Below are 447,292 nucleotides of genomic sequence, written 5' to 3' on the forward strand. Positions count from 1 at the left end.
CGCCTACTCGATCTGACCGATGGGCTCCCGCTTCTCGGCCTGGAACTGGTCTTCCGCGCGGCCTCTCGCCCAGTAGGCGGAGATCGACAACGACTCTCTCGGCACCTCGCGCTGCTTCAGCAGGGCCCGAACGGCCTTGATGGTTCCGCGCTCCCCGTGCGCGAACACACCGGGGTGCCCGTCCGACCAGGCCAGCTCCGCGAGGACGGCCAGCAGCTCGTCATCGGACTCGGTCCATCGCACCGCCACTCCGGATGGAGCATCGGGAAGGATGCGGTCGCCGGGGTCGGCCACGGTGAGGATGACGTGCCCGACGGCATCCGAGTCCATCGCCTCGAGGGCCGACGAGATCGCCGGGAGCGCGGTGTGGTCGCCGATGAGCAGATGCCACGCCGCTCCGGGCTCGGGCAGGTAGCCGCCGCCCGCGCCGCTGACGACCAGCGTGTCCCCGACCTGTGCACGTCGAGCCCACGGCCCGGCGACACCCTCATCGCCATGCACGACGAAGTCGATGACGAGACGCTGGCGCTCGGCATCCGCTGCTCGCACCGTGTATGTGCGCGGAGTGGGCAGCTTCTCGGGGCTGTGCTCCCGCAGCTGAGCGAGATCGTAGGGAGGGGTGAGCCCGTGGCGAGGATCGGCGAACAGGATCTTGACGTACTTGTCGGTGTAGACGTTGTCGGTGAAGGCCTCGTACCCGTCGCCTCCGGCCGTGATGCGCACGAGGTCGGGGCTGACCTGCTCGACCTGCTGCACGTTGAGCACGGCTTGGCTGGGGGTTCGGCGAGGCTGTTCCGGCATTGCGTCTCCTGACGAAGAGGAAGGGAGTCCTCTCCAGTCTGCCGGTCCTGTTCGGTGACCCGGGCCACTTTCCAATAAGGAAAGTCGTCGTACACCGCGCACGCCACGGAGGCGTGATGGGTACGCCTCAGACGGCGCAGAGGTCGGTGTCGGCGCTGCGGTTCACCGCATCCACCGGCCGCGGTGGCACCGGGGTGGCGCGGGGCTGCGAGGTGAGCGCTTCGTAGTCGGCGCCGAGCAGCAGCTGCACGCCGTCGACGTCTCCGACCTGGACGACGACCTGGATGCCGAGCTCTGCGGCGAGCGCCTGCGCCGTCTGCTGGGCGTCAGGGGTGTCTGCGGCCGTGATGGTCGTGAGGTCGACCGGGTCGGCATTGGCGATGCCGGCTACGGTGTATCCGTAGCCCGTCGCGTCATCGGAGACGCGGGACGCCAGACCGCTGACACCGGCACCGTTGAGGATCTGCACGGGCGTGGTGCGCACCGGCGCCTCGGGCTGCACCTCGTCGGTGGTGAGCACGATCGGCACGTCGTCGATCAGCGCCCGGAAGATGACGTCGGCGTCCGCGGTCGGCACGACGCGATAGGGGTCCTCCGGGGCCTCGGTCGTCGGCATGGTGAGGAATGTGACGCTGCTGAGCGGAACATTCGCGACCCGCGCGGCGAGGCCGGCGAGATCGGTCAGGGCTCCGAGACCGGGGTCGACGGTCATCGACGACGTCACGGCATCGAGGAACGCGTAGAGCCGGTCGGGGCGCACGAGCACGGCGGACTTGGTGGCCTTCTGCACGATCGCCGAGAGCACCATCTGCTGGTGCCCGAGGCGGGCGATGTCGCTCTCCTGAGCGAGCGCATGGCGCGTGCGAGCGAGTGCGAGTGCCTGGTCGCCGTTGATCGACTGGGGGCCGGCGGGCAGGTCGAGGCGTGCGTGCCCGTCCTGCAGCGGCTCCGGCAGGCACACATCGATGCCGCCCATCGCGTCGACCATGCCGATGAACCCCTCGAAGTCCATCTGCACGAAGTGGTCTATCGCGAGACCGGTCAGCTGCTCGACCGCCGCGACGGAGCAGGCCGGGCCGTACTGCAGTGCCGAGTTCAGCATCCCCCAGCCGCCGCCATACGACCCGCGCCCGTTGTCGTCGCACGCCGGCAGGTCGCCGACGGTGTCGCGCGGAAGCTGCACGGCGTCGATGCGGGTGTTGTCACTCGAGATGTGAGCGATCACCATCGCGTCGCTGCGCTCGGTGCCGTCGTCTTCGCCGAAGCCCTCGGACTCGAGCGCCCGGGAATCGGACCCGAGCAGCAGGATGTTCAGATCGCCCGTCGCGAGCTCAGGCTCACTCTCACCGTCGTCCGAGCGGATGGGCGCCGTGGTGACGTTGCCCTGCAGCTGCCCGTAGGCGATGGCGCCCACGGCGACCAGGGCGGCCACGACGGCGACGCTGATCCAGCCGATCACTCGACCGCGCCGACGACGTGGTCGAGACGCGGGTTCGGAGCCCGACGTGACGTCGTTCTGGTCGTCGCTGTGGGGGGAAGCTGGCGATCTCACCTGCTCACACCATCACGAGTGGGGCCAGAGAGCCAACACGTGGAGGCGGCGAGTCCTGCGAGGGTGCTGTGAGCCCGGTCGCTCACACCGTGACATACCCCCGGGAGGAGTCGTCGTGGATGAGGCGATAGTCGGGCGTGGTGCCCCGCCGGTCGGCCAGGCTCCACACCCGGGTCGCTCGCCCGTCGCCGGCGGACGCGGCGCCGTACTCGAGCACGAGCGCGCTCGGCATCGCCCCGTCGCGGTACTCCCCGACGAAGTAGCGCGGGCTGCCGAGACCACCCGAGTCCACCCGCCCGACGAAACGACCCGAGTCGGTCAGTCGAGGAGGAGTGGCGAGCAGGTCGGCGGGTGTGATGCGCTGGACGGCCTCGTGCTGTGCGAAAGCAGACAGGGAGAGAGGCATGATCGAGTCGATTCGCATCTCAGACCGCCTCCGCCTTCTGATCGCTGCGCGACGATCGTTCGCGAAGGCTCTGAGCCCAGTCCTTCGTGTCGGTGAACCGGTGCTCGTCGAGGTAGGCGCGGATGACGTCGTGCACGAGGCGGATCTGTGACTCCGTCCCCATCGCCGCCTGCATCATGTCGACCGTCGGCGCGGGCGCCCCGTCGATGCGCTCGAGCGCCTGGCGGATGATGCGCTCGCGCCCCTCCCGTCCGAGGGACTTCTCCATGGAGGGCGTCTGGCGTGGGTACTCTGGGGCGTGTTCGTGACTCATGCGAGCCTCCTCAGTCAGGGATGGTGGTGTCTCACGGACAGTGGTGCCGGGGCTGCAACCCCGGCACCACGTCGTCTCCCCACCGTATCTTATTTTTAGTCATTCAAAATAAGCGAGGACTTTCGGCGCGTCGGCCGCACACCGTGAGTAGCCTTCATCCATGAGCTTCCACATCGAGCACACCCTCGACGGCCGGCGTGCGAGCACCGGCGCCTTCGACTCCCTCGGCGAGGCGGTGATGGCGGCGTTGGGCGTGAAGCGCCCGCCCGTTCTCGTCGTCGACGACTCCGCCGACAGTGGCGCCGACACCGTCGCCGCCGTCCTGAAGAAGGGCGAGGTGCTCACCGCGACACCTGAGCCTGAGTGGTGGGGTCGGGTGAAGAAGGCGTCGCAGGACAAGCTGCTCGCCGGAGGCCGGCTCGATGCCGCCGTGGTGACGGATCTCACCGATGCCGGTGGTGCAGTGGCAGCGACGGCATGGGAGAGCGGCCCCGTCGAGGAGTGGGAGCTGACGCCGGCATCCGACCACGACTGGGTGCGCTTCGAAGCCGCTCGGCGGTCGATCCGAGGCTGACGCCCCGCCGACACCTCTGCCGTTGCATGAGAAAGGCCCGGCTTCCTCGAAAGGAACCGGGCCTGTCTCTCATTCACTGCTCGCTGTGGCTATGTTCGTTTATTCACGGATCCCTTGAGCCTCAAGGGATCGGAGAGGGGGATCTTCGACGCAATTCCACGCTAAGCCTCAGAAAGTTCCGCGGCCGTCGCGTTTCTCCAGATCAGAGCTGATTTCATCGTGCGACGAAACGGAGCTTCAGCAACCTACTTCGATGCTGCCTCGTGGCGCCTGGCAGAGCCAGTCGGTGCGACGTATTAGCCCCCCCGGGTCGCACATCGGTCCCGATCCCGAGCGTGGCCATCCGAGCGGCGTCGGCGGTGCGTCGAGCTCACTGCTCGCATCCGCTAACGAATTCTAAGAGGAAGGTGTCCTCGCCTGTCCGCGCCGGGGCGATCACCTGCTCAACCCAAATCTGCTTCGACGCGTCATCCGTGTGCGGCGCCACCTCAGGCAGCTTCGTCCACTCTTCAAGCTTGTCCAACGCTTCCGACGCCGCCGTCACATCGCCGTCGGCGGTGGCTGCAACGTACGCTCCGAGCCATGCACACTGCCACTCGAACGCCGCCTGCATCTCACCGGCCCCCGGTTCGAACTGTCCGTTCTCGTCCCAGTCTCCTGAAGGCGTGTCCCGTACCGAGTGACCTTCGGGAAGGCTACTCGCGAGTTCCTCGGTGGCAGTCCGGTACTCGTCGATAAAGCTGGTGAGATCCCCGAAGGAGTCCAGGGGTGCGCTTTCTTGCTCATCTGCAGCGTGCGGAGTCCCGGACGGACTGGGCACGCTATTGCCCAACTCCACGGCGCGGCGATGGCGATGTGACCAACAACTGTTCTCTCTGGTTCGAGGATAGATTTCTCCCATGACTCCGAACCCGCTGTTGCCGGCTATTCCCGACCTGTTTCTCATTCTCGCGGTGGTTCTGGTTGTCCTGCTCGCCGTCGGTATCGGCGTGACGGTCTGGCTCCGTAAGAGGAAAGACCCCCGCTAAAACCGACGTGTACTACGGGAGTACAGAGGCTGCACAGACGGTTCAAAGTCGAACCCGAGCTACGCGCTAACGTCCATCGCTCCTGACGCGAGCCTCGTGTGGAACAACTCTTACGGGAGCTAGTTCAGATAGAACCTGCTCCAGCCGTGGTCTGTCTCCCCTTCCGCGCGGGTTTCGGCGAGCATCCTCTGGAGATTCTCTTCGCTCAGCTCGCGGTTCACATACGGCGAACCGTTGACGAAGTCTGCCAGCTCGGCCGCAGATACGGCAGAGCCAACCGAAGTCTCACGGCGATGCTCATAGGCGCCGTGGATAATGACCTCCGTAAGCGTTCCGGGGCTCAGTTGCTGGGCATCGCGAAAAGCGCGCGCCTCCGCGAGATCGGAGGTATGGAGTTCCGCCAGGGTGGCGTCTAGTTCGGGAGTGCTCATCAGTACGAGGCCTCTTCTCCCAGAGATTGGACGTGACCTCTCCTCCATGCGCGGCGCAGGCCAACGGGTAGGACCACTTCGCGTATTCCTCCGAGGACGCGAGGCGACGCGCGGGCGGACCGGCCGCATGGGATGCCAGTCCGGACGGCGACCTGAGGAGAATCGGCGCTATGCTCTTCGCCTGCCGAGAATGAAAAGCGCCGGTCAGAAACATGCTCTGACCGGCGCTTTCAATTTACGAACAGATGGCCCTGAATAAACGAACAGGGCCCTCGCTGTGCGCGAGGGGGGACTTGAACCCCCACGTCCATAAGGACACTGGCACCTGAAGCCAGCGCGTCTACCATTCCGCCACTCGCGCGAGTATGTCGGGCTCCGAAGAACTCAACTTCCCAAAGATATCACGCGTTTCGCCCATCGATGAAACCGGCGCCGCCGCGGTCTGCAGGAGTCGGGCACGGATGCCGGACGAGAGGATGTCCTTCGGTCCTGCAGACGTGCCGAGGTCCTGCATCCGGCGCATCCCACTCCCCCACTCCCCCGGAATCTCGGCGTTTTCCCGCCCCGCGAGGGCGTTCACCCAGCACACCTCGCTACGATGTGCCTACCGGTCGGCATGCCAGAGGAGCCCAGTGGGACTACTTGACAGCTTTGAGAAGGGTCTCGAGCGCGCTGTGAACAGCGCCTTCGCGAAGACCTTCCGCAGCGGCATCCAGCCCGTGGAGATCGCTTCCGCCCTTCGGCGCGAAGCGGACACCAAAGCGGCTGTGGTGAGCAGGGACCGCATCATCGCGCCCAATAACTTCGTCGTGCGCCTCAGCACCGACGACGCCGAGCGCATGCAGGGGCTCGGTGGAGCCCTCACCGACGAACTGCACGCGCTTCTCACCAAGCACGCGAAGTCGCAGGGTTACAGCTTCTCCGGCCCGCTCTCGATCTCGCTCGAGGGTGACGACAAGATCGCGACCGGCACGGTCAACGTCAGCTCCGGAACCGTCGAGGGCCGCGTCGAGTGGCAGGCCGTGATCGACGTCGACGGGCGTCGCCACTCGCTCACCCGCGCACGCACCGTCATCGGCCGCGGAACGGATGCCGACATCACGATCGCCGACGCCGGATCCAGCCGTAAGCACGTCGAGGTCCTCTGGGACGGAGAGCGCGCCATGATGCGCGATCTCGGCTCGACGAACGGCACCAAGGTCGACGGCCAGAAGGTGCGCGAAGCCGCCCTCCCCTCCGACACCACCCTGACCATCGGACGCACCGACCTGGTGTTCCGCATCGTTCCCGTCGCCACCCCGTCGCGCCCGCCCCGGCCGCGCGACGACGACGCGACCCGCGCGTTCGGGGCCATCTCGTGAGCACACCCAGTGAACTCGTCCTGCTGCTGCTGCGCGTGGGCTTCCTGCTGCTGCTGTGGTTCTTCGTGTTCGGCGTCGTCTACTCGCTGCGCGCCGATCTGTTCGGCATGAAGGTCCGCAAGCTCCCGGCCGAGGTCGCCGCGGCGACGCCTGCTCCGACGCAGTCGCCCGCATCCGCCCCGGCCTCCCGCCCCGCGTCGTCGAAGCCCAGCACCGGTCCCGCCACGGTCGCGACGGCCAAGCGGCTCGTCATCACCTCCGGTCCGAAGGCGGGGCTCGAGCTCCCCCTCGGCAACGAGACGTTGACGATCGGACGCTCCAGCGAATCCGCCCTCGTGATCCGCGACGACTACACGTCCAGTCACCACGCACGTCTGATGCTGCGCGGCGACAGCTGGGCCATCCAGGACCTCGACTCGACCAACGGCACCTTCGTCGCCGGCCAGCGCGTGACCGGCGGTCCCGTCGCCCTCGCCCTCGGCACCCCCATCAAGGTGGGCGCCACGACCTTCGAGCTGCGAGCCTGACCCCGGCATGGTCTTCGAGGGCTCGAGCGCCGCGATCTCCCACACCGGGAAGGTCCGCTCCAACAACCAGGATTCCGGGTACTCCGGGGCGAATCTCTTCGTCGTCGCCGACGGCATGGGCGGTCACGCCGGCGGTGACGTCGCCTCGAGCATCGCGATCCACCGGATGGAGCCGCTCGACCAGCCGTACTCGTCGGTCGACGACGCACAGGCCTCACTGCAGGCCGCCGCGACCACCGCGGCCGGCGATCTGATCCGCGCCGCCAAGGACCGCCCCGAACTCGCCGGCCTCGGCACCACGCTCAGCGCCGTCATCATGGTCGACGACTACGCGGTCATCGGCCACATCGGCGACTCGCGCATCTACCTCTACCGCGACGACGCGGTGACGCAGATCACGGCCGACCACACCTTCGTGCAGCGACTCGTCGACTCGGGCCGCATCACCCCCGAAGAGGCGCGATACCACCCGCGTCGCTCGGTGCTCATGCGCGTGCTGAGCGACATGGACGCCGATCCCGAGCTCGACATGTTCGTGATGCACACCCAGCCGGGCGACCGCTGGCTGCTGTGCTCCGACGGCCTCTCGGGCGTCGTCGACGAGGCGCACATCCTCAAGGCGATGCGCATGGGCATGGCGCCTGGCCGCACGGCCGACAACCTGCTCAAGCAGGCGCTCGACGGCGGAGCCCCCGACAACGTGACGATCGTCCTCGTCGAGGTCGGCGGTCAGCACGCGATGCACTCCGGCACGGCGACGATCGTCGGCTCGGCATCGAACCCCGCCAACGTGACCGTTCCTCCGGTGCGCGCGCCCCGCGGCAACTGGCTCCACCCGGTACGCCAGGCCGCGAACGAGCCCAGCCACTTCGAGCCGGCCCCCGAATACCTCGAAGAGCTCATCGAAGAGGACCGTCGACGCGCCAAGCGCCGCCGTCTCGGATGGATCGCCGGGATGCTGGTGGTCGTCGCGATGCTCGTGTTCGCCGCCTTCGCCGCCTACAGCTGGACGCAGACGCGCTACTTCGTCGGCGCCGACGACGACAGTGTCGTGATCTACCAGGGCGTGCAGCAGAACATCGGCCCGATCACCCTGTCGACTCCGCTCCGCGACACCGACATCCTGCTCGCCAACCTTCCGCCGTACCAACGTGATTCCGTGGAGCGCACGATCACGGCGCGGTCGTTCTCGGATGCCGAGGCCATCGTCGCGCGACTCCAGGCCGGCGCCGACCGCGTGATCGGCGAGACCCCGCTGCCCACTCCCCTGCCCACCGCGACGCCGACGGAGGACGCAGGATGACCACCGACGTCACGGCCGACACCAGCGTCATCAAGGCCCTCAAGAGAATGCGGATGCCGCAGACGCAGCGCAACCGCGAGTTCTGGCTGCTGCTCTTCGCCGTCGCTCTCAGTGGCGGCGCTCTCACGCTCGTGCAGCTCGGTGCTCTGGGTCTGATCGACCCCATGATCCTGGCGATCGGCGGTGGCCTCGCCGTTCTGGCCTTCGCCGTGCACTTCGTGCTGCGTGCCGTCGCGTCGGCCGCCGACCCGTTCCTGCTGCCGATCGCCACGCTGCTGACCGGCCTCGGCATCGCGATGATCTATCGCATCGACATCGCGAAGTCCCTCACGGGGTGGGACGCCTACTCGACGAAGCAGCTCGCGTGGACGGGCATCTCCCTCGCCGGGGCGATCGCGTGCGTGATCCTGCTGCGCAACTACCGGGTGCTGTTCCGCTACACCTACATCTTCGGCCTCTCCGGCATCCTGCTCCTGCTGCTCCCCTTCGTCCCGGGCCTGCGCATCCCCGATGCGAACGCCCAGGTCTGGGTGTCGCTCGGCGGCATGTTCGCCTTCCAGCCCGGCGAGCTCGCCAAGATCTGCCTCGCGATCTTCTTCGCGGGCTATCTCGTGCGTACGCGGGAGAGCCTGACGTCTGTCGGCACGAAGTTCCTCGGCATCATGTGGCCGCGCATGCGCGAACTCGGACCGGTTCTGGTGGTGTGGGCGATCTCGCTCGGCATCATCGTCATCCAGCGCGACCTCGGAACCGGAACCCTGATCTTCGGCATGTTCGTCGCGATGCTCTACGTCGCGACCGGCAAGACGAGCTGGGTGCTCATCGGCCTCGCCCTCGTGGCTGCGGGTGTCGCGGTGGCGACACAGATCCTCAGCTACGTGCAGGGCCGCTTCGTCAACTGGCTGTTCCTCTTCGACCCCGAGAAGGTCGACCCCGACGGCGCCGGCTTCCAGCCCATGCAGGGCCTGTTCGGGCTGGCGCACGGCGGCCTTCTCGGCACGGGCTGGGGTCAGGGACGCCCCGACGTCACGCCCCTCGCCCACAGCGACTACATCATCACGAGCCTCGGCGAGGAGATCGGCCTGATCGGGCTGTTCGCGATCCTCTGCCTCTACATGGTCTTCGTGAGCCGCGGCGTGCGCATCGGACTGGCGGGTCAGGACGACTTCGGCAAGCTGCTCGCCATCGGCCTCTCGTTCACGATCGCGCTGCAGGTCTTCATCATGGTCGGCGGCGTGACGAGGGTCATCCCGCTGACCGGTCTGACCACGCCGTTCCTCGCCGCCGGTGGATCCTCGCTCATCGCCAACTGGCTGATCGTGGCCATCCTGCTGCGCATCTCCGACGGCGTCCGCAGCCAACCCCGGGCGGTGATCGGCTGACATGACCAAAGAACTCCGCCGTCTCAGCATCGTGATGCTGTTCATGTTCCTGTCGCTGTTCGCCGCGACCAGCTGGATCCAGGTCGTCGAGGCCGACGCCCTCGGGCAGAACCCGAACAACAGGCGCACCCTCCTCGACAGCTACGAGATCCAGCGCGGGTCGATCATCGTCGACGACGTCGCGATCGCCTCCTCGACCCCCTCGGACGACCGCTACCAGTTCCAGCGCGTCTACACGGATGCCGCGATGTGGGCCCCTGTCACCGGGTACTTCAACCCGGCGCTGCAGTCGGCGACCGGCATCGAGCGGGCGATGAACGCCGACCTGTCGGGAACGGGATCGAGCGCCTTCTTCGCCGAGATCGAGCGGATCCTCTCGGGCCAGCCGCAGAGCGGATTCAGCGTCGAGCTGACTCTCGACACGGCCGCGCAGCGCGCCGCATACGACGCTCTGCAGGGCCTCAACGGAGCGGTCGTCGCGATCGAGCCGAAGACCGGGCGCATCCTCGCACTGGTGTCGACCCCCGGGTTCGACACCAACCAGCTCGCGACGCACGACGCGGATGCCGCGAACGCGACCTACGACCAGCTCGACGAAGACCCCACGAAGCCCCTCTCAAACCGGGCGATCGCCGGCGACCTCAACCCTCCCGGCTCGACGTTCAAGCTTCGTCGTGGCGGCCGCGGCCTATGCGTCGGGCAACTGGACGCCCGACTCGACGCTCCCGAACCCGGCCCGCTACCAGCTGCCCGGCTCGACGAACACGGTCGCGAACGCCTGGGGCGGCACGTGCGGCAGCGGAGACACCGTGACGATCTCCGAAGCCATCCGCCTGAGCTGCAACATCCCGATGGCCGAGCTCGCCGTCGAGCTCGGCGATGACGCGATCCGCGAGATGGCGGAGAAGTTCGGGTTCAACCGGAGCTTCTCGACGCCGCTCGAATCGACTCCGTCGAGCTACCCGCGTGCCCTCGACGACGCGCAGACCGCCCTCACCGGATTCGGCCAGGGACAGGTCACCGCGACGCCGCTGCAGATCGCGATGGTGGCGGCCGGCATCGCGAACGACGGCGTCGTGATGAACCCCCGTCTGGTCGACACGGTGATCGGCAACGACCTCTCGGTCATCCGTTCGTACGACGACACCCAGTTCGGTCAGACGACCGATGCGACGATCGCCGATCAGATCACGGCGTCGATGGTCGCGAGCGTCTCAAACGGCGCTGCGCAGGGTGCAAGAATAGACGGGGTCGATGTGGCGGGGAAGACCGGCACGACCGAGAACGATAACAAGCCGTACACGTTGTGGTTCACCGGTTTCGCGCCGGCGGACGACCCCGAGGTGGCAGTAGCGGTCCTCGTCGAAGACGGCGGTGGACAAGGGCAGTCAGGATCCGGCGACACCATCGCCGCTCCGATTGCAAAGAAGGTCATAGAGGCGGTGCTGGGCAGATGAGACCGACGCAGGGTGTGTCGTTCGGTGGTCGCTACGAGCTGCAGTCGCGTATTGCGATCGGCGGCATGGGCGAGGTGTGGGAGGCGACGGATCACGTCATCGGTCGCACCGTGGCCATCAAGATCCTCAAGGACGAGTACATGGGGGACCCCGGGTTCCTCGAGCGGTTCCGCGCTGAGGCGCGCCATGCCGCACTCGTCAACCACGAGGGCATCGCGAGCGTCTTCGACTACGGCGAGGAGAACGGCAGCGCCTACCTCGTCATGGAGCTCGTTCCCGGCGAGGCCCTCTCGACCGTGCTCGAGCGCGACGGCGCCCTGAGCGCCGACAAGACCCTCGACATCGTCGCGCAGACGGCATCCGCTCTGCAGGCCGCGCATGCGGCAGGTCTCGTGCACCGTGACATCAAGCCGGGAAACCTGCTGATCACGCCGGACGGCCGCGTCAAGATCACGGACTTCGGCATCGCCCGCATCGCCGACCAGGTGCCGCTGACGGCCACCGGCCAGGTCATGGGCACCGTGCAGTACCTCTCGCCCGAGCAGGCGTCGGGGCACCCGGCGTCACCGGCGACCGACACGTACTCGCTCGGCATCGTCGCCTACGAGTGCCTCGCAGGCAAGCGGCCCTTCACGGGTGAGTCGCAGGTCGCGATCGCGATGGCGCAGATCAACGAGCAGCCTCCGCCGCTGCCGCCGACCGTGCCGATCCCGGTGCAGAACCTCGTCATGGCGATGATCGCCAAGAAGCCCGCCGACCGCCCGTCGTCGTCGGCGACCGTCGCACGCGCCGCCCAGGCTCTGCGCCGAGGCGACCTGAACTCCGCTGCCATCGCGGTGCCGGCCATCGCGACCGGTGGTGTCGCCTCCGACGACGCCACCCGGCTGCTCACCGCATCGGGCGACGACGGCACGACGCGCATCCTCCCCACGACGGCCCAGCTGCCCACCGGCGAGCAGGCCGAGGAGGAAGCCGAGAAGAAGAAGAAGCGCAGCCCCTGGACGTGGCCGCTGATCGCTCTCATCGCACTGCTCGTGATCGTGCTCGGTGGAACCGTGTTCGCCCTGATGAATCAGGGCGACCCCGATCCCGAGCCGACCCAGTCGGAGACCGTGTCGCAGACCCCGAAGCCGACACCGACCGAGACCGAGACGCCCGAGCCCGAGCTCGTGGACGTCGATGCTCTCGGTCTCGTGGGGATGCAGTGCGATGCCGCGCAGACCGCTGCCGCCAACGCCGGACTCCAGGCCGAGTGCGTGGTGGGCAACACCATCGCTCCCAACGCGAACCAGGTCGGCACGGTCGAGTCCGTGCAGCCCGGCGGCAACGTTCCCGAGGGCACGGCCATCACGCTGACGACCTTCAAGGAGCAGGTGAAGGTGGGCAAGCCCTCGGGCACCCCGACCATCGCCGGCACCGCCACCGAGGGCGAGCCCGTGACCCTCAACTGGCCGAGCTTCGAGTGCCCCTCGGGCACCCCGGCGCGATCGGCCTTCGAGGTGACGCTCACCAACGCGACGTTCTCCGGCGGCAACGCCGGCGAGTCCATCCGCAGCTTCGGCCCCAGCGTGCTCTCGACGCAGATCGTCCCCGGCACGGCCGGACAGTCGATCACCGCCACGTTCCGCGTCTTCTGCGGCAGCGACATGCCGTCCGAGCAGTCGGATGCCATGCCGGGCGTCGTCATCCTGCCCGCCGCGCCGGGCGCCGATGAAGGCGACGCAGACGGCGGAGACTCAGGCGAATAACCCGCTCCCGCCGTAGGCTGGAGCATCCACAAGGTCGTATCAGGGGGTCACTACGTGTCGACAGAGCCACGCGTTCTCGCGGGTCGCTATCGCGTCGACGAGCTCATCGGGCACGGCGGCATGGCGAAGGTGTACCGCGGGTACGATCTGACGCTCGGTCGTGCGGTGGCGATCAAGATCCTCGACCCCGAGCTGGCACGCGACAACGCGTTCCGCACGCGATTCCGTCTCGAGGCCCAGTCCGCGTCGCGCATGTCGCACCCGTCGATCGTCCGCGTCTACGACGCCGGCGACCCCTCGACGACCGACAGCAGCACGGATGAGCCTCCGTACATCATCATGGAGCTGATCAGCGGCACGCTGCTGAAGGACATCATCGCCAAGGGCCCGGTGCCCGTCGAGGATGCCGTGCGCTATGTCGACGGCATCCTCGAGGCGCTGGACTACTCGCATCGTGCGGGTGTCGTGCACCGCGACATCAAGCCGGGCAACGTGATGGTGACCGACAAGGGCCAGGTCAAGGTCATGGACTTCGGCATCGCCCGAGCCGTGTCCGACTCGTCATCGACGGTCGCCGAGACCACCCAGATCATCGGCACCGCGGCATACTTCTCACCCGAGCAGGCCAAGGGCGAACCGGTCGACGCACGCGCCGACCTCTACTCGACCGGCGTCGTGCTCTATGAACTGCTCACCGGCCGTCAGCCGTTCCGCGGCGAATCCCCTGTGGCCGTCGCCTACCAGCACGTCAGCGAGACTCCGGTCCCTCCGACCGAGGTGAACGAGGACTCCCCCGGCGCGCTCGACCCGATCGTCCTGCGCGCGCTGGCCAAGGATCCCTACCAGCGATACCCGGATGCCGCGCACTTCCGCGCTGCGCTCGACTCGGCGGTCTCCGGCCATGCGCCGAGCCGCAAGGAGCTCGGCGCGCTCACGAGCGAGCTGTACGGACCGAATCCGCGTGCCGCGCAGGAGACCGCCCGGTCGCTCCGCCAGCTGAGCACCGACACCACCATGGCTCGCACGCAGTCTGGCCCGCCCGTCGCGTGGATCTGGGCGGGTGTGGCACTGCTTGCCGTGCTTCTCGCCTCGGTGTTGTTCTGGGTCTGGACGCTCAGCATGCGCCCGGACGACGTGCCGTCGAGCTCGCGCGTGGTGCCTGATCTCGTCAATGTCTCGTCCGAGCGCGCCCAGGATGATCTCGGCAAGCTCGATCTCACCTCGAAGCTGGTGCTCGAGTCCAGCAACGACATCGTCGAGGGCAACGTGACCCGCACAGACCCTGCGTCCGGCACCGCCGTGAGCGAGGGCGATTCCGTGACGGTCTACGTGTCCTCCGGCAAGGAGACGGTGGTCGTCCCGATGCTCGAGGGCCTGTCTTTGACGGCCGCCAAGGACGCACTCGCGGCGGCAGGGCTCGAACTGGGCACGGTCATCCAGCGCAACGACAAGGGGCTGGCGGCCGAGACGGTGATGGAGGCCAGCGAGGCGGCCGACACCGAGGTCGCACCGCAGACCATCGTGAATCTCGTCGTCGCGAGCGGCCGGGTCACCCTCACCGACGTCACCGGGTGGACGATGGAAGCGGCTCAGGCTGAGCTCGAACGCATCGGCCTCACGCCCAGTCCGGTCGAGCTGATCGACTGCACGCCGACCGAACCGCCCACCGTGTCGTCGATGTCGGCCGCGCCGGGAGACGTGGCGATCGGCTCGACGGTCGAACTGCGCTACTGCGTCGCCGCCGGCTGATCCACACGAGCGTCGGGGCCCGACAGCGGGTGCAGTGCCGCTGAGCGTGCCACGGCATGTGCGTCGCCGCACAGTTCGAGCCAGTTGGCGAGCAGACGGTATCCGCCTTCGGTCAGCACGCTCTCGGGGTGGAACTGCACCCCGAGTATGGGCAGACGGGTGTGCTCCAGTGCCATGACGGTGCCGCTCGCGGTGCGCGCTGTGACGGCCACGTCAGCCGGCAGGTCGGTCTCCGCGAGAGCGAGGGAGTGATATCTGCCCGCGTCGAACGGCGACGGGATGCCGGCGAAGAGCGCTGATCCGTCGTGCGTGACCGGCGACACCATGCCGTGCATCAGCTCAGGCGCCTCTGAAACGGTGGTGCCGAACGCGGCGCCGATCACCTGATGCCCCAGGCAGACGCCGAGAAGCGGCATCCGGATCCTCGCGGCGAGCCGCACGGCGTCGACGGAGACGCCGGCATCGTCAGGGGTGCCCGGGCCGGGAGAGAGCAGCAGCGCGTCGAAGTCCGGCAGCATCACCGCGAGTTCAGCGGCATCGATGGTATCCGCCTCGATCAGCGCGACGTCGGCACCGAGCTCGCGCAGGTACCCCACGAGCGTGTGCACGAAGCTGTCGTGGTTGTCCACGACGAGCACGCGGGTCATTCGAGGTCGACCTCGCCCGGGGTGATCAGCGGGCTCACCCAGGGGAAGACATACCAGAAGAGCCCGTAGAGCACCGCTGCGACGAGCACGAGGAGGATGAAGAGCTTCAGCCACCACGGGCCGGGGAGGATGCGCCAGAGTGCGGCGTACATGGGTCGTCTCTTTCCGTTCGGCTAGATCGACGGCGCGGCCGGCGGAGGCGGTGGATCGGTGAGCGCGGCGGGCGGACCCTCGGCGCGGGGCTGGAAGCTCTCGTACACGCCGTAGGCGACGATGCGCTCGGCGAGGGAGTACAGCGGCGAACAGGCGGTCAGCGTGATGTACTTCTCCCCCGTCGCGACGCCGGGCATCTGCGGCACATCGAGCAGCACGTCCGTCTGCGTGGGCTTGACGTACTCCAGCGTCCGGAAGCGGTACGTGAACCATCCGTCAGGCGTCTCGACGACGATCGCGTCGCCGACCTGGAGCTTGTCGAGCTGGTTGAAGGGCTTGCCCCAGGTGGTTCGGTGGCCGGCCATCGCGAAGTTGCCGACCTCACCGGGCATCTTCGAGTCGGTGTAGACGCCGATCCCGAGCTTGTCGAGCGTGCGCGCGCGGGTCGTACCGCCGTAGATGCCGACGTTGTACTCGGCACCGAAGCGCGGCACGTGCATCTGGCCGAGGAGCTCGGTGTCGGCCGGAGCGGCGGGGATCACCGGCTCGAACACCGTCGCCCCGTCGTCGGTCTCGACGACCGGTGGGAGCTCGGGAGCGGGTGCGTTCGCCCATTCCTGCGAGACCGCCGCACCCTCTTCGTTCTTCTGGGCCGCGATGATGATGTCGCCGATCCACATCTGCCACGCGACGAAGAGAAGCACGATCACTCCGCCCGTGAGCAGCAGCTCGCCGAGGACGCTGGTGAAGGTCGCGCGCGACCGGGGGCGGCGGCGGTGTGCACGTCGCTCCCCCGAGACGACGGATGCAGTCATGGCGACATGCTATCCGCCAGACCTGTACTCCCGCCCTGCGGCCCTGGTTTTCCGCGCGATATGACACTCTTGGGTACACTGTGGGAATGGCACGCGACCGCAAGACCGAAGAACCCGAAGCTCCGCGCAGCGAAGGCGAAGCCGCACCCAACGCGGTGTGGTTCAAGCCGGTGATGGTCGGCTTCATGCTCCTCGGTCTCGTGTGGATCCTCGTGTTCTACATCTCGGGCATGCAGTTCCCGATCCCGGGGCTCGACAACTGGAACCTTGCGATCGGCCTGGGCATCGCCCTGATCGGCTTCCTGATGACCACACGCTGGCGCTGACGCCCGCCCCACCGATTTCGAAGAATGCCCCTCTCGCGTTGGCGAGAGGGGCCTTCTTCTGAGTTATCCACAGGTTATCCCCAACATGGGGAGAATTACACAGATGTTATTCACATCGGTCAACAACCCTGTTAACAACTTCTGATCAGGAGTAAACCGTCGTGATCAGGAACGGTACCAACAGGGCGACGATCAGGACGAGCGCGACAACGACGGCAACGAGCAGCACGATCTGTAGCGTCCGCTGCTCACGCCGTCGGGTCCTCGTGAGGATGAACGCCACGAGCGCACCGACGATCGCCCCGCCGAGGTGCGCCTGCCAGGCGATGTTCTGAGAGAACACGAAGCCGACGACGAAGTTGATGCCGAGGATCACGAGGATGCCGGTCACGTTCGCCCCGATGTGCCGTCCGATGATCAGCAAGGCGGCCATCAGGCCGAAGATCGCGCCGGAGGCGCCCACCGTCGCGGTTCCGGGCGCGAGCAATGCGACGGCGACGGAACCGCCGAGCCCGCTGATCAGGTACAGCGACAGGAAGCGGATTCTGCCGAGCATCGGTTCGAGACTCTGACCCAGCATCCACAGTGCCAGCATGTTGAGCGCGAGATGCAGGAAACCGCCATGCACGAACACAGCCGTGAGAAGCCGCCACGGTTCGAACGGCATGAGCGACAGATCCGGATACAGATAGCCCGCCGCGAAGAGCAGCTGGCCCGTGATCGCCTGGCCCACTCCCGGGATGAGCTGAAGGAGCCCGATGAACGACGTGATCGCCAGCAGCGAGTACGTGACGACGGGCTTGCCGCTGCCACGCGAGGCGAGTGCGGCGCCGCGCCCGCCCCAGCGACGCTCGGCGCGCTTCTGGGCGGGACTGCGGTTCTTTCGCTCTGCGGCCATGCACTCGGGGCAGATGACCCCGACAGCCGCCTGCGTCTGGCATTCGGGGCAGATCGTGCGCAGGCACCGCTGACAGAGCACGAAGCTCTGCCGATCCGGATGCCGGTAGCAGAAGTTGTCGCGGTTGTCCGCGAACTCAGGCGTCGTCATCCGGATCGGCCAGCGTCGGCGTCAGGCCGCGACGATGTCGATCGACTGCAGCACGACCGGCTCGATGGGACGGTCGCCCGCAGCCGTCGGCACAGCGGCGATCGCGTCGACGACAGCCTTGGAGGCGTCATCGGCGACCTCGCCGAAGATCGTGTGCTTGCCCTGGAGCCAGGGGGTGGGGTCGGTCGTGATGAAGAACTGCGAGCCGTTGGTTCCCTCGGCCTTGCCCGTGATGGCGTTGCGACGCAGACCGGCGTTGGCCATGGCGAGGATGTAGGGCTCGTTGAAGTTGAGCTCCATGTTGATCTCGTCGTCGAAGTTGTATCCGGGGCCCCCGACGCCCTGTCCGAGCGGGTCGCCGCCCTGGATCATGAAGTTCGGGATGATGCGGTGGAAGATGACGTCCTTGTAGAGAGCACCCTCGCCCGGCTTGCCGGTGGCGGGGTGCGTCCACTCCTGGGTGCCGTCGGCGAGGCCGACGAAGTTCTTGACCGTCTTCGGGGCGTGGTCGCCGAAGAGGTTGATGACGATGTCACCGTGGTTGGTGTGCAGGGTTGCGACATGAGAAGCGTGAGCCATGGGTCCATTCTCGCAGAGCTTCCCATGAGTTGGCCCGCGTCTAGCGCTCATCGGCCTCCGACGCAAGGGTTCGGCGATTCCCTCGCCCCATACACGGTCGCGTGGCAAGATGGGGAATCCGTACTCCAATCGACAGGAGAGCATCGTGAGCATCAGCCGCAAGCGGAAGAAGGAGCTGCGTCGTCTTCAGAACGACGCCAACCAGCTCTGGGAGAACCAGCAGGTCCTCGTCGGCCACGCCGCCGACGTCGCGCGTGAAGCCGGACGTCAGCTCGGCCACTTCGGTCGCGAGCAGGTCGGTCCTGTCGTCCAGGACACCTACAACCGTCGCGTCGCACCGGTCGTCGACCGCGGCGTCCGCTTCGGTCACCACGTGGTGGACGACAAGGTCGTCCCCATCGTCGGCGGAGTCGTCGGCACCGCGCTCACCGCGTGGGATGTCGCGAACGCCAAGCGCGAAGGCGTCGTGAAGAAGGTCAGGAAGGCCACTCAGCCCGAGCCGAAGGGCCCGAGCGTCGGTTCGGTCATCGCCCTGATCCTCGGAGTCGCCGCAGCGGCCGGCGTTCTCTACGCCGCGTGGCAGGCACTGCGCGCAGACGACGAGCTCTGGGTCGCCGACGACCCGCTCTCCGCACCTGACGCGTGACCTCGACATCGGAGCCCCCGGCCACTGAGCCGGGGGATCTCCATGCCCGGGTGAGGGACGCCGCAGCGGCTCGCGGGCTCGATATCGAGATCCGCGAGCGTCCTGCCGCCCGCAGTCTCTTCGAGGCGGCTGAGCTGCTCGGCATCCCGCCCTCCGGCATGGTCAAGACGCTCGTCGTCAAGCGGTCGGACGACACGTATCTCTTCGCGCTGGTTCCCGGCGGCAGATCGATTTCGTGGCCGAAGCTGCGTGCGGTCGTCGGAGTGAACAAGCTCCGCCTGCCCGAGCCTGATCTCGCCCTCGCGGCGACCGGCTACGAGCGCGGAACAATCGTGCCCATCGGCAGCACCACGGACTGGCCGGTCTTCGCCGACGAGTCGATCGTCGGGCAGCGGATCGCCATGGGTGCCGGCGCTCACGGCTACAGCCTCTTCGTCGACGCCGATGACCTCATCGCCGCGTACGGTGCCACAGTCGCCGACATCTCGGTGCCCGAAGAGGCCCGCGACTGAGTCAGAGGATGCCGGCCATCCGCAGGGCGATGTCGACCAGCTTGACCCTCTGCAGTTCCTTCACGGCTTTGAGCGGGAACCACTCCGCCATGTCGGTCGAGCCATCGGCCTCGAATGTCAGCTTGCCGCCCGTCACCGACGCCCGGTAGACGATGCGCAGGGTGTGCAGAGGCTGATCCGACTGGTTCACCCGCTGGCTCGCCGGGATCACCCTCGAATGGATGCCCAGCAGCTCGCCGACCTTGACCGTGTAGCCGGTCTCCTCGCGCAGCTCACGCCGCACGGCGTCCTCGGGAGCCTCACCCGGTTCCAGCCCTCCGCCGGGCATCGTCCATGCCACTCGACGACCCTCGGTCCAGCGCGCGAGAAGTATGCGACCGTCGTCATCGGTGACGACCGCGTATGCCGCGACCCGCATATCCATGCGTCCACCATAGTGGCCGGGGTTCAGCCAGGGTACGCGCATGACGATCCTGGACGAAACCTCGCCTCGAGAGGCGTCCGGCTCGTCACGCTCGACCCCGAGACATCGATCACGAATCAAGAAGCACAGCAGTGCGCCGCATCCGTAGTGTGAGATTCATCGCAGATCACACAGTGAAAGGAGTCGGCCATGGCTGACAACGAGAAGAACTTCAGTGCCGAAGAGCGCGAGGCGATGAAGGAGGCCGCGGCCGACAAGCGCAAGTCTCGGTCTCGTGCCAAGAAGACCCCGGAGGAGGTGCGGGCCGAGGGTGTCGCAGACCTCGAGGCGGCGATCGCGAAGCTTCCCGATGACAACGATCGAGAGCTGTCGAAGGCGCTCCACGACCTCGTGACCGAGGTCGCTCCCGAGCTCATGCCGCGGACGTATTACGGCATGCCCGCTTGGGGCAAGGACGGCAAGGTGCTCTGCTTCTTCCAGCCGGCCAGCAAGTTCAAGGTCAGGTACGGCACGTTCGGTTTCGAGCCGATCTCGAACCTCGACGACGGCACGATGTGGCCGACCGCATACGCGCTGCTCGATCTCTCTGCCGCGAACCGCAAGGTTCTCACCGAGCGCATCCGCCTCGCCGTCAGCTGAGTCGCCGTTCCCGGGGAACGGCCGGCGCAGTAGCGTGGATGCCGTGAGCACACTGCCGTTCCCCGCCTCCGTGTACGCCGCTCGACTCGACCGCGCAGCAGCGCTTGCCGCTGACGCCGGTCTCGACGGGATAGTGGTGGGTCCTGGCCCTGATCTGGAGTATCTGGTCGGCGTCGAGGGAGACACGATCGAGCGCCTCACCGCACTCGTGCTCGGACCCGGCATCGCTCCCGCCGTCATCGTGCCGCGCATGGAGTTGGCGAAGGTCAGGACCACGGCGGTGGGTGAGCTCGGCCTCGCCGTCTCCGACTGGGTCGACGGACAGAATCCCTACGACCTCGTGGCCGCCGCCCTGGGCGCAGTCACGCGAGTGGGAGTTTCAGACGCTCTGCCGGCGTTGCACGTGATCCCGCTCTCCGATCGGATCGACGTGCGCGTCGAGCTCGCCACCCCGGTGCTGCGTGAGGGCCGCATGATCAAGGATGCTGAAGAGGTCGCCGAGCTCCGGCGTGCCGGCTCCGCGATCGACGCAGTGCATCGTCGAGTGCCCGAGTGGCTGCGGGCGGGGCGCACCGAGCGCGAGGTGGCGGCCGACATCGCCGAGGCCATCGTGGCCGAGGGCCACCGCACCGTCGAGTTCGTCATCGTCGGCTCGGGACCCAACGGCGCGGATCCCCACCACGAGGTGTCCGACCGCGTGATCGAGGACGGAGACGTCGTCGTCGTCGACATCGGCGGCGCCGTGCCGAGCGGCTACAACTCCGACAGCACCCGCACCTACGTGGTCGGCACACCCGACAGTGAAGCCGCCGATCGCATCGCCGTGCTCGTCCGCGCTCAACAGGCCGCTGTCGACGCCGTGCGCCCCGGCGCGACGGCCGAGGCTGTCGATGCCGCGGCGCGGTCCGTACTCGCCGAGGCGGGGCTCGGCGAGGCCTTTCTGCACCGCACGGGTCACGGCATCGGCGTCTCGGTACACGAAGAGCCCTACATCGCGCCCGGCAACGATCTCGTGCTGCGTGAGGGCATGGCGTTCAGCATCGAGCCCGGGATCTACTTCGCCGGCCGATGGGGCGCACGCATCGAGGACATCGTCGTCGTGACCGCCGACGGGTGCGAGCGTCTCAACGTCGCCCCGCACGACCTGCGCGCCGTCTGACCCCCGACCGAGAGCAGTTCGGGAGGAGATCCGCACACGGGAGGGCGCTTGTCCGTCGACTCGTCCTCCGCAGCGCAGATCTCCTCTCGATCGGGGGTACCAGGTCCGGTCAAGCCCCTGGTCGACCTGATCATGGTCGGATTGACTGGCGGCATGACCTCGGACGACAGCGCGAAGGGCGGCGGTGCGAGCGGCCCGGAGCGCACGCCCGACGGTCACCACGTCGTCATCGACGGCCGGCGGTGGCGCGCGACCGACCCCTCGATCCCCGAGACGTTCCGCCAGGAGCTGATCAACGAGCTGATGGCTGCGCGGCGCGCGGTGAAGGCGCAGGAGCCGGACGCACGACGTCGGGTGCAGGACGCGAAGACCGCTCTCGGGGAACGAGGGGCGCCCTGGTGGGAGGACCGCACCGGCGACGACTTCGACGAGAGGATCGCGGCCGCGATGCGCGCGCTCATCCGCAAGCGGGGCGAGTCTTCGATCTGTCCGAGTGACGTCGCTCGGACTGTAGGCGGGGACTCGTGGCGCTCGACCATGTCGGACGTCCGCCGAATCGCGGCTGCACTCGCCGAGCGCGATGAGATCGTCATGACGCAGAAGGGCGAGAAGGTGTCCATCGACGACGCCAGAGGCCCGGTGCGCATGGTCCGCGGGCCGAACCTCTGATCACCCGCTCAGACGCGTGGAGTCAGAGCTCGTCGTAGAAACCGGTGTACGGGAAGTCGACGTCACCGGTATCGCGGGGGTCATATGCCACAGTCGCCACACTGATCGTCACTTGCGTCGTCGGGGTGATGAGCACGCTGACTGCCCGGTTGCCGACGACGACCATGTCGACGAAGGTGCCGGCGGTCTTCGTGGCTGACTCGATACGTTCTCGCAGATCATCGATGTTCTGATCCTGGGCGAGTAAGTAGCTCGATCCATCGAACACGATCTCGGTCTGGATCATCGTCTTCCCGTCGGTCATGCCAGCACGCTACGCCCTCGACCTGAGAATACGGAGGGGGGTTGATATCTAGGAGGTCTAGTGAGAGGCGGGTGCCGCATCGCCCTCGTTGTTAACAGGTCCATCCACAGCTGTGCACTCAGATGGCACCGCGCGAGCAGTTGTTAACAGGGTTGTTAACACCTGTGGAGACATTCGAAAACGAGAAGGCCCCGCACATGGCGGGGCCTTCTCGAACTGTCTCAACACAGTGTGGAGCCTAGGAGATTCGAACTCCTGACATCCTGCTTGCAAAGCAGGCGCTCTACCAACTGAGCTAAGGCCCCGTGAGGGTATTCATTTAGTTGAGGAGTGGGCCCACCAGGACTTGAACCTGGGACCTCTTCATTATCAGTGAAGCGCTCTAACCGCCTGAGCTATGGGCCCGTCAACCTCCGAAACTTTACCGGAGATTTCCCGAAATACCCAATCGAGGGCGAGGGCACCGGCGCGCCCTCGCCCTCGATCGGAATCAGCGGCCCGGACGGATCGTCACACTGCCTGCCGCAAGTGTGACGTCGATCGTGTTCCGGGTGCCGGATGACTGATCGACCTTCGCGTCGAGCGATCCGGCGCTGACGTCCTGGATGATCGAGTACGACTCATCCGGAACCGTGAGATCGACCGAGCCCGCGCTCACGTCGATCGTCGTCTCAGACGGTGCCCGGCCCGTCAGCTCGACGGTGAGGTCGCCCGCCGACACACTGAGATCGGCCGCGTCGACGCCGTCGAGCATCGCATCGGCACGACCCGCGCTCATGTCGATGCTGAGGCTGCTCGCCGCACCTTCGACATCGAGCGCACCGGCGTTGACCGTGACGTCGAGGGCGCCGAAGTCTCCGACCACATCGAGACTGCCCGCATCGAGAGTGAGGTCGGCATCGAGCTGCGCGTCGCTCAGCTCTTCAGGCAGGGTCAGCACCGCCGACTGGTCGTCGCCGAACCACTCGCCGAACCACCATCCGAAGCGGAACTCCGGGCTGCGGACGATCAGCTCGTCGCCCTCGCGTTCGAGTCTCCAGGCGGGGCCGCGAGCGTTCGTCACTGCCAGCTCGGCCTCCTCGACGTCACCGAACTCGATGCGCATGTTGCCGGCATCCACGTCGAGGTCGAGCGTGTCGATGCCGGACGCATCCTCGGTCAGCACGGCGTCGCTGCCCTGAGTGGAGGCCATCATGCTGCCGGTGGCGGCGACAGCCGCCGACCCGCCCGCTCCGAGGAGCGCGATGCCGCCGACGATCGCCGTGACGATCATGATCGCCGTCGTCCCCGAAGAGCGGCCGGCATCGGCCGGTGCCGCCTGCGCCTGCGCGGGCGCCGGTGCCGGTGTGGGCTCCTGTCCCTGCGGCGCGGACGCCGGCGGGGGAGTGAGGGGCGTGTGCCCGCCCTGGTAGTCGTCGTTGTTCGTGGTCATCGTCCCAGTCCTGTCTGTCCGGTCGGCGTCGAGCCGCCCGTGTTCTCGATGTGTGCCAGGGCCGCCAGCACGCGTCGGTTGCCCGACTCGCCCTGTTCGAAGCCCAGCTTCTGGAAGATCGCGGTGATGTGCTTCTCGACGCTCGCCTCCGAGAGAAAGAGCAGACCGGCGATGGCCTGGTTCGACTTGCCCTCGGCGATCAGTGCGAGCACGGTCCGTTCGCGCTCGGTGAGACGCTGCATCCGGTCGTCGCGGTTGCGGCGGGTGAGCAGCTGAGCCACGACCTCGGGGTCGAGCACGGTGGCACCCTCGGAGATCCGCTGCACGGAGGCGAGGAACTCAGAGACGTCGGCGACCCTGTCCTTGAGCAGATATCCCAGGGGCCCGCCCTGTGCGGCGATGAGGTCCGACGCATACCGCTCCTCGACGTACTGAGAGAGCACGAGCAGCGGAAGCGCGGGGTTGGTGTCCCGGAGTCCGAGCGCCGCGCGGATGCCCTCGTCGGTGAAGGTCGGGGGGAGCCGTACGTCGAGGATGCACAGCTCGGGATCCGTCTCGATGACGGCCTCGCTGAGACCGCTGGTGTCGGGAAGAGCCGCGACCACACTGTGTCCGGCGTCCTCGAGCAGTCGCACGAGTCCCTCGCGCAGCAGGACGGAGTCCTCGCAGATCAGGATGCGCATGGCACGTTCACCTCCAGGCTGGTCGGTCCGCCGACCGGGCTCTCGAGGCGGAAGGTTCCGCCGGCTGCGAGGATGCGATTCGCGATGCCGTCGAGGCCTCCGCCGGGCTGCACCTGGGCGCCGCCCATGCCGTTGTCCTCGACGCGGGCCCAGAGCACCCCTCCGTCGCGGAGGCGGACAGTGACACGCGCCTCGCTGGCCCGCGAATGCTTCGCGGCGTTGGTGAGCGACTCGGCGATCGAGAAGTAGACCGCGGCTTCGGCCTCGCGGCTGCAGCGGCCGTCCATGCGCACATCGAGATGCACGGGGATGTGCGAGCGGCCGGCGAGGGCGGACAGCGCCGCGTCCAGGCCCCGGTCGTCGAGGACCGATGCATGGATGCCACGGGCCAGCTGACGCAGCTCGGTGATCGCGGCCTTGGTCGAGGTGTGCGCCTCGGCGATCAGGTCCTTCGCGGCATCCGGGTCGTTGTCGATCTTCTGCTGGGCGAGCCCCAGGGTCATGCCCACCGATACGAGTCGCGGTTGGACGCCGTCGTGCAGGTCACGCTCGATACGTGTGCGTTCGACATCCGCGGCACGTACAGCGCCCTCACGCTGAGCAGTGCTGGTGCGCACTCGCTCCGTGAGCTCGGCCTCGCGGCTGCGAACGACGATGGCGAGTGAGAGCACGCGGTTGAGGAGCGCCAGTCCGATCATTCCGGCGAGGCACGCGGCGACTCCGAGGATCCCGATGAGCGGTGCCCACGCGGGGTCGATGCCGCCCCCGCCGAACGGACCCATCACGGCATCCGTTCCCGTGAGAGGAGCGAACGAGACGGCGATCGACCAGACGAGGCCGAAGGCGAGCCGCAGCACGATCCAGCCGAGAACGGCGGTGATCGCGAAGTTCGCGAGGGCCCTCCACATGCGGCCGTCGATGGCCTGGCGGCCGAGCGAGCGGAGCCAGCCCGCGAACCCGGGGCGATCCCGAGGGCGCCATCTGAGCGGCGTGATGGGCGACCTGTAGAGAGCGCTGACTCGCGCGACCTCGAACCAGCCGACGCCGAACAGGGCGTACACGAGCCCGACGAGCAGCACGATGCCGACGCCCGCCGCGAAGAGCAGGCCGAGGCCGGTGCCGAGGAGTCCGGAAAGAGTCGCGAAGATGAAGCCGCCGATGACTCCGATTCCCGCGAGATGCAGGATAGAGAGCACGATGCGCAACGGCGGCTTCGTGGCCGTCGCCGGTGGTGGCGTGGCAGTGTGTGTCGTCATGGTTCAAAGGTACGGCGGCCCCGATCCGGCCGACACCGAGGCAACCGGAGACCCGGGTTCGGGTTTTCCCTACTCCGTCGGAGAACAGAAGAGGGGCGGATGCTGTTCGCATCCGCCCCTCCTCGAATCCTGACGATCAGTTCGACATGAACCCGACCAGCAGTCCGCCGGTCACCTTCACGGCGACGTTGTAGATCCCGGCGATGACCGCACCCAGCACCGTGAACACGATGAGGTTGAGGATCGAGACCACCGCGGCGAATGCCATCACCTGCGGCAGGCCGGCGACCTCGGAGATCCGCACGGAGTTGTCGGTGATGGTTCCGATGAACTCATCCGCCTGCGTGAGGATGCCGGTCGCCTGCAGCACGAGGAAGATCAGGAAGAACGACACCATCGTCACGATCGCGAGCGCCACAGCGCCCAGGAACGACAGCTTCACGGCCGACCAGAAATCCACGTAGACGAGGCGCAGGCGCACCTGCTTGCCACCGGTCTTGCGCGTGGACTTCTTCGCCAGCTTGTCGGCTACTGTGCTCATGCGTCTGCTTCCTCAGGGTTCTCGTTCGTCTCGGGGGCCGTGGACTCGGAGTCCACCGCAGCCTCATCCGATTCGTCTTCTTCGGTGAGGCCCCGCTCACCGTTGCGGGCGATGGCGAGGATCCGGTCGGCTTCCGTCGTCCGTGCGAACACCACTCCCATGGTGTCTCGGCCCTTCGCGGGCACCTCGGCCACGGCAGAGCGTACCACCTTGCCGCTGGACAGAACCACAAGGACCTCGTCGTCGGAGGAGACCATCAGACCACCCGCGAGAGTGCCCCGATCATCGTTGAGCTTGGCGACCTTGATGCCGAATCCACCGCGTCCCTGGACGCGGTATTCCTCGATGGCGGTGCGCTTCGCATAGCCGCCGTCGGTCACCACGAACACGAACTGGCCGAGGGCGGCGACGGATGCCGACAGCAGGCTGTCGCCCTCACGGAACTTCATGCCCTTCACGCCGGCGGTCGCGCGTCCCATCGGTCGCAGCGCATCATCGGTCGCACTGAACCGGACGGACATGCCGCGGCGGCTGATGAGCAGGATGTCATCCTCAGCGTTCACCATGAGAGCCGAGACCAGCTCGTCCTCGTCATTCAGGCGGATCGCGATGACGCCGCCCTGGCGGTTGGTGTCGTACGCGTCGAGACGCGTCTTCTTGACCAGACCGTCGCGCGTCGCGAGAACGAGATAGTCGGCGACCCCGTAGTCGCGGATGTCGAGCACCTGCGCGATGTTCTCGTCGGGCTGCAGGGCGAGGAGGTTCGCGACGTGCGTTCCCTTCGCATCGCGGCCGGCCTCGGGAACCTCGTAGGTCTTCGAACGGTAGACGCGACCCTTGTCGGTGAAGAACAGCAGCCAGTGGTGCGTCGTCGTCACGAAGAAGTGCTCGACGATGTCATCGGCCCGCAGCTGGGCGCCCTTGATGCCCTTGCCGCCGCGGTGCTGCGACCGGTAGTTGTCGCTGCGCGTGCGCTTGATGTAGCCGGCGCGGGTGATGGTGACGACCATCTCCTCTTCGGCGATGAGGTCTTCCATCGAGACGTCGCCGTCGAAGCCGTGCAGGATGTGCGTGCGACGGTCGTCTCCGAAGCGCTCGACGATGCCGGTGAGCTCTTCGCGGATGATGTCGCGCTGCAGCGACTCGTCGACGAGGATCGCCTGGTACTCGCCGATCAGCCGCTCGAGCTCCGAGGCCTCGTCGAGGATCTTCTGACGCTCGAGGGCGGCCAGTCGGCGCAGCTGCATGTCGAGGATGGCCTGGGCCTGGATGTCGTCGATGTCGAGGAGCTTCTGCAGTCCCTCGTTCGCATCCTGCGTGGTCTGCGATCGACGGATGAGAGCGATGACCTCGTCGAGAGCGTCGAGCGCCTTGAGGTAGGCGCGCAGGATGTGCATGCGAGCCTCTGCCTTGGCGAGACGGAAGCGCGTGCGTCGGACGATCACTTCGAGCTGGTGCGTGATCCAGTGGGTCACGAACCCGTCGATCGCGAGCGTGCGCGGCACGCCGTCGACGATCGCGAGCATGTTCGCGCCGAAGTTCTCCTGCAGCTGCGTGTGCTTGTACAGGTTGTTGAGCACGACCTTCGCGACCGCATCGCGCTTGAGCACGACCACGAGACGCTGACCCGTGCGGTCGGACGACTCGTCGCGGATGTCGGCGATGCCGGTGATCTTGCCGTCACGGGCGAGGTCGCCGATCTTCACCGCGACGTTGTCGGGGTTCACCTGGTACGGCAGCTCGGTGATCACGAGGCACGTGCGGCCCTGGATCTCCTCGACGTTGACGACCGCGCGCATGGTGATCGAGCCGCGACCCGTGCGGTACGCCTCGTGCACGCCCTTGGTGCCGAGGATCTGCGCGCCGGTGGGGAAGTCGGGGCCGGGGATCCGCTGGATGAGACCCTCGAGCAGCTCTTCGCGGGGGAGGCCGGGGTTGTCGAGCGCCCAGAGGGCGGCGGAAGACACCTCGCGCAGGTTGTGCGGAGGGATGTTGGTGGCCATGCCGACCGCGATACCCACCGACCCGTTGACGAGGAGGTTCGGGAAGCGGGCCGGAAGAACCGTCGGCTCCTGAGTCTGGCCGTCGTAGTTGTCGGTGAAGTCGACCGTGTCCTCTTCGATGTCCCGCACCATCTCGAGCGCGAGGGGGGCCATCTTGGTCTCGGTGTACCGGGGGGCCGCGGCACCCATGTTGCCGGGAGACCCGAAGTTGCCCTGGCCGAGGGCCAGCGGGTAGCGCAGCGACCAGGGCTGCACGAGACGCACGAGGGCGTCGTAGATCGCCGAGTCACCGTGCGGGTGGTACTGACCCATGACCTCGCCGACCACGCGAGCGCACTTCGAGAAGGACTTGTCGGGGCGGAATCCGCCGTCGTACATGCCGTAGATCACGCGTCGGTGGACGGGCTTGAGTCCATCGCGCACGTCGGGCAGCGCACGGCCGACGATCACGGCCATCGCGTAGTCGAGATAGCTGCGCTGCATCTCGGACTGCAGGTCGACCTGGTCGATCTTGCCGTGGTCGTGTGCCGGCTCGGGGCGTACTTCGTCAGTCATGTGTGTTGTCGATTCCGGTCGTTATGGGAACGAATGCAGGCGCGGGACGCGTCAGATGTCGAGGAAGCGGACATCCTTGGCGTTGCGCTGGATGAAGCTGCGTCGCGATTCGACGTCTTCACCCATCAGCACGCTGAAGATCTCGTCGGCCGCTGCGGCATCCTCGATGGTCACCTGGCGGAGCGTCCGGGTGCTGTGGTCCATCGTGGTCTCCCACAGCTCCTTGGCGTTCATCTCGCCGAGACCCTTGTAGCGCTGGATGCCGGCATCCTTCGGGATCCTCTTGCCGTTGTCGAGTCCGAACTTGAGCAGCGCGTCGCGCTCGGCGTCGCTGAACACGTACTCGTGGGGCTGGTTCGTCCACTTGAGACGGTAGAGCGGCGGCATCGCGAGGTACACGAAGCCGGCCTCGATCAGTCCGCGCATGTAGCGGAACAGCAGCGTGAGCAGCAGCGTCGTGATGTGCTGGCCGTCGACGTCGGCATCCGCCATCAGCACGATCTTGTGATAACGCGCCTTCTCGATGTCGAACTCTTCGCCGATTCCGGTGCCGAAGGCCTGGATCATCGCCTGGACCTCTTTGTTGCCCAGGGCCTTGTCGAGACGCGCGCGCTCGACGTTGAGGATCTTGCCTCGCAGAGCGAGGATCGCCTGCGTGTGCGGATCGCGACCCTGCACAGCGGAGCCACCTGCCGAGTCACCCTCGACGAGGAAGATCTCGCTGATCGAAGGATCCTTGCTCGTGCAGTCCTTGAGCTTGTCGGGCATCGCGGCGGACTCGAAGACGCTCTTTCGACGAGCGGTCTCGCGGGCCTTGCGCGCGGCGAGACGAGCGGTGGCCGCATCGATCGCCTTGCGGATGACGTTCTTCGCCTGGATCGGGTTGCGGTCGAACCAATCGCCGAGCTGGTCGCCGACGACCTTCTGCACGAACGCCTTGGCCTCGGTGTTGCCGAGCTTCGTCTTGGTCTGCCCTTCGAACTGCGGCTCGCCGAGCTTGATCGAGATGACCGCGGTCAGACCTTCACGCACGTTGTCGCCCGACAGGTTGTCGTCCTTCTCCTTGAGAAGGTTGTTCGCCCTGGCGTACTTGTTGACGAGCGTGGTGAGCGCTGCACGGAACCCCTCTTCGTGCGTGCCACCCTCGTGGGTGTTGATCGTGTTCGCGTAGGTGAAGACGTTCTCGGTGTACGAGGTGGTCCACTGCATCGCGACCTCGAGAGAGATCTTGCGCTGGGTGTCCTCGGACTCGAACGCGATGATCTCGTCGTTGACGACCTCGGCGTGACGCACCTTGTTGAGGTATTCGACGTAGTCGACGAGACCGCGCTCGTAGAAGAAGACGTCGTTCGGCTGAGTGAGGGTCGGCTGCCCGTCCACCTCGACCTGGTAAGCCGAATCGGGACGCTCGTCGGACAGCTCGATGCGGAGGCCCTTGTTGAGGAACGCCATCTGCTGGAAGCGCGTGCGCAGGGTGTCGTACTCGAAGTTCGTGGTCTCGGTGAAGATCTCGGCGTCCGGCCAGAACGTGATGCTGGTTCCGGTGTCGTCGGACGCCTCGCCCTTCTCGAGCTGCTGCTGCGGGACGCCGCCGTTCGCGAAGCTGTGCCGCCAGACGAAGCCCTTCTGCTTGACCTCGACGTCGAACCGCGTCGACAGGGCGTTGACCACCGACGAGCCGACGCCGTGGAGACCCCCGGAGACGGCGTACGCGCCGCCGCCGAACTTTCCGCCGGCGTGCAGGATGGTCAGAACAACCTCGACCGTGGACTTCGTCGGGTCGGAGGAGTGGGGATCGACCGGGATGCCGCGGCCGTTGTCGACCACGCGGACGCCGCCGTCTTCGAGCAGCGTCACGAAGATGGTGTCGGCGTAGCCGGCGAGAGCCTCGTCGACCGAATTGTCGACGATCTCGTAGACGAGGTGGTGCAGACCACGCGGTCCTGTGGAACCGATGTACATACCGGGGCGCTTGCGGACGGCTTCGAGACCTTCGAGGATCTGGATCGAGTCGGCACCGTACTCACCGGGCTGCTTCACCTTGGGTGAGATCTTGCCCTCGGTCGCGGGGGTTCCCCCGTTGGTCGATTCCGTCTCGTCAGCGGGGGATTCAGGCGTCATCAGAGGGCATTCTCCACATCGATATCACGAATCCCCAGTCTAGCGGCTTTTCGTGGCGAGATGCGGCTCAGCGGCCGCGTGTGGCCCTCTGAGCGTTTCAGACCCCATCCGTGGTGTCCTACCCGTAGGTATCGCGCGGGCCCCGTCCTGGAACGACTCTGGGACCCCATTTCCAGGAGGGTACGTCCGGTCCGATGAAGCGGAGGTTCTCGACACCCGCGTCCGGATACCGTCGGCCGATCTCCGTCAGGATCGTTCCCCGCATGTACTGGAGGTTCTTCGCCCAGGCGGTCGAATCGCACTTCACCGTGAGCACACCGCGCTCGAGGGAGACGGGTTCGGAGTGCTTGGCGGTGTCCGTGCCTGCGAGGTCGGACCACTGCCTGACCAGGTCCTCACGGGCGAGAGTCTTCTGCCAGCCGGAGTCCCGGGTCAGCTTGTCGAGCACGGCTCCGAGCGGTCCGGGGTCGCGGCCGGGCGTGAATGGCGCGTTGTCGTCGTCGGTGACGATGCGTCGCTTGCGCTTCCACGTCTTCGAACTCGGCGCGAGTCCGCGCAGGCGCAGATAGGTCGCGACGGTCTCGGGAGTCTCGGATGCCGGATCCGGTGCGATCTCACTCATCTGCCACCTCCCTCTCATCACTGATCGTTCCCGCCGATATCCGCACCACGTGGGCGTGGAGCACCTCGGGGATATCCTCCTCCACGGCTGCCGTCACGACCACCTGCTCATAGCCCGCGGTGAGAGCGGCCAGCCGCTGACGGCGATCGGCGTCGAGTTCGGCGAACACATCGTCGAGGATGAGGACGGGATCGCCGGCAGGAGACTCGCTGCGCAGCAGCTCTGCGGAAGCGAGACGCAGCGCGAGGGCCACCGACCAGGATTCTCCGTGGGATGCATACCCCTTCACCGGAAGGCCACGAACGCGCAGCACGAGGTCGTCGCGATGAGGACCGGTGAGCGTGAGACCGCGGTCGAGCTCGTTCGATCGTTTCGAGAGGAGTGCGGCGTGGAACATCTCGGCGATGTCTCCCGACGTCTCGGCCGGCGCGTCGACACCCTCTTCGGGATCCGCCCCGCGCACTGACAGAGCCCACTCGAGCTGCGGGCGATGATCCTCGCCCGCGATCGCCGCGTACGCCTCGGCCACCGGCTGCTGGAGATCTGCGGCGAGACGCTGTCGCGCGGTGATGATCTCGGCACCGAGGGAGACCAGCTTGTCGTCCCACACATCGAGGGTGCTCAGGGCCTCGCCCTTGATGCCGCGCGCCCTGGCCGACTTCAGAAGCGCATTGCGTTGCTTGAGAACACGGTCGTAATCGGCGAGGACCGAAGACATGCGGGGCGTGCGCTGGATCAGCAGCTGGTCGACGAAACGACGCCGAGATGAGGGGTCGCCGCGGACGATCTGCAGATCCTCGGGAGCGAAGAGCACCACATGGGCGTAGCGAGGCAGCTCATTGGTCTTCGAGGGGGAGCCGTTGATCCGCGCCTTGTTCGAACCCTGCTTGTTGAGCTGGACCTCGATGAGCACCTTGCGTTCGCCGTGGGAGAGGCGAGCGCGGATGATCGCGAAGTCCTGACCTTCGCGCACCATCGGCGCATCCGACGAGACGCGGTGCGAACCGAGAGTGGCGAGGAAGACGACAGCCTCGGCAAGGTTGGTCTTGCCCTGGCCGTTGCGCCCGACGAGGACGTTGGGACCCTTGTGCAGAGCGAGATCCGCGGTCGCGTAATTGCGGAAGTCGACCAGGCTCAGGTGTTCCACAATCACGGTGTCAGCCTACCTTCGGGCTCTGACACTGCCGTCGCCGCGCGAAGCGCGCCCGTCGCAGGATCAGCGAAGCAGCAGGTTCGGCTGCAGCAGGTACTTGAACGAATCCAGACCGGCCTGGTCGACCGAGGTCTGGCTCGTGATCAGCACGGGGCTGAGCTTGTTCGCGTTGTCGCTCGACGTGAAGGTGACGCGCACGAACTCGCTCTTGACCGCGCCGAGCGCCTCGATGAGGTACTGCGGGTTGAGGCCGAGCGTGACGTCGTCGCCACCCGAGAGGATCGCGTCGACGGACTCGGATGCACGCGCATGCTCACTGCCCGACGCATCCATCGTCACGCTGTCGGACGTGAACGTGAAGCGCAGCGGAGCTGCGCGGTCGAGCACGAGGGACACACGGCGCACGGCCTCGACGAGGTCTGCGGTGTTCACGACCGCGTAGTGCTCGGTCTGCTCCGGGAAGAGACGGCGGACCGGAGGGAAGTTTCCCTTGATCAGCAGCGAGGTGACCGTCTTGTTGCCGGCCGTGAACGCGATGATCTCGCGGTCGCCCGCTCCCGAGAACGCGATCTGGATGGTGCCGGCGTGACCGAAGGTCTTTCCGACCTCGAGAAGAGTGCGTGCGGGCACCAGTGCGCTGGCTTCGACCGCTTCGCCGTCCCACGGCACGTCGCGGAGCGAGACGCGGTAGCGGTCGGTGGCCACGAGGCTGAGCGTCTGACCGGAGACCTCGAGCTGCACTCCGGTCAGGACCGGGGTGACGTCGTCGCGCGAGGCGGCGAAACCCACCTGGCTGATCGCGGTGCCGAAATCGTCGGCGGGCACGACGCCGGAGGAACCGGACACCTCGGGGATCGACGGATATTCCTCGACCGGCATGGCTGCGAGGGTGAACCGCGCCGAGCCGCAGGTGACCGTGATGCTGCCGTCGTCCTCTACGGCGATCTCGATCGGCGCGTTGGGAAGGCGGCTGGCGATGTCGGAGAGCAGTCGACCGTGCACCAGGATCGTGCCCGGTGTGTCGACGGTGGCTTCGATGGTCGTGCGCGCGGATGCCTCGTAGTCGAACGCCGAGAGCGTGAGACCCGAGCCGTCTGCCTCGATCAGGACTCCGGCGAGGATCGGCTGCGGGTTGCGCTGCGGAAGCAGCTTGACCACGAACGACACGGCCTCGCTGAAGACATCGCGGTTGACCTGAAACCTCACGGGTGCTCCCTTGTCGTCGTTCTGAGACGCGTCGTCATCGGTCCTGCCAGTGCAGGGCTTCCCATGCTAGCCCCCAACTCGGGAGTATCCCTACGACCGGATCAAAGCTCGGGCCTGTCGGACTTTCCCCACCCTCTGGTGATCGGATCGCCCCTGAATTGAATTAACTCCTTGAACGGTGTTAACACCTGTGGATACTGTGGATAACTCGGTGGAAAGCAGACGCGAGTAGGGAACTACACGGTTGTCAGTTGTGGAATCCCTGAGGAATCCGCGGGTGGACGGCATCCGTCGGGTCGAACGGTCTCCCACAGTTATCCACAGGTTCGACGGTTTCACACACATTCGTCCCGACCTGGAGGCGAGTCATCCACAAGTTATCCACATGTGCAAACTGGCATCGATCTGCTCCGTCGTATGCCGCTCACACGCACGCAAAGGGGGTCGCAGCCTCCTATCGGAAGCTACGACCCCCTTTTTCGAGGCGGCGCGGACTCAGCGTCGACCGAGCTGCGTGGTGATCTCGGTCACCTGGTTGTAGATCGAACGGCGCTCCTTCATGAGCTCGCTGATCTTCTTGTAGGCGTACATGACCGTGGTGTGATCGCGGTTGCCGAACAGCTGGCCGATCTTCGGCAGGGACAGACTCGTCCGCTCGCGGCACAGGTACATCGCGATCTGGCGCGATGTGGCGATCTGCTGAGACCTGCTGGACCCGTACAGGTCGTCGACCGTCAGCTTGAAGTACTGCGCGGTCGCAGTGATGATGTCGGTCGGCGAGATGATGTTGTCCTCTGCCGTGTCGATGATGTCGCGGAGCACCGTCTGGGCGAGCGAGATGTCGAGGGCCGAACGGTTCAGGCTGGCGAATGCGGAGACGCGGATCAGCGCACCCTCGAGTTCGCGGATGTTCGACGACACCACGGTGGCGATGTACTCGAGTACCTCGTCGGGAATATGAAGCGCCTCGCTCTGCGCCTTCTTGCGGAGGATCGCGATGCGCGTCTCGAGGTCGGGCGCCTGCACGTCGGTGATCAGGCCCCATTCGAACCGACTGCGCATGCGATCCTCGAAGCCGGTGAGATGCTTCGGCGCGACGTCGCTGGTGATGACGACCTGCTTGTTGTGGTCGTGCAGCGTGTTGAAGGTGTGGAAGAACGCCTCCTGGGTCTCCGCGCGACCCTGCAGGAACTGGATGTCGTCGATCAGGAGGATGTCCACATCGCGGTAGCGGGCCTGGAAGGCTGCACCTCGGTTGTTCGCGATCGAGTTGATGAAGTCGTTCGTGAACTCCTCGCTGGAGACGTACCGGACCTTGACCCCTGCATAGAGGGATTGGGCGTAGTCGCCGATCGCGTGCAGCAGGTGCGTCTTGCCGAGGCCCGAGTCGCCGTAGATGAAGAGCGGGTTGTACGCCTTGGCCGGCGCTTCGGCGACGGCGACGGCAGCGGCATGGGCGAACCGGTTGGACTGCCCGATGACGAAGTTGTCGAAGGTGTACTTCGGGTTCAGGCGGGACTCGTGGCGCAGCTGCGTCGGCTGCTCCATCGGGGATTCGACGCGGATCTGCTCCTGGCGGCCGTAATCGGCGACCGCGATGGGCGCCGTCGGCTGCTCGGCGAGCTCATGATTCACGACCACGCGGTACGACGTCACCTCATCGCCGATGTGGGAGAGGGCCTCCATGATCGGAAGCCGCAGCCTCTTGTTGATCTGCGCGGCGGTGAGATCGTTCGGGACCTCGAGATAGAGGGTGGCGGCCATCACGCCGGCCGGAACCGCGAGGCTGAGGAATCCCTGGAGCTGAGGAGTGACTCGGTCGTCCGCCTCGAGGAGCTCCTGCACCGTGGTCCAGATCGGAACGTCGGGCTGGGCAGGTGATGACATGACGCTCCGTGCTGAGGGGACGACGGGTCGTCTGGATGACGCGGCCCGCCTGTGGATAACTTCGGATGCCACGGTAGTCACCACGGCTGGGAACGGCAACCTGCCTACGGGAATCCGCGCGCGTGTTGCTCATACGTGCATGCCGCAGGGTTGTGGATAATAGCTGTGCGGATCGTGCCTGAGCTGGTGGTCGAAGCGCGCAGATTTGCTCTGCGCGCCGTCAAGACGTACCCTTAATCGGTTGACTTATGCCTGAACGGCAGATCCCTATGTCTCCGGTCAAAATGATCCCGGTGGCAGCATTCCCGGAGTGATTCCATGAGCAAGCGCACCTTCCAGCCCAACAACCGTCGTCGCGCCAAGAAGCACGGCTTCCGTCTTCGTATGCGTACCCGCGCCGGCCGCGCGATCCTTTCGGCTCGTCGCGCGAAGGGCCGCACCGAGCTCTCCGCGTAGATCGCTGTGCTCGCCCGCCCGTATCGTGTGACCCGCGGGAGCGACTATCGACTGGTCGTTCGACGCGGATCCCGTTGTGGCGGAGCCAAGGTCGTCACCTCGATGCTGACGACGGGCGAGAGCAGAGCCGCGAGGTTCGGATTCATCATCAGCAAGCAGGTGGGCACCGCTGTGGTGCGCAACACCGTGCGCCGGCGACTCAAAGCCGTGTGTGCGGACGCGCTGACGCGGGTCCCCGAGGGCACGGATGTCGTCATCCGTGCCCTTCCTGCATCCGCGACCGCGACCTACGCCGAGCTGAGTGCGGACGTGAACCGGTGTCTGGATCGTCTCGGGCAGCGGCCATGACCGCTCTTCCGGCATCCTCGATCGGCTCCGCTCAGCTTCATGCCGGTGACGCGATCCGCAGCATCCCGCTGATCCCCCGGAATCTCGTCCTGGGGCTCCTCGCCGGGTACCGCAAGGTGATCTCCCCGATGTATGGAGATGTCTGCGCCTATTACCCATCTTGTTCCGCTTACGCTGTAGGTGCGGTGCAACAGCACGGCGCAGTGCGGGGAGCGGCGCTCTCGGCGTGGCGCATCGTTCGTTGCAATCCCTGGAGCCACGGCGGCGTCGATGACGTCCGTCCGCACGAACACTTCCGTTATGACCTGACCGCTCACGGTTTCGTCGTCCCTGCCCGAAAGGATTGATCGGTGGGTCTTGACCTTCTGCTCGCCAGCGCAACACCCTCGCCGGAGCCTGCCTCCGGCGGCTTCGATCTGATCGGAACCATCCTCTGGCCCCTCAAGTGGGTTGTCGAGCTCGTGCTCGTCGCCTGGCACTGGCTGTTCACGGCCGTCGGTCTTCCTGCCGCATCCGGTCTGACCTGGGTGCTGTCGATCGTCGGTCTCGTGATCGTGGTCCGTGCTGCCCTGATCCCGCTCTTCGTGAAGCAGATCAAGAGCCAGCGAAAGATGATGGAAATTGCGCCTGAGCTGAGAAAAGTTCAGGAGAAGTACCGGGGTAAGAAGGATCAGCTCTCTCGCGAGGCCATGAGCCGCGAGACCATGGCGCTCTACAAGAAGCACGGCACGACGCCGATGTCGAGCTGTCTTCCGCTTCTTGTGCAGATGCCGATCTTTTTCTCGCTGTTCAGCGTTCTGAGCGACGTCTCGAAGCACCACAACCTGGGTGTCGGCGGCGTCGGTCTGCTGAACGCCGAGCTCACCGAGCAGTTCTACAACGCCGAGCTCTTCGGTGTCGCATCGCTGCACGAGACGCTGGGGAACGCGGTCGACGCGGGGAACACCACAGCGATCATCATCCTGGTCACGCTCGTCGTGCTCATGATCGCGTCGCAGTTCTTCACGCAGCTGCAGATCATCTCGAAGAACCTGTCGCCCGAAGCCAAGACCGGCCAGGCGTACCAGATGCAGAAGATCATGCTCTACGTGCTGCCTCTCGGCTTCATCTTTTCGGGCATCTTCTTCCCGCTCGGCGTGGTCGTCTACTGGTTCATCTCGAACCTCTGGACCATGGGACAGCAGTTCCTCGTCATCCGTGAGATGCCGACGCCCGGATCTGAAGCGGCGAAGGCTCGTGAAGAGCGTCTTGCTCGCAAGGGCAAGGCGATCGACGCCTCGGGCAAGGTCGTCCCGATGGCGGCATACGAAGCAGAGCAGCAGCGTCTGCTCGAAGAGGCGGAGCGCGCGAAGGCGCAGGCCCCCAAGCGTCAGCAGCCGGTGGGCAAGAAGCGTTCGAAGAAGAAGGGGAGCGGTTCGTGACGACCGACAACGTGACCGAGACCGTGGAGCCCACGGTCGCAGAACTCGAGAACGAGGGCGACGTCGCCGCTGACTACCTCGAAGAGCTGCTCGACATCGCCGACATCGATGGGGACCTCAACCTCGACGTGCGCCAGGGTCGCGCATATGTCTCGGTCGAAGCTGAGGGAGACGGACTGGCGCTCCTGTCTGCACCCGACACGGTGCAGGCGCTTCAGGAGCTCACGCGTCTTGCGGTCCAGAGCAAGACGGGTTCGTTCTCGCGATTGATCCTCGATGTGGGCGGATCGCGCGATGCGCGCCGCCGTCAGCTCGAGACGCTCGTGAATGCCGCCGCAGCCAAGCTCGACGATGGAGCGACCCAGGCGTCGCTGCCCGCCATGTCCAGCTATGAGCGCAAGCTGGTGCACGACATCGCGGCTGATCAGGGTCTCGTGTCCGAGTCCTACGGCGAGGGTGCCGACCGCCACACTGTTCTGCGTCGTCGTTGACGTTTCACATGCGACGTCAGGCCAGCGGGATGCTGTCGTGAGTGACCTGGAGATCGAACCGTCGGTGGCGGTCGATCTTTTCGGCGATCGGATCGAGCTGGCCCGGCAGTTCACGGCGGCTCTCGCGCAGCATGGCGAGGAGCGAGGACTCATCGGTCCTCTCGAGCTCCCGCGTTTGTGGTCCCGGCACATCTTGAACAGTGTCATCGCCGCCCCGTTGTTCCACGGTTCGGTCGCGGACATCGGTTCGGGTGCGGGGCTGCCCGGTATCGTCCTCGCGATCGCACGACCCGATGTGCACTGGACCCTCGTCGAGCCGATGGAGCGCCGGGTGATCTGGCTGAACGATCAGGTCGCCGAGCTGAAGCTCACGAATGTCGAAGTTCTGCGCGCGCGTGCCGAGGAGGTGACTCCTGCGAGCTTCGACGTCGTGACAGCTCGTGCGGTCAGTGCTCTGAAGACGCTGATCCCGCTCACCGCTCCGCTCGTGCGTGATGGAGGCGAACTCACCCTTCTCAAGGGAATGAATGCCGCCAATGAGATCGAAGCAGCGCAGAAGCAGATCAAGAAGTTCCGCCTGTCGGACGTCCGCGTCGAGACTCTCGGCGAGAACGTACTGCCCGAAACGACCCGCGTGGTGAGGGCAGTCGTCCGCTGACGGGTCGATGCCGCGGCTTAGGAAGCTGACCTTCGTCGGGGGATGGACCTACATTCCGCGTTCGAGATGTACCCGCCCGCTAGAGCGCAGGTGGTGGGTGACTTGGCCACGCACGGTGGTCATGGGCCAGGCACTGTTGTGATCTGCCTCTGCAGCATATGAGATCTATTGTCAGGGCTCGTCCGGTTGCGCCAGACCGGGTCACCGCGCGAGGCCGGTAGAGTCCCTCGACGATCGTGCCACGATTCGAGTTTATGGCTGATGAGAAGGGTTTTCTTCCGACCCTGGTCGTGCACCTGTGTGGGAGCTCCGTTGCGACGTGACGAGGATCTTAAGCGCTGCTGGATACGGTCAGCAGTGCCGGATAGCCGCCGGCACTCTGCCCTCGCCGTCAAAGACTGTCCCGGGATCACGGTCGGTGGTAACGGAACGTGGGCGTGTGGCACGACAGATCAGGCTTCACAGCAGACGTGTCCGGTGTCGGAATCCGGAATGGGTCTGTGCCCGTGTGCTCGCAATGCGAGTTCGCCACTCGGGGAAGGAGCGGGGGTCCTAACCATGTTTCACGTGAAACATGGATGGACCACTGCCATGCGGGGGCAAGTCGGGGCGGGCCGAGGTGGGGTGAAGGGATTCCGCCGACAACTTGCGGTGGGCCGGGTCACGAGGGCGTTGCGCTCGCTGGTCTGATCTGTGCCACTCAGCCGCACTTCGAGGCACTGCGGACGGCTGCTGTGCGCTGCGATGCTCGTCGCTGCGCTGGGGAGCGGTGCTGCGAGCCACCCTTCTTCTTAGCGCCGGGTCTGGATCTTTGCTTTTCGACCTACGTCACTTCACAGCAGCAGACTTCACCTCACTGAACTGCCCTAGACCGCACTACACCGTGCGGTCTGCAGTGATTTCTCCTGTTCTGATCTGCGCTCTCGTGATCTGACCTGCGCTACTCGGCCGTCTGCCGTGCGCCGTGTGCCGTGTGCCGTGTGCCGTCTGTTGGGCGTTCTGACTACTGAGTGGGGTCCGCGCGTGGTGGAGCGCACGTGTGGCGCTCAGAACTCGTGGACCGGGGCGCGGGTCCGCCGGGAGTCGTATGTTTCACGTGAAACAATCTTTGTGTCGCTGCCACAGAACGGATCGCGGTGCCCTTGGCGTGGCTACGGGTGTCATCCCGGTCCACACCATCCGCCGGGGGAGGGCTGCGAGCTGACAACCAGATCATGGCGCCGAGGAGCGGGACCCTCTGCTTCAGGCGTGGTGGGGCGGCCGAACATAACTGGAGCTTTCACTCGGGGCATCGCGGCGGAACCGGTCAGGCAGCAGCCCTGCCCTGCTACCGCTGAAAACATCCGGACGACATGGTGACCTGGCACCACCCTGCTCAGTCTTACCGGGGTTCTTCGCAGCATGTCTCGAGTGAGCGACAAGCCTTCCTGGCACGAATGGACAGCTCTCCTCGGACTGTCCGCGCCGCGCTATGCGGCAGGCACAAGTGTTTCACGTGAAACATTGAGCGGCGGGTGGTGATGTCTTTGGATGATTGCGAACGCGCGAAGGCAGGAACAGGGGGAGGGTCTCGGGGGTCAACCGCGACGTGGCGATCGAAGGCACGCTAGTGGCGCAACGTTACTGCCTGCCGGAAACAGTCGGATTGACGGCCCAAAAGACTAGTCATCGTCTGACGATCCCAGTGACTTGATGTGCGAAGCCCCGCCCGCAGTCCAGTCGCTAGCGCACTGATGTGACAAGGCATCGGGGGTATTGATTGTGCGGGGATTCTTTGGCCGGGGAGCGGCCGTCCCCAGTATGAACGACAGAAGCCCCTGAATTGGCGCGAGGCTCGGTGTCGAGCCCGAGCAGCAGCGGGCCGGAGAGTGCAGCGCAATGGCACGCCGCAGTCGCCGCTGGCCCCCCTGCCGCCGATGTCGGCGAGGTCCACCCCGACGTCGGGTGCGGCGGTCTCGCGCAGGGATCCCGGATAAATCCCAGTTCAGCGGGGATCCTTGCACCATACGAGCTCGGCAGCTGTGGCCAGGCGGCACGCGTGACTCGTGCTGGGTTGCCGTCAGTATCACGCAAGGGAAGAGCGGACGGGACTCTATGGACGAACGTTTCACGTGAAACACCGCGAGTGTTGTTTCGCGCCTGCGGTTCCTTCGTGGGTCGACGCCAGGCTCTAGTTCCTCATCGGACCCAACGTGTGCCAGCTCACCCTAGAGCGATGTTTGCAGCGAAGAGCCGAGGCCGTCGACGCGCCTTGGCCCAATCTTTGATAGCTGTGCAGCATGCGAACAACGTACTTCGTTAGCGCCCGTCTGAGCAGATGTTTCACGTGAAACACCTCTGAACTCGTGAGGCGATGGGTGGGGCTCGACCTCGAATAGTCGGTCTCACGTGACCACGGCGCTACCCTTCGTCATCCGACTCGGGTTGGGTGTGTGAAGCCGCGCGTGGCGTGCCCGATGCGTCTCTGATGAGTACGTGATCTGCGCGTGGGTGCCCCCGAGGTGAGGTTCACTGGTGACATGACCCTGAGGCAATGAGCACAGGCGCTCCCGCAGCGGAGCGAAACCCGTCGCGGCTCACGGTGATGCGCCGGCTGGATGCGGCGTATAACCCGAAGCAATAGTGGGGGCCCGCTACCACTCGGCTAGCCGGAGCAGCTCTGGGCGCGAAGGCAATCGCGTCAGGCTGCACCCGATCCGGCTAGAACGCTCCTGTGACTCACGTCGGCAATGTTCCACGTGAAACATCGATATGGTGAATGCATGGTGCGCATGCTCATCACTGGGATGTCCGGCGTCGGCAAGTCCAGCGCGCTGCACGTACTGGGGGAGCGGGGATACTCCGTCGTCGATACCGACTATGGACCGTGGACAACCGAGTCGGGACTGTGGGATGAGGTCTTGATGGGTGCGCTTCTCGGGGAGAGCACTGAAGTCATCGTGTCTGGCACGGTGTCGAATCAGGGTGCCTTCTACGACCGATTCGACCATGTGGTGCTCCTGTCAGCGCCTATTTCGGTGATGCTCGATCGTGTTGGTCGGCGATCTTCGAATCCCTACGGCTCGACGAGGGTGCAGCAAGACGAGATTCGCACGAACCTCGAGACCGTGGAGCCGCTACTGCGGGCGACATCCACCTGCGAGATCGACGCAACTCAACCGCTGACCGCCGTTGTCGACCGGATCGAGCAGCTTCTACGATCTTGACCGAGGCCGAGGTGCGTCAGATGTTTCACGTGAAACTATGCGGCTGTCGACCGTCACCACGGACCTCGGCGCACCGGGGGAGGATCCGGTTCCACGCGATAGTGGTGTGAGGGACGCTGACGAGTTCTGTGCGACCGGTTGGTCTCCCCGAAACGAGGGGCCTCAGCGACGGAGACTCGTCGAGTCCCGTAAGCCGCTCGCGGACAGCCTCTTTCACAGAGGGCAGGACATCCGTGTGGGCCGAGCACAGAGACCTCCCCTCTCCTCACGCCGACGAAATGACCGACACGAACTGGTCACAGGCGCGACAGATGGTGCAGTGCGTGGACGTCGTCCCTCCATGCGTGTCGCCCGATCTCCGGTGCGTCAGGACGTCCAACGGCACAATGAACACCCAGGCCAGAAGGCGAAAGTGCCACTCTCTCCGCAACGGCACGCCCGGACGAGGTATCACCGGCCTGCACGACTCAGGAGGGATTCGAGAAGGCAACGTCTGCCGCAGCGATTAGAGTGGAACACGGCCCCGAAAGGAGTGGATGTTTCACGTGAAACAGCCCGAAAAGGCATCACCGAAGGACTCTTTCGGGATGGATACGCCCCTCGCGCGGGAACTCGCCGATCTCTCCGCACGACGCAGAGCACTCGAGACCGTGTCCATCGACTTCGCCGGCGACACCCGCATCCTGACGGTCTCCAACCAGAAGGGCGGCGTCGGTAAGACGACGAGCGCCGTCAATGTCGCCTCTGCACTCGCGGGTCTCGGAGCACGGGTCCTTGTGATCGATCTCGACCCCCAGGGCAACGCCTCGACCGCGCTCGGTGTGCCGCACAACGCCGAGACTCCGAGCGTCTATGACGTCCTGATCGAAGACACCCCGCTCGCCGACATCGTGCAGCAGAGTCCCGAGGACGAGAACCTCTTCTGTGCACCGAGCACCATCCATCTCGCCGGCGCAGAGATCGAACTCGTCGCGCAGGTCGCACGGGAGCATCGACTGCGACGCGCGCTCGAGGAGTATCTCGTCGACAACCGTATGGACTTCGTCATCATCGACTGCCCTCCGTCGCTCGGGCTGCTCACGATCAACGCCTTCACCGCGGCGAACGAGGTCTTCATCCCCATCCAGTGCGAGTACTACGCGCTCGAGGGTCTGAGTCAACTGCTCGGCAGCATCCAGATGATCCAGAAGCACCTGAATCCCGGACTGCACCTCTCCACGATTCTGCTGACGATGTTCGACGGACGCACGCGACTCGCGCAGCAGGTGGCGGACGAGGTCCGCACGCACTTCCCCGAACAGGTGCTCGACACCGTCATCCCGCGTTCCGTGCGGGTGTCGGAGGCACCGAGTTTCGGTCAGACCGTGATCGCCTACGATGGGCAATCCGCCGGCGCCGTCGCGTATCGCGAGGCCGCTGTCGAGATCGCGTCGCGCACGGCGACGCAGAGCAAGGAGAAATGATGGCGAAGCGCACTGGACTGGGTCGGGGCATCGGAGCCCTCATCCCGACGGCTGATCAGTCCGAGCGTCCCGTGGACGTGTTCTTCCCCGGAGCCAATCTGCGTCCGGCGACGGAGCAGACCAGTGACCAGCCCGCAGCAGAAGCCGACCTCGAGGTCGTTCCCGGCATCCACCTCGTCGAGGTGGATCCGCAGAAGATCGTGCCGAACCCGCGTCAGCCGCGCACGCACTTCAACCCCGAAGACCTCGCAGAGCTCGTGCACAGCGTGCGTGAGTTCGGCGTTCTGCAGCCGGTGGTCGTTCGCAAGAACAGCGACGGCGAGTACGAGCTGATCATGGGGGAGCGGCGCACCCGCGCCGCGCGGGAGGCGGGCCTCGAGAAGATCCCAGCGATCGTCCGCGAGACTGCCGACGAAGATCTCCTGCGCGATGCTCTGCTCGAGAACCTGCACCGCTCCGAGCTGAATCCGCTCGAAGAGGCCTCGGCATACCAGCAGCTGCTCGAGGACTTCGGGATCACCCAGGAAGAGCTCGCCACGCGGATCGGTCGGTCGCGCCCTCAGATCAGCAATACGATCCGTCTGCTCAAGCTCCCCGTTCCCGTGCAGCAGCGTGTGGCGGCGGGGGTGCTGACGGCTGGACACGCTCGCGCGATCCTCAGCCTGGAGTCACCCGAGGCCATGCAGCGTCTCGCCGACAAGGTCGTGAACGAGGACCTGTCGGTGCGCGCGACCGAGGTCGCTGCGAAGACGGAGCCCGCAGCACCCGGCCGGACGGCGAAGCCGACTCCGGGCGCTCGACGGGCGTACCTCGACGAGGTGGCCGGCAACCTCGGGGATCGCCTCAACACTCGCGTCAAGGTGTCGCTGGGCGCTCGAAAAGGCCAGGTCATCATTGATTTCGCATCGATTCAGGATCTGAACCGCATCCTCGGTGAACTGGGCGAATCGGGGTACGGTCCGGCGTGATTCCGCCGCTCGACCCCTGAGCGGTCGTAGACTCTCGACATCTCGTCGATGAGGGGGAGTCATGTCCGGAGCAGCGAGTCCAGTGAAGTTCCAACGCCGCGTCATCGCGGTGAGTATCGCCGCAGCACTCGGTGGCTTCCTCTTCGGATTCGATACCGCCGTGATCAACGGCGCTGTCGATGCTCTCGCGGGGAACGTCTCGGGCTTCGACCTCGGGGTCGGGCTCAAGGGCTTCGCGGTGTCGTCGGCCCTGATCGGGTGTGCCGTCGGTGCGTGGTTCGCAGGACCGATTGCGAACAAACGCGGGCGAATCCCCGTGATGGTCTTCGCGGCGGCGATGTTCTTCGTCTCCGCCATCGGCTCGGGACTCGCGTTCAGTGTGGTCGACCTCATCATCTGGCGAGTGGTGGGCGGTCTCGGTGTCGGTGCGGCATCCGTCATCGCTCCCGCATACATCGCCGAGGTCTCGCCTGCCCGGGTGCGAGGTCGACTGGGCTCTCTGCAGCAGCTCGCCATCGTCACCGGAATCTTCGCCGCTCTGCTCTCCGACGCGTGGCTGGCGGGCCTCGCGGGTGCCGCAGACCAGCCTCTGTGGGGACTCACCGCCTGGAGATGGATGTTCATCATCGAGGCGGTGCCCGCACTCGTCTACGGGATCATGTCGTTCCGTCTGCCCGAATCGCCGCGATATCTCGTGCGCAAGGGCGATCTGAAAGGCGCGTCCCAGGTGCTCGAGACGGTCACGGGGGCCGTTGACGTCGACGCGAAGATCCAGGAGATCACCAGCACCATCGACACCGAGCGCAAGGAGTCGCTGAGCGACCTGCGGGGCAGTCGTCTGGGGCTCAAGCCGATCGTGTGGGTCGGCATCCTGCTCTCCGTGTTCCAGCAGTTCGTCGGCATCAACGTCATCTTCTACTACTCGACGACACTGTGGCAGTCCGTCGGCTTCGATGAGTCGAGCGCCCTGCTGACCTCCGTCATCACGTCGGTGACCAACATCGTGGTGACCATCATCGCGATCCTGCTGGTCGACAAGGTCGGCCGACGCATCATGCTTCTCGTCGGCTCTGTGGGTATGACGGTGACGCTGGGCCTCATGGCGCTCGCCTTCTCGTTCGGTGAGCTGAACGCCGAGGGCACAGCGACCCTGCCTGACCCGTGGGCGACCGTCGCCCTCATCTGCGCGAACGGCTTCGTGGTCTTCTTCGGTGCCACCTGGGGTCCGCTCGTCTGGGTCCTTCTGGGAGAGATCTTCCCGAACTCGATCCGCGCCGGCGCACTCGCGGTCGCGGCAGCAGCCCAGTGGGCAGCGAACTTCTTCATCTCGACCACCTTCCCTGTGTTCGCCGAGATCGGCCTCACATTCGCCTACGGCTTCTACGCGTTCTTCGCGCTGCTGTCGTTCTTCTTCGTGTACTTCAAGGTGCCCGAGACCAAGGGTCGCGAGCTTGAGGAGATGACGGACGAGCTGAAGGTGGAGCGCCGGGGCACCCGCAGGGCGACGTAGGCTGGAAGCATGACCGAGTCAGTTCCGCGCCGCGCCAGCCTCGAAGTGCTGAGAGCAGAAGCGTCGGACGAACTCGCCGTGCTGATCCAGGAGAGACTCCTCGGCGGGGAAGACCCATGGGAGTTCATGGAGGAGCTGCCGAGCGTCGATGAGCTCGTCGTCTACCTGCTGCGAGCCGACAACATCACCGCGAACGACGGTGTGCGACCGAACGCGGCTCGGCACTACCGGGTGCTGCGCCAGATCGCGCTGGAGTACCCCGAGCTCACGCCGGCGGTCTGGGGCCTTCTCGACGAGAAGCAGCGGCACCGACGCTGGGACCCGTCCGTGGCCGACGCCTCCTAGGCTCCCACCGTGCCGCGGATGCTCGTCTCCTACGACCCGGAGTGGCCGAAGCAGTTCGAGGCGTTCGCCGCTGAGATTCAGACGGTCGCGGACGCGGATTGGCTGATCGAGCACATCGGATCTACGGCGATCCCCGGCATGCGCGCGAAGCCGATCATCGACCTGGCCGTCCGCATCGTCGATCGCAGCGACTTCGACGCGCGCAGGCCCGCTCTGGAAGCCGCAGGATGGCGCCTGGGCAGCGCTGTGCGCACGCACCCGGTCATGATCCGCGAATCTGACGGCGTACGGATCGCGATCGCGCACTTCTTCGTCGAGGAGGAGTGGGATGCGGTGCACCAGCGCATCCTGCGGGACTGGCTTCTGGAGCATCCGGAGGATGCCGATCGCTACGCGCATGCGAAGTGCGACGCCGTCGCCGCTCAGGCGAGGGGGAGGACGACCTACAACACCGCGAAGTCGCCCATCATCCAGGAGCTCGTCGACCGCGCTCGCGCGTCTCGAGGACTTCCTCCGGTGCGGATCTCCGACAAGTAGTCGGCTCTCGTCTCAGGAATGGGGACGGAAGCGGCTGGGTACGAGAAAGGGCCGCCACCCGGAGGGGTGACGGCCCTGAAGACTGCAGGATCAGCCGATGAAAGCCGCGAGGTCCTGCTCGAGGGCCGGCTTCGGCTTGGCGCCGATGATGGTCGTCTTGACCTCACCGCCCTGGAACACCTTCATCGCGGGGATCGAGGTGATCTGGTACTTCATCGCCAGCTGCGGGTTCTCGTCCACGTTCAGCTTGAGGATGGTGATCTTGTCGGGGTTGTCCGCCTGGATCTGGTCCAGAACGGGGGCGACCATACGACACGGTCCGCACCACTCGGCCCAGAAGTCCACGAGGACGGGACCTTCGGCCTGCAGAACGTCCTGCTCCCAGGTCGCCTGGCTCGTAGCCTTTGCACTCATCAGAGTTCTCCTTGATTCGAGATTCGCCTGCTACAACAGCGGGCGAGGTGAAAGTGTTCCCGTCCGCTCAGGCGGTGATGATCTCAGCGGCTTCGGCGGCCGGGAACTCGACCGATGCGTCTTCGAGGTCCGCCAGGAAGTGCTCGGCGTCGAGAGCGGCGACCGTGCCCGAGCCAGCGGCCGTGATGGCCTGACGGTAGGTGGGGTCGATCACGTCGCCGGCGGCGAACACACCGGGGACCGAGGTGACGGACGAACGGCCGTCGACCCAGATGGTGCCCTCGGCGGTCAGCTCGAGCTTGTCGTGCACGAGGTGCGTGCGCGGGTCGTTGCCGATCGCGATGAACAGGCCGTCGAGCGCGAGGTCGCTCAGCGTGCCGTCGACCGTGTTGCGCAGCTGCACGCCCGTGACGGAATCGCCACCGAGGATCTCGGCGACCTCGCTGTTCCACACGAACTCGATCTTCTCGTTCGCGAAGGCCCGCTCCTGCATGATCTTCGAGGCGCGCAGGGTGTCCTTGCGGTGGATGACGTAGACCTTCTCGGCGAAGCGGGTGAGGAACGTGGCCTCTTCCATCGCCGAGTCGCCGCCGCCGACGACGGCGATCGTCTTCTCGCGGAAGAAGAAGCCGTCGCAGGTGGCGCACCACGAGACGCCGTAGCCCGACAGGCGCTCTTCGCCCTCGATGCCGAGCTTGCGATAGGCGGAGCCGGTCGCGTAGATCAGCGACTGGGTCTCGTGCACCGTTCCGCTGCCGAGGGTGACCTTCTTGACGGGGCCGGCGAGGTCGAGCTCGGTGACGTCGTCATAGACGACCTCGGTGCCGAACTTCTCAGCCTGCTCCTGGAACTTCGCCATGAGCTCGGGGCCCTGGATGCCCTCGGGGAAGCCGGGGTAGTTCTCGACCTCGGTGGTGTTCATCAGCTCTCCGCCGACCTCGACCGTGCTGGCGATGAGCAGCGGCTTGAGGTTCGCGCGCGCCGCGTAGATGGCGGCGGTGAATCCGGCGGGACCGGAACCGATGATGATGACCTGACGCATGTGCTCTCCGTCGTAGATGCTGAGACGCCGAAAGACGTTCGACTGCTTCAACCAATGGTAACCGCGCGACATTCCCGCGCGAGGGGGCTCAGCGGCCCGGCAGGAAACGCCGCAGCATGCCGCTCGCGACCTTGAGCTCCGGAGCGCGCAGGACAGCCAGGATGCCGATGTAGACGACCACGACGGCGAGGCCGATGATGCAGGTGCCGATGGCTCCCTGGATCTTGTCGGACGTGGTCCACCCGGTCGGGCCGCCGAGCAGGAGGAAGACGCCCCACCCGGCGAACCCGGCAGGAACGGCAGCGACGGCGTAGCGGACGACAGCGGTCATCCAGGTGCGGATCTGGAGTCCGCCGATCTTGCGGTGCAGCAGCCAGCTGGCCACGATCATCTGCAGGGTGCTCGCGATCGACTGGCCCAGCGCGATGGCTGCGGCCAGCATGGTCACCTCGATGATCTCGGCGGCGAGCAGCCACTGCGCGACCAGAGCGGTGACGACCACGAGACCGCACTGGAACAGCGTGAACCAGAAAGGCGTGCGGGTGTCGCCGTAGGCGTAGAAGGTGCGTTGCACGATGAAGAGGATCGTCAGCGGAACCAGGCACACGAGGAAGGCGAGCAGCACCAGCGCCGCTTCTTCGGCGTGCGACGCCTGATTGGTGAAGACTCGCGACGCCGGAATCGCTGCCGCGGCGACCGCGGCGACGGCGACGGCGATGAAGAAGAGCAGGGTGCGGATGCTCTGGGCGATGTCTGCGCGGACCTCGGCATGTCTGCCGGCCGCCGCGTGCTCGCTGATCTGCGTGAAGTAGGGCGTGCCGATCGACAGCACGATGATCGAGTACGGGAGCATGAAGATCAGCCAGGCGTACTGGAAGGTGGCGACGGACGCGCCTCGTCCGGAGGCTTCGGTGAGGATCTGGGTCTGCACGAGTCCGGCGCCGAGGCTCGTCAGCGCCATGAGGAACGTCCATCCGGCGAGCCGTCCGACGTTGCCGAGTCCGACGCCGCGCCAACGGAAGTCGGGGCGGAGCGCGAGACCCGTGCGGCGCCAGAAGATCAGCAGGATCGCGGCCTGGATCACGATGCCGAGCGTGGCCGTTCCACCGAGGGCGGCGATCATCTCGGGAGTCCAGTCGGAGACGCGGGTGAGCGGGCCGCCGAACAGCGCGCCCACGACGAGGAAGCCTGCGATCGACACGATGTTGTTGATGACCGGCGCCCAGGTGAAGGGCCCGAAGATCCGCCGTGCGTTGAGCGCCTCGCCCAGCAGCGCGTAGAGCCCGTAGAAGAGGATCTGCGGCATGCACCAGTACGCGAACGCCGTCGCGAGCGCGAGGAACTCCGCGGAACCCTCCTTGCCGGCGTAGAGCCACACGAGCCAGGGCGCGGCGATCGTGGCGATACCCGTGATGACGACCAGCACGACGGTGCCGAGCGTGAAGAGCTTCGAGATGAAGGCGTTGCCACCGTCGGCGTCCGCTGTCGCCTTGACGATCTGCGGGATGATCACCGCGGTCAGCACGCCCACCGAGATGAGAGAGAAGACGTTGTTCGGCAGCTGATTCGCGATCGCGAAGGCGTCTGCGGCGCCCGCACCGACCGAGCCGATCACGCCGACGAGGACGATGGTTCGCAGGAGCCCGGTGACGCGCGAGATGAGCGTTCCGGCCCCGATCAGTGCGCTGGCGCGGCCGAGACTACTCATTCAGCTCCTCGACGGTATCCGGTGAGGAGGTCGCCTGTTCTTCGTCGCCGGCGAGGGCTTCACGCCGCCGGCGTCGGACGGTGCGGATGATGCCGAGACCGAGCAGCAGCACGATCAGACCGCCGAATGCGGCGAGCCCGATGGTCTCCCATTCGGCCCGCACCGAGACGCGCACGCGCTCGGGCTGACTGATCGGCACACCGGTGGGGCTCGAGAGCGACAGCGTCAGGGTGACCTCGCCACTGCCCACTCGGGCCGACACGGGGACCTTCACCCTCGTCGTCGTGCCGGGCTGGATCGTCCACGGCGTGACGGACTGCACCTCGAGGCGCGGGTCGCTCGGCTTCACCGTGAGCTCGATGTTCACCGGCCATGGCAGGTCGTTGCGCACCGAGAACGGGAGGTCGGCGTTGGCGGAGAGCAGCTGGATGGTGCTCGCCGGAGGGATGTCGACCGCGTTCAGCGTCTCGGTCGTCTGCTCGTTCACGTCGGCGACGGCCTCTGAGAAGCCCTTGTCCGTCAGGCCGACCGCGGTCGCCCGCATGATCTGGATGCGCTTGGGGCTCAGCAGAAGCTGGCTGTCGTCGAGGATCGTGGAGAACTCGCCGAGCACGACCTCGCTGTCGAGCATCCCCTGCAGGGCCGTGGCTCGTGCCGGGTCGGGCTCGGTCGAAAGGGTCGAGGGTGTCGCCGGGATCGCGAGGACCTCGGAGAGACCGAACGCGAGGGAGTCGACCGATGAGACGGCCTCTCTGAGCGCATCAGCGGTGCGGGTCTCGTCGCGGTCGAGTCCGATCAGAAGCGGCGTCGTCGGACTCGCCTGAGCTGACAGGGCGAGATAAGCGCTCGCCTCGGCCAGCGACTGCTGACGGGCGGCGTCGTCGTCTTCGCTCGCCGCCTGCGACAGAGCATCCGATGCGGCATCCACGGCGACCAGCACGCTGTGCGAATCGATCGCGGCGTGCGCGCCGACCGCACCGCCGACCGCTGCAGAGGAGAGGACAGTGACCGCGCCGCCGCTCAGGTACGTCGAGAACGTGTCGAGATCGGCGGCGGAGACATCGCTGCGGGGCCACAGAATGCCGGGGGTCGACCCCTCGACGGCCATGAGCTGTGCGTCGTCGGGCAGCACCGGACCGTCGGTGGGCTGAGGGCTCGGCTCATCACTCGGTGTCGGCACGGGAGTCGGTGCGCTGCCATCCGTCGGCAGCGAGGCGGGAGTCGGCGCGGGAGTCGCGGTGGGGGTCTCGTCCGGAGGCTCGGTGAAGCTGCTGAGGGTGAGGAACGGCGCGAGCGTCGTGGGCTGCAGCAGTCCCGGAAGACCCGCCTGCGCCTGTGTGGTGGCGTCGGCATCGCCGAACTGTAGAGAGAACCGCTCGTTGGGCAGAGCGTCGAGAAGTCGCAGCCACTCGCGCGCGCTCTGCGGCGCCGAAGAGCCGAGCACGCGGATGGCGGCGGGGATCGCCGGGTCGATCGCCAGGGTCGCGGACGTCCCTCGGACACCTTCGATCGTCGCGGTGAGTGCGCCGTCGGGCGCGGTGAGAGCGCTGAGCTCGTCCGCGGTGAGAAGGGCGCCGTCGGAGGGCGTCGCCGTGATCGGCACCATCACGGCGACGGGCGGATTCGCAGCAGCGGTCACCACGAGCACGGATGTCGACGTCACCGTTCGCGCGGCATCCTGACCCTCGTTCTGCGCCCCGCTGAGCGTCGCGCGCAGCGGGTACACACCCGGTGCGAGGTCGCCGAGAACTTCGGGAGGCAGGAAGAGGCTCGTGGTCGCGGAGGTCTCGGCGTCGACCGGTGCGACGGTGTCGGTTCCGAGCTGGTCGAAACCCCCTGTGGCGTCGGAGTCATTCAGCCACGTCGTGACCGAGGCTTCGTCCGCGAGCGGAGTGCGGTTGATCTCCAGAGTGACTCGTCCGGCGGAGAGTTCGGACTTCGCGTCGTTCTGCACGGTGATCGAGGCCGTCGTCGCGGTGCCAGGGGCGACCGTTCCGCGCACCCCCGCCGACAACAGGAGCTCGACGGAGGACGCCTCTGACTCGTCATCGGCGGCTGCCACCGCGCTGCCTGCGCCCGTGCTGACCAGGCCGAGTACGATCGCCGAGATGACGGACCCGCGCGCCAGGCGCTGCAGGCGCGTGCGGAGGCCGTTCTCGAAGATGGTCGCGGTCATGAAGGTCTTCCTCGAACGCCGGGATCCCAGGCTGCTCGTGAGTGGTGACCTTGTGATTCTAGGCCGCTGGCTGAATGAGAACCCTGAAGACGCGTAGAGTGACGGCCGTGTCCGACACCCTCGCCCCCACGCCCGATCCGCTCCGCAGCACCGCGCTCGCCGCAGATCTCGACGCCGCGGATCTCCGCTCGGAGCCGCTCCGTCGCCTGTGGGGCGAGGAGGAGGACGACGCGCTGGCCAGAGGCATGCGCGAGCCGATCCTGCGCGCGATCGCCGGTGAAGACGGTGTGCTCGCGACTCTCGGCAGGCTGTTGGTGCTCGGGCTGCCGCAGCCGATCGCCGCGGTGACGACGGCTCTCCCGAGACTCGGGGCGGACGGCCTCGTGGCTCTTGGCCTCGCGAGGATCGATGGCGATGAGGTGATCCCCACTGCGCTGCTGCGTCCCCAGTCGTTCGTCGACGCCGACGGGATCGGTGAATGGTGGATCGCCAGCGACCTCGACGAGGTGGCGCTCGACGGCGCGCTGCCCGCGGATCACGTGCTCGGAGTCGGCGGCGCCTCCCGCACGCTCGCCGAGGTCATCATGCCGATCGAGGTCGACCGTGCCCTCGATCTCGGTACCGGATGCGGCATCCAGGCACTGCTCGTCGCTCGTCACGCAGGATCCGTCGTCGCCACGGACATCTCGGCGCGAGCGCTCGCCTATGCCGAGTTGAACGCCCAGCTGAACGGCGTCTCGAACATCGAGTTCCGATCGGGCAGCATGTTCGAGCCGGTCGGGGGAGAGGCGTTCGACCTGATCGTGTCGAACCCGCCCTTCGTGATCACCCCGCGCGCGGAAGGGGTCCCCGAGTACGAGTATCGCGACGGGGGACTCGTCGGTGACGCGCTCGTCGAGCAGTTCCTGCGTGCGGTTCCGTCTTTCCTGACCCCGGGAGGCGTGGCACAGCTGCTCGGCAACTGGGAGTCGCGCGGTGGCCAGGTATCGCTGAGTGGACGCGCGGGTCTCGATCGCCTCTCGTCGTGGGTTCCTGGCGACCTCGATCTGTGGGTCATCCAGCGCGAAGAGCTGTCGCCGCTGGGCTACGCAGAGCTGTGGATCCGCGACGGAGGCACGACGCCCCGCGATGCCGCGTTCACCCCGCTGCTCACCGCATGGCTCGATGACTTCGCCGCGCGTGGCGTCACCGCCGTCGGATTCGGCTACATCCTGGTGCGGCGGCCGGCAGGCGGCGGAGCGCCCCTGCGTCGTCTCGAGCGCGTCGCACAGCCCGTCTCGAACGTGGGCGGGGCGCTGCGTTCGGGTCTCGCGGCGCACGACGTGCTCGCAGAAGGACTGCCTACGACGCTGATCGTCGCTCCGGATGTCACCGAGGCACGACATCTGCTTCCGGGCAACGACGATCCGAGCATCATCGAACTGCGTCAGGGCGGTGGCTTCGCACGGACCATCGCGGTCGACCCGGCGCTCGCCGCTCTCGTCGGGGCCTGCGACGGCGAGCTCACGGTGATGCAGATCGTCGCAGCTCTGGCCGACCTGTTCGAGGTGCCGCTCGTCGACCTGTGGGCCGACCTCGAGCCCCGCATCCGCCAGCTCGTGCTCGACGGTCTGCTGATCCCGGGGGAGTGATGCAGGAATACCCGCTCGCATATATGCGTTCGAATACACCATGAAGGCTTTCGGATTCCTCTCCTTCGGGCACTATGCAGACGTGCCCGGTTCGGCGACCCGCACCGCGGGGGACATGCTGAAGCAGACCATCGAGATCGCGGAGGGTGCCGACGAGATCGGCGTGAACGGCGCCTCTGTGCGCGTGCACCACTGGGCTCGCCAGGCGGCGTCGCCCATGCCGCTGCTGTCAGCCATGGCTGCGCGTACGAAGCGCATCGAGGTCGGCACCGGCGTGATCGACATGAGGTACGAGAACCCGTTCCAGTTCGCTGAGGAGGCGGCGGCACTCGACCTGATCGCCGACGGTCGCATCGCGCTCGGCGTGAGCCGCGGGTCACCCGAGACGGCGCTGCGCGGATACGAGACCTTCGGCTTCCACGACGAGGAGGACCCCGAGCGCGGCAGTGTCATCGCTCGCGAGAAGTTCGACCTCTTCCTCCGTGCGATCGACGGCGAGGGTCTCGCCCCCGGCGACCCCCGCATGGTGGGAGCCGGCCGATACCTCGCGATCGAGCCCCAGTCGCCCACCCTGCGCGACCACATCTGGTGGGGCTCGGGTTCCCGCGCCACCGCGGAGGAGACCGGCCGCAAGGGTCTCAACATGATGAGTTCGACCCTGCTCACCGAGGCGACCGGTGTGCCGTTCCATCAGCTGCAGCGCGAGCAGATCGACCTGTTCCGTTCCGCCTACAAGGAGGCAGGACACACCGGAGCACCTCGCGTCTCGGTGAGCCGCAGCGTGTTCCCGCTCGTCTCGGACATGGACAGGGCGTACTTCGGTCTGCGCAGCGAGGAGAACGCCGACCAGATCGGCATCATCGACGGCTTCCGCTCGACGTTCGGCAAGACGTATGCGGCCGAGCCCGACGTGCTGATCCAGCAGCTCTTGGCTGACGAGGCCGTCATGTCGGCAGACACTCTGTTGCTGACGATCCCGAACCAGCTGGGCCCGGCATACAACCTCCACGTGCTCGAGGCGTTCGCGACCCATGTCGCCCCGGCGCTCGGCTGGAAGCCGAACACCGAGGGTCCCGTGCAGGGAGATCCGGTCTGACGATCGACCGCAACGGCGGATGAAGGGGCGGATGCGAACTGCATCCGCCCTTCTTTTTCCTCGACCGGCGAGCCGATATATCGATAGCCTGGCCGCATGCGAGCGCCCAAGAGCGGATTCCTGGCCGGAGCCATCGTCCTCGTCGCAGTGCTTGTCGGCGCGATGCCGGCGGCCGCAGCCACCACCACCACATGGTCGACCTGGCAGCCGCTCACCGGTGTGGGCGGCGCGTACACCACCACCGTGCAGGTGGCAGCGCAACCCGCCCTCACCGCGACGATGACCAGCGATTCGCGCGCAGGGCAGGTCGGAATCATCTCGGGTGCATCGACCTGGCTGTCTCAGGGCACCCCCGTCGGCGAGAAGTACGGCAGCAGCATCGATCAGCAGTATCTGAACCTGCGGCCGAAGGTCGACAGCCCCACGAGCCCCTCGACGACGACCTACTCGTTCGCACGGCCGACGCCGACATCCGGCTGGACGTTCGTGCTGGGCGACATCGATGCTGACTCCGTGCGCATCCAGGCGATCGGCGTCGACGGTCAGACACTCACCGCCGAGGATCTCGGCTTCAACGGAGGCTTCAACTACTGCGCCCCCGGCATCGCGGGCAAGCCCTCGTGCTCGGGAGACTCCGCGGATGTTCCCGCCTGGGACGCCGCGACCCAGACCCTCACGGGCAATGCGGCCGCGTCTGACACGAGCGGCTCGGCGGCCTGGTTCGAGCCGTCGGTGCCGATCACCTCTCTCACGTTCTTCTTCACGCAGCGCTCCGGATTCCCGATCTACCAGACGTGGTTCGCATCGATCGCACGGGACATCACAGGGACCGTCACCGATCAGGCCGACGGCCCGCTGCCGGGGGCCGCTCTCGCGCTCGCGGATGCGAACGGCGATGTGGTCGCCACGACCAAGACGGATGCCGACGGTGCGTACTCCTTCCCCGGCTTCGTCGCGACCGACGGATACACGGTGACGGTCACTGTCCCGGAGGGCAAGATCGCCGTGTCGCCGTCTGCGCAGGCCGTCGACCTCACGACCGACGACGGCAGTGCCGACTTCGAGGTGCGTGACATCGTGCCTGTCGCGGTCTCCGGACGCGTCGTCGACGAGGAGGACGCCGGGGTTCCCGGTGCCGTCATCACGATCGACGGCGTCGAGCCGGTGGCGACCGACGCGGACGGCGGATTCCTGATCGAGGGCGTTCCGGCCGGTCCGCACACCGTCGAGATCACTCCTCCGCCCGGATTCACCACGACCGAGACCGCTGAGATCATCGTCCCGGACGACAGCGAGGAGCCGATCGTCCTCGAGGAGCTGGTCGTGGTCGAGAACCCCGACCTCAGCGGCACGGTGCGGGTCGACGGAACGGGCATCGCCGATGTCACGATCGCCGCCTCAGACGGCGTCGACACGGTCACGACGGTCACCGACGACGAGGGCACCTTCACATTCCCGCGACTGCCGGCGGGAGAGTACGAGATCACGATCACGCCCCCCGACGGGTACATCGCAACCGGACCGACGACTCGCACCGAAGAGCTCACCACGGACGACCTCGCGGGCATCGACTTCGAGCTCGCCCGCCCGGGATCGATCTCGGGCGCGGTGCTCACGGACGAGGGCGACCCTCTGGCCGGCGTGGTCCTCACGGTGGAATCGGATGACATCTCGCAGGAGGTGACCACCGACGCCGACGGCGCCTACGAGATCGTCGACCTGCCGCCGGACACGTATGACCTGACGATCACCGCTCCGGAGGGACGCACGATCATCGGTCCGGCGACGGCCACCTTCGTCGTGACGGCTGCGGGAGAGGCGCTCGTCGGCCCGACCTTCACGGTCTCCGCCGCGGTCGTCACGCCGACGGACCCGCCCACGCAGCCACCGACGCAGCCGACGACGCCGCCCGACACCGGGGCGGGCCAGCTGCCTGCGACAGGGCTCGGCTCCGAGACCTTCGTCTGGGCCGCCGCAGGCGCCGCGGTGCTCGTGGTCGGAGCTGTGCTCTTCCTGATCTCTCGTCGCCGCTCGAACCGCGACTGAGACACCGGGGCTGGATGCTGGCATCCACCCCCCCGAGATCAGGAACCCTTCGCGGGCCCGAACAGCTCGTCGCCGTGCTCGTGCAGCAGGCGATAGGCGTCGGCGAACGTCTCGGGCTCCGGCTCACCCGGCTTGCCGTACTTGGCGAGGAGCAGCCCGAGCAGGCCGCGGGCGGGTGGGGTGAGCGGCTTCATCTGGTCGGCCTCACCGGGCTTCGGCTCGCGCTGCTCGGGATTCGGCGGCGTGTAGGCGGGCGTGGTCACGGGCCAGTCGGCCGGATGCCGGGGTGCGTCGAGGTTCACAGCGGTGAACAGTGTGTTCGCCGACTGGTCGCGGTCGTTGAGCGGCTTCAATCCGTGCAGCCGCGAGAGGGTGGCCGTGACGGATCCGTGGTGCATCTCGTCGTGGACGATCGTGCCGCGCTTCGTATAGGCCGACACGGCGATCGCGGGCACTCGGCATCCGAGTCGATCGAACGTGAAGCCCATCTCACCCGCCCCGGTGTCTTTCGTGGGCTTCGTCGCCGCGGGCGGAGGCACGTGGTCGTAGCATCCGCCGTGCTCGTCGAACGTGATGAGCAGCAGGGTGTTGACCGCGTTCGACCCCTGCGGCGACGCACTCGTGCGCACCGCCTCGTAGATGTCGTGGATCAGCCGATCGCCGGCCCGGACGTCCGAGATGGCACTGTCGTAGACCGCTTCGCCGTCGACCTCGCTCTCACGGGGCGACCCGAACGGCGGGTGGAAGTCGTTGTGGTCGTAGACCATGCGCGGCTCGATGAACGCATACGCCGGAAGGGTGCCGTTCTTCGCATCGGCGTAGAAGTCCTCCATCGTGCCGAAGTGCTCGGTGCGCCAGTACTTCTCCAGCACGGCAGCGTGCAGCATCCCGGTGAACGACACCAGCTGGATCTTGTCGATGTAGATCTTCCAGCTGACCTTCTCGTCTTCCAGACGGTTGAACACCGTCGGGGCCGCGGGCGCATCGAGCCACTTGCGGTACCCGCCGCCGGCCTGGTTCGTGACGAAGCCGTGCGACGTCGACGCGTGGAAGAACGACCGGTTGCAGAACGTCTGCGACGGCACCCCGGCGTACCAGTGGTCGAACACCGCGAACTCCGATGCGAGGGTCGAGAGCACGGGGAGCATCTCGGGCGAGAAGGAGCCCATGATGTGCGCGGCCTCGTCGGGGGCCGGCTCGACGCCTTTGCGCAGACGGCGGAAGTTGATGATGTAGTCCTCGAGGAACCCCGACATCGTCGCCTTCTCGCCGTGGGTAGGTGCGTTGAAGGGGGCCGTCATCTGGTCGACGAACAGGTCGGCGTTGTCCTTCGGGTCGACGGTGCCGAAGATCTGCGTGTTGACGTGGGGGTATTCCTCGCCCGGATCGGGATCGGGCAGGCTCATGATCCGGTCGGTGTCGCCGGTGTAGATGTGCGCCTCGACGACCGTGCCGTCGGATGCCGTGTTGCTGTGCGTCCCGAACGCGAGACCCTCGAACTTCTCGCCTGTCGGAAGCGACTCCTTCGAGTAGAGGTACCCGAGCAGGTTGTCGAACGAGCGGTTCTCACCCATCACCACGACCAGATGATCGAATCCGGGTTCGCTGCGGGGAGTCAGTGCGGCGAACGGATCAGGTTCAGTGGCGAAACCCTTCCGCTGGTTCGCGGCGTTCGCGCCGATCGCAGCGCCCGCCGCGCCGCCGACCACGACGCCGGCCAGTGCGGCGCCGCCCATCTTGAGGAACCCGCGCCGGGACGTGTCAGGCGCTGAGGGGGACTCGTTCGCTTCTGCGGCCACGTGCCGATCCTAGGACTCGGGCGATGCCGAGCACGAGAGCGGGACTGTGAGGCGAAATGCGACGCCGGTAGCGTGGGGGCATGAGCTACGCAGGTGAGTCGTCGATCGAGGCGCGCGTCCGTGCCGTGAACGCCGATTTCGGCCGCCGTCAGACGCGGCTGTTCGTGACATTCGCGCTGATCGAGGGGCCGGTGCTGCTTCTGCTCGTTGTCGCGATCTACGGCTTCGAGCTGATCGATCCCGAGATCGGGATCTGGTTCATCGTCGCTGTCGCCGTCGTCGGCGGGTTCCTGCTGAGCACGCTTCTCGTGCGGCTCGTGCAGGCGCGAGTTCGCGCGGTCGCGCAGGCCAAGGGTGAGAACCCGCTGTTCTGACGTCCGCTCGGCGCGGACTGCGGCCCGCGGGTGACACCCGTACCCCGGTACGCTGGAACCCATGCTCAACATGGCTGACGGCCTCGCCCGTCTCGGCGCGCTCGCCGAGAATCCGGTCGTCCGCACCCTCGCGGAGGCTTTCGAGAAGGCGGGCTTCGACCTCGCCGTCGTCGGGGGGCCCGTGCGCGATGCGCTGCTCGGCAGGCCGACCCACGACCTCGACTTCACGACGAATGCGATGCCGGACGACATCCTGCGCATCGTCAGGCCGATCTCGACGGCCCAGTGGGACATCGGTCGGGCGTTCGGCACGATCGGCGCGCGTGTGCAGGGTGAGCAGGTCGAGGTCACGACCTATCGCGCAGACAGCTACGACGGTGTGACCCGCAAGCCCACCGTCGAGTTCGGCGACACGATCGACGCGGATCTGCACCGACGCGACTTCACCGTCAACGCCATGGCGCTGCTGGTGCCGGCCATCACGCTCGTCGACCCGACCGGGGGAGTCGAAGACCTCGTCGCCGGGGTACTGCGCACCCCGGCCGACCCTCAGGTCTCGTTCGGCGATGACCCGCTGCGCATGCTCCGCGCCGCGCGCTTCAGCGCCCAGCTCGGCTTCCGGATCGACGATGACACCGCCGACGCGATCACGCAGCTGCGCGCCACCCTCGAGATCGTGAGTCCCGAGCGCATCCAATCGGAGCTCGTGCGGCTGATGCAGACGGATGACCCGGTGCGCGGCATCCGCGTGCTGGTCGACACCGGTCTGATGGAGGAGTTCCTGCCAGAGGTGAGTGCGCTGCGACTCGAGGTCGACGAGCATCATCATCACAAGGACGTCTACGAGCACTCCCTCACGGTCCTCCGCCAGGCGATCTCGCTCGAGCACTCGCGTCACCCCGGTGCCGAGCCCGATGTGGCCCTGCGGATCGCGGCGCTGCTGCACGACATCGGCAAGCCCCGCACCCGCAAGCTGGAGGACGGCGGAGTCGTCACCTTCCACCATCACGACGTCGTCGGGGCGCGCATGGCACGCAAGCGCCTGCAGTCGTTGCGCTTCGACACCGACACGACCGAGTCGGTATCGACGCTGATCGAGCTGCATCTGCGGTTCTTCGGATACGCCGAGGGCGCGTGGACGGATGCCGCGGTGCGGCGCTACGTGCGCGACGCCGGCGACCTGCTCGAGCGGCTGCACATCCTCACCCGCGCCGACGTCACGACGCGCAACAAGCGCAAGGCCGGACGACTGGCGTCTGCCTACGACGACATCGAATCGCGCATCGCGGCGTTGCGCGAGCAGGAGGAGCTCGACTCCATCCGGCCCGAGCTCGACGGCAACCAGATCCAGAAGATCCTCGGCATCACGCCCGGTCGTGAGGTCGGCGAGGCCTACAAGTTCCTGCTCGAGCTGCGCCTCGACGAAGGCGTCATCGGAGCGGATGCCGCCGAGCAGCGGCTCCGTGAATGGTGGGCAGCCCGGGTCTGAGCCGATCGAGCCGCATCGACAGCGATGCGGCGGTCGGGCGCGGGCGTCCCCATGAGGGGTCCCCCAGACGACTCGTCACTCCTCCAGTTCGTCGACCTCGGCGGCCTGTGCGAAAGCCTGCACCCGGAACGCGTGACCGGAATATCGCGGGTACCGCCGACGGCATCCGGCTCCTACACTGAGGTAACGCTCCACCATCGACGATCGGAGACGCCCGTGGTCGCGTCGTGGCAGGTGTCACGTGAAGGGCCGCCTGAGGCCTCTCGTCTTCTGATCGAGCGTGCACACGAAGAGCTCATCGCCGGCAATCTCGATGACAAGCGCCTGCAGGAGGTGCGACCTCTCGTCCGCGAATCGTGGGTGCGATCCTGGCGAGGGCGCGTCGGCCCCGAAGGGGCCCCGCAGATCGAACTCGTGAGCGAAGAGCTCGAGGCCTATCGACTCGCGCATCCGCTCGCGTCCGCGATGGACATGATCCGAGCCCTGCTGCTGCCGGGAACCGAGGGGGACTCCGGTGTCGTCGTCGCCGTCGGAGATCAGGCCGGACGGCTGCTGTGGATCGAAGGCGATCGCAAGCTGCAATCGCTCACCGAGGGCATGGGCTTCGTGGCCGGCGCGAACTGGGCCGAGGACGCCGTCGGCACGACAGCTCCTGGCACAGCGCTGGCGCTCGGACAGTCGGTGCAGATCCGCGGTGCTGAGCACTACAACAGGCTGGTGCATCCGTGGTCGTGCACGGCGGCTCCGGTGCGAGACCCCGAGACGCGGCGTGTCCTCGGGGTCATCGACATCACCGGAGGACACGAGGTCGTCTCGATGCAGGCCAGGCTGCTGGTCGATGCGACAGCGCGCGCGGTCGAGTCGGAGTTGCTCGTGTCGAGACTGCGGGCCCGCAGCGAGTCGCACCGTCCGATCACCATCTCCTCGCGGGCGAAGCCCACGACCCGGGCGACGCTGCACGTCCTGGGACGCGATCGGGCACGTCTCGAGACCGAGACAGAACTCGAGGAATCCGTGATCGAGCTCAGCGCTCGTCATGCCGCGATCCTCCTGATGCTCGCCGTGCATCGCCAGGGGCTGTCGGCCGAGAGACTCAGCGAACTCGTCTACGGACCGGACGCGTCGGCCGACACGCTGCGGCCGGAGATGGTGCGTCTGCGCAAGGTGCTCGAGAAGCACGCCCCCAGCCTCGTCCCCGAGTCGCGGCCGTATCGACTGCCGGTGGTGCTCGAGACGGACGCGCACGACGTCCTCTCGCTGCTCGACCGAGGTGCCCATCGGGTCGCCCTCACCGCATACCGCGGTCCGGTCCTTCCCGAATCCACATCGCCGGGAGTCGAGGAGTTCCGCGAGTCCGTCAGAGCGGCGCTGCGCGAGACGATGCTGTCGGAGGCGAGCCTCGACGTCCTCCTGGAGTACGCCGAGATCCCGGAGGGACAGGGCGATGCCGCGGCCCTGCGACTCGCTCTGGAGATGCTTCCGGCGCGCTCGCCGAAGCGCGCCGGGCTCGTCGCCCGCATCGAACGGATAGAGGAGAGCTGAACCGTCCGGTCTGTCTCGGACATCTGCCGACCGCGTGCAACCATCCGCAACGTTGCGCATCGGGGCGCAACCTCTGACGACCTACCTTCGAGACACAGCCCGCAGCACCGACGCCGCGGCCCGTCGAAGGAGTCCCGATGACCATCGTCGAAGAAGACGTGTCCACCGCCTACGCCGCTCCCGGTCAGCCGGGCGCCCTCGCTACCTACCGTCCGCGGTACGGCCATTACATCGGCGGAGAGTTCGTGGATCCCGTCAAGGGCCAGTTCTTCGACAACGTGAGCCCGGTCAACGGCAAGCCCTTCACCGAGGTGGGCCGCGGCACCGTCGAGGACATCGACCGCGCGGTCGATGTCGCCTGGAAGGCCTTCGCCAGCTGGGGCAAGACCAGCCCGGCGGAGCGCTCCGTGATCCTCAACAGGATCGCCGACCGCATCGAACAGCATCTCGAGGAGATCGCCGTCGCCGAGACCTGGGAGAACGGGAAGCCCGTTCGCGAGACGCTCGCCGCCGACATCCCACTCGCTGTCGATCACTTCCGATATTTCGCCGGAGTGCTCCGGGCGCAGGAAGGCGGCATCAGCCAGCTCGACGAGAACACCGTCGCGTATCACTTCCACGAGCCGCTCGGCGTGGTCGGACAGATCATCCCGTGGAACTTCCCGATCCTCATGGCCGTGTGGAAACTCGCGCCGGCGCTCGCCGCAGGCAACTGCGTCGTCATCAAGCCGGCCGAGCAGACGCCGGCATCCCTGCTGTTCCTCTTCGACATCATCGGCGATCTGCTGCCCGCCGGCGTCGTGAACATCGTGAACGGCTTCGGCATCGAGGCGGGTGCACCGCTCGCGCAGCACAAGCGCATCCGCAAGGTCGCGTTCACGGGTGAGACCACGACGGGGCGTCTGATCATGCAGTACGCGTCGCAGAACCTCATTCCGGTCACCCTGGAGCTGGGAGGCAAGAGCCCGAACGTGTTCTTCGAGGACGTCGCACGCGACACCGCCGACCCTTTCTACGACAAGGCGCTCGAGGGCTTCACGATGTTCGCTCTCAACCAGGGAGAGGTCTGCACCTGCCCGTCGCGGGCGCTCATCCAGCGCTCGATCTACGACGGCTTCCTCGCCGACGGCCTCGAACGCGTCGGCAGGGTCGTGCAGGGCAACCCGCTGGATCCGGCCACGATGATCGGAGCGCAGGCATCGAACGATCAGCTGGAGAAGATCCTCAGCTACATCGACATCGGCAAGCAGGGAGGCGCGCGACTGCTCACGGGTGGCGACCGCGTCGATCTCGGCGGCGACCTCAGCGAAGGCTTCTACGTTGCGCCGACCGTGTTCGAGGGCACGAACGACATGCGCATCTTCCAGGAGGAGATCTTCGGCCCGGTGCTCTCGGTCACCTCGTTCGATGACTTCGACGATGCGATCTCGATCGCGAACGACACCCTCTACGGACTGGGTGCGGGAGTGTGGAGCCGCAGCGGCGACACGGCCTATCGCGCGGGACGGGCGATCGAGGCCGGTCGTGTCTGGACGAACACCTACCACCAGTACCCGGCGCATGCGGCGTTCGGCGGGTACAAGCAGTCGGGCGTCGGTCGCGAGAACCACAAGATGATGCTCGACCACTACCAGCAGACCAAGAACCTCCTGGTCTCGTATGCAGAAGGCCCGATGGGCTTCTTCTGAGCTCGACCTCCGGGCGGGCGCTGCACCGGCAGCGCCCGCCCGGAACCACCTGCAGGAAGGCTCGGACCATGGTCAGCATCGGCACCTATCAGCGAGTCGACGTGACGGATGCCGCGGCATCCCTCATCCGCGATCTCACCGTGCAGCACGGACCCCTGATGTTCCATCAGTCGGGCGGATGCTGCGACGGCTCGTCACCCATGTGCTACCCGGTCGGCATGTTCATCACCGGGCCGAGCGATGTGCTGCTCGGCGCCCTCGATGTGGGGCTCGACTCCCCGGTCGAGGTCTTCATGTCGGAATCGCAGTTCGAGTACTGGAAGTACACCCACCTCACGATCGACGTCGTGCCGGGCCGCGGTGCCGGCTTCTCGGTCGAGGGTCCCACAGGCATGCGGTTCCTGATCCGCTCGCGGATGCTGAACGATGCGGAGCTTGAGTACTTCGGCCTCGCGCATTCGGGGAGCTGAGGGAAATGTGGCCAGAAGTATGCCTCTGTTGGCAGCGCATCGGACTAGAAAGGCGAGATGCAGCGCGTATACAGGAGTGAGTTGAAGGACTGCGTATCGCCTCTCGTCGACTTTTGGTTGTCGCAGCCAGGCATCGGTCAGGATATTGAAGACGCACGAAGGCAGTCAGCGGCCGGTGAGTTGCGCACGACTGAGGAGACGATGAAGCGATACGGATTTCAGCCCCGGTGAGTGGAGTCGATTTCGCGGATCCATCCGGGCGAAACCGCGACAGGCTGCCGGAGCAACCAGCCAAAGCATGGCCGGGATGCCGTGAGTTCTACCGTGGCCGCCCTCGCGCCTGGTTACCATGGGCCGATGTGGTGGACGGATGAGGAGTGGGCCGAACTCGTGGACCCGGAGGTCTGCGGTATGTGTGCCGACGCACATCTGCCGGAGAACGAGCACAGCATCCTGGTGGCCTCGACCGAGATGACTCACGTCCGATTGGTACGAAACCAGGCGCATCCCGGCTACACCGTCGTGATCCTCCGTGAGCATCTCACTGACCTCGGTCAGCTGGATGCCGGCCAGCTCAGCGCGTTCTGGCGCGACGTCCAACGAGCGGGCCGATCCATCGACAGGGCATTCGACCCGCGGAAGATCAACTACCTGGTGATGGGACATCGGGCCCCGCATCTCCACTGCCATGTGTTCCCGCAACATCTGGCGGATGACCCGCTTCAGAACGTGGACATCTCCGATGGACCTGTGCATCTCCCTGACTCGGACATGACCCATTCTGTGGTCGCACTCCGAGGGGCCTGGCACGCGTCAGCCTGACACCACGGAGTCGTCTGCGGCCACCCTGCTGGACGATGTCGGCTGGCTGTAGACACCCCGACGGTCGGGCAGCCATCCGTGAAACGGCCAGCCATCCATGACGAGCGACTGCCGCGACTCAGCGGGGGAGTCGCGGAACCGCGTCGACCAGCGCCCGGGTGTACGGGTCCTGCGGTGCGTGCAGCACGGATGCGGTGGCGCCCTGTTCGACGACGCGGCCGTTCTGCAGCACCACGGTGCGGTCGCAGGCTGACGCGATCGCGGTGAGATCGTGCGACACCATCACGAGCGACAGGCCGTTCTCTCGACGCAGGCGGTCGAGCAGCTCGAGCACCTGCACGCGCGTCGTCACGTCGAGGGCGCTCACCGGCTCATCGGCGAGCAGCACGCGCGGGCGCGAGACCACGGCTCGGGCGATCGCGATGCGCTGACGCTGGCCGCCCGAGAACTCGTGCGGGTATCGGCGGGCGGTGTCGGCGGGAAGCCCGACCGACTCGAGGGCCTCGGCGATACGGCGCTGCGCGTCGGCGCCGGAGGCGAGGCCGAGTGAACGCAGGGGCTCGCCGATGATGCGGTCGATGCGCTGACGGGGGTCGAGCGACGAGTACGGATCCTGGAACACCGGCTGCACGCTCGCGCGGAAGCGGCGCATCTGCGCACGGTCGCGCAGCGACAGGGGAGCACCGTCGAAGAGCACCTGTCCATCGCGTGGTGCCGAGAGCCCGAGCATCAGCCGCAGGATCGTGGACTTGCCCGCACCCGACTCGCCCACGAGGCCGAGCGAGTCTCCCTCGTCGAGGCTCAGCGAGATGTCGTCGAGCACCCGGCGCGATCCGTAGGCGAAGCCGGCACCGCGGAGTTCGAGGAGGCTCATGCGTCAGCCTCCTTCGCATCGAGGAACGCATCGAGCGCGCGAGCGCTGTCGACCAGCATCCGCGTGTACGGCTCCGCGGGGCGCCGCAGCACCTCGGCGACCGCCCCCTCCTCGACCACCAGACCATCGCGCAGCACGACGATGCGGTCGACCATGCGAGACACGACGGCGAGGTCGTGGCTGATGAACAGCAACGCCATGCCGCGTTCGGCGACGAGTCGCTCGAGCAGCGTGAGCACGGCATCCTGCACGGTCACGTCGAGCGCGGTGGTGGGTTCGTCTGCGATGAGCAGCTGTGGCCGGGCGGCCAAGGCGATGGCGATCGCCACACGCTGGCGCTGACCGCCCGACAGCTCGTGCGGGTAGGCGCGCGCGAATCGCGGCTCCGACAGCGACACCTCATCGAGCGCCGCCGTGACGGCCGACCGCAGTTCCGCGCCGCGCAGGCCGAGATGACGACGCAGCGGCTCGGCGATCTGGCGACCGACCCTCATCAGAGGGTCGAGCGCCGTGAGCGGCTCCTGGAACACGATCTGGGCGACCGGTCCGCGCAACGGCCTCAGGTCGGCATCCCGCGCACCGACGACCTGGTGCCCGTCGAGCAGCACCGACCCGGACGAGACGAGAGAATCCGGCAGCAGGCCGGTGACCGCGAGCGAGGTGAGCGACTTGCCCGACCCGGACTCGCCGATCAGCCCCAGGCGTTCGCCGGGCTGCAGCGAGAACGAGACATCGCGCACGAGAGCCCCGGATCCGGAGCGAACGGTGAGCCCTGCGACCTCGAGAATGCTCATCGGCTCCTCCTGCGGGTCGGGTCGGCGAGATCGCGCAGGCCGTCGGCGAGGAAGTTGACCCCGAGCACGAGGGCGATGATCGCGATGCCGGGGGCGATCGCGCCGACGGGCGCGGTGAGCACGGTGCCCTGCGCCTCCTGCAGCATCCGACCCCATGAGGCGTTGGGCGGCGGGGCACCGAGCCCGAGGTACGACAGGCTCGCCTCCGCGAGCACCGCGGCACCGAACTGCAGCGCCAGGCTGACCGCGAGGGTCGGTGCGATGTTGGGCAGCACGTGCTGGAACACGATGCCGAGCACACCCGTGCCGCTGGTGCGTGCGGCGGTGATGTACTGCTCCTGCAGCACGCGGCGCGAGAGGATGCGGGTGAGACGCGCGACGACCGCCGACATCGCCAGTCCGATCGCGAGCACCGCCGACCACAGCGACGCTCCCTGCACCGCGACGACGAGCATCGCGAGCAGCAGCACCGGGAAGGCGATCACGACGTCCAGTCCGGCGGAGAGCGTGTCGTCGACCCATGGCCGCGAGAAGGCGGCGATCAGTCCGACGATCACGCCGAGAACGGCGGCGATCGCGACCGAGCAGATGCCCACGATCAAGGCGATCCTCGCACCCCACATGAGCTGCGAGAGCAGGTCGCGGCCGAGCCGATCGGTGCCGAGCAGGTGCATGGCGCTCGGCCCCTCGAGACGACTTCCACTCGTGTCGGCGAGCGGATAGGGGAGCCAGAACAGCGACACCAGCGCGATGAGCACGATGATGCCGGTGAGTACGAGCCCGATCAGCAGGGTCGCCTTCGGCCGCCTCCGCACGGGGACGGATCCGGTGATCAGCTGCTCGGCGACGCGGCTCATCGGTTGCCCGAGACGCTCGTGCGCAGTCGCGGATCGATCAGGCGCTGCACGATGTCGGCGGCGAACCCGACGAGCAGCACGAAGAGCGTGCTGACGACGAGGACGCCCTGGATGACCTGGAAATCATGCTGTTCGATGGCCGACAGCAGCAGACTCCCGAGACCGGGAAGAGTGAAGACGCTCTCGACGACGACCGCGCCGAGCAGCGTGGTGGACAGCTCGATGCCGAGGACCGCGACGACCGGCACCGAGCCGTTGCGCACTCCGTGACGCAGCAGCGCCTCGGACATGCCCGACCCGCCGGCGCGCGCGGTGCGGAGGTAATCGCTGCCGATCACGTCGAGGGTGGCGGAGCGCACGTAACGGCTGAGGGATGCACTCATCACGATCACGATCGTCGTCACCGGCAGCGCGAGAGACCGCAGCGCGTCGGCCGGATCCTCCCAGCCGTCGCGCGGGAATCCGCCGGACGGCAGCAGGCCGAGGCCGAGCGCGAAGATCCAGACGAGCACGACGCCCACCCAGAACACCGGCACGGCAACACCCAGTTGCGCGAATCCCGAGAGCGCGATGCCGTACCAGCGGTCGGACTTCACGGCGGCGGTGATGCCGATCACCAGGGAGACGAGAAGGGCGGCGGTGAACGCGATGAGTGTGAGTGGGAGGGTCACGGCGAGGCGATCGGCGATGTCGGGGCCGACCGGACGCGAGCTCAGGAACGACTCACCGAGGTCGAAGCGCAGGAGCTGACCGGCCCAGGTCGTGAACTGCTGCAGGAGGGGCTGATCCGAGCCGACCTGTGCGCGGGCGGCGGCGATCTGCTCGGGTGTCGCATTCACCGAGAGCAGGGCGTTCGCCGGGTCGCCCGGGAGCAGCCGCAGCAGCACGAAGATCGCGATCATCGCGACGACGAGCGAGACCACGAGGAACGCGAGGCGGCGCAGCAGGTAGGCGAGCATGGCTTCTCAGGATGAAAGAGGGGGATGCCGACACGCGGCATCCCCCTCGCGCGTCAGGACTTGACGATGTCGTAGGCGAAGAACTGCGAGTTCAGGCCGTTGACCGGGTAACCGCTGAGGTCGCTCGAGGCGACCACGATCTGCGGGTACAGGTACAACCATACGCTCGCGGCATCCTCGGCGATCTTCTCGTTGACCTGCTTCAGCAGAGCTGTCTGCTCGTCGGTCGTGGCGGCCTGCTCGGCCTCGGCGACCCACTGCTGCACCTGGGCGTCGTCGTAGCCCCAGTAGAAGTCGGGGTTGCCGTACCAGACCACGTCGCGGTCGTTCACGTGCTCCTGCAGGGTGGCCTCGAAGTCCTGCTCCTTGAAGACCTTCGTGTACCACTCGTCGGCGCTGATCGTGTTGATCTCGACCGTGATGCCGACCTCGGCGAGCTGCGACTGCAGGAACTCCGCGACGGCGGGGTGCGGGTCGTAGCTCGGGGTGTCGAGCGTGAAGGTGAAGCCGTCGGCGTAGCCGGCCTGCGCGAGCAGATCCTTCGAGAGGTCGACGTCGTACGGGTTCACCTGGGTGAGGTCCTCGTACCAGGGGTCGGTGGGCGGCACCATCGATCCGATGAGCGTGCCGTAGTCGCCCCAGATCGACTCGAGCAGCTTCTGGGTGTCGATGGCCGAGTAGATCGCCTTGCGCACGAGGGCGTTGTCGAACGGGGCGACCCGGTCGTTGAAGGCGAGCAGCTCCTTGGTCGTCGAGGTGCCCTCGCTGATGACGTAGTCGTCGCTGTCGAACTGCGCGAGCGAGTCCGGGCTCTGCACGCTGGTGATCACGTCGATCTCGCCGGTGGCCAGAGCGTTGTTCTCTGCGGTCGCGTCGGTGAAGTACGTGTAGACGACCTCGCCGTTCTTGGCGGGCTCGCCCCAGTAGTCGTCCCAGCGCTCGAGGGTCAGGGTCGAGCCCTTCTTCCACTCGTCGAGCGTGTAGGGGCCGGTGCCGTCTTCCGTGCCGGTGATGTCACCGGCCTCGTCGTTGACGATCCAGACGTAGCTGAGGTTGTAGAGGAACGAGATCGACCGCTGCGACAGCGTGAAGACGACGGTCTGGTCATCGGGCGTCGCGATGTCGGCGATGGTCGTGAAGCTCGACTTGCGCGCCGACACGGAGTCCTCGGCGGTGACGGCCTCGATGCTCGACTTCACGTCGGCGGACGTGAGCGGGTCACCCGAGTGGAACGTCACATCGTCGCGCAGAGTGATCGTGTAGGTCAGGCCGTCATCCGACACCTGGGCGTCTTCGGCGAGAAGCGGCTCGACCTCTCCGTCGTCGGTCAGGCGATAGAGGCCCTCGTAGACGTTGCCGGTCAGTGCCTCGGTCACACCCTGGCCGCCGCCCTGCGTGTTGCTCAGGTTGGTGGGCTCGTACAGCGACCCGATGAAGATGGTGGCGTCTTCGCTCGCGGCGTCGTCGGTGGCGCCCGACGCGCAGCCGGCCACGAGGGCGAGCGTGGCGACGGCGCCGAGCGCGCCGAGGATGCGGGTTCTTCTCATGAGTGCTCCAGGGTGAGGGTGCGCGGCGTCACGCCGCGTAGATGTCGAAGCCGTCGCGGAAGACGACGTTCTTCTCGCCTGCTCGGATAGGCAGGGGGAAGCGGTTGGATGCCGGCGGCAGCGGGCAGTTGTACTGGGCGCTGAATCCGCACGGCGGCACGAAGGCGCGGTTGAAGTCGAGCACCACGGTGCCCTCGTCGTCACGGAGCTCTACGAAGAGGAAGCGGCCGGATCCGTAGGTCTCGGAACCGTTCGTCTCGTCGCCGAAGACGAGCAGCAGCGTGCCGCCGTCGTCGAAGGCCGCAAGGTCGTACGCGCGGCCGTCGAGCACGAAGTGGATGTCGCCGGGGACGACGAGCTCACGCGTGCCGCCGTTGTCGCGGATGTGCTCGAACGACACCCGACGATCGCCGGAGACCGGCGTGAAGTGTCCCTCGAGAACCCATGCCGGGTCGTACTCGTATGTGTCGATGCGGTCGAAGGCGCGGATGGCGGGGGACTCGGCATCCCACACGCGCAGCCCGTGCTCGGCCTCCCCGGTCTCGATGTTCGTGCGCTGGATCGGCGTCACGGTCACCGTGTCGGATGAGGCCTGCCGCTCGGCATCCAGATCGGGAGCCTCGCCCGTCCAGCGGGTCTCGATCAGCGCGAGGTTGCCGGTCGCAGAGGTGACGGAGGCGCGGCGATCGGCCTGCCACTGGGTGTGATCTTCGAGTTCAGACATCACCTTCCATTCTCTTGCATGCAGACGGGGGTGGGGCCGGACGCGTCACTCTGGGTAACGGAGATCACGGTGCGAGGAGGGTATGCACGAATGCGGTGTCGGAAAGGCGCCCCAGACCCTCATTTCGCACGTTTCTGGACCGGATGCAACGTGTTCGGTCGAGTCTCTCGGACGCAATGGAATGCAACGTATACCGGTATACCATTACTCATATACGCGCAGAGTCATCAGTCCCCAGCTGACCCGCGCGTGGACGGTTCGACCGTCCTGCGGAGGGAGAGTCAGATCTTCTTCTGATCCCGAGGGGGGATGGGGTGGGAGCGCTGATCCCCAGTCAGCACCCACCCCCACAACCCACCCTCGGGGGTTCCCTCAGAACGACCTGAACCAGAACCAGATCAGTGCGAAGCCGACGAGGAACACGATCGGCACCCACTGGAAGCTGCGCTTCAGCCGGCGTCCCTCACGCGCGACTCCTGGCGGGGGAGCGAGAAGACCGGCCGGCGGAGCGAAGGGCAGACTCGCGGATGCGCCCACCGGTGCGAGGGCGGGCGACGGAGATGCCGGAGCCGCACTCTCGAGCCGCAGACGCTGATCGCGCCAGCGCTCCCACTGATCGAGCTTCGTCATCAAGGCGCCGACGGCTCCGAACAGCCACGCCCAGGTCGCAGGGTCGAGGGTCGACGCCTTGCGCTGTGTATAGAGGAACATCCAGTCGTCGACGATCTCGACATCGAGCTCGGCGGCATTGTCGATGAACCTGGCCATGATGTCGGGCGTGAACAGATACAGCGCGTCACGCTCGTACCCCTCGGGGCAGTACAGCGTGAAGTACTGATCGAAGTCGCCCTCCAGCGAGAGGCGCTGCTCGCGCTGGAACGACGCGGGCAGATTCGACCCGAAGCCGTTGTTGCCCTTGGCGTCGAGCACGATGTTCGGCAGAGGCACATCGAGCTTGACGGCGACGTAGCCCCAGCGGTGGGTGGTCGAGTTCTTCCCCGACCCGGTCGTGTATCGGTAGTTGCCGAACTCGACGAAGCGAGGCTTCGCGCCTCGCACGAGATCGGTGGCTTCTCGGGAGCGTCCGAGGCCGAACAGCATGCCCGGAAGGGCAGGATCGGCGACCCTGGCCTCGTACGTCATGCCGTTCGCCCGGGCGAATGCGTCGAGGCGGTACCGCGCGATGCGGGATCGGCGCCAGCCGACGGTGGCGATCGTGATCCCGACGACCGCGGCGACGAGGATCCCTATGCCGGCGAACGACGACGACCCTGCGTCGGTGAGCAGCGAGACCATCGTCGCGCCGACGACCGTCATGGCCGCGAGGAACGCGATGCCGAAGATCACCAAGGCGACGATCGTCGTGGCCGAGCCGCCCATCTTGCCCCGCGAGCGCAGCTCGGCGTTGAAGGTGCTGACGGCCCGGGCGTCGACGGGATCGGTGAGCGGGCGGGCGTCGAACGATGCGGCCGGCTGCGGTGCCGTCATCGGTTCACCTCGTCGGAGTCCCACGTGAGTTCGGCGTTCTCGGGGATGGCGAAGACCTCGAGGAGGTCGTCGGCGATGAGGTCGGCGATCAGCTCGGCGGACCCCGCGATGATCGTCGAGTCGTAGTCGACCTCGGTGACGAGCACCCAGGCGTGATCGTCGGGCCACAGGATGCTGGGGCTCTGCGCGGCCGGCGCGAACCCGTGCTCCTCGGACTCGCGATCCCGCCACGGCACGTCGAGCACCCAGTCCCGACGCGCGAACGTGCTCGGCGCACCACGGAACAGCACGTGATCGCGGTCCCGCAGCTGCAGCCGCGGACCCTCCGAGACCTCGCGCGACAGGATGCCCTCCTGCCACGTCGGCTTGCGGAACGCGTTGTTGAGCGGATCGCGGATGCTGCGGTCGAGCATCGCCCGGTGGTTCGGGTCGTCGTCGAACGTGAGGAAGGTGCGCGAGGGGCCGTGTCCGAGGTGACCCAGCAGCCCGCCCGTGCCCTCCCAGAGCGCGGCGAATCCGGCATCCGGCGTCGCGGTATGCGCGACGAGATGACCCACGACGGTCGCGAGCATCTCGGGTGAGACGACGCCGTCCATCGGCGCGGTGAACTCGCGCCCGTCGGGGGAGATCCGCGCGTTCCAGTCGGTCTCCGGCGGAGTGCGCACGATCCGCTGCCATTGAGCGAGAGGATGCAGCGTCGTGCCGAAGGCGGCGGCCGTCTGCGCCCATGTCGCCGGTTCATCGATGAACCGATCGAGGAGCGACTGTCGCTCGGCCTCCGGCATCCGGTCGTAGTCGTCGTAGGTCGGCACCGGTCGGTCGGGGAGCGAACGCACGATCGCGGGGTGCAGGATGCGCGCATACGCGGGGAAGCCGTGCGGCACCACGGCGTGCATCGTCGAGTTCCAGGGGTCGTCGAGACGCTCGCGCAGCCAGTCTCCGGCAGAGGTGTCAGGCATCCAGTGCATGCGACCCACGGTACCCGGGCCCTTCCCGTCTCCCGAGGTCTCCGCGGCGATGCGGCACCTCGACCCCGATCGTGTGGTCAGACGAAAGGGCGCGCCGGGGAGCCTCTCTGCGGAATTCGTCTCGCTCCGCGCGCCCGTCCGGCGGCCGGCACAGACGGTTCACGAGGCGAGGTGAGAGTCGCCGCCACCCCCTCCATAATCGGAGGGTGAGCACGACTGCAACCATCCCCTCCCTCGACGGCCGCCGGTTCCTGATGGTCTCGTCGACCACCTCGGCCGTGGATCCCGAATCGCCCAGCGAGTTCGTGTACTGGGAGAAGGACGGGGCGATCTGGGGCGACTACTCCGGTGACACCGTCACCTTCGGGCGCTTCGTCGGCACCCGCACCGGCGACACCATCTGGGTCTCGTTCGTGCACGTGCTCGTCTCCGACGGCACCGTCGTGACCGGAGACGGGGAGAGCCGGCTCGAGCTCACGGATGACGGTCGCATCCGCCTCGTCGAGCACTACGAGATGCACGGACTGCCGCAGCTCAGCGTCTGCGAAGAGCCCGCAGCCGCCTGACGGCTCGTTCCGCCGCGGGTCAGCGTGGCGGGAGCATGTCGCGGCCCGGCGTCGCCGGCGTCCACCGCGTCATGCCCAGCGGCGTGGCCAGGTCGCGCTCGGGCAGGTCGCTCGGCAGCAGGAACGACCGGCGGATGACCTCGTCGAGCACGACCACGCTGACGACCGTGCGCACCTCGGGCAGCTGCGCGATGACACCCGTCGTGAACTCGTGCACGCCGCTCACGTCGACCGCACGGATCAGCAGCATGGCGTCGTGCTCGCCGGTGGTGATGGCGCACCACTCGACATCGGGCATCTCGAGCACGCTCTCGCGGAACGACGCCCAGGCCTGCGGGTGCACGGTGACGAAGACCAGCGCACCGATCGACAGCCCGGCCTTCGACTGGTCGACGCGGGCGCTGAATCCCGTGATCACTCCGTCCTGCATGAGCGTCTCGACGCGGGTGTAGGCGTTGGCCCGCGAGATCCCGACGGTCTCGGCCAGTGCGGCGATCGAGATACGACCGTTATCACGCAGCGTCTCGAGGATTCTGTATCCGATGTCGTCCAGTGGGGCGGCACTTCGTCCAGATTGCCTCGTGGCTTCGTCGCTCTTGGTGGACACAATGCTCCTCACGGGCGGGGTCTTGGACAGACTGTGATGACGTCTGCATTCTTGCTGGACACATAGTCCCATACAATGCGAATCTGATCACCGGTCGTCCACCCGGCGTCGACCGAACCCGATGAAACTCCTCGCCCCTGGAGGCCCATATGTCGTCACGTCGCAGCACGTCCGTCATCGCGATCGGAGCCGTCGCTCTCTTCGCCCTCGCTGGTTGCTCCGGTGGCAACTCGGCGAACAACGGCGGAGAATCCTCCGGTTCCGACTCGCTCGTCATCGACACCGCGTTCTCGATCGAGACCGCCGACCCGGGTCACACCTACGACCCGACCGGCAACATGATCGCCAAGGCGCTCTACGAGACGCTCGTCGACTTCGAGGGCTCCGACGTCTCGACCCCCGTCCCCGGCCTCGCATCGTGGGAGCAGAACGACGAGGCGACCGAGTTCACGTTCACGCTCGAGGGGGACCGCGTCTTCTCCGACGGCTCGCCGATCGAGGCGAAGGACGTCGTCTTCACCCTGCAGCGCATCCAGGGCATGACCGATGCCAAGCCGAACTTCCTCCTGGGCGGTCTGACCATCACCGAGGTCGACGAGAAGACGATCTCGATCACCTCCGAGACACCGCTGCTGCAGCTGCCCGCGATCCTCGCGAACCCGGCGCTCGGCATCGTCAACTCCGACGTCGTGATCGAGAACGGCGGAACCACCGACGGCACCGACAGCGCACAGGAGTTCCTCGACGGAACCTCCGCCGGCTCTGGACCGTTCGTGCTCGACACCCTCGACCTCTCGTCGCAGGTCGTGCTGACCAAGAGCGACGAGTACAACGGCGACGAAGAGTCTGAGTACGCCCGTGTCGTCGTGCGCAACGTCTCGGAGAGCGCGACGCAGCTCGCGAACCTCAAGGGCGGCGACTCGATGGTCGCGATGGACCTCAACGGCGACCAGGTCTCAGGCCTCGGCGACGGACTGAACGTCGAGTCGGTGCCGTCGGGCCAGACGATCTTCCTGCTGCTCAACCAGTCCGAGGCCGTCGCGGGCGAGCTCGCGAACGTCAAGATCGCCGAGGCGATCCGCTACGCGCTCGACTACGACGCGCTGCTCGAGCTCGCGGGTGCCGGCGCCGTGCAGGCGACCGGAGTGATCCCGCCCGGATTCGAGGGCGCCCTCGACAGCGGTGTGGAGCAGGACCTCGACAAGTCGAAGGCTGCTCTGGCCGAGGCCGGCTACACGGGTCAGACCCTGAAGCTGCAGTTCCCGAACGACTACCCGGTCGGCGGTGTGGAGTTCACCCCGCTCGCCGAGCGCGTCCAGGCTCAGCTCGAGGATGCCGGCATCGCCGTCGAACTCGCGCCTGCCCCCTTCGCCACCGAGCTCGACGCGTACGTCAACGGCACCGAGGGCTTCGGCCTGTGGTTCTGGGGCCCCGACTACGCCGACTCGGCGAACTTCCTTCCGTTCGCTCCCGGTCTGAAGGTCGGCCTGCGTGCCGGCTGGGCGGCTGAGGCGAACCCCGAGATCGCAGGCATCGCAGCCGGTGCTGCCGCCGCTACCGATGAGGCCCAGCGCAGCGAGGCCTTCACCTCCTTCGCCGAGGCGATGCAGACCGAGGGTCCCTTCGTTCCGCTGATCGTCCCCGGTCGCAACATCGCCACGGCGGATGCCGTCACCGGCGCCGTGTACAACTCGGTGTGGGAGATGGACATCGCCGAGATCACGCCTGCCGGCTGATCGGAGCTGACTCATGACGACGGTGGCCGTGCGACGGCAAGCACAGCGTCGCAGGTCGCCGCTCGTCGGATACCTGCTTCGCCGGATCGGCACTTCGCTGCTCCTTCTCGTGGGGGTCACGATCGTGACCTTCGCACTGACGAACCTCGTGCCCGGCGACCCCGTGTCGGCGGCACTGGGTGAGGGAGCATCGCAGAATCCCGAGACGCGCGAGGCGTTCATCAAGGCCCAGGGCCTCGATCAGCCGCTGTTCGTGCAGTACTTCATCTACATGGGGAATCTCCTTCGCGGAGACCTCGGCACATCGCTGGTGACCGGGCGACCGGTCACCAGCGACCTGGCCACCGCGGTGCCGGCGACGATCGAGATCGCGATCGGCGCCATCATCCTCAGCCTCGCGGTCAGCGTCGTGCTCGGCACCCTCGCCGCCTACCGGCGCGGACTCGTCACCGATCAGGTGATCCGCATCGTGACGCTGATCGGTCTGAGCGTGCCGACGTTCTGGCTCGCGCTGGTCAGCTTCTACGTGTTCTTCCTCGAGCTGCGCATCGCCCCCGGCTCGGGTCGCATCTCGCCGTCGATCACGCCGCCGCCCCGCATCACCGGGCTCTACACGGTCGACTACCTCCTCAACGGAGACGGTGTCGGATTCGCCGACGCGCTCGCCCACCTGGCGCTGCCGGTGATGGTGCTGTCGCTCGTGACGATCGGCCTGCTCACCCGCTTCATCCGCACCTCCGTGCTCGAGGTGCTGGGCAGCGACTACGTGCGTGCTGCCCGGGCCAAGGGCCTTCCGGCGATGCGCGTGATCCTCGACTACGTCCTGCGCGGGGCATCCCTCCCGATCCTCACGGTCGTCGGCGTCGCCTTCGGATCCCTGCTCTCGGGCACCGTGCTCGTCGAGTCGGTGTTCGCCTGGCCGGGCCTGGGCACCTACGCCTACAACTCGGCGGCCAACCTCGACCTGCCCGGCATCATGGGAGTCGGCCTGGTCGTGGGGTTCATCTACCTCCTCATCAACTTCGTCGTCGACCTGCTCTACGGCGTCCTCGACCCGAGAGTGAGGATCGCATGAGCCGCATCGACTCGGCATCCGGCCCCTGGCGGTTCCGCTTCCGCTGGCCGCGCGCCTGGCGCACGCCCCTCGGCGTGATCGGCACCGTGATCGCGGGCGCCTGGATCATCGTCGCCTTCACCGCGCAGTGGTGGGTGCCGTACGGCCCCAACGCTCAGGTGCTGCCACGACTGCAGGCGCCGGGCATCGACACTCTGCTCGGCACCGACGGCAACGGCCGCGACATCTTCTCGCGTCTGATGACGGGTGCGACGGTGAGCCTGCCGCTCGCGCTCATGCTCGTGATCGCCGCGATGATCATCGGCACCGTGGTCGGCGCCGTCGCCGGGTACTTCGGCGGCTGGGTCGACGAGACGCTGATGCGCATCACCGACCTGTTCATGGCGTTCCCGACCGTCATCCTCGCGATGGTGGTGGCGGCATCCCTCGGCCCGTCGCTGTTCAACGCGGTGATCGCGGCGATCGTCGTCTCGTGGCCGCAGTACTCGCGAGTCACCCGCAGCATCGTGCTGGGCCTCCGCGGCCAGAACTACGTGATCGCGGGCCGCCTGCTCGGCCACTCGCCGCTGCGGACGCTGTTCATCGACATCCTCCCGAACATCGCCGGCCCCGTGCTGGTGCTCGCGACGCTCGACATCGGCGCCGCGATCCTGCTGCTGTCCGGACTCTCGTTCCTCGGTCTCGGCGCGCAGCCGCCGACCGCCGAATGGGGCTCCATGATCTCGGCGGCCATGCAGAACTTCGACGCGTGGTGGCTCGGAGTCTTCCCGGGACTCGCGATCCTCACGGTGGTGCTGGCATTCAACTTCCTGGGTGATGCGATGCGCGACATCCTCGACCCGACGGCCGAGGTCACCCACGAGAAGCAGGCCGAGCATGTGGCCTCCGCGAAGGGAGCGGCAGCATGAGCGCTTCGGCCCCCACGAGTGCTCTGAGCATCCGCGACCTGACGATCGACATCGGTCGTCCTCTCGTGCACGGCATCTCTCTCGACCTCGAGGCCGGACGCATCCACGGTCTCGCCGGCGAGTCAGGATCCGGCAAGACGCTCACCTCGTTGGCCGTCCTCGGACTCCTGCCCCGGCAGGCACGCACGGGCGGATCGATCACGCTCGCGGGGGAGGAGCTGGTGGGCATGCGCCGGCGGGCGCTCAACCGCATCCGCGGCAGGCGCATCGCGATGATCTTCCAGGACCCCTCGGCGTCGCTGCACCCGCAGCTGCCGATCGGCCGCCAGCTCACGGATCACATGCGCGTGCACCTCGGACTGCGAGGCGAGGCGGCGAAGGCTCGGGCCATCGAACTGCTCGAGACCGTGCAGGTGCCGAACCCGGATGCTGCGCTGAAGCGCTATCCGCACCAGTTCTCCGGCGGACAGCGCCAGCGCATCGCGATCGCGTGCGCCCTCGCGTGCGACCCCGAGGTGCTGCTGGCCGATGAGCCGACCACCGCACTCGACGTCACGGTGCAGGCCGGCATCCTGCGGCTGCTGCGCGACCTCGCGACCGAGCGCAACCTCGCTGTGCTGCTCGTCACCCACGACCTGGGCGTCATGAGCGCGATCGCCGACGAGGTCGCCGTGATGAAGAACGGGCAGATCGTCGAGCGGGCCGACCGCGAGACGCTGTTCCGCGACCCGCAGCACGAATACACCCGCACGCTGCTCGCGGCGCTGCCGGGGTCGAAGATCGCGACAGCCGACGCGGATCCCGCGCTGCTCGATCCGGTGCTGCCGGAGTCGGCCGTGCAGGATGCCGAAGAGGAGGCCCGAGATGAGTGAAGTCGCCATCCTCGACGCGCAGGGCGTCGTCGTGCGCTACCCCGGGAGTCCTCCGGTGGTCGCCGTCGACGGCGTCTCGCTGACCGTCGCCCCCGGAGAGACCGTCGCGCTCGTGGGCGAATCCGGCAGCGGCAAGTCGAGCCTCGCCCGCGCGGTCGTCGGCATCGAGAAGCTCGCCGGGGGAGAGGTGCGCTTCCGTGACGCTCCTGTGAAGCCGCTCGGCATCCGTCGACGCGACCTCGCGCTCACCGGCATCCAGATGGTGTTCCAGGATCCGTCGACCTCGCTGAACCCCCGTCGCCGCGTGGGCGATCAGATCGCCGACGGCATCGCTACGGCTCGGGCTCGGGGTGCCGAAGGGTCGACGGTCGCCGAGTGGCTCGACCGCGTCGGCCTGCCGACCGAAGTGGCGACGCGGTTCCCGCACCAGTTCTCGGGTGGGCAGAAGCAGCGACTCGCGATCGCACGAGCGCTCGCCGCGCGGCCGTCGCTTCTCGTCGCCGACGAGCCGATCTCGGCCCTGGACGCATCGACCCAGACCAGCGTCGCGGGGCTCATGCGAGACCTCGTCGCGGAATCCGGCGCGGGGATGCTGTTCATCTCGCACGACCTCGCCGTGGTCCGCCGCATCGCGGACCGCACCTTCGTGATGTTCGCCGGGCGGGTGCTCGAAGCAGGGGCCACCGACCGTGTGTGGTCTGCGCCGCAGCATCCGTACACCCAGGCCCTGCTCGCTGCGATCCCCGAGCCCGACGGTGCGGGCCGCATCCCGGTCGCCCCCTCGACGAACGAGCGGACCGTCTGGTCGGAGATCGCCCCCGTCCTCGACTGAGCCGCGCTGTCGGTTCGGTCGTTCGGGAGGAGATCCGCGGACGGGAGGATGCTCCGAGCCGGATGCTCCTCCCGATCGCAGATCTCCTCCGAATCGCCGACCCCATCGCCGACCCCATCGCCGATCCATGCCGACAGGAGTCGACCCGGAACGCACTGCGGGCCGAGGCGTCAGCCCCGGCCCGCAGCATCCGCTCGTGGTTCAGAGCGGGGCGACGATGTCCTGCTCGACGTCCCACTCGGTGATCTCGAGAGAGGTCTCGATCATCTGGCCCGCGGCCTCGGTGCTGCCGCTCGTGGCCAGCACGACGTAGTCCTCGGTGACCTCGAAGACGACGTCGACGGCGACGCCCTGCGCCTCGGACGTGCCGCTCACGAGGTACACGTCCTGACCCAGGCGCGTGCCGGTCCCGGTGACGGTGAACTCGCCGGTGAGGGCGCCGGCGGCGGTGGCCGGGTCGGTGCCCGCGGCCGTGGCGGCACCGCTGCTGAGAGCAGCGACGATCGGGTCACTCGAGTTCGGGTCGGCGACCTGCCACTCGGTCGTCGGCGTCTTCACCCATGCGTCGTCGCCGATCAGGATGAGCGAGCCCATGGGCGTGATCGTCTCGACGGCATCCGTCTCGGGGTTGAACCGGGCGGTGGTGTCCATGCCCAGGATCGACGTCTTGGCGGCATAGCCGGCGGTGTCGGTCATCGCCTCGGTGATGCAGGCGCCGAGCTCGGCTCCGTCGACCGTCGCACCCTCCGACAGCTCGGGGCAGTCGGAATCGGATGCGGCACCGTCGGTAGCAGGCGTCTCCTCGGCGGCCGACGTCGGCTCCGAATCGGCGGGCTCTTCGGCACCCGCGGTGCACCCGGTGAGCAGTACGGTGGCGGCCAGGACGATGCCGACCCCCCACTTGTTGACGCGCATGGCGTTCCCCCTTCGGTCGTGTGCGCACCGAGAGTCAGCACGCACGCATTCCAGCATGCCAAGTGCGAGGTGATGCGCGTGGGGGCACTCCGAAGGTTTCTCCGCTACACTGTCAAGGTTGTCTGCCATCAGGCACCCACTCGGGTGGCTCGGCGGATGACGTGCACACACCCTCCTGCTTCCGGGAAAGTCCCGGAAGCCGTTCTAGTCCGAAGGAGGTGGGTAAGTGACGCACCAGTACGAACTCATGGTCATTCTGACCCCCGAGATCGACGAGCGCCAGGTCGCCCCTACGCTCGACAAGTTCCTGAAGGTCATCACCAACGATGGTGGCTCGATTGACAAGGTCGACATCTGGGGCAAGCGCCGTCTGGCTTACGAGATCCAGAAGAAGAACGAGGGCATCTACGCCGTCGTCAACTTCACCGCCACCAGCGAGGCCACGCAGGAGCTCGACCGTCAGCTGAAGCTGAACGAGCAGATCATGCGCACGAAGGTCCTTCGCTCTGAGGAAGCTCAGGCGATGGTCGCTTCGGAGGCCAAGCGCTCTGAAGAGAAGGCTGCCCGCAAGGCCGCCAAGGCTGCGAAGGCCTGAGTCCGATGGCCGGCGAAACAGTCATCACCGTGGTGGGCAACCTCACGGCCGACCCCGAGCTGCGCTACACGCAGAACGGACTGCCGGTGGCGAACTTCACCATCGCTTCGACGCCTCGGAACTTCGACCGCGCCTCCAACGAGTGGAAGGACGGCGAAGCGCTGTTCCTCCGCGCGTCGGTCTGGCGCGAGTTCGCCGAGCACGTGGCGGGTTCGCTGACCAAGGGCATGCGCGTCATGGCGCAGGGCCGTTTGCGTCAGCGCTCCTACCAGGACCGCGAGGGCAACCAGCGCACCGCGATCGAGCTGGAGGTCGACGAGATCGGCCCCTCGCTTCGGTACGCGACCGCGCAGGTCACCCGTGCGGCGTCGACCGGTGGCGGCGGCGGTGGCGGACAGTCCCGTCCCGCACAGCAGCAGCAGGTGTCGGAAGAGCCGTGGTCTACGCCCGGCTCGTCGACCAGCGCAGATGCCTGGAGCACTCCGGGCAGCTTCGGTGACGACACCCCCTTCTGAAACAGGATCTCCGGATGCTTCGGCATCCGACTCATAATTAAGGAAAAACAATGGCTGGAAAGTCGAGCGGCGACCGCCGCAAGCCGCGGAAGGGTGGCAAGCCCACCGCTCCCGCGAAGTCGATCCGGGTCGGAGTCATCGATTACAAGGATGTCTCCACCCTCCGTAAGTTCGTCTCGGAGCGCGGCAAGATCCGTGCCCGTCGTATCACCGGTGTTTCGGTGCAGGAGCAGCGTCTGATCGCCACCGCGATCAAGAACGCGCGCGAAATGGCACTCCTGCCCTACGCTGGCGCCGGCCGGTAAGGGGTAACGAGATGGCAAAGCTGATTCTCACGAACGAGGTCGCCGGGCTTGGTAGCGCCGGTGACGTGGTCGAGGTCAAGAACGGGTTCGCCCGCAACTACCTCATCCCCCAGGGCTTCGCTACGGCGTGGACCCGCGGTGGCGAAAAGCAGGTCGCTTCGATCCAGGCTGCTCGTCAGGCTCGCGCGATCCACGACCGCGACGAGGCCGTGGCACTGAAGAACTCCCTCGAGAACACCAAGGTGCGCCTGGCCGTCAAGGCCGGCAACGAGGGTCGTCTCTTCGGTTCGGTCAAGACCGATCACATCGCGGATGCTGTCGCAGCCGCGGGTCTCGGCTCGATCGACAAGCGCAAGGTGCACATCCCGTCGGCGATCAAGACGACCGGTGAGCACGAGGCCACGGTTCGTCTGCACGACGACGTGACCGCAGTCATCACGCTGCAGGTCGTCGCCGCCAAGTAAGGCGCGACGCTCTCGAACGCCCTCTGTCCTTCGGGACAGGGGGCGTTCTGCGTGTGCGGGGTTGTCGGGGGGCGCACTCGCCCGGGGGAGTGGCGGGGCACGACGGATGCCCCGCGCTGGGGACGCGGGGCATCCGTGAACTGTGCGGCATCGCCGACGCGGGCAGGTCTGGGGAACCTGCGCGGGGCGTCGCGGGACCCGCACACCGACGGTGTCGCATCTCCTCCCCCGAGGACGTCGACACCGCCGGGGTCTGCGGCTACGCCGTCACACGGCGGCGGCGCAGCATCCCCGCTCCGAGGAGGAGCAGGAGAGCGGCGAGCGACACGAAGGCGATCGAGGACGAACCACCTGTGGCGGCCAGTCCCTCGATGGGCTCGGATGCCGTCGCAGCTGTGCCGCTCGCGGCAGCGGCTGCTGTGGCGCCCGTGCCGACGGCGGTCACCGTTCCAGGATTCATGCCGATTCCGGGGGTGGTTCCGGGGTCGACTCCGGGGTTCGTTCCGGGGTCGGTGCCCGGGTCCGTTCCGGGGTCGGTGCCGGGGTTCGTTCCGGGGTCGGTGCCGGGGTTCGTTCCGGGGTCGGTGCCCGGGTCCGTTCCGGGATCAGTGCCCGGGTCCGTCGTCGGCGGCGTCACCGTGCTCTCGCCGACCACGGAGATGGCGTTGCCGCCGATCGTGATCGGTGCGGTGATGGGTGCGGTGACCTGGGTGCCGCCGAGGATTCCGTCGTCTCCGGTGGTGGTGCTGCCGGTGGTTGGGCTTCCTGCGGTGCCCGTGCTGGTGCCGCCGGTGGATTCGCTGTCTCCGAGGATGGAGATGGCGTTGCCGGTGACGTCGATCGGGGCGGTGACGGGTGCGGTGACCTGGGTTCCCCCGAGGATTCCGTCGTCTCCGGTGGTGGTGCTGCCGGTGGTTGGGCTTCCTGCGGTGCCGGTGCTGGTGCCGCCGGTGGATTCGCTGTCTCCGAGGATGGAGATGGCGTTGCCGGTGACGTCGATCGGTGCGGTGACGGGTGCGGTGACCTGGGTGCCGCTTGCGATTCCGTCGTCTCCGGACGTCTCCGCTCCGGTGCTGCTGCCTCCGGACGGGGTGCCGGTGCTGGTGCCGCCGGTGGATTCGCTGTCTCCGAGGACGGAGATGGCGTTGCCGGTGACGTCGATCGGTGCGGTGACGGGTGCGGTGACCTGCGTTCCGCTTGCGACCCCGTCGTCTCCGGACGTCTCCGCTCCGGTGCTGCTGCCTCCGGACGGGGTGCCGGTGCTGGTGCCGCCGGTGGATTCGCTGTCTCCGAGGATGGAGATGGCGTTGCCGGTGACGTCGATCGGTGCGGTGATGGGTGCGGTGACCTGGGTGCCGCCGAGGATTCCGTCGTCTCCGGCGGTGGTGCTGCCGGTGGTCGGGGTTCCTGCGGTGCCCGTGCTGCTGGTACCGCCGGTGGATTCGCTGTCTCCGAGGACGGAGATGGCGTTGCCGGTGACGTCGATCGGTGCGGTGACGGGTGCGACGACCTGGGCGCCGCTCGCGATCCCCCCGTCGCCCGACGTGGTCGGCTCAGTCGATCCCGCGCCGCCGCCGTCCGAGGATGCCGGTGCTGCAGCATCCTGGCCCGTTGCCTCGCTGTCGCCGGGCACGGTGATCGCGTTGCCTGAGACGGTGACCGGAACGTCGACGTCCAGCAGGGCCTGGGTACCCGAGAGGACGCCGTCGGCGCCGTTCGTCGTGATCGCGGGAGCGGGAGCGGGAGCCGGAGCTGGGGCCTGGGGAGCCTCAGCCGGAGCGGCCGCCGTGTCGCTCGACGAGTCTCCGAGCACGGTGATCGTGTTGTCGGTCACCGTGACAGGCACGACGACGTCCACGACGGCCTGAGTGCCCGATGCGGTGCCGGAATCGCCACTCGTGGTGGCGGCCGGTGCGGGAGCGGGAGCGGGAGACGAAGCGGGCGCCGAGGTCTGCTGGGCGGAGGTGTCTCCGAGCAGTGAGACCGCGTTGCCGACGACCGTCACGGGCACCGAGATCGGCGCATCCGCTTGGGTGCCCGAGAGCAGCCCGTCTTCTCCTGAGGTGTCTGCCGCGTTGGCGGCTGTTGCGCCGAGCAGGGTGATCCCGCCGGCGAGAAGCGTGCCCCACAGAGCCCGCTTGATGTATGTACGCATGATGACCTTCTCCTGACTGGAAGTGGGTGTGTCTTGATGGGTGCACGCGAAGAGCATGTGCGCGCGCAGCACGGCATCTGTCGTTCACGAGGAACGACCGGACAACCCGTCAGTCAGGAGAGACGTCGGTGTCGGCGACCAGAGACGTCGGAAGGACGTCGTCGGATGCACCGCAAGTGCGCTCCACAGTGCGGAACGCAGAAACTCCCGCATCGCTGAGGCGCGCGGGGGTGAATGAGGATGCTCCGCTCGAACCGGCGGAGGAAGTAGGCGCGGAGGGGGCTCCGGCGGGCGGTGCAGAGGGGGACTCCTCGAGGTCGGCTGCCGGCTCGTTCACCTCGGATGCCGCGACGGACACCGTAGGCGGGAGGTCGGACCCGGCCGACGGAATCACCGGCTGGCGCACCGCGGACGTGGAGAAGTGACCGCGTGTCGGCTCATCGGCCAGGGGGGAAACCGTTCCGAGCGGCGCTGTTCCGATCGGACCGGGGTCGGGGTCCGATCCGGAGGATCCGGGGCGTGCGGGGGTGATGGCCTCGAGCACCGGCGGGAGAGTGTTCTCGACCACCGTGCCGACAGTCGGGGTGGTCGCGTCGATGACGCCGACGACATCGTCGATCACCGGCGGCACTCCGAGATCGTCGACCAGTTCTCCGACGATCGGCAGCTCGGTGATCAGATCCTGCACAGGGGCCACGATCTCGGCGACCGGGGATCCGTCCAACAAATCGGTCACGGGAGTGATGACGGCCCCGGTGGTGTCGGTGGCGGCGTCGATGATCGGCGACGCTGCAGGGCCGACGACGGGCACCTGAGCGATCGTCTCGGCGACGTGCTCGACGACCGGAGGTGCCACCTGCTGCACGGGTTCGACGACGTGAGTGACGACGGGCTCGACGACCTCGGTCACGACCGGCTCGACGACCTGGGTGACCACCGGCTGGACGACCTCGGTCACGACGGGCTCGACCGGCGCGACGATCGGGGAGGTCACCGACGTCACGGTGTCTTCGACCGATGAGACGGTCTCGCTCACGATCGAGGAGACGCCGTCGAGCAGCGAGTCGTTCGATCCGTCGTCCGCGCTCGCGGACGAACCGCCCGTGAGGATCGTGATCGTGGCCCACGCGATCGCGCCCACGCCACCCCAGAGAGCGACGGCAGGTAGGCCGCGGCGGGTTGCCTGAGCGTTCACGTCGACTTCCCTCCCCCGAGAGCGATCGTTCGTCCTCGACGCACAGTACGTCGATAGCGGGTGACGATACTCCCGGTATATCGCCGTGTCTAGAGGGTTCCGCTCGGAAACGATGACATATCGCGCACATTTCGGAGGGTTGCGCACTGTGACGCGCCCGGTGGAATCTCGGCTTGACTTTCCCCAGGTTCTACACATCCCATCCCGGATTCGATGAACCTTCAATGCCCGGTTGAACCACGATCTCATCCACAGGGTGGGGAAACTACAAACACCCGATCAGATGCAAAAAGAAACTTCTGTTTCGAGGTACTCCACCGACTTATCCACATGCGTTCTGCACAGACTCTCCGGACTTGTTCGCACGCTTTCCACATAGTTATCCACAGGCCGTGTTGCGACCGAAAACCCCCGCTCGTAGCGTGGTCCAGCGACCCGATGTCGGAAGTGCCTGGTTTGCTGTGCGGACGGCCCTTCTCGAGCTGATTCGCATCGCGTGACCGACGCAGTCGGCACCGAGCACACCGGAAGAACCGTCGCATCGAAGGGAGCAGCGTGTCGATCGCCGACATCTCAGAGGAGCGCCTCGGAGGCAAGCGTCCGCAGGAGCGAACGCCTCCCCACGACACGCTCGCCGAACAGAGCGCCCTGGGTGGAATGCTCCTCTCGAAGGATGCTGTCGCCGACGTCATCGAGACGCTCAAGGGTGCCGACTTCTACATCCCCAAGCACGAGCTGATCTTCGAGGCGATCCTGTCGCTCTACTCGCACGGCGAGCCGACCGACGTCGTCGCCGTCACGGACGAGCTCATCAAGACGGGAGAGCTGAGCCGGGCCGGCGGTGCCGACTATCTGCACACGCTCACCTCGATCGTCCCCACCGCCGCCAACGCCGGCTACTACGCGGGCATCGTGTCGGAGCGGGCGATCCTGCGTCGTCTGGTCGATGCGGGAACGCGTATCGTGCAGCTCGGCTACGACGGACAGGGCGACGCGACCGACCTCGTCAACAACGCCCAGGCCGAGATCTACTCGATCACCGGCTCCGAGACCGCAGAGGACTACGTGCCGCTGCAGATCGCGGTCGACGCCGCGCTCGAGGAGATCGAGGCCGCCAGCGGTCGCGACGGGTCGATGACGGGTGTCCCGACCGGCTTCAAGGAGCTCGACGAGCTCACCAACGGCCTGCACGGCGGGCAGATGATCGTCGTCGCCGCTCGTCCCGCCATGGGTAAGTCGACGCTCGCGCTCGACTTCGCCCGCGCTGCCTCCATCGGCCACAACCTCCCCTCGGTCTTCTTCTCGCTCGAGATGGGCAAGAGCGAGATCGCGATGCGTCTGCTCAGTGCCGAGGGGCAGATCCCTCTGCAGAACATGCGAAAGGGAAACCTCGACCCGCGGGACTGGACCACGGTCGCCGCGACCCGCGGACGCATCAACGACGCTCCGCTCTACATCGACGACAGCCCGAACATGACGCTGGTCGAGATCCGGGCGAAGTGCCGTCGACTCAAGCAGCGTGAGGGTCTGCGGATGGTCATCATCGACTACCTGCAGCTGATGACGTCAGGCAAGCGCGTCGAGTCGCGTCAGCAGGAGGTCTCGGAGTTCTCGCGAAGCCTCAAGCTCATCGCCAAGGAGCTGCAGGTTCCGGTCATCGCTCTGTCGCAACTGAACCGTGGTCCCGAGCAGCGCACCGACAAGAAGCCCGCGATCAGCGACCTGCGTGAGTCCGGCTCGATCGAGCAGGACGCCGACATGGTGATCCTGCTGCATCGCGACTCGGTCTACGACAAGGACGTGCGTCCGGGCGAGGCCGACCTGATCGTCGCCAAGCACCGTAACGGCCCGACCGCGACGATCACCGTGGCCTTCCAGGGCCACTACTCGCGCTTCCACGACATGGCACCGGGCGGCGACTTCAACTGAGTCGCGCTCGCTCGCCAGGTCGGGGGAGGACGGGACGCCCCCACCACGGGGGAGGTAGCAGAAAGGGCGCCCCATCCGATGCCGCCGATGAGCGGCACCCCAGCTGTCGCGTTACAGCGCGACAGAGCTGTGACGCAAGCGTGACACCGGCCGACGCGCCGCGCAAGACCTATTGTCGACCGGTATGCCGCCGCTACTCGCGAGGCGGGTTCAGCGGCAGCCACTCTTCGAGAGTCGTCTCGAAGATGTGCGCCCCGTCGACCGGGATGAGGGTGCGCTCCTCGATCTGCGCACCGTAGTACGGCGCAGCGTCATCACGCACGACCGTGCGAGGATCGCCACGGAAGGCCAGGGCGCGGCGCGCGAACTCGTCCATGCCGAAGGCCTCCGGGCCTGCGATCTCGATGTCGCCGGTCGGCTCACCGGCCGCAGCACGGGCCACTGCCGTGGCGACATCCTCGGCGGCGATCGGCTGGATCAGCGCCCCGGGCAGCGTCACTGTGTCGCCGTCGGTCGAGATGTCGGCGATGCTTCCCACGAACTCGAAGAACTGCGTGGCGTGCACGAGGGAGTATCGGATCCCGGAGTCACGGATCAGCGTCTCCTGCGCGACCTTCGCCGCGAAGTAGGGGATGTTCTGCGGGCGGTTCGTGCCGACGATCGTGAGAGCGACGTGGTGGGTGACACCGGCCGCGGCCTCAGCGGCGAGCAGGTTGCGAGTCGACGTGGTGAAGAACTCCAGCACATCGTCGGGGGCGAACGAGGGGGAGTTCGACACGTCGACCACGGTGTGGGCTCCGACGAGAACCTCCGCGAGGCCCTCGCCGGTCAGCGAGTTCACGCCGGTGTTCGGCGATGCGGCGACGGCGTCGTGGCCGTGCTCCGTCAGCTTCGCGACGACCTTCGAGCCGATGAGGCCGGTGCCTCCGATGACGACGATCTCTGCCATGTCCAAACCTTTCTTCGGGTTTCGACGCCCGGGTGGCGTCTGCCAGGTATGACCGCTGAGTGCCCGAAGATGTGACGCTTCGGGTTCTCAGATGCTGGCGGGCGTCTTCACCCTCCAGTCGTGATACCTCGTCGGAGCGATCGTCGCGGTCATCTCCGGCAGCAGGTCGCGGGCGGCGAGATGCGCGCCGAAGTACGTTCCGAGCGGATCCGGGACGACCTCCCGATCGTCCTGTCTCGCCCGCAGGTCGAGTGCCGCGACTTCCGTCAGGCTGAACACCTCGGGGCCGCCGAACTCGATCATCCCGACACGGGGTTCTCCGAGCGCTGCCGTTGCGACCGCGTTCGCGACGTCGTCGGCCGCCATCGGCTGCACGAGCACATCGGCGATGTGCGCGGCTCCCTCGCGCAGGGCGTGGTCGGTGATGCTGCGGATGAACTCGAAGAACTGCGTCGCATGCACGAGGGTGTACGGGCGACCGGATGCCGCGATGAGGCGTTCCTGCTGATGCTTGGCGATGAAGTATCCGCCCTGCGCGCGTGCGAGGCGGTCGGTGCCCACGACCGACAGGGCGACGTGATGGGAGACGCCCGCGGCTTCGCCGTAGGCGAGCAGGTTCATCGTCGAGGTGGAGAAGAACTCCTGCGCACCGGCCTCGTCGGTGTACGACGAGTTCGACACATCGATCACCGCGGATGCGCCGGCGAGAGCGTCGTCGAGCCCCTCGCCGGTGAATGAGTTCACCCCCGTGGCGCGGGACGCGACGACGACGTCGTGTCCCGCGCCCTTCAGGATGCGCGTGACGCGGGTGCCGATCAACCCCGTGCCGCCGATGACTGTGATCCTCATGTCGCTCCTCCGATCGAGTGATGCGGACGAGCCCGCATGTACCTGGTTGACCGGCCGGGAGACCAGGCTGTGACGGAATCGCCAGGATTCGTCACAGATCGCGTCGCTCTCCGGTCAGAACTGTGAGTGGGAGCGCCGGCGGCGCGGAAAGGGGAGTGCGCATGCGGCGACCTCTGGTGCAGAGTGAAGACGTGACCGAGACACGTGACGAGCACAGCGGGTCGATCCGAGACCTCGGCACCGCAGTCTCGGTGTTCGCCGCCCAGCGCCGCCGACTGTTCGGCATCGCCTACCGGATGCTGGGCACCGTGGCCGACGCCGAGGACATCGTGCAGGAGACTTGGATCCGCTGGCAGAACACCGACCGGACCCAGGTGCAGGAACCCGCCGCTTTCCTCACGACCATCACGACGCGTCTGTCGATCAACGTTCTCCAGTCGGCTCGCGTGAAGCGGGAGACCTACATCGGGCCGTGGCTGCCTGAACCGGTCAACACCGACGACGATCCCTCGCTCGGCGCCGAGCGTGCCGAGGCGCTGCAGTTCGCGATCCTGCTGACGCTCGAGAAGCTCACCCCGACCGAGCGTGCGGCGTACATCCTCCGCGAGGCGTTCGACTATCCGTATCCCCGCATCGCCGAGATCATCTCGTCGAGTGCGGTGAGCGCTCGACAGCTGGTGAGCCGGGCTCGCGCGCACCTGGACTCGGCGAAGCAGATGACCGTCGAGCCCTCGCATCAACGTCACCTGCTCGAGGCCTTCCTCGCCGCCGCGCGGAAGGGTGATGCCCGGGAGCTCGAGAAGCTCTTCGCCGCCGACGTGGTCAGCTACACCGACGGCAACGGGGTGAAGCTGGCGGCGCGGATCCCGGTGATCGGTCGTGGCCGCGTGGCCCAGTTCGTGGCTGCCTTCGCACACCACTTCTGGACGGGCAAGTCGATCGGGTGGGTGGAGGTCAACGGTCAGCCCGCCGCGACGCTCGTCGAGAACGGTGAAGTCACCACGATGGTCACCGTCACGGCGTCCGACGAAGGGATCGAGCAGTTGCTCTGGGTGATGAGTCCCCAGAAGCTCGGACACATCACCGCGGTCGCGACATGACTCGCGGGCGGCGTCCGGCTCGTCTGGGCCGGCGACCTCGGGATGCCTCCGAACCGATCGCTGTGGAAGAACTCCGGCTGGCGCTCGCCGCGGGCGACCGCGCCGGCATCCGCTCGATGCTGCACCCTGACGTGGTGATGATCATCGACAGCGGAGGTCGCATGCCACAGTCGTCGACCGCCGTCGACGGGACCCACACGGCATCCGCGGAGCTGGCGGCACTGGTGGCGACCGGCCCCACGGTCTCGATCGCGTCGATCAACGGCTCCGCTGGACTCGTGCTGGAACGAGACGGCGCAGTCGTCGCGGCGGTGTCGGTCGAGAGCAGATCAGGGCTGCTCTCGCGCATCTGGGTCGTCTGCAACCCCGACAAGCTCACCCACTGGAACCGACGCCGCGACGGCTAGAGCGTGATGTCGGATGCCGAGGCGAGCGCCCGCCACTCGGTCGATCGGGCGCTGCGCCGGTCGAGCACATCGGCATCGAGCAGCGGGCAGACATCCAGCCCCGTCACCCGGATGATCTCGGTGATCGGAACCTGGAAGGTGCGGAATGCGCCGAGCGGCGGAACCGCGAAGAGACCGTCCGGTGACTCGACGAGCTCTGACTGATCGAGCACGAACCCGGCCGCTGACAGACCGTCGGGGCCCTGCCACGCCGCGATCTTCCAGAACAGAAGAGGGATGCGGATGCCGCGGTACGGCGGATCGTCGTCTCCCAGCACAGGGGCCGTGAACACCGAGATCCGCTGATCCGTCGTCTCGGCATACTCGAGCACGTGGTCTTCCAGACCGAGCCAGAGCTCTGCGGACTGATTGAAACCGGCGGCCTGCGGGGCGGCGTTCGGATAGAAGAACGTCGCCTCGGTCGCCGCCCGAGCGTCGTCGACATCACCCCAGCCGGGGTCGCGTCGGCGCACGAGGTGGCCGCGATCGAGGTCGTTGCGCGCATACACCTCGGGTCCGGTCTGCAGTGCTGCATCGACTCGGGGGTCGAGCTGCCAGTCCCCGGTGCGGGGCAGCTCGCGCAGCAGCGCCCCGTCGATGTTCACGCCCGTCACGGCGGCCAGGCGGCGCTCGCGGTCGAGCAGCACGCTGAAGTGGGGGTAGGTCAGCTCCGTCGCATCGCGGGCCGGCCCGGGCAGGGGCACTCGCGTCGGAAGGAAGTCGAGGTCGTATCCGTCTGCCATACCGACATACTGCCTGGTTCCACCGACATCGCCCCGGCCCCGCCGCACACGCGAACGCCCCCTCCGAAGCGAGCTCGGGAGGGGGCGTCCGCGGTCAGCGACTCACGGCGTGGGCATGCCGCCGTTGACGTTGAGCGTCTCGCCGGCGACGTAGCTCGACTCCGCGGAGGCGAGGAAGACGTAGGCGGGGGCGAGTTCTGCGGGCTGGCCCATGCGGCCGAGCGGGGTGTCCTCCCCGAACTCCGGCAGCTTCTCCTGCGGCTGCCCGTCGCTCGGCTGCAGCGGCGTCCAGATCGGTCCCGGTGCCACGGCGTTCACACGGATGCCCTTCGGCGCGAGCTGCTCGGCGAGGCCCTTCGTGAACGCGTTGATCGTGGCCTTGGTCGATGCGTAGTCGACGAGGATTCCCGACGGCGAGTAGGCCTGGATCGACGTGGTGTTGATGATGGTCGAGCCTGCCGGGAGGTGCGGCAGCGCGGCCTTCGTGATCCAGAACATCGCGTAGACGTTGGTCTTGAAGGTGTCGTCGAACTGCTCGTCGGTGATGTCGGTCAGCGACTCCTTGTAGATCTGCTTGCCGCCGTTGTTGACGAGGATGTCGAGGCCGCCGAGCGCACCGACCGCCTCCGAGACGAGCGTGCGGCAGTACTCGGGGTCACGGAGATCACCGGGGATCTGCGCCACGGTCGCGCCGGCGTCGCGGAGGATGCCGGCGATGCGCGCCGCATCCTCTTCCTCTTCGGGCAGGTACGAGAGCGCGACGTCCGCGCCCTCGCGTGCGAAGGCGATCGCAGTCGCCGCGCCGATGCCGGAGTCGCCGCCGGTGATGAGCGCCTTGCGTCCGGTCAGTCGGCCGGTGCCGCGGTAGCTCTCCTCACCGAGGTCGGCCTTCGGACCGAGGTCGGCATCGAGGCCGGGCTCCGGCATGTGCTGCTTCTCGGGTTCGATGTCGGAGTAGAGCTCGGCCGGGTTCGTGAAGGTGTACTGGTCGCGAGACATGGGGGTTCCTCTCGGTCGCTGGTCTGGGGGTATGGCTCCAGCGTGCGCCGACGTCGGAATGTCGGCCAGCACCTTGCGTCTCACGCCGAGGGTCGCTAGAGAGGCCGCCGAGAAGGGGTCGACCCGTGCGGACGCCGGGAGTAGCCTCGCCGCATGGCCCGACTCATCTACTCCATGATCACGTCGCTCGACGGATACGTCAGCGGGCCGGACGGCGGGTTCGACTGGGCGCTCGACGACGACCTGCACGACTTCATCAACAAGCAGTTCGCAGACGTCGGCACCTACCTCTACGGGCGGCGCATGTACGAGACCATGGTTTATTGGGAGACCGCTCATCTCGAACCCGATCAGCCGCAGGTCGGCATCGACTACGCGCGGGTGTGGCAGGCCGCGCAGAAGGTCGTCTTCTCTAAGACCCTCGCCGAGGTGTCGAGCGAGCGCACCCGGCTCGAGCGCACGTTCGATCCGGAGGTGATCGCGCGGTGGAAGGCTGAGTCCGACAGCGACTTCTCCGTCGACGGCCCCACTCTCGCCGCCGAGGCGATCCGCGCGGGACTGGTCGACGAGTTCGGTCTCTTCATCGGACCGGCGATCGTCGGTGGTGGCAAGCCGTTCTTCCCCGACGGGGTGCACGTCGACCTGGAGCTCGCCGAGGATCGGCGCTTCGACAGCGGCGTGATGTTCCTCCGCTACACGACGCGGGGGTGACCGGAAGCGGCCCGCGTGATCAGGGGCGCACGCGAACGGTGCGGCCCTCGAAGGTGACCAGGTCGCCGTCATGCAGCTGGCGTCCGCGCCGTCGATCGACCTCGCCGTTGACCTTCACGAATCCGTCGATCACGACCTCCTTGGCGTCACCACCCGAGTCGAGCAGTCCCGAGTACTTCAGGAACTGGCCGAGGCGGATCATCTCGCCGCCGATGGAGACATCGTCGATCGGACCGGAATTCGTCATGACTCCGATGGTATCCGGCGGTGCTCAGCTCCGAGCGAGCGCCGCGTTCACCGCGGATGCCGAGTACTCGCGCTCCACCACCATCGCCGCGAGCCCCACGGCTGTCGCCTTCTCGCCCAGTGTCGATTGGCTGATGCTCAGGTGCCGGGTCGCGCGGGGCAGGGATCGGGGATAGAGGGTCTCGCGGACTCCGGCCAGCAGCGGCGGCGATGCCAGCATCCCGCCGAGCACCACCTCCGAGGGGTTGAGGAGCGAGACGACCGTCGCGACGACCTCGCCGATCACCCGACCCGCCTCTTGAGTGAGTCGCGCGGCATCGGGGTCGCCGTCAGCGAGGTAGGTGCCGACATCCGAGGCTGACGAGGCGGGCTTGCCGAGCTGGGTGAGCGCCCTGGCCACTGCTCGGCCTGATGCCGCGGCCGCCAGACATCCGTGCGCTCCGCACTGGCACAGCAGGTCGTCGTGCCCGGCGATCTTCACATGGCCGATGTCACCCGCCCCTCCGTCGGTGCCGCGGTATGCCCGGCCACCCAGCACGATGCCGGTGCCGATGCCCGACGAGACCTTGATGAAGCACAGGGAGCGTGAATCGGGATGCGCTGCGCGCTGCTCACCCAGTGCGGCGGCGTCGGCGTCGTTCGAGACCAGCACGGGGACGCCGAGGGCGTCGTGCAGGTGATCGGGGATCGGGTAGGCGTCCCAACCGGGCATGATCGGCGGCTGCGAGGGGCGCTCGGTGTCGGGGTCGACAGGACCGGGGATGCTGAGCGCGATCGCAGCCACATCCTCGCGGCGGATGCCGGCCTGCGACAGCAGGCGCTCGGCGTGCTCGGCGATCGCGTTGAGGGTCGCGTCGGGTCCGTCGGCGACGGCGACCTCGATGCGCTCCTCGGCGGTCACGCGTCCGGCGAGATCGGTCAGGGCGACGGTGGTGTGCGTGGTGTCGACGTTGGCGGCGATGACGTGCGCGTGAGCGGTGTTGAACTCGAGGCGCCGTGACGGTCGACCCGAGGTGACCTTCTCGGTTCCCGACTCGATGATGAGTCCCGCCTCGAGAAGCGCGTCGATGCGCGTGGCGACGGTCATCCGCGACATCCCGGTGACGTCGAGCACATCGCCGCGCGTGAAGGCGCGGCGCTCTCTGATGAGATCGAGGACTTCCCCGGGACCGGACATCGAACCTCCTGACGACGAGATCAGCTTAATGCTTGACAGCTAGGCGACTTATGTCTAGCTTTTAGTCTTAATGGGAGTCGACCCGACGGCTCAGTCCTGCATTTCCAGCGCAAGGAGGCGCATAGTGAATACCCGTGCGACAGCAGCAGCAATGGCCGCGGTGTGCGTGACGGCGCTCGCCCTCACCGGATGCACGAGCTCCGGTGACGACGACGGCGGCGATGCCGGCATCACCTTCTGGCTGCAGGAGGACCTTCCCGATCGGGTGGCCGCCACACAGGAGATCGTCGACGCGTTCACCGACGAGACCGGCATCGAGGTCGAGGTCGTCTCGGTCGCGGAAGACCAGTTCGCCCAGCTCATCACCTCGTCTGCCGCGGCCGGCGACCTGCCCGACGTGATCGGCGGGATCTCGCTGCCTCAGGTGCGCACGCTGTCGGCCAACGAGTTCGTCGACACGGATGCCGTCGCGACGACGATCGACGCGCTCGACGCGTCGACGTTCTCCGAGAACGCGCTCGCCCTGACCTCCGACGGCGACACCAGCCTGGCGATCCCGAGTGAGTCGTGGACCCAGATGCTCTTCTACCGCACCGACCTCTTCGAGGCCGCGGGCCTGGACGTCCCCGACTCGTACGAATCGATCCTCGAGGCCGCGAAGACCCTCGACTCGCCCGAGGTCGCCGGTTTCGTCGGCGCCACCGCCCCGGGCGACGCCTTCACCGAGCAGACCTTCGAGCAGATCGCGCTCGGCAACGGATGCGAGCTCGTCAACGAAGACGGTGACGTCGAGCTCGACTCGGATGCCTGTGTCAGCGCGTTCGAGTTCTACGGCGAACTGACCGGCGACTACTCGGTGCCGGGTGCGCAGGACGTCGACACGACCCGCGCCACGTACTTCGCGGGCGACGCGGCCATGTTCATCTGGTCGAGCTTCGTGCTCGACGAGCTGGCAGGCCTGCGTGAGGATGCGAAGCCCTCGTGCCCCGAGTGCCTCGCCGACCCGGCCTTCCTCGCGGCGAACACCGGCGTGGTCACGTCGATCGCCGGACCCGACTCCGACGCCGCGGCGCAGTTCGGCGAGATCACCTCGTGGACCATCACCGAGGGAGCGAACACCGACGCGTCGCAGTCGTTCGTCGAGTACATGATGAGCGACGGCTACGAGCCCTGGATCGCGATCGCGCCCGAGGGGAAGGTTCCCGTCCGCACCGGCACCCCCGAGGATCCGACGATGTTCTCCGACATGTGGGCGACGCTGCCCGCCGGAGTCGACACCAAGGCTCCTCTGTCAGACTTCTACGCACCCGAGGTCCTCGATGCTGTGGCCGCAGGGCCGGAGGATCTCGCCCGCTGGGGCATCACCCAGGGTCAGGGCTCGCTGCTCGGCGCGCTGCAGGGCGAGCTTCCGGTCGCGACGGCGGTGAGCGATGTCGCCCAGGGCGGTGACCCGGCTGACGCCGCGTCGACCGCCGCCGAGACCGTGCGCTCGATCGCAGAGTCGCTGAAGTGAGCAGAGTCGTCGAGGGGTCCGGGCTCGGGGCACAGCGCCCCGAACCCGGCACCACGCCGCAGAGACCGACCGGCGCGGTGAAGCCGCGGCGCGGGTCGAGGCACAGTCGGGAGGAGAACCGGGCGGGGCTGCTGCTCATCTCGCCGACCTTCATCATCATCCTGGTCGCCGTCGTCCTGCCGATCATCTGGGCGATCTCCCTCGCATTCCAGGACGTCCGGCTGATCAACATCCGCGGCACCGGGATCATCGGCGACTACACCCTCGACAACTTCATCGACGTGCTGACGTCGCCCGGCTTCTTCAGCGCGCTGTGGACCACGATCGTCTACGCCGTGTGCGGCACGGCGCTCGCGATCGGCATCGGCCTCGCCGCCGCCCTCGCCCTGCGCAAGCCGTTCCGCGGGCGTGGCCTCGTGCGCGCCTCGCTGCTGCTGCCGTACGTCGCCCCGGTCGTGGCCGCGACGTTCGTGTGGTCGACGATGCTCAACCCGCAGTTCGGCATCGTGAACTGGTTCGGCACCACCGTGCTCGGATGGGAGGAGCCGATCGCGTTCCTCTCGGACCGCGCCCTGCCCGTGAGCATCTTCGGGTGGGAGGTCGAGCTGCCGATGGCGCTGATCACCGTCATCCTGTTCGAAGCCTGGCGATCCTTCCCGTTCGCCTTCCTCTTCCTCACGGCCCGACTCGAGGCGGTCCCGGCCGTGCTCGACGAGGCGGCCAGGGTCGACGGCGCGACCCCCACGCAGCGCTTCCGGCACATCCTTCTTCCGCAGCTGCTGCCGACGATCGCGGTGCTCTGCGTGCTGCGCTTCATCTGGACGTTCAACAACTTCGACGACATCTACCTGCTGACGGGTGGCGGAGCCGGCACCGAGGTCGTCTCGGTGCGGGTGTTCGACCTGCTCACCGCTCGCGGTGACATCGGCGCCGCCGCCGCTCAGGCCCTGGTGCTCGCAGCCATTCTCGCCGTGCTCGTCGGCGTCTATCTGAAGATCTTCGGCCGACAGGAGGAGCAGGCATGAGTGCGACGACCGACGCCGTCACCGAGGCCCGGCCCGCTAGACGCGGATTCGACCGCGACGGCTTCGAGAACGCCCTCTTCCGCATCCTGCGCCCGATCGTCATCGTGCTGCTGGTGCTCGCCGCCGTCGTGCCGTTCTACTACATGGTGCTGCTCAGCTTCCGCTCGCTCGACTCGCTGCTGCAGAACCCGGGCGCGCTGTGGATCACGATCGAGGAGCTCGACTTCTCGACCTACCTCGACGTGCTGGCGCCCGTGGACGCCGGCGGGCAGGGCTTCATCGTCTTCATGCGCAACTCACTGCTGGTCGCTCTCGCGACGGTCGTGCTCACGCTCCTGGTGTCGATTCCCGGTTCGTATGCCGTCAGCCGACTGGCCTTCTTCGGTCGCCGTCAGGTGTCCGGCCTGTTCCTCGCGGTGTACTTCTTCCCGGCGATCCTGCTGGCGGTGCCGCTGTTCGTGTTCTTCACGCAGATCGGGCTGCGCGGCTCGCTCGTCGGACTGCTCATCGTCTACGTGTCACAGGTCGCGGCGGTGTCGATCTACACGCTGCGCAACTACTTCGCCACGATCCCGGTCTCGCTCGAGGAGGCTGCGGCACTCGACGGGTGCACCCGGTTCCAGATCATGCGCCGGGTCAGCATCCCGCTCGCCATGCCCGCGATCGTGTCGAACGGACTGTTCATCTTCATGATCGCCTGGAACGAGTTCCTCTTCGCTCTGCTGTTCCTCGTCGAGAAGCGCGATTCATGGACCGTCTCGCTGGGCCTCTCCCAGCTCTCCGGCAGCATCGAGGTTCCCACCACGGTCCTCATGGCCGGTTCCGTGATCCTGACCCTGCCCATCATCATCCTCTTCTTCGCCTCCGAGCGGCTCCTCGTCGGAGGCCTCACCGCCGGTGCGGAGAAGGGCTGAGTCCCCGCTGGAAAGAAGGCCCCCCGTGCCCCACGTCGTGCAGTTCTCCGCCGTCCGAGAGGTCGAGCTTGTCGAGATCGCGCCGCAGCCGCTGACATCCGGAAGCGTGCGGATCTCCACCTGGTACTCGGGCATCTCAGCCGGCACCGAGCTCACCGCCTACCGCGGCACCAACCCGTATCTCACCTCCACGTGGGACGCCGACCGACGGCTCTTCGTGCCGGGTGAGCCCAGCTTCGGCTACCCGGTCTCGGGCTGGGGCTACTCCGAGGTCGGCGAGGTGACCGAGGTCGCGGACGACGTGAGTGGAGTGCGGGTCGGAGACGTGGTGCACGGCATCTGGGGACACCGCAGTGACGCCGTCGTGCCGGCATCCGCGGTCGTGGGGCGGCTCGTGCCCGACGGCGCCGATCCCCTGCTGGGGACTTTCGCGCGGGTGGGAGCGATCGCTCTGAATGCCGTGCTCGCCGCCGACGTGCGGCTCGGCGAGCAGGTCGCGGTGTTCGGACAGGGCGTGATCGGCCTGCTCGCGACTCGCCTCGCCACCCTCGCCGGCGGTCGGGTCACGGCTGTCGACACCCTCGCGACCCGGCTGGCGATGGCCGAGGTCTTCGGCGCACGCCACACGGTCGACGCGTTGCGGGAGGGTGGCGCCGGAGAGTCGATCCGCGAGATCACGGGCGGCGGGGCCGACAGTGCGATCGAGCTGTCCGGCACGGATCGCGCCCTGCACGAGGCGATCCGAGCGGTGAGGCCCGAGGGGCTCGTCGCCGCTTCCGGCTTCTATCAGGGTGGAGCTGCCCACCTGCGCCTGGGGGAGGAGTTCCACCACAACCGCGTGCGGATCGTCGCCAGCCAGATCTCTGGAGTGCCTGTCGCGCTCGGCGGCCGATGGGACCAGGCTCGTCTCGTGCGCACCGTCATGGCGCTCATCTTCGACGGATCGGTGGATGCCGGGGCGCTCGTGTCCGACATCGTGCCGTCGGCCGATGTCGCCGCGGTCTTCGACAGGCTCGACGCAGGCGACCCCGACATCATGCAGGCCCTGCTCCGCTTCGACGCCGCCCCCGAGCGTCTCCGGTGAGCGGCATCCCCGACCATCGCCCGCTCGTCCCGGACCGGCGTCGCGCGATCGGCATCGTCGGCGCGGGGGCGATCGCCCGCAGCGCCCACCTTCCGGCATACGGCGCGTGGGGCCTCCCTGTCGTGGCCGTGACGTCGCGGACTCGCGGTGACGCCGAAGCGCTCGCCGCGGACTTCGGCATCGAGACCGTCCACGAGTCCGTCGAGGCGCTGCTCGCGGATCCCCGTGTCGACATCGTCGATCTGGCGACCGGGCCGACCGGTCGCGTCGAGCTGATCGCCGCGGCAGTGGCAGCGGGCAAGCACGTCCTCGCCCAGAAGCCGCTCATCAGCGACCCCGCTGATCTGCCGCGTCTGCGCGAGGTGCTCGCTGATGCGCGTGAACGGGGGATCCGCGTGGCGGTGAATCAGAATGCGCGGTGGGCTCCGGCCTGGCGCCTCGCGTCTCTGCTGATCCGTGACGGCCGGATCGGAGAAGTGGTGGGGGTCACGCATCTGCACGACAAGCCGCTGCCGCCACTCGTGGGCACGCCGTTCGACGACGTGCCGCACATGCTCCTGAACGACTACCTCGTGCACTGGGTCGACATCACCCGCTGCTGGCTCGAAGGATCCCGGGTGGTCGAGATCGCGGCCCGCGACCACCGCGTTCCCGGCCAGCCCGCTGCCGCCCGGAACCCGTGGGGGGCAGACCTGCGGATGCAGACGTCGACGGGGGCGAGTGCATCGATCCGCATCGTGGGCAACGCGCGGACAGACGCCGGCGGGTGCCCGTTCTGGATCCACGGGACCGAAGGGACCCTCCGCGGCAGCATCCTGCTCGGCTCCGACCGGCTGGTGCTCGAGCGTGACGGGGAGAGCACCGAGTTCGACCTCGACGGCCAGTGGTTCACCGACGGATTCGCCGGCGCGATGGGCGAGCTGCAGTGCGCGATCGACGAGGAGCGCGAACCCGAGAACTCGGCCGAGCACGTCCTCGCCACGGTGCGCGCGACCTTCGCCGCCGTCGAATCCGCTGAACTCGACGGCGCACCCGTGCGCCCCCACGACCTCGAACTGACGACAGCCCTCGCCGGGCGGAGTGGAGAAGCGTGAGCGTCCTCGATGAGATCCCCGTCGGGCCCGACGCCCGGGTGTACGCGGAGGGCTGGCAGAGCTGGAGCCCGACCACGTGGCACGGCCAGGGCGACCCGATCCTCCGGCCGGCCGAGCCGTGGCAGCACGCCATGCGCTTCCGGCCGGGAACCGAGGTGGCGACGGATGCGGTTCAGGGCGAAGGGCTGCTCGTCGTCGATCCGGGCGACGGTGCTCCCGCTCGGGTATTCGGCACGCTCGACGCCCGCCGCGAGGTGCCCACACTGCGCGCCCGCTGGCACGGCGACCGGGTGATCGTGGACACGATCGGCGATGTCGCCGACGTCTCGTCGTGGACTCCGGATGCCGGTGGCGACGACACGGGCCCCTCTGCGCTCGCCGCGTTCGGTGACCGCTTCGGCGCAGCCGCCGGTGCCCGGACCGCCGCTCGGTCACCTCGCGTGTGGTGCACCTGGTACCAGTACTTCGAAGACGTGCGGGCTGCGGACGTGATCGAGAACCTTCGGGCGATCGACGATCGAGGGCTCGACGTCGACGTGGTGCAGATCGATGACGGCTGGAGCCTCGGCACCGGCGAGTGGACCGCGCCGCACCCCCGATTCGGGTCACTCGCCTCCGCGGTCGATGCGATCCGCGAGACCGGGCGCCGCGCGGGGATCTGGGCCGCGCCTTTCTCGGTCGGCGCCGGCTCGACCGTCGCCCGGGAGCACCCCGAGTGGCTCGTCGGCGACGCGGGGCGCAACTGGGGCGACGACCTCCGTGGGCTCGACCTGACGCATCCGGGAGTGCGCGAATACCTGGCCACCGTGTTCGGCGACATCCGCGATCTCGGGATCGACTACGTCAAGCTCGACTTCCTCTACTCCGGGGCGATCCCGGGGGCACGGTGGGATGCCGACGCCACGCCGATCTCGGCCTACCGCTCAGGGCTCGAGCTCATCCGCGAGGTGCTCGGCGACGACGCCTTCATGCTCGGGTGCGGTGCTCCGATCCTCCCGAGCGTCGGACTCGTCGACGCGATGCGGGTCTCGGGAGACACCTTCCACGAGGGTGGTGAGGACGGCTCGCAGGGACTCCGCGGGCGGATGTCGCTCGAGGCCAGGTCGTGGCAGCACGGCCGGTTCTGGGTCAACGACCCCGACTGCCTCGTCGCGCGACCGGAATTCGCCCTCCGAGACGAGTGGGCTGAGGTGGTTCTCGCGGCGCCCGGGATCCGAGGGTTCTCCGATCGCATCGACGGTCTCGATGCACGCGGCATGCACCTCGTCCGCGAGCTTCTGAAGGAGTCGGTGGCATGAAGACCAAGATCCAGCTCGAGCAGCGCCTGGCCCCCCTGATCGCGCAGCTCTATCCGGATGCCGCGCCCGAGGTGCTCGCGGCGCTGCTCGAGCTCGCTGAGACCTGGCGTGACCGCCTGTCGCCGGCCGCGAAGGCGCGTCCGGATCAGAGCACCGCCTACCTGATCACCTACGGCGACTCGTTCCGGCGGGCCGGCGAGGCGCCGCTGCACACCCTCGCGGGAGTGCTGCGGGAGCACATCGGTGACGTCATCAGCGATGTCCACCTGCTGCCCATCTACCCCTGGACCTCGGACGACGGCTTCGGCGTGCTGGATCACCGTGAGGTGAACCCGGCGCTGGGCACGTGGGATGACGTCGCCGACCTGCGTGAGGAGTACGCCCTCGCCCTCGACTTCGTCGCCAACCACATCTCGAGCTCGTCGCACTGGTTCCGCCGCTGGCTCGAGCGGGACGAGCGGTTCGCCGGGTACTTCCTCGATCCCGCTCCCGACTTCGACGTCTCGCACGTCGTGCGTCCGCGCACCACCCCGCTCGTCCACGAGTACACGCGGCCCGACGGCTCGACGGCCCGAGCCTGGACGACCTTCGGGGACGACCAGATCGACGTCGACCCGAGCACGCCCGCGGTGCTGCTCGACCTCACCGACATCCTGCTCGGCTACCTCGCTCACGGGGCGACGACCGTGCGCCTCGACGCGATCGGCTACCTCTGGAAGGAGTCGGGCACCACCTGCATCCACCTGCCGCAGACTCACGCGATCATCCGCATCTGGCGCGCACTGGTCGACGAGCTCGCACCGGGCACGATGCTGCTCACCGAGACCAACGTCCCCCACGCCGACAACATCACCTACTTCGGCGACGGTGGTGACGAGGCGAACATGGTCTACCAGTTCGCTCTGCCGCCTCTGGTGCTGCACGCGTTCGTGACCGGACGGGCGACGGCGCTCGCCGCCTGGGCGAGCAGGGTGGGACCGGTGAGCGACACCGCGACCTGGTTCAACTTCCTGGCCAGTCACGACGGCATCGGACTGCGCCCCACAGAAGGACTGCTGACCGACGACGATCGCGCCCTGCTCGTGGAGCGCACCCTGGCCCGCGGTGGTCGGGTCTCGATGGCACGTCGCCCCGACGGGAGCGAGGGGGTCTACGAGCTGAACACGAACTACCTCGAGGCACTCGTCGATCCGCAGGACCCCGACCCCGACGCATCGGCTGTGACCCGCGGCCTCGCGGCGCACGCGATCCTGCTGTCGCTGGTCGGAGTGCCCGCGATCTACCATCACTCGCTCTTCGGGTCCGAGCAGGACCACGCGGGAGTGCAGGAGAGCGACATCGCGCGTCGCATCAACCGCGAGGTGCTCGACGCCGACCGTCTGCGCGAGGAGCTGCAAATCTCGGGCCGTCGAGCGGGCATGCTCGACGGCGTGCGGGCGATGCTGGCGGTACGACGCGAGATCGCCGCGTTCTCTCCGTTCGCGTCGCAGCACATCGAGTCGCTCGACGACCGCGTGCTCGTGATCCGTCGGGCGGCCGGCACCCCGGATGAGGTGACGGCGGTCGTGAACGTCAGCGACGCGACGGTCGATCTGCCGTCGGTGAGCGGCACGGATCTGCTCACCGGCACGCGTCACGAGGGGCTTCGCATCCCACCCTTCGGATACGTCTGGCTCGCGGTCAGCCCAGCGCCTTCTGAATCCGCACGCTGAGGCGGTCGGCGGCCCTGGTGGTCAGCGACCGGCGGCTCGCCGTCCGCCGGGTCGTCGTCTGCAGCGCGATCCTCACATCCGATCCGCCGGTCGTCAGGGGAGTCGTCACGATCGTCACGTCGGCCGGTGCCTCGAACAGCGACCCGCGGGTGCTGAACGCGACCGAACGGCTGTCGAAGTATCGCCGCTCGACGTGCTTCAGGTCGGTCACGAGGTGCTGCAGTGCCTGCACGACGGAGTCCGCTCGAGCGGGTGTGTAGAAGTAGGTGTGCGCCGTGACTGGCATGGATCCCCCCGGTGTCCGCATCGTCGGCGCGCGATGGCGACCGAACTCACTGAGAGAGACCCGACGAGTGACGGATCATGACGCTACGCGGCGGAATCGCCTGCGGGAACCGGGCCGCTGCCGGCACGTCTGGCTGAAACCGCGTCGAGCCGCCGACCCCAGAGGGCCGGCGGCTCGAAGAACGACGAGGGTGATCAGTCGTCGATGTCGGTGCCGACGACCGCGTAGTCGGCGCTGAAGTCGATGTCGATCGAGCGGCGGTCGCTGGTGAGCACCGACGCGTCGTAGGGGCTGACCTCGTCGTTGTCGGCGTCGAGGTCGGTGATCATCCCGTCGGCCTCGGCCAATGCGGCATCCACGAGGGCACGGATCGCGGCCTCGTCGAGGGTGTGGGTCGGAGCCGTGTCGTCGTCCTCCTGCTCGGTCGAGATCACGGTGGCGGCGAGGTCGGCATCCACTCGCACCTCGGTCTCGCTGCCGTTCGCGGCGGTCAGCTGGACCTCCCAGGTGCCGTCGCGCTTCGCGTCGATCGAGGTGACGTCGCCCTCGGCGGCTCCGCGGGCGGCATCCGCGATGTCCACGAGCTCGTCGGCCGAGTCCGTGCCGATCCCGGTCACGGGGCCGCCGCCTTGCGGTGCGCCCTGATCGTCGCTGTCGCTGTCGTCACGGTTATCGCCGGGCTGTCCACCGCGGTCTCCGTCGTCGTCGTGGGGTCCGTCCGAGACCGAGGGGCGGTCATCGTCGTCGCCGATGTCGTCTCCGATGGCTGCTCCGACGGCCACGCCTCCACCGGCGAGGATCAGGGCAGCGGCGACTCCGCCGCCGATCAGCAGAGCGCGCTTGCGACCGCGCTTCGCGGGAGCTGCGGACGCGGATGCCGGGGCGGCGTTCTCAGCCGCGAGCGGCGCGACGGGAACGGTCTCACCATCGTGGGACGGCGTCGCGGTGGGCGCGGGGGGTGCGGGCGGTGCTGGGGGAGTCGCGTTCGTCGGGAGGTTCTCGGGCGTCTGGTCGGGGGTGCGGTTCTTGTCGTTCATGTCTCGATGCTCTCGCGGCAGTGCTGAAGCCACCCTGAAGCGTCCTGAAGGCGTCTTCAGGAAGCAGGGGCGTCTCGGCCGCAGTGACACGTACCGCCTGCAGGATCCGGGCACGGATGCAGGATGAGACATGGATCCTGTTCCCGCATCCGTGCTCGGGTCCTGCAGACGGCCCGGATGGCGAGGTGGCAGGTCCTGCAGACGGCCCGGATGCTGAGGTGCCAGGTCCTGCAGACGGCCCGGATGCCGAGAGAGTGTCAGTCCGAGAGGGGCAGGGCCACGACGAAGCGCGCGCCGCCCCAACGGGAGGCGTCGACCGAGACGGTGCCGCCGCCGGCCACGGCGATGCCCTGCACGATCGCGAGGCCGAGACCGCTGCCTCCGGCATCCCGGCTGCGCGCCTCGTCGAGCCGCACGAACCGTTCGAAGATGCGCTCGCGCTCGTCGGGCGGCACGCCGGAACCGTCGTCCTCGACGGTCACGAACACCCACGAATCCTGCGGGATCACGCTGATGGCCACGCGAGCCGCACTGTGCCGGACGGCGTTGTCGGCGAGGTTGCGCAGCAGCTGACCGAGCAGGCGGGGGTCTCCGGTGACACGGGCCGCACGGATGCCGGAGCCGTCGACCTCGACGCCCCGAGACCTCAGCCGCCTCACCTCAGCGAGCGCGAGGTCGTCGAGATCGATCGCCTCGTCGTGCGTGCCGCCGCCTTCGTCGAGCCGGGCGAGCAGCAGCAGCGATTCGACGATGCCCTGGAGCCGGAGTCCTTCATCGGACACGACCTCCGCGAGCTCGCCGATGCTCGTGGTGGCCGGGTGGGCCTGCGCGAGTTCGGCGTGCTGTCGGATCGTCGCGAGCGGAGAGCGCAGCTCGTGCGACGCATCGGAGACGAAACGGCGCTGCGCCGTCGCCGAGGCGTCGAGGCGATCCAGCATCCGGTTCATGGTGGTCGCGAGCGCCGCGATCTCGTCCGATGACGGCGGCACCTCGACGCGCCGATGCAGGTGCTCGGCGGTGATCCCGTCGACCTCTTCGCGGATGCGCGTGACCGGTCGGAGGGCCCGTCCGACGACCAGCCACGTGGTCACGGCGACGAGCAGCAGCAGCAGCGGCACGGCCACCGCGAGCAGCAGCGCGACCGTCGACAGCGTCTCGACCCCGTCTTCGATCGACACCGCCAGCACGAGGGTGTCGTCGTCCTCGATGCCGTCGGAGACCACGAGCATGGGCTCGCCGCCGATCGTCAGGGTCTGCGCGCCGTCGGAGACCGGCAGAGCGGTCGAGCCCAGTTCATCGCGCGCATCCTCACTGGCGGCGCGTACCGATCCGTCGCCGCCGATGATCTGCACGATCTCGTCGTCGAGGGTGTCGATGCCGCGTTCGCCGCCCGGTCCGCCGCCGGGGCCGTCGAAGCGATCGGCGAGTTCGTCGAGGCGCTGCTCGGCGGCACGCTCCGCGCTCGCGTGGATGCTGGAGCTCAGGATGCCGTAGAACGAGAACGCCCCGATGAGCAGGGCGACGGCCACGACGAGCGTCGCGCCGAGGGTCGTCCGGGCGCGCACCGATCGGAATGAGCGCCTAGCCACCGTCGGCCGCCAATCGGTAGCCGGCACCGCGGATCGTCTCTATCGCCTCGCGTCCGAAGGGCTTGTCGAGCTTGCGGCGCAGGTGTCCGACGTAGACCTCGACGATGTTGGGGTCGCCGTCGAAGTCGTCGTCCCATACACCGTCGATCAGCTCGCGCTTCGAGAGCACCTGACCTCGATGACGCATCAGGTGCTCGAGCACGGCGAATTCGCGGGCGGTCAGCGTGACCGGAGTTTCGCCCCGCCAGACATGGTGCGACGAGGGGTCGAGCTTCAGGTCTCCGGCTTCGAGGACGGCCGGGCGGGCCACGGCTCCCCGGCGCACGAGGGCGCGGATGCGGGCGACGAGGATCGCGAAGGAGAACGGCTTCGTCACATAGTCGTCGGCGCCGGTCTCGAGGGCCTCCACCTGATCCCACTCGCCGTCCTTGGCGGTGAGCATCAGCACGGGCGTCCAGTTCTCCTCGGCGCGCAGGGCCTCGCACACCTTCCAGCCGCTCATGCCGGGCATCATGAGGTCGAGCACGATCGCGTCGTATCGGGTCTCGCGCGCACGCCAGAGCCCGTCGACGCCGTTGTTCGCCACGTCGACCGCGAAGCCCTCGGCCTCGAGTCCCCGGCGTACGGCGTCGGCCAACCGCACCTCGTCGTCAACCACCAGGATCCGCATTCCTCCAGTGTGGCGGGCGCACGCTGAATCCGGGCTGAAGCGCGGTCGTCGCGCCTCATCGCCGCATCCGGCCTGCACCCCGGGGCGTTGTCGCGGTGAGCGGAGGCGCACACGGAATGACCATTGGCCACTGAGCTCCCGTGTGGTTGCATGAGGGAATGACCGGACTCCGGGGGGACAGGTCGAGAGGTGCACGGCTGCTTCTCGTCGTTGCGACGACCATGATGCTCGCAGGGTGCGCGACGGCCACCGCCGGCCCGCCGGGCGCATCGCCGTCTGCATCTCCGAGTCCCACTCCCACGGCAGCGTGCCCGCAGATCGAAGGCGTCGATCTGCCTCCGGACTGCGCGCCCTACGACCCCGACGACGCGATGGCGCAGAACGAGCGCTACCGCGATCGCGTCGACCTCTCGGAGGAGAGCCGAGCCGCCGCCGAGAAACCGGCGAACGACATCCGCGCCGGCCTCGAGTCGCTCCGCACTTCCGGCGGCCTGTCGGTCGCCGCTGTGGAGGAGGTCTTCGCCGACGCCGGCATCGCCTACGTCCAGACGCTGGGCGACGAGCGGGCCGTGGCCTTCGGTGCAGCTGCTCCCGAAGGCGGATGCATCTTCGGCGAGGTCTCGGCCGACGTGCTCACGGTCGAGATCGGCGGCGTCATCATGGACGGCGGATGCCTGCCGGCAGTCGGGCACTGACCGACGGGTTGAGATCAGGCGTCGGTGCGGAACCCTGCGGCCTTGTGGGTGCCGTCGCAGAACGGCTTGATCGTCGAGAGGCCGCAGCGGCACAGCGCCACCGTGCGGCGCGTGACCTCGATCGGCTCGCCGTCGGATGACTCCAGCACCGCCGCGCCCCGCACGAGCAGCGGTCCGTCGGGGTAGGCGGTGATGGTGACGGCATCCTCGCGCGCGCTCATCGTGCGTCCCTCGGCCGCAGCGAGGATTCTCCACGCGTCCACGAGTCGAGCATGTGGCCCGCTGCCCAGCCGTCCACGGTCAGGCAGGCGGCCGCGCCGAACATGATGTCGGGCAGCAGCTCGGGGTGATCCTCCGCCAACCCGCCGGCGAGGTCACGCGCCGCGATCTGCTCATGCACGGCATCCGCTTCGACGTGCTCATCGAAGTAGTCGGTCACGTCCTCACCGAACCCGAGGCGCCGCAGGCCGTCGGCGTACAGGCGGTTCGGGATCGACGAGGTCATCTCGAACGCGGCGAGGTGTCCGACGATGGCGCCGAGGAGGCGCCGGTTGACGCCGAACATCGACATCGAGTTCAGCGAGGCGAGCGTGATGGCCGGCACGTCGTCGACGTATCCGCCGTAGGTGTCGTCGAGTCCGGCGCCGCGCATCGCGCGAGCGAAGATCGTCGCGTGCACGCGGTCGGGCCGCCCGCCGCCGTACTCGTCGGACTGGATCTCGACGAGCGCCGCCTTCGCACGCCCGTGCAGGCGCGGGATCGCCCACGAGTGCGGGTCGGCCTCGCGCAGCGTGTAGATCGAGCGCTGCATGAAGAACTCGTGCATCTGCTCTTCCGTCGCCTTCTTCGCGACGTAGCGCGACAGGCTGGGACCCGTGTCGGCCTCGGCGAGGGCGAAGAGGGCCCGCCCGACGGCATCGACGGTCGGCTCGGGGAGTTCGGGCATCGGGACAGTCGCCCGCAGTGCCCGCTCGAACGCGTGCTCGAGGATTCCCCGTGTCGCGATCAACGCCGGATCCCACTCGAGGGTGGGGTCGAGCTCGGGAAGAGACCCGTACGACGAGGCGTAGAGCACGAAGAGCGCGAGCTGGATGTCGTCGTCGCGCACGACGTCATCGGTCGAAGCGAGCGCAGCCTCGGCCCTGGCACCGAGATCGTCGGCGTCTTCGCCGGTCAGTCGGCGGATGACGGCGTCGCTGAGGGGACCTCTCGCGGTGATGCCGCGAACGGCGGACGAAGTGAGTGCTGGCGCAGACATGGAGATGCTCCCAAGAGTCGGATGCTTGCAGTCTCACCCCGGTGATCAGCGCACGGGAAGGGGATTGACGGCGACGCATCGGATGCGGAAGGGCGGATGCCGCAGCGTCCGGATCTGTGACGTCGCCGCGCCGCCTAGGCTGGAACCATGAACAAGAACTCGCTCTGGACCATCGTCGGCGTCGTCCTCGCCGTGGTGATCGCCTGGTGGATCGTCAGCGCGCTGTTCTCGATCCTGTGGTTCATCGCCAAGCTCGCGATCGTGCTCGTCGTCGCGGTCGTGGTGTTCCTCGTGCTGCGCGGGCTCTTCACCTCGAAGGCCGACTGACCGGCTCCACGGAAGATCGCTGAGGGTCAGGCGACCGGGACGTTCGCCCCGATCCGATACCTCGCGGCGCGGTGCGTGTCCTGCACGCGGTCGCCCTTGCCCTGCAGCTTGTTGCGGAGGGTGCCCGGCGTGTACTCCTCGGGGTAGACGCCGCGTTCGCGCAGCACCGGGATGACGTGCTCGATGACGTCCTGCCAGGTGCCCGGAGTGACCGCGTAGGCGAGGTTGAAGCCATCGATGTCGGTCTCCTCCACCCACGACTGCAGCTCGTCGGCAATCTCGACGCCCGAGCCGACGATGGTCGGGCCGAGGCCGCCGATCGCGTTGTGGCGTCCGAAGTCGCCGACGGTCCACTCGCGTCCGAGGTCGGCCTCCTCCTTCAGGTGCTGCAGCACCGACTGGATGGCGTTCGACTCGACGTTGCCGACGGGCTCGTCCTCGGCGTACTGCGAGAGGTCGACGCCCATCCAGCCCGACATGAACGTCAGCGCGCCCTCGGGGCTCGCATACGAGAGGTACTCGGCGTGCTTCGCCGCGGCATCCTCGCTCGTCGCCCCGGTGATGACCGTGAGCAGCGTGTAGATCTTCGCGTCGTATCGGTCGCGGCCCGCCTCTTCGAGTGCGTCGCGGATGCGCTTCACGGTGCCGGCGAGCACCTCCTTCGACGGGGCGGCGACGAAGATCGCCTCGGCGTTCTCCGACGCGAAGCGCACGCCGCGGGGGCTCGCTCCGGCCTGGTAGATGACCGGCGTGCGCTGCGGTGACGGCTCGGAGATGTGGATGCCGGGAACGCTGAAGTGCTTGCCCTCGTGGCCGATGGGGTGCACCTTCGACGGGTCGGTGAAGATGCCGCGCTCACGGTCCTCGACGACCGCGTCGTCTTCCCACGACCCCTCCCAGAGCTTGTAGAGCACCTCGACGTATTCATCGGCATGGTCGTAGCGGTCGTCGTGCGCGAGCTGGTCCTCCTGCCCCATGTTGCGCGCGGCGCTGGGCAGGTAACCGGTGACGACGTTCCAGCCGACGCGTCCGTTGGTCAGGTGGTCGAGGGTGCTCAGACGGCGTGCGAACGGGTACGGGTGCTCGAAGGCGGTGCCGGCGGTGATGCCGAATCCGAGGTGCTCGGTGACGGCGGCCATCGCGCTGACGAGCAGGATCGGATCGTTGACCGGAACCTGCGCGCCGTTGCGGATCGCCGCCTCGTTCGTCCCGCCGTAGACGTCGTAGGTGCCGAGGACGTCGGCGATGAAGATGCCGTCGAAGGTCGCGCTCTCGAGCAGCTTCGCGAGGTCGGTCCAGTACGAGATGGTGTTGTACTGGCGCGATCGATCGTCAGGATGCCGCCACAGGCCGGACGACTGGTGGGCGACGCAGTTCATGTCGAAGGCGTTGAAACGGATCTGACGGGTCATGGGGACCAGCAAACCCGTCGATCGACGTCCCGGCCACCCCGGTGACATGCGCCGACACATTCGCCGAGTGGTCGGAGCGGGTCAGTCGCGGTCGCGGTCGACGGTCTTCATGGTGGAGGTGATGGGGCGGGGATCCGGCATGATCGTGTCGACCTGCGGTTTGGCATTCGCCTGCGCGCGGCACCACACGACGAATCCGACCGCGGTGAAGACGCCGTAGAACACGTACATCAGGCCCGTGGCGTAGAAGCCGGAGCTGAACAGCAGCGGCACGCCCACGATGTCGACGGCTATCCAGATGAGCCAGAACTCGGTCCACCCCTTGGCCATGCCGTAGGTGGCGAGCAGCGAGCCGACGAAGGTCCAGGCATCCGCCCACACGGGCTCCCACGAGCCGAGCGCGCGGAACAGGGGAGTGAGGGCGATCGTGCCGATCACCATCACGAGCACCAGGCCGATGCGGGCGCTGTTGGGCGCCCATCGCGGGGTCACGCGCCCACCGTTCGAGGCGGCCTGGCGCCAGCGCACCCAGCCGTAGATCGCGACGATGATGAACATGATCTGACGCCCGGCCTGGCCGAGCAGATGCGGCAGCTCGTGGTCGGGATTCAGGATCGACCCGAGGAAGACCGTGAGCAGCAGCAGATTGCCGACGATGCCGACCGGCCACGCCCAGATCTTGCGCTGCATGCCGCCGAGGGCGCTCGCCAGGCCGAACGCGTTGCCGACCACTTCGCGGATCAGCAGCACCTGACCGCCGGGGAGCACCCACTGCGAGTTGAAGGCGTCAGCGAGCCAGAGCAGCGGGTTCACGGGCGCTCGTCCGGGAACGGCCGCTCATCGAGCACCAGCTGCAGGAAGGTGAGATCGAGCCAGCGATCGAACTTGGCGCCGACCTGCGGCATCCGTCCGACCTGCATGAAGTCGAGGCGCTTGTGCATGATGATCGACCCTGTGTTGCTGCTCTCGATCGCCGCGACCATGACGTGCTTGCCGAGGCGTCGCGCGCGGTCGATGAGCTCGATCATGAGCGCCTTGCCGATGCCGTGCCCGCGCTGCCCCTCGCGCACATAGACGGAGTGCTCGACCGTATGGCGGTAGCCGCTGTGCGGGCGCCAGTCGCCGAATGTCGCGTAGCCGAGGACGCCGGTGTCGTCTACGGCGACGATCACGGGGTAGCCGCGCTCGGTGCGCTCGGCGAGCCAGGCGGTGCGGTCATCGACCGTGACGGCCTCTTCGTTCCAGATGGCGGTCGTGGTCAGCACCGCGTCGTTGTAGATGGCGGTGATCGCCTCGACGTCGGCGGTCTCGGCATCCCGGATCTGGTGGTCGCTCATCGGGTCTCCTGCATCTGCGCTCGGGTGCGCACGGGACGACGGTAGCAGGATGCCGGGGCGGGGACGGTCTCCGAGGGCTCGCCGCGGCTTCCCTCGTGTGCCGCGTGCAGGACCGGGGCACGTCTGCAGGGCGAGATCCCTCGGATCCTCCTGCATCCATGCGGCGGCCCTGCAGACGGTCCGGGTCTACGGAGTCTCGGAGGGCTCACCACGTCGGTTCAGGTGTGAAGTCGCCAGTGCGTGAGCTTGGCGGGATTGAGGACGATCCACAGCTGATCGATCACGCCGTCTTCGACGTGCAGGTTCATGACCGAGTGCACCCTGACTCCGTCGCGGAACACGAGGCCGAGACCCTCGCCGAACTGCCTCTCCTCGACGGTGAAGTGCGGGTTCTTGGCTGCGATTCCGAGCAGGAAGCGCGCGACATTGTCGGCGCCGCTCACGACGTTGCGGGCTGCGCTGACCACTCCGCCACCGTCGCTGCGCAGCTCGACGTCGGGGGCGAGGAACCGCGCGAGCGCGACGACGTCACCGGTTCGTGTGGCGTCCTGGAAGGCGCGGACGACCCTGTCGTGCTCGGCGCGAGGGACGGCGACCGCCCGACTTTCGCGCACATGACGACGAGCGGATGCCGCGAGCTGCCGCACCGCGGCGGAGGACCGGCCGACGGCCCCGGCGATCTCGTCGAACGGCACGGCGAAGACGTCGTGCAGCACGAAGGCGACGCGCTCAGCGGGGGTCATCGCCTCGAGCACGACGAGCAGCGCAGTCGATACGTCGTCGTCGAGGGTGATGCGATCGAGGGGATCCTCGGACATCGATGCCGTGTGCGAGCCGAGTGCCCCCGCGAAGAGCTCGGCCGGGACGGGCTCCGGCAGCCACGGCCCGACGTACTGCTCTCGCCGGCGCCGCGCGGAGCCCAGAAGGTCGAGAGCGACACGGCCGGCGACGGTCGTGAGCCAGCCCGCAGGGTTCGCGATCGCCTCGCGCTCGGCCTCGGCGAGCCGGTACCACCGCAGGTATGTCTCCTGCACGACATCCTCGGCATCCGCCAGCGTCCCCGTCATCCGATAGCCGAGGGCCAGCAGGCGGCGACGCTCGCGGAAGACGTCGTCGAGTTCGTCGTCCATGGGGTGCCTTTCGATGGTGCGCTGGCGCGGGTGCTCTCGCAGGATATGACGACGCGGGGCTGCGGAGTGTGAGACCTCACACTTCCGGATGCCGTCTCGTCATCTCTTGCGGACGGTGCGCGGTGGGCGCACGCTGGGCGCGGACATGCCCCGGGGACGAACAGGAGCGCGGATGAGGATCGCAGTCGCAGGAGGAACGGGAGTGGTCGGTGGCCACGTCGTCGAGGCGGGGCGGGCCGCGGGGCACGAGGTCGTCGTGCTCGCGCGTTCGACCGGTGCTGACGTGATCACGGGCGTCGGACTCTCCGACGCGCTGCAGGGTGTGGATGCCGTCATCGACGTCACGAACACGACCACCCTCTCGGCGGCGAAGGCTGTCGCTTTCTTCGAGACGGCGACGCGCAATCTGCTCGCCGCAGAGGAGGCGGCAGGTGTGGGGCATCATGTCGCACTGTCGATCGTGGGGATCGACGGGATCGACTCGTCCTACTACGCGGGCAAGCTCGCCCAGGAGCGGGCGGTGGCCGCGGGCACTGTGCCGTTCACGATCGCGCGGGCGGCGCAGTTCCACGAGTTCCTGGGACAGCTGCTCTCGGGGATGTCGGGGCCGATCGCAGTGATGCCCAAGCTGCTCATGCGGCCGGTGGCGGCGCGCGAGGTCGGTGCGCACCTGGTTCGGGTCGCCTCAGGTGCGGCAGCGGGGCGTGCGCGCGATCTCGTGGGGCCACGGGACGAGGTCCTGCTCGATCTGGCCCGACGACAGCTGGCGTTCGACGGGGTGCGGCGGCTGGTTCTCGGGGTGCGGCTGCCCGGCGCGTACGGGAAAGGGCTGGCATCGGGGTCGCTGCGCGGCGACGCCGATGCTCTGCAGGGAGCGATCACGTTCGACGAATGGCTGCGCACCGAGGATCACGTGCGCGGCGAGTGAGTCGGATCGTATGTCGGCATACCGACTGAGATTCGAACAGCGGCGTCGGTGTCAGACGTGCACGTCGGCGGGCGATTCCTCGCCCTCGTGGAAGCTCGGCTTCTTGCCGATCAGGCGACCGATCCCGAGGATGATCCCCACGATGATCAGACCCGCGATCAGACCCGCGATGGCCGAGAACAGCGTGTCGCCGATCCAGACGATGACACCGCCGGCCGGCTCGAGGAAGTGCTCGATGCCGTGCAGGATGTCGGCGCCGAAGTGCACGCCGACCTCGCCGAGGTTCACGAGCAGCAGGTGCCCGCCGACCCACAGCATCGCGACGGTGCCGAGGATGCTGATGAAGCGGAAGACCGCCGGCATCGAGCGCACGATGCGCGTGCCCGTGTGGCGAACTCGCTGGGACGGGTTCTTCGCCATCTTCAGACCGATGTCGTCGATCTTCACGAGCAGGGCGACTGCACCGTAGACGACGCCGGTCATGAGCAGCGCGATCACGGCGAGGATCGCGAGGGTCGTCCAGATGTCGAGGCCGGCCTCGAGGTTGGCGAGCGAGATCAGCATGATCTCCGTCGACAGGATCAGGTCGGTGCGCACCGCGCCCCACACGAGCTTGTTCTCGTTGCGGGCGCTCTCATCGGCATGGCCGTGCTGCACGCCGAACCATTCGAGCACCTTCTCGGCCCCCTCGAAGCAGAGGTAGGCGCCACCGAGGATCAGCAGATACGGCAGCACCCACGGCGCGAAGGCAGTGAGCAGCAGTGCGATGGGGATGATGATGACGAACTTGTTCGCGAGAGATCCGAGGGCGATCTTCGCCACGACCGGCAGCTCGCGCGCGGGCGTGATGCCCTGCACGTACTGCGGGGTCACGGCGGCGTCATCGATCACGACGCCGGCGGCCTTGGCCGAAGCCTTCATCGCCGCGCTGAGAATGTCATCGACGACGGCGAGCAGTCCAACCGACATGTGTGTCTCCCTGGTGTCTATGTAGCGGAGCAACTCTATCGACTGCGCACAAACTCACAGCGCGCTCACAGTCCCGCGGGACCAAAACCGGCATCCTCCTGGTTCTCTTCTATGACGCTGCAGCCAGCCGCGTCGGACAAGGAGACAGACCATGTCGAACGAGTACAGCAAGACCCCCGAGGCCGTCAGCGACCTCACGCACCTGCAGTACGAGGTCACGCAGGAGGATGCGACCGAGCCGCCCTTCCGCAACGCGTACTGGAACACTCACGACGACGGCATCTACGTCGACGTCGTCTCGGGTCAGCCGCTCTTCGCGTCGACCGACAAGTTCGACAGCGGCACCGGATGGCCGAGCTTCACCAAGCCCATCGAGGCCGACGCCGTGACCACGCGCACCGACCGCACGCTGTGGATGAAGCGCACCGAGGCGCGTTCCAGCGGCGCGGACAGCCATCTCGGGCACGTCTTCGACGATGGACCCCGAGACGCAGGAGGACTCCGGTACTGCATGAACTCCGCCGCACTGCGCTTCATCCCGGCTGACAGCCTGGAAGATGAGGGGTACGGTCGCTACCGTCACCTCTTCCCCACCCCCAACTCCGAGGAGAACTCATGACCGACACCGGAACAATCACCCGCACCCCCGGGACCGAGACCGCCGTGCTCGCCGGCGGCTGCTTCTGGGGCATGGAAGACCTCATCCGCCGCCAGCCCGGCGTGCTCGACACCCGTGTCGGCTACACCGGCGGCAGCAACGACCACGCGACCTACCGCAACCACCCGGGTCATGCCGAGGCTGTGGAGATCGTCTTCGATCCCACGAAGACGACGTACCGCGACATCCTCGCTTTCTTCTTCCAGATCCACGACCCGTCGACCAAGGATCGCCAGGGCAACGACATCGGCTCGAGCTACCGCTCGGCGATCTTCCCGCTCAGCCCCGAGCAGGAGGCCGTCGCGCGCGACACCATCGCCGACGTCGACGCCTCGGGTCTCTGGCCGGGCAAGGCCGTGACCACGATCGAGCCCGTCGGCCCGTTCTGGCAGGCCGAAGAGGAGCACCAGGACTACCTGATCAAGTACCCCAACGGCTACACCTGCCACTTCCCGCGTGCGGGATGGGTGCTGCCGAAGCGCGAAGAGAACGCGACGGTCTGACCGTCACCCCGAGAGCCCTTCGTCTCCCCGAGACGGAGGGCTCTTCTCGTGCCCGCGGTCAGTGCTCGGGCAGACGGCTGCCGCTCCGGCAGTGAAGGAGATCTCGCGGATCGAAGGAGTGGATGCTGAGAAGCATCCTTCGTTGCCTGAGATCTCCTCCGCTACGAGTGGGCAGGCGTGGCGCCCCGCGGTCAGCTCTCCGACAGGAAAGCGAGCGCGGCTTCCTTGAAAGCGCGCGATCCCGGTGCGTTGAAGTGGTTGCGATCGGGGATCTCGAAGAACTGTCCCTGCGGGGCAGCTGACGCCAGGGCGCGAGAGCCCTCGATGATGGCATCCCTCGACCCCGTCGCGAACAGGATCGGGCTCGCCGGCGCGTTCGACGGGTCGGGATCGATCGTCCGAGACGACCGCATCCCCTCGGCCAGCGCCACGAGTGCGCCGAGGTCGTTGCCGGGCACGCGCTCGGTCAGCGCGATGTAGTTCTGCGTCGTCGGATCCGCGACGGGCGTCCCGTCGGCGAGATACGCGCGCACCTGGTCGAGATCGAGCCGCGCGAGAGGGATGCCGTCCGGCACCCCTCCGAGCACGGCGCGGCCGATCCGGTGGGGCAGATCGCGCACGACTTCCCAGCCGACTCGGGCCCCGAGCGAGTATCCGACGTAGACGGCCTCGTCGACGAGATACATGTCCATGACCGTCTCGACGTCGGTCGCGAGAGTGCGGATGCCGTAGGCGTCGGCCTGGTGCGGCTTCTCGCTGAGCCCATGGCCCCGCTGATCGAGCGCGAGCACCCGATACCCCGCCTTCGTGAGCTCGCGCACCCACCCCGTGAGCACCCAGGTGTCGCGGGCGCTCGACGCGAACCCGTGCACGATCACCGCCACGGGAGCATCCACATCACCCCAGGTGTAGGTCGCGAGGCGAGTGCCATCGGCGGCGTGCACCTGCTGGGGTTCGGGCATCTGGGTCAGGTCGGAGAGAGGAACAGCCACGGCATCCATTGTGCTCCCCCTGCGATGCCCGGAGACGCCGAGACCCACCGGCCCCGAAGGGACGGTGGGTCTCGGTCCTCAGCGGAGGCGGCTCAGAAGCGAGCGCGCAGAGCGTCGCCCAGCGAGGCGTCGACGTTCGTCCAGTACTGGAAGAACCGCTCGCGGATCGCGTCGATCGTGATGCCCTGTCCCTGGCCGGTCAGCGTGTCGAGGAAGCGCGCGCGCTGCTCGTCGTCGAAGACCGTGCGGTAGAGCGTGCCCGCCTGACCGAAGTCGTCGTCGTCGAGGTGCAGGGTCGCGGCGGCGCGGATCAGCTCGCCGTCCGACTCCCAGCTCGCCTCGACACCGGCAGCGGGGTCAGCCGTGGGTCCGCCGGCGGGGCCGTAGGAGTTCGGCGTGTAGACGCGGTGCTCGGCCGGGTTGAACTTGTACTGCATCTGGCCTTCGTGCATGTAGTTGCGCACCTCGGCCGCGTGCGGCTGGTTGACCGGCAGCTGGTTGTAGTTCGCACCGATGCGGTAGCGCTGAGCATCCGAGTATGCGAACACGCGAGCCATGAGCATCTTGTCGGGCGAGATGCCCGTGCCGGGAACCTGGTTGCCGGGCGAGAAGGCGGCCTGCTCGATCTCGGCGAAGAAGTTCTGCGGGTTGCGGTCGAGCGTGAACGTGCCGACCTTGATGCGCGGGTAGTCCTTCTTCGACCAGGTCTTCGTCAGGTCGAACGGGTTGAAGCGGTAGGTCTTGCCCTCTTCGTAGGGCATGACCTGCACGTAGACGTCCCACGAGGGGGCGTCGCCGCGAGCGATCGCGTCGAACAGGTCGCGACGGTAGTAGTCGGCATCCGATCCGGCGAGCTTCTCGGCCTCTTCGGCGCTCATCGCCTCGACGCCCTGCTTCGACAGGAAGTGGTACTGCACCCAGAAGCGCTCGCCGGCGGCGTTGACCCACTGGTAGGTGTGCGATCCGTAGCCGTTCATGTGGCGCCAGCTGCGCGGCAGGCCGCGGTCGCCCATGAGGTAGGTGACCTGGTGGGCGGACTCGGGGGAGAGGGTCCAGAAGTCCCACTGCATGTCGGCGTCGCGCAGACCCGAGTCGCCGAGACGCTTCTGCGAGTGGATGAAGTCGGGGAACTTCATGGCGTCGCGCAGGAAGAAGGTCGGAGTGTTGTTGCCGACGATGTCGAGGTTGCCCTCGGGCGTGTAGAAACGCAGCGCGAAACCGCGCACGTCGCGCCAGGTGTCGGGCGAACCCTGCTCGCCGGCGACCGACGAGAAACGCAGCAGCGTCTCGCTCTGAGCACCCGGCTGGAAGGCCGCGGCACGGGTGTAGGCCGACACGTCCTCGGTGACGGTGAACGTTCCGAAGGCTCCGCCGCCCTTGGCGTGGGGGTTGCGCTCCGGCACGCGCTCGCGGTTGAACGACGCGAGCTTCTCGACGAGGTAGCGATCGTGCAGAACGGTGGGGCCGTCAGCTCCGACGGTGAGCGAGTGCGCGTCGCTCGCGACGGGGGTGCCCGTCTGGGTGGTGGTCGATGGGTCGGTCATGTTCTTCTCCTTCTGCACGCAGACACGACGATCATCCCGGGTGCCCGGGAGCGGCGTCGGATGCTACTGCGCGGCGTTCTGGCAACTGGGGCACAGGCCCCAGAAGGTCACTTCGGCTGTCTGGACGGTGAATCCCCCCGCCGAAGACGGGGTGAGGCACGGCGCTTCGCCGACGACGCAGTCCACATCGCCGATCGCACCGCACTGGGTGCACACGATGTGGTGATGGTTGTCGTCGATGCGCCGCTCGTAGAGCGCCGCGGAGCCTGCCGGTTCGATCCGGCGGATGAGGCCCGCCGTCGTCAGGTCCGCGAGGATGTTGTGCACCGACTGGATCGACGTCGTCGGAAGCACGTCGGACACGGTGCGGAAGATCCGCTCCGCATCCGTGTGGGCCATGGATTCCAGTGCCTCGAGCACGGCGACGCGGCCCGCGGTCGCACGCAGCCCGGCACCGCGAAGTGCCGAGTCGAGTTCTGTCTCCATGGCCCCGACTCTACCGTTTATTTTGAGTAACTCAAAAGAATGGCGTGTCGGGCGCGGCGGTTGCATCATCCTGGCTCATCCGTAGCGTGGAGGCATGTTCAGGAAACGAGCGGCGACGATCGGACTGGTCCTGATGGCGGGCATCGCGCTCGCCGGATGCACGGGAGAGCCGTCGGGGTCGGCGACCGGATCGACGTCTCCCTCGCCATCTCCGAGCGGCTCCGCGTCGACGGCGACTCCGGATGCCGACTCCGACGAGGCGCAGCTTCCGCTGCCCGTGGACGAGATCCCCGAGTGGGCGCAGACCGCGGTACCCGGGTCGGACTCGCCCGGATACGTCTTCGGCTTCTCCGGATGGATGAGCGAGAACAGCTCGGCCAACGACGTCACCAGCTTCACATCGCTCGAACCGGGGACCTATCAGGCGCAGTTCGCATGCCGAGGCGAGGGGACGATCGTGCTCACCGTCAGTGAACTCGATGAGGGATCGCCGTCGGAGCCGATCGCGTGCACGAACGAGACGATCGCGTTCGACGTCACGAATGCCCGGACCGGGGTGAGGTTCGAGCTCGCTCTCGACGGCGCTCCCACGATCAATGCGATCTCGCTCGTCACCGTGCCGTGAGTTTCCAGTGCTCTCGTTCCGCTGCGGGGGTCAGGACTCCGACGGTGCGAGGGGCAACTCGAGGCCGTAGTTCCACGTCAGGATCGCCGGCTGCTCGCGATAGAAGCTCAGCACCGACACCGATCCGGCATCCAGCGTGATCTGCGCGCCGAAGCGCGGAGCGAGGCGCAGGTAGACGGCGGTGAGGATGCGGAGGAAGTGGCCGTGCGCGACGAGTGCCACATCGCCCTCGGTCAGCGCCGGCAGCACCCGTGTGAGCACGCGGGACGCGCGGGCGGCGACCTCCTCCACGGTCTCGCCCGGCGTCGCGCCCCGGATCACACCGTGGGTGAAGGCGCTCCAGTCGTAGCCGAGCTCCTCGCGGATGTCCTTTGTCGTGCGACCCTCGTATCCGCCGTAGTCCCACTCGACGAGCAGCGGATCGACCTCGGCGTGAAGCCCCGCGAGCTCGGCCGTGCGCCGAGAGCGCTCGAGGGGTGACGACAGGACGAGCGAGAAGTCGTAGTCGGCGACCAGCCTCCCGGCAGCGCGAGCGAGGTCTTCACCCCGCGCCGTGAGCGGGATGTCGGTGAGGCCGGTGTGGCGGCCGGCCCTCGACCACTCCGTCTCGCCGTGGCGCAGGAGGACGAGCTTTCCCGAGGGATTGTCGGGGGCGGGGCGATCGGGCAGCGGGTCGTACTCGGGAAGCGCAGGCACACCGCAACCGTAGTCCGCACGCGTGCCGACGGCACAGCCCCGCGCCCTCACCGCGTGATGGTGAAACCTCCGCCGCGCACGCGAACCCTGCCGCCCTGCACAGCCTGGCCACGCTGCGACCCGTCGGCGTCGTAGGCTCGGCCCGATCCCGCAGCGAGGGGCGAGACTCGCTGATCGCGCCGAGCGCCGTTCGCGTACAGCACCGCGGAACCGGATGCCATGGCATACACGGCCGTGGACACCGCCGGCTGGATGACGAGAGCGTCGAGCCGCAGATCGCCGGTGCTCGTGCACCGGACGGTCACCGCATCGGCGGGAAGATCGCCACCGAGCAGCTGGGGAACGAGCATCCCGTCGGCCTCCGTGAGGCCGCGATCGCCCGTTCCTCCGGCAGGGGTTCGCGTGCTCCAGAGCCGCCTGCCACCGCGGAACACCTCCCACACCGCCTCTCCGGCATCCGCCTTCTGTCTCCAGACGAGACCGTGCAGGATGCCGCCGGCCTCTGTCACATCGAACTCGACCGACTCGCCCGCGGGAACCCGCGCATACGCGGCTCCCGAGAGGTTGCCCTCGCCGATCCACGCGCCGCCCTCTGGCCGCACGACCTCGCAGCCCGCCGAGAGCCGAGCGCCCTCGGCATCGATCACCCGAAGTCCCGAGAACGAGGACAGGCCGGTGATCGATGTCGCGATGCGTGCGATGTCGCGGTTCGCGTCGAGCAGCAGCATCGTGAGCAGCCCGTGGATCGTGGACTCAGCCCCCGAGTTGCGATTCACGCGCCCGTCGGTCTCCACGCCGTCGAACGTCACGCCGGTGGCCGGGTCGTACACCGGGACGCCTGCGGTGTTCGCCCCGAAGAACCACCCGGCGGCGAGCCCTGCGAGCACCCGCAGACCTTCTCCGCCGACGGACGCCGCCTGCACGGCGCCCGCGACGCGGCCGTGTGCGCCGTACGCGATCTGCGCCTCCGAGGGCAGCGGCGCCCAGGCGTTGTGCGGTCCGCCCGAGGCGAGCACCTGCGGGGTGAACGTCCCCGCGTCCGCCACGGCCGCGGCGGTCCACTCTCGGCGGCGCAGCAGCGCACCCGCGCGAGCCAGTGCCTCCGGTGCGGCAGCGCCCCAGGCATGCCAGAAACCGAGAGACCCGGTCCACGGCAGAACGGCGCCGAACGGCCATCCCTTCGCCGGGTCGGTGGCCATCGCGGCCACCCCTTCTCCGTAGGTCTGCAGAGCCTGACGGCTGCGCGCATCTCCGGCCTCGGTCGCCGCAGCGAGCCCGAGCATGGCCTCGGCCGTCGCATCCGCGCCGCCGGCGATCAGCCAGGCGGGCAGATCCCGTCCGTCGCTGCGCACCCAGTGACCGGCACGCGACAGAGACTCGCGACCGAGCGCGTCGAGAGCGAGATGCAGCCGTGCGAGCAGGAATGCCGCGAACTCGGAATCCTCCCGCCGGAACGCCGCATAGCCCTCGCCGAATGCCCAGACCGAACGAGCGAGCCAGTAGGACTCGGCGGAGTCCGACGGGTCGGGCAGTTCGACGGGGATCGCGCTGGGGTTCAGGGTGCCGTCCTCCTGCTGCCACAGCACCACCCGGCCGGCATTCGGCCCGCTCGTCGTCTGCAGGAACGCCAGCGACCTCAGCACATCGCGTGCCTCGTCGCGGGCCTGCACGTCGCCGGTCGCCTTCCACGCGCGCAGGAAAACGATCGCGGCTCGCGCGATGTCATCCGCGTTGTAGGCGCCCTGCGTCCAGTACCCGGTCACGGCGTCGCGAGTGCCGCCACCCACCGGACGGAATCCGCCCGCACCGTCGGTGTCGGCATAGGTCCACGGTGCGAGCACGCGGGGTGAGGCGTCGATGCCGAACGTGGTGTGCGTGGTACTCGCCACCACGGGAACCTCGGCGAGCAGGAAGCGCAGGTGTGCGAGGTTCGTGAGCCGCGCGCCTCCACCCGCGCCGATCGGTCGAGATCCGAGGGGCGGTGCGGCGGGCGCCGAGGCGTGCGCTCCGGCAGGGTCGAGCGGAAGCAGCGCGAGTGCAGAGGTCGCGGCTGCGGCGGTCAGGAACGTGCGTCGGGAGATGGACATGCTCTCATTCCTCGTTCGCGTCTCTCAGTGCCCGGCCCCACGGCCGCGCGGGATCGTGGATGGCGACGGCCAGCGTCGTGTCGGACTGCCCGTAGTAGGCGAACCACTTGCCTCGGAACTTCACGAGTCCTTCGACGAACGTGACGTTCGACACCAGGCCGTTCATGTCCTCGAATGTCTGCGGCCTCAGCCATGGCTCCTGCAGGCGGGCGATCACCCTCGTCGGCTCGTCGGGGTCGATCGCGATCTGCCCGCACCGGTAGTCGACGTCGACCGATCCGTCGTCATGCACGACCCTCGTCGCGCCGTTCGTGAGGAACACCAGCAGTCCGTTGTCGGCGAGCACGGGCGAGGTGCCGATCTCGACGAGTGCTTCGTCCCAGGTGCCCAGGGTCGGCGAGTACATCGGATCGGTGTCGGCCGTGCCCGGCGTCCAGTGGATGAGGTCGTCGCTGGTCGCCCAGTAGATCGCCCCCTCGCCGAAGTACATCCACCATTTGCCGTGCATCTTCTGCGGCACGATCACGCCGGCCTTCGACCAGTTGAACCCACGCGGATCCATGGTCTTGAACGTGTCGAAGTCGTCGAACAGCGGGCCGTGCTTGGTCCAGGTGCGCAGGTCGGTCGAGGTGGCGAGGCAGAGCTGGGCGCTGCGTCGGTCCCATCCCGTGTAGGTCAGATAGTAGGTGCCGTCGATCAGCGCGATGCGCGGGTCCTCGCATCCGAAGCGCTCGTAGTCCTCTGAGGGGGAGAGGATCGGCGCGTCCTCGCGGGTGAAGTTCACGCCGTCGCTCGATCGCGCGATGCCGATGTGCGAGACGATGTCGTCGGCGTGCGCCCGATAGAGCAGCACGACCTCGTCGCCGTCGACGATCGCGGCCGGGTTGTAAAGATTGGCCGACTCCCAGCTGTCGCCTTTCGGTCGAAGGATGGGATTGGCCTCGTAGGGGACGAAGGGGCCCAGGGGGAAGGTTGCTCCGGTGAACATGGGATGCCTTTCTGGCTAGCCTTTGACGGCGGCGCCGAGGTCGGTGGCTCGGAAGAACCGCTGGAAGACGATGAACAGGATGACGACGGGGAACGCGAGCGCCGTGGCGCCGGCGAGGATGGCCCCGTTGGGATTCGCCGTCGACTGCGCGACGTTGGAGATGTAGTTGGCGAGCGATACGGCGAGCGGCTGCAGCGACGCGTCCTTCGTGATGAGGAACGGCCAGAGGAACTCGTTCCAGGGGCCGATGAACGTGACGAGCACCACCGTGACGAGTACCGGCTTGATCAGCGGGATCGCGACGGACGTCAGCAGCCGGATCTCGCCGGCTCCGTCGATGCGCGCCGCCTCGAAGATCTCGACGGGCAGCGCCTTGAAGAACTGCACGAAGATGAACACCGCGGTCGTGTTGATGAGGAACGGCAGGATCATGCCCATGTATGAATCGCCGAGCCCGTAGTTGCGGGTGATCTGCACGTAGAGCGGGATCATCAGCAGCTGGAACGGCACCATCTGCACGAGCAGCATGAGCACCCAGATGACGCCACGGCCGCGGAAGTCGAGCCTCGCGATCGCATATCCGGCGAGCAGCCCGAACACCACGGTGCCCAGCAGCACACCCGCCGTGAAGATCAGCGAGTTGAGCAGGGAGCCCGCGAGATCGATGCGGGAGTCGATCGCGAGGAAGTTGTCGACCGTCCACCCGCTCGTCGGGAAGAGCTCGCTGGGCGAGTTCGTCGGATTCTCCTGGAAGGCCCCGACCAGCATGAAGTAGAACGGGAAGGCGAAGCCGATGGCCGCGACCGTGAGCAGGATGAGGCTCAGGATGCGGGGCAGTGAACGCGTGCGTCTCATGGTCATCGCTCCCTGGTCGCGCGGTTGGCGGCGAGTGACAGCATCCCGACCAGGATCACGAGGATCATGCCGATCGCTGCCGCGGTGTCGGGGTTCTGCTGCTGGATGCCCAGCTGGTAGATCAGCAGCACGGGGGTCGACGAGGCGCCGTCGGGGCCACCGCCGTTGGTCAACAGGTAGGGCTCGGTGAAGAGGTTGGCTCCGGTGATGATCGACAGGATCAGCACGAGCGTGGTGGCGCTACGGACGCCGGGAACCGTGACGTTCCAGAATCGGGAGAATGCTCCCGCGCCGTCGGTCTCGGCCGATTCGTAGAGCTCCTTCGGCACGTTCTGCAGCGCCGCGAGATACAGCAGGATGTAGAAGCCCAGCTGCTTCCACGTGACGTAGAGCGCGATCATCGGCATCGCCAGCCCGCTGTTCACGAGCCACGACGGATCGGGGGCGAGCGGGCCGAGGATCGTGTTGATCAGACCGTTTCCCGAGAAGAGCAGCATCCACACGCCGACGAGCGAGACACTGGCCGTCAGATACGGCACGTAGAACGCCACGCGGTAGGCGGCGACCCAGCGGATGCCGGTGTTCAGCGCCGCGGCCAGCACGAGCGAGAGCACGGCGGTGAGCGGCACGTTGATGACGAGGAAGATCAGGGTGTTGCGGAACGAACCGAGCACTCTCGGGTCGGTGAGCACGGTCACGAAGTTGTCGAAGCCCACGAACGGTCGCTCGACCTCGACGTTGGGCGCGGTGAAGAAGTAGTCGTGGAAGGCGATGTAGACCGCGAATCCCAGCGGGAACGCGAAGATCGCCAGCACGAAGACCAGGTACGGCAGCGCGAACAGGCCGCCGATCGGATGCGCACCCAGCAGTCGGGTGCGCAACCGCGCCCTCGGTGGCCGGCCCGCGGACGGGGCCGGGGCTGAAGTGCCCCCGGCCACGTCCGCGACGGCGTCGTCTCGGAGCGTCATCGCAGACTCATCACTCGGCGACGAGGTCGTCGATCTTCGTCGTGGCGTTCCTCAGGAAGTCGTCGATCGACTCCTTGCCGAAGATCACGGCGGCGGAGTACTCGTCGCGGAACGCCTGCCAGGCCTCCACGGAGTTCGGGATGCTGGGCACGTCGGCCGTCGCCTCGGCCTGCTCGGCGAACGCGACGTAGTTCGGGTTCGCATCGAAGTAGTCGGCGTAGGTCTCCGTGAGGTCGGTGCGCATCGGCATCTGACCGGTGGCCTCGAGCAGCTGTCCGTCGCTGTCGACGCTCGTCGAGAACTTCAGGAACTCCCACGCGGTGCCCTGGTTCTCGCACGCGGTGAACATCGAGACGCTCTTCGAGTCGGCGAAGGTCGTCGGGTTCTCGCGGCCGTCGCTGGTCGGGACCGGCATGAACCCGACGTCGACGGTCTCGGCGTACGAGGGGATCGCCCACGGACCGGCGAGCTGCATGGCGGTGGTGCCGGCGGACATCGCATCGTCGGTCGACGCCTCGTTCGGCGAGAGCTTCTCGTCATAGAACGTCTTCCAGAATTCGGCGACCTCGCGGCCGGCATCCGAGTCGACCGTCGCCTTGCCGTCTTCGACGAGCATGGTGCCGTCGGTCTCGGCGAGGTAGAGCGGGTAGAAGTCGAACCAGGGCTGGTAGAACTCGCTCGTCGGAGCCGGCCAGATGGCGCTCTGCACACCGGAGGCGACGATCGCCTTGGACCCCTCGAGGAACGCGTCGTACGTGTTCATCTGCGGGTCCTCGGGATCGATGCCCGCGGCCTGGAACAGCGCCTTGTTGTACATGACCATGACGGGGTTCGACTTCCAGGGCAGCTGGTAGAAGCTGCCGTCGGTCGCGTACGAGTCGACCTCTCCTCCGCGCTCGGTGATGTAGTCGCTGCCGCCCTCCATGGTGCTGAGGTCGACGAGTCCGCCCTGCTTGACCCAGCCCGAGACGGCGGCCGGGGCCACGTTGTAGACGAGGCAGGGTGCGGTGCCGGCGGTGATCGCGGCGGTGATGGCCTCTTCCGACGACGAGCCCGCGGGGATCTCCTGGGCGTTGACCTTCTCGTCGGGGTGCTCGGCGTTCCAGGCGTCGACGACGGCGGTGCCCCAGGCGACCTCCTGCTCGTTGTTCGACAGCCAGATGTCGATGGAGCCGGTGCCGTCGGCCGAGGCGTCGCCGCCCCCGCCTCCTGACGAGCATCCGGTGGCGACCAGTGCGACGGCTCCCAAGAGCGCTGCTGCGCGGATCTTCTTCTTCATGTTGTCCTCCTTGACGCGATGGTTCGGGTGATCGTCTAGCGGGTGGTGCTCTCCCGGAAGTGCACGACGTTGCAGTCGACGACCTCGGTGCGCGGTTCGGCGCCGAGGATGTCGGCCTGCAGCAGGCGGGCTGCCGCGCGGCCACGTGCGGCAGGACCCGACGAGACGCTCGTGAGCGCAGGGGAGAGGTGGGCCGAGAGGTGGTCGTCATCGAAGCCGGCGATCGCGAGATCGCGGGGGATGCTGAGTCCGCTCGAGCGGGCGTACGACAACCCGGCGATCGCCATCGTGTCGTTGGAGTAGAGGATCGCGGTCGGTCGCTCGGGAAGCGCGAGCAGCTCGGTGGTGCGCTCACGACCGCTGGATGCCGTGAAGTCGCCCTCGCGCAGCAGTGCGTCTCCGCCCACGGCGTCGATGTAGGCATCCGCCCGCACCCGCGAGTGCACGTAGTCGAGAGGACCGGCCACGTGCGCGATGCGCTCATGCCCCTCGGCGCGCAGGTGGGCGATGATCTCGCGCACCGGGGCGTCGTCATCGGTGCGTACGCACGAGAAGCGGGTCGGCTGCTCGTAGGCGCCGACCAGCACGGCCGGCAGGCCGAGTTCTTCGAGTAGCGGCACGCGCCAGTCGTCGTTCCTCAGATCGAGGAGCAGGGCGCCGTCGGCCCGCCCGTGGCTGAGCGAGCGATAGGCACGTTCCTCTGCCGCCCGATCGGGAACCACCTGCAGGATCAGGGCGGTCTCGGTCTCGGCCAGCACGGACTCGACGCCGGCGATGAACGCGGGGAAGAACGAGTCGTTCGCGATGACCTCGGGGTCGCGGGCCAGCACGACGGCAAGGGCGTTGGCCTTCTGGGTGGCCAACGCGCGGGCGCTCTGGCTCGGCACCCAGTTCAGCTTCTCCGCGGCGGCGAGCACTTTCGCCCTGGTGTCGTCGGAGATGGGGCGCTTGCCGCTCATCGCGTGAGAGACGGTGGCCTTGGTGACTCCCGCCTCGCGGGCGACGTCGGCGATCGTCGTGCGGCTCATGCCACCTCCTCGTGGAACATCGGGCTGATCGTCCGCATCTTCGCCAGGCGTTGGTTTAACCGGTTTGACAGGTGCGGGTGCAGCGAGTGTAAACCGGTTTGACGACGCCCGTCAAGAGGGCCGGACGGATGCCGACAGGGCGCGACCAGGGTCAGACGAAGGTGACGGTCTGCTGCAGTCGGGTGCGGACGTCGAACAGTTCGTTGCCGCCGATCGCTCGTGCGCCGGGCACTCCCTGGCGCAGCATCATCGCCAGGGCGCTGCGCCGCACGACCACGACGGGCACCCCGCGACTGCTGCCCAGAGGCGTGACGGCCTGTGCCAGGTCGTCGTCGGGGAGCACCATGATCAGACCGCCGAACTTCACCTTGGCGGCCTTCGCGACGGTGCGCATGCGGCCGAGCGCCGCGGTGACGGGCGCGCGTGTGCCGAGGCTCGGGCCGGTGATCTCGCCGCGGCGGAATCCGACGACGCCGCCGAAGTCCTCCGACATCACGCCGTAGAGACCCGACGGACTGAGCACGACGTGGTCGAGCTTGTCGTCGGGGTCGGCGCCGGTCGCGACGTCGTGCCAGACCGTGAATCCCATTCCGAGGGCGCTCACCGTGCGGGCGGTCGCCTCTTCTGCCAGCGCATCGGCGAGCAGCCGTCGCAGGTCTCGCGGCGCTGATCGCACGAGCGCCGGGTCATAGGGATCGGGAACCTCGACGCCACGGCCGGCCCACTCGCGGATGAGTGAGAGGTAGCGCTCTCGACGCCATCCGCCGGGGTGGCCGTACGACCGCGCCCGGGGACGCGTGTCGGTGCGGGTCGCCGACTGCGGCCGCCAGCCGTTCCACTCCGGTTCGGCGGGGATGCCGGGGTGGGCGCCGGAGCGACGGTCATAGGCGGCGCGGCCCTCGGGCGTGCCGACGAGTTCCCACGCGCGCTGCACCTGGATGAAGACGGCCGCGTCCCCTCCGGTGTCGGGGTGGGTCTGGCGCAGTCGCAGACGATAGGCGCGCCGCAGCTCGCCGTCGTCGACGGTGGGGTCCACCCCGAGGATCTCGTAGGCGGAAGCCGAGAGCGGGCTGTCGAACATCGCTCTCCTTCCGAGATCGCGTCATCCAGAATATCCGGGCGCTGTTGTGGATCAGCCGGGGACGTCGACGATGCGCTCCACGCCGGTCACCGGCACGACGGAACCGGCGGACGCCGCCGCGATGTCCTCGACGAGACGGTCGACCTCGTCCGCTGGCGCCCACACCTCGAACGTCGCCAGGGCTGCATAGCGGGCGTCGCCGAGCGTCGCTCCGTGGTGCAGCACCCAGTCGCGCAGGAGGTTGTCGTAGCGCCCGGCATCCGCATGGGCGACATCGATCGTCACCTGCGTGAGTGACTGCCGCCGTACGAGCGCTGCGAGATCGAGAGCCTCGGACACGGCCGTGGAGTAGGCGCGCACCAGACCGCCCGCTCCGAGCTTCACCCCGCCGAAGTAGCGGGTCACGACGGCCACGACGTCCGTCAGCTCGCGACGCCGCAACACTTCGAGCATCGGGATGCCCGCAGTGCCGGAGGGTTCGCCGTCGTCCGATGACCGCGCCTGGTCTCCGAGGAGTCCGGTGACCATCGCGCTGCAGTTGTGCCGGGCATCCCACCACCGCTTCCGCAGCCGTGCGATCACGGCATCCGCCTCGTCGACTGAGGCGACCGGCTCGACAGTCGCGATGAATCGCGACTTCTTGATGACGAGCTCATGCTCCACAGGCGCGGCGATCGTCGCCGGGTAGCTGCGGGGCGGAGTCATCCGCCTCAGACTACCCAGCGCCGGAGCCCGCTCAACGATCGACGAACGACATCTGCTGCGGGTTGTACCGATCTCCCTGCACCCCGACCCGCTCGGCGAGCTGGTCGAGATCCGCCATCTCGTCTGCCGAGAGCGCCACGGCCGCCGCTCCCGCGTTCTCGGCGATCCGCGACGTGCGCCGTGTGCCGGGGATGGGGACGATGAACGGCTCGCGGGCGAGCAGCCAGGCCAGCGCGATCTGGCCGGACGATGCGTCCTTCGCCTCGGCGAGTGCCGTGACGTGACTCACGAGGGCCTGGTTCGCCGCCCGGTTCTCCTCGCTGAAGCGGGGGATCGTGCCGCGGATGTCTCCGTCTGCGAATGAGGTGGTCTGGTCGACGGTGCCGGTGAGGAACCCCTTGCCCAGAGGGCTGAAGGGTACGAAGCCGATGCCGAGCTCACCGAGGGTCGGCAGAACCTCACGCTCGGGATCGCGCGTCCACAGCGAGTACTCGCTCTGCAGCGCGGTGACCGGCTGCACAGCATGCGCGCGTCGGATGGTGGATGCCGAGGCCTCGGAGAGCCCGAAATGACGCACCTTGCCTTCGGCGATCAGCTCCGACACCGTGCCCGCGACGTCTTCGATCGGCACGTCCGGGTCGACGCGGTGCTGGTAGAAGAGGTCGATCACGTCGGTGCGCAGGCGCCGCAGCGATGCCTCCGCGACGCGGCGGATCTGCTCGGGGCGGCTGTCGAGCCCGACGCTCTTGCCGTCTTCGATGCGCCACCCGAACTTCGTCGCGATCACGACCTGGTCGCGGATCGGCTCGAGCGCCTCGCCGACGAGCTCTTCGTTGACATAGGGCCCGTACACCTCCGCGGTGTCGAAGAACGTGACGCCGAGGTCGAGAGTCGACCGCAGCACGCCGATCATCTCGTCGCGGCTGCCGGGATTGGGTCCGTAGCTCTGCGACATCCCCATGCAGCCGAGTCCGACTGCCGAGACCTCGAGGCCCTGTCCGAGTGTGCGAGTGTGCATGCCGTGTCCTTTCGTCAGGCCCGACGCTACGCGCACGCTCGCTGCTGAGGGAGGGCCTGTCGGAACCTCCCACAGGCAGCCGCCGTTCACGATTCAGCACGAACAGTCCCGGACACCGCAGAACCGGCCGTTTCGTCAGGAATCGGCCGGCTCATGCTGAATTGTGAACGCCGAGCCGTCGCGACTACTCCGCCGAGTCGTCACGCAGGTAGGCGATGTGCGCGGCGTGCCGGGTCAGGTGGTTCTGCGACTTCCGCACGAACAGCCACGCGACGAGCAGCAGCACGAACCAGATCGGGGTCACGAGCAGCGCGGTCAGCGTGTCGGGCTGGGTCGTCAACGCCCACAGGATGAACACGAAGAACGCGAGCACGACGTAGACCATGAAGATGCCGCCCGGCATCCGGAACCTCGATGCGGCGACCTTCTCGGGCCGCCGGCGCCGGTAGACGAGGTAGCTGCACAGGAAGATCGTCCAGACGAACATGAAGCACACCGCCGAGACCGTGGTGACCATGTCGAACGCGGTGCCGATGTCCTTGCCGGCGTAGAGCAGCACGACACCCGACAGCAGCAGGATGCACGACAGGAACAGCGCGTTCTGCGGCACCCGGCGCTTCGACAGGCGTCCGAACAGCCGGGGCGCATCGCCGTCCTGTGCGAGCCCGAACACCATGCGCGAGGTCGAGTAGATGCCCGAGTTGGCGCTCGACATGGCAGAGGTCAGCACGACGAGGTTCACGACGGTCGCGGCGATGCCGAGGCCCGCGAGAGCGAACATCGCGATGAAGGGGCTCTCGCCCGCGACGTACTCGGTCCACGGCGTGACGGCCATCAGGATGACGAGGGCGCCGACGTAGAAGAGCAGGATGCGGATCGGGATCGCGTTGATCGCCTTCGGCAGATTCTTCTCGGGGTCCTTCGTCTCGGCCGCGGCGGTGCCGACGAGCTCGACGCCGACGAACGCGAAGACAGCGATCTGGAACCCGGCGACGAAGCCCATGAACCCGTGCGGGAACATGCCGCCGTGATCCCACAGGTTCGCGAAGCTCGCCGTGCCCGCATCGTGCTGGAAGCCGGTGAAGATCATCACGAGACCCGTGATGATGAGCGCCACGATCGCCACGATCTTGATGAGCGCGAACCAGAACTCCATCTCGCCGAAGGCGGCGACGGTGGGCAGGTTCAGCGCGAGCAGGATGACGATCACCAGCACGCCGGGGATCCACAACGGGATGCCGGGGAAAAGCGCATCCGTGTAGCCGGCGATCGCGATCACGTCGGCGACTCCGGTGACGACCCAGCAGAACCAGTACGTCCATCCGGTGAAGAACCCCGCCCACGGGCCGAGCAGGTCGCTGGCGAAGTCGCTGAACGACTTGTACTTGAGGTTCGAGAGCAGCAGCTCGCCCATCGCCCGCATGACGAAGAACAGCATGAAGCCGATGATCATGTAGACGAAGATGACCGAGGGGCCCGCGACCGAGATGGTCTTGCCGCTGCCCATGAACAGGCCGGTGCCGATCGCGCCGCCGATCGCGAGCAGCTGGATGTGCCGGTTGCTCAGTGCCCGCTTCAGGTGCTGCTCGTCGCCGTCGGCCGATCCGTCCACCCCGACGGATCCGCCTGTCTTCTCTGTCGTCATCGCTCGAACCTCCGGTGTTCCGTGCCGCGTCCCGCTGCGGCATCCTTCCGACCGTACTTGGCGATCGGGGATGGCATCCAACCGAATCGATTCGATATCCTGGTACGACCCCCGATCATCCCCCAGTTCTGCGAGCCTCTTCTCTCATGGCCACCTCTCTGACCACGGGCCGTCCGTGGCGTGTCATCCTGTCGTTCTCCATTCCCCTGCTGCTCGGAAACGTCGTGCAGCAGATGTACCAGTTCGCTGACGCCGTCGTCGTCGGCCGGCACCTCGGCGTCGAGTCCCTCGCCGCCGTCGGCGCCACCGGCAGCCTGCTGTTCCTGCTCATCGGCTTCGCCTGGGGTCTGACCAGCGGTTTCGCGATCCCCATCGCGCAGGCGTTCGGAGCGGGTGACGGTGCCGCCGTGCGCCGCTCGGTCGCGACCGGCGTGATCCTGACCGGAATCACGAGCGTGGTGCTCACGATCGTCGCGCCCCTGATAGCCCGACCCGTGCTCGAGCTGCTGCAGACGCCGGCCGAGCTCATGCCCGAGGCGACGGTCTTCACCCAGATCAGCTTCATCGGCGCGAGCGCGACGATGTTCTTCAACTACCTCTCGGCGATCATCCGGGCGATCGGCGACTCGCGCACACCGCTCATCTTCCTGACCGTCTCGTGCGCTCTCAACGTCGGCCTCGTGATCCTGATGGTCGGTCCGCTCGAGTGGGGAGTCGGCGGCGCAGCCCTCGCGACCGTCGTGGCCCAGGCCGTCTCCGTCGCACTGTGCCTCGAGTTCGTGCGCCGTCGCCTGCCGATGCTGCACCTGCGTCGCGCCGACTGGCGAGTCACCCGAGACGACTTCAGGGAGCACCTGCGCCTCGGTCTGCCGATGGGATTCCAGGCATCGATCATCGCGATCGGCACGCTCACCGTGCAGGTGGCGCTGAACACGCTCGGCTCGGATGCCGTCGCGGCCTACACGACGGCATCCCGTGTCGACGGCCTCGCGGTCGCCTTCCTCTCGTCGCTGGGCCTGGCGTCGTCGATGTACACGGCGCAGAACCTGGGCGGGCGCCGCCCCGACCGCATCCGTCGAGGGGTCGTCGAGGGCACCTGGATGGCGATCGCCGCCGGCATCGCACTCGGCGTCATCATCATCGCGTTCGGCACGCCGATGGTGCGCCTGTTCGTCGGTGAGGGGTCCGACGAGGTCGTGCGACTCGCGCACCTCATGCTGATCATCAACGGATGCGGGTACTGGGCCCTCGGTGTGCTGTTCGTGCTCCGCGGGGCGCTGCAGGGCCTCGGCCACACCCTCATCCCCACCGTCACGGGCGTGATCGAGCTGGTGATGCGCGTGGGAGCGGCCGTCGTGCTCGGCGCGCTCATCGGATTCGAGGGCGTCGCGCTCAGCAACCCTCTCGCCTGGCTCGGCGCGATCGTGCTGCTGGTGCCCGCGTACGTGCGCGCTCACCGGTCGCTCGCCCGCATGCCGGTCGACCCGATCGAGTCCACCGAGACGTCGGCGATGGCGATCATCGGTCCGACCGACGGCTCGATGGTCGTCGACGCGGTCGTCACCCAGCCGGTGCGAGTGGTCAAGAGGTCCCGGTTCGCACGGTTGAAGCGCCGCTGAACAACGCGTCACGGTTGAGGAACATCATCCTTCAGATGGATGCCCAGAATGCCGACACTTCGTAATGTTGGTGATGCGGAGGTTCCGCGGACCGGGGGGTCGTGATGACATCGTCAAGGGTGGCAAGCGAACTGGCATCGATACTGGTGCCGATCGGAGTGGTGGGGGCCGTGCTCGCGGCGCTGTGCGCGATCGTGGCGGGAGTCGCGATCATGCGCGGAGCGGCGGGTCTCGCCGGTGGAGCAGTAGGACTGTGGATCCCGAGCGCGATGCTCAGCACCACGGCATCGTTCGCGAATCAGTGGACGCCGCTGCTCGTGTCCGGCATCGTGCTCGTCGCGATGCTGGTGATCGGAGCCGTCGCACGCGGGATCGTCAACGCGGGCGAGCCTGCCCGTGAGGTCGCCCGCGCCGCGCGGATCCAGGCTGTCGTCGACGCGCCCGAGCCGACGGTCCCGGCGCGCTCCACGAAAGCGCCGAGCACCGGCAGTCAGCCTGCGCTCGCAGGCTGAGCCGCACTCAGCGGTAGTCGCGATCCCGGTGCTGCGCGGCCTCGTCTCCTGAGGCCACGCGCTCGGCCTCTCGGGCGCGCAGTTCGACCCGGCGGATCTTGCCGGAGATCGTCTTGGGCAGCTCGGGCACGAACTCGATGATCCGCACCCAGAGGTGCGAGGACAGCCGGTCGTGGGCGTAGGCGAAGATCGATCGCGCGGCCTCGGCGTCGGATCCGGTCGCGTCGGGGCGCAGGCACACGTACGCCTTCGGGACTGCGAGCCGCGTCGGATCGGGGCTCGGGATCACCGCCGCCTCGATCACGAGGTCGTGCTCCAGCAGCACCGACTCGAGCTCGAACGGCGAGATCTTGTAGTCGGACGCCTTGAACACGTCGTCCGCCCGGCCGATGTAGGTCAGATAGCCGTCGGCATCCCGCTGGGCGATGTCGCCGGTGTGGTGGTATCCGCCGACGCGCGACTCGGCCGTCTTCTCGGGGTCGTCGTAGTACCCGGCCATGAGCCCGACCGGAGGATGCGCCAGGTCGAGCGCGATCTCGCCCTCGTGCTCGGCGAGCTCACCGGTCGCGGGGTCGAGCAGCACGACGGGGTATCCGGGCAGGGGGCGTCCCATCGATCCGATCTTGACGACCTGACCGGGGGAGTTGCCCACGCAGGCCGTCATCTCGGTCTGGCCGAAGCCGTCGCGGATCGTGCCTCTCCACGCCTCCTGCACCCGGTCGATGACCTCGGGGTTCAGCGGTTCGCCGGCTCCGACGAGCTCGCGCGGCGGGTGGGTCAAGCGCCCGAGGTCGGCCTGGATCAGCATCCGCCACACGGTGGGCGGCGCGCAGAACGTCGAGACATGATGCGCGTCCATGACCTGCATGAGGGTGTTCGCGTCGAAGCGGTCGTAGTTGTAGACGAACACGGTCGCCTCGGCGAGAAAGGGCGAATAGAAGCTCGACCACGCATGCTTCGCCCAACCCGGCGACGAGATGTTCAGGTGCACGTCGTCGGGGCGCACACCGAGCCACCACATGGTCGACAGATGCCCGATCGGGTACGACACGTGGGTGTGCTGCACGAGCTTCGGACGGTTGGTCGTGCCGCTCGTGAAGTAGAGCAGAGCCGTGTCATCGGCGGGGGTCGCGGCGTCGGGCTCGAACGTCGTCGGAGCGTCGGCGGAATCGTCGAAGCGCGTCCACCCGGCCGGAATGCCCTCGCCCACGCCGATGCGCAGGACGTCGCCGTCGATGTCGGTGATGCGCTCGGCCAGGCCGCCGAGCGTCACGATGGCGCGGGCGTGTCCGTGGTCGACGCGGTAGGCCAGGTCGGATGCCGAGAGCAGCGTCGAGGTGGGGATCGACACCGCGCCGACCTTGGTGATGGCGAGCATCACCTCCCAGAGCTCGATGGTGTTGCCGAGCATCACGATGACGTGGTCGCCCCGCCCGATGCCGAGTCCTGTGAGCCAGGCGGCGACCTGGTCGGAGCGGCTCGACAGCTCTCCGTAGGTCCACGACTCGAGGCTGAGGTCGGCTGACACGATCTGCACCGCCGGGCGGTCGGGCGACTCGCCGGCGATCACGTCGAACCATTCGAGCGCGAAGTTGAACTCAGCGGGCGCAGGCCAGGCGAACCCCTCGCGTGCCGCGGCGTAGTCCGTCGCGTTCGCGAACAGGAAGTCGCGCATCTCTCTGATCGCGGTCGTGGCTGCGGTGGCGCTGCGGCTCATTCTGGGCTCCTTTGCTCGGCAGACGTGTTCCATCCTCGCACCGAGCGCGGACGCCGGCCTCTGACCCCCGCACGTGCGGAAGGAGATCCCTCGCTCAGAAGGACCGAATCCACTGCCTGGTCCTTCGGTGCGAGCGATCTCCTCCTGAACGGAGGCCCGCACACGGGCAGACGAGCGGGCGGGAGCCGCGGCTAGGGCAGGCGGATCGTCCCCGTGGCGATGCGCTCGGTCGGCATCCGATCGCGGTTGTACGTGATCTCGTCGTATCCGTGCGGTGTCGGCATCCCGTCGTCGTCCAGGCTCACGAAAACGATCTTCTCGATCGTGAGGATGCGCTTGCGCGTGATCATGTTGCGGGCGACGGCGCGCATGGTCAGAGACGTGGTGCCGAAGTGCGTGGCCTGCAGGCCGATCTCGATCAGGTCGCCCTGCACGGCTGAGGCCTCGAAGTTGATCTCGGAGATGTGCTTCGTCACGGCCCGATAATTGCCCAGCTGCACGATCGCGTAGATCGCGGCCTCTTCGTCGATCCACTTCAGCAGGCTGCCGCCGAACAGCGATCCGTTCGCGTTGAGGTCTTCCGGCTTCACCCATTTGCGGGTGCGGAAGTTGATGCCGTCTTCGGACCACTGCCACTCGGGTGTCTTCTGCTTCGCCATGCTTCGAGGGTAGGAGCCGCGTGAGTCGGGGGTGTTACGCGAGGATGCCGAACCGATCTGCACGGGCAGATCTGCTGGGGCCGATCTCCTCTGGGCCTATCTGCTCTGGGCCGATCTGCCGCGAGCGGATACTCGCCCGCACTCCGACACGGCGGCGGATGCTGGGGCCATGAGCGAAGACAACCCCATCCCGCAGTTCGGCCCCGAGGCCCGCCGGGCACTGTTCCACGAACGAGTGCTCGTGCTCGACGGCGCCCTCGACGACGACAACGGCACGCTGCTCATGACGCAGCTGCTCACCCTCTCGGCGGAGGATCCGACGACCGACATCGCCCTGTGGATCCATTCGCCCGGTGGTTCCGTGCCGGCGATGCTCGCGATCCGCGACCTCATGACCCTCGTGCCGAACGACGTGTCGACCCTCGCACTCGGGCTCGCGTGCAGCGCCGGGCAGTTCCTCCTCTCAGCCGGGGCGAGGGGCAAGCGCAGGGCGCTCCCGCACGCGCGCATCCTCATGCATCAGGGCTCGGCGGGGATCGGCGGCTCGGCGGGCGAGCTCGAGACGCAGGCCGACGACCTGAGGCACATGCGCGACACCGTGCTCGGGCTGATCGCGGCCGACACCGGACAGCCCGTGGAGCGCATCTTCGAGGACTCGCTGCACGACCGCTGGTACACGGCGGAGCAGGCGAAGGACTATGGCTTCATCGACGAGCTCGTCGCCTCGCTCGCGGATCTCATGCCGCGTCGTCGGGCCCGGGTCGGACTGGGGGCGGGCGCATGAGCGGCTACACGATCCCCAACGTCATCGCGCAGCATCCGCGCGGTGAACGCGTCATGGACGTCTACTCGCACCTGCTCGCCGAGCGGGTCATCTATCTCGGCACCGGCATCGACGCCGGAGTCGCCAACGCGTTGATCGCGCAGCTGCTGCACCTCGATGCCGACAGCCAGGATTCCGGCATCCAGTTCTACATCAACAGCGAAGGTGGCGACCCGGGGGCGGCGCTCGCGATCTACGACACCATGCAGCACGTGCGTCCGGCGATCGCGACGACGTGTGTGGGTCAGGCGATCGGGCCGGCGGCGCTGCTGGTCGCGGCAGGGGCTCCGGGACAGCGGGCAGCTCTCGCGCACGCCCGCATCGTGCTGCATCAGCCGGCGGGCCAGTCGCGGGGAGCGATCCCCGACCTCATCCTCGCGGCGGACGAGGTCGTGCGGGTGCGTTCCGACATGGAGTCGATCCTCGCCAGGCACAGCGGACGCTCGCTGAGCGAGCTGCGCGCCGACACCGACCGGGATCGCGTCTTCACGGCATCCGCCGCCCGGGACTACGGTCTGGTCGACACCGTGCTGGGGGAGCGGGCGGACTGAGGGGCCACGGCGTTCGTCTGCAGGATCGGGGCACGGATGCAGGATGATTCTGCCGTTCTGGTCCTGCATCCGTGCCGAAGTCCTGCAGACGGACGGACCCGCAGACGGACGGACCCGCAGACGGACGGACCCGCAGACGGACGGACCCGCAGACGGACGGACCTGCAGACGGGCGGACCTGCAGACGCACGGACCTGCAGACGCACGGACCTGCAGACGGACGGGCAGACGAGACGAGCCGTCAGGCGGCGAGGGCGAAGGCCCCGCGGGTGGCGGACACCGCAGCGGATGCCGGAGCCATCGTCGCCTGGCGCAGCTCGTCGGCCACGGCGCTCGTCAGTTCGATCAGCGAGGTGTCGAGGGCCCCGGCGATCGCCGCGATCATCTCGCTCGACGGCTCCTTGAGTCCCCGTTCGACCTCGGAGAGGTATTGCGGCGAGACTCCGGCGTTCCCTGCCGTCTCGGTCAGGGTCTCGTCCCGGTCGTGTCGTCGACGGCGCAGCTGATCGCCGACCATCTGGCGCCAGAGGGGCTCGGGCTCACTGGGACGAGGGCGGGCAGAGCGAGGTGCGCGAGGGAACGGGACGAGGTCGGCCATGCCTCACGATAATCCGCCGTCAGCGCACGATTCGAGCGGTTCTGCTCAGAGCAGAAATCAGGCCTCGGTGCGCTCTGAAGGCGCATCGATGGTCCCATCGGCAGCGTCGGTCGCCGCCCAGCTCGCGAGCATCCGCAGTTTGTCGGCCGATGCCGTTCCCGGCTCGGCCGTGTACGTCGACATCTGCAGGCCCGGGTCGGCAGGCAGCTCGAACGCCTCGTAGGTGAGTTCCATCTCGCCGACGACCGGGTGGTTGATGCGCTTGACACCGCTGCGGTGAAAGCGCACGTTGTGCGCCGCCCACAGGGTGCGGAACCGCTCACTGCGCGTTGACAGCTCGCCGACGAGATCGGTGAGCTTGCGGTCGAACGGGTTGCGCCCCGCTTCGCCGCGCATCGCGGCCACGAGCTCCTGGGTGTTTCGCTCCCATTCGGGGTAGAACGTCTGTGCGGCCGGTTCGAGGAAGGCGAAGCGGGCGCTGTTCGGCACCGGGGTCGTGAAGAGCGGCGCATAGAGCGCGCGGCCGAGCGCGTTCGCCGCGAGGTAGTCGAAGTAGTTGTTGCGCACGATCGCCGGCGCCTCGGTCATCGCGTCGAGCAGGCGCAGGATGCTGGGGCGCAGCGTCTCGACCTTCTTGCGCGGCTTGCGGGCGACGGGTGAGGCGTTCGCGGTGCGGGCGAGATCGAACAGATGCGCGGTCTCGGCCTCGTCGAGCTGAAGAGCACGGGCGAGCGCATCGAGCACGCTGTCGGAGACGCCGGACAGATCGCCCCGTTCGAGCCGGGTGTAATAGTCGACGCTGACGCCGGCGAGCAGCGACACCTCTTCACGGCGCAGCCCCGGCACACGCCGGTTGCCGCCGAATGCGGGGAGGCCGGCCTGGTCGGGGGTGATGCGGTCGCGCCTCGACGAGAGGAATTCGCGCACCTCGCTGCGGGTGTCCATGTATGCGACGGTACGCCCCCTGTCGCGACGGAGGGAGGTACTGGTGGACTCTCCCTCGCGTGTGAGCGGACGCGCACACTGGAGGTATGACGATGAACATCACGCTCAATACCGGCATCGAGATGCCCGCCCTCGGCTTCGGAGTGTTCCAGGCTGCTCCGGACGAGACGGTCGATGCCGTCAGCACCGCTCTCGAGACCGGCTACCGCCTGATCGACACCGCCGCCGCCTACGGCAATGAGCGCGAGGTCGGCGAGGCGATCCGCCGCACCGGCATCGCGCGCGACGAGGTCTTCATCGAGACCAAGGTCTGGATCAGCGATTTCGGCTACGACGAGACCCTGCACGCGTTCGAGAAGTCGACGGGCAAGCTCGGGGTCGATCAGCTCGACCTGCTGATCCTGCACCAGGCCCTGCCGACCCGCTTCGACCTCACCCTGGGTGCCTATAAGGCGCTCGAGACCCTGCTCGCCGACGGTCGGGTGCGCGCCATCGGCGTCAGCAACTTCATGGTGGAGCACCTCGACAAGCTGGCGGCGGAGACGAGCATCGTCCCCGCGCTCAACCAGATCGAGGTGCACCCCTACTTCCAGCAGCGCGAGGTGCAGCAGGCGGATGCCGCGGCCGGCATCGTCACCCAGGCGTGGTCGCCCATCGGCGGCATCACGGCCTACCGCCCCAACGGCGCATCCGTCTTCGACGACGAGACGCTCACGGCCATCGCCGCAGAGCACGGCAAGTCGCCGGCACAGGTGATGCTGCGCTGGCACCTGCAGCAGGGTCGCTCCGCGCTGCCGAAGTCGGTGCGTCCCGCCCGCATCGCCGAGAACTTCGACGTCTTCGACTTCGAGCTCACCGCCGACCAGCTCGACGCGATCGATGCGCTCGACACCGGTGTGCGCCGTGGCCCCGAGCCCGAGGACGTCACGCTCGAGACCTTCGGCCGCGAGATCCCCGAGGCGTGACCTAGAGAGCGGCGGCGACGCCGGGGAGCAGCTTGGCCGAGATCGTGCCGAGCTGCTCCCTCTCCTCTGCGGTCAGAGGGTCGAGGATCAGTTCGCGGATCTGCGCCACATGAACGGGCGCCGCCGCCCGCAGCAGGTCACGACCGGCATCCGTCAGCGCAGCGGTCAGCGTGCGCTTGTCGCTGCTGCACGAGGTGCGCGTCACCCAGCCGCGGTCTTCGAGCGAGTCGATCGCGTGGCTGAGTCGTGAGCGGCTGAGCCCGGCGATCTGCGCGAGCTCGGTCATCGGGATCGCGCGATCACCCTGACCTGCGAGGGTCACCAGGATCGCGTAGTGCGAGTGCTTGAGCCCGGTCTCGGCCTTGAGCGTGCGATCGAGCACCTGCGGCAGCAGCTGCACGAACCGGATGGTCGGCAGCCACGTCTGCATCTCCGCATCGTCGAGCCTCCGCTCGCTCGCCACCTGCGCGTTCATCAGGCGGCTGACAGGTCGAGCGTGTGCGAGGTGTGGTCGCGCTTGGCCTCGAGGTAGCGGTGGTTCGCGTCCGACAGGTGCACGCCGGTGGCCACCTGCTCGGTGACGCGGATGCCGAGGGCGTCGAGCTGTGCCGCCTTGTCGGGATTGTTGCTCAGCAGACGGATGCTGTCGACGCCCACCGCCTGCAGCATCTGCGCGGCGATCGTGTAGTCGCGTTCGTCTTCTCCGCGGCCGAGTGCGACGTTCGCCTCGTACGTGTCGAGGCCGGCATCCTGCAGCGCGTACGCGTCGAGCTTGGCGTAGAGGCCGATGCCCCGACCCTCCTGGCGCAGGTAGAGCAGGAACCCGCCGTCTTCGGCGATGCGCTCGACGGCTTCGCGCAGCTGCGGGCCGCAGTCGCAGCGCTCAGAACCGAACACGTCACCGGTCAGGCATTCGCTGTGCGGACGCACCAGGGGTGCGTCGCCGCCGTCGGCCGCGCGCTCCATGGCGGCCCTCCAGTCGCCGAGCCCGAGCAGCAGGTGCTCGCGGCCGTCGATCAGTCCGTCGAACGTGACGACATCCGCCGTGGTCGAGAACCCGTCGGCGAAGCGCATCGGCACGCGCACCCGCGTCCGCTCTGTGGCGACCGGAACGACGGTTGAAGTTTCAATCATGTCGGGTGCAACGCGCCGACGCCTGCGATATTCCCGCTGGCGCACTACTTCACGGAACGACGACGCACGGGCTTGAGCTCGCTGGCGAGGATGCCGAGCACCACGAGCGCTCCGCCGACCAGCGCGGCGACGGGCAGGCGTTCACCGGCGATGCGCCCGATCACGGCCGCCCAGACCGGTTCGCCCGCATAGATGATCGTCGCGCGGGTCGGGGACACGGACTTCTGGGCCCAGTTCATCGTGAGCTGGATGACGCAGCTCGCCGCTCCGAGTCCGACTGCGCAGCCGACCCAGATCCACGAGAACTCGGGCAGGCCCTCGCCGACGATCGGCATGGTGAGGATGCCGAGCACTCCGGCGGTGAGGAGCTGGATGATCGTGATCCTGCCGAGGTCGATCCGGCCGGCGAACACGCTGATCAGGATGATCTCGGCCGCGATGGGCAGGGTGCTGATGAGCGTCAGGATCTCGCCCGCCCCGAGGGTCAGGGCGAACGCATCGGGTCCCGCGATGAGCAGCAGTCCGAGGAACGCGAGCGCGGCGCCCACGAACGCCATGGCCGGTGGGCGCTTGCGGAAGACGGCCCACTGCGCGAGCGGCACGAGAGGGATGTACATCGCGGTGATGAACGCCGAGGTGCTCGAATCGATGGTCTGCAGCCCGACGGTCTGCAATCCGTATCCGAGATAGATCATCACGCCGATCGCGACCCCGGCGCCGATGTCGCGCCAGCGGATGCCGCGCAGCGCCCGGCGGAAGATGACGATGCTGATCGCGCCGGCGACCAGGAACCGGATGCCGACGAAGAACCACGGCCCCGAGTGCTGCATCGCCCAGTGCACCAGGAGGAATGTGCTGCCCCAGACCGCCGTCACGGCGATGAGGGCGACCTCCTGTCGGCGCAGGCTCATGAAGCGGAATCGAGTGGACATGCTGTCCTTTCTCGACGCGGCCGGGACGAGCCTAGCGCCGCGCCGACCGCCGTCTCGAATCGCCGGTCGGCCCGATATGTCGACGGAATACGGGCGGGTGCGCGATCCGGACGGCGTCTCGCTAGCCTCGGATCATGAGCAACTTCGTGAGCGCCACCGAACTGCGCGATCTGCTGACGTCCGAGACCCCCGTGCGTGTGATCGACGTGCGCTGGCGACTCGACCGGCCCGACGGCCGGGAGGACTACCTCGCGGGCCACATCCCGGGGGCGGTCTTCGTGCCGCTCGCGACCGAGCTCGCCACCCACGGCGAGCCCTCGGACGGCCGGCACCCCCTGCCCTCCACAGCGACGCTCCAGGATGCCGCCCGGCGGTGGGGTGTGAACCGGGGTGACGTCGTCGTCGCCTATGACGACGCCAAGGGAGTCAGTGCGTCACGAGCATGGTGGCTGCTGCGTCAGGGCGGTGTCGACGTGCGCGTCCTCGACGGCGGCATCCGCGCGTGGACGGCCGCCGGCCTTCCGGTCGCCGACGATGACGTGCAGGCCGAGCCCGGCGACGTCGTCCTCGACGAGATCGGCGGCGATGCGATCTCGATCGACGAGGCCGCCTCGTTCGTCGACACCGGTGTGCTGCTCGACGCGCGCGCGCCGGATCGCTATCGGGGAGAGCACGAGCCTTTCGATCCGATCGCCGGGCACATTCCGGGCGCGCTCAACGTCCCGATGGCCGCCCATCTGGATGCCGAGGGCCGGATCCTCGACACTGATACCCTTCAGGCGACCTTCGCCGCCCTCGGGGTGACCGAGGGGACGCCCGTCGCGGCCTACTGCGGCTCGGGCATCACGGCGGCGCACACCGCGCTGGTGCTGGATGAGATCGGCATCGAGGCGAAGGTCTTCCCCGGCTCGTGGAGCCAGTGGTCGAACACTCCGGGACGCCCGGTCGCGGTCGGCGATCAGCCCGGGTGAGTCGGTCGGCTCCGAGCTCGCAGGCGGGCGCGGTCAGCGCCCGTCGGCGTAGCTCCAGGCGACGCCGAGCAGTCCGGGTCCGAATGCGCGTCGCACCTGGTGCACCGAATTGCGGCCCTCGAGCGACAGCTCGGTGAGCTTCGAGCCGTCCGGCGTCTCGACGCGCTCTTCGATCCGGTCGGGCAGCGCGTCGGGGTGGAATCGCGTCCACACCAGCAGCTCCCTGGTCTGCCGGGCGACGGCGTGGCCCGTCTCGCGCTGCGGGGGATAGTCCGGCGGGTAGGCGACCGACCACTCGACCATCGCGGTGCTCGGAGCGGTCAGAGGAACGTCGAGTTCGAACAGGACGCCGTGCACCTCGCCGTTCGGGTGCGAGTACCGGGCAGCGATGCGTCCTCCCGCCACCGCCTCGATGAACGGGGCGGGAGTGCTGATGCCCGGTGTCATCTCGAGGAACGGGATCGACGCGACGGTGCCGACGGTCGACTGCACGATGCTGCGCGTGATCGAGTACGAGACGTTGCCCGCGGCATCCACGTCCGTCACCGAGTGGGTCGTGAGTTCGCGCGACGTGTCGGGGTACTCCGCGCCGAGAGCGGCGAACGCCTCTTTGACGGCGTCCTCGAGCTCCTGCTCGTCGAGCGGGAAGAGGTTGGGTCCGAGCGGACCGGTGCGGTTCGTGGTGCCGAGCAGGGCGGTGAGAGAGCCGGGCTCGAGGTGCAGCAGCTGCTCGATGTCGCCGAGCGCGGCCATCGACTGGGCACCCTCGGGGCGCCGAGCTCCGGACCGCCAGTAGCTGAGCGTCGCCATGGACACGCTGTTGCCGCGGGCGCGCAGCTGCTCGTGCAGCCGCGCCAGAGTCAATCCACGCGCATTGATCGCGTCGCGGAAGGACGCTGCGAATACATCGGCATATCGGCGCAGACCACTTTCCATGCTCATCACAGCACCCCCTCCGGTATGTGAAGAATCGAGCCCTAGAGTGAGCATACGACCACACCAGCATCGCGTAGGGGACGAGGTGCTATTTCTGGGGTCTATCGGCTGAGCAGTCGTGAGCAGGGTGCCCGACCTCGCGACCACTCGGCCTGACGCAGTGTCGCCCCCGTCGCTGCGTTCTGTCGCGGGGCCTGATGATCGATCTGGGGAGATCCATCGGGCCCCGCGAACACCTCTCCGGTGTCGGCGCTCACTCAGCGCCCCCGCGTAGACTGGGGGGAACACCCCCGGAGGACCCTCGATCTTCATGTCTGCCACCGCCCGCGCGTTCACCGTGCGTCACCTCCAGTTGCTGCGCGCGCTCTTCGCCGCCGCCGCTGCAGTGATGATCACCTTCTCGCCCGATCACTCGGCGGCCGTCGGTCTCTCCGTCTTCAGCGGCTTCGTGCTCACCACCGGCCTCGTGATGATCGTCGCCGCGTGGCTCGTCTACCCGGCCGGTCAGCGCTGGCCGTCCGTCGTGTTCGCCCTGCTGAGCTTCGTCGCCGGGATGACCGCCGGTGTGCCCGCATGGCGTACCGAAGACCTCTTCTTCGTCGTCGTGATCGCCTGGGCGGTCTCGACCGGCATCCTCGAGCTCGTCGTCGGACTCCGTGCGCGCAAGGCCGGCGACGCGACCGCACGGGACTCGATCACCCTCGGCGCCTTCGGCCTGCTGCTGGCCGTGCTCCTGATCGCGATCCCGGCGGGCTTCGTGCAGCCGTACGCCATCGAGGGAGCCGGTGCGTTCGAGCTGACCGGCATCATCCTCGGCGTCGGGATGTTCGGCGGATACGCGGCCATCGTCGCGGTCTTCCTCGGCATCGCCGGTCTGACCCCGAAGCGAGCGGATGCTGTCGCCGCCGGGACCACGATCGAGAACGACCCCGCCCCCGCCGGGCACGGAGGAGAGCGATGAGCGACGAGAAGCCCACCCGACGCGACATTCTGCGCCCGCTGCACCTGCTGGGAATCGCTCTCGGCTGCGGTGTCTTCGCCGCGGTGGTGACGCTCGTGTCGACCGGCGCCTTCACCGCCCGGGTGAACAACGCCATCGCGAACGGCACCTACGACGGCCTCACGCCGATCGCTCTCGGCCTGGTGGTCGGCGGCGGCGCATTCATCGTCACGCTGCTGTTCCTCGCCATGCTGATCCTCGTGGTCGACCCGGCCGAGGTCACCAAGAAGGTCGACCGCCCCGTGCTGTTCGACCCCGAGACTCCCGACGAGCCGGGCGCCGACAAGCCGGGCCGCACCTCCTCCTCCTGACCGGATCGCAAGCTCCTCCTGACCGGATCGCAAGGTTCTCCATCGCGACCGGAATAGTCCCGGGCTGCGACGGCTTGTCCCTGTAGTGACTGCCTCGATCGACCGCGCCTCCATCGGACTCAGGTCGGAACGAGGCCCGGTGCTCGGGGCCCTCATGCTCGCCACGGGGCTGATCGCGATCGACGCGACGATCCTCGCTACCGCGGTGCCCAGCATCGTGCGCGATCTGGGCAGCTACCAGCAGTTCCCCTGGCTCTTCTCGGTCTATCTGCTCGCACAGGCGGTCAGCGTGCCGATCTACTCGCGCTTCGCCGATACCGTCGGCCGCAAGCCGATCATCCTGCTCGGCATCGCGCTGTTCCTGCTCGGGTCGGTCCTCTCCGGCTTCGCCTGGAGCATGACCGCCCTGATCGTGTTCCGCATCATCCAGGGCCTCGGCGCCGGTGCCGTCGCGCCGATGTCGATGACGATCGTCGGCGACATCTACACGGTCGCCGAGCGCGCCAAGGTGCAGGGGTACATCGCCTCGGTGTGGGCGATCTCCTCTGTCGTCGGGCCGGCGCTCGGCGGCATCTTCGCCCAGCTCGACGCCTGGCGGTGGATCTTCTGGGTCAACATCCCGCTGTGTCTGATCGCGGGATGGATGCTGCTGCGGCGGTATCACGAAGAGAAGCAGACGCAGCGTCATCGCATCGACTACGCCGGTGCCGTGCTGCTCACGGTCGGACTCACGGGCTTGATCCTCGGGATGCTGGAGGGCGGCAACGCCTGGGCGTGGCTGTCGATCCCCAGTGCCGTCTGCTTCGGACTCGGCGCCGCGGCGCTCGTGGCCTTCGGCCTCGTCGAGCGTCGCGCAGCCGAGCCGATCGTGGACCTGCGCCTGGCGGCGCGGCCGCTGATCCTCACGACCACGATCGTCTCCCTGGGCATCGGCGCCCTGATGACCGGCGTGACGAGCTTCGCACCCGCATATCTGGAAGGGTCCATCGGCATCGCGCCGCTGCTGTCGGGGTTGGCCGTCGCGGCGCTCACCCTCGGCTGGCCGCTCGCCGCCGCGAACGCGGGCCGGCTGTACATGCGGATCGGTTTCCGACGCACAGCGCTCACCGGCATGTCGATCACCGCGGTCGCGGCGATCGCTCTGGCGGTGGTCTCTCCCTGGCCCAATCCGTTCTCGATCGCCGCCGTGGCATTCGTCCTGGGCTTCGGCCTCGGCTGGAGCGCCGCCCCGACGCTGATCGCGGCTCAGGCCTCGGTCGGCTGGGGCGAGCGGGGTGCCGTGACCGGCATGAACGCCTTCGCCCGCTCGGCGGGCAGCGCGCTCGGGGTGGCCGTGTTCGGCGCGATCTCGAACTCGGTGATCGCGCAGGGCGCGGGGCCCGAGGACCCGGCGACCATCATCTCGGCATCCGTCTGGGTGTTCATCGCTGCCGCCGTCGTGGCCGTGCTCACCCTGATCGCCGCGGCGTTCATGCCGCGGGACCCGGCGGGCGCGCACTCCGGAGAACCCCGCCCCTAGCCCGCACGGCGTTGGTGACCCGGCGCCGGGTCAGATTCGTGCGGGGTCGCTTCGCTGCGGGTCGCTTCGCTGCGGGTCGCTTCGCTGCGGGTCGCTTGGCTGCGGGGTTACTTTCGCATCCGATTCGGCCGATTGCGGTGCGTTTCTGGCCCCGCATCGCGCGCGCGGTGCGTTTCTGGCCCCGCATCGCGCGCGCGGTGCGTTTCTGGCCCCGCACCGAACGAGCGGATGCCTCAGCGGCACCCGCTCGTTCGCGCTACTTCGCGAGCTGCTCGGCGATGCCGGTGTACGAGGCGGGGGTGAGGGCGAGCAGACGCTGCTTCGCGGCATCCCCGATCTCGAGTCCCTCGACGAACTCCGCCAGGTCCGCGGCGCCCACGCGGTGACCGCGGGTGAGCTCCTTCAGCAGCGCGTAGGGGTCGCTGATCGACGAGCGGCCGGCGACGACCTCCGCGCGGATGACGGTCTGGATTGCTTCGGCGAGGACTTCCCAGTTCACGTCGAGGTCGGCGAGCAGCACGTCGCGCGAGAGCGAGATGGCGTTCAGACCGCGACGCAGGTTGTCGATCGCGAGCAGCGAGTGGCCGAACGCGACGCCGATGTTGCGCTGCGTCGTCGAGTCGGTGAGGTCGCGCTGCAGTCGGCTGGTGACGAGGGTCTGTCCGAGGGATGCCAGCAGGGCGCCGGAGATCTCGAGGTTGGCCTCGGCGTTCTCGAATCGGATCGGGTTGATCTTGTGCGGCATCGTCGACGATCCGGTCGCGCCCGCGACGGGGATCTGCGCGAAGTATCCGAGCGAGATGTACGTCCAGATGTCGGTGGCGAGATTGTGCAGGATCCCGCCGGCGTGACGCACGCGATCGTAGAGCTCGACCTGCCAGTCGTGCGACTCGATCTGCGTGGTCAGCAGGTTGAAGCCCAGACCCAGGCCCTCGATGTACTCGCGCGAGATGGTGGGCCAGTCGGCGTCGGGGTCGGCGGCGATGTGCGCCGACCAGGTGCCGGTCGCGCCCGAGAACTTGGCGAGGTAGTCGGATGCCGCGATCTGCGCGCGCACGCGCTCGAGACGCCACGCGAAGACGGCGAGCTCCTTGCCCATGGTCGACGGAGTGGCCGGCTGACCGTGGGTGCGGGAGAGCATCGCGGCGTCGGCGTGCTCGGCGGCCAGCTCGCGGAGCTTCGCGATCACGACGTCGAGACCCGGCAGCCAGACCTCCTCGACCGCGCGCTTGACAGTCAGGGCGTAGGACGCGGAGTTGATGTCCTCGCTTGTGCAGGCGAAGTGGGTGAGCTCGGCGATCGCGTCGAGGCCGAGGGCCGACAGGCGGTCGCGCACGAGGTACTCGATCGCCTTCACGTCGTGCTGCGTGACGGCTTCCTTCTCGGCGAGCCAGTCGATCTCGGCCTGGCCGAAGTCGCGGTAGAGGGCGCGCAGGCGCCCCTTGTCGGCATCCGACAGGGGGCTCGTCTCGAAGAGCGAGCGGTCGGTGAGCGCGATCAGCCACTCCACCTCTACCTCGACACGGGCGCGGTTGAGGCCGGCCTCCGAGAGGAAGTCGGCGAGGCCGGTGACGGCGCCGCGGTAGCGACCGTCGAGGGGGCTCAGCGGCTGGGGCGGGAGCGAAGGCTGGAAAGTCAGGGGAGTCCTCCTGATCGGGCCCCGGGAGTGCGGGGCGTGCGGGGCTGGCGGAGAGCCGGCTCGAGCTGGCGGAACAGCCCGCGAGTCGCGGTCTCAATCATACCGAGCACCGAATCGAACATCTCGGCGCCGGCGTAGTAGGGGTCGGGGACATCCTGGCTGTGCGCGTCGGGGTCGAAGGCGAGCAGCAGGGTGACCTTGCCCTCCTCGTCCTCGTTGGCGGCCCACTCGCGCAGGATGCGCTCATGAGTGCGGTCGAGGGCGACGACGAGGTCGTTCTCCGAGAAGGAGGAGAAGGTGAACTGCTTCGCGCGGTGGAGTGAGCCGTCGTAGCCGCGGCGGCTGAGGGAATCGAGAGTGCGGTGGTCGGCCCGTTCGCCGAGGTGCCAATCTCCTGTTCCCGCGCTGCGGGAGACGATCCGCGAGCCGAGACCCTGACGTTCCGCGAGATCGCGGAACACCACCTCCGCCATCGGAGAACGGCAGATGTTCCCCGTGCACACGAAGATCACGCGGAAGGGATCCGGGGATGTCACCGTCCTATTCTGCCGGTCGCAGCCCGATCGCGCGATGCCGGAGATCCCGGGCCGGGCGGGCGCACCCGCTCTGCACCGGTGCCGCGACCGAGCCAACTGCTCACGAGGCCCGAGATCCGAGGGGCGTCCGCACATCGCAGCGGCAGTGGATCGCGGATGCTGGGCGCATGTACTCCTTCGCACTCGCACAGACCGGCGCCGCCGACACCGCCTGGGCCCAGTCCCGCGCCGTGGCAGCGCTTCACAGCGCCGTCGAGGCGCTCGACGACGTGCGCGCATCGCTCGCCGTCCTCACCGCCGACACCGACTGGCACTCCGACGGGGTGCGCGCGATGCAGCACTCGCTCGACGATCTCCGACGGAGGACACGCGTCGAGGCATCCGAGATGCGCAGCCGTGAGTCAGAGGCCGAACGGATCGACGTCTCATGACAGGGCTGACGATCGACCACGGGGGAGCGATCGCCGTCGACCCCGACGTGCTGCGCGATGTCGCTCACCGCATCGATGCCGTCGCCTCCCGTTATGACGATGCGCGTTCGGCCATCATGCGAGCGCATCGGATCATCGTCGACACACCGGGCTTCAGCGAGCACGTCGACACGGTGGGGCTGTGGGCGTCGGGCGAGCACGTCGCTCGACTCCGCTCCGAGTGCCAGGAGACCGCCGAGTCCACCCTTGTCATGGCCGACGCCTACGAATACGTCGAGCTGCGAGCGGAGGCCGAGATGCTCGCGCAGACCGATCCGAGCACGGCGCAGCGGCTGACACGACGAGCCGATCGTCTTGCTGCGTCGGACGAACGCATCTCGAAGATGGCCGACGACCTCGTCGCTCAGTGGCGCGCCAGACGCTTCGAAGGCCTCACGGGCAACCTCGTGACGCCCGCCCTGTACGACCACGTCTTCGGGACCGCGGCGCTCGTCGGGGCGTTCTCGGGGTTCGGCAAGGTGCTCCCCGGCGAGAGGCTGCAGGGCACGGCCGACCCCGTCACGGTCTCGCCGGTGAAGACGTCCTCGCCCCAGGGGGCGCCCTCGGGCCTGGCCGGAGCCTTGAGGCGCATGCCGGTCGCCGTCGGAGCGCAGGTCGCCGTCGAGAAGTACTCCTTCGCCGACGGCACCACGAAGTTCGTCGCCTACCTGGAAGGAACGCAGAGCGTCGCATGGGGAGGTGCGCAGCCGTGGGACTCCAAGTCCAACGCCGAGCTCTACACCGGGAAGAGATCCGCGTCGTATCAGGCGACGCTCGAGGCGCTCGAGGCGGCGGGGGCGCAGCCGGGCGATGAGGTCGATGTCGTCGCCCATTCGCAATCGGCCATGGTCGCCGCTCACCTCGCGATGGAGAGCCCGTTCGACGTGCAGATGCAGATCACGGCGGGAAGCCCGGTCGAGCCGACCCTGGATGACGACCAGACCATCATCCAGCTGCGTCATTCCGACGACGTGGTCTCCGGGCTGGCCGGCGGAGGATCGCCCGAGGGGACCGGGTCGGATGACAGCATCACCCTGCTCACTGAAGGAACCCCGCAGGACACCCTCGGGGATCTGACGGTCGACGCGCACCACCTCGACACGTACATCGACACCGCGGAGATGGCCGATGAGCTCAGCGACCTGCGAATCGATGCGATGCACGAGTTCTGGCGCGAGCTCGACACCGCCGAGGTGGTCGAGCGCACCGAGTATCAGGCCGAGCGTGTCGGATGACGGCCGCGCGAGGTGCGCAGGCGGGCGTCAGTCCCGACGCTGCTTCTTGCTCTGCGGACGCAGGATGAAGCCGAAGACACCGTTGATCAGCGAGATGATGAGCGCGGCGAGCACGCCCCACCAGAAGCTGCCGACCGTGAGACCCCAGCCGAACCCGCTCGTGATCCATGCCGTGAGCCACAGGAGGAAGCCGTTGATCACGAAGCCGATCAGTCCGAGGGTGATGATGTACAGCGGGAACGCGACGATCTTCACCACCGTGCCGATGACGGTGTTCACGAGCGCGAAGATCGCGGCCACCGCGAGCAGGGTCAGCACGAGCTGCAGGGTCTCGCCCGGCGCGAACGCCCTGATCTGCACCTGCAGGGCGGGGATCAGCGTCACGACCCAGAGGGCGAACGCGTTGACGACGACTCGGATGATGAAGCGCATAGTCCGTCCAGTCTTCCATGTGGGGCGCGGGAGCGCCGCGGAATCTAGACTCATGACTGTGACCGACCCGATCCTTCCGCGCATCCGTCCCGCCATCGCCGCCCTGGCGCCGTACCGACAGGGCAAGCAGGCGGGCCCCGACGCATTCAAGCTCTCGAGCAACGAGAACCCGTTCGAGCCGCTTCCGTCGGTCGCCGCGGCGCTGCAGCACACGACGCCCATCAACCGATACCCGGATGCCACCGCCGGCCGCCTCCGCGTACGACTCGGTGCACGGTACGCCGTCGAGCCCGACCAGGTGCACGTGGCTGCGGGCAGCGTCTCGATCCTCCACCAGCTGATCCTCGCGACCGCCTCCGTGGGTGACGAGGTCGTCTACGCCTGGCGCTCGTTCGAGGCCTATCCGAGCCTGCCGCTCGTCGCGGGCGCGACCGGGGTGCAGGTGCCTCTCACGCCCGACTCCCGTCACGACCTCGACGCGATGGCTGAGGCGGTCACCGAGCGCACGCGTGCCGTCATCCTCTGCACCCCGAACAACCCGACCGGTCCGATCATCACGAGCGACGAGTTCGCGACGTTCGTCGAGCGCGTCCCCGCCGATGTGCTGATCGTCCTCGACGAGGCCTACGCCGAGTTCGTGACGGTGCCCGGGGCGGTCGACGGTCTCGCCGAGCGGGTGTTCGAGCGGCATCCGAACGTCGTCGTGCTGCGCACCTTCTCGAAGGCCTACGGACTCGCGGGCCTGCGCATCGGATACGCGATCGGCAACGAGAAGGTCCTCGATGCCGCGCGCACCACCGGCATCCCGCTCTCCGTCACGTCGGCAGCCGAGAACGCCGCGATCGCGAGCCTCGACGCCGAGTCCGAGCTGCTCGAGCGCGTCGCGGTGATCGTCGAGCGCCGCACGCGCCTGCTCGAGGGGCTGCGTCGGCAGGGCTGGGACGTGCCCGACTCGCAGGCCAACTTCATCTGGCTGCCCACCGGCGAGCGCACCGACGAGGTCGCCGCCGCATTCGTCGCCGCCGACCTCATCGTGCGCCCGTTCCCGGGTGACGGCATCCGCATCTCCGTGGGCGAGGAGGCGTCCGTGGCGCGCGTGCTCGAGGTCGCATCGTCACTGCGCTGATCCGCGCCGTTCCGCCGTTTCTCCGGGTTCCCGGCAGATGCGAGGACGTCCTAGGTATGCGTGACCGGGCATGCGCGCGCGGGTAGCGTGGGGGTCGTGACCTCGTCAGAGACTGAACTCGTCCGCGTCCTGGATCAGGATGGCCGCTTCACGCCGAGTCCGGCTGCTGAGCAGTATCTGTCGTTGATCGAGGCGATCAGCGACGCCGAGCTCGAGCAGTTCTACCGGGACATGGTGGTCATCCGCGCGATCGACACCCAGGCCACCAACCTGCAGCGACAGGGACAGCTGGCGCTGTGGCCGCCGAGCCGTGGGCAGGAGGCCGCCCAGGTCGGGTCCGCCCGCGCCGCCCGCGCCCAGGACACGCTCTTCCCGTCGTACCGCGAGCACGCCGTGACGCGCATCCGCGGCGTCGACCCCGTCGACATCATCAAGCTGATGCGCGGTGTCTCGCACGGCGGCTGGGATCCGACAGACCCCAAGAACGGCAACACCCGCCTCTACACCCTGGTTCTCGGCTCGCAGGTGCTGCATGCTGCCGGCTACGCGATGGCGTTGAACTTCGACGGTCGATCCGGCACAGGCGACGTCGACAAGGACGAAGCCGTCATCGTCTACTACGGCGACGGGGCGTCGAGCCAGGGCGACGTGCACGAGGCGATGGTCTTCGCCGCGAGCTACCAGGCTCCCACCGTCTTCTTCCTGCAGAACAACCACTGGGCGATCTCGGTGCCGGTCGCGACGCAGTCGCGGGTGCCGCTGGTCGAGCGCAGCGCCGGCTACGGCATCCCCAGCGTCCGCGTCGACGGCAACGACGTCCTCGCCAGCTACGCCGTGTCGCGCGTCGCTCTCGACGAAGCCCGCAGCGGCCAGGGTCCCCGGGCGATCGAAGCGGTCACGTACCGTCTCGGCGCGCACACCACCAGCGACGACCCCACGAAGTACCGCGGCTCCGACGAAGAGCAGTCGTGGGCGCTGCGTGACCCGATCGACCGCATGCGCGCCTTCCTCGAGAACAGGGGAGCGGCGGGGCAGTTCTTCGCCGACGTGGATGCCGAGGCGGCCGACGCCGCCGAGGACCTGCGTTCACGCAGCGTCGAGCTCGGATCGCCGACCGCAGACAAGATCTTCGATCACGTGTACAGCGACCCGCATCCGCTCGTGGCGGAGCAGAAGGCCTGGCACACGCGCTACGAGGCATCGTTCGAAGGAGACGGCAAGTGATGGACTGCCTTCAGGATTCTCGGCCAGGAGCGACTTTCGCGGCCCGCGCTGCGCGCAGTGGCCGCCGAACGTGCGTATGGCCGCAGAAGTTCACGACGTCGAGGACGGTGCACGCATGACCCTCGAGACGATGCCCCTCAGCAAGGCGCTGAACTCGGGCCTGCGCCGGGCGCTCGAAGACGACTCCAAGGTCCTGCTCATGGGCGAGGACATCGGCAAGCTCGGCGGTGTCTTCCGCGTCACCGAGCACCTGCAGCGCGACTTCGGCGACCGCCGCGTGCTCGACACCCCCCTCGCCGAGTCGGGGATCGTCGGCACCGCGATCGGGCTCGCGATGGCCGGGTTCCGTCCGGTGATCGAGATCCAGTTCGACGGGTTCGTGTTCCCCGCGTTCGACCAGATCACGACCCAGCTCGCCAAGCTCACGAACCGCCACGAGGGCAGGATCAGCCTGCCCATCGTGATCCGCATCCCCTACGGCGGGCACATCGGAGCGGTCGAGCACCACCAGGAGAGCCCTGAGGCCTACTTCGCGCACACCCCCGGCCTGCGGGTGGTGTCGCCGTCGACGCCGAACGATGCGTACTGGATGATCCAGGAGGCCATCGCGTCGAACGACCCGGTGATCTTCATGGAGCCGAAGAGCCGCTACTGGCAGAAGGGCGAGGTCGAGCTCGACGCGTCCGCCGCCCCGCTGCACTCGTCTCGCGTCGTGCGCACCGGATCCGACGTCACGCTCGTCGGACACGGAGCCATGGTCACGACCCTGCTGCAGGCGGCCGCGCTCGCCGAGGCCGAGGGCACCAGCTGCGAGGTCGTCGACGTGCGGTCGCTGTCTCCGGTCGACTACGAGCCCATCCTGAGCTCGGTGCGCAAGACCGGACGCATGGTCTACGCCCAGGAGGCCCAGGGCTTCGTCAGCATCGGCAGCGAGATCGCCGCGACCGTCATGGAGCGCGCCTTCTACGCGCTCGAAGCTCCCGTGCTCCGCGTCTCGGGATACGACACTCCGTTCCCGCCCGCGAAGCTCGAGGGCACCTACCTCCCCGACGCCGACCGCATCCTCGAGGCCGTCGACCGTTCGCTCGCCTACTGATCTCACCCTGATCTCACCGTTCCGAAAGGACCGCACATGAGCACGCAGAACTTCAACCTCCCCGATGTGGGCGAGGGCCTGACCGAGGCCGAGATCGTGGCATGGAAGGTCGCGCCGGGTGACTCCGTCGCCATCAACGACGTCATCTGCGAGATCGAGACCGCCAAGTCGCTCGTCGAGCTGCCGTCGCCGCACGCCGGAGTCGTCGGCGAGCTGCTCGCCGCCGAGGGCGCGACCGTCGAGGTCGGCTCGCCGATCATCACCTTCGTGACCGATGCGCGCGACGACGCCGGACCCGGCAAGATCGCCACCGCGGAGGCCCCCGCGCCGGAAGAGGGCGGCGGGTCGGTTCTCGTCGGCTACGGCACGGGCGGCGGTGCGACGTCGCGGCGCAAGCGTCCGGCGGAGCGCCCGGTGCGCTCGTCGGTCGGCGTGATCGCGAAGCCGCCGATCCGCAAGCTCGCCCGCGACCTGGGCGTCGACCTCACCACGGTCACGCCCACCGGAGCCGACGGCGAGGTGACCCGCGACGACGTGATGACCCACGCCTCGCAGGCCAGCGTCTTCCGCAACATCGAGACGCCCGAGTGGGGCGCCGTGCGCGAAGAGACCGTGCCCGCACCGCAGAGCACGCCGGCGGGCCTCGCCCGTGGAGTGTCGGCAGCGCCGGCATCCGCCCCGGTGTCCGACGACCGCACCGAGTCGATCCCTGTGAAGGGCGTGCGCAAGGCGACCTCGTCGGCGATGGTGCAGAGCGCGTACTCCGCTCCGCACGTCACCGTGTGGAAGGAGATCGACGCGAGCCGCACGATGGAGCTCGTCAAGAGGCTCAAGGCATCGCCCGACTATGCCGACATCCGCGTCTCGCCGTTGCTGATCATGGCCCGCGCCGTCATCTGGGCCGCCCGCCGCACCCCGATGGTGAATGCCGCGTGGATCGAGACCGAGGGCGGCGCGGAGATCGCGGTGCGCCACTACGTGAACCTCGGCATCGCCGCGGCGACGCCTCGCGGTCTGCTCGTGCCGAACATCAAGGACGCGCAGGACCTCAGCATGAAGGACCTCGCCCGCGCTCTGAACAGGCTCACCCTGACGGCGCGCGAGGGCAAGACCAGCCCCGCCGACCAGCAGGGTGGCACGATCACGATCACCAACATCGGTGTGTTCGGGATGGATGCCGGTACCCCGATCATCAACCCCGGCGAGGCGGGCATCGTGGCCATGGGCACGATCAGCCAGAAGCCGTGGGTCGTCGACGGCGAGGTGCGCCCCCGCTGGGTGACCACGGTCGCAGGCTCGTTCGACCACCGCGTGATCGACGGCGACGGTATGAGCCGCTTCATCGCCGACGTGGCATCCGTGCTCGAGGAGCCCGCACTGCTCGTGGAGTGAGGCGAACGGCGGGGATACAGTGGCGGAGAACCGTGATGACCGCCCCGACAGAACGGACTCAACGCGGATGAGGATCGAACCGACTGCCATCACCCTCGGAACCTCCGGCCTCGGCCGGCATTCGGAGCCGGGATCCGCCGAGGAGAGAGCGGCCGTCGAAGTCGCCATCGACCTGCTCACGAGCAGGCACGGGTTCGTGGACACGTCGAACAACTACTCGGCCGGTCGATCCGAAGCCGTCATCGGCATCGCGCTGCGCGAGCTGGGGATGGACGGTTCGCGAGTCATCTCGAAGGTGGATCAGGACCCTGAGACGGGCGTGTTCGACCGAGACCGCGTCCTCCGCTCGTTCGAGGAGACGACCGCGCGGCTCGGGGTCGACCGGCTTCCGCTGGTGCACCTGCACGACCCGTACTCGGTGTCGTTCGAGGACACGATCTCGATCGGCGGCGCGGTGCAGGGGCTCATCGAACTGCGGAGCGCCGGCGTGGTGGACGCGATCGGTGTGGCGGCGGCTCCGGTCCCGCTGATGGCGAAGTACGTCGAGACGGGGGTGTTCGACGCCGTGCTGATCCACAACCGATTCACGCTCGTGGATCACTCGGCTGACAGTGTGTTCGCCGACGCCAAGGCACGCGGCATGGCCGTGTTCAACGCTGCGCCCTTCGGTTCGGGACTGCTCGTCAAGGGGCCGCATTCCGGTGCGCAGTACGCCTATCGACCTGCCGGCGAGGAGCTGCTGAGGTGGACCGAGCGTCTGCAGCGCGTCTGCGCCGACCATGGAACGTCGATGGCTGCCGCAGCGCTGCACTACTCGCTGCGGTCCCCGCTGGTCGACTCCACGGTCGTCGGGGTGTCGAGACCGCATCGTCGTGAGCAGCTCGACGAGCTGGAGCAGGCGGAGGTCCCGGAGGGGCTGTGGGGTGCCATCGAGAGCCTGGGGCCGGCGCCTTCCCCGGTCGACGACAGCGACTACGCCTGACGCAGCTCCGCGAGCGCAGTGATCTGCGCGGTGGCGGGGTCCCAGTGCCGCACGCTGCGCGCGTGAGCGTGGATGTCGTCGCCGATGATATCCAGCGCGTCCGCCAGGTCGGTGACCCGCAACCGGCGGGCGAGGGCGACGTGCGGCATCCACCCGCCCGGCGCGGTATGCGGGGCATCGTCGCCCGGCCCGACGGCGGCGAGGATCGTCTCGCGGAGGTGGATCAACTCCGCACGGGGAACGATGCTCCGCGCCAGCACACGGCGATCTCCGGAGCCGAAGAGCAGGGGAGAGCGCCCAGCGTGATCGGGAACGACGGGATGCCGGCGAAGACATCTGGTCCGGGCGGTGACAGGTCGACGCGTGCGACCAGCGTGATGTGAGGGCGGTTGCTCGCCGACGTGTGCCCCGCGAGGCTCGACAGGCCGCGTGCCGCGAGAGCATCCCATTCGGCCCGGACCGCGGCCTCGGCCTCTGCGTCGAGGAGCAGTTCGATCGATGACGGGGAGCGCTGCGGCTCTGGTTCTCGCACGACGTCAGCTCACCGCGCTGAGCCGCCGCTCCGCGAGCAGCGGCACGGCCACCTCGCGCGCCGCCCTGCGCGCGGTCGCGACGGCGCCGATCGAGACGACCTCGGCGCCCAGCGTCGAGGCGAGGATCTCGGGTGCCGGCAGGTGCAGCTGGGCCGGCAGCACCTCGCGCGCAGCCGTGAGAACGGGGGCGATGCTCTCGGCCACCGCCCCGCACACGATCACGCGGGAGGGGTCGTACATGCTGCCGAGCACGCCGACCACACGGGCGAGCGTCGCGCCGACGCGGGAGGCGGCCAGGAGCGCATCGGCATCGCCGGCTGCCGCCGCCGTCAGCACGGCGCGGGGGTCGATGCGCTCCTCGCGTGCGAGCCGCCCGATCGGGGATTCGAAGGAGATCTCGCCGCTCTCGACCGCCGCCCGCACCTGATCCTGCAGGGCGTAGCGCAGACCGAAGGCCGAGCCGACGCCGATGATGTGGTCGAACACGACACCCTCGCCGACTCCACCGTGAGCGCCGTGCAGCACGTGGCCGTCGACCACGACGCCGCCGCCGAAGCGTTCGCTCGCGAGTAGGGCGACGTAGTCACGGCATCCGATGGCTGCGCCGGCCGAGCCCTCGGCGATCGCGGCGAGCTGCGCGTCGTTCTTGATCTCCACGACGGGGGCCCAGTCGGCGAGCGCCTCGGCGAGACCGGGGTTCGTGCGCTCCCAGAAGCCCTCGGGATGCGGCGGAGAGATGCCCGCCCGGTCGACGGGCGCGGCGACGCCGACGCAGATCGCGAGCACCGCCTCGCGCGAGACCTCGGCCTCGGCGAGCGCGTGCTGCATCTGGTCGAGGATCGTGGCACGGCGTGCTGCCGCGGTCTGTGTCGGGTCGAGGTCGGTGCGGTGGTGCACGAGAGTGTGGTCGGTGGGGTCGGCGACGGTCACCGCGAGGTGGGTGTCTCCGGCATCCACCCCGATGACGACGCCCAGGTCGGATGCCAGCACGAAACGTCGCGCCGGGCGTCCTGCGCGGTAGCTTCCGGCGGCGCGGGCGTTGGGCAGCTCGCGCAGCACCCCGGCATCGACGAGGGTGTCGATCCCGTCGATCGCTGTCGAACGGGTCAGCGAGGTGCTCGCCATCGCCTCGGTCGCGGTGAACTCCCCGGCCGCCCAGGCGAAGTCGAGGATGGCGCCGACGCTGGCTCGTCCGGTGCCGAGACCTGCGGAGACTTCTGTCACGGGCCTTGACCTCACTCTCGTCCAGATGAGAGAGTACCGTTCATCGAAGTAAATTCGCTCACTAGATTTAGTCTGCGGATCTACAGGACGAAAGGACGACGGTGTCTGTGAAACCCCCACGCCCGGCGCAGCTGGTGGCCGGTGCGGCCGCGCTCGCCCTGGTCGGAGCGGCTCTGACCGGCTGCTCGACGGCCGGCGGAACCGAGACCATCCGCTTCACGTTCAGCAAACGCGAGGCGATCGAGTTCATGACAGAGCTCGTCGCCGAGTACAACTCCTCGCAGGACAAGGTGCGCGTCGAGATCGACACCTCGGGTGTCGACGTCGTGTCGGCGAGCTTCGTGCGCGGCAACCCGCCGGACATCATGCTGGCCAACTACAACTACGAGATCGCCCGGTTCGTGCAGCGCTGCGCGCTCACGGATCTCTCCGACACCGAGGCCGCCTCGACCATCCGCGACGACCTGCAGCCGCTCATGGAGCAGTACGGCTCGTGCGAGGGGCGCACGAGCGCGCTGCCGTACTCGGTGATGGGCGCGTCGGTCATCTACAACAAGCAGATCTTCGACGAGCAGGGCCTCGAGGTCCCGCGGACGTGGGACGAGCTGCTCGCCGTGTGCGATCAGCTGAAGCAGGCGGGGATCGACCCCTTCTACGCCACCTTCAAGGACGACTGGACCGTCGCGCAGGGCTGGTACGACTACACCGCCGGCGGCTCGGTCGACGTGATCGACTTCTTCGACACCCTCGCGGAGGAGGGTACCGAGGTCGGTCCCGACTCCGAGGTGTCGTTCGAGAAGGACTTCGCCGAGCCCATGGACCGCATGATGACCCTCGCGACCGAGTACACCAACGCGGATGCCGCGAGCCGCGGATACGGCGACGGCAATCTCGCATTCGGCAAGGGCGAGGCGGCGATGTACCTGCAGGGGCCGTGGGCGTTCAGCGAGATCGAGAAGACGGCTCCCGACCTCGACCTCGGCACCTTCCCGCTGCCGATGACCGACGATCCCGCCGACCTCGGCGTGCGCGTCAACATGGACCTCGCCGCGATGATCCCCGAGGGGTCGCAGCACCAGGAGGCAGCAGGTGACTTCCTCGAGTACCTGTTCCAGCCCGAGAACATCGAGGCCTACAACGCGTCGCAGCTCGGGTTCACCCCGACGAAGGACGCACCGGCCCCGGACGACCCTCGGATCGAGGGAATGATCGAGTACTACGACAACGGCCAGATCTATCAGGGACCCTCGGTGCTCGTGCCCCGAACCCTGCCGGTCTTCAACTACGCGCAGGCGATGGTGCTGGGCGCGTCCCCGACCTCCACGTTGCGCACCATGGATGCCGACTGGGCGAGGATCGCGTTCCGCGCTCCCATCCCGTCGACCCAGGACAACGCCTCCGGTGAGGACTCAGCATCCGGCGAGACAGAGGAGTCCACGCCATGACGAACACCGCTCTGCCCAACCCGGCAGCCCCCAACCCCTCGTCGTCGAGGCCGACGGCGGGCACGATCACGAAGCCCAACACCCCCACGACCGACACCACGGCGATCATCACGGGAGGCACCCGCAAGCTCGGTCGCCGCACCCGCAAGGTCGAGCCGATCTACTACCTGTTCCTGCTGCCGACGCTGGTCATCTTCACGCTCGCGATCACCGTGCCCGGCATCATGGGCATCTTCTTCAGCTTCACCGACTCGATCGGCATCGGCGAGTGGAGCTTCAACGGGCTGACCAACTACATCGCGATGTTCAGCGACCCGGCCATCCTGCAGAGCTACCTGTTCACGTTCGGTTTCTCGATCGCCACGGTGATCGTCGTCAACGTGATCGCGTTCCTGCTGGCGGTCGGGCTGACCTCCCGCATCCGGTTCAAGACGGGGCTGCGCACGATCTTCGTGATCCCCATGGTGATCTCGGGCATCATCATCGCCTACGTCTTCAACTTCCTGTTCTCGAACTCGATCCCTGCCGCGGGCGCCGCCACCGGCATCCCGTGGCTCTCGACCAGTCTGCTCGCGAATCCCGATCTCGCGTGGGTGGCCATCGTCATCGTCACCGCGTGGCAGGCGGTTCCGGGCACACTGCTCATCTACATCGCCGGCCTGCTCTCGGTGCCGGGCGAGGTCTACGAAGCAGCCAGCATCGACGGAGCGAACAAGAGGCAGCAGCTCTTCCGCATCACGCTTCCGCTCGTCGCGGGGTACGTGGTGATCAACGTGATCCTGGGCTTCAAGGGCTTCCTCAACGCCTACGACATCATCGTCGGCCTCACCAACGGCGGTCCCGGCACCGCCACCCGCAGCGTCGCGATGACGATCATCGCGGGCTTCAACGGCGGCGACTACGCCTACCAGATGGCCAACGCGACGATCTTCTTCATCGTCGCCGTGCTCATCTCCCTGCTGCAGCTCTCGCTGACCCGCGGAAGGAACGCACTCTGATGTCGACGCAGACACTCACCACCATCCCCACCTCGGGCAAGAAGCCGCGCGTCCGCATGGAGCGCGTCAACTGGTCGGGCACGATCATCCTGATCCTGTGTGCCGTCACCGTGCTGCTGCCGCTGTACGTCACGATCTCGATGGCGTTCAAGACCACGGGTCAGGCGGTCGACGGCAACGCGTTCTCGCTGCCGGCGCCCTTCAGCATCGACGGGTTCGTCGAGGCCTGGAATCTCACGAAGTTCCCGGTCGGCGCGGGGATCTCGCTGCTGGTCACGGCCGGCACCGTGATCGCGACGATCGTGCTCGCGGCCTTCGCGTCGTACGCGATCGTCCGCAACTGGGACCACCGCCTGTTCCGCTGGTCGTTCTTCTACCTGCTCGCCGCGATGTTCATCCCGTTCCCCGTGGTGGCGCTGCCGCAGATCCAGCTGACCGGCTGGGTGGGACTCGACAACCCGTTCGGCGTGATCATCCTCGCGACGATGTTCCAGCTGAGCTTCAGCGTGCTGCTGTTCACCGCGTTCCTGCGGTCGATCCCGATCGAGCTCGAAGAGAGCGCCCGCATCGACGGCGCCACCACCTGGCAGACGTTCTGGCAGCTGATCTTCCCGCTGCTGGCGCCGATGAGCGCGACGGTCGGCATCTTCGCCTTCCTCTACGCCTGGAACGACTTCATGATGCCGTCGCTGATCATCTCCGATCCCGCGCTGCAGACGCTGCCGGTGCGGCAGAACCTCTTCCAGACCCAGTTCAGCAACAACTACAACGTGTCGTTCGCCTCGTACCTCATGGCGATGGCCCCGGCGATCCTGGCCTACCTGTTCACGCAGCGCTTCGTCATGGAGGGCGTCACACAGGGCGCCGTCAAGGGCTGACACGTCGCACACCCCAGACCGCAACACGAAGGAGCAACACCCCTCATGACCGATGCGCTTCTCACCGAGACCCGCGACGACACGACGGCCGCATGGTGGCGCCAGGCCGCCGTCTACCAGATCTACCCCCGCAGCTTCGCCGATGCGAACGGCGACGGCCTCGGTGACATCCCTGGCATCGTCTCGCGGGCCGACTACCTGCGCGACCTCGGCATCGACGCCGTGTGGCTCAGCCCGTTCTATCCGTCGGCCCTGGCAGACGGGGGCTACGACGTGGCCGACTACCGCGACGTCGATCCGCGCCTGGGCACGCTCGACGACTTCGACGACATGGTCGCGGCGCTGCACGAGCGCGGCATCCGCGTCGTGGTCGACATCGTGCCGAACCATTCGTCCGACCTGCACGAGTGGTTCCAGGAGGCGCTCGCCGCAGGCCGCGGCTCGGCGGCCCGCGAGCGGTACATCTTCCGTGAGGGATCCGGTCCCGACGGCGCGGAGCCGCCGACAGACTGGACCGCCGCGTTCGGCGGATCGGCGTGGGAGCGGGTCGATGACGGCCAGTGGTACCTGCACAGCTTCGCCCCCGAGCAGCCCGACTTCAACTGGGACCACCCGGAGGTGCGCGAGGACTTCCTGACGACGCTGCGCTTCTGGTCGGACCGCGGGGTCGACGGCTTCCGCATCGATGTCGCCCACATGCTGACGAAGGATCTGACCGAGCCGCTGCCCAGCACCGCCGATCTCGAGCTGCTCCCGCACGACGGCAACCATCCGCTGCACGACCGCGACGACGTGCACGAGATCTACGCCGAGTGGCGCCGGGTCTTCAACGAGTACGACCCGCCCCGCACCGCCGTGGCCGAAGCCTGGGTCAGCACTCCCGAGCGCCGCGCACGGTATGCCTCGGCCGAGGGGCTCGGGCAGGCATTCAACTTCGACCTGCTGGTCGCCGACTTCGACGCGACGCAGTTCCGCACGGTCATCACCGACAACCTCGCGCAGTCCGAGGCCACCGGGTCGTCGACGACGTGGGTGCTGTCGAACCATGACGTCACCCGCCACGCGACGCGCTACGGTCTCGCGCCGCTCGAGGGGCGCGCCGGAGTGAAGCAAGGGGTCGAGTGGGTCGCGGCCGGCGGGCCGGAGGATCAGCTCGATCGCGAGGCGGGTCTTCGCCGAGCGCACGCTGCGACGCTGCTGCTGCTCGGGCTCCCCGGCAGCACCTACCTGTATCAGGGCGAGGAGCTCGGCCTCCACGAGGTCGCCGACGTCGCGCCCGAGCAGCGTCAGGACCCGGCGTTCTTCCGTGGTGCCGTCTTCGACGGACTGGGACGGGACGGATGCCGCGTGCCGCTGCCCTGGACCGCATCCGGACCGTCGTTCGGCTTCGGATCCGCCGAGGCGCACCTGCCGCAGCCCGCGTGGTTCGCCGAGTCCGCGGTCGATGTCGAGGCCGCCGATCCGTCGTCGACGCTCTCGCTCTACCGGGAGGCGCTGCGGCTGCGGCACGAGCTGCAGACCGAGGAGAGCCTGGAGTGGATCGAGACCGGCCGGCCCGATGTGCTGCGCTTCGCTCGCCCGAACGGCTGGCAGATCGTGACGAACTTCGGCACCGAGCCGTTCGACCTCGGAGCGGATTCCGCCGATGTCGTCCTCGGCACGGTGGTCGACGGGGCGGTCCCGGCGGACTCGACCGTGTGGATCGCGCCGGGTCTCCTCGGCTGAGCCGGTCTGATTGCAGGACGAAAGCACGGATGCAGGGCGAGAACACGGTTCCTCGTCCTGCATCCGTGCGTCGCCCCTGCAATCGATCGTGAAGAGTGCCACCCCAGCCCACCGATTTGATAATGGTTCTCATTAGCGTTTAGAGTGGGGGGCATGAAGAAGCCGTTCGTCGCCCTCGCCCTCGCATCCGTCGCCGCACTCTCGCTGGCCGGATGCTCGACCACCCCCGCTGCGGGAGAGGGCGGCGACGGCGGAGCGGTGACGGTCGTCGCGAGCACCAATGTCTACGGTTCGCTCGCCGAGCAGATCGGTGGCGACCGCGTCGACGTGACCTCGATCATCACCTCGGCCACGCAGGACCCGCACTCGTACGAGGCCTCGGCCCGTGACCGCCTGACGGTGCAGAAGGCCGACCTCGTGATCGAGAACGGCGGCGGCTACGACGGCTTCATCGACACCCTGCTGCAGGATGCCCAGGACCCGCACATCGTCACCGCCGTCGAGTTCTCGCACGATTTCCCGGGCAACGAGGGTCACTCCGATGAGGAGGGCGCGACCGAGGAAGAGCACGATCACGACCACGCCGAGGGTGAAGAGGGGCATGAGGGCCACAATCACATCGAGGGCTTCAACGAGCACGTCTGGTTCGACCCGCACACGATGATCCACGTGGTCGAGGCGATCGCCGATGAGCTTGCCGCGATCGACCCCGACGGCGAGGCGGAGTTCACCGCCAACGCCGAGGACATCGTCGCCGACCTCGAGGGCTTCGAAGCCGACCTCGAGACCCTCAAGACGGATGCCGCCGGCGCCGATGTGATCATCACCGAGCCGCTGCCCGGCTACATCGCCACCGCCGCCGGACTCACCGATGTGACCCCCGAGGGATTCGCGGAGTCGGTCGAGGAGGGCAGCGATGTCGCCCCCGCGACCCTGCTCGAGACCCTGAACGTCGTCGACAGCGGCGACGTGGCAGCCGTGCTCACCAATGCGCAGACCGGCGGGGCCGAGACGCAGCGCGTCGAGGATGCCGCGACCGCCGCCGGCATCCCTCTCGTCGCGTTCACGGAGCTGCTGCCCGAAGGATCGTCGTACTCTGAGTGGATGAGTGACGCGATCCAGAGCCTCGCCGACGCGCTCCAGTCGTGAGCGCCGCCGCCGACGCGCGGGCAGGAGCCGAGAAGTCGAACCCCGTGCTCGAGGTGAGGGGAGCCGCCCTCCAGCGCGGTGACCGGGAACTGTGGTCGGGCCTCGACCTGACCGTCGAGCCCGGGGAGTTCATCGCCGTGCTCGGACCGTCGGGTTCGGGCAAGACCACGCTGCTGCGCAGCATCCTGGGCCTGCAGCCGCTGTCGGCCGGCGAGATCTCGGTCGCCGGCGGGCCGGTGCGCAAGGGCAACCCGCGCATCGGATACATCCCGCAGCAGCGCTCGCTGGCTCCCGACACGAGCATGCGGGCCCGCGACCTCGTGGCGCTCGGTGTGCAGGGCAGCCGCTTCGGCTTCCCGATCCCGCACCGCGGCGACAAGGCCAAGGTCGATCAGCTGCTCGCCTCGGTCGGAGCCGCGCACTACGCCGACCGCCGGGTCGGCCTCCTGTCGGGCGGTGAGCAGCAGCGACTGCGCGTCGGTCAGGCGCTCGCCGACGAACCCGCCCTGCTGCTGTGCGACGAGCCGCTGTCGAACCTCGATCTCGCGAACCAGGTCGCGATCACCGACATCATCGACCGCCAGCGTCGCGATCGCCGCGCCGCCGTGCTGTTCGTCACCCACGACATCAACCCGATCCTCGGCCGCGTCGATCGCATCCTCTACATCGCCGGCGGTCGCTTCGTGCTCGGCACCCCCGAAGAGGTGCTGCAGACCCGCGTGCTCACCGAGCTCTACGGCACCCCGGTGTTCGTGCTGCGCGCCGGCGACCGACTCGTCGTCGTCGGGGTGCCGGATGCCGAGCCCCACCACCTGCACGACCACGACCACGACCACGGAGGTGCCGCATGACCGTCATCACCGGCATCGTGCCTGCGGTCGACTGGAGTGACGTGTTCTCGTTCCAGGACTACGGCGAGCTCGTCGCCCTGCTCGCGAACTCGATCATCGCGGGTGCGGTGCTCGGCATCGTCGGCGGACTGATCGGCGTCTTCGTGATGCAGCGCGACCTCGCGTTCGCGGTGCACGGCGTCAGCGAGCTCTCGTTCGCGGGTGCCGCCGCAGCGCTGCTCTTCGGGGGCAGCGTGGTCGTCGGATCCCTCGGCGGTGCGCTCGTGGCGGCGATCCTGATCGGCGTCCTGGGGGCCAAGGCCCGAGATCGCAATTCGATCGTCGGGGTGCTCATGCCGTTCGGCCTCGGCCTCGGCATCCTCTTCCTGTCGCTCTACGACGGGCGCAGCGCCAACCGCTTCAGTCTGCTGACCGGACAGATCGTCTCGGTCTCGAGCCCCGACCTCGGCTGGCTGCTCGGCATCAGCATCGTCGTGCTGCTCGGGCTGCTGCTCATGTGGAACCCGGTGCGCTTCGACTCGCTCGACCCCGAGTCGGCCGCGGCCCGCGGTGTGCCGACCCGCGCGGTGAGCCTGCTCTTCATGGTGCTGCTCGGTCTGATCGTCGCGGTCAGCGTGCACATCATCGGCGCCCTGCTCGTGATGGCGCTGCTCGTGACTCCCGCGGCGGCCGCCATGCGCGTCTCGGCCGGGCCGGTCGCGGTGCCTCTGCTCGCGGCGCTCTTCGGGTTCGTGTCGGCCGTCGGCGGCATCCTGCTCGCCCTCGCGGGCACGCTGCCGGTGAGTCCGTACATCACGACCCTGTCGTTCACGATCTACGTCGTGTGCTGGATCATCCAGCGCGCCCGAGGCGGCGTGCGCCGCGTGCGGGCCTGACGTTCCCAGGGCCCGGCAAGGGCGGCGCGCCTAGAATCGTGGGTATGGCTCAGCGGAACACCTGGCAGCGCGATCGCGTGCGCGAAGCCCTCGCCGACGCGCGAGGATTCGTCAGCGCGCAGAATCTGCATGCCTCGCTCCGCGACGACAACACCGGCATCGGCCTCGCCACGGTCTATCGGGCCCTGGCCGGACTCGCCGCAGCCGGCGACGCCGACTCGCTGCAGAGCCCCGAAGGCGAGGCGCTCTACCGCGCCTGCACGACGCAGGGCCACCACCACCACCTGATCTGTCGCAACTGCGGACTCACGGTCGAGATCGAGGCGACCGACGTCGAGCAGTGGGCGCACCGCACCGCGGCCCTCCATGGCTTCACGGATGCCGCGCACGTGGTCGACATCTTCGGGCTGTGCGCCTCCTGCACCAACAAGCGGGACGCCGAAGAGGCAGCGAACGCGTGACCACCCAGGCCGCTCCACGGACGGTGCACTCGCACCGGCCCTCCCGATCGCCGCGCTCGCCGTGGATCGGGGTCGGCCTCGGCGCCGCGATCGTGCTCGCGCTCTTCCTGATCGACCGGTTCCTTCCGTCGCTCTTCACCGCGAGCCTGCCCAGCAGGGCTCAGGACGGACTGACCCTCGCCCTGAGCGTGCTCATCGAGGCGCTGCCGTTCGTGATCCTCGGCGTGCTGCTGTCGATCGTCGTCCAGGTGTGGCTGCCCGCCGACGTCATCCACCGCTGGCTGCCGAAGCGCGCATGGGCGCGGCGTGCGGTGCTGTCGCTGCTCGGCATGCTCATCCCGGTGTGCGAGTGCGGCAACGTGCCCTTCGCCCGCGGTCTCATGATGCGCGGGCTCGCACCCGCCGAGGCGCTGACGTTCCTGATCGCCGCCCCGATCGTGAACCCGATCGTGATCCTGACCACGCACGCGGCATTCGGCTTCGATGACGGCATCCTGGTGGCCCGTCTCATCGGCGGATACCTGATCGCCAACCTCATCGGCTGGATCTACAGCCGCCACCCCTCGCCCGACTCGCTGCTCACCCAGCGGTTCATCGACACCTGCGACCGCGTCACGCACGAGCACGGCACACCGGTGCGCCGCAGCCTCACGCAGTTCCTCGTCGAGCTGCGCGCCGTGATGCCCGCGCTCGTGATCGGATCGGCGCTCGCCGGAGCGGTGCAGGTGCTGATCCCGCGCGAGGTGCTGCTGGCGATCGGCTCGAACCCGGTGCTGTCCATCCTGGCGATGATGGCCCTCGCGATGACCGTCGCGATCTGCTCGAACGTCGACGCCTTCTTCGCCCTGTCGTTCGCCTCCACCTTCTCGTCGGGCGCGCTCGTGGCGTTCCTGCTCGTCGGCCCGCTCGTCGACGTGAAGATGCTCGCCCTCATGCGCACGACCTTCACCACCCGCACCCTCGTCGGGATCGTCGGCGTGGTGCTGTTCGCCGCCTTCGCGATCGGGATCGGGGTGAACGTCCTTGTCTGATCACGCGCACCCCACGCAGGCCCGCTCGCGCGCCCGTGGCCTGGGCACCCGCTGGCTCGGCATCGGTCTCGCCACGGTGATCTCGGTCGTCACGCTCGGACTCGGCCTGACCGGTCGCCTGAATCTCTACATCAGCCCCGAGTCGGTGTGGTTCGCCTGCGCCGCGGCCGTCGTGACGCTTGCCGGAGCGATCTGGTCGTGCACCCTGCCGCTCGGCGAAGAAGGCGACCACGGACACGATCACGGACACGGCACGGATGCGGATGCCGAGCCGTCGCCTCGCCGCAGCCTCGCCCTGGTGGGCACGGTCACCGGAGGTGTCGTCGCTTCGGGTGTCGTCATCGCAGCGCTCGTGCTGCCGCCCGCATCGCTGTCGGTCGAGCTGGCGATGTCGCGGGTCGGAGAGCAGACCGCGCTGTTCGCCGGGGCCGACGATGTGACCCTCGGGGTCGCCGACACCGCGACCTTCGGGGTGGGCGACTGGGCGAGCGTGTTCGCGACGGCGACCAACACCGCCGCCTACGACGGCAAGACGGTCACGCTGACCGGCTTCGTCACCCCCACGGATGCCGACGGCGTCAACCTCACGCGCCTCGTCATCACGCACTGCGTGATCGACGCGCAGCCGGCGACGCTGCCGGTGACGATCGATGCGGGAGAGTTCGACACCGGCCAGTGGGTCGAGGTCGAGGGCACGGTCAAGGCGGATGCCGACGGCTCGCTGCACGTCGAGCCCACCACCGTCACCGCGATCGACGAGCCTCAGGACCCGTATGAGTACTGACGACGAGCGCCCCGACCTCCCGGCGGTGCCGCGCACGCGCGCCGAGCTGCGCGCCGCCCGCGAGGCGGAAGCGGCCGCTGCTGCCGCGGATTCCCCGTCGCCGTCGGTGAGCGACGCCGGCGCAGCCGAACCCACCGCCGAATCGCCGGACGAGGGCGGCGGGGCAGAGCGAGCCGGAACGTCTCCTGCGACCGACACGCCTGTCGTCTCGCCTGCGGCTCGCGGGGCTCGCGGGGCCGGCGGCGAACGGCCGACGCGTTCGACCTTCGTCCCGCCTGATGCGGAGTCCACGACGTCGTTCGCGGCTCACTCCACGACCGACTACGCGCCCCCGGCGCCGGTGCAGCCGAAGGCCGAGAAGAAGCCGAAGGCCGAGAAGAAGCCCAAGCCGGCGAAGGCCGCCAAGCCCGCAAAGGCCGCCAGGCCCGAGAAGCCCGCCAAGCCGGAGAAGCCCGCGAAGCCCGCGAAGCCCGAGAAGTCCGACACCCCGAGCGACCGCCGGTTCCTGCTGGCGCTCGGCGCTGTGCTCGGCATCCTCGTGCTGGTGGGGGCGGGACTCGGCGTCGTCAGCCTCACCCAGGGACCCCGCATCACCGAGGTGCAGGTCGACCCGACCGAGGCCATCGAGACCTCCGGCAGCCGGGTCATCCTCACCGCGAACCAGTCCCTCGCCGCGATCGACGAATCGCAGGTGACGGTCGATCCCGCCGTGCCCTTCACCCTCGACGCCGCGGGCCGCGGCATCGGCATCCGCTTCACCGTGCCGCTCGACGATGACACCGAGTACACGGTGAAGGTCGCTGATGCGGTCGGCGCCGGAGGCGGCCCGAGCGCCACGCTGTCGACGAGCTTCTCGACTCCGGCATCCCACATCTTCCTGCTGCGCCGAGACCCCGACGGGAACGACCAGATCTTCCGCACCGACCTGTCGGGTGAGAAGGCACAGCCCGTGTTCGCGGCCGACAGGATCAATGACTTCCGCGCGACGTCGTCGCAGCTCGTGGTCTCGGTCGAGGAGGACGAGGGCTCGAAGCTGCTCGTGATGGATCGCGACGGGACGGATCAGCGCGAGCTCGAGCTGCCCGGTGTCGGATACGTCGGGGCGATCCAGGTCTCCGACCGCGGGGGTCTGGTCGGCTACAGCTACTCCGACAAGGAGCTCAGCGATACGGAGGGGCGCGCCAGCGTGCTCGTCACCCAATCGCTGAGCGGCGACGACGAACCGGTGGTGACAGAGGTCGGGGGCAAGGAGGCGAACATCTTCGTCTGGCAGTTCGTGCCGGACAGCTCCGCCGTGCTCTTCATCGACTTCGACGGTGCGCTCTCGCTGGTCGACCGCTCGACCGATGCGGGAGTGCAGTCCCTCGGACTCGCGACGACCATCCAGGGCATCTCGCGGGGCACGTACACGGCGATCGTCGAGCGACTCGACGGCACGGTGGTCGAGCTGAACCTCGCTGACGGGTCGGAGGTGCCGCTCGAAGCATCGACTCCCGACTACGGCACCGCGATCACGATCACGCCGTACCCCGGGGGCACCCTCCGCCACGTGGTGTCGCGCGACGAGAACGGTCTGCCCGTCGGTCAGGCGGTCATCCGGGTCAACGACGAGGGTGCGGCGACACCGCTCGTCGAGGTCGATTCGACCGACTCGATCCTGCAGGCCTGCGCGTCGCCCAGCGGCCAGTACGCCGCGGTCGTCATAGCGCCGGAGCTCGCCGACAACCCCTACGACCAGATGCTGCTGCCGCTTCCCGAGAACCTCGAGACGCACCTGCTCGACCTGCGCACAGGTGACGAGATCGTGGCGCTCACCGGCTTCGACGCCTCGTGGTGCCAGACGGCCCCCCAGTTCTGAGCCCATGCCGACGGATGCCCTGCACCGAGCGACCCGCGCCGAGCTGAGCGGGCTGCCGGTCGAGGTCGCTCCGCTGCTGCTCGGCGGCGAGCTGCGCACCCTCGTGGCCGGCTCCGAGGTGCGACTCCGACTCACCGAGGTCGAGGCCTATCACGGGCAGGGCACGGGACCGGCGGCCGACCCCGGGTCGCACGCGCGCATGGGGCGCACCGCACGCAACGCGACGATGTGGGGCGAGCCGGGGCACCTGTACGTCTATCTGAGTCACGGCATCCACTCGTGCGTGAACGTCGTCTCGGGCCCCGAGGGTCAGGCGGGCGGGATCCTGCTGCGTGCGGGCGAGGTGGTGCACGGGGCGGATGCCGTCGCGGTGCGCCGCCGTGCGACGCCCCCTCTGACGGCGACTGCGCTGCGCGACCTCGCGCGGGGGCCCGGTCGATTCGGCCAGTCGGCGGGCCTGCGGCATCCGATCCACGACGGCATCGACGCGATCACCGGAGCGGAGTTCGCGGGCGCCCGCGCCGAGCTGTGGCTGCGTGACGAACCGGTAACCGATGTGGCGACCGGGCCGAGGGTCGGTGTGGCCGGCATCGCCGGGACCGCGGCATTCCCCTGGCGCTTCTGGATCTCCGGCGACCCGACGGTCTCGCCGTTCCGCTGGGGGAGGGGCGCTCAGGCCGAGTCTCTCCACACCACGGGCGTCGGCAGCATGATCCCCTCGCGCGGACGCTGATCGTCGCGCAGCTGCGCGAGGACGGATGCCGCGGCCGCGGCCCCGAGACCTTCGGCCGGCTGGTCGACGGTCGAGAGCAGCGGGGTGGTGCGCGTCGCCCACGTGCTGTTGTCGAAGCCGACCACGCCGACGTCATCCGGCACACGCCGTCCCGCTTCGCGCAGCGCCCACATCGCTCCGGCGGCCACCGCGTCGGACGCGGCGAAGACTCCGTCGATGTCGGGTGCTCGGTCGAGCAGTCGCTTCATGGCGGCGGCTCCGTCGGCGTAGGAGTACAGCGGCACCTCTTCGACGAGGTCCGGATCGAAGCCGTCGCCGAGAGCGTCGGTGAATCCGGCGAGTCGATCGGTGCCCGAGTCGCGGTCGAGGGCGGCGGCGATCATGCCGACCCTCGTGCGACCGGTCGCCAGCAGACGTGAGGTGACGGCCTGCGCGGCGCCGCGGTTGTCGACGCCGACCCAGGCGGCATCGACGTCGGGTGGGTGGCCGACGTAGGCGACAGGCAGGTCGAGTCGCATCACGGCCTTGGTGATCGGATCCTGCGCTCGGGCCGAGACGATCACAGCGCCGTCGACGAACCCGCCGTTGAGGTAGCGGGCGACGCGTTCGGTGTCTCGCACCGAGTCGACCACGAGGCAGACCATCTGGTAGTCCGCCTCGGAGAGAGTCTCGTTCGTGCCGAGCATGATCGCGCCGATGTTGGGGTCTTCGAGGAACAGCGCGTGCGGCTCGTGCACGATGAACGCGATGGCCTGGGTGCGCTGTCGCACGAGGTTCTGGGCGGCGGTGTTCGGCACGTAGCCGACCTCGCGGATCGCCTCTTCGATCGCGGTGCGCGCGGCGTCCGACACGTAGCCGCCGTTGATCACGCGGCTGACGGTTCCTCTGGAGACTCCGGCGACGCGCGCGACATCGTGCACGGTGCTGCGACGACGGGCCGAAGTGCTCATGATCGACAGCCTAGCGACCCGGACTTGACGGGATTCGCCACGACATGCGACGATGTGTGCACGTTCACAGAAACCCCGATCGCTGTTTCGACGCAGCGGACTGTGCACGTGCACACATGATCCGCAAAGGAGCGTCACCGATGGCCGCCGCTGTGTCCGACCGCATCGCCACCCTCTCCGCAGGGCGCGGCCTCGTCTTCGGATGCGACTACAACCCGGAGCAGTGGGACCGCAGCGTCTGGCCCGACGACGTGCGGCTCATGCAGCAGGCCGGCGTGGGTCTCGTGGCGATCAACATCTTCGGCTGGTCGTCGATCAACCCCGCCAGGGGAGTGTGGGACTTCGCGGCGCTCGACGAGATCATCGCGCTGCTGCACGCCGCGGACATCCGCATCAACCTCGGCACCGGCACGGCCTCGCCCGCACCGTGGCTCACCGCGCAGCATCCCGAGATCCTGCCGGTCGGCGAAGACGGGACCGTCTTCCAGCAGGGCGGTCGTCAGGGGTACTGCCCGAGCTCGCCCCTCTTCCGCGCGTACGCCGCCGAGGTCGTCACCCGTGTCGTCGAACGCTACGGCGACCACCCGGCCGTCGCGCTCTGGCACGTGTCGAACGAGCTGGGCTGCCACAACGCGCTCTGCTACTGCGACACGAGCGCCGAGGCCTTCCGTGGCTGGCTGCGCGAGCGGTACGCCGACATCGACGCGCTGAACCGCGCGTGGGGCACGACATTCTGGAGCCAGCGCTACAGCGACTTCGACGACGTGCGGGTGCCCGCTCAGGCCCTCTCGCTGCGCAACCCGGGGCAGATCCTCGACTTCCAGCGCTTCAGTTCCGACGAGCAGCTCGCGCTCTACCGCGCCGAAGCCGCGATCCTGCGCGAGCGGAGCGACGTGCCGGTGACGACCAACTTCATGGTCACCGCGCACATCCGCAACCTCGACTACTGGTCGTGGGCGGGCGAGATGGATCTGATCGCCAACGACCACTACCTCGACCGTCGCCTCGACGACGCGCGAGGCGAGCTCTCGTTCGCCGCCGACCTCACCCGCGGCCTCGCCCAGGGTGCGCCGTGGCTGCTCATGGAGACCTCGACCGGCGCAGTGAACTGGCAGCCCTACAACCTCGCCAAGGCTCCCGGTGAGCTGCAGCGCAACATCGCCGCCCACATCGCGCGCGGCGCCGACGGCATCTGCTTCTTCCAGTGGCGGGCGTCGACCCAGGGCGCCGAGAAGTACCACACGGCACTCGTGCCGCACGCGGGCGAGGACTCCGACCAGTGGCGCGAGGTCGTCGCGCTCGGCGGACTCCTCGATCGCCTGGGCGAGGTCGCCGGGACGCGCGTCGTCGCCGACGCCGCACTGTTCTTCTCCTGGGAGAGCTGGTGGGCCGCCGAGAACGAGGGCCGTCCGAGCGAGGCGCTGACCTACCTCGGCCAGGTGCATGCCGCGCATGCCGCGCTGGCGGATGCCGGCGTCACGACAGACGTCGTGCGCCCCGGCGCCGACCTCGACGGCCACCGCCTGCTGATCGTCCCCGCGCTGCACCTCATCGGCGATGCGGATGCCGCGGCGATCGCCCGCGCGGTCGAGAACGGCGCGACAGCACTGATCACCTTCTTCAGCGGCATCGTCGACGAAGAAGACAGAGTGCGCACCGGCGGCTATCCCGGCGCGTTCCGCGACCTGCTCGGCATCCGCTCGGAGGAGTTCACGCCCCTGCGTCCCGACGAGACCGTCACCCTGACCGACGGCACGACCGCGACAGTGTGGAGCGAGCGCCTGAAGGCCACGGATGCCGAGGTCATCGCGTCGTTCGTCGACGGCCCCGCCGCCGGACGCCCCGCGATCACGCGGCGCGCGACGGGAGCGGGCGAGGCCTGGTTCCTCGGCACCCAGCCCGCTCGCGAGGACTACCGCGCACTGATCGCACGGCTCGCCGCATCCGCGGGTGCCGCGCCCGTCCCCGGCGCCGGACCCGACGTCGAGATCGTGCGCCGCACCGGCGACGCCGGCTCGTTCCTGTTCGTCATCAACCACGGATCCACGGATGCCGAGGTCGCGGCCGCAGGTCACGACCTCGTCACCGACGCCCCCGCCACCGGCCCGGTGCCGGCCGGTGCGGTCCGCATCATCAAGGAGGATGTATGACCACCACGCTCGCCGCTCCGGCGGTCGCCTCAGCGCCGAAGGCGCCGGGCCGCCGCCGACGGATCCCGCACAAGGGCGCCATCGCGTTCCTCATCGTGCCCTTCGGCGTGCTGTTCGCGCTGTTCTACGTCGTCCCCATCGCCTACGCGTTCTGGCAGTCCCTGCTCGTGGTCGAGCGCGACGGCACCTTCGGCAAGGCCGAGCAGGTGTTCGGCGGCTTCACGCAGTACGTGCTCGTCTTCCAGAACGAGGCCTTCTGGGCATCGATGGGGCGGATGCTGACCTTCGGCGTCGTGCAGGTGCCGGTCATGCTCGGCCTGGCCCTGCTGTTCGCGCTGCTGCTGGACTCGCCGCTCGTCCGCGGCAAGCGCTTCTTCCGCCTCGCGTTCTTCGTGCCGTATGCGGTTCCCGGTGTCATCGCCGCGATCATGTGGGGCTCGCTGTTCTCGCCCAACCTCTCGCCGTTCACCGCGATCACCAAGAACATCGACTTCCTCGGGGCAGACCTCGTGCTGTGGTCGATCGCGAACGTCGTGACGTGGGTCTACGTCGGCTACAACATGCTGATCATCTACTCGGCGCTGCTCTCGATCCCGCAGGAGCTCTACGAGGCGGCCATCCTCGACGGCGCCGGACAGTGGCGCATCGCCTGGTCGATCAAGATCCCGCTGGTGCGCCCGGCGATCGTGATGACCGCGATCTTCTCGATCATCGGCACGCTGCAGCTGCTCGCCGAACCACAGGTCTTCCGTTCGTTCAGCTCGGCGGTCACGAGCACGTTCACCCCGAACATGACCGTCTACGCCACGGCATCCATCCCGAACACCAACCTCGCGGCCGCGTTCTCGGTCGTGCTGGCCGTGACGACGTTCGTGCTGTCGTTCGGATTCATGAAGTACATGCAGCGCAAGGAGCAGAACGCATGAGCACCATGACGATCGTCGCCCCCGGTCGGGGCTCGCGCGCACAGGCCCCGCGCGGAAAGGGTGCTCGCGAGTCGGGCATCTCCCGCACCGGCGCCATGCTGATCATGGCCGTGTTCACGGTCTACTTCCTGCTGCCCCTGTGGTGGCTGCTCGTCGCGTCGAGCAAGGAGACCGGCGACATCCTGACCACCGCCCCGCTGTGGTTCGCCGACTTCCACCTGCTCGACAACATCGCCGAGCTGTTCGCCTACCGCGACGGCGTCTACCTGCGCTGGCTGCTGAACTCGGTGCTCTACGCCGCGCTCGGCGGTGCCATCGCGACCCTGCTCGCCGCCATGGCCGGCTACGCCCTCGCGAAGTACCGGTTCCCGGGCCGCGACCTGATGTTCGACATCGTGCTCGGCGGAGTGCTGGTTCCCGCCACGGCCCTCGCGCTGCCGCTGTTCCTCATCTTCAGCCAGGCGCAGCTGACCAACACGTTCTGGTCGGTGTTCCTGCCGTCGATCGTGAGTCCGTTCGGCGTCTACCTGGCGCGGATCTTCGCGGCCTCCTCCGTTCCCGACGAACTGCTCGAGGCGAGTCGGCTCGACGGCGCGGGGGAGATCCGCACGTTCTTCACGGTCAGCATCCGACTGATGACGCCCGCGCTGGTGACGATGTTCCTCTTCCAGTTCGTCGCCATCTGGAACAACTTCTTCCTGCCGATGATCATGCTGCGATCCGAAGACCTCTTCCCGGTCGTCTTCGGTCTCTACAACTGGAACAACCAGCTGAACCAGCTGCCGGAACTCCGTGGTCTCGTGCTGATCGGCGCTCTGCTGTCGGTCATCCCGCTGATCGTCACCTTCCTCCTGCTCCAGCGCTTCTGGCGCAACGGACTGGGCGCCGGCGCCCTGAAGTGAGCAGGCGGCCGCCCGGACCGACCGGACGGCCCGCACCACCGCACCATCCCTACCGCACCACCCCCATCGCATCCACGAAAGGATCGAAATGCAGCATTCGAAGATGAAGGCAGCCGCTGTCATCGCCATCTCGGCACTCGCGCTCGCCGGTTGCTCGGCGTCCGGCGGAGACAGCTCCGGCACCGGCGGCGACGCCGCCGCCGCGTGCACCCCGGCGGACGGCGACGTCACGCTCGAGTTCACCTCCTGGATACCCGGCATCGAAGACGTCGTCGAGATCTGGAACGAGGCCAACCCCGAGATCCAGGTCGACGTGCAGACCGGCCCGAACGGCAACGGCGGCACTTACCAGAACTTCTTCAACCAGATCAAGGCCGGCGATGCGCCCGACCTCGGTCAGATCGAGTACGACGCGCTGCCGAACTTCCTCGTGCAGGACGGCCTCGAAGACCTCAGCGCCTGTGAAGACGTCGTCGCCGCGGAGGACCAGTTCGTCGACTGGGCCTGGGGACAGGTCACCCTCGGCACCGAGGGCGTCTACGGCGTTCCGCAGGACACCGGCCCCATGGCGCTGTTCTACCGCGCCGACCTCTTCGAGCAGAACGGCATCGCGATCCCCACCACGTGGGACGAGTACCGCGAGGCGGCCGTGAAGATCCGTGACCTCGGCGGATACATCACCAACTTCTCGCAGTCGGACATCAACCAGTTCGCCGGCTTCGCCTGGCAGGACGGCGCTCAGTGGTTCTCGAGCGACGACGAGGGCTGGACGGTGTCGCTGGCCGACGACGCGACCACCACGGTCGCCGACTTCTGGCAGAGCATGCTCGACGACGACCTCGTCGCCACGGTTCCCGCCTGGACCGACGAGTGGAACAACGCCTACAACTCCGGTCAGGTCTGGACCTGGAACTCCGCCGTCTGGGGCGCCAACTCGATCTCCAGCGGAGCCCCCGACACCGCCGGCTCCTGGGCTGTCGCACCGCTGCCGCAGTGGGAGGCCGGCGGCACCGCGGCCGGCAACTGGGGCGGGTCGTCGACCGCTGTCCTCAAGGGCAGCGAGCACGTCTACGAGGCGACGAAGTTCGCGCTGTGGCTCAACACGTCGGATGAGGCGCTGACCGCGCTCGCCGAGGCCGCCAACCTCTACCCGGCCACGACAGCCGGTCTCGAGCTGCCGGTCTACGCCGAGGGCGTCGAGTTCTACGGCGGACAGAAGATCTACGACGTCTTCGCCGACGCCGCCACCCAGGTCTCGCCCGACTTCGCGTGGGGCCCGACCATGACCCAGACCTACTCGGACGTGTCCGACGGCTTCAAGGCCGCGGTCTCGGGCAACGGCACTCTGCTCGACGCGATCGAGAAGGGCCAGACGGCGACCATCGACGCGCTCAAGGCCGCATCGATCCCCGTCACGGAGTAACACCTCTCGGAGGCCCGCCCGTATGCTCACGGGCGGGCCTCCCCCTTTTCGTCTGGAGCGGCAATGAGCGAACTCGTACACCTGACCTCGGCCGGCGTCAGCGTCGTCATCGACACGACGAGTGCGCGACTGCTGCACTGGGGCGCGGCGCTCGACACCGCCGACCTCGACGCACTCGCGGTGTCGTCGACCGGTGCTGTGACGTTCAGCTCGTTCGACGCCTCGCGCACCGTCCCGCTGCTGGCCGTCGAAGCCGACGGATGGTCCGGCGCCCCGGCGCTCGCCTGGCACCGCGGCGGGCTGCACAGCGCGCCGCTGCTGCGCTCGACCGGGTGGAAGGCGACGGAGTCATCGCTGCGCGGGGAGTTCGCGGATCCCGCGGCCGGCGCATCCGTCGTCCTCGATCTCGAGCTGGATGCCGTCGGCGTGCTCACCGCCCGGGTGTCGGTGACGAGCACGGCGGATGCTGCCGAGCCGCTCGACCTGCTCGCCGCGCGCATCCTGCTGCCGATCCCCGCGCATGCGACAGAGGTGCTCGATCACACCGGACGCTGGACGGGCGAGCGGCGACCACAGCGAGGCGCCCTGCGCCACGGAGCGCACCTGCGTCAGGTGCGCCGCGGTCGCGGTGGCCACGACGCCCCGTACCTGACCGCGATCGGCACCGACGGGTTCGGCTTCCGCCGAGGGGAACTGTGGACCGCGCACGTCGCGTGGAGCGGGGACCTCGAAGTCGGCGTCGAGCGTCTTCCCGAGGGCGCCGGCGTTCACGGGGCGGTGCTCGGCGGGGGAGAACTGCTGCTGCCCGGCGAGATCCGGCTCGGCGCGGGGGAGACGTACGTCTCGCCTCGGGTGTTCCTCGCCTACGGCGAGAGCGGGCTCGACTCCGTGTCGGCCCGCCTGCATCAGACCGTCCGCGCGTTCTCCGCACACCCCACGACGCCGCGCCCTCTCGTGCTCAACACCTGGGAGGCCGTGTACTTCGACCACGACCCCGCGAAGATCATCGAGCTGGCCGAGGCTGCGGCATCCGTCGGCGTCGAGCGGTTCGTGCTCGATGACGGATGGTTCCGCGGACGGCCCGACGACCGATCAGGACTCGGCGACTGGTTCATCGACGACGCCAAGTGGCCGGAGGGGCTGCGGCCGCTCGCCGATCAGGTGCACGGTCTCGGGATGCAGTTCGGTCTCTGGTTCGAGCCTGAGATGGTGAACCCGGTCTCCGACCTCGCCGCGCAGCATCCGGACTGGGTGCTGCAGGCCGCGCCCGACGCGCCCACCTGGCGGCATCAGAAGGTGCTCGACCTGGCGAACCCGGATGCTGCGGCCCACCTGCTGGAGCGCATCGACGCCCTGGTCTCCGAGATCGGCATCGACTTCATCAAGTGGGACCACAACCGCGACCTGCACGCCGCGGTGTCGCCGCACACCGGCCGCGCGTCCGTGCATGCTCAGACGGCCGCCTTCTACGCCCTGCTCGACGCGCTGCGCGAGCGGCATCCCTCTCTCGAGATCGAGTCGTGCGCGAGCGGCGGAGCCCGCGTCGACCTCGGGGTGCTCCAGCGCACCCAGCGCGTCTGGGGCTCGGACTCGAACGATCCGATCGAACGGCAGCAGATCCAGCGCTGGACAGGCACTCTCGTGCCCCCGGAGGTTGTGGGGTCTCACGTCGGTCCGCCGGTCGCCGAGACGACGCATCGCGCGGCATCCTTGCCGTTCCGCATGGCCACCGCGCTGTTCGGGCACGCTGGCATCGAGTGGGACATCACGCGGTGCACGGATGACGAGCGGGAGGCGCTGACCCGCTGGACGGCGCTCTATCGCGAGCTGCGGCCGCTGCTGCACTCCGGGGTCACCGTGCGCAGCGACGAGGTCGACGACGAGACGCTGCTGCACGGCGTCGTCGCGGTCGACGGCTCGCGCGGTGTGTTCGCGTGGGTGCGGCAGGGTGCGTCGGTCGACGCGTTCACGCCGCGCACCCGCATCCCCGGACTGCAGCCCGGCGGGCGCTACCGGCTGCGGGTGCGGGACGAGCTGGGAACCGCGACGCGGCATCAGGTCTCGGATCCCGCCTGGCTGGATGCCGGGATCGAGGCGACCGGCGCGTTCTTCGAGGCGGTCGGGGTGCCCCTGCCCCTGCTCGCGCCGGGGGCGGCGCTGCTGCTCGAGGTCGTTCGGGTCTGACTCGGGGTCGTGCTAAACTGAATCTTTGTCTGCGCACACTCCTGTGCGTAGTTCGCGTGCTTCCCCTTCTTCGGCCGAGAGATCGGCGATGCGGGGTGGCGCGCAGACAAGGGATCTTGGGTGAGACCGTCCGGTCTCACGGTATAGAAGGAGTCACATCATGGCAGCAGTGTGCCAGGTGACAGGAGCTGTTCCCGGCTTCGGTCACAACGTCTCGCACTCGCACCGCCGGACGAAGCGTCGCTTCGACCCGAACGTGCAGAAGAAGACCTATTTCGTCGCTTCGCTCGGTCGTAAGATCACGCTCAACGTGTCCGCCAAGGGCATCAAGGTGATCGACGTCCGCGGCATCGAGAACGTGGTCAAGGACCTCCAGGCGAAGGGTGTGAAGCTCTAATGGCCAAGAAGGCTCAGGACGTACGTCCGATCATCAAGCTGCGCTCCACGGCAGGTACGGGCTACACGTACGTGACCAAGAAGAACCGCCGCAACACCCCCGACCGCCTCGTGCTCAAGAAGTACGACCCGGTCATCCGTCAGCACGTCGAATTCCGAGAGGAGCGTTGATCAATGGCTAAGAAGAGCAAGATCGCTCGCAACGAGCAGCGCAAGGTCATCGTCGAGCGTTACGCAGAGCGTCGCGCCGAGCTGAAGAAGACCCTGGTCGACCCGAACGCCACCGACGAGGCCCGCGAGGCCGCACGCGTCGGCCTGCAGAAGCTGCCGCGCAACGCGTCGCCGGCTCGCGTGCGTTCGCGCGACGTCATCGACGGCCGCCCCCGCGGTGTCCTCACGAAGTTCGGCGTCTCGCGCGTCCGCTTCCGTGACATGGCACACCGTGGCGAGCTGCCCGGTGTCACCAAGTCCAGCTGGTAAGTCTCAGCAGACAAGCCGAAAGGGGCGAGGATCTTCGGATCCTCGCCCCTTTCGCTATGCCCGGGCCTGCGGCGCTCGCTGCGAAGGGGATCTCTCGCTGAGAAGGGGATGCTGCGCCATTCGCTCCTTCGTTGCATGAGATCTCCTTCGCAGCAGTCGCTCTGCACCGAGGGGCCGAGTTCACGGTTCTCTACAGGGGCCGGGTGCGCGGCCGCCTCGGAAGTCGACCACGGGGGAGTATCGCCTGATGGATGCGGTCACCGAGCTCGAACGTCAGGGTGGGGTCGCGCGCGTCGAGCGACTTCGGTCACTCGGGGTGAGCGCTCACACACTGCGCCGTGCGAAGGAGCTCGGTGCGGTGAGATCGATCCGTCGAGGATGGATTGCGCTGCCCGACGCCGACCCGATCGTCGTGGGCGCCGCGACTCGCGGGGTCGTCATCACCTGCGTCACCGCAGCCGAGCGCATGGGGTTGTGGGTGCCGAATGCATCGTCCGTCCACGTCGCTGCCCGCCCGAATGCCGCCCGCGTGCGGGTGCCGTCGCAGGTCGTCGTCCACTGGTCGCGCCCGGCGGTTCAGCGCGACCCCGACTCCACCGTCGACGGGCTCGTCAACACCCTCGCCGTGGTGGCGCGCTGCCAGCCGAGAGAGACCGCCCTGGTGATCTGGGAGTCGGCTCTCAACAAGGGGCTCGTCGACGAGCGTGTGCTGTCGCGATTCGAGCTGCCGCCCGCCGCCCGGGAGCTGCTCGAATCCGCCAGGCCGTTCTCGGACTCGGGTCTCGAGACGATCTTCGTGTCGAGGCTGCGGTGGTTGGGTCTTGCGATGGTGCAGCAGGCGTGGCTGCACGGACACCGTGTCGACCTCCTGATCGGCGAGCGCCTGGTGATTCAGATCGACGGAGCGACACACGTCGGAGCACAGCGGACGGCTGACATCGAGCATGACGCACAGCTCATGCTCCGTGGCTATCACGTGCTGCGGTTCGGATACGAGCAGATCATGGCTCGCTGGCCAGAAGTGCAGGCGATCATCATGGATGCTGTCGCTCAGGGCAGGCATCTCGGCTGATGTCCTCGCTTGCAGAGAAGGAGATCTCACCCAGCGAAGGACCGAATGCGTCATCCAGTCCTTCGCTGCGCGAGATCTCCTTCGCACACCGAGTCGCTCTCCGTATCGCAGACGCCCTCCGAAGCGCCGCAGCGCCCCGCATCAGGCGACGGATGCTGCCGCGTGCTCCACCGCCCAGGTGAGCGCGTAGTCGGCGATCTCCTCCCAGCCGTCCTGACTGACGAGACGGTGGGTGCGGCCCGCATACTCCTTGTACTCGACGATGGCGGTGCTGCCGGACGAGTGGTACTTCTTCACGATCGCGCGTCCGATGGCCGGGGGCACGACGTGGTCGATCTCTCCGGTGATGACGAGCAGCGGGGCGCGGTCGGCGCGTGCGTAGTCGACGTGGGTGACTCCGCCCTTCTCGTTGAGCACCGAGGTCACGCCCTCGAAGAAGACCTTGTTGTAGGAGTTCACGGCGTACTCCTCCCAGAGGGCGTCGGATGCTGCGCCGGGGAGGTCGTTGCCGAACGTGAAGTGGAAGTGGCGCTTCGACAGCGGCTTGGCTCCGTTGATGCCGAAGGGGTTGGAGAGGATCGGCGTTCCGGTCCACAGGGTCGAGAGGGGCAGTGCGGTGACGCCGGCGGTCTGTCCCGGGGCCACGCCCACGTAGGCGGCGCCGAGGCCGCGGTCGGCGAGCATCTGGGTGAGCACGCCGCCGAACGAGTGGCCCATGATGATCGGCTTGACCGGAAGCGCACGGATGATGCGCTCGTAGTTGTCGGCGATCTGCTTCAGGCCGATCCCCTTGAGGGCCGACGGGTCGCGGCGGATGTCCTCGACGGAGCGGTCGTCGATCCCGGGCCATCCCGGGATGATCACCTCGTGGCCCTGCGCGCGGAACCGCTCGGCCCACGTGTCCCAGCTCTTCGGCGTCATCCAGAGTCCGTGGATCAGGACGATCGGGGTCTTGTCGGTGCTGTTCATCGTTTCTTCTCCTGTGTCTGCCCCGCCCGGTGCGAGTGCGTTACGCTGATAGTAGACCGAACGTTCTATCTAGCGCAACCTATTCCCGAAAACCCGAATCGGATGACACGATGAGAGGGATCATCATGAAGACCACGACTTCCAGCTCCGCTCCGACGACGGCTCCTAAGCGGCCCAGCGCAGCCCGCACCCGGCTGATCGACACCGCCACAAGGCTCTTCTACGAAGAGGGGATCCACGCGGTCGGCGTTGACCGCATCATCGATGAGGCCGCGGTCACCAGGGCGACGCTCTACAACCAGTTCGGCGGCAAGGAGAACCTCGTCCTCGCGTACCTGCGCAACGAAGACGAGATGCTCCGCGCGATGTTCGCCGACGCGGGCGAGGCGGTGACGGATCCTGCGCAGCTGGTCGACGCCGTGATCGACGGCATCGCCGCCGACATCCGCCTCCGGCACACGCGTGGCTGCCCGTTCATCAACGCGGCAGCGGAGTATCCGGATGCCGACGGTGCCGTCCGTCTGCTGATCGACGAGCACCGGGAGTGGTTCCGCTCGACGCTCCAGGCCGTCGCCGAGCAGGCCGGCCTCGAGAGCCCCGTCGATGTCGCGGCGTCCCTCGTGCTGCTGCGCGACGCCGCGCTCGTCGGCGGGTACCTCGACGGAGACGAGCGGGTCACGCCGGCGTTCGAGCGCACCGCGCGCTCGGTGGTCGCCGCCCACCGCCCGCTCTGACGCGGCGACGGGGCGGCGGATGGCGGCGGGTCGATGGCGGCCAGCTGGCGGCTGACTGGCGGCTCGGTGGCGTGGCGGCGGATCGGGGCCGCTGGAGAGCATGGAGGACATGAACACGACACGGATCACGGAACTGCGCCAGGCGCAGGGGTGGACTCAGGAACGACTGGCGACCGAGAGCGGCGTGGGACTCAGAACCGTGCAGCGCCTGGAAGCCGGACAGGATGCGAGCCTGGAGACGCTGTCTCTGGTCGCGGATGCGCTGCAGGTGCCGGTGCGGGACCTCTTCGCCACGATCGACGATGAGGCACTCAGCAGCCGGGTCGATTCGCTGCAGCAGCGCACGGATGACCAGCAGGCCGCGCGTGATCGCATCGCCCACGCCTGGACCTGGCTCTATGTCGGCATCGGCATCGTGTGCACGCTGCTGAGCTTCACGTTCTCGTATGGACTCGTGCTGTTCCTGTCCTACTGGGTGGGCGGGTACGTGATCCTCACTGCGCTGCGTCGGATCGTCCTCGAGCCCCGGCTGGACGCCCGGTACCCGTTGTCGAAGGAGACCCGCACCCGTCGTGCGAAGCGCCGCGCCGCGATGGCCTCCGCCGCGGCCGACGACGCATCCCCGACCGCCACGACGACGGCTGAACCGGCCTGAGACGCGTCGCCGCCCGGGCTGATCTTCGCGCGCCGAGCGAAGGAGATCTCTCTCACGCAAGGATCGAACGGTGATTCCGAGCCTTCGCGGCAAGAGATCTCCTTCCCGCGATGAGGCCGACAGGCGCGCTGAAATCGATGCCCCACGAGTCACATTCGTCACTTCTGCCCCACGACACGCCGCCGAAAAGCCCAAAACCCGCGAAATGACGCGGAAATGTGGGTGGTGGTTGGTACATTCAAGGCGGTCACTCGACCAACGGAGGGCAGCAGCCCTCTGAACCACAACGATGCGACGGGAACCTCGTCGCTGGAGGATGACATGGCTGACAAGTCCATCACCAAGACCGAGCTCGTCGCGAGCATCGCTTCTGCCACCGGCCAGAGCCAGGCCACCGTCTCGGGTGTCCTCGACGCGCTGTTCTCCTCGGTCTCCGACGCTGTTGCCAAGGGCAGCAAGGTCTCGATCCCGGGCTGGATCTCGTTCGAGCAGGTCGCGACCGCAGCTCGCACGGGCCGCAACCCGCAGACCGGCGCCGAGATCAAGATCCCGGCCGGCCACCGCGTCAAGGTGACCGCTGGTTCCAAGCTCAAGGCTGCCGTCAAGTAAGACCGCACCTCTTCGAAGGCCGCTCCCGATCCGTCGGGGGCGGCCTTCGTGCGTCCTCCCCGGATCCGCGGCTTAGGCTGGAGGGGTGAGTGCCCGCGCCGTGCAGACCCCGACCCGCTCCGCGTATCGCGCGGCCGGAATCGGCATCCTGCTCGCGACCGGACTGATCGGCGTGATCTTCGCCCTCGTGATCGGCGGAGGCGCGGCTCCGCTGCTGCTGCAGGATCCAGGTCCCTTCGTGCGCTGGGCCACCCCCATCGTCAAGCTCGTGATGAACATCGCGGCCGCGGCGATGCTGGGTTCGCTCGTGCTGGCGCTGTTCGCCCTGCGCAGCGAGGAGAAGTCGTTCGACACGGCGCTCAACACGGCCTCGGCCGGCGCTGCCGTCTTCACGGTCACCGCCGGCATCAGCGGATTCTTCACCTTCATGGCGGCCTTCAACCCGCAGCTGAGCGCCGAGCGCGAGTTCGGTGAGCAGCTCGGACGATTCCTGCTGCAGCTGCCGCTCGGTCAGTCCTGGCTGATCACCACGATCATGGGCTCGGTGATCACCGTGCTCGCGTTCGCGTGGCGCACGTGGACGCCGACGCTCATCACGGCGATCCTCGCCGCGGCATCCTTCCTTCCGCTGGCGACGCAGGGTCACTCCGGGGAGCTCGCCGGTCACAACATCGCGGTGAACTCGATCCTGCTGCACACGATCGGCGCGGCGGTGTGGCTCGGCGGCCTGCTGCTCGTCGTGATCCTGCGCGACCGCTCGGGCGTGGGCACAGCGCAGCTGGTGAGCCGCTATTCGAGTCTCGCGATCGCCGCGTTCGCCGTCGTCGCGATCTCGGGTCTCGCCCGCTCCGTCGTCTCGTTCGGCGACATCTCGCAGCTCTGGACGCCGTACGGCACCATCCTGCTCGCGAAGGTCGTGCTCCTCGTCGGTATGGGAATGCTGGGCGCCTGGTATCGCACCCGCCTGATCCCTCGGCTCGAGGACGACGGAGCCGCGCGCTGGTTCTGGATGCTGGTGTTGTGCGAGGTCGCTCTGATGGGTCTGGCCTCGGGAGCTGCCGCCGCGCTCGCGCGCACGCCCCCGCCCACCGGTGAGGAGGCGGCGTTCGTGCAGACCCCCGCCGAGAACCTCACCCGCTCCCCGCTGCCGCCGGAGTTCACGATCGACCGCTGGTTCACGGCGTGGGACATCGACGTGCTCTGGCTGGTGGCCGCCGGGTTCGGCCTCTTCCTCTACCTCGCCGGCGTGCGCCGACTGCGGCTCCGTGGTGACCGCTGGCCGATCCACCGCACCGTGTTCTGGGTGCTGGGAATGCTGATGCTGCTCTGGGTCACGGGCGGCCCGATCAACGCGTATCAGGAGTATCTCTTCAGCGTGCACATGCTGGGGCACATGATGCTGTCGATGGCGATCCCGCTGCTGCTCGTCTCGGGGGCGCCGGTCACGCTGGCCCTACGAGCGATCCACAAGCGCGACGACGGCACCCGCGGTGGTCGCGAATGGATCATGTGGGCCGTGCACTCGCCGTTCTCGAAGGTCGTCACCCACCCGTTCGTGGCGGCGGGCATCTTCATCCTGTCGCTGTGGGCGTTCTACTTCACCGACCTGGTGCGCTGGTCGATGTTCGAGCACCTCGGCCACGAGTGGATGGTCGCGCATTTCCTCATCTCCGGCTACCTGTTCGTGCTGAGCCTGGTCGGCGCCGACCCGGTGCCCTACCGTCTGCCCTACCCGGGGCGCCTCATCACCCTGATCGCCATCATGGCCATGCACGCCTTCTTCGGCGTCGCGATCATGATGCAGGAGGGGCTGATGGTCGCCGACTGGTTCGGGTCGATGGGTCGCACTTGGGGCCCGACGCCCATCGAGGATCAGTACATCGGCGGCGGCATCGCGTGGTCTATCGGAGAGATCCCGACTCTGATCCTCGCGATCACCGTGGCGATCCAGTGGAGCCGCAGCGACACCAAGCTGCAGAAGCGCCGCGACCGTCATGCAGACCGCACGGGCGAGGCGGAGCTCGAGGAGTACAACCAGAAGCTCGCGGCTCTCGCCGAGCGCGACCTGCGTCAGGCGGAGCGCGACGCGCGGTGACCGTGCTCCCGGCGGGCGTCAGCCCGTGGACTCCTCGTCGGGGGATCCGACCCGGATCGACACCTTGCCGTCGGGGAGGATCGTGATCGATCCGTTCACCTGGAACGGGATGTCCTCCGACCGCTCCTGAACCGAGCCGTCGAAGAGCGAGCGGATCTCGACGTCGACGTGCGCGACGGCATCCGTCGGAGGGATCTTCCAGTGTCCGCCGTCGGGCACGACGCTCACCTGCGGTTGTGCGGCGATCGACCACTTCGGCAGCGAGGCGAGGCGGTTGGAGACCTCGAGGCCGAACGGGCAGGCGGTCGGCTGCAGTACCTCCTGCGTCGTGCAGGCGGTGAGGAACTCCTCGACCCGCTGCTGCACCACCGCGACGAAGTCCGAGGTGGGCTCGGTCTGCACGTCGACGGGCGTGGTGGCGAGCGGGGTGTCGGCGAGGACGCCGATGCCCTCGGACTCCGCGATCGCAGTGTCGACGGTGACCGAGTACAGCCCCGGCGTGAAGACCAGCAGGGGAAGGGGATCGAGGGGTGCGGCCTCCGCCCCGGCGGGTGAGACCTGGCGGCGATCCATCTCGAAGCCGTTGACGGCGAACTGATCGGCACCGCGCACCGTGAGCTCGACCACGGCCAGCGGGCTCGTCGTGAAGCGCCAGTTGGGGGTGACCCCCGCCCAGCCGTCCTGCTCGACGGTGAAGGTGGTGGTGCCGGCGTGCCCGCTCGCCTCGTACGACACGGTCACCTCGGTCTTGCCGGACTCGTCGGCCTGTTCCGACTGCACCTCCACGTCGGTGAGCGGCGCGAGTGCCGAGTGACGCAGCAGCGCCTCCGACGCGGTGGCTCCGATGCCGGCGATCTCGAGGGTCTCCCGATCGATCGCGACGCCGGGCACGCGCAGAGCGTCAGCCGCTCGTCCTTCCGAGAGCAGGTCGAGGTAGCGCACGACGAACGCCGACGGCCCGTAGAACTGCTGGTACAGGGTGGCTCCACCTGCACCGAGAGCGGCGACGAGCACGAGGCCGACGACCGCGAGGAGCGCGAGATCGGCAGCGAGGCGCGAGCGCCGGGGCGCCTTCGTCTCGACCTGCTGCATGGCGTCAGTCTAGAAGCGTGGCCTGGGACGACGCCGTGCGTGAGTCGGTGTGCGTCGGCCGCGATCGCTGTGTTCCTCGGATGCCGGGCGGCGCCGCCACGTAGCATGGGGAGGCACGGTCTCGCCGTGCATTCCCGCCTCCGTCCGTGTGAGAGAACCGTGTCGCTTCCCGCCCTGTCCGAAGAGCAGCAAGAGCTGTTCCGGTTGATCGAGGACACCAGCGAGCACGTCTTCATCACCGGTCGAGCGGGCACCGGCAAGTCGACGCTGCTGCAGTACTTCTCGTGGAACACGAAGAAGCAGATCGCCATCTGCGCGCCGACCGGCGTCGCCGCGCTCAACGTCGAGGGTCAGACGATCCACTCCCTGTTCCGGCTGCCGATCGGACTGATCGGCGACTCGGACATCGATCAGAACGACAACACGCGACGGATCCTCAATGCGATCGAGACGCTCGTGATCGACGAGATCTCGATGGTCAACGCCGACCTGATGGATGCGATCGACCGTTCGCTCCGTCAGGCGCGGGGCAAGCGGGGCATCCCGTTCGGCGGAGTGCAGATCGTGATGTTCGGCGATCCGTATCAGCTGGCTCCCGTGCCGCCGCGCGGCGACGAGCTGCGCTACGTCAAGGACCACTACCGCTCGTTCTGGTTCTTCGATGCCAAGGTCTGGGCGGGTCCGGCCGGCGGTGAGGGTGACGATGACGACGGGGGACTGTTCGCCGTCGACACCCGGGCCGAGCTGCACGTGCGCGAGCTCGTGCAGATCCACCGGCAGTCGGATGACGGTTTCAAGGCGATGCTGAACGCGGTGCGGTACGGGCGGGTCACCGCGGAGATCGCGGGAGTGCTGAACACGCAGGGCGCGCGCACACCGCCGGACCCGGAGCCGGGAGAGGTGCCGATGATCACCCTCGCCACCCGCAACGACATCGTGAACACCATCAACAGCCGCCACCTCGCAGCGCTGCCCGGCAAGGAGCAGACGGCGCGTGCCGAGGTCAGCGGCGAGTTCGGGAAGGGCGAGGCGTCGCTGCCGGCCGAGTCGGAGCTCAAGCTCAAGATCGGCGCGCAGGTGATGTTCCTCCGCAACGACACCTCGATGTCGGGCGAGCCGCCGCGGTGGGTGAACGGCACGATCGGCACGGTCGTGCGGATCCTCGGAGAGACCGTGCGCGTCGAGATCGACGGCGAAGAGGTCGACGTCGAGCCCGCGGTCTGGGAGCGGTTCCGATACTCCTACGAGCCGAGCACCAAGAAGCTGAGCCGTGACGTCGTGGCGGAGTTCACCCAGTTCCCGCTGCGCCTCGCGTGGGCCGTCACGATCCACAAGTCGCAGGGCAAGACCTACGACCGCGCGATCATCGACCTCGGCTCAGGCGCCTTCGCTCCAGGGCAGACCTATGTGGCGCTGTCTCGGCTCACATCCCTCGACGGGCTCTACCTGTCGAGGGCGCTGCGCCCGAGCGACATCCGCGTCGACGAGGATGTGCGCCGCTTCATGCGCGACGCGTGGCTCGCGGCATCCACTCCCGCGGTCGGGAAGGGCTGAGCCCGTTCGTGGTCAGGCGGCGACGCGTGCGCGGTCGAGGTCTTCGAAGAGCTCGGTGTTGAACCGGTAGGCGAGCAGGACCTCGTCGATCACGCGCTCGCGCTCGGCGTCGTCCCAGGGGGCGGAGTCGAGCTGCTCGCGGTAGACGTCCTTGAACGCCGACGGGTCGGCGATGTCGTCGAACAGATAGAAGCCGATGCCGTTGGTCTCGAAGCCGAAGCGGCGTGCCATGACGCGTCCGATGAAGATGCCGCCCGACAGATCGCCGAGGTAGCGCGTGTAGTGATGCGCGACGAAGCCACCGGCCCAGGTCGCCCCGACCTGGCGGATGCGCTCGACGTAGCGCTGCGTGGTCGGCAGCGCGACGATCACATCGCGCCAGTGCGCCCCGAGGAGGAACTCGAGGTCGGCCTCGAGCGCGGGCAGGCGGGTCAGCTTGTCGCTGAGGAAGACGGATGCCACGGGGTCCTGGCGCATGCGCTCGCCCGCGCCCTCGAGGGCTTCGTAGATGAAGTAGTGCTGCGCGACGAGCGCGATGTAGTCCTCGCGCGATCCTTCGCCCTTGAGCAGGTCGGACATGAAGCCGGCACCCTCGCTGCGCGAGTGCGAACCGGAGGAGCGCTCACGGAGGGCTGCGGAGAAGGAGAGGATCTCGGACATGTGCCCAGTGTAAGGGTCGCCTAACCTGAAAGGAAACCCCTCGGTGAGCCGAGCGTCATGCGTGCGGACGCGGCTCGACCCCGAGCTTCTCGCAGGCGAGAACGTAGAGCGCGACGACCTCGCGGCGCACGGCGGGGCGCTCCGTGATCGGACCGGAGGGCCAGGGGATGCGCAGCTCTGAGGCCTCGCCGGAGCGGGTGACCTTCCAGACTCCGCCGTCGCCGTCGAGGTCCGTCATCACGGCGTCGGTGATCTCGTCCGACTGAGACCCTCCGACCGGCGCGAAGGCGCGCGTGATGAGCAGATTGTCATCGGTGTGGTCGCCGTTCATGTGGCGGAGGATCGCGGAGACGACGTCGGCATCGAACGTGTGGGGCATGGTGATCACCCTAAACGGCGTTCGGTGATGCCTTTCTTTCAGGATGGGCGTTCTAGACTCGGGAGACACGTCTTCCGGGGGTCCCCTTTCATGCAGCTTCTCTCGTCGCGCACGTTCCGCGCAGCAGTGGCCGGCGCAGCCGCGCTCGGGCTCTTCCTCACCGGCTGCACGGCCGAACCGGAGTTCAGCTACCAGCCTCCGTCCCAGGTCGACGGCCCTCTGCCTGACGACACGGTCGCCGCCATGGAGGCGGCCATCACCAACGCGCTCGCCGCATCGGGTGCCTCGGGCGCCGTCGTGGGCGTGTGGGCTCCGTGGAGCGGCAGCTGGGTCGCCGGTCTCGGCACCCAGACCCCCGGCGGCGACGAAGAGATCAGCACCGACATGTCCTTCCGGATCGCGGACATGACGCGTCTCATGACGTGCGACGTGCTCTACGGTCTGGCCGATGACGGCGTGGTCGATCTCGACGACCCCGTGCCCGACCACGTCTCGGGCGTCGCTGACATGAAGGACATCACGCTGCTCGACCTGTGCAACAGCACGAGCGGCGTCGGCTCGTCCGAGGCGACCGCGCAGGCCGCATGGCTCACCACCCCCGAGCGCGTGTGGGCACCCCTCGAGCTTGCGGCGTACGGCCTGGGCGCCCCACGCACCACTCCGAAGACGACCTACACGAACTCGGATGCCGGCTACCTGCTGCTCGGACTCGCACTCGAGCGGGCGTCCGGCCGCACGGCGTCCGAGCTGATCGCCGAGTACGTGACCCAGCCGCTCGGTCTCTCGGCGACGTCGCTGCCTTCGCCGGCTCCGGCCCCGCCCTCTGACGGACCGGTCATGAACGGGCACTACCTGACGCCCGTCGAAGGCGGGTACGACTGTGCGGCCCCGGTCGACATCACCACGCTCTCGTCGAGCACCGGCTACACCGACTCCGGCGTCGTGTCGACGATCGAGGATCTCGGTCGGTACGCCCAGGCCGAAGCCGCGCAGAAGCTGCGCACGAAGGACGAGCCGAACCGCTTCGGAGCTCCCCTGCCGCAGGGCCCTCAGGCTCCCTCCTGGCTCCAGGCCACGGGCGGGGCTCTGCTCGTCGGCTCGATGGTCGGACAGGCGGGCTGGACTCCCGGGTATCAGACGTCGGCGTTCTCCGACCCCGAGACGGGCTTCACGGTCGCAGTGTCGCTGAACAACTCGACGACCGGCGCGACGACCGCGATGTACCTGGCCTGGGAGCTCGCGGCGATCGCCTCCAAGGTGCCTGCGGCCGCGGGTGAGACCGCTCCCGAGTTCGGGCTTCCGTTCACGGCCGAGCAGTATCACCAGGCCATCACGGACTCGGCGGTCGCCTGCGTCGCACCGCCGGCCGCCTAGGGCCCGGCGCACGACCGCCGCGGCATACCGACGAAGGGAACGCCGATGGCGATCATCGACAACGCGATCTACGTCGACGGTGTCCGCACCGAGAATCCGCGGAGCCTCAGTGAGACGTTCGAGGTGCTGCGCGAACGCGGCGGCATGAGCTGGATAGGTCTGTACCGGCCGAGCGAAGCCGAGATCCGCGAGGTCGCCGACGAGTTCGGCATCCACGCTCTCGTCGTCGAGGATGCGCTCTCGGGTCACCAGCGGTCGAAGCTCGAGCGGTACGGAGACGTGCTGTTCATGGTGCTGCGATCCGCCCGGTATCTGGATGCCGCGGAGGAGGTCGAGTTCGGCGAGATCCATGTGCTCGTGGGGCCCGACTTCGTGGTGACGATCCGCCACGCGGAGTCTCCCGACCTGGGGCGGGTGCGACGCCGACTCGAAGACGACCCCGGTCTGCTGAAGCTCGGTCCGGAGGCGGTGCTCTATGCGATTCTCGACGAGGTCGTCGACGAGTACGCACCCGTGCTGTCGGGACTCGAGAACGACATCGACGAGATCGAGAGCCAGCTCTTCGAGGACGAGGTCGACGCGACGCAGCGCATCTACGAACTCGGTCGTGAGGTGATCGACTTCCAGCGCGCGGTGCAGCCTCTCGCGGGCATGCTGGACTCGCTGCTGCGAGGTTCGACGAAGTACGAGGTCGACGAGGAGCTGCAGCGGTACCTGCGCGACGTGCTCGACCACACCCTGCGCGTGTCGGAGCGCGCGAACACCTTCCGCACGGTGCTCGACAACGCGCTGACCGTCGAGTCCACGATCGTGGCGCGGCGGCAGAACGAGGAGATGCGGCGGATGACCGAGTTGAGCATCCGCCAGAACGACGAGGTCAAGAAGATCTCGGGCTGGGCGGCGATCCTGTTCGCCCCGACGCTCGTCGGCACGGTGTACGGCATGAACTTCGACCATATGCCCGAGCTGCATTGGACGCTCGGATACCCCATGGCGGTCGCTCTGATGCTGGCGATGGGCGTCGGGCTCTACTGGGCGTTCAAGCGCAAGGGCTGGCTGTAGGCCCCCACACGGGTGCGGAAGGGAATGCGGGTGGGACTGGGGAGCAGCCCCACCCGCGAGTGCCGCGTCCGTAGGGGAACGCGAGCTCTCGGACACGAAGTCGACTCAGGTCCCCAGGGCCGGCTTCTCGTCCCACTATCAAGACGCTGACGACGCCCGTTCCTGACGCCGCAACCAATATTCCGGTCGGATCCGTGCCCGGACGTCACTTGCCGCCCGGGGTGACGACGACCGCGTAGTCGGCTCCAGGACCGGTGACGCCCGACTCCGCATCGACGTATCGCAGGGTGAGCAGGTGGAATCCGAGGTGGATGTCGGGGATGTAGTCGTCGGAGGTCACCTCGTCGATGGCGATGAGGTGGGGCACCACGACGCCGTCGACGGCGACCTGCACCCAGCCGCCCGGGATGCCCTCGAGAGTGACGAGCGCGTCGTCCTGCTCGCCGTCGGCGTCAGCATCCCCCCGCTCGAGGTGGGGGCGGGGCTGATCGCCAGAGATGACCGGCACGGGGAATGCGAGGGGTCCGACCGGCTCGCTGAGGTCCACGTCGCCGGAGGGTGAGGTGTGCTGGGCCGTGAGCGTCATGCCCTGCCTCAGTTCGCCTCCCGCGACGGAGAGCGTGAACTCACCGTCGTCGTCGACCGTCGCCTGGGCGAGGACGGAGCCGAGCTCGTCGATGACGGCGACCATGCTGCCGGGGATGCCGGTGCCGCTCACCGAGACAGCGAGGGGACTGCTGGTGTCCCACCCGTCCGGACCGATCGCGAACACGGGCGGGGTCTCGACCGGCGGGACCTCGACCGGCGGGGTCGCCACGGGGGGTCTGGCCGCCGGAGGGCCCGCCGCCGGCGGTGCGGCCACCGGGGCGCTCGGCGGCTCCGGAACGGCGCGCACAGGTGTGTCCTGCCGAGTCGTCTCGACGACCGGCTGCACTGGCGGCTCCACCGGAGCAGGAATGAGCGGTGCGACAGGTGGGGGCGTCGGTGACGTGTCGTCGTCCGTCGCGGGTGTGGCACCGGGAGTCGGGGCGATGGGTCGGGCGGCGGGCCCGGACGCCTCACCACGGTCGCCGTCTGCCGCGGGTTGCGACCAGGGGCCGACCATCGCCACGGCGACCGTCGCCGCAAGGGCGACCGCGCTTCCCGCGGCGATCCCGATGGTGAGCACGCGGCGGGTCCGCAGGGCGGCGGACGGTCCGATGACGGATGCGCTCGCTGCCGCGCCGGGCTCGAGAGCGGCGTAGGCGGCGGCGCCGGCACTGCCGAGTGCGAGGGGCAGCAGCACGGCTCGCAGCTTCGACGAGGCCGTGTCGATGTCTCTCGCGATGATCGTGCAGCCGGCGCACCCTTCGAGATGGGATTCGAGGCGGGGGCGCTCGTGCCGACTCACCGGGCGGCGAGAGCGGCGCACGAGCCGCCCGCACGCCCAGCGACACTCCTCGGGACGGGAAGGGTCGGCGATGAGCGCATCCAGCCAGGCATGGCGGAATCCGTCGCGAGCGCGGAGAGCCAGCGCCGACACGGCATTCGGAGTCAGTCCCATCAGCGGAGCGATCTCGCGCGGCTTCATGCCCTCGACCTCGAGGTACCAGAGCAGGGTGCGGTGGTTCTCGGGCAGATTCTTGAACGCCGCCGCGAGCATCGTCTTGTCCGACAGCTGCTCGATCGCGTCGGGGGCCTCATCGGGGATCTCCTCGATGAACTCGATCGGGATGTCCTTCTGCTTGCCGCCCCACGTCGCGGCGGCGTTGCGGATGGCGGCGTAGAGATACGCCCGGAAGCCATCGGTCGGTCCGCCGCCGTTCTGCATCGCGCTGAATGTCTTCGTGAAGGCCTCGCTGACGAGGTCGTCAGGGTCGATGGAACGCGTCACTGCGCGGGCCGCGCGGAGCCCCGCCTCGGAATGGCGCTGCCACAGCACGGCGAACGCTCGGGCGTCTCCGCTGCGCGTCGCGTCGGCGAGCTCGGCATCCGACCGCGTGTCGGTGCTCGGATCTGTGGTGATGCTCATGGCGTCCCCCCGATCGTGGTGACGGGGTCCGGGTCACCGACTCCGAGACCGCGGAGGCGGTCTCGGAGTCAGCATACGCTCAGAGCTTGCTTTCGAGGGGTGAGTCGTGATATATCGGAACGCTGAAGTATCGCGGGGGCGATCCCGCGCGCGTTCTCGCCGCCGCTCCGGCTACTGCTCGGGCTCGTCGTCGACCTCGACCCCGGGTCCGGGTCCCGGCCGCACGGCGGCATCGGGGAGGATGTCGATGCGGGTGTTCCCGTCGTGCTCCGAGACCTCGATGCGCGGGGCGGCATCGGCCTCGGTGGCATCAGGGGCCGCGGTCAGCTGGTCGTGGCGCTTCTCCTCGCTCGTCATGGCGTCATCGGCGTCGGGGGTGAGGTCAGGCGTGCTCATCGTTCTCCTTCGTGGTGGTGGATGACGGGGCTCCGTCGTGGTCGCGACGGTCGGAGCGGTTGCGGCCCCAGCGGGCGAGCAGGTACAGCACGGCGCCGACCGCCAGCAGGATCGCGCCGAACAGCCAGACGACCCCTCGCTGCTGGGTGAGCAGCAGGATGCACGAGGCGATGCCCAGCACCGGGATGACCGTCCAGATGCGGAAGTGATCGTGCTCGACGCGGTCACGTCGCAGCACCAGCACCGAGACGTTGACGCTGAGGAAGACGTAGAGCAGCAGCAGCACGACGGTCTCGGCGAGCGTCGCCAGATCGCCGACGAGCGTGAGTCCCATCGCGACGAGGGTCGTGGTGAGGATCGCCACCCACGGGGTCTTTCGATTCGGCAGCACCCGGCCGAGCACGGCGGGCAGCAGGTTCTGCTCGGCCATCCCGTAGGTCAGGCGGCTCACCATGATCATCGTGAGTAGTGCGCCGTTCGCCACCGCGATCAGGGCGATCAGGCTGAACAGCCAGGAGGGGATGCTGGCACCCGCGGCCTCGACGACCGACAGCAGCGGTCCGCTCGACTCCTGCAACTCGGACGCCGGCAGTGCGATGGAACTCGCGACCCCCACGAGCACGTACACCGCACCGGCGGTGAAGAGCGCGCCGAAGAGGGCTCGCGGATAGGTGCGCCGCGGATTCTTGACCTCTTCGATCATGTTCGCCGAGGTCTCGAAGCCGACGAAGGAGTAGTAGGCGATCACCGCTCCCGACAGGACCGCCAGGGCGACGGGCGTCCCCTCGGGCGTCTGAGTCAGCCGCGAGGCGTCGCCGCCGCCGCCGACCACGAACATCCCGACCACGACGATCACGATCACGAGACCGCTCAGCTCGATCGCCGTCATCACCAGATTCGCGCCGAGCGACTCACGGATGCCGCGGGCGTTGAGTGCTCCGACGATCGCGAGGAAGACGATCGCGACGGGAATGGTCGGCAGGTCGAAGAACGTGCCGAGGTAGTCGCCGGCGAACGCGATCGCCAGGCCCGCGGCGCTCGTCACGCCGGCCGCGAGCATGCTGAACCCGACCAAGAACGAGACGACGGGGCTGTGGAAGGCGCGCTCCGCGAAGACGGATGCCCCGCCGGCGCGCGGGTACTTGGTGACCAGCTCGGCGTACGACCCCGCGGTCAGCAGCGCGAGCAGGAGAGCGAGAAGCAGCGGTGCCCACAGCATCCCGCCGACCTTCTCGGACAGCACACCCATCAGGGCGTAGATGCCGGCGCCGAGCACGTCGCCCAGGATGAAGGCGAACAGCAGGGGGCCGGTGATGGCGCGACGCAGGCGAGTGGGCTCCTCCGGCGTCGTGGCGGTGTCGGAAGTCATCCCGGAACAGTACGGACAAGCGTGCCGATGTGGCGACGGGGTTGACATGCCGTCGCATCGCATTCAGGTATTTCACAGGCGCCAGCGCGGCGTACGCCCGGACTCCGACTGCCGTCGCTAGATTCGGGGGCGTTATCGGAGGGTGCGTCGGCTGGAGTGCGCAGGCGGACGGGGGTCGCCTTCCCTCACCTCTCAGAAAAGAGCACTTCTCATGTCCGGTACTCCCCGAAAGGCGCTCGCCGAAGCGATCGCCACGTTCCTCTTCGTCCTCACGATCATCGCGGCGATCAACAGCGAGAGCCCGCTGACTCCGCTCGCGATCGGCTTCACGCTCGCCGTGCTCGTCTTCTCGACCGGCCACATCTCGGGCGCTCACCTCAACCCGGCGGTCTCCGTCGGCGTCTTCCTCCGTGGCGGCCTCAGCGTCGTCGACTTCATCGCCTACCTCGTGGCGCAGTTCGTCGGTGGCGCGCTCGCCGCGCTGGTCAGCTTCGCCGTGTGGCCCGCCGGTGGCGAGGCTCTGGTCGTCGAGGTGGGACCCGCCTTCTTCGTCGAGGCGCTGTTCACGCTGATCCTCGTCTGGGTCGTGCTCAACACCGCGACCTCGAAGGACACCGAGGGCAACTCGTTCTACGGCCTCGCGATCGGGGCGACGGTGTTCGTCGGCGCAGCGACCGTCGGTTCGATCTCGGGCGGCGGCTTCAACCCGGCGGTGGCCCTCGGCCTCTCGGTCGGCGGGTACTTCGACTGGGCCTCGCTGTGGCTCTACATCGTCGCCCCCGTGGTCGGCGCGGTCATCGCGGCCCTGCTCTTCCGCGTGCTCAACGCGGACGATGCCAAGAAGATCGGCGCGTAACCACTCTTCATCGAACGCCGCGTCCTCTCCGGAGGGCGCGGCGTTCGTGCGTGTGGGGGGTGTTCCGGAATCATCCGTCCGGGGGATGCCGTCGTGAGGTGGCCCGTCATAGCGTGGATGCATGCTGATCGTCGAGGAACTCCACATGCTGCTTCTCCGGCCTGATGGCCGCGTCGAGAGCGCGGTGAGCGTGAACCGCCTGTACGGCGAGGTCGCGGCCGTGATCGTCGACCTCGCCCTGCACGGACGCATCGCGGTGTCGGACGAGAAGAACCCGGTCATCGAGATCGTGTCGACCGACCCGACGGGCAACCCGATCCTCGATACGACACTGCAGCGCCTCGTGCCGTTGCGCGGCAAGCGGCTGCAGTCGCTCGTGGTGCGCCCCAAGCTCGATCCGCTCGAGATCGTGGTCGAGTCGCTCATCGTGCAGGGCGTGCTCGTCAAAGGGGAGCGCGGATTCTTCGGCTGGGGGTCGGCACGCACTCCCGAATCCGATTCGACGCCCGAGCAGGCGCTGAGGGCGCGGCTCGCCGCGGTGCTCGCCGGAACGGGTGCTCCGACGCAGGCCGACCTGGCGCTGCTTGCGATCCTGCAGAACCTCAACGCGGCGCACGCGATCCTGCGCGAGGAGTGCGGCGGGCTGTCCTCGCGCGACCTCAAGAAGCGGATCGAGCAGCTCACGGCAGGATCGCGGGCAGGGGATGCCGTCGCCAAGGCGGTCAACGATGCGATCACGGCCGCGATGGTGGCGATCATGACGCCGACGATCGTGGCGGCGACCATCACCTGATACCGGTCAGCGCAGCACCGGCATGCCCTCTGCGAGATCGCCGATGACCGGGTTCGCGTCTTGAGGGTCGACCACGAGACCGGTGATGGCGTCGACGTTCAGAACCGGGAAGCGCGAGATGGCGCCGATCTTCTCCTCGCTGCCCAGGACGTAGGTCTGCGCACAGCGCGCGGCGATCGCGCGTTTGGTGGCGGCGTCGTCGAGGTTGCCGGTGGTCAGGCCGTGGACGGGATCGACGCCCGTCACGCCCAGGAAGAACAGGTCTGCGGCGAGATGCTGCACGGCCTCCATGGCGAGGGGGCCGCTCGCGACCATCGAGAAGCGGGCGAGTTCGCCGCCGATGATCACGACGCGGGCGTCGGAGTGCTCGGCGACGGCGAGGGCGATCGCCGGGCTGGGGGTGATGACGGTCAGGTCGGCGCCGTACGGCAGCATGCGGGCCATCGCGAGCGTCGTGGTTCCGGCATCCAGCACGATCGTCGAGCCCGGCAGGATCAGCTCGACGGCGCGGCGGGCGACCCGCTCCTTGCTCTCGGTGGCCAGCGACGAGCGCTCGTCGACGGGCCGATCGGCCGGCGGAACCGGCAGAGCGCCGCCATAGACGCGGACGAGTTCGCCCGTGTCGGCGAGCTCGCGCAGATCGCGACGGATCGAGTCCTCGGAGACGCCGAGATCGGTGGCGACGTCCTTCGCCACCACGCGACCGTCTCTGCGCAGGATCTCGCGCAGATGATCCTTTCGTTGCGCACTCAGCATCCGAAGCTCCATCCCGTTCATTCACGAAGTTGCACGTTCCTGCACGGTTAACGTTACAGTCTTCTCCATGAACACACCACTGCTGATTCTCATCGCCGGCCCCTACCGCTCCGGCACGGGCGGCGACCCCGCCCTGATCGCCCGCAACCTCGAGGTCCTCGAAGAGGTCGCGGCCCCCATCCACCGTCTCGGCCACGTGCCGATGATCGGCGAATGGGTCGCCCTGCCGATCCTCCGAGGCATGGACGAGACGGATGCCGCCGAGGGCGACGTCATGTACGAGACGGCCCACCGACTGCTGCAGCACTGCGACGCGGTGCTGCGCCTGCCGGGAGACTCCGCCGGCGCCGACAAGGACGTCGAGATCGCGCTCGAGCGCGGGCTGCCCGTGTATCGATCGATCGACGAGATCCCGTCGAGGGATGCCGAAGCCGTGTGAGCGCTGCTCATCGGGAGGGGGCCGTGGCCAGCCGGTGGCTAGGCTCGTGAGCATGACAGACGATGTGCGCAACGTCCACGACGCCCTCTCGACGATCACCGAGCACTGGCAGCCGCACCGGCTCACCAGCGTCAACGACTACGACGTCAAGGTCGTCAAGCTCCAGGGCGAATTCGTCTGGCACACCCACCCCGACACCGATGAGCTGTTCATGGTGGTGAGCGGCCAGCTCACCATCCAGCTCCGCGACCGTGACGTGATTCTGCACCCGAACGACGTCTTCGTCGTGCCGCGCGGGGTCGAGCACTGCCCGAAGGCGACGGACGAGGTGCACGCGATCCTGTTCGAGCCGAAGGGAACGGTCAACACCGGGGATGCCGGAGGCGACATGACTGCGACACTCCAGGAGCTCGCCTGATCCGCCGTCAGATCGTCAGATCGTGAAGCGCACGCCCGAGAGGTGCTCGGCGACCGACCACAGTTCCGCGCCGACGTCGACCGACCGCACCTGGGCGCTCGCGGCGACGCGCTTCGGCGCCCCGCGGAACTCGAGCAGCCCGCCCGGACCCCAATAATCGCCGCCGGTGGCATCGGCCGCGACGGCAGCATGCACGATCGGCGCGGCCCCGGCATCCTTGCCCTGCACGAGCGGGCGGCTGACCGACGCGAGGGCGCGCGTCAGAGGTGAGACCGCGGCGAGTCCGTCGCGGTGCGGAGTCAGCGGATCGACGGCGTAACCGGGGTGAGCACACAGCGCAGACCGCGCCGTGCCCCGCCACCGGCGGTTCAGCTCGAAGGCGAGGGCCATCAGGGCGGCCTTCGAGCGGCCGTACTGACGCAGCGACGCACCCGTCCACGGCTGAGAGAGCGTGCCAGGGTCGATCTCGGCGAAGCGATGCGCCAGCGATCCGACGGCCACGACCCGAGCGTCGTCGGCGAGCAGACGGTCGAGCTGGGCGACCAGGGCGAAGTGTCCGATCGCGTTGGTGCCGACCATGAGGTCCAGTCCGTCCGCGGTGCGGGCGCTGCGATCCGCCGCCTTGACCCCGGCATTGCAGATCACCGCATCGAGCCGCTCGTCGAGCGATGCCGTCGCCGAGGCGACGCTCGCCAACGACCCGAGATCGACCGGCACGATGTCGAGGTCGGCACCCGGAATCTGCGCGCGGATCGACGACACGGCCACCTGTGCGCGCTCTGCCGACCGGCATCCGAGCAGCACCCTCGCACCCTGCGTGGCCAGGATCTCCGCGCACCAGTATCCGATTCCCGCGTTCGCCCCGGTGACGAGGATCGTGCGGCCGGTGAGGTCGGGGAGCGCGAGCGGCGAGGGCATGTCCTCCAACCTAGGCGGAGACACCCACCCGGTCGGCCGTGCGGATGATCGTCGCGAATCCGCGCGCCGCCAGGATGCTCTCGGTCCGCTGCATGATCTCGTCGCCCGAGACGGCCGCGAGCCCGTCCGTCGCCTCGATCGCCGAGGTCGTCGTCGCATCCGTCACGAACTCCACCGTGAAGCCGAGGTCGGCCGCCATCCGGGCCGTCGTCTCGCAGCACTGCTCGGTGCGGATGCCGCAGACGACCACTCGGCCGACGCCGCGGCGCCGGAGCTGATCTTCGAGATCGGTCGATGTGAACGCGTTGACGGTGGTCTTCGTCACGGCGATCTCGTCGCTCTGCGGGTCGAGGTCGGAGACCACCCGGACGAAGCCGTTGGCCGGATCGAAGACTCCTCCGCTGCCCGGCTCGGAGTGCGTGACCCACACGACGGCGTCTCCCGACCGACGTGCGTACGCGACGAGCTGGGAGATGTTGTCGATGACGCCGGGGTTTGCGGTGGCCGCCCACTCGTCGGGTCGCTGGCGGAAGGATTCCTGCGCGTCGATCACGAGCAGGGCAGTGGCGGGGGAGTCGTGGCTCATCCGATCATCCTCGCGGTCCCGGCCCGCGACGGCCAGTGCCTGCACGGCCAGCGACCGCGTGTTCTCTGCCGTCGATCGCCGCTCGGGCGCCGTCTCGCAGATTCTCCCGACGAATCTGTGACGAATCCCGCTCGGCCCCCGTCCTATCTGTGAGCGACCCACGCACGCTCCCGGCGAAGCCACCACGGCCCGGCCGGCACATCGTGAGACGAAGGAATGGTCATGGCAACTCAGGATCAGAACACCCCCACCAGCCCCGCCGACAAGGAGCTCGCTCAGACGTCGACCGCACCGAAGCCGGCTGCCTCGGGTTCGCGCGTCGACCGCACGTCGGCCTTCTCGACGTCGCGCGTCCCCGCCGACTCGGATGCCGCGGGCAAGACGGTCATCGCCGACGGCGTCGTCGCCAAGGTCGCCGGCATCGCCGCCCGTGAGGTCGCCGGTGTCTACGCGCTCGGCGGTGGCGGAGCACGTGCCTTCGGCGCCATCCGCGACGCCGTCAACGCCACCGACCTGACGCAGGGCGTCAAGGTCGAGGTCGGCGAGACGCAGGCCGCCGCAGACCTGACCATCGTCGTCGAGTACCCCGCCCCGATCCAGGAGGTCGCGAGCAACGTGCGCGCCGCCGTCGCCGGTGCGATCAGCCGCCTGGTCGGTCTCGAGGTCGTCGAGGTCAACGTCGAGGTCAACGACGTGCACGTCCCCGGTGACGACAACCAGGAGAACGAGGAGTCGCGAGTCTCATGACCCCCACCACCACAGGCGCCCTGATCGGCGCACTCCTGGCCCTGGCTGCTCTGCTGTTCGGGTTCTGGGGATTCCTCCTCATGGCCCTGTTCGCAGGCGTCGGAGCCGTCATCGGCCGGATCGCCTCCGGGAAGCTCGACGTCCGCGGTCTCGCCGACGCCTTCACAGGGCGGCGCACCTCCTGATGCGCGTCGACCAGCACCTCGCCGCCGGTGGCGGCCCCGCGCGGGCCGCCACCGCAGAGGCCACCGTCCCTGGGCGCATCGACGTGAAGGAACGCGTCTACCGCACGGTCACCGAGAAGGCGTCCGCAACCCTGATCGGTGTGCCGCGCGGTGACGTGAAGGTCGACGTCGCCGAGCACCCGGGCGGGATCGCCGTGCGCATAGCGACCCCGCTTCCCGTCCCCGATCTCGACGACACCGTCGCGATCTCCCAGAGCGTCCCCGTCCTCGACAGAGCTCGTCAGCTGCAGGAGCAGCTGCAGCAGAGCCTCAGCGGTCTTCTCGGACGTGACGTGACCCGCATCACCCTCACCATCACCGGTGCCACCATCCCAGAGAGGAGACGAGTGCGATGAGCACCCCGGTTCTTCGTCGCGTCGTCCGACGCGAGACGCATTCGCCGCGCACCGTCGCGATGTTCGTCGCGGTCATCCTCCTCATCCTCGCCCTCGCCTGCATCGGGCTCGAGATCGTGCTGAGCCTCGCGGCGCAGCCCGCTCTCCTGCTAGGTCCCGCCGCGGCGGGCGGATGGCTGGTCGGCCTGCCCACCGCACAGCCGGCCGGACTCGTGATCGCGGGCAGCGTCGTGCTCGCCCTGATCGGCGTCGTGCTCGTCGTGCTGGCTGTCACTCCGGGTCGCCTGTCACGGCACACCCTCGAGGCGGGCGACAGGGCGGTCGTCGTCGACAACGGCGTGATCGCCAGCGCGCTCGCCCAGCACCTCTCGGAGGAGACGGGCCTGGCTCGCGAGAGCATCACCGTCGGAGTCGGCCACCGCAGTGTCGACGTCACCGTGCGCCCCGGCGCGGGCATCCCCCTCGACAAGGGCGCCGTGCAGTCGGCCACGGAGGCAGAGCTGCAGACCTACCGGCTGACCCGCAGCGTCCGCACCCGCGTGCGCATCGAGCGCCCCCACGAGAAGGAAGACGAGCTGTGAACAACACCAATCGTGCGCTGAACCGCACCCTGCTGCTCATCATCGGCCTGCTCTTCCTCGGACTGGGCGCTCTCGGCATCGCCATCATGAGCTGGCCGACCGCCACCGACATCTGGACGTCGGCCGGCACGGACGCCCGCTCATGGCTCGACCAGGCGATCGCCGCCACGGCCATCGCCGGCGGCAGCCTCTCGTGGATCGGCATCGGCGCAGTGGCCGCGATCGTCATCGTGATCGTGCTGCTGATCGTCGCCCTCACCAGCATCTCGGGCCGCCGGTCGAAGACCGCCTTCCGCTCGAGCGGAGCGCAGAACCCGCTCGGACGTGTCACGGTCACCGAGTCGTTCGTGTCGGATGCCGTCAAGAACTCCCTCGCCGGGAGAGCGGAGATCCTGTCGTCGCAGGTCACCGCGAACGACATCCGTCGAGAGCCGGTGCTGCATGTGGCCGTCACGCCCCGGCAGAACACCGATCCGCGTGAGCTGGTCGACCACATCGACAAGCTGCTCACCAACCTCGCCACCCTGACCGGCCGCGAGAGCGCGACCTTCGTCTCGATCCACACCGGCCTCCGGGCGCGGCTCGCGCACGACCAGCGACGTCTGTCGTGAACCTCGGACCTCGCCCCCACCACCCCAGGAAGCAGGACAGCACCATGCGAAACAAGATCCTCCTCATCGGCGCCATCGCCTTCGTCGCCTACGTCGTGGGCAGTCGGGCAGCGACCGTGCAGGTGAACAAGGGCGAGTCCGTGCGGCACCAGCTGGTGCGCATGTGGAACGACCCGAAGGCGAAGAAGGAACGCGCCAAGGCAGCCAAGAAGGCGGCGAAGGCGGCCGAGAAGGCACTCGACAAGGTCCGCCGCTGACACCCCTCCACAGACTTATCGTCGGTCGCGACACGCAACGGCGATAAGACGACGGGAATCCTCCCGCCGTCACGATCACCCTCACGAAAGGAGCTCCTCATGGGACTCGATGACAAGATCAAGAACGCCGCTCAGGACATCGCCGGCAAGGCGAAGGAAGCGATCGGCAACGCGACCGACAACGACAAGCTCGCCGCCGAAGGCAAGGCCGACCAGGTCAAGGCCGACGCGAAGAAGGCCGGCGAGAACGTCAAGGACGCATTCAAGAAGTAAGACCCCCGGCGCGGGCGGATGGAGCGGTGTCACGCTCCATCCGCCCGTTGCTGTGCGCGGCGATGATGCCGTGAGACGATGCCGGGGATGGATGCTGCCGCTGATGACGAGCTTCGCGAGCTACGGGCTCGTGCCTACGGTCCGCGTGCTGACATCGCGAGCGACCCGTCCGCGGTCCGCCGACTCGAGGAGCTCGAATCCTCGCGCAGCGCGGCGTCGACCGGGGGCGCGGCGGCATCCCAGGCCGCTGGCTCAGCGCCCGTTCTGGACTCCGTTGCCGACTCGGAGCGCGCCGAGCTGCGGGTGGTGCATCCCTCGGCCGATGCATCGCGCGAGAGCGGTGACCTGCTCGACCGACTGGACGACGAGTCCACGTGGGACGAGCCGGTCGCGCCCGCGGCGTCGCACGAGGTGACCGGGTGGCCGGGGCGCCTGGCGAGGTGGCGAGCACCGCTGTGGGTGGCCTCCGTGGCAGCGTCGGCCGCGCTCGCGGCGTCGATCGCCTACGCCTTCGCCGTGGTCCCGCCCGTGTCGTCGTCTGCGGGTGCGCCGCAGATCGAGACGCTCGAGCTCACGAGATCCGGAATGATCGCGCCGGGGTGGTTCGGCGCGGAGAAGGATGCGGCATCGGCCGAGTTCTCCGGCCTGACGGTCTTCCTGACGCCCGGGTGGTACGCCGACTCGGGAGAGCGTTCGTCGGAGAACGTCTGTCTCAATGTCGTCAGGAACGACCAGCTGCCCGATGTGCGTGACTTCACCGAGACGTCCTGGAGTTTCGAGGGCCAACGGTACGTGGCGTGCGGCGTGGGTGCATTCCCGCCGACCGTCGCGGTGCCGTTCGACTCCGAGACCCCCGACGAGCTCGCCGAGCGCTTCCCGTCAGGCGTAGCGCTGCAGTTCGTGCTCGACGGCGACCATGTCGGAGTCTTCCTCGACAGCGGCGAGGAGTAGCGGGTCAACGCCGGATCGGCAGCGACAAGTGGACGCCCGCGAGCTCTTCGAGCTGGTCCCACACGCTCTGCGCGAGTTCAGTAGGAGGGGTGTACGTACGGGCGAGCGGCTCGACTCGCAGGGGAAGTCCGCGAAGCCGCCCCGCGGGCGCGTAGTACTCGCCGCCCTGCGCGGCGGGATCCGTGAGCGCGCGCACCGCAGCCCAGGCGGCGGTGTCCTTTCCCTGAGCCCAGGGCGTGTAGGGGTTGCGCCGGTACGGGGTCGAGGCGTCGTGGATGCCGGTGCGCTCGGGCGTCTTGGCGTCGACGCCCACTCCGGGACGCACCACGAGCGAGGCGACGGGAAGGCCGGCGGCGCGCAGGCGGCGGTCGAGCTCGAAGGCGAACACCTCAGTCACCGTCTTGGCCTTCGTGTAGGCCGCGATGGCGCTGCGCGGGGTCGCCCTGACGTCATCCACGTCGAGTCGGAACTGCGACACGAAGCCGGTCGACGTGTGCACGATGCGGCTCGCGACGCCCTCCGCCTCTCCGGTGGCGATCAAGGACGGCAGGATGCCGGCGAGCAGCCGGACGTTCGAGATCACGTGCGTTCCCAGAATCGGGGGGAGGCCGTCGGCCGTGGGGGCACCGCGCCAGCCCGTCATGGCGCCGCCGTTGAGGAGGACTCCGTCGAGGCGGGGAAGCTCGCGCAGCTCGTCGGCCGCGCGAGACACCGAGTCGAGCGAGGCGAGGTCGATCAGCACGCTCCGCACGGAGGCCCCGGGCACCTGGCCGTGGATGGATGCCTCGGCGAGGTGCAGCTTCGATTCGGATCGCGACGCGAGCACCACGTCGGCGCCCGCCGCGGCGAGCTGCTCCGCCGCGAAGTAGCCGATGCCCGCGGTCGCGCCCGTGACGACGATCGTGCGTCCGGTCCGGTCGGGAAGACGGTCGGGGTTCCAGTTCATCTCTGCTCACATTCTCTAAACGGATTAACTATCCGATTAGACGACAGTATAAGCGGAATAGTTATCCGCTTGTGCTGATAGGATCGGACCATGGCGCAGATACGGGCGGATGCGGCGCGCAGTCGAGCGCGGATCCTCGATGCCGCCCGTGCTCGACCGTCAGGAGACCTCAGGCTGAACGATGTCGCACGCGATGCCGGGCTCGGCGTCGGCACGGTGTACCGACATTTCCCGTCGGTGCATGCGCTCACCGAGGCGCTTGCGGTCGAGACCCTGGAGCGGATGGTCACGGTCGCCCGGGCTGCGGCCGAGGACTCGGACACGGAAAGCGCTCTGGCCACGTTCCTCGGCGAAGCACTGGCGCTGCAGCTGCAGGATGGCGGCCTTCAGGCTGTACTGCTCTCACCCGACGATGAGGAACAGTCCGTGCGCGACATGAAGATCGAGATCTTCGCCGCATTCGACGGGGTGCTTCAGAGGGCGCGCGACGAGAAGATCATCCGACCCGATCTGTCCATCGTGCAGATCGAGCATCTCGTGTGCGGAATCGAGCACGCGGTGCGCATCGGGGAGGCCGGAGACAGGCAGCTCTTCCTCGACATCATGCTCGCCGGCATCCGTCCGACCGTCTAGACCCGGCCCGCACCCACCGGCGCACCCACCCGCGGCACCGCGGCATATCCCGGGCGGATGAACCACGACGGCAGCGCTCGCCGCAGGTCGCTCGGGCCGGTCGCGGTGGCGTCTTCGGCGAGCAGCAGCGTCGTCCATTCGATGTCCCCGCGCCAGAACCGGGTCAGTGCTCGGAGCGTGCAGCGCACCTCGACCGACACGTCGTACCCGGGGTCGGCGTCGCACACGTCGGCCTCGCCGTCGTGGATCACCAGCCACCACCGGCGCTGCGCCGGACTCGCGTCCGTGAAGTGCAGTGCGATCACCGTGCGCGCATCGGGGACGGTGCCGTGATCGACGTTGCGGTGCATGTCCCACAGCAGCAGCTTGGGGTCGAGGTCGGCGTCTCCGAGCTCGCCGATCCAGCGCACCCCCCACGCCGAGAGCTGTTCGACGACCGGACGCAATTCGGCACCCGCGACGGTGAGCACGTAGCGGACGTCAGCACCCTGGGCGATCCGCTCGATGAGGCCGGCACGCTGCAGCTGGTCGAGTCGATGGGACAGCAGCGTCGGCGACATGCGGGGGAGGCCGCGGCGCAGCTCGTTGAAGTGCTCGGTGCCGAGCAGAAGCTCACGCAGCAGGAGCATCGTCCACCGCTCGTCCAGCAGCTCCATCGCCTTGGCGACGGGGCAGAACTGATAGTAGGGGGCGCCCACGGACCTCACGATAGACCCGGTACAGATCGGATACTAGAGCGGTCTGCGCGGGGTTCGTAGCGTGAGGATCACAAGGCAGAGGAGCCCACCATGAACACCACCACCACCGACCTCCAGGCCGACGCCGATCGCGCGCTGAAGGCGAAGCACAGAGTCGTCTGGGCGCTCGGCGACTATTCGGCCGTCGCGCGCGAAGTGATCCCCGAACTCGGTCGCGTGCTCGTCGCCGAGAGCCGCATCGGGCCGGGCGATCGCGTGCTCGACGTCGCCGCCGGCACCGGCAACGCGTCGATCGAAGCTGCGCGCACCGGTGCATCCGTGGTCGCGAGCGACCTCACGCCCGAGCTGCTCGAGATCGGCAGGCAGGATGCTGCACGGCAGGGCGTCGAGCTCGCCTTCGAGGAGGCGGATGCCGAGGCGCTGCCCTATGCGGACGACTCTTTCGATGCCGTGCTCTCGTGCGTCGGCGTCATGTTCGCGCCGCATCACGAGGTCGCGGCCGGCGAGCTGACGCGGGTGGTGCGCCCCGATGGACGGCTGGCGTTGATCAACTGGACGCCCGAGGGGTTCGTCGGACAGTTGTTCGCCACGCTCAAGCAGTTCGTCCCCGCGCCGCCTGCCGGTGTGCAGCCGCCGCCGCTCTGGGGGGACGAGGAGCACGTGCGCGCCCTCCTCGGAGACCGCGTGACCGAGCTGTCGACGGAGCGTCGGCAGCTGCCGGTCGACAGGTTCGCGTCGGGTGCGGAGTTCCGGGACTTCTTCCGGGACTTCTACGGCCCGACCGCGGCGGCGTACCGAGGTATCGGCGACGACGAGGAACGGCGAGGCGACCTCGACGATGCCCTGGCCGCACTCGGCGACCGCCACCTCGAAGACGGTCGAATGGACTGGGAGTATCTGCTCGTGACGGCCCGCGTCGTCTAGAGCGGCGCCGTCGGGGCGTTCGACGCACGAAGGGGCCGACCGGGCATCGCCGGTCGGCCCCTCTCTGTGCGGTCGTCAGCTGATCGCGGCGCGCAGCTCGGCGGCGGCGTCTCCGACGTTCTCGGCGCTGTAGATCGCGCTGCCCGCGACGGCGACCTGCGCCCCGGATGCCTGGACGGCGGCGATGCTCGAGGCGTTGACGCCGCCCGCGACGGAGAAGGCGACGCCGGATGCGGTGCCGTCGGTGAGCAGGCTGTCGAGCGAGTAGCCGTCCTGCGCCTGCTCGTCGAGACCCGCGTGCATCTCGACGAACTCGGCACCGAGGCCGATGACCTGCTGCGCGCGGGCGGGCTTGTCGGCGACGCCGATCAGATCCACGACGATGCCCTTGCCGTGCTTCTTCGCGGCCTTCACCGCGCCGGTGATCGTGCTGTCGTCGGCCACGCCGAGCACCGTCACGAGATCCGCACCCGCGCCGAAGGCGATGTCGGCCTCGAGTTCACCGGCATCCATGGTCTTGAGGTCGGCGAAGATCACCTTGTCGGGGTGGGCGCTCTTCAGGGCGGTGATCGCCGAGAGGCCTTCGCTCTTGATCAGCGGGGTGCCGAGCTCGAGGATGTCGACGTGCGCGGCCGCGGCGGCGGCGAGCTCGAGGGCCTTCTCGGTGCTGAGCGTGTCGATGGCGAACTGCAGTTTCATGGGTGTTCCGTTCGTTCTGCGGGGTGGATGGTGGGGCGGCGGCCGCTCATTCGAGGTTCGCGTGGCGCGGCCAGAGGTCGTCGGCGCTGGTGCCCTGGCGCTGCCAGAGGGCGTGGAAGAGCCCGTCGCCGATGACGACGACCGCCTGCTCGAACAGGCTCGCCGCGTACTGGTGCGAGGCGTCGGCCGTGCGGTCCAGCTTCTGGGCGGCAGGCACCCGCACGACGACGTCGGCGAGCTCTGACAGGGGCGACGTCGCTGCGGTCGTGAGCGCGCCGATGCGCGCCCCGACCGACGAGGCGCGCTGCGCGGCTCGCACGATCGATTCCGTCGTTCCCGACCCGCTCGCCGTCAGCAGCAGGTCGTCGGCCTCGATTGCCGGAGTGGTGGTGTCGCCCACCACATGCACGTCGAGTCCCAGGTGCATGAGGCGCATCGCGGTCATTCGCAGGGCGAGCCCTGAGCGGCCGGCTCCGAGCACGAAGACGCGCCGGGCATCGACGACGAGGTCTGCCAGATCGATGAGCTGATGCGCGTTCGCGACGCTCGTGCGCTCCGCGACGCGGAGCAGCTCGTTGGCGATGAGGGAGATGGCGGCGCCGGGCGACATCGTGGCGGTGAGAGGCATGTCTCCACTCTTGCGATCGCGCGACCTTCGGGCGCTCCCGCCTCGGGACCGTTCCACCTACCCGAAGGGAGAGGGGCGAATAGAGTAGGTGATCATGAGCATCGAAGAGCATGCTGGGCCGGCGGGATCACGCCGACTGGCCGCAGACCACGCGCTCGCCCTCGCCGAGCAGCGGGACCGCTACGCCCTCACCCTCGAATCCCTGCTCGCGACGCTGCGCTCGCAGCGGCTCGACGACCGGGCGGCACGCACGATCGCGGTCGATGTCGCGGCCGGTGCACTGGTCGGACTGCGGACGCACAACGATGAGCAGGGAGCAGGACTCGAGCCGGTGACGGGCGCCTTCGAGCGTCTGCGCGGCGATCTGCGCCCGCTCGTGCGATACAGCGAACTCGACGTGCAGTTCGTCGAGCCCCCGGCCAACGGTCGCGCGCTCCCCGGAGTGATCGCCCACTCGGCGCGCTCGATCGTGAGAAGCACCGTGCTGGCGATCGTCGACCGCGGAGAGACGCGACGCGTGCGCATCCAATGGGACTGCGACGGATTGAACCTGCTGATCGCGATCCGCGATGACGGCCGAGGAGACCTGACGACGCACGACGACGCACTTCGCCCGATCGCCGAGCAGGTCTCTGCGCTGTCAGGCGACCTGTCGGTGGCCTCGACACCCGGATGGGGGTCGGAGGTCGGCATCCGCCTTCCTCTCGATCCACCGGCCGAGCCGGGCGACCTGCCGGATGCGATCGACGCCAGCCCGCGAGAGCGCGATGTGCTGCGACTGGTGTCGGCGGGGCGCCGCAACCGCGAGATAGCCGAGACGCTGAACGTGAGCGAGAACACGGTGAAGTTCCACGTGTCGAACCTGCTGCGCAAATCCGGGGCGGCGTCACGCGCCGAGCTCGCGGCCATCGTGCGCGGCTGACCACCCCTTCGGGTGGGGCTGTGCCTGCTCGGAAGGATAGGTGGGGAAGTCGTCGGTCCGATGCCTCTTGACTCCGGCGCTCAGCGCTCTACCCTGGCAGGCATGTGCCGCAACATCGTTCCTCTGAACAACCTCGCCCCGCCGGCCACCGATGACGAATGTCATGAGGCCGCAGTGCAGTTCGTGCGCAAGATCTCGGGTGCCAACGCCCCCTCCCGCGCCAACAGGGAGGTGTTCGACCGTGCTGTCGCTGAGATCGAGAAGTCGGTGCGACATCTGCTCGATGACCTCGTCACGACCGCACCCCCGAAGGACCGCGACGAGCAGCGCGAGAAGCGACAGGCTCGCTCAGCCGAGCGGTACGAGGCGATCCGGGTCTTCCAAGAGGCCAAGCGCGCGGCGAAGGCGGCGGCGGACTGAGCCCTCGCTAGTCGTCGCGGAACACGGCATCGACCGCCATCGTGAGCGTGTTCGTCTCGGATCCGAGGATCGATTCGTCCGAGGGGAGCGCCCGTTCGAGGGCGAGGCCGGCGAGGACGGAGTTGAGGAAACGCGCGCGCGTGGCGTTGTCTCCGGCCGGGAGTGAGCCTTCGTCTTCGAGGACGGACAGCCAGTGCTCGACCCTGCGCTGCCCTTCGCGCTCGATGGCCAGGTAGGCATCACGGAGTTCGTCCGTGAGTTCGGGTTCGATGAAGGTCCGGTGCAGGATCGTGGCTGCCTCGCGTGCCTGCGCCCCGACGCCGGACGGAGCGAGCACCTGCCTCAGACATGCGAGGAGCCGCCCCTTCGCCGTCAGCGACTCGTCATGGATCGGGTCGTCCGGTGCGATCACCTCGTAGACCACGCGGAGGACCTCGTCGAGCAGCGCCCGCTGCGTCGGGAAATGGAACCGCAACGACCCGGTGCTCACACCGGCCCGCGCTGCGACCGCGCGGACGCTGAGCTTCGCGCCGCGTGATTCGCCGAACATCGTGAGTGCCGCGTGCAGGATGCGGTCCTTCGTCGGCAGCATGCTCGGGTCGGCGGTCATCGTCCCATTCTCCACGACCTCGGGTGACACAGTGTGTTAGCGTGGCGTGCGTGCCTTACTAACACACCGTGTTAGTCCATCGACGGGAGCACCCATGACACTCATCCGCAGGCCTTTCCAGATCATCCGCTCGAACCTCCGCGTCTACGCGCTTCTCAATGCGCTCGCCTACGGCACCTTCGCGATCGGCTTCATCCTCGGGCTGCTCTTCCCCGACCTGGTCGCCGGCCGCGCCCAGGCGCTGGAGGACGACGGCACAGCGAGCCTCGTCACCTCTCTGCTCAGCAGTCCCTGGCTCTTCGCGCTGACGATCCTGGCGGTCAACACCCTGCGGCTCGGCGCCCTCACGATCCTGCTGCCCTCGCTCGTCGTGCCGTTCCTCGGACTCGCGACGTTCGCGGTCTGGTCGGTGACGACCGGAGTGACCCTCGTGCCGACGACGCCGGAGGGGTGGGTCGCGCTGATCCCGCATTCGCTGACTCTCGTGATCGAGCTGCAGGCCTACATCCTTCTGCTGCTGGGCGCGTTCCTGCTGGGCCGGTACTGGGTTCGCCCACAGGCGATCGGTGCGCGGAATCGACGCGCGGCCTACCTGCGCGGACTCCAGCACATCGGCTGGCTGAGCCTCCCCGCCCTCGCGCTGCTCATCATCGGGGCGCTCTACGAGGCCTTCTCGCTGCTCTACTTCGTGTACCCGTTGCAGCAGTGGCTGCTCGGATAGCCGGAACGGACATCGACACGGCGATCTGAGAAATCTTCATCCAGGTGCATCCAAACCCGGCGCTCCCGGAGAACAACTCCTATGAAGGGCCGCACAGGGCGGTCCGGGTACAGGAGGAACAGATGCGCAAGACAGTCGCCGCCGGCCTCGCCGTCGGAATGATCACCGCTCTCGGTCTGGCCATGCCGGCCGGCGCCGCCACCACCCAGGCCGCACAGCTCTCGGTGCTGCACGCGATCCCCGACACCCCCGTCGACGTGTACGTGAACGGCGAGCTCACCCTCGACGACTTCGCGCCCGGAGACCTCGCCGGACCGCTCGAGCTGCCCGCCGGTTCGTACGAGGTGGCGCTCACCGCTCCCGATGCCGCCGACGCCAGCGCGCCCATCCTCGGCCCCGCGACCCTCGCTCTCGAAGCAGGCGGGAACTACACCGCCGTGGCCCACCTGACCGAAGCGGGCGAACCCGGTCTCAACCTCTTCACCAACGACATCTCGCAGACGGCTCCCGGCCAGGGGCGACTCACCGTGCGTCACACCGCCGCGGCGCCCGCGGTCGACATCCTCGCGGGCGGATCGCCCGTGATCGAGAACCTCACGAACCCGAACGAGGCCAAGCTCGACCTCCCCGCGGGCACCGTGTCGGCCGCCGTCGCTCTGACCGGCACGACCGACCCGGTCATCGGTCCGGCAGACGTCGCGATCGAAGAGGGCGTCAACACGATCGTCTACGCGTGGGGCAGTGCCGAAGACGGCAACCTCGCGATCGCCGCACAGACGATCTCGGGACTCCACTCGAACCCCGACGGAGTGCCCTCCGGCACCGCGGGCTACCTCGCTGAGCAGGATGCCTCGGCGAACGCCCTCCTCTCGGCGGGTCTCGTCGCCCTCGCGATCGCGACCGCCGTGGGTGCGGGCCTGATCGTCCGTCGCCGCCAGACGGTGCGCTGATGCTCCGAGGCACGCTGCGGACGGCCCGTCTGCGCCGCGTCATCATGACGCTCGGCGCCCTGGTCACCGCGGCGTGCCTCGTGGCATGCACACCGGGAGGGGCGGGCGCGGATCTCCCTCCTTCCACGGAGTCGCCCCCCACGACTCCATCGCCCGTCCCTCCCACTCCCACGAGAGACGTCGCCGTGCGGCCGGGTGCTCTCCCCACCCCGACCGCATCCGTCGCTCCCGTGGGTCTGGCCATCCCGTCGCTCGCCATCGACATGCCGGTGACGGACGTCGGGGTGGCCGACACCGGACAGATGGAGCTGCCCGTCGACCCGGCCATCGCCGGCTGGTATCGATACGGAGCGGATGCCACGAGCACGAGCGGCCGGATTCTGATCGCAGCGCACGTCGACGCGATCGATTATCCGATCGGACCGCTCGCTCGCCTGCGGGACGTGCCCGCCGGCGAGACCATCCTCATCACGGCGGCCGACGGCACCAGTCGCGAGTTCGTGGTGCAGTCGCTGACCTACTACGAGAAGGCCGCACTGCCGACCGACGAGCTCTTCCAGCGTGGTGGCCCCTCGGCGCTTGTGCTGGTCACGTGCGGCGGACCTTTCGACAGCCAGACCGGGCACTACCGCGATAACGTGGTCGCGGTGGCGGTCCCGCGATGAGGCGGGGTGATCACCATGGAGAGGAGACTCCGGGTGGATGAGACCACCGAAGCCGAAGCGGCGCTCGACAGGCGCTTCGTCGCGGGCGACGAGCAGGCGCTCGCGGAGCTCTACCGGCGGTGGTCGCCGGTCGTCTTCACCCTGGCGCTGCGCTCGCTCGGCGATCGGGGGGATGCCGAGGACGTCACCCAGCGCACCTTCGTGTCGGCGTGGAACTCGCGTGCCGGATACGACTCGTCGAAGGCGCGACTGTCGACCTGGCTGATCACGATCGCGCGGCGCCGGATCGCCGACACGTTCGAGGCGCGCGCCAAGGTGCAGCAGCTGCAGGCCGAGATGGAACGACTCACTCCGCCCGACGCCCTCGTCTCCGAATCGATCGATCTGTCCGAGACGCTGCTGCTCTCGAGCGAGCTCCAGCAGCTCGCGCCGGATGCACAGGCCGTCATGCGACTGGCCTTCTACGATGACCTGACCCACGAAGAGATCTCACGCAGAATGGGGATGCCGCTCGGCACCGTGAAGAGCCATATCCGCCGAAGCCTTGCCCGCATGCGCGACCGATTGGAGGTGAACCGTGTCACATCTCGATGACGAGAAGATCGCCCTGATCGCGATGGGCGAACCGGCCGGATCCGACGCCGACATGGAACACCTCGTCGAGTGCGAGAACTGTGCCGCCGAGGTCGCTGCGATGTCGCGGGTGGCGCTCGTGGCGCGCTCCAGCGTCGTCGAGGGCGACCTGGAATCCCCGCCCGCCGACGTCTGGTCGAGGATCCACGGCGAACTCGGGCTGACCTCGGCGGTCGCTGCCGACCCGGCATCCGACGTCCACCCGCCCGAATCGGAATCGGAGTCCGCATCGGCACCGGCTGCATCGGCACCGGTCTCGGCGGCCGGTCCGGCGACAGCGACTGAGGCGGATGCTGCGGAAGCGGCTGCGCCGCGACACCGGGCTCGTGTCCGTCCACGCCGCCGCTCGTCGGCCACCATGTGGATCCTCGCCGCGTCGATGGCGCTCGTCGTCGCGATCGGCGCCGGAGTATGGATCGCCCGCACCCTCACGCCCTCCTCTGCCGTGATCGCCTCGGCCGAGCTCGCCGCGTTCCCCGACCACCCCGATGCGGAGGGACAGGCCCGGATCGACGACGACGGCGACGGCCGGCGCACGTTGACAGTGACCCTCGACGGCGACGAGCTCGTCGCCGGCGACTACCGCGAGGTGTGGCTGATCCGCGAGGACGGGCAGGCGCTGATCAGCCTCGGGGTGCTCGACGAGTCCTCGGGCACGTTCCGCGTCCCCGACAGCGTGGACCTCGACGAGTACCGCCTGGTCGACATCTCCTTCGAGCCGGTCGACGGCGATCCTGCGCACTCGGGCGATTCGATCGTGCGCGGCGAGCTCGACTTCGCGTGAGAGGCGCTCCTCCGTCCCCGTAGCTCCACGAGCGCGCCGTGGCTCTGGGTTCAGGCGCGCGCAGCGCCGGCCTGTGCGAGCACGCGCTGCAGCGGACGGTAGTGCTCGATCACCGCCTCGCGATACGCGTCGACGTCGCCTGCTCGGACGGCGGCGAGCATGTCGCCGTGCGCGACCGCAGTCTGGTGGATGTCATCGGGCTGATCGATGTCGAGCTGGGGCAGTACGGCCGTGTGCACATCCCAGAAGGCGCCGACGAGCTGGCCGACGAGTCGGTTGCCGATCGCGTCGAAGAGCTTGGTGTGGAACAGGCGGTCGGCCTCGAGGAAGTGCTCGCCTCGGCTCGCCTTGTCGACCATCTCGGCGACGAGCTCATCGAGCTCTCCACCCTCGTCGACCTGGGCGGCCGCGACGACGCGCTCGGCCATCGAGAGGTCGAGAGCCAGGCGCACCTCGACCACCTCGCGCAGAGACTGGAGGGATCCTTCGGGTGAGAGGACCCCTCGGAAGACCAGCGCCTCGACCATCGGATCCAGCGACATCGCGCCGACGTAGGTGCCGTGGCCGTGCCGGACATCGACGATGTCGAGCGTCGACAGGGTGCGGATCGCCTCCCTGACCGACGAGCGCGACACATCGAGCTCTTCGCAGAGCTCGGTCTCGGTCGGGAGCGGATCGCCGGGGGTCAGCCCGCGGGCGATGATGAGCTGCTTGATCTGATCCGCCGTCGTCGAGCGCCGCATCCGCGATGCCCTACTCGTGGTGGACTTCATCTGGTCTCCCTCTCGTCCCGACGCAAACGCTCTGATCATCTCACTCTTGTGATTCGATCGAACGTGTGTTTAGAGTACATCAGACATCAGATGTCCTCAAGATGTCCCCCACCCACCCTGGAGCACACATGAACCGACACGTCACCCGCCGCCGTGCGGGTCGATTCACGACACTGATCGCTGGCACCGTCGCCGCGTCGGTCGTCCTCGCCGGCTGCGCGGCCGGCGCGACCCCGGCAGCCGACGAGAGCGCATCCGCCGGCGACATCGACGCGGACGCGATCATCGAAGCGGGCATCTCGTACACGCTGAACGGCAGCTTCGACCCGATGGTGGCCTCCGGCGCCGTCACGGTCTCGGCGAACTGGCATGTCTTCGAAGGCCTGGTCGACCTCGACCCCGTCACGCAGGAGGCGGCGCCCGCGCTGGCCGCGGACCTCCCGACCCAGGTCGACGACACCACGTACGAGATCGATCTGCGCGAAGGAGCGACGTTCCAGAACGGCGACCCCGTCACTGCCGAGGATGTCGTCTTCAGCTACGAGCGGGTGCTGAACCCCGACAACAACTCACTGTTCCGCACCTTCATCGACTTCGTCGACACCGTCACCGCCGTCGACGAGGACACGGTGCAGATCACCACCGACTACCCGTTCTCGCTCATCAATGAGCGACTCGGCGTCGTCAAGATCGTTCCGAAGGCGGTCGTCGAGGCAGATCCCGAGGGCTTCGGAGCGAACCCCGTCGGCTCGGGCCCGTACTCGCTCGTCTCCGCCGTGCCCGAGGACAAGCTCGTCTTCGAGCGCTACGACGACTACAACGGCCCGCACCCGGCACTCGCTGCGGGCATGAACTGGAACCTGCTGTCCGACGCCTCCGCCCGAGTCACGGCGATGTCGACGGGCACGATCCAAGCCATGGAGGACGTGCCGTACATCGACGTCGACTCCCTGGCATCCGCGGTTGACGTCGAGAGCGTGCAATCCTTCGGGCTGCTGTTCATGATGTTCAACACGAAGGCAGCGCCCTTCGACGACGTACGCGTGCGCCAGGCGATGCACTACGCCCTCGACATGGACAAGATCATCGAGACCGGGATGCTCGGCAACGCGACCCCCGCGACCTCGTTCCTGCCCGAGACGTACCCGAACTACAACGAGGCCTCGACGGTCTACAGCTATGACCCCGAGAAGGCCGAGGGGCTGCTGGACGAAGCGGGCGTCGACGACCTGTCGATCACGCTGCTCACCACCGATACCGGCTGGGTGAAGGAGGTCGCGCCGCTCATCAAGGAGTCGCTCGACGCCATCGGCATCGACACCACGCTCGACATCGGGCAGTCGGCCGCCATGTACGAGAAGGTCGACTCCGGCGACTACACGGTCGCGATCGCACCCGGAGACCCATCGGTCTTCGGCGTCGACCCGGACCTGCTGATGAACTGGTGGTACGGCGAGAACGTCTGGACCCAGACCCGCACCAACTGGGCCGACTCGCCCGAGTACGCCGAACTGCGGACGCTCCTCGACTCCGCCGTGCAGCAGCAGGGCGACGAGCAGCAGGCCACGTGGGACGAGGCGTACGACCTGCTCTCCGACCAGGCAGTGCTCTACCCGCTGTTCCACCGCAAGCTGCCCACCGCATGGAGCAGCCAGGAGCTGGTCGGATTCGCCCCCGTCCCCACCACGGGCCTGTCGTTCCTCGACGTCGGCGTGGCGGCGAAGTAGCCCCGGCCCCCACGGCGGGGGTGCGCGCCCGAGCGCACCCCCGCCACACCTCCCCGAACCTGGAAGGAGCGGCACGTGTCCAACACGCTCCGCCTCATCGGACGACGCCTGCTGCAGCTGCCGTTCATGATCCTCGGCATCACGTTCCTCGTGTTCTTCGTGATGTCGTTCTCCCCCGTCGACCCCGCGCGCACCGCGCTCGGAGAGACGGCATCCCCCGAGGCGCTCGAGGCGTACCGAGAGCAGTACGGCCTCGATCAGCCGCTGCTCGTGCGGTATTTCACATTCCTGCTCGGCCTGCTGCAGGGCAACCTCGGCACCTACTCGGCGCGCAGCCTTCCGGTGATCGACGAGGTCGTCCGCGCGTTCCCCGTCACCCTGGCGCTGACCTTCCTCGGCCTCCTCATCGCCGTCATCGTCGCCTTCGTGATCGGCGTCCTCGCCGCCGTCTATCGTGACCGCTGGCCCGACCAGCTCATCCGCATCATCGGAGTGGCGTCGCTGTCGACGCCCTCGTTCTGGCTCGCGATCCTGCTCATCCAGCTCTTCACCCTCGGGCTGAACGTGCTGCCCGCGTCCGGTCCCCTGCCCGATCCGTGGGCCGACCCGGCAGGGTGGCTCGCCCGCATGGCGCTGCCGGCCATCGCGCTCGCCGTTCCGGTGATCGGTCAGCTCTCCCGCGTCGTGCGCACGTCGATGGTCGAAGAGCTCGACCGAGACTACGTGCGCACAGCACTCGGCGCCGGGATCCCGCGCACGATCGTCGTCGGCCGCAACGTGCTGCGCAATGCGCTCATCACGCCTGTGACCGTGCTCGGTCTGCGCATCGGCTACCTCATCGGCGGGGCGGTGGTGATCGAGATCATCTTCGCGATCCCCGGCATGGGCACGCTGATCCTCAACGGCGTGACCAACAACGAACCCAATCTCGTGCAGGGCGTGACTCTCGCAGTGTCACTGGCCTTCGTGGTGATCAACATCATCGTCGACCTCCTGTACGTGCTCATCAATCCCCGAATCCGGGCGGTGTGACATGCGACGCAAACTGACTGAACGACTCTCGCTTCCGGGGCTCCGCTTCGGCGGGCTGTCCCTCGGCTCCCTGATCTGCATCGTGGTGCTCGCGGTGATCGCCCTGGCGGCGATCGCTGCGCCCCTGATCGCACCTTTCGATCCGCTGGCCTCCGGCGCCCCGGTGCAGCCGCCGAGCGCCGAGCACTGGTTCGGCACCGACCGCCAGGGTCGCGACATCTTCTCTCGCCTGGTCTACGGCGCCCGGTACTCGCTGGTGATCGGACTCGGTGCGACACTGGTCGCCCTCGCCGCGGCCTGTGTGTTCGGCACCATCGCGGCGACCGCGCCCCGCTGGATCTCCGAGACGCTCATGCGGGTGATGGACGTCGTCATGTCCTTCCCCGGCATCGCGCTCGCCGCGGTGTTCGTGGCGGTGTTCGGCAAGTCGCTGCCGGTTCTCGTGCTGACCATCGCCTTCCTCTACGTGCCGCAGCTCACTCGCATCATCCGCGCGAACATCCTCGATCAGTACGGCGAGGACTACGTCTCGGCCGTGCGCGTCATGGGGGCGGGCACTCCGCGGATCATCGCCAAGCACGTCGCTCGCAACGCGATGGCCCCGGTGCTCGTCTTCGCGACCGTGCTCGTCGCCGACGCGATCGTCTTCGAGGCGTCGCTGTCGTTCCTGCAGGCCGGCGTGCCCGACCCCGAGCCGTCGTGGGGCAACGTGATCGCCGCCGGTCGCAACCTGCTGATGAGCGGGGCGTGGTGGGCGACTTTCTTCCCCGGCATCCTCATCATGCTGACGGTGCTCTGCCTCAACATCCTCTCCGAGGGGATGACCGATGCGATGGTGTCGCCGCGGGCACGAAAGATCACCGCCGATGCCGCGAACACCGAGGAGTCGACGCACGAGCTCGAAGAGGCGGCCGCAGGCCACGACGACACGAATGTGATCGTCACGGTCGACACCGCCGTCAATCTCTCCGTTCCGAGCGGCGTGCCGGACGTGCTGGTGCCGGTGGCACCCGCGGTGCCTCTCTCCGAGCGGCTCGCCGTTCTGCGGCAGCGCGAGCTCTCCCGCACCGATCGGCTCGTCTACGCGGGCGACGAGACCCCGTTGCTCGATGTGCAGGACCTCTGCATCTCGTTCCCGCGGCACGGTGACGTCGACGTGGTCGACCATGTCAGCTTCACGGTGCGCCCCGGCGAGACCATGGCGCTGGTGGGCGAGTCGGGCTGCGGCAAGTCGATCACCTCGCTGGCCATCATGGGCCTGCTCGACCCGAAGGCCGACGTTCGAGGACGCATCCTCTTCGACGGCCAGGATCTGCTGCAGATGACCCCGAAGCGACGCAACGCGCTGCGGGGCCACGACATCGCGATGATCTACCAGGATGCGCTGAGCTCGCTGAACCCGGCGATGCTCATCCGCTCGCAGATGAAGCAGCTCACCTCGAGGGGTGGCACCCGCACGGCCGAGGACCTCCTCGAGCTGGTGGGACTCGACCCCGCGCGCACGCTCGCCTCGTATCCGCACGAGCTGTCGGGAGGTCAGCGGCAGCGCGTGCTGATCGCGATGGCGCTCACCCGCGACCCGCGCCTCGTGATCGCCGACGAGCCGACCACGGCTCTCGACGTCACGGTGCAGGCGCAGGTCGTCGAGCTGCTGATGCGGCTGCAGCGCGAGCTCGGCTTCGCTCTCGTCTTCGTCTCGCACGACCTCGCGCTCGTCGCAGAGCTCACCCACCGCATCACGGTGATGTACGCGGGGCAGGTCGTCGAGCAGGGCACGACCCGAGAGATCCTGACGCAGCCGGTGCATGAGTACACGCAGGGGCTGCTCGGCGCCGTGCTGTCGATCGAGGCGGGCTCCGACAGGCTCCACCAGGTCTCCGGCGTCGTCCCGTCGCCGCGTGACTTCCCCGCCGGCGACCGCTTCGCTCCTCGTTCGTCCGACCCGGCCCGCTACGCGGGGGTCGCGCCGGTGCGCCGGCGGATCGAGGGAACCGAGCACTACTACTCGGCGCATCCGGACGATGCGCCCATCGATGCGATCGGAGCAGGACGATGAGCGAGACCGTCATCGAGCTCGAGGACGTCCACGTCCGCTACAAGACGCGTGCGTCGTCGCTGTTCAGGCCGAAGTACGTCGACGCACTGGCCGGTGTCTCGCTCACCGTCAAACGGGGGCAGACCCTGGGGATCGTCGGCGAGTCGGGGTCGGGCAAGTCCACCTCGGCCAAGGTTCTGGTCGGCCTCGAGAAGCCGACCAGCGGCCGCGTCGTGTTCGACGGCGAGACGGTGACCTCGTTCACGCCGGCCGTGCGCCGACGGCTCGGGCGGATCCTGTCGGTCGTCTTCCAGGACCCTGCCACGGCTCTGAACGCCCGGATGACCGTGCGCGATGCGCTGCTCGACCCGATGCAGGTGCACCGGCTCGGCACGCCGGCGAGCCGTGACCGCAAGGTGCGCGATCTGATCGGACTCGTCGGTCTGCCGGCCTCCGCACTCGAGGCGTTGCCCAGCCAGCTCTCCGGCGGTCAGCGTCAGCGTGTCGCGATCGCGAGGGCGCTGGTGCTGGATCCGCAGGTGATCGTCGCCGACGAACCCACCTCGGCGCTCGACGTCTCGGTGCGGGCTCAGATCCTCAACCTGCTCACCGACCTGAAGGAGCAGCTCGGCCTCGGCATGGTCTTCATCTCGCACGACATCCAGACCGTCCGCTACCTCTCAGACGAGATCGCCGTGATGAACCGGGGAGGGTCGTCGAGTTCGGCGATGCCGCCCGCGTGTTCGAGGCGCCCTCCGACGACTACACCAGAACGCTGCTGGGCGCCGCGCCCTCGCTGCTCGAACCGACCAACTGAAACGACCGGAACACAATGACTGCTGCATCCTCCTCCGTCACCTTCACCGGTGTCATCCCGCCCGTCGCCACCCCGCTGCTGCCCGACGGCACGATCGACCACGTCTCGCTCGAGCGTCTCGTCGAGCGACTGATCGCCGAGGGTGTCTCGGGTCTGTTCGCGCTCGGGTCGACGGGCGAGACCGCCTACTTCACCGACGACCAGCGCGTCGAGCTGCTCACCACGATCGTCAGGGTGAACGCCGATCGGGTGCCGATCATCGCCGGTGCGATCGAGCTGACTGCTCCCCGCATCATCGAGACCGCGCGTCGTCTGGTGGCGGCCGGGGCAAGGGCGATCGTCACGACGGCACCGCTCTACACTCTGAATTCCGCCGCAGAGGTCGCCGATCACTTCCGGGCGATCGCCGCGGCGATAGACGTGCCGCTGTGGGCGTACGACGTGCCCGTGCGGGTGCACTCCAAGCTCGGCATCGACCTGCTCGTGCGACTCGGCGCCGAGGGAGTCATCCACGGGGTCAAGGACTCCTCGGGCGATGACGTCTCGTTCCGCCGTCTGATCGCCGCGAACGACGCCGCCGGGCGTCCGCTGCAGCTGCTCACCGGTCATGAGGTCGTCGTCGACGCGATGGCGCTGGCCGGAGCCGACGGCGTGGTGCCGGGCTTCGCGAACGTCGAGGCCGCGGGCTACGTCAGGCTGTGGGATGCCACGCAGCGCGGCGACTGGGCGGAGGCGCGCACCGAGCAGGAGCGCATCAACCGCGCGTTCGACATCGTCTTCGCACCGCAGGGCCTCTCGGGTGACGCGACCGGAGTGGGCGCGTTCAAGGCCGCCATGCACGCCCGCGGCATCATCGACCACGCGACGATGGCCGACACCGTGCAGTCGCTCGATGCCGACACCGTCACGCGCATCCGTCAGATCCTCTCGGAGCAGGGGATGCTGCCGGTCGTCGTCTCCTGATGGCGCATCGTCTCGTGCCAGCGCATCATGTCGGATCAGCGCATCATGTCGGATCAGCGGAGTCGCGCGAGGTGGTGCTGGCGGTGGACATCGGCGGCACGAAGATGTCGGCGGCCCTCGCCGATCGTGGCGACATGTTGCTGTGCACCGAGACGGCGCCCACGCGAGCAGCGGAAGGACCGGCGGCGGTCGTCTCGACCGTCGCCGGTCTGGCGCAGAGACTTCTCGACGGATCACCCGCGCGTCTCTCGGGCGTCGGGATCGGCGCGGCCGGGGTCGTGAACGCCGTCACCGGCACGATCGTCTCGGCGACCGACACCTTCGCCGACTGGCCGGGCACCCCCGTCGCCGAGCTGGTGCGCGAGGCGCTGGGCGACCTGCTGGTGCCCCGCGCCCCGGTCGTCGTGCAGAACGACGTCGACGCGCATGCCGAGGGCGAGTACCGGCACGGGGCGGCGGCCGGTGCGGCCAGCGTGCTCGTCGTCGCCGTGGGAACCGGTGTCGGGGCGGGGCTCATCCTCGACGGCAGCGCCGTGCGCGGCGCACACCACGTCGCCGGCGAGATCGCCCACCTGCCGACCCCGGGGGCCGAGCATCTGCGCTGCCCCTGCGGTCGCATGGGGCATCTCGAGGCCATCGGCTCCGGCATCGGTCTGCACGCGCACTTCCGGTGGCTGGGCGGGGATCCGCACATCATCGACGCCCGCGGGGTCGCAGCCGCCGCAGCCGACGGCGACCCGATCGCCATCCGTGCAATCGGAGAGTCCGCCGCTGCCGTCGGGCGCGCGCTCGCCGGCGCCGCGACCATCCTCGACCCGGAGCGCATTGTGATCACCGGGGGAGTGCCGAAGATCGGCGACGCATGGTGGACGCCGATGCTGAGCGCGTACGCGGACGACGCCATCGATGCACTGCAGTCCACTCCGATCCTGCCGGGCGCGCTCGGTGACGACGCGCCCCTGCGGGGCGCCGCAGCATCCGCCTGGAGGGCGATATGACATCCATCGACATCCTCGACCGGCTGCGAGGGGGCCTCATCGTCTCGTGCCAGGCCTACCCCGGCGAGGCGATGCGCGATCCCCGCACCATGGCGCAGGTCGCGCAGGCGGCGGTCGTCGGCGGAGCCGCCGGCATCCGGGTGCAGGGCCTCGACGACATCAGAGCCGTCGCCGGGATGACCGTGCCGGTGATCGGGCTCTGGAAGGACGGCGACGCCGACGTCTTCATCACCCCGACGCTCGAGCACGCCAAGGCGGTCGCTGACGCAGGTGCCGACATCGTCGCGATCGACGGGACCCGCAGGCCCAGGCCGGACGGCAAGAGCCTCGCCGAGACGGTCGCGGCGCTCCGCGAGCACACGGACGCCCTGATCATGGCCGACTGCGGCTCGCTCGACGACGCCCTGGCGGCCGAGCGGGCCGGCGTCGACATCCTCGGCACGACGCTCTCGGGCTACACGGCCGAGCGCCCGAAGACCGAGGGGCCGGATCTCGAGCTGATCTCGCTCCTCGCCGCCCGCTGCAGCACCCCGATCATGGCGGAGGGGCGGATCCACTCGCCTGCGCAGGCGGCTGCAGCGGCCGCCGCCGGGGCGTTCGCCGTGTGCGTCGGCACCGCGATCACCCACCCGGCGACCATCACGTCATGGTTCGTCGCCGCACTCACCGAGGAGAGCTGATGGACGTCGTCATCGCACCCGAAGCCCAGATCGGCGAGATCGTCGCCGACGACATCGCCGCCCTGATCGCAGCTCGGCCGGATGCCGTGCTCGGCCTCGCGACGGGATCGAGTCCGCTGCGCATCTATGACGCGGTCGCCGAGCGCGTCGAGCGCGGGGAGCTCTCCCTCGCGCGCGCTCGGGGGTTCATGCTCGACGAGTATGTCGGACTGCCCCTGGGACATCCGTGCCGCTACAGCACGGTGATCGACGAGGACTTCGTCTCGCGCGTGGATCTCGCCCCCGGCGCGATGCGCGGGCCGGACGGTGACGCCGCTGATCTCGACGCGGCGTGTGCCGGCTACGAGAAGTCGATCCGCGATGCCGGCGGTGTCGACCTGCAGATCCTGGGCATCGGCACGGACGGGCATATCGCGTTCAACGAGCCCGGCTCGTCGCTGGCGTCGAGGACCCGAGTGAAGACGCTCACCGCACAGACCCGTGAAGACAACGCCCGTTTCTTCGGCGGCGACGTCGACGCGGTGCCGTATCACTGCCTCACGCAGGGGCTCGGCACGATCATGGACGCGCGACGCATCGTGCTCGTCGCGACCGGTGAGGCGAAGGCAGAGGCCGTCGCGCAGCTCGTCGAAGGGGCGGTGTCGGCCCGATGGCCCGCGACGATCCTGCAACACCACCGACGCGTCACCGTGCTCGTCGATGACGCGGCCGCGTCGCGGCTCGCGCTCGCCGAGTACTACCGGCACACTCAGGCGCACCGCCACCTGGTGTCATGAACGAGCCGCTCGCACCGCTGCTGGTCAGCTCCTACGCGGTGTCTCCCGCGCACGCGACCTGGGATCCCGATCTCGAGGCCGAACTCCTGCCCGCGCTCTGCGCGCTGCCCGATGTCGTAGGGCTCGAGGTGCCGTGGATCGGGGGCCTGCACCCTCATGATCCGGGGTGGTTCCTCCGCCACGTGCCTGCCGCGGCCGAGCTCGCGGTGACCCCGCTGCCATGGGTGATGAAGCGGTGTGCGGCCGACGCCCGCTACGGCATCGCCTCCCCGGATGAGGACGGGCGTCGCGCCGCCATCGCCGACCTGCGCGCAGTCGCCCGAGACGTGCGGCGGATCGACCACGACACCGATGCGTCGGTCGCTCTGGTCGCGCTCCACACCGCTCCGCAGGGGGGAGGAGATCGAGCGCATCTGGCGGCATCGCTCGCCGAGATCACCGGATGGGACTGGGCGGGAGCGCGGCTCGTCATCGAGCACTGCGACGCCGCGGTGCCGGGTCACCCGTGGGAGAAGGGCTTCCTGACGCTGGACGACGAGCTCGGCGCGATGCTCTCGCTCGACGCTCCGCTGGCGCTCTGGCTGAACTGGGGTCGCTCGGTGATCGAGACGCGCGACGCCGACGCGGTGACCGGGCAGATCGCGGATGCGGCGGCGACCGGTCGGCTCGCCGGGCTGACGTTCTCGGGGTCGGCAGCGATCGACGGCCCCTATGGCCCAGCCTGGACGGACGGGCACCTGCCGCTCGCGGCAGCGGATCCCGCATCCGGTTCGCTGTTGGATGCGGCCCATGCCGCCGCCGCGCTCGCCTCCGCCGGTCAGGTCGAGCGACTCGGGCTGAAGGTCAGTCGACGGCCGGGAGACACGACGGCGGAAGATGTCATCCGGACGGTCGACGACAATCTGCGCGCGTTGAGGGCGGCTGCCCGCGCGTGAACCCGGTCTCCGCGCTTTCTACGCAGCACGCTCCCGCACGGCAGGCCGGGTGAGGCGCGGGATCAGCGAGGGCGTGCTCTCGCGGTACTCGATGTAGTCGGCGCGGTCGCCCCACTTCTTCTCGGCGCGGGCCTCGAGCAGCGGGATGCCGCTCACGCGCGTGAGCAGCAGGATGACGAAGAGCGGCGAGAGGATCGCGACCCACTGCCATCCGGCGAGCACGGGTGCGGCGGTGAGGAAGACGCCGACCCAGATCACGATCTCGCCGAAGTAGTTGGGGTGGCGCGAACGCGACCACAGTCCGGTGCGGATGAACTCGTCCTTGTGACGCGGGTCGGCGCGGAAAGCGGACTTCTGCGCGTCGGCGACGATCTCGATGGTCATCCCGGCCACCCACACGATGATGCCCACGACGGTCAGCCATCCGATGGGCGCTCGTGAGGCGGCATCCGTGCTGATCGCGATCCACGCCGCTGCCACCGTGATCGACACCCACGCGCCCTGGATCACCCACACCTGCAGGAAGCGCACCGGCGATCCCTTGATCTCGTCGAAGCGGCCGTCGGATCCGGCTTTGTGCACGCGCATCGCGAGGAACGATCCGAGGCGTGCCGCCCACAGGATCACCATCGCCGCGAGAATCCAGCTGCGGGCATCTGGCATGGGCGTCATCAGCACGAGGGCCACGGAGATGGCGAGGAAGGTGAGGCTGCCGGTGAGGTCGAAGAACCGCTCGGTGCGCAGAAGCATCGCGGGGATGAAGGCGAGGATCTGGATCGCGAAGACCGCGGCGACGGCGATGGCGAACAGCGGGATGCCGCCGACGGTCGCGCCGCCCTGGCTGCCGGCGAGTGCGACGAGGGCGCCGATGACGAGGGCGACGATGATCGCGATCAGCGAGGACCGGGATGACTTCGGTGCGGAGGAAGTGGGGGAGGACATGGTGTTCTTTCCGGTTGTCAGAGGTAGAGGTCTTCGACGGTGAGGGCTGCGCGATGCAGCACGACGCTCCGCTTGAGCTTCATGGTCGGGGTGACGAGTCCGCGGTCGTCGAGGTCGGCGAACACGACGCTGAAACGGCGCACCTGCTCGCTGCGAGCGACGAGCGCGTTGGCGGCGTCGACGGTGCGCTGCAGGCGGGCGCGCAGCGTCGGCTCGGTCACGGCGCGGATGTCGGTCTCGGCGAGGAGAGGGATGCTGAGGCCTTCGGCATCCGCCCATGCCACGGTCTGCTCGGGGTCGAGCACGAGAAGCGCCGAGAGATACGGCTTGCCCTCGCCCACCATCACCGCGTGCGAGACGAGCGGATCCGCCTCGACCGCGCTCTCCCAGCGCGTCGGCACCACCGTCTTGCCGTTCGAGGTCACGATCACGTCTTTGAGTCGGCCTTCGAGGAAGAGCCGGCCCTGGTCGTCGAGGCGCCCGAGGTCGCCCGTCCGGAAGAATCCGTCGATGAAGGCGCCGTCGTCGTGCGCGGGGTTGCGGTAGCCGCTGAAGACGCCGAGCCCGCGGGCCAGCACCTCTCCTTCGTCGCTGATGCGCACCGTGAGTCCCGGAAGCGGCGAGCCGACGCTGCCCGACGCGATGCGACCGGGCAGGTTGCCGGTGAGGGGCGCGGTCGTCTCGGTCAGGCCGTAGCCCTCGATGACAGGGACGCCGATGCCGCGGAAGAAGAGCGACAGCTCCGAGTCGAGCGCTGCTCCGCCGGAGAGGATGTAGCCGACCCGCCCGCCCATCACAGCGCGGAGGCGGCGGTAGAAGACGGCGTCGTAGAGGCGGTGACGCAGGCGCAGCCCGAGGCTCGTTCCGGGGGCGAGGCCCGCGTCGACCCGCTCGGCACGCCGGCCCCACGCGATCGCCGTCGTCCGAGCCTTCTCCCACACGGCGGTGAGACCCTTGTCGGACGCCTTGGCGGCGGCTGCCGCCTCGATCTTCTGCAGCACGCGCGGCACGACGACGAGGAATGTCGGGCGCAGCGTGTCGAGGGTCGCGACGACGGTCGACGGGTCGGACAGATGCGCGATGCGCATCCCGCTGGCGAGGCAGATCAGCTGCAGGCCGCGCGCGAGCACGTGGGCCAGGGGCAGGAAGATGACGGTGTTGCCCTGCTCGTTCACGATCTCGCGGTAGGCGGCGGCGATGTTGAGCACCTGCCCGAGGAAGTTCCGGTGCGTGAGCACGACCCCCTTCGGCTCGCCCGTGGTGCCCGAGGTGTAGACGATGGTGGCGGGGTCGTCCTGCGTGGCGGACGCCCTGCGTGCCTCGAGCTCCTCGTCGGTGACGGCGGCGCCCCGCGCCACCAGATCGGAGAGCGTGCCGGACACTGCGGCATCCATCGTCCAGGCGCCGAGCGTGATCCGCTCCGTGTGGGTGAGTGCGGACTGCAGCAGCACCGCGTGCATCGAGGTGCCGCCGATGGCCAGACGCACATCCGCGTCCGCGATGATCGCGTTCACCTGCGTGGGCGAGGACGTCTCGTAGATCGGCACGACGACAGCGCCGGCGTACCAGGCGGCGAGGTCGGCGACGGCCCACTCGTAACGAGTCGGAGCCATGATCGCGATGGCATCACCGGCCCGCACGCCCTGGGCGATGAAGCCCTTGGCCAGAGCGCGCACCTGGCCGAGGAACTCGAGGGTCGTGATCGGGCGCCACGCGTCACCGACATTCGCTCCCTTGACCTCGAAGGCGACGTGGTCGGGAGCGGCGGTGACTCGCGCGACCAGCAGGTCGGTGACGTTGCGGTACCCGTCGAGGTCGGCGAGCGGCGGGGTCGACGATTCGAGCATCGGAACTCCTCTCGGGCGCACGAGAACGGGCCCATCTGCTCCTGTTCGGAGCGGAGGAGGAAACGGATGGCAAGAGAAAACCCCCGGGCGAGCCGGGGGTCCTGTGGAGGGGCTGACGGGAATCGAACCCGCGCTATCTGCTTGGGAAGCAGAAGTTCTGCCATTGAACTACAGCCCCGTACCCGCATCCGAGGAGCGGGTGAACGCAAGCCTACCCGCCTGATCCGTCATGGCCAAAGTGTCGGCGGCGTGTGCCAACTAGGCTGGGGCCGTGCTTCTCAGCGACCGCGACATCAGAGCAGAACTCGCCTCCGGCCACATCGGTCTGGATCCGCACGAGCCGGAGATGATCCAGCCGTCGAGCATCGACGTGCGGCTGGACCGGTACTTCCGTCTCTTCGACAATCACAAGTACCCGTTCATCGACCCGTCGGTCGATCAGCCGGAGCTGACTCGGCTGATCGAGGTCGACCCCGACGAGCCGTTCATCCTGCACCCGGGCGAGTTCGCGCTCGGTGCCACGTTCGAGCAGGTCTCCCTGGCCGATGACATCGCAGCCCGCCTCGAGGGCAAGTCGTCGCTCGGTCGCCTGGGGCTGATCACGCACTCGACCGCCGGCTTCATCGACCCCGGGTTCACGGGGCACGTGACGCTCGAGCTCGCGAATGTCGCGACGCTGCCGATCAAGCTGTGGCCCGGAATGAAGATCGGTCAGCTGTGCTTCTTCCGGCTGACGTCGCCGGCCGAGAACCCGTACGGTTCGGGCCCGTACGGCAACCGCTACCAGGGGCAGCGCGGACCGACCGCATCCCGCTCGTTCCAGAACTTCCACAAGACGGACGTCGGCACGACCGACGTCGGAGCCGTAGGGGGCTGAGATGAGCAGTGACAGCAGAGATCCGTACATCCGACCGGAGGATGCTGTCATTCCGCCGCCTCCGCCCGAGTCCGAGGTTCCGGATGCGGTGATCCCGCCGCCTCCCGCGGAGTCCGAGATTCCGGATGCCGTCATTCCGCCGCCTCCGACCGAGGCGATGCTTCCCAGCACTCGCCGGTCGCGGCCCAAGCCGGCGATCCTCACGGGCGATCAGCCGGCGCCGGTGGCCGACGACTGGGCGCAGCCGTCGGTGGCACCTGAGGTGCCGACCTCCGGGGGATACCGCGCGCTGTCGGCGGTGATCTTCGGATTCCTCATCGTGCTGCTCGCGGCGGCGATCGCCGGTGCGGTCTACCTCGGCACGACGGTGTCGTTCGCGCAGTCGGCGGGTGCCCCGGATGTCGCCGCCGCCGCCGCGACTCTGTGGCGTGGGTGAGCTGCGACGCGACCCTGAGGTCGACGCCGCGTACGTGACGGTGGGCGCAGCGATCGCGGATGGCGAGGTCGCGAGAACCGTCGCGGTGAACCTGCCCGACGACATCTCCGGTGAGCTGTTTCTCGACTTCGATCGCGACGGCCACCTGCTCGGCATCGAGATTCTCGGTGCCTCCCGGTTGCTCCACCCGGAAGAACCGGGCGCCTGACCTTCGCGCCGTGCGACGCGTCGGCCGACGCGCTGTCACGCACGGACTTCGCGGCCGTGCGACCTCTCGGCCGAGAGTGGCGCCAGTGCTTCCCTCAGCGTCTTTTCGAGGCCCAGATGTATGCGGGCACTGCGACTCCGACGACGACGACATGCATGACCATGAGCCCGATGACGGCGCTCACCGTCGTTCCCGGGATGAAGCGGAGAACGAGCAGCAGGACGTCGGGGATGAACGACGCCACGGTCACGATCGGCACGAGGATCGAGAGCGTGCGGCGGTGGTTGCGGGCGCGGCGGCGCACGAGCGACCAGCCGATCCAGCCGACGACGATGCCCAGAGTCGTGAACAGAGCATAGGCGGGCAGTGTCAGCGGCCCGTATGTCGCCGGAGCGCCGGCAGCCACTGCGAGGGGGGCCACGACGGAGTTCGTCGCGATGGCCACGGCGATGGCGGCGGTGAGGATGAGTGCGGTGCGCAACCGGGATCCGGTGGTGCGCCGGTCTGCGCGGACGGCGGTGGTGACCATGACGGCTCCTTGGAGTGTGGTTCGGATATACGGTACCGAGTAGTACCGGATATAAACGGTACTGCTCGATACCGGAATGTACAATGGGTCCGATGAGCGCAGATGCGATGACCAGACCGGCGGGGCGTCCTCGTGACCCCGGCGTGGAGGCGTCGATTCTCGAGGCGGTGCAGGATCTGCTGATCGAGAGCGGCTACGCCGGCACGACGATCGGCGCCGTGGCAGAGCGCGCCCGCTGCGGGCGTTCCGCGATCTACCGCCGATGGGAGACGAAGGCCGAGCTCGTCGTGGCAGCGGTCGGTGCGCTGCAGGTCGCTGCCGAGGTGCCGGACACGGGCACCCTCCGCGAGGATCTCCTCGCTGCGGCGATGCACTTCGCGAGGGCGGATGACCGCACGGCCGGCGTGCTCGCCAGCATCCTGAGCGAGATCGGACGCGACGACGAGCTGCGCGACATCGCCTATCGAGTGGTCGGCGGACCGCCCGTCGCGGCGCTCACGGCAGTGATCGAGCGATGGATCGAGCGGGGCGAGGTGCGTGCGGACGCTCCGGTCGCGCTCATCGCCGGCCTCGTGCCGACGGCGGCGTTCGGCAGCGTCAGCCTGCGGCGGCGCGCACTCGAATCGGATGCGGTGGTGCAGCTCGTCGACGAGGTCGTTCTGCCCGCTCTGCGCTAGGCGCCTCTCCGCAGCTCGCGACGGGGTCGGCGCTGTTCTCCTGGCGTGAGCTGCCTCGGGGTGCGGTTCCGACGCGCGGGAACGCCCCGTGCGCCGAAGCGAACGGGGCGTTCTGGGTGCAGCGGATGCGGGTGTGACGCCTCAGGCGTCGCGGCCGCGGGAGAAGCCGGCGTCGAAGCCGCGCTCGTAGGCGTGCTGCGCCGCGCGGGCGACGCGGTGCTCGCCGTGGCGCACGTCTCCGAACCCACCGTGACCGTGACCACCATGGCGGTGGTCGCGGTCTTCCGCGATGTCACGCGGGTGGCCGTGGTGGCCGTGGTGTGAGCGGCGTGCGTCCGCGAAGCGGTCGTGGCCCGGGTGTCCGCGGTGACCGCACCCGCGGCGGCGGAACTCGGCATCCGATTCGTGGTCGTGCTCGTGCTCGGACGCGAAGTCGGGTGCGACACCGTGATCGCGTCCGAACGGGTGTCGGTGGTGGCGGCCGAAACCGCGCCCCGGGGCGAATCCGGGTCCGAAACCGTGGCGGCCGAAGCCGCGGCGACGGCCGCGTCCACGAGGAAGCGGCGTCTGCTCGTCCCAGCCGAACGCGCGAGCGATCTGCTCGAGCGTGGCCAGTGTGGTCTCGAGGTCTTCGGGTCCGACCGCGTCGGTGACCTTGGCGCGGATGCCGTCGACGACGGCACTGAGGCGGTCTTTCGCCGCGCGGCCGTCGTCGGTGAGCGTCCAGCCGCGGTTGCTGTCGGTGTCGGCGACGACCCAGCCGCGCTCGACCAGGCTGTGCAGCTTGTGTGCGTTGAGGGGGCGGCGGGCCGGCGCGGTGCCGTCGATGATGTTCAGCATCCGCCAGTCGCGGCGGCTTGCATGCTCGCCGTCGAAAGCGGAGTCGAACTCGGCCGCCATCAGGCGGTCGACGGCCTTCAGCCAATAGCCGAAGGGGCGGGAGGTGCTGTCTGTGTTCTGAGTGTCAGAGGTGTTCATGGGTGGAGTCCTTAGATGTCATGGAGCATGTGCTTGTCACTATGCATGTATATGTAGTATGACATGTAGTGCAGATCCATGTCAAGTCGCATGTAAAATCAATTTGTGAGCGCCGCAGAGAACGACCCCGCCGAGGCCATCGCCCGCGCCCTGTCGCGCCTTCGCGGAAGGCGCCCCGGCGACCGTGGTCGCGGATCGCGAGGGATGGGCGGGCCGCACGGCTGGCACGGCGGACCCCACCCTGACCACTTCGAGCAGGGGAGTCACGGACGCGGGCACCCTGTGCACCCCGGCATGCCACCGTGGGCGAACGACCCGTCCGGACGCTTCGGCGGCCCGGCGCGGATGCGGATGCTCGAGGCGCTCGCCGCGGCATCCGCTCCTCTCAGCGTCAGTGATCTCGGCGCGGCGATCGGAGTCGATCAGCCCCGGGCCTCGCGGCTCGTGCAACAGGGGGTCGCTCACGGTTTCGTGCGCCGCGAGGCCGACCCCGACGACGCGCGGCGCACGCGCATCGCGTTGACGGACGAAGGGCGCAAGGTCGCTCGGGGCATGCGCGGCGAGCGGCGGGAGGCGCTCGGCAAGGCGCTCGCCGCATTCACGGATGAGGAGCGCGATCAGCTCGCGACGCTGCTGAACAAGCTCGCCGACAACTGGGAGAACTGACTGGCGTGTGGCGGTACTGGCGGTCGGTGTGGGTAGGCGCTCGCCGGTGTTCCGGAATGCATGTCCAGTGTTCCGGAATATGCTTCTGACCTGGCCGAAAAGAGGCTGACTTCAGGGCTCGAATGTCGGTGGCCCCGTGTGTGATGGAGTCATGTCATCCCGCACTCGTGCCCTTCTCGATCAGGTCGTCTCCGACCTCGATCAGGTGCTGTCCGACGACGCGCTCGCGGGGCTTACGGATGCAGAACGGGTCGAGGTGCTGCAGGCTGCGAGCGCGGCGTTCCGGCGGGTCGAAGCCGTGGTGGTCGAGACGATCGCCGCAGGGGATGCGGTGGACTTCCCGCATGCCACGGGGTGCCGCACTCAGAACGAACTGCTGCAGCGCACCCTGCTGACAGACGTGCGAGAGGCGACGCGCGTCGGCAAGGTGGTCGCTCTGGTCCGCCGGGACGTGAATCTGGTGTCCGGCGATCGGCTGCCTGCTCGCTGGCCGGCGCTGCGGGAGGCGCTGCTCGATGGGGTGATCGGAGTCGCGGGGATGCTCGCCGCGACAGAGCCGATCGAGAAGGTGTCGCATCGCATCGGTGCCGCTGATCGGCTCGACGCCGACACGTGTCTCGCTCGCGCGGCTCGCGGCATCAGACCTGACGCCGAGGCGGGCCCCGACGGGGAGGTCCGTGGCCCGGCGCCCACACTCGATGAGCTGAAGCTGCTTGCTGAGACGCTGGTCGCGCTGCTCGACCCTGATGGAGACGGGCCGGGTGATGAGCCTGCCCGGCGTCGGGGGATAACCCTCGGGCGGGTGCGAGACGGGCTGCGGTCGATCAAGGGATACCTGACGCCCGAGGTCGCCGCGCAGTTGGAGCTGATCCTCGATGCGCTGAACAACCCCAAGGGGGACGGGCCGCCGATGCCCGGCGTCGCGTTCACGCCCGCGGCCGATCGCGGTGACGCGGAATCCGGCGATGCGGCAGACGGCGACGAGGATCCGTACAACTCCGATCCGCGTGCCGTCATCGATGACCGCACGCCGGCGCAGAAGCGTCATGATGCTCTCGCCGCGGCATTGGCGATCGCCGCCCGTCATCGAGATATGCCCGCACTCGGAGGCGCCGCGCCGGTGCTGGTCGTGACGGTGGATGCGAACGACCTCGTGAACGGCACCGGGCGTGCGAGCGTCAGCGGTGCGTGGGGGCAACTGCCTCTGAGTGTCGCCTCCCACGTCGGATGCTCCGGCACCATCCAGCGAGTTCTCCTCGACGAGGGTCGGATCATCGGGATCACGACGACCGATCGGGTGTTCACCGTGCATCAACGTCGCGCGATCATCGCCCGCGACAGAGAATGCCTCATCCCCGGGTGCCATGTCCCGGCATCATGGTGCGAGATCCATCACGTCACCGAACACGCCAGGGGCGGGCCGACGCATACCGACAACGGGGTGCCGTTGTGCTGGTGGCACCACCGGAGTCTGGGAACGTCCGGGTGGGAGATCCGGATGAATGACGGCATTCCGCAGGTGCGAGGGCCGAGGTGGTGGGACCCCGCACAGCAATGGCGCACCCCAAGACTCAGCGCCTCGGCGCAGGGCAGAACGCGGCGGCCGCCCGTCTTCGCGCGTGCCGGATGAACTCTTCACGTGTGCCGGATGAACTCAGACAGCTGCCCCGAACTCGAGGGACTCCTCGTCGTCGACCGACAGCGACAGCACCACCGTCTCGACGACGTCGTGCGCCTCGATCTGCCGCTCGATCGCGCGCAGGCTTCGAGCCACATCGTGCTCGCGCGCGTCACCGGTCAGGTCGACCTCGGCGACGATGAACAGGCGGTTCGGGCCCACGTACTCGATGTGCAGATACGTGAGCCGCTGGATCTGCGGAGACGAGAGCAGCGCCCGCCCGACTCGATCATGCAGCGCGGGCGACGCGTTGGAGCCCACCAGAAACGCGATGTTGCGCCCGATGAGGATGACCGCCACGACGCCCAGCAGGATGCCGACGAGGATCGACCCGATCGCATCCCATGCGGCGACGCCGGTGACCTGGTGCATCGCGATCGCGCCGGCCGCGATCACGAGGCCGATCAGAGCCGCCAGGTCCTCGAAGAACACCGCCCGCAGCGTCGTGTCGCTGGTGTCGAGCACGTAGTCCCACGTCGACGATCCGCGCTCGCGTGCCAACCGTCGAGACTTCACCATCGCCTGCGTGAACGACGCGCCCTCGAGCACGAATGCGATGCCGAGCACGGTGTACGCGACGGTCGGGCTCTCGACCGGGCCGGTCTCGGACAGCTCTTGGACACCATGCATGATCGACACGATCGAGCCGGCGGTGAAGATGCCGAACGCCGCGATCAACGACCAGACGAACGCCGCGCGCCCGTAGCCCAGCGGATGCCGGGCATCCTTCGCCCGCGCACCACGGCGGTCGGCGATCAGGAGGAAGACCTCGTTGCCGGCATCCGCCCACGAGTGCGCGGCTTCGGCGACCATCGACGCGGAAGAGGTGATCACGGCCGCGACCGTCTTGGCGATCGCGACGAGGATGTTGGCGAGGAAAGCGATGATGACCGTCACGCGGTCAGGCTACTCCCGGGGCTACGACGTCCGCGGGCCATCACGATCAGGCCCGCTGTGTCGCCTTCACCGGCAGCAGCAGGAGGAACCCGGCGATCAGCACCAGCACGATGCCCAGGATGCCGTACGACGTCGACCCCGAGAGCACGATCAGCAGCGTCCACGCACCGGATGCCATCCAGCTCGCCGCCCGCCCGGTCGTGGCGTAGAGGCCGAAGATCTCGCCCTCGCGCCCGGCCGGGGTGATGCGGGCGAGGAACGACCGGGATGCCGCCTGCGCGGGACCGACGAATGCGCAGAGCAGCAGGCCGCCGATCCAGAACACGACCGTGCCCGCATCCACGAGGAAGAAGACGGCGAGCCCCGCGATCACCATCGAGGCGAGCGAGATGAGGATGATGCGCTTCGGTCCGAAGCGGTCGTCGTAGCGGCCGGCGATGATCGTCGAGACACCCGCGATGAGGTTCGCGGCGATGCCGAAGATCACGAGATCGAGGAAGGCGAAGTCGAACACCTGGCTGGCGATGACGGCCCCGAAGGCGAAGACGCCGCCGAGTCCGTCGCGGAACACCGCGCTCGACAGCAGGAACCAGAACGTCTGACGGGTCTCGGGGTTGCGGTAGAGGCCGACGACGTCCTTCACGAGAAGTCCGTAGGAGGCGAAGAAGCCGACCTTGCGCTCGGGGCGCCCGAGCGACGGCTCCGGCACGTTGAGGAAGATCGGGATCGAGAAGACGATCGCCCAGATCGCGCAGCCGACGGCGATGATGCGGAAGGGCAGCCCCCCGTCCTCCGGCAGGCCGAACCAGTCGAGCATGTAGAAGATGACGACCAGGACGAGAGCGATTATCCCGCCGATGTAGCCGAACCCCCATCCGAGCCCCGAGATGCGGCCCACGGTCTTGGGGTTCGCGATGCCGACGAGCATCGCGTTCGAGTTCACGGCAGCGATCTCGCCGAACACAGAGCCGGCCGATATCAATGCGACGCCCAGCCAGAACAGCGCGGGCGTCGGTTCGACGAACCAGAGGCCGAACATGCAGGCGACGAGCGCGCCGGTGCCGATCCCGAGCCAGAGCTTCTGGCGCCCCGCGGCATCCGCTCGCTGACCGAGCACCGGTGCGATCAGGAGGATCGCGATGCCGGCGATCGTCGACCCGAGGCCGAGCCCCGAGGCGAGATCGGCCTCAGCGGCTTCGCGGATCGGATCCTTGGCGTCGAGGCCCGCGATCGACGCCGGCAGGAAAGCCTCGGTCGTGAGGTACAGGGCCGTGAAGATGAAGGTCAGGATGACGGTGTTGAAAGGCTGCGTCGCCCAATCCCACAGCGCCCACGAGTAGACCTGCTTCTTCGGGGCCGGTGTCTCGCCGCGCAGGTCGAGGCCGATCACGCCGACCGCGCCGCTGTTGGCCGTCGCAGCGGGCTCGGGCACCGCGCCGCTCTGCGGGGATTCGCTCATGCTCGAAGTCTGGCGGCGCGGGGTGAACGGACGGTGACGGCGCGCCGGGTGCCGGTGCGAGGCGCGCCGGTCGCGGTCAGCGCCGCGCACTGACCATCGGCTCGCGCAGGGTGCGGGCGTAGTCCTCCTTCAGCACGGCGAGGTGCAGCCACGACTCGATGCGGGTGACTCCGGCGAGCGAGCGCAGCCGCTCGAGGCTCGCGTACAGCGCCCCGGCCGACGGCTCGACCAGTGTCGCCACGGCGTCGAAGCGCCCGAGCGTTCGCGCGGCGAAGTCGATCCCTCGTCCGGTGCGCAGCTCCTCGATGACCGCCTCGTCGTCGTGGTTGAGGTTCAGCCCGACGCCCATCGACAGCTGCCGGTGGGCGAGACCTCTCGCCTCGACCGCGCTGATCTTGATCACGCCCCCGTCGATCAGGCGCTGCACCCTCGTCGCGACGGCTGACGGAGACAGGCGCACCGCCTCGCCGAGCGCGCGGAAGCTCAAGCGGCCGTCGGACTGCAGGTGCTCGATCAGCTCCTCGTCCACCGCATCGGGGGTCACATCTCCGTGATACTCCGAGACGAAGAAGCCCTTGACCACGGTCGAGTAGATGATCGTGTTGATGTCGAGCACGCCGTCGATCGCGCGGATCTGCGCGAGCAGGTCGTGCAGCTCGGCCATGGTCCCCAGGCGCACCTCGGTCACGAGGTCGTGCGCGCCGCCGACCGCCGACACCAGCACCGTCTCGCTCATGTCGCGCAGGTGCTCCGCGACGATCTCAACGGCGCCGTCGGTGCGGATCGACACGTGCGCGAGCACGTGCTGACCGAGGAAGACGGGGTCGACCGCTGCGACCACGCGCACCGTGCGATCGTCGAGCATCGCTCGCAGCCTGGCTGCGACCGAAGCCCTCGACTGCCCGAGACGCAGCGACAGCGAGCGGATGCTGGCGCGGCCGTCCTCCTGCAGAGCGCGGATCAGTTCGGCGTCGAAATCCATGGTTCAGCCCACATTCGTCAGATTCCCGGGAACGCGCATGCGCGGGTGCGTAAGTTCAGTGTAGAGGTGCTGTGATGCCGCGTGTAGTGCGATGGTGTATCCAGTAGCGCACACAACTCCAGTGAATCGTCTGTCACGCTGGAGTTCTGACCTTGTCCTCGGGTCTGCACGTCCGTAGCATCCTTCGCTATCCGACATCTTCCGCAAAGGAGCGGGCCACACATGACCTCCACCCACAGCAAGGCGCGACGCGCAGGCTTCGCCGCCTTCGTCGGCACCACCATCGAGTGGTACGACTTCTACGTCTACGCGACCGCCGCAGCCCTCGTCTTCGGTCCGCTGTTCTTCCCCAGCGGCGACCGGCTCGCCGAGACCGCCGCGGCCTTCGCCACATTCGCCGTCGCGTTCCTCGTCCGCCCTCTCGGCGGCATCATCTTCGGCCACATCGGCGACAAGCTCGGCCGCCGCACATCGCTCGTCATCACCCTGCTGCTCATGGGGGCGGCCACCGTGCTGGTCGGCTGCCTTCCGACCTACGAGAACATCGGCATCCTCGCGCCGATCCTCCTGATCCTGCTCCGCGCGATCCAGGGGCTCGCGGTCGGCGGCGAATGGGGCGGTGCGGTGCTGATGAGCGTCGAGCACGCCCCCGAGAAGTCCAAGACCTTCTACGGCGGCTTCACGCAGCTCGGCAACCCGGCCGGCGCGCTGCTCGCCTCGGGCATCTTCGCGATCATGTCGCGCGTCAGCGATGACTTCATCATGAACGGCGGCTGGCGAATCCCGTTCCTGCTCTCGATCGTCCTCGTCGGAGTCGGATTCTGGGTGCGCTACCGCGTCGAGGAGACCCCGGTCTTCGAGAACAAGGTCGAGGGGCGCAAGCAGTCCATGCCGCTCGCCTTCGCCCTGCGCACCAACTGGCGCCCGATCCTGCTCGGCATCGGCATCCTGCCGATCTCGACCGGCGGCTACTACCTGGCCACGACGTTCGCCACCGCGTACGCCACGGGCGAGCCGATCTCGATCAGCGAGCAGGTGATCCTCGACGCGATGACCCTGGCATCCTTCGTCGAGTTCGTCGTGACCCTTCCGGTCGCGTGGCTCGGTGACAAGTGGGGTCGCAAGAACGTCATGTACATCGGCCTGATCGGCTCGGTCCTCACCTTCGTGCCGTTCCTGCTGCTCATGCCCGGACGTGTCGAGCCGCTCATCTTCCTGTTCGCCTCGCTCGTGCGCATCGCGATGAGCGCGACGTACGCCCCCATCGCGGCGCTGCTCGCGCAGATGTTCCGCCCTCAGTCGCGCTACACGTCGATCGCCCTCTCGTACGGCGTCGGAGCGGCGCTGTGGGCCGGATTCTCGCCGTGGTTCGCAACGCAGCTCATCGCCTGGACCGGCAGCATCTGGTCGGTCATCGCGATGTTCATCGGCATGGCGGTGATCGCGGGCATCTGCACCCGCCTCGCCCCCCAGCACTCCGACGAGGCGCCGGTCACGGCATCGTTCACCGCCCGCACCGACACGACCGCGAACAGGCTGCCATGAGAAAGCTCACCCCCTTCGACCGCTCCGCTCAGACGACGCCGCAGCTGATCTCGGCCCGGGCGATCCACACGATGGATGCCGACACGACCACCGCGACGGCGATGCTGACCGACCGCGGTCGTGTCCTCGCGATCGGCACGCAGGCCGAATGCCGGGCGACGGCCGATCGCACGGGCCTCGTGCCCGAGCTCGTCGACCTCGGCGACGCGGTCGTCGTGCCCGGCTTCGTCGACGCGCACGCCCATCTCCTGATGTACGGGCAGCTGATGACCTGGGTCGACTGCGGACCCGAGAGGGCCGGCAGCATCCCCGAGATCGTGGCGCTGCTGCAGGCCGCTGCGGTCGACGCCCCCGTCGGGCGCCCGGTGCGCGGTTACGGCTATGAGCAGCGCAACCTCGCCGAGAAGCGGCATCCCACCCGCTTCGAGCTCGACGAGGTCGCAGACGACCGTGAGGTCTACCTGATGAATGCCTCCGGTCACGGCGGCGTGGTCAATTCGTTCACGCTCGCGACGAACGGGGTCGACCGCGACACCCCCGATCCCGACGGCGGCGAGTTCTTCCGCGATGCGGACGGCGAGCTGACCGGCGAGCTCTCCGACGCCGCGTGCAACATCCTCACCGGCGTGCACGGGGTGAAGATCGGCCACCACGGACCGAATTTCCACCTCGCCGACGAACCGGAGGAGCACCTGCGACAGCTGGATGCCGCGACGCAGCGGTTCCTCGCCGGCGGCGTCACCTCGATCGGCGACTGCCAGGTGACCCGTCGCGAGTTCGACATGTACCTGCGCCTCGCCGAGGCCGGCCGTCTCGAGCTGCGGGTCTCGATGTATCTGCTGTCGCACCTGCTCGACGAGGCGCTCGAGATGGGGCTGGTCGGCCAGTTCGGCAACGCCCATCTGAGCTTCGCGGGCATCAAGCTCTACGCCGACGGGACGCTGGGCGGCTGGACGGCGTACTTCCCGGACGGCTATGTGGGCGACCCGTGTCGCACCGGCCAGCTCTATCACGAGCCCGCCGAATACACCGCGCTGATCAGTCGAGCGCACGCGGCCGGGCTGCAGACCGCGACCCACGCGCAGTCGCCGACCGCGATCGAGATGGTCGTGTCGGCGATCGAGGCGGCTCTCGCCGAGCGCCCCGACGCCGACGCCCGGCACCGCATCGAGCACTGCGGTCTGCCGACGCCCGAGCAGATCGACCGCATGGCCGCCTCCGGCATCCGCCCCGTCAACCAGACCCAGCACTACTTCAACTGGGGCGAGGGGGTCGAAGAGGCCATCGGCACTCCGGGGGAGCGCTTCAACCCGCTCGGCGAGTTCGAGCGTGCGGGAGTGCCCTTCACGATCTCCTCGGATGCTCCGGTGGCGGAGCCCATCCCGCTCGAGGCCATCCAGACGGCGGTCACCCGCGTCACCCGCCGCGGCCACACGCTGGGACCGGACGACCTGCGTGTCTCGGCCCTGTCGGCGCTGCGCGCCCACACGATCGAGGGCGCGGTGTCGATCGGCCGTGAAGACGACCTCGGCTCGCTCGAAGTCGGCAAGTACGCCGACTTCGTCGTGCTGTCCGACGATCCGCTCGCGGTCGACGCCGACGAGATCTCCTCGATCACCGTGCGCGAGACCTGGGTCGACGGCACGCGTCGCCACGTGGCCGCCGCGGTGATGGCCGACGCATGAGCGAGGATGCGACCATGACCGATGACCGCTATGGCGACACCGCGGGCCGCGCGGTGCTCGAGACCATCCGCGGCTACGGGGTCGACGCCGTGTTCGGCATCCCCGGCACGCACAACCTCGAGCTGTACCGTCCACTCGCCGAACTCGGCATCCGTGCGGTGACGAATCGCCACGAGCAGGGCTCCGGCTACGGCGCTGACGGCTGGGCGCAGCAGACCGGCCTGCCCGGCGTCGTCATCACGACCTCCGGTCCCGGACTGCAGAACGCGATGAGTGCGATCGGCACGGCGTTCTGCGAATCCCGGCCGATGATCGTGCTGTCTCCGGGAGTGCCGCTCGGCGCGGAGTTCGCCGACGTGGGCACGCTGCACGAGACGAAGGACGCCACTGCGATGGTCGGAGCGATCGCCGAATGGTCACGCCGGGTGACGAGCGCGGCCGAGGCGGTCGAGGCCGTGCACGACGCCTTCACGCTGTTCCGCACCGGTCGCCCCCGCCCGGTGCACATCGAGATCCCCCTCGACGTGCTCGAGGCCCCCGCCGGCGTCCCCGCCGAGGCGCGCCGCCCCGGGGCGCTGCCGCAGCGGGCGACGGGCGATCCGGAGGCACTCGCCGAGGCCGCCCGTCTGCTGACCGGTGCGCGGCGTCCGGTGATCGTCGCCGGAGGCGGCTCGGTCGATGCGGCCCCCGATGTCACGGCCCTCGCCGAACGACTCGGAGCCCCGGTGCTCACGACGCTCAACGGCAAGGGTGTCGTCGACGAGCGGCATCCGCTCTCTCTGGGCTCGAACCTGCGTCTCGCAGCCGCCCGCGCGGTCGCGGAGGATGCTGACGTGGTGCTCGTGATCGGCTCGAAGCTCGGCGATGCCGAGCTGTGGGCTCCCGGACTGGAGGCGCGCGGCGCCGTCGTGCGCATCGACATCTCGCCGCCGCAGCTCGACAAGAACCTGGTCGCGACCGTCGGCATCCTGGGCGACTCGGCGGCCGCGGTCGCAGAGCTGCTCGCCCTGCTTCCGGATTCGCACCGCGCACCGCGTGACCTGACCGACGCGCGGGCGGCGATCGACGCAGAGATGCGCGCGGCGGCGCCCGACGCCGTGGCGCTCGCCGAGATCATCGTCGACGCTCTGCCCGACGGCGCGATCGTCGCCGGAGACTCCTCGCAGATCGTCTACCTCGCTCTCGGCAGCGTGCTGCGGTCGGCGCAGCCGCACTCGCTGCTCTACACGCCGACCTACGCGACGCTCGGATACGGCCTTCCCGCCGCCATCGGCGCCAGGGTGGCGCAGACCGAGCATCCGGTGGTCACGGTGATCGGAGACGGCGCACTGATGTTCTGCGTCAACGAGCTCGTGACCGCGGTCGAGCAGCGCCTCGACATCACCGTCGTCTGCGTCGACAACGGCGGCTACGCCGAGATCCGTCAGAACGAGATCGACCGCGGCATGATCCCCGTCGGCGTCGACCTCGTGCAGCCAGACTGGGCCGCCCTGGCGACCGCGTTCGGCGCCACCGGGCGACGAGCCGCCACTCCCGACGACATCGCACCGAGCATCCGCGAGGCCGTCGCGGCCGGCGGCGTGCAGCTCGTGCACATCACCATGCAGAGACAGGACTGACCATGACCGAGAACGTGGGCCCCATCGACGCCTCCCAGAATCCCCGCTACTCGGGGATCGCGACCTTCGCCCGGCTGCCGCGGATCGAGGACGTGCCGCGCGCCGACATCGCCGTCGTCGGCATCCCCTTCGACTCCGGGGTGAGCTACCGGCCGGGCACGCGCTTCGGACCCTCGCACGTGCGCGAGTCGTCTCGACTGCTGCGCCCCTACAACCCCGCCCAGGACGTGTCGCCGTTCGCGATCGCGCAGGTGGTGGATGCCGGCGACATCCCCGTCAACCCGTTCGACCTGACGGAGGCGGTGACCGAGGTGGAACGCGCAGCCCTCGCGCTGGGCGAGCAGGTGCAGCGCATCGTCACGATCGGCGGCGATCACACGGTGGCCCTGCCGCTGCTGCGGGCCGTCGCCGCGAAGCACGGCCCGGTCGCGGTTCTGCACTTCGACGCGCACCTCGACACCTGGGACACCTACTTCGGCGCACCGATCACCCACGGCACCCCGTTCCGCCGGGCGAGCGAAGAGGGGCTCATCGACCTGACCGCGAGCTGCCATGTCGGCACCCGAGGGCCCCTGTACTCGAAGAAGGACCTCGAAGACGACCAACGCCTCGGCTTCTCGATCGTGTCGAGCGAGTACATCGAGGAGCACGGCGTCGAGGCCGCCATCCAGCGCATCCTGCAGCGCATCGGAGACGCCCCGCTCTACGTCTCGATCGACATCGACGTGCTCGACCCCGCGCACGCACCCGGCACCGGAACGCCCGAGGCCGGTGGGCTCACGAGCCGCGAGCTGCTGCGGATCCTCCGGGCGCTCGGCGACAGGGACATCGTGGGCGCCGACGTCGTCGAGGTGTCGCCCGCTTACGACCACGCTCAGATCACCGGCATCGCGGCGAGCCACGTCGTCTACGAGCTCGTCTCGCTGCTGGCTGCGCGCATCGGTCGCAGCTGACCGACCTTCACGCGTAGGACGCGGCGAGCAGCTCGGCGAACAGCTCTTCGGGGTCGCGTTCGACACGGCGGCGGGTGAACCAGTCGCAGATGTTGACGCAGTCGCGGTGCAGGAGATCCAGGCCTCGCGGGTTCGCGATGATGTCCACGATCTGCGGCAGGTCGATCACCCGCACCCGGCCGTCGTGCACGAGCAGGTTGTACGCCGAGAGGTCGCCGTGGGCGAAGCCCGCCGCAGCGAAGATCCGCATCAGGTCGACGATCTGGTCGTACAGACCGGCCAGCTCGCCCCGGTCGCTGCGCACCGCCGCCAGGCGGGGTGCCGCGACCCCGCTCGCGTCGCCGATGAACTCCATCAGCAGCTCGGTGCCGTTGACCTGCACGGGGTAGGGGACCGGCGCGCCGAGCTCCCACATGCGGCACAGCGCATCGAACTCCGCGAACGACCACTGCAGGGCGGCGACCGCCCGGCCGTGATCGCTCTTCTTCGCGAGCGCCCTGGTGTCGCGGGTGTTCCTGGTGCTGCGGCCCTCGGTGTAGACGCCCGAGCGGTGGAAGCTGCTGTGATCGGTGTCGCGGTAGCGCTTGGCGGCGAGCAATGTGCGCTGGGCGGGGTCATCCGGCACCGCCCGTTCGAGCAGGAACACGTCGGCCTCCTTGCCGGTCTTCAGGATGCCGAGTTCGGTGTCGAGCGCGCCGGCGCTCGTCACCACCCAGGCCGGCCACGGCAGCGGCCCGCGCTCAGAGGGGGTGATCGCCGGCCAGGTGGTCCAGCGCTGGCCGTCGCCGGGCTCGACATCGGCGAACGTCGGGACCGATTCGAAGGGGGAGGCGTCGAAGGTCGACGCACCGGAGAGACGGGAAGAGGATGCTTCGGAAGAAGCGAACAGATCAGACACGGTGTGGCTCCTGAAGAGGGAGGCCACGCGCGGATCAGGAGCGGGAGGCCTCGAGAGGAAGGATGTCGGCGAAGGGCACGACAGAGACGGTGGTCATGTCATCCACTCCTCTCGCTCCGGCCTTCCGGGAGAACCCCGGTGCGTCGTCGAGCCTAGGGTGCGGAGCCGACCGGTGTCCAGACCCGATCCGGACGAATGGTCGGATGCCGTGGACGCCGCGTCGGGCGGAGGGGCCGCAGCGCTGCGAGTGTGGAGCCATGACGACGACCGCGCCCGTGCCCGTGACGACCGCCCGCACCGAGAGCATCCGCTACGGCGGGCTCATCGTGCTCATGCTGATGGGCTTCCTGCTCGTCACGGCGGAGTTCCTGCCGAACGGCGTGCTCACCGAGATGGCCGATGCGCTCGGCGTGACCCCCGGTCAGGCGGGACAGACCGTCACGGTCACCGCTCTCGTCGGCCTGATCGTCGCACCGACGGTGGGACTCATCTTCCCTCGCCTCGACCGTCGATCGCTGCTCGTCTGGATGGCGCTCGCCGCAGCGGTGTCGAACCTCATCGTCGCCATCGCGCCCAACCTGATCATCGTCCTCCTCGCCCGATTCCTGCTCGGGGCCGCGATCAGCGCGTTCTGGGCGATGTCGATCACGGTCGCCGTGCGCCTCGCCGGACCCGAGCACCTCGGCAGGGGGGTCATGTTCACGTCCGCGGGCGTCTCGCTCGCGACCGTCGCCGGAGTGCCGCTGGGCGTGATGCTCAGCGAGATCGTCGACTGGCAGACGGTGTTCGCGATCGCCGGTGTGCTCATGGTGCTGCTGGCCGTCGCGCTGAGATTCGTGCTGCCCTCGGTGCCGGCTGAGCAGGCGTCCAGCATCCGACTCCTGGTCGACACGGTTCGCCGCCCCGGCATCGCACTCGGCATGGTCGGACACGTGCTCGTGGTGCTCGGGCACTTCCTCGCCTACACGTACGTGCGACTGGCTCTCGAGCGCATTCCCGAGGTCGACGGCTCGACGATCATCCTGCTGCTCGCGCTCTTCGGCGTCGGCGGTCTCGCCGGCAACCTCGGTCTCGGGTTCTTCATCGACCGCACGTTCGCCTTCTTCGCCGTCTTCGCGCCGCTCGTGATCGCGGCCTCGGTGCTGTCGATGATCTTCCTGTCGGGATCGGTCCTCGGCATCGCGATCGTCGTGCTCGTCTGGGGCTTCTTCTTCTCCTCCTGGCTGCTCGTGATCAACACCTGGGTCGGCCACCGCACCCCCGATCGCCTCGAGGCCGGGGGCAGCCTCGTGGTCGTCGGGTTCCAGGGGGCCATCACGATCGCCGCCGGTGTCGGCGGCCTGCTCGTCGACACGCTGAGCGTCGAGGTCGTCTACGTCGTGGGCGCGGCGGCTCTGCTGCTCGGTGCCGTGCTGTTCGGTGCGTCGAACCGGATGAGCACCGCGGCGGCGCGGCTCTGAGCCGTCTCGCCGTGCCCGGCAGGGCGGTCGCCGGGCTCAGGCCGGAACGGCGGTGAGCTGCGATGCCCGCCAGGCGGAGGGCGTCATCCCCGTGCGGCGGCGGAACGCACGGCTGAAACCCTCATCCGAGGCGTAGCCCAACTCGCGCGAGATCTCGCTGATCGCGCGGCCCTCGCTCAGCATCCGCTTCGCCGCGTCGACGCGCACCTCGGTGACGTAGTCGACGGGTGAGCGTCCGATCGCGCTGCGGAACCGCTCGGCGAACACCGACCGAGACATCGCGCCGACGTTCGCGAGGCGCTCGACCGTCCAGTCGCGTCCGGGCTGCTCGTGGATCGCCTCGACGACCCGATCGAGGAAGGGGTCGTTCGACACCGAGGGCCAGCCGGCGGGTGCGCAGCCGTTCGCCGCCCAGGCGCGGATGACCGAGAGCAGAACGGTCTGCGCCATCATCCGGCAGATCACGGGATCGCCCTGACGCGAGGGGCAGGTGGCGGGGTCGGAGGGGCCCATGCTGCCGGCGAGCGCGGCCGCCGCCGGCTCGAGCGCGGCGAACGACATGACGGTGATCGGATCGGGAAGAAGCGCGGCGATCATCGAGGCGCTGTCCGAGAACTCCAGGTCGACGACCACCAGGTCGGCCGTCCCGTCGGCTTCGAGGGCGATCGCGGCGCGGCCGAGCGTCAGGAACGCGTCTCCGGCGACCAGGTTCGCGCTCAGCGGGCGATCGTCCACCGCGACGAGCTGGGCCGCGTCGTCGACGTCGAGGCGGCATCCGGTGGTCAGCGGGGGGTGCCCGTGCACCGAACCCGATGCGATGTACACGAGGGTGGCGGCACCCGAGGCGATCGGCAGGATGCCGCCGGTGGCGAGTGCGACGCGACGGGCGACACCGACGCGGAGGTCGACGGCGTCGAGCACCTGCCCGAGGGCTGCGGAGTCGACGGTCACCATGCCTTCGGCAACGCCCGGGCGTTCATAGCTATTCCGGATACGCTGAAGGAACCCCCACCCGAGGAGTCCCGTGTTCCGCACACCCGACCGCCTGTTCCGAGTTCTCGCGATCGCGGAGGCGATCACCTGGACCCTTCTGATCTCGGCGATCATCGCCCGTGCCGCCGGTGCGCCGGGCGTCGTCGTGACGGTGGGCGGTGGCATCCACGGGTTCGTGTTCCTCGCCTATGCGGCGACGGCCGTGCTCGTCGCGCTCAATCAGCGCTGGCACCTCGGCGTCGCGATCCTCGCCGTGGCGAGTGCGATCGTGCCCTACGCGACCATCCCGATGGAGATCTGGCTGCACCGCACCGGTCGGCTGGCCGGCGACTGGCGCCTGGAGCAGGCCGACGACCCGCGCGACGCGCGCTGGTACGACCGCCTCATGCGCTGGTTCCTGCGTCGCCCGTGGGTGCTCGCGATCCTGCTCGCCGTCGGCATCGTCGCGCTGTACGTGATCCTGCTGCTGGTCGGCCCGCCCGGCGGCAAGTGAGCCGAGGCCCGGCTCACGAGATGACGACGGCGTTCTTGTCGATCACCTCGGCCATCGTCGCGTCGATGTCGCCACCGGTGCAGTCGACGATGACGTAGAGTCCGACCCCGGTCGCGGTGAAGGCGCGCGCCGCCATCGCCCACTGGCGGTCGGCCTCCTGCCCGAGGACCTGCCGGTTCTCGACCTCGGCATTGCCGCCGACCTGGTAGCTGAAGCCTCCGGTGGTCGACAGCGGGGTGATCGCGGCGGCATCCGCCTCGCCCAGGATGACGGCGAGCATCGCATCGGAGCTCACGCTGTCATCGCCGGCCACGGTCGGCACGTCGGGGATGAGCCCCTGCCAGAACTGCGCGGTGCACGTGTCGTCGACCGTGCCGTAGGTCCAGCCTCCGTTGCCGTCGTCCGGCTTGACGATCTTCCAGCCGTCGTCGACGACGAAGCCATCTCCCCACTGGATGTAGGCGCTCGCCGGGATGTCTGCGCCGTCTGCGAAGGTCATCGACGACGGCAGATCGCCGGAGGGCTCGTCGGAGGGCTGCTCGGACGGAATCGCGGTCGGGGAGGGATCGGGTCCGTCGCCGTCGGGGACATTCACCGGGATCTGCGCATACAGGCACCCGCTGAGCGGCAGCACGGCCAGCGCGACCACCGAGGCGGCGGCGAGGCGGACGAGCGGCGAGACCTGCGAGATGCGCGTCATGCCGGTCAGCCTAGCCCTCGGTGCGGGCACCGGGTCAGTGCGCTGTCGCGATCCCGACCGCGTCATGCACGATCACGGACGCGACCCTCGCGCCGGCCCCCGCGGCGACGATCAGCTGCTGAGGGCCGGGGATCGCCGCATCGCCGGCGGCGTAGAGTCCTGGGACGTCGGTGCGCCCCGAGCGGTCGGTGACGAGGTGCCCGTCGTGGTCGATGGCAGGCGCGAAGCCGCGGAGGAACGACAGATCGGTCTCCCATTCGGGGCGCACGAAGCCGCCCTCGACGGCGACGACGGTGCCGTCGGTCAGTCTGATCGCCTCGATGCGGCCGCGGTCGCCGACGAGCTCGGCGATGGGATGCCGCTGCACGGCCACCCCGGAGGCGGCGAGCTCGGCCTCTTCGGCGGGGCTGACGGTGTCGGCTCCGAGGGTGAAGATCGTGAGATCCTCGGTCCAGCGCGCGATGAGGCGGGCTCGCTCGGCGATGTCGGGGGTCTCGCCGATGAGCGCGAGTCGTCGGCCGCGCAGCTCCCACGCGTCGCAGGCGGCGCAGCTGAACAGGCTGATGCCGTAGAAGCCGCGGAGGTTGGGGACGTCGGGGAGGGTCTCGCGCAGGCCCGTCGCGAGCAGCACGGTCCGGGCGGCCACCACGTCGGTGGGATCCTTGCGCCCCACGGATGCCGTGAACCCGCCGGCCGGATCGGCATCCGCACCTGCATCCGTCCTGCGGAGTTCGAGCACCCTGACGCGTGTGCGCACCTCGATGTTCGGGTAGGCGGCGAGTTCTTCGCGGGCCATGCGACGCAGCTCATGCGGGGCGACTCCGTCACGGGTGAGGAAGCCGTGGGAGTTCAGCGTGGCGGCGTTGCGCGGGCGATCGGCGTCGACCACGAGCACCCGCATGAGCGAACGGCCGAGATTCAGGGCGGCGGAGAGGCCAGCGGGGCCGCCGCCGATCACGAGCACGTCGTAGGTGTCCGCCTCAGCAATTCGCACGTCCTCAGTCTGCCACCTCGGAGCTGAGGGTCGCCTAACTCGCGGTGGCCTCGGCGTGCGGGCTGAGCATGACGACGTCGCCGACGACCACGACCGCGGGGAGCGCACCTGCCGCTCGGCGGCGAGATGCGCGATCGTCGCGAGCGTGCCGACGGTGACGCGCTGCCGTGCGCCGAACCCGTCCTCGATGATCGCCACGGGGCAGTCCCCGCCGCGCTCGCCGGCCGCGAGGACGTGCGCCGAATGGCCGAGCGTGTTCACGCCCATCAGCAGCACGACGGTGTGGTCGCGTCCGCCACCGAGCGCGACGATCTGATCATGTGCGCTGGCGACGGTGAACGTCTCGGCGATTCCGCGCTGCGTCAGCGGGATGCCGGCGAGGCCGGGCACCGCGACCGCGCTCGTCACCCCGGCTACCACCTCGACGGGAATGCCGGCCGCCTCGCAGAAGAGCTGCTCCTCGCGACCGCGGCCGAAGACGAACGGATCGCCGCCCTTGAGCCGCACCACGCGGCGCCCGTCCCCGGCCAGCGAGACGAGCAGTGCGTTGATGCCGTCCTGCGGCACCGGGTGGTGACCGGGGAGCTTGCCGACGTCGACCACCTCGGCATCCAGCAGGACGCCGTCCTCGGCGAGCTGCGCGAGCACGGCCCGGGCTCCGAGACGGTCGGCCACGATCACATCGGCCTGCTGCAGCGCACGCAGACCGCGCAGAGTCAGCAGGCCCGCGTCGCCGGGTCCGGCACCGACCAGCGTGACCGTGCCGACCCGGGAGGGCGTGTCCGGGGTCATGACCGTGCGGCAGTGGCGGGCAGTCGAGCCGCCGCCTCGTCGTATCGGGCGATGACGAGGTCGATCAGCGGCTGCGGCACCGTCACGCCGTCGAGCAGGGGCGCTGTGACCGAGCGTCCTGCGGTCTGCCTGATCGTGAGGTCGAAGAAGAAGCCCTGCGCGAGCAGATAGGTCGAGACGACCGCGTCGGGGTGCGCGGCGATCGATGAGGGCAGGTCGGGCTGCCGGGCCGCGAGATAGGCGAGCTCGACTTTCGCGCCGAGTCGCAGCGAGAGCAGGGAGGCCATGGCCTCGGCATCCGTCACCGACGCGGGGTCGCGAGAGCCCGCCACCGCGAGGATCACCGGCTCGAGCCGTGCCGCGTCGGCGGACGTGGCGGAGGCCGCACCTGCTGCCGCGAGTCGATCCGCGAGCACCTCGGCGAGCCGGGGGTCGGGTCCCATCGCGTCGCTGACGACGGCGTCCGGCTTCTTCGCCGCCATCCCGTGCAGGTCGTGGTGCACGTGGAAGCCGCGCGACAGCAGCAGCGGCACGATCACGACCGGCCCCTCGATCGTCGGAAGGAGGTCGGCGGCATCGGGCTGCTGCACGTCGACGAAGGCGCTGCGCACCTCGACGTCCGGAAGCGCGGCGGCGACCGCATCGACCAGGTGGGCGATCGCCCGGGCACCCTCGGCATCCGAGGTGCCGTGCGAGACGGCGAGCAGGATGGGGCGGCTCATGGTGCGACTGTAGGCGAGCCGTGTGACGACGGTGTTTCGAGGATCTCGCGGCGCCTCGGGCGCTAATGTGCGCGCCTGGTCGCAAAGTTGAGCCGGGTCGTATCAACTTCATTTGACAGCCTCGGGAGGTCGGAGTACAGTTGAGTCATCGCGACTCAGGTTTCCCTGATCGCCCCGGATTTCCAGACCCACATCAACCTCAGCAACAAAGGAGAATCACATGGCACGTGCTGTTGGAATCGACCTCGGTACGACGAACTCCGTCGTCAGTGTCCTCGAAGGTGGCGAGCCCAAGGTCATCGCCAACGCCGAGGGCTTCCGCACCACCCCCTCGGTCGTCGCATTCACGAAGGATGGCGAGGTGCTCGTCGGCGAGACCGCCAAGCGCCAGGCCGTCACGAACGTCGACCGCACCATCGCATCCGTCAAGCGTCACGTCGGCACCGACTGGACGTTCGACGTCGACGGCAAGAAGTGGACGCCGCAGGAGATCTCCGCGCGCATCCTCCAGAAGCTCAAGCGCGACGCCGAGTCCTACCTGGGCGACACGGTGACGGATGCCGTCATCACCGTCCCCGCGTACTTCAACGACGCCGAGCGTCAGGCCACCAAGGAGGCCGGTGAGATCGCGGGCCTCAACGTCCTGCGCATCATCAACGAGCCGACCGCCGCAGCCCTCGCCTACGGCCTCGACAAGGGCAAGGAAGACGAGCTCATCCTGGTCTTCGACCTGGGTGGCGGAACCTTCGACGTCTCGCTCCTCGAGGTGGGCAAGGACGACGACTTCTCGACGATCCAGGTGCGCTCCACCGCGGGTGACAACCGCCTCGGCGGTGACGACTGGGACCAGCGTCTCGTCGACCACCTGATCAAGCAGTTCAAGGAGACCACGGGCGTCGACGTCTCGGGCGACAAGATCGCTCTGCAGCGTCTCAAGGAGGCGGCTGAGCAGGCCAAGAAGGAGCTCTCCTCCTCGACCAGCACCAGCATCAACCTGCCCTACCTGTCGCTGACCGAGTCGGGTCCCGTCTCGCTCTCCGAGACCATCACCCGCGCGAAGTTCGAGGACCTCACCAAGGACCTCCTCGACCGCACCAAGAAGCCGTTCGAGGATGTCATCCGCGAAGCCGGCATCAAGGTCGCCGACATCGATCACATCGTGCTCGTGGGTGGATCGACCCGTATGCCCGCCGTCGCCGAGCTCGTCAAGCGCGAGACCGGCAAGGAGGCCAACAAGGGCGTCAACCCCGATGAGGTCGTCGCCGTGGGCGCAGCCCTCCAGGCCGGTGTCCTCAAGGGTGAGCGCAAGGACGTGCTGCTCATCGACGTCACGCCCCTCAGCCTCGGAATCGAGACCAAGGGCGGCATGATGACCAAGCTCATCGAGCGCAACACGGCCATCCCGACCAAGCGCAGCGAGACCTTCACCACGGCAGACGACAACCAGCCGTCCGTCGCGATCCAGGTCTTCCAGGGCGAGCGCGACTTCACCCGCGACAACAAGCCGCTGGGAACGTTCGAGCTCACCGGGATCGCCCCGGCTCCCCGCGGCATCCCGCAGATCGAGGTCACGTTCGACATCGACGCCAACGGCATCGTGCACGTGTCCGCCAAGGACAAGGGCACGGGCACGGAGAAGTCGATCGTCATCTCCGGCGGCTCGTCGCTGTCGAAGGAGGACATCGAGCGCATGGTGCGCGAGGCCGAGGAGCACGCGGCTGAGGACAAGGCGCGCCGCGAGGCCGCCGAGGTCCGCAACCAGGCCGAGACGCTCGCGTACTCGATCGACAAGCTGATCACCGAGAACGACGAGAAGCTGCCCGAAGACGTCAAGACCGAGGTCAAGGCCGACGTCGACGCTCTGAAGACGGCTCTGGCCGGCGAGGACGACGAGGCCGTGAAGACCGCGTTCGACAAGCTGAACCAGTCGCAGGGCAAGATCGGCGAGGCCATCTACGCACAGTCCCAGGCAGAGGGCGCTCCGAGCGCCGACGCCGCGGGCGAGGCTCCGGCCGATGACACCTCCTCCGACGAGGACGTCATCGATGCCGAGGTCGTCGACGACGAGGACGAGAAGAAGTAATCATGACGGACAAGAACTTCGAAGGTGACGACGAGGTTCGCAGCGAGGGGTCGGATGCTCAGGCATCCGGCCCCGCGCCGCAGAATCCCGACTCGCGCGAGGCCGCGGCCGCAGAAGGATCCGACGAGACGCCGGTCGACGGCGCCCCCGACGATCTGACGGTCGATGACATCCTCGGCGCCACCCAGACCGGCGAGGCCGCAGCAGAGGATGCTGTGCTCGCCGACCTGGAGTCGACGCTGCTGAACGACCTCAAGCGCCTCCAGGCCGAATACGCCAACTACCGACGCCGCACCGAAGAGCAGCGCCAGGTCGAGATCGAGCGCGCGAAGGGCGAGGCCGCCAAGGGCCTCATCCCCGTGCTCGACGATCTCGACCGCGCCGCGCAGCACGGTGACCTGGTCGAGGGGACTCCCTTCGCCGTCATCGCCGGCAAGGTGCGCGCGGTCGTCGAGCGTCTCGGTGTCGTCTCGTACGGCGAGAAGGGCGAGGAATTCGACCCGCAGCGTCACGAGGCGATCTTCCAGCAGCCCACCCCGGGCGCCGACAAGACCACGGTGCTCGAGGTCGTCGAGGTGGGTTACCGCCTCGGTGACGTCGAGCTGCGTCCCGCGAAGGTCGTCGTCGCCGTACCCGCAGAGTAGGTGATCGATGGCTAGCCAGGACTGGTTCGACAAGGACTTCTACAAGACCCTCGGGGTCACGAAGGACGTCAGCGACGCTGATCTCAAGAAGACGTACCGCAAGCTCGCTCGCAAGTATCACCCCGATTCCAATCAGGGTGATGAGAAGGCGGAGGCGAAGTTCAAAGAGGTCAGCGAGGCGTACTCCGTGCTCTCTGACGCCGAACAGCGCAAGGAGTACGACGAGATCCGCGCGATGGGCTCGGGCGCACGCTTCACGGCGAGCGGCGCGGGCGCGGGCGGCTTCGAAGACGTCTTCAGCCGGTTCGGGCAGCAGGGGCGCGGGCAGCAGCAGTCCGCCGACTTCGAGGACATCTTCGCGATGTTCAACCAGGGTCAGGGCGGCTCGTTCGGCTCCGGTCGGTTCGGGCAGACCTCCGGCGGATACCGCGGTTTCGGCGGACCCCAGAAGGGGGCCGACGTCACGGCGCGCACCACGCTCGACTTCGTGACGGCCGTGCAGGGCGAGACGATCACCCTGCAGGGCGAAGACGGCAAGCCGTTCAAGGTCAAGATCCCCGCGGGCGTCGCCGACGGTCAGAAGATCAGGCTGCGCGGCCGGGGGCGTCCCTCGCCCGACGGTGGCGAGAGCGGCGACGTGGTGGTCCAGATCGCTGTGCGACCGCATCCCGTCTTCACCCGTGAGGGGCTGAACCTGCGCGTCATCGTGCCGGTGACCTTCACGGAGGCCGCCCTCGGCGCGACCATCGAGGTTCCCACTCTGAGCGGCGACACGGTCAAGCTCCGTGTCGCGCCCGGTACGCCGTCCGGACGCGTTCTGCGCGTCAAGGGGCGTGGGGTCACGACCTCGAAGGGCACCGGCGACCTGCTCGCCGAGCTGCAGATCGCGGTGCCGTCGCACCTCGACGAAGCCGCTCGGGAGGCGCTGGAGAAGTTCCAGGCGCTCGAGCCCTCGGAGAATCCGCGGGCCGACCTGATGGCCAAGGCCCGCCGCTAGAGAACCGCAACACCTGATGATGACGAACGCGAACACCGAGGAAGAGGTGAGGGAACATGGCTGACCAGCACATGGATGCCGACACCCCGGTGTTCGCGATCGCCGTCGCCGCCCAGCTCTCGGGGCTGCACCCGCAGACCCTGCGACAGTACGACCGCATCGGGCTCGTCGTGCCCGGCCGGACGTCCGGCGGCTCACGCCGATATTCGACCCGCAACATCGAGCAGCTCCGCGAAGTCGCTCAGCTGTCGTCGGAAGGCGTCAGCCTTCCTGCGATCGCACGCCTTCTCGACCTCGAAGACGAGAACCGGATGCTGCGCCGCCGCGTCGCCGAACTCGACGCCGCTCTGCGCGCCGAGCGTGAGAACCGCCCGGGCATGCGCGTCTTCGCAGCAGGATCCGCCGGTGTCATCCCGATGCCCAGTGGTCGCCGCATGCGTCGATCGGCCGAGGTCGTGCTCTGGCATCCGGGCAGCGGCCGGGGCTGACACCTCGCGGCTCGCAGGGTGCAGCCGGCACGCGTCGTCCACCCGCGCGCGGTATCGTTGCGACACGATGAGGATGACGCGTCGCACACTGCTGATCGGCGCCGGAGCCGGTGTCCTGGGAGTCCTGCTGGCCTCCTGCACGCCCGAGCCGGCGCCGTCTCCCACGCCCGATCGCTCGCCGACTCCGAAGCCGACCGCCGGGTCGATCACGCCCGCGGCGTTCGCCCGCAGCTCCTGGACGACCGACCCGTTCGCGCTGGGCGCCGCGAGCTTCACTCCCGTCGGCACGCAGGCGAGTGCCCGCGAGGCGCTGGCCGAGCCGATCGACGACCGCCTGTTCATCTCCGGCGAGGCGACGGATGTCGACGCGCCGGGCACGATCGCGGCTGCGCTCCGATCTGGAGACCGGGCCGCCGATCAGCTCCTCCGCGCGGCCGACAGCGGTGAGCGTGTGGCGATCGTCGGTGCAGGACTCGCGGGTGCGGCCGCCGCAGCTCGCCTCGTCGCCGAGGGGCTGCAGGTCACGGTGTTCGAGGCCCGCGACCGCGTCGGGGGACGCGTCCAGTCCGTGGTCGACGACAAGGCCTGGCCGTTCCCCGCTCAGCTGGGCGGCTGGCTGCTCGGGTCCTCCGACGACGTCCTGCTCGACGCTCTCAACGCCCTCGACATCCGCACGGTTCCGGTCACCGGCTCGCTGTGGCGGTCGACCGACGGCGACGTCGAGCCGGTGCCGATCGAGCCGGTGCAGGCCGCCATAGCGACTGCCCAGCAGGGCCTGACCGACGCGTCTCTCGACGACGCGCTCGCGGCGGCGGGTGCCGACCTCGAGGAGCCGGGGCTGGCAGCACTGCTCGCCTCGGTGGCCGCCAGTGCCGGCGCCGATGCGTCCGATGTCTCGACGTGGTTCCCCCCGCGACTGCCGGTCGACGAGATGCTGGCGCCACTCGGCGACCTCACCCCGGCGATCGAGGGGCTGCTCGAGGGTGCGAAGCTGAGCCTCTCGTCGCCGGTCAGTCGCGTCGCCTACGACGAAGCGGGAGTCAGCCTCGGCATCGCCTCGGGCGAATCGCTGTCGTTCGACCGCGTGCTGATCACGGTGCCGCTCGGTGTGCTGAAGAGCGAGGGCCTGCAGTTCTCTCCCGCATTGCCCTTCGGTCACCGCGGAGCGATCGCCGAACTCGGCATGGGGCGCATCGAGACGGTGTGGCTGCGCTTCGAGGATCCGTTGATCGTGCCCGAGCCCGAGCCCGAGCCCGAGCCCGAGCCCGAGGAAGGCGCCGATGGAGCGGATGCCTCCGCCGCCACGCTCTGGCATGTGGTCGGCGGCGATGCGCTGATCCGCACGTGGATCAACCTCGCACCGGCCACCGGCGAGAACGTCGTGGTGGGCATCGTCGGCGGAGAAGCGGCGGGCGCATTCGCCGAGCTGAACGACCAGAAGGCGGTCGAGGCCGCGATCGCCTCGCTCGCGCCCTTCCTCAGTGCCCCTGCCTGATCGCACGAGCCTGCTCGCCCCCTGCCTGATCACGCGAGCCTGATCCTGCCGGCTCGAGCGTGCTCAGACCTCCGGCCGCTCGTGGCCGCGCCGTCGCATCCTGCTGACGAGCACGATCACCGTCGCGACGAGAGCGAAGATCGCCAGGGCCACTGCGCTGGTGATCAGGAACTCGGGCGGGCCGGACACCTGCCGCGGGTCGAGGAAGTAATACGGGTACCAGCCCACCGACGGTCCGCGCCACATGGTGACGCCGCCCCAGGCGAGCGGGAAGGTGAGCGCCGTCGGCACCACCCACCACGGCACCCCGCGGTGCCCGGGGGTGAGCACCCAGGCGAGGGCGGTGCAGGCCGGCAGGTAGAAGTGCAGCACCTGGTCCGACCAGGGCACGTCGACGCGGATGCCGCGCAGACCCGCCTGCCAGACGATGAGCGCGAAGGCGAGCCCTGCCGTGATGGTCCAGGTGAGCACGAGGGCCAGAGCCACGGTGAACCAGCGGGGGTCCGTCGCCCGGATGAAGGCGAGCACCGTGCCGATCAGCAGCACGACCACGAGGGCGCAGTTGGACTGCACGGTGAGATAGGCGAAGAAGTTCTCGCCGGCGATCGTCCGCGAGCTCAGACCCCAGAAGAGGCGGTGCACGAGGGCGACGGTGCAGACGGCTGCTGTCGTCAGGCGCAGCACGCCGAACACCGATCGTGCCCTCACCTTCGCCTCTGCCCCTTTCCGGCTGTGCCCGATGTTCCCGTATATCGCGCATCATGCCATCCGGCGAGTCTACGGAAGAGAACGGGGCGGCCGTCTGCCCCGCGACTCGTACAGGAGACGGAAAAGTCGTCTTCATAGCGTGGATGCAGGGATCGCCCCTGCTCCGCGCCTGGCGCGCGGTGTCCTGCCACGAAGGAACACCTCCTCATGACGAACACCACCCGCCCCTCTGCCGCCGCCTCGCTGGGACTGCTCGTCCTCCGCGTCGTGGTCGGCGCCGTCTTCGCCGCTCACGGAGCGCAGAAGATCTTCGAGTACACCCTCCCTGGAACCATCGGCAGCTTCGCAGGCATGGGCATCCCTCTGCCCGAGATCGCGGCTCCGGTCGTCGCCTTCATCGAGCTGATCGGCGGCATCCTGCTGGCGCTGGGACTCTTCACGCGCCCCGTCGGCATCCTGCTCGCGATCGACATGATCGTGGCCCTGTTCGCGGTGCACCTTCCGGCTGGCCTCTGGGTCGGCGAGGGCGGCTACGAGTTCGTCGCGGTTCTCGGCGTCGCGGCCCTCGCGCTCGCGTTCACCGGCGCGGGCCGCTTCTCGCTCGACGGCGCCTTCCTGCGCGGTCGTGTTCCCGCCTGGCTCAGCTGAGCATGCGGGGGAGCGCCCCACGGGGCGTTCCCCCGTCGGTGTGTATCCTGTCAACAGTTAACAGGAGGTCACCGTGACACAGACCGTCAAGCGCGGAGAGTCCCTCGGCGCGCAGGTGGCGCAGGTCCTGCGTCAGCGCATCGTGCGCGGCGAGCTCTCGCCCGGCGCGCGCATCACCGAGGAGGCCCTCGCCGAGGAGTTCTCGGTGAGCAGGGGGCCGATCCGCGACGCCCTCACCCAGCTCAGCTTCGAGAAGCTCGTCGAAGTGCAGCGCCCTCGAGGCGTGTACATCACCGGGCTCTCGCAGGACGACGTGGATCAGCTCTACAGTCTGCGCGGCGCCCTCGAGCAGCTCGCGCTGTCGCGCGCCATGAGGGTGGAGGACGACGAGCGCTGGGCATCGATGGCGGCTGCGGTCGATCGCATGAGTCAGGCCGCAGACAGGGGCGATCACGCCGCCTTCGTCGCCGCCGACCTCGAGTTCCACTCCGAGATCTACGTCCTCGCCGACCACCCGCGTCTGCAGGGCGCGTGGAGTCAGTACCTGCCGACCTTCGCGTCGCTCCTCGAGGTGACCATCAATCACGACGACGACCTCCACGAGTCGTCCGACGACCACATGAAGCTCATGGAGGTGATGCGCTCCGGCAGCCCCGACGAGGCTGCGGCGGTGCTCACGGCCCACCTCGACGGCGCACGCGACCGGATGCTCAGCGAGCTCGCCGACCGACCCGCCTGACGGCGCCTGCGCGTCGGATCTCTGACGGTCTCCGACAGATCTCCGTCCGGATCAGGCGGGAGGCGTCAGGCGACGACGCAGCACCCAGGTGTTGCCGGTCGCATCGCCGCTGTGCTCGAAATCGTCGAGCACAGCGCTCGACAGGGCGAGGCCGCGTCCGCTCTCGCTGTCGACGCCGGGCATCGTGACCGCATCCCAGTCGATCCTGGCCGGATCGGCCGTGTCGACGAAGGTCGCGACGAGGTCGTCGGCGCCGACCTCGATGTCGACCTCGACGGTGATGCCGACATCCGGCTCGCCCTGCGCGTCAGCGTGCGTGGCGATGTTCGTCGACACCTCGCTGACCGCCAGTGCGAACAGCGTGCGGTCCTCGGGCGCCACATGCGGGGCGGACTCCCAGAGGGCGTCCAGGGCGTCGAGGACGTGCTCGACGAAGGCGGGGCCGGCGAGGCCCGCGACGTGCGCCCGGCGCTCCTCAACGCCCATCGAACGCCGTCTCGGGTGTCGGGTGGTCGAGCAGTACGCGGTCGAGATTCGTCAGGTGCAGCACCGTCCGCACCGCCTCGGGCACTGCCGCGATGCGCAGATCGCCGCCGGCGACCCTGGCGCTCTTCAGACCGCCGACGAGGGCTCCCAGCCCCGACGAATCGACGAACTGCAGGTCGGCCATGTCGATCACGATCCTCGACTCGCCTCCGGCCACGAGGTCGTTCACCGCCTTGCGGAGCAGCGGTGCTCCCGTCGCCGTGAGGCGTCCGGACAGGGAGATCACGGCGAAGCCGTCCCTGATGTCAGTGCTGAGATCCATGGTTCTCCTCCTCGAGGGTTCGGGCCGGTCCGCGGTAGCGGGCGGCTTGGATGATGACGCTGAGCACGACGAGGTCGTACAGCACCCACACCGTGTTGACCAGGGTGCCGGTGCCGTCGCCCGTTCCGATGACGACGCGGGTGATGCCGATCACGAGCGCCACGCTGAGCACGACCATCGCGGTCAGCTGCGGCCAGATCTCGCGCCACGGCACTCCTCGCGGATCCCGTCCGTCCTTGCGCGTCACGGCGAACGACAGGGGGCGGCCGAAGACCACGTTCGCGAACGCCGTCCAGCATGCGCGTATCCAGACCGGGAACAGCGCGAGCGAATACTGCTGCCCGCGCCAGGTTCTCAGCCCCTTGGCGACCACGAGGAACAGCAGCTGGTTGACGAGGAAGTAGGGCAGGAACCGCACGAAGAAGTCGACCGACCAGGCGGTCACGGGAAGCACGCCGAACACCAGGTAGACGACCGGCGCCGTGAGATAGATCACGGCGGCGAACCCCGAGAGATAGCTCCACATCGTGGCGAAGTACATCAGCCGCTGCCCGATCGACAGTCCGCGCTTCGCGAGCGGGTTGTCGCGCAGCATCACCTGCAGCGTGCCCTGTGCCCAGCGCAGGCGCTGCGTCAGCATCGTCCGCAGATCCTCGGGCGCGAGGCCCTTCGCCAGGATCTCGTGGTGGTAGACGCTGCGCCAGCCGAGCGAGTGCAGCTGCATCGCGGTGGCCATGTCCTCCGTGACCGAGATCGTGGCGAGCGGAAGGATCGGCTGCGCCTCGTCGCCGCGGTCGAGGCGGAGAGCGTCGAGCAGCGCTCGTACGGCGTCGAGAGCAGTGATCGGCGACAGATCCGACTGGGCGAGCGCCGTCAGGCCCGCCTCGTCGACGACGATCGCGTCGAGTTGCGCATCGTGGGCGATCGGCAGGGAGCCCAGCTCCGCGAGGTCGGATCTGATGCCGGCGAGATCCTTGGCGACCAGGATCACCGAGGCGTTGTGCACCGCAGCCAGCACCGCGTCGGCGACCTCGCGCACGGGCGCCCCGCCGGCGAGATCACGACGGCTCTGGCCGATCGTCACGTGCAGTGCGAAAAGCTCGCGACGGAGTTCGGGATCGGATGCCGAGCGCATCTCCTTCTCGACCAGGGTCTCGGAGGTGCGCAGCGCGCGAGCCGCGGTGTCCGTCACCTCGCGCACGTAGCCGATGATGCCGAGCTGCATCAGGGCGTCGCGACGGAGCACGGCGTTCGATCCGCAGAAGAACGCCGCGTTCCAGCCGTCCTTGCCCTGCTGGATCGGGCCGTAGAACAGCGGCGCCTGGCTGCCGAGCGGATCGGCCTCGTCGACGTTGACGAACCACTGCGGGGTCTGCACCACGGCGACCTCCGGGTCGTCGGCGAAGTACCCGAGCGTGCGGTGCAGGATCAGCGGATCGGGGATCTGATCCGCGTCGAGGATGAGGAGGAACTCCCCGTCGGTCTCGAAGAGCGCGCTGTTGAGGTTGCCCGCCTTCGCGTGACGGGGCTTGCCCATCCAGTCGTCGGAGCGGGTGAGGTAGCCGATGTCGGCGTCGCGGGCGGCCCGCTCGAGCTCGGGTCGGGCACCGTCGTCGAGGATCCAGGTGGTGTGCGGATAGGCGATCCCGCGCGCTGCTCGCGCGGTCGTCATCACGAGCTCGATCGGCTCGTTGTACGTCGCGATGAACACGTCGACCGTGCCCTGAGGCGGCGACACGGGAGCCGGCCGCTCTTTGGCCCGCCACATCGTGAGACAGAAGAGGAAGGTGTCGATCAGGCTGTAGGTCTCTGCGATCACCAGGGGCACGGCGATCCACCACGCCGACCAGTTCACCGATTCGAGCCAGCGCCACGCGACGTAGTTCACACCGAGCAGCACCGACAGCACCGCGATGATGCGGATCGCGGCGAAGCGGGCGGTCATGCGTCGCGCCGCACCACGACCACGGTGATGTCGTCGGTCGCTCGATCGTCCGAGATGAGCTGCAGCGCCTCGTTGATCGCCCCATCGGGACCGAGCGCGTCGAGCACGCGGGCCACGTGGGCGAACGGGTCATCGGCGTCGAGCACGTCGAGCAGGCCGTCGCTGCAGCACACGAAGGCGTCTCCGGGTTCGAGGCGCGTGCTCCGGGACTCCCGAGCATCCTGGTCCGGAAGGGCGGCGCCCATCCCCAGGGGGAGGCCGGTCGAGCGAAGGTGCTCCCACGAGCCGTCGGCTCGGAGGATGAACGCCAGGCTGTGCCCGGCGTCGATCACCTCGAGATCGCCGGTCTCGGGCTGCAGCTCGGCGTGGACCGCCGTCACGAACATCGTCGTCTCGGAGAGGTCCTCCTCGAGCAGCCGGTCGGCGTCGGCGACGGCCTCGGCGATGCTGCGCTCGGGAGCGGTGCGCAGTGAGGCGCGCACGCCCGCGGCGACGATGGCGGGACCCGTGCCCTTGCCCATCGCGTCGGCGAGGGTGATGCGCAGCGCGCCGCCGTGGAGGCGGAGGTCGTAGAAGTCACCCGCCAGGCGGCCACGCGAGGCGCCCCCGCCCGCGATCGTGTAGCCGGCGATGGTGGGGAGCGAGTGCGGTCGCAGCGCGCTCTGGATCAGAGTGGCCTGATCGAGCTCGGCGTCGGCCGCGAGCTCGGTCTGCACCCAGAAGGCGAGGTCGCGCAGCAGGTCGCGCTGCGCCTCCGAGAAGGTGTGCGGCTCGGTGTCGAGGACGCACAGCGTTCCCACCGGTTCGCCGCCGGGTGCGTGCAGCGGGTGCCCGGCGTAGAACCGGAGGTGCGGATCACCGACCACGAACGGATTCGCCGCGAAGTTCTCGGTCGCGCTGGCATCCTCGATCACCACCGTGCGGTCCTGGCCGACCGTGTAGTCGCAGAACGAATCCTGTCGGGGCGCCTCTCGCCCGCCGAGTCCGATCTCCGACTTGCGCCACTGGCGGTCGCCGTCCAGGAGCGAGACGCTCACCATCGGCATACCGAACATCTGCTGAGCCAGCCTGGCGACCCGATCCACTCGTTCATCCCGTGGTGTGTCCAGGATCCCGAGTTCCTCCAGTGCCTGCTGGCGTCTGCGTTCATCGAACATTGCTCCGCTCCCCTCGTAGCTGCTCTCATACTCGCACCTGCCGGGGCGCGGATGACAGGCGGTGGCGGAGAGTTGTATACCGGTATCAGTGTTGACTGTTAACAGTCAACACTGATACGGTCAGGGGGTCGACAACAAGGTCGACCCACGTAGAGGAGCAAAGATGCCCCGCAAGCGCATCACCCGGGCCGCCGCCGCTCTCGCGGCCGTCGCCGCCACCGCTCTCGTCCTGTCGGCCTGCACGAAGGTCGAAGAGGGTGAAGACGCGGAATCCGCCTTTCCCGAGAATGACATCCGTCTGATCATCCAGGCGAACCCGGGCGGTGGATCCGACCTGTCGTCGCGTGCCCTCGCGACCGAGCTCGAGGGCATCCTCGGCGTCAGCGTGATCCCCGAGAACATGCCGGGTGCGGCAGGGGCTCTCGCGATGGAGTACGTCGGATCGCAGGATCCGGACGGCTACGTCATCGGGTTCGCCCCGGTCGAGATCGCGATGCTCAACACCACGCAGAGCGCGAACGTGCTGCCCGAGGACTTCGACCTGCTGGGCCAGATCATGCTCGCCCCCGGTGTCGTCACGGTCGGCGCGAACAGCGGCATCGAGACTCTGGAAGACCTGGTCGCCCAGGCCGAGGCCGGCGCCGTGACCGTCGCCAACTCCGGCGCGGGTTCCATCTGGGAGGCCGCGACGATCGGCCTCGGCGACGCGACCGGCGCCGCGTTCACGCCGGTTCCCTACGACGGTGGAGCGACGGCGGTCGCCGCCGCCGCATCCGGTGAGACCGTCGCCGCCGTGTCCGGCCTGGGCGAGGCTCTCGCGCAGGGCGAGGCCGTGCGCATCCTCGCAGTCCTCAACGACGAGCGTCACCCCGACGCCGAGGACGTGCCGACAGCCGACGAGGCGATCGGCGAAGACGTGGTCTTCGGCGGCTGGGGCGGCATCTACGCCCCCAAGGGTCTGCCGGATGACGTGAAGAGCGAGCTCGAGGCCGCCGTCAAGGAGGCCGTCGAGTCCGACACCTACCAGCAGTTCCAGAAGGATGCCGGCAACCTCGTGGTCTACCGCGACTCGGCCGAGTGGACGACGTTCGTGAACGAGCAGTTCGACCTGTTCAAGGACCTCCTGGGCTGACCGGCTCCGACTGCGGGGTCGGCCGCACGCCGGCCCCGCGGTCCGTCGCCGCACGTCAGACCAGGGAAGGAGCACCATGTCCCACGCCGATGTCACTCCTGCGATCGAGCAGGACGCGCACCAGGGAGCACCGCCCTCGCGACCGCTCGAGATCGTCTTCGGCGCCGTCGCCCTGGCGTTCAGCGCCGGCTATCTCTTCCTGGCCACGCAGATCCCGCTGCGCCGAGAGGCACTGCCCGGACAGATCGACGCACGCTTCTGGCCCATGGTCCTCGCGGTCGCGGCGGTCGTCGTCTCGCTCGTGATCCTGGCTCTGGCGATCACCCGCCCCGCTCCCGGCCGCGAAGACCTCGACCGCATCCAGCCGGGCGGCGTGGTCCGCGTCATCGCCACCCTGCTGATCGCCGGGGCCTTCATCGCGGTGTGGTCGCTCGGATCCGTCATCCTCTTCGGCTACCGCATCGAGGTCTTCCCGATCGCCGCCGCCGTGCTGATGGCCGCTCTCATGCTCCTCTACGGGCACCGCCGGTGGCTGAGCCTGATCATCTACTCCGTCTCCGTCACCGCGTTCGTCTACGTGGTGTTCGGCATGCTCCTGAGGATCCCGCTGTGAACGCGCTCATGGAGGGGCTGAACTCGCTCCTCGACATCTCGATCCTGCTGTACATGCTCGTCGGGCTGCTGCTCGGCTTCATGGTCGGCGCCTTCCCCGGCATCACCGCGACCATGGCGGTCGCTCTCGCCGCAGGATTCACGCTCACGCTGGAGCCCGTGCAGGGCCTCGCGGTGCTGCTGACGATCTACGTCGCCGCGAACTTCGGCGACCGCGTGCCGTCGATCCTCATCAACACCCCCGGCACTCCCGCGTCGATCGCGACGACTCTCGACGGCTATCCGATGGCGAAGCAGGGGCGAGCCGGTCTCGCGCTGACGATCTCGGCGATAGTCTCGGCCGTCGGCATCCTCGCCTCCCTCGTGCTCTTCGCCGTCGCCGCCGTGCCGATCGCCAGCTTCGCCCGCGACTACTTCAAGTCGCCCGAGCTGTTCGCGCTCGTCGTCTTCGGCATCGCGATCATGATCGGGATCTCGTCGAAGTCGATGCTCAAGGGCATCCTCGCGGGTCTCTTCGGCCTCATGCTCGGCACCGTCGGAACGTATGCCGCCACGGCGGACCAGCGATTCACCTTCGGAGTGCTCGAGCTGGTCGAGGGCGTCAACTTCATCGCGGTGATCATCGGACTCTTCGGCATCGCCGAGCTCTTCGACCAGCTGCTCACGTATCGCAAGTCGCACGTGCGCCCGATCTCGAGCCTCGGCCGCTGGTGGCCGAATCGCGCCGAGCTGAAGCAGAGCGGTCGAGCCACCGCGGTCGGCGGCGCCGTCGGTCTCGGGGTCGGGCTCATCCCGGCAGCCGGTGGCGACATCGCCGGTCTGATCGGATGGGAACGAGCCCGCAAGGCATCGAAGCACCCCGAGATGTTCGGCAAGGGCTCGATCGAGGGCGTCGCGGCGTCCGACACCGCGTCCAGCGCCACGCTCGGCGGCTCCCTCACGACCACGATGGCCCTCGGCATTCCCGGCGACTCGGTGATGGCGGTGATGATCGGGTCGATGATCATCTGGGGCATCACCCCCGGACCCACGCTGTTCACCAATCGCCCCGACCTCGTCGTCTCGATCGTGGGCATCATGCTCGTCGCGACCCTGCTCTCCCTCGGGCTGAGCCTCGTGCGCATGAAGGGCATGGTGAAGCTGCTCGATGTGCCGCAGCCCTACCTGTGGAGCGGCATCCTGATCTTCTGCATCATCGGCACGTACGCCACGTCGAACAGCCTGTCGACCGTCGTCACGATGCTCGTGTTCGGTGTCATCGGAGTGCTGCTCAAGCGGATGCAGGTGCCGGCCGGGCCGATCGTGCTCGGCCTGCTGCTCGGCCCCCTGGCCGAGGAGAACCTGGCTCGCACGCTGGCGATCCTGCCCACGCGGCCGTTCTTCGAGGTCGTCAGTCCGATCGCGATCGTGCTGCTCGCGCTCGCCGTGCTCTCGATCGTCATGCCGGCGATCCGCGCGGCCCGCACACCCCGTGCCGAGCGCGGCTCACTCGAGGACTCGATCCTCGATGCCGAGAGCCGGGAGCAGATCGAGAAGGCGCACGGCGAGCTCGCCGCCGACCCCGACCTGCTCACGTCGACCGTCCGCAGCGTCCCGGCCGCCACGAGGCGCCCGCGCAAGACCCGTAAGAACTCCAAGGAGAACGAGAAGTGACCCGCTACGACATCCTCACCGCCGTGCCCACAGCCTTCCACAGCGACGGCGCACTCGACCTCGAGGGATCGCGAGCGATCTTCCGCTTCGTCGCCGAATCGGGCAACGAGGGCGCCTTCGTCCTCGGCACCACGGGCGAGTTCCCTGCCGTCGACGCGACCGAGTTCGCGGCGATCGTCGAGGCCGCGCTGGCCGAGCTGAAGGACCGCATGCGCGTCGTCGTGCACGTCGGCCAGCCGAGCACCTTCGAGGCGCTGCGTCTCGTCGAGATCGCGAAGGGGCTGGGTGCGACCGAATTCGCCGCCCTCACCCCTTACTACCTCAAGGCCACGGACGAGTCGATCTTCGAGTACTACGAGGCGCTGTCGAGCGCGATCGGCGACGGTCGTCTCTACGTCTACATCTATCCCGCGCGCAGCGGGAATCCGGTGTCGGTCGAGCTGCTGACGCGGCTTGCCGCGCTGCCGAACATCGTGGGCGCGAAGATCAGCGAGCTGTCGCTCGACGACATCGCCGCCTACAGGGCCGCGGTGCCCGCTGATTTCGACCTCTACACCGGCGCCGACCGCGACCTGATCGCGGCCGTGCAGGTGGGTGCCCAGGGTGTCGTCTCGGGCGTCTCCTCGGTCACCCCGAAGCCCTTCCGTGCCCTGGCCGACGCCGGCCGTTCCGGCGATGCCGACGCCATCGCGGTCGCGCAGGCCGCGGTCGACGATGTCGTGTCGCTCATCGGCGGCGACATGGCGCGGATGAAAGAGGCCTACCGCGTGCTCGATGTGGTCGACACGCACTGCCGCATGGCGATCGCCGAGCCGACGGACGAGGAGCGTCGCGCCGTCGCGCAGGTGGTGGCGGCGCACAGCTAGCCGCTCGCATCTCGCGCCGCGTGGGGCGGGCCGGCTCACAGCCGGTCGGGGCAGGATGGACCCATGTCCGACTCCCCGTATGAATCCCGGCCATGGCTCGACTCCTACGCGGACGGTGTGCCCGCCGAGATCGACGCTCCGACGCAGACGCTGCCGGAGATGATGTCGGCGAGCATCGCCGCTTTCGCTCGTCGACCGGCGCTCGAGTTCTTCGGTGCGGTCACGACCTACCGCGAGCTCGGCGACCAGATCGCACGCGCTGCCGAGGGGCTGAGGCGCCTGGGCGTGCACAAGGGCGACCGGGTCGCCCTCGTCCTGCCGAACTGCCCGCAGCACGTCGTGGCGTTCTACGCGGCGCTGCGCCTGGGAGCGATCGTCGTCGAGCACAACCCGCTCTACACGGCGAGGGAGCTGCGGCACCAGTTCGAGGATCACGGAGCGAAGGTCGCGATCGTCTGGGACAAGACGGTCGACACGATCGCCGATTTCCCCTCCGATCTGCGAGTCGAGCACATCGTGAGCGTCGACCTCACCGAGGCGATGCCCGCCGCTCAACGGATGCTGCTGCGCCTGCCCATCCCGAAGGCGCGCGCGGCGCGCGCGAAGCTGACGGCCACCCCGCGGACACGGCGAGCAGTGGCCTGGAGGAAGCTGGTCGACCATCGGCCGCTCTCGCGCAAGGTCGCCGGCCCGACGCTCGACGACACCGCCCTGCTGCAGTACACGAGCGGAACCACGGGCACGCCCAAAGGCGCGATCCTCACTCACGCGAACCTGCGCGCCAACGCGATGCAGGGCCAGGCATGGGTGCCCGGTCTGGTCGACGGCGAGGAGACGTTCTACGGCGTGCTGCCGCTGTTCCACGCCTACGGCATGACGCTGTGCCTGACCTTCGCGATGAGCATCGGCGCGAAGCTGGTGCTCTTCCCGACGTTCGACCTCGGCCTGGTCACGAAGGCGGCCCGCACCAGTCCGCCCACGTTCCTGCCCGCGGTCCCGCCGATCTATGACCAGCTCGCCCGAGCCGCATCGCGGGGGACCATCGACCTCTCGACCGTCCGATTCGCCATCTCCGGGGCGATGAGCCTTCCCGTCGCGACAGTGCAGCGGTGGGAGGAGGCCACCGGCGGTCTGCTCGTCGAGGGCTATGGCATGACCGAGAGCTCGCCCGTCGCGCTCGGCAACCCGATGGGCAGGAGCAGGCGCCCTGGCACGGTCGGAGTGCCCTTCCCGAGCACCGAGATCCGCGTCGTCGACCCCGCCGACACCGACGTCGACCTGCCCGTCGGCGAACGAGGCGAGCTGCTCATCCGCGGCCCGCAGGTCTTCCAGGGGTACTGGCGCCGTCCCGGCGACACCGCCGATGTCCTGCTGTCTGACGGATGGCTGCGCACAGGCGACATCGCCGAGGTCTCGGTCGACGGCTTCGTCACGATCGTCGACCGCCTCAAGGAGCTCATCATCACGGGCGGCTTCAACGTGTCGCCCAGTGAGGTCGAGGACGCGCTCGAAGCGCACCCGGACGTGGTCGCGGCCGCGGTCGTCGGCCTTCCGCGGTCGAGCGGGGGAGAGGAGATCGCCGCTGCGGTCGTGCTCTGCGAGGGAGCTGTGCTCGACACCGGTGCGCTGCGCGAGTTCTGCCGCACGCGGCTGACGCCCTACAAGGTGCCCAAGCGCATCACGGTCGTCGACGAGCTGCCCCGCTCGCTCATCGGAAAGGTCCTGCGCAGGCAGGTGCGGGATCGGATGCTGGCCGACTGACGCGCCGGCGCAGACGAACTCTCCGTGGCGACCTGAAACCGGTTACAGTGTGCCGATGGCCACGATCTACGATGTCGCTCGACTCGCGCAGGTCTCGCCCGCCACCGTCTCGCGGGTGTTCAACGGCACCAGCGTCTCCGCCGCGAAGGTCGAGGCGGTGCGCCGGGCCGCCGAGCAGCTGCGTTTCACGCCCAACCGCACGGCTCGCAATCTGCGGCGGCAGAGGTCCGAGGTCATCGGGCTGGTGATCCCTGACATCGAGAACCCCTACTTCACCGAGATGGCCAGAGGCGTCGAGGACGTCGCGTCCGAGGCCGGATACTCGGTCGTGCTCTGCAACTCCGACTCGCAGCCCGAGAAGGAGACGACCTACCTCCAGATCGCGGTCTCCGAGCACATGTCGGGCGTGATCATCGCCCCCGCGTCCGAACGCACGAGGCTCGACGGCATCCTCGACACGGGGCGCCCCGTCGTCGCCGTCGATCGGCATACGGTCTACGACGTCGACGGTGTGGTCATGGCCAATCGCGAGGCCGGGGCATCGGCCACCGAAGCGCTGCTCGCCGCCGGATTCCGGAGGGTCGCGTACATCGGCGGTCCGGAGGGGATCGACACGGCCGCAGAGCGCGCTGCCGGCTGGCGGTCTGCGCTCGCGGCGCGCGCCCCCGAGGTCGATGCCGATGAGCTGCTGCGCTTCGCGACCTTCCGCGTCGACGGAGGCAGGGGCGCCATGGAAGAGCTGCTCACGCTCCCGGATCCGCCGGACGCGGTGGTGGCGGGCAACAACCTGATCGGCGTCGGTGCGATCCAGGTGCTGACGGAGCACGGCCTGACCCCGCCGCGGGTCGGCGTGGCGGTGATCGGCTCGCTGCCGTTCACCACCCTCTCGCCCACAGCGGTGACCGTCGTGCGCCTCCCGGCACGCGAGATGGGAGTCCGGGCGGCGCGGATGCTGCTCGAGCGCATCGGTGGGGCCGGTGGTCCGTCGCGCACCGTGGTGCTGCCGGCCGAGGTCCAGCCCGCCCGCGCGGGCGCGACCGCCACGCACTGACGCAGACGACGCTCGGTCCTACTGCTTGCGTGCTGAAACCGATTTCACGTACAGTTGCAGGACACGTGCGATCAAGGAGGACGCGAGTCATGACCTATACCCTGCCGACGACGGCATCCCGACCGGTGTCCGCGCCGAAGACCGCGTACCTGATCGCCTCCGGCGACCTGCGCGAAGCCGCGAACACGGGCGGCTGGCCCGTGCAGGTCGAACTCGAAGCGGGCGTCACCGGCGTCTTCGAACAGCTCGGCTGGAGCGTCGTCCGAGCCAACGACGTCGATCCCGAGACCGGCCACGGCTTCATCTCGAGCCAGCGCATGGGCCTCGAGGTCTTCAAGAACATCCCGACGGATGCTCCGCTGATCGTCGCCGAGGCCGTGTGGCAGTACTCGCACCACGTGCTCGCAGGACTGCGCACCCACGAGGGGCCGATCCTCACGGTCGCGAACTTCGCCGGGGACTGGCCCGGCCTGGTCGGACTCCTCGGCCTCAACGCCGGCCTCACCAAGATGGGCAAGCCCTATTCCACGATCTGGTCGGTCGACTTCACCGACGACTGGTTCACGAGCGGCATCAGGGAGTGGACGGAGACCGGGTCGATCACCCATGACGCCTCGCATGTGCGTCCTCTGCCCGAGCTGCCGGACAGCCCCGAGAAGCAGCTGGGTGAGGCGCTCGCCGCCGAGCTGCGCGCCGAGAAGGCCATCATCGGCGTCTTCGACGAGGGCTGCATGGGCATGTACAACGCGATCTTCGACGACGAGCTGCTCAACCAGACGGGCATCTACAAGGAGCGCCTCTCGCAGTCCGCGCTGTACGCCGAGATGCTCGAGGTCGGCGAGGATGAGGCGGATGCCGCCTACGACTGGCTGATCGACGCCGGCATGACCTTCCGCTACGGCGAGGATGCCGCCACCGAGCTGACCCGTGAGCAGGTGCAGTGGCAGCTGAAGATGTATATCGCCGCACTCCGCATCGCCGACGATTTCGGGCTCGACGCTGTCGGCATCCAGTACCAGCAGGGCCTGAAGGACCTCGTCCCTGCATCGGACCTCGCCGAGGGCATCCTGAATTCGACCGAGCGCCCTCCCGTCACCTCTCGCGACGGTTCGCGCGTGCTGCACGACGGCCGGGCCTTCCCGCACTTCAACGAGGCTGACGAAGGGGTGGCGGTCGACGCCCTCGTCACCGACCGCGTCTGGCGCGCCATGGGTCTGGTGCCCGACAACACCCTGCACGACGTGCGCTGGGGCGAGGACTTCGACGGAGAGTTCGTCTGGGTCTACGAGATCTCGGGCTCGGTGCCCGCCTCGCATCTCGGCGGATGGCAGAACGCCGAGGGCTGGCGACAGGGTCACGTCTTCTTCCCTGCGGGCGGCGCCACGATCAACGGCGTCTCGAAGCCGGGCGAGATCGTGCTGTCGCGCGTGTTCATCGCCGACGGCATCCTGCAGGCCGACATCTTCCGCGCCTCCGTGGTGGAGCTGCCTGCGGAGGAGACGCAGCGACGCAAGGATGCCACGAACCCGGAGTGGCCGATCGCGCACGTCGTGCTGCACGGCATCTCGCGCGACCAGTTCATGGCCCGCCACAAGGCCAACCACGCGCAGCTCGTCTATGCGCCCGACGCCGAGACGGCCGACAAGGCATTGATCGCGAAGGCCGCGATGTTCGCGGGCATGGGCATCCAGGTCAATCTCGTCGGAGATGTGACCATCTGAGCGGAGGGATCCAGGCGGTCGAGAAGGGGCGGATGCTGCGGCATCCGCCCCTTCTTCTCTGCCTTCCCGTCACATCACTTAAGCGCTATAGTCGGCGAGAGGTCGCGACGGCGCGACCGGATTCGACAACGACGCCGAAGGAGACGATCAGTCATGAGCCAGAACGTCAGGAATCACCGGTTCCGAAAGGGCATCGCCGGTCTCGGAGTGCTCGCCACCGCTGCTGCCGGCATGCTCGCCGGAACCACGGGTGCCGCCGCCGACACGACCGAGCCGGTCGACCCGCAGCTCGCCGTGTACGTCGAGGTGAACTCGAACGATTTAGCCAACGTCGCCGACTACACCCTTGCCGAGTCCGGAGACGCCGCCATCGACATGGCCATGATCTTCGCCGCCAACATCAACTACGACGGCGAGAAGGCGTACCTGCACTTCAACGAGCGGGTCACCGAGACGCTCGACGACGCCGAGACGCAGATCCGTCCGGTGCAGGAGAACGGCACCAAGGTGCTGCTCTCGGTGCTCGGCAACCATCAGGGTGCGGGATTCGCGAACTTCACCTCCTATACGCAGGCGGATGCGTTCGCCGCGCAGCTCGCCGACGCCGTGACGACCTATGGTCTCGACGGCATCGACTTCGACGACGAGTGGACCGAATACGGGGCGAACGGCACCCCGCAGCCCAACCCGCAGTCGTTCGGATGGCTGGCCACGGCGCTGCGCGACCGTCTCGGACCCGACAAGATCATCAGTCTGTATGCGATCGGTCCGAGCTACACGACGACCGACTTCACGCTGTTCGACGCGGCCGGCGTGCTCGACTACGCCTGGAACCCGTACTACCCGACCTATGACGCGCCCACCGTTCCGGGGCTGGAGGACCGCACCCGACTCGGGGCAGCGGCGATCGACCTCTCGAACACGAGCGCCGCGACGGCGGAGGACTTCGCGACCCGCACGGTCGCCGACGGCTACGGCGTCTATGTCGCCTACAACCTCACCGCGACCGATCAGTCGGCCTATCTCTCGGGCATCACCGAGGCGCTGAAGGGCGAGGCGACGGAGTACCGGGCGGCGCCTCGCGACACCACCTCGCCGACCGTCACGATCAAGGACGGCGCGCGATTCACCAAGGTCGAGACCGACGGCAGCTACCAGCGCGTGAGCTACAAGCTCTTCGACGAAGGCAAGATCGACCGGCTCTCCGTGAACGGGGTCGTCAAGGACCTCTCGGACAACGCGTGGAGCGACCTGAACTTCGTGAAGCCCGGTGTCTTCGGTGCGGTCGTGGGGGAGAACACGCTGCAGGTGGTCGACGTCGCCGGCAACGTCACCGAGCTCTCGTTCGTCCTGTCGAAGTGACGACCCGCGCTCGAGGCCATCACCCGAGGTCGAAGACCTCGATCTGACGGATCGTGACCTCGGCATCCGCTCGCAGGCGGATCGCCGGGGTCACGACGCGCGACACCAGCTCGAACGGGGTCGTGCGATCGGCCGGGAGCTCCGCGTCGTAGGTGGTCGGAGCCGCCGCCCAGCATCCGTCCGCGTCGAGGATCTCCCATCGCAGCCGAGACGACGGGGCGCCGGTGGCCATCGTCACTGTGAGATCGGAGACCGCGCGCGGCTCGGCGAAATGCCACCCTGCCCATTCGCCCGCCGCCAGGACGACGCCGCTCGAACCGCTCGGGTCGCCGTCGTCGAACAGGCGGTCCGCATCCATGACGGATGCCGACGCGATGACGCCTCCTGTGTCTGCCGTGAGATCGCGGCACCAGGGCGCGATCTCATCCGTCATCCGCTCACCCGTCTCGAGAGCATCCGCGGGCTCGGTTCCGAAGACCAGTTCGAGCTCGACGTCCCCGACGAGGGCGTCCCCGGCGAGGGCGTCGACGGGAAGTTCGGCCCTGGGCAGGTCGACCCCGTCGAGCCGGGCACGCTGCAGCACGTGCGCTCCCGGCTCTCGGCGATGAGAGCGGATGCGCAGCGAGCGGCCGTCCGCGCGATCGACGCGGATGTCGTCGACGAGGGGCGAGCCGATCCGCAGCACGCCGGACGCGAGCTCGAGCGGGTAGAGACCGAGCGCGGCCCACAGCCACCAGGCGCTCATCTCGCCGTTGTCCTCGTCGCCGGGGAAGCCCTGTCCGATGTGGGCGCCTGCGAAGAGACGCCCGGCCAGCTCGTGCACGATCGCGCCGGCTCGCCACGGCCGGTCGCTGAACGCGTACATGAAGGGGATGTGATGGGCGGGCTGATTCGAGATCGCGCACATGCCCGAGCGCAGGGCCCGCGCCTCGCGCTGCTCGTGGATGACGGTGCCGTACGCCCCGCCGAATCGCTCGTCGGCGGTCTCCGGCTCGGCGAAGAGCGCGTCGAGGTGCTGTCCGAAGGCCCCACGTCCGCCGTGCAGCGCGGCGAGGCCGGCGCCGTCGTGCACGGCGCCCACCGACATGCCCCAGGCGTTCGTCTCGACGTTGTCGCCTCCCCAGGTGCGCGGGTCGAACTCGGGGGCGAGGTCGCCGTCGGCATCCCTGCCGCGGAGGAACCCGGATTCCGAGTCGAAGAGTATGCGATACGACCGTGCTCGGTTGGCGAAATAGCGGGCGAACGAACGGTAGCGAGCGGCATCGCGGTCGGAGCCGGGAGCGGCTGCGCGTTCGGCTTCGAGGGCCAGACGCTCGGCGAACCGGCCCAGCGACGCGTCGCTCACCGCGTTCTCGACGGTCCAGCTCATGCCCTCCGGCACCTCGGACGAGATGTAGCCGGTGAAGCGTCCGCGTGCGATGCCCTTGCGGCCGCGTCGCGCATCGGGCCCGGGTTCGCAGGCGTTGCGCCATCCGCTCTCGAACGCCTCCGCGCGGTCGAACGCCACGCCCCACCGGGCGGCATCGGCGAACATCTGGTCGCTGGAGGTGCCGACCATGCTGTCGACATATCCGGGCGCGCTCCACCGCGCCATCCACCCTCCGCGACGGTACTGCTCGAGCTGGCCGTCGAGCAGCCTGCCGGTCAGCGAGGGATCGAGCAGCGCGAGCGCCGGCCACTCGGTGCGATAGGTGTCCCAATAGCCGTTGTTCACGATGAGCTCGCCGTCGACGATCGGCGCGCTCGTCTCACTCTCCCCGAACGGCGCGCGTGGGGCGAACACGTCGGCGAAGCGATGCCGCGGCGCCTCTGCAGTGCCGGCATTCTCGGCGGCGGAGTTCGGATACAGATGCATCCGATGCAATGCGGCGGCTATCCGGTTCCGATTCTCCTCGTCGGCCAATCGGCGATACGGGGTCTCGGATGCGTCGAGCGGCGGGATCGTCACGCGGCCCAGCACCCGGTTCCAGGAGGCTGCGGCTTCCGCGCGCAACTCGTCATATGCGATGCCCGGAGGACACTCGATCTCGAGACTGCGCCTGGCCTGCTCCACCGACAGGAACGACACGGCCACGCGCACCTCGAGCGACCCGTCGCCGGCGACGTAGCCCGCGGCCCGCGCCCGTCCGTCGTCGTCGAGGGCGCCGCGCAGACTCGTCGCAGGGTCGCCCTCGCCACGCAGCACGGCGCCCGCGAAGTAGCAGCGGGGAGAGTTGCCCCAGTCCTCGGAGCCCTCGGGCGTCCACCCCTCGAAGCCGTCGCCGTCGGTCCAGCGCAGCTCGCCGTCATCGGTGGGCTGATCGATCACGAAGCCGACGATCGCGTCAGTGTCTGCGCCATGCACGCGGAAGGCGGCGGTGTGCGACGTCGCGGTCATCTCCACGCGCAGACCATCACCGAGATCGGCGGCGTACTCGTGGGGGCGTGCTCGCTCGGTGCCCGGGGCGATCCACCGGCGGCGCGCGGCGCGCTCGGAGGCCGGATGCCCGTCGAACGGCATGAGCTGGAGCACCGAGCGGTCGCCGATCCACGGACTCGGCTGGTGCGAGAACTGCAGGGCCTCGAGGCGTCGCCCGGGTGGATCGTCGTGGATGCTCGGCCGATACGGCCAGCGCGTGTCCGAGGCATCGGTCGCCGCGGTGACGAAGGTGAAGCCGTGCGGCACGGCGACGGCGGGGATGGTGTTGCCACGCGAGAAGCGCGGGCCCGAGTGGCTGCCGCGACGAGTGTCCACTCGCTCGACCGGTGGCGGGTCGGCGACGGCATCCTGCTGCTCGACCTGCTCCTCGACCATGACCTGCACGAATCCCGTGACGAGCGGCGGCAGTCCGCTCATCCCCGCCAGGGATCCGCTGCCGAGCACCAGCTCGACGGTGGCGGAGGTGTGCGGGGCCGAGCCGGGGAGCATCGGCGCCAGCGACACGGTGTCGGCGTTCCACTGCTCGGGCATGCTCCAGCGCGCCGCGAACTGGGCATCGGCGGTCATGGCGAAGTCGTACCGGTCACGCACGGCGGCTGTCTCGCCGAGCCGCGCGCCGCCGTCCCCGCGGACATCGACGGTCACCGCGAGGGCGGCATGCGGAGCCAGGGTCGCCGCATCGCCGTCTGCGTAGAACGCCCAGTGCAGCAGAGTGTCGGGGCTGATCGCGACGTCCGCGAGTCCGGGAACATCGATCCGCTGTTCGCCCGCTGACGGATCGAACGAGTAGGCGAACACCTCACCGCAGAGCACGCCGGCGAGAGGGCGGGACGACGGAGGATCGGCGGGTCCGTCGGCGGGCGTGAGCTGGGCGTCGCTCACCCCTTGACCGCGCCCTCCTGCACGCCCTTGAAGAAGAACCGCTGCGTGAACGAGAACATGATGACGATCGGCACGAGGGCGATCATGGTGCCCGCCGCGATCAGGCGCGGGTCGACCGAGAAGCTGCTGTTGAGATAGGCCATGCCGACGGTGAGCGTGTACTTCGACGGATCGGAGAGCACGATGAGGGGCCAGAGGTAGTCGTCCCAGGCGCCGATGAAGGCGAAGATCGCGACCACCGAGACCATGCCGCGGATGTTGGGCCACACGATGTGACGGATGCGCTGCCAGGTCGTCGCTCCGTCGACCGTCGCGGCGTCCAGCACGTCCTTCGGGATCATGCGGCAGGCGGTGGCGACGAGCAGCACGTTCATCGCGCTGATGGCGCCGGGCAGGAACACGCCCCACAGGGTGTCGGCGAGGCCGAGCGAGCGGATGGTGAGGAAGTTGCTCGTCACCGTGACCTCGCCGGGGAAGAGCAGGGTCGAGAGCAGGATGGCCATGACGATCCACTTGCCGCGGAACCGCATGCATCCGAGGGCGTAGCCGGCGAAGGTCGCGAGCACCACGTTGCTGACGACGGTGCCCACCGAGACGAGCAGCGAGTGCCAGGCGTAGAGGTACACCGGCACGATCTCGGCGACCGTGGCGTAGTTCTGCAGCGTCGGCTCGCGGGGGATCAGGTTGGGCGGGAACGAGTAGATGTTCTCCTGCGGACCCTTGAACGACGTCGAGAGCTGCCAGAGGAACGGGCCGATGACGAGCACCAGCACGAGCAGCAGCAGCGCATAGCGGCCGATGAGCCCGCCGAGCGTCGGCTTGCTGAAGTCGCCGGAACCGCGGCGGCGGAAGATGGGTTCGCGCGTGGTCGCAGCCGGCTGATCGTCAGGGCGACGGTCGTCGTCGATGCGGGGCTCAGTGAGGGTGCTCATGCGGAGACCTTCGCCTTCTTCTCGCGATTCATGAAGGCGATCGCGGCCAGCGGGATGAGGGTGAGGAGGAACAGCGCGACGCTGATCGCCGAGGCGTAGCCGATGTTGCCGTTCAGGCCGGAGCCGACCTGGCGGATCAGCATGACCAGCGACATGTCGTATCCACCGGGACCTCCCGTGCTCTTGGAGAGCACGTCGAGCTCGGCGAACACTCTCATCGCCGAGACGGCGATGAGCACCGCGATGAGGAGCATCGCTCCGCGCACCGACGGGATCGTCACCGACAGGAAGCGACGGAACGAGCCGGCGCCGTCGAGCATGGCGGCCTCGTGCAGCTCCTTGCCGACATTGCCGAGCGCGGCGAGGTACACGACCATGTAGTAGCCGAGACCCTTCCACACCGTGAGCAGGATCGCGCAGCCGAGCAGCAGCCACCGGTCGACGAGGAACGCCATGGGCTTGTCGACGAGGCCGAGGAACTCGAGCGTCTGGTTGATGATGCCGCGGCTGTCGAACAGCCAGGTCCAGATCAGGGCGACGACGACGACCGATGCGATGACGGGGAAGTAGAAGGTGGTGCGGAAGAACGCGATGCCCGGCAGCTTCTTCTGCACGAGCAGGGCGAGCAGCAGGGGAAGGATCGTGAGCAACGGCACGCAGACGACCACGTAGATGATGCACGTGGTGAGGGCGTTCCAGAACATCTCGTCGCCGAACATCCGCTCGTAGTTCGCGGCGCCCACGAACTCGGGGGTCCGCAGGGGACGTGCGTCCGTGAAGCTCAGGAAGACGGTGTTGAGGAACGGCCAGAGCGCGAACACCAGCACCCAGACGACGGCGGGGCCGAGGAGCAGCCAGGGTGTGAACCACCGGTGCGATCGCATGGTCGTCCTCCGGCTCCGGATGCTGGTGTGCGCGCTCATGGCTTACTGGTCCACGCGGTTCGCGTTGGCGTACTCGACGATCTTGTCGAGCTGCTCCTGCGCGTCGGCCTCGCCGTTGACGGCGAGCGCGATCTGCTGGGTCATGTACGTCGCCATGTCGGAGGTCCACTGGAACGGGATCGCCTTGGCGTCTTCCATGGCCGTGAACACGGTGTCGATCGCGGAGAGCTGCTTCTCGTCGGTGATCGACGAGGAGATGTTCTCGACGACGGCGTCGCCGCCCGCGGAGGTGCCGGGAGCGGTGCCGACCGCGAGCGATGAGAACGCGACCTGGTTCTCCTCGTTCGTCGCGAACTCGGCGAACGCGAGGGCGGCCTCCTTGTTGTCGGAGTCGGCCGAGACGTTCAGGCCCTGCACGTAGAGCGGCGGGATGCCCAGTCGCTGCGTGGCGACCGTGTTCTCGAGCAGCGCGGGCGCGTCCTTCGCGAGGTCGGTCGTGAAACCAGTGCCACCGGTCGTGAAGGCCACCTTCTCCTGGATGTACGCCTCGGCGTTTCCGCCGTAGTCGCCGGTCAGCGCCTCGGCCGGCATGGCTCCGGCCGCGTACGCGTCGGCGTACTTCTCGATGATGGCCGCGGCCTCGTCGGTGTTGAAGTCGAACTCGCCGTCGTCGTTGATGACCTCCATGCCCGCCGACGTGAACGTGTCGAGTGCCGGGATCGATGACAGCAGCTGGACCTTGCCGCCGGACTCGGTCGCGACGTCCTTGGCGAGGGTGAGCAGCTCGTCGACCGTCGTCGGGAGGTTGTCCTCGGTGACGCCGTAGGGGGCGAGCTGAGCAAGGTTCCACCATGATGCGTCGCTGGACAGGTACCAGGGCAGACCGTACGTGCCGTCGACACCCGGGTACTGGCTGTAGGCATCCCATGCGCCGGTGTTGTATGCCGACTTCAGGTCGGGGTCGGCTGTCTCGAGGTCGACGAGCTTGCCGGCGGCGACGAGCGGGTAGGCGATGTCCGGCGGCAGGTTCAGCACGTCGGGCAGCGTGTCGGCGTTCGCCTGGCTCAGGATCTTCTCCTGGTAGCCGTCGCCCGGCTGGTCGAGCCACTCGACCGTGACCTCCGGGTGCTCCTTCTCGAACGCGTCGATCAGGTCTTCGAAGTAGGGCGTGAACTTCTCGTTCTTCAGCGACCAGGTCTGGAACTGGATCGTCCCGCTCAGCTCGCCGGAGGTGTCGATCGGTCCGTCGGCATCGGATGTGGCACCGCCTCCGGTGCAGCCGGCGAGCGCCATGGCGCCGATCGTGAATGTTGCCAGAGCGACAATGCGTGCGGGAACTTTCATCGTGCTTCTTCCTCGAGGCGGGCGATTGGCGGTGTCCGTCGAACGGACTACAACGCTTTAGCAGATGAAACCATCCGATCCCGTCGCTGTCAAGGTCTCGAGGCTGCGTGCATCGGCGGGCCGCGGTATTCCGGGTAGCGGTCCGTTGCTCAAGCGTTATAGTGGTGCGACCACGTCCTCGTCGGAGGGCTCTGTCGGAAAGGTCCGGACACATGACGCAGCGCCGCGCTCTCGATGCTCGCCTGAGATTCGGGGCGAACTACACGCCGTCGAAGGACTGGATGCACTCCTGGCTCGACTTCACCCCCGACGATGTGCGCAGGGACTTCGCGGCGCTCGCCGAGCTCGGTCTCGATCACGTCCGGGTCTTCCCGTTGTGGACGGTGCTGCAGCCGAACCGTACTCTGATCCGCCCGAAGGCGATCGACGACGTCCGCTCGATGGTCGACATCGGCGCCGAGTTCGGGCTCGACGTCAGCGTCGACGTGATCCAGGGGCACCTGTCGAGCTTCGACTTCGTCCCGTCATGGTTGTACACCTGGCACGACCGCAACATGTTCACCGATCCGAAGGCGCTCAGCGGGCAGGTCGACCTCGTTCAGACGCTGGCCGGTGCGCTGCGCGATGCGCCGAACTTCCTCGGCCTGACGCTCGGCAACGAGACGAACCAGTTCTCGGCGCACACGCACCCGTCCCCGTGGCCCGTGACGATCGACGAGGCAGGGCACTGGATCGAGTCGCTGCTCTCCGCGGCCGAGGGCGCGGCCCCCGGCCTCTCGCACGTGCACAGCGAGTACGACGCGGTCTGGTACATGGACGGGCACGGCTTCACGCCCGCGCACGCGTCTCGGCTGGGCGAGATGACCACCATCCACTCCTGGATCTTCAACGGCACGGCTCAGCGCTACGGCGGCCGTTCGGTCGCCTCCGACCGCCACGCCGAGTACCTCATCGAGCTCTCGCGCGCCTTCGCGACGGATCGGGATCGACCGGTCTGGCTGCAGGAGGTCGGCGCTCCGTCGAACTGCCTCGACGAGAGCGAGATGCCCGGATTCCTCGAGGCGACCCTGCGATCCGCGGTGCGCACCGAGAACCTCTGGGGCGTGACCTGGTGGTGCTCGCACGATGTGAGCCGCGAGCTCGGCGACTTCCCCGAACTGGAGTACTCGCTGGGCCTGGTCGATCAGAGCGGTGCGGCCAAGCCGATCGGCCGCCGGTTCGCCGAGCTGATCCCCGAACTGCGCGAACGGGCGGCCACGCCGGAGCGGGAGACGGCCATCGTCGTCGACGTCGACGAGCGCGAGGTGCCGGTGAGCCGGGCGGCGCTGAGCCCGGGCGGTGCCGTGTTCCAGGCGTGGGTGGATGCCTGCGAGCGCGGGCTCGACCCCGCCTTCGTGACGTCTCAGACGGTGCGCGACGACGCGGCGCTCGCCGCGCGCGGCATCCGTCACCTCATCCGTCCTGATCTGTCGACGAGCGGTGTCGACCCCTACGGCTCCGTCAACACCGTCGTCAGCGGCTGAGCGCGACGCCGTAGCGGCCGAAGGGCTCCGTCAGGACGCGGCCGTCGGCGGGGCGGTGCTCTCGCGGGCGGTGAGCGTCGGCGTCGGGCCCTGCGCGCTCGGGAGGTTGGTCCCGGCGACGATCTGCTGCAGCAGCAGTGTCGCGGCCTGCTCGCCGAGCTCGAACGTGTCGCGGGTCATCGCGGTGATCGACGGATTGATCAGGCCGGCGATGACGGAGTCGTCGAAGGAGGCGATCGACACGTCGCGGGGCACCGCGCGGCCCATCTCCTGAGCGACGCGGAGGCCGGCGACGGCCATCACGTCGTTGTCGTACACGATCGCCGTCGGGCGGGGCCTCGCGGAGAGCAGCGATCGCGTGACCGCGGATGCGCGCGCGGGGGAGAAGTCCGTCGTGATCACTTCGCTCGAGACGCCGTCCGCAGCCATGCGATCGAGCACCTCGGCACGCAGTCGGGTGTGCTCGAGCTCGGCGGGACCCGCGACGTAGGCGATGCGGGTGTGTCCGAGCGCGGCGAGGTACGAGAAGAGGGTCTCGGCCACCTCGTCGTCGGCGATCCAGACGCTCGGCACCGCTCCGCCGGGTGAGGGCTTGGAGCCGATCAACACGGCGCGGGCGTCGAGGGCTGCGATCCGGTCGCTGCGCGGGTCGTCGTCGCGGGGGTCGATGAGGATGATGCCGTCGACCTGGTTCGACGAGCGCCACTGCCGATGCACCTCCATCTCCTCGGCGATGTCGGTGACCAGCCGCAGCTGCAGGCTGACCTTGCTCTCCGACAGTCGGGATTCGATGCCCGCGATGAGGTCGGTGAAGAAGGCCTCGGAGCCCAGCGAACGGGCGGGACGTGCGAGCGCGAATCCGACCGTGTTGGCGCGGGCTCCCACGAGGGCGCGTGCCGCCGAGCTCGGCTGCCAGTGGTTCTCCTCGACGATCGCGAGGATCCGCTGGCGCGTCTCGTCGCTCACCCCCGGGCGTCCGTTGAGCGCGAACGAGACTGCTCCGGGCGAGACTCCGGCCATGCGCGCGATGTCCGCGATGGTGACGCGTTTGGCCGAGGTCATGGGCCTCACACTACTTGATCGGTTTAGCCGCTCGGTAGCCGCACGACAGGGGTCTGACACGCTCGATGCGAGATTTACTAGATCGCTTTAGTAAATCCGATAGCATTGTCGGCACCTGCCCGAGAATCGGGCTCCAGTCGCGCACACCGCCTATGCACCACTCACCGTCGAGCCCGGAGAACCAGATACATGCATGACGACACCTCGCTCACCGTCGGCCGCGTCAAGAGGGTGCTCGACGAGCGCATCCGCCCGGCCGTCCACTCGGCCGCCGTCCCCCTCACCGTCGAGGTCAACCAGATCCCCGGCGAGCCGATCAGTCCCGCCGACGGGCTCGCACTGGACTTCGCCCCGGCATCCGTGCCGAGCATGTGGGGTCCTGCCTGGTCGACGACCTGGTTCAAGATCACCGGCGCAGTGCCCGCCGACTGGGCGGGCCGTCGGGTCGAGGCCGTCATCGACCTCGGGTTCGACATCAACATGCCCGGCTTCCAGTGCGAGGCGCTCGTCTACCGGCCGGACGGAACACCGGTGAAGAGCATCAACCCACGCAATCAGTGGCTGCCGATCACCGAGACCGCGCACGGCGACGAGCCGGTCGAGCTCTACCTCGAGGCGGCCGCCAACCCGGTTCTGCTCGACTACCACCCCTTCCTGCCGACGCAGGAGGGCGACATCCGCACGTCCTCCCGCGAACCGCTCTATCGCACCCGCCGCATCGACCTCGCCGTCTTCGAGCAGGAGGTGTTCGAGCTGTCCCTCGACCTCGAGGTCCTGTTCGAGCTCCAGGCCGAGCTGCCGGCGACCTCGCCGCGACGGATGCAGATCCTGCAGGCGATGGACGACGCCCTCGACGTGCTCGACCTGCAGCACATCGTCGAGACCGCTGCCGATGCCCGAGCTCGACTGGCGCCGGCGCTCGCGGCGCCCGCCGAGGCCAGCGCCCACCGCATCTCGGCGATCGGACATGCGCACATCGACTCGGCCTGGCTGTGGCCGGTGCGCGAGACGATCCGCAAGGTCGCCCGCACCACGTCGTCGATGGCGACGCTGATCGACGAGCAGCCCGACTTCCTCTACGGGATGTCGAGCGCGCAGCAGTACGCGTGGCTCAAGGAGCACCGGCCCGAGGTCTACTCCCGGGTCAAGGCCGCGGTCGCGGACGGGCGATTCCTGCCGCTCGGCGGCATGTGGGTCGAATCCGACACCGTGATGCCGTCCGGCGAGTCGCTCGTGCGCCAGTTCTCGTTCGGTCAGCGGTTCTTCGAACGCGAGTTCGGCATCCGCTCGAAGGGCGTCTGGCTGCCGGACAGCTTCGGATACTCGCCCGCGCTGCCGCAGCTCATGCGCCGGGCCGGGTTCGAGTGGTTCTTCACGCAGAAGATCTCGTGGAATCAGCAGAACGTGTTCCCGCACCACAGCTTCCTCTGGGAGGGCATCGACGGCTCGCAGGTGTTCACGCACTTCCCGTCGATGGACACGTACAACTCGCAGCTGAGCGGCATGGAAGTCGCCAAGGCATCTCGTCAGTTCAAGGAGAACCGCGTGACGTCGCGGTCGATCGCACCGGTGGGCTGGGGCGACGGGGGCGGTGGCACCACGCGCGAGATGACCGGCAAGGCGAAGCGCCTCGAGAACCTCGAAGGCAGCGCGCGGGTCGTCTGGGAGCACCCGGACACCTTCTTCGAGGCGGCCAGGGCCGAGCTGCCGAACCCGGCCGTGTGGGTCGGCGAGCTCTATCTCGAACTCCACCGCGGAACGCTCACCAGCCAGCACGCCACCAAGGCGCTGCACCGGTGGTGCGAGCACGCACTCGTCGAGGCGGAGCTGTGGGCGGCGACGGATGCCGTGCGCACCGGCGCCGCATATCCCCAGGCCGAATTCGACCGCCTGTGGGAGACGGTGCTGCTGCACGAGTTCCACGACATCCTGCCCGGCACCTCGATCGCCTGGGTGCATCGTGAGGCCGTCGAGGTCCTCTCGCGCGTGCTCGCCGATGCGCAGGCGCTCGCCGACGCCGCGCGCCGCTCCCTCGCCGGAGAAGGCGAGCGCGAGCTGCGGTTCGTGCCGACCTCGGTCGGCGGCGGTCGTGCCCTCGGCGCCGGCTTCGTCGAGGCGCCGGCCCCGGCATCCGTCCTGCTCGCAGGAGAAGACGGCGGCTGGCGGCTCGAGAACGAGCTGGTCTCCGTGCTGATCTCCGCCGAGGGACTCATCGTCTCGGCGGTGGACAAGGCGTCGGGCCGAGAGGCGGTGGCCGAGGGGCGGGCGGCGAACCTGTTCCAGCTGCACCAGGACTTCCCGAACATGTGGGACGCCTGGGACATCGATCGCTACTACCGCAACAGCGTCGACGATCTCACCGCGATCGCGTCGATCTCGGCATCCGTCGTCGACGGGGTCGCGACCGTCATCGTGACCCGGGCGTTCTCGGAGTCGACGATCGAGCAGACCATCACGCTCGCGCCGGGCGAGCGCACCGTGCTGTTGCGCAACGACGTGGACTGGCACGAGACCGAGAAGCTGCTCAAGCTCGCCTTCCCGCTCGACATCCAGGCCACGCACACCGAGGCCGAGACGCAGTTCGGCTACCAGTCGCGGGTGACGCACACGAACACCAGCTGGGAGGCTGCGAAGTTCGAGACCTCGATGCACCGTTTCGTGCTGGTACGCGAGCAGGACTTCGGTGTCGCGCTCGTCAACGACTCGATCTACGGGTACGACACCTCGCGCGAGGTCTCGGACGACGCGGTCGCGACCACCGTGCGGCTCTCGCTGCTGCGCGCACCGCGGTTCCCCGATCCCGACACCGATCACGGGCACCACGAGATCACGATCGGCTTCGTGATCGGAGCCGATGCGGCGATCGCGACGACCGAGGGCATCCGACTCAACACCGCGCCGACGGTCGTGCACGGCGAGCGCGAAGTCGCGCCTCTCGTGTCCGTCGACGGCGACGGCATCGTGGTGTCGGGCGTGAAGCTCGCGGACGATGGCTCCGGTGACGTCATCGTCCGTCTCTACGAGGCGCTCGGTCGCCGCGCCGTCGGTTCGCTGGTCGCCGACTTCGAGCACAGGGAGATCCGCGAGGTCTCGCTGATCGAGGATGCGATCGACGACCCGCGCGTCGGCGGAGAGCTGCGCCTGCGGCCGTTCGAGGTGCGGACGCTGCGCATCGTGCGGTGAGGCAGCCGGGAGGATGTTCCTCCGACCGGCGTCCTCCGCGGAAGAACCCATGGCGGGCGGGGATCCCCGAGCGGATACTCGGTTACACGAGTGGCCGATGGGGAGCCCCGACCGAAGGAGTACGACATGGATCAGTACCTGTGGGTTCTGAAGGACAAGGAGCGCGACCTCATCCGCGAGCTCGAGCCTGAGCGACTGGCGGAACTCGACGAGGACGGCCTGCTCGCCCTGCACAAACGGGTCAGGCGGGCCCGCAACAAGCACACGACGAACTATCGGCGCGGTGCGGCGGAGCGCGTCGAGCAGGCGGGCGGTCGAGGTGCCGCAGCCGCCGGGTCGGACAAGGCCCGCGGCCGGGCCTATGTGTTCGAGGAGGCACTCTCGATCATCAGCGCAGAACTCGCCCGCGTGGCTCATGAGCAGGCGGAGGAGCTCAAGGACGAGAGGCTGGCCCGCGCCCGTGAGGGCAGATGGAGTGGACCGGGCTCCGAGGCGCCCTTCGATGAGGGCGCAGGAGCGGGACGGATGCGGGAGCATCAGCAGACCACCGGTGGTGTGAAGCGAGACGCCTCGAGTCGCGCCCAGGGTGCGCGTCGACAGGCGAAGCGCGACTCGCGCTGAACGCCACCCGAGGGGCGGCGAGCGGATGCGGCCATTGTGGCGGCCGCCTCACGGGAGGACGATGGGCGGATGGCGACCGTCGATGATGTCCGTGAGATCGCTCTCGCGCTCCCCGGTGTGACCGAGCGTGTGGGCGGACACACCGGCGAGCCCTCCTGGCGCCTGGCGAGCGGTCAGATCGCCTGGGTGCGTGGGCCGAGCAAGGTCGATCTGCGGCAGCTCGCCGACCTCGGGCTCGAATGGCCGGAGGGTCCCGTGCTGGGCGTGCGAGTCGGCAGCCTCGATGAGAAGGCGGCATTGCTCGCCGCAGAGCCCGAAGGGCTGTTCTCCATTCCGCACTTCGACGGGTACCCCGGTGTGCTGGTGCAGCTCGATGCGGTCGAGCGCGACCGGCTGGCGGAGATCATCGCGGACGCCTGGCTGGTGCGGGCTCCGGTGCTCGTCGCGAAGCAGTGGCTCGCGGACCGCGGGTTGGACTGACCGCGCCGCGATCAGGCCTCGTTCAGGCCGCGACGAGGAACGGTCGGGCGGCGTCGAGGAACGCGCGCGGGTCGTCGGCCCACAGGCGGATGCGGTCGACCTGATGAGTCCCGCCCTTCGGCGCGAGGCCGGGGAGCCGGATCGCGACGGGGCGTTCGAGTTCGATCTCGATGTTGGTCTCGTCCTGCATCCGCTCGGCGTACTCCGAACCGATGACCCGCGGCTGCTTGGGCTCATCGACGCGACGACTGATCGCGATCGACGCGATGTCGGCCCAGCCGATCGGCACGTCCAGCTCGAGTCCGCTGCGCACTCGGACGCCGTCGGGCCCCACGGCGTGCGGGCGCATGAGCATCGCGCACAGTAGACCGACCATCCAGGTGACGCCCCAGATCCCGAGCACCAGCAGAGTGATCCGCACGACGGGCCACTGATGCACGATCAGGTCGAGGATCGGGATCTCGACAGCGGAGAGGCCGATGAAGATGAACAGCACGGTGAGCACGGGACGGTGATAGCCGATCCCCGTGCCGCCCTTCGGGACTGCGGGACGGCGGGCGATCGCACGCGCGATGCTCGAGTAGACGCGAAGCTCGGCGACCCATGCCCGATGGAGGAAGTTGAGGATGCGCGCGATCGGGGTCGGGCTCGGAGCGGTCGTCTGCAGATGCTCGGTCATGGCGTGCCCTCCGGTGTCGGTGCCGGTGCCGGGGTCGGTGTCGGCACCGGTGTGGGTGCGGGTGCGGGTGCGGGGGCGTGCGCGCTCGCCGCGGAGGTGACGAGGTTCTCGAGATGCGCGGCGACGGCTGTCAGGCCACGCTCGACCGCGGCGCGGTCGTCGGGGGCGATTACGTTCAGCAGCGTCTCATTGAGCTGCGCGTGCTCCTCCTGCATCTGCGACATGGTCTCGAGGGCGGTCGAGGTGAGCTCGACCAGCACGGCGCGGCGGTCGGAGGGATGGGGGGTGCGACGGACGTGACCTGAGCCCTCGAGTGCGTCCACGAGAGCGGTGATGTTGCGAGGTGTCACCCCGCAGAGGGTGGCGAGGGTCTGCTGCGTCGACGGACCGGTGTGCTGCAGGACCCACAGGAGGTGCACACGGGTCGGTGTGAGATCCGTGCCGGCGAACGCGCGGGCCATGTCCTTCTGGAACAGGTCGGCGATCTGAAGGAGGCGGTCGACGAAGAGGGGTTCCATGTGGTTACTCTATTACATTGTTACCTCTGTTCACAATAAGCGTCGATAATGGCGTGCACCCTGCGCTGTGCCATTCTGGGAGATTGGAATACGGATCTGATCTGGGTAATTCTTGGTGGTTTCGGGTCTCGGATGTCGGTGGCCCGGGGTTGACTGGGGGTATGAACAGCACTGCGGAGCTTCTGGATCGGGTCATCGCCGACCTCGACACGGTGCTGTCCGATGACGCGCTGGCGGGGTTGTCGGATGCGGATCGGGTGACTGTTCTGCAGGGTGCGGGTGCTGTCTTCCGCCGCGCGGAGGCCGTGATTGTCGAGACGATCGCGACGGGCGACGCCGCCGACTTTCTGCATTCGGCGGGGTGCCGGGGCCTGAATGAGCTGTTGCAGCGGACGGTGTCGGTGGATGTGCGGGGCGCGTCCCGGGTCGACAGGGTCGTCGATCTGGTGCGGCGACCGGTGAGTCTGGCGGGGGAGAGGATGCCGGCCCGGTGGTCGGAGATGCGTCTCGCGTTGCTGGATGGGGTGGTCGGGGTGGCCGGGTTTCTCGCGGCGACGGGGCCGATCGAGAAGGGTGTGGGATCGGCTGACGGTGGATCAGCGGTTGGCGGCGGATGTCGCGTTGGCGGGGTGTGCTCGCGGCCACGGCGTCGTGGTCGACGCTGATGGTGAGGGCCTGGAGGCTGATGAGCCGGGTCCGGCGCCGACCCCGCAGGACTTGAAAGCTCTCGCCGAGGATCTCGCGTCGATGTTCGACCCCGATGGGGAAGACCCGAAGGATGAGGACTCCCGGCGCCGGCGGGGCATCACGATCGGTCGTCTCACGGACGGCGTGCACGCGATCCGCGGGTATCTGACCCCAGAGGTCGCGGCGCAGTTGCAGCTGATCCTGGACGCGATCCTCAACCCCAAAGGTGATGGCCCGCCCATGCCCGGAGTGCACTTCGCCCCGAGCGAGGGCGCCGATGCTGGTGCTGGTGCTGGTGCTGGTGCTGGTGCTGGTGCTGGTGCTGGTGCTGGTGCTGGTGCTGGTGTAGACGGTGACGCCGACGCGGCTGCGGGTGCTGGCGCTGGTGCGGACTGTGACGATAGGGATCCGTTCAACTCGGATCCGCGGTGTGTGCTCGATGACCGCACCGCGGCGCAGAAGCGTCACGACGCCCTTGCGATGGTGTTCGGGATCGCCGCGCGACACAACGACATGCCCACCCTCGGTGGAGCGGCGCCGGTCCTGGTCGTGAACGTCGACGCGAAGGATCTCGTGGGCGGAATGGGCGGAAAGGGCGGAATGGGCGGAAACGGTGGGTGGGCGACGGTCGCCGGATCCGGTGCCCACGTCCCGGTCTCCGTCGCCGCGCACGTCGGATGCGCGGGGACGATTCAACGGGTGCTGGTGGATGAGGGCAGGATCATCGGGATCACGACCACCGACCGGGTGTTCACGGTGCATCAGCGGCGGGCGATCATCGCCCGAGACAAGGAGTGCCTCATCCCCGGGTGCCACGTTCCCGCGTCGTGGTGCGAGATCCACCATGTCGTCGAGCATGCCAGGGGTGGTCCGACGCATACCGACAACGGGGTGCCGTTGTGCTGGTGGCACCACCGATCCCTCGGGACCTCGGGGTGGGAGATCCGCATGGACGACGGGGTCCCGCAGGTACGAGGACCGAGATGGTGGGATCCCGACGAACGATGGCGCATACCGAGGCTCAGCGTCCTGCGGAACGTGCACGTTCGAGCTGCCCCTATGCGGGTCTGACCTGACGGCGTTGACCGGAGAAGAACAGCCGAATATGGCACCTTCGCCCGCATCCACGACCCGGGAAGGTCCCGCGATCGAACTCTGGCAACCGCCGCTCGGGCGGGAGAATCGAGCTCAGGCGGGTCCGAGGCGGAGCACCTCGGGAGATTCGCCGCCCGTGACCTCATCGGCGACCCGGATGCTGCGCGCGAGGTCATCGAGCGCACCGTCGAGCGTGCCGAAGCGTTCGCGGTCGCTGCACATCGCGGTCAACGTCACCAGGTGCGTGCCGGTGTCCCAGGTGTAGGTGACGAACGGCGGAGATGCAGGGGACGGCGGCATCGCCACGACGAGCTTCTCTCCCGTGCCCAGCCAGCGGCTCGAGAAGGACTGGGTGTCGTCGTAGTCCATCGGCATCGAGGCGCGGGCGATCCGGACTTCGGGAGTCAGCGCCTGCGCGGTCGCCATCGCCACGACCAGCTCAGGGTCCGCCTTCCAGGTCCAGACGAGCACGCGCCCGTCCGCCCGGCGCATCAGCATCGGCGCCGCCTGGCTCATCGCCCAGGCGCCGAGCCGCGAACCCGGACGCTGCGTGGCGCCGATCGCCGAGTTCACCTGCCCCAACAGCATCCGGATCGCCGCCTTGCGGTGCCGGCGACCCCTCCATCCGAGCGAATCCGTCACGGGGATCCACAGTTGCGGGTCGGCGTCGGCAGTCAGTCGCATGCCTCCACGGTAGGGGGTGAGGCTGAGGGATGCCGGTATGCCTCAGCAGCTCGAACAAGCCCCTCGGGTAGAGTGGCGAGCGCCCGATCGGGCTCCCCTGGCCGCCGTACCGTAAGGCAGAATGTCCTCCTCTACCTCCGATCCGACGAGTGCTTCCGACGTCGCTCCCCACACGGGACCCCGTCCACTGCGCATCCTGATCGGATGCGACACCTTCGCGCCCGACATCAACGGCGCCGCGCGCTTCGCCGAGCGCCTCGCCGCCGGTCTCGTGCAGCGCGGCCATGACGTGCATGTCGTCGCCCCGAACCTGGTCTACCGCCGCACGCCCGCGCGGACGGAGGTCATCGAGGGCGAGCCGATGACTCTTCACCGACTGCCCTCGGTGCGCTGGGCTCCGCACGACTGGCTCCGCTTCGTCTGGCCGTGGCGCGTGAAGCACTACGCCCGCAAGATCATCGACGACGTGCAGCCCGACGTCGTGCACATCCAGTCGCACATCGTGATCGGTCGCGGCCTCTCGCGCATCGCCCACGAGCGGGGCATCCCGGTGATCGCGACGAACCATGTGATGGCCGAGAACATCCTCGACCACACCACGATGCCGAAGTTCATCGACGATCTCGTGCTGCGGTGGGCGTGGGGAGACGCGAAGCGCACCTTCGCACTGACCCGCGCGATCACGACGCCGACGCGTCGAGCAGCCGACTTCCTCGAGCGCACCGTCGCCGTCGAGAACGTCATTCCCGTCAGCTGCGGCATCGACCGCACCCAGTACACGCCGGTCGTCGCACCCCGTGACGCGAATCGCATCATCTTCGTCGGCCGACTGACCGCCGAGAAGCAGGTCGAGGTCATCCTGCAGGCGATGACGAAGCTCGACCCCGCCCTGCACGCCACGTTCGACATCGTCGGCGGCGGGGATCAGCGCAAGCAGCTCGAGAATCTCTCGCACCAACTCGGCCTCGCCGACCGCGTGACGTTCCACGGACGCACCAGCGATGAGGAACTGCGGGCGCTGCTCTCGCGTGCCTCGGTCTTCACGATCGCCTCGATCGCCGAGCTGCAGTCGATCGCGACGATGGAAGCCATGGCCTCAGCGCTCCCGATCGTCGCGGCGGATGCCGTCGCACTGCCGCACCTCGTGCACGACGGCGAGAACGGCTACCTGTTCGAACCGGGCAATGCCGATGCCCTGGCGGCGCGGCTCACCGATGTGCTGAGCGCGTCACCCGGGGAGTACGCCCGTATGCAGCAGGCATCTCTCGACGGCGTCGCGATCCACGACATCAACCGCACGCTCGACACCTTCGAGGCGCTGTACCGCGACGAGCCCCTGCCCGAGTGACGGCACCCGCCATGCACATCGTCTTCTTCGGCGATCAGCACCTCGACTCGCTCGGCGGGGCGCAGGTGTCGATGCGGCTGCAGCGCGAGTTCCTGGAGCGCGCGGGCCACACCGTGACCGTCGTGGCACCGAAGATGCACGGATCGCGGGCTGCAGGCGGCACCGATCCCTCGAACCTCGACCTGCCGTCGGTGCCGATCACCGTCGACCGCGAGTATTCGATGAGCTGGCCCGGACGCCGCACGGATCGCTTCCTCGATCGGGCGCTGACGCATCGACCGCCCGTGGATCTCGTGCATGTCCAGGCGGACTTCTGGGGTGCGTTCATCGGGCACCGATATGCGGCTCGACACGGCATTCCCGTCGTGCACACCATGCACAACCGCGTGGACGTGGGGATCGCCGCGGTCACCCCGCTGCATGGACCGGTGCTCTCTGCGTTGAACATCTGGCGGCGCCGGGCGCTCGCGGGGGTGGTGCCGACGATCGGCGGCAGTGACGGCTGGGCGTTCCTGCGTGGAATCGCCGGCGGCGCGTCAGCGGTGACAGCACCGTCGACCCACTTCGCCCGACGCCTCGAAGAGCATGGGGTGTTCAGTCCGGTCGATGTGGTGTGGAACGGCATCGACGACGACATCCGCGACGCGACCCTCGCCGCCGCGCCCGGCGAGCGTGAACCGGGGCGCCCCCGTTTCGTCTGGCTCGGGCGCATGAGCCCCGAGAAGCGACTGCTCCCCTTCCTTGAGGCCTTCGTCGAATCGGGGGTCGATGCCGATCTCGAGATCATCGGCGGAGGCGCCCAGCGAGCCGCGGCCGAGAAGATCGTCGAGGACCTGCCGACGGTCCGATTCGCCGGCAAGCTCAGCTATCCCGACACGCTGGCGCGAATCGCCGCCGCTGACGCGCTCGTGCAGACCTCGATCGGCTTCGAGACGCAGGGGATGACGCCGTTCGAGGCGGCGACGCTCGGCACGCCGTCTGTGATCAGCGACCCCGACATCGCCGCAGAACTGGGTGGCGGTCTCTGGGCTGTCCCGGGTGCGTCAGGCACCGAGGACCAGCGACGGGCGGGTCTCGTCGAGACGCTGCGCCGCGCGGCATCCGACATCGCTGCCGGCACCGCACCTCAGCCCATGCGCGAAGTCTCGGAGTCGTTCCGTCAGTCGTCGCGCACCGCCGCGATGATCGAGGTCTACGACCGCGTGCTCGCGGCCGAGTCTCGCACTCAGAACCCGAAGTAGTAGAACAGGTTCGACACCCACGAGACGAGGGTGCCGACGACGGCGCTGCCGCCCACGCCGATCGCGATCGCCGCGAGCAGGTGAGGTGCCGGGCGCCGAAGCGCGATGAGTCCCAGCACCAGACCGGCACCCGCGCCGGCCAGCACGATGAGATTCACGAGGTTCGACAGCAGATCGACGAACTGGTAGCCGACGCTCATGTACATGAACGGGGTGACGATCTGGAAGAAGAGCCCCACGGCCGCGGCACTCACCGCCACGATCAACGCGGTGCGACCGAGGCTCCCGGGCCGCGGTGCTGTCTGCCCTGATGCGTACGGCGGCGTCGCGACTCCGTAGGGCTGGGCGGGCTGTCCGGAGGGCTGGCCTGGCTGTCCGTAGGGCTGGGCAGGCTGTCCGTAGGGCTGGCCGGGTTGCGCATAGGGCTGGCCCGATTGTCCGTAGGGCTGGCCGGGTTGCGCGTGCGGCTGGCCTGGCTGCGTATACGGCTGGCCCGAATCCTGGGGGGCGTCCGGGTTCTGTTGCTGGTCGCTCATCGATTCTCCGGACGGTCAGAAGGGAAGCGCGTAGAAGAGATTCGACACCCACGAGATGACGATTCCGACGAGCTGGGATGCGGTGACGCCGATCGCGATGCCGGCGAGGATCTTCGGCCCCGGTCGTCGCACCGACATCAGGCCGAGGATGAGTCCGACGACGGCGACGACCAGCACGAGACCGTTGCCGATCGCCGAGAACGCGCCGATCGCGAAGGGGTCGCCCGTCATCCGGAACATCAGAGGGTACGACAGGGTGACGACAAGCCCGATAGCGAGCGAGACCAGCGCGAGGAGGAAGGCGGTGCGCCCGAGGCCGGCTCCGGGCTGGGCCGGACGCTGCTCGCCCGGGTACGGCTGTCCGGCATAGGGCTGTCCGGCATGCTGCTGTCCGGGGTAGGGCTGTCCGGCGTGCGGCTGGCCGTCGTGCGGCGCGTGCTGCGGTTGCGTCGGCTGCGGTGTCGGCTGCGGTGTCGGCTGCGGTACCGGCTGCGGTACCGGCTGCGCCGGATAGTGCGAGCCCGCGTAGTCCGGGGGAGTTCCGTGTGGCTGCGCGGGAGGCTGCTGGGGCTCGCTCATGCACACGAGCGTAGCCGCGCATGCCGGCGCGCAGGGAGATTCCGCTCCGGTTCAGCGATAGACGCGCCCGGTCTCCGCTCGGTCGAGCGCGTCTCGATCGGCGACGCGGGACCAGTCAGTGGGAACGCGTCGGTATCCGTCGCGGCGGAGTTCGATGACCGTGGACACGAGAGCCCACACGGCGAGGGCTATGAGTGCGATGATGAGGAACATGGCAGAAACGCTACGATCACTGTTGATCTGCCACGAGTGGCAGAATAGACTCTGCACGTAGGAAAACTGCCAAACCGGGAGAGCGCCATGATGAAGACCGTCGCCTGTGTCGTCCAAGACGGATTCGCGCCGTTCGAGTTCGGCCTCGCCTGCGAGGCGTTCGGACTGGACCGGTCGAACGACGGGGTCCCGAACTTCGACTTCCGGGTCGTCGCTCCGCACCCCGGTGTCGTGCAGTCGAAGCTCGGCTTCTCGATCAACGTCGAGCACGACCTGTCGTTCGCCTACGAAGCGGACCTCGTCATCCTGTGTCCGGTTCCCCGGGAGTACTGGACGCAGATCGACCCGCTGCTCCTCGAGGTCGCCCGCGACGCGGTCGCGCGCGGCGCTTGGGTGCTGACGATCTGCAGCGGATCCTTCATCCTCGGCGCCGCCGGAGTGCTCGACGGGCGTCGGGCGACCACGCACTGGATGTACTCCGACGTGATGGCCGAGATGTATCCCGAGATCGACATCGACCCCGACGTGCTCTTCGTGCAGGACGACCGCATCATCACGAGCGCAGGCACGGCGGCGGGCATCGACGCCTGCCTGCACCTGCTGCGGATCGAGCTCGGGGCCGAGCTCACCAACCGCATCGCCCGTCGCATGGTCGTGCCGCCGCAGCGCGACGGAGGCCAGGCGCAGTTCATCGACCGTCCGATCCCCGTCGCGCAGAACGATTCGCTCGCCGCCGTCGCGGACTGGGCCGTCGCGCACCTCCGCGACGATCTCGGCGTCGACCAGCTCGCGGCCCGCGCGCTCATGTCTCCCCGCACGTTCGCCCGACGGTTCAAGGCGGAGTACGGCGCGACTCCGGCGGCCTGGCTGGCGCGGCAGCGTGTGCTGCACGCCCAGCGGATGCTCGAGCGCAGCGATCTGTCGCTCGAGCAGATCGCCGACGAGTGCGGCTTCGGGTCGGCTGCCGTGCTGCGGCAGAACTTCTCGCGGGTGCTCGGCACCACCCCGACGGCCTACCGTGCGCGCTTCTCGTGCGCCGACGACGGCGAGTCGTCTGCGGCCTGAGCGCGGCACCGCGCGACGCACGCTGCGCTCAGCGACGCACGCTGCACGGCGCGACGCACGCGGCGCTCAGCGCCGCACGCTGCTCAGTGATCCCAGTGGCCGGGGCTGGGAAGCGCGCGATAGTCGACGTCGACCCCGTCGGGGGTGACCGCGGCGGTGCAGTACAGCAGCGACTGGGTCGGGTAGCCGTGCGGACGGTTGTCGCGGATGATCGCCCGATCGTCCTCCGGGTCCAACCGTGCCGACGAGGCGAGCAGCGTCGTCCACTCGCCGGTCCAGTCGCCGCTGTCGGCGGCGGGCCCGAGCGCCCGGAACTCCGGCAGCCACGCCGCGATCCGGGGAGTGCCGAGGTCGTCGAGGTCGTCGTGCGCGATCATGTGGATGCCGTCGCCGAGCGGTGTCTCGCGCAGCTCCGCGCCGTCCCAGCTCAGCACGCGCGCTCCCTCCGGCCGAACCTCGAGCAGGTTGAAGCCGTGCATGGGAAGCGGAGCCACCGGGGACCGCCCCATGACCGATTCGAGGGCGAGCGAACCGCGAGAGACGGCGACGTCTGCCGCGAGATCCACGACGTCGGCGCGGTTCAGCAGCACCGCGAGTCGTCTCTCCGCCGCATTCACTGCGAGCCACGCGCCACCGGCACGCCGGTCGCGGATGCCCGAGACCCCGGGGTAGGCGTCCGGCCACCATTCGCCGAGGGCATCCCACTCCCGTTGCGGGTCTTCATCGCGCACCGCGAGCAGTCGCGCGGTCTCGGATCCGGCCACATCGATCACCACGGTGCACACGAGATCCAGTCTAGAAGCGCGTCGCAGTCCCGGGCCCGCGACGTCGCATGCTGGGGCAGAATCGAACCGTGAACATCGTCGTCGGGGTTACGGGTGGCATCGCCGCATACAAGACAGTGCACCTGGTGCGTCTGCTGACGAAGGCCGGACACGAGGTGACCGTCGTTCCGACCGAGGACGCCCTGCGATTCGTCGGCACCCCGACGTGGGAGGCTCTGAGCCGGCATCCGGTCACGACGAGCGTGCATGACGACGTCGCGCGGGTGCGTCATGTCGCACTGGGCCAGAACGCCGACCTGGTGATCGTCGCCCCCGCGACCGCGAACTCGATCGCGAAGATCACCGCGGGCATCGCGGACGATCTGCTCGGCACCACGCTGCTCGCGACCGAGGCTCCGGTGCTCATCGCGCCGGCCATGCACGCCGAGATGTGGCGCAACGCCGCCACGCAGGCGAACATCGCGACCCTGAGGTCGCGCGGAGTGCATCTGGTCGGCCCGTCCGACGGCGAGCTCGCCGGGGGCGACAGCGGGCCCGGCCGCATGTCGGAGCCGGAGCAGATCTTCGAGGCGGCCGTCGCGCTCCTCGCGCCGCGTGACCTCGGCGGGCTGGGTGTGGTCGTGTCCGCGGGCGGCACCAGGGAGCCGATCGATCCCGTGCGCTTCCTCGGCAACCGGTCGAGCGGCCGGCAGGGCATCGCGCTCGCGGTTGACGCCGCAGCCCGCGGCGCGAACGTCACGCTGGTCGCCGCCAACATCTCAGCGGATGTGCTGGCCGATGCCCGGCATCCGTCTATCAGGGTCGTCCCGGTCGGGACCGCGGCCGAGCTCGCCGACGCGATGAAGGATGCCGCCAGGGCTGCCGACATCGTCATCATGGCCGCCGCGGTCGCCGACTACCGCCCCGCGACGGTGTCGGAGCACAAGCTCACGAAGGAGCAGGGCGTTCTCACGCACCTCGACCTGGTCGAGAACGAGGACGTGGTCGCCGCGCTCGCGGTATCCCGCGCCGACGGCCGTGCGCCGCAGGGGCAGACCATCGTCGCCTTCGCGGCCGAGACGTCGGAGGACGCGGACGAACGTCGCGAGCGCGCTCGCCGCAAGCGCGAGCGCAAGGGCGTCGACCTGCTCGCGGTGAACCTCGCGAACGCCGAACACGGCTTCGAGAAGCGCGACAACGCGGTCGAGATCGTCGGGGCGGGAGGTGAGGTCGTGGCATCCGCCGCGGGATCGAAGCGCGAGGTCGCCCGCGTGATCCTGGATGCCGCGCGCAGAATGCGCTAAACTTGAGTCACATCCACTCAACTTTGTGGATGCCGACCCGAAGGAGTCTCCCCAGGAGGAACACATGCCAAGCCCGCAGAGCAGTGCCCAGAACGATGACCAGCAGTCCGCCCTCCAGCAGTTCGGTATCAATCTGACCGACCGTGCCCGACAGGGCAAGCTCGACCCCGTGATCGGGCGAGACAGCGAGATCCGTCGAGTCAGCCAGGTGCTCACCCGTCGCACGAAGAACAACCCCGTGCTGATCGGCGAGCCCGGCGTCGGCAAGACGGCCGTCGTCGAGGGGCTCGCCCAGCGCATCGTGGCGGGTGACGTCGCCGAGTCGCTCAAGGACAAGGAGCTCGTGTCGCTCGACATCTCGGCCCTCGTCGCCGGGGCGATGTACCGCGGCCAGTTCGAGGAGCGGCTGAAGAGCGTCCTCAAGGAGATCACCGAATCCGACGGGCAGATCATCACCTTCATCGACGAGCTGCACGTGCTCATGGGCGCGGGCGGCGGCGAAGGCTCGGTCGCGGCGTCGAACATGCTCAAGCCGATGCTGGCCAGGGGCGAGCTGCGGCTGATCGGCGCGACGACTCTCAACGAGTATCGGGAGTTCATCGAGAAGGACGCCGCTCTCGAGCGTCGCTTCCAGCAGGTCTACGTCGGTGAGCCCACGGTCGAGGACACCATCGCGATCCTCCGGGGGCTCAAGGGCCGCTACGAAGCGCATCACGGGGTGACGATCGCCGACAGCGCGCTGGTCGCCGCCGCTGCACTGTCGAACCGGTACCTGCCGGCCAGGCAGCTTCCCGACAAGGCGATCGACCTGATCGACGAGTCGATGTCGCGGCTCAAGATGGAGATCGATTCGTCTCCGGTCGAGATCGACCAGCTGAAGCGTCAGGTCGACCGCATGAAGCTCGAAGAGCTGGCGCTCAAGCGCGAGAAGGACGCCGCGTCGAAAGAGCGGCTCGCGGCCCTCCGCGAGCAGCTCGTGGGCATGGAGGCGCAGCTCGCCGAGCTCGAAGCCCGCTGGGCGCGCGAGCGCCAGGGCCTCAACCGTGTCGGCGACCTGAAGAAGCAGCTCGACGATGCGATCACCCAGCGCGACCTCGCGATGCGGGAGGCCGACTACACGCGCGCCTCGAAGCTCGAGTACGAGACGATCAAGCGCCTCGAACGCGACATCGCCGAGGCCGAGCAGGCCGAGGCGACGGTGTCGACCGAGGGTCGCATGGTCAACGAGCAGGTCACCGACGAGGACATCGCCGCCGTGATCGCCGCATGGACCGGCATCCCCGTCGGGCGACTGCTGCAGGGTGAGAGCGAGCGACTGCTGCACCTCGAATCCGAGCTCGGCAAGCGCCTGATCGGACAGAAGGATGCCGTGAAGGCCGTCTCCGATGCCGTACGGCGCTCGCGTGCGGGCATCAGCGACCCCGGTCGCCCGACCGGATCGTTCCTGTTCCTCGGCCCGACCGGTGTCGGAAAGACCGAGCTGGCGAAGGCCCTGGCCGACTTCCTGTTCGACGACGAGCGCGCCATGGTGCGCATCGACATGTCGGAGTACGGCGAGAAGCACTCCGTCTCCCGGCTCGTCGGAGCCCCTCCCGGGTACGTGGGCTATGAGCAGGGCGGTCAGCTGACCGAGGCCGTGCGACGGCGTCCCTACAGCGTCGTGCTGCTCGACGAGGTCGAGAAGGCGCACCCCGAGGTCTTCGACGTGCTGCTGCAGGTTCTCGACGACGGCCGACTGACCGACGGACAGGGCCGCACGGTCGACTTCTCGAACGTCATCCTGATCCTCACCTCGAACCTCGGTTCGCCGATCCTCATCGATCCGACGCTGTCGCCCGATGAGAAGCGCGAGCAGGTGATGGCGCTCGTGCACCAGGCGTTCCGGCCCGAGTTCCTCAACCGTCTCGACGACATCGTGATGTTCTCCGCGCTCAGTCAGGACGACCTGGCGCAGATCGTCGAGCTGTCGATCGACCAGCTGCACGACCGCCTGCGCGATCGGCGACTCACTCTGGCGGTCACCCCCGACGCACGGTCGTGGCTCGCCGAGCGCGGCTACGACCCGATGTTCGGCGCCCGGCCGCTGCGGCGTCTCATCCAGACCGAGGTGCAGAACAAGCTGGCCACGGCGCTGCTCTCGGGCGGAGTGCACGACGGCGACCTGGTCAGGGTCGACGTCGCGGTCGACGGCAGCGGGCTCATGCTCACGTCGACGTCACCCGAACCCGAGCCCGATCTCGGATCCGACGACGACGATGTGATCGACGCCGAGCTGCTCGACGAGTAGGACCCGGCCATGTGGCTCGGTCACGCCCGGGCATGACAAGAGGGGCGGATGCCATGGCATCCGCCCCTCTTGTGTGTCGCCCGTGGGCGATGCGTCAGGCGCTGAGGATGACGGTCTCGTCGATCGGGCGACGCACGCGCGGGGCGGTCTCGCCCTGCTGGAGTCCTTCAGGAAGACCGGCGGCGTCACCGAGCTCACCGACAGCGATGACGGTGAGGGCGGAGAATCGCGGCGACAGGTCGGCGAACTCGCGGATGACCTCGGGGTCGAAGCCGCTCATCTGGTGCACGAGAAGACCCTCGTGGTGGGCCTGCACCGAGAAGTGCGCGACGGCCTGGCCGAGGTCGTAGACCGCGTGGCTGATCGCCTTGCCCTCTTCGGACTCGGTCTCGGCGATCGCGACGACGAGCGCCGAGGCCTTCGAGGCCCAGAGCTGGTTGAACTCGACCAGCGAGTCGACGACCTGGTCGAACAGTGCGGTGCCGCGGCGAGCGACGATGAACCGCCACGGCTGCAGGTTGTAGGCCGACGGCGACCAGCGTGCGGCCTCGAGGGCGGCGTTCAGCTTGGCGTCGTCGATCGTGGTCTCGGCGTCGTAGGCGCGGGGGCTCCAGCGGCCGGCGAGGACGTCGAGGACGGGGTGCTCGGTGGGGGCGGTGCGGTCGATCACGGGAGTGCTCACGGAAGTGCCTTTCGAAAAGGAGTCGATCGGACTCCTTCGTCCGGGTACGAGGGTCTCAACAGATGTATGTGAACGCATATTCCCGATGACGCGAGATGACGTCGGGGGACGATCCGCGCTCAGTCCAGCAGGTTGCGGGATGCGGCGGAGGCGAGAGCTCGCCGCACCGCACGGATCGACGGCGCTGCGGCCGATACCCGACGAGCGGAGGAGAAGATCTCCCGACGTGGCTCATCGGGCAGCGGCGTGAGCGCGACGGTCGGTGCCTCGCCGGCCCACACGAGCTCGGGAAGGAGTCCGACGGCGAGACCGGCGCGGATCAGACGCACGTGCGCCGTGAGATCGGCGACCTCGAAGCGCACGTCGGGCTCGAAGCCGGCGGTGCGGCACAGCTGCTCGGCCCAGGCTCGCGACGCCGTGCCTGCGGGTTCGAGCACCCACGGCGCATCCCTGGTCGACCAGAGCGCGGCGACGGCGTCCTCGGCATCCCGGGTCCCCGGCTTCCTGGCCAGCGTGATGGAGTCGTGCACGAGCACCACGCGATCGAGATCGGCGTGGATCGGGCGGGTGCGACCGGGGTACTGCTCGGCGAGGATCAGGTCGAAGTCGCGGCTCGAGACGCCGACGAGCCCGGTCTCGGGATCGCTCTCGGTGACCTCCACGCGCAGGGCCGGATGCTGCTCGCGCAGCGCGTTGAGCGCCCCGGGGAGCAGGGAGTGCGCCGTCGATTGGAAGACCGCGATGTGCACGGTGCCGGTCACCTCGGTGAGCGACTCGGCGACCGCCACCTCGGCGTGTTCGAGCTGATCGAGGATGCCGATCGCCTCGGCCACGAGCACGGTGCCCTGCGGGGTGAACTGCACGCCGCGCCCCACCCGGCGGAGCAGCGGGACGCCGACGTCTCGTTCGAGGGCGCTGAGCTGCTGCGACACTGAAGCCTTGCTGTACGAGAGCGCATCGGCGACGGCCGAGAGCGTGCCGCGACGAGACAGTTCGACCAGCATCCGCAGTCGGTTGACGTCGAGCATCCTGAGCCTTTCGGAGTCGTCCCCATCGTTCACTCCGGCTGAACAGAATGGTCCCGAATCGGTTGATAGACGTAGCCTACCGGCGAGGCTGACAATGATCGAGCCGCACACGTCCCCGGGTGTGCGATCCCCCTGGAAGGCTCACCCCGATGACTGTCGTCGCCGACACCACCACCCCCGACACCACGCCGAGCACCGACGAGGTCGCCGCCCTCGTGCAGCGTTGGCTCACCGAGAGCGAGACGCACCCCGTCGAACCCGCAGCGCAGCGTCTCTCCGAGGTTCTCAAGGACCCGAACGGACTCGCCTTCACGGTCGGCTTCGTCGACGGCGTGATGCGCCCGGAAGACCTCAGTGTCGCCGGCCGCGCTCTCGCCGACCTCTCGGACATCACGCCCTCGCTGCTGCCCGGCTACCTCCGCGCCGCGATCAAGACCGGCGGCTTCTGGGCGCCGAAGCTGCCGGGCGTCGTCGTGCCGATCTCGCGCCGCGTGCTGCGCGCGATGGTCGGGCACCTCGTGCTCGATGCGACGCCGTCGAAGCTCGGCCCGGCGATCGCGAAGCTGCGCAAGAGCGGCAACCGCCTGAATCTCAACCTCCTCGGCGAGGCGGTGCTCGGCGAGCGTGAGGCCGGCCGCCGCCTGCAGGGCACCTACGACTTCCTCGCCCGCAAGGACGTGGACTACGTGTCGATCAAGGTGTCGAGCGTCGTCAGCCAGCTGTCGATGTGGTCGTTCGACGAGGCTGTGGCCGACGTCGTCGAGAAGCTCACCCCCCTGTACGAGCTCGCCGCGACCTCGGAGGCCGCCGGCAAGACCAAGTTCATCAATCTCGACATGGAGGAGTTCCGCGACCTCGACCTGACGATCGCGGCGTTCACCAGCATCCTCGACCAGCCCGGGCTCGAGAAGCTCGAGGCCGGGATCGTGCTGCAGGCCTACCTGCCCGATGCGCTCGGCGCGATGCAGCATCTCCAGGAGTGGGCCTCGGCTCGCCGCGCGAAGGGCGGTGCGCCGATCAAGGTGCGCGTCGTCAAGGGCGCGAACCTCGCCATGGAGCACGTCGACTCGGCGGTGCACGGCTGGCCGCTCGCCACCTACGGCACCAAGCAGGATTCCGACACGAACTACAAGCGGGTGCTCGACTGGTCGATGACGCCCGATCGACTGGATGCCGTGCGCATCGGTGTCGCGGGACACAACCTCTTCGACATCGCCTACACCTGGCTGCTGGCGCAGGCCCGCGGGGTGACGGATGCCGTCGAGTACGAGATGCTCCTCGGCATGGCGACGGGTCAGGCCGAGGCCGTCCGCAAGGACGTCGGTCAGCTGCTGCTCTACACGCCCGTGGTGAACCCGGCCGAGTTCGACGTGGCCATCGCGTACCTCGTGCGCCGCCTCGAGGAGAACGCGAGCCCGGAGAACTTCATGTCGGCCGTGTTCGAGCTGGCATCCGACCCCGCACTGCTCACTCGCGAGCGTGAGCGCTTCGAGCGCTCCCTGGCCGGTCTCGAGGCCGACCGCTCCGTGCCCTCGTCGAACCGCGTGCAGGACCGTGCGGCCGAGGCCGCCGCGGGTGCCGGCGGTGAGGTGACCACCGGTTTCGAGAACCAGTCCGACAGCGACCCGGCGATCGCCGCGAACCGCACCTGGGGTCGCGAGATCCTGGCGCGGTCGGTGGAGTCGACACTGGGTCTCGACTCGATCGCTCTCGCCAAGGTCGAGACGACCGACGAGCTCGACGGCGTCTTCGCCGCCGCATCCGCCGCCGCCGTGCGGTGGGCCGCACTGCCGGCCGCCGAGCGTGCGGCCGTGCTGCACCGCGCGGGCGACGAGCTCACCGCCCGTCGCGGTCAGCTCATCGAGATCATGGCCCACGAGGCGGGCAAGACCATCGCCGAGGCCGACCCGGAGGTCTCGGAGGCGATCGACTTCGCGCACTACTACGCCGAGCGTGCCCTCGACCTCGAGAACGTCTCGGGTGCGGAGTTCGTCCCGTCGAAGGTCACCGTCGTGACGCCGCCGTGGAACTTCCCGGTCGCGATCCCCGCCGGTGGAGTGCTCGCCGGCCTCGCCTCGGGCTCCGGTGTGATCATCAAGCCCGCCAAGCTCACGCAGCGCTGCGGCGCGGTCATGGTCGAGGCGCTGTGGGCGGCCGGTGTGCCGCGTGACCTGCTCGCCCTCGTCGATCTCGCGAACCGCGATCTCGGCACGCGCCTCGTCGCCAGCCCCGAGGTCGACCGGGTCATCCTCACCGGTGCCTACGAGACGGCGCAGCTGTTCCGCTCGTTCCGCTCCGACCTGCCGCTGCTCGCCGAGACCAGCGGCAAGAACGCGATCATCGTGACGCCGTCGGCCGACCTCGACCTCGCGGCCGCCGACGTCGCCCGCAGCGCGTTCGGCCACGCGGGGCAGAAGTGCTCGGCGGCATCGCTCGCGATCCTCGTGGGCTCGGTCGCCGACTCGCAGCGCTTCGAGCGTCAGCTGGTCGACGCCGTCACCTCGATGCGCGTCGGCCTGCCCGACGACCCGGCGACCCAGATGGGACCGATCATCGAGCCGGCGAACGGCAAGCTGCTCACCGCGCTGACGACTCTCGAAAAGGGCGAGCGCTGGCTCGTCGAGCCGAAGAAGCTCGACGACGAGGGGCGTCAGTGGACTCCCGGCGTCAAGATCGGCGTCGCTCCGGGCTCGACCACGCACCTGACGGAGTTCTTCGGACCCGTGCTCGGCATCATGCGCGCGAAGGACCTCGACGAGGCGATCCGTCTGCAGAACGCCGTCGACTACGGCCTCACCGCCGGCATCCACTCGCTCGACTCCGATGAGGTCGCCACCTGGCTCGACCGGGTCGAGGCCGGCAACCTCTACGTCAACCGCGGCATCACCGGCGCGATCGTGCAGCGTCAGCCGTTCGGCGGCTGGAAGCGCTCCGCGGTCGGTGCCGGCGCGAAGGCCGGTGGCCCGAACTACCTGTTCGGCCTCGGAGAGTGGGCCCCGGCCGAACTTCCCGCCGCAGCGCCCGGCGCCGCCGTGAACTCGGCCGTCGAGGCCGTGCTCGCCGCTGCGGGTGCAGACCTCGGCGCCGTCGAGATCGAGTGGCTGCATCGCGCCGCCGCGTCCGACGAGCGTGCCTGGGTCGACGAGTTCGGCGCCGTGAGCGACAAGTCCGGTCTCGGTGTCGAGCGCAACGTGTTCCGGTACCGCCCGGTCGCCGTCGACGTGCGCATCGCCGAGGCGGCGTCGCTCGCCGACGGCATCCGCGTGATCGCCGCTGCGCTGCGCAGCGGCAGCCCGTTCACGGTGTCGGCATCCGCTCTGCCGTCTCGCGTCGAGAAGGCGCTGCGCGCGCAGGGCGTGACTCCGAAGATCGAGAACGACGCCGCCTGGGTCAAGCGCTACGCGAAGGCCGCGGCGAAGGCCGAGCACACCTGGCAGCGCGTGCGCCTGGTGGGCGGCGATGCGTCGGCCCTGTTCGAGGCCCTCGGCGGCACGCCTGATGTCGCCGTCTGGTCGCACGCCGTGACGGGTGCGGGTCGCGTCGAGATGCTGCCGTTCCTGCACGAGCAGGCCGTCTCGATCACGAACCACCGGTTCGGCAACCCGACGACCCTGTCAGAGGGCCTGATCTGATCCCGGACTGTGACCGTCTGAACGACGAGGCCCCACCCTGCAGACGTCTGCGGGGTGGGGCCTCGTCGATGGAGGGATGTCCGAGCGACCTCAGCCGCGCAGCGCCTCGCCGAGCTTGACCCGCGACCCCATGCGCAGCAGCGAGTTCTCGTAGATCTTCGCGCCGATCATGATCGCCGCGACGCAGCTGGCGAGCAGGATCACGAGGCTGAGCAGCGGCTCCCACCACTGCGCCTCGCCGACGAACAGCCGCATCGGCATCCCGACCGGAGCCGAGAACGGCACGTACGACATGATCGTCAGCACCAGCGGGTTGTCGTTGAAGAAGATGACCAGGATGTACGGCGCCATGATCAGCATCGTGATCGGGGTGGTGGTCGAGCCGATGTCCTCCTGACGCGAGACCATCGATGCGGCAGCGGCGAACAGAGCCGCCAGCAGGATGAAGCCGAAGAGGAAGAACACGGCGAACCAGATGATCGGGGCGCCGAGGGTCGACAGCACCTCGCGTTGACCCGTCGCTATGAGACCGATGGTGGCGACCGCGGCGAGGGCGAGGATCTGACCCATCGCGAGGATCGTGTTGCCGATCACCTTGCCCGCCAGCAGCGTGCGGGCCGAGATGGTCGACAGCAGGATCTCGACCACGCGGGTCTGCTTCTCCTCCACGACGCTCTGCGCGATGGTGCCGCCGAAGGTCGCCGCCGCACCCATGAAGACGACTCCGAACGCGATCGCGATGAAGTACCGCAGCAGCGGGTTCGTCGTCGCCGGTTCGAGGATCTCGATGTCGGGTGCCTGCGACAGCGCCGACACGAGGCTGGTCGGTGCGTCCTTGAGAGCGATGATCGTCACCCCGGTCGGTCCGTCGCCGGGGAGCACCGCGGCGTCGACCTCCTCCGATCGCACGAGCTCTTCGGCCGCGGCCTGGTCGGCGACCTCGGTGATCTCGACCGCGGGGAGAGCCGACACCTCGGATGCCGTCTCGGAGGTCACTGCGACGGGCATCGCATCGGTGTTCTTGCTCGCGAAGCCCCCGATCACGATGCCGGCGAGGGCGAGCAGCAGCAGGATTCCGGTGGAGATCAGGAACGCCTTGCTGCGCAGCTTCGACCCGATCTCCCGCTCGGCGACGAGCCAGATCATCGATGCCTGCGAGGGCGAGCCTGCAGACCCGGTGGTGTTCGAGGTGCTCACTGGATGACCTCCTTGAAGATCTGGGCGAGGGACGGATGCTTGGGGGCGAAGCTCGCGACGTCTCCGCGTTCGACGGCGGTGCGCAGCACGCGCTGCGCGGTGTCGGCGTCTTCGGCGTCGAACAGGGCGTAGCCGCCCTCGAAATCGATCACGGTCACGCCGGGCTCGGCGCGCAGCCAGCCGGCATCCCCGGCGGAGACCAGCTCGTAGCGGTCGCCCGCGTGCTGAGCGCGCAGCCCGTCGCGCGAGCCGGCCGCGCGGATCGTGCCGCCGGCGAGGATCACCAGGTCGTCGCAGAGCCGCTCGACCACATCGAGCTGGTGCGAGGAGAACAGGATCGACGCGCCCTTGGCGGCGCTCGCCTGGAGCACCGACGCGACGACGTCGACCGCGAGCGGGTCGAGGCCCGAGAACGGCTCGTCGAGGATGAGCACCTCGGGGTCGTGCACGAGGGCGGCGGCGATCTGCGCGCGCTGCTGGTTGCCGAGCGACAGCGACTCGATCGTGTCTCCCAGGCGCTCGCCGAGTCCCAGCTCGGTGAGCAGCGCGGTCGCGCGCGACTCGGCATCCGCCTTGCTGAAGCCGTGCAGACGGGCGAGGTAGACGATCTGCTCGAGCACCTTCATCTTCGGGTAGAGGCCGCGCTCTTCGGGCATGTAGCCGAAGTGGCGCCGGTCGGTGCTCGACAGCGGCCGACCGTCGAGTGCGACGGTGCCCCCGTCGGAGCCGAGCAGCCCGAGGACGATGCGCATGGTCGTGGTCTTGCCGGCGCCGTTGCCGCCGACGAACCCGGTGAGGCGCCCCGGCGCCACCTCGAATGAGACGTCGTCGAGCACGCGCCGAGAGCCGTAGCTCTTGGTGATGCCGGTGAGTACGAGCTTTCCTGTGGTCATGCCTTCACGCTATGGCGCGGTGCGGGACCGCGGCATCCCCCACGTGGCGGATCTGCGGGTGGAGTTGCGCAGCGCGGGAGGCGACGGTGGTCCGCCGCGCGGGGGAGAGCCCGCGTCAACGCAGGAAGAGCACCGAGAGGATCCGGAGCGCGAACGGGGCCATGGTCACGACGAACATGACGCCGACGATGATCCCGACGATCAGCCAGGGGCTGCGTCGCCGGAGGCGCTGGCCGGGCAGGGCGACGCCCGGCGGCGGGGGAGTGAGCAGCCCTGCGGGCGCAGCGAACGGCAGGGCGGGAGCTCCCGGATAAGGGCCAGGATGCTGCCCTGGAATCTGCCCTGGACCCTGCAGTGCTGCCGGGGATCCCGGATGCTGCGTGAGCCGCAGCCGGTCATCGCGCCAGCGCGCCCACTGGTCGAGCTTCGTGAGAAGCGCCCCGACGGCTCCGAACAGCCACGCCCAGGTGGCCGGGTCGAGGGTCGAGACATCGCGTCGTGCATAGAGGAACAGCCAGTCGTCGACGATCTCGACGTCGAGCTGCGCGGCGTGGTCGATGAAGCGCGCCATCACATCGGGGGTGAACAGGTACAGCGCATCGACCTCATAGCCCGTCGGGCAGTAGAGCGAGAAGTAGCGGTCGAAGTCGCCCTCGAGCGAGAGGCGCTGGTCGCTTCTGAAGGCGCCAGCGAGCGTGCTGCCGAGCGTGTTGTTGCCGAGCGCGTCGAGCACGATGTTCGGCAGGGGCACGTCGAGTTTGACCGCGACGTATCCCCAGCGATGCGTCGTCGACTGCTTGCCGTTGCTGGTCGTGTACTGGTAGTTGCCGAACTCGACGAAACGCGGCTCCACGCCGCGCAGCACGTCGGTCGACATCCGACTCGAGCCCGACGAGAAGATCATGCCGGGCAGGGGCGGCTCGTCGATGCGGTCGAGATAGCTCATGGCGTTGGCCCGGGCGAATCGCGCGAGGCGGAAGCGAGTGATGTTGCGCAGGCGGATGCTGCGGCGCACGAGCATCACGACGCCGACGACGATGCCGGCGAGAAGCATGAGCCCGATGAGCGCGGCGACGGCGACCCCCGCCTCCTGACCGACCGCATAGCCGAGGCCGAGGATCATGATCCCGAAGATGGGAACGACGCAGAGCAGCGCGAATCCGACGCCGACCCAGGCGATGATCCGTGCGGCCGACGTGGGGTGAGCGGTGCGCTGGGCGCGTGCGAACGCGTCGACCTCGGCGGAATTCACCGGATCGAGCAGGGCGCGGGCGTCGAAGGACCCGGCGGGAGCACCGGCCGACGGCACAGGAGCAGGCGTGGGAACTGTCACGCGTCCACGGTAGCCGAGCGCCTTCTCCGCAGCGTCAGCGACGGCCGGCGTGCAGAGCGGTGCGCACGAGGAGTCCGGCCACGAGAGCCCAGAATGCGGCGCTGACGCCCAGCACCGCGATGCCGGATGCCGCCACCAGGAAGGTCACCACGGCGGGGATGCGCTCGCCGGGGTCGTCCATCGCCTGCTGCACCGACGACCCGAAGGCGGCGAACAGCGCGAGCCCCGCGACAGCCGGGATGACTGCGTCGGGAGCGAGCAGCACCAGTGCGGCGAACGCTGCCGAGAAGCCGCCGAGCACGAGGTACGAGACGCCGGTCGAGACACCGGCGACCCACCGGCGCCGTGGGTCGGGATCGGCGTCGGGTGAAGCGGCGAGGGCCGCGCTGATCGCCGCGAGGTTGATCGCATGGCCGCCTGCCGTCGCGCCGATCGCGGTGCCGACACCCGTGACGAGCATCGCCGGACGCCAGGGGACCTCGTAGCCGAAGCTGCGCATGATGGCGATGCCCGGCACGTTCTGCGAGGCCATCGTCACGATGAACAGCGGCAGCGCCACCCCGACCAGAGCGCCGACCGTGAACGTGGGGGCGGTCAGCTCGATCCGGGGGACGAGGAGTCCGGCATCCACTGCCGTGCTCTCCTGCACCAACGAGACGGCCACCACGACTGCTGCCGCGACGAAGGCGAGCGGCACGGCCCACCGCGGCGCGAGACGCGCGAAGACCAACCACGTGATCACCACGGGAACCACGCCCCACGGATTCGCCACGAGTCCGGTGATCGGTGCGAGGCAGAGGGGCAGGAGCACTCCGGCGAGCATGGCCTGCGCGATGGACGGAGGGATGCGGGCGATCAGGGTGCCGAGAGCGGGCCACAGCGCCGTGAGCAGGATGAGCGCGGCCGTGACGAGGAACGCGCCGACCGCTGCCGACCATCCGCCGTCGACTGCTCCGGTGGCGGCGAGGAGGGCGGCGCCGGGAGTCGACCAGGCGACGGTGATCGGCATCCGATATCGCCAGGCGAGGACGACGCAGGCGAGCCCCATCGTGAGGCTGACCGCGAGCAGCCCGCTGGCGGCCTGCTCGGGGGTCGCTCCGACGGCGCTGAGGCCCGTGAGCACCACGGCGAACGAGCTCGTGAACCCGACCAGCGCGGTGACCACCCCGGCCAGGATCGGTCGGGAGAGGGGCGCGGCGGTCGGCATGCGTCAGAGGCTATCGCGTGTCGAGGTCACGCCAATCCCATCCGGTGCGCGAGGACGACGGCCTGCACGCGGTCGCGCGCGCCGAGCTTCTGCAGGATGCGCGACACGTGCGTCTTCACCGTCGCCTCTCCGATGAACAGGGCGCTCGCGATCTCGGCGTTGCTGCGCGCATCGGCCAGCAGCACGAGCACCTCCGCCTCACGGTCGGTGAGCGGGTCGGCGAGCACGGTCGCTGCGACCTGCGACGGCGCGGAGGGGGATGCCGAGGCGGATGCCGGTGCGGATGCCGTCGTGAACCGAGCCAGTACGCGTCGTGTGACCTCGGGCGCCAGCATCCCGTCGCCCGCGGCGAGGGCCCGCACCGCGGCGATGAGATCCTCGGCGCCGGCGTTCTTGAGCAGGAAGCCACTCGCACCCGCGTCCAGCGCCTGGTAGAGGTAGTCGTCGCGATCGAACGTCGTGACGATCGCGATGGCCGCTCCGACCGCCGGGTCGGCGACGATCCGCCGAGTGGCCTCGATGCCGTCCATGTCGGGCATCTGCACGTCCATCGTGATGACGTCGGGGCGCAGAGCGGATGCCTGCGCCACGGCGTCGGCGCCGGTCGCCGCCTCGCCGACCACCGTGATGTCGGGTTGCGTGTCGAGGATCGTCCGGAATCCGGCTCGCAGCATCGCGTGATCGTCGACGAGCAGGACGCGGATGGGTGCGTCGGACCCGCTCATGAGGAGACACCCGTCTCGATCGGCGACGCGGCCTGCGCGCCGCCGGCGCCGGTCAGCGGAACTCGAGCCCGCACCCGCAGACCTCCCGCCGCGCGAGGAGCGACGTCGAGCGTGCCACCGGATGCCGCGGCGCGCTCGCGCATGCCCAGCTGACCGAGTCCGGGGCGGAGCACGGCCACGGCGCGACCGGTGTTGACGATCTCGACCTCGACCCCGTCATCGTCGTAGCGCACGCGCACATCGGCGGTCGCGCCGACGCCGGCATGACGCCGAGCATTCGTGAGCGACTCCTGGGTGATGCGATACAGGTTCACGGACACGACCGAGGGCACGGGCCTCGGGGTGCCGATCACCGCATAGTCGGTGGGCAGTCCCGCCTCCGACGACGCGTCGACCAACGAGCGGATGTCGTCGAGCGTCACGGTCGACGCGGCATCCGCCGTCTCGCCGCCGGGTGTGCGAAGCGTCTCGAGCAACTGCCGCAGCTCGTGGATCGCATCGCGCGCGGAGTCCTCGATGCCGCTGAGGATGCTCGTGGTCTTCGCAGGGTCCTGATCGATCACGAGACGAGCGGCGCCCGCCTGCACGCCCATGACCGACACGTGATGGGCGACCACGTCATGCAGCTCTCGGGCGATGCGCACGCGGTCGAGGGCGACGGCCTGCGCCGCGGTCACCTCGCGCTCCTGCTCGAGTTCGGCCGTGCGCTGCTCGAGCACCGCGCGTTCGCGTGCGGCGTGCCAGGAGCGCTCGCCGAAGTAGTAGGCGCCGCCGAAGTACAGCACGTTCAGCAGCAGCTGGATGAGCATGAACGCGAGGTACGGAGACAGGAGTCCCGCCGCGACCTCGGCCTTCGCCGCCTCTTCGATGGCTTCGCGGTACATCGTGATGATCAGCCAGACGAACATGCCGAGGATGATGCCGACGCGCACGATCATCGCGGCCCGGCGGTTGTTCATCCAGGCGCCGACCGTATAGAGCGACACGAACATGGCGATGTTGCCGACATAGATCTCGGGCACCTGGAACGAGATGGCGAGGAAGTATGCCAGCGACACGGCGATCGCGACCGGGGCCGGCCAGCGCCGACGCACCGCCAGCGGTGCGGTGACCGCGACCGCGTAGACGAGAGCCGTCCACGGTTCTGCCCGGGTGTCGCCGTAGATGTCGGCCACGGTCGAGAGAGCGGCGCTGAGGACGGCGCCCACGAACATGACCGCCGCGAGCACGAGGTCGCTGCGCTGCTCGCGGACGCTGGGGATGCGGGTGAACGGCGCTGCAGACATCCTCTTACCGTAGAGCCGGGGCGGATGCGGCGGCATCCCCCGCACGGGGGATCGTGGCGGGGCCGTGGTGACGTGCAGACACGCGATCCTGCGAGAATCGAGCGTGACCTCGACTCCGCACACCGCGAAGCCCCGCCTCGCCCCGCTCTACCTCGCCGGATTCACCACCGCTTTCGGGGCCCACGGCATCGCGGCGGCGCTGGGCGCGGAGACCGAGGACATCGGGTGGACGCTGCTCGCGTTCGGGCTCACCCTCGCGCTCTACGACCTCGCCGAGGTGCTGCTCAAGCCGCTGTTCGGCGCGCTGAGCGACCGGGTGGGCGTGCGCCCTGTCATCATCGGCGGCCTCCTCGCGTTCTCGGCGTTCTCGGTCGTCGGCGCCGTGGTTCCCGGCATGCTCGGACTCGTCATCGGTCGATTCGGGCAGGGTGCGGCGGCATCAGCCTTCTCGCCGTCGTCGTCGGCTGCCGTCGCCCGGCTCACCGACGATGCCACCCGCGGGAAGTACTTCGGTCGCTACGGCTCGTGGAAGAGTCTCGGCTACGCGCTCGGTCCGCTGATCGGCGCCGTGCTCGTGGTCTGGGGCGGCCTGCCCGCGCTGTTCTGGGCACTCGCCGTGCTCGGTCTCGGCGCTGCACTGTGGGTCGCTGCAGCGGTGCCACGGGTCGCCGTGCTGCCCCGCAAGCGAGTCACGCTCGTCGATCTCGGTCGAGAGCTGATCGCGCCCGGATTCCTCGTCCCGACCCTGGTGCTGGCGGCGACGACCGGCGCCCTGGCGGTCGCCGTCGGATTCCTCCCGCTGCTCGGGCGGCAGGCCGGGCTCGACACCGTCTGGAGCATGGCCATCGTGACCGTGCTCGCGATCGCGTCGAGCGTGGCTCAGCCGTTCGTGGGCGCCGCGCATGACCGCGGGCGCATCTCGGTGCGCACAGGCGCCGTCGGCGGCCTGGCGCTGATCGCGGCCGGCATCGCGCTCGCCGCGGTCACGCAGACTCCGGCCGCGCTCGTCGTCACCGCGCTGCTGGTCGGCATCGGCGTCGGGGTCGCGACGCCGATCGCGTTCTCGCACCTGGCCGCATCGACCCCGCCGGAGCGGATGGGCCGCACGATGGGCAGCGCCGAACTCGGACGCGAGCTGGGAGATGCGGGTGGTCCTCTCGTGGCGGGCGCCGTGGCGACGGCATCCGTCCCCGGCGTCGGTCTCGCGGCGGTGGCCGCGCTCACGGCCGGAGCCGGAGTGCTCGCACTGGTGGGATTGCGGCGGGACCGCAGAAGCTCTTGACGCGTCACTTGTATTTTGCAAGTGTTGGCGCATGAGCCTCTTCATCACCTGCCCCGTCGAGAGCGTCGACCGGGCCACCGCGTTCTACACCGCTCTCGGCTGGACCCTCAACGCCGAGATGTCCGATCACAATGTGTCGTGCTTCATGATCGCGCCCGAGCAGTACGTGATGCTCGGCAGCCGCGAGATGTATGCGAGCGTCGGCGGCACGGAAGACGTGATCGGCGGCCCTGACACCCCCTCGAAGGTCACTGTCTCGTTCGACCTCGACAGTCGTGAGGCGGTCGACGAGCTCGTCGACCGCGCGGCTGCCGCCGGCGGTCGGATCGGCGACACCGACGACTACCCCTTCATGTATCAGCGCCAGTTCGACGATCCGGACGGCTATCACTACTCGCCGTTCTGGATGAAGCCGGACGCCGATCCGGGCGCGTGAGCGACCTCGCCGCAGCCCTCGACGTCGTCGGTGCCCGCTGGGCCCTGCTCATCATCGAGAAGCTGCTCGACGGGCCGCAGAGATACGGCGATCTGCAGCGTGAGCTCGGAGCTCCGACGAACATCCTCGCGACACGTCTGCGCGAGCTCGAAGCGGCCGGAGTGCTGCGGCGACTGCCCCTGCGGCACAACACGCGCGCCTATGCCCTCACCGAGCGAGGCGTCGCATTGCGGGAGGCGATCGAGGCTCTCGGCCGCTGGGGCGCGGAGGTGCCGGCACCCGCCGAGCAGAACGAGCGCATACTGTGAACATCGCCGCCCTCTCGTGCGAAGGAGCACTCTGATGACCGGACGCATTCTGATCGACCTCTTCATGACCCTCGACGGCGTCGCACAAGGGCCGGGCGGCATCGACGAGGATCCGTCCGGAGGCTTCGAGTTCAGCGGTTGGCAGGCAGGGTATCCGTCGTCGGGGATGGGGCCCCAGGTGCAGCGGGGGATGCAGGGACTCGATGCGCTGCTGCTCGGGCGCCGCACGTACGACATCTTCGCCGCGTATTGGCCGCATCACACCGACGGTCCGTCGGGGGAGATCGGCAGGCTCTTCGATCGGGTCCCGAAGTATGTGGCGACACGGGATGCCGACCTCGATCTGTCATGGAAGGGCAGCGAGCGCGTCGGAGACGACCTCGCCGCGGAGATCGCCGCGATGCGCGAGCGGCACGACGAGGTGCACGTGATCGGCAGCATCGATCTCGCGCACTCGCTGCTGGCCGAGGGGCTGTTCGACGAGCTCAACCTATGGGTCTATCCGATCCTTCTGGGCACGGGCAAGAAGGTCTTCGACGACGGCGCTGAGCCGGCGGTGCTGCGGCTGCTCGAGGCGCCGGTCGCCGACGACAGCGGAGTGCTGCTGCTGCGCTACGGGCGGACGGATCGGGTGCCCGAGGTCGGCACCTTCGAGGACTGAAACGGTATATCGCCCGCTTCTTCCCTCCTGCGTGGCGATCCGATAGCTTCAACTCAACGCGGCCGGAACGGCCGCGGTTCCGAGGTCCAGCGCAGGGTCCCGTTCACGGCGTGCTCGACTTCCGTCGGAGGGTGGAGCTATGGCGCAACGACGCGCTCTGATTCATGCAGTTCTGGGTGGGGTGGCGGCGATCGCACTCGCACTCGGGGGAGCGACCGCAGCGGGAGCTGTGGAGGACGATCCGACGATCGATCCCGGGGCGACCACAGGCGAGGTGATCGCGACGACCGACGACATCGCAGCCGACCCGCTCGATCTCGACGCCGACCCGCTCGAGGGCGACGCCGCCTCGCTCGAGGGTGCCGCCGCCGATGCAACACTCAGTGACGCCGCACCCGCGCCGGCGGTCGTCGAGGACGCGCCTGCACTCGCACCTGCGCCAGCACTCGCCCCTGCACTGATGCCGCCTCCGGCACTGATCCCGCCACCGCCACCGGCGCCTCAGGGCACCGGAACGATCAGCGGCACCGTGACACGCGAAGACAACGGGGCTCCGATCTCCGGCGTGAGCGTGTCGGTGAGCGGGCGCGCGTGGGTGACACCGACGGCCCTCACGGACGAGAACGGCGACTACACCCTTCGTGGACTCGCGGACGACTCCTACGTCGTGTCGTTCTGGGCCGGAGGCGGGACGGACCTCATGCGCGAGCACTGGGATGGAGTCACAGATTCCTCGGCCGCCACTCCTGTCGTCATCGCCGGCGGTGCGTCGGTCGCCGACATCGACGCGTCGCTGAGCACCGGCGGCGCCATCGAGGGCATCGTCACCCGGGCGCAGGACGGCTCAGCGGTCGCGGGCGCCACTGTCTCGGCACTCTCGGACAACAACGAGATCGTCGCATCGACCCAGGCCGACGCGTCCGGCGAGTACCACCTCGGCGGTCTTCCTGGCGGCTCCTACCGCCTGTATTTCGGGTCGCCTGACCCCGACCTGGCGTGGGAGTTCTGGGACGACGCATACGGCTGGGACGCCGCGACGCTCATCACGATCGTCGAGAAGCAGACGATGACGAATGTGGATGCCGCACTCGAACGCGTCGGTTACATCAGCGGCACCGTGACGAAGACCGCCGACGGTTCTCCCGTCAACGCTTCTGTCACGGTCAGCGGCATCGACCGAGACATGCGGTTCGCATTCGTCGGCAGTGACGGCAGTTTTCGCGTCGCCGTCGCGCCGGGGACCTACCTGGTGAGTTTCGACGCCTTCGATTCCGGCCTGCTCGACGAGTATTGGGACGACGCCGCCGTCCCCGAGGACGCCACCTCTGTGGTGGTCGCGGCCGGCGACGACGTCACGGGTGTCGACGCACAGCTCGATGCAGCGGCGACCATCGCCGGCACGGTCACGATGGCGAGCTCGGAAGACCGGGAGATGCTCGTCGAAGCGTGGGACGGCAGCGAACGTGTCGGGTATGTGATCGCCGATCGGCAGACCGGGGCGTACACCCTCAACATCCCTGCCGGGACGTACATCCTCAAGGCATCTGCGATCTTCTACAACGACAGCCCGACGAGGGCGAAGCCGCAGTTCTACGACGGCGTCGAGACGGCGGATCTCGCGACCCCCGTCACGGCGATCGCCTCCACGACAGTGGGCGGCATCGACTTCACTCTCGTGCCGATCACTGAACCGGAACCCGAACCCGAGCCCGAACCGGAGCCCGAGCTGACTGTCTCGATCGCGTCCACCCGCGCCGGCGGTGACATCGACGTCTCGGGTACCGGGTTCACTCCTGGCGCGACGATCGCGTTCGAGTTGCGCTCGAGTCCGGTGGCTCTGGGAACCCTGACCGCCGACGCGAACGGCGCGCTCACCGGTACTTTCCGTATTCCCGCGAACACGCCTCCGGGAGCGCACACGCTCGTGGCGCTGAACGCGCAGTCGGAGGTGGTGGCGAGCGTCGCTCTGCAGGTGACCCAGGCACCGGCCCCCGAAGCACCGATCGCGGCGGTTCCGACCACGACGGCAGCGGGTGCGGGCGCGGTCGCGGCTCGTGGCGACACGCTGGCGAACACCGGTGCCGATGTGCCCGCGTTCGCGTCGATGATGGCGGCCGGCCTGCTGTTCGCCGGCCTGTTGCTCGTGCGTCGTCGGCGCGTGCGCAGCTGACGGCGTTGGCGACGAGGACCCGGTGACTTCTGCGGAAGGGGCCGGGTTCTCACTGTCCGGCTCAGCGGGCGCCGAGCACCCGCTCGATCACCCTCGCCACCCCGTCGTCGTCGTTCGAGGTGGTCGTCTCATCCGCGGCGTCCTGCACGACGTCCGTCGCGCCGGCCATCGCCACACCGTGGCCGGCCCAGCGCAGCATCTCGACGTCGTTGAGGGCGTCGCCGAAAGCGATCACATCGCGGCGGTCGATCTCGAGGTGCTCGCAGAGGCGCGCGAGCCCGGTGGCTTTGGTCACGCCCTCGGCCATGACCTCGACGAACGGGGCGCCTGAGAGCGTCGCCTCGAAACCGGTCAGCCCGAGGTCGCGCAGCGCGTCGAACAACGCCGTCGGGGCGAGTTCTGGGTGCCGGATCACGAGCTTGAGGCTGGGTGCGGCCAGCACATGATCGAGCTCGACGCCGCCCATCGTGCGTGGATCGCGCTTGTGGTCGGCGAGATCGGCGATCTCGGCATAGCCGTGCTGCGCGACGAACGTCTCGCCGCCCTCACGCACGCTCGCGAACAGCAGTCCGGGGATGCTGGCGCGCAGCGCCTCGGCCAGGGTGCGGATCGTCTCTGCCGGAAGCTCTTCCGCGAACAGCATCCGTCCATCGACGAGATGCGTCGCGTAGGCGCCGTTGCTGCACAGCGCCCAGCCGTCGAAGCCCGCGCCGTCCGCGAGCGCGCGTAGACCGATCGGCTGGCGAGCGGTCACCGGGACGACGTGGATGCCACGGGCGCGCGCCGCGTCGAGGGCCGCGCGGGTGCGCCGCGTGACCGATGCCGAGGAGTCGAGCAGTGTCCCGTCGAGATCGGTCGCGATCAGGCGGACGGTCACAGTCTCAGGAGAAGATCATCGGCAGGTCGTCGTCTTCCTCGGCCCCGCCGAGGTCGAACTCGACGACCACGGGAACGTGGTCACTGGGCTGCTCGCCCTTGCGCTCTTCGCGGTGGATCGACGCTCCGGTGACCGCCTCGGCGAGTGTCTTCGAGCCGAGGATGAAGTCGATGCGGATGCCCTCGTTGCGAGGGAACTTCAGACGCTGGTAGTCCCAGTAGGTATAGCCCTCGGGAAGCAGTGGGCGGACGACATCGGTCAGGCCCGCGTCGGCGAGAGCGAAGAAGGCCTGACGCTCCTGCGGCGAGACGTGCGTCGAGACGCCCTCGACGATGTCGGGGTCGCCGTTGTCGGCGTCGAACGGGATGATGTTGAAGTCGCCCACCAGAGCGAGCGGCAGTTCGGGGTTCGCCGAGAGCTCTGCCGCCGTGGACTTCTTCAGCTCCTCGAGCCAGTGCAGCTTGTAGGCGTAGTGCGGGTCGTCGAGCGAGCGGCCGTTCGGCACGTACAGGCTCCACACGCGCACACCGTCGACGAGCACGCCGAGCGCACGTGCTTCGAGCGGTGCATCCGGTCCCTCGTGTCCTTTGGCGAAGCCCGGCATGCCGTCGAAAGACGTGCGGACGTCGGTGATCGGCAGGCGGCTGGCGATCGCGACGCCGTTCCATTGATTCAGGCCGTGGACCTCGACGTGGTAGCCGGCTTCTTCGAACGGCCCGTAAGGGAACTGCTCGGGTTTGCACTTGATCTCCTGCATCGCCAGCACGTCGATGTCCTCTCGGACGGCGAACTCGACGGTGCGGGTGACACGGGTGCGGATGGAGTTGACGTTCCAGGTGGCCAAGCGCATGCGTCAAGCCTAGGCCCTGCCTCCTACACTGGATGCCGTGACCGCACTCGACGCAGACCGCCAGACCCTTCTCGACCTGATCAAGGACGAGGCGGTGTTCCACGGAGACTTCACGCTCTCGAGCGGCAAGAAGGCGACGTACTACGTCGACATGCGCAAGCTCACCCTCGACCACCGCGCGGCACCGGCGATCGGTCGCATCATGCTCGACCTCATCGGCGACCTCGACGTCGTGGCGGTCGGCGGCCTGACCCTCGGCGCCGACCCCATCGCGAACGCGGTGCTGCACGCCTCGGTCGCCGCCGACAAGCCGCTCGACGCGTTCGTCGTGCGCAAGGAGCCGAAGGACCACGGCCGCGGTCGCCAGATCGAGGGTGCAGACGTCGCCGGCAAGCGCGTCGTCGTGCTCGAAGACACCTCGACCACCGGGCAGTCCGCGCTCAAGGCCGTCGAGGCGCTGCGCAAGGAAGGGGCCGAGATCGTCGCCGTCGCCGTGATCGTCGACCGCAAGACGGGCGCCCAGGCCGCGATCGAAGCCGAGGGCCTCGAATGGCGTGCCGCCTTCGACCTCGACGACCTCGGACTCGACCCCCAGTGACCCGCTACGCGCTGGCCGTCGACGTCGGCGGCACGAAGATGGAGGCCGCGGTCGTGGACGAGCACGGTGTGCTCGTCGGCGGCAGCCGCTCGCGACAGGCGACCGGGCGCCAGGCGACGCTCGAGTCGCTGAACGACGCGGTGATCTCGATCGTGACCCACGCTCTGGCCGCTGTGCCGGCGGATGCCGACCTCGTGGGCGCCGGTGCCGGAAGCGCCGGACCCATCGACCGTGCCGCCGGAGCGATCATGCCGGTGAATATGCCGCTCGCGCGGGGCTTCGGTCTTGCGGAGTCGGTGCGCTCGGCGGCATCCGCTGCGCTCGGCCGCGAGGTTCCGACCGTCCTCGGCCATGACGGTGGCGCGCTCGCCCTCGCGGAATCCTGGCTCGGTGCCACGCAGGATGCCGGTGCCTCGCTGTCGATCGTCGTCTCGACCGGCGTCGGCGGAGGGTTCGTCGTCAACGGCGCGTACATTCCCGGAGCCACCGGCAACGCCGGGCATCTCGGACAGGTGCGTCGCGAAGGCGGGCTCACCCTCGAGGAGATCGCCTCGGGGCCCGCGAGCGCCGCCTGGGCTCAGCAACAGGGCTGGACCGGAGCCACCGGCGAGGACCTGGCTCGGGATGCCGCCGCGGGTGACGCCGTCGCCCGCGCGGCCATCGAGCGGTCGGCGAAGGCGGTCGGAGAAGCGCTCGCGGATGCCGCGACCCTCGTCGACCTCGACATGGTCGCGATCGGCGGCGGGTTCTCTCGCGTGTCCGCCGACTACATCGACCTCGTGCAGCAGGCGCTCACGGCCAGTGCCGCGCACGAGTACTCGCGGCGTACCCGGGTCGTGCGCTCGGGACTCGGCGACGAGGGGCCGCTCATCGGCGCCGCGGCGCTCGTCCTACGCTGACCTGCCGGTCACCGGGGAATCAGCGCCCCGCGACGATCAGGTGACGCTGCGGCCCTTCGAGTCGGGCCACCGCGACCTTGAGTTCGGTGACGTCGGCGGCGACTCCGTCGATGCGTGCCGTGAGTTTCTCTTCGACTCCGTCGATGCGTGCCGTGAGCCTCTGTTCGACTCCGTCGATGCGTGCGGTGAGTTTCTCTTCGACGCCGTCGATGCGTGCCGTGAGTTTCTCTTCGACTCCGTCGATGCGTGCCGTGAGCCTCTGTTCCACTCCGCCGATACGCACACCGAGCGACGTCTCGACCCCGACGAGATCGGTGCGGAGGGAGTCGGATCGGCGGATGCACCAGGCGAAGCCGGCGAACATGGTGCCGCCCAGAGCCAGCAGCAGGCCGACGGCGCTGATGACGATCGTGATGATCTCGGCGGACACGAACATGCTCCCATTCTGGGGGTGGCGGGTGGGGTCTCGCAGAATGCTACGCGGGCAACGACCGGGGCCGTCGGCGGTGCGGGTCATCCTTCGGGCACGGGGGAGAACGCGGTCCAGAAGATGATCGTGCAGAAAAGATCGATGCTTTCCGTTCGCCCCCCTAACAAAACCGGCCTACGCTCGTAGCAGGCGACGGAAGGAACACGCATGCGCGTACTCGGACTGCTCTCGGGCACCTCACACGACGGCATCGACGTCACGGTCGTGGACTTCGCAGAGAGCGACGGAGCGCTGCGCGGCACGGTGCTGCACGAAGACAGCGTGCCGTACGCCCCCGACCTGCGGGCCCGACTCGTCGCGGCGCTGCCTCCGGCGCCCACGACGTTCGCCGAGGTCTGCGAGCTCGACACCCTGATCGGCCAGGCCTTCGCCGAGGTCGCCGCCACGGCATCCGATGTCGTCGGGGGAGTGGATGCCGTGTGCACGCACGGCCAGACCGTCTTCCACTGGGTCGCCGACGGCCAGGCGCTCGGCACATTGCAGATCGGGCAGCCGGCGTGGATCGCCGAGCGGGTCGGCGCACCCGTGGTGTCGGACGTGCGCATCCGTGACATCACTGCGGGCGGCCACGGTGCACCGCTCGTGTCGTTCCTCGATGAGCTGCTGCTGCGCGGTCGGGCGGGAGTCTCGGCGGCGGTGAACCTCGGCGGCATCGCGAACGTGACCGTGGTCGGTCCCGACGGTCTGTCGGCCTACGACATCGGCCCGGCGAATGCACTGGTCGACGCGGTGGTCGTCGCCGAGGGGCTGAACGACCGAGGCTACGACGCGGATGCCGCGATCGCTCGCACCGGCACCGTCGACGACGTGCTGCTCGCCGAGCTGCTCGCCGACCCGTACTACGCCCTGCCCGCGCCCAAGAGCACGGGCAAGGAGCATTTTCACCTCGACTATGTGCGTGCGCACGTCGACCGCATGCGACCCGGCATCGCGCCGGCCGACCTGATCCGGACGCTCACCGAGCTCACGGTCCGCACCGTCGCACACGACATCCGCACCGCCGGCATCCGCTTCCTGGCTGTCTCGGGTGGCGGGTGCCACAACCCGCTCATCATGCAGGGGCTGCGTGAGGCGCTCCCCGACATCGAGGTGGTGCTCGCCGACGAGCTCGGCGCCCCGGTCGACAGCAAGGAGGCGATCCTGTTCGCGCTGATCGGATGGTGCACGTTGCATGGCGTCGCGGCCGTGACGCCCGGCGGCACCGGAGCGCGGGAAGCCCGAATCCTCGGCACCATCACACCCGGTGCGGGTCCGCTGCGGATGCCGGAGCCCGTGGATGGAGTGCGCAGCCTGACGCTGCGCTGATCGAGGGATCGGGGCGCTCAGCGCTTGCGGTCGTCGTCGTCCCAGGGGCCTTCCCACCAGCCGGCGCGCCCATCGCCCCCGCCGCCTCCGCGGCGTCGGGAGCGGAAGAACTGCACCACCCACACGGTCACCGTGCTGAGGAGGATCAGGAAGATCACCAGGAACAGCAGGTCGGACTGGTTCATGGGCGTTTCCCCTCCGCGGCATCCGCCACGATCTTGGCGATCCGAGCGGACTGCGTCTCGGCACGCTTCGCCATCGCGATGTGCGTCAGGCCGAACTTCTTGACCGACTTCGGAAAGGCGTCCCAGTGGGCCCGCGCGGCGGGCAGGGCATCCAGCGCCTCCGTCAGTTCGGGCGGCTCGATCCCGGCTTCCGGGCCGTCGAGCAAGGTCCACGACCCGTCCGCCTTCGCGGACTCGAGTACGCGGATGCCGGCCGGTGCGAGCTGTCCGGCGGCCTCGAGGTCGATCAGTCTCGCCTTGTTCGTCGCTGCCCATCCGCTGCCGCGTCGTCGGGGTGAGAACCACTGGCCCACCGTCTGGTCGTCGAAGGTGCGCACCGGACCGTCGATCCATCCGAAGCACAGAGCCTGACGCACGGCATCGTCGTATCCGACACCTCCGGCCCGGTTGCCGCGAACGCTCAGCAGCCAGACTCCCGCGATGCGCTCATGATGCTCCTCGAGCCAGGCGCGCCACGCGGACGCATCCGCTGCGACGACCCGCTCTCCTTCGTCGAGCGCGCCCACGTCAGTCCTCGTCGAGTGTCGGAATCGACTCGGTGACGGTGGGCAGCAGGTCGGCGACCGAGTCGACGATCTCGTCGGGCCGGAACGGATACTTCTCGACCTCGGCCTCATCGCTGATGCCGGTCATCACGAGCACGGTGTGCAGCCCCGCCTCGATGCCGGCGATGATGTCGGTGTCCATCCGGTCGCCGATCATGCCGGTCTTCTTCGAGTGCGCGCCGATCTTGTTGAGCGCCGAGCGGAACATCATCGGATTCGGCTTGCCGACGACATACGGCTCCTTGCCCGTCGCCTTGGTGATGAGGGCCGCGATCGCGCCGGTCGCCGGCATGACTCCGTCGGCCGAGGGGCCCGTCGCATCGGGGTTCGTCACGATGAAGCGCGCGCCCTTGATGATGAGTCGGATCGCCTTGGTGATCGCCTCGAACGAGTAGTTGCGAGTCTCGCCGACGACCACGAAGTCGGGATTCGTCTCGGTCATGATGAACCCGGCCTCGTGCAGGGCCGTGAGGATGCCCGCCTCGCCGATCACGAAGGCCGAACCGCCCGGCAGCTGCTGCGCGAGGAAGTCCGCGGTGGCCAGCGCCGAGGTCCAGATCCGCTCCTCGGGCACGACGAGCCCGCTGGCGCGGAGGCGGGCCGACAGGTCTCGTGCCGTGAAGATCGAGTTGTTCGTCAGCACGAGGTACGGGATGTCGTTCTGCTCCCACCCGGCGAGCAGCTCGGACGCGCCGGGAATGGCGTCGTTCTCATGCACGAGCACGCCGTCCATGTCGGTCAGCCAGCATTCGATGTTGTCGCGGTGTGCCATGTGCACAGCTTATGGGGCGGCGATTACGGGCAGGTGTCAGGTTGTGGCGAGGCTGTCAGGCGCTGAGCCAGACCACCTCTGCGGCGCCGTCAGGAAGCGTCGTCTCGACGCCGTCGAGCTCGATGCCCCGGTCCGTGGTCGTGATGCTCGCCGCGACGGCGACGCCAGCCGCCTCGAGGGCGCGCAGCAGCTCGGGGTCGCGGTCGTCGACGCGCAGCACGCGGCCGACGTGACCCACCGGCGCGTCGACGAGAAGGATGAAGGGCTCGCGTTCGACGACGCCCGCGGCATCCGGGATCGCGTCGCCGTGCGGGTCGAATCGTGGCCGGCCGAGGCGTGCGTCGATGCCCTCGAGAAGGCGGTCGCTGATCGTGTGCTCGAGCACTTCGGCCTCGTCGTGCACCTCGTCCCAGCCGTAGCCGAACTCCTGCACCAGCCAGGTCTCGATCAGGCGGTGGCGTCGCACCATGGCCAGGGCGCGCTGCGTGCCGGCATCGGTCAGCCGAACCGCACCGTAGGGCACGTGCGAGACGAGGCCCGCGGCGGCGAGCTTCTTGACCATCTCGGTCACCGAAGACGGAGCGATGCCGAGCTTCGCCGCGAGCACCGACGGGGTGATCGGCGCGTCCTGCCACTCGGTGTGCGCGTAGACGGTCTTCAGGTAGTCGTCTGCTGCGGGGGATGCCACTCGTCCAGCCTAGATCAGGGGTTCGCGACATCGACGAGGATGCCGAAGGCGACCTGGCCGGCGAAGAACACGATGAGGAAGCCGAGCAGAGCGGCGAAGAGCGAGAGGCGGCCGTCGAACCCCTCGATCTCGGCGATGCCGATCTTGCGGGCGCGGAAGGCCAGCACCAGCGTCGCGATGCCCAGCACGAGCTGCACCCACGGGCCGCCGAACGGAAGCACGGTCGGGAAGGCGACGAGGAGGCCTCCGATCACGCCGGTCGCGATGCCGGTCCACGTGAGGATGCGGACGGTGCGGCGCGCGGGTTCGGCAGACATCCTTCGAGCCTAATCGCCTGACGAGGGCGCCGTGGACGCTGTGAATCGTGTCAATCGGGCCCGATTCCTTGACGCGAGAGGAGCGCGGCGGGTAGCTTCGACCGGGCACGGGAAAACGCTATCCGAGCGGGCTACAGGCCCAGAGATGGATTTCGATGATGAACATCCGACACCGATCATTCCGCGCCGTCGTGGCGGTGGCCGCCGCCGGCTGCCTCGTCGCGGGTGGTGCGCAGAGCGCGGCGGCGGCGTCACCCGCAGCCCCGGCCGCGGGTCGCCACGATCACGGCACCCCGGCACCGCAACTCGAGTCGCTCGACCGCGGACTCGTCGCCGTCTCGACCGCCGAGGGCGTCTTCCTCAGCTGGCGACTCCTTGCGACCGAGACGACGGGCGCGACCGAGACCGGCCTCGCCGGCCCCGACTTCGCCGTCTATCGCGACGGCGCGAAGGTCGCCACGGTCACCGACAGCACGAGCTACGCGGATGCCGGCGGCTCCGCCACCTCGGAGTACTCCGTCGTCCCGATCGTGAGCGGCATCGAGCTGACGGCATCCGCGTCGGCATCCGTCACCGCCTGGGCCGACGGTCACCACGACCTGCCCCTGCAGAAGCCGGCCGACGGGGTGACGCCGAAGGGCGAGGCCTACACCTACTCGGCGAACGATGTCTCCGTCGGCGACGTCGACGGCGACGGGCAGTACGAGTACGTCGTGAAGTGGGACCCCTCGAACTCGAAGGACGTCTCGCAGCGCGGCTACACCGGGCCGGTCTATCTCGACACCTACGAGCTCGACGGAACGCTGCTGAATCGCCTGGACCTCGGCGTGAACATCCGCGCCGGAGCGCACTACACGCAGTTCCTCGTCTACGACTTCGACGGCGACGGCCGGTCCGAGACCATGCTGAAGACGGCGCCCGGCACGAAGTCGGTGCAGTATGCCGACGATGGCTCGGTCGCGAGCGAGTCATACATCACTCTCCCCAAGGACGACCGCAAGGCCGGGTACTCGAACGACGACGACTACCGCCTGAGTGCCGCGGACTACGAGCAGCGTCTGGTCGAGATGTTCCTCGGGTGGAGTGACCGCGAGGAGGTCGTGTCGGGCCAGTGGCCGGCCACTCTCGAAGAGGCGTGGGGCATGCCCGTGACGCACGACTACCCGCTCTCGCCGGAGGCCGCGCAGGAACTGGCGACCACCTTCATTGACGTGTACGCGCCGAGCCGCAGCGCGCGCAACCTGCTGCGGGAGTTCGAGGGCTTCATCGTCGACGGACCCGAGTACCTCACGGTCTTCGACAGCGCGACCGGCAAGGAGCTGCAGACCATCCCGTATCCGACCGAGCGAGGAGACGACGGACTGCTGTGGGGTGACTACGCGATGTCGCGCATCGAGCCGGCGAACCGCGTCGACCGCTTCCTCGCCGGCGTCGGGTACCTCGACGGGCAGCATCCGTCGGCCGTCTTCGCTCGCGGGTATTACACGCGCACGACCGTCACGGCCTTCGACTGGGACGGCAAGCGCCTCACGGAGCGGTGGGGCGTCGACAGCGGCCACGTGCCGATGACGAACCCGTTCAACGACTCCCCGCACGGCCGTGACGGCACCGACCCCGAGTTCGGCACGATCACGACGCAGGGCGATCACTCGCTGAGCTTCGCCGACGTGGATGCCGACGGAAAGCAGGAGCTCGTCTACGGATCGGCGACGATCGACGACGACGGCAGCCTGCTGTACAGCTCGTTCGACGTGCTCCCCGAGGGCAGCGCCGATCCCGGGTCGACCGTGCGCCTGGGCCATGGCGACGCCATGCACGTGACCGATATCGACCCCAGCCGCCCCGGCCTCGAGATCTGGACGGCCCACGAGGGTGCGACGAGCGCACCGTACGGGTCGGTGATGCGTGATGCCGCGACCGGAGAGTCCCTGTTCGGGGCGTACTCGGGTCGCGACACCGGTCGCGCCATGATCGGCGACGTGCGTCCCGACGTGCCGGGTATCGAGGTGTGGTCGAGCATGCCAGGCGGCACCGAGGGCAGCGGACTCCAGAGCGCGACCGGCGAGGTGCTGCAGCCGGAGACGCCAGGCACCAACATGTCGATCCGCTGGGCGGGCGACCTGACGACGCAGCTCGTGAACGGCAGCGGCGCCCAGACGCCGACCATCGACGACTGGACCCGCGGGACGCTGGTCACCGCGACCGGAACGCTCACGAACAACGGCACGAAAGGCAACCCGTCGCTCGTCGCCGATGTGCTGGGGGACTGGCGTGAGGAGCTGCTCGTGCGCACCGCGGACTCGAGCGCGCTGCGGTTCTTCACGACGACCGAGCCGACGGCGCACAAGCTCACGACCCTGATGCACGACGTGCAGTACCGGGCCGAGACCGCGCGTCAGCAGACCACCTACAACCAGCCCGCGTACACCTCGTACTACCTGGCGAGCGACATCGACTGGTCGCAGGTGCCGGTGCTGACCGCGCCGACGACTCCGAAGGCTCCGACCTTCACCGACAAGCCGGGCACCTCCCGCGACGAGGTGAAGGTGCCGAAGAACGTGACAGGCATCAGCTACTACGTGAACGGCGAGAGGGTCGAGGCGCGGGGCGGCAAGGTGAAGGTGACGGGAGAAGTGACCGTCGTCGCCGTCCCCGAGCCCGGATGGCGCATCGCCGACGGCGCGACCTCGCAGTGGACCGAGACTCTCCGCTCTCGCTGACGGCGCGGTGATAGGACGCCGCCCCGAGTCGACTCTTCCCGTGCCGGCTCGGGGCGGTTCTGCGCGCAAGGGTCGTGCTGCGCGCGCGAGGCCGGTCGCTCAGGCGCCCGTCAGCACTAACCAGAGCAGGGCGCCATTGAGCGCGATGAGCAGAACGGATGCCACGATGCCCGCCGCCGTCGTCCAGGTGCGATTCGCCCAGACGCCGAGCGTGCGACGCTGCGCGGTGAGCGCGACGAGGGGGATCAGCGCGAACGGGATGCCGAATGAGAGGACGACCTGGCTGAGCACCAGCGCCAGCGTGGGATCGAAGCCGATGCCGAGGATCACCAGCGCGGGGATCAGGGTCACGAGTCGACGCGCGAGAAGCGGGATGCGCACGTGCAACAGGCCGTGCATGATCTCCGCTCCCGCGTAGGCACCGACGGATGTCGAGGCGAGACCGGAGGCCAGCAGCCCGACCGCGAAGAAGGTCGCGACGACAGGCCCGAGTCCCGCGGCGAGCGCGGCATGGGCGCCTTCGAGCGAATCCGTCCCCTCGACACCTGCCAGGTTGGCGGCCGCGAGCAGCAGGATGCCGAGGTTGACGGTGCCCGCGATCACCATCGCGATCGAGACGTCCCAGCGGGTCGCCGTGAGCAGGCGACGGATGCGCGAGGTCTCGGTTCGCGCAGTCTCCGTCGGCCCGTGCGCCGCGGCGGCACCGAACCGATCGCGAGTGAGCGAGGAGTGCGCGTAGATCGCGTGCGGCATGATCGTCGCGCCGAGGATGGAGGCGGCGAGGAGCACCGATCCGGTGCCCTCGAAACGGGGCACCAGGCCACCGACGATGCTCGCGGCATCCGGCGGTGCGATGAAGAGCCCGGCGACGAAGCCGACCGCGATGATCACCATGAGCCCGATGATCACGAACTCGAAGGGCCGAGCGCCGCGGCGGCTCTGCACCGTCAGCAGGACCATCGACACGGCGCCGGTGATGATCCCTCCGAGCAGCAGCGGGATGTCGAACAGCAGGTAGAGGGCGACCGCGCCGCCGATGACCTCGGCCAGATCTGTCGCCATCGCGACGAGCTCGGCCTGCAGCCAGTAGGCCCGACGGGCCCACGGCTTCGTGAGGCGCGCACCCAGAACCTCGGGGAGGCTCTGCCCCGTGACGACGCCGAGCTTCGCCGACAGGTACTGGATCAGCCAGGCCATCACGTTGCCCGCCACCACGACCCAGACCAGCAGGTACCCGTACTGCGCGCCGGCGGTCATGTTGCTCGCGACGTTGCCCGGATCGAGATACGCGACACCGGCGACCAGCGCGGGTCCGAGGAGCCAGAGGCTGCGGGGCGCGGTGGCGCGGGTGGGCGTCGGCCCCTTCTCGACGACAGCATTTTTCGGCATGCCGAAATCGTAGCGGATATTTCGGTGTACCTAAATCGCTGTTGCGGATGCGCCGGATAGCCTGGCTGAATGGATGAGCAGGCGCCCGCGGATGCAGCGGAGACAGGCGGATCGTCGGCCCAGCCCGGATACGGGGTCGGACCCTGGCCCGGCGGCGAGGTCGAGTGGCCTGCGGGGGAGCAGTACGACCCCGAGCTGCTGGCCGTCGGAGACACGCGCAACGTGATCGATCGCTACCGCTACTGGCGGATGGACGCGATCGTCGCCGACCTCGACACCAAGCGGCATCCGTTCCACGTGGCCATCGAGAACTGGCAGCACGACATGAACATCGGCTCGATCGTGCGCAGCGCCAACGCGTTCCTCGCCGACACCGTGCACATCATCGGCCGGCGCCGGTGGAACAAGCGGGGCGCCATGGTCACCGACCGCTATCAGCACGTCGTGCACCATGAGGACGTCGAGGCCTTCACCGCCTGGGCGACCGCCGAAGGCCTGCCGATCGTCGCCGTCGACAACGTCGAGGGCGCAGTGCCCGTCGACCGCGCGGATCTGCCGCAGAGCTGCGTGCTGCTGTTCGGTCAGGAGGGACCGGGTCTCTCGGATGCCGCGCTCGCCGCGGCATCCGCCCACATCGAGATCACGCAGTACGGCTCGACCCGGTCGATCAACGCGAGCGCGGCCGCCGCGGTGATCATGTACGAGTGGTGCCGGAGGCATGCGGGCTGACGGCGGCGTCGGACCCTCTCGACACGATGCCTGCTCGGGCGTAGCGTGAGTGCCGATCTGAGGAGGTCGACATGGCAGCGATCAGTTCCATCCGCCCGTTTCTCTGGTTCGACGGGCGGGCGCAGGAGGCGATGGAGTACTACGTCTCGGTGTTCCCGAACTCGTCGATCGACCAGGTGGTCCTGTACCCCGACGAATCGCTCGATCGACATTTCGAGGGCATGAGCGGCAAGGTCCTCAACGGCGACTTCACCCTGAACGGCTCGCCGTTCGGCTGCCTCGACGGAGGCCCCGAGTTCGCGTTCAACGAGTCGATCTCCTTCGTGATCGGGTGCGAGGATCAGGCCGAGATCGACCACTACTGGCAAGCCCTCTCGGCCGTGCCGGACTCGGAGGCCTGCGGCTGGTGCAAGGACAGGTTCGGAGTGAGCTGGCAGGTCGTGCCGGCCGGTCTGGATCTGCTCCAGCAGAGGCCAGAGCAGATTCAGGCGCTCATGCACATGAAGAAGATCGTGATCGCCGAGCTCGAGAACGCCTGATCCCTCGCGGCGTCCTCAGTTCCCGAGATTCCGGGATACGTGTAGACGTCCGGAGTCGCAGCGATCGTGCAGTGCTAGACGCCGGCGGTGACCCAGCGACCCGAGCGCACGCGCCAGCCGAGAGTGCCCAGCCGAGCGAGCAGGTAGATGCCGAAGAAGGCGATGGCCAGCCAGATGAGGCCCGCTGACGCATCGACTCCGCTCGCGGCGATGATCCAGAGTGCCGGGAGGAACGGCACGAGATTGATGCCGCCGGCGATCGCGAGGTAGCGCGCGTCGTTCGCCCCCATCAGCACTCCGTCGAGCACGAACACCACCCCGGCGATCGGCTGCGCGAGCGCGAGGATCAGCAGCGCCGGCTGCACGAGCGCCGCGATCTCGGCGTCGCCGGTGAACACGATCCCGAGGACTCCGGAGAGTGCAGCGATGACAGCCCCGACCACGACGCCGAACCACGCGCCCCAGGCCACGGTGCGTTTCAGCACCCGATGCACCTGTCGCTCGTCGCCGGCACCGAGCTCTTTGCCGATCAGCGCCTGTGCGGCGATCGCCAGCGCGTCGAGCGCGAATGCCGCAGCCGAGAAGATCGTGAACACGATCTGCCATCCGGCGAGCTCCTCGGTGCCGATGCCGGTGGCGACGGCGACCGTCGCGAGCAGAGAGACGCGCAGGCTCACGGTGCGCAGGAACAGCCAGCCGCCCGAGCGCGCTGTGCTGCCCATGCCGTCCCGTCGGGCTTTCAACGATGCGTCATGCCTCGCCGCGAGCCGCCGGATCACGAGGACGTATGCGCCGACCATGCCCCACTGGGCGACGACCGTGCCGGCCGCCGAGCCGGCGATGCCCCAGCCCAGCCCGTAGATGAACACCACGTTGAGCAGCGCGTTGGCCCCGAACCCGAGGCCGGCGATCCACAGGGGAGTCATGGTGTCCTGCATCCCGCGCAGCAGCCCGGTCGCGGCGAACACGATGAGCATGGCCGGGAGCCCCCACATCGAGACGACGAGATAGGCGTTGGCATCGGCGGCCACGGCGTCGCTCGCGCCGAACAGCGAGACCAGCCAGGGGGAGGATGCCGCGCCTGCGGCGGCGAGCACGGCCCCGATCGCGAGGGCGAGCCACATGCCGTTGATCCCGACCGAGACGGCCTCGCCCGGTCTGCCGGCGCCGAACAGTCGGGCCACCGCCGGGGTCGTCGAGTAGGCGAGGAAGACCATGAGTCCGACGATCGTCTGCAGCACCGCACCCGCGATGCCCAGGCCCGCGAGCGGCGTCGTGCCGAGATGTCCGACCAGCGCCGCGTCGACGATGAGGAACGCCGGTTCCGCGATCAGGGCGCCGAGCGCGGGGACGGCGAGGCGCAGGATCTCGCGGTTGAGAGTGCGCTCGGTCATCCTCCGAGCCTATGGGCTGGCGCGGACAGCAGGCGGTGCAGCACGCCCGCTCCGCCCTCCGGATCCGGTGCGGTCGTACCCTGGAAGGACCAGGATGCGACGGAGGTGCATCATGACGGATCCACGGGAGGCCGCGGCGCGGTACCGTGCGCGGCAGCGAAGCCGGGGGGACGGCGAGGACGACAGCGAGTCCGGTGCAGAGCCGGGCATCGCCGCAGCGACGGATCGAGCCGCCTTCATCGAGACGGCGATCCAGGTCGCGATCCGCCGGGGCGATTTCGACGATCTCCCCGGTGCGGGCAAGCCCCTCGAGGGACTCGGAACGCACCACGACCCCGACTGGTGGATCCGCCGCAAGATCGAGCAGGAGAACCTGACGGGTCTCGGTCCGCCGGCGATCCTGTTGCGCACCGAGGATCGCGAGCTCGACGACCAGCTCGACCTGCTCGGTCGCGAGGCCGACGTGCGGTCGGTACTCGAGGACTTCAACGGTCGGGTGCTCGAGGCCCGACGCCAGCTGCAGGGCGGTCCGCCTGTCGTGACGAGTCCACGCGACATCGACGCCGAGGTGGCGGCGTGGGCCGAGCGACGCGCGGCGCGCTTCGCGGCGCGTGCTGCGGAGACGCCGGAGCAACCCCGGCGACGACGGTTCGGCCTCCGGCGCAGGGCGTGACCCATCCCCCCGAATGTCGGAGCGACGCATAGGCTGGTCGGCATGACCGACGTGCTCCCCTCTGGCCTTGAGACCTCCGAGTTCAGCTCCGACATCCGCCCGCAGGACGACCTCTACCGCCATGTCAACGGCGCCTGGCTCTCCCGCACCGAGATCCCCGGCGACAAGGCGCGGTGGGGGTCCTTCCATCTGCTGGCCGAGCAGGCGGAGAAGGACGTCAGGGCGATCATCGAGGAGTCGCAGGATGCCGAGCCCGGCACTCTCGCCCGCAAGATCGGCGACCTGTTCGCCAGCTTCATGGACACCGAGCGCATCGCCGCCGCCGGGGCGACGCCCCTCGCCGAGACGCTCGCCGAGATCGACGCGATCGACGGCATCCCCGCGTTCCTGCGCACGGTCGGCGCCTACGATCGCGACGGCCGGGCGCACCTGATCGGGTTCTACGTCGACGGCGACCCGGGCAACCCGGAGCGCTACCTCCCGGTGGTCGTGCAGTCGGGCCTGTCGCTGCCGGACGAGAGCTACTTCCGGCTCGACACCTTCGCCGAGACCCGGGCGGCATACCGCGCGCACCTCGAGCGACTGCTCGCGCTCGCCGGAGTCGCGGATGCCGCGGGCACCGCCGACCGCTCGATCGCCCTCGAGACCGAGCTCGCCGGGCACCACTGGGACAACGTGCGCAGCCGCGATGCCGTCGCCACGTACAACCTGAAGACCTGGGCCGAGATCCAGGAGCTCGCCGGTGTCGACCTCGAGCCGTGGCGCGATGCCGTCGCTCCCGGCCACCCCGAGGCGTTCGCCGAGGTCGTGGTCTCGCAGCCGAGCTTCCTCGAAGGCCTCGGGTCGCTGCTGACCGCCGAGCGTCTCGACGAGTGGAAGGCCTGGCTGCGCGCCCAGGTCGTGCATGCCGCGACTCCGTATCTGACCGACGACTTCGTGCAGGAGAACTTCTCGTTCTACGGCACCGAGCTCACCGGCGTCCCCTCGATCCGCGAGCGCTGGAAGCGCGGTGTCTCGGTGACCGAGAGCGCGCTGAGCGAGGCGATCGGCAAGGTCTACGTCGAGCGGCACTACCCGCCGACGGCGAAGGCCGCGATGGATGAGCTCGTCGGCAACCTCATCGAGGCCTACCGGCAGAGCATCACCGACCTCGAATGGATGACGGCCGAGACCCGCGAACGCGCACTCGCCAAGCTCGACTCCTTCACGCCGAAGATCGGGCACCCTGCCGTGTGGCGCGACTACTCGAGCCTCGAGATCGACCGCGCCGACCTGTTCGGCAACGTGCGCCGTGCGGCGATCTTCGAGCACGACCGCAACGTCGCGAAGGTCGGCAAGCCGATCGACCGTGACGAATGGCACATGCCGCCGCAGATGGTCAACGCCTACTACAACCCCTCGATGAACGAGATCGTGTTCCCGGCGGCGATCCTGCAGTACCCGTTCTTCGATGCGTCGCGCGACGCGGCCGCCAACTACGGCGGCATCGGCGCGGTCATCGGTCACGAGATCGGTCACGGATTCGACGACCAGGGCAGCCGTTACGACGGTGACGGCAAGCTCGAGGACTGGTGGACGGATGCCGATCGCTCCGCGTTCGAGCAGCGCACCAAGGCCCTCATCGCGCAGTACGACGAACTCGTGCCTGAGGGCCTCGCCGCCGAGCACCACGTCAACGGAGCGCTGACGATCGGTGAGAACATCGGCGACCTGGGCGGTCTCGGCATCGCGCTCAAGGCGTACGAGATCGCACTCGACGGCGCCGAGGCGCCGGTCATCGACGGCTACACCGGCGTGCAGCGCCTCCTGCTGTCGTGGGCGCAGGTCTGGCAGCAGAAGAGCCGCGACGCCGAGACGCTGCGCCTGCTCACGATCGATCCGCACTCTCCGAACGAGTTCCGGTGCAACCAGATCGTCCGCAACATCGATGCGTTCTACGAGGCGTTCGACGTGACCGAGACCGACGCGCTGTGGCTGCCGCAGGACTCGCGCGTGACCATCTGGTGAGCGCTCCGGCCTCGGCGATCGCGCCGGGTCGGGGTGCCCTGCTGTCTGCCGGATGACGTTCTGATGACCGTATACCGGAGTATGTAGGGCATCCTCACCTGGCGGGGTTACGATATCCGTGCTGCGGCGGATGGACACCGCAGCATCCCGCCAATCCAACCCCCCTGTTAAGGATCACGCGTGGGTGCTTCCGAGCCTGCCGACGGCCCGCCGCTGGCCTCGCTGCGCCGCTCTCAGCGGACCAGCCGACGCTTGCCGCGCCGTGCTGCCGCAGGGCGCAGGTCGTTCACCTCGACCTTGCGGGCGCTCGAACAGCTGGCGGATGCCGGGGCCCAGGTATCGGTGCATGTCGTCGATCTCGACAACCACACGCACGTCCTCGCGGGCGACGACCATGTGACCATGCCGGTCGCCGGACTCGGTGTCGTGCCCCTGCTGATCGAGGTGGCGGCCGCGTTCGAGGCGGGCACGCTCGATCCGCTCGAGATCGTCGAGCGCACCGCCGTCGATCCGGTGTCGACGTCGGGGCTCTGGCGCCACCTGCACGCGCCCGCCCTGCCGCTCGAAGACCTCGCCGTGCTCGCGGCCACGGCCGGCGACCCCATCGCGGTCAACGCTCTGCTGCAGCGGGTCGGCCACGACCGGGTGCGCGAGCGCATCGAGGCTCTCGGACTGCGCCGCACCGCCGTTCTCGACCGATTCCGTGACGAGCGAGGCCCCGATGATGCCCCGCACGTCGCCGTGGGCTCTGCACGCGAGTTCGCGGGTCTCTTCTCGGCGCTCGTGAATTCCCAGGTGGTGGGGGCGTCGGTGAGCGCTCAGGTGTCCGAGTGGCTGAGCCTCAATCAGGATCTGAGCCTGGTGGCATCCGCGACCGGCCTCGACCCGTTCGCACACGACCACGACGCGCACGGCCTGCTGTTCATCAACAAGACCGGCCGCGACCGCGGCGTGCGTGCCGAAGCGGGAGTGCTCGCCGGGCCGCGCGCGGGTGTGGCCTACTCCCTGATCGTCTGCTTCGACGATCTGTCGATCACGCACCGACTCCGCGCGCACGACGCCTTCCGCGTCCTCGGGGTCGAGCTCATGGAGTACACCCACTGATCGCATTCCACGCCCGACGCGACGTCGGCCGCGGTTAGCATCGAGCAATGCCCCGTACAGACTGGACCCCGCATCGTCGTGGTGACGGAGAACTGCTCGGTTGGATCCATCCGGAAGGCGAGGCCTGGGTCGCGATCGATGTGCTCGGGCGCGCGGTGTCCGGGCCGACGGAGTGGCTCGACGCCGAGGCGGCCCTGGAGGACCACGGGATCGCGTGGCTCGCCGACCCGTGGATGCTCGAGGGCGAGGCCGAGCGCCCCCTGCGCGTGCGCATCGTCGAGGTCACGCCCGATGGCGAGGGGAGATCGGGGCGCATCGTGGTGAAGGTCGACGACTTCGGCGACATCACTCGTCCCGCCACGCAGCAGTACGTGCTCTCCTGGCCCGCCCCTGATCGGCTGCGGACGCCATCGCCGACGGATCCCGATCCGCGGGCGTTCTGATCCGACCGTTCGTGGACTGCGGGCGCCGGCGTGCGCGGTCAGCCCGGCAGCGAGGGGTGCTGCTCGGACGAGCGCTGGCGGGGGATGAACAGCGACAGGACGAGAGCGACGATTCCGGCGGCGATCGCGAGCCAGAAGCACACGTCAAACGCCGCCCTCGTCGGCACGGATACCCCGCCGACGTCGATGCTCATCGCGGCCAGCACGCCGCCCATCACGGCAGAGGCGCTCGACGTGCCGACCGAGCGGAAGAGGGCGTTGAGTCCGTTCGAGGCGCCGGTCTCGTTCGCGGGCACCGACCGCATGATGATCATCGGCATGGCGGCGAATGTGAAGCCGATGCCGACGCCGATCAGCAGGTTGCCCACCAGGATGTGCCACACCTCGCTCGACCACAGGAGCACGAACACGTACGCGAGGACGATGGCTCCCGCGCCCACGGTGAACAGCGGACGAGGTCCGACGGTGCGCTCGAGCCATCCCGACAGGGGTGAGATCACCATCATCACGAGGCCGGCGGGCATGATGATCAGCGACGCCGAGACCATGTCGAGCCCGAAGCCCGCACCCGAGGCCGCGGGGCCCTCGAGCAGCTGCGGGAACGTCACGTTCGACGCGAACAGTGCGAAGCCCATCCCGATCGCGGCGATGTTGGTGAAGAGCACGGCGGGGCGCGCGGCGACCCGCAGATCGAGGAGCGGATCGTTCGTCCGCAGCTGGTACCAGCCCCAGACGAGCAGTACGCCCACGCCGCCGATGATGCAGGTGAGGGTCAGCGGTGCCGTCCAGCCCCACTCGGCACCGCGAGACACGAACAGCAGGATGCCGGTGAGTCCGATCGCGAGTCCGATGGCGCCGAGCACATCGAGGCGTCCGGGGAACCGCAGCACATCCTCGGGGATCACGAGCAGCACCAGCGCGAGACCCACGACGCCGAGAGCCGCGGCGAGCCAGAACAGCCAGTGCCAGTCCGCGTTCACGGCCAGCAGCGCGGCGACCGGCATCCCGATCGCGCCTCCGACGCCCATGGTCGCGCTCATCAGGGCGACGGCCGTGCCCAGGCGTTCGGGAGGCAGCACGTCGCGCATGATCGCGATGCCGAGCGGCACCACACCCGTCACCGCGCCTTGGAGCGCTCGACCGATGATGACTCCGATGATCGAGCCCGACAGCGCGGCGATCAGGGAGCCGAGAATGAGCAGCCCGAGCAGCACGATCACCACTCGGCGCTTGCCGTACATGTCGCCGAGCCGGCCCGAGATCGGAGTGGCGACGGCGGCGACGAGCAGCGTGATCGTGACGACCCAGGTGGTGTCCTCGCGAGACGCGTTCAGCAGGCGCGGCAGCTCGGCCTGCAGGGGCACGACGAGCGTGAACATGAACGACGAGCAGAGGCCCGCGAAGGCCAGGACGGCGACGATGGCCCACTTGGGTGGTGTTCGGGAGAGTCTTCTGCGCGCGCGATCTTCGTTCTCTCCCATCGCTTCAGGCTATCGGCGTCTGCGACACCGGAGGCGCGAGGACGATGCGATCGTCAGCTCACGCCCTTCATCAGTCGCAGCACCGGCTTGACGGCGAACAGCAGACCGAGGCCGACCACGATCGCTATCGCGCCGAGGATCGAGAAGTACGGCACCTCGTTCTTCGGGTCGTAGAACTGCACGAGCCAGCCCGAGATCGCGGTGCCGAGTGCGATCGACAGGAAGAACAGCGCCACCATCTGGGTGTGGAACACCTTCGGCGCGAGCTTCGTCGTGACCGACAGCCCCACGGGAGAGATGAGCAGCTCGGCCACGGTGAACACGAAGAGGATGCCGACGATCGCGAGCAGGGGCGTGGAGTTGGCGCCGCCGCCTGCGAACGGCAGGAACAGCAGGAACGCCGCACCCATGATGATCGCTCCCAGTGCGAACTTCACCGGGGTGGAGGGCTGGCGCGGGCCGAGGCGCGTCCAGATCGCCGCGAAGACGCCGGACAGGATGATGATGAACACGGGGTTGATCGACTGGACCCACGAGACGGGCATCTCGAATCCGAAGATGTTGCGGTCGAGGCGCTCGTCGGAATAGACCGTGAGCACGGTGAACTGCTGCTGGTACAGCGACCAGAACGCGACGCTCGTGATGAAGAGCGGCAGGAATCCCCACACGCGGGAGCGCTCGGTGCCGTCGATCCGCCGACTGCTGAGGATGACGGCGAAGTACGCGACAGTCGCGATGATGGTTCCGATGATGACGATGTCCGCCAGGTTGTCGGCCTGGATCACGCCGATGAGCACCAGCACCGCGATGAGCGCGACGGCTGCGACCGCGACGATCGCGACCAGCGGATAGCGCGACCGGGGGAGCGGGTTCGGCACGCGGCGCGCCTCGTCCGGCAGCGCCTTGCGGCCGAAGGAGTACTGCACCAGCCCCAGCGTCATCCCGATCGCGGCGAGGCCGAAGCCATAGTGGAATCCGAGCGACGACTGCAGGATGCCGGTGAGGATCGGGCCCAGGAAGGCCCCGAGGTTGATGCCGAGGTAGAACAGCGAGAATCCGGCATCCCGGCGGGTGTCGTCGGCGCTGTAGAGGGTTCCGACGACCGACGTGGCGTTCGCCTTGAGGCCACCGGATCCGAGGGCGACGAGCACGAGCCCGACGCCGACTCCGATGAACCCGGGAAGCAGGGCCAGGGCGACGTGCCCGCCGACGATCACGATCGCACTGATGAACAGCACTCGCTCCGACCCCAGCATCCGGTCGGCGATCCACGCGCCGAGGATGGTCGAGAGGTAGACCGACCCTCCATAGGCGCCGACGATGCCGCCGGCGACGGCCTGCGAGAGTCCGAGGCCGCCCTCGGTGACCGAGAAGTACAGGTAGATCAGCAGGATTCCCTGCATGCCGTAGAAGCTGAAGCGCTCCCACATCTCGACTCCGAAGATGTGGACGAGCGCCCAGGGCTGCCCGAAGAACCTGGTGTCGGACTTCTCGGCGGTCGGATCGCTGGTTGACATCCCTCCACGGTACGCCCGCTCGCGGCATGGTTCCCAGACCGTTCGCGTCGCTCGATTCCGAAAACGGCGACCGGAGGGGCAGACTGGGGGCGTGCGAACCATCCGTGATCTGGACACCGTTGAACTCATCATCGACGCGCAGGGCCTGCTCGACTCCATCCGGGGCCCCGAGCGCGTGATCGACGCCGGCACGCTGCGCGCCCTGCAGCAATCCGGCAACTACGTCGTCGGCCTCTTCGACGCCGAGAGCGGCGAAGAGCGGATGGTGGGCGCGTCGATCGCGTTCTTCGGCGCACCCGGACGCCGGGCGATGCACTCGCACATCACGGCACTGCTGCCCGACTACCGCGGACGCGGGTGGGGGCGCGAGCTCAAGGAGCACCAGCGCCAGTGGGCGTTCTCGCGCGATGTCGGCCGCATCACCTGGACGTTCGATCCGCTCGTCGCCCGCAACGCGCACTTCTTCCTCACCGTTCTCGGCGCACGTGTCACCGGATACTCCGTCAACCGCTACGGCATCTTCGGCGGCGGGGATGCCGGGGACGAGAGCGACCGACTCGACGTCGAGTGGGCTCTCGCCGACATCGCCAAGCCACCGGCATCCGACGCGATCGTCGAGACGCTCGAGATCCCCTCGGACATCGAGACCATGCGCATCGAGGATCCGGAGGCGGCGCACGAGTGGCGCACGCGGCTGCGCGCGCAGATGGAGGGGCTGCTGGGCAGCGGCCTCGCTCTCTCGGGGTTCGATGTCGAGAAGGGCTACCTCTTCACGGCCTGAGCGCCGCACACCTGGCCTCGCCGGGGTCCTGACGCGAAGCGGTCGCGGATAAGATTGAGGTGCCCGTGATCACGGGCTTTCCCACCGCCGACCATTGGAGCCACCGTGGCCGAACAGTCCCGTCTAGACAAGGTCATCGCCCTTGCCCGCCACCGCGGGTTCGTCTTCCAGGCGGGTGAGATCTACGGCGGTTCGCGGTCCGCGTGGGATTACGGTCCCCTCGGCACCGAGCTCAAGGAGAACATCCGCCGCCAGTGGTGGCAGACGTTCGTGCGCGGCCGCGGCGATATGGTCGGCCTCGACTCGAGCATCATCCTGCCCAAGCGCGTGTGGGAGGCGTCCGGTCACGTCGCGACCTTCACCGATCCGCTGGTCGAGTGCCTCAGCTGCCACAAGCGCTTCCGTGCCGACAACCTGATCGAGGACTTCGAGGCGCGCAAGGGCCGCAAGGCGGAGAACGGCCTCGCCGATGTGCCGTGCCCGAACTGCGGCACGAAGGGACAGTACACCGAGCCCAAGTCGTTCTCGGGTCTCGTCAAGACCTACCTGGGAGTCGTCGACGACGAGTCCGGGCTGCACTTCCTGCGCCCCGAGACGGCTCAGGGCATCTTCGTGAACTTCTCGAACGTGCTCACCGCCAGCCGCAAGAAGCCGCCGTTCGGCATCGGCCAGGTCGGCAAGGCGTTCCGCAACGAGATCACGCCCGGAAACTTCATCTTCCGCACCCGTGAGTTCGAGCAGATGGAGATCGAGTTCTTCACGCCGCCCGCAGAGGCTCAGGAGTGGTTCGACCACTGGGTCGAGGCGTGCTGGAACTGGTTCATCGATCTGGGCATCGACCCCGAGAACATGCGCCAGTTCGACGTTCCCGAAGATGACCGCGCGCACTATTCGGCCGGCACCATCGACGTCGAGTACCGCTTCGGTTTCACGGGCAAGGAGTGGGGTGAGCTCATGGGCGTCGCGAACCGCACCGATTACGACCTGTCGAGCCACAGCGAAGCCTCGGGCCAGAGCCTGACCTACTTCGACCAGGCCACCGGCGACCGTTACACGCCCTACGTGATCGAGCCCTCGTTCGGCCTCACTCGCGCCATGATGGCGTTCCTCGTGGACGCGTATCGCGAAGAAGAGGTGCCGAACGCCAAGGGCGGCACCGATGTGCGCACCGTGCTCAAGCTCGACCCGCGTCTCGCCCCTGTCAAAGCCGCCGTATTGCCGCTGAGCCGCAACGAGCGCCTGTCGCCGCTGGCGCGCGAGGTCGCTGACACGCTGCGCAGCTCGTGGGCCGTCGACTTCGACGACGCGGGCGCGATCGGCCGTCGCTACCGCCGTCAGGACGAGATCGGCACACCGTTCTGCGTCACGATCGACTTCGACTCGCTCGACGACCGTGCGGTCACCGTGCGCGACCGCGACACGATGGCGCAGGAGCGCGTCTCGATCGACGATCTGCACGAGTACCTGGCCGAGCGTCTCAAGGGCGCCTGACGCGCGGACCACCGGAACGAGAGGCCCGCTGTCCGAGAGGACGGCGGGCCTCTCGCGTCAGCCGGTGACGGTCAGCTGCACCTGATCGGTGCCGCCCGCCTCTACCCAGGCGAGCGAGCGCTCGAGGATGCCGCGGAGCACGTCGAGGTCGATCTGTTCCAGGTCCTTGATGTAGAGGCATCCGACGCCGGTGCTGTGCGGGCCGAGGTTCTCGAGCGCGCCCGAGTGCGCATCGACGCCGTCGAACAGATAGATGGTGGTCGCCGCTTTGCGCGGGGCGAAGCCGAGCAGGCCGCTGTCGCCCTCGGTGCCGGTCGGGTACCGGTAGTGGCAGCTTCCGAATCCGATGATCGTGCCCCAGGTCTGAGGGTCGCGGCCCGTGATCTCCTGCATGAGCGCGGTCAGCGTCTCGGCATCCCGGCGGCGGACCGCCGGAGTGGATCGGGCGATGAGACCTGCGACGTCATCGCCCGTGGGTTTCATGCGTTCGCCTTAGCCGCAGCTTTCATGGCCTTCTTGTGCTCTCGTACTCTGGTGAGCGATTCGGGCGAGACGATGTCGGCGACGCTGCGGTACGAACCCTCGGTGCCGTAGTCGCCGGCGGCCTCCCGCCATCCCGCGCCGGTGAAGCCGTACTGCTTGCCGAGCAGAGCAAGGAAGATCTTCGCCTTCTGTTCGCCGAAGCCGGGAAGGGCCTTGAGCCGCTTCAGGACTTCGGTGCCCGACGGATCACCGTCGGTCCAGATCGCCGAGGCGTCTCCGTCCCACTGATCGACGATCTCCTGGCACAGGGTCTGCACGCGTGCCGCCATCGAACCCGGGAACCGGTGCACGGCGGGCGTCGTCTTGAACGCCTCGAGGAACTCGTCCGGGTCCATGGCCGCGATCGTGGTGGCGTCGGACGCGCCTGTGCGCTGCTCGATCTTCAGGGGACCGGCGAAGGCCGTCTCCATCGGAACCTGCTGATCGAGCAGCATCCCGACCAGCAGGGCCAGCGGATTGTCGGTGAGCAGCGCGTCTGCGGCGGTGTCTCCGGTGATGTGAAGGGCCATGCATCCAGTCTGGCACCGACTCGCTCCGATGCCGGAGTCAGATGCGCTGGAGCTTGGGAAGGGGGCCCTCGAGACGCGCGACCGAGATTCGGACATCGGCGATATCGGCCTTGAGCTCTGTCTTGACGTCGTAGATGTCCTGCTTGAGTTCCGACCGGAGCTCGGCGATGTCGCCCTTGAGTTCGGTGCGGAGTTTCGCGATGTCGCCTTTGAGTTCAGTGCGGAGTTCGGCGATCTCGGTCTTGAGTTCGGTGCGGAGTTGGGCCATGTCGCCTTTCAGTTCCGACCGGAGCTCGGCGATGTCGCCCTTGAGTTCGGTGCGTAGTTCGCCGATGTCGCCTTTGAGTTCGGTGCGTAGTTCGGCGATGTCGGTCTTGAGTTCGGTGCGGAGCTCCGCGATGTCGCCTTCGACCCTCGCGAACCGTTCATCGACCCTGTCGAATCGCTCGTCGATCCTGTCGAACCGTACTTCGAGCCCTTTGGCCTGCTTTGCAAGCATCCGAGAGACGCCGCCGAGCACGGTGGCGGTGACGCCGAAGAGGGCGATGATGATGCCGATCAGGTTCGGATCCACGAGCATTCCCCCAGTCTGCGCCGCGTGATCGACGCTGTCAGGGGTTCGACGATATGAAGCATCGAAGTGGCCGCCGGGGCGACCGCCGTGCTTCTCCCGAGTGCTGTGGAAAGACCACCACAGAGGGCTCCTGTGCAGAAGGAGCGCGGCTCAGGCGGTCGCGGCGCCGTCGGTATCGGATGACAGCGCGGACTCGACCGGCTCGATGCCGTACAGCGTCGAGAGCGCAGTTGCGAAATCGTCCGCGCGGCCGGCGGCGGCCAGTTCGTGGGCGCGGGTGGTCGGCACGTGCAGCAGCACGCCGGTCAGGTGGCGAAGCGCCTGCTCGACCCTGCCGTCGTCATCGCCGCGTGCGCGAGCGCGGCCGATCTCGGCCTCGAGCAGCGCGAACATATGCGACCGCAGGGCGACGACCGACGGCGTGACGCTCTGTCGGCTGCCGACGACGTGGAACGTGTCAGCTGCTTCGCGCACCACGGTGCGTGCGGCATCCGTCGCCTGCAGCTCTTCGAGCGGTGCGTGCAGGCTGATGGTCTCGAGGTCGAGCAGCGCGACGCCTTCGAGCGCTGCGACGGCGGGGTCGACGTTGCGCGGCATGCCCAGGTCGACGACCATCTGGCTGTGCGACGCGACGGGGCATCCCTCGGGTGCGATGCCGGTCGGCGCCTGCAGGTGCTCAGGTGTCAGCACAGGAGCGGTCGCCGTCGTGCAGGTGATCAGCAGGCTCGAGCGCGAGGCAACGCGCGCGTAGTCTTCTGCGGCGACCGGGCGGATGCCGTGCTTTGCGGCGAACTTCTCGGCTCGGCCCGAGGGTGAGTACACCGAGATGTTGACGGCTCCCCGTTCGCGCAGTGTCGCGAGGGTGACGGCTGCGTAGGCACCGGTGCCTACGAGCAGCACGCGCTCCGTCGACCAGTCGGCGATGCGGCTGTCAGCGAGTTCGAGGGCGAGGCGCACGAGCGAGCGGCCGGCCCGGCCGAGGGCTGTGACGTTCTTGACCTTGCGCTGCGCCTGGCTCGCGCGCTGGAAAAGCCGCTCGAGCTCGGGCGAGGTGGTGCCCTCCTTGCGCGCGGACTTGAGGGCGCGACGCACCTGACCGGCGATCTCGCCTTCGCCGGAGACGACGGATTCGAGTCCCGATGCGACGGAGAAGAGGTGCTCCGCCACTCGACGACCGGAGTGCACCTCGTAGGCGCCGTCGAGTTCGGACGCGCGGATGCCGGTCGATGCTTCGACAGCCTCGAGCACCGCCTCGACACCGATCGCACCCGCTGCCGTGACGGGCTCGTCCATCTCGACGTAGGCCTCGAAGCGGTTGCAGGTAGCAAGAACGACCGCACCCTGCACGCAGGACGCCATGTCCACGACAGTGGAGGCGACGTCATCGGGGGTGCGGCTCAGGCGTTCGAGCAATTCGAAGGAGGCGGTCTTGTGACTCGCCGTGACAACCAGCAGCACATGACGATTCTACCTGAGGCTTCATGCAGGTCGGCCCGGCGGCGGATGGGAGGATGGTCGCATGGTCCTCTCCGACGCTCCGCTGCTGCGCGCCCTCACCGGCCCCCGCCCCGAACATGCTCCCGTGTGGTTCATGCGCCAGGCCGGCAGGTCGCTGCCCGAGTACCGCGAGCTGCGCGTCGGCACGCGCATGCTGGACGCCTGCCTGACCCCCGATCTCGCGGCGGAGATCACGCTGCAGCCCGTGCGTCGTCACGGCGTGGACGCCGCCGTGTTCTTCAGTGACATCGTCATCCCGCTGCGTCTCGCCGGGGTGGACGTCGAGATCGAGCCCGGACGCGGCCCCGTGTTCGCCGACCCCGTGCGGTCTGCCGCCGATGTCGATCGCATCACAGCGATCGACCCGCTGTCGCTCGACGGCACCGCGATCGCCGAGGCCGTCGGCATCGTCACGGCCGAGCTCGGCGATACCCCCCTGATCGGATTCGCGGGTGCTCCCTTCACTCTCGCCGCGTACCTCGTCGAAGGCGGCCCGTCGAAGGAGCACCTGCGGGCGCGGGCCATGATGCACGCCGATCCGGAGTCGTGGAACCGCCTCGCGGGATGGCTCGCGCAGGTCTCACGCCGGTTCCTCGAGATCCAGCGGGATGCCGGAGCATCCGTCGTGCAGTTGTTCGACTCCTGGGCCGGGTCGCTGAGCACCGCCGACTATCGCGCGTACGTGGCACCGCATTCGCGTGTCGCCCTCGATGCCATCGGCGTGCCGAGCATCCACTTCGGCGTGGGCACCGGGCCCTTCCTCGCCGACATGCGCCTGGACGGCATCGCCGACGGCGTCGGTGTCGACTGGCGGATGCCGCTCGACGAGGCCGCCGCGATCCTCGGCCCCGACGTCTCGGTGCAGGGCAACATCGATCCGGCACTGCTGTCCGCTCCGTGGCCGGTGCTCGAGGCGCATGTGCGCGACGTCGTCGAGCGCGGGCGTGCCGCCAGGGGACACATCGTCAACCTCGGGCACGGCGTGCCGCCCGAGGCGGACCCCGATCAGCTCACCCGTATCGTCGAGCTGGTCCATTCGATCTGAAAGTCTCAGAGCGCTTCGCGGCCGAGCTTCATGAGGGTGCAATATAGCGTCAGTGCTAGATTGCACCCATGACAGATAGTGCGTCGGACGTCTTCGCGGCTCTGGCGCACCCGACGAGGCGCCAGATCCTGCAGGATCTGAAAGAGGGCGAGCTCGCAGCGGGTGAGATAGCCTCGCGGTTCTCGTCGAGCGGGCCGACGATCTCGCGGCACCTCGGCGTTCTCCGTCAGGCGGGTCTCGTGAGCGAGCGTCGTGATGCCAATCGCATCCTGTACTCCCTCGTCGGCGAGCGGCTGGCCCTCTCCGTAGGCGACTTCCTGTCGACCGTGTGCCCCGAGCAGATCGTGCTCCGTGAGGTCCGCAAGCGCGGCACCGGGCGGGAATCCGCGGTGCAGACCGAGGCGTGACGGGTTTGTCCGGCGAATGCTGGAAGCCGTTCGCCCGGCGGATGGAAGGATTGACGCATGACGTCGAAGCCAGCGAACAGTGAGACGCCCCGCGCCGAACCGGCCGACCTCGCCGCGAGGGCGGCGGAGAGGCACATCGTCGTCATCGGCGGGGGCATCGGCGGCCTGATCGCCGCCCGGGAGTGCGTCAAGGTCGGCATGCGCGTGACCCTGCTCGAGGCGACGGATGCCGTCGGCGGCGCCATCCGTCGCGCTGAGCTCGACGGCGTGGTGGTGGATGCGGGCGCGGAGAGCTACGCGACGAGGGGCGGCCGTGTGCGCGCTCTGATCGAGGAGCTCGGCCTCGCCGACCGCATCGTCGCGCCCGCGGCAGGGAGCGCCTGGCTCGCTGGCATCCCCGGCATCGGCGCGGCACCGCTGCCCGTCGGCGGGATCCTCGGAATCCCCGGCAATCCGTTCCAGGAGGACGTCCGTCGCATCATCGGGTGGTCGGGCGCATGGCGTGCGTACCTGGATCGCGTTCGCCCGCCGCTGACGATCGGCCACAGTCAGAGCCTTGGCAGACTGGTGTCGTCGCGCATGGGAGCCAGGGTGCGCGATCGTCTCGTCGCCCCGGTCACGACCGGTGTGTACTCAGCCTCGCCTGACGACGTCGACGTCGACATCGCGGCCCCCGGACTCAACGCCGCCCTCACCCGCGTCGGATCGCTCTCGGGGGCGGTGCAGACGATGCGGCAGGAGAGCGCGGACAGAGCTGCGAAGGCGCGCGGAGCCGCGATTCGCGAAGGTGCCGCGCTCGCGCCCGGCGCGGCCGTGGAAGGGCTCGACGGCGGTATGACGGTGCTGATCGAGGCGCTGGTCGCGGATATCGAGAAGCTGGGTGGCGTCGTGCACACCGGCGCGCGGGTGACGCAGCTGACGCGCACCGCCGAGGCGTGGATGGTGAAGGCTCACGCCGACGTCGCTCCCGAGGCAGACGCCGTTCTCGGCGACGCTCACACGGAGGAGATCGAGTTCGCCGCAGATGGCGTGGTGGTCGCGACCTCCGAGGGCGCCGCGAGGCGACTTCTCGAGAAGAGCGTGCCCGCACTGGCGGAGACCGCGCCGGCGGATGCTCCGGAGATCGAGATCGTCACACTGCTGCTGGAGCCGTCGGCACTGGCGGGTGCTCCACGGGGCACCGGCGTGCTGACCGTCCCCGGCAGCCACACAGCGAAGGCGCTCACCCACTCCAGTGCGAAGTGGGACTGGGTGCGCGCCGCGGCCGGCCCCAGGCACGTCGTGCGGGTCTCGTTCGGAGCCCAGGGCGAACCCGCCGCCACCACCGCGCTCGACGACGACGCCGTGGCTCGACTGGCGCTGAGCGAAGCATCCGCTCTCCTCGGCGTGCCGCTCGTTGCGGGCGACCTCGTGGCGTCTCACCGCGCGAGGTACGTGCAGTCGCAGCCTGCATCGATCATCGGCTCCGGTGCGCGCCGAGAGGCCGCGAGGTCGGCTGTGCAGGGCGTGCACGGGCTCGCCGCCGTCGGCGCGTGGCTGGCCGGCACGGGTCTCGCCCAGGTGATCCCCGACGCGCGCGAAGAGGCGGACCGGCTTCGTCGGGCGCTGCTCTGGGACTGACGCCGTCGCACGAACCCGAAAGTCGCTCCGCTGTCAACCCTCTGCGTGACAGATGCCGAAATCGGCATACGGGGCTACGCTGGACACCTGCAGGCGGCTCCGAGTCGTCGGTTCGCCCCAGGCGTTCACACCGGAACAACGTGAGGAGACCCCATGAAGGGGAAGATCGGACTCGTCGTAGGAATCGGCGTGGGATACGTGCTCGGAACTCGCGCGGGCCGCGAGAGGTACGAGCAGATCAAGACGCAGTGGCTGAAGGTCTGGAACCTCGACCCGGTGCAGGAGCAGGTCGACAAGGTCAAGGGCTACGTCGGCGACAAGGCGGCGGCAGTGCCCGGTGCGATCTGGACCGGCGTGCAGAAGGTCGTCAAGTCGGCCAGCGGTGGCGACAAGACCGCTGGGCAGCGACTCGACTCCGCCGTGGCTGCGGGGCGCAAGGCCGCTGACGACATCGTCGACGCCACCGAGGACGCCGTCCAAGAGGTCAAGGACGCCGCGAAGAAGGACGACGCGAAGAAGCCCGCGGCCAAGAAGCCGGCAACGCCCGGCTCCACCGCCGCGAAGTCTGGCAGCTGACATGCCCCGCGGATACCGCGATCGCGCCGAGGACAGCCTGCTGTCCCTGATCGGCGATCTTCCCGAGCTCATCAGCAGCCTCGTCAAAGCCGAGATCAACGCGGCCAAGACCTGGATCTCGAAGACGGCGAAGGACGCGGGGATCGGCTCCGTCTGGTTCCTCGTCGCTCTCTTCTTCCTGTTCTGGGCCGTGCCGGTGATCCTGGTGTTCGCGATCGCCGGGCTGTCGTCGTGGTGGCCGGTCTGGCTGTCCGCCCTGGCGGTGCTCGGCATCCTGATCCTCGCCGTGCTGCTGTTCGCGCTGCTCGGCATCCTGAAGTTCCGCAAGGTGCTCGCTCGTAAGAACCCCGCGCAAGCGGTGGGCGAAGACATCAGACTCGTGAAGGAAGCCGGAAATGACGAACTCTGAGATCACGAGGCCTCTGCCCAAGACAGCGGTTCCGGCGGGCATCGTCGACCCGGTCCAGTCGGCTCGGGCGGAGCTGAAGGCCGCTCTCGCGGCGATCGAGGTCAAGGGCAACTTCCCCCGGCGCATCGACACAGCGTCCAAGCGCGCCGCGGCGAAGGCGCGGGTCTTCGCCGACCGCAACCCCGCTGCCGCGATCGCGGGAGCCGTGGGCGTCGCGGTGATCGTCGGCGGTGCCGTCTGGGCGATCGCCCGCGCGCTCTCACGCTGACCGCAGGCCGAAATCCTCGCATCCTGACTCGCGTTCGCGAGTGCTTCACAAAGGGGGCAGACTGGATCCATGTCCGATGCGCGCGAAGAGAACCCGTCCGGCTTCACCCTCTGGGCAGTCTGGCGACGAAACCCCGATGTGGCTGTCACCGAGTCCGACTCCACGGAGCTCGAGACGATCGTCTCGTACATCGAGGACTCCGGCGTCACGGTCCGCGGCTTCTACGACGTCTCGGGCCTGAAGGCGGACGCCGATCTGCTCGTGTGGCTGCACGGCGACACTGCCGAGGACCTGCAGAAGGCTCTCCGCCGCCTCCGCCGCACCGAGTTGCTGCGCACCCTGCTGCCGGTCTGGAACGTCATGGGCGTGCACCGCGATGCCGAGTTCAACCGGGCTCACGTCCCGGGATTCCTTCGCGGCGTGGAGCCGAAGGACTGGCTGTGCCTGTACCCGTTCGTCCGCACGCCGGAGTGGTATCTCGCGCCCGAAGAGGAGCGCCGGAAGATGCTCGCCGATCACGGACGCAAGGGAGCGGCGTTCACCGGGGTCATCGCGAACACGGTCGCGGCATTCGCCCTGGGCGACTACGAGTGGATCCTGCCGCTCGAAGCCGACGAGGTCACCGAGCTGGTCGATCTCATGCGCGACCTGCGCTACACCGACGCGCGCCTGTACGTGAAGGAGGAGGTCCCGTTCTACACGGGTCGACGCCTCCGGTTCGACGAGATCGCGGACGTGCTGCAGTAGGTCGACGATGAACACTCAGAGTCAGACCCCCTCCCCGATCCGATTGGGCACCCGCCGCAGCGCGCTCGCCCAGGCGCAGTCGGGACACGTCGCCGCCGCGCTCGAGAAGATCTCGGGGCGCCCCGTCGAGCTCGTACCGATCACCAGCGAGGGCGACACGAATCGTGCGTCGCTGTCGGAGATCGGCGGTCAGGGCATCTTCGCCACGCGTCTGCGAGAGGCACTGCTCGCCGGCGAGTGCGACTTCCTCGTGCATTCGCTCAAGGACCTTCCCACCGCGATCCCCGACGGTCTCGTCATCGCAGCGACCCCGGTGCGTGAGGACGCGCGCGACGTCGCGATCACTCGCGGCGGCACACCGCTGCACCAGCTCCGTTCCGGCAGCAAGGTCGGCACGGGATCCCCCCGGCGCATCGCGCAGGTGCACCGGAGGGCTCCGCACGCGGAGGTCGTGGACATCCGGGGCAACGTCGATTCTCGTCTGCAGCGGGTCGCCTCCGGCGAGTTGGATGCGGTGATCCTGGCTGCGGCCGGTCTGTCGCGCCTCGGCACGGACTCCCCGCTGCGCCGCGAAGAGCTGGGCCTCTCCGAATGGCCGACAGCGCCGGGGCAGGGATCGCTCGCCGTGGAGACGCGCACGGATGCCCCCGCAGAGCTGCTCGCCGCGCTCGCCGAGCTCGACGACTTCGACACGCGTCTGGCGGTGACCGTAGAGCGTGCCGTTCTCGAGGGGCTGGATGCCGGATGCCAGGCGCCGATGGCCGCACATGCGGTCGTCGAGGGCGACGAGATCCGCATCAGGACAGTCGTCTACGCCACCGACGGTGGGCGCCGTATCGGCCTCGACGTCACCGAAGCCGTGAACGGGGAGTATATTCGTCGGAACGGCAGCGGCAATGGAGCGGATGCTGCCGGTGGTGCAGACCCGATGCACGCAGCACGCGAGATCGGGTTGTCTGTCGCCCATCGGCTGCTCGAGCAAGGGGCGGCCGACCTCGTCTCCCGAGAGCATTCCTCATCATGACCAATTCGAAGCAGGACCGACCGCTGGACGGCTGGCGCATCCTCGTACCCCGCGGAGGGCCGTGGGGCGACGGTGTCGCCGCCAGTCTGCGCTCCCGTGGCGCGGTGCCCGTCGTGGCACCGCTGATCAATTTCGCCGCCACCACCGACCAGGCAGCCCTGGACGTCGCTCTCACCCGGCTCGCGGATGGAGAGTACGACTGGCTGACGGTGACGAGTGCGACGACCGTCGACGTGATGTTCGCGCACCGCGCGATCGTCCCGCGCCGCACGAAGATCGCGGCCGTCGGCGAGACGACCGCCGCCGCCCTGCAGGCGGTCGGCTACGAAGTCGCGATGGTGCCGGACGAAGACAATTCGGCAGCGGGCATGGCCGAGCAGCTCATCGCCCTCGAGACCGAGCCTCGTCGCATCCTGGCGCTGCGCAGCGAGATCGCGAAGCCCGTGCTCAGCGTCCTCCTGCAGGAGGCCGGTCACGATGTCGACAGCGTTGTGGCATATCGCACGGTCGGCGTCCCGGTCACGGAGCGCATCAAGCGTGATGTCGAGAACGGACGGATCAACGCGATCCTGATCACGAGCGGTTCGGTCGCCGAACAGGTGCGCGAGCAGTTCCCGCTGATCCCGGACGACACGCTGCTGGCGGCCATCGGTCCGCGCACCGCGAAGGATGCCGATCGGGCAGGTCTGCCGATCACCGTCGTCGCCGACCGTCAGACTGTGGACGCGCTGATCGACGCGGTGTCGAGCTACACCCTCCCGCACGCGGCGGACGAGTTGGCACCGTGAGCTTCCCCGACGTACGACTGCGCCGCCTCCGCCAGTCTGCTGCAGTCCGTGGACTGGTGCGCGAGACCTCGATCGAGCCCCGTCAGCTGGTGCTTCCACTGTTCGTTCGCGAGGGACTCACCGAGGCCGCGCCCATCGGATCGATGCCGGGAGTCGCGCAGCATTCGCTCGACTCTCTGCGGGCCGCCGCGACCGAGGCTGCCGAGGCGGGTGTCGGCGGTGTGATGCTGTTCGGCGTGCCCGCCGTGCGCGACGCTCAGGGCTCGGGCGCCGACGACCCCCAGGGGATCCTCAATGTCGCGACCAAGGCGCTGGCCGCCGAGGTGGGCGATGCACTCGTGGTGCAGACGGATCTCTGCCTCGACGAGTTCACCGATCACGGTCACTGCGGCGTTCTCGCAGCTGACGGGTCGGTCGACAACGATGCGACCCTCGAGCGGTACGCCTCCATGGCGCTCTCGCAGGCGCGCGCCGGCTCGCAGCTGCTCGGTCTGTCGGGGATGATGGACGGCCAGGTCGCGGTCATCCGCGAGGCGCTCGACTCGGACGGCTACACCGACGTGCTGCTGCTCGCGTATGCCGCCAAGTACGCGAGCGCGTTCTACGGCCCGTTCCGTGAAGCCGTCGACTCGCAGCTCACGGGCGACCGTCGTACCTATCAGCTCGACCCGGGCAATCGTCGCGAGGGTGTGCGCGAGGCCGTCGTCGACGAGGAGGAAGGCGCCGACGTCGTCATGGTGAAGCCGGCGATGGCGTTCCTCGATGTGCTGCGGGAGGTGCGCGACACCGTCCACATTCCTGTGTGGGCATATCAGGTCTCCGGTGAGTACGCGATGATCGAGGCGGCCGCTGCGAACGGCTGGATCGATCGTCGTGCATCGGTCCTCGAGTCGCTGCTCTCGATCCGCCGTGCGGGTGCTGACGTCGTCCTGACCTACTGGGCGACCGAGGCCGCCCGCTGGCTGCGCGGCTGAGTCGCGCACGCCTTCGCTGAGAGCCCCGTCGATCTGAGTCCCGCCCTCAGGTCGGCGCATTAGCCTGGATGGGATGCCGGGAGAGGTCCGCGCATCGTTGAGGAGTGTGCTGTGACCGACCGCAATGACGACCTGTTCTCCGCTGCCCGCACGGTGATCCCCGGAGGGGTGAACTCGCCGGTGCGCGCGTACGGCTCGGTCGGCGGCACGCCGCGCTTCCTCGCCTCGGCGAGCGGCGCGACGGTGACGGATGCCGCAGGCAACCGCTACGTCGACCTCGTGGCATCCTGGGGGCCGGCGCTGCTCGGCCACGCGCAGCCGGAGGTCGTCGCCGCCGTGCAGGAAGCGGCCACCCGAGGCCTCTCGTTCGGCGCTCCCACGGAGGGCGAAGTCGAGCTCGCTCAGTTGATCGCCGACCGCGTGCGATTCGGGGAGGTTCGGCCGGTGGAGCGGGTGCGGCTCGTGTCGACCGGAACCGAAGCGACCATGACGGCGATCCGCCTCGCCCGCGGCGCCACCGGACGCGACCTGCTGGTGAAGTTCGCCGGGCACTATCACGGGCACTCCGACGGTCTGCTCGCCGCGGCGGGCTCCGGTGTCGCGACGCTCGCGCTTCCGGGTTCCGCGGGTGTGCCTGCGCCCATCGCGGCTCAGACGCTGGTGATCGACTACAACGATCCCGACGCTCTCGCAGCTGTGTTCGCCGAGCACGGCCCGCGCATCGCAGCGGTGATCGTCGAGGCCGCAGCGGCGAACATGGGTGTCGTTCCGCCGCTGCCGGGGTTCAACCGCCTGCTCGCCGAGACCGCTCACGCGCATGGCGCCCTGCTGATCCTCGACGAGGTGCTGACGGGCTTCCGCGTGCACCCGGCGGGCTTCTGGGGGCTCCAGGCGGCCGCCGGTGAGGACTATCTGCCCGACATCATCACCTTCGGCAAGGTCGTCGGCGGAGGGATGCCGCTGGCCGCGCTCGGAGGCCGTGCGGAGATCATGGACCTTCTCGCTCCTCTGGGACCCGTCTACCAGGCGGGCACGCTGTCGGGTAACCCGCTGTCGGTCGCCGCGGGTCTCGCGACGCTGCGCCTCGCCACGCCGGAGGTGTACGCGACCGTCGACGCGGCCGCAGCGCGAGTCTCCCGCGCCCTGGATGAGGCGCTCACGGAGGCCGGTGCGACCCACGCCGTCGCCCATGCCGGCAACCTCTTCAGCGCCTCCTTCCGCGGATCTGCACCTCGCGACTACACCGAGGCTCAGGCGCAGGAGTCGTTCCGGTACGCCCCGTTCTTCCATGCGATGCGCGAGCAGGGCGTGGCGCTCCCTCCGAGCGTGTTCGAGGCGTGGTTCCTCACCGCCGCTCACGGTGAGGAAGAGCTGCAGCGCATCGAGGCAGCTGTGCCCGTGGCTGCGCGCGCCGCAGCTGATGCCGCCGCGACTGCCTGAGCGGAGCTGACCCCCAGCCGCCGTGACGGCTCCCTCGCGGAAGGCCTCTTGGACGCGCGGGTGGTCTCGCTCGAGGAATGCCGCATCCGTGAAGGCCTACTCGATGCTGCCCTGAGCGATGCGACCGGCTGTTCGTCCTCCAGCCGGACAATCTGCCGTCGCTTCTCGACCCAGGAGTCGAGAAGCTCTGCACGCTGCTCGAGGCCGGGGTCGGTGGCGAATGTCATGTTCCGAATCTAGTAGATTTGTTCGAAAGTCGAGCGGAACACCGGAATGGAAAAGGGGTGGAATCGTGGGAACCGACAACGGATCGTTGCCTTCCTGTGAACAAGACACAGACATCTGGAAGGGTGCCGCTGGCAGACTGGACGCATGGTGACGTTGCTGCTGGACCAGACGCAACTCGAGATCGTGCTCTCGCCGATCGAGCGTGCGGCGAGCTTCCACCGGGACAACGTGCGACTCGTGCGCGACACCATCACCAAGGTCCAGCTCATCGATGATGCGTGGACCTGGTTGCGTGGCGTGCCGAACCCGGGGACGCACATCCCCGGAGTGCTCGCCGCAGGCACGTGGAAGGCCGCAGGCAGCGTCGACTTCGTCCTCATCCGCAAACGTCGTCCCAGCGTGGTCATCGATCTCTCCGGGGACGCGCAGTACCGGCGACTGATCCTCACGACGAGGCACGGCCTCGCCCTGACCCAAGCGCTCCGACTCGATGTGTCGGATGAGCCGGCGGACGTCGAGGAGATCGTGGCGACGTCACCCACGCCGGTCTCGAAGGGCAGCCGCCGCCCAGTGATCCGCCCGCGTCCCGCCTGACCGTCACGGAACGGGAAACGCCCTCCGCAGCCTTATGGCGCGGAGGGCGTTCGCAAATGGGGGAGCGACCTCAGGAGCGGTCGTGCTCGCCTTCGTGGTGCTCGTGGTGCTCGTGGTGCTCACCTTCGTGGTGCTCACCTTCGTGGTGCTCACCTTCGTGGTGCTCACCTTCGGCATCCGACGCTGCCTGCGCGTCGGCTGATGCGTCGGCGTCTCCGAGCGGATAGTCCTTCGGCTCGTCCTCGTAGTACGCGCGCGCTGCTGCAGCGAGCATCGAGGTGACGGCCGCGGATCGGGGGTCATCGTCAGACGGTGCGGCGACGTCATCAGACGACTCCGACGCGTCTTCGGAGTCGTGCGCCTCGCCGAAGAACTCGACGCCGGAGTGCTCCTCCGCGCCACTCTCGGCCGCCGAGGGGACATCGGGATCGGTGGGAGCATCGACAGGGGTCGTGCCGAAGAGGATGTCGTCGAAGGAGGGCTGAGGGTGATCCTCGGCCGGGGTCTCGTGCTCGGTCGATTCCCCCGTCGAGTCGTCGTCGCCGGAGACCTCGTCACCGCCCGCATGCGCGGCATCGGAGGCGACATCAGCCGCATCCTCGGCGTCGTTCGCATCCGAGGCGTCCGCTGCGTAGCCGAGCTCCGCCGCGGCGTACTCGATGTCGCGAGCCGCATCCGCTGCATCCGCGGCGGCGTCAGCCTCGACGTCGGCCGCATCGGCCTCCGCGCGTTCGGCGTCGGAATCGGACGAGTCGGAATCGGACGAGTCGGCTTCGGACGAGTCGGCTTCGGACGCAGCGGCGTCGGACGCAGCAGAATCGGGGGCACTCGGACCGGACACGTCCTGAGCGTCGGGCGTCGCAGGGACCGCCGCGAGCGGCGCTGTCGCATCCGCGACCGGCGTCTCAGACTCGATGACCGGTGCAGCCGTGATGGCCTGCGGGGCGAGTCTCCCGCCGCGCACGAGCTCGATGAAGACGTCTTCGAGCGTCGGGCCGCGCTGCACCAGGGTCGCCAGAGCGATGCCGGCCGATGCGGCGATGGCGCCGACGGCGCCGGCATTGCTGCCGCGGACCGTGAGACCCGAGCGGAGCACCTCGACCTCGAGGCCGGCGGCCGAGAGCGCCGCCTTTAAGGCCGCGCGGTCCTCGGCGTCGACGACCACGGATCCGGCGGACGGGTCGGCCAGCTTCTCGATGCCGCTCGAGAGGACCAGCTGGCCCTTCGAGAGCACGAGCACGTGGTCTGCGACCTGCTCGATCTCGCTCAGCACGTGTGAGGAGACGAGAACCGTGCGGCCCTCATCGGCGAGGCGGCGCAGGAGGAGGCGAATCCACCGGATGCCTTCGGGGTCGAGCCCGTTCGCCGGCTCGTCGAAGACGAGCGCGCCAGGGTCGCCCAGCAGCGCGTGCGCGACGCTCAGCCGCTGCCGCATCCCGAGCGAGAAGCTGCCGATGCGTCCTTCCGCTTCGTGCTCGAGCCCGACCAGAGAGAGGACCTCGTCGACACGCGAGAGCGGGATGCCGTTGGCCTTGGCCGCGATGGTCAGCTGGCGGGCTGCCGAACGCCGCGGGCGGTAGGCGGTCTCCTCGAGGACGGAGCCGATGGTGCGCAGCGGGTGACGCAGTTCAGGATGTGCGACTCCGCCGATCGTGGCGGTGCCGCTCGTGGCGCGCACCTGACCGAGGAGGATGCGCAGCGTGGTGGTCTTTCCGGCGCCGTTCGGGCCGAGGAAAGCGGTCACGACGCCGGGCTCGACCCGCGCGGAGAAGTCGGACACCGCCGTCACGTCGTTGAACCGCTTCGTGACGTGCGTGAACTCGAGCACCTGTCCGTCGGGCATCTGCGACCTCTCGTTGCAGTGGGCAGTTCTGTCTATCCTGCCGGAAAAGCCGCCGGATCGTGCATTTACCGTACAGACACGGCCGGATGCAAGGCTCAATCCACCGGGTAGCCTGGCAATCGTGACCGAATCCAGCGCCGCTTCCCGGGTCCTCGTCCGTACCGAGGGAGCCCTCGGCAGGCTGACCCTGAACCGACCGGAAGCGATCAACGCGCTCGACTTCGGCATGGTGCAGGAGATCACGCGCACGCTGGAGCGGTGGCGGTACGACACCGATGTGCAGATCGTGCTGATCGACGGCGAAGGCGACCGAGGCATGTGCGCCGGCGGCGATGTGCGGGGACTGCACGCGCAGATCGTGGAGGGCCGATCCGATGAGACGGCGGAGTTCTTCCGCGCGGAGTACGCGCTGAATGCGATGATCGCCGAGTACTCGAAGCCCGTGGTCACCGTCGCCGACGGCATCACGATGGGCGGAGGCGTCGGACTGTCGGGCCACGCGGCCATCCGCATCGTGACCGAGCGATCGAAGCTCGCGATGCCGGAGACGCGGATCGGCTTCACGCCCGACGTGGGCGGCACGTGGCTGCTGTCACGCGCCCCTGGGCGGTTCGGCGAGTACTTCGGGCTCACGGGGGCGTCGATGAACGGAGCGGATGCCGTACTGCTCGGCTTCGCCGACCATTTCGTGCCCTCCGATCGCCTCGACGCGCTGCGCGAGGCGCTCGCGTATCGTGCCGATCCGACAGGACCGGCCGAGATCGTGCTGCTGTTCGACGAGACTCCCGATCCGTCGACGCTTCCGGCCTCTCGGGGATGGATCGACCACGCGTTCTCCGCCGACACGGTCGCGGAGATCGTGTCGCGGCTGCGCGCGGACGAGGCCCCGGATGCCGCGGCGACCGCGGATCTGCTCGAGAGCCTGGCGCCCACCGGGCTGGCCGTCACGCTCGACGCCGTGCGGGAAGCACGTGCGCTGCCGAACCTGCGTGCCGCCCTGGAGGGTGAGTACCGCCGCGTGATGTGGTTCGTCCTGCGGCATCCCGACCTCGTGGAGGGGATCCGGGCGCAGCTGATCGACAAGGACCGCAATCCGAAGTGGAACCCGGCGACGATCTCCGAACTGCCTGCAGACCCCGGCGCCGACGCTCGACACTTCACGCCCGAAGCCCCCCTCTTCTAGAGCATTTCGATATATCCGCGGTTGTTCGCCGCGGTGCATAAACCGCTGGCCGCGCCCGAAATGGTTCGCTGTGAGCGAAGGTCCGCCCACAGGGGGATACGAATGTCCGGAGTTCGTGCCACCCTTGCATGTGCGCGATCGTCGGCCTGCGTCCGCCCGTCGGGAGATCCGCCGATTCATCCTTCCTAGAAAGTCCGCCTGTGCTGGGAAAAATCCTCCTCCGTTATCTCGCCCGCTATAAGTGGCTGCTCGTCGCCGTGCTGGTGTTCCAATTCGCCAGCGCTCTGGCCACCCTCTACCTCCCGCGCCTGAACGAAGACATCATCAACAAGGGCGTGGCCCAGTCCGACACCGCCTACATCTGGCGCACCGGGCTCTTCATGCTCGCCGTCTCGCTCGGCCAGATCATCGCGTCGGTCATCGCGACCTACTTCGCGGCTCGCGCGTCGATGGGTGCGGGGCGCGACATCCGTGCCGACGTCTTCGCCAAGGTCAGCGGATTCTCCGAGCGAGAGGTGTCGCAGTTCGGCGCCGGCTCGCTCATCACGCGCAACACGAACGACGTGCAGCAGGTGCAGATGCTCGCGATGATGGGCGCGACGATGCTCGTCACCGCGCCGCTGCTCGCGATCGGCGGCATCATCTTCGCCGTGCAGACGAACATCGGCCTGAGTTGGCTCATCGCCGTGTCCGTCCCGCTGCTGCTGATCGTCGCCGGTCTCGTCGTCAGCCGCATGGTTCCGCTGTTCCGCAGCTACCAGGGCAAGCTCGACACCGTGAACCGCGTGCTGCGCGAGCAGCTCACCGGCGTGCGCGTGGTCCGTGCCTTCGTCCGAGAGGGCATCGAAGAAGAGCGCTTCCGCGGTGCCAACACCGACATCATGGTCGTCGGCCGCAAGGTCGGCTCGCTGTTCGTCCTGCTGTTCCCGCTGTTCATGCTCATCCTCAACGTCACGATCGTGGCGGTCGTGTGGTTCGGCGGCATCGAGGTCAACAGCGGCACGGTGCAGGTCGGCACGATCTTCGCCTTCATGCAGTACATCGGCCAGATCATGGGCGGCGTCATCATGGCCAGCTTCATGGCGATCATGATCCCGCGCGCGGCAGTGTCGGCCGAGCGCATCGGCGAGGTCCTCGAGACGCAGTCGAGCATGGTGCGACCGGCCGACGGCGTGACCGACTTCCCGACACCCGGTTCGGTCGCCTTCGACGGCGTCGAGTTCACCTACCCGGGCGCCGACTCTCCCGTTCTCAAGGGCATCAGCTTCGCGGCCGAGCCCGGCGAGACGGTGGCGATCGTCGGATCGACCGGTGCCGGCAAGACGACCCTCGTGTCGTTGATCCCACGACTCTTCGACGTCTCCGGCGGAGCCGTCTTCGTCGGCGGCGCCGATGTGCGCGATGCCGACGTCGAGTCGCTGTGGGCGACCATCGGCCTCGTTCCGCAGCGTCCGTTCCTCTTCACCGGAACGGTGGCCTCGAACCTCCGGTACGGCCGCGAGGACGCGACCGATGAAGAGCTCTGGCATGCGCTGGAGATCGCTCAGGGACGCGACTTCGTCGAGGAGATGCCCCAGGGGCTCGACTCGAGGATCACTCAGGGCGGCACCAACGTCTCGGGCGGTCAGCGTCAGCGCCTGGCGATCGCCCGCGCGATCGTCCGTCAACCGCAGATCCTGGTCTTCGACGACTCGTTCTCCGCGCTCGACCTCACCACCGACGCCCGACTGAGGCAGGCGCTGTGGCGTGAACTGCCGCACGTGACCAAGATCGTGGTCGCGCAGCGCGTCTCATCCATCACCGATGCGGACCGCATCGTCGTCCTCGAAGGGGGCACCATGGTCGGCGTCGGCACGCACGAGGAGCTTCTCGAGACCAGTACGACCTACCGAGAGATCGTCGAATCGCAGCTGGGGGTGGACGCATGAGCGAGCAGGACGCTCCCCGGACCCGCCGCGGTCGCGCGGCCAAGGCGGCGGACACGACCACTGCGGTCGAGCCGGCGCTGACAGACGAAGAGAAGTACGAGGCCGAGCTCGCCGAGAAGGCGCGCCAGGACGGCGGCGGCTGGGACAGCGTCGCTCCCGGAAAGGCCGACAACTTCGGCAAGAGCTTCAGCCGGATGATCGGGCTGCTCAAGCCGTCGGCCGTCTGGTTCATCCTGGTGTCGATCGCCGGCGCCGTCGGCGTCGTGCTCACGGTCGCGGCGCCGAAGGTGCTCGGTGAGGCCACGAACCTCATCTACAAGGGCTTCATCTCCGTGCAGCTCGCGCAGGCGAACGGGGACTTCCCCGGGTTCCCCGCCGGCACTCCGCAGGACGATGTCGTCGCGGCACTCCGCCAGGGAGGGCAGGACGACTTCGCCAACCAGGTCGAGGCCCTCGGCGCCTTCCGTGTCGGTGACGGTGTCGACTTCGACGCGCTGCGGTGGATCATCATCGCCGTGCTGGCGATCTATGTCACCGCCGCCTTCCTCAGCTGGATCCAGGGTTACGTCATCAACGTCATCATGGTCCGCACCATGTGGCGTCTGCGCGAGCAGGTCGAGGCGAAGATCAACCGTCTGCCCCTGTCGTACTTCGACAAGGTGCAGCGCGGTGATCTGATCTCGCGCGTGACCAACGACATCGACAACATCACCCAGACCATGCAGCAGTCGCTGTCCGGCGCGATCACGGCCGTACTCACGGTCGTGGGCGTGCTGGTCCTGATGTTCTCGATCTCCTGGCAGCTCGCTCTCGTCGCGCTCGTGGCACTCCCGCTCATGGGTGTGATCTTCGGCGTCATCGGCCCTCGCTCGCAGAAGGCCTTCGGCACCCAGTGGCGCAAGGTCGGCCGTCTGAACGCTCGCGTCGAAGAGGCCTTCTCCGGTCACGCGCTGGTCAAGGTCTTCGGTCGCGAGCAGGACGCGCTGGAGAAGTTCCAGGGCGAGAACGAGGAGCTGTTCCAGGCCAGCTTCAAGGCGCAGTTCCTCTCCGGCATCATCATGCCGGCGATGACCTTCGTCGGCAGCCTCACCTACGTGGGCATCGCGGTGCTCGGCGGTCTCATGGTCGCCAACGGGCAGCTGCGTCTCGGAGACGTGCAGGCGTTCATCCAGTACTCGCAGCAGTTCACGCAGCCGCTGTCCGAGCTCGGTGGAATGGCGGCCGTCGTGCAGTCCGGTACGGCATCGGCCGAGCGGGTGTTCGAGCTCCTCGACACCGAAGAGCAGGAAGCGGACGACGCGGATGCTCCGAAGCTCGCCGACGGCAAGGGCGTCGTGGAGTTCGAGAACGTCGCGTTCTCGTACACTCCCGACCGTCCGCTGATCACCGACCTCTCGTTCCGGGTCGAGCCTGGTCAGACGGTCGCGATCGTCGGCCCGACGGGAGCGGGCAAGACCACTCTCGTCAACCTCATCATGCGGTTCTACGAACTGAACGGCGGGCGCATCCTGCTCGACGGTCAGGACATCTCCGAGGTCACGCGTGACCAGCTGCGCTCTCGCACCGGCATGGTCCTGCAGGACCCGTGGCTGTTCGCGGGGAGCATCCGCGAGAACATCCGGTACGGACGCTCGACCGCGACCGACGACGAGGTTCTCGAAGCGGCGAAGGCGACCTATGTGGATCGCTTCGTGCATGCCCTCCCCGAGGGCTACGACACCGTGCTCGACGAAGACGCGTCGAACGTCTCGGCGGGCGAGCGTCAGCTGATCACGATCGCGCGAGCGTTCGTGGCCCAGCCGTCGATCCTGATCCTCGATGAGGCCACGTCGGCGGTCGACACCCGCACCGAGCTGCTGCTGCAGCACGCGATGGCGGCGCTTCGACAGGGACGCACGTCGTTCGTGATCGCGCACCGCCTGTCGACCATCCGCGATGCCGACCTCATCCTCGTGATGGAGCACGGAGACATCGTCGAGAAGGGCACGCACGACGAGCTCATCGCCGCGCAGGGCGCCTACTGGCGCCTCTACCAGTCGCAGTTCGAACAGGCGGCGACCGACATCGACGCAGAGGACGCGCTCACCGGGTCGACTCCGGTCGTCATGAGCGGCGACGCCGAAGACGCGGCTGCGTCGGCACAGGTCGGCGTCTCGGTGGGGGCGCAGACTCCCGCCGCCGAGGCAGCGGCCGCGCAGGCAGTCGTCGAACGGCCGGATGCCGGAGGCGCCTCACGCTCCTGAAGCGCCAGAGCGCCTGAAGCGACAGAGCCCCTGAAGTGACAGAACGCCTCGCCTCCCGAATCCCGGGCGGCGAGGCGTTCTGCGTCCGTCGGGCTTTCGCTGGAGGGACGACGCGTCAGCGCTGGTCGGCCGTGATGCCGAGGAGTTCGAGGGGGTGGGTCAGCCGCCACCACGGGCTCGGGGCATCGACATCGTCGGCGAGCGACAGCGACGTCGTCACCGTGTTCAACGGCCCGACGCTCGTCATCGTGCCGACCTCGTCGCCCGCTTCGCGGTTGTCGCCGAGTGAGAAGTCCGTCGAGGCCTCGGCGACGGCGCCGTTCCACAGGACCACATCGGCATCCGCATCCGTGACGACATCGGTGCTCGCGCCCCACGCCGTGGTGACGGTGCCGACGACCGTGCCCTCGACGACGGCGGGAGTCTGCTGCTCCAGCGCCGTCTCGACCTGCGTGAACAGCGAACGGGTCTCCGTGAGGCGCTGCGCGTCGTCGGCCTGACCGAGAACCGACGCGTACAGATGCACAGTCGTGTCGTCGACAGTGACGACCTTCGCGGTCAACAGGTTCCAGCTGTCGCCGAGCGTGCCGGTCTTGACGCCGACGACGCCGGGGTCCGCCAGCATCCCGTTCGTGTTCACCACCGTGCCCGCACCCGGAAGATCGACCGACGGAGTTCCGACGATGCCGGCGAAGACGGGGTTCTGCATCGCGATCTCGGCCAACGCGACGAGCGACTCGGGTGTGGCCCGGTTGCGGTCGTCGAAGCCCGACGGAGTGATGATCGTGATGTCGTCGAGACCACGGTCGCGCAGCCACACAGCTGCTGCGGCGGTGAACGACGACGGGGAACCCCAGATCTCCGCGGAGAGCCGGTCGATGTAGTTGTTGGCCGATCCGAGCAGCGTTCCCTGGAGGAGCTGGAACTCGGTGAGAGTACCGCCCACGGGCACGTCGAGCGCGGACTGGTCGGAGCGGCGGTAGTCCCAGTAGGCCAGGTTGTCGGCCCGGGTGAACGAGAACTCGGGGCCCTGCTCGCCCACGGCGAGGGGCATCCGCTCGAGCACCATCAAGCTCGAGACGACCTTGGTGACGCTTGCGATCGCCGCAGCGTCGAGCGACGACGACGTCGTGCCGATGCCGCCGATCCCCACGGCAGCGCTTCCCTGGGCAGGGAAGGTGATCGCGGCAGCGGGCGCCGCGACGGGGGCGAGTTCGACGGCCTGAACCGTCGGCGCGACCTCGTGCAACGGCCACAGCATGGCCGATCCGGCGTAGGTGCCGAGCAAGCCGACGAGGACGCCGAGCGGCACCAGCACGCCGGGCCGGGCGATCGCCGGGCGCAGGTGCGCTCCGGTCAGCAGTGCACCGCCGCTCTCCACGGCCGGCGCGTCATCGAGCGCGTCGGTCGCCGGGTGCTGGGCCACGTCGACCGGGTCGACCCACGTCAGGGGAGTGCCGCCGCTGTCTTCCTCCGCCCACTGCGCGGGGGGAGTCGCCTCAGGAGTGAAGATCGCAGAGACGTCGTCATCCGCAGGAACGGCGGAGGCGGTGGCCTCGGCGGAATCGGGAGCGGTCACCTCCTCACGGTACCGAACTCGTGCGGGGATGCGTGTCGCTGCAGCGGGAGAGGACGCGGGGTGTCGCCTCTGGGTAAGATCGTGGGTACAACCACGGGAGTCCGGCGAGCCGGGCTGAGAGGGAGCGAATCGCGCTTCGACCGTCGAACCTGATCTGGGTCATGCCAGCGCAGGGAGGAGTCACAGATGAGTACATCCACGTCCGGATCCACCACGGGATCGGCATCGGCCACGCAGTCGTCGACGGGCCTCGGTCGCCCGCAGCTCTGGCGCTGGCGGGTCGTCGACATCGTCGTGGCGAGTGTCATCGCCGTCGCATGCGCGATGATCTTCCTGCTCTGGAACGTCGGCTACGAGGTGCCGAGCAGCATCCTGACGCCGCTGCTCCCCGGTGTTCAGGGCCTGCTCGCCGGCCCCTGGCTGATCGCCGGAGTGCTCGGCGGTCTGATCATCCGCAAGCCCGGTGCCGCTCTGTACACCGAGCTGGTCGCCGCGATCATCTCAGCACTCGTCGGCAACGCGTGGGGCCCGCTCACGATCGTCTCGGGCCTCGTGCAGGGTCTCGGCGCAGAGTTGGTGTTCCTGATCTTCCTGTACGGCGTCTGGCGGCTGCCTGTCGCGATGCTGGCTGGTGCCGGTGCGGGTCTCGCCTGCGGCATCAACGACCGCATCCTCTGGTACGCCGGCGCCGACACGCTCTTCACGAGCGTCTACATCGTCTCGACGACCATCTCGGGCGCGGTCATCGCCGGACTCGGGGCGTGGTTGATCGCACGAGGCCTCGCCGCCACGGGCGCCCTCAGCCGGTTCGCCGCCGGCCGCGAGGTCACCGCACGGGTGTGAGCTCGCTCACGACGCCCGCCACCCTCGAAGCCCGTGGCTGGGGGTGGCGGTACGCGACGCGACGGCGCTGGGCGGTGCGCGACGTCGACCTGCGCATCGAGCCGGGGGAGCGGGTGCTGCTGCTCGGCGCCTCCGGCTCGGGCAAGTCGACGCTGCTCCAGGGGTTCGGTGGGGTGCTCGGCGGTGCGGATGAGGGCGAGACGCACGGTGCGCTGCTCGTCGACGGCGTGCCGCCCACCGACGCCCGGGGTCGGGTCGGGATGGTCCTGCAGGATCCCGATACGCAGACGATCCTCGCGAGGGTCGGCGACGACGTCGCCTTCGGCTGCGAGAACCTCGGCGTCCCCCGAGACGAGATCTGGCAGCGGGTGCGCGCGGCGCTTGACGCCGTAGAGCTCGACGTCGCCCTCGATCGATCCACGGCCGCGCTGTCGGGCGGTCAGAAGCAGCGCCTCGCCCTCGCCGGCGTGCTCGCGATGCGACCGGGTGCCATCCTGCTCGACGAACCGACGGCGAACCTCGACCCCGAGGGGGTGCGGGACGTACGGGATGCCGTGGCCGCCGCCCTCGATGCGACGAGTGCGACCCTCGTGGTCATCGAGCATCGCATCGACATCTGGCTGCCGCTCGTGACCCGGGTGATCGTGCTCGGCGCCGAGCCGGATGGAACGGTCGTGCTCGCCGACGGCAGCCCGGACGCGGTCCTCGGCGCTCGGGGCGCGGAGCTCGCGGCATCCGGTGTCTGGGTTCCCGGGCACCCGCCCGCCGTCCCGCCCGCACCGGCGCAGCGGCCGGGAGCGACGCTGCTGGAGGCCCGTGGTCTCACCGTGTCTCGCAGGCGCGGGCTCGCCGTCGCCGGTCCGTTCGACGTCGATGTGCGTGCCGGAGAGGTGCTCGGGGTCACCGGCGCGAACGGCGCAGGCAAATCGACGCTCGGGCTCACGCTCGCGGGATTGATCCCGGCCGAAGAAGGTCGGGTCGCCGCTCTGCCGCCCCTCGCCGCCGGAGAGAAGCCGGATCCCATCCACTGGTCGTCGCGCGCGCTGCTCACGCGCATCGCATCGGTCATGCAGACGCCCGAGCACCAGCTGCTCGCCAAGACCGTGCGCGACGAGCTGTCGGTCGGGCCGCGGGCGCTGAAGCTGCCGGACGCCGAGATCGCCTCCCGAGTCGACGACCTGCTCGAAAGACTGCGGCTCACCTCGCTCGCCGCAGCCAATCCCTACACCCTGTCGGGCGGAGAGAAGCGGCGGCTCACGGTCGCCGCCGCCCTCGCCACGCGGCCCCGGATGCTGGTGCTCGACGAGCCCACCTTCGGGCAGGATGCGACGACCTGGGCCGAACTCGTCGGCCTGATCGCACGTCTGCGCGACGAGGGCACGGCGATCGTGGCGATCAGTCATGACGAGACCGTGCTCGAGGCTCTGCACGCTCGGCGCATCGAGGTGGGAAGATGATCGATCCGCTGACCGCCCGCGTCGAACGATCCGGTCCGATCGCCCCGCGCTCGGCCCTCGCGAAACTCATCGCGGCGCTTCTCATCGCCCTCCCCCTCGTGCTGACGATCGACGTGGTGTCGGCATCCGTCGCCCTGCTGCTCGAGATCCCTCTGCTCGTGCTCGCAGGCCTGCGCGCGAAGGAGTTCTGGACCCGCACCGCGGTGCTGTGGATCGCGGCGCCGCTCAGCGCGGTCACGATCGCTCTCTACGGCGCGACCAGCGGCACCGTGCATGTCGAGTGGCTCGTCATGCGCATCAGTGACGGGTCGCTCGCGCTCGCTGCGGCGACCGCCGTGCGCGTGCTCGCGATCGGACTCCCCGCGGTGGTGCTCTTCATCACGGTCGACCCCACCGACCTCGCCGACGACCTCGCGCAGCGGGTGAGGCTTCCGGCGCGATTCGTCGTCGGCGCGCTCGCGGGGATGCGGATGCTGGGACTGCTCGTCGACGACTGGCGGGCGCTGTCTCTCGCACGGCGTGCGCGCGGGGTGGCCGACGAGGGGCGGGTCCGTCGTGCGCTCGGCATGGCGTTCGCGCTGTTCGTGCTGGCGATCCGTCGTGGATCGTCGCTGGCGACGGCCATGGAGGCTCGCGGCTTCGGCGGCTCGGCACCGCGTTCGTGGGCGCGGGAGTCGAGGTGGGACCGACGCGACACGGCGCTGGTCGTCGTCGCGGCGGTGATCCCGGCGGTGGCGATCGCGGCGGCGGTGCTCACGGGTGCGTGGAACTTCATCCTCGGCCCGACCGCCTGACGAGCCCACGACCGGACGCCCGCCCGAACCACCGGACCTGGCAGCATCCACTCAGCTTTCTCATAGCTGGAATGCCGATGTATTCGCTAGCATCGAGTGAACCCAAGGGGAGTACTCCACCACGGGCGGCTCGTCATTACGGATGTCCCTGCATCCCGGGTCCCCGGTCCTCGTTCTCGAGGATGGAGAAGACCTTGGCGTCGACCTCGTCACGCCTCGTCTTCTGGAGACCTCCTTGAACATCACCCCCCTCGTGTGGATCATCACGATCGCCGTCACGATCGCCTTCTTCGTGTACGAGTTCTTCGCCCACGTGCGAAAGCCCCATGAGCCCACCATCGGCGAGTCCGCCCGCTGGTCGGCGTTCTACATCGGTCTGGCCCTGCTGTTCGGCGTCGGCATCGGCACCGTGTCGGGCTGGACGTACGGCGGTGAGTACTTCGCCGGGTACCTGACCGAGAAGGCGCTGTCGATCGACAACCTCTTCGTCTTCCTCATCGTGATGACCGGCTTCGCCGTGCCGCGCATCTATCAGCAGAAGGTGCTGATGATCGGCATCGTCATCGCGCTCATCATGCGCGGTGGATTCATCGCGCTCGGCGCCACGCTGATCGAGAACTTCTCCTGGATCTTCTACCTCTTCGGTGCGCTGCTGCTGTTCCTGGCCTACCGCCAGGCGTTCGCACAGGGCGACCACAACCCGGCCAACGGCCGATTCATGCGCTTCGTGCGCCGTATCCTGCCGGTGAGCGACGAGTACAACGGCGACCGCCTGACCGTGCAGCGCGACGGCAAGCGATTCTTCACGCCGATGTTCCTCGTGATCATCGCGATCGGCTTCGTCGACCTGATCTTCGCGGTCGACTCGATCCCCGCCATCTACGGTCTGACCGAAGAGGCCTACATCGTCTTCACGGCCAACGCCTTCGCCCTCATGGGCCTGCGCCAGCTGTACTTCCTCATCGGCGGCCTGCTGCAGCGCCTCGTGTACCTCGCGCAGGGCCTCGCGGTCATCCTCGCGTTCATCGGCGTCAAGCTCGTGCTGCACGCGATGCACGTCAACGAGCTCCCGTTCATCAACGGCGGCGAGCCGATGCTGTGGGCGCCTGAGATCCCGATCTGGTTCTCGCTCGTCTTCATCGGCGCGACGATCGCCGTCGCCACCGTCGCGAGCCTCATGAAGACGCGACGCGACGACAAGCGCGACGCGCTCGACACTCCTGATCCGTCCAGCTCTGCACCGCTCACCACCGACACCCAGAAGGAACACTCGTGAACCAGTCGCGCCGCTCCGACGCGTCCGCAGACCCCGACAGACCCGGCGCCCGAATGACCTCGGGCACCCCCGCACCTCGTGAGGTGGCCCGCTGATGGGCGACCTCGCGGTGAACATCGCTCTGGTGTTCGTGTTCGTCCTCGTCGGCGGCGTGTTCGCCGCGACGGAGATGGCCCTCGTCACGTTGCGTGAGAGTCAGATCAATGCGATCGCTGCTCGTGGCAGACGAGGCGAGAAGGTCGCGAGCCTGGCTCGCAACCCGAACACCTTCCTCTCGGCGGTGCAGATCGGCGTGACGGTCGCCGGCTTCGCCTCGGCCGCGTACGGTGCGACCTCGATCGCCCCGTCGGTCGCGCCTCTGCTCGAGAACCTCGGGGTCGCCGCTCCGCTGGCTCTCACCCTCTCGACCGTGCTGCTGACGCTCGTGATCGCCTACCTGTCGCTCGTGCTCGGCGAGCTCGTGCCCAAGCGGCTCGCCATCCAGCGCAACGCCCAGTTCGCGTATGCCGTCGCGCCGGTGCTCGACGGCTTCGCCGTGGTCATGAGGCCGGTCATCTGGCTGCTGTCGGTGTCGACGAATGCGGTCGTGCGTCTGCTGGGCGGCGACCCGCACAAGGCGGCGGACGAGCTCAGCGAGGAGGAGCTGCGCGACATCGTCGCGACGCATCAGAGCCTCCCCGACGACGAGCGACGCATCCTCGACGACGTGCTGTCGCTGCGCGGACGTCAGGTGAGCGAGGTCATGCGGCCCCGTCCCGAGGTCGTCGCGCTCGACGGCGCCGCGACGCTCGCCGAGGCCATCGCGGACGTGCGCGAGCTGCCGTTCTCGCGGTACCCGGTGATCGACGCCTCGCTCGACGACATCGTGGGCTTCGTGCATGTGCGCGACCTCTTCGAGGCCGCCGCCGACGACGCGACGCGCGCGGTGCTCGGACTCATGCGTCCCGTCGAGTACGTGCCCTCGACCGCGGGCGTGCTACCCACCCTGACCCGCATGCGGGCGGCCGGTCACCAGATCGCCGTCGTGGTCGACGAGTACGGCGGCACTGACGGCATCGTGACGCTCGAGGACCTCGTCGAAGAGGTCGTGGGCGAGATCTTCGACGAGTACGACACGGAGGACCGGATGCCGGACGCCGGCGGCGCACTCGACGGCCGCCTCAATCTGCAGGACTTCGCCGAGATCACCGGGATCGCGCTGCCCCGTGGCGCATCGGACACGGTCGCGGGCTTCGTCACCGAGATGCTCGGCCGCCTCGCGGTGGTCGGTGATTCGGTCGAGGTGCCCGGTGCGACGATCCGCGTGACGGCCGTCGATCGTCGCCGGATCTCGGAGATCCGAGTGGCCGTGCACGAGGACGCCTCGCCGACCGACTGAGTCGAGTCTCAGGTCTCGTTCCAGAGTCGGCGGTAGTACTCGAGCCGAGGCGGCCCGTGCAGGTCGGCCGGCACCGTGACGCCGCGCTCGACCGCGTTCGCGATCCTCCATGCGGAGCTCCAGGTCCAGGGGCACTGCTCGACGGGCAGCGAGTCGTGCATCGCGCGCAGCGCGGTTCCGACCGCGCGTACGGCGGTCTCGGGGTCGTCGATCCATCGGGGGTCCACAGCGCTGCGGCCCGGGAGTGCAGCCGTGACGAGCCACTCGTGCGTGGCGTCCTCACCCTGATCGATCACCTCGGGAACCGCGATCCAACGCCGTGCCCACCGCATCCGCTCCGCTTCGTCCCGCATATTCGCCTCGGCGTCATGCGGGCCCCACTTGATGTAGCGCCCGTCGTCGGTGCGAAAGGTGAGCCCGCCGATGCCGTTCAGCCATACCGGCGTGAGCGTGGCGCCCGCGGCCAGTGACCGCACGATCGGCGGGATCTCCGTCGTCGTAGGGGGGATGCTCATGGGGCGCTCATCTCATGTTCGAACGTATATCGGTATGCGTGTATTTTTCCGGCTCCAGGCGGCGGGACGCGGTTAGTCTCAGTCGCGGTCGCCGTCGGCGGCCGCATCATCCATCCCACTCGACACATCAGAGGTCTTCGTGCGCGTTTCGTCCCGGTCACAGTGGTGGCGGCGGCAGGGCAGCGATGCCGATGCCTCCTCGTCCGCATCCGCGGCTCCCGAGGTCGCACCCGGTGCCGATTCCGATGCCGCTCACGCTACCGCGGTCGGGCTACCGAAGGCTCCGGCGATCTCGTCGCAGGAATCCGGCGAACGGGATCTCGACCAGTTCGTCGAGTGGATCTGGAGCGGCGACGCCCCGGCATCCGCACAGGCACCTGACGCCGGCGTCGAGAGCACACGCATCACCATAGAGGAGCAGTACAACATGAGTTCACTTGACGACGCCCTGCAGCAGCTGCTGGCCATCGAGGGCGCCACCGGCGCCGCGATCGTCGACTACGGCAGCGGAATGGCACTCGCCCAGGGCGGCAACCCCTCATTCGACCTGGGGATCGCCGCCGCGGGCAACTCGAACGTCGTGCGCGCCAAGCTGGCGACGATGCGCGACCTCGGCATCACGGATGAGATCGACGACATCCTCATCACCCTGAGCTCGCAGTATCACCTGATCAACGTGCTCAACACGACCGGTGCGAGCGGGCTCTTCATCTACCTCGTGCTCAACAGTGCGTCGGCGAACCTCGCGCTCGCACGCCACAAGCTGAAGGGCATCGCCGCGCAGATCCAGGTCTGATCTCGCGAGTCATTCCGAAGGGGCGGGGCCGTCATGGCCCCGCCCCTTCGACGTGCGCGGCGTAGGCTCGGGGTCGACACCGTCGCGAGGCCTCTGGCGATGTGTCGCCTGAAACTCGGAATCAGCTAAACTGACACTGAGTCGCACACGTTTCGAAGGAGAACCGCATGCAGATCCAGGGCTCGAGTGCTCTCATCACCGGCGGTGCGTCCGGTCTGGGCCTCGCCACCGCGCGGACGCTCGCCGCCGCCGGCGCCGTCGTCACCATCCTCGACCTGCCCTCGTCGGCCGGTGCCGAGATCGCGTCCGACCTCGGCGGGGTGTTCTCGGGCGGAGACGTCACGAGCGCTGAGGATGCCGCTGCCGCCGTGGCCGCAGCGCAGGCCGCCGCTCCGCTGCGGATCGTCGTCAACTGCGCGGGCATCGCCCCGCCGGCGAAGGTGCTCGACCGCGAGGGCAACCCGGCCGTGCTCGCCGACTTCGAGCGCATCGTCCGCATCAACCTCGTCGGCACCTTCAATGTCCTGTCGCAGGCTTCCGCCGTGATCGCGAAGAACGACGCGACCGACACCGGCGACCGTGGTGTCATCGTGAACACCGCGAGCGTGGCCGCTTTCGACGGGCAGATCGGCCAGCCGGCATACTCGGCCTCGAAGGGCGGCGTGCACGCCATGACGCTTCCCGTCGCTCGCGAGCTCGCTCGTTACGGCATCCGCGTCTGCACGATCGCTCCCGGCATCATGGAGACCCCGATGCTGATGGGCCTGCCGCAGGCGGCGCAGGACTCGCTGGGCCAGCAGGTGCCGTTCCCCTCGCGTCTCGGACGCCCCGACGAGTACGCCTCTCTCGTGCAGCAGATCGTCGAGAACGGCTACCTCAACGGCGAGACGATCCGCCTCGACGGCGCGATCCGCATGGCACCGAAGTAAGCCCGAACCCCGAAGTCCCGAAGCCCCGACGCTCCAAGGAGAATCCATGTCACTGGCAGGCAAGACCATCCTCATGTCCGGCGGCAGCCGCGGCATCGGACTCGCGATCGCGCTGCGTGCCGCGGCTGACGGCGCGAACATCGCGATGCTGGCGAAGACCGACACCCCGCATCCGAAGCTCGAGGGAACGGTGCACACGGCCGCCGACCAGATCAGGGCGGCGGGCGGTCAGGCACTGCCGATCGTCGGGGACGTGCGCGACGACGACGACATCACCGAGGCCGTGCTCAAGACGCAGGGCGAGTTCGGCGGCATCGACATCGTCATCAACAACGCCAGCGTCATCGACCTCTCGCGTTCGCTCGACCTCGGCGCGAAGAAGTATGACCTGATGCAGGACGTGAACGTCCGCGGCACGTTCATGCTCTCGCGCGCGGCGGTGCCGATCCTGAAGGACGCCGAGAACCCCCACATCCTGTCGCTGTCGCCGCCCCTGAACCCCACGCCGAAGTGGCTCGGTGCGCACACCGGATACACGCTCGCGAAGTTCGGCATGACGATGGTCACGCTCGGCCTTGCCGCGGAGTTCGCCCGCGACGGCATCGCCGCCAACACCCTGTGGCCGCGCACCACCATCGCCACCGCCGCGGTGCAGAACCTGCTCGGCGGCGACAAGGTCATGGCGGCGAGCCGCACGCCCGACATCTACGCCGACGCCGCCTATGCGGTGCTGCTCAAGCCCGCGGCCGAGTACACCGGTCAGACCCTGATCGTCGAGGACGTGCTCGAGGCCGACGGTGTGACCGACTTCTCGCATTACGCCGCCGTCCCCGGCACTCCCGACGACCGGCTGTTCCCCGACATCTTCCTCGACTGAGGCGGTCTTGCCGCGGGGAGCAGACGGTCAGAACAGCAGGTAGACGGCGCCGGCGATCGTCAGCACGATCACGATGCGGTCGAACAGCACCTGGTTCATGCGCTTCGCGAGGCGGATGCCGCCCAGAGCGCCGAGCACCACGAGCGGCGCGAGCACGGCATCCATGAGCAGCACGTGTCCCTCGAAGAGGCCGAGGCCCGCGAGGAACGGGATCTTCACGAGGTTGATGATCGCGAAGAACCAGGCCGAGGTGCCGAGGAACACCTGCACGGGCGTGCGGGTGGCGAGGAAGAACATCGACATCACGGGTCCGCCCGCATTGGCGACCATGGTCGTGAAGCCACCGAGAGTGCCGTAGACGCCCGAGAGCACGATGCCTCCCGGTGCGGGCGACGCGGCATCCGCCCGGTCCTGCCGCCATCGCCGCCACAGGGTGACTGCGATCATCGCCAGCAGGATCACGCCGATCGCCCGACGTACGATGCCGTCGCCCGCGAGCGCGAGGAACGCGAAGCCGGCCAGCAGCCCTGCGAGTACGGCGGGCGCGAGGCGCAGCAGCGTCGGCCAGTGCGCGTGGCGGCGATAGGTGATCAACGCGAACACGTCGCCGACGATGAGCAGCAGGAGCATCGCGGCGGTCGACGTGCGCGCGGGGAGCACGGTCGCGAACAGTGCGATGGCCAGGATGCTGCCGCCGGGGAGCGCGGTCTTCGAGATGCCGATCGTGACGGCGGCGAGGCCGAGCGCCGCCCAGGCGAGGGGTGCGAGTTCGATCACCGGGTCATCGGCCGACTCAGCTGCGGGTCGCAGCGAGCGCCGCGGCGAAGCGGGCCGAGCGCTGTTCGATGTCGGCCCAGTCGGATGCAGCGAGCGAGGCGCCGTTCGCGAGGTCGCCGCCCGCTCCGACCGCCACGGCTCCGGCGCGGAACCAGTCGGCGAGGTTGTCGGGGCTGACGCCTCCCGTCGGCATCAGCGGAGCATCCGGGAACGGTCCGCGCAGCGCGCCGAGGTACGAGGGCCCGCCGAGGGACGCGGGGAAGATCTTGACCACGTCGACGCCGAGCTCGAGCGCGCCCATGACCTCGGTCGGGGTCATGGCACCTGTCATGACGACGCGGCCGGTCTCGAGCATCGCTCGGGTCAGAGCGGGCCGGGTTCCGGGGCTGACGAGGAACTCCGCACCGGCATCGGCGGCGAGGGCGGCCTGCTCGGCCGTCGTCACTGTGCCCGCGCCGATGTAGGCCGCGTCGCCGTGGCGCGCGATGAGTTCGCGGATCACCGCGGGGGCGTCGGGGGTCGAGAAGGTGACCTCGATGCCGGTCACGCCACCGCGGATGATCGCCTCGGACGCCTCGAGTGCGAGCTCGGGCGAGGGTGCGCGCAAGACGGCGAGGACGCCGGTGGAACGGGCGCGGGAGAGGCGGTCGGGCATGGCGAAGACTCCTTCGATGGGGGATCGGCTCCATTCTCCCCGACCGCAGCCTGTAACTACAAGTGGCGCGGGTGTGGCCAGGCCTCGACGACGTCCTTCGCCTGCTTGAGGCCGAGCCCCGTGTGCTCCCTGACCAGCTTGATCGCCTGGATCTTCTGCTCGGCGGCGATGAGCCGGTCGACCTCGGAGGCGACGGATGCCGGCAGCGCGCCCCGCACCGACGACGGCGTCGCCGTGATCGACGAGTGGGCGGCCGAGGCGTTCGAGACGGCCGCGAGGTGCGGTGCCGTGGTGCTGACGGACCAGTGGTCGATCCGGTCCTTGGCCTCCTGCAGGCGCACGCCCGTGTGCTGCCGGTAGAGCTTGATCGCGTGGATCTTCTGCCCGGCCGCGACGAGACGATCGATCTCGGCGATCGCCGCAGGCGTCAGCTGCGATGCCGAGGCGGTCGACGTCGAAGCGGATGCCACGGATCGGGCCATCGTCGGCGACGGGGTGAACACGTGCGGCTCCGGTGCCTTCGGGCGCATCGATCGCAGGGCCGCGCCGATGATCACCACGCCCACGACGACAGCTGCGATGACCGCGCCGACAGCGATGATGATGTCCATGGGATCAGTCTAGGGACGCCGGGGCCGGCGCCCCAGGCGCTTCCCACCCGGCACCGCGTACCCTGGAGGTATGACCGAGACTCCCCGCACGCGCGAGACGCGCCCCGCCACGGCACCCGCGTCGTCCCGTTCGGGGGCAGTCCGCTCGACCGGCACCCCGCAGGTGCGTCCTGCGACCGAGGGATGGACGCAGCAGAAGGATGCCGAGGGGCGGCCGCTGCTGCAGTTCGCGAGCCCGAAGCGCGGCAAGCCGCCGGTGCATCTCGCCGACCTCACGCCCGCCGAGCGCGTCGAGAAGGTCAAGGAGCTCGGCCTGCCCGGCTTCCGCGCGAAGCAGCTCTCGACCCACTACTTCCGGCACTACACGTCGGATGCTGCGGAGATGACGGATCTTCCGGCCGACACCCGGGAGCAGCTCGTCGCCGGCATGCTGCCGCCGCTGCTCACCGAGGTGCGCCGCCTGGAGACCGACCGCGGCGACACGATCAAGTTCCTCTGGCGTCTGCACGACGGCGCGCTGGTCGAGTCGGTGCTCATGCGCTACCCGGGCCGCATCACCCTGTGCGTCTCGTCGCAGGCCGGGTGCGGCATGAACTGCCCGTTCTGCGCCACCGGCCAGGCGGGTCTCACCCGCAACATGTCGACCGCCGAGATCATCGAGCAGATCGTCCGCGCCAACCGCCTGATCGCCGAGGGCGGTCTCGGCGGCAAGAAGGCCGACGACCACTCGATGGAGCGCGTGTCGAACATCGTCTTCATGGGCATGGGTGAGCCGCTCGCCAACTACAAGCGCGTGATGGACGCGGTGCGCTCGATGGTCGCGCCCCAGCCCGACGGCCTGGGCATGAGCGCGCGCGGCATCACGGTGTCGACGGTCGGACTCGTGCCGGCCATCAAGAAGCTCGCCGACGAGGGCATCCCCGTCACCTTCGCGCTGTCGCTGCACGCACCGGATGACCACCTGCGTGACGAGCTCATCCCGGTGAACTCCCGCTGGAAGGTCGACGAGGCGCTCGACGCCGCCTACGACTACTACGCCAAGACCGGCCGCCGTGTCTCGATCGAGTACGCGCTGATCAAGGACATGAACGACCACGCCTGGCGCGCCGACCTGCTCGCCGACAAGCTCAACGAGCGCGGCCGCGGCTGGGTGCACGTCAACCCGATCCCGCTGAACCCGACGCCCGGCTCGATCTGGACGTCGTCCGAGCCCTCGGTGCAGAACGAGTTCGTGCGCCGCCTCAACGACGCAGGCATCCCGACGACCCTCCGCGACACTCGCGGCAAGGAGATCGACGGTGCCTGCGGTCAGCTCGTCGCGACGACCGAAGACGAGGCTGCCTCCGCCGCCATGGCCTGAGGGCCGGTGCCGCGATCGCGAAGGCCGTCGCGGCGACCGAGAGTCGCGGCGCGCGACAGCCAGGACTCGATGCGCGCGGGGCTCGCGTCCTTGACGCCCAGCATCCGCGTGGTGCGCACCGAGCGGATGCCGCAGAACCTCATCGTCCCGCGGACGACGTGCGTCTGTGCGGGGAGCCCGGTGAAGGGCGTGAGGAACCACGGGGTGTCCGCCAGCAGGAACAGGCGTCCGTTCGCAGCCGTCAACAGGCCTTCGGGCATCCCGAGCTTCGAGTACCGGTACTCCTGCTGCGGCAGCAGGGCCCGATCGAAGAACCCCTTCAGCAGCGCCGGCACCGACCCCCACCAGAGCGGCGTGAACACCACGACCGTCCGCGCTTCGGCCAGTGCGCGCTTCGCGTCGATCAGGTCGGGCTCGAGCTGCATGCGCCGGCGGTAGCCGAAGCGCAGCGACGGATCGAAGTCGAGATCGCGCAGAGCGAGGACACGGGCGTCGCCATGCGCGGCGGCATAGCGTCGGGCCAGTTCTGCGGTGAGGGATCCGGCATCGGGGTGGCCGTCGATGATCAGTGCGGATGGCATGTGCGCTCCTATGTTGACAGTGTCAAGCAGTGGTGGACACTGTCAAGATAAGCAACAATGTTGCTTGTGTCAAGTTCCCGATCCGGCTATCACCACGGTGACCTCGCCCACGCCCTCGAGGCGGCGGCGATGCAGCTGCTCGCCGAGAAGCCCGCGGGGGAGATCAGCCTGCGCGAGGTCGCCCGCGCCGCCGACGTGAGCCATAACGCCCCGTACCACCACTTCTCCGACCGGCGCGGTCTGCTCAAGGTCCTCGCCGAGCGCAGCATGGCCGACCTGGTGGACGCGGTGCGCGGCGGGATCGAGGAGGCGCCGGACTCCGCATCCGCCGTGATCGAAGGCGGTGCCGCGTACATCCGCTACGCGGTCGAGCATCCGCACGGCTTCGACGTGATCTACGACCCGACGGTGTGCATCCCCGGTGAGCCGAGCGAGACCATGGCCCCCCTGATCGATGAACTCGAGCAGCTGCTGTCGGAGGCGTCCGTGGCGGCGGGCCTCGACGCGCAGAGCGTCACCGGAGTGTGGGGCCTCGTGCACGGACTCGGAACGCTGTGCGCCGCCGGACATTTCTCGCTCAAGGACGCGCTCGCCGCGAGCGCCGATGCGCTCGTCCGCATGCTGCCGCGCTGACCCTGACGAGGCCCGCGGAGGCGGAAACACAGGGTTCGTGCACGTTTTCCACAGGCGACATTTCGTAGATTGTCGGAATGCCCTATTCCGCTCACCGCCCAGGACGGTTCGATTCGCAGGGTCGGATCATCCTCGACAGCGACCCGAACGCTGACACGGACGACCTCGACTTCCTGCGCGCGTACGAGCCCACGGGCGCCGATCTGCCGGAACCGCAGCAGGCACCCGAGGTGCCCGATGCGCCGGAGCAGGAGCAGGATGCCACGGCATCCGCCCGTCCCGTGCGTGAGCCCAAGCCCCGGCGTCAGCCGCGCGAGCGCGCACCGCGCGTGCCGGGGTCGCGTCTGCGCAAGCTCGCCATCCTCGGCGGAGCCGAGGGCGAGATCCTCGACCGCGTCCCCGGCGAGACCCCGCGCTTCGTGCAGATGTTCTTCGTGCTGGCCGGAACCGCACTGGTCTCGGCGATCTCCATGCTGTTCGCACTGACCACGGGCGTGCAGGCCGCGATCTGGCTGGCCGTGCCGCTGGCGGTCGTCTGGGCGCTCATCATCTTCAACCTCGATCGCTTCCTCACCTCGACCATGACGTCGACCCGCAACGTCTGGAAGCTCATCGGCCTCGCGATCCCACGTGTGATCATGGCCGCGATCATCGGCTTCGTCGTCGCCGAGCCGCTCGTGCTGCAGATCTTCCACAACGACATCGCGCGCGAGGTCGCCTCGACGAACATCACCCAGGCGCAGGCCGACCAGGATGCACTCGAGACCGGCCCCGAGAAGAAGGCGCTCGACGCCGCATCCGACCGCGTCGCCGAGCTCGAGAACCAGGCGGCGACCGGAATCGTCGCCGGCACCGACTCGTCGTCGGCGACCGAATCGGCCGCGCAGGCCACGGTCGACGACCTCACGGCCAAGATGACCGAGCAGCAGGCCGTGATCGACCAGGCCCGCGTCCTCTACCAGTGCGAGCTCACCGGCGAAGGTGCAGGCACGGTTCCCGGCTGCACCGGCGTGAACGGCGAGGGCGCGAGCTCGGATGCCGCCCAGGCCCAGCTCGCCGAGGCGCAGCAGACCTACGACGCGCTCGCCGCGCAGCTGCGCACCGCCAACGAAGAGCTGGCAGCCGCGGGCACCGCCGCCAAGGAGAACACCAGCACGTCGGAGTCGCAGAACCGTGAAGAGGCGCAGTCTCAGCTTCCCGCCGCGCGCGACAGCTATGACACCGCGCTCGCCGCGTACAACGCGCGCGCCGAATCGGTGGCGTCCGGCAACGCGGGCGCGATCGGTCTGCTCAGCCAGATCAGCGGTCTGAACAGGCTCAGCGAGAAGGAGCCGACGATCCTGTGGGCGCACATCCTCATCGCCGCACTGTTCTTCATGATCGAGCTGCTGCCCGTGCTCGTGAAGGTGCTCACCTCCTACGGCGACCCGTCGCTCTACGAGAAGGCCGTGGCGATCCGCAAGCAGGTCGCGCTCGACAAGGTGACCGCCGAGGGGTTCCGCGACCGCGCGGCGATCGTCACCGTGCAGTCGCAGGGGATCCAGGCGGATGCCGGATCAGGCGAACCGCAGACCCGCGCCGAGCGCAAGGAGGCCGCCCAGGCCGCCGAAGCGCGTGACGCGGCGCAGGAGCGCGAGCTCGCCGAGAAGCGCGCCCAGGCGCAGACGCTCGCCGAGCAGGAGCAGCTGGTCGAACCGCGCGTCTGACCGCCTGCAGCGTTGGTTCCGATTGCAGTCGGTGCCGTCTGGTCATGCCGGGTGGATGCCCGCTGGGTGGCACCGGTGTCGCGTGGCGGGAGTATCGGGCTGCTCTCAGCGAGCGCCTTTAGCGTGACGGCATGAGAAGACGGCGTCAGACGATCATCGTGTCCACGGTCGGAGTGGCCGTCGTGGTCATCTACGCCGGCCTGGCCGCACTGCAGATCCTCGTGTTCACACCGCTTGCCGCGGCGCCAGGACTCTCTCTCGCAGAGGTCAAGGCCGAGATGCACAGTGCAGGAGAGTCGCTGAACGAGGCCAGTACGATCTCCATCCTCGCGATCGGCCCGCTGATCGCCGTGGTCGTCGCCGCGATCGCGGTGAGAGCTCGCGCACACCCCGCGATTCCGGCCATCACGCTTCTCAGCGTTCTGATGTTGGGCGGGCCAGGGCTCTTCGTCGCGTCCTTCGGACCCGGCATGGGGATGGCGGACACCTTCATGGTGGCGGGCGGGATCTTCCTCCCGGGGGTGATGCCGTTCTTCGTCGTCAGCGTGATCGCGGGGGTAGCCCTGACGGTGGGGGTGATCCTGGCGGCGACACTCGCGAGAGGGCGTGCGCGTCCGGAGCCGGCCTCACGTCCGTCGGTCTGAGACCGGTCACGGAGATCCGGGCCCGGCGTCTGCCACGGCCGGTAGCGTTATGGCATGGTCAACTATCGCTATCTCGGCAACAGCGGTCTCAAGGTCTCTGAGATCACCTACGGCAACTGGGTCACGCACGCTTCGCAGGTCGGCGACGACGCCGCCGTCAAGACGGTGCACGCGGCGCTCGACGCCGGCATCACCACATTCGACACCGCAGACACCTACGCGAACACCGCGGCAGAGGTCGTGCTCGGCAAGGCGCTCGAGGGTCAGCGCCGCGAGGGTCTCGAGATCTTCACGAAGGTCTACTTCCCGACCGGCCCCAAGGGACCGAACGACACCGGGCTGAGCCGCAAGCACATCCTCGAATCGATCAACGGCTCGCTGACGCGCCTCGGCACCGACTACGTCGACCTCTACCAGGCGCACCGCTTCGACTACGAGACCCCGCTGGAGGAGACGTTCCAGGCGTTCGCCGACGTCGTCCGCCAGGGCAAGGCCCTCTACATCGGCGTCTCGGAGTGGACGGCCGAGCAGCTGCGCGAGGGGCACGCCCTCGCGAAGCAGCTCGGCGTGCAGCTGATCTCGAACCAGCCGCAGTACTCGATGCTGCACCGTGTGATCGAGGGCAAGGTCGTGCCCGCATCAGAGGAGCTCGGCATCTCGCAGATCGTCTGGTCGCCGATGGCGCAGGGCGTGCTGTCGGGCAAGTACCTGCCGGGTCAGCCGGTTCCCGAGGGCTCCCGCGCGACGGATCCGCACAGCGGCTCCGACTTCATCAAGGGGTTCCTGCAGGACGACATCCTCACCGCCGTGCAGAAGCTCAAGCCGATCGCCGAGCAGGCCGGCCTGTCGATGCCGCAGCTCGCGATCGCCTGGGTGCTGCAGAACCCGAACGTCGCCGCAGCTCTCGTCGGAGCCTCGCGCCCCGAGCAGCTCGCCGAGACGGTCAAGGCCTCGGGCGTGACGCTCGACGCCGACACGCTCGCGGCGATCGACACCGCACTGGGCGACACGGTCAACCGCGATGCAGAGGCCACCTACTCGGTGTCGCCGAAGGCCCGCCTGGTCTGACGGATGCATGACGAAGGCCGCCGTCCCTGAGGGGCGGCGGCCTTCGTCATATCCGGACGCGCTTACTCCTTGACGGCGCCGGCGGTCAGGCCCTGCACGATCCAGCGGCTCGCGAGTGCGAACATCACCATGGTCGGCAGGATCGTCAGCACGGCTGCGGCGCTCATCGAGCCCCAGTCGATGTTGAACGTCGAGATGAACCCGTTCAGCGCCGACGGCACGGTGCGGTTCTCGTCGGTGTTCATCAGCACGACCGACAGGAACAGCTCGTTCCAGCAGTTGACGAAGTTGAAGATGAAGGCCGCGATGATGCCCGGGGTCATCACCGGCACGAGCACCCGGAACAGCGCGCCGAAGCGCGAGCATCCGTCGATCATCGCCGCCTCTTCGAGCGCGTCCGGCACGTTCTCGAAGAAACCGCGCAGCATGACCGTGGAGAACGGGATGCAGACCGCGATGTACACGAGGATCAGGCCGGGCTTGGTGTCGACGAGGCCCAGGTCGGTCATCATCGAGTACAGCGGCCCCAGCGCGATGAACGCGGGGATCATCTGCGTGAGCAGGAACGCCACCAGCACCGTCCCCTTGCCGCGGAACTCGAAGCGCGCGATCACATAGGCGCTGAGCAGAGCGATGAGCGTCGCGACCGCACCCGCGATCGTCGCCACGAGAGCCGAGTTGCCGAGGAAGACCCCGAACGAGCTCTGCTCGAACAGGCTCACGTAGTTGTCGAGCGACGGCTCGCTGGGCCAGTACTCGATCGGGAAGGAGTTGATCGTTCCCGGCGACTTGAACGACGTCAGCGCGATCCAGTACAGCGGGAAGAGCGTGATGACGAGCCAGAGGGCGAGACCGACGACGCGCACGACGCCGCCGACCGAGACCTTGCGCTTCGGACGCGGTGCCTTCGCGATGTCGGGGACGGTGAGACGCCGGGTCTCGGTGACCGTGGTTCCGGTGATGGTCATCGCTGGACCCTCCGCATCGCCATGAGGTAGAACGCGCAGAACACGAACAGGAACGCGACGACGATGAGTCCGATGGCGCTCGCGATGCCGTAGTTGCCCTGCTGCGTGTAGTTGATCATCCACGTCGTGATGATGTGGGTCTGGTTCGCCGGCCCGCCGTTGGTCATCGCGTAGATGATGTCGGGGAAGTTGAAGATCCAGATGATGCGCAGCAGGATCGTCAGCAGCAGCGTCATCGAGATGTACGGGATGATGATCGAGAACAGCTGACGCACCTTGCCTGCGCCGTCGAGGCTCGCGGCCTCGAGCATCTCATCGGGCACGGACTGCAGAGCCGCGAGGATCATGATCGCGAAGAAGGTCACGCCGTACCAGATGTTGGCGACGATGACCGCGAACATCGCGAGCTTCGGATCCGCCAGCCAGGGCAGCGGGGCGTCGATCAGGCCGGCCTTCATGAGCAGGTCGTTCACGACGCCGAACTCGGCGTTGAACATCCAGCGGAACAGCATCCCGATCAGGAAGCCCGAGACGGCCCACGGGAAGAACACGAGCGCCTGGTAGAGGCCGCGGAAGCGGAAGCGCTTGCGCAGGGCGAGCGCGATCAGGAAGCCGATCACGAGCTGAGGCACGAGCGAGCCGACGACCCACAGGACGGAGTTCCAGGCGACGATCGGGAAGGCAGGGTCCTGGAAGACGGTGACGAAGTTGTCGAAACCCACCCACGGGGTGGAGGTGAGATCCCACAGGTTCCAGTCGTGGAAGGCCATGCGTGCGCCCTGCAGCATCGGCCAGTAGGTGAACCAGCACACGAACACGATCGCCGGGGCCATGAAGGCCAGCAGCGTCAGCGCGTGGCGGCCACGGAAGGGGCGGCGCCGGCGGGATGCCGGGGAGGCCCCGCCGGCGGTGCCGACGGAGCCCCCTTCGAGAGTGGTCCGGGTCACGGATCAGCCCTTTTCCGCAGCGTACTTCTCGGTCCAGAAGGTGTCCCACGACTCGAGCAGCTCGGTGGTCGACATGTTGCCGAGCAGCACGTTCTGCACGTCCTGGTCGGACTTCTGGATCCACTCGGTCCACCAGCTGACGCCGCGAGGCTGCTTGACGTTGACGTAGGTCTCGGGGTCCTCGGTCATCGTGACGTAGCTCGTCCACGGGCCCGAGGAGTAGAACTCGTCATCGGCTGCCTCGGAGATGATCGGCACGAGGCTGTTGGCCTGCGCGAACTCGGTGGCCGGCTCGGCCGACGAGAGGAACTCGACGAGCTTGACCGCGGCATCCTGGTGCTCGCTGTTCTCCGCGACGCCCCAGCCGGCGACGGCCAGCGGCTGTGCGGCCTTGCCCGACGGCCCGACGAGCAGCGGGGCGGTGTCCCACTGATCCTCGGTCAGGGAGGAGTCCTGCACGGTCGCGATGACCTCGGGGTCCTGCAGCAGGAACGCCGTGGTGCCGTTGGTGAAACCGGCGACCATCTCGGGGTAGCCCCACGACACGGCGGACGGCGGCGACGCCTCCTTGAAGAGATCGAAGTAGTCGTCGACGGCTTCCTGCGCCTCGGGAGCGGCGAAGATCGTCGACCCGTCCTCCATCAGGAAGGCGTCATCGACGTCGAGGCCGTCGATCGTGTAGGCCTCGATAGCCGCGACCACATTGCTGTTCGCGTTCTGGCCACCGCGGAACGCGTAGCCGTAGATGTTGTTCGCGGGGTCCTGGATGGCGCTGGCCTGCTCGAGCAGATCCTTCCAGCTGTGCGGTGGGCCGTCGAAGCCCGCCTCCTCGACGAGGTCGGTGCGATAGAAGAGCGAGAGGCCGTAGAAGCCGTACGGCACGAAGTAGCTCTTGCCGTCAGCGGCCACGGATGCCGACTGCGCGTTGTCGGTGAGGGCATCCCAGCCGTCCCACTTCTCGAGGTCGGCCGAGATGTCGTGCAGCCAGCCGTTGTTCGCGAACGGTCCGACGGTGATGTCGCGGACCTCGAGGACGTCGACGCCCTTGCCCGACTGCAGCATCTGCTGGATCTTCGCGTCGGCCTGCTCGGTGGGCGGCGAGACGAGCTTGACCTTGATGTCGGGGTTCTCCTTCTCGAAGTCGTCGAGGAGTCCGCGCAGCAGGTCGGTGCGGGCAGGATTGGTCAGGCTCTCGACCATCTGCAGGGTGACGGTGCCGTCGGCGGACTCGCCGCCGCCTGCGGAACAGCCGGTGAGCGCGAGTACGGCGACGGTGCCGATTCCCGCGGCGGTCGTCAAGATTCTGTTCTTCTTCACGAGGTGCCTCTCAGTTGGTGATGGTGGTGGGTCGGGTGGTGGGTGGAGGGGTGGGTCGGGTCAGGAGACGATGATGGAGTCGGCGGTGCGGATGCCGGCACGGCGGAGGATCTGCGGGATGCAGCGCTCGACGAAGGCCTCGAAGTCGGACGCCTCTGTGTAGAGGTGCGCCGACAGGCGGAAGTAGCCGACGCCGCGGAAGCTGGTGAACGCGGTCTCGACGCCGGTCTCGTCGAGCAGGTCCATGCGCAGGGCATCGGCTTCTTCGCGGGTCGAGCCGAGTCCGAGCGGCAGACGCACGAGTCGCATCGACGGCACGGGCGAGGGCAACGGAGTGAGGGGGTCTTCGTCGCCGTAGGGGCGCAGGCCCTCGGCGATGATCTCGGCCCCGGCATCCGCCATCTGCGCCATCGCCTGGCGGGCGTTGTGCCACCCGAACTCGGACTCGATGAACTCGATCGACGCCGGGGTGGCGAGATAGGTCGTCGCGTCGATCGTGCCCTGGGTGTCGAAGCGCTCGGGGTATGGCTCGTTCGCCGCCCACGAGTCGATGAGCGGCCACAGGTCGTCGCGGTCGGGGGCGTTCGTGACGAGCAGGGCGGAACCGCGCGGGGCGCAGGGCCACTTGTGCAGGTTGCCGAACCACCAGTCGCCGCCGGCGACCGCGGCGGCATCGGCGACGAGACCGGGAGCATGGGCGCCGTCGACGAGGGTGCGGATGCCGCGTTCCGCCGCGAGCTCGGCGATGCGTCGGGTCGGCAGCATCCGCGCGGTCGGCGAGGTGATCTGGTCGACCACGATCAGGCGGGTGGCCGGAGTGAGTGCGTCGGCGAAGCGCTGCACGACCTCGTCGTCGGAGGCGAGCAGCGGCAGCTCGACGGCGCGGACGGATGCTCCGAAGCGGCGGGCCAGGCGCTGCGCGCCCATGGTGATCGCTCCGTAGCCCTGGTCGGTGACGAGGATCTCGTCGCCGCGCTCGAGGTGCAGGGCGTTGTAGACGACGGTCGCGGCGGCGGAGGCGTTCGGGACGAAGACGCTGTCTTCGGCATGGGCGCCGAGGAACGGAGCCGTGCGCTCGCGAGCGTCGCGCACCCGTTCGGCGATGCGAGGGAACCACTCGACCGGGCTGAGGTCGGCACGACGTCGCAGGGCATCCTGCTGCTCGACGACGGCCGTGGGAACCGCGCCGAACGAGCCGTGGTTCAGGTGGATCACGTCGGGATCGAGCGGCCACGCATCACGGGCTCGGATGCCGGAGTTCAGCGTGAGCGGTGCGGGGAAGAGTGGTGCGGGCATCGGTCCTCGTCGGTGCAGTGGGGGAGTTGTTGCACAACTTTGCCACACAGCTTTCGAAATGGCTACGAAAAGGCGAGGATGAAACATAGTTGTCATACGAATTTGACGAAGGGTCTGCGTCCGACAGACTCAGCAAGGGGATCGGGCGGTGTCAGGAGGATGACGATGAGCGCACTGGACACAGCGCTGCACGGGCTGCGTGCGCTGATCGCGGACGGCGAGCTGCGTCCCGGCGACCGTCTGCCGAGCGAGGGTGAGCTGTGCGAGACGCTCGGCGTCTCACGCGGATCGCTGCGCGAAGCCATCCGCATGCTGGCCGCCCTCGGTGTGCTCGAGACCCGGCACGGCTCGGGCAGCTACGTCAGCGAGCTGCGCGCCGCCGACCTGATCGGCAGCCTCTCTCTCACGGTCGGACTCCTGCCCATGGCCGGGGTGCTCGAACTGACGGAGCTTCGCCGGGTGCTCGAGCCCCACGCGGCTGCGCTCGCCGCGGCCCGCATCGACGCCGCCACGATCGAGACGCTCAGCGGCGTGCTCGATGAGATCGAGGCGAGCGACGACTTCGAGGACCACTCCCGCCTCGACCACGCCTTCCACATGACGATCTCGGAGGTCGCCGGCAACGACGCGCTCACGAGCCTGATCGACGTGCTGCGCTCTCGCTCGCGGGCCTATCGGATCCCGGATGCCGGCGACGCCGCCGAACTCAAGCTCCACTCGGATGCCGGGCACCGGGCGATCCTCCGCGGACTCGCTGCGGCGGACCCGGTCGCGGCGTCGGCTGCGGCATCCGCCCACGTGGCTCAGACCGAGTACTGGGTGCGCCGGTACACCGATACGGATCTGCGCGCCGAAGGATCGTCCGTCGAGTCGCCCTGAGTGACGACGATCGCCCTCTCATTTCTCCCGTTTCTGCACAGTTCGCCTCGGTCTGCACAGGCGTGCGGTCGCCCCGTGGGCCGCGCGGGGCGCTGGGTGCTGTGTGCGTATCGGGCGGAGGGGACGCCGCGGTCAGGCGAGGGTGATGTCGACCTGGATCTCCGTGGCGATGCGCTCGAGGTCGCGACGCAGGGCATCGATGTCGACCGACGACGGAACCCGCGCGATCACGGAGGCCTCGAACAGACGGCCGCCGGCCATCGCGGCATCCCGGGTCTCGGTCGCGAGCTCCTCGATGCTGAGTTCGTGCGCGTTCAGCACGTTCGAGACCTCGCGGACGATGCCGGATCGGTCGTTGCCCAGCACCCGGATCTCGAGTCGCTGCTCGTCCTCCGCGTCGTCATCAGGCGTTCCGGTGAGGACGGCGAGCGTCAGGAGCCCCTGTCCCTGAAGTCCGCGGAGCGCCGTCTGCAGCTCGTCGGAACGGTCGGCGGCGACCGAGACCTCGATCACTCCGGCGAAGGTGCCCGCGAGCTCGGCCAGCGAGCTGTTCTCCCAGTTTCCGCCGTGGGCATCGACGACATCGGCGACGGCTGCGACGAGTCCGGGGCGATCGGCACCCGCGACAGTGAGGATGAGAGTAGTCATGCGGCCAGCGTAGCCGGAGCGCCTCGGCCCGCGACGTGCCATGACTCCGGAGAATGTGGCGGCTCGAACCCGAGGAAGCGTGTTCTCCCGGGTGACCTGCCCGGATCTCCGGAGTCATGGAAGCGGAACGAGGGTCAGTCGACCCAGGCCCCGGTCTCGAGGAAGTGATCGAGGCGGGTGCGATGCGGGTCGAGGTCCCAGCCCTGCTCGGCGACCCACTCATCGTTGAAGTACGTGCCGGCGTAGCGGATGCCGCTGTCGCAGATGAGCGTGACGATGCTGCCGGTCTCGCCCGCCGCGCGCATGCGCGCGATCAGCTGGAATGCGCCGTACAGGTTGGTGCCGGTCGAACCTCCGGCCCAGTGCAGGGTGCGCTCGCGCAGCATCCGGATCGCGGCGATCGACCCCGCGTCGGGAACGCGGATCATCTCGTCGATCACGCTGGGCACGAACGAGGCCTCGACGCGCGGGCGGCCGATGCCCTCGATGCGACTGGGGCGTCCGGCCGGCGCGTCGACGGTGCCCGCCCATCCGTCGTAGAACGCCGAACCCTCGGGGTCGACGACCGCGATCTGCGTCTCGTGGCGGCGGTACTTCACGTACCGGCCGAAGGTGGCGCTCGTGCCGCCGGTGCCTGCGCCCACGACGATCCAGCGGGGGATCGGGTGGCGTTCCTGCGACAGCTGGCTGAACACGCTCTCGGCGATGTTGTTGTTGCCGCGCCAGTCGGTCGCCCGCTCGGCGAACGTGAACTGGTCGAGGTAGTGGCCATGGCATTCGGAGGCCAGGCGCTGAGCCTCAGGAGACATGTCCTCGGCGCGGTCGACGAAGTGACAGCGTCCGCCGTGGAACTCGATGAGGTCGATCTTCTCCTGGCTGGTCGAGCGCGGTACGACGGTGACGAAGGGCAGCCCCAGCATCCGCGCGAAGTACGCCTCGGAGACGGCCGTCGATCCGCTGGACGACTCGACGAGAGTGGAGTCCTCGGTGATGCGTCCGTTGACGAGTCCGTACAGGATCAGCGAGCGCGCGAGACGGTGCTTGAGCGACCCGGTCGGATGCACCGACTCGTCTTTCAGGTACAGGTCGATGCCCCACTCGGGTGGCAGCGGGAAGAGGTGCAGATGGGTGTCGGCGCTGCGGTTGGCGTCGGCTTCCAGCAGGGCGATCGCGGTGCTGGTCCAGTCGCTCATGCTTCGAGCGTAACGCTCCTCTAGCGGGGCGTGTAGCCGCCCTCGCCCGTCTCGCCGTCGTACGTGAAGACCTCGTCCTCGAGGGTGATCTGGATGTCGTCGCCGAGGGGCTGCTGGGCGAGCAGACGCTCCTCGAGCATCGTCATGCGCTCCTCGTACTCCTGCGCCTGCGCATCGTCGACACCCCAGATGGTGGCGACCTTCATGTCGGTGAGGAAGTAGAGGAAGGCGGAGACGGCCGTGCGGTTGAATTCGGTGTCGGGGATGCTCTGCCAGAGCGCGCCGCTGTCGCGCAGGCGCTTGTGCTCGTCGATCTTCGCCTGGAGCGCGTCGGCGATGGCGGAGGCGTCGGCGTCGGCGTCGCCCGAGCCGTCGGAGTCCGGGTCGCCCTGCGGTGCCTCGGAAGGCGCTGCGGGCTCTTCCGTGACGCTCGTGGCCGGAGGCGCGGTCGCCGGTTCGGTGCGCGAGCTCAGCAGCAGGCTCACGGCCACCGCGATGCCCACGACGACGATCAGCACGAACGCCGCGACCGCTGCGATGACGATGCCGACGGTCCGTCCTGAACGTCGAGGAGGAGGCGCGGATGGGGAAGGATATGCGGCGCCGTAGGGAGGCGACGGCTGCCCGGGGTGCGGAGGCGGGTACGCGGCGATCTGCGGATGCTGCCCCGGCTGGGGGGCAGAGGCGTACGGCGGCAGCGGCGCGGGCGGCCCGGGGATCCCGCCCAGCGGCGGGGCCAGCGGGACGGAGGATCCGAGCTGTGCCGGCGCCGCGGCAGGCGGCGGAGGGATGACCGGGTCGGAGTCGGATGCCGGTGGATGCGCGTCGTCGACCATCGTGTCTTCCCCCCGATCGCATCGCCCCGTGCGATGCGTGCTCTCGTTCCAGGCTAGTCCGCGACCCGTGCTCGGCCGACCCACCTGTGAGTGGATGCCGCGCGCGGATGCGGCTAGCGGACGGTGCCGGCGCGCGAGGTGCTGCCGTCGCCGTCGACGTGCAGCAGCGACGCCTGCGACTGCTCCTGCTGCAGCTGGAACTCGAAGCGCGAGCGGTCGCCGCGGTGATGGGCCACGAAGTACTCGATCGGCGTGCCGTCGGAGGAACGGCTCACGCTGCGCAGTCGCAGCAGGGCGGAGCCGGCGCTCACCCCCAGATGCTGCGCCTGCTCGTGGGTCGCGACGGTGGCCTCGGCCGAGCGGACGCCGCTGGTCGCCACGATGTCGTGATCGGCGAGCAGGCGGTACAGGGACCGCTCCGAGAGGTCGACGCCGAGCGTGACTCCGCCGACGGCATCCGGCATCCAGGTGGTCGAGAGCGACCAGGGTTCGCCGTCGACGTGACGCAGACGGTCGAGCACCACGACCGGTGCGCCAGGGTCGACCTCGAGTGCCGCCGCGATCTCGTCGTCGGCGAGAGTCTGCTCGTGGCGCAGGACGTCGCTGTGCACGTGCCCGCCGCGGCGCTCGACGTCGTCGTAGAGGCCGATCAGCGTGTGCACCAGGCTCTCGCTCGTGCGGGGACGCGACACGAACGTGCCCTTGCCCTTGACGCGTTCGACGAGCCCCTCGTGCTCGAGCTGGGCCAACGCCTGGCGCACCACGGTGCGCGAGATGCCGTACCGCTCGCAGAGGCGGTGCTCGCCGGGCAGCGGGTCGCCGGGCTGCAGGCCGTCTCGCGAGATGCCGTCGACGATCAGCTGACGCAGCTGGTCGTACATGGGCGCGGCGGAGTGGCGGTCGATCGTGTCGTTCATATCAGTACGCCACTCCCGCGTGCAGGATCACGTTCGCGTAGGGGGTGAACTCTCCCGAGCGCACGAACGCGCGCGCCGAGTGGGTCAGCTTCTTGAAGTCGACGTGAGGGATGAGCTCGATCTCGAAGTCCTGATCGGCGAAGCGCTCGCGCAGCGCGGCCAGCACCTCGGGGCTCTTCTCGGCGACCTCGGCCGACACCGTCGCTCCCTCCACGACGAGCTCGGCGAGCACGGTGTCGAGCACGTCGAAGAATCCCGGAGCGCCGGGACGATAGGCGAGGTCGATGCGCTCGGATCCGGGCGGGATGGGCAGGCCGGCGTCGGTGACCACCAGCAGATCGGTGTGGCCGGTCTCGCTGATCACGCGCGAGAGTGCGGGGTTGATGGTCGTCGCTGTCTTGCGCATGATGTCTCCTCGGGGATGTCAGTGGGCTTCTCGGGCTGCCAGGAAGGCGTCGACCTCGGCCCGCAGCGGCAGGCTGGGCGACGCGCCCTGCTTCGTGACGGCGAGGGCTCCGGCGGCGGTCGCCAGGCGAACGGCATCCGTCAGCTCCCAGCCGTTGGCGAGGGCGGCGCCGAGATACCCGGCGTAGGCGTCGCCGGCCGCGGTGGTGTCGACGGCCTCGACAGGGAAGGGCGGGATGACGAATGCTCCTGCTGCGGTCACGACGCACGAGCCCTGACCCGCGAGCGTGATCACGGCGGCGCCGACGCCCCGGTCGAGGAACCAGCGTCCGGCGATCTCCGCCGACGCGGCATCCGTCACCTCGACGCCGCTGAGCACCGAGGCCTCGGTCTCGTTCGGGGTGACGATGTCGATGCTCGCCCACACGGCGTCATCCAGCGGAGCGGCGGGGGCGGGGTCGAGGATGACGGTCATGCCGTGCTCGCGTCCTCGTGACGTGATGTGCGCGGTGAGCGCCGAGGGCGTCTCGAGCTGGGTGAGCAGCACCGACGTGGTCGGCGCGAGGGCTTCGAGCGCCGCGTCGATCTGCTCGGTGCTGAGCGCGGCGTTGGCCAGAGGCACCATGACGATGTCGTTCTGCGCCGAGGCGTCGACGCGGATGTGCGCGATGCCCGTCGGCCCCGGCACCGTGCGGAGGTGCGTGAGGTCGACTCCGGCCTCGCTCAGCCCGTCGACGACGAGGTCGTGGAAGAGGTCGTCTCCCACGCATCCGACGAAGCTCGTGCGGGCCCCCGATCGTCCGGCGGCGACCGCCTGATTCGCGCCCTTGCCGCCGAGCATCAGGGTGAACTCGTCGCCGAGGATGGTCTCTCCCCGGGCGGGGAGCCTGGTCGAGAAGGTCGTCACGTCTGCGGTCACGCTGCCGACGATGACGACGCCGGTGCGATCGGGCGAGGTGGCGGCTGTCATGGCACTCCTGATCGTCGTCGATGCGGGGTGCTTTGACATCCTCCGCGGCTGTCATTACATTAGCCGAATCCGAACCTGTAACGACAGGTTGTGTACAAGGAGACCCGATGACCGCGCTGGCCCCCCGTCTCTATGTCGACAGCGCGGACGTCGACCGCGTCGCCTCGCTCCTCACTGCGGGCGTCGTGCACGGCGTGACGACCAACCCCACGATCCTCGAGCGCGGCGGCCGCACCGCCGCGGAGATCCCCGACCTCTACGCCCGCTGGTCGGACGAGGGCGCCCGCGAGATCTTCTTCCAGACGTGGGGCGGCGACACCGCATCCTTCCTCCGCAACGCCGAGGGCATCCGTGCGCTGGGCGATCGCGTGGCCGTGAAGGTGCCGGCGACCCGCGACGGCTTCGCCGCGGCATCCGCTCTGGTGCGCGACGGCGCGACCGTGCTCGTCACCGCCGTCTACTCGGTCGCACAGGCGCTGGCATGCGCCTCGATCGGCGCGCAGTACATCGCCCCCTACCTCGGACGGATGCGGGATGCCGGCATGGACGGGGATGCGGTGATCGCCCGCATGCAGGATGTGTGCGCGGGCAGCGAGTCGAACGTGCTCGCGGCCAGCCTGCGATCACCTGACGACATCACCGGTCTGCGTCTCGCGGGGGTGCCGTACTTCACGGCGGCACCCGACGTGATCGAGCAGGTGCTGTTCCACGAGGTCAGCGACAGCTCCGCCGCCGAGTTCGACGCGGCGATGGGGCGGCTCGGGGCCTGAGTCGGGATTCGGCGAGTGGGCCAGCGTCGGCCAGACGCGCCAGATTCGGCCCGACGTCACGGATACGGCCGAGCGAAGCGCATCTGGCCGAACGTGCCTGTCGGGGCCCGGGCGACGAAAGCGTGCAGGGAAGGCTCGAGGGACGCGTGGCCGAGAAAAGGCGTCGCGGCGTCAGGCGGATGCCGCCTGGCGCAGCCACCGCTCGACGCCGGCGATGTGCGCCGTGGCGAGCGAGGTGGCGAGACCCGAATCGCGCCGGGCGATGGCGTCGGCGATCGCCCGGTGCTCCGAGAGGGTGCGCTCGACCGCTCCGCCCTCGGTGAGACCACGCCACACGCGGGCGCGCACGGTCTGACTGCTCAGGTGCTCGATGAGGCTGGCGAGATAGGCGTTGCCGGCCATGCCGACGATCTCACGGTGGAAGCGGATGTCGTGCTCGACGAGCTCTTCGATGCTGACCGTCGGATCGATGGAGGCGACCTCGCTCTCGAGGCCGGCGATCGCGTCGTCGCTGCCGAGGGTGGCCGCGAGGCCGGTCGCCTGCGACTCCAGCATCCGTCGCACCGCGAAGATCTCGAGCATCGAGTCGTCGTCGTGCATGTCGACCACGAACGAGATCGCCTCGAGCAGCAGGTGGGGCTCCAGGCTGGTGACATAGGTGCCGTCACCGCGGCGCACGTCGAGCACCCGGATCACCTCGAGCGCCTTCACGGCCTCGCGCATCGAGTTGCGTGACAGGCCGAGCCGCTCGGACAGCTCCTTCTCGGGAGGGAGGCGATCGCCGGGTGCGAGTTCGCCCGACACGATCATCGCCTTGATCTTCTCGATCGCGTCGTCAGTCACTGCCATGGCGTCATCCTAGCCATTCATCGGATGTCTGCGGCAGGATGGGGGCATGCGCGTACTCGATTCGCACCTGCACCTCTGGGACCCCGAGCTTCTGCACTACACGTGGCTCGAGGGTCCGCTCGCCTGGCTGTTCGGTGCGACCGAGATCGAGCACGCCCGCATCGCCCGCGCGACGACCGAGCGCGCGGTGTTCGTGCAGGCCGAGACCGTCGAAGACGACTTCCTCGAAGAAGTGCGGTGGGTGGCCGGGCTCGCGCCGCGGGTCGGGGTGGTCGGCATCGTCGCGGGCGCGCGTCTGGATCGCGGCACCGACACCACGGCGCACCTCGAAGGACTCGCCGCCGAGCCGCTCGTGGTCGGCGTGCGGCACAACCTGCAGGGCGAACCCGACGGACTGGCGGTCTCGGCCGACTTCGTCACCGGGGCGCGCGAGGTCGCGGCGCGCGGCTGGGCCTTCGACGCGTGCGTGCGCGCCGCGCAGCTGCCCGAGGTGGCCCGGCTCGCGGGGGCGGTGCCCGAGCTGCGGATGGTGCTCGATCACCTCGGCAAGCCCGAAGTCGGCACGGCGAAGGCCCCGGTGGCGCCGACCATGGAATGGGTGCGCGATCTCGACGACCTGGCACGGCATCCGAATGTGTGGTGCAAGCTCTCGGGGCTGCCGGGAGAGGCCGGAGGCGACTGGTCGGCCGAGCAGCTGCATCCGTTCCTCGACGCCGCGGCCGACGCGTTCGGCGTCGAGCGGCTGATGTGGGGCAGTGACTGGCCGGTCTCGGTCATCGGACCCCCGGAGGAGGGCGACCCGTACGCGAACGTCGACGGATCGCCCATGTACCAGCCGACGGCTCGGATCAGATGGGCGGATGCGGTGATCGCCTGGGCCGAGCGCCGCGGGCACGACGTCGACGCGATCATGTGGACGAACGCCGAGGAGTTCTACCGGATCGGAGAGCGGCCGACGCATGAGGACTCTCGGGAGGAGCGGCCGCGCCGCGGCATCCTGGGTTGGCTGCGAGGCGGTCGCTCGTAGCGCCCGCTGTCCGGGGCAGGGACCGGGACCGGGACCGGGGGCGACGCGGCGGTCAGCCCCCGACGGGACGGAGCCGCAGCTGAGCCATGCCGCCGTCGACCTCGATGAACGTGCCCGTGGTCGAGCCCGCGGCGGGGCTCACCAGGTAGGCGACCGCCGCGGCGACCTCGTCGGGTGAGACCAGGCGGCCGTGCGGCTGGCGGGCTTCGAGGGCGGCGCGCTCGGCGGCCGGGTCGTCGGCCGAGTCGAGCAGACGGCCGACCCACGGGGTGTCGGCGGTGCCGGGGTTGACGGCGTTGACGCGGATGCCCTCGCGCAGGTGATCGGCGGCCATGGCACGGGTCAGGGCCGAGACGGCACCCTTCGACGCGCTGTAGAGCGCGCGCTGGGGAAGGCCGGTGGTCGAGGCGATGGATGCCGTGTTGCAGACCGCCGCGCTCGGCGACTTCTTGAGCCACGGCAGCGCCGCCGACGTGACGCGGGCGATGCCCGTGACGTTGATCGAGAGCACACGCGCCCACTCGTCGTCGTCGTTGGCGCTGATGTCGCCCTGGGCGCCGACCCCGGCGTTGTTCACGACGATGTCGATGCGCCCGAACCTCTCGGCGACGGCGGCCACGGCGGCATCGACCGATGCACGGTCCGACACGTCGGCCGTGAAAGCGGCGAAGGCGGCATCCGCTCCTGAGGTGTCGCGGTCGAGCACCGCGATCTGCGCGCCGTCGGCGTGCAGGCGGGCGGCGATGGCCGCTCCGATCCCGGATGCTCCGCCGGTCACGATCGCGACGAGTCCGTCGAGTGCGCTGCTCACTTCTGTGCCTCCCATGCCACGAACTCCTGGCGCTGATGCCCGAGTCCTTCGATCTCGATCTCGACCACGTCGCCCGCCGTCAGATACGGGAACTTGCCCCCGAAGGCCACGCCCTGGGGAGTGCCCGTGAGGATCAGATCGCCCGGCTCGAGCGTGACGTACTGAGACAGGTGGTGCACGATCACGCGCACGTCGAAGATCATGTCGTCGGTGTTCGAATCCTGACGCGCTTCGCCGTTCACCCAGCTGCGCAGCCGCAGGTCGTCGACGTCGACCTCGTCGGGTGTCACCAGCCAGGGGCCGGTCGGGTTGAAACCGGGGGCGATCTTGCCCTTCGACCACTGCCCGCCCGAGACCTCCATCTGGAAGGCGCGCTCCGAGACGTCGTTCGCCACCACGTAGCCGGCGATGTGGGCGTCGGCGTCGTCGGGCGAATCGAGGTAGGCGGCGCGGGCGCCGATCACGATGCCGAGCTCGACCTCCCAGTCGGTCTTCTCGCTGCCGCGGGGGATCGTGACCGCATCGTTCGGGCCGACCACCGTGTTCGGCGTCTTCAGGAACATGATCGGGACGGTCGGCGGCTCGGAGCCGGACTCGCGGGCGTGCGCCGCGTAGTTCTGGCCGATGCAGATGACGGCGCTCGGGCGCGCGATCGGCGCGCCGATGCGCATCGCCGCGGCATCCCCGAGAACCGGCAGTTCGTCGGCGGCGCGGGCCGCGGCGACGCGAGCCCGGAAATCACCGGCGAGGAAATCACCGTTCACATCGGATGTCACAGAGCGCAGATCGAGGTAGCGGTCGCCTTCGACGAGGACGGGGATCTCGGCGCCGGGGGTGCCTAGCCGTGCGAACTTCATGTCTCTCCTGCTCAGTGAGGTGTCCGTGGGTGACGAGGCGCGTCAGTGCGGCCCGTCTCGTTGACAGTATAGACATCCGATGTTTACACTCCAAGAGATCTGCACGGATATCCGTCCCGTGCACGAGAGGAACCCGTGAGCCGCATCGTCGCCCTCGACACGACCGACATCCGCTTCCCGACATCGCTGAGTCTGGACGGATCGGATGCCATGAATCCCGACCCCGACTACTCGGCGGCATACGTGATCGTGCGCACGGATGCCGAGGACGGCATCGACGGCCACGCGTTCGTCTTCACGATCGGGCGCGGCAACGATGTGCAGGTCGCCGCGATCGACGCGCTCGCCGGGCACCTCGTCGGTCGCGAGATCGAGCCGCTGCTCGACGACATGGGCACGACGTTCCGCGACATCATCGGCGACTCGCAGCTGCGCTGGCTCGGCCCCGAGAAGGGCGTCATGCACATGGCCATCGGCGCGGTCATCAACGCGCTGTGGGACATCAAGGCCAAGCGGGCCGGGCTGCCGCTGTGGCAGCTGCTCGCGCGGATGACGCCCGAGGAGCTCGTGGGCCTCGTCGACTTCCGCTACCTCACAAATGCGCTGACGCCCGAGGACGCCCTCGAGATCCTGCGCGCCGCCGAGCCGGGACGCCTCGAGCGCGAACGAGAACTGCTCGCCACCGGATACCCCGGCTACACGACCAGCCCCGGATGGCTCGGATACTCCGACGAGAAGCTCGAGCGGCTCGCCCGCGAGGCGATGGCCGACGGCTTCACCCAGATCAAGCTCAAGGTCGGCGCCGACCTCGACGACGACATCCGCCGTTTCCGCAAGGCCCGCGAGGTGTGCGGACCGGACTTCCCCATCGCGATCGACGCCAACCAGCGGTGGGAGGTGTCGGAGGCGATCGAATGGATAGGCGCGCTCGCCGAGTTCCACCCCGCCTGGATCGAAGAGCCCACGAGCCCCGACGACGTGCTCGGTCACGCCGAGATCGCCAGGGGGGTGGCACCCATCCGCGTCGCCACCGGCGAGCACGCCCAGAACCGCGTCATCTTCAAGCAGCTGCTGCAGGCCGAGGCGATCTCGGTCATGCAGATCGACGCCGTGCGCGTCGCGGGCGTCAACGAGAACATCGCCAACCTGCTGCTGGCCGCGAAGTTCGGTGTGCCGGTCTGCCCGCATGCCGGTGGCGTCGGGCTGTGCGAAGCCGTGCAGCACCTCTCGATGTTTGACTTCGTCGCCGTCACCGGCACCCGCGAAGGGCGGATGATCGAGTTCGTCGACCACCTGCACGAGCACTTCGTGATCCCCACCGACATCCAGGGCGGGTCGTACATGGCACCCACGGTGCCCGGATCCGGCATGGAGATGAAGGCCGAGAGCATCGCCGCGTACACGTGGACGGGGCAGCATGTCGGAGTCTGATGCTCTGGCGGTTCCGCCCCTCGGATACGGGGCCGCGAATGTCGGCAACCTCTTCCGCGCGCTGAGCGATGACGAGGCGTGGGCGGTGCTCGATGTGGCGTGGGACAGCGGCATCCGCTACTTCGACACCGCTCCGCATTACGGGCTCGGGCTCTCTGAGCGTCGTCTCGGGGCGTTCCTTCAGACCAAACCGCGCGACGAGTACGTGCTGTCGACCAAGGTCGGGCGCCTGCTGCGACCGAACCCCGACCACGACGGCGGCCTCGACACCGCGAACGACTTCCATGTTCCCGACGATCTGCAGCGCGTGTGGGACTTCTCGGCTGAGGGGATACGCACCAGCCTCGATGAGTCCCGCGAACGTCTCGGGATCGAGCGCATCGACCTGCTCTACCTGCACGACCCCGAGCGGCATGACCTGGATCTCGCGCTCGCCGAGGCGCTGCCGGCGCTCGAGCAGCTGCGTCGCGACGGCGAGGTGACTGCGGTCGGCATCGGCTCGATGGTGTCGGATGCGCTCGCCGCCTCCGTGCGCTCGGCCGACCTCGACCTGGTCATGGTCGCGGGCAGATACACGCTGCTCGAACAGCCGGCGGCGGCCGAGGTGCTGCCGGCGTGCCGAGAGACCGGGACAGGCATCGTCGCGGCATCCGTCTTCAACTCCGGGCTGCTGGCATCGAACGAACCTCGCCGCGACGGGCGATACGAGTACGGGCAGCTTCCCGACGAGCTGTGGGAACGGCTGCTGCGCATCGCACGGGTGTGCGCCGAGCACGACGTGCCGTTGCCCGCCGCCGCGATCCAGTTCCCGCTGCAGTCAGACGTGGTGCGCTCCGTGGTGGTCGGAGGAAGTCGGCCAGGGCAGCTGACGCAGAATGCCGAGTATGCGGCGCTCGAGATTCCTGGCGCGCTGTGGAACGAGCTCGCCGCAGAGGGGCTGATACCAGGCTGAGCCGTACGTCGCGCGTTCACAATTCAGCATAGGTCTGCGCTGGTGGGCGGTCTGGGGCTTCGGCGGCGGCATCAGTGCGGGTTCGTGCTGAATTGTGAACCGGGCCTCCGCCATAACTCCGCGACGGCGGAGACGAGGCTCAGCGGCCGACGGTCGACTCGCGCACCACGAGCTCGGCGGCGAAGGGCGTCGGCGCGGGGAGGTCGGCGGTGGGGTCGGTGAGCTGACGGATGAGTGCCGCGCCCGCCGCGCGGCCGATCTCGTACCCGGGCTGCCGCACGCTCGTGAGCGGCACGACGCTCTGGTGGGCCTGCGCGACGTCGTCGAAGCCGACCAATGCGATCTCCTCGGGCACGCGGATGCCCCGGCGCAGCAGCTGGGTGAGCACGCCGATCGCCACCATGTCGTTGGCGGCGAAGATCGCGTCGGGGCGTTCGGAGGCAGGCATCTCGGCGATCCGCGCGCCGACGTCGAGGCCGTCCTCGGTCGTCAGGTGCGGGACGTCGATCACATCGGCCGTCGCCCCGGCCGCGGTGACGGCGTCACGCAGCCCCAGAAGACGGTCGTTCGACTGGCTGACGCTCGGCGCCCCCAGGAAGAGGATGCGGCGGCGGCCGAGCGACAGCAGGTGCTCGCCCGCCAGCCGTCCGCCGCCGCGGTCGTCGAACAGCACCGAACCGACGGTCGGCGAATCGGGGATCGGGCCGACGACGACCGAGCGGATGCCGCGGTCGGCGAGTTGCTCGAGCCGGGGCACCACGTCTTCGAGCGGGTAGATGACGATGCCCTGCACGCGGTGCGCCTCGAACATGTCGATGTTGCCGCGTTCGGTGTCGGCGTCGCGGTTGCTGTTGCTGAAGAACAGCGACCAGCCGCCCTCGCGGGCCACGTCTTCGACCCCGCGCGAGAGCTCGTGGAAGTACGGCAGCCAGGCGTCGAGAAGAATCAGCGCCAGCGCCTTGCTGGAGCCGGCTCGCAGTTGACGGGCGGATTCGTTGGGCACGTAGCCGAGCTGCGCGATCGCCTCCCTCACCTTCGCCGCGCTCGATTCGCCGAGCACATGCGGGTGGTTGAGGTAGTTCGAGACGGTCGAGGAGGACACCCCGGCGAGAGCGGCGACGTCTTTGACGCTGGCGGGCATGGAGCTCCTGTCGACTGCGCGACGACGCAGGACGGTCGGCGGCGAGTCCAGAGTAGCCCAGCGATTGCAACGTGCCAAGAAAGTTCTTGACACCGCATCCCCGACCCGCGTACGGTGACCTGAACGCAGAGTTGCAACGTGCCAATCCTGCCGAGGCGAAGGTGCCGCACACCCGTCTCCGAGAGGTCTCATGAACATCGGATGCCACGGGCTCGTCTGGACCGGAGACTTCGATGCCGACGGCATCCGTCTCTCCGTCGAGAAGACGAAGGCGGCCGGATTCGACCTGATCGAGTTCCCGCTGATGGACCCGTTCTCGTTCGACGTCGCCGCGGCGAAGGACGCGCTCGAAGAGCACGATCTCGCCGTCAGCGCCTCGCTCGGACTCTCGGGCGGGACCGACGTGACGAGCTCCGACCCGGCTGTCGTGGCCGCGGGGGAGGCGCTGCTGTTCAGGGCGGTCGACGTGCTCGCCGACCTCGGCGGCCAGCACTTCTGCGGCGTGATCTACAGTGCGATGCAGAAGTACATGGACCCGGTGACGGCCGAGGGGCTGGAGAGCAGCCGGCGCACGATCGCCCGCGTCGCCGACCATGCCGCAGAGCGCGGCGTCTCGGTCTCGCTCGAGGTCGTGAACCGCTACGAGACGAACGTGCTGAACACCGCACGGCAGGCGCTCGCCTACCTCGCCGAGGTCGATCGGCCGAACCTCGGCATCCACCTCGACACGTACCACATGAACATCGAGGAGTCGGATATGTTCGCGCCGGTCCTCGACGCGGCTCCGGCCCTGCGCTACGTGCACATCGGCGAGAGCCACCGCGGCTATCTCGGCACCGGCACCGTCGACTTCGACACCTTCTTCAAGGCGCTGGGCCGCATCGGCTACGACGGTCCGATCGTGTTCGAGTCGTTCTCGTCAGCGGTCGTCGCCCCCGATCTGAGCCGCATGCTCGGCATCTGGCGCAACCTGTGGACCGACAACGTCGAGCTCGGAGCGCACGCCAACGCCTACATCCGCGACAAGCTCGTCGCGGTCGACTCGATCCGGCTGCACTGAGCCGGGCCGTCGCCTCGATTCGCCGACCTGTTGCCAACTTGTTATTACAGGTCTTCCCATCCGAAGCAGTCTTAGTTACATTTAGATACAACTTGCGCAGGGTGGGGCGTAAGACGCAGAATTGATCCGATGTTTCCGGACCCGACCGGAATATCGCATCACGACCTTCAAGGAAGCAGGTGAGCACATGAGTGACCCCATTCTCAGAGTCGACGGGATCAGCAAGGGATTCCCCGGTGTGCAGGCTCTCAAGGATGTGCACCTCGAGGTGCGAGCCGGCGAGGTGCTGGTGCTCGTGGGCGAGAACGGCGCCGGCAAGTCGACCCTGATGAAGATCCTCTCGGGGATCTACACCAAGGACGAGGGCACCATCACGTTCGAGGGCCAGGAGGTCGAACTCACCAGCCCGCTGCAGGCGCAGCAGCTCGGCATCACGATCATCCACCAGGAACTCAACCTGATGCCCGATCTCACCGTGGCGCAGAACATCTTCGTGGGCCGCGAGCCCACCACCGGCCCCTTCCTGTCGGAGCGCAAGCTCAACGCGCAGACGGCCGAACTGCTGCAGCGCCTCGGCATCAGGGTCAACCCGCGACAGCTCGTCGGCGAGCTGACCGTGGCCGAGCAGCAGATGGTCGAGATCGCCAAGGCGCTCTCGTTCAACGCCAAGGTGCTCATCATGGACGAGCCCACCTCGGCGCTCACCGACTCCGAGACCGAGACCCTGTTCCTGCTCATCGAGCAGCTGCGCGCCTCGGGGACCGGCATCGTCTACATCTCGCACCGCATGGACGAGCTGCGGCGTCTCGCCGACCGGGTCACGGTGCTCCGTGACGGCACATACATCGGATCACTGGAGAAGTCGGAGGTCAGCGTCCCGAAGATCATCGAGATGATGGTCGGCCGCGTGATCGACGAAGGAACCCGTCCGCAGGCCCGCGATCACATCAACGACCCGATCGTGCTCGACGTGCAGGGACTCTCGACCAAGAACCTCCTCCAGGACGTCTCGTTCCAGCTGCACAAGGGCGAGATCCTCGGCTTCGCCGGGCTCATGGGCGCCGGGCGCACCGAGACCGCGCGGGCCATCATCGGTGCCGACCACCGCGACGGCGGCACGATAGCGATCGGCGGCGACCCGGTGCGAATCGGACAGCCGGCGGATGCGGTCAAGCACGGCCTCGGCTACCTCTCCGAGGACCGCAAGCTGCTGGGCCTGATGCTCGAGCAGGACGTGACCTTCAACACCGTTCTCGCCTCGCTCGGGTCGTACGCCAACGGCATCGGCTGGATGGGCGACGCGAAGGCGAAGAACCGCACCAAGGAGTACGTGCAGCAGCTGCGGGTCAAGACGCCCTCGGTGAACCAGGTCGTGAAGCTGCTCTCGGGAGGGAACCAGCAGAAGGTCGTCATCGCCCGGTGGCTGATGCGCGACTGCGACATCCTCATCTTCGACGAGCCGACCCGAGGGATCGACGTCGGCGCGAAGGAGGAGATCTACCGCCTCATGCAGCAGCTCGCTGACCAGGGCAAATCCATCATCGTCATCTCATCGGAGCTCCCCGAGATCCTCCGCGTCGCGAACCGCATCGCGGTCTTCGCGAACGGTCGGATCACCGGGACGCTCCGCAACGAGGAAGCCAGCCAGGAGAAGATCATGCAACTCGCAGCCCACGGGGAGGAAGACTGATGAGCACCCCACAGCAGTCCGGATCGTCGACGACGACGATCATCCAGACGGCGGTCGATGAGAACACCGACAAGCGCGACTTCGGCGGGTTCCTCCGTCGCCAGCTGCAGCAGTCGCTCGCCTTCGGCACGCTGATCGTCCTGGTGATCTTCTTCTCGATCGCCAGCCCGAACTTCTTCACCTTCAGCAACATCGCCACGGTGCTGCTGTCGACGGCGGTCATCGGCATCCTCGCCCTCGGCACGACCTTCGTCATCATCACCGGCGGCATCGATCTCTCGATCGGCACCGGTATGGCGCTGTGCGCCGTGATGACGGGTGTCTTCGTCACCAACATGGGGCTCCCCGTCTGGGTCGGCGTGATCGGCGGTGTGCTCACGGGTGTCCTCATGGGACTCGTGAACGGCATCAACATCACCTTCCTCCGGCTGCCGCCGTTCATCGCGACCCTCGCGATGATGATGATCGCCGGCGGACTCGCCCTCGTCATCTCGAACGTCTCGCCGATCTACTTCTCGACCTCGGCCCCCGACTTCAAGAAGATCGCGCTCGGCGTGATCATCCCCGGCATCCCGAACGCCGTGCTGATCACCGCCGTGGCCGCGATCATCGCGTGGCTCGTGCTGTCGAAGACGCTCCTCGGCCGCTACACGTTCGCGATCGGCTCGAACGAGGAGGCCACCCGGCTGTCGGGTGTGAACACCCGCCGCTGGACGATCCTCATCTACATGTTCGCGGGCGCCTTCACCGGCATCGCGGGCATCGTGATCGCGGCCCGTCTCGACTCGGCGCAGCCGCAGATCGGCACCGGCTACGAGCTGCAGGCGATCGCCGCCGTCATCATCGGCGGAACGTCGCTGCTCGGCGGACGAGGCTCGATCCTCGGCACCGTGATCGGTGCGCTCATCATGAGCGTGCTCGTCAACGGCCTGCGCATCATGTCGATCCAGTCGGAGTGGCAGAACATCGTCGTCGGCATCGTCGTGCTGCTGGCCGTCTTCCTCGACTCGCTGCGCAACCGCCAGCGCACCTGACCCACAGATCTACACCCCCCACCACCACACAGAGAACAATGGAGTTTCCATGAAATTCGGCAAGAAGACCGCATTCGCGGCACTCGTGGCCGCATCCGCCCTCGTCTTCGCGGGTTGCGCAGGCGGCGGTGACGTCATCGAAGAAGGCAGCGGCGACGGAGGCAGCGGCGACGGCGAGATGTACATCGCGCTCGTCTCGAAGGGCTTCCAGCACCAGTTCTGGCAGGCCGTCAAGACCGGTGCTCAGGAGAAGGCGGACGAGCTCGGCGTGAAGATCACGTTCGAGGGCCCGGCCGCCGAGACCGAGATCGCCCAGCAGCTCGAGATGCTCACCACCGCGATCGACAAGAACCCGGATGCCATCGCCTACGCCGCCCTCGACCCCGAGGCGTGCGTCGCCCCGCTCGAGCAGGCGAAGGCCAAGGACATCCCCGTCGTGTACTTCGACGCTCCCTGCGACGGCGACGTCGGACTCAGCCTGTCGGCGACCGACAGCAAGGTCGCCGGTGCGCTCGCCGCAGAGCACATGGCCGAGCTGATCGGCGGCGAGGGCGAAGTCGCCATCGTCGGCCACTCGAACATCAACTCGACCGGTGTCGAGCGTCGTGACGGATTCGTCGAGAAGATCGAGGCGGACTTCCCCGACATCAAGATCGTCGACATCCAGTACGGTGACGGCGACCACCTGAAGTCGGCTGACATCGCGAAGACGCTGATCGCCGCTCACCCCGATCTCAAGGGCATCTACGGCACCAACGAGGGCTCGGCCATCGGCGTCGTGAACGCCGTGAACGAGCTCGGCCTCGAGAAGGGCAAGATCACGATCGTCGGCTTCGACTCGGGAGCTGCCCAGATCAACGCGATCAAGGACGGAACGATGGCCGGCGCCATCACGCAGGACCCGATCGGCATCGGCGCGCAGGTCGTCCAGGCGGCGTACGACGCGGCCAACGGCGAGGACGTCGAGGAGTTCTACGACACGGGTTCGTACTGGTACGACAGCACGAACCTCGAGGACGAGGACATCGCAGCGGTCCTCTACGAGTGACCCGCTGAGAAAGAAGCCCCTCACCTTCGGGTGGGGGGCTTCTTGCGTGCCGGGGGTGCGGGGGGCGCGCGGCAGGGTGCGTCAGATACGTCGGAGGAAGGTCAGCACGGATGCCGGCTCGACGATCAGCTGCTGCAGCGCCTCATTGAACGGGACGCCGGCCGGGGCCGAGATGTGCGCCTGGAAGGCCGCCTCGTCGCGGTAGACCTCGTAGACGAAGAAGCGGTCGGGGTCGTCGACGAGCCGCGTCGCATCGAACACGACGCTGCCCTCTTCGGCGCGCACCACCGCGGCGAAGTCGCGCAGCAGCGCCGCGACCTCGTCGCCCTTCTCGGGGCGTGCGGTGAACACGGCGTGCAGAATGGTCGGCTCGGTCATGCGGACTCCTCGGGTGTGGGCTGGCGGGGCGGGACGGTGCGGTCAGGCGGCGGTGTGGTCAGGCTGACAGGGTCAGGTCGACAGGGTGAGCAGACGGGCGGGGTTGGCGACCAGCATCCGCTCCACGGCGTCGTCTCCGACAGTGGAGCGCAGCCGGGGCAGGTAGCGCTCGCCGAGATAGGCGAGGCCAGGCATGCCGCCGTACGAGATGTATCGGGTGCGGCGAGCGACGTCGCCACCGAGCAGGATGCGGTCGGCCGCGCCGAGCTCGACGACCCGCTCGGTGAGGGCGAGCAGCTCGGCATCCGACCTCGTGCGGGGGCGGGCGAAGCCGTCGTATCCGAGGTACGCGCCGCGCTCGGCGAGCGAGGCGTGCAGCCCGGCATCCAGATCGCGATCGGCGTGCGCGAGCACGACCCGATCGGATGCCACGCCACCCGCCTCGAGCAGATCGAGCACCTCGTGGGCGGCGGTGCAGAACTCCAGGTGCACCATGATCGGCGCTCCGGTCGCCCGATGCGCCGCGGCGACGGCGAGCAGTGTCGTGTGCTCGAAGGGGGTGATGCTCCAGTAGCCGACGCCGGCCTTGAGCATCCCGGCGCGCACCGGTGATCCATCCGGATCTGCGGCACGGGGCACGTCGGGCGTCTCGAACACCAGTGCGTCGTCGACCAGCATGCCGCGCGTCACCTCGGCGACGAACAGCTCGGTCAGGCGCTCGGCGCTCCACACGTGCATCGGGTGGTCGTCGCCGTAGTGCGCCTCGCGGTGGCGCCCGGTGGTCGCGACGACGTGCATCCCGGCGCCGGCGCTGATGCGCGCGACCCCCTCGGGGTCTCGCCCGAGCCCGAACGGGGTGGCATCCACCATCGCCGCGAAGCCGCTGGCCTTCAGCAGTGCGGCCTCCTGCCCGGAGAGGTCTTCGTCGTCGAGCTCGTCGCCCACCAGCAGCGGCGAGATCTGGAAGAGGTGCTCGTGATAGTCCGTCGGCCCGAGCTGCGCCGGGTCGATGTCGCCGAGAACCGTGCGGGCGATCGGCATCAGCGCACCGATTCGGCAGCCTCGGCGAGCTGCTCGACGATCTCGGGGGTGAGGTCGATCTCGAACACGTCGGCGACGACCTGCGACCAGCCGTGGATGAAGTAGCGCCAGCCGTCGATCACGTGCAGACTGCGCGCGGCCTCCTGCGCCCGCGCCTGGTGCAGGAACTCGAGCGACCCTCGATAGTTGAACTCCCAGACCCACGCGCCCTCGGGGAACACGACGTCGTCGGGCAGCGGCGAGCCGGGGCGGTCCTTGCCGAGACCCGTGGCGTTCACGATCAGCGACCCCGCGGGTGCCGCCGCGACGATCGCCGCGGCATCCTGCACCGTGTCGGTGCGCACGTAGGTGATGAGCCCGTCGGGGGTGCCGTGCTGGCGATGCACCTCGCGCAGGTGCTCGAGCTTGTCGTCGTCACGGGCGGTCACGGTGATCTTCGCCGCGGCATCCGCTCGCTCCGCCAGCGCCCAGCTGAGAGCGGTGCCCGAACCGCCGGCGCCGAGGATCACGACCTCCCCTCCGGTGCGGGCGAAGTGGTCGGCCGGCAGGAAGTCGTTCAGGGCGAGGTCGACCGTGAGGGGATCCTTGGCGCGGCCGATCAGGCGGTCGCCCCGCTTCGAGATGCTCGAGATCTCGGAGCACGAGACGGCGAACGGGTCGAGCTCGTCGAACAGGTCGGATGCCGCGGCGAACACGTTCATCTTGTGGGTCGTGACCAGTGCGCCCCGGTGCTGCGGGTCGTCGCGGATCTGCTCGACCATGGCGACGTACTGCTCGGGCGTCGCATCCATCGGAAGGTCGTGTCCGATGAGGTTCTCGGTGGGGAGGCCCAGCACCTCGGCCCACTTCGGGAACACCTTCATGATCGACGACGAGCCGGTGCTCACGCCGACGAAGCCCATGTAGCCGCCGGTCGTGGTCGCGGGGGTCGCGGTGTTCTCGGTGATGGTCATCGCTGGGTCCTTCAGGGTCGGGAAGAGACGGGGTGGGCGGGCGCGGTGCCCGCGAGAACCGCGAGCACATCGTCGAGGGACATCGAGCCCATGTTGTCGACGGCCTGGGTCGTCTGCGCGCCGAGATGCGGTGTCACGGTGACACGGTCGGCGAGGTCGTCGGCGAGCAGCGGACTCGCGCTCGCCGCGGTGTCGCCGGTCAGGGTGTCGGCGGCGTATCCGCCGAGGCGTCCGTCACGCAGGGCGGCGGCGAGTGCCGCCTCGTCGACGAGGTCGGGGCGGGCGGTGTTCACCAGGATCGTGCCGGGGCGGATGCGGTCGAGTCGCGCCGCATCGACGAGCGTCTGCCCGCCCGGGGCGTGCAGGGTGATGACGTCGGCGGTGCGGAACAGCTCGTCGAGGTCGACCGGTTCGGCGCCGCGCTCGGCGATCACGTCGGCCGGCAGGAACGGATCTGCCGCGAGCACGCGTGCGCCGAAACCGCTCAGACGTCGCGCGACGCCCTGGCCTATGCGACCGAACCCGACGATGCCGACCGTGGCGGCTCCGAGCTCGCGACCGCGCCGCACGGCCCAGTCGCCGGCCCGCACGCGGCGATCGCCGTCGGGGATGAACCGGAGCGCCGCGAGCATGAGGCCGACGGCGTGGTCGGCGACGGCATCGGCGTTCGCCCCCGGGGTGTTCGTCACCGGGATGCCGCGCCGCAGCGCCGCGTCGAGATCGACCGCCTCGGTGCCGACGCCGTAGCGGGCCACGACCCTGAGGTGCGGCGCGGCGGCCAGGTGGTCGTCGGTCACCGGACCCGTGCCCGCGATCCACCCCTCGGCGGCAGCGAGCAGGGGTGCGAGCTCGGTGAGCCCGTGGTGGGCGGGGCCCCGGACGATCTCGTGACCGGCGGCCCTGGCTCGCCCGACGAGGTCGAGGTCTCCGTCCGAGAACGACCGGCTGGTCGCGAGGATGACTCCCATCAGGCGCCTCGGGTGGCGGGGGCCTGGGCGAACCACGGCTCGAGCGCGGCGTAGGCGCCGACGAAGCGCGAGTGCCGCTGCGCGTGCACGGCGTGCCGGCCGGCATCCGGAGTGAACTCCGCCGTGACCTCGCTGAGCGCCCGCGCCGCCGAGAAGTCGGCGAGGCCGAGGCCGACGGCACCGGTGACAGCGGCGCCGAGGCTGTTGGCCTCTTCGACGATCGTGCGCCGTCGGATCGGCACACCCCAGACGTCGGCGAGGATGCCGAGCCAGGCGTCGCTCTGTGCTCCGCCGCCCACCGCGTCGATGCGGTCGATCGACGCACCGGATTCGCGGAACGCCTGGATGCAGGTGAGCAGGTTGTACGCGACACCCTCGAGCACGGCTCGGGTGAGGTGCGCGCGGGTGTGGTGACGGGCGAGGCCGACGAAGGCTCCGCGGGCGTGCGGGTCCCACAGCGGGGATCGTTCGCCGAGCAGATAGGGGAGGAAGTAGAGGTCCTCGGTGTCGAGGTCGCCCCCGGCCTCCGTGGTGAGTCGGGCGGTGTCGGGGCGCGCGGGGTCGGGGGAGAGGGCTTCGGCGATCCACTGCACCGAGGCGCCGCCGGCCTGCATGGTCGCGGTCGGCACGAAGGATCCGGGCACGACGTTGTCGAACGTCATGGTGCGCATCTGCGGGTCGTGCAGCGGTGTGAGGCTCGCGAACGAGATCCACGACGAGGTGCCCAGGCACACGTACGCGCCGTCTTCGGGCGCGACGATGCCCGAACCGACGGCGGCCAAGGGGCCGTCTCCGCCGCCCATGACGACGCGGACGGATGCCGGAAGCCCGAGGTCGGTGGCCGATTCGGCGGTGAGGGACCCGGCGATCGTCGTCGATTCGAGGATCTCGGGGAAGAGGGCGGGGTCGAGTCCCGCGGCGGCGAGCACATCGGCCGACCACTCGCCGCGCACCTGGTCGTAGGCGTTGGTGCCCGAGGCGTCGGAGCGCTCGGTGGCGAGGCGCCCGGTGAGACGGTAGACGATGTAGTCCTTCGCGACGCAGAAGTGCCGCACCCGCGCCCAGACATCCGGCTCGTTGTCGCGCACCCACATGATCTTCTCGACCGAGTAGGTGGGGTTCAGTCGATGGCCGAGCACGCGGTAGGCGTCCTGTGCGCCGAGACGCTCTTCGAGCTCACGGGTCTGCGCGCCCGAGCGGGTGTCGGCCCAGATGATCGCGGGGCGCACCGGCTCGCCGTGTGCGTCGAGCAGCACCGTGCCCATCATCTGGCCGCTGACGACGAGTCCGCCGACGGTCGACGGGTCGACGCCCGCACGGTCGATCAGCTGTCGGGTCGCCGAGACGACGGCATCCCACCAGTCCGCCGGATCCTGCTCGGCGATGCCGCCCGCGGCGAAGTGCGCGGGGTACGGCACCGTGACCGAGGTGACGAGGCGTCCGTCGTCATGGTGCAGGGAGGCCTTGTCGCCGGTGGTCCCCAGATCGTGCGCGATCAGCATGGCCGGAGCCTATTCCGCGGAGGGGGACGCGGAATAGGGGCGCAGGTCCACGCCCTCGGTGGCGCGATAGGCCCGAGAGCCCATCCCGTGCTCGAGGACCCAGCCGTAGTCGTGGCCGGCGCCGCCCGGGTACACCGCGAGGAACGAGTAGGGCTCGTCGCCCGTGTTGACCGAGCGGTGCGCCCAGCCCGGCGGGATGTAGCCGATCGTGCCGGGCAGCATGTCGAGCCATTCGGTGCGCTCGCCGTCGAACATGAGCAGCCCGCCGCGGCCCTTCAGCGCGAGGTAGATCTCGCCCTGGTGGTTCGGATGCTGGTGGCCCTTGGTCATCCAGAGCTCTCCCGAGGTGTCGCCGGGCATGATAGTGGTGATCGACTGCGGCAGCTCGCGGTCGACCTCGGGCACGGGAGAGCTGACCACGGTGTAGACGACGGGGTTGTCGCCGGCGGCCGCGGCAGCCCAGGCGTCGGCGTCGAGGAAGAGTCCCTCGAGGTCGGACATGCGCCGCGTCAGAGTGGGTCCCTCCGGGGAGAGCGTGAGCTTCTCGGCGTCGAAGGCGATCGCCATCGGCGAGATCGGGGGAGTGTGGAACTGGGGCATCGGTGCTCCTCGTGCGGATGCTGCGGCGCTGCGCAACCTGTAATGACAAGTTGAGTGTACCTGTGATGACAAGTGGCGTCCAGTGCTCGGATGCGCAGGCCGGGGAGCGCGGGTGTGCGCCTGCTCCTGGCTCGCCCGGACCCGTCGGGCTCGCCATGCGAGTTTCTCCGGAGTCATGGAGCGGAGGCGGCGCGCAGTGCGCGCGCGAGGTGGGCGCGGCCGCCTCTGACGGACTCGGCTGTCACCTCGTCGGCCCCTGGATAGTCGGCATGGCCGGCGGGAAGGACGGCGAGTTCGAGCATCCGCGCCGCGTTCGCGACGCCGAACTGTCCGGGCGGCGGCACGTACGGGTCCCACAGTGCCGCCTCCACGCGCACCGGAACGCGGGCGAAGCCGAGGGCTGACGAGGCGTCGAACCAGCGCAGCGCCTCGCGTGCGTCGGGATGCGCGGCGACGTGATCGCGCACGGTCTCCCCGCTGCCGAGGCAGTGAACGGCGAGGCGCTCGTCGTACTGCCCGAAGCTCGGGACGATGAGGGTCGCCCCGATATACCGGTCGTCCCACGGCAGGGCGAGCGCTCCGATGCCGCCGCCGAAGCTCTCGCCGACGTAGTAGAGCGGCACGCGTCCGACGAGCGCGGTCAGGGCATCCGCCGCGAGCCAGAGGTCGCGGGCGCAGAGTCCCAGCACGTAGTCGTCGGGGTTCTCGATCCCGGCCAGCACATGCTCGGCCTGGATCTCGGGGGCGCCGATGCCCGTGTTCAGCGTGGGCAGCCCGCGGGCTACGGGGAAGATCGCCGCCGCATCCTCGGGAATACGAGCGAGGTCGATCGCATCCCGCCCGCCGTATCCGTGGCTGTGCACGACGCCCACCCGCGCGGGCGGCGAGACGGGCTCGACGAGCCAGGCACGCAGTCGGATGCCGTCGACTCCGGCGTGCTCGATGATCGACACCCGCCGGCCGTGGATGCTCTCGGTGGACAGCACGGCGGGTGCGGCATCCACCGTCTTCGCCTGTGCGCGCCACGCCTGCCATCGCGCGGTGAAGCCGTCCGGCGCTGGAACCGGTGCGATCTCGCGGAGCGTGGCGAGCGTGTGTCCGTAAGCGGCGTCGAACTCGGCGTCGGGGAACCAGGTGTCGTAGGGAGGGGGGAAGGTCATGACGAGACGACGCTACCGAACGTCCTCCGGATGCCGCTGCTCAGGCGCTCGCGCGCCGCGCACGATACGCCGCCACCGCGTTGCGATTCGTGCAGGTCGTCGAGCAGTAGCGCTTCGACCGGTTGCGGGACAGGTCGAGAGCGAGCGCCTCGCACGTGTCGTCGGCGCAGATCGAGATGCGGGATCCCTCGTCGGTGCGGATGACGTCGATCAGCGCCATCGCGGTCTCGATCAGCACGCGCTCGGCGAGGGGGCGCTCGTCGGCGACGGCGTGCAGGTGCCAGTCCACGCCGTCATGGCGCACGAGTCGCGGCGCGAGAGACGCTTCGGCCAGCGCGGCGTTGACGTGCTCGGCCATCTCGTCTCGTGGCGCGATGAGCATGGAGCGCAGGCGCGGGCGGATCGCACGCAGCGAGGAGAGCTCGGCGTCGTCGCGGTCGAGGCGGCCGGAGTAGGGGAAGTCCGCGAGAAAGGCGTCGTAGTCGGCGAGCGTCTCGAGGGTCTCGGGCTCTTCCGCCGAGTTCACGAGCCGGACGGCTGCGCGGAGCGCCTCTTCCGTGTCATCGGTGAAGTTCATGTTGACACCTTACAACGTGCACGAGTAGCGTCACCTGTCATGAGCGAAGTTGCGAATGACATCTCGATGCGCGGCGTGCGTTTCGGTCTGCCTCTGGCGATCGGCGCGGCCTTCGCGTTCGGGATGTCCGGCGCCTGGGCTCGCGGGCTCATCGATGCAGGGTGGACGCCCGGTGCTGCCGTGACCGCGCGTGTCTGGGTCGCCGCACTCGTGCTGCTCGTGCCGACGGTCCTGTCGCTGCGCGGGCGGTGGGCAGTGCTCCGCAAGAACGCCGGGATGGTCGCCGCCTACGGACTGCTCGCCGTCACCGCCACGCAGCTCTGCTACTTCCAGGCCGTCGCCGTGATGGACGTCGGCCTCGCACTGCTCATCGAATACACCGCGCCTATCGCCGTCATCCTCTGGCTGTGGCTCCGCCGGGGCGAGCGGCCGAGTCGGCGCAGCGTGATCGGCGCGGCCATCGCCTTCGTCGGACTCGTGCTGATGCTCGACATCATCACCGGCGCCGAGGTCGATGTCGCCGGCATCCTCTGGGCACTCGCCGCGATGGTGGGTGCGGCGACGTACTTCCTGCTCTCGGCCAAGGCCGACACCGGACTGCCTCCGATCGCGCTCGCCGGGGGTGGGCTGCTGCTCGGCACGATCGCGCTGACGGTCGCCGGACTCGCCGGCATCCTGCCCATCGCCTGGACGACCGACGACATCACCTATCGCTTCGGCACCGTGCCGTGGTTCGTGCCGGTGCTCGCGATCGGCCTGATCGCGACGGCACTCGCCTATGTGCTCGGCATCGCGTCGACGCGAATGCTGGGCTCCCGCCTCGCATCCTTCGTCGCGCTCTCCGAGGTGGTCGCCGCGCTGCTCTTCGGCTGGCTGCTGCTCGGACAGCTGCCCGATCTGCTGCAGGCCCTCGGCGGGGCGCTGGTGCTGGTCGGCGTCGTCGTGGTGAAACTCGGCGAGCCGCGTCCCGCCGAGTTCGTCGAGCCGGTGCCGGATGCCGTGGAGCGGCCGCAGCGGTAGCGCAATGTATACGCGAAGCACCCGATAGCCGCGCCCCTGATCATCGAAACGTATTTGTGTATACACTGAGGGCATGAGCTCTGTCGCCGATCGCATCACCGCCGGCGATCGAGCCCACGCCGCGCTGCTCGAGGAGATCCAGTCCGGCGCCCTCCCCGCGGGGTTCGTGCTCGGCGAGGTCGAGCAGGCCGCCCGCCTCGGCATCAGCCGCACCCCGATGCGCGAAGCGCTGCGCCGCCTCGCCGCCGACGGCCTCGTCGTGCAGCAGTCGCCGCGAGTGACGGTGGTCGCCGACCTGGATGCGGACGACATCCGCGCGCTGTTCGAGATCCGCCGCGCGCTCGAAGAGACCTCCGCCCGACTCGCGGCCCAGCGGGGTGACGCCGCCCTCTTCGCCGCCCTCGCCGACGAGTTCGCGCACGTCGACCTCACCGCCGTCGAGGGCCGCGACGCGTACTACGCCCTGATCGCCCGCTTCGATGCCGCTCTCGACGGTGCGGTCGACAACGACTACATCGCCTCGGCCCTGCGCACCGTGCGCACCCACCTCGTGCGAGTCCGCCGCATGGCCCGCGACAAGCCGGCCCGCCTCGCAGCCTCAGCCGCCGAGCACCGAACGATCGCGCAGGCCCTCGCCGCCCGAGACGGTGACCTCGCCGCCCACGCCACGCACGTGCATCTGCACAATGCGCTGACCGGCATCCTCGACTCCCTGACCGCCAACCCAGAAGGTGTGAAATGACCGTCACCCACCACGTCCGCGTCCACCGCAGCGATGAGAACCTCCCCCGCGAAGACCAACTCGCCTGGAAGATCGCCGAGGTCGCCGCCGACCCGGTCGAGGTCGAGCAGGACGTCACCGACATGATCATCAACCGCATCATCGACAACGCGTCGGTGGCCGCGGCATCGCTCACCCGCGGGCCCATCAACGCGGCTCGCACCCAGGCGTTCAGCCACCCCGTCTCGACCGGCGGCATCGGCGCCACGGTCTTCGGCGCGGCGCTCGACCACCGCACCAGCCCCGAGTGGGCGGCGTGGGCCAACGGCGTGGCCGTGCGCGAGCTCGACTATCACGACACGTTCCTCGCGGCCGAGTACTCGCACCCGGGCGACAACATCCCGCCGATCCTCGCCGTCGCCCAGCACGTGCAGGCCGACGGCCGCGCGCTGCTGCGCGGCATCGCCACCGGCTACGAGATCCAGATGGACCTCGTGCGCGCGATCTGCCTGCACAAGCACAAGATCGACCACGTCGCGCACCTCGGCCCGTCGGCCGCCGCCGGCATCGGCACGCTGCTCGGGCTCGACGTCGAGACGATCTACCAGGCCGTCGGTCAGGGCCTGCACACCACCACCGCCACGCGTCAGAGCCGCAAGGGCGAGATCTCGACCTGGAAGGCGCACGCCCCGGCCTTCGCCGGCAAGCTCGCCGTCGAGGCGGTCGACCGGGCGATGCGCGGTCAGACGAGTCCCGCGCCGATCTACGAGGGCGAAGACGGCGTGATCGCCTGGATGCTCGACGGCAAGGACGCCGCTTACGAGGTGCCGCTTCCTGCCGCGGGCGAGGCGAAGCGCGCGATCCTCGACTCGTACACCAAGGAGCACTCGGCCGAGTACCAGGCGCAGGCGTGGATCGACCTCGCCCGCAAGCTCGGCACCGAGAACCCGGCGCTGCGCGACCCCGCCAACATCGAGGCCGTCGTGCTGCACACCAGCCACCACACGCACTACGTGATCGGCTCGGGTGCGAACGACCCCCAGAAGTACGACCCCACTGCATCCCGCGAGACGCTCGACCACTCGATCCCGTACATCTTCGCGGTCGCGTTGCAGGACGGCGGCTGGCACCACGTCGATTCGTACACCCCCGAGCGGGCCGGTCGCGCAGACACGGTCGCCCTGTGGCACAAGATCACCACGGCCGAGGATGCCGAGTGGACCCGCCGCTACCACTCCGAAGACCCCGACGTGAAGGCGTTCGGCGGTCGCGTCGAGTTCCGCCTCACCGACGGCACGACCGTGGTCGATGAGATCGCCGTCGCGGACGCGCACCCGCTGGGCGCTCGTCCGTTCGCCCGCGAGAACTACATCGCGAAGTTCCGTCTGCTGGCCGAGCCCGTGCTCGAGCCCGCGGAGATCGAGCGGTTCCTCGAGCTCGTGCAGCGTCTGCCCGAGCTCACGGCCGCGGAGGTCGGCGAGCTGTCGATCATCGCGAAGCCCGGCCTGCTCGAGGGCGCCGATGCCCCGAAGGGCCTGTTCTGATGCTGTATTCGCACGTCACCCCGGCCGAGAAGCGCCGTCTGTTCCGCGAGCGGCTCGCGAGTGGCGAGCTGCTGCGCTTCCCCGGCGCGTTCAATCCGCTGAGCGCCCGGCTGATCGAGCAGAAGGGCTTCGACGGGGTCTACATCTCGGGTGCGGTGCTCTCTGCCGACCTCGGGGTGCCCGACATCGGCCTCACCACGCTGACCGAGGTCGCCGGTCGGGCCAAGCAGATCGCGCGGATGACCGACATCCCCGCGATCGTCGACGCCGACACCGGTTTCGGCGAGCCGATGAACGTCGCCCGCACGATCCAGGAGCTCGAGGATGCCGGCCTCGCCGGCACGCACATCGAAGACCAGATCAACCCGAAGCGTTGCGGCCACCTCGACGGCAAGAGCGTCGTCGACGAGAGCACGGCGATCCGTCGCATCCGCGCCGCCGCCGACGCTCGACGCGACCCGAACTTCCTCATCATGGCGCGCACCGACATCCGCGCGGTCGAGGGACTCGAGTCCGCGATCGATCGTGCGAAGGCGCTGGTGGATGCCGGGGCGGATGCCGTCTTCCCCGAGGCGATGCGCACCCTCGGCGAGTTCGAGGCGATGGCGAATGCGCTCGACGTGCCGATCCTCGCCAACATGACCGAATTCGGCAAGAGCGATCTGTTCTCGGTCGACCAGTTGCGGGATGCCGGTGTGAACATGGTCATCTGGCCGGTGTCGCTGCTGCGCATCGCGATGGGCGCGGCGGGCGGTGCGCTCGATACGCTGAACGAGGAGGGGCACCTCACCTCGAAGCTCGGTGAGATGCAGCACCGTGCCGATCTCTACGACCTGATCGACTACGAGTCCTACAAGCAATTCGACTCCGGCGTCGCAGGCTTCACCGTCACGAAGGAGTGAGCATGACCGAGCCGGACATCAAGAAGGGCCTTGCCGGGGTCGTCGTCGACACGACCGCGATCTCGAAGGTCAACCCCGAGACGAACAGCCTGCTCTACCGCGGATATCCCGTGCAGGAGCTGGCGGCGTCCCAGCCTTTCGAGGCGGTGGCCTACCTGCTGTGGCACGGCGAGTTGCCGACGGCCGACGAGCTGGCCGCTTTCCGCGCGGAGGAGCGCCTCCATCGCGCTCTGACCGACAGCGTGAAGACCGCGATCGACCTGGTTCCGCTCGACGCGCATCCGATGGACGAGGTGCGCACGGCGGTCAGCCTGATCGGTGCCTCCGACACGAACGCGGGCGGATCGGTGCTCGATGCCGGCGGCAGCCCGGAGGAGAACCTCGAGCGCAGCATCCGTCTGTTCGCCGCTCTCCCCGCGATCGTCGCGTACGGTCAGCGCCGCCGCCGGGGGCAGGAGACGATCGCACCGCGCGACGACCTCGACTACTCGGCGAACTTCCTCTGGATGACGTTCGGCGAGGAGCCCGATCCTGTGGTCGTCGACGCGTTCAACCGCTCGATGATCCTGTATGCCGAGCACTCGTTCAACGCCTCGACGTTCACGGCCCGCGTGATCACCTCCACCCTCAGCGACCTCTACTCGGCGGTGGTCGGGGCGATCGGCGCGCTCAAGGGGCCGCTGCACGGCGGCGCCAATGAGGCTGTGCTGCACATCTTCGACGAGATCGGCGAGGCCTCGAACGTCGTGCCGTGGCTCGACAAGGCGCTGGCCGAGAAGCGCAAGATCATGGGCTTCGGGCACCGCGTCTACAAGAGCGGCGACTCGCGGGTGCCGACGATGAAGGCGGCGCTCGACACCCTGGTCGAGCACTACGACAAGGCCGAGGTGGCTGAGCTGTACGACGCTCTCGAGTCGGAGTTCGTGGCGCGCAAGGGCATCTACCCGAACCTCGACTACCCGTCGGGTCCTGCCTACAACCTCATCGGCTTCGACACCCTCACCTTCACGCCGCTGTTCGTCGCGGCGCGGGTCACAGGGTGGACGGCGCACATCATCGAACAGGCCGGTGCGAACGCTCTGATCCGCCCGCTGTCGTTCTACGACGGCGTCGACGAACGCCACATCGAGAACTGATCGGCGCACCGGCCCGGGTCGACGAACCCGGGTCGGTCGCCGGATCAGGTGCCGCATTCCGCGGCGCGACGTCAGCTCGCGCGCGGGAGGGTGCCCAGCTCCGTGCCGGACGCGTCCTTGATCACGAGGACGTCGCCGTCGATCTCGACCGCACGCACGCCCCGCATCCAGCCGTCCACTCCGGGGCACGCCTTCAGCGTCGAGGCGAATCGGGCGAGATCGACACGGTCGCCGTTCACCGAGTAGGTCGTCGTGATGCCGTTGCAGCCGTCACTGCCGTGCACCTCGCCGTCGGCGGTGAACTCGAGGTGCGGCTGACCGGAGGCATCCTCTCCCCACAGTCCGACGAGCTTCTCGACGACGGCGCTGTCTTCGCCGTTCGGGTCGGCGCTCGACGTCGGCGCACTGCTGGGGCCGCCGGTCGCGCAGGCTGCGCCCATCACGGCGAAGGCTCCCAGGATCGCGAGGCCGACGAGGGTGCGTGCTCTGCGGTGGGTGCTCATGATGGCCATGGTAACCGTGTCGTCTGCGAACGCAATCCGTTGTGCGGCGGGCGGTCGTCCTGCCGTATCGCAAACGAGAGTGCCAGGTCAAGAGGCGAAATTCTGGTAAACAATTTCCCCATTCTGTGGATTTACTGGGTACTCTGCATGAGATCCCTGTTCGTCCTGACGGACTGGATCGTGCTGATCGGGGGGCCAGCGTCTCATTTCACGCCCTACCCGGGAAGCGGCGGTTCTGTGCTCGACGAGCACTGCCGACTATGAAACTGACTGACGATCCGTGACCAGCAAGGACATACATCACATGAAGCACAGAGTGACAGGTCGACGCCCGCTGGCGTTGACCGCCGCCGCCACGATCGCCCTCTCGGGCCTGCTCGTGGCGGGACCGGCCTACGCCGAGGATGGCGCAGAGCCGACCCCGACTCCCGCTCCGACCGCGACGTCGGACGTCCAGGCCCCGGCTGAGGACGCACCCGTCGAGGATGCTCCGCCGGCTGACCTGGTGAAGCTCGCCGACACGGCCGCTGACCATGGCGTCGAGTTCGTGGCGAGTGGTACGACCGCCGATGGCCAGCAGATCACGGTGGTCTCCGAAGACGGCGCGACTGATGACGCGGCCATCGAGGCCTTCGCCGCAGAGGCGGAAATCCCGGCGGCTACCGTCGTGACGCTCGGAGGAACTCCGAAGGTGTTCGCCGAGGGTGACGTCGTCGGTGGACAGGGATACCTGAGCGTCGACCAGGACCAGGGCCTCTACAACTGCTCCGTCGGATTCGCCGCATGGAGCCCCGAGCGCACCCCTGCGCTGCTCAGCGCAGGGCACTGCGCGTTCGATGCCGACGACCGCCCGATGCTCGGAACGCTCTGGAGCATCCCGAGCGAGCAGCCGGCAGCCGGAGGCGACGATGAGCTGCCCACGACGCCCGAGGTTCTCGGCACCTTCGGGTTCGCTCAGTTCGGCAGCACGAACAACGCGCCGGGCTCGGATGGTGACACGAACGCGACCGACATCTCGGTGATCGATGTCGCAGCGGGTACCAACCCGCTGCCGCTCGTCACCGACTGGACCACGGCCACCGACGCTTACGACTCGCTCGCAGAAAGCGGATATGCGGTCAAGGCCGTCGGCGCGGCCGTTCCGGGTCCCGTCGCGAAGAGCGGTCGTACGACCGGCTACACGGTGGGTGCGATCAACGGAAACCACATCGTCGACGGCTGGGCACAGATCGAGGATCGCTGGGTGCAGGGCTTCTCGAGCAACACCGTGGCCGGCCCCGGCGACTCGGGCGGAGCTGTCATCCAGGGCGGCACCGCTGTCGGACTGATCTCCGGCGGTATCGAGGCTGAACCTGGCGTCGAGCAGTGGACCTGGTCTGCATCGCTCATCGCGGCTCTCCCCAAGACCGGTGGTTACGAGGTCGCACTCGACCTCGACGCCCCGATCGTCACCAGCCCGACTTCCGGCGCTGAGGTCAACCCCGGGGCCACCATCAAGGGAACCGCTCCCGGATCCGACACCGTGACCGTCACCGGACTCGGCGCAGAGCAGACCGTCGACGTCGTCGACGGAGAGTTCTCGTTCGTCGGCCCCGTCGGACTCGGTGCCGCTGAGCTCACCATCACCGGCGTGAACGGCCTCAGCACCTCGCCGACCACCACGCTGAACGTGACCGTCGTGCCGGCCCCGCTGGTCGCGCCGGTCATCACCTCGCCCGCCGACGGATCGACCGTCAACGAGACGGTCACCGCGATCAGCGGCACCGGCCTGCCGACCACCGCCATCACGGTGACCGACGCCCAGACCGATGACGTGCTCGGCACCACCGAGGTCGCCGCAGACGGTTCCTGGACCGTCGACGGACTCACCCTCGAGTACGGCTCGCACAGCGTCGTCGTGACGCAGACCCGCACGATCGACGGCGAAGACGAGGTCTCGCCTGAGGCCACCTCGTCGTTCTCGGTCATCCCCGTCTCGCCGGCCGTGACCTCGGTCGCGAACGGCGCGGAGTTCGCCCACAACGACGGTCCTTCCGGACTCGCCGGCTCGGGCATCGACGGAGCGACCGTGACGGTGAAGCTCACCGGCGCCGAGCCGACCACGGCGAACACGGCGGCCCTCGCGGGCGCCTTCGCCGCGGCGAGCGGCACGTTCACGGCCACTGTCGAGGACGGCGCCTGGAGCGTCGACTTCGGTGCGGCTCTCGAGTCGGGCACCTACACGGTCTCGGCCACGCAGGCCATCGACGGCGTCTCGTCGGCTCCGACCGACCTGGCGTTCGCTGTTCTCGCCGCACCGGTCGCCGGCGGTGGCGGAGCCGCTCCCGCTCCCGGTGAGGGTGGCGCAGCCGCCCCGGGTGACGGCGGTCTCGCCGCGACCGGTTCCGACATGCTCGTCCCGCTGACGGCCGGAGCCATCGCGCTCGCCCTGCTCTCGGGCGGACTGCTGCTGGTCGTGCGTCGTCGCCAGCAGATCCAGAGCTGATCGCCTGATCACGATCTGACGGAGTGACCGGCCTCGGCCGTGAACCCCATCGCTGAGAAGCCCGGTATCGATCGATACCGGGCTTCTTCGCGTCTGCGGGGTGCTTCGTGGTGCAGGCGCGCGGGATGCCGGACACGCAGAAGGCCCGACATCGGAATCCGATGCCGGGCCCTCTCCTGTCGAGCCGAACCTCAGGCGAGTTCGATCACCGACCATGACAGCGGCGGCAGCGTCGCACGCACCGACCCGTCGACGACCTCGGCGGCGCCGAGCGGCACCATGTGCACGGCATCCTGCGTGGTCTCGAGGTTCGCGGTGCGACGGTCGCCACCCTCGGGGATCGTCAGCGTCTCGGCGTTCACGACGCGGAGGCCGGTGAGGCCGCGCAGCTCGACGGTCAGGTCGCTCTCTTCGGTCAGCGAGCGGTTCGCGACGAAGACCACGACTCGTCCGGTCTCCTCGTCCCACGTGGCCGCGGCATCAACCGAGTTGACTCCGCCGTAGCGCTTCGTCTCGATCTGCGGAGCCGCCACCGCGAGGCGCAGGATGCGGCCCTTGGCGAGACGGGCCATGCGCTCGAAGGGCCAGAAGCTCGTCTGACGCCAGGCCGGACCGTTCTCCTCCGAGCGGATCGGCGCGATCACGTTCACGAGCTGCGCCTGGTTCGCGATCTTCACGCGATCGCCATGACGCAGCAGGCTGTTGAGCAGCGTGCCCACGACGACGGCATCCGTCACGTTGTAGGTGTCCTCGATCAGGCGCGGGTGCTTCTTCCACCCGGCCTTCGCGATCTCGACCGACTCGACGTCGTTGAACTTCACCTGGTCCCACACGTTCCACTCGTCGAACGAGATGTCGACCTGCTTCGTGTGCTTGCCCGCCGCCTTCACCGCATCGATCGTCGCGATGACGCCGTCGATGAACGCATCCATGTCGACCGACTCCGCGAGGAACGACTCGGCGTCGCCGTCATGCTCCTGGTAATACGCGTGCATCGAGATGAAGTCGACCTCGTCGTACGCGTGAGTCAGCACCGTGTGCTCCCAGGTGCCGAACGTCGGCATCGACCGGCCGGACGAGCCGACGGCGACGAGCTCGATCGTCGGGTCGACGAGCTTCATGGCCTTGGCCGACTCCTGCGCCAGCCGCCCGTACTCCGTCGCGGTCTTGCCGCCGATCTGCCAGGGGCCGTCGAGCTCGTTGCCCAGGCACCACAGCTTGATGTCGAAGGGCTGCTCGGCACCGTTCTTGCGGCGAAGGTCCGACCAGTACGTGCCGCCCGGATGGTTGGCGTACTCCACGAGCGACCTGGCCTCCTCGACACCCCGGGTTCCGAGGTTGATGGCCTCCATGACCTCGACATCGGCATCCTTCGCCCAGTCCATGAACTCGTGCAGGCCGAAGGCGTTGGTCTCGATCGTGTGCCAGGCGCCGTCGATGCGCACCGGGCGGTCTTCGACCGGGCCCACCCCGTCTTCCCAGCGGTAGCCCGAGACGAAGTTGCCTCCCGGGTATCGGACCACGGTCGGACCCATCTCCTTCACCAGGGCGAGGACGTCCTGACGGAAGCCGCGCTCGTCTGCCTGCGGGTGCCCCGGTTCGTAGATGCCGGTGTACACGCAGCGCCCCATGTGCTCGACGAACGACCCGAAGAGCCTCCGGGGGACGTCGGCGATGGTGAAGTCGCGATCGATGGTGATGCGGGCCTGAGACATTGCTCTCCTTGTTTCTGGCTCTCGAGCCGGGTGGGGGACTACTGACCGCCGAAGCCGCTGGTCGCGACGCCCTTGACGATCTGCTTCTGGAAGATGATGAACACGATGATCAGCGGCAGCGCCGCCAGCACGGCCTGAGCCATCACCTGGGCGTACTGCACGCCGTAGGCACTGATCACCGTCTGGAGGCCGACCGGCAGCGTCATCAGCGTGGTGTCGTTGATGACGAGGAACGGCCAGAGGAAGTTGTTCCAGGCGCCGATGAACACGAAGATCGCGACGGATGCCAGGATCGGGCGCGACAGCGGCAGCACGATCGACCAGAAGATGCGCAGTCGGCTGGCGCCGTCGACCCGGGCGGCGTCTTCGAGCTCGATCGGGATCGCGTCGAAGAAGCGCTTCAGGATGAACACCATGGCCGGCGCAACGACCTGCGGCAGGATCAGACCCCAGTAGGTGTCGATCATGTTGAACGCGAGCATCTCGTAGAACAGCGGGATGATGAGCACCTGCGGCGGCACGACGATCGAGGCGATGATGGCGACGAACAGCCACTTGCGACCGGTGAAGTCGAGCCGGGAGAAGGCGTAGGCGGCCAATGCCGAGATCGTGAGCGTGATCAGGGTCACGGCGATCGACGTCCACAGGCTGTTGAACGCCCAGGTGTAGACGTTGCCCTGCGACAGGATCGCGGTGAACGCCTCGATCGTCGGGCCCGAGGCGCCGATCCAGGACGGGTCGCCGCTGGCGGCATCCGTCTCGGTCTTGAACGCCGTCGCGATCGCCCAGAGGAAGGGCAGCAGCCAGCCGACCGCCAGGACGATGAGGACGACGAGTGCGCTGATGCGCAGCACGCCGAACGGCTTCTCGCCCGGCAGGTGCGGGCGACGGGCCCGCGCGGGCTTGGTCGTCGTGATGGTCTCGGTGAGAGTGGCGGTGGACATCACAGCTGCGACTCCTTCCGGCGGCGCGTGATCAGAGCCTGCGCGACGCCGATGATGACGATGAGGGCGAAGAACACATAGGAGATCGCGGCCGAGTAGCCGAATCGGTAACTGACGAAGCCGGCTTCGTAGATGTACTGGACGATCGAGCGGGTCGTGTCACTCGCGACACCGCCGAGCATCTGGTACGCCTGATCGAAGAGCTTGAGCGACGCCAGGATCTGCAGGATCAGGATCAGGACGGTCGCCGGTCCCAGCTGCGGAAGAGTGATCGACCAGAACTGGCGCCACGGTCCCGCGCCGTCGAGCGACGCGGCCTCGTACTGCTGCGGCGGGATGTTCTGCATCGCCGCGAGGTACAGCAGGAAGTTGAATCCGACCGTCCACCAGACGGTGGCGATCACGATCGACAGCATGTTGGTGTCGGGATTCTGGAGCCAGGCGAGCGGCTCGAGACCGAAGAACTCGAGGATGTTGTTCGCGGCACCGATCTGCGGGTTGAAGATCCACACCCAGATCTGCGAGATCACGGTCGAGGCGAGCAGATACGGCATGAAGAACGACAGTCGCCACAGCCACTGACCCGGGATGCCGCGGTCGACGAGCGCCGCCATCAGCAGAGCGATCACGACGAGCGGCACAGTGGACAGCAGGGTGAACCACACCGTGTTGCCCATCGACTGCCACATCTTCGGATCCGTCAGCGCCTCGGCGTAGTTCGCGAAGCCGATGAAGGAGCCGCCGGCTCCCGTGAGCGATTGGTCGGTGAAGCTGAGGATGATGCCGTGCACGATCGGCCAGGCGAGGAACAGCACGAACGCGAGCAGGAACGGAGCGAGGAACGCCCAGCTGATGAGCTGCTCGCGGTTGCGGGAGCCGGCGCGACGGATCGGGATGGCGGCCTTCGAGCCGGTGACGATGGTGCGCGTGGAGTCGGTTGCCGTGGTCATGATGCGAACGTCCCCTCGGGGTCTGCCGGGTTGGGCTGACGGAGCAGGGTGTTCACCCGTGCCTCGAACCGGTCGATCGCCGCCGCGGGGTCATCGCCCGACAGCAGGACGCCCTGCACCGCGGCGCCGAACTCGCCCTGGAAGTTGGAGCCCGATCCGGTGAACCACGCGGTGGGGTCGTACACGACGTGCTGCGCGGCCTCGGCGTAGTGGGCCTGGGGGACGAGATCGGCGTACTCGGGGGACTCGGTGACCGGCAGGAAGGCGGGGATGTGCCCGGCCTCGGCCCAGCCGAACGAGCCCTTGAGCATGTCGGCGACGAACTGGTACGTCAGGTCGCGCTTCTTCTCGTCGGCGTTGGTCTGATGCGGCAGCACGAACGAGTGCGAGTCGGCGTAGACCGCCGGGGTGCCGTAGAGCGTGGGGATCATGGTCGCATCGAACGGGATCTCCGCGTTCTGCATGGTGCGGAGCTCCCAGACGCCGGTGAACAGCATGCCGCTCTTGCCGGTCGCGAACTCGGCGACGGCGCTGCCGTAGTCGGCCTGGGCGAGGGCGATCTCGCCGTCGAGCAGGGTGCGCATGAGCGAGAGGGACTCGACCGCGGCATCCTTGTGGATCACGGCCTTGCCGCCGGCGGGCAGCTCCATCGCACCGCCGTGCTGCGAGTAGAAGGTGTAGAAGAGGCGCCACATCTGCGCGCCGTCGCCGAGATATCCGTACGACAGCGCGTGGCCGTCGGCTTTGCCGCCGATCGTGCGCAGCTGCTCGACGAACTCCTCGGGAGACGACGTCTCTGCGAGGCGACCGTCGCTGTCGAGCACTCCGGCGGCATCGCAGATGTCGGTGTTGAACATCGCGACGAACGGATGCGCGTCGAGAGCGACGCTGTACATGTTCTCGCCGACGAAGCCCTTCTCCCAGATGGGCTTCGGGAACGTCGATGCGTCGACGCCGAGGTCTGCCAGTCGGTCGAGATCCCACGGGTCGAGCAGACCGCCGGGGGCCCAGCCGACCGTTCGGGTGGCGTGCATGATCGCGACGTCGGGGGCGCGGCCACCGGCGCCCGCCATCGCGAGCTTCGTGTAGTACGGGGTGCCCCAGGCGAGCACGGTGGGGCGGATGCGGTACGCGTTCTGCGCCGCGTTCGCGGTGTCGAGCAGTTGCGACATGGTGACGCCGTCGCCACCCGAGAGCAGATGCCAGAACTGGAGGGTCGTCGTGTTCGAGCCCGGGACTGTTCCGGGGGCGCAGCCGGCGAGCAGCGCCGCGGCGGCCGTGACGGAGGCGGCAGTCAGGAACTGCCGTCTGGACATATCGAGCGGGGGCGTCATCGTCACTCCTTCGTGACAGCGGGCGGGGTCGGGGTACATCATTACATCGATGTAATCAGCGGCGCAAGAGTGAGCCGATGCTTCCGGGCCGCGTCAGGGGCGGTAGCCGCGCGGGGTGCCCCGCGTGCTGTCGCGCTCGAGCAGATGATGCGAGAGGGTGAGCGCGCGCGGGGGAGCGGAGCGGTCGTCCATGCGCGACTCGAGCAGCGTGAGGGCCGCGTCGGCGAACGCGCGACGATCGAAGGCGATCGTCGTGAGCGAGGGCGACGTGTACCGCGAGAACTCGACATCGTCGAAGCCCGTCACGATCACATCGTCCGGCACGCTCACGCCGTGATCGTGCAGCGCGTGCAGCGCTCCGAGCGCGAGCGAGTCGGTGAAGGCGATGATCGCGTCGAATGCCACACCCCGCCGGAACAGCGTGGCGACGCCATCCGCCCCACCCGTCATCGACCACGGCATCGGGTTGATCTCGAGAGCGGTGTCGCGCGGGATGCCGACCTCTCGCAGCGCGTCGTGCACGCCCTCGAGTCGCAGGCGACCTGTGGCGGTCGCGACCGCCGCGTCGTCATCGGCGCCGATCACCGCGATGCGGGTCGCCCCGCGAGACAGCACATGCCGGGTCACGTCAGCGGCGGCGCGGCGACTGTCGATCCGCACGTGGTCGGCCCTGTTCTGCTCGACCTCCCCGAGCACGACGAGCGGGGGCAGCCGGTCGGCGTACTTCAGCACGCTGTCCTCGAGGCGGATGGGGTTCAGGATCAGCCCGTCGACCAGGTGCGCGCGAGCGCGCGAGACGAGCTCCCGCTCGCGTTCGGGATCGGTCGCGGTCTCCTCGATCTGCACCGCCAGGCCCCGATCGTGCGCAGCGTCGACGATGCGATGCATCAGCTCGGCCGAGAACGCGGTGGCGAGGTCGGGCAGGGCCACGGCGATGATGCCCGAGCGGCCCTTGCGGAGCCCGCGGGCGTTGAGGTTGGGCACGAAGTCGAGCTCCACCATCGCCGACTCGACCCTGAGCCTCGTCTCCTCGCGAACGGCGACCGTGCCGGTGACGACGTTCGAGACCGTCTTGGGTGAGACGCCGGCAAGTGCGGCGACGTCCTTCATCGTCGCGCGCGGCGGCGGCATCGCAGTCATCCGGTCAGCCTATCCATGCGCGTGCCGAGCGCGGTGCCTCTCCGATGGTGGGCGAGGCTGCCGTGGCTACTATGGCCCGATGACCATCGAACGCAACTGGGCCGGCAACCTCACCTATCGCGCATCCGCGATCGAGCACCCGAGCTCGATCGATGAGCTGCAGGGACTGCTCGCCCGGGGCGGGGCCGTGCGCTTCCTCGGGTCGCGGCACTGCTTCAACGACATCGCCGACACCGACGGGGTGCTCATCGCGCTCGACCGGCTGCCCGTCGTGTTCGAGGTCGCCGACGCCCGTGACGCCGTGCGCGTGTCGGGTGGGCTGCGCTACGGGGACCTCGCCCCGTTGCTCGATGCGGAGGGGCTCGCGCTCGCGAACCTCGCCTCGCTGCCGCACATCTCGATCGCGGGAGCCGTCGCGACCGGAACGCACGGCTCGGGCGACGCGACGGGATCGCTGGCCTCCGCCGTGCGCGCGCTGACGATCATCACGCCGGCAGGGGAGATCCGCTCGCTCGCTCGCGGAGACGACGACTTCGACGGCGCGGTCGTCAGCCTCGGCGCACTCGGAGCGGTCGTCGACGTGACGCTCGATGTCGAGCCCGCCTACGAGGTCGCCCAGCACGTGTTCGAGCATCCGTCGTGGGATGCGATCCTCGCCGACTTCGACGAGGTGACGAGCATCGGAACGAGCGTCAGCATCTTCTCGCGGTGGGAGCACACCGACGTCGCCGACCAGATCTGGGTCAAGCAGCGACAGCCCGAGGCGCGCGAGAACACCCGCGCCGATCTCTTCGACCGACTCGGAGCGGAGCCTGCGACAGCGAAGCGGCATCCGATCATCGGCGTCGACCCGGTGGCCTGCACCGAGCAGCTCGGAGTGCCGGGGCCGTGGTTCGAGCGTCTCGCGCACTTCAAGCTCGAGTTCACGCCGTCGGCGGGCGCCGAGATCCAGAGCGAGTACCTGGTGCCCCGCGCCGATGCGGCCGCCGCGATCCAGGCGGTCCGCACCCTCGCCGGCCAGATCGCGCCGCTGCTGCTCGTGAACGAGATCCGCACGGTCGCCCCCGACTACCTCTGGCTGAGCTCATCGCAGGGTACGGATGCCGTCGGCATCCACTTCACCTGGAAGCCCGACGAGGCGGCCGTTCGCGAGTTCCTGCCGACGCTCGAAGCGGCACTGCCCGAGACCGCCCGCCCGCACTGGGGAAAGGTGTTCACGCTCGATGCCGCCGAGGTGCGCTCTCGCTACTCGCGCTGGGATGACTTCGCCGACCTCGCGGCGCGGTTCGACCCCGAGCGCCGACTGGTGAACCCGTACCTGGAGCGCCTGGGCCTCTAGCGCCTGCCGCTGCCGCGGGATCCATTGCACCACCGGGGTTGTTCTCGGTAACATTCTCCGAGGCTCGGCCGACGGAGGTGTGCATGGCGAACGTCGGTTCAGACAAGCCCAACATCCGTCAGGTGGCGACCATCGCGGGCGTCTCGCACATGACGGTCTCGCGTGTTCTCAACGATCACCCGAACATCAAGCCCGACACGAAACGCCGCGTGCTCGAGGCGATCGAGGAGCTCGACTACCGCCCGAACCTCGTCGCGCGGGCTCTCGCCACGCAGCGCACCCGCCGGATCGGCGTGATCGTCGAGAGCGCGGTGGCGCACGGTCCGACCAGCATCCTGCGAGCCGTGGAGCTCTCCGCACGTGCCACCGGATACTCCGTCACGCCGATCGCTCTGCACGAGGGCGACCCGCTGTCTCCGCAGGAGGCGGTCGACAATCTCGTGACCCAGGGAGTCGATGCGCTCTGCGTCATCGCGCCCCGCTCGTCGTCCGTGGCGGCGCTGCGCCGCATCGCCATCACCGTGCCGATGCTGGTCGTCAAGGCAGACGCCGACCCGACGTTCCTCACCGTGTCGATCGACCAGCATGCGGGCACGACATCCGTGGTCGACCACCTCGTCGCGCTCGGCCACCGCGATATCCTGCACCTCTCGGGTCCGCTCGACTGGCTCGACGCGAGGGCGCGGGAGCGGGCCTTCCATTCGCGGGCCAAGTCGTGGGGCATCCGCGAACGGCCCATCGTCGTCGGCGACTGGTCGGCCGACTTCGCCTACGACTTCGCGAAGGGGCTCACGCGGCTGCCCGACTATACGGCGATCTTCGCCGCGAACGACGACATGGCGATGGGGCTGATCCACGGTCTGCACGACCGGGGCTTCGAGGTGCCGCGGGATCTGAGCGTGGTCGGCTTCGACGACATCCCGCTGGCGCGGCACTTCATCCCGCCGCTCACGACGGTGCGCCAGGACTTCGGGGCGCTGGGCGTCGCAGTGGTCGAGATGCTGCGTGCGGCGATCGAAGGGCGGGACATCCCCACGCTCACGCGGATCCCGACCGAGCTCGTCGCCCGCGGCTCATCGGCCGCACCGCGGGAGGTGCGATGACCTCCGACCGTGGTCCCGCGCCGGTCGTGCGGCTCGCGGGCATCACGGTCGAGTTCCCCGGCGTGCGCGCGCTCGACGACGTCGACTTCCGGCTGTTCCCCGGCGAGGTGCATGCCGTCATGGGCGAGAACGCCGCCGGCAAGTCCACCCTGGTCGCGGTGATCACCGGCACCCTCGCGCCGGAGGAGGGCACGGTCCTCGTCGACGGCGAGCCCCGTCGGTTCTCGGGGGTCGCCGACAGTCGAGCGGCGGGGATCGCGACGGTGTTCCAGGAGACCCAGCTGAGCCCGAATCTCAGTGTCGCGGAGAACGTGATGCTCGGGCGGGAGCGCCGAGGACGGTTCGGCATCGACTGGCGGAGGACGAGAGCGGATGCCGCGGAGGCGCTGGCCAGACTCGGGCTCGACGGCCTCGATCCGAAGACGCCGCTCTCGCTGCTCACGCCTGCGCAGAAGCAGCTCGTCGCACTCGCGCGCGCGGTCGTCGACGAGCCGAGGGTGCTCGTCCTCGATGAGCCCACCTCCAGCCTCGACGTCGCCGAGGTCGCGACCCTGATGCGCGTCATCCGCGGTCTGCGGCAGCGGGGGGTCGCGATCCTGTTCATCTCGCACTTCCTCGAGCAGGCGTTCGCGATCAGCGACCGCATGACCGTGCTGCGCAACGGGCGGCGCGTGGGGGAGTATGCGACGCGAGACCTCGACCGGGCCGACCTGATCTCGAAGATGCTCGGCAAGGACATCGACAGCCTCCGAGCGCTCGGCTCTGAGCGCAAGGCCCACCACTACGCGTACGACGGAGAGCCCGCGATGCAGGCGTCCGGTGTGGGGCGACGCGGTGAGCTCGAGCAGATGGATGTCGAGATCCAACGCGGAGAGATCGTGGGCCTCGCGGGGCTGCGGGGTTCCGGGCGCACCGAGCTCGCGTCGCTGCTCAGCGGTTCGACGCGGGCCGACAGTGGCGAGCTCTGGGTCGACGGCGAACGGGTGCAGCTGCGGAGCCCGTCGGCGGCGCTGCGACACCGGATCGCGCTGTCGGCCGAGAACCGGGGGACGCAGGGCATCATCGGCGAGCTCACGGCGCGCGAGAACATCATCCTGTCGCTGCAGGCGCTGCGCGGGTGGACTCGTCCGCTCTCGCACGCGGAGTCGCGGGGACTTGTCGAGACGTACGTCGAGGCCCTGCATCTGGATCCCGCCGACCTCGACCGCCCGGTCGGCCTGCTCTCGGGCGGAACCCAGCAGAAGGTGCTGCTGGCCCGTGCGCTGGCGGTGCGTCCGCACGTGCTGATCCTCGACGAGCCCACTCGGGGGATCGACATCGCGGCGAAGATCGATGTCCAGAGACGCATCAGCCAGCTCGCCGGTGACGGAGTGGCCGTGGTCTTCATCTCGTCCGAACTCGAAGAGGTGGTGCGGCTGAGCGATCGCATCATCGTGCTGAAGGACCGCGAGAAGATCGGCGAGCTCAGCAACGGTCCTGGTGTCACGGTCGACAGCGTGGTCGAGATGATCGCCGCTGAGCTCAGCCACAGCGTTGAGCTGTGATCGGTAACAAGATCTTTCGCTTCCTACATCGTTGATTTTCGTTCGACCTCTTGTGTTCCAGAAATTGTTCCCGGTAACATCACCGCAGGACATGCGATGCAGGTGTCCTGCAATCACGATCGGACCATGACTGGTCCACCACCGCCGGAGTGACCACCGGCATCTCAACGAGGAGAAGAAATGTCCGCGAAGAAGCGCATTCGCATCGCGTTCGGCCTGGCAGCAGTCGGCGCACTCACCATCGGCCTTGCGGCCTGCTCGACCGGCGACTCGGGCGACGGGGGTGGCGACGGCGACGACGTCACCACGGTCGGCTTCGTGGCCGTCGGTCCCGAGGGCGCATGGCGCGAGGCCAACGAGCAGAACATCCAGGACACCTTCACGGAGGAAGCCGGATACGACCTCAAGTACGCACCCGCCACCAACCTCGACCAGAAGTCGCAGATCGACGCGTTCACGTCGTTCGTCGACGAGGGCGTCGATGTGATCCTGCTCTCGGCCACCGAGGCCTCGGGCTGGGAGGACTCGCTCAAGCGCGCACAGGAGGCGGAGATTCCCGTCATCCTGCTCGACCGCGGCATCGAGCCCGACGACGACAGCCTGTACGTCACCCGCATCGCTCCCGACAACGTCGAGGTCGCGAAGGAGGTCGGCACCTGGGCTGCGGCGACGTTCCCCGACGGAGGCAACTACGTCGTGCTCGAGGGCCCGGCCGGCGTCGGCGTCGTGAACGAGCGCAACACCGGCTTCGACGAGGGCCTCGGCGACTCGTCGCTCACCAAGCTCGACGCGCAGACGGCGAACTGGTCGGCGGAAGAGGGCAAGAGCGTCTTCGAGACGATGCTCAAGTCCTCGAACAACGACATCCAGCTCGTGTTCGCACAGAACGACGAGATGGGTCTCGGCGCTGCGCAGGCCGCTGAGGAAGCCGGCCTGGTGGTGGGCGAGGACGTCAAGATCGCCACGATCGACGGCACGAAGAACGCCATGCAGGCGCTCGCCGACGGCCAGCTCAGCTACGTGCACGAGTACAACCCGCTCTTCGGCGAGACGGCCCTCGAGGTCGTCGAGAAGACTCTCGCCGGTGAGGACGTCGACTCGTACATCGTCGTCCCCAGCGAGGCGTTCGATTCCGCAGAGGCGGCACAGGCCGTGCTCGCCGACCGCAAGTACTGACCCCGCCGCCGGAGCGATCAGCCAGTGAGCCCGGGCGGTGCCGCCACAGCCGCACCGCCCGGGCTCTTCCGGAGGAGGAGACACCGATGAACGAAGCACTGCCCATCGTCGAGATGCGTGGGATCTCGATCGAGTTCCCTGGCGTGAAAGCCCTCGACAAGGTCGATTTCCGGCTGTTCCAGGGCGAGGTCCACGCGCTCATGGGCGAGAACGGCGCGGGCAAGTCGACCCTGATCAAAGCCCTGACCGGCGTCTACCGGATCGACTCCGGGTCGATCGTCGTCGCCGGGCAGGAGCGCAGCTTCGGCGGCGCCGGCGACGCGCAGGATGCCGGGATCTCGACGGTGTACCAGGAGGTCAACCTCGCCCCCAACCTCTCGATCGGCGAGAACGTGATGCTCGGTCATGAGACGCGAGGTGTGTTCGGCATCAACTGGACGGCCACCCACCGAGCTGCGACCGACGCCCTCTCCCGACTCGGCCTGGGGCACCTCGACACCCGCCGGCCGCTCTCGACCCTCTCGATCGCGCTGCAGCAGCTCGTCGCCATCAGCCGCGCGATGGCGATCAAGGCCAAGGTGCTCATCCTCGACGAGCCGACCTCCAGCCTCGACGCCGCCGAGGTCGAAGGCCTCTTCACCGTGATCCGGGCACTGCGAGACCAGGGGGTCGCGATCCTCTTCGTCTCGCACTTCCTCGATCAGGTCTACGCGATCAGCGACCGCCTGACGGTGCTGCGCAACGGACTGTACGAGGGTGAGTACCTCACCCGGGACCTCGACCGCCACGCTCTCATCTCGAAGATGATCGGCAAGGACCTCGATGCGCTCAAGTCGCTCGGAGGCAACCGCCGCCGCGCGCCACGCGAGGCCGATGAGAAGCCGCTGCTCGCGGCATCCGGAATCGCACGCCGCGGAGCGGTCGAGGCGACCGACCTCGACATCCGCCCCGGCGAGGTCATCGGGTTCGCCGGGCTGCTCGGCTCCGGGCGCACCGAGCTCGCCCGACTGCTCTACGGCGCCGACCGCACCGACGAAGGCACGATCGAGCTGCATGGGCGCCGGGTCGACCTCAAGTCGCCCGCCGATGCGCTGCCTCGTCGGATCGCCTTCTCGACCGAGAACCGCCGCGACGAGGGGATCATCGGAGACCTGACCGTGCGCGAGAACATCATCCTCGCCGTGCAGGCGGAGCGCGGATGGGCGCGTCCCATGAGCCGCAAGGAGCAGGATGCGATCGTCGACCGCTACATCGCGCAGTTCAACGTCCGTCCGGCCGACCCCGACCGGATGATCAAGAACCTCTCCGGCGGCAACCAGCAGAAGGTGCTGCTCGGCCGCTGGCTCGCCACGCAGCCCGAGCTGCTGATCCTCGATGAGCCGACCCGCGGAATCGACGTGGGTGCGAAGGCCGAGATCCAGGAGGCGGTGGCCGAGCTCGCCGAAGACGGCGTCGCCGTGGTGTTCATCTCTTCCGAGCTCGAAGAGGTCGTGCGCCTCTCCGAGCGGATCGTCGTGCTGAAGGACCACCGGAAGATCGGCGAGATCCAGAACGGACCGGATGTCACCGCGCAGGTGATCGTCGATGTGATCGCCGCTCACGGAGTCGAGGCTGCTGCCGAGACGCTCGACGACACCGGCGGCGCCGTGCCCGATAGCATCGCCCCGACGACCGACAAGGAGGCAGCGCGATGACCGCGTCAGCCGGCACCACCATCTGGCGGGACCTGATCCACAAGCCGTTCTTCTGGGGCATCGTCGCGATCTTCGCGCTGCTCGCCCTGAACGTGATCAAGGACCCGACGTACCTCGCGCTCTCGATCAACCCCAACAACGGCAACCTCGTCGGCAACCTCATCGACATCCTGCGCCAGGCGGCGCCGATCATGATGATCGCGATCGGGATGTCGCTCGTGATCGCCACCGGTGGCATCGACCTCTCGGTCGGATCTCTGATGGCCGTCGCCGGAGCCGTCTCGATGGAGTTCCTCAGCGCCGCAGGCGACTCCTTCGGCGCAGCGCTCGCCGCGGTAGGACTCGCGCTGGTCATCACCGGCATCCTGGGGGCGGTCAACGGCGTCCTCGTCGCCTATGTCGGCCTGCAGCCCTTCATCGCCACGCTCGTGCTCATGCTCGCCGGCCGAGGCATCGCCAAGGTGATCACCGGCGGGCAGAACACGACGGCATCCAACGATGCGTTCCGGTGGATCGCGAACGGCTTCGTGATCGGCATCCCCGTGGTGTTCATCCTCGCGGTGCTGATCGTGATCGCCGTCGGCTGGGTGGTCAGGCGCAGCGCGCTGGGCCTCATGATCGAGGCGATCGGCATCAACCCCCGGGCCAGCCGCATGGCGGGCATCAAGCCGAAGGGACTGCTGCTCACGGCCTACATCATGAGCGGCATCCTCGCCGGGATCGCGGGCATCATGTCGGTCGGCAGCGTCATGACCGTCGACATCTCCCGCACCGGCTACCAGCTCGAGCTCGACGCGATCCTCGCGGTCGTCATCGGCGGCGCATCGCTGGCGGGTGGCAAGTTCTCACTCAGCGGCGCCTTCGTCGGCGCGTTGCTCATCGCGACCCTCGACAAGACCGTGCTGTATCTCGGCGTCTCGTCGTCGGCGACCCCGGCGTTCAAGGCCATCGTGATCGTCGTGCTGTGTCTGCTGCAGTCGCAGCGCGTGCGCAGCTGGTTCCGGACGCGACGCAGAGCCCGCCCGGTCGAACAGATCATCGCGAAAGAAGAGGTGTCCGCATGAGCGTCATGACCGCCCCTCCGGCCCCTCAGGCGACGGAGAGCGTCGCCGACCGTCTGCGACGCATGATCACGGCGAACCCCTCGGTGCTGCCGACGATCGCCTCGGTGGTCATCTTCGTCGGCATGGTGATCTTCGGCGAGGTGGCCTACGGCCGCATCCTGCAGTTCAACACGCTGTCGAACCTGCTCATCAACAATGCGCACCTCATCGTGCTCGCGGTCGCGCTGACCTTCGTGATCCTCACGGGCGGCATCGACCTCTCGGTGGGATCGATCATCGCGGTCTCGTCGGTCGCCGGTGTGATGCTCTCGAACGCCGGCTGGAACGCCTTCGCCGTGATCGTCGCGATGATCGGCATCGGAGTGCTCTTCGGCATCGTCTCGGGAGTGCTGATCCGGTACTTCGACGTGCAGCCCTTCATCGCGACACTGGCGATGATGTTCCTCGGTCGGGGCCTCGCCTCGCTGCTCAGCACCAAGCCCGAGCGGCTGGGTGAGGAGTCGCCGATCCGCTGGATCGGCACCCAGCTGAAGATCATCGACGGCCCGAAGGTCAACGACCTCGTGATCACCCCCGCAGTGCTCATCGCGGTGATCGTCGTGGCCGCCGCGTTCTTCGTTCTGCACCGCACGCGCACCGGCCGCACCGTGTACGCGATCGGAGGATCGGAGAGCTCGGCGCTGCTCATGGGTCTGCCCGTGCAGCGCACGAAGGTGCTCGTCTACGTGATCAGCGGCGGTCTCGCCGGTCTCGCGGCGGTGCTCTACACCGCACGACTCGGCACCGCTCAGAACATCACCGGCATCGGGTGGGAGCTCGACGCGATCGCCGCGGCAGTGATCGGCGGCACCGTATTGACAGGGGCTTACGGATACGTGCTCGGCTCGGTCGTCGGTGCGCTGGTGCTCGGTCTGATGAACGTGCTCATCACGCGTGACGGAGGCATCCCGCCCGAGATGACGACGATCATCACGGGCGGCATCCTGCTCGTGTTCGTGCTGCTCCAGCGCGCAGTGACACGCAAACGGGAGTAGCTTCCGCTCCATCGCCCGAATGGCCCCATCTCGCACCGAGGTGGGGCCATTCGCATGTCTGAGCACCCTGAAGGTCCCATCTCGGAACACCGGTATTCGAGCTGCGGATGTCGGTGACGTCCTCATATGAAGACGTAACGTTGTCGTTCGTGACCGATGGCGTGCGATGACGGATGTGGAGACCGACGAGCTGCGCGCCTTCGCGACGAAGGCCGCCAGTCTGCGGGGCGACTTCGGCTCGGCGGTGGTCGCGCAGTCGTCGGGGTTGGGCGCACGCTCGATCACCGCGGCGGTGGCGCGATTCGGCGACGCATGGACGACGGCACTGGGGCGCCGTCTCGCGGACGTCGACATGGTGGCGGAGAACCTGCGGCAGACGGCCGAGGTGTTCGACCGGGGCGATGAGGCGTCGAGCAGCGAACTCGACCAGATGATCTGGGCCGAGAGCGACTACTGATGTCCGAGCTGGGGATGACGAACGACCCGGTCGCGCTGATACCGGGCTCGTATGCCGCGGCGCATACGGTCGCGTCCGCGTGGCGGTCTCGGTCCGAGGCCGCCACTGCCCTTCGGGACGGGTTGCGGGGCCTCGAGGTCGATTCCGCGTGGACGGGGTACCCGTATGAGAAGTACCTCGAGCGGGCGGAATACGTGCGGTCGTCGTGGCAGAGGTGCGGCGAGTACTCGATGAGTGGCGCCGCCGCTCTGTCGGCCTATGGCGATGCTCTGCGATGGGCGCAGGACGAAGCCGCACGCGCCATCGACCTGTGGGAGCAGGCCGAAGCAGCGACGATCGCTTCACGCCAGGAGCACCAGGTGAAGGTGCGTGAGCTGGAACGCGACCTTCACCTGCGACACGTCGAACTCGACGTCGCGTTCGTCGACGGCGGCGCGGACCTGCGCGCACAGGCGGTCGACGTCTTGACGAACGCACGGGGTGTGCTGGATCGCTACGCCGTCGACGCTGCCAACGCCATCCACGCAGCGGCGGATGCCGCGCCCCTGCAGACGCCGAAGCAGGCCGAAGGCGCGACGAACTGGGCAGTCGTCGGGGCGATCGGCTCGATCATGTTCGAGACCGCTGTACTCAACCCGGCGATCGAGCAACTGAACTTCATCGCCTCGATGGGCAACGCGCTCATCGACCACCCCGACATCCTCCTCGAACTCCTCGGCGGAGTCGCGCTCGTGGTCGGTGGCGGCACGATGATCGGCGGCGGAGGTGCCCTCGCGATCACCGGAGTCGGAGGCGTCCCCGGTGCCGGCCTCGCCTGGGCCGGCGTGGGTGTCGCGGGCGCAGGCCTCGCCGCTGCCGGGCACGCCGGGACGCGATGGATGAACGAGGCGACCGGGGATGATGCGGTCCGCATCGTGGAGCGCCCGCCACCCCACCCCGAACACGGGGGCCGTGACATCAAGGGCCACTGGAACGGCGACGGGCAACGCCCTTGGGTCGATACCGAGAAGATCGGGTTGGATCGAGTCGCTGACAGACGCAGCGTCGAGGTCATCCACGACAAAGTTCGTGCGACCATCGACGGGTACCGTCACCAGCCCGACGCGACGTCAGATCAACACCGCTACTACGACGGCCTCTACGAGAATGCCGATGGGACCTACACCGGCATCGAGGTCAAGGGCGGCACCGGCAGCCGTGACGCAGCCCAAAAGGGATTCGACAGCACGGTCAGTCCCGAACGCCCCGCGACCGCCATCCTCAACGGCAAGACGATACAGATCACCCGAGTGGTCCTGGAGACTGTGAAATGAGTACACCTACGCATATCGACCAGATCAATGGTGAGAGCCGTGGCCCTTTCGTCGACTACGTCCGCCCGTACCCGGAGCAACTGCGGGCGTCACTGAAGGGCATGAACGGATCCACGTTCTGGTCCTACAGTCTGTGGCGTGCGCCCGAAGGTGCGGACCTCCTCGAGGACATCCCGTTCAGTGAGGAGTACATGCAGTGCGCGGGAACCGCTGAGGCGCTGGCGCTGGAGGTGCGCCGCATCGAGGCCGACGGCACTCCCCGCCAGTACGCGATCGGCAAGCCCGGCGGCGACCGCACAGGCGAGCCCACCGAGGTGATCCACTACGACGACGGTCGCCACAGCACCACGGTCTACCCGCACGAGGTCTTCACCGCCGACGAGGCGGCCGTCGTCTTCTACACGTACTTCCTCACCGACGACGTGTCTCAGCCCTACGAGCTCCGCGATCTGCACCTGAGCTGGCCGAAACCTGAATCCGAAGAGGGCGCCGGCTGATGCGCATCCGTGTCGAGCACGAACCGCTCGCCCAGTCGATCGCGACGCTGGCCGACACCGCGCAGCAGATCCGAGCGCTCCTTGACGACCTGGACGCCGAAGCAACCGGGCTGAGGCACCTGTGGACCGGGGCCGCCCAAGATGCCTACTCCCGCGCTCACCGCGAATGGAACGAGTGTGCCGGCGACATGCAGACCGCTCTCACCAGCGCCGCCACCGCGGCCGCCCGCGCGCAAGCACGCACTCGCGAGGCCGAGGCTCACGTCGCCGACCTCTGGAGCTGACTCACACCGTCGGAATCCAGACCCGCATGGTCGACGGACCGCGCCGCGCCCAGTCGTGATAAGCGATCAAGGGGGCATCGACCGTCTCGCCGGTCGAGCGGTGGCGCACCGGCAGCACCACGTGACCGTCGCGCTCGACGGGCTCCCCGGCCGCGACCGCGTCGCCGATGTCGCCGCCGAGGTCGATCGACTCGAGCGCCAGGACCTCGGGGCCGCGTTCGATCGCGACGCTGCCGCGCACGGCATCCACCATCGGATGCGGTGATGTGGTCCTCGCCACGATCGGCAGGTTCAGTTCGACGATGTCGCCGGCGCGGAACGTACGAGCGACTTCGACCGCACCCGGAGGTGCAGGCAGCTCCGTGACTTCATTCCCGCTGTGCACGCGCACCGTCGCTCCTGACGCCCACGACGGCACGCGAAGCGTCAGCGCGAACTTCGCGTCCTCCGTGATCGTGACGCGAACATCGCCCTTCGCCGGGTAGTCCGTCGAGACATCGAACGCCACGATCCGGCCGTCCAGCAGCGTCGTGCGCACGGTCGACGGTGCGTACTGATGCAGCTGCACGCCGTCATCATCGGCCGTGGCGACATACGCGGCGAGGCTCGCGAAGGTGCGCGCCACATTCGGCGGGCAGCATGACACCTCGAACCACGGGGCCCGCAGCGATGACGAGGCGCGCGGCGACGTGGCATCCGGATCCGCCGGCATCCCCGGCGTGCGCTGATGCAGGGTGTTGGCGTAGAAGAACGAGCGCCCGTCGTCACCGGGCGAGGTCGCGACGACGTTGAACAGGGTCCGCTCGATCAGGTCGGCGTACTGCGCCTCACCGGTCGCGAGCAGCAGCCGCCACGAGAACATGATCGACCCGATGCCCGCGCAGGTCTCGGAGTAGGCGCGATCCGGCGGCAGCTCCCAGTCGTCGCCGAAGGCCTCGTCCTGATGGTGCGACCCCTGGCCCCCCGTCACATAGGTGCGGCGTTCGACCGTGCGATCCCACTGCGACCGCAGGGCGTCGAGCAGCGAGTCGTCGGAGAGCTCGGCGGCGACGTCGGCTGCGGCGGAGGACAGGTAGTTCGCCCGCACGGAGTGCCCGCGAAGAGCCTCGGCGTCGCGCACCGACACGTCGTCCTGGAAGTAGCTGCGCCCCCATTCGATCTCGCCCAGCGACCCACGCCCGTGCCGCTCGACGAACAGCGCGGCCTGATCGATGTAACGCTGCTCGCCGAGCGCTCGGCCGAGCTCGGCGAGCCCCGCCTCGACCTCGGCATGCCCGCAGATCGCGTCCCGGCCGTCGACGCCGAACTCGCGGCAGACGAGATCCGCGGCGCGCCGAGCGATGTCGATCAGACCGTCGTCGGCATCCGGTCTCGTGCGCACCCGGGCGACGGCCGCCTGGAACAGGTGCCCGAGGCAGTACAGCTCGTGCCCCCACTGCAGCGCAGACCAGCGTTCGTCCTGGCCCTCGCGGCCGAACATCGTGTTGAGGTACCCGTCGGGCTCCTGCGCGGCGGCGACCCGGTCGACGACCCGGCGGAATCGCTGCTCGAGGTCGCTGTCGGCTGCGGCATCCGTCCGCCCGATCTCCCACGCGAGCGCCTCGAGGTACTTGTAGATCTCGGAGTCGGCGAACTCGCGTCCCCGACGCCCGTCCGGCAGCGTGCCGGCGGCGGCGAGGTCGAAGTTGGGCAGCCATCCCTCGGACTCGAGTCGCGACTCGATGTGGCTGAGAGTGGCAGTGCCGTTGACGGCCTGGCGGTCGGCCCAGAACCCTCCGGTGATGCGCACCTCGTCGAGGCCGAGCGGGCGCAGACGCCCGTGCGTGGGAACCACCGGGGCGGCCGGTGCAGTGGTGTCGAACATGGTCATCCCTTGAAGGCGCCGGACATGAAGCCGCGCACGTAGTGTCGTTGCAGGATCAGGAAGAGCAGGATGCAGGGGAGCGCCAGCACGACGACTCCCGCCTCGGTGGCGCCGTAGTCGACGACGCCTTGCACCTGTCCGCGGAGGTTCGCCACCGCGAGCGGCAGCGTCATGCGGTTGGTGTCGTTGATGAGGATCAGCGGTGCCATGAAGTCGTTCCAGGCGGTGAGGAACGCGAACAGCCCGACGGTCACGAGCCCGGGCTTGACGGCGGGGAGCAGCACCCGCCACAGGGCGCCCCAGCTCGAGCATCCGTCGACCATCGCCGCCTCGTCCATCTCCCGCGGGATCGACTCGAACGAGATGCGCATCATGAACATCGAGAACGGCAGCTGGAACATCGTGATCACCAGCGCGACGCCGACCAGCGAGTTCTGCAGGCCGACCGCATTGAGGATCACGTAGAGCGGAATGAGCAGGGTCGCATACGGCACCATCAGGATGGCGAGGGTGAGGAGGAACAGTGCGTTCTTGCCGGGGAACGAGAAGCGCGCGAACGCGTATCCGCCCAGCAGCGAGATGAACAGGGTGAGCGCGACGGTGAGCACCGAGACGAAGAGCGAGTTGCCCAGATACACCCAGATGCCGGCCTGGTATTCGCCGAGGGCCGCGTAGTTGCCGAAGCCCCAGCCGTCGGTCTGGCTGGTGCCGGCCATCGGGCTGACCGACGAGACGCCGGTCCAGATGAGCGGATAGAGGAAGATCACGGCCAGCGCGGTCGTGAACACCCAGTACGGGATGCCGAGGACGACGCGAGCGGCCTTCGAGCGATAGCGCGGCGGGGTCGGCTGATGGTTCGGAGCGACGATCGTGCGCGTCAGCGTCTGGGACATGGTTCTCAGCTCTCATCCGTGCGGCGGAACGCGCGCAGTTGGAAGACGTTGATGACGATGAGTGCGAGCAGCACGATCACCGAGAGGGCGCCGGCGATGCCGAGGCTGTTCTGCCCCTGGAAGGCGACGTTGTAGATGAGCTGCACGACGGTCATGGTGCTGTTGTCGGGGCCGCCCTTGGTGAGGATGTAGAACTGCTCGAACGCGAGCAGCGACCCGGTCACGCACATCACTGTCGTGAGCGCGAAGGTCGGCTTGAGCAGCGGCACGGTGATGTCGCGGAAGGTCTGCCAGCGGTTCGCGCCGTCGATGCGGGCGGCTTCGTAGACGTCATCCGGGATTCCCTGCAGGCCCACCAGCATCAGCAGCATGTAGAAGCCCGCGTATCGCCAGACGATCAGGAAGATGGTCGACCACAGTGCGCCCTCCGGCGTGCCGAGGAACGTGATGCCCCACGACTTCATGAGGTTCGCGAACGGGCCGGCGATGGGGGAGTACAGCACGTAGAAGAGCAGTGACGCGGATGCCAGGCCGAGCGCGCTGGGGATCAGGAACGCCGTACGCAGGAACCCCTTCCAGCGGGTGGACTCCTGCACGAGCAGGGCCAGGCCGAGCCCGAGTCCGATCAGGATCACGGTCGTGATGACGGTGTAGAGCAGGGTGAAGCGGATGGAATCCCAGAAGAGGCGGTGCGTGACGGCATCCGCATAGTTCTCCGGGAAGTTGATGCCCTGGTTGCCGCTCAGCAGGGGCCAGTCCGAGGCCGACATCTGCAGCACCAGCACCAGCGGCACGATGAACAGCAGGGCGACGAAGATCGCCGTGGGGGCCGCGTACAGCCAGCCCTGCACCGGGCCGCCGAAGGCGGTGCGCCGTCTGCGGCGATGCAGCGGGAGTGTGGCCTGGGTCATCACGTTCTCTTTCGATGGGGGACTGACGAGGGTGGATGCGGGGGCGACGCGGCGCGCCGCCCCCGCATGATCACTGCGACAGGATCGCCGTGATCTCCTCGTTGTCGGCGGGCACCGAGTCGTCGCCGTTGAGCACGGCGTTGCGCACCAGGGTGAGCCACGGGCTGCCCGGAGCGTTGAACGCCTGCTGGAAGTTCAGCGCCACCGGGGTGTCGCCCTGGGCTGCGACCTCGTTGATCGTCACCAGTCGGGGATCGGCGGCCGCATACTCGTTGTCGGCCAGGTCTCCGCGGGAGACGGCGTTGCCGTCTTTCGCGAGCACCTCGACCTGGGCGTCCTCGGACATCATCCAGTTGAGGAAGTTCCAGGCCTGCGCGGCCTTCTTCGAGTCCTTCGAGATGCCGATGCCGTCGCCGCCGACGAACGTCGAGGCGCCGCCGTCGACACCGGGGATGCCGGCGACTCCCGCGTCGAACTCGAGCGAGGGGAGCAGCGTCGCGGGGAACGGCATCACGCCGACCTTGCCCTCGCTGAACGCGGCGGTCCAGGTGGGGCCGGCCTCATCGGTCGAGCTCGGGAGAACCGCACCCGCCTCTTCGAGGCCTGCCCACGTGTCGTAGACGGCCTGAGCCGAGTCGCCGTCGAGCAGGGACTCGGTGCCGTCGTCGCTCATGACTTCGTCGCCCGATGCCCAGATGGAGGGGAACCAGGTGAAGACCAGGCATCCACCGCAGTTGAGGCCGGTCGCGGTGCCGTAGGTGTCCGGCTTGTTCAGCGCCTGCACGGCCATGGCCGCTTCGGCGAACTCCTCGAGCGTGGCAGGCGCCTTCTCGGGGTCGAGGCCGGCCTCGGCGAAGAGCTCCTTGTTCCAGAAGAGCATCGAGAGGTCGAGGGCGAACGGCAGCACGTACTCGGCGCCGTCGACGGTGCCGGCCGACAGGTGCCCGGGGTTGATCTCGTCTTTGAAGTCGAGGGCGTCGATCTGCTCGGACATGTCCTGGAACAGGCCCTGCTGCGCCCAGTTCGGCACGTAGACGATGTCGGCGGCGAAGAGGTCGGGCAGGCCGCTCGACCCTGCGGCGGCGCCGACTTTCGCGACGTAGTCGTCGTTGGGCACGACTGTCAGCTCGACCTGGTTCTCGTGGCTGTCGTTGTAGGCGTCGACCAGCAGCTTGGCCTGGCGCTCGATCGGCGCGCGGGTCCACAGTGTCAGGGTCGTGCCGTCGTCGGTGCCTTCGGCGGGGATGGGCTCGTCGGAGGCGGCGTCATCGCCGGCGGGTGCGCAGGCGGCGAGTCCGCCGACGAGCAGGCCGGCCGCGATGACGGCGGCTGCTGCCCGACGTGCGGCGTGGGTGCGAATGGTGTTCATGGGCGGGGGCTCCTCTGGGCTCGTCCTCGAGCGGGTGCGGTGTGGCGCTTCGGCAGTGCAGCGCCGGGAGTGGAGATGAGGGTGAAGATCAGGTTCTTCGAAAGTTACGAAAACCCTTTCGAAAAGGTATAGCGTGGTTTCGGAGGGCGCGTCAACCCTCGTTCCGATAACCTTTCAGCACGAAGGAGTGGGATGACGGATACGACTGGAGCACGAGCTGCGACCCTCAGTGACGTCGCCGCGCGCGCCGGAGTCTCGATCTCGACCGCATCCAAGGCGCTGAACGATCGGGGCGACGTATCGGTCGCCACCCGCGCCAAGGTGCGCGCGATCGCCGAGGAGCTGTCCTTCACCCCCAATGCCATGGCGCGAGGACTCCTCGCCGGGCGCACCGGCACGGTCGGCCTTCTCACCAGCGACCTCGAGGGCCGCTTCATGCTGCCGATCCTCATGGGCGCGGAGGATGCGTTCGGCGCAGGTCGCATCAACGTCTTCCTGTGCGATGCGCGAGGTGACGCGATCCGTGAGCAGCACCACCTGAAGGAGCTGCTGAGCCGCAGGGTCGACGGCATCATCGTCGTCGGCCGTCAGACGGATCCGCGCCCCTCGCTCGGGCAGGAGATCCCCGTGCCCGTGGTCTACGCGTACGCCCCCTCGGATGACCCGCGCGACCTCTCATTGACCCCCGACAACTACGCGGGCGGGCGTCTCGCGATCGAGCACCTGTTGGCCTGCGGACGTCGGCGCATCGCGCACATCTCGGGCGACCCGACCTATGCCGCAGCCCAAGACCGCCTCGCCGGCGCCAGAGCAGCACTCGGCGAGGCGGGGCTCGAACTCGTGGGCGAGCCCATGTTCTCGGAGTGGACCGAGCACTGGGGTCGGGATGCCGCGGCGATGCTGATGCAGCGGCATCCGGACATCGACGCCGTGTTCTGCGGATCCGACCAGATCGCTCGCGGTGTGCTCGACTCGGCCCGCGATCTCGGCCGCACCGTGCCGGACGACCTCGCGGTGATCGGCTACGACAACTGGGAAGTGCTCGCGACCAACGCCCGGCCCGAGCTCACCAGCATCGACGCGAACCTGCAGCAGCTCGGTCGTCAGGCGGCGCTGCGGGTGTTCGATGCGATCGACGGCATCGACATCGGCGAAGGCGCGCACCACCTGCCGGTGCGGCTCGTGATCCGCGGATCGACCATCGCCCGGCGCTGAGGGGCGCTCGCGCGTGCCGGAGTCAGGTCAGGCGTGGTCGCGCCGTCTATCAGCCGATGACGAGCTTGCGTTGCTCCTCCGTCAGACCATCCAACCGTCCTCCAGGAAGAACGTCGGTGAGTTTCCCCGCTGCCCGCGCTCCCAGAAAGGGCCAAATCTGTTCGCCAGGGTCGGACGGGTTCGTGACGATGAATCCTTGAGGGCTCAGGAGGGGCCATCGGGGTTTGCCTGCCGCCTCAGCGTCGCCTGGCTCGACTCGATATTCCTCGGATACCTGGAGCTCTTCGTCCGTCAACGCATCGTCGAGATACGCCACCACGTCGAGGTCGCGAGGCAACGCATCTGCGACCTCCTGAGGATCCAGTGATGGAGAGGTCACGGGAATGTAGACGATGTCTCCCGGTTGAAGCGGTGACCCGCCGTTCTCAGTGACCTCGATGACCTCGACTTCGGCGAGGAGTGCTGCGCCGACGGGGGTTCCGGTGGCGGTGGTGACCTTGTCTCCCGCGAGCCAGCGATGCACGGTACCGGTGACCACAGCCGCGGAGCGATGGCCGAGGTCTGTCGTGTTCTGGAAGACGATCGTCGAGACGGCACTGATGTCGAGAGACAGAAGCATCTCGGCGGCGTCAGATTGTGTTGCGTCCTGCGTGACAGATGCCGCTGCCGGGTCGGTTCCCGGTGCCGTGGCACACGAGGTCAGCAGCAGCGCCAGTGCCGGCACCAGTATCAGGCTTACATGCGATCGTCGACTGCGTTGTGCGTTCATGATCGGTCCTGTCTTCATCAATGCGCAACGTTGATGTGATCAACGTGGTGCTGTGGATAGTAAAAGACTTGCGTCGATAGAGTGGAATCCATGCATCCTCCGACGCCGGTCTCGTGATAAAGACCGACGGCGTGCCCAATCTCATGGCAAAGGACGTTCCGGCGTGCATTTGCCAGTTGTCCGTCGCTCCATCCCCATGTGCGTGCCTGCAGCCATGACGAACGAATATTGAATATCAGACTGGCCTGATCGCATCGCGCGACTGCCGGCATCCGCTTTGTGCAGATGTACTGACCTAATACGTTATCGGCGAGCACAACTTCACCGGTAACTCCGTTGCGGTGGCCCCCTAGGTCTGTCTGGGTTCCGCACGGATTCATATAGGTGTCGTAGAGATCAGTCTGATTGTCGAGGTTGGACATCGCTTCTCCGAATCGCTGCCCAATCGCAGGGTCCCACGGTTCGACTGTGCAGTAGTCCATATTCGCGTCGTCGGCGCGGCAGGGGACCTGTGCTGCGGGCCACTGATTGCAGCTCGCGGAATATGTGTCGGCTCGAGCTGCGGTGTTATTGAATGGCACGAGGGCGATCACCGCAATCACGGCCGCTGCGAGAGAAATGCCTATACGAACGAAACTACGTTGTTTCATGGGGTGAGACTACGAGCTGACGGCCGATATGGTGGGATTCCATTATCGGCAGCGGCTCGTCAGAAGCGACCGACTTGTTGCTTGCCCAGCATCGTGTCGAACAGGGTCAGGCGTCGTCGCGCCAGGAGTGCTGCGGATCGAACCCGAGCACGCGGCGGGCCTTGTCGATCGACAGCAGCGTCTCGTTCGGGCCGAACTCGCGGGCGACCGGCACATCGGGGAAGACCTCGGCGAGCAGCTCGGCGTTCGGACGCGTCATCACCGTGTCGGCCGCCGCGATGATGAAGTTGTCGAACCCGGGTGCCGCCACCTCGAGCGCACGCTCCACCGCCTGCGCACCGTCGCGTGCGTCGATGTACCCCCAGAGGTTCCACTTACGGCGCAGCGCATCGGCGTCGAAGTCGGGGAACTCGGCGTAGTCCTCGGGGTTCATCACGTTCGAGAACCGCAGTGCGGTGATCGACAGGTCGGGATGCCAGCGCACGAGCTCCCTCGCCAGCTGCTCCTCGAGGGTCTTCACGAGCGAGTAGACCGACTCGGGGCGGGCGGGGTAGTCCTCGTCGACCGGCACGTAGGGCGGCGGCACGTCGAACGGCAGGCCCAGCACGGTCTCGCTCGAGGCGTAGACGACACGGCGGATGCCGAGGCGCACCGCCGCCCAGAAGACGTTGAACGTGGCGGGCATGTTGTTGTGGAAGGTGGCGACGTCGCTGCGGATGCCGGGCGCCGGGATGGCGCCGAGATGCACCACGGCGTCGATGCCGTCGTGCCGGTCGCCGACGGCCGTGAAAGCATCCACGACCTGGCCGTAGTCCGTGAGGTCCACCTGCACGAAGTCAGGGCCGCGGGTGCCCGAGACGTCCATGCCGATGACCTCGTGTCCGTGAGCGCGGAGCTCCCGCGCGACGACGCTGCCGAGCTTGCCCGATGATCCGGTGAGTGCGATGCGCATGTCACCAGAGTGGCACGAAGACGAGGCGCTGGGGCCGCTCGGCATACACTCGTCGGCGTGAGTGACACCAGCAGCCAGCCGCCCCGCACCATCGGCGTGCGCGACGTCGCCGTGCGCGCAGGAGTGTCTCGGCAGACGGTGTCGCGCGTGCTCAACGACCACCCCGAGGTCGCTACCGAGACCCGCGAACGGGTGCTTGCCGCGATGGCCGAGCTCGGCTACCGCATGAACAACGCGGCCAGAGCGCTGGGCACCCGCCGCTCCCGCACGCTCGGGGTGCTCGCCACCGACGCACTGCACTATGGCCCGTCGCGCAGCATCGCAGCGCTCGAGGCGTCGGCCCGCGAGGTCGGCTACTGGCTGAGTGCGGCCTTCGCGGATGCGGGGGACACGGATGCCGTGGTCGCCGCGGTCGACCACCTCGTCATGCAGGGAGTCGAGGGCATCGTCGTCGTCGCGCCTCACGCCCACACCCTCGACGCGCTCGACTCGGTGCGCATCGGCGTGCCCGTCGTCACCCTGCACGCAGCCGATCGCGGCGCGCGCGGCCTCTCGGTCGATCAGGAGGCCGGGGCACGACTCGCCGTCGCGGCACTCGCCGACGCCGGGCACACACGCATCGCGCACCTCGCCGGCCCCGCCGACTGGCTCGAGGCCGAGTCCCGCGCTGAGGGGTTCCGAGCCGAGCTCGCCGCACGAGGACTCGCCGCCGGGCCGGTCATCGAGGGCGACTGGACCGCCGGCTCGGGCTATGCAGCGGCTCGCGCCATGCGCGACTCGGGTGTGACGGCGGTATTCGCAGCGAACGACCAGATGGCCCTCGGGCTGCTCGGCGGTCTGCAGGAAGTCGGGCTCTCGGTGCCGGCAGACATCAGTGTGGTCGGGTTCGACGACACTCCGGATGCCGCCTACTACTGGCCGAAGCTCACGACCGTGCGGCAGGACTTCTCGGAATTGGCGCGTCGTGCGGTGGCGGCGGTGCTGGCGGGCAGTGCCGGAGCCGCGGCATCCGACCTCGCGCCGGTGGCACCCGTGCTCGTGACCCGCGATTCGGTGGCGCCGCCGCGCTGAAACGGCGCCAGGGTGTGTGCCGGCGCGGTGCGGGGTCAGTTCTGCATGTGCGGCGCGGTGCGGGGTCAGTTCTGCACGTGAATACGCCGTATCCGATGCGAAAGTGGCCCCGCACGAGACGGGAGATGCGAAAGTGGCCCCGAACACGGCGGCGCCGAGCGGTCGCCGGTGTCTTGACGGTCCGCCGACCTCCGTGACACACTTCTGTGACCGGTCACAGTGACCACCGCCGACCTTGAGGTATCCGTGAGCAACGAAGCCCCCGTCTTCTCCCCTGAGATCGACGCGTCCATCCAGGCCGTCCGCGAGGATGTCGCCCGTCTGCACGGTGAACTGG

At 68.5% G+C, this 447,292-nt stretch carries 445 protein-coding genes, 4 tRNA genes, 3 pseudogenes and 1 riboswitch (1 of these 453 only partly in view); of the genes and pseudogenes, 251 read left to right on the plus strand and 201 right to left on the minus strand.

Annotation, left to right across the window (positions count from 1 at the left end; genetic code table 11):
- Nucleotides 1-3: 3 nt before the first annotated feature.
- The 4 genes from ACZZZF_RS11190 to ACZZZF_RS11205 form a co-directional block, all read right to left on the minus strand.
- Nucleotides 4-801: a siderophore-interacting protein gene (locus tag ACZZZF_RS11190; protein WP_463498356.1), complete on the minus strand. Its 798-nt coding sequence runs from the start codon at nt 799-801 to the stop codon at nt 4-6.
- Between the two features lie 127 nt (nt 802-928).
- Nucleotides 929-2,353: an LCP family protein gene (locus tag ACZZZF_RS11195; RefSeq protein WP_463498358.1), complete on the minus strand. Its 1,425-nt coding sequence runs from the start codon at nt 2,351-2,353 to the stop codon at nt 929-931.
- An 82-nt stretch (nt 2,354-2,435) separates the two neighbouring features.
- Entirely contained in the window at nt 2,436-2,777 is a 342-nt protein-coding gene (locus ACZZZF_RS11200; protein ID WP_394195078.1) for a hypothetical protein, read from the minus strand.
- 1 nt (nt 2,778) lies between these two features.
- Nucleotides 2,779-3,072, minus strand: coding sequence for a hypothetical protein (locus ACZZZF_RS11205; protein WP_053098275.1), 294 nt, complete (start codon nt 3,070-3,072; stop codon nt 2,779-2,781).
- A 160-nt stretch (nt 3,073-3,232) separates the two neighbouring features.
- Here ACZZZF_RS11205 and ACZZZF_RS11210 point away from each other — a divergent pair, with 160 nt between their 5' ends.
- Nucleotides 3,233-3,646, plus strand: a complete 414-nt coding sequence (locus ACZZZF_RS11210; protein WP_463498360.1) for a hypothetical protein — start codon at nt 3,233-3,235, stop codon at nt 3,644-3,646.
- A gap of 370 nt (nt 3,647-4,016) precedes the next feature.
- Here ACZZZF_RS11210 and ACZZZF_RS11215 read toward each other — a convergent pair whose 3' ends face one another.
- Complete coding sequence (locus ACZZZF_RS11215) at nt 4,017-4,547, minus strand: hypothetical protein (protein WP_372984478.1); 531 nt, start codon at nt 4,545-4,547, stop codon at nt 4,017-4,019.
- On the opposite strand from ACZZZF_RS11215, the gene ACZZZF_RS11220 reads away from it, so the two are divergent.
- Nucleotides 4,546-4,674, plus strand: a complete 129-nt coding sequence (locus ACZZZF_RS11220) for a hypothetical protein (protein WP_372984479.1) — start codon at nt 4,546-4,548, stop codon at nt 4,672-4,674. The two genes, ACZZZF_RS11215 and ACZZZF_RS11220, sit on opposite strands and share 2 nt — an antisense overlap.
- A gap of 119 nt (nt 4,675-4,793) precedes the next feature.
- On the opposite strand, the gene ACZZZF_RS11225 is transcribed toward ACZZZF_RS11220, so the two are convergent.
- Together ACZZZF_RS11225 and ACZZZF_RS11230 are read right to left on the minus strand one after the other, a co-directional pair.
- The gene (locus tag ACZZZF_RS11225; protein WP_463498362.1) at nt 4,794-5,105 is read right to left on the minus strand and encodes a hypothetical protein; all 312 of its coding nucleotides are present in this window, start codon (nt 5,103-5,105) and stop codon (nt 4,794-4,796) included.
- A gap of 278 nt (nt 5,106-5,383) precedes the next feature.
- Nucleotides 5,384-5,466 (minus strand) — tRNA-Leu (locus ACZZZF_RS11230).
- Between the two features lie 271 nt (nt 5,467-5,737).
- On the opposite strand from ACZZZF_RS11230, the gene ACZZZF_RS11235 reads away from it, so the two are divergent.
- The 7 genes and pseudogenes from ACZZZF_RS11235 to pknB all read left to right on the plus strand — a co-directional run bounded on the left by ACZZZF_RS11235 (nt 5,738) and on the right by pknB (nt 14,632).
- Nucleotides 5,738-6,466 (plus strand): FhaA domain-containing protein, encoded by a 729-nt coding sequence (locus ACZZZF_RS11235; RefSeq protein WP_053098273.1) that lies wholly within the window; start codon nt 5,738-5,740, stop codon nt 6,464-6,466.
- Entirely contained in the window at nt 6,463-6,993 is a 531-nt protein-coding gene (locus tag ACZZZF_RS11240) for an FHA domain-containing protein FhaB/FipA (RefSeq protein ID WP_053098272.1), read from the plus strand. Before ACZZZF_RS11235 ends, ACZZZF_RS11240 begins: the two co-directional genes overlap by 4 nt.
- Nucleotides 6,994-7,000: 7 nt before the next feature.
- Nucleotides 7,001-8,296 carry a PP2C family protein-serine/threonine phosphatase gene (locus ACZZZF_RS11245; protein ID WP_053098271.1) on the plus strand — a complete coding sequence of 432 codons (1,296 nt, stop codon included), beginning with the start codon at nt 7,001-7,003 and terminating at the stop codon, nt 8,294-8,296.
- Entirely contained in the window at nt 8,293-9,678 is a 1,386-nt protein-coding gene (locus ACZZZF_RS11250) for an FtsW/RodA/SpoVE family cell cycle protein (RefSeq protein WP_072590403.1), read from the plus strand. Before ACZZZF_RS11245 ends, ACZZZF_RS11250 begins: the two co-directional genes overlap by 4 nt.
- 1 nt (nt 9,679) lies before the next feature.
- Nucleotides 9,680-11,135, plus strand: a pseudogene (locus ACZZZF_RS11255) (peptidoglycan D,D-transpeptidase FtsI family protein).
- Nucleotides 11,132-12,883, plus strand: coding sequence for a serine/threonine-protein kinase (locus ACZZZF_RS11260; protein WP_053098268.1), 1,752 nt, complete (start codon nt 11,132-11,134; stop codon nt 12,881-12,883). Before ACZZZF_RS11255 ends, ACZZZF_RS11260 begins: the two are co-directional and overlap by 4 nt.
- Before the next feature lie 54 nt (nt 12,884-12,937).
- On the plus strand, nt 12,938-14,632 hold the full coding sequence (pknB, locus tag ACZZZF_RS11265; protein ID WP_187249149.1) for a Stk1 family PASTA domain-containing Ser/Thr kinase: 1,695 nt from the start codon (nt 12,938-12,940) through the stop codon (nt 14,630-14,632).
- Here the strand turns inward: pknB and ACZZZF_RS11270 are convergent.
- Genes ACZZZF_RS11270 through ACZZZF_RS11280 form a run of 3 tightly spaced genes read right to left on the minus strand, consistent with a single transcriptional unit; the run spans nt 14,611 to nt 16,247 of the window.
- Entirely contained in the window at nt 14,611-15,279 is a 669-nt protein-coding gene (locus ACZZZF_RS11270; protein WP_230101134.1) for an anthranilate synthase component II, read from the minus strand. The two genes, pknB and ACZZZF_RS11270, sit on opposite strands and share 22 nt — an antisense overlap.
- Nucleotides 15,276-15,431: a hypothetical protein gene (locus tag ACZZZF_RS11275; protein ID WP_167947501.1), complete on the minus strand. Its 156-nt coding sequence runs from the start codon at nt 15,429-15,431 to the stop codon at nt 15,276-15,278. The genes ACZZZF_RS11270 and ACZZZF_RS11275 overlap by 4 nt, the downstream gene beginning before the upstream one ends.
- A 21-nt stretch (nt 15,432-15,452) precedes the next feature.
- On the minus strand, nt 15,453-16,247 hold the full coding sequence (locus ACZZZF_RS11280; RefSeq protein WP_285363569.1) for a class E sortase: 795 nt from the start codon (nt 16,245-16,247) through the stop codon (nt 15,453-15,455).
- 86 nt (nt 16,248-16,333) lie between these two features.
- On the opposite strand from ACZZZF_RS11280, the gene ACZZZF_RS11285 reads away from it, so the two are divergent.
- Entirely contained in the window at nt 16,334-16,573 is a 240-nt protein-coding gene (locus ACZZZF_RS11285; protein WP_042541028.1) for a cell division protein CrgA, read from the plus strand.
- A 145-nt stretch (nt 16,574-16,718) separates the two neighbouring features.
- On the opposite strand, the gene ACZZZF_RS11290 is transcribed toward ACZZZF_RS11285, so the two are convergent.
- Together ACZZZF_RS11290 and ACZZZF_RS11295 are read right to left on the minus strand one after the other, a co-directional pair.
- Nucleotides 16,719-17,621, minus strand: a complete 903-nt coding sequence (locus tag ACZZZF_RS11290; RefSeq protein WP_053098263.1) for a rhomboid family intramembrane serine protease — start codon at nt 17,619-17,621, stop codon at nt 16,719-16,721.
- A 21-nt stretch (nt 17,622-17,642) separates the two neighbouring features.
- Nucleotides 17,643-18,200, minus strand: a complete 558-nt coding sequence (locus ACZZZF_RS11295) for a peptidylprolyl isomerase (protein ID WP_053098262.1) — start codon at nt 18,198-18,200, stop codon at nt 17,643-17,645.
- Between the two features lie 145 nt (nt 18,201-18,345).
- On the opposite strand from ACZZZF_RS11295, the gene ACZZZF_RS11300 reads away from it, so the two are divergent.
- On the plus strand, nt 18,346-18,846 hold the full coding sequence (locus ACZZZF_RS11300; protein ID WP_053098260.1) for a hypothetical protein: 501 nt from the start codon (nt 18,346-18,348) through the stop codon (nt 18,844-18,846).
- 50 nt (nt 18,847-18,896) lie between these two features.
- Entirely contained in the window at nt 18,897-19,358 is a 462-nt protein-coding gene (locus ACZZZF_RS11305) for an aminoacyl-tRNA deacylase (RefSeq protein WP_463498363.1), read from the plus strand.
- 1 nt (nt 19,359) lies between these two features.
- Here ACZZZF_RS11305 and ACZZZF_RS11310 read toward each other — a convergent pair whose 3' ends face one another.
- Entirely contained in the window at nt 19,360-19,782 is a 423-nt protein-coding gene (locus tag ACZZZF_RS11310) for an NUDIX hydrolase (RefSeq protein ID WP_053098257.1), read from the minus strand.
- Nucleotides 19,783-19,971: 189 nt separating this feature from the next.
- Between ACZZZF_RS11310 and ACZZZF_RS11315 the strand changes: the two genes are divergently transcribed.
- The 3 genes from ACZZZF_RS11315 (at nt 19,972) to ACZZZF_RS11325 (ending at nt 22,249) form a co-directional block, all read left to right on the plus strand.
- The gene (locus ACZZZF_RS11315) at nt 19,972-20,421 is read left to right on the plus strand and encodes a DUF1801 domain-containing protein (protein WP_056275709.1); all 450 of its coding nucleotides are present in this window, start codon (nt 19,972-19,974) and stop codon (nt 20,419-20,421) included.
- Nucleotides 20,422-20,464: 43 nt separating this feature from the next.
- Nucleotides 20,465-21,580, plus strand: coding sequence for a M24 family metallopeptidase (locus ACZZZF_RS11320; protein WP_463498365.1), 1,116 nt, complete (start codon nt 20,465-20,467; stop codon nt 21,578-21,580).
- A 153-nt stretch (nt 21,581-21,733) separates the two neighbouring features.
- Complete coding sequence (locus tag ACZZZF_RS11325; RefSeq protein WP_463498367.1) at nt 21,734-22,249, plus strand: DUF3253 domain-containing protein; 516 nt, start codon at nt 21,734-21,736, stop codon at nt 22,247-22,249.
- A gap of 22 nt (nt 22,250-22,271) precedes the next feature.
- On the opposite strand, the gene ACZZZF_RS11330 is transcribed toward ACZZZF_RS11325, so the two are convergent.
- The 13 genes from ACZZZF_RS11330 to dnaA all read right to left on the minus strand — a co-directional run bounded on the left by ACZZZF_RS11330 (nt 22,272) and on the right by dnaA (nt 36,012).
- Nucleotides 22,272-22,553 (minus strand): hypothetical protein, encoded by a 282-nt coding sequence (locus ACZZZF_RS11330; protein WP_056275701.1) that lies wholly within the window; start codon nt 22,551-22,553, stop codon nt 22,272-22,274.
- A 232-nt stretch (nt 22,554-22,785) separates the two neighbouring features.
- Nucleotides 22,786-22,858: transfer RNA gene (locus ACZZZF_RS11335), tRNA-Ala, on the minus strand.
- Nucleotides 22,859-22,884: 26 nt separating this feature from the next.
- A tRNA-Ile gene (locus ACZZZF_RS11340) sits at nt 22,885-22,958 on the minus strand.
- Between the two features lie 85 nt (nt 22,959-23,043).
- Nucleotides 23,044-23,985, minus strand: coding sequence for a DUF4097 family beta strand repeat-containing protein (locus ACZZZF_RS11345; protein ID WP_463498369.1), 942 nt, complete (start codon nt 23,983-23,985; stop codon nt 23,044-23,046).
- The gene (locus ACZZZF_RS11350) at nt 23,982-24,668 is read right to left on the minus strand and encodes a LuxR C-terminal-related transcriptional regulator (RefSeq protein ID WP_056275698.1); all 687 of its coding nucleotides are present in this window, start codon (nt 24,666-24,668) and stop codon (nt 23,982-23,984) included. The genes ACZZZF_RS11345 and ACZZZF_RS11350 overlap by 4 nt, the downstream gene beginning before the upstream one ends.
- Nucleotides 24,656-25,924 carry a sensor histidine kinase gene (locus ACZZZF_RS11355; protein ID WP_463498371.1) on the minus strand — a complete coding sequence of 423 codons (1,269 nt, stop codon included), beginning with the start codon at nt 25,922-25,924 and terminating at the stop codon, nt 24,656-24,658. The genes ACZZZF_RS11350 and ACZZZF_RS11355 overlap by 13 nt, the downstream gene beginning before the upstream one ends.
- A gap of 136 nt (nt 25,925-26,060) precedes the next feature.
- Nucleotides 26,061-26,465, minus strand: coding sequence for a DUF3566 domain-containing protein (locus ACZZZF_RS11360; RefSeq protein ID WP_053098244.1), 405 nt, complete (start codon nt 26,463-26,465; stop codon nt 26,061-26,063).
- A complete protein-coding gene (gyrA, locus tag ACZZZF_RS11365; protein WP_053098243.1) occupies nt 26,462-29,023 on the minus strand; it encodes a DNA gyrase subunit A in 2,562 nt (853 codons plus the stop codon). The genes ACZZZF_RS11360 and gyrA overlap by 4 nt, the downstream gene beginning before the upstream one ends.
- A gap of 51 nt (nt 29,024-29,074) precedes the next feature.
- On the minus strand, nt 29,075-31,144 hold the full coding sequence (gene gyrB / locus ACZZZF_RS11370) for a DNA topoisomerase (ATP-hydrolyzing) subunit B (protein ID WP_463498373.1): 2,070 nt from the start codon (nt 31,142-31,144) through the stop codon (nt 29,075-29,077).
- Nucleotides 31,145-31,262: 118 nt separating this feature from the next.
- Nucleotides 31,263-31,766 (minus strand): DciA family protein, encoded by a 504-nt coding sequence (locus ACZZZF_RS11375; protein WP_056275693.1) that lies wholly within the window; start codon nt 31,764-31,766, stop codon nt 31,263-31,265.
- Nucleotides 31,759-32,919: a DNA replication/repair protein RecF gene (gene recF, locus ACZZZF_RS11380; protein ID WP_053098241.1), complete on the minus strand. Its 1,161-nt coding sequence runs from the start codon at nt 32,917-32,919 to the stop codon at nt 31,759-31,761. Before recF ends, ACZZZF_RS11375 begins: the two co-directional genes overlap by 8 nt.
- A gap of 63 nt (nt 32,920-32,982) precedes the next feature.
- Nucleotides 32,983-34,125: a DNA polymerase III subunit beta gene (dnaN, locus tag ACZZZF_RS11385; RefSeq protein WP_053098240.1), complete on the minus strand. Its 1,143-nt coding sequence runs from the start codon at nt 34,123-34,125 to the stop codon at nt 32,983-32,985.
- 495 nt (nt 34,126-34,620) lie between these two features.
- Entirely contained in the window at nt 34,621-36,012 is a 1,392-nt protein-coding gene (gene dnaA, locus ACZZZF_RS11390) for a chromosomal replication initiator protein DnaA (protein WP_053098239.1), read from the minus strand.
- A gap of 318 nt (nt 36,013-36,330) precedes the next feature.
- On the opposite strand from dnaA, the gene rpmH reads away from it, so the two are divergent.
- From rpmH to ACZZZF_RS11450, 12 genes are all read left to right on the plus strand, one after another.
- On the plus strand, nt 36,331-36,468 hold the full coding sequence (gene rpmH / locus ACZZZF_RS11395; RefSeq protein WP_022889115.1) for a 50S ribosomal protein L34: 138 nt from the start codon (nt 36,331-36,333) through the stop codon (nt 36,466-36,468).
- Between the two features lie 27 nt (nt 36,469-36,495).
- Nucleotides 36,496-36,816 (plus strand): ribonuclease P protein component, encoded by a 321-nt coding sequence (gene rnpA, locus ACZZZF_RS11400; RefSeq protein WP_230101163.1) that lies wholly within the window; start codon nt 36,496-36,498, stop codon nt 36,814-36,816.
- Nucleotides 36,813-37,163 (plus strand): membrane protein insertion efficiency factor YidD, encoded by a 351-nt coding sequence (gene yidD, locus ACZZZF_RS11405; RefSeq protein WP_072592157.1) that lies wholly within the window; start codon nt 36,813-36,815, stop codon nt 37,161-37,163. Before rnpA ends, yidD begins: the two co-directional genes overlap by 4 nt.
- Before the next feature lie 3 nt (nt 37,164-37,166).
- A complete protein-coding gene (gene yidC / locus ACZZZF_RS11410) occupies nt 37,167-38,237 on the plus strand; it encodes a membrane protein insertase YidC (RefSeq protein WP_056275685.1) in 1,071 nt (356 codons plus the stop codon).
- On the plus strand, nt 38,234-38,728 hold the full coding sequence (locus ACZZZF_RS11415; RefSeq protein ID WP_056275682.1) for a Jag family protein: 495 nt from the start codon (nt 38,234-38,236) through the stop codon (nt 38,726-38,728). Before yidC ends, ACZZZF_RS11415 begins: the two co-directional genes overlap by 4 nt.
- 37 nt (nt 38,729-38,765) lie before the next feature.
- The gene (gene rsmG / locus ACZZZF_RS11420) at nt 38,766-39,386 is read left to right on the plus strand and encodes a 16S rRNA (guanine(527)-N(7))-methyltransferase RsmG (RefSeq protein ID WP_056275678.1); all 621 of its coding nucleotides are present in this window, start codon (nt 38,766-38,768) and stop codon (nt 39,384-39,386) included.
- A 2,762-nt stretch (nt 39,387-42,148) separates the two neighbouring features.
- A complete protein-coding gene (locus tag ACZZZF_RS11425; RefSeq protein ID WP_463498375.1) occupies nt 42,149-42,592 on the plus strand; it encodes an AAA family ATPase in 444 nt (147 codons plus the stop codon).
- Between the two features lie 587 nt (nt 42,593-43,179).
- On the plus strand, nt 43,180-44,055 hold the full coding sequence (locus ACZZZF_RS11430; RefSeq protein WP_269464941.1) for a ParA family protein: 876 nt from the start codon (nt 43,180-43,182) through the stop codon (nt 44,053-44,055).
- A complete protein-coding gene (locus ACZZZF_RS11435) occupies nt 44,055-45,023 on the plus strand; it encodes a ParB/RepB/Spo0J family partition protein (protein WP_083569415.1) in 969 nt (322 codons plus the stop codon). The genes ACZZZF_RS11430 and ACZZZF_RS11435 overlap by 1 nt, the downstream gene beginning before the upstream one ends.
- Nucleotides 45,024-45,084: 61 nt before the next feature.
- Nucleotides 45,085-46,533 carry a sugar porter family MFS transporter gene (locus ACZZZF_RS11440; RefSeq protein WP_053098230.1) on the plus strand — a complete coding sequence of 483 codons (1,449 nt, stop codon included), beginning with the start codon at nt 45,085-45,087 and terminating at the stop codon, nt 46,531-46,533.
- 9 nt (nt 46,534-46,542) lie between these two features.
- Nucleotides 46,543-46,878, plus strand: coding sequence for a hypothetical protein (locus ACZZZF_RS11445; RefSeq protein WP_053098229.1), 336 nt, complete (start codon nt 46,543-46,545; stop codon nt 46,876-46,878).
- A gap of 18 nt (nt 46,879-46,896) precedes the next feature.
- A complete protein-coding gene (locus tag ACZZZF_RS11450; protein ID WP_320489778.1) occupies nt 46,897-47,415 on the plus strand; it encodes a GrpB family protein in 519 nt (172 codons plus the stop codon).
- Nucleotides 47,416-47,505: 90 nt separating this feature from the next.
- Here ACZZZF_RS11450 and trxA read toward each other — a convergent pair whose 3' ends face one another.
- From trxA to ACZZZF_RS11470, 4 genes are all read right to left on the minus strand, one after another.
- Entirely contained in the window at nt 47,506-47,829 is a 324-nt protein-coding gene (gene trxA / locus ACZZZF_RS11455) for a thioredoxin (RefSeq protein ID WP_042541543.1), read from the minus strand.
- Nucleotides 47,830-47,896: 67 nt separating this feature from the next.
- Entirely contained in the window at nt 47,897-48,871 is a 975-nt protein-coding gene (gene trxB, locus ACZZZF_RS11460) for a thioredoxin-disulfide reductase (RefSeq protein ID WP_053099317.1), read from the minus strand.
- A gap of 88 nt (nt 48,872-48,959) precedes the next feature.
- Complete coding sequence (murJ, locus tag ACZZZF_RS11465) at nt 48,960-50,579, minus strand: murein biosynthesis integral membrane protein MurJ (RefSeq protein WP_463498377.1); 1,620 nt, start codon at nt 50,577-50,579, stop codon at nt 48,960-48,962.
- A complete protein-coding gene (locus ACZZZF_RS11470; protein WP_463498379.1) occupies nt 50,572-52,755 on the minus strand; it encodes a DUF6049 family protein in 2,184 nt (727 codons plus the stop codon). The genes murJ and ACZZZF_RS11470 overlap by 8 nt, the downstream gene beginning before the upstream one ends.
- A gap of 74 nt (nt 52,756-52,829) precedes the next feature.
- On the opposite strand from ACZZZF_RS11470, the gene ACZZZF_RS11475 reads away from it, so the two are divergent.
- The 3 genes from ACZZZF_RS11475 to ACZZZF_RS11485 all read left to right on the plus strand — a co-directional run bounded on the left by ACZZZF_RS11475 (nt 52,830) and on the right by ACZZZF_RS11485 (nt 57,528).
- A complete protein-coding gene (locus ACZZZF_RS11475; protein ID WP_463498380.1) occupies nt 52,830-54,386 on the plus strand; it encodes a DUF7059 domain-containing protein in 1,557 nt (518 codons plus the stop codon).
- A gap of 40 nt (nt 54,387-54,426) precedes the next feature.
- Entirely contained in the window at nt 54,427-55,482 is a 1,056-nt protein-coding gene (locus ACZZZF_RS11480) for an LLM class flavin-dependent oxidoreductase (RefSeq protein ID WP_053098225.1), read from the plus strand.
- Between the two features lie 96 nt (nt 55,483-55,578).
- A complete protein-coding gene (locus ACZZZF_RS11485; protein WP_400339339.1) occupies nt 55,579-57,528 on the plus strand; it encodes an MSCRAMM family protein in 1,950 nt (649 codons plus the stop codon).
- Nucleotides 57,529-57,566: 38 nt separating this feature from the next.
- On the opposite strand, the gene ACZZZF_RS11490 is transcribed toward ACZZZF_RS11485, so the two are convergent.
- Entirely contained in the window at nt 57,567-59,327 is a 1,761-nt protein-coding gene (locus ACZZZF_RS11490; RefSeq protein ID WP_400339337.1) for an alkaline phosphatase family protein, read from the minus strand.
- Between the two features lie 80 nt (nt 59,328-59,407).
- Here ACZZZF_RS11490 and ACZZZF_RS11495 point away from each other — a divergent pair, with 80 nt between their 5' ends.
- The 6 genes from ACZZZF_RS11495 to ACZZZF_RS11520 all read left to right on the plus strand — a co-directional run bounded on the left by ACZZZF_RS11495 (nt 59,408) and on the right by ACZZZF_RS11520 (nt 65,712).
- A complete protein-coding gene (locus tag ACZZZF_RS11495) occupies nt 59,408-59,701 on the plus strand; it encodes a hypothetical protein (RefSeq protein WP_053098222.1) in 294 nt (97 codons plus the stop codon).
- Nucleotides 59,702-59,762: 61 nt separating this feature from the next.
- Nucleotides 59,763-61,190, plus strand: a complete 1,428-nt coding sequence (locus tag ACZZZF_RS11500) for a CCA tRNA nucleotidyltransferase (RefSeq protein ID WP_400339335.1) — start codon at nt 59,763-59,765, stop codon at nt 61,188-61,190.
- A gap of 216 nt (nt 61,191-61,406) precedes the next feature.
- Nucleotides 61,407-62,732 (plus strand): transcriptional regulator, encoded by a 1,326-nt coding sequence (locus tag ACZZZF_RS11505; protein ID WP_400339332.1) that lies wholly within the window; start codon nt 61,407-61,409, stop codon nt 62,730-62,732.
- Between the two features lie 137 nt (nt 62,733-62,869).
- Nucleotides 62,870-64,420 (plus strand): acetaldehyde dehydrogenase ExaC, encoded by a 1,551-nt coding sequence (gene exaC / locus ACZZZF_RS11510; RefSeq protein ID WP_053098219.1) that lies wholly within the window; start codon nt 62,870-62,872, stop codon nt 64,418-64,420.
- 68 nt (nt 64,421-64,488) lie between these two features.
- Nucleotides 64,489-64,890 (plus strand): DUF779 domain-containing protein, encoded by a 402-nt coding sequence (locus ACZZZF_RS11515; RefSeq protein ID WP_400339329.1) that lies wholly within the window; start codon nt 64,489-64,491, stop codon nt 64,888-64,890.
- A gap of 324 nt (nt 64,891-65,214) precedes the next feature.
- Complete coding sequence (locus tag ACZZZF_RS11520; protein WP_400339328.1) at nt 65,215-65,712, plus strand: HIT family protein; 498 nt, start codon at nt 65,215-65,217, stop codon at nt 65,710-65,712.
- 118 nt (nt 65,713-65,830) lie between these two features.
- Here the strand turns inward: ACZZZF_RS11520 and ACZZZF_RS11525 are convergent, their stop codons facing one another.
- The 8 genes from ACZZZF_RS11525 to ACZZZF_RS11560 form a co-directional block, all read right to left on the minus strand.
- The gene (locus tag ACZZZF_RS11525; RefSeq protein WP_187249172.1) at nt 65,831-66,586 is read right to left on the minus strand and encodes an ABC transporter ATP-binding protein; all 756 of its coding nucleotides are present in this window, start codon (nt 66,584-66,586) and stop codon (nt 65,831-65,833) included.
- Nucleotides 66,583-67,380 carry an ABC transporter ATP-binding protein gene (locus ACZZZF_RS11530; protein ID WP_187249173.1) on the minus strand — a complete coding sequence of 266 codons (798 nt, stop codon included), beginning with the start codon at nt 67,378-67,380 and terminating at the stop codon, nt 66,583-66,585. Before ACZZZF_RS11530 ends, ACZZZF_RS11525 begins: the two co-directional genes overlap by 4 nt.
- Complete coding sequence (locus ACZZZF_RS11535) at nt 67,377-68,237, minus strand: ABC transporter permease (protein WP_056275574.1); 861 nt, start codon at nt 68,235-68,237, stop codon at nt 67,377-67,379. Before ACZZZF_RS11535 ends, ACZZZF_RS11530 begins: the two co-directional genes overlap by 4 nt.
- Nucleotides 68,234-69,196 carry an ABC transporter permease gene (locus ACZZZF_RS11540; RefSeq protein WP_053098213.1) on the minus strand — a complete coding sequence of 321 codons (963 nt, stop codon included), beginning with the start codon at nt 69,194-69,196 and terminating at the stop codon, nt 68,234-68,236. Before ACZZZF_RS11540 ends, ACZZZF_RS11535 begins: the two co-directional genes overlap by 4 nt.
- Before the next feature lie 53 nt (nt 69,197-69,249).
- A complete protein-coding gene (locus ACZZZF_RS11545; protein WP_187249175.1) occupies nt 69,250-70,743 on the minus strand; it encodes an ABC transporter substrate-binding protein in 1,494 nt (497 codons plus the stop codon).
- A 28-nt stretch (nt 70,744-70,771) separates the two neighbouring features.
- Nucleotides 70,772-71,467: a DUF1684 domain-containing protein gene (locus tag ACZZZF_RS11550; RefSeq protein ID WP_056275568.1), complete on the minus strand. Its 696-nt coding sequence runs from the start codon at nt 71,465-71,467 to the stop codon at nt 70,772-70,774.
- A 372-nt stretch (nt 71,468-71,839) separates the two neighbouring features.
- Nucleotides 71,840-72,955, minus strand: a complete 1,116-nt coding sequence (locus ACZZZF_RS11555; protein WP_400339319.1) for a hypothetical protein — start codon at nt 72,953-72,955, stop codon at nt 71,840-71,842.
- Nucleotides 72,952-73,914 (minus strand): hypothetical protein, encoded by a 963-nt coding sequence (locus ACZZZF_RS11560; protein ID WP_400339317.1) that lies wholly within the window; start codon nt 73,912-73,914, stop codon nt 72,952-72,954. The genes ACZZZF_RS11555 and ACZZZF_RS11560 overlap by 4 nt, the downstream gene beginning before the upstream one ends.
- A 215-nt stretch (nt 73,915-74,129) precedes the next feature.
- Between ACZZZF_RS11560 and ACZZZF_RS11565 the strand changes: the two genes are divergently transcribed.
- On the plus strand, nt 74,130-74,489 hold the full coding sequence (locus ACZZZF_RS11565) for a hypothetical protein (protein WP_230101268.1): 360 nt from the start codon (nt 74,130-74,132) through the stop codon (nt 74,487-74,489).
- 19 nt (nt 74,490-74,508) lie between these two features.
- Here the strand turns inward: ACZZZF_RS11565 and ACZZZF_RS11570 are convergent, their stop codons facing one another.
- A complete protein-coding gene (locus ACZZZF_RS11570; protein ID WP_230101269.1) occupies nt 74,509-75,096 on the minus strand; it encodes an Lrp/AsnC family transcriptional regulator in 588 nt (195 codons plus the stop codon).
- Nucleotides 75,097-75,245: 149 nt separating this feature from the next.
- On the opposite strand from ACZZZF_RS11570, the gene ACZZZF_RS11575 reads away from it, so the two are divergent.
- From ACZZZF_RS11575 to ACZZZF_RS11595, 5 genes are read left to right on the plus strand one after another with little or no spacing between them, the layout of a single operon-like run.
- Nucleotides 75,246-76,832, plus strand: a complete 1,587-nt coding sequence (locus tag ACZZZF_RS11575; RefSeq protein WP_056275560.1) for an ABC transporter substrate-binding protein — start codon at nt 75,246-75,248, stop codon at nt 76,830-76,832.
- 13 nt (nt 76,833-76,845) lie between these two features.
- Nucleotides 76,846-77,907 carry an ABC transporter permease gene (locus ACZZZF_RS11580; RefSeq protein ID WP_053098208.1) on the plus strand — a complete coding sequence of 354 codons (1,062 nt, stop codon included), beginning with the start codon at nt 76,846-76,848 and terminating at the stop codon, nt 77,905-77,907.
- A complete protein-coding gene (locus tag ACZZZF_RS11585) occupies nt 77,904-78,815 on the plus strand; it encodes an ABC transporter permease (protein WP_053098207.1) in 912 nt (303 codons plus the stop codon). The genes ACZZZF_RS11580 and ACZZZF_RS11585 overlap by 4 nt, the downstream gene beginning before the upstream one ends.
- Nucleotides 78,812-79,687: an ABC transporter ATP-binding protein gene (locus tag ACZZZF_RS11590; RefSeq protein ID WP_083569412.1), complete on the plus strand. Its 876-nt coding sequence runs from the start codon at nt 78,812-78,814 to the stop codon at nt 79,685-79,687. The genes ACZZZF_RS11585 and ACZZZF_RS11590 overlap by 4 nt, the downstream gene beginning before the upstream one ends.
- On the plus strand, nt 79,680-80,519 hold the full coding sequence (locus tag ACZZZF_RS11595; RefSeq protein WP_463498382.1) for an ABC transporter ATP-binding protein: 840 nt from the start codon (nt 79,680-79,682) through the stop codon (nt 80,517-80,519). The genes ACZZZF_RS11590 and ACZZZF_RS11595 overlap by 8 nt, the downstream gene beginning before the upstream one ends.
- 201 nt (nt 80,520-80,720) lie before the next feature.
- Here ACZZZF_RS11595 and ACZZZF_RS11600 read toward each other — a convergent pair whose 3' ends face one another.
- Nucleotides 80,721-81,434: a hypothetical protein gene (locus ACZZZF_RS11600; RefSeq protein WP_230101270.1), complete on the minus strand. Its 714-nt coding sequence runs from the start codon at nt 81,432-81,434 to the stop codon at nt 80,721-80,723.
- Nucleotides 81,435-81,660: 226 nt separating this feature from the next.
- Here ACZZZF_RS11600 and rpsF point away from each other — a divergent pair, with 226 nt between their 5' ends.
- Genes rpsF through rplI form a run of 4 tightly spaced genes read left to right on the plus strand, consistent with a single transcriptional unit; the run spans nt 81,661 to nt 83,313 of the window.
- A complete protein-coding gene (gene rpsF, locus ACZZZF_RS11605) occupies nt 81,661-82,029 on the plus strand; it encodes a 30S ribosomal protein S6 (RefSeq protein ID WP_029264265.1) in 369 nt (122 codons plus the stop codon).
- Between the two features lie 5 nt (nt 82,030-82,034).
- Entirely contained in the window at nt 82,035-82,544 is a 510-nt protein-coding gene (locus ACZZZF_RS11610) for a single-stranded DNA-binding protein (RefSeq protein WP_463498384.1), read from the plus strand.
- Between the two features lie 50 nt (nt 82,545-82,594).
- Complete coding sequence (gene rpsR, locus ACZZZF_RS11615; RefSeq protein WP_042541518.1) at nt 82,595-82,849, plus strand: 30S ribosomal protein S18; 255 nt, start codon at nt 82,595-82,597, stop codon at nt 82,847-82,849.
- Between the two features lie 11 nt (nt 82,850-82,860).
- Nucleotides 82,861-83,313, plus strand: a complete 453-nt coding sequence (gene rplI / locus ACZZZF_RS11620; RefSeq protein ID WP_053098203.1) for a 50S ribosomal protein L9 — start codon at nt 82,861-82,863, stop codon at nt 83,311-83,313.
- A 259-nt stretch (nt 83,314-83,572) separates the two neighbouring features.
- Here rplI and ACZZZF_RS11625 read toward each other — a convergent pair whose 3' ends face one another.
- Together ACZZZF_RS11625 and ACZZZF_RS11630 are read right to left on the minus strand one after the other, a co-directional pair.
- A complete protein-coding gene (locus ACZZZF_RS11625; RefSeq protein ID WP_463498386.1) occupies nt 83,573-85,468 on the minus strand; it encodes a beta strand repeat-containing protein in 1,896 nt (631 codons plus the stop codon).
- Between the two features lie 109 nt (nt 85,469-85,577).
- Nucleotides 85,578-86,663 (minus strand): hypothetical protein, encoded by a 1,086-nt coding sequence (locus tag ACZZZF_RS11630; RefSeq protein WP_463498388.1) that lies wholly within the window; start codon nt 86,661-86,663, stop codon nt 85,578-85,580.
- 555 nt (nt 86,664-87,218) lie between these two features.
- Here ACZZZF_RS11630 and dnaB point away from each other — a divergent pair.
- Nucleotides 87,219-88,592, plus strand: coding sequence for a replicative DNA helicase (gene dnaB / locus ACZZZF_RS11635; protein ID WP_053098201.1), 1,374 nt, complete (start codon nt 87,219-87,221; stop codon nt 88,590-88,592).
- Between the two features lie 193 nt (nt 88,593-88,785).
- Here dnaB and ACZZZF_RS11640 read toward each other — a convergent pair whose 3' ends face one another.
- Together ACZZZF_RS11640 and ACZZZF_RS11645 are read right to left on the minus strand one after the other, a co-directional pair.
- Complete coding sequence (locus ACZZZF_RS11640; RefSeq protein WP_053098200.1) at nt 88,786-89,541, minus strand: SDR family oxidoreductase; 756 nt, start codon at nt 89,539-89,541, stop codon at nt 88,786-88,788.
- Between the two features lie 87 nt (nt 89,542-89,628).
- On the minus strand, nt 89,629-90,390 hold the full coding sequence (locus ACZZZF_RS11645; protein WP_463498389.1) for an SDR family oxidoreductase: 762 nt from the start codon (nt 90,388-90,390) through the stop codon (nt 89,629-89,631).
- 191 nt (nt 90,391-90,581) lie between these two features.
- Between ACZZZF_RS11645 and ACZZZF_RS11650 the strand changes: the two genes are divergently transcribed.
- Together ACZZZF_RS11650 and ACZZZF_RS11655 are read left to right on the plus strand one after the other, a co-directional pair.
- On the plus strand, nt 90,582-91,490 hold the full coding sequence (locus ACZZZF_RS11650) for an RNA polymerase sigma-70 factor (protein WP_463498391.1): 909 nt from the start codon (nt 90,582-90,584) through the stop codon (nt 91,488-91,490).
- Between the two features lie 62 nt (nt 91,491-91,552).
- Nucleotides 91,553-91,897, plus strand: a complete 345-nt coding sequence (locus tag ACZZZF_RS11655; RefSeq protein ID WP_056275539.1) for a sigma-70 family RNA polymerase sigma factor family protein — start codon at nt 91,553-91,555, stop codon at nt 91,895-91,897.
- Here ACZZZF_RS11655 and ACZZZF_RS11660 read toward each other — a convergent pair.
- Together ACZZZF_RS11660 and ACZZZF_RS11665 are read right to left on the minus strand one after the other, a co-directional pair.
- The gene (locus ACZZZF_RS11660) at nt 91,894-92,679 is read right to left on the minus strand and encodes a DNA/RNA non-specific endonuclease (RefSeq protein ID WP_463498393.1); all 786 of its coding nucleotides are present in this window, start codon (nt 92,677-92,679) and stop codon (nt 91,894-91,896) included. The two genes, ACZZZF_RS11655 and ACZZZF_RS11660, sit on opposite strands and share 4 nt — an antisense overlap.
- A gap of 102 nt (nt 92,680-92,781) precedes the next feature.
- A complete protein-coding gene (locus ACZZZF_RS11665; RefSeq protein ID WP_053098197.1) occupies nt 92,782-93,678 on the minus strand; it encodes an SDR family oxidoreductase in 897 nt (298 codons plus the stop codon).
- Nucleotides 93,679-93,831: 153 nt separating this feature from the next.
- Here ACZZZF_RS11665 and ACZZZF_RS11670 point away from each other — a divergent pair, with 153 nt between their 5' ends.
- Nucleotides 93,832-94,389 carry a dihydrofolate reductase family protein gene (locus tag ACZZZF_RS11670; protein ID WP_187249187.1) on the plus strand — a complete coding sequence of 186 codons (558 nt, stop codon included), beginning with the start codon at nt 93,832-93,834 and terminating at the stop codon, nt 94,387-94,389.
- Nucleotides 94,390-94,408: 19 nt separating this feature from the next.
- Here ACZZZF_RS11670 and ACZZZF_RS11675 read toward each other — a convergent pair whose 3' ends face one another.
- Complete coding sequence (locus ACZZZF_RS11675; protein ID WP_053098195.1) at nt 94,409-94,636, minus strand: RNA-binding S4 domain-containing protein; 228 nt, start codon at nt 94,634-94,636, stop codon at nt 94,409-94,411.
- A gap of 24 nt (nt 94,637-94,660) precedes the next feature.
- Nucleotides 94,661-95,812, minus strand: coding sequence for an ROK family protein (locus ACZZZF_RS11680; RefSeq protein ID WP_053098194.1), 1,152 nt, complete (start codon nt 95,810-95,812; stop codon nt 94,661-94,663).
- Between the two features lie 124 nt (nt 95,813-95,936).
- On the opposite strand from ACZZZF_RS11680, the gene ACZZZF_RS11685 reads away from it, so the two are divergent.
- Genes ACZZZF_RS11685 through ACZZZF_RS11715 form a run of 7 tightly spaced genes read left to right on the plus strand, consistent with a single transcriptional unit; the run spans nt 95,937 to nt 104,452 of the window.
- Nucleotides 95,937-97,325 (plus strand): ABC transporter substrate-binding protein, encoded by a 1,389-nt coding sequence (locus ACZZZF_RS11685; protein ID WP_463498395.1) that lies wholly within the window; start codon nt 95,937-95,939, stop codon nt 97,323-97,325.
- Nucleotides 97,322-98,350 carry a carbohydrate ABC transporter permease gene (locus tag ACZZZF_RS11690; protein WP_463498397.1) on the plus strand — a complete coding sequence of 343 codons (1,029 nt, stop codon included), beginning with the start codon at nt 97,322-97,324 and terminating at the stop codon, nt 98,348-98,350. Before ACZZZF_RS11685 ends, ACZZZF_RS11690 begins: the two co-directional genes overlap by 4 nt.
- Nucleotides 98,347-99,264 (plus strand): carbohydrate ABC transporter permease, encoded by a 918-nt coding sequence (locus tag ACZZZF_RS11695; RefSeq protein ID WP_082297926.1) that lies wholly within the window; start codon nt 98,347-98,349, stop codon nt 99,262-99,264. The genes ACZZZF_RS11690 and ACZZZF_RS11695 overlap by 4 nt, the downstream gene beginning before the upstream one ends.
- A gap of 25 nt (nt 99,265-99,289) precedes the next feature.
- Complete coding sequence (locus ACZZZF_RS11700) at nt 99,290-100,348, plus strand: zinc-dependent alcohol dehydrogenase (protein ID WP_320489240.1); 1,059 nt, start codon at nt 99,290-99,292, stop codon at nt 100,346-100,348.
- A complete protein-coding gene (locus ACZZZF_RS11705) occupies nt 100,345-101,442 on the plus strand; it encodes a Gfo/Idh/MocA family protein (protein ID WP_463498398.1) in 1,098 nt (365 codons plus the stop codon). Before ACZZZF_RS11700 ends, ACZZZF_RS11705 begins: the two co-directional genes overlap by 4 nt.
- Entirely contained in the window at nt 101,439-102,740 is a 1,302-nt protein-coding gene (locus ACZZZF_RS11710) for a glycoside hydrolase family 36 protein (protein WP_295104608.1), read from the plus strand. The genes ACZZZF_RS11705 and ACZZZF_RS11710 overlap by 4 nt, the downstream gene beginning before the upstream one ends.
- Nucleotides 102,737-104,452, plus strand: coding sequence for a sugar phosphorylase (locus ACZZZF_RS11715; RefSeq protein ID WP_463498400.1), 1,716 nt, complete (start codon nt 102,737-102,739; stop codon nt 104,450-104,452). The genes ACZZZF_RS11710 and ACZZZF_RS11715 overlap by 4 nt, the downstream gene beginning before the upstream one ends.
- Here the strand turns inward: ACZZZF_RS11715 and ACZZZF_RS11720 are convergent.
- The 4 genes from ACZZZF_RS11720 to ACZZZF_RS11735 form a co-directional block, all read right to left on the minus strand.
- Nucleotides 104,421-104,738, minus strand: coding sequence for a hypothetical protein (locus tag ACZZZF_RS11720; RefSeq protein WP_053098188.1), 318 nt, complete (start codon nt 104,736-104,738; stop codon nt 104,421-104,423). The genes ACZZZF_RS11715 and ACZZZF_RS11720 overlap by 32 nt on opposite strands.
- 194 nt (nt 104,739-104,932) lie before the next feature.
- On the minus strand, nt 104,933-105,775 hold the full coding sequence (locus ACZZZF_RS11725; RefSeq protein WP_463498401.1) for a PepSY domain-containing protein: 843 nt from the start codon (nt 105,773-105,775) through the stop codon (nt 104,933-104,935).
- Nucleotides 105,776-106,032: 257 nt separating this feature from the next.
- Nucleotides 106,033-107,364: a sensor histidine kinase gene (locus ACZZZF_RS11730; RefSeq protein WP_056275530.1), complete on the minus strand. Its 1,332-nt coding sequence runs from the start codon at nt 107,362-107,364 to the stop codon at nt 106,033-106,035.
- Nucleotides 107,357-108,034: a response regulator transcription factor gene (locus ACZZZF_RS11735; RefSeq protein ID WP_072592125.1), complete on the minus strand. Its 678-nt coding sequence runs from the start codon at nt 108,032-108,034 to the stop codon at nt 107,357-107,359. Before ACZZZF_RS11735 ends, ACZZZF_RS11730 begins: the two co-directional genes overlap by 8 nt.
- A gap of 158 nt (nt 108,035-108,192) precedes the next feature.
- On the opposite strand from ACZZZF_RS11735, the gene ACZZZF_RS11740 reads away from it, so the two are divergent.
- Complete coding sequence (locus ACZZZF_RS11740; RefSeq protein ID WP_053098185.1) at nt 108,193-108,729, plus strand: hypothetical protein; 537 nt, start codon at nt 108,193-108,195, stop codon at nt 108,727-108,729.
- A 14-nt stretch (nt 108,730-108,743) separates the two neighbouring features.
- Here the strand turns inward: ACZZZF_RS11740 and ACZZZF_RS11745 are convergent, their stop codons facing one another.
- Together ACZZZF_RS11745 and ACZZZF_RS11750 are read right to left on the minus strand one after the other, a co-directional pair.
- A complete protein-coding gene (locus ACZZZF_RS11745; protein WP_053098184.1) occupies nt 108,744-108,950 on the minus strand; it encodes a CDGSH iron-sulfur domain-containing protein in 207 nt (68 codons plus the stop codon).
- Complete coding sequence (locus ACZZZF_RS11750; RefSeq protein ID WP_463498402.1) at nt 108,947-109,987, minus strand: iron-containing redox enzyme family protein; 1,041 nt, start codon at nt 109,985-109,987, stop codon at nt 108,947-108,949. Before ACZZZF_RS11750 ends, ACZZZF_RS11745 begins: the two co-directional genes overlap by 4 nt.
- Nucleotides 109,988-110,134: 147 nt before the next feature.
- On the opposite strand from ACZZZF_RS11750, the gene ACZZZF_RS11755 reads away from it, so the two are divergent.
- Nucleotides 110,135-110,314, plus strand: a complete 180-nt coding sequence (locus ACZZZF_RS11755) for a hypothetical protein (protein WP_053098182.1) — start codon at nt 110,135-110,137, stop codon at nt 110,312-110,314.
- A 26-nt stretch (nt 110,315-110,340) separates the two neighbouring features.
- Here ACZZZF_RS11755 and ACZZZF_RS11760 read toward each other — a convergent pair whose 3' ends face one another.
- The 4 genes from ACZZZF_RS11760 to sigJ all read right to left on the minus strand — a co-directional run bounded on the left by ACZZZF_RS11760 (nt 110,341) and on the right by sigJ (nt 114,193).
- The gene (locus ACZZZF_RS11760; protein ID WP_053098181.1) at nt 110,341-111,726 is read right to left on the minus strand and encodes an LLM class flavin-dependent oxidoreductase; all 1,386 of its coding nucleotides are present in this window, start codon (nt 111,724-111,726) and stop codon (nt 110,341-110,343) included.
- Between the two features lie 81 nt (nt 111,727-111,807).
- Entirely contained in the window at nt 111,808-112,539 is a 732-nt protein-coding gene (gene pnuC / locus ACZZZF_RS11765) for a nicotinamide riboside transporter PnuC (protein WP_187249190.1), read from the minus strand.
- Nucleotides 112,536-113,063, minus strand: a complete 528-nt coding sequence (locus tag ACZZZF_RS11770) for an N-acetyltransferase family protein (protein WP_463498403.1) — start codon at nt 113,061-113,063, stop codon at nt 112,536-112,538. Before ACZZZF_RS11770 ends, pnuC begins: the two co-directional genes overlap by 4 nt.
- A 218-nt stretch (nt 113,064-113,281) precedes the next feature.
- Nucleotides 113,282-114,193: an RNA polymerase sigma factor SigJ gene (sigJ, locus tag ACZZZF_RS11775; protein ID WP_463498405.1), complete on the minus strand. Its 912-nt coding sequence runs from the start codon at nt 114,191-114,193 to the stop codon at nt 113,282-113,284.
- Between the two features lie 172 nt (nt 114,194-114,365).
- Between sigJ and ACZZZF_RS11780 the strand changes: the two genes are divergently transcribed.
- Nucleotides 114,366-115,121, plus strand: coding sequence for an SDR family oxidoreductase (locus ACZZZF_RS11780; RefSeq protein WP_463498407.1), 756 nt, complete (start codon nt 114,366-114,368; stop codon nt 115,119-115,121).
- A gap of 51 nt (nt 115,122-115,172) precedes the next feature.
- On the opposite strand, the gene ACZZZF_RS11785 is transcribed toward ACZZZF_RS11780, so the two are convergent.
- Nucleotides 115,173-116,090: a DUF808 domain-containing protein gene (locus ACZZZF_RS11785; RefSeq protein WP_053098178.1), complete on the minus strand. Its 918-nt coding sequence runs from the start codon at nt 116,088-116,090 to the stop codon at nt 115,173-115,175.
- Between the two features lie 151 nt (nt 116,091-116,241).
- Between ACZZZF_RS11785 and msrB the strand changes: the two genes are divergently transcribed.
- Complete coding sequence (gene msrB, locus ACZZZF_RS11790) at nt 116,242-116,709, plus strand: peptide-methionine (R)-S-oxide reductase MsrB (RefSeq protein ID WP_053098177.1); 468 nt, start codon at nt 116,242-116,244, stop codon at nt 116,707-116,709.
- On the plus strand, nt 116,706-117,251 hold the full coding sequence (msrA, locus tag ACZZZF_RS11795) for a peptide-methionine (S)-S-oxide reductase MsrA (RefSeq protein WP_053098176.1): 546 nt from the start codon (nt 116,706-116,708) through the stop codon (nt 117,249-117,251). The genes msrB and msrA overlap by 4 nt, the downstream gene beginning before the upstream one ends.
- 191 nt (nt 117,252-117,442) lie before the next feature.
- Here msrA and ACZZZF_RS11800 read toward each other — a convergent pair whose 3' ends face one another.
- The 3 genes from ACZZZF_RS11800 to ACZZZF_RS11810 form a co-directional block, all read right to left on the minus strand.
- Entirely contained in the window at nt 117,443-118,252 is an 810-nt protein-coding gene (locus ACZZZF_RS11800) for an alpha/beta fold hydrolase (RefSeq protein WP_463498410.1), read from the minus strand.
- A gap of 83 nt (nt 118,253-118,335) precedes the next feature.
- Nucleotides 118,336-119,787, minus strand: a complete 1,452-nt coding sequence (locus ACZZZF_RS11805) for a catalase (RefSeq protein ID WP_053098174.1) — start codon at nt 119,785-119,787, stop codon at nt 118,336-118,338.
- A 63-nt stretch (nt 119,788-119,850) separates the two neighbouring features.
- Nucleotides 119,851-120,273: a Fur family transcriptional regulator gene (locus ACZZZF_RS11810; protein ID WP_053098173.1), complete on the minus strand. Its 423-nt coding sequence runs from the start codon at nt 120,271-120,273 to the stop codon at nt 119,851-119,853.
- A gap of 94 nt (nt 120,274-120,367) precedes the next feature.
- On the opposite strand from ACZZZF_RS11810, the gene ACZZZF_RS11815 reads away from it, so the two are divergent.
- Complete coding sequence (locus ACZZZF_RS11815) at nt 120,368-120,898, plus strand: hypothetical protein (protein WP_053098172.1); 531 nt, start codon at nt 120,368-120,370, stop codon at nt 120,896-120,898.
- A gap of 30 nt (nt 120,899-120,928) precedes the next feature.
- Here ACZZZF_RS11815 and ACZZZF_RS11820 read toward each other — a convergent pair whose 3' ends face one another.
- The 11 genes from ACZZZF_RS11820 to cycA form a co-directional block, all read right to left on the minus strand.
- The gene (locus ACZZZF_RS11820) at nt 120,929-121,594 is read right to left on the minus strand and encodes a histidine phosphatase family protein (RefSeq protein ID WP_082298058.1); all 666 of its coding nucleotides are present in this window, start codon (nt 121,592-121,594) and stop codon (nt 120,929-120,931) included.
- Nucleotides 121,595-121,641: 47 nt separating this feature from the next.
- Nucleotides 121,642-123,681, minus strand: coding sequence for a hypothetical protein (locus ACZZZF_RS11825; RefSeq protein WP_463498413.1), 2,040 nt, complete (start codon nt 123,679-123,681; stop codon nt 121,642-121,644).
- A gap of 4 nt (nt 123,682-123,685) precedes the next feature.
- Nucleotides 123,686-124,669, minus strand: a complete 984-nt coding sequence (locus ACZZZF_RS11830) for a glycoside hydrolase family 130 protein (protein ID WP_463498416.1) — start codon at nt 124,667-124,669, stop codon at nt 123,686-123,688.
- A 15-nt stretch (nt 124,670-124,684) separates the two neighbouring features.
- Entirely contained in the window at nt 124,685-125,524 is an 840-nt protein-coding gene (locus ACZZZF_RS11835) for a carbohydrate ABC transporter permease (RefSeq protein ID WP_053098169.1), read from the minus strand.
- 2 nt (nt 125,525-125,526) lie between these two features.
- Nucleotides 125,527-126,492 carry a carbohydrate ABC transporter permease gene (locus tag ACZZZF_RS11840; protein ID WP_463498419.1) on the minus strand — a complete coding sequence of 322 codons (966 nt, stop codon included), beginning with the start codon at nt 126,490-126,492 and terminating at the stop codon, nt 125,527-125,529.
- Nucleotides 126,493-126,502: 10 nt separating this feature from the next.
- Nucleotides 126,503-127,771: an extracellular solute-binding protein gene (locus ACZZZF_RS11845; RefSeq protein ID WP_463498421.1), complete on the minus strand. Its 1,269-nt coding sequence runs from the start codon at nt 127,769-127,771 to the stop codon at nt 126,503-126,505.
- Between the two features lie 35 nt (nt 127,772-127,806).
- A complete protein-coding gene (locus ACZZZF_RS11850; RefSeq protein ID WP_053098166.1) occupies nt 127,807-128,799 on the minus strand; it encodes a LacI family DNA-binding transcriptional regulator in 993 nt (330 codons plus the stop codon).
- 151 nt (nt 128,800-128,950) lie between these two features.
- Nucleotides 128,951-129,880 (minus strand): J domain-containing protein, encoded by a 930-nt coding sequence (locus tag ACZZZF_RS11855; protein WP_463498424.1) that lies wholly within the window; start codon nt 129,878-129,880, stop codon nt 128,951-128,953.
- Between the two features lie 51 nt (nt 129,881-129,931).
- Nucleotides 129,932-130,585, minus strand: coding sequence for an IMPACT family protein (locus ACZZZF_RS11860; RefSeq protein ID WP_463498426.1), 654 nt, complete (start codon nt 130,583-130,585; stop codon nt 129,932-129,934).
- A 31-nt stretch (nt 130,586-130,616) separates the two neighbouring features.
- The gene (locus ACZZZF_RS11865) at nt 130,617-131,603 is read right to left on the minus strand and encodes an aldo/keto reductase (RefSeq protein ID WP_463498429.1); all 987 of its coding nucleotides are present in this window, start codon (nt 131,601-131,603) and stop codon (nt 130,617-130,619) included.
- A 184-nt stretch (nt 131,604-131,787) separates the two neighbouring features.
- Complete coding sequence (gene cycA, locus ACZZZF_RS11870; RefSeq protein ID WP_053098162.1) at nt 131,788-133,248, minus strand: D-serine/D-alanine/glycine transporter; 1,461 nt, start codon at nt 133,246-133,248, stop codon at nt 131,788-131,790.
- Between the two features lie 146 nt (nt 133,249-133,394).
- Here cycA and ACZZZF_RS11875 point away from each other — a divergent pair, with 146 nt between their 5' ends.
- Nucleotides 133,395-134,867, plus strand: coding sequence for an MATE family efflux transporter (locus ACZZZF_RS11875; RefSeq protein ID WP_072592114.1), 1,473 nt, complete (start codon nt 133,395-133,397; stop codon nt 134,865-134,867).
- Nucleotides 134,868-134,986: 119 nt separating this feature from the next.
- The gene (locus tag ACZZZF_RS11880; RefSeq protein ID WP_150115131.1) at nt 134,987-135,379 is read left to right on the plus strand and encodes a hypothetical protein; all 393 of its coding nucleotides are present in this window, start codon (nt 134,987-134,989) and stop codon (nt 135,377-135,379) included.
- A 7-nt stretch (nt 135,380-135,386) separates the two neighbouring features.
- Here the strand turns inward: ACZZZF_RS11880 and ACZZZF_RS11885 are convergent, their stop codons facing one another.
- A complete protein-coding gene (locus tag ACZZZF_RS11885) occupies nt 135,387-137,096 on the minus strand; it encodes an AMP-binding protein (protein WP_463498432.1) in 1,710 nt (569 codons plus the stop codon).
- Between the two features lie 191 nt (nt 137,097-137,287).
- Complete coding sequence (locus tag ACZZZF_RS11890) at nt 137,288-137,755, minus strand: acyl-CoA thioesterase (RefSeq protein ID WP_072592111.1); 468 nt, start codon at nt 137,753-137,755, stop codon at nt 137,288-137,290.
- Nucleotides 137,756-137,924: 169 nt separating this feature from the next.
- Between ACZZZF_RS11890 and ACZZZF_RS11895 the strand changes: the two genes are divergently transcribed.
- Nucleotides 137,925-138,539: a ClpP family protease gene (locus ACZZZF_RS11895; RefSeq protein ID WP_463498435.1), complete on the plus strand. Its 615-nt coding sequence runs from the start codon at nt 137,925-137,927 to the stop codon at nt 138,537-138,539.
- The gene (locus ACZZZF_RS11900) at nt 138,536-139,129 is read left to right on the plus strand and encodes a ClpP family protease (RefSeq protein ID WP_053098157.1); all 594 of its coding nucleotides are present in this window, start codon (nt 138,536-138,538) and stop codon (nt 139,127-139,129) included. Before ACZZZF_RS11895 ends, ACZZZF_RS11900 begins: the two co-directional genes overlap by 4 nt.
- Before the next feature lie 241 nt (nt 139,130-139,370).
- Here ACZZZF_RS11900 and ACZZZF_RS11905 read toward each other — a convergent pair whose 3' ends face one another.
- Both ACZZZF_RS11905 and ACZZZF_RS11910 read right to left on the minus strand, forming a co-directional pair.
- Entirely contained in the window at nt 139,371-139,727 is a 357-nt protein-coding gene (locus ACZZZF_RS11905) for a helix-turn-helix domain-containing protein (protein ID WP_053098156.1), read from the minus strand.
- 57 nt (nt 139,728-139,784) lie between these two features.
- The gene (locus tag ACZZZF_RS11910) at nt 139,785-140,672 is read right to left on the minus strand and encodes a helix-turn-helix transcriptional regulator (RefSeq protein ID WP_463498438.1); all 888 of its coding nucleotides are present in this window, start codon (nt 140,670-140,672) and stop codon (nt 139,785-139,787) included.
- A 92-nt stretch (nt 140,673-140,764) separates the two neighbouring features.
- Here ACZZZF_RS11910 and ACZZZF_RS11915 point away from each other — a divergent pair, with 92 nt between their 5' ends.
- A complete protein-coding gene (locus tag ACZZZF_RS11915; protein WP_198032420.1) occupies nt 140,765-141,637 on the plus strand; it encodes an aldo/keto reductase in 873 nt (290 codons plus the stop codon).
- Nucleotide 141,638: 1 nt separating this feature from the next.
- On the opposite strand, the gene ACZZZF_RS11920 is transcribed toward ACZZZF_RS11915, so the two are convergent.
- The 3 genes from ACZZZF_RS11920 to ACZZZF_RS11930 are packed head-to-tail and all read right to left on the minus strand — an operon-like array spanning nt 141,639 to nt 143,703.
- Nucleotides 141,639-142,112, minus strand: coding sequence for a MarR family winged helix-turn-helix transcriptional regulator (locus tag ACZZZF_RS11920; RefSeq protein WP_372984684.1), 474 nt, complete (start codon nt 142,110-142,112; stop codon nt 141,639-141,641).
- The gene (locus ACZZZF_RS11925; RefSeq protein WP_463498440.1) at nt 142,112-142,771 is read right to left on the minus strand and encodes a GTP cyclohydrolase II; all 660 of its coding nucleotides are present in this window, start codon (nt 142,769-142,771) and stop codon (nt 142,112-142,114) included. The genes ACZZZF_RS11920 and ACZZZF_RS11925 overlap by 1 nt, the downstream gene beginning before the upstream one ends.
- A gap of 44 nt (nt 142,772-142,815) precedes the next feature.
- The gene (locus tag ACZZZF_RS11930) at nt 142,816-143,703 is read right to left on the minus strand and encodes a DMT family transporter (protein WP_463498443.1); all 888 of its coding nucleotides are present in this window, start codon (nt 143,701-143,703) and stop codon (nt 142,816-142,818) included.
- A gap of 134 nt (nt 143,704-143,837) precedes the next feature.
- On the opposite strand from ACZZZF_RS11930, the gene ACZZZF_RS11935 reads away from it, so the two are divergent.
- Complete coding sequence (locus ACZZZF_RS11935; protein ID WP_295104523.1) at nt 143,838-144,674, plus strand: sulfurtransferase; 837 nt, start codon at nt 143,838-143,840, stop codon at nt 144,672-144,674.
- 33 nt (nt 144,675-144,707) lie between these two features.
- Here ACZZZF_RS11935 and ACZZZF_RS11940 read toward each other — a convergent pair whose 3' ends face one another.
- Entirely contained in the window at nt 144,708-145,616 is a 909-nt protein-coding gene (locus tag ACZZZF_RS11940; RefSeq protein ID WP_053098149.1) for a hypothetical protein, read from the minus strand.
- Nucleotides 145,617-145,920: 304 nt separating this feature from the next.
- On the opposite strand from ACZZZF_RS11940, the gene ACZZZF_RS11945 reads away from it, so the two are divergent.
- The 3 genes from ACZZZF_RS11945 to ACZZZF_RS11955 all read left to right on the plus strand — a co-directional run bounded on the left by ACZZZF_RS11945 (nt 145,921) and on the right by ACZZZF_RS11955 (nt 148,440).
- Entirely contained in the window at nt 145,921-146,571 is a 651-nt protein-coding gene (locus tag ACZZZF_RS11945) for a hypothetical protein (protein ID WP_053098148.1), read from the plus strand.
- Nucleotides 146,568-146,921, plus strand: a complete 354-nt coding sequence (locus ACZZZF_RS11950) for a hypothetical protein (protein WP_053098147.1) — start codon at nt 146,568-146,570, stop codon at nt 146,919-146,921. The genes ACZZZF_RS11945 and ACZZZF_RS11950 overlap by 4 nt, the downstream gene beginning before the upstream one ends.
- An 85-nt stretch (nt 146,922-147,006) precedes the next feature.
- Nucleotides 147,007-148,440, plus strand: a complete 1,434-nt coding sequence (locus ACZZZF_RS11955) for an MFS transporter (protein ID WP_187249206.1) — start codon at nt 147,007-147,009, stop codon at nt 148,438-148,440.
- Between the two features lie 256 nt (nt 148,441-148,696).
- On the opposite strand, the gene purB is transcribed toward ACZZZF_RS11955, so the two are convergent.
- Nucleotides 148,697-150,079: an adenylosuccinate lyase gene (gene purB, locus ACZZZF_RS11960; RefSeq protein WP_463499942.1), complete on the minus strand. Its 1,383-nt coding sequence runs from the start codon at nt 150,077-150,079 to the stop codon at nt 148,697-148,699.
- Nucleotides 150,076-150,552, minus strand: coding sequence for a low molecular weight protein-tyrosine-phosphatase (locus ACZZZF_RS11965; RefSeq protein ID WP_230100954.1), 477 nt, complete (start codon nt 150,550-150,552; stop codon nt 150,076-150,078). Before ACZZZF_RS11965 ends, purB begins: the two co-directional genes overlap by 4 nt.
- Nucleotides 150,553-150,782: 230 nt before the next feature.
- Here ACZZZF_RS11965 and ACZZZF_RS11970 point away from each other — a divergent pair, with 230 nt between their 5' ends.
- Together ACZZZF_RS11970 and ACZZZF_RS11975 are read left to right on the plus strand one after the other, a co-directional pair.
- The gene (locus ACZZZF_RS11970; RefSeq protein ID WP_463498445.1) at nt 150,783-151,046 is read left to right on the plus strand and encodes a hypothetical protein; all 264 of its coding nucleotides are present in this window, start codon (nt 150,783-150,785) and stop codon (nt 151,044-151,046) included.
- On the plus strand, nt 151,043-152,320 hold the full coding sequence (locus ACZZZF_RS11975) for a hypothetical protein (RefSeq protein ID WP_463498448.1): 1,278 nt from the start codon (nt 151,043-151,045) through the stop codon (nt 152,318-152,320). Before ACZZZF_RS11970 ends, ACZZZF_RS11975 begins: the two co-directional genes overlap by 4 nt.
- A gap of 27 nt (nt 152,321-152,347) precedes the next feature.
- On the opposite strand, the gene ACZZZF_RS11980 is transcribed toward ACZZZF_RS11975, so the two are convergent.
- Nucleotides 152,348-152,752 carry a phage holin family protein gene (locus tag ACZZZF_RS11980; protein WP_053098140.1) on the minus strand — a complete coding sequence of 135 codons (405 nt, stop codon included), beginning with the start codon at nt 152,750-152,752 and terminating at the stop codon, nt 152,348-152,350.
- A 52-nt stretch (nt 152,753-152,804) separates the two neighbouring features.
- Between ACZZZF_RS11980 and ACZZZF_RS11985 the strand changes: the two genes are divergently transcribed.
- From ACZZZF_RS11985 to ACZZZF_RS12005, 5 genes are all read left to right on the plus strand, one after another.
- Nucleotides 152,805-153,878, plus strand: a complete 1,074-nt coding sequence (locus ACZZZF_RS11985) for a histidinol-phosphate transaminase (RefSeq protein ID WP_171821958.1) — start codon at nt 152,805-152,807, stop codon at nt 153,876-153,878.
- Between the two features lie 96 nt (nt 153,879-153,974).
- Nucleotides 153,975-155,102 carry a pyruvate dehydrogenase (acetyl-transferring) E1 component subunit alpha gene (pdhA, locus tag ACZZZF_RS11990; RefSeq protein WP_053099303.1) on the plus strand — a complete coding sequence of 376 codons (1,128 nt, stop codon included), beginning with the start codon at nt 153,975-153,977 and terminating at the stop codon, nt 155,100-155,102.
- Between the two features lie 115 nt (nt 155,103-155,217).
- Nucleotides 155,218-156,198 carry an alpha-ketoacid dehydrogenase subunit beta gene (locus ACZZZF_RS11995; RefSeq protein WP_053099302.1) on the plus strand — a complete coding sequence of 327 codons (981 nt, stop codon included), beginning with the start codon at nt 155,218-155,220 and terminating at the stop codon, nt 156,196-156,198.
- Nucleotides 156,199-156,234: 36 nt separating this feature from the next.
- Nucleotides 156,235-157,590 carry a dihydrolipoamide acetyltransferase family protein gene (locus tag ACZZZF_RS12000; RefSeq protein ID WP_053098139.1) on the plus strand — a complete coding sequence of 452 codons (1,356 nt, stop codon included), beginning with the start codon at nt 156,235-156,237 and terminating at the stop codon, nt 157,588-157,590.
- A 67-nt stretch (nt 157,591-157,657) separates the two neighbouring features.
- Nucleotides 157,658-158,572 carry an aldo/keto reductase gene (locus tag ACZZZF_RS12005; protein WP_463498451.1) on the plus strand — a complete coding sequence of 305 codons (915 nt, stop codon included), beginning with the start codon at nt 157,658-157,660 and terminating at the stop codon, nt 158,570-158,572.
- Here the strand turns inward: ACZZZF_RS12005 and ACZZZF_RS12010 are convergent.
- The 3 genes from ACZZZF_RS12010 to ACZZZF_RS12020 are packed head-to-tail and all read right to left on the minus strand — an operon-like array spanning nt 158,563 to nt 160,329.
- The gene (locus ACZZZF_RS12010; RefSeq protein ID WP_463498454.1) at nt 158,563-158,799 is read right to left on the minus strand and encodes a hypothetical protein; all 237 of its coding nucleotides are present in this window, start codon (nt 158,797-158,799) and stop codon (nt 158,563-158,565) included. The two genes, ACZZZF_RS12005 and ACZZZF_RS12010, sit on opposite strands and share 10 nt — an antisense overlap.
- The gene (locus tag ACZZZF_RS12015) at nt 158,796-159,104 is read right to left on the minus strand and encodes a hypothetical protein (RefSeq protein ID WP_463498457.1); all 309 of its coding nucleotides are present in this window, start codon (nt 159,102-159,104) and stop codon (nt 158,796-158,798) included. The genes ACZZZF_RS12010 and ACZZZF_RS12015 overlap by 4 nt, the downstream gene beginning before the upstream one ends.
- A gap of 4 nt (nt 159,105-159,108) precedes the next feature.
- Nucleotides 159,109-160,329: an ROK family protein gene (locus ACZZZF_RS12020; RefSeq protein WP_463498459.1), complete on the minus strand. Its 1,221-nt coding sequence runs from the start codon at nt 160,327-160,329 to the stop codon at nt 159,109-159,111.
- A 101-nt stretch (nt 160,330-160,430) separates the two neighbouring features.
- Between ACZZZF_RS12020 and ACZZZF_RS12025 the strand changes: the two genes are divergently transcribed.
- The 12 genes from ACZZZF_RS12025 (at nt 160,431) to ACZZZF_RS12080 (ending at nt 173,117) form a co-directional block, all read left to right on the plus strand.
- A complete protein-coding gene (locus ACZZZF_RS12025; protein ID WP_463498462.1) occupies nt 160,431-161,774 on the plus strand; it encodes an ABC transporter substrate-binding protein in 1,344 nt (447 codons plus the stop codon).
- Entirely contained in the window at nt 161,771-162,772 is a 1,002-nt protein-coding gene (locus tag ACZZZF_RS12030) for a carbohydrate ABC transporter permease (RefSeq protein ID WP_230100920.1), read from the plus strand. The genes ACZZZF_RS12025 and ACZZZF_RS12030 overlap by 4 nt, the downstream gene beginning before the upstream one ends.
- A complete protein-coding gene (locus ACZZZF_RS12035; RefSeq protein WP_053098134.1) occupies nt 162,772-163,650 on the plus strand; it encodes a carbohydrate ABC transporter permease in 879 nt (292 codons plus the stop codon). Before ACZZZF_RS12030 ends, ACZZZF_RS12035 begins: the two co-directional genes overlap by 1 nt.
- A 45-nt stretch (nt 163,651-163,695) precedes the next feature.
- Nucleotides 163,696-165,375, plus strand: coding sequence for a glycoside hydrolase family 13 protein (locus ACZZZF_RS12040; protein WP_463498465.1), 1,680 nt, complete (start codon nt 163,696-163,698; stop codon nt 165,373-165,375).
- A gap of 153 nt (nt 165,376-165,528) precedes the next feature.
- Complete coding sequence (locus ACZZZF_RS12045; RefSeq protein WP_394195126.1) at nt 165,529-166,524, plus strand: metal ABC transporter solute-binding protein, Zn/Mn family; 996 nt, start codon at nt 165,529-165,531, stop codon at nt 166,522-166,524.
- Entirely contained in the window at nt 166,521-167,375 is an 855-nt protein-coding gene (locus ACZZZF_RS12050) for a metal ABC transporter ATP-binding protein (RefSeq protein ID WP_056275410.1), read from the plus strand. The genes ACZZZF_RS12045 and ACZZZF_RS12050 overlap by 4 nt, the downstream gene beginning before the upstream one ends.
- On the plus strand, nt 167,372-168,250 hold the full coding sequence (locus tag ACZZZF_RS12055; RefSeq protein ID WP_463498468.1) for a metal ABC transporter permease: 879 nt from the start codon (nt 167,372-167,374) through the stop codon (nt 168,248-168,250). The genes ACZZZF_RS12050 and ACZZZF_RS12055 overlap by 4 nt, the downstream gene beginning before the upstream one ends.
- A 44-nt stretch (nt 168,251-168,294) precedes the next feature.
- Complete coding sequence (locus tag ACZZZF_RS12060; protein ID WP_042540517.1) at nt 168,295-168,711, plus strand: Fur family transcriptional regulator; 417 nt, start codon at nt 168,295-168,297, stop codon at nt 168,709-168,711.
- Nucleotides 168,708-169,742 carry a permease gene (locus ACZZZF_RS12065; protein ID WP_150115130.1) on the plus strand — a complete coding sequence of 345 codons (1,035 nt, stop codon included), beginning with the start codon at nt 168,708-168,710 and terminating at the stop codon, nt 169,740-169,742. Before ACZZZF_RS12060 ends, ACZZZF_RS12065 begins: the two co-directional genes overlap by 4 nt.
- Entirely contained in the window at nt 169,735-170,526 is a 792-nt protein-coding gene (locus ACZZZF_RS12070; protein ID WP_463498471.1) for a TIGR03943 family putative permease subunit, read from the plus strand. The genes ACZZZF_RS12065 and ACZZZF_RS12070 overlap by 8 nt, the downstream gene beginning before the upstream one ends.
- A complete protein-coding gene (locus tag ACZZZF_RS12075; protein ID WP_463498474.1) occupies nt 170,516-172,384 on the plus strand; it encodes a hypothetical protein in 1,869 nt (622 codons plus the stop codon). The genes ACZZZF_RS12070 and ACZZZF_RS12075 overlap by 11 nt, the downstream gene beginning before the upstream one ends.
- Before the next feature lie 4 nt (nt 172,385-172,388).
- Nucleotides 172,389-173,117 (plus strand): DNA-3-methyladenine glycosylase, encoded by a 729-nt coding sequence (locus ACZZZF_RS12080; RefSeq protein WP_463498476.1) that lies wholly within the window; start codon nt 172,389-172,391, stop codon nt 173,115-173,117.
- Here the strand turns inward: ACZZZF_RS12080 and ACZZZF_RS12085 are convergent.
- On the minus strand, nt 173,057-174,067 hold the full coding sequence (locus ACZZZF_RS12085) for a LacI family DNA-binding transcriptional regulator (RefSeq protein WP_463498479.1): 1,011 nt from the start codon (nt 174,065-174,067) through the stop codon (nt 173,057-173,059). The two genes, ACZZZF_RS12080 and ACZZZF_RS12085, sit on opposite strands and share 61 nt — an antisense overlap.
- Before the next feature lie 140 nt (nt 174,068-174,207).
- Between ACZZZF_RS12085 and ACZZZF_RS12090 the strand changes: the two genes are divergently transcribed.
- From ACZZZF_RS12090 to ACZZZF_RS12130, 9 genes are all read left to right on the plus strand, one after another.
- Nucleotides 174,208-176,217 carry a beta-galactosidase gene (locus tag ACZZZF_RS12090; RefSeq protein WP_463498482.1) on the plus strand — a complete coding sequence of 670 codons (2,010 nt, stop codon included), beginning with the start codon at nt 174,208-174,210 and terminating at the stop codon, nt 176,215-176,217.
- Nucleotides 176,214-177,143: a carbohydrate ABC transporter permease gene (locus ACZZZF_RS12095; protein WP_053098126.1), complete on the plus strand. Its 930-nt coding sequence runs from the start codon at nt 176,214-176,216 to the stop codon at nt 177,141-177,143. The genes ACZZZF_RS12090 and ACZZZF_RS12095 overlap by 4 nt, the downstream gene beginning before the upstream one ends.
- Entirely contained in the window at nt 177,140-178,045 is a 906-nt protein-coding gene (locus ACZZZF_RS12100) for a carbohydrate ABC transporter permease (RefSeq protein WP_372984668.1), read from the plus strand. The genes ACZZZF_RS12095 and ACZZZF_RS12100 overlap by 4 nt, the downstream gene beginning before the upstream one ends.
- 88 nt (nt 178,046-178,133) lie before the next feature.
- The gene (locus ACZZZF_RS12105) at nt 178,134-179,468 is read left to right on the plus strand and encodes an ABC transporter substrate-binding protein (RefSeq protein WP_187249218.1); all 1,335 of its coding nucleotides are present in this window, start codon (nt 178,134-178,136) and stop codon (nt 179,466-179,468) included.
- A 63-nt stretch (nt 179,469-179,531) separates the two neighbouring features.
- Nucleotides 179,532-181,652, plus strand: a complete 2,121-nt coding sequence (locus ACZZZF_RS12110) for an alpha-galactosidase (protein ID WP_463498485.1) — start codon at nt 179,532-179,534, stop codon at nt 181,650-181,652.
- 160 nt (nt 181,653-181,812) lie between these two features.
- Nucleotides 181,813-182,049: a 50S ribosomal protein L28 gene (gene rpmB / locus ACZZZF_RS12115; protein ID WP_042540533.1), complete on the plus strand. Its 237-nt coding sequence runs from the start codon at nt 181,813-181,815 to the stop codon at nt 182,047-182,049.
- Nucleotides 182,049-182,219, plus strand: a complete 171-nt coding sequence (gene rpmG, locus ACZZZF_RS12120; RefSeq protein WP_017203558.1) for a 50S ribosomal protein L33 — start codon at nt 182,049-182,051, stop codon at nt 182,217-182,219. The genes rpmB and rpmG overlap by 1 nt, the downstream gene beginning before the upstream one ends.
- 3 nt (nt 182,220-182,222) lie before the next feature.
- The gene (gene rpsN / locus ACZZZF_RS12125) at nt 182,223-182,528 is read left to right on the plus strand and encodes a 30S ribosomal protein S14 (RefSeq protein WP_042540535.1); all 306 of its coding nucleotides are present in this window, start codon (nt 182,223-182,225) and stop codon (nt 182,526-182,528) included.
- Nucleotides 182,529-182,775: 247 nt separating this feature from the next.
- Nucleotides 182,776-183,600, plus strand: a complete 825-nt coding sequence (locus ACZZZF_RS12130) for an endonuclease domain-containing protein (protein WP_463498488.1) — start codon at nt 182,776-182,778, stop codon at nt 183,598-183,600.
- A 141-nt stretch (nt 183,601-183,741) separates the two neighbouring features.
- Here ACZZZF_RS12130 and ACZZZF_RS12135 read toward each other — a convergent pair whose 3' ends face one another.
- Entirely contained in the window at nt 183,742-184,569 is an 828-nt protein-coding gene (locus tag ACZZZF_RS12135) for an alpha/beta hydrolase (protein ID WP_463498490.1), read from the minus strand.
- Nucleotides 184,570-184,694: 125 nt separating this feature from the next.
- Between ACZZZF_RS12135 and ACZZZF_RS12140 the strand changes: the two genes are divergently transcribed.
- The 4 genes from ACZZZF_RS12140 (at nt 184,695) to ACZZZF_RS12155 (ending at nt 188,662) form a co-directional block, all read left to right on the plus strand.
- Nucleotides 184,695-185,303 (plus strand): TetR/AcrR family transcriptional regulator, encoded by a 609-nt coding sequence (locus ACZZZF_RS12140; protein ID WP_187249222.1) that lies wholly within the window; start codon nt 184,695-184,697, stop codon nt 185,301-185,303.
- A 109-nt stretch (nt 185,304-185,412) separates the two neighbouring features.
- Nucleotides 185,413-185,958, plus strand: a complete 546-nt coding sequence (locus ACZZZF_RS12145) for a helix-turn-helix domain-containing protein (protein WP_463498492.1) — start codon at nt 185,413-185,415, stop codon at nt 185,956-185,958.
- A gap of 321 nt (nt 185,959-186,279) precedes the next feature.
- Complete coding sequence (locus ACZZZF_RS12150) at nt 186,280-186,567, plus strand: HU family DNA-binding protein (RefSeq protein ID WP_042541574.1); 288 nt, start codon at nt 186,280-186,282, stop codon at nt 186,565-186,567.
- Between the two features lie 85 nt (nt 186,568-186,652).
- A complete protein-coding gene (locus ACZZZF_RS12155) occupies nt 186,653-188,662 on the plus strand; it encodes a bifunctional copper resistance protein CopD/cytochrome c oxidase assembly protein (protein WP_082297919.1) in 2,010 nt (669 codons plus the stop codon).
- An 18-nt stretch (nt 188,663-188,680) separates the two neighbouring features.
- Here ACZZZF_RS12155 and ACZZZF_RS12160 read toward each other — a convergent pair whose 3' ends face one another.
- Nucleotides 188,681-189,754 (minus strand): hypothetical protein, encoded by a 1,074-nt coding sequence (locus ACZZZF_RS12160; protein WP_463498495.1) that lies wholly within the window; start codon nt 189,752-189,754, stop codon nt 188,681-188,683.
- A 159-nt stretch (nt 189,755-189,913) separates the two neighbouring features.
- Between ACZZZF_RS12160 and ACZZZF_RS12165 the strand changes: the two genes are divergently transcribed.
- Nucleotides 189,914-191,308 (plus strand): ATP-dependent DNA helicase, encoded by a 1,395-nt coding sequence (locus tag ACZZZF_RS12165; RefSeq protein WP_463498497.1) that lies wholly within the window; start codon nt 189,914-189,916, stop codon nt 191,306-191,308.
- Nucleotides 191,309-191,320: 12 nt separating this feature from the next.
- Here the strand turns inward: ACZZZF_RS12165 and ACZZZF_RS12170 are convergent, their stop codons facing one another.
- On the minus strand, nt 191,321-191,968 hold the full coding sequence (locus ACZZZF_RS12170) for a biliverdin-producing heme oxygenase (RefSeq protein WP_053098119.1): 648 nt from the start codon (nt 191,966-191,968) through the stop codon (nt 191,321-191,323).
- Nucleotides 191,969-192,023: 55 nt separating this feature from the next.
- Complete coding sequence (locus ACZZZF_RS12175) at nt 192,024-192,347, minus strand: DUF2470 domain-containing protein (RefSeq protein WP_463498500.1); 324 nt, start codon at nt 192,345-192,347, stop codon at nt 192,024-192,026.
- A 90-nt stretch (nt 192,348-192,437) separates the two neighbouring features.
- On the opposite strand from ACZZZF_RS12175, the gene ACZZZF_RS12180 reads away from it, so the two are divergent.
- Both ACZZZF_RS12180 and ACZZZF_RS12185 read left to right on the plus strand, forming a co-directional pair.
- Nucleotides 192,438-193,721, plus strand: coding sequence for a serine hydrolase domain-containing protein (locus ACZZZF_RS12180; protein WP_072592090.1), 1,284 nt, complete (start codon nt 192,438-192,440; stop codon nt 193,719-193,721).
- 45 nt (nt 193,722-193,766) lie between these two features.
- Entirely contained in the window at nt 193,767-194,783 is a 1,017-nt protein-coding gene (locus ACZZZF_RS12185) for a magnesium and cobalt transport protein CorA (RefSeq protein ID WP_053098117.1), read from the plus strand.
- A 205-nt stretch (nt 194,784-194,988) separates the two neighbouring features.
- Here the strand turns inward: ACZZZF_RS12185 and ACZZZF_RS12190 are convergent, their stop codons facing one another.
- The 3 genes from ACZZZF_RS12190 to ACZZZF_RS12200 all read right to left on the minus strand — a co-directional run bounded on the left by ACZZZF_RS12190 (nt 194,989) and on the right by ACZZZF_RS12200 (nt 198,559).
- Nucleotides 194,989-196,794 carry a sigma-70 family RNA polymerase sigma factor gene (locus ACZZZF_RS12190; RefSeq protein ID WP_463498503.1) on the minus strand — a complete coding sequence of 602 codons (1,806 nt, stop codon included), beginning with the start codon at nt 196,792-196,794 and terminating at the stop codon, nt 194,989-194,991.
- A gap of 171 nt (nt 196,795-196,965) precedes the next feature.
- Complete coding sequence (locus tag ACZZZF_RS12195; protein WP_053098107.1) at nt 196,966-197,190, minus strand: hypothetical protein; 225 nt, start codon at nt 197,188-197,190, stop codon at nt 196,966-196,968.
- Entirely contained in the window at nt 197,177-198,559 is a 1,383-nt protein-coding gene (locus tag ACZZZF_RS12200; protein ID WP_463498506.1) for an APC family permease, read from the minus strand. Before ACZZZF_RS12200 ends, ACZZZF_RS12195 begins: the two co-directional genes overlap by 14 nt.
- 211 nt (nt 198,560-198,770) lie before the next feature.
- Between ACZZZF_RS12200 and ACZZZF_RS12205 the strand changes: the two genes are divergently transcribed.
- Both ACZZZF_RS12205 and ACZZZF_RS12210 read left to right on the plus strand, forming a co-directional pair.
- Nucleotides 198,771-199,415: an MIP/aquaporin family protein gene (locus tag ACZZZF_RS12205; RefSeq protein WP_463498509.1), complete on the plus strand. Its 645-nt coding sequence runs from the start codon at nt 198,771-198,773 to the stop codon at nt 199,413-199,415.
- 121 nt (nt 199,416-199,536) lie between these two features.
- Nucleotides 199,537-200,208 carry a GOLPH3/VPS74 family protein gene (locus ACZZZF_RS12210; RefSeq protein ID WP_295103304.1) on the plus strand — a complete coding sequence of 224 codons (672 nt, stop codon included), beginning with the start codon at nt 199,537-199,539 and terminating at the stop codon, nt 200,206-200,208.
- Between the two features lie 6 nt (nt 200,209-200,214).
- Here ACZZZF_RS12210 and ACZZZF_RS12215 read toward each other — a convergent pair whose 3' ends face one another.
- Nucleotides 200,215-200,964, minus strand: a complete 750-nt coding sequence (locus ACZZZF_RS12215) for a DeoR/GlpR family DNA-binding transcription regulator (protein ID WP_056275362.1) — start codon at nt 200,962-200,964, stop codon at nt 200,215-200,217.
- 67 nt (nt 200,965-201,031) lie between these two features.
- On the opposite strand from ACZZZF_RS12215, the gene ACZZZF_RS12220 reads away from it, so the two are divergent.
- Both ACZZZF_RS12220 and ACZZZF_RS12225 read left to right on the plus strand, forming a co-directional pair.
- A complete protein-coding gene (locus tag ACZZZF_RS12220; RefSeq protein ID WP_187249235.1) occupies nt 201,032-201,403 on the plus strand; it encodes a DUF4406 domain-containing protein in 372 nt (123 codons plus the stop codon).
- A 52-nt stretch (nt 201,404-201,455) separates the two neighbouring features.
- Nucleotides 201,456-201,821 (plus strand): cupin domain-containing protein, encoded by a 366-nt coding sequence (locus ACZZZF_RS12225; protein ID WP_072592087.1) that lies wholly within the window; start codon nt 201,456-201,458, stop codon nt 201,819-201,821.
- 15 nt (nt 201,822-201,836) lie between these two features.
- Here ACZZZF_RS12225 and ACZZZF_RS12230 read toward each other — a convergent pair whose 3' ends face one another.
- A complete protein-coding gene (locus ACZZZF_RS12230) occupies nt 201,837-202,739 on the minus strand; it encodes an SDR family NAD(P)-dependent oxidoreductase (RefSeq protein WP_463498512.1) in 903 nt (300 codons plus the stop codon).
- Between the two features lie 10 nt (nt 202,740-202,749).
- A complete protein-coding gene (locus ACZZZF_RS12235) occupies nt 202,750-203,325 on the minus strand; it encodes an isochorismatase family protein (RefSeq protein ID WP_463498513.1) in 576 nt (191 codons plus the stop codon).
- 222 nt (nt 203,326-203,547) lie between these two features.
- On the opposite strand from ACZZZF_RS12235, the gene ACZZZF_RS12240 reads away from it, so the two are divergent.
- From ACZZZF_RS12240 to ACZZZF_RS12275, 8 genes are all read left to right on the plus strand, one after another.
- Nucleotides 203,548-204,072 carry an Asp23/Gls24 family envelope stress response protein gene (locus ACZZZF_RS12240; protein ID WP_053099288.1) on the plus strand — a complete coding sequence of 175 codons (525 nt, stop codon included), beginning with the start codon at nt 203,548-203,550 and terminating at the stop codon, nt 204,070-204,072.
- Nucleotides 204,069-204,257, plus strand: a complete 189-nt coding sequence (locus ACZZZF_RS12245; protein WP_053098100.1) for a DUF2273 domain-containing protein — start codon at nt 204,069-204,071, stop codon at nt 204,255-204,257. Before ACZZZF_RS12240 ends, ACZZZF_RS12245 begins: the two co-directional genes overlap by 4 nt.
- The gene (locus ACZZZF_RS12250; protein ID WP_187249239.1) at nt 204,257-204,652 is read left to right on the plus strand and encodes a hypothetical protein; all 396 of its coding nucleotides are present in this window, start codon (nt 204,257-204,259) and stop codon (nt 204,650-204,652) included. Before ACZZZF_RS12245 ends, ACZZZF_RS12250 begins: the two co-directional genes overlap by 1 nt.
- Nucleotides 204,649-205,233, plus strand: coding sequence for a DUF6286 domain-containing protein (locus ACZZZF_RS12255; RefSeq protein WP_463498516.1), 585 nt, complete (start codon nt 204,649-204,651; stop codon nt 205,231-205,233). Before ACZZZF_RS12250 ends, ACZZZF_RS12255 begins: the two co-directional genes overlap by 4 nt.
- Nucleotides 205,230-205,844 carry a hypothetical protein gene (locus ACZZZF_RS12260; RefSeq protein WP_056275349.1) on the plus strand — a complete coding sequence of 205 codons (615 nt, stop codon included), beginning with the start codon at nt 205,230-205,232 and terminating at the stop codon, nt 205,842-205,844. The genes ACZZZF_RS12255 and ACZZZF_RS12260 overlap by 4 nt, the downstream gene beginning before the upstream one ends.
- Nucleotides 205,845-205,888: 44 nt before the next feature.
- Nucleotides 205,889-206,101 (plus strand): hypothetical protein, encoded by a 213-nt coding sequence (locus tag ACZZZF_RS12265; RefSeq protein WP_053098096.1) that lies wholly within the window; start codon nt 205,889-205,891, stop codon nt 206,099-206,101.
- A gap of 99 nt (nt 206,102-206,200) precedes the next feature.
- Nucleotides 206,201-206,374: a CsbD family protein gene (locus ACZZZF_RS12270; RefSeq protein WP_053098095.1), complete on the plus strand. Its 174-nt coding sequence runs from the start codon at nt 206,201-206,203 to the stop codon at nt 206,372-206,374.
- Between the two features lie 87 nt (nt 206,375-206,461).
- Nucleotides 206,462-207,325 (plus strand): hypothetical protein, encoded by an 864-nt coding sequence (locus ACZZZF_RS12275; protein ID WP_463498518.1) that lies wholly within the window; start codon nt 206,462-206,464, stop codon nt 207,323-207,325.
- A 4-nt stretch (nt 207,326-207,329) separates the two neighbouring features.
- On the opposite strand, the gene ACZZZF_RS12280 is transcribed toward ACZZZF_RS12275, so the two are convergent.
- Nucleotides 207,330-208,271, minus strand: coding sequence for an SDR family NAD(P)-dependent oxidoreductase (locus tag ACZZZF_RS12280; RefSeq protein ID WP_463498521.1), 942 nt, complete (start codon nt 208,269-208,271; stop codon nt 207,330-207,332).
- A 90-nt stretch (nt 208,272-208,361) separates the two neighbouring features.
- On the opposite strand from ACZZZF_RS12280, the gene ACZZZF_RS12285 reads away from it, so the two are divergent.
- A complete protein-coding gene (locus tag ACZZZF_RS12285; RefSeq protein WP_463498524.1) occupies nt 208,362-208,904 on the plus strand; it encodes a TetR/AcrR family transcriptional regulator in 543 nt (180 codons plus the stop codon).
- Here ACZZZF_RS12285 and ACZZZF_RS12290 read toward each other — a convergent pair.
- On the minus strand, nt 208,901-209,602 hold the full coding sequence (locus tag ACZZZF_RS12290; RefSeq protein WP_463498527.1) for a winged helix-turn-helix transcriptional regulator: 702 nt from the start codon (nt 209,600-209,602) through the stop codon (nt 208,901-208,903). The two genes, ACZZZF_RS12285 and ACZZZF_RS12290, sit on opposite strands and share 4 nt — an antisense overlap.
- Nucleotides 209,603-209,692: 90 nt before the next feature.
- Between ACZZZF_RS12290 and ACZZZF_RS12295 the strand changes: the two genes are divergently transcribed.
- Complete coding sequence (locus ACZZZF_RS12295; protein WP_463498530.1) at nt 209,693-210,526, plus strand: class I SAM-dependent methyltransferase; 834 nt, start codon at nt 209,693-209,695, stop codon at nt 210,524-210,526.
- 75 nt (nt 210,527-210,601) lie between these two features.
- Here ACZZZF_RS12295 and hxlA read toward each other — a convergent pair whose 3' ends face one another.
- Together hxlA and hxlB are read right to left on the minus strand one after the other, a co-directional pair.
- Complete coding sequence (gene hxlA, locus ACZZZF_RS12300; RefSeq protein WP_053098088.1) at nt 210,602-211,225, minus strand: 3-hexulose-6-phosphate synthase; 624 nt, start codon at nt 211,223-211,225, stop codon at nt 210,602-210,604.
- A gap of 46 nt (nt 211,226-211,271) precedes the next feature.
- A complete protein-coding gene (gene hxlB / locus ACZZZF_RS12305; protein ID WP_053098087.1) occupies nt 211,272-211,853 on the minus strand; it encodes a 6-phospho-3-hexuloisomerase in 582 nt (193 codons plus the stop codon).
- Between the two features lie 94 nt (nt 211,854-211,947).
- Between hxlB and ACZZZF_RS12310 the strand changes: the two genes are divergently transcribed.
- Both ACZZZF_RS12310 and ACZZZF_RS12315 read left to right on the plus strand, forming a co-directional pair.
- Nucleotides 211,948-212,775 (plus strand): helix-turn-helix transcriptional regulator, encoded by an 828-nt coding sequence (locus tag ACZZZF_RS12310; RefSeq protein WP_053099285.1) that lies wholly within the window; start codon nt 211,948-211,950, stop codon nt 212,773-212,775.
- 102 nt (nt 212,776-212,877) lie between these two features.
- A complete protein-coding gene (locus ACZZZF_RS12315) occupies nt 212,878-213,195 on the plus strand; it encodes a DUF2277 domain-containing protein (protein ID WP_053098085.1) in 318 nt (105 codons plus the stop codon).
- Nucleotides 213,196-213,202: 7 nt separating this feature from the next.
- Here ACZZZF_RS12315 and ACZZZF_RS12320 read toward each other — a convergent pair whose 3' ends face one another.
- A complete protein-coding gene (locus tag ACZZZF_RS12320) occupies nt 213,203-213,805 on the minus strand; it encodes a TetR/AcrR family transcriptional regulator (protein WP_463498533.1) in 603 nt (200 codons plus the stop codon).
- Nucleotides 213,806-213,899: 94 nt separating this feature from the next.
- On the opposite strand from ACZZZF_RS12320, the gene ACZZZF_RS12325 reads away from it, so the two are divergent.
- From ACZZZF_RS12325 to ACZZZF_RS12345, 5 genes are all read left to right on the plus strand, one after another.
- Complete coding sequence (locus ACZZZF_RS12325; RefSeq protein ID WP_157557453.1) at nt 213,900-214,526, plus strand: stage II sporulation protein M; 627 nt, start codon at nt 213,900-213,902, stop codon at nt 214,524-214,526.
- Nucleotides 214,527-214,648: 122 nt separating this feature from the next.
- Nucleotides 214,649-215,476: a DUF4397 domain-containing protein gene (locus ACZZZF_RS12330; protein ID WP_053098083.1), complete on the plus strand. Its 828-nt coding sequence runs from the start codon at nt 214,649-214,651 to the stop codon at nt 215,474-215,476.
- Nucleotides 215,476-216,141 carry a class F sortase gene (locus ACZZZF_RS12335; protein ID WP_463498535.1) on the plus strand — a complete coding sequence of 222 codons (666 nt, stop codon included), beginning with the start codon at nt 215,476-215,478 and terminating at the stop codon, nt 216,139-216,141. The genes ACZZZF_RS12330 and ACZZZF_RS12335 overlap by 1 nt, the downstream gene beginning before the upstream one ends.
- A 33-nt stretch (nt 216,142-216,174) precedes the next feature.
- Nucleotides 216,175-216,735: an RNA polymerase sigma factor gene (locus tag ACZZZF_RS12340; protein WP_150115128.1), complete on the plus strand. Its 561-nt coding sequence runs from the start codon at nt 216,175-216,177 to the stop codon at nt 216,733-216,735.
- The gene (locus ACZZZF_RS12345) at nt 216,719-217,558 is read left to right on the plus strand and encodes an anti-sigma factor (protein WP_463498538.1); all 840 of its coding nucleotides are present in this window, start codon (nt 216,719-216,721) and stop codon (nt 217,556-217,558) included. The genes ACZZZF_RS12340 and ACZZZF_RS12345 overlap by 17 nt, the downstream gene beginning before the upstream one ends.
- Nucleotides 217,559-217,608: 50 nt before the next feature.
- Here ACZZZF_RS12345 and ACZZZF_RS12350 read toward each other — a convergent pair whose 3' ends face one another.
- A complete protein-coding gene (locus ACZZZF_RS12350) occupies nt 217,609-218,331 on the minus strand; it encodes a FadR/GntR family transcriptional regulator (protein ID WP_315985267.1) in 723 nt (240 codons plus the stop codon).
- Between the two features lie 128 nt (nt 218,332-218,459).
- Here ACZZZF_RS12350 and ACZZZF_RS12355 point away from each other — a divergent pair, with 128 nt between their 5' ends.
- From ACZZZF_RS12355 to ACZZZF_RS12395, 9 genes are all read left to right on the plus strand, one after another.
- A complete protein-coding gene (locus ACZZZF_RS12355; protein WP_463498541.1) occupies nt 218,460-220,058 on the plus strand; it encodes an ABC transporter substrate-binding protein in 1,599 nt (532 codons plus the stop codon).
- Between the two features lie 75 nt (nt 220,059-220,133).
- On the plus strand, nt 220,134-221,090 hold the full coding sequence (locus ACZZZF_RS12360; protein WP_463498544.1) for an ABC transporter permease: 957 nt from the start codon (nt 220,134-220,136) through the stop codon (nt 221,088-221,090).
- Between the two features lies 1 nt (nt 221,091).
- Entirely contained in the window at nt 221,092-223,146 is a 2,055-nt protein-coding gene (locus tag ACZZZF_RS12365) for a dipeptide/oligopeptide/nickel ABC transporter permease/ATP-binding protein (RefSeq protein WP_463498546.1), read from the plus strand.
- On the plus strand, nt 223,143-223,961 hold the full coding sequence (locus tag ACZZZF_RS12370) for an ABC transporter ATP-binding protein (RefSeq protein ID WP_463498549.1): 819 nt from the start codon (nt 223,143-223,145) through the stop codon (nt 223,959-223,961). The genes ACZZZF_RS12365 and ACZZZF_RS12370 overlap by 4 nt, the downstream gene beginning before the upstream one ends.
- Complete coding sequence (locus ACZZZF_RS12375) at nt 223,958-224,905, plus strand: dihydrodipicolinate synthase family protein (protein WP_400339088.1); 948 nt, start codon at nt 223,958-223,960, stop codon at nt 224,903-224,905. The genes ACZZZF_RS12370 and ACZZZF_RS12375 overlap by 4 nt, the downstream gene beginning before the upstream one ends.
- Nucleotides 224,906-224,919: 14 nt before the next feature.
- A complete protein-coding gene (locus ACZZZF_RS12380; RefSeq protein WP_400339085.1) occupies nt 224,920-225,903 on the plus strand; it encodes an ROK family protein in 984 nt (327 codons plus the stop codon).
- Nucleotides 225,900-226,583 (plus strand): N-acetylmannosamine-6-phosphate 2-epimerase, encoded by a 684-nt coding sequence (locus ACZZZF_RS12385; RefSeq protein ID WP_400339082.1) that lies wholly within the window; start codon nt 225,900-225,902, stop codon nt 226,581-226,583. The genes ACZZZF_RS12380 and ACZZZF_RS12385 overlap by 4 nt, the downstream gene beginning before the upstream one ends.
- Nucleotides 226,583-227,359, plus strand: a complete 777-nt coding sequence (nagB, locus tag ACZZZF_RS12390) for a glucosamine-6-phosphate deaminase (RefSeq protein WP_463498551.1) — start codon at nt 226,583-226,585, stop codon at nt 227,357-227,359. The genes ACZZZF_RS12385 and nagB overlap by 1 nt, the downstream gene beginning before the upstream one ends.
- On the plus strand, nt 227,356-228,294 hold the full coding sequence (locus ACZZZF_RS12395; protein ID WP_463498554.1) for a DUF4862 family protein: 939 nt from the start codon (nt 227,356-227,358) through the stop codon (nt 228,292-228,294). Before nagB ends, ACZZZF_RS12395 begins: the two co-directional genes overlap by 4 nt.
- Nucleotides 228,295-228,312: 18 nt before the next feature.
- On the opposite strand, the gene ACZZZF_RS12400 is transcribed toward ACZZZF_RS12395, so the two are convergent.
- The 3 genes from ACZZZF_RS12400 to ACZZZF_RS12410 form a co-directional block, all read right to left on the minus strand.
- Nucleotides 228,313-229,236 carry a DUF1295 domain-containing protein gene (locus ACZZZF_RS12400; protein ID WP_463498557.1) on the minus strand — a complete coding sequence of 308 codons (924 nt, stop codon included), beginning with the start codon at nt 229,234-229,236 and terminating at the stop codon, nt 228,313-228,315.
- Between the two features lie 17 nt (nt 229,237-229,253).
- A complete protein-coding gene (locus ACZZZF_RS12405; protein WP_463498560.1) occupies nt 229,254-231,083 on the minus strand; it encodes an AMP-dependent synthetase/ligase in 1,830 nt (609 codons plus the stop codon).
- A 104-nt stretch (nt 231,084-231,187) separates the two neighbouring features.
- A tRNA-Gly gene (locus ACZZZF_RS12410) sits at nt 231,188-231,261 on the minus strand.
- Between the two features lie 93 nt (nt 231,262-231,354).
- Here ACZZZF_RS12410 and dcd point away from each other — a divergent pair.
- The 3 genes from dcd to ACZZZF_RS12425 are packed head-to-tail and all read left to right on the plus strand — an operon-like array spanning nt 231,355 to nt 232,604.
- The gene (gene dcd / locus ACZZZF_RS12415; protein WP_042536862.1) at nt 231,355-231,960 is read left to right on the plus strand and encodes a dCTP deaminase; all 606 of its coding nucleotides are present in this window, start codon (nt 231,355-231,357) and stop codon (nt 231,958-231,960) included.
- A 1-nt stretch (nt 231,961) separates the two neighbouring features.
- Nucleotides 231,962-232,396, plus strand: coding sequence for a hypothetical protein (locus ACZZZF_RS12420; protein WP_463498563.1), 435 nt, complete (start codon nt 231,962-231,964; stop codon nt 232,394-232,396).
- Nucleotides 232,389-232,604, plus strand: a complete 216-nt coding sequence (locus tag ACZZZF_RS12425; RefSeq protein WP_230100931.1) for a DUF2283 domain-containing protein — start codon at nt 232,389-232,391, stop codon at nt 232,602-232,604. Before ACZZZF_RS12420 ends, ACZZZF_RS12425 begins: the two co-directional genes overlap by 8 nt.
- Before the next feature lie 94 nt (nt 232,605-232,698).
- Here the strand turns inward: ACZZZF_RS12425 and ACZZZF_RS12430 are convergent, their stop codons facing one another.
- On the minus strand, nt 232,699-233,133 hold the full coding sequence (locus ACZZZF_RS12430) for a DUF6069 family protein (RefSeq protein WP_463498565.1): 435 nt from the start codon (nt 233,131-233,133) through the stop codon (nt 232,699-232,701).
- Nucleotides 233,134-233,225: 92 nt separating this feature from the next.
- On the opposite strand from ACZZZF_RS12430, the gene ACZZZF_RS12435 reads away from it, so the two are divergent.
- Entirely contained in the window at nt 233,226-233,810 is a 585-nt protein-coding gene (locus ACZZZF_RS12435) for a TetR/AcrR family transcriptional regulator (protein WP_295101196.1), read from the plus strand.
- Here the strand turns inward: ACZZZF_RS12435 and ACZZZF_RS12440 are convergent.
- Nucleotides 233,807-234,493 carry a twin-arginine translocation signal domain-containing protein gene (locus ACZZZF_RS12440; protein ID WP_463499943.1) on the minus strand — a complete coding sequence of 229 codons (687 nt, stop codon included), beginning with the start codon at nt 234,491-234,493 and terminating at the stop codon, nt 233,807-233,809. The two genes, ACZZZF_RS12435 and ACZZZF_RS12440, sit on opposite strands and share 4 nt — an antisense overlap.
- A gap of 400 nt (nt 234,494-234,893) precedes the next feature.
- Here ACZZZF_RS12440 and ACZZZF_RS12445 point away from each other — a divergent pair, with 400 nt between their 5' ends.
- Nucleotides 234,894-235,454, plus strand: coding sequence for a MarR family winged helix-turn-helix transcriptional regulator (locus ACZZZF_RS12445; protein WP_072592060.1), 561 nt, complete (start codon nt 234,894-234,896; stop codon nt 235,452-235,454).
- Nucleotides 235,455-235,605: 151 nt separating this feature from the next.
- Nucleotides 235,606-237,084, plus strand: a complete 1,479-nt coding sequence (locus tag ACZZZF_RS12450) for an HNH endonuclease signature motif containing protein (RefSeq protein WP_463498567.1) — start codon at nt 235,606-235,608, stop codon at nt 237,082-237,084.
- Nucleotides 237,085-237,108: 24 nt separating this feature from the next.
- Here the strand turns inward: ACZZZF_RS12450 and ACZZZF_RS12455 are convergent, their stop codons facing one another.
- The 3 genes from ACZZZF_RS12455 to ACZZZF_RS12465 form a co-directional block, all read right to left on the minus strand.
- Nucleotides 237,109-238,029: a cation diffusion facilitator family transporter gene (locus ACZZZF_RS12455; RefSeq protein ID WP_463498569.1), complete on the minus strand. Its 921-nt coding sequence runs from the start codon at nt 238,027-238,029 to the stop codon at nt 237,109-237,111.
- A 46-nt stretch (nt 238,030-238,075) separates the two neighbouring features.
- A complete protein-coding gene (locus ACZZZF_RS12460; protein WP_187249269.1) occupies nt 238,076-239,488 on the minus strand; it encodes an MFS transporter in 1,413 nt (470 codons plus the stop codon).
- Between the two features lie 76 nt (nt 239,489-239,564).
- The gene (locus ACZZZF_RS12465; RefSeq protein ID WP_463498571.1) at nt 239,565-240,470 is read right to left on the minus strand and encodes an Lrp/AsnC family transcriptional regulator; all 906 of its coding nucleotides are present in this window, start codon (nt 240,468-240,470) and stop codon (nt 239,565-239,567) included.
- A gap of 222 nt (nt 240,471-240,692) precedes the next feature.
- Here ACZZZF_RS12465 and ACZZZF_RS12470 point away from each other — a divergent pair, with 222 nt between their 5' ends.
- The 4 genes from ACZZZF_RS12470 to speB are packed head-to-tail and all read left to right on the plus strand — an operon-like array spanning nt 240,693 to nt 246,272.
- Nucleotides 240,693-242,015, plus strand: coding sequence for an MFS transporter (locus tag ACZZZF_RS12470; protein ID WP_463498573.1), 1,323 nt, complete (start codon nt 240,693-240,695; stop codon nt 242,013-242,015).
- The gene (locus tag ACZZZF_RS12475; protein WP_463498574.1) at nt 242,012-243,700 is read left to right on the plus strand and encodes an amidohydrolase; all 1,689 of its coding nucleotides are present in this window, start codon (nt 242,012-242,014) and stop codon (nt 243,698-243,700) included. The genes ACZZZF_RS12470 and ACZZZF_RS12475 overlap by 4 nt, the downstream gene beginning before the upstream one ends.
- A gap of 14 nt (nt 243,701-243,714) precedes the next feature.
- Nucleotides 243,715-245,319: a thiamine pyrophosphate-binding protein gene (locus tag ACZZZF_RS12480; protein WP_463498575.1), complete on the plus strand. Its 1,605-nt coding sequence runs from the start codon at nt 243,715-243,717 to the stop codon at nt 245,317-245,319.
- A 2-nt stretch (nt 245,320-245,321) separates the two neighbouring features.
- On the plus strand, nt 245,322-246,272 hold the full coding sequence (gene speB, locus ACZZZF_RS12485; protein ID WP_463498576.1) for an agmatinase: 951 nt from the start codon (nt 245,322-245,324) through the stop codon (nt 246,270-246,272).
- A gap of 7 nt (nt 246,273-246,279) precedes the next feature.
- Here speB and ACZZZF_RS12490 read toward each other — a convergent pair whose 3' ends face one another.
- Complete coding sequence (locus ACZZZF_RS12490; RefSeq protein WP_363522496.1) at nt 246,280-247,170, minus strand: serine protein kinase RIO; 891 nt, start codon at nt 247,168-247,170, stop codon at nt 246,280-246,282.
- Nucleotides 247,171-247,427: 257 nt separating this feature from the next.
- Between ACZZZF_RS12490 and ACZZZF_RS12495 the strand changes: the two genes are divergently transcribed.
- Complete coding sequence (locus ACZZZF_RS12495; protein ID WP_463498580.1) at nt 247,428-248,630, plus strand: MFS transporter; 1,203 nt, start codon at nt 247,428-247,430, stop codon at nt 248,628-248,630.
- A gap of 36 nt (nt 248,631-248,666) precedes the next feature.
- On the opposite strand, the gene ACZZZF_RS12500 is transcribed toward ACZZZF_RS12495, so the two are convergent.
- The gene (locus ACZZZF_RS12500; protein WP_463498583.1) at nt 248,667-249,584 is read right to left on the minus strand and encodes a helix-turn-helix transcriptional regulator; all 918 of its coding nucleotides are present in this window, start codon (nt 249,582-249,584) and stop codon (nt 248,667-248,669) included.
- Between the two features lie 70 nt (nt 249,585-249,654).
- Between ACZZZF_RS12500 and ACZZZF_RS12505 the strand changes: the two genes are divergently transcribed.
- On the plus strand, nt 249,655-250,116 hold the full coding sequence (locus ACZZZF_RS12505) for a DUF3817 domain-containing protein (protein WP_463498586.1): 462 nt from the start codon (nt 249,655-249,657) through the stop codon (nt 250,114-250,116).
- Nucleotides 250,117-250,129: 13 nt separating this feature from the next.
- Here the strand turns inward: ACZZZF_RS12505 and ACZZZF_RS12510 are convergent, their stop codons facing one another.
- From ACZZZF_RS12510 to ACZZZF_RS12520, 3 genes are read right to left on the minus strand one after another with little or no spacing between them, the layout of a single operon-like run.
- Complete coding sequence (locus tag ACZZZF_RS12510; RefSeq protein WP_056275289.1) at nt 250,130-250,816, minus strand: hypothetical protein; 687 nt, start codon at nt 250,814-250,816, stop codon at nt 250,130-250,132.
- A 34-nt stretch (nt 250,817-250,850) separates the two neighbouring features.
- Entirely contained in the window at nt 250,851-252,602 is a 1,752-nt protein-coding gene (cobA, locus tag ACZZZF_RS12515; RefSeq protein ID WP_463498588.1) for a uroporphyrinogen-III C-methyltransferase, read from the minus strand.
- The gene (locus ACZZZF_RS12520) at nt 252,599-253,324 is read right to left on the minus strand and encodes a sirohydrochlorin chelatase (RefSeq protein WP_463498591.1); all 726 of its coding nucleotides are present in this window, start codon (nt 253,322-253,324) and stop codon (nt 252,599-252,601) included. The genes cobA and ACZZZF_RS12520 overlap by 4 nt, the downstream gene beginning before the upstream one ends.
- Before the next feature lie 220 nt (nt 253,325-253,544).
- On the opposite strand from ACZZZF_RS12520, the gene dnaK reads away from it, so the two are divergent.
- From dnaK to ACZZZF_RS12545, 5 genes are all read left to right on the plus strand, one after another.
- On the plus strand, nt 253,545-255,407 hold the full coding sequence (dnaK, locus tag ACZZZF_RS12525) for a molecular chaperone DnaK (RefSeq protein WP_056275280.1): 1,863 nt from the start codon (nt 253,545-253,547) through the stop codon (nt 255,405-255,407).
- A 2-nt stretch (nt 255,408-255,409) separates the two neighbouring features.
- The gene (locus ACZZZF_RS12530; protein WP_053098065.1) at nt 255,410-256,051 is read left to right on the plus strand and encodes a nucleotide exchange factor GrpE; all 642 of its coding nucleotides are present in this window, start codon (nt 255,410-255,412) and stop codon (nt 256,049-256,051) included.
- A 7-nt stretch (nt 256,052-256,058) separates the two neighbouring features.
- Nucleotides 256,059-257,048: a DnaJ C-terminal domain-containing protein gene (locus tag ACZZZF_RS12535; RefSeq protein ID WP_053098064.1), complete on the plus strand. Its 990-nt coding sequence runs from the start codon at nt 256,059-256,061 to the stop codon at nt 257,046-257,048.
- A gap of 56 nt (nt 257,049-257,104) precedes the next feature.
- Entirely contained in the window at nt 257,105-257,536 is a 432-nt protein-coding gene (locus tag ACZZZF_RS12540; protein WP_053098063.1) for a heat shock protein transcriptional repressor HspR, read from the plus strand.
- Nucleotides 257,537-257,609: 73 nt separating this feature from the next.
- A complete protein-coding gene (locus tag ACZZZF_RS12545; protein WP_463498593.1) occupies nt 257,610-259,031 on the plus strand; it encodes an FAD-dependent oxidoreductase in 1,422 nt (473 codons plus the stop codon).
- Nucleotides 259,032-259,094: 63 nt separating this feature from the next.
- On the opposite strand, the gene ACZZZF_RS12550 is transcribed toward ACZZZF_RS12545, so the two are convergent.
- Nucleotides 259,095-259,739, minus strand: coding sequence for a Pr6Pr family membrane protein (locus tag ACZZZF_RS12550; protein WP_230100937.1), 645 nt, complete (start codon nt 259,737-259,739; stop codon nt 259,095-259,097).
- A gap of 207 nt (nt 259,740-259,946) precedes the next feature.
- On the opposite strand from ACZZZF_RS12550, the gene ACZZZF_RS12555 reads away from it, so the two are divergent.
- Nucleotides 259,947-260,387 carry a DoxX family protein gene (locus ACZZZF_RS12555; protein ID WP_056275271.1) on the plus strand — a complete coding sequence of 147 codons (441 nt, stop codon included), beginning with the start codon at nt 259,947-259,949 and terminating at the stop codon, nt 260,385-260,387.
- 73 nt (nt 260,388-260,460) lie between these two features.
- Nucleotides 260,461-261,126 carry a GntR family transcriptional regulator gene (locus ACZZZF_RS12560; protein WP_053098059.1) on the plus strand — a complete coding sequence of 222 codons (666 nt, stop codon included), beginning with the start codon at nt 260,461-260,463 and terminating at the stop codon, nt 261,124-261,126.
- A gap of 51 nt (nt 261,127-261,177) precedes the next feature.
- Here the strand turns inward: ACZZZF_RS12560 and ACZZZF_RS12565 are convergent, their stop codons facing one another.
- The 4 genes from ACZZZF_RS12565 to ACZZZF_RS12580 are packed head-to-tail and all read right to left on the minus strand — an operon-like array spanning nt 261,178 to nt 265,036.
- A complete protein-coding gene (locus ACZZZF_RS12565) occupies nt 261,178-261,612 on the minus strand; it encodes an ATP-binding protein (protein ID WP_053098058.1) in 435 nt (144 codons plus the stop codon).
- Entirely contained in the window at nt 261,602-261,934 is a 333-nt protein-coding gene (locus ACZZZF_RS12570; protein ID WP_053098057.1) for an STAS domain-containing protein, read from the minus strand. The genes ACZZZF_RS12565 and ACZZZF_RS12570 overlap by 11 nt, the downstream gene beginning before the upstream one ends.
- Nucleotides 261,918-263,879, minus strand: coding sequence for a glycosyltransferase family 2 protein (locus ACZZZF_RS12575; RefSeq protein ID WP_053098056.1), 1,962 nt, complete (start codon nt 263,877-263,879; stop codon nt 261,918-261,920). Before ACZZZF_RS12575 ends, ACZZZF_RS12570 begins: the two co-directional genes overlap by 17 nt.
- A complete protein-coding gene (locus ACZZZF_RS12580; protein ID WP_072592050.1) occupies nt 263,876-265,036 on the minus strand; it encodes a PP2C family protein-serine/threonine phosphatase in 1,161 nt (386 codons plus the stop codon). The genes ACZZZF_RS12575 and ACZZZF_RS12580 overlap by 4 nt, the downstream gene beginning before the upstream one ends.
- A 163-nt stretch (nt 265,037-265,199) precedes the next feature.
- Here ACZZZF_RS12580 and ACZZZF_RS12585 point away from each other — a divergent pair, with 163 nt between their 5' ends.
- The 8 genes from ACZZZF_RS12585 to ACZZZF_RS12620 all read left to right on the plus strand — a co-directional run bounded on the left by ACZZZF_RS12585 (nt 265,200) and on the right by ACZZZF_RS12620 (nt 275,194).
- Nucleotides 265,200-266,168 (plus strand): tripartite tricarboxylate transporter substrate binding protein, encoded by a 969-nt coding sequence (locus ACZZZF_RS12585; RefSeq protein WP_053098055.1) that lies wholly within the window; start codon nt 265,200-265,202, stop codon nt 266,166-266,168.
- 76 nt (nt 266,169-266,244) lie between these two features.
- Nucleotides 266,245-266,781: a tripartite tricarboxylate transporter TctB family protein gene (locus ACZZZF_RS12590; protein WP_053098054.1), complete on the plus strand. Its 537-nt coding sequence runs from the start codon at nt 266,245-266,247 to the stop codon at nt 266,779-266,781.
- Entirely contained in the window at nt 266,778-268,433 is a 1,656-nt protein-coding gene (locus ACZZZF_RS12595; RefSeq protein WP_053098053.1) for a tripartite tricarboxylate transporter permease, read from the plus strand. Before ACZZZF_RS12590 ends, ACZZZF_RS12595 begins: the two co-directional genes overlap by 4 nt.
- A complete protein-coding gene (locus ACZZZF_RS12600; RefSeq protein WP_320489038.1) occupies nt 268,430-269,299 on the plus strand; it encodes a dihydrodipicolinate synthase family protein in 870 nt (289 codons plus the stop codon). The genes ACZZZF_RS12595 and ACZZZF_RS12600 overlap by 4 nt, the downstream gene beginning before the upstream one ends.
- A gap of 63 nt (nt 269,300-269,362) precedes the next feature.
- Entirely contained in the window at nt 269,363-271,060 is a 1,698-nt protein-coding gene (locus ACZZZF_RS12605; protein ID WP_463498594.1) for a long-chain-fatty-acid--CoA ligase, read from the plus strand.
- Between the two features lie 55 nt (nt 271,061-271,115).
- Complete coding sequence (locus tag ACZZZF_RS12610; RefSeq protein ID WP_463498597.1) at nt 271,116-272,111, plus strand: LacI family DNA-binding transcriptional regulator; 996 nt, start codon at nt 271,116-271,118, stop codon at nt 272,109-272,111.
- Nucleotides 272,112-272,200: 89 nt separating this feature from the next.
- Complete coding sequence (locus tag ACZZZF_RS12615) at nt 272,201-273,832, plus strand: fucose isomerase (protein WP_053098049.1); 1,632 nt, start codon at nt 272,201-272,203, stop codon at nt 273,830-273,832.
- Between the two features lie 153 nt (nt 273,833-273,985).
- A complete protein-coding gene (locus ACZZZF_RS12620; protein WP_463498600.1) occupies nt 273,986-275,194 on the plus strand; it encodes an endo-beta-N-acetylglucosaminidase H in 1,209 nt (402 codons plus the stop codon).
- 19 nt (nt 275,195-275,213) lie between these two features.
- Here the strand turns inward: ACZZZF_RS12620 and ACZZZF_RS12625 are convergent, their stop codons facing one another.
- The 4 genes from ACZZZF_RS12625 to ACZZZF_RS12640 are packed head-to-tail and all read right to left on the minus strand — an operon-like array spanning nt 275,214 to nt 281,655.
- Nucleotides 275,214-278,495 carry a GH92 family glycosyl hydrolase gene (locus tag ACZZZF_RS12625; RefSeq protein ID WP_463498603.1) on the minus strand — a complete coding sequence of 1,094 codons (3,282 nt, stop codon included), beginning with the start codon at nt 278,493-278,495 and terminating at the stop codon, nt 275,214-275,216.
- Nucleotides 278,492-279,427 (minus strand): carbohydrate ABC transporter permease, encoded by a 936-nt coding sequence (locus ACZZZF_RS12630; RefSeq protein ID WP_463498605.1) that lies wholly within the window; start codon nt 279,425-279,427, stop codon nt 278,492-278,494. The genes ACZZZF_RS12625 and ACZZZF_RS12630 overlap by 4 nt, the downstream gene beginning before the upstream one ends.
- The gene (locus ACZZZF_RS12635) at nt 279,424-280,311 is read right to left on the minus strand and encodes a carbohydrate ABC transporter permease (RefSeq protein ID WP_230100945.1); all 888 of its coding nucleotides are present in this window, start codon (nt 280,309-280,311) and stop codon (nt 279,424-279,426) included. The genes ACZZZF_RS12630 and ACZZZF_RS12635 overlap by 4 nt, the downstream gene beginning before the upstream one ends.
- A 42-nt stretch (nt 280,312-280,353) precedes the next feature.
- Nucleotides 280,354-281,655: an ABC transporter substrate-binding protein gene (locus tag ACZZZF_RS12640; RefSeq protein ID WP_463498608.1), complete on the minus strand. Its 1,302-nt coding sequence runs from the start codon at nt 281,653-281,655 to the stop codon at nt 280,354-280,356.
- 212 nt (nt 281,656-281,867) lie between these two features.
- On the opposite strand from ACZZZF_RS12640, the gene ACZZZF_RS12645 reads away from it, so the two are divergent.
- The gene (locus tag ACZZZF_RS12645) at nt 281,868-283,178 is read left to right on the plus strand and encodes a glycoside hydrolase 5 family protein (protein ID WP_187249284.1); all 1,311 of its coding nucleotides are present in this window, start codon (nt 281,868-281,870) and stop codon (nt 283,176-283,178) included.
- A gap of 30 nt (nt 283,179-283,208) precedes the next feature.
- Here ACZZZF_RS12645 and ACZZZF_RS12650 read toward each other — a convergent pair whose 3' ends face one another.
- Nucleotides 283,209-284,240 (minus strand): LacI family DNA-binding transcriptional regulator, encoded by a 1,032-nt coding sequence (locus tag ACZZZF_RS12650; RefSeq protein WP_463498610.1) that lies wholly within the window; start codon nt 284,238-284,240, stop codon nt 283,209-283,211.
- Between the two features lie 189 nt (nt 284,241-284,429).
- Here ACZZZF_RS12650 and ACZZZF_RS12655 point away from each other — a divergent pair, with 189 nt between their 5' ends.
- From ACZZZF_RS12655 to ACZZZF_RS12665, 3 genes are all read left to right on the plus strand, one after another.
- Nucleotides 284,430-287,423 carry an alpha-mannosidase gene (locus ACZZZF_RS12655; protein ID WP_463498612.1) on the plus strand — a complete coding sequence of 998 codons (2,994 nt, stop codon included), beginning with the start codon at nt 284,430-284,432 and terminating at the stop codon, nt 287,421-287,423.
- Between the two features lie 126 nt (nt 287,424-287,549).
- Nucleotides 287,550-288,044, plus strand: a complete 495-nt coding sequence (locus tag ACZZZF_RS12660) for a hypothetical protein (RefSeq protein WP_056275232.1) — start codon at nt 287,550-287,552, stop codon at nt 288,042-288,044.
- Between the two features lie 69 nt (nt 288,045-288,113).
- Complete coding sequence (locus tag ACZZZF_RS12665; protein WP_072592038.1) at nt 288,114-288,524, plus strand: MmcQ/YjbR family DNA-binding protein; 411 nt, start codon at nt 288,114-288,116, stop codon at nt 288,522-288,524.
- Between the two features lie 22 nt (nt 288,525-288,546).
- Here ACZZZF_RS12665 and ACZZZF_RS12670 read toward each other — a convergent pair whose 3' ends face one another.
- Nucleotides 288,547-289,203 carry a hypothetical protein gene (locus tag ACZZZF_RS12670; protein WP_463498615.1) on the minus strand — a complete coding sequence of 219 codons (657 nt, stop codon included), beginning with the start codon at nt 289,201-289,203 and terminating at the stop codon, nt 288,547-288,549.
- Nucleotides 289,200-289,721 carry a MarR family winged helix-turn-helix transcriptional regulator gene (locus ACZZZF_RS12675; protein ID WP_463498617.1) on the minus strand — a complete coding sequence of 174 codons (522 nt, stop codon included), beginning with the start codon at nt 289,719-289,721 and terminating at the stop codon, nt 289,200-289,202. The genes ACZZZF_RS12670 and ACZZZF_RS12675 overlap by 4 nt, the downstream gene beginning before the upstream one ends.
- A 161-nt stretch (nt 289,722-289,882) precedes the next feature.
- Between ACZZZF_RS12675 and ACZZZF_RS12680 the strand changes: the two genes are divergently transcribed.
- Together ACZZZF_RS12680 and ACZZZF_RS12685 are read left to right on the plus strand one after the other, a co-directional pair.
- Complete coding sequence (locus ACZZZF_RS12680) at nt 289,883-290,386, plus strand: hypothetical protein (protein WP_463498619.1); 504 nt, start codon at nt 289,883-289,885, stop codon at nt 290,384-290,386.
- Nucleotides 290,373-291,479, plus strand: a complete 1,107-nt coding sequence (locus tag ACZZZF_RS12685; protein WP_463498622.1) for an HNH endonuclease signature motif containing protein — start codon at nt 290,373-290,375, stop codon at nt 291,477-291,479. Before ACZZZF_RS12680 ends, ACZZZF_RS12685 begins: the two co-directional genes overlap by 14 nt.
- A gap of 117 nt (nt 291,480-291,596) precedes the next feature.
- Here ACZZZF_RS12685 and ACZZZF_RS12690 read toward each other — a convergent pair whose 3' ends face one another.
- Nucleotides 291,597-292,187, minus strand: a complete 591-nt coding sequence (locus ACZZZF_RS12690; protein ID WP_053098040.1) for a hypothetical protein — start codon at nt 292,185-292,187, stop codon at nt 291,597-291,599.
- 121 nt (nt 292,188-292,308) lie between these two features.
- On the opposite strand from ACZZZF_RS12690, the gene ACZZZF_RS12695 reads away from it, so the two are divergent.
- Together ACZZZF_RS12695 and ACZZZF_RS12700 are read left to right on the plus strand one after the other, a co-directional pair.
- Nucleotides 292,309-293,535, plus strand: a complete 1,227-nt coding sequence (locus ACZZZF_RS12695) for a glycosyltransferase (RefSeq protein ID WP_056280360.1) — start codon at nt 292,309-292,311, stop codon at nt 293,533-293,535.
- Nucleotides 293,532-294,776: a glycosyltransferase family 4 protein gene (locus ACZZZF_RS12700; RefSeq protein WP_463498624.1), complete on the plus strand. Its 1,245-nt coding sequence runs from the start codon at nt 293,532-293,534 to the stop codon at nt 294,774-294,776. The genes ACZZZF_RS12695 and ACZZZF_RS12700 overlap by 4 nt, the downstream gene beginning before the upstream one ends.
- Here ACZZZF_RS12700 and ACZZZF_RS12705 read toward each other — a convergent pair.
- From ACZZZF_RS12705 to ACZZZF_RS12715, 3 genes are read right to left on the minus strand one after another with little or no spacing between them, the layout of a single operon-like run.
- Nucleotides 294,761-295,312, minus strand: a complete 552-nt coding sequence (locus tag ACZZZF_RS12705; RefSeq protein ID WP_463498627.1) for a hypothetical protein — start codon at nt 295,310-295,312, stop codon at nt 294,761-294,763. The two genes, ACZZZF_RS12700 and ACZZZF_RS12705, sit on opposite strands and share 16 nt — an antisense overlap.
- A gap of 15 nt (nt 295,313-295,327) precedes the next feature.
- Complete coding sequence (locus ACZZZF_RS12710; RefSeq protein ID WP_463498629.1) at nt 295,328-295,891, minus strand: hypothetical protein; 564 nt, start codon at nt 295,889-295,891, stop codon at nt 295,328-295,330.
- Nucleotides 295,892-295,942: 51 nt separating this feature from the next.
- Nucleotides 295,943-296,104 carry a hypothetical protein gene (locus ACZZZF_RS12715; RefSeq protein ID WP_171821952.1) on the minus strand — a complete coding sequence of 54 codons (162 nt, stop codon included), beginning with the start codon at nt 296,102-296,104 and terminating at the stop codon, nt 295,943-295,945.
- A 90-nt stretch (nt 296,105-296,194) separates the two neighbouring features.
- Here ACZZZF_RS12715 and ACZZZF_RS12720 point away from each other — a divergent pair, with 90 nt between their 5' ends.
- Entirely contained in the window at nt 296,195-297,169 is a 975-nt protein-coding gene (locus tag ACZZZF_RS12720) for a GlxA family transcriptional regulator (protein WP_171822003.1), read from the plus strand.
- 83 nt (nt 297,170-297,252) lie between these two features.
- Here the strand turns inward: ACZZZF_RS12720 and ACZZZF_RS12725 are convergent, their stop codons facing one another.
- Nucleotides 297,253-297,954, minus strand: coding sequence for an NRDE family protein (locus ACZZZF_RS12725; RefSeq protein ID WP_295104811.1), 702 nt, complete (start codon nt 297,952-297,954; stop codon nt 297,253-297,255).
- 68 nt (nt 297,955-298,022) lie between these two features.
- Here ACZZZF_RS12725 and coaBC point away from each other — a divergent pair, with 68 nt between their 5' ends.
- Together coaBC and ACZZZF_RS12735 are read left to right on the plus strand one after the other, a co-directional pair.
- Nucleotides 298,023-299,237 (plus strand): bifunctional phosphopantothenoylcysteine decarboxylase/phosphopantothenate--cysteine ligase CoaBC, encoded by a 1,215-nt coding sequence (coaBC, locus tag ACZZZF_RS12730; RefSeq protein ID WP_463498632.1) that lies wholly within the window; start codon nt 298,023-298,025, stop codon nt 299,235-299,237.
- Between the two features lie 64 nt (nt 299,238-299,301).
- A complete protein-coding gene (locus ACZZZF_RS12735; protein WP_295104815.1) occupies nt 299,302-301,524 on the plus strand; it encodes an ATP-dependent Clp protease ATP-binding subunit in 2,223 nt (740 codons plus the stop codon).
- Nucleotides 301,525-301,618: 94 nt separating this feature from the next.
- Here the strand turns inward: ACZZZF_RS12735 and ACZZZF_RS12740 are convergent, their stop codons facing one another.
- Both ACZZZF_RS12740 and ACZZZF_RS12745 read right to left on the minus strand, forming a co-directional pair.
- Nucleotides 301,619-302,206, minus strand: coding sequence for a nitroreductase family protein (locus ACZZZF_RS12740; RefSeq protein WP_320489013.1), 588 nt, complete (start codon nt 302,204-302,206; stop codon nt 301,619-301,621).
- A gap of 119 nt (nt 302,207-302,325) precedes the next feature.
- Nucleotides 302,326-303,234: a LysR substrate-binding domain-containing protein gene (locus ACZZZF_RS12745; RefSeq protein WP_053098034.1), complete on the minus strand. Its 909-nt coding sequence runs from the start codon at nt 303,232-303,234 to the stop codon at nt 302,326-302,328.
- A 149-nt stretch (nt 303,235-303,383) separates the two neighbouring features.
- Between ACZZZF_RS12745 and ACZZZF_RS12750 the strand changes: the two genes are divergently transcribed.
- Complete coding sequence (locus ACZZZF_RS12750; protein ID WP_463498635.1) at nt 303,384-306,866, plus strand: bifunctional proline dehydrogenase/L-glutamate gamma-semialdehyde dehydrogenase; 3,483 nt, start codon at nt 303,384-303,386, stop codon at nt 306,864-306,866.
- A 90-nt stretch (nt 306,867-306,956) separates the two neighbouring features.
- Here the strand turns inward: ACZZZF_RS12750 and ACZZZF_RS12755 are convergent, their stop codons facing one another.
- The 6 genes from ACZZZF_RS12755 to ACZZZF_RS12780 all read right to left on the minus strand — a co-directional run bounded on the left by ACZZZF_RS12755 (nt 306,957) and on the right by ACZZZF_RS12780 (nt 313,507).
- Complete coding sequence (locus ACZZZF_RS12755; protein WP_372984141.1) at nt 306,957-308,012, minus strand: ABC transporter permease; 1,056 nt, start codon at nt 308,010-308,012, stop codon at nt 306,957-306,959.
- Nucleotides 308,013-308,059: 47 nt separating this feature from the next.
- The gene (locus ACZZZF_RS12760) at nt 308,060-308,956 is read right to left on the minus strand and encodes an ABC transporter ATP-binding protein (RefSeq protein ID WP_053098032.1); all 897 of its coding nucleotides are present in this window, start codon (nt 308,954-308,956) and stop codon (nt 308,060-308,062) included.
- A 115-nt stretch (nt 308,957-309,071) separates the two neighbouring features.
- Nucleotides 309,072-310,289: a hypothetical protein gene (locus tag ACZZZF_RS12765; RefSeq protein WP_463498638.1), complete on the minus strand. Its 1,218-nt coding sequence runs from the start codon at nt 310,287-310,289 to the stop codon at nt 309,072-309,074.
- A 34-nt stretch (nt 310,290-310,323) separates the two neighbouring features.
- Nucleotides 310,324-311,496: a benzoate/H(+) symporter BenE family transporter gene (locus ACZZZF_RS12770; protein WP_463498641.1), complete on the minus strand. Its 1,173-nt coding sequence runs from the start codon at nt 311,494-311,496 to the stop codon at nt 310,324-310,326.
- A gap of 26 nt (nt 311,497-311,522) precedes the next feature.
- On the minus strand, nt 311,523-312,221 hold the full coding sequence (locus tag ACZZZF_RS12775) for a response regulator (RefSeq protein WP_463498643.1): 699 nt from the start codon (nt 312,219-312,221) through the stop codon (nt 311,523-311,525).
- Nucleotides 312,218-313,507, minus strand: a complete 1,290-nt coding sequence (locus ACZZZF_RS12780) for a sensor histidine kinase (protein WP_187250614.1) — start codon at nt 313,505-313,507, stop codon at nt 312,218-312,220. Before ACZZZF_RS12780 ends, ACZZZF_RS12775 begins: the two co-directional genes overlap by 4 nt.
- 103 nt (nt 313,508-313,610) lie before the next feature.
- On the opposite strand from ACZZZF_RS12780, the gene ACZZZF_RS12785 reads away from it, so the two are divergent.
- The 5 genes from ACZZZF_RS12785 to ACZZZF_RS12805 all read left to right on the plus strand — a co-directional run bounded on the left by ACZZZF_RS12785 (nt 313,611) and on the right by ACZZZF_RS12805 (nt 318,364).
- Entirely contained in the window at nt 313,611-314,789 is a 1,179-nt protein-coding gene (locus ACZZZF_RS12785; protein WP_230101036.1) for an MFS transporter, read from the plus strand.
- 31 nt (nt 314,790-314,820) lie between these two features.
- The gene (locus ACZZZF_RS12790) at nt 314,821-315,225 is read left to right on the plus strand and encodes a VOC family protein (protein ID WP_053098028.1); all 405 of its coding nucleotides are present in this window, start codon (nt 314,821-314,823) and stop codon (nt 315,223-315,225) included.
- Nucleotides 315,222-315,533: a winged helix-turn-helix transcriptional regulator gene (locus tag ACZZZF_RS12795; protein ID WP_053098027.1), complete on the plus strand. Its 312-nt coding sequence runs from the start codon at nt 315,222-315,224 to the stop codon at nt 315,531-315,533. The genes ACZZZF_RS12790 and ACZZZF_RS12795 overlap by 4 nt, the downstream gene beginning before the upstream one ends.
- A gap of 34 nt (nt 315,534-315,567) precedes the next feature.
- Nucleotides 315,568-316,194: a dihydrofolate reductase family protein gene (locus ACZZZF_RS12800; RefSeq protein WP_187250616.1), complete on the plus strand. Its 627-nt coding sequence runs from the start codon at nt 315,568-315,570 to the stop codon at nt 316,192-316,194.
- A 139-nt stretch (nt 316,195-316,333) separates the two neighbouring features.
- Entirely contained in the window at nt 316,334-318,364 is a 2,031-nt protein-coding gene (locus ACZZZF_RS12805; RefSeq protein WP_463498645.1) for a carboxypeptidase regulatory-like domain-containing protein, read from the plus strand.
- Between the two features lie 61 nt (nt 318,365-318,425).
- Here ACZZZF_RS12805 and ACZZZF_RS12810 read toward each other — a convergent pair whose 3' ends face one another.
- Both ACZZZF_RS12810 and ACZZZF_RS12815 read right to left on the minus strand, forming a co-directional pair.
- Nucleotides 318,426-319,241 (minus strand): Cof-type HAD-IIB family hydrolase, encoded by an 816-nt coding sequence (locus ACZZZF_RS12810; RefSeq protein ID WP_072592024.1) that lies wholly within the window; start codon nt 319,239-319,241, stop codon nt 318,426-318,428.
- 4 nt (nt 319,242-319,245) lie between these two features.
- Nucleotides 319,246-320,091, minus strand: a complete 846-nt coding sequence (locus tag ACZZZF_RS12815; RefSeq protein ID WP_230101040.1) for an exodeoxyribonuclease III — start codon at nt 320,089-320,091, stop codon at nt 319,246-319,248.
- A gap of 37 nt (nt 320,092-320,128) precedes the next feature.
- Between ACZZZF_RS12815 and pyrE the strand changes: the two genes are divergently transcribed.
- Complete coding sequence (gene pyrE, locus ACZZZF_RS12820) at nt 320,129-320,689, plus strand: orotate phosphoribosyltransferase (protein ID WP_072592022.1); 561 nt, start codon at nt 320,129-320,131, stop codon at nt 320,687-320,689.
- Nucleotides 320,686-321,588: an ROK family protein gene (locus ACZZZF_RS12825; protein WP_463498648.1), complete on the plus strand. Its 903-nt coding sequence runs from the start codon at nt 320,686-320,688 to the stop codon at nt 321,586-321,588. Before pyrE ends, ACZZZF_RS12825 begins: the two co-directional genes overlap by 4 nt.
- A 19-nt stretch (nt 321,589-321,607) precedes the next feature.
- Here the strand turns inward: ACZZZF_RS12825 and ACZZZF_RS12830 are convergent, their stop codons facing one another.
- On the minus strand, nt 321,608-322,024 hold the full coding sequence (locus ACZZZF_RS12830; RefSeq protein ID WP_463498651.1) for a hypothetical protein: 417 nt from the start codon (nt 322,022-322,024) through the stop codon (nt 321,608-321,610).
- Nucleotides 322,025-322,225: 201 nt separating this feature from the next.
- Here ACZZZF_RS12830 and ACZZZF_RS12835 point away from each other — a divergent pair, with 201 nt between their 5' ends.
- Nucleotides 322,226-323,383 carry an anhydro-N-acetylmuramic acid kinase gene (locus ACZZZF_RS12835; protein WP_463498654.1) on the plus strand — a complete coding sequence of 386 codons (1,158 nt, stop codon included), beginning with the start codon at nt 322,226-322,228 and terminating at the stop codon, nt 323,381-323,383.
- Between the two features lie 17 nt (nt 323,384-323,400).
- On the opposite strand, the gene ACZZZF_RS12840 is transcribed toward ACZZZF_RS12835, so the two are convergent.
- Genes ACZZZF_RS12840 through ACZZZF_RS12860 form a run of 5 tightly spaced genes read right to left on the minus strand, consistent with a single transcriptional unit; the run spans nt 323,401 to nt 325,950 of the window.
- Nucleotides 323,401-323,568 carry a hypothetical protein gene (locus ACZZZF_RS12840; protein WP_463498657.1) on the minus strand — a complete coding sequence of 56 codons (168 nt, stop codon included), beginning with the start codon at nt 323,566-323,568 and terminating at the stop codon, nt 323,401-323,403.
- Nucleotides 323,565-324,134, minus strand: coding sequence for a YdeI/OmpD-associated family protein (locus tag ACZZZF_RS12845; protein WP_463498659.1), 570 nt, complete (start codon nt 324,132-324,134; stop codon nt 323,565-323,567). Before ACZZZF_RS12845 ends, ACZZZF_RS12840 begins: the two co-directional genes overlap by 4 nt.
- 1 nt (nt 324,135) lies before the next feature.
- A complete protein-coding gene (locus ACZZZF_RS12850; RefSeq protein WP_053098019.1) occupies nt 324,136-324,945 on the minus strand; it encodes an HAD-IIA family hydrolase in 810 nt (269 codons plus the stop codon).
- Nucleotides 324,946-325,000: 55 nt separating this feature from the next.
- A complete protein-coding gene (locus ACZZZF_RS12855) occupies nt 325,001-325,633 on the minus strand; it encodes a metal-dependent transcriptional regulator (protein ID WP_463498662.1) in 633 nt (210 codons plus the stop codon).
- Between the two features lie 14 nt (nt 325,634-325,647).
- Nucleotides 325,648-325,950: a hypothetical protein gene (locus tag ACZZZF_RS12860; RefSeq protein WP_400338955.1), complete on the minus strand. Its 303-nt coding sequence runs from the start codon at nt 325,948-325,950 to the stop codon at nt 325,648-325,650.
- Nucleotides 325,951-326,108: 158 nt separating this feature from the next.
- On the opposite strand from ACZZZF_RS12860, the gene ACZZZF_RS12865 reads away from it, so the two are divergent.
- Nucleotides 326,109-328,670 (plus strand): rhamnogalacturonan lyase, encoded by a 2,562-nt coding sequence (locus tag ACZZZF_RS12865; RefSeq protein WP_463498664.1) that lies wholly within the window; start codon nt 326,109-326,111, stop codon nt 328,668-328,670.
- Nucleotides 328,671-328,769: 99 nt separating this feature from the next.
- On the opposite strand, the gene ACZZZF_RS12870 is transcribed toward ACZZZF_RS12865, so the two are convergent.
- Nucleotides 328,770-330,059 carry an Nramp family divalent metal transporter gene (locus ACZZZF_RS12870; protein ID WP_056280409.1) on the minus strand — a complete coding sequence of 430 codons (1,290 nt, stop codon included), beginning with the start codon at nt 330,057-330,059 and terminating at the stop codon, nt 328,770-328,772.
- 69 nt (nt 330,060-330,128) lie between these two features.
- On the opposite strand from ACZZZF_RS12870, the gene ACZZZF_RS12875 reads away from it, so the two are divergent.
- A complete protein-coding gene (locus ACZZZF_RS12875) occupies nt 330,129-330,788 on the plus strand; it encodes a TrmH family RNA methyltransferase (protein ID WP_053098015.1) in 660 nt (219 codons plus the stop codon).
- 71 nt (nt 330,789-330,859) lie between these two features.
- The gene (locus ACZZZF_RS12880; protein WP_053098014.1) at nt 330,860-331,327 is read left to right on the plus strand and encodes a VOC family protein; all 468 of its coding nucleotides are present in this window, start codon (nt 330,860-330,862) and stop codon (nt 331,325-331,327) included.
- 74 nt (nt 331,328-331,401) lie between these two features.
- Here the strand turns inward: ACZZZF_RS12880 and ACZZZF_RS12885 are convergent, their stop codons facing one another.
- The gene (locus tag ACZZZF_RS12885; RefSeq protein ID WP_463498666.1) at nt 331,402-332,721 is read right to left on the minus strand and encodes an MATE family efflux transporter; all 1,320 of its coding nucleotides are present in this window, start codon (nt 332,719-332,721) and stop codon (nt 331,402-331,404) included.
- Nucleotides 332,722-332,833: 112 nt separating this feature from the next.
- Here ACZZZF_RS12885 and ACZZZF_RS12890 point away from each other — a divergent pair, with 112 nt between their 5' ends.
- The 4 genes from ACZZZF_RS12890 (at nt 332,834) to ACZZZF_RS12905 (ending at nt 336,948) form a co-directional block, all read left to right on the plus strand.
- Nucleotides 332,834-333,394: a DnaJ family domain-containing protein gene (locus tag ACZZZF_RS12890; RefSeq protein ID WP_463498669.1), complete on the plus strand. Its 561-nt coding sequence runs from the start codon at nt 332,834-332,836 to the stop codon at nt 333,392-333,394.
- A gap of 42 nt (nt 333,395-333,436) precedes the next feature.
- Nucleotides 333,437-335,401, plus strand: coding sequence for a M13 family metallopeptidase (locus tag ACZZZF_RS12895; RefSeq protein WP_463498672.1), 1,965 nt, complete (start codon nt 333,437-333,439; stop codon nt 335,399-335,401).
- 180 nt (nt 335,402-335,581) lie between these two features.
- Complete coding sequence (locus ACZZZF_RS12900) at nt 335,582-336,505, plus strand: serine hydrolase (RefSeq protein ID WP_072592014.1); 924 nt, start codon at nt 335,582-335,584, stop codon at nt 336,503-336,505.
- Nucleotides 336,506-336,552: 47 nt separating this feature from the next.
- Nucleotides 336,553-336,948, plus strand: a complete 396-nt coding sequence (locus tag ACZZZF_RS12905; protein WP_463498675.1) for a hypothetical protein — start codon at nt 336,553-336,555, stop codon at nt 336,946-336,948.
- A gap of 38 nt (nt 336,949-336,986) precedes the next feature.
- Here ACZZZF_RS12905 and ACZZZF_RS12910 read toward each other — a convergent pair whose 3' ends face one another.
- Nucleotides 336,987-338,429 (minus strand): MFS transporter, encoded by a 1,443-nt coding sequence (locus tag ACZZZF_RS12910; RefSeq protein ID WP_187250629.1) that lies wholly within the window; start codon nt 338,427-338,429, stop codon nt 336,987-336,989.
- A 53-nt stretch (nt 338,430-338,482) separates the two neighbouring features.
- On the minus strand, nt 338,483-339,946 hold the full coding sequence (locus ACZZZF_RS12915) for a peptide MFS transporter (RefSeq protein ID WP_463498678.1): 1,464 nt from the start codon (nt 339,944-339,946) through the stop codon (nt 338,483-338,485).
- 91 nt (nt 339,947-340,037) lie between these two features.
- On the opposite strand from ACZZZF_RS12915, the gene ACZZZF_RS12920 reads away from it, so the two are divergent.
- Nucleotides 340,038-340,727 (plus strand): GNAT family N-acetyltransferase, encoded by a 690-nt coding sequence (locus tag ACZZZF_RS12920; RefSeq protein WP_053098006.1) that lies wholly within the window; start codon nt 340,038-340,040, stop codon nt 340,725-340,727.
- Between the two features lie 105 nt (nt 340,728-340,832).
- Nucleotides 340,833-342,218 carry a glycine--tRNA ligase gene (locus ACZZZF_RS12925; protein ID WP_053098005.1) on the plus strand — a complete coding sequence of 462 codons (1,386 nt, stop codon included), beginning with the start codon at nt 340,833-340,835 and terminating at the stop codon, nt 342,216-342,218.
- A 57-nt stretch (nt 342,219-342,275) separates the two neighbouring features.
- Here the strand turns inward: ACZZZF_RS12925 and ACZZZF_RS12930 are convergent, their stop codons facing one another.
- The 4 genes from ACZZZF_RS12930 to ACZZZF_RS12945 all read right to left on the minus strand — a co-directional run bounded on the left by ACZZZF_RS12930 (nt 342,276) and on the right by ACZZZF_RS12945 (nt 345,302).
- Nucleotides 342,276-342,701 (minus strand): DUF1801 domain-containing protein, encoded by a 426-nt coding sequence (locus ACZZZF_RS12930; RefSeq protein WP_372984079.1) that lies wholly within the window; start codon nt 342,699-342,701, stop codon nt 342,276-342,278.
- A complete protein-coding gene (locus ACZZZF_RS12935; protein WP_056280445.1) occupies nt 342,698-343,270 on the minus strand; it encodes an HhH-GPD-type base excision DNA repair protein in 573 nt (190 codons plus the stop codon). The genes ACZZZF_RS12930 and ACZZZF_RS12935 overlap by 4 nt, the downstream gene beginning before the upstream one ends.
- Nucleotides 343,271-343,307: 37 nt before the next feature.
- The gene (locus ACZZZF_RS12940; RefSeq protein ID WP_463498680.1) at nt 343,308-343,850 is read right to left on the minus strand and encodes a hypothetical protein; all 543 of its coding nucleotides are present in this window, start codon (nt 343,848-343,850) and stop codon (nt 343,308-343,310) included.
- 144 nt (nt 343,851-343,994) lie between these two features.
- Nucleotides 343,995-345,302, minus strand: coding sequence for a glutamyl-tRNA reductase (locus ACZZZF_RS12945; RefSeq protein ID WP_230101054.1), 1,308 nt, complete (start codon nt 345,300-345,302; stop codon nt 343,995-343,997).
- A gap of 61 nt (nt 345,303-345,363) precedes the next feature.
- Between ACZZZF_RS12945 and hemE the strand changes: the two genes are divergently transcribed.
- The 13 genes and pseudogenes from hemE to ACZZZF_RS13010 form a co-directional block, all read left to right on the plus strand.
- Nucleotides 345,364-346,386, plus strand: coding sequence for a uroporphyrinogen decarboxylase (gene hemE / locus ACZZZF_RS12950; protein WP_053098000.1), 1,023 nt, complete (start codon nt 345,364-345,366; stop codon nt 346,384-346,386).
- Between the two features lie 68 nt (nt 346,387-346,454).
- Nucleotides 346,455-346,793, plus strand: a complete 339-nt coding sequence (locus ACZZZF_RS12955) for a metalloregulator ArsR/SmtB family transcription factor (RefSeq protein WP_053097999.1) — start codon at nt 346,455-346,457, stop codon at nt 346,791-346,793.
- Between the two features lie 57 nt (nt 346,794-346,850).
- Nucleotides 346,851-348,413, plus strand: a complete 1,563-nt coding sequence (locus tag ACZZZF_RS12960; RefSeq protein ID WP_463498683.1) for a protoporphyrinogen/coproporphyrinogen oxidase — start codon at nt 346,851-346,853, stop codon at nt 348,411-348,413.
- Nucleotides 348,414-348,566: 153 nt separating this feature from the next.
- Nucleotides 348,567-348,989, plus strand: coding sequence for a hypothetical protein (locus ACZZZF_RS12965; protein ID WP_463498686.1), 423 nt, complete (start codon nt 348,567-348,569; stop codon nt 348,987-348,989).
- 1 nt (nt 348,990) lies between these two features.
- Nucleotides 348,991-349,398 carry a phage holin family protein gene (locus ACZZZF_RS12970; protein ID WP_053097996.1) on the plus strand — a complete coding sequence of 136 codons (408 nt, stop codon included), beginning with the start codon at nt 348,991-348,993 and terminating at the stop codon, nt 349,396-349,398.
- Entirely contained in the window at nt 349,385-349,666 is a 282-nt protein-coding gene (locus ACZZZF_RS12975; protein WP_072592006.1) for a hypothetical protein, read from the plus strand. The genes ACZZZF_RS12970 and ACZZZF_RS12975 overlap by 14 nt, the downstream gene beginning before the upstream one ends.
- Before the next feature lie 69 nt (nt 349,667-349,735).
- Entirely contained in the window at nt 349,736-350,413 is a 678-nt protein-coding gene (gene hemQ, locus ACZZZF_RS12980; RefSeq protein WP_053097994.1) for a hydrogen peroxide-dependent heme synthase, read from the plus strand.
- Between the two features lie 7 nt (nt 350,414-350,420).
- Nucleotides 350,421-351,437, plus strand: coding sequence for a hydroxymethylbilane synthase (gene hemC / locus ACZZZF_RS12985; protein ID WP_053097993.1), 1,017 nt, complete (start codon nt 350,421-350,423; stop codon nt 351,435-351,437).
- Nucleotides 351,434-352,225 carry a uroporphyrinogen-III synthase gene (locus ACZZZF_RS12990; RefSeq protein ID WP_053097992.1) on the plus strand — a complete coding sequence of 264 codons (792 nt, stop codon included), beginning with the start codon at nt 351,434-351,436 and terminating at the stop codon, nt 352,223-352,225. The genes hemC and ACZZZF_RS12990 overlap by 4 nt, the downstream gene beginning before the upstream one ends.
- Nucleotides 352,222-353,199, plus strand: coding sequence for a porphobilinogen synthase (gene hemB, locus ACZZZF_RS12995; RefSeq protein WP_463498689.1), 978 nt, complete (start codon nt 352,222-352,224; stop codon nt 353,197-353,199). The genes ACZZZF_RS12990 and hemB overlap by 4 nt, the downstream gene beginning before the upstream one ends.
- A 111-nt stretch (nt 353,200-353,310) precedes the next feature.
- On the plus strand, nt 353,311-354,639 hold the full coding sequence (gene hemL, locus ACZZZF_RS13000) for a glutamate-1-semialdehyde 2,1-aminomutase (protein WP_463498692.1): 1,329 nt from the start codon (nt 353,311-353,313) through the stop codon (nt 354,637-354,639).
- 372 nt (nt 354,640-355,011) lie between these two features.
- Complete coding sequence (locus ACZZZF_RS13005) at nt 355,012-355,461, plus strand: hypothetical protein (protein ID WP_053097989.1); 450 nt, start codon at nt 355,012-355,014, stop codon at nt 355,459-355,461.
- A gap of 141 nt (nt 355,462-355,602) precedes the next feature.
- A pseudogene (locus ACZZZF_RS13010) lies at nt 355,603-355,743 on the plus strand (hypothetical protein); the annotation flags it as partial.
- A gap of 1,003 nt (nt 355,744-356,746) precedes the next feature.
- Here ACZZZF_RS13010 and ACZZZF_RS13015 read toward each other — a convergent pair.
- Nucleotides 356,747-357,532: pseudogene (locus ACZZZF_RS13015) on the minus strand (ATP-binding cassette domain-containing protein); the annotation flags it as partial.
- Between ACZZZF_RS13015 and ACZZZF_RS13020 the strand changes: the two are divergent.
- The 3 genes from ACZZZF_RS13020 (at nt 357,426) to ACZZZF_RS13030 (ending at nt 362,658) form a co-directional block, all read left to right on the plus strand.
- The gene (locus ACZZZF_RS13020) at nt 357,426-358,487 is read left to right on the plus strand and encodes an enoyl-CoA hydratase/isomerase family protein (RefSeq protein ID WP_463498695.1); all 1,062 of its coding nucleotides are present in this window, start codon (nt 357,426-357,428) and stop codon (nt 358,485-358,487) included. The pseudogene ACZZZF_RS13015 and the gene ACZZZF_RS13020 overlap by 107 nt on opposite strands.
- A gap of 200 nt (nt 358,488-358,687) precedes the next feature.
- Nucleotides 358,688-360,415 (plus strand): ABC transporter ATP-binding protein, encoded by a 1,728-nt coding sequence (locus ACZZZF_RS13025; protein ID WP_056280467.1) that lies wholly within the window; start codon nt 358,688-358,690, stop codon nt 360,413-360,415.
- Complete coding sequence (locus ACZZZF_RS13030) at nt 360,412-362,658, plus strand: ABC transporter ATP-binding protein (RefSeq protein WP_463498697.1); 2,247 nt, start codon at nt 360,412-360,414, stop codon at nt 362,656-362,658. The genes ACZZZF_RS13025 and ACZZZF_RS13030 overlap by 4 nt, the downstream gene beginning before the upstream one ends.
- A gap of 115 nt (nt 362,659-362,773) precedes the next feature.
- Here the strand turns inward: ACZZZF_RS13030 and ACZZZF_RS13035 are convergent, their stop codons facing one another.
- Entirely contained in the window at nt 362,774-364,237 is a 1,464-nt protein-coding gene (locus ACZZZF_RS13035; protein ID WP_463498700.1) for a D-alanyl-D-alanine carboxypeptidase family protein, read from the minus strand.
- An 83-nt stretch (nt 364,238-364,320) separates the two neighbouring features.
- A riboswitch (TPP riboswitch) is annotated at nt 364,321-364,430 on the plus strand.
- Between ACZZZF_RS13035 and ACZZZF_RS13040 the strand changes: the two genes are divergently transcribed.
- The 5 genes from ACZZZF_RS13040 (at nt 364,424) to ACZZZF_RS13060 (ending at nt 369,985) form a co-directional block, all read left to right on the plus strand.
- Nucleotides 364,424-365,080 carry an ECF transporter S component gene (locus tag ACZZZF_RS13040; RefSeq protein ID WP_053097984.1) on the plus strand — a complete coding sequence of 219 codons (657 nt, stop codon included), beginning with the start codon at nt 364,424-364,426 and terminating at the stop codon, nt 365,078-365,080. (Overlaps the previous riboswitch by 7 nt.)
- Entirely contained in the window at nt 365,077-366,537 is a 1,461-nt protein-coding gene (locus ACZZZF_RS13045; protein WP_232224488.1) for an ABC transporter ATP-binding protein, read from the plus strand. Before ACZZZF_RS13040 ends, ACZZZF_RS13045 begins: the two co-directional genes overlap by 4 nt.
- Nucleotides 366,534-367,331 carry an energy-coupling factor transporter transmembrane component T family protein gene (locus tag ACZZZF_RS13050; protein WP_463498703.1) on the plus strand — a complete coding sequence of 266 codons (798 nt, stop codon included), beginning with the start codon at nt 366,534-366,536 and terminating at the stop codon, nt 367,329-367,331. The genes ACZZZF_RS13045 and ACZZZF_RS13050 overlap by 4 nt, the downstream gene beginning before the upstream one ends.
- Before the next feature lie 235 nt (nt 367,332-367,566).
- Nucleotides 367,567-368,607 carry a TerC family protein gene (locus tag ACZZZF_RS13055; RefSeq protein ID WP_053099269.1) on the plus strand — a complete coding sequence of 347 codons (1,041 nt, stop codon included), beginning with the start codon at nt 367,567-367,569 and terminating at the stop codon, nt 368,605-368,607.
- Between the two features lie 94 nt (nt 368,608-368,701).
- Complete coding sequence (locus ACZZZF_RS13060; RefSeq protein ID WP_056280479.1) at nt 368,702-369,985, plus strand: hemolysin family protein; 1,284 nt, start codon at nt 368,702-368,704, stop codon at nt 369,983-369,985.
- Nucleotides 369,986-369,993: 8 nt separating this feature from the next.
- Here ACZZZF_RS13060 and ACZZZF_RS13065 read toward each other — a convergent pair whose 3' ends face one another.
- On the minus strand, nt 369,994-370,500 hold the full coding sequence (locus tag ACZZZF_RS13065; protein WP_463498706.1) for a phosphotransferase: 507 nt from the start codon (nt 370,498-370,500) through the stop codon (nt 369,994-369,996).
- Between the two features lie 139 nt (nt 370,501-370,639).
- Here ACZZZF_RS13065 and ACZZZF_RS13070 point away from each other — a divergent pair, with 139 nt between their 5' ends.
- The 3 genes from ACZZZF_RS13070 to ACZZZF_RS13080 all read left to right on the plus strand — a co-directional run bounded on the left by ACZZZF_RS13070 (nt 370,640) and on the right by ACZZZF_RS13080 (nt 373,102).
- Nucleotides 370,640-371,296 carry a hypothetical protein gene (locus tag ACZZZF_RS13070; protein ID WP_372984091.1) on the plus strand — a complete coding sequence of 219 codons (657 nt, stop codon included), beginning with the start codon at nt 370,640-370,642 and terminating at the stop codon, nt 371,294-371,296.
- Nucleotides 371,297-371,463: 167 nt separating this feature from the next.
- Nucleotides 371,464-372,225, plus strand: a complete 762-nt coding sequence (locus tag ACZZZF_RS13075; RefSeq protein WP_056280483.1) for an SDR family NAD(P)-dependent oxidoreductase — start codon at nt 371,464-371,466, stop codon at nt 372,223-372,225.
- 46 nt (nt 372,226-372,271) lie between these two features.
- Nucleotides 372,272-373,102, plus strand: coding sequence for an SDR family oxidoreductase (locus ACZZZF_RS13080; RefSeq protein ID WP_053097980.1), 831 nt, complete (start codon nt 372,272-372,274; stop codon nt 373,100-373,102).
- 27 nt (nt 373,103-373,129) lie between these two features.
- Here the strand turns inward: ACZZZF_RS13080 and ACZZZF_RS13085 are convergent, their stop codons facing one another.
- The 3 genes from ACZZZF_RS13085 to ACZZZF_RS13095 are packed head-to-tail and all read right to left on the minus strand — an operon-like array spanning nt 373,130 to nt 375,145.
- Nucleotides 373,130-373,879, minus strand: a complete 750-nt coding sequence (locus ACZZZF_RS13085; RefSeq protein ID WP_463498709.1) for a sulfite exporter TauE/SafE family protein — start codon at nt 373,877-373,879, stop codon at nt 373,130-373,132.
- 16 nt (nt 373,880-373,895) lie between these two features.
- A complete protein-coding gene (locus ACZZZF_RS13090) occupies nt 373,896-374,534 on the minus strand; it encodes a bifunctional 4-hydroxy-2-oxoglutarate aldolase/2-dehydro-3-deoxy-phosphogluconate aldolase (protein WP_463498712.1) in 639 nt (212 codons plus the stop codon).
- 56 nt (nt 374,535-374,590) lie between these two features.
- Entirely contained in the window at nt 374,591-375,145 is a 555-nt protein-coding gene (locus tag ACZZZF_RS13095; RefSeq protein ID WP_053097977.1) for a ribosomal protein L7/L12, read from the minus strand.
- Between the two features lie 70 nt (nt 375,146-375,215).
- Between ACZZZF_RS13095 and rlmN the strand changes: the two genes are divergently transcribed.
- Nucleotides 375,216-376,505 (plus strand): dual-specificity RNA methyltransferase RlmN, encoded by a 1,290-nt coding sequence (gene rlmN, locus ACZZZF_RS13100; protein ID WP_171821948.1) that lies wholly within the window; start codon nt 375,216-375,218, stop codon nt 376,503-376,505.
- Here the strand turns inward: rlmN and ACZZZF_RS13105 are convergent.
- On the minus strand, nt 376,454-377,086 hold the full coding sequence (locus tag ACZZZF_RS13105; RefSeq protein ID WP_463498715.1) for an NAD(P)H-dependent oxidoreductase: 633 nt from the start codon (nt 377,084-377,086) through the stop codon (nt 376,454-376,456). The two genes, rlmN and ACZZZF_RS13105, sit on opposite strands and share 52 nt — an antisense overlap.
- A gap of 66 nt (nt 377,087-377,152) precedes the next feature.
- On the opposite strand from ACZZZF_RS13105, the gene ACZZZF_RS13110 reads away from it, so the two are divergent.
- The 4 genes from ACZZZF_RS13110 to ACZZZF_RS13125 all read left to right on the plus strand — a co-directional run bounded on the left by ACZZZF_RS13110 (nt 377,153) and on the right by ACZZZF_RS13125 (nt 381,137).
- The gene (locus ACZZZF_RS13110; RefSeq protein ID WP_053097975.1) at nt 377,153-377,719 is read left to right on the plus strand and encodes a TetR/AcrR family transcriptional regulator; all 567 of its coding nucleotides are present in this window, start codon (nt 377,153-377,155) and stop codon (nt 377,717-377,719) included.
- A gap of 77 nt (nt 377,720-377,796) precedes the next feature.
- Entirely contained in the window at nt 377,797-379,425 is a 1,629-nt protein-coding gene (locus ACZZZF_RS13115) for a DUF4407 domain-containing protein (protein ID WP_463498717.1), read from the plus strand.
- A gap of 131 nt (nt 379,426-379,556) precedes the next feature.
- Nucleotides 379,557-380,069, plus strand: coding sequence for a hypothetical protein (locus ACZZZF_RS13120; protein WP_295105388.1), 513 nt, complete (start codon nt 379,557-379,559; stop codon nt 380,067-380,069).
- Between the two features lie 54 nt (nt 380,070-380,123).
- On the plus strand, nt 380,124-381,137 hold the full coding sequence (locus ACZZZF_RS13125) for an aldo/keto reductase family protein (protein ID WP_053097972.1): 1,014 nt from the start codon (nt 380,124-380,126) through the stop codon (nt 381,135-381,137).
- A 62-nt stretch (nt 381,138-381,199) separates the two neighbouring features.
- On the opposite strand, the gene ACZZZF_RS13130 is transcribed toward ACZZZF_RS13125, so the two are convergent.
- From ACZZZF_RS13130 to ACZZZF_RS13145, 4 genes are read right to left on the minus strand one after another with little or no spacing between them, the layout of a single operon-like run.
- Nucleotides 381,200-382,105: a carbohydrate ABC transporter permease gene (locus tag ACZZZF_RS13130; RefSeq protein ID WP_201778457.1), complete on the minus strand. Its 906-nt coding sequence runs from the start codon at nt 382,103-382,105 to the stop codon at nt 381,200-381,202.
- Nucleotides 382,102-383,052: a carbohydrate ABC transporter permease gene (locus ACZZZF_RS13135; RefSeq protein ID WP_053097971.1), complete on the minus strand. Its 951-nt coding sequence runs from the start codon at nt 383,050-383,052 to the stop codon at nt 382,102-382,104. Before ACZZZF_RS13135 ends, ACZZZF_RS13130 begins: the two co-directional genes overlap by 4 nt.
- A 3-nt stretch (nt 383,053-383,055) precedes the next feature.
- The gene (locus tag ACZZZF_RS13140; RefSeq protein WP_463498719.1) at nt 383,056-384,369 is read right to left on the minus strand and encodes an ABC transporter substrate-binding protein; all 1,314 of its coding nucleotides are present in this window, start codon (nt 384,367-384,369) and stop codon (nt 383,056-383,058) included.
- A 60-nt stretch (nt 384,370-384,429) separates the two neighbouring features.
- Entirely contained in the window at nt 384,430-385,665 is a 1,236-nt protein-coding gene (locus ACZZZF_RS13145) for an aminotransferase class V-fold PLP-dependent enzyme (protein WP_053097969.1), read from the minus strand.
- A gap of 165 nt (nt 385,666-385,830) precedes the next feature.
- On the opposite strand from ACZZZF_RS13145, the gene ACZZZF_RS13150 reads away from it, so the two are divergent.
- Nucleotides 385,831-386,544: a FadR/GntR family transcriptional regulator gene (locus tag ACZZZF_RS13150; RefSeq protein ID WP_053099265.1), complete on the plus strand. Its 714-nt coding sequence runs from the start codon at nt 385,831-385,833 to the stop codon at nt 386,542-386,544.
- Nucleotides 386,545-386,676: 132 nt separating this feature from the next.
- Here ACZZZF_RS13150 and ACZZZF_RS13155 read toward each other — a convergent pair whose 3' ends face one another.
- From ACZZZF_RS13155 to ACZZZF_RS13180, 6 genes are all read right to left on the minus strand, one after another.
- Nucleotides 386,677-387,192 carry a glycine cleavage system transcriptional repressor gene (locus ACZZZF_RS13155; RefSeq protein WP_053097968.1) on the minus strand — a complete coding sequence of 172 codons (516 nt, stop codon included), beginning with the start codon at nt 387,190-387,192 and terminating at the stop codon, nt 386,677-386,679.
- Nucleotides 387,193-387,326: 134 nt separating this feature from the next.
- Nucleotides 387,327-388,385 (minus strand): PLP-dependent cysteine synthase family protein, encoded by a 1,059-nt coding sequence (locus ACZZZF_RS13160; RefSeq protein ID WP_463498722.1) that lies wholly within the window; start codon nt 388,383-388,385, stop codon nt 387,327-387,329.
- A gap of 20 nt (nt 388,386-388,405) precedes the next feature.
- Nucleotides 388,406-389,221 carry a hypothetical protein gene (locus tag ACZZZF_RS13165; protein WP_463498725.1) on the minus strand — a complete coding sequence of 272 codons (816 nt, stop codon included), beginning with the start codon at nt 389,219-389,221 and terminating at the stop codon, nt 388,406-388,408.
- A 113-nt stretch (nt 389,222-389,334) separates the two neighbouring features.
- Entirely contained in the window at nt 389,335-390,138 is an 804-nt protein-coding gene (locus tag ACZZZF_RS13170) for a GntR family transcriptional regulator (RefSeq protein ID WP_053097965.1), read from the minus strand.
- A gap of 1 nt (nt 390,139) precedes the next feature.
- Entirely contained in the window at nt 390,140-390,544 is a 405-nt protein-coding gene (gene rbsD, locus ACZZZF_RS13175; protein WP_320488929.1) for a D-ribose pyranase, read from the minus strand.
- Nucleotides 390,545-390,562: 18 nt separating this feature from the next.
- Nucleotides 390,563-391,513 (minus strand): ribokinase, encoded by a 951-nt coding sequence (locus tag ACZZZF_RS13180; protein WP_295104082.1) that lies wholly within the window; start codon nt 391,511-391,513, stop codon nt 390,563-390,565.
- Between the two features lie 107 nt (nt 391,514-391,620).
- On the opposite strand from ACZZZF_RS13180, the gene ACZZZF_RS13185 reads away from it, so the two are divergent.
- The gene (locus ACZZZF_RS13185) at nt 391,621-392,283 is read left to right on the plus strand and encodes a transaldolase family protein (RefSeq protein WP_463498728.1); all 663 of its coding nucleotides are present in this window, start codon (nt 391,621-391,623) and stop codon (nt 392,281-392,283) included.
- A 171-nt stretch (nt 392,284-392,454) separates the two neighbouring features.
- On the opposite strand, the gene ACZZZF_RS13190 is transcribed toward ACZZZF_RS13185, so the two are convergent.
- Complete coding sequence (locus ACZZZF_RS13190) at nt 392,455-393,132, minus strand: FadR/GntR family transcriptional regulator (RefSeq protein ID WP_053097960.1); 678 nt, start codon at nt 393,130-393,132, stop codon at nt 392,455-392,457.
- 46 nt (nt 393,133-393,178) lie between these two features.
- Between ACZZZF_RS13190 and ACZZZF_RS13195 the strand changes: the two genes are divergently transcribed.
- Nucleotides 393,179-394,159 carry an amidohydrolase family protein gene (locus tag ACZZZF_RS13195; protein ID WP_072591987.1) on the plus strand — a complete coding sequence of 327 codons (981 nt, stop codon included), beginning with the start codon at nt 393,179-393,181 and terminating at the stop codon, nt 394,157-394,159.
- Nucleotides 394,160-394,211: 52 nt separating this feature from the next.
- On the opposite strand, the gene ACZZZF_RS13200 is transcribed toward ACZZZF_RS13195, so the two are convergent.
- Together ACZZZF_RS13200 and ACZZZF_RS13205 are read right to left on the minus strand one after the other, a co-directional pair.
- Complete coding sequence (locus tag ACZZZF_RS13200) at nt 394,212-394,985, minus strand: SDR family NAD(P)-dependent oxidoreductase (protein ID WP_053097956.1); 774 nt, start codon at nt 394,983-394,985, stop codon at nt 394,212-394,214.
- Nucleotides 394,967-395,827: a fumarylacetoacetate hydrolase family protein gene (locus ACZZZF_RS13205; protein WP_056280521.1), complete on the minus strand. Its 861-nt coding sequence runs from the start codon at nt 395,825-395,827 to the stop codon at nt 394,967-394,969. Before ACZZZF_RS13205 ends, ACZZZF_RS13200 begins: the two co-directional genes overlap by 19 nt.
- A 135-nt stretch (nt 395,828-395,962) precedes the next feature.
- On the opposite strand from ACZZZF_RS13205, the gene ACZZZF_RS13210 reads away from it, so the two are divergent.
- Together ACZZZF_RS13210 and ACZZZF_RS13215 are read left to right on the plus strand one after the other, a co-directional pair.
- Complete coding sequence (locus ACZZZF_RS13210; protein WP_072591986.1) at nt 395,963-397,258, plus strand: L-fuconate dehydratase; 1,296 nt, start codon at nt 395,963-395,965, stop codon at nt 397,256-397,258.
- Nucleotides 397,245-398,210 (plus strand): aldo/keto reductase, encoded by a 966-nt coding sequence (locus tag ACZZZF_RS13215; RefSeq protein WP_463498731.1) that lies wholly within the window; start codon nt 397,245-397,247, stop codon nt 398,208-398,210. Before ACZZZF_RS13210 ends, ACZZZF_RS13215 begins: the two co-directional genes overlap by 14 nt.
- 139 nt (nt 398,211-398,349) lie before the next feature.
- Here ACZZZF_RS13215 and ACZZZF_RS13220 read toward each other — a convergent pair whose 3' ends face one another.
- Nucleotides 398,350-399,351: a LacI family DNA-binding transcriptional regulator gene (locus ACZZZF_RS13220; RefSeq protein ID WP_463498734.1), complete on the minus strand. Its 1,002-nt coding sequence runs from the start codon at nt 399,349-399,351 to the stop codon at nt 398,350-398,352.
- A 190-nt stretch (nt 399,352-399,541) separates the two neighbouring features.
- Between ACZZZF_RS13220 and ACZZZF_RS13225 the strand changes: the two genes are divergently transcribed.
- From ACZZZF_RS13225 to ACZZZF_RS13240, 4 genes are all read left to right on the plus strand, one after another.
- Entirely contained in the window at nt 399,542-400,411 is an 870-nt protein-coding gene (locus ACZZZF_RS13225) for a sugar phosphate isomerase/epimerase family protein (RefSeq protein ID WP_463498736.1), read from the plus strand.
- Nucleotides 400,412-400,598: 187 nt separating this feature from the next.
- Nucleotides 400,599-402,101 (plus strand): sugar ABC transporter ATP-binding protein, encoded by a 1,503-nt coding sequence (locus tag ACZZZF_RS13230; RefSeq protein ID WP_463498739.1) that lies wholly within the window; start codon nt 400,599-400,601, stop codon nt 402,099-402,101.
- Nucleotides 402,101-403,135, plus strand: coding sequence for an ABC transporter permease (locus tag ACZZZF_RS13235; protein WP_171821947.1), 1,035 nt, complete (start codon nt 402,101-402,103; stop codon nt 403,133-403,135). The genes ACZZZF_RS13230 and ACZZZF_RS13235 overlap by 1 nt, the downstream gene beginning before the upstream one ends.
- Nucleotides 403,136-403,184: 49 nt before the next feature.
- Nucleotides 403,185-404,183: an ABC transporter substrate-binding protein gene (locus ACZZZF_RS13240; RefSeq protein WP_056280540.1), complete on the plus strand. Its 999-nt coding sequence runs from the start codon at nt 403,185-403,187 to the stop codon at nt 404,181-404,183.
- An 81-nt stretch (nt 404,184-404,264) separates the two neighbouring features.
- Here ACZZZF_RS13240 and ACZZZF_RS13245 read toward each other — a convergent pair whose 3' ends face one another.
- The 8 genes from ACZZZF_RS13245 to ACZZZF_RS13280 all read right to left on the minus strand — a co-directional run bounded on the left by ACZZZF_RS13245 (nt 404,265) and on the right by ACZZZF_RS13280 (nt 411,362).
- A complete protein-coding gene (locus ACZZZF_RS13245; RefSeq protein WP_463498742.1) occupies nt 404,265-404,561 on the minus strand; it encodes a putative quinol monooxygenase in 297 nt (98 codons plus the stop codon).
- A 72-nt stretch (nt 404,562-404,633) separates the two neighbouring features.
- Nucleotides 404,634-405,602 carry a phosphotriesterase family protein gene (locus ACZZZF_RS13250; protein WP_463498744.1) on the minus strand — a complete coding sequence of 323 codons (969 nt, stop codon included), beginning with the start codon at nt 405,600-405,602 and terminating at the stop codon, nt 404,634-404,636.
- Nucleotides 405,602-406,555, minus strand: a complete 954-nt coding sequence (locus ACZZZF_RS13255) for a shikimate dehydrogenase family protein (RefSeq protein ID WP_463498747.1) — start codon at nt 406,553-406,555, stop codon at nt 405,602-405,604. The genes ACZZZF_RS13250 and ACZZZF_RS13255 overlap by 1 nt, the downstream gene beginning before the upstream one ends.
- Before the next feature lie 11 nt (nt 406,556-406,566).
- Nucleotides 406,567-407,523 carry a phosphoglycerate dehydrogenase gene (locus tag ACZZZF_RS13260; protein ID WP_463498750.1) on the minus strand — a complete coding sequence of 319 codons (957 nt, stop codon included), beginning with the start codon at nt 407,521-407,523 and terminating at the stop codon, nt 406,567-406,569.
- Nucleotides 407,523-409,025, minus strand: coding sequence for a xylulokinase (gene xylB / locus ACZZZF_RS13265; RefSeq protein ID WP_463498752.1), 1,503 nt, complete (start codon nt 409,023-409,025; stop codon nt 407,523-407,525). Before xylB ends, ACZZZF_RS13260 begins: the two co-directional genes overlap by 1 nt.
- 9 nt (nt 409,026-409,034) lie before the next feature.
- Nucleotides 409,035-409,625 (minus strand): glucose-6-phosphate isomerase family protein, encoded by a 591-nt coding sequence (locus tag ACZZZF_RS13270; RefSeq protein ID WP_053097935.1) that lies wholly within the window; start codon nt 409,623-409,625, stop codon nt 409,035-409,037.
- Between the two features lie 173 nt (nt 409,626-409,798).
- Nucleotides 409,799-410,785 (minus strand): acetylxylan esterase, encoded by a 987-nt coding sequence (locus tag ACZZZF_RS13275; RefSeq protein WP_463498755.1) that lies wholly within the window; start codon nt 410,783-410,785, stop codon nt 409,799-409,801.
- A 40-nt stretch (nt 410,786-410,825) separates the two neighbouring features.
- Nucleotides 410,826-411,362: a CGNR zinc finger domain-containing protein gene (locus ACZZZF_RS13280; protein WP_285363413.1), complete on the minus strand. Its 537-nt coding sequence runs from the start codon at nt 411,360-411,362 to the stop codon at nt 410,826-410,828.
- A 39-nt stretch (nt 411,363-411,401) separates the two neighbouring features.
- Between ACZZZF_RS13280 and ACZZZF_RS13285 the strand changes: the two genes are divergently transcribed.
- From ACZZZF_RS13285 to ACZZZF_RS13305, 5 genes are all read left to right on the plus strand, one after another.
- The gene (locus tag ACZZZF_RS13285) at nt 411,402-412,382 is read left to right on the plus strand and encodes an EamA family transporter (RefSeq protein ID WP_463498758.1); all 981 of its coding nucleotides are present in this window, start codon (nt 411,402-411,404) and stop codon (nt 412,380-412,382) included.
- A 73-nt stretch (nt 412,383-412,455) separates the two neighbouring features.
- A complete protein-coding gene (locus ACZZZF_RS13290) occupies nt 412,456-413,124 on the plus strand; it encodes a GntR family transcriptional regulator (RefSeq protein ID WP_056280558.1) in 669 nt (222 codons plus the stop codon).
- Nucleotides 413,121-414,647, plus strand: a complete 1,527-nt coding sequence (locus tag ACZZZF_RS13295; RefSeq protein WP_463498761.1) for an MmgE/PrpD family protein — start codon at nt 413,121-413,123, stop codon at nt 414,645-414,647. Before ACZZZF_RS13290 ends, ACZZZF_RS13295 begins: the two co-directional genes overlap by 4 nt.
- Nucleotides 414,647-415,549 (plus strand): methylisocitrate lyase, encoded by a 903-nt coding sequence (gene prpB, locus ACZZZF_RS13300; protein WP_053097922.1) that lies wholly within the window; start codon nt 414,647-414,649, stop codon nt 415,547-415,549. Before ACZZZF_RS13295 ends, prpB begins: the two co-directional genes overlap by 1 nt.
- A 2-nt stretch (nt 415,550-415,551) precedes the next feature.
- Nucleotides 415,552-416,685 (plus strand): bifunctional 2-methylcitrate synthase/citrate synthase, encoded by a 1,134-nt coding sequence (locus ACZZZF_RS13305; protein ID WP_463498764.1) that lies wholly within the window; start codon nt 415,552-415,554, stop codon nt 416,683-416,685.
- A 71-nt stretch (nt 416,686-416,756) separates the two neighbouring features.
- On the opposite strand, the gene ACZZZF_RS13310 is transcribed toward ACZZZF_RS13305, so the two are convergent.
- Complete coding sequence (locus tag ACZZZF_RS13310) at nt 416,757-417,188, minus strand: META domain-containing protein (protein WP_162253870.1); 432 nt, start codon at nt 417,186-417,188, stop codon at nt 416,757-416,759.
- A gap of 304 nt (nt 417,189-417,492) precedes the next feature.
- Here ACZZZF_RS13310 and ACZZZF_RS13315 point away from each other — a divergent pair, with 304 nt between their 5' ends.
- Nucleotides 417,493-419,673 carry a S1 family peptidase gene (locus ACZZZF_RS13315; RefSeq protein ID WP_463498767.1) on the plus strand — a complete coding sequence of 727 codons (2,181 nt, stop codon included), beginning with the start codon at nt 417,493-417,495 and terminating at the stop codon, nt 419,671-419,673.
- Nucleotides 419,674-419,864: 191 nt separating this feature from the next.
- Here ACZZZF_RS13315 and arfA read toward each other — a convergent pair whose 3' ends face one another.
- The 5 genes from arfA to ACZZZF_RS13340 form a co-directional block, all read right to left on the minus strand.
- On the minus strand, nt 419,865-421,388 hold the full coding sequence (gene arfA / locus ACZZZF_RS13320) for an arabinosylfuranosidase ArfA (protein ID WP_463498769.1): 1,524 nt from the start codon (nt 421,386-421,388) through the stop codon (nt 419,865-419,867).
- Between the two features lie 38 nt (nt 421,389-421,426).
- Nucleotides 421,427-422,332 (minus strand): carbohydrate ABC transporter permease, encoded by a 906-nt coding sequence (locus tag ACZZZF_RS13325; protein WP_053097912.1) that lies wholly within the window; start codon nt 422,330-422,332, stop codon nt 421,427-421,429.
- Entirely contained in the window at nt 422,332-423,282 is a 951-nt protein-coding gene (locus ACZZZF_RS13330) for a carbohydrate ABC transporter permease (protein WP_053097910.1), read from the minus strand. The genes ACZZZF_RS13325 and ACZZZF_RS13330 overlap by 1 nt, the downstream gene beginning before the upstream one ends.
- A complete protein-coding gene (locus ACZZZF_RS13335) occupies nt 423,279-424,616 on the minus strand; it encodes an extracellular solute-binding protein (RefSeq protein WP_463498772.1) in 1,338 nt (445 codons plus the stop codon). The genes ACZZZF_RS13330 and ACZZZF_RS13335 overlap by 4 nt, the downstream gene beginning before the upstream one ends.
- 93 nt (nt 424,617-424,709) lie before the next feature.
- The gene (locus ACZZZF_RS13340) at nt 424,710-425,756 is read right to left on the minus strand and encodes a LacI family DNA-binding transcriptional regulator (protein ID WP_056280575.1); all 1,047 of its coding nucleotides are present in this window, start codon (nt 425,754-425,756) and stop codon (nt 424,710-424,712) included.
- Nucleotides 425,757-425,835: 79 nt separating this feature from the next.
- Between ACZZZF_RS13340 and ACZZZF_RS13345 the strand changes: the two genes are divergently transcribed.
- The 11 genes from ACZZZF_RS13345 (at nt 425,836) to ACZZZF_RS13395 (ending at nt 437,261) form a co-directional block, all read left to right on the plus strand.
- Nucleotides 425,836-427,095 carry a D-arabinono-1,4-lactone oxidase gene (locus tag ACZZZF_RS13345; protein WP_463498775.1) on the plus strand — a complete coding sequence of 420 codons (1,260 nt, stop codon included), beginning with the start codon at nt 425,836-425,838 and terminating at the stop codon, nt 427,093-427,095.
- A gap of 83 nt (nt 427,096-427,178) precedes the next feature.
- Nucleotides 427,179-428,198 (plus strand): LacI family DNA-binding transcriptional regulator, encoded by a 1,020-nt coding sequence (locus tag ACZZZF_RS13350; protein WP_053097905.1) that lies wholly within the window; start codon nt 427,179-427,181, stop codon nt 428,196-428,198.
- Complete coding sequence (locus tag ACZZZF_RS13355; RefSeq protein WP_463498778.1) at nt 428,195-429,742, plus strand: sugar ABC transporter ATP-binding protein; 1,548 nt, start codon at nt 428,195-428,197, stop codon at nt 429,740-429,742. Before ACZZZF_RS13350 ends, ACZZZF_RS13355 begins: the two co-directional genes overlap by 4 nt.
- A gap of 180 nt (nt 429,743-429,922) precedes the next feature.
- Nucleotides 429,923-430,918 carry a substrate-binding domain-containing protein gene (locus ACZZZF_RS13360; protein WP_463498781.1) on the plus strand — a complete coding sequence of 332 codons (996 nt, stop codon included), beginning with the start codon at nt 429,923-429,925 and terminating at the stop codon, nt 430,916-430,918.
- 86 nt (nt 430,919-431,004) lie between these two features.
- Complete coding sequence (locus ACZZZF_RS13365) at nt 431,005-432,612, plus strand: sugar ABC transporter ATP-binding protein (protein WP_463498784.1); 1,608 nt, start codon at nt 431,005-431,007, stop codon at nt 432,610-432,612.
- On the plus strand, nt 432,609-433,676 hold the full coding sequence (locus tag ACZZZF_RS13370) for an ABC transporter permease (protein WP_053097897.1): 1,068 nt from the start codon (nt 432,609-432,611) through the stop codon (nt 433,674-433,676). Before ACZZZF_RS13365 ends, ACZZZF_RS13370 begins: the two co-directional genes overlap by 4 nt.
- A complete protein-coding gene (locus tag ACZZZF_RS13375) occupies nt 433,673-434,710 on the plus strand; it encodes an ABC transporter permease (RefSeq protein WP_072591968.1) in 1,038 nt (345 codons plus the stop codon). Before ACZZZF_RS13370 ends, ACZZZF_RS13375 begins: the two co-directional genes overlap by 4 nt.
- 166 nt (nt 434,711-434,876) lie before the next feature.
- Nucleotides 434,877-435,167, plus strand: a complete 291-nt coding sequence (locus ACZZZF_RS13380; protein ID WP_053097891.1) for a type VII secretion target — start codon at nt 434,877-434,879, stop codon at nt 435,165-435,167.
- The gene (locus ACZZZF_RS13385; RefSeq protein ID WP_463498787.1) at nt 435,167-436,480 is read left to right on the plus strand and encodes a putative T7SS-secreted protein; all 1,314 of its coding nucleotides are present in this window, start codon (nt 435,167-435,169) and stop codon (nt 436,478-436,480) included. Before ACZZZF_RS13380 ends, ACZZZF_RS13385 begins: the two co-directional genes overlap by 1 nt.
- On the plus strand, nt 436,477-436,977 hold the full coding sequence (locus ACZZZF_RS13390; protein ID WP_463498790.1) for a hypothetical protein: 501 nt from the start codon (nt 436,477-436,479) through the stop codon (nt 436,975-436,977). The genes ACZZZF_RS13385 and ACZZZF_RS13390 overlap by 4 nt, the downstream gene beginning before the upstream one ends.
- A complete protein-coding gene (locus tag ACZZZF_RS13395; RefSeq protein WP_056280591.1) occupies nt 436,977-437,261 on the plus strand; it encodes a WXG100 family type VII secretion target in 285 nt (94 codons plus the stop codon). Before ACZZZF_RS13390 ends, ACZZZF_RS13395 begins: the two co-directional genes overlap by 1 nt.
- Before the next feature lies 1 nt (nt 437,262).
- On the opposite strand, the gene ACZZZF_RS13400 is transcribed toward ACZZZF_RS13395, so the two are convergent.
- The 4 genes from ACZZZF_RS13400 to ACZZZF_RS13415 all read right to left on the minus strand — a co-directional run bounded on the left by ACZZZF_RS13400 (nt 437,263) and on the right by ACZZZF_RS13415 (nt 442,298).
- Nucleotides 437,263-439,131 carry a glycoside hydrolase family 127 protein gene (locus tag ACZZZF_RS13400; protein ID WP_463498792.1) on the minus strand — a complete coding sequence of 623 codons (1,869 nt, stop codon included), beginning with the start codon at nt 439,129-439,131 and terminating at the stop codon, nt 437,263-437,265.
- The gene (locus tag ACZZZF_RS13405) at nt 439,128-440,018 is read right to left on the minus strand and encodes a carbohydrate ABC transporter permease (protein ID WP_082297903.1); all 891 of its coding nucleotides are present in this window, start codon (nt 440,016-440,018) and stop codon (nt 439,128-439,130) included. Before ACZZZF_RS13405 ends, ACZZZF_RS13400 begins: the two co-directional genes overlap by 4 nt.
- A 5-nt stretch (nt 440,019-440,023) precedes the next feature.
- Nucleotides 440,024-440,929, minus strand: coding sequence for a carbohydrate ABC transporter permease (locus ACZZZF_RS13410; RefSeq protein WP_053097880.1), 906 nt, complete (start codon nt 440,927-440,929; stop codon nt 440,024-440,026).
- Nucleotides 440,930-440,999: 70 nt separating this feature from the next.
- On the minus strand, nt 441,000-442,298 hold the full coding sequence (locus tag ACZZZF_RS13415) for an ABC transporter substrate-binding protein (protein ID WP_072591962.1): 1,299 nt from the start codon (nt 442,296-442,298) through the stop codon (nt 441,000-441,002).
- 192 nt (nt 442,299-442,490) lie between these two features.
- On the opposite strand from ACZZZF_RS13415, the gene ACZZZF_RS13420 reads away from it, so the two are divergent.
- Nucleotides 442,491-443,513 (plus strand): LacI family DNA-binding transcriptional regulator, encoded by a 1,023-nt coding sequence (locus ACZZZF_RS13420; protein ID WP_463498795.1) that lies wholly within the window; start codon nt 442,491-442,493, stop codon nt 443,511-443,513.
- A 49-nt stretch (nt 443,514-443,562) separates the two neighbouring features.
- Here the strand turns inward: ACZZZF_RS13420 and ACZZZF_RS13425 are convergent, their stop codons facing one another.
- From ACZZZF_RS13425 to ACZZZF_RS13435, 3 genes are all read right to left on the minus strand, one after another.
- Nucleotides 443,563-444,237 carry a hypothetical protein gene (locus ACZZZF_RS13425; protein ID WP_463498798.1) on the minus strand — a complete coding sequence of 225 codons (675 nt, stop codon included), beginning with the start codon at nt 444,235-444,237 and terminating at the stop codon, nt 443,563-443,565.
- 62 nt (nt 444,238-444,299) lie between these two features.
- Complete coding sequence (locus ACZZZF_RS13430) at nt 444,300-444,932, minus strand: hypothetical protein (protein ID WP_463498801.1); 633 nt, start codon at nt 444,930-444,932, stop codon at nt 444,300-444,302.
- Nucleotides 444,933-445,038: 106 nt separating this feature from the next.
- Nucleotides 445,039-445,884 (minus strand): NAD-dependent epimerase/dehydratase family protein, encoded by an 846-nt coding sequence (locus ACZZZF_RS13435; RefSeq protein WP_072591960.1) that lies wholly within the window; start codon nt 445,882-445,884, stop codon nt 445,039-445,041.
- A 57-nt stretch (nt 445,885-445,941) separates the two neighbouring features.
- Here ACZZZF_RS13435 and ACZZZF_RS13440 point away from each other — a divergent pair, with 57 nt between their 5' ends.
- Both ACZZZF_RS13440 and ACZZZF_RS13445 read left to right on the plus strand, forming a co-directional pair.
- Nucleotides 445,942-446,955: a LacI family DNA-binding transcriptional regulator gene (locus ACZZZF_RS13440; RefSeq protein ID WP_463498804.1), complete on the plus strand. Its 1,014-nt coding sequence runs from the start codon at nt 445,942-445,944 to the stop codon at nt 446,953-446,955.
- A gap of 246 nt (nt 446,956-447,201) precedes the next feature.
- On the plus strand, nt 447,202-447,292 hold the beginning of the coding sequence (locus ACZZZF_RS13445) for an L-ribulose-5-phosphate 4-epimerase (RefSeq protein WP_463498807.1). Its footprint extends 629 nt past the window's final position; the window shows 91 of its 720 coding nt (coding positions 1-91); the start codon lies at nt 447,202-447,204; its stop codon lies beyond the right edge, outside the window.

Source organism: Microbacterium sp. AC215 (assembly GCF_979258645.1).

Coding starts and splice junctions, on each gene's coding strand:
- ACZZZF_RS11190 (WP_463498356.1), bottom strand. CDS start 801: ATGCCGGAACAGCCTCGCCGAACCCCCAGCCAAGCCGTGCTCAACGTG.
- ACZZZF_RS11200 (WP_394195078.1), bottom strand. CDS start 2,777: ATGCGAATCGACTCGATCATGCCTCTCTCCCTGTCTGCTTTCGCACAG.
- ACZZZF_RS11205 (WP_053098275.1), bottom strand. CDS start 3,072: ATGAGTCACGAACACGCCCCAGAGTACCCACGCCAGACGCCCTCCATG.
- ACZZZF_RS11210 (WP_463498360.1), top strand. CDS start 3,233: ATGAGCTTCCACATCGAGCACACCCTCGACGGCCGGCGTGCGAGCACC.
- ACZZZF_RS11220 (WP_372984479.1), top strand. CDS start 4,546: ATGACTCCGAACCCGCTGTTGCCGGCTATTCCCGACCTGTTTCTCATT.
- ACZZZF_RS11215 (WP_372984478.1), bottom strand. CDS start 4,547: ATGGGAGAAATCTATCCTCGAACCAGAGAGAACAGTTGTTGGTCACAT.
- ACZZZF_RS11225 (WP_463498362.1), bottom strand. CDS start 5,105: ATGAGCACTCCCGAACTAGACGCCACCCTGGCGGAACTCCATACCTCC.
- ACZZZF_RS11245 (WP_053098271.1), top strand. CDS start 7,001: ATGGTCTTCGAGGGCTCGAGCGCCGCGATCTCCCACACCGGGAAGGTC.
- ACZZZF_RS11250 (WP_072590403.1), top strand. CDS start 8,293: ATGACCACCGACGTCACGGCCGACACCAGCGTCATCAAGGCCCTCAAG.
- ACZZZF_RS11260 (WP_053098268.1), top strand. CDS start 11,132: ATGAGACCGACGCAGGGTGTGTCGTTCGGTGGTCGCTACGAGCTGCAG.
- ACZZZF_RS11270 (WP_230101134.1), bottom strand. CDS start 15,279: ATGACCCGCGTGCTCGTCGTGGACAACCACGACAGCTTCGTGCACACG.
- ACZZZF_RS11275 (WP_167947501.1), bottom strand. CDS start 15,431: ATGTACGCCGCACTCTGGCGCATCCTCCCCGGCCCGTGGTGGCTGAAG.
- ACZZZF_RS11280 (WP_285363569.1), bottom strand. CDS start 16,247: ATGACTGCATCCGTCGTCTCGGGGGAGCGACGTGCACACCGCCGCCGC.
- ACZZZF_RS11285 (WP_042541028.1), top strand. CDS start 16,334: ATGGCACGCGACCGCAAGACCGAAGAACCCGAAGCTCCGCGCAGCGAA.
- ACZZZF_RS11290 (WP_053098263.1), bottom strand. CDS start 17,621: ATGACGACGCCTGAGTTCGCGGACAACCGCGACAACTTCTGCTACCGG.
- ACZZZF_RS11295 (WP_053098262.1), bottom strand. CDS start 18,200: ATGGCTCACGCTTCTCATGTCGCAACCCTGCACACCAACCACGGTGAC.
- ACZZZF_RS11310 (WP_053098257.1), bottom strand. CDS start 19,782: ATGGATATGCGGGTCGCGGCATACGCGGTCGTCACCGATGACGACGGT.
- ACZZZF_RS11315 (WP_056275709.1), top strand. CDS start 19,972: ATGGCTGACAACGAGAAGAACTTCAGTGCCGAAGAGCGCGAGGCGATG.
- ACZZZF_RS11325 (WP_463498367.1), top strand. CDS start 21,734: ATGACCTCGGACGACAGCGCGAAGGGCGGCGGTGCGAGCGGCCCGGAG.
- ACZZZF_RS11330 (WP_056275701.1), bottom strand. CDS start 22,553: ATGACCGACGGGAAGACGATGATCCAGACCGAGATCGTGTTCGATGGA.
- ACZZZF_RS11345 (WP_463498369.1), bottom strand. CDS start 23,985: ATGACCACGAACAACGACGACTACCAGGGCGGGCACACGCCCCTCACT.
- ACZZZF_RS11350 (WP_056275698.1), bottom strand. CDS start 24,668: ATGCGCATCCTGATCTGCGAGGACTCCGTCCTGCTGCGCGAGGGACTC.
- ACZZZF_RS11355 (WP_463498371.1), bottom strand. CDS start 25,924: ATGACGACACACACTGCCACGCCACCACCGGCGACGGCCACGAAGCCG.
- ACZZZF_RS11360 (WP_053098244.1), bottom strand. CDS start 26,465: ATGAGCACAGTAGCCGACAAGCTGGCGAAGAAGTCCACGCGCAAGACC.
- gyrA (WP_053098243.1), bottom strand. CDS start 29,023: ATGACTGACGAAGTACGCCCCGAGCCGGCACACGACCACGGCAAGATC.
- gyrB (WP_463498373.1), bottom strand. CDS start 31,144: ATGACGCCTGAATCCCCCGCTGACGAGACGGAATCGACCAACGGGGGA.
- ACZZZF_RS11375 (WP_056275693.1), bottom strand. CDS start 31,766: ATGAGTGAGATCGCACCGGATCCGGCATCCGAGACTCCCGAGACCGTC.
- dnaA (WP_053098239.1), bottom strand. CDS start 36,012: ATGTCATCACCTGCCCAGCCCGACGTTCCGATCTGGACCACGGTGCAG.
- rpmH (WP_022889115.1), top strand. CDS start 36,331: ATGAGCAAGCGCACCTTCCAGCCCAACAACCGTCGTCGCGCCAAGAAG.
- yidD (WP_072592157.1), top strand. CDS start 36,813: ATGACCGCTCTTCCGGCATCCTCGATCGGCTCCGCTCAGCTTCATGCC.
- ACZZZF_RS11425 (WP_463498375.1), top strand. CDS start 42,149: ATGGTGCGCATGCTCATCACTGGGATGTCCGGCGTCGGCAAGTCCAGC.
- ACZZZF_RS11430 (WP_269464941.1), top strand. CDS start 43,180: ATGGATACGCCCCTCGCGCGGGAACTCGCCGATCTCTCCGCACGACGC.
- ACZZZF_RS11435 (WP_083569415.1), top strand. CDS start 44,055: ATGGCGAAGCGCACTGGACTGGGTCGGGGCATCGGAGCCCTCATCCCG.
- ACZZZF_RS11440 (WP_053098230.1), top strand. CDS start 45,085: ATGTCCGGAGCAGCGAGTCCAGTGAAGTTCCAACGCCGCGTCATCGCG.
- ACZZZF_RS11445 (WP_053098229.1), top strand. CDS start 46,543: ATGACCGAGTCAGTTCCGCGCCGCGCCAGCCTCGAAGTGCTGAGAGCA.
- ACZZZF_RS11450 (WP_320489778.1), top strand. CDS start 46,897: ATGCTCGTCTCCTACGACCCGGAGTGGCCGAAGCAGTTCGAGGCGTTC.
- trxA (WP_042541543.1), bottom strand. CDS start 47,829: ATGAGTGCAAAGGCTACGAGCCAGGCGACCTGGGAGCAGGACGTTCTG.
- trxB (WP_053099317.1), bottom strand. CDS start 48,871: ATGCGTCAGGTCATCATCATCGGTTCCGGTCCCGCCGGATTCACCGCC.
- murJ (WP_463498377.1), bottom strand. CDS start 50,579: ATGAGTAGTCTCGGCCGCGCCAGCGCACTGATCGGGGCCGGAACGCTC.
- ACZZZF_RS11470 (WP_463498379.1), bottom strand. CDS start 52,755: ATGACCGCGACCATCTTCGAGAACGGCCTCCGCACGCGCCTGCAGCGC.
- ACZZZF_RS11475 (WP_463498380.1), top strand. CDS start 52,830: ATGAGAACCCTGAAGACGCGTAGAGTGACGGCCGTGTCCGACACCCTC.
- ACZZZF_RS11480 (WP_053098225.1), top strand. CDS start 54,427: ATGAAGGCTTTCGGATTCCTCTCCTTCGGGCACTATGCAGACGTGCCC.
- ACZZZF_RS11485 (WP_400339339.1), top strand. CDS start 55,579: ATGCGAGCGCCCAAGAGCGGATTCCTGGCCGGAGCCATCGTCCTCGTC.
- ACZZZF_RS11495 (WP_053098222.1), top strand. CDS start 59,408: ATGAGCTACGCAGGTGAGTCGTCGATCGAGGCGCGCGTCCGTGCCGTG.
- ACZZZF_RS11500 (WP_400339335.1), top strand. CDS start 59,763: ATGCTCAACATGGCTGACGGCCTCGCCCGTCTCGGCGCGCTCGCCGAG.
- exaC (WP_053098219.1), top strand. CDS start 62,870: ATGACCATCGTCGAAGAAGACGTGTCCACCGCCTACGCCGCTCCCGGT.
- ACZZZF_RS11515 (WP_400339329.1), top strand. CDS start 64,489: ATGGTCAGCATCGGCACCTATCAGCGAGTCGACGTGACGGATGCCGCG.
- ACZZZF_RS11525 (WP_187249172.1), bottom strand. CDS start 66,586: ATGAGCCTCCTCGAACTCCGCGGTGCCGGCTTCGCCTACGGATCGCGC.
- ACZZZF_RS11530 (WP_187249173.1), bottom strand. CDS start 67,380: ATGAGCATTCTCGAGGTCGCAGGGCTCACCGTTCGCTCCGGATCCGGG.
- ACZZZF_RS11535 (WP_056275574.1), bottom strand. CDS start 68,237: ATGAGCCGCGTCGCCGAGCAGCTGATCACCGGATCCGTCCCCGTGCGG.
- ACZZZF_RS11540 (WP_053098213.1), bottom strand. CDS start 69,196: ATGCTCGCCTACCTGCTGCGCCGCCTCGCGTTCCTCGTGGTCTCGCTC.
- ACZZZF_RS11545 (WP_187249175.1), bottom strand. CDS start 70,743: ATGAGAAGAACCCGCATCCTCGGCGCGCTCGGCGCCGTCGCCACGCTC.
- ACZZZF_RS11550 (WP_056275568.1), bottom strand. CDS start 71,467: ATGTCTGAACTCGAAGATCACACCCAGTGGCAGGCCGATCGCCGCGCC.
- ACZZZF_RS11555 (WP_400339319.1), bottom strand. CDS start 72,955: ATGACGGCACCGCAGCCGGCCGCATCGTTCGACGCCCGCCCGCTCACC.
- ACZZZF_RS11560 (WP_400339317.1), bottom strand. CDS start 73,914: ATGCCTGACACCTCTGCCGGAGACTGGCTGCGCGAGCGTCTCGACGAC.
- ACZZZF_RS11575 (WP_056275560.1), top strand. CDS start 75,246: ATGTCGTCACGTCGCAGCACGTCCGTCATCGCGATCGGAGCCGTCGCT.
- ACZZZF_RS11580 (WP_053098208.1), top strand. CDS start 76,846: ATGACGACGGTGGCCGTGCGACGGCAAGCACAGCGTCGCAGGTCGCCG.
- ACZZZF_RS11585 (WP_053098207.1), top strand. CDS start 77,904: ATGAGCCGCATCGACTCGGCATCCGGCCCCTGGCGGTTCCGCTTCCGC.
- ACZZZF_RS11590 (WP_083569412.1), top strand. CDS start 78,812: ATGAGCGCTTCGGCCCCCACGAGTGCTCTGAGCATCCGCGACCTGACG.
- ACZZZF_RS11595 (WP_463498382.1), top strand. CDS start 79,680: ATGAGTGAAGTCGCCATCCTCGACGCGCAGGGCGTCGTCGTGCGCTAC.
- ACZZZF_RS11600 (WP_230101270.1), bottom strand. CDS start 81,434: ATGCGCGTCAACAAGTGGGGGGTCGGCATCGTCCTGGCCGCCACCGTA.
- ACZZZF_RS11610 (WP_463498384.1), top strand. CDS start 82,035: ATGGCCGGCGAAACAGTCATCACCGTGGTGGGCAACCTCACGGCCGAC.
- rpsR (WP_042541518.1), top strand. CDS start 82,595: ATGGCTGGAAAGTCGAGCGGCGACCGCCGCAAGCCGCGGAAGGGTGGC.
- rplI (WP_053098203.1), top strand. CDS start 82,861: ATGGCAAAGCTGATTCTCACGAACGAGGTCGCCGGGCTTGGTAGCGCC.
- ACZZZF_RS11625 (WP_463498386.1), bottom strand. CDS start 85,468: ATGCGTACATACATCAAGCGGGCTCTGTGGGGCACGCTTCTCGCCGGC.
- ACZZZF_RS11640 (WP_053098200.1), bottom strand. CDS start 89,541: ATGGCAGAGATCGTCGTCATCGGAGGCACCGGCCTCATCGGCTCGAAG.
- ACZZZF_RS11645 (WP_463498389.1), bottom strand. CDS start 90,390: ATGAGGATCACAGTCATCGGCGGCACGGGGTTGATCGGCACCCGCGTC.
- ACZZZF_RS11660 (WP_463498393.1), bottom strand. CDS start 92,679: ATGGCAGACGGATACGACCTCGACTTCCTTCCGACGCGAGTGCCCCTG.
- ACZZZF_RS11665 (WP_053098197.1), bottom strand. CDS start 93,678: ATGTCTCGCGACCAGTACACCTTCACGAACCCGGCCGAGCTCTACTCC.
- ACZZZF_RS11670 (WP_187249187.1), top strand. CDS start 93,832: ATGGCCCGACTCATCTACTCCATGATCACGTCGCTCGACGGATACGTC.
- ACZZZF_RS11675 (WP_053098195.1), bottom strand. CDS start 94,636: ATGACGAATTCCGGTCCGATCGACGATGTCTCCATCGGCGGCGAGATG.
- ACZZZF_RS11680 (WP_053098194.1), bottom strand. CDS start 95,812: ATGTCCGGTCCCGGGGAAGTCCTCGATCTCATCAGAGAGCGCCGCGCC.
- ACZZZF_RS11695 (WP_082297926.1), top strand. CDS start 98,347: ATGAGTGCGACGACCGACGCCGTCACCGAGGCCCGGCCCGCTAGACGC.
- ACZZZF_RS11715 (WP_463498400.1), top strand. CDS start 102,737: ATGAAGACCAAGATCCAGCTCGAGCAGCGCCTGGCCCCCCTGATCGCG.
- ACZZZF_RS11720 (WP_053098188.1), bottom strand. CDS start 104,738: ATGCCAGTCACGGCGCACACCTACTTCTACACACCCGCTCGAGCGGAC.
- ACZZZF_RS11725 (WP_463498401.1), bottom strand. CDS start 105,775: ATGAACGACAAGAACCGCACCCCCGACCAGACGCCCGAGAACCTCCCG.
- ACZZZF_RS11735 (WP_072592125.1), bottom strand. CDS start 108,034: ATGCGGATCCTGGTGGTTGACGACGAGGTGCGGTTGGCCGACGCCGTA.
- ACZZZF_RS11740 (WP_053098185.1), top strand. CDS start 108,193: ATGACCGGACTCCGGGGGGACAGGTCGAGAGGTGCACGGCTGCTTCTC.
- ACZZZF_RS11745 (WP_053098184.1), bottom strand. CDS start 108,950: ATGAGCGCGCGCGAGGATGCCGTCACCATCACCGCCTACCCCGACGGA.
- ACZZZF_RS11750 (WP_463498402.1), bottom strand. CDS start 109,987: ATGTCTGCGCCAGCACTCACTTCGTCCGCCGTTCGCGGCATCACCGCG.
- ACZZZF_RS11755 (WP_053098182.1), top strand. CDS start 110,135: ATGAACAAGAACTCGCTCTGGACCATCGTCGGCGTCGTCCTCGCCGTG.
- ACZZZF_RS11760 (WP_053098181.1), bottom strand. CDS start 111,726: ATGACCCGTCAGATCCGTTTCAACGCCTTCGACATGAACTGCGTCGCC.
- ACZZZF_RS11770 (WP_463498403.1), bottom strand. CDS start 113,063: ATGAGCGACCACCAGATCCGGGATGCCGAGACCGCCGACGTCGAGGCG.
- sigJ (WP_463498405.1), bottom strand. CDS start 114,193: ATGGACGACGAACTCGACGACGTCTTCCGCGAGCGTCGCCGCCTGCTG.
- ACZZZF_RS11780 (WP_463498407.1), top strand. CDS start 114,366: ATGAGGATCGCAGTCGCAGGAGGAACGGGAGTGGTCGGTGGCCACGTC.
- ACZZZF_RS11785 (WP_053098178.1), bottom strand. CDS start 116,090: ATGTCGGTTGGACTGCTCGCCGTCGTCGATGACATTCTCAGCGCGGCG.
- msrB (WP_053098177.1), top strand. CDS start 116,242: ATGTCGAACGAGTACAGCAAGACCCCCGAGGCCGTCAGCGACCTCACG.
- msrA (WP_053098176.1), top strand. CDS start 116,706: ATGACCGACACCGGAACAATCACCCGCACCCCCGGGACCGAGACCGCC.
- ACZZZF_RS11800 (WP_463498410.1), bottom strand. CDS start 118,252: ATGGATGCCGTGGCTGTTCCTCTCTCCGACCTGACCCAGATGCCCGAA.
- ACZZZF_RS11805 (WP_053098174.1), bottom strand. CDS start 119,787: ATGACCGACCCATCGACCACCACCCAGACGGGCACCCCCGTCGCGAGC.
- ACZZZF_RS11810 (WP_053098173.1), bottom strand. CDS start 120,273: ATGGAGACAGAACTCGACTCGGCACTTCGCGGTGCCGGGCTGCGTGCG.
- ACZZZF_RS11815 (WP_053098172.1), top strand. CDS start 120,368: ATGTTCAGGAAACGAGCGGCGACGATCGGACTGGTCCTGATGGCGGGC.
- ACZZZF_RS11825 (WP_463498413.1), bottom strand. CDS start 123,681: ATGTCCATCTCCCGACGCACGTTCCTGACCGCCGCAGCCGCGACCTCT.
- ACZZZF_RS11830 (WP_463498416.1), bottom strand. CDS start 124,669: ATGTTCACCGGAGCAACCTTCCCCCTGGGCCCCTTCGTCCCCTACGAG.
- ACZZZF_RS11835 (WP_053098169.1), bottom strand. CDS start 125,524: ATGAGACGCACGCGTTCACTGCCCCGCATCCTGAGCCTCATCCTGCTC.
- ACZZZF_RS11840 (WP_463498419.1), bottom strand. CDS start 126,492: ATGACGCTCCGAGACGACGCCGTCGCGGACGTGGCCGGGGGCACTTCA.
- ACZZZF_RS11845 (WP_463498421.1), bottom strand. CDS start 127,771: ATGAAGAAGAAGATCCGCGCAGCAGCGCTCTTGGGAGCCGTCGCACTG.
- ACZZZF_RS11850 (WP_053098166.1), bottom strand. CDS start 128,799: ATGAGCCGCACGACGATCGCCGACGTCGCCCGCGAGGCGGGAGTCACC.
- ACZZZF_RS11855 (WP_463498424.1), bottom strand. CDS start 129,880: ATGTTCGACAGCCCGCTCTCGGCTTCCGCCTACGAGATCCTCGGGGTG.
- ACZZZF_RS11860 (WP_463498426.1), bottom strand. CDS start 130,585: ATGACTCCGCCCCGCAGCTACCCGGCGACGATCGCCGCGCCTGTGGAG.
- ACZZZF_RS11865 (WP_463498429.1), bottom strand. CDS start 131,603: ATGCACACTCGCACACTCGGACAGGGCCTCGAGGTCTCGGCAGTCGGA.
- cycA (WP_053098162.1), bottom strand. CDS start 133,248: ATGACGACAGAGAAGACAGGCGGATCCGTCGGGGTGGACGGATCGGCC.
- ACZZZF_RS11875 (WP_072592114.1), top strand. CDS start 133,395: ATGGCCACCTCTCTGACCACGGGCCGTCCGTGGCGTGTCATCCTGTCG.
- ACZZZF_RS11885 (WP_463498432.1), bottom strand. CDS start 137,096: ATGAGCCGCAGCGCCACCGCAGCCACGACCGCGATCAGAGAGATGCGC.
- ACZZZF_RS11890 (WP_072592111.1), bottom strand. CDS start 137,755: ATGGCGAAGCAGAAGACACCCGAGTGGCAGTGGTCCGAAGACGGCATC.
- ACZZZF_RS11895 (WP_463498435.1), top strand. CDS start 137,925: ATGAGCGAAGACAACCCCATCCCGCAGTTCGGCCCCGAGGCCCGCCGG.
- ACZZZF_RS11900 (WP_053098157.1), top strand. CDS start 138,536: ATGAGCGGCTACACGATCCCCAACGTCATCGCGCAGCATCCGCGCGGT.
- ACZZZF_RS11905 (WP_053098156.1), bottom strand. CDS start 139,727: ATGGCCGACCTCGTCCCGTTCCCTCGCGCACCTCGCTCTGCCCGCCCT.
- ACZZZF_RS11910 (WP_463498438.1), bottom strand. CDS start 140,672: ATGGACACCCGCAGCGAGGTGCGCGAATTCCTCTCGTCGAGGCGCGAC.
- ACZZZF_RS11915 (WP_198032420.1), top strand. CDS start 140,765: ATGAACATCACGCTCAATACCGGCATCGAGATGCCCGCCCTCGGCTTC.
- ACZZZF_RS11920 (WP_372984684.1), bottom strand. CDS start 142,112: ATGAACGCGCAGGTGGCGAGCGAGCGGAGGCTCGACGATGCGGAGATG.
- ACZZZF_RS11925 (WP_463498440.1), bottom strand. CDS start 142,771: ATGATTGAAACTTCAACCGTCGTTCCGGTCGCCACAGAGCGGACGCGG.
- ACZZZF_RS11930 (WP_463498443.1), bottom strand. CDS start 143,703: ATGTCCACTCGATTCCGCTTCATGAGCCTGCGCCGACAGGAGGTCGCC.
- ACZZZF_RS11935 (WP_295104523.1), top strand. CDS start 143,838: ATGAGCAACTTCGTGAGCGCCACCGAACTGCGCGATCTGCTGACGTCC.
- ACZZZF_RS11940 (WP_053098149.1), bottom strand. CDS start 145,616: ATGAGCATGGAAAGTGGTCTGCGCCGATATGCCGATGTATTCGCAGCG.
- ACZZZF_RS11945 (WP_053098148.1), top strand. CDS start 145,921: ATGTCTGCCACCGCCCGCGCGTTCACCGTGCGTCACCTCCAGTTGCTG.
- ACZZZF_RS11950 (WP_053098147.1), top strand. CDS start 146,568: ATGAGCGACGAGAAGCCCACCCGACGCGACATTCTGCGCCCGCTGCAC.
- ACZZZF_RS11965 (WP_230100954.1), bottom strand. CDS start 150,552: ATGGCGGAGGTGGTGTTCCGCGATCTCGCGGAACGTCAGGGTCTCGGC.
- ACZZZF_RS11970 (WP_463498445.1), top strand. CDS start 150,783: ATGTACTCCTTCGCACTCGCACAGACCGGCGCCGCCGACACCGCCTGG.
- ACZZZF_RS11975 (WP_463498448.1), top strand. CDS start 151,043: ATGACAGGGCTGACGATCGACCACGGGGGAGCGATCGCCGTCGACCCC.
- ACZZZF_RS11980 (WP_053098140.1), bottom strand. CDS start 152,752: ATGCGCTTCATCATCCGAGTCGTCGTCAACGCGTTCGCCCTCTGGGTC.
- ACZZZF_RS11985 (WP_171821958.1), top strand. CDS start 152,805: ATGACTGTGACCGACCCGATCCTTCCGCGCATCCGTCCCGCCATCGCC.
- ACZZZF_RS11995 (WP_053099302.1), top strand. CDS start 155,218: ATGACCCTCGAGACGATGCCCCTCAGCAAGGCGCTGAACTCGGGCCTG.
- ACZZZF_RS12000 (WP_053098139.1), top strand. CDS start 156,235: ATGAGCACGCAGAACTTCAACCTCCCCGATGTGGGCGAGGGCCTGACC.
- ACZZZF_RS12005 (WP_463498451.1), top strand. CDS start 157,658: ATGAGGATCGAACCGACTGCCATCACCCTCGGAACCTCCGGCCTCGGC.
- ACZZZF_RS12030 (WP_230100920.1), top strand. CDS start 161,771: ATGACGAACACCGCTCTGCCCAACCCGGCAGCCCCCAACCCCTCGTCG.
- ACZZZF_RS12035 (WP_053098134.1), top strand. CDS start 162,772: ATGTCGACGCAGACACTCACCACCATCCCCACCTCGGGCAAGAAGCCG.
- ACZZZF_RS12040 (WP_463498465.1), top strand. CDS start 163,696: ATGACCGATGCGCTTCTCACCGAGACCCGCGACGACACGACGGCCGCA.
- ACZZZF_RS12045 (WP_394195126.1), top strand. CDS start 165,529: ATGAAGAAGCCGTTCGTCGCCCTCGCCCTCGCATCCGTCGCCGCACTC.
- ACZZZF_RS12055 (WP_463498468.1), top strand. CDS start 167,372: ATGACCGTCATCACCGGCATCGTGCCTGCGGTCGACTGGAGTGACGTG.
- ACZZZF_RS12060 (WP_042540517.1), top strand. CDS start 168,295: ATGGCTCAGCGGAACACCTGGCAGCGCGATCGCGTGCGCGAAGCCCTC.
- ACZZZF_RS12075 (WP_463498474.1), top strand. CDS start 170,516: ATGAGTACTGACGACGAGCGCCCCGACCTCCCGGCGGTGCCGCGCACG.
- ACZZZF_RS12080 (WP_463498476.1), top strand. CDS start 172,389: ATGCCGACGGATGCCCTGCACCGAGCGACCCGCGCCGAGCTGAGCGGG.
- ACZZZF_RS12085 (WP_463498479.1), bottom strand. CDS start 174,067: ATGAGCACTTCGGCCCGTCGTCGCAGCACCGTGCACGATGTCGCGCGC.
- ACZZZF_RS12090 (WP_463498482.1), top strand. CDS start 174,208: ATGGCCGCCGCTGTGTCCGACCGCATCGCCACCCTCTCCGCAGGGCGC.
- ACZZZF_RS12095 (WP_053098126.1), top strand. CDS start 176,214: ATGACCACCACGCTCGCCGCTCCGGCGGTCGCCTCAGCGCCGAAGGCG.
- ACZZZF_RS12100 (WP_372984668.1), top strand. CDS start 177,140: ATGAGCACCATGACGATCGTCGCCCCCGGTCGGGGCTCGCGCGCACAG.
- ACZZZF_RS12105 (WP_187249218.1), top strand. CDS start 178,134: ATGCAGCATTCGAAGATGAAGGCAGCCGCTGTCATCGCCATCTCGGCA.
- ACZZZF_RS12110 (WP_463498485.1), top strand. CDS start 179,532: ATGAGCGAACTCGTACACCTGACCTCGGCCGGCGTCAGCGTCGTCATC.
- rpmB (WP_042540533.1), top strand. CDS start 181,813: ATGGCAGCAGTGTGCCAGGTGACAGGAGCTGTTCCCGGCTTCGGTCAC.
- rpmG (WP_017203558.1), top strand. CDS start 182,049: ATGGCCAAGAAGGCTCAGGACGTACGTCCGATCATCAAGCTGCGCTCC.
- rpsN (WP_042540535.1), top strand. CDS start 182,223: ATGGCTAAGAAGAGCAAGATCGCTCGCAACGAGCAGCGCAAGGTCATC.
- ACZZZF_RS12130 (WP_463498488.1), top strand. CDS start 182,776: ATGGATGCGGTCACCGAGCTCGAACGTCAGGGTGGGGTCGCGCGCGTC.
- ACZZZF_RS12135 (WP_463498490.1), bottom strand. CDS start 184,569: ATGAACAGCACCGACAAGACCCCGATCGTCCTGATCCACGGACTCTGG.
- ACZZZF_RS12140 (WP_187249222.1), top strand. CDS start 184,695: ATGAAGACCACGACTTCCAGCTCCGCTCCGACGACGGCTCCTAAGCGG.
- ACZZZF_RS12145 (WP_463498492.1), top strand. CDS start 185,413: ATGAACACGACACGGATCACGGAACTGCGCCAGGCGCAGGGGTGGACT.
- ACZZZF_RS12150 (WP_042541574.1), top strand. CDS start 186,280: ATGGCTGACAAGTCCATCACCAAGACCGAGCTCGTCGCGAGCATCGCT.
- ACZZZF_RS12160 (WP_463498495.1), bottom strand. CDS start 189,754: ATGCAGCAGGTCGAGACGAAGGCGCCCCGGCGCTCGCGCCTCGCTGCC.
- ACZZZF_RS12170 (WP_053098119.1), bottom strand. CDS start 191,968: ATGTCCGAGATCCTCTCCTTCTCCGCAGCCCTCCGTGAGCGCTCCTCC.
- ACZZZF_RS12175 (WP_463498500.1), bottom strand. CDS start 192,347: ATGCCCCACACGTTCGATGCCGACGTCGTCTCCGCGATCCTCCGCCAC.
- ACZZZF_RS12180 (WP_072592090.1), top strand. CDS start 192,438: ATGCAGCTTCTCTCGTCGCGCACGTTCCGCGCAGCAGTGGCCGGCGCA.
- ACZZZF_RS12185 (WP_053098117.1), top strand. CDS start 193,767: ATGGCGATCATCGACAACGCGATCTACGTCGACGGTGTCCGCACCGAG.
- ACZZZF_RS12190 (WP_463498503.1), bottom strand. CDS start 196,794: ATGAGCATCACCACAGATCCGAGCACCGACACGCGGTCGGATGCCGAG.
- ACZZZF_RS12195 (WP_053098107.1), bottom strand. CDS start 197,190: ATGAGCACGCCTGACCTCACCCCCGACGCCGATGACGCCATGACGAGC.
- ACZZZF_RS12200 (WP_463498506.1), bottom strand. CDS start 198,559: ATGACTTCCGACACCGCCACGACGCCGGAGGAGCCCACTCGCCTGCGT.
- ACZZZF_RS12205 (WP_463498509.1), top strand. CDS start 198,771: ATGTCCGGTACTCCCCGAAAGGCGCTCGCCGAAGCGATCGCCACGTTC.
- ACZZZF_RS12210 (WP_295103304.1), top strand. CDS start 199,537: ATGCTGATCGTCGAGGAACTCCACATGCTGCTTCTCCGGCCTGATGGC.
- ACZZZF_RS12215 (WP_056275362.1), bottom strand. CDS start 200,964: ATGCTGAGTGCGCAACGAAAGGATCATCTGCGCGAGATCCTGCGCAGA.
- ACZZZF_RS12220 (WP_187249235.1), top strand. CDS start 201,032: ATGAACACACCACTGCTGATTCTCATCGCCGGCCCCTACCGCTCCGGC.
- ACZZZF_RS12225 (WP_072592087.1), top strand. CDS start 201,456: ATGACAGACGATGTGCGCAACGTCCACGACGCCCTCTCGACGATCACC.
- ACZZZF_RS12230 (WP_463498512.1), bottom strand. CDS start 202,739: ATGCCCTCGCCGCTCGCGCTCCCCGACCTCACCGGCCGCACGATCCTC.
- ACZZZF_RS12235 (WP_463498513.1), bottom strand. CDS start 203,325: ATGAGCCACGACTCCCCCGCCACTGCCCTGCTCGTGATCGACGCGCAG.
- ACZZZF_RS12240 (WP_053099288.1), top strand. CDS start 203,548: ATGGCAACTCAGGATCAGAACACCCCCACCAGCCCCGCCGACAAGGAG.
- ACZZZF_RS12245 (WP_053098100.1), top strand. CDS start 204,069: ATGACCCCCACCACCACAGGCGCCCTGATCGGCGCACTCCTGGCCCTG.
- ACZZZF_RS12250 (WP_187249239.1), top strand. CDS start 204,257: ATGCGCGTCGACCAGCACCTCGCCGCCGGTGGCGGCCCCGCGCGGGCC.
- ACZZZF_RS12255 (WP_463498516.1), top strand. CDS start 204,649: ATGAGCACCCCGGTTCTTCGTCGCGTCGTCCGACGCGAGACGCATTCG.
- ACZZZF_RS12265 (WP_053098096.1), top strand. CDS start 205,889: ATGCGAAACAAGATCCTCCTCATCGGCGCCATCGCCTTCGTCGCCTAC.
- ACZZZF_RS12270 (WP_053098095.1), top strand. CDS start 206,201: ATGGGACTCGATGACAAGATCAAGAACGCCGCTCAGGACATCGCCGGC.
- ACZZZF_RS12275 (WP_463498518.1), top strand. CDS start 206,462: ATGGATGCTGCCGCTGATGACGAGCTTCGCGAGCTACGGGCTCGTGCC.
- ACZZZF_RS12280 (WP_463498521.1), bottom strand. CDS start 208,271: ATGAACTGGAACCCCGACCGTCTTCCCGACCGGACCGGACGCACGATC.
- ACZZZF_RS12285 (WP_463498524.1), top strand. CDS start 208,362: ATGGCGCAGATACGGGCGGATGCGGCGCGCAGTCGAGCGCGGATCCTC.
- ACZZZF_RS12295 (WP_463498530.1), top strand. CDS start 209,693: ATGAACACCACCACCACCGACCTCCAGGCCGACGCCGATCGCGCGCTG.
- hxlA (WP_053098088.1), bottom strand. CDS start 211,225: ATGAAACTGCAGTTCGCCATCGACACGCTCAGCACCGAGAAGGCCCTC.
- hxlB (WP_053098087.1), bottom strand. CDS start 211,853: ATGCCTCTCACCGCCACGATGTCGCCCGGCGCCGCCATCTCCCTCATC.
- ACZZZF_RS12310 (WP_053099285.1), top strand. CDS start 211,948: ATGAGCATCGAAGAGCATGCTGGGCCGGCGGGATCACGCCGACTGGCC.
- ACZZZF_RS12315 (WP_053098085.1), top strand. CDS start 212,878: ATGTGCCGCAACATCGTTCCTCTGAACAACCTCGCCCCGCCGGCCACC.
- ACZZZF_RS12320 (WP_463498533.1), bottom strand. CDS start 213,805: ATGACCGCCGACCCGAGCATGCTGCCGACGAAGGACCGCATCCTGCAC.
- ACZZZF_RS12325 (WP_157557453.1), top strand. CDS start 213,900: ATGACACTCATCCGCAGGCCTTTCCAGATCATCCGCTCGAACCTCCGC.
- ACZZZF_RS12330 (WP_053098083.1), top strand. CDS start 214,649: ATGCGCAAGACAGTCGCCGCCGGCCTCGCCGTCGGAATGATCACCGCT.
- ACZZZF_RS12335 (WP_463498535.1), top strand. CDS start 215,476: ATGCTCCGAGGCACGCTGCGGACGGCCCGTCTGCGCCGCGTCATCATG.
- ACZZZF_RS12350 (WP_315985267.1), bottom strand. CDS start 218,331: ATGAAGTCCACCACGAGTAGGGCATCGCGGATGCGGCGCTCGACGACG.
- ACZZZF_RS12355 (WP_463498541.1), top strand. CDS start 218,460: ATGAACCGACACGTCACCCGCCGCCGTGCGGGTCGATTCACGACACTG.
- ACZZZF_RS12365 (WP_463498546.1), top strand. CDS start 221,092: ATGCGACGCAAACTGACTGAACGACTCTCGCTTCCGGGGCTCCGCTTC.
- ACZZZF_RS12370 (WP_463498549.1), top strand. CDS start 223,143: ATGAGCGAGACCGTCATCGAGCTCGAGGACGTCCACGTCCGCTACAAG.
- ACZZZF_RS12375 (WP_400339088.1), top strand. CDS start 223,958: ATGACTGCTGCATCCTCCTCCGTCACCTTCACCGGTGTCATCCCGCCC.
- ACZZZF_RS12385 (WP_400339082.1), top strand. CDS start 225,900: ATGACATCCATCGACATCCTCGACCGGCTGCGAGGGGGCCTCATCGTC.
- nagB (WP_463498551.1), top strand. CDS start 226,583: ATGGACGTCGTCATCGCACCCGAAGCCCAGATCGGCGAGATCGTCGCC.
- ACZZZF_RS12395 (WP_463498554.1), top strand. CDS start 227,356: ATGAACGAGCCGCTCGCACCGCTGCTGGTCAGCTCCTACGCGGTGTCT.
- ACZZZF_RS12400 (WP_463498557.1), bottom strand. CDS start 229,236: ATGTCCTCCCCCACTTCCTCCGCACCGAAGTCATCCCGGTCCTCGCTG.
- ACZZZF_RS12405 (WP_463498560.1), bottom strand. CDS start 231,083: ATGCTCGAATCGTCGACCCCGCCGCTCGCCGACCTCGACGGGTACCGC.
- ACZZZF_RS12420 (WP_463498563.1), top strand. CDS start 231,962: ATGAGCAGTGACAGCAGAGATCCGTACATCCGACCGGAGGATGCTGTC.
- ACZZZF_RS12430 (WP_463498565.1), bottom strand. CDS start 233,133: ATGGTCACCACCGCCGTCCGCGCAGACCGGCGCACCACCGGATCCCGG.
- ACZZZF_RS12435 (WP_295101196.1), top strand. CDS start 233,226: ATGAGCGCAGATGCGATGACCAGACCGGCGGGGCGTCCTCGTGACCCC.
- ACZZZF_RS12450 (WP_463498567.1), top strand. CDS start 235,606: ATGTCATCCCGCACTCGTGCCCTTCTCGATCAGGTCGTCTCCGACCTC.
- ACZZZF_RS12460 (WP_187249269.1), bottom strand. CDS start 239,488: ATGAGCGAATCCCCGCAGAGCGGCGCGGTGCCCGAGCCCGCTGCGACG.
- ACZZZF_RS12465 (WP_463498571.1), bottom strand. CDS start 240,470: ATGGATTTCGACGCCGAACTGATCCGCGCTCTGCAGGAGGACGGCCGC.
- ACZZZF_RS12470 (WP_463498573.1), top strand. CDS start 240,693: ATGACCTCCACCCACAGCAAGGCGCGACGCGCAGGCTTCGCCGCCTTC.
- ACZZZF_RS12475 (WP_463498574.1), top strand. CDS start 242,012: ATGAGAAAGCTCACCCCCTTCGACCGCTCCGCTCAGACGACGCCGCAG.
- ACZZZF_RS12480 (WP_463498575.1), top strand. CDS start 243,715: ATGACCGATGACCGCTATGGCGACACCGCGGGCCGCGCGGTGCTCGAG.
- speB (WP_463498576.1), top strand. CDS start 245,322: ATGACCGAGAACGTGGGCCCCATCGACGCCTCCCAGAATCCCCGCTAC.
- ACZZZF_RS12495 (WP_463498580.1), top strand. CDS start 247,428: ATGACGACGACCGCGCCCGTGCCCGTGACGACCGCCCGCACCGAGAGC.
- ACZZZF_RS12500 (WP_463498583.1), bottom strand. CDS start 249,584: ATGGTGACCGTCGACTCCGCAGCCCTCGGGCAGGTGCTCGACGCCGTC.
- ACZZZF_RS12510 (WP_056275289.1), bottom strand. CDS start 250,816: ATGACGCGCATCTCGCAGGTCTCGCCGCTCGTCCGCCTCGCCGCCGCC.
- cobA (WP_463498588.1), bottom strand. CDS start 252,602: ATGACCCCGGACACGCCCTCCCGGGTCGGCACGGTCACGCTGGTCGGT.
- ACZZZF_RS12520 (WP_463498591.1), bottom strand. CDS start 253,324: ATGAGCCGCCCCATCCTGCTCGCCGTCTCGCACGGCACCTCGGATGCC.
- dnaK (WP_056275280.1), top strand. CDS start 253,545: ATGGCACGTGCTGTTGGAATCGACCTCGGTACGACGAACTCCGTCGTC.
- ACZZZF_RS12530 (WP_053098065.1), top strand. CDS start 255,410: ATGACGGACAAGAACTTCGAAGGTGACGACGAGGTTCGCAGCGAGGGG.
- ACZZZF_RS12535 (WP_053098064.1), top strand. CDS start 256,059: ATGGCTAGCCAGGACTGGTTCGACAAGGACTTCTACAAGACCCTCGGG.
- ACZZZF_RS12540 (WP_053098063.1), top strand. CDS start 257,105: ATGGCTGACCAGCACATGGATGCCGACACCCCGGTGTTCGCGATCGCC.
- ACZZZF_RS12545 (WP_463498593.1), top strand. CDS start 257,610: ATGACGCGTCGCACACTGCTGATCGGCGCCGGAGCCGGTGTCCTGGGA.
- ACZZZF_RS12555 (WP_056275271.1), top strand. CDS start 259,947: ATGACGAACACCACCCGCCCCTCTGCCGCCGCCTCGCTGGGACTGCTC.
- ACZZZF_RS12565 (WP_053098058.1), bottom strand. CDS start 261,612: ATGGGCGTTGAGGAGCGCCGGGCGCACGTCGCGGGCCTCGCCGGCCCC.
- ACZZZF_RS12570 (WP_053098057.1), bottom strand. CDS start 261,934: ATGGATCTCAGCACTGACATCAGGGACGGCTTCGCCGTGATCTCCCTG.
- ACZZZF_RS12575 (WP_053098056.1), bottom strand. CDS start 263,879: ATGACCGCCCGCTTCGCCGCGATCCGCATCATCGCGGTGCTGTCGGTG.
- ACZZZF_RS12580 (WP_072592050.1), bottom strand. CDS start 265,036: ATGTTCGATGAACGCAGACGCCAGCAGGCACTGGAGGAACTCGGGATC.
- ACZZZF_RS12585 (WP_053098055.1), top strand. CDS start 265,200: ATGCCCCGCAAGCGCATCACCCGGGCCGCCGCCGCTCTCGCGGCCGTC.
- ACZZZF_RS12590 (WP_053098054.1), top strand. CDS start 266,245: ATGTCCCACGCCGATGTCACTCCTGCGATCGAGCAGGACGCGCACCAG.
- ACZZZF_RS12605 (WP_463498594.1), top strand. CDS start 269,363: ATGTCCGACTCCCCGTATGAATCCCGGCCATGGCTCGACTCCTACGCG.
- ACZZZF_RS12610 (WP_463498597.1), top strand. CDS start 271,116: ATGGCCACGATCTACGATGTCGCTCGACTCGCGCAGGTCTCGCCCGCC.
- ACZZZF_RS12615 (WP_053098049.1), top strand. CDS start 272,201: ATGACCTATACCCTGCCGACGACGGCATCCCGACCGGTGTCCGCGCCG.
- ACZZZF_RS12620 (WP_463498600.1), top strand. CDS start 273,986: ATGAGCCAGAACGTCAGGAATCACCGGTTCCGAAAGGGCATCGCCGGT.
- ACZZZF_RS12630 (WP_463498605.1), bottom strand. CDS start 279,427: ATGAGCACCCTCACTGAGCCCCGCATCGACGACGACCGTCGCCCTGAC.
- ACZZZF_RS12635 (WP_230100945.1), bottom strand. CDS start 280,311: ATGCGATCGCACCGGTGGTTCACACCCTGGCTGCTCCTCGGCCCCGCC.
- ACZZZF_RS12640 (WP_463498608.1), bottom strand. CDS start 281,655: ATGAAAGTTCCCGCACGCATTGTCGCTCTGGCAACATTCACGATCGGC.
- ACZZZF_RS12645 (WP_187249284.1), top strand. CDS start 281,868: ATGACGCAGCGCCGCGCTCTCGATGCTCGCCTGAGATTCGGGGCGAAC.
- ACZZZF_RS12650 (WP_463498610.1), bottom strand. CDS start 284,240: ATGACCTCGGCCAAACGCGTCACCATCGCGGACATCGCGCGCATGGCC.
- ACZZZF_RS12655 (WP_463498612.1), top strand. CDS start 284,430: ATGCATGACGACACCTCGCTCACCGTCGGCCGCGTCAAGAGGGTGCTC.
- ACZZZF_RS12660 (WP_056275232.1), top strand. CDS start 287,550: ATGGATCAGTACCTGTGGGTTCTGAAGGACAAGGAGCGCGACCTCATC.
- ACZZZF_RS12665 (WP_072592038.1), top strand. CDS start 288,114: ATGGCGACCGTCGATGATGTCCGTGAGATCGCTCTCGCGCTCCCCGGT.
- ACZZZF_RS12670 (WP_463498615.1), bottom strand. CDS start 289,203: ATGACCGAGCATCTGCAGACGACCGCTCCGAGCCCGACCCCGATCGCG.
- ACZZZF_RS12675 (WP_463498617.1), bottom strand. CDS start 289,721: ATGGAACCCCTCTTCGTCGACCGCCTCCTTCAGATCGCCGACCTGTTC.
- ACZZZF_RS12680 (WP_463498619.1), top strand. CDS start 289,883: ATGAACAGCACTGCGGAGCTTCTGGATCGGGTCATCGCCGACCTCGAC.
- ACZZZF_RS12690 (WP_053098040.1), bottom strand. CDS start 292,187: ATGCGACTGACTGCCGACGCCGACCCGCAACTGTGGATCCCCGTGACG.
- ACZZZF_RS12695 (WP_056280360.1), top strand. CDS start 292,309: ATGTCCTCCTCTACCTCCGATCCGACGAGTGCTTCCGACGTCGCTCCC.
- ACZZZF_RS12705 (WP_463498627.1), bottom strand. CDS start 295,312: ATGAGCGACCAGCAACAGAACCCGGACGCCCCCCAGGATTCGGGCCAG.
- ACZZZF_RS12710 (WP_463498629.1), bottom strand. CDS start 295,891: ATGAGCGAGCCCCAGCAGCCTCCCGCGCAGCCACACGGAACTCCCCCG.
- ACZZZF_RS12715 (WP_171821952.1), bottom strand. CDS start 296,104: ATGTTCCTCATCATCGCACTCATAGCCCTCGCCGTGTGGGCTCTCGTG.
- ACZZZF_RS12720 (WP_171822003.1), top strand. CDS start 296,195: ATGAAGACCGTCGCCTGTGTCGTCCAAGACGGATTCGCGCCGTTCGAG.
- ACZZZF_RS12735 (WP_295104815.1), top strand. CDS start 299,302: ATGCCAAGCCCGCAGAGCAGTGCCCAGAACGATGACCAGCAGTCCGCC.
- ACZZZF_RS12745 (WP_053098034.1), bottom strand. CDS start 303,234: ATGCTCGACGTCAACCGACTGCGGATGCTGGTCGAACTGTCTCGTCGC.
- ACZZZF_RS12750 (WP_463498635.1), top strand. CDS start 303,384: ATGACTGTCGTCGCCGACACCACCACCCCCGACACCACGCCGAGCACC.
- ACZZZF_RS12755 (WP_372984141.1), bottom strand. CDS start 308,012: ATGATCTGGCTCGTCGCCGAGCGGGAGATCGGGTCGAAGCTGCGCAGC.
- ACZZZF_RS12760 (WP_053098032.1), bottom strand. CDS start 308,956: ATGACCACAGGAAAGCTCGTACTCACCGGCATCACCAAGAGCTACGGC.
- ACZZZF_RS12770 (WP_463498641.1), bottom strand. CDS start 311,496: ATGCCGACCGCCGCGCCCCTCTCCCGACCGATCCTGGCCGGGGTGGTC.
- ACZZZF_RS12775 (WP_463498643.1), bottom strand. CDS start 312,221: ATGAGCGGGTCCGACGCACCCATCCGCGTCCTGCTCGTCGACGATCAC.
- ACZZZF_RS12780 (WP_187250614.1), bottom strand. CDS start 313,507: ATGTCTGCAGCGCCGTTCACCCGCATCCCCAGCGTCCGCGAGCAGCGC.
- ACZZZF_RS12790 (WP_053098028.1), top strand. CDS start 314,821: ATGAGCCTCTTCATCACCTGCCCCGTCGAGAGCGTCGACCGGGCCACC.
- ACZZZF_RS12800 (WP_187250616.1), top strand. CDS start 315,568: ATGACCGGACGCATTCTGATCGACCTCTTCATGACCCTCGACGGCGTC.
- ACZZZF_RS12805 (WP_463498645.1), top strand. CDS start 316,334: ATGGCGCAACGACGCGCTCTGATTCATGCAGTTCTGGGTGGGGTGGCG.
- ACZZZF_RS12815 (WP_230101040.1), bottom strand. CDS start 320,091: ATGCGCTTGGCCACCTGGAACGTCAACTCCATCCGCACCCGTGTCACC.
- ACZZZF_RS12830 (WP_463498651.1), bottom strand. CDS start 322,024: ATGTTCGTGTCCGCCGAGATCATCACGATCGTCATCAGCGCCGTCGGC.
- ACZZZF_RS12835 (WP_463498654.1), top strand. CDS start 322,226: ATGCGCGTACTCGGACTGCTCTCGGGCACCTCACACGACGGCATCGAC.
- ACZZZF_RS12840 (WP_463498657.1), bottom strand. CDS start 323,568: ATGAACCAGTCCGACCTGCTGTTCCTGGTGATCTTCCTGATCCTCCTC.
- ACZZZF_RS12850 (WP_053098019.1), bottom strand. CDS start 324,945: ATGGCACACCGCGACAACATCGAATGCTGGCTGACCGACATGGACGGC.
- ACZZZF_RS12860 (WP_400338955.1), bottom strand. CDS start 325,950: ATGTCTGCCGAACCCGCGCGCCGCACCGTCCGCATCCTCACGTGGACC.
- ACZZZF_RS12865 (WP_463498664.1), top strand. CDS start 326,109: ATGAACATCCGACACCGATCATTCCGCGCCGTCGTGGCGGTGGCCGCC.
- ACZZZF_RS12870 (WP_056280409.1), bottom strand. CDS start 330,059: ATGCCGAAAAATGCTGTCGTCGAGAAGGGGCCGACGCCCACCCGCGCC.
- ACZZZF_RS12875 (WP_053098015.1), top strand. CDS start 330,129: ATGGATGAGCAGGCGCCCGCGGATGCAGCGGAGACAGGCGGATCGTCG.
- ACZZZF_RS12880 (WP_053098014.1), top strand. CDS start 330,860: ATGGCAGCGATCAGTTCCATCCGCCCGTTTCTCTGGTTCGACGGGCGG.
- ACZZZF_RS12885 (WP_463498666.1), bottom strand. CDS start 332,721: ATGACCGAGCGCACTCTCAACCGCGAGATCCTGCGCCTCGCCGTCCCC.
- ACZZZF_RS12890 (WP_463498669.1), top strand. CDS start 332,834: ATGACGGATCCACGGGAGGCCGCGGCGCGGTACCGTGCGCGGCAGCGA.
- ACZZZF_RS12895 (WP_463498672.1), top strand. CDS start 333,437: ATGACCGACGTGCTCCCCTCTGGCCTTGAGACCTCCGAGTTCAGCTCC.
- ACZZZF_RS12905 (WP_463498675.1), top strand. CDS start 336,553: ATGCCCCGTACAGACTGGACCCCGCATCGTCGTGGTGACGGAGAACTG.
- ACZZZF_RS12910 (WP_187250629.1), bottom strand. CDS start 338,429: ATGGGAGAGAACGAAGATCGCGCGCGCAGAAGACTCTCCCGAACACCA.
- ACZZZF_RS12915 (WP_463498678.1), bottom strand. CDS start 339,946: ATGTCAACCAGCGATCCGACCGCCGAGAAGTCCGACACCAGGTTCTTC.
- ACZZZF_RS12930 (WP_372984079.1), bottom strand. CDS start 342,701: ATGAAACCCACGGGCGATGACGTCGCAGGTCTCATCGCCCGATCCACT.
- ACZZZF_RS12935 (WP_056280445.1), bottom strand. CDS start 343,270: ATGGCCCTTCACATCACCGGAGACACCGCCGCAGACGCGCTGCTCACC.
- ACZZZF_RS12940 (WP_463498680.1), bottom strand. CDS start 343,850: ATGCTCGTGGATCCGAACCTGATCGGCATCATCATCGCCCTCTTCGGC.
- hemE (WP_053098000.1), top strand. CDS start 345,364: ATGGTCCTCTCCGACGCTCCGCTGCTGCGCGCCCTCACCGGCCCCCGC.
- ACZZZF_RS12955 (WP_053097999.1), top strand. CDS start 346,455: ATGACAGATAGTGCGTCGGACGTCTTCGCGGCTCTGGCGCACCCGACG.
- ACZZZF_RS12960 (WP_463498683.1), top strand. CDS start 346,851: ATGACGTCGAAGCCAGCGAACAGTGAGACGCCCCGCGCCGAACCGGCC.
- ACZZZF_RS12965 (WP_463498686.1), top strand. CDS start 348,567: ATGAAGGGGAAGATCGGACTCGTCGTAGGAATCGGCGTGGGATACGTG.
- ACZZZF_RS12970 (WP_053097996.1), top strand. CDS start 348,991: ATGCCCCGCGGATACCGCGATCGCGCCGAGGACAGCCTGCTGTCCCTG.
- ACZZZF_RS12975 (WP_072592006.1), top strand. CDS start 349,385: ATGACGAACTCTGAGATCACGAGGCCTCTGCCCAAGACAGCGGTTCCG.
- hemQ (WP_053097994.1), top strand. CDS start 349,736: ATGTCCGATGCGCGCGAAGAGAACCCGTCCGGCTTCACCCTCTGGGCA.
- hemC (WP_053097993.1), top strand. CDS start 350,421: ATGAACACTCAGAGTCAGACCCCCTCCCCGATCCGATTGGGCACCCGC.
- ACZZZF_RS12990 (WP_053097992.1), top strand. CDS start 351,434: ATGACCAATTCGAAGCAGGACCGACCGCTGGACGGCTGGCGCATCCTC.
- ACZZZF_RS13005 (WP_053097989.1), top strand. CDS start 355,012: ATGGTGACGTTGCTGCTGGACCAGACGCAACTCGAGATCGTGCTCTCG.
- ACZZZF_RS13030 (WP_463498697.1), top strand. CDS start 360,412: ATGAGCGAGCAGGACGCTCCCCGGACCCGCCGCGGTCGCGCGGCCAAG.
- ACZZZF_RS13040 (WP_053097984.1), top strand. CDS start 364,424: ATGAGTACATCCACGTCCGGATCCACCACGGGATCGGCATCGGCCACG.
- ACZZZF_RS13050 (WP_463498703.1), top strand. CDS start 366,534: ATGATCGATCCGCTGACCGCCCGCGTCGAACGATCCGGTCCGATCGCC.
- ACZZZF_RS13060 (WP_056280479.1), top strand. CDS start 368,702: ATGGGCGACCTCGCGGTGAACATCGCTCTGGTGTTCGTGTTCGTCCTC.
- ACZZZF_RS13065 (WP_463498706.1), bottom strand. CDS start 370,500: ATGAGCATCCCCCCTACGACGACGGAGATCCCGCCGATCGTGCGGTCA.
- ACZZZF_RS13075 (WP_056280483.1), top strand. CDS start 371,464: ATGCAGATCCAGGGCTCGAGTGCTCTCATCACCGGCGGTGCGTCCGGT.
- ACZZZF_RS13080 (WP_053097980.1), top strand. CDS start 372,272: ATGTCACTGGCAGGCAAGACCATCCTCATGTCCGGCGGCAGCCGCGGC.
- ACZZZF_RS13090 (WP_463498712.1), bottom strand. CDS start 374,534: ATGCCCGACCGCCTCTCCCGCGCCCGTTCCACCGGCGTCCTCGCCGTC.
- ACZZZF_RS13095 (WP_053097977.1), bottom strand. CDS start 375,145: ATGGACATCATCATCGCTGTCGGCGCGGTCATCGCAGCTGTCGTCGTG.
- rlmN (WP_171821948.1), top strand. CDS start 375,216: ATGACCGAGACTCCCCGCACGCGCGAGACGCGCCCCGCCACGGCACCC.
- ACZZZF_RS13105 (WP_463498715.1), bottom strand. CDS start 377,086: ATGCCATCCGCACTGATCATCGACGGCCACCCCGATGCCGGATCCCTC.
- ACZZZF_RS13115 (WP_463498717.1), top strand. CDS start 377,797: ATGCCCTATTCCGCTCACCGCCCAGGACGGTTCGATTCGCAGGGTCGG.
- ACZZZF_RS13120 (WP_295105388.1), top strand. CDS start 379,557: ATGAGAAGACGGCGTCAGACGATCATCGTGTCCACGGTCGGAGTGGCC.
- ACZZZF_RS13125 (WP_053097972.1), top strand. CDS start 380,124: ATGGTCAACTATCGCTATCTCGGCAACAGCGGTCTCAAGGTCTCTGAG.
- ACZZZF_RS13130 (WP_201778457.1), bottom strand. CDS start 382,105: ATGACCATCACCGGAACCACGGTCACCGAGACCCGGCGTCTCACCGTC.
- ACZZZF_RS13145 (WP_053097969.1), bottom strand. CDS start 385,665: ATGCCCGCACCACTCTTCCCCGCACCGCTCACGCTGAACTCCGGCATC.
- ACZZZF_RS13150 (WP_053099265.1), top strand. CDS start 385,831: ATGAGCGCACTGGACACAGCGCTGCACGGGCTGCGTGCGCTGATCGCG.
- ACZZZF_RS13155 (WP_053097968.1), bottom strand. CDS start 387,192: ATGACTACTCTCATCCTCACTGTCGCGGGTGCCGATCGCCCCGGACTC.
- ACZZZF_RS13160 (WP_463498722.1), bottom strand. CDS start 388,385: ATGAGCGACTGGACCAGCACCGCGATCGCCCTGCTGGAAGCCGACGCC.
- ACZZZF_RS13165 (WP_463498725.1), bottom strand. CDS start 389,221: ATGGTCGACGACGCGCATCCACCGGCATCCGACTCCGACCCGGTCATC.
- ACZZZF_RS13170 (WP_053097965.1), bottom strand. CDS start 390,138: ATGAACGACACGATCGACCGCCACTCCGCCGCGCCCATGTACGACCAG.
- rbsD (WP_320488929.1), bottom strand. CDS start 390,544: ATGCGCAAGACAGCGACGACCATCAACCCCGCACTCTCGCGCGTGATC.
- ACZZZF_RS13180 (WP_295104082.1), bottom strand. CDS start 391,513: ATGACAGCCGCCACCTCGCCCGATCGCACCGGCGTCGTCATCGTCGGC.
- ACZZZF_RS13185 (WP_463498728.1), top strand. CDS start 391,621: ATGACCGCGCTGGCCCCCCGTCTCTATGTCGACAGCGCGGACGTCGAC.
- ACZZZF_RS13190 (WP_053097960.1), bottom strand. CDS start 393,132: ATGGCAGTGACTGACGACGCGATCGAGAAGATCAAGGCGATGATCGTG.
- ACZZZF_RS13195 (WP_072591987.1), top strand. CDS start 393,179: ATGCGCGTACTCGATTCGCACCTGCACCTCTGGGACCCCGAGCTTCTG.
- ACZZZF_RS13200 (WP_053097956.1), bottom strand. CDS start 394,985: ATGGGAGGCACAGAAGTGAGCAGCGCACTCGACGGACTCGTCGCGATC.
- ACZZZF_RS13205 (WP_056280521.1), bottom strand. CDS start 395,827: ATGAAGTTCGCACGGCTAGGCACCCCCGGCGCCGAGATCCCCGTCCTC.
- ACZZZF_RS13215 (WP_463498731.1), top strand. CDS start 397,245: ATGTCGGAGTCTGATGCTCTGGCGGTTCCGCCCCTCGGATACGGGGCC.
- ACZZZF_RS13220 (WP_463498734.1), bottom strand. CDS start 399,351: ATGCCCGCCAGCGTCAAAGACGTCGCCGCTCTCGCCGGGGTGTCCTCC.
- ACZZZF_RS13225 (WP_463498736.1), top strand. CDS start 399,542: ATGAACATCGGATGCCACGGGCTCGTCTGGACCGGAGACTTCGATGCC.
- ACZZZF_RS13230 (WP_463498739.1), top strand. CDS start 400,599: ATGAGTGACCCCATTCTCAGAGTCGACGGGATCAGCAAGGGATTCCCC.
- ACZZZF_RS13235 (WP_171821947.1), top strand. CDS start 402,101: ATGAGCACCCCACAGCAGTCCGGATCGTCGACGACGACGATCATCCAG.
- ACZZZF_RS13240 (WP_056280540.1), top strand. CDS start 403,185: ATGAAATTCGGCAAGAAGACCGCATTCGCGGCACTCGTGGCCGCATCC.
- ACZZZF_RS13245 (WP_463498742.1), bottom strand. CDS start 404,561: ATGACCGAGCCGACCATTCTGCACGCCGTGTTCACCGCACGCCCCGAG.
- ACZZZF_RS13250 (WP_463498744.1), bottom strand. CDS start 405,602: ATGCCGATCGCCCGCACGGTTCTCGGCGACATCGACCCGGCGCAGCTC.
- ACZZZF_RS13255 (WP_463498747.1), bottom strand. CDS start 406,555: ATGACCATCACCGAGAACACCGCGACCCCCGCGACCACGACCGGCGGC.
- ACZZZF_RS13260 (WP_463498750.1), bottom strand. CDS start 407,523: ATGGGAGTCATCCTCGCGACCAGCCGGTCGTTCTCGGACGGAGACCTC.
- xylB (WP_463498752.1), bottom strand. CDS start 409,025: ATGCTGATCGCGCACGATCTGGGGACCACCGGCGACAAGGCCTCCCTG.
- ACZZZF_RS13270 (WP_053097935.1), bottom strand. CDS start 409,625: ATGCCCCAGTTCCACACTCCCCCGATCTCGCCGATGGCGATCGCCTTC.
- ACZZZF_RS13275 (WP_463498755.1), bottom strand. CDS start 410,785: ATGACCTTCCCCCCTCCCTACGACACCTGGTTCCCCGACGCCGAGTTC.
- ACZZZF_RS13280 (WP_285363413.1), bottom strand. CDS start 411,362: ATGAACTTCACCGATGACACGGAAGAGGCGCTCCGCGCAGCCGTCCGG.
- ACZZZF_RS13285 (WP_463498758.1), top strand. CDS start 411,402: ATGAGCGAAGTTGCGAATGACATCTCGATGCGCGGCGTGCGTTTCGGT.
- ACZZZF_RS13290 (WP_056280558.1), top strand. CDS start 412,456: ATGAGCTCTGTCGCCGATCGCATCACCGCCGGCGATCGAGCCCACGCC.
- ACZZZF_RS13295 (WP_463498761.1), top strand. CDS start 413,121: ATGACCGTCACCCACCACGTCCGCGTCCACCGCAGCGATGAGAACCTC.
- prpB (WP_053097922.1), top strand. CDS start 414,647: ATGCTGTATTCGCACGTCACCCCGGCCGAGAAGCGCCGTCTGTTCCGC.
- ACZZZF_RS13305 (WP_463498764.1), top strand. CDS start 415,552: ATGACCGAGCCGGACATCAAGAAGGGCCTTGCCGGGGTCGTCGTCGAC.
- ACZZZF_RS13310 (WP_162253870.1), bottom strand. CDS start 417,188: ATGAGCACCCACCGCAGAGCACGCACCCTCGTCGGCCTCGCGATCCTG.
- ACZZZF_RS13315 (WP_463498767.1), top strand. CDS start 417,493: ATGAAGCACAGAGTGACAGGTCGACGCCCGCTGGCGTTGACCGCCGCC.
- arfA (WP_463498769.1), bottom strand. CDS start 421,388: ATGTCTCAGGCCCGCATCACCATCGATCGCGACTTCACCATCGCCGAC.
- ACZZZF_RS13325 (WP_053097912.1), bottom strand. CDS start 422,332: ATGTCCACCGCCACTCTCACCGAGACCATCACGACGACCAAGCCCGCG.
- ACZZZF_RS13330 (WP_053097910.1), bottom strand. CDS start 423,282: ATGACCACGGCAACCGACTCCACGCGCACCATCGTCACCGGCTCGAAG.
- ACZZZF_RS13335 (WP_463498772.1), bottom strand. CDS start 424,616: ATGACGCCCCCGCTCGATATGTCCAGACGGCAGTTCCTGACTGCCGCC.
- ACZZZF_RS13340 (WP_056280575.1), bottom strand. CDS start 425,756: ATGACTGCGATGCCGCCGCCGCGCGCGACGATGAAGGACGTCGCCGCA.
- ACZZZF_RS13345 (WP_463498775.1), top strand. CDS start 425,836: ATGACCATCGAACGCAACTGGGCCGGCAACCTCACCTATCGCGCATCC.
- ACZZZF_RS13350 (WP_053097905.1), top strand. CDS start 427,179: ATGGCGAACGTCGGTTCAGACAAGCCCAACATCCGTCAGGTGGCGACC.
- ACZZZF_RS13355 (WP_463498778.1), top strand. CDS start 428,195: ATGACCTCCGACCGTGGTCCCGCGCCGGTCGTGCGGCTCGCGGGCATC.
- ACZZZF_RS13360 (WP_463498781.1), top strand. CDS start 429,923: ATGTCCGCGAAGAAGCGCATTCGCATCGCGTTCGGCCTGGCAGCAGTC.
- ACZZZF_RS13365 (WP_463498784.1), top strand. CDS start 431,005: ATGAACGAAGCACTGCCCATCGTCGAGATGCGTGGGATCTCGATCGAG.
- ACZZZF_RS13370 (WP_053097897.1), top strand. CDS start 432,609: ATGACCGCGTCAGCCGGCACCACCATCTGGCGGGACCTGATCCACAAG.
- ACZZZF_RS13375 (WP_072591968.1), top strand. CDS start 433,673: ATGAGCGTCATGACCGCCCCTCCGGCCCCTCAGGCGACGGAGAGCGTC.
- ACZZZF_RS13380 (WP_053097891.1), top strand. CDS start 434,877: ATGACGGATGTGGAGACCGACGAGCTGCGCGCCTTCGCGACGAAGGCC.
- ACZZZF_RS13385 (WP_463498787.1), top strand. CDS start 435,167: ATGTCCGAGCTGGGGATGACGAACGACCCGGTCGCGCTGATACCGGGC.
- ACZZZF_RS13390 (WP_463498790.1), top strand. CDS start 436,477: ATGAGTACACCTACGCATATCGACCAGATCAATGGTGAGAGCCGTGGC.
- ACZZZF_RS13395 (WP_056280591.1), top strand. CDS start 436,977: ATGCGCATCCGTGTCGAGCACGAACCGCTCGCCCAGTCGATCGCGACG.
- ACZZZF_RS13400 (WP_463498792.1), bottom strand. CDS start 439,131: ATGACCATGTTCGACACCACTGCACCGGCCGCCCCGGTGGTTCCCACG.
- ACZZZF_RS13405 (WP_082297903.1), bottom strand. CDS start 440,018: ATGTCCCAGACGCTGACGCGCACGATCGTCGCTCCGAACCATCAGCCG.
- ACZZZF_RS13410 (WP_053097880.1), bottom strand. CDS start 440,929: ATGACCCAGGCCACACTCCCGCTGCATCGCCGCAGACGGCGCACCGCC.
- ACZZZF_RS13415 (WP_072591962.1), bottom strand. CDS start 442,298: ATGAACACCATTCGCACCCACGCCGCACGTCGGGCAGCAGCCGCCGTC.
- ACZZZF_RS13420 (WP_463498795.1), top strand. CDS start 442,491: ATGACGGATACGACTGGAGCACGAGCTGCGACCCTCAGTGACGTCGCC.
- ACZZZF_RS13430 (WP_463498801.1), bottom strand. CDS start 444,932: ATGAAACAACGTAGTTTCGTTCGTATAGGCATTTCTCTCGCAGCGGCC.
- ACZZZF_RS13435 (WP_072591960.1), bottom strand. CDS start 445,884: ATGCGCATCGCACTCACCGGATCATCGGGCAAGCTCGGCAGCGTCGTC.